The 461,373-nt window shown below is 37.1% G+C and carries 395 protein-coding genes and 2 pseudogenes (2 of these 397 cut by a window edge); 228 read left to right on the forward strand and 169 right to left on the reverse strand.

All coding sequences use genetic code 11. The features are described from left to right. Nucleotides 1-964, reverse strand: the 5' portion of a protein-coding gene (gene pruA / locus J2Y40_RS01435) for an L-glutamate gamma-semialdehyde dehydrogenase (protein ID WP_153394215.1). 662 nt of this gene lie to the left of the window's left edge; only the first 964 of its 1,626 coding nucleotides appear in the window; the start codon lies at nucleotides 962-964; its stop codon lies beyond the left edge, outside the window. 406 nt (nucleotides 965-1,370) lie between these two features. On the opposite strand from pruA, the gene J2Y40_RS01440 reads away from it, so the two are divergent. From J2Y40_RS01440 to J2Y40_RS01500, 13 genes are all read left to right on the forward strand, one after another. Next, the gene (locus J2Y40_RS01440; RefSeq protein ID WP_309996101.1) at nucleotides 1,371-1,733 is read left to right on the forward strand and encodes a hypothetical protein; all 363 of its coding nucleotides are present in this window, start codon (nucleotides 1,371-1,373) and stop codon (nucleotides 1,731-1,733) included. 155 nt (nucleotides 1,734-1,888) lie between these two features. Continuing rightward, nucleotides 1,889-2,191 (forward strand): urease subunit gamma, encoded by a 303-nt coding sequence (gene ureA / locus J2Y40_RS01445; protein WP_153394211.1) that lies wholly within the window; start codon nucleotides 1,889-1,891, stop codon nucleotides 2,189-2,191. Between the two features lie 14 nt (nucleotides 2,192-2,205). Next, on the forward strand, nucleotides 2,206-2,574 hold the full coding sequence (ureB, locus tag J2Y40_RS01450; RefSeq protein ID WP_153394209.1) for an urease subunit beta: 369 nt from the start codon (nucleotides 2,206-2,208) through the stop codon (nucleotides 2,572-2,574). A gap of 1 nt (nucleotide 2,575) precedes the next feature. Continuing rightward, nucleotides 2,576-4,297, forward strand: a complete 1,722-nt coding sequence (gene ureC, locus J2Y40_RS01455; RefSeq protein ID WP_153394207.1) for an urease subunit alpha — start codon at nucleotides 2,576-2,578, stop codon at nucleotides 4,295-4,297. 112 nt (nucleotides 4,298-4,409) lie between these two features. Next, nucleotides 4,410-5,057, forward strand: a complete 648-nt coding sequence (locus tag J2Y40_RS01460; RefSeq protein ID WP_153394205.1) for a hypothetical protein — start codon at nucleotides 4,410-4,412, stop codon at nucleotides 5,055-5,057. Next, on the forward strand, nucleotides 5,047-5,556 hold the full coding sequence (gene ureE / locus J2Y40_RS01465) for an urease accessory protein UreE (protein WP_153394203.1): 510 nt from the start codon (nucleotides 5,047-5,049) through the stop codon (nucleotides 5,554-5,556). Before J2Y40_RS01460 ends, ureE begins: the two co-directional genes overlap by 11 nt. Before the next feature lies 1 nt (nucleotide 5,557). Next, a complete protein-coding gene (locus tag J2Y40_RS01470) occupies nucleotides 5,558-6,247 on the forward strand; it encodes an urease accessory protein UreF (RefSeq protein ID WP_309997525.1) in 690 nt (229 codons plus the stop codon). A 146-nt stretch (nucleotides 6,248-6,393) separates the two neighbouring features. Further along, nucleotides 6,394-7,032, forward strand: a complete 639-nt coding sequence (gene ureG, locus J2Y40_RS01475; RefSeq protein ID WP_153394201.1) for an urease accessory protein UreG — start codon at nucleotides 6,394-6,396, stop codon at nucleotides 7,030-7,032. Continuing rightward, the gene (locus J2Y40_RS01480) at nucleotides 7,033-7,821 is read left to right on the forward strand and encodes an urease accessory protein UreD (RefSeq protein WP_309996109.1); all 789 of its coding nucleotides are present in this window, start codon (nucleotides 7,033-7,035) and stop codon (nucleotides 7,819-7,821) included. 281 nt (nucleotides 7,822-8,102) lie between these two features. Continuing rightward, nucleotides 8,103-8,804, forward strand: a complete 702-nt coding sequence (locus J2Y40_RS01485) for a hypothetical protein (RefSeq protein ID WP_309996112.1) — start codon at nucleotides 8,103-8,105, stop codon at nucleotides 8,802-8,804. An 80-nt stretch (nucleotides 8,805-8,884) separates the two neighbouring features. Then, nucleotides 8,885-9,769 (forward strand): urea transporter, encoded by an 885-nt coding sequence (locus J2Y40_RS01490; protein WP_153394195.1) that lies wholly within the window; start codon nucleotides 8,885-8,887, stop codon nucleotides 9,767-9,769. A 78-nt stretch (nucleotides 9,770-9,847) separates the two neighbouring features. Next, nucleotides 9,848-12,094, forward strand: coding sequence for a TonB-dependent receptor plug domain-containing protein (locus tag J2Y40_RS01495; protein WP_309996115.1), 2,247 nt, complete (start codon nucleotides 9,848-9,850; stop codon nucleotides 12,092-12,094). Between the two features lie 138 nt (nucleotides 12,095-12,232). Continuing rightward, on the forward strand, nucleotides 12,233-13,120 hold the full coding sequence (locus J2Y40_RS01500) for a helix-turn-helix domain-containing protein (RefSeq protein WP_309996117.1): 888 nt from the start codon (nucleotides 12,233-12,235) through the stop codon (nucleotides 13,118-13,120). A gap of 112 nt (nucleotides 13,121-13,232) precedes the next feature. Here J2Y40_RS01500 and J2Y40_RS01505 read toward each other — a convergent pair whose 3' ends face one another. The 3 genes from J2Y40_RS01505 to J2Y40_RS01515 are packed head-to-tail and all read right to left on the reverse strand — an operon-like array spanning nucleotide 13,233 to nucleotide 14,975. Further along, nucleotides 13,233-14,339 carry a DNA topoisomerase IB gene (locus J2Y40_RS01505; RefSeq protein ID WP_309996119.1) on the reverse strand — a complete coding sequence of 369 codons (1,107 nt, stop codon included), beginning with the start codon at nucleotides 14,337-14,339 and terminating at the stop codon, nucleotides 13,233-13,235. Between the two features lie 9 nt (nucleotides 14,340-14,348). Beyond that, on the reverse strand, nucleotides 14,349-14,516 hold the full coding sequence (locus tag J2Y40_RS01510; RefSeq protein ID WP_082377001.1) for a phosphatidate cytidylyltransferase: 168 nt from the start codon (nucleotides 14,514-14,516) through the stop codon (nucleotides 14,349-14,351). A 21-nt stretch (nucleotides 14,517-14,537) separates the two neighbouring features. Continuing rightward, nucleotides 14,538-14,975, reverse strand: a complete 438-nt coding sequence (locus J2Y40_RS01515) for a DUF6526 family protein (RefSeq protein ID WP_153394188.1) — start codon at nucleotides 14,973-14,975, stop codon at nucleotides 14,538-14,540. 339 nt (nucleotides 14,976-15,314) lie between these two features. Between J2Y40_RS01515 and J2Y40_RS01520 the strand changes: the two genes are divergently transcribed. From J2Y40_RS01520 to J2Y40_RS01580, 14 genes are all read left to right on the forward strand, one after another. Further along, entirely contained in the window at nucleotides 15,315-17,084 is a 1,770-nt protein-coding gene (locus J2Y40_RS01520; RefSeq protein ID WP_309996124.1) for an aminopeptidase P family protein, read from the forward strand. Between the two features lie 445 nt (nucleotides 17,085-17,529). After that, on the forward strand, nucleotides 17,530-18,090 hold the full coding sequence (locus J2Y40_RS01525; RefSeq protein ID WP_153394185.1) for a Crp/Fnr family transcriptional regulator: 561 nt from the start codon (nucleotides 17,530-17,532) through the stop codon (nucleotides 18,088-18,090). Between the two features lie 101 nt (nucleotides 18,091-18,191). Continuing rightward, nucleotides 18,192-19,205: an NAD-dependent epimerase/dehydratase family protein gene (locus J2Y40_RS01530; RefSeq protein WP_153394183.1), complete on the forward strand. Its 1,014-nt coding sequence runs from the start codon at nucleotides 18,192-18,194 to the stop codon at nucleotides 19,203-19,205. A gap of 5 nt (nucleotides 19,206-19,210) precedes the next feature. After that, entirely contained in the window at nucleotides 19,211-19,789 is a 579-nt protein-coding gene (locus J2Y40_RS01535) for an NAD(P)H-dependent oxidoreductase (RefSeq protein WP_153394181.1), read from the forward strand. A gap of 278 nt (nucleotides 19,790-20,067) precedes the next feature. Then, nucleotides 20,068-21,453 carry a tRNA uridine-5-carboxymethylaminomethyl(34) synthesis GTPase MnmE gene (mnmE, locus tag J2Y40_RS01540; RefSeq protein WP_153394179.1) on the forward strand — a complete coding sequence of 462 codons (1,386 nt, stop codon included), beginning with the start codon at nucleotides 20,068-20,070 and terminating at the stop codon, nucleotides 21,451-21,453. A gap of 260 nt (nucleotides 21,454-21,713) precedes the next feature. After that, nucleotides 21,714-22,322, forward strand: a complete 609-nt coding sequence (locus J2Y40_RS01545; protein WP_309996131.1) for a helix-turn-helix domain-containing protein — start codon at nucleotides 21,714-21,716, stop codon at nucleotides 22,320-22,322. 104 nt (nucleotides 22,323-22,426) lie between these two features. Further along, nucleotides 22,427-23,566 carry a site-specific integrase gene (locus J2Y40_RS01550; RefSeq protein ID WP_309996134.1) on the forward strand — a complete coding sequence of 380 codons (1,140 nt, stop codon included), beginning with the start codon at nucleotides 22,427-22,429 and terminating at the stop codon, nucleotides 23,564-23,566. A 97-nt stretch (nucleotides 23,567-23,663) separates the two neighbouring features. Beyond that, a complete protein-coding gene (locus J2Y40_RS01555; RefSeq protein ID WP_309996138.1) occupies nucleotides 23,664-24,002 on the forward strand; it encodes a helix-turn-helix domain-containing protein in 339 nt (112 codons plus the stop codon). A 424-nt stretch (nucleotides 24,003-24,426) separates the two neighbouring features. Further along, nucleotides 24,427-25,272 carry an RteC domain-containing protein gene (locus J2Y40_RS01560; RefSeq protein ID WP_309996140.1) on the forward strand — a complete coding sequence of 282 codons (846 nt, stop codon included), beginning with the start codon at nucleotides 24,427-24,429 and terminating at the stop codon, nucleotides 25,270-25,272. Between the two features lie 242 nt (nucleotides 25,273-25,514). Then, the gene (locus tag J2Y40_RS01565; protein WP_309996143.1) at nucleotides 25,515-25,829 is read left to right on the forward strand and encodes a helix-turn-helix domain-containing protein; all 315 of its coding nucleotides are present in this window, start codon (nucleotides 25,515-25,517) and stop codon (nucleotides 25,827-25,829) included. A 76-nt stretch (nucleotides 25,830-25,905) separates the two neighbouring features. Beyond that, on the forward strand, nucleotides 25,906-27,342 hold the full coding sequence (locus J2Y40_RS01570) for a DUF3945 domain-containing protein (RefSeq protein WP_309996146.1): 1,437 nt from the start codon (nucleotides 25,906-25,908) through the stop codon (nucleotides 27,340-27,342). An 11-nt stretch (nucleotides 27,343-27,353) separates the two neighbouring features. Further along, a complete protein-coding gene (locus tag J2Y40_RS01575) occupies nucleotides 27,354-29,438 on the forward strand; it encodes a DNA topoisomerase (protein WP_309996149.1) in 2,085 nt (694 codons plus the stop codon). A gap of 259 nt (nucleotides 29,439-29,697) precedes the next feature. Continuing rightward, a complete protein-coding gene (locus J2Y40_RS23940) occupies nucleotides 29,698-30,144 on the forward strand; it encodes a MauE/DoxX family redox-associated membrane protein (protein ID WP_409017649.1) in 447 nt (148 codons plus the stop codon). A gap of 99 nt (nucleotides 30,145-30,243) precedes the next feature. Next, nucleotides 30,244-30,510 carry a DUF6520 family protein gene (locus J2Y40_RS01580; protein WP_309996154.1) on the forward strand — a complete coding sequence of 89 codons (267 nt, stop codon included), beginning with the start codon at nucleotides 30,244-30,246 and terminating at the stop codon, nucleotides 30,508-30,510. Nucleotides 30,511-30,658: 148 nt separating this feature from the next. Here J2Y40_RS01580 and J2Y40_RS01585 read toward each other — a convergent pair whose 3' ends face one another. The 6 genes from J2Y40_RS01585 to J2Y40_RS01610 all read right to left on the reverse strand — a co-directional run bounded on the left by J2Y40_RS01585 (nucleotide 30,659) and on the right by J2Y40_RS01610 (nucleotide 40,896). After that, nucleotides 30,659-32,155, reverse strand: coding sequence for a TlpA disulfide reductase family protein (locus J2Y40_RS01585; protein ID WP_309996158.1), 1,497 nt, complete (start codon nucleotides 32,153-32,155; stop codon nucleotides 30,659-30,661). Nucleotides 32,156-32,157: 2 nt separating this feature from the next. Then, nucleotides 32,158-33,537 (reverse strand): RagB/SusD family nutrient uptake outer membrane protein, encoded by a 1,380-nt coding sequence (locus J2Y40_RS01590; RefSeq protein WP_309996160.1) that lies wholly within the window; start codon nucleotides 33,535-33,537, stop codon nucleotides 32,158-32,160. A gap of 9 nt (nucleotides 33,538-33,546) precedes the next feature. Further along, a complete protein-coding gene (locus J2Y40_RS01595) occupies nucleotides 33,547-37,143 on the reverse strand; it encodes a SusC/RagA family TonB-linked outer membrane protein (protein WP_309996162.1) in 3,597 nt (1,198 codons plus the stop codon). Between the two features lie 120 nt (nucleotides 37,144-37,263). Next, the gene (locus J2Y40_RS01600; RefSeq protein ID WP_309996163.1) at nucleotides 37,264-38,406 is read right to left on the reverse strand and encodes a FecR domain-containing protein; all 1,143 of its coding nucleotides are present in this window, start codon (nucleotides 38,404-38,406) and stop codon (nucleotides 37,264-37,266) included. Between the two features lie 62 nt (nucleotides 38,407-38,468). Further along, complete coding sequence (locus tag J2Y40_RS01605; RefSeq protein ID WP_309996166.1) at nucleotides 38,469-39,056, reverse strand: sigma-70 family RNA polymerase sigma factor; 588 nt, start codon at nucleotides 39,054-39,056, stop codon at nucleotides 38,469-38,471. 91 nt (nucleotides 39,057-39,147) lie between these two features. Beyond that, nucleotides 39,148-40,896: a helix-turn-helix domain-containing protein gene (locus J2Y40_RS01610; RefSeq protein WP_309996169.1), complete on the reverse strand. Its 1,749-nt coding sequence runs from the start codon at nucleotides 40,894-40,896 to the stop codon at nucleotides 39,148-39,150. A gap of 254 nt (nucleotides 40,897-41,150) precedes the next feature. On the opposite strand from J2Y40_RS01610, the gene J2Y40_RS01615 reads away from it, so the two are divergent. Then, the gene (locus J2Y40_RS01615) at nucleotides 41,151-41,402 is read left to right on the forward strand and encodes a hypothetical protein (protein ID WP_309996172.1); all 252 of its coding nucleotides are present in this window, start codon (nucleotides 41,151-41,153) and stop codon (nucleotides 41,400-41,402) included. A gap of 105 nt (nucleotides 41,403-41,507) precedes the next feature. Here J2Y40_RS01615 and J2Y40_RS01620 read toward each other — a convergent pair whose 3' ends face one another. After that, nucleotides 41,508-41,684, reverse strand: a complete 177-nt coding sequence (locus tag J2Y40_RS01620) for a histone H1 (RefSeq protein WP_309996174.1) — start codon at nucleotides 41,682-41,684, stop codon at nucleotides 41,508-41,510. Between the two features lie 198 nt (nucleotides 41,685-41,882). On the opposite strand from J2Y40_RS01620, the gene J2Y40_RS01625 reads away from it, so the two are divergent. The 6 genes and pseudogenes from J2Y40_RS01625 to J2Y40_RS01645 all read left to right on the forward strand — a co-directional run bounded on the left by J2Y40_RS01625 (nucleotide 41,883) and on the right by J2Y40_RS01645 (nucleotide 47,821). Then, nucleotides 41,883-42,320, forward strand: a complete 438-nt coding sequence (locus tag J2Y40_RS01625; RefSeq protein ID WP_309996177.1) for a DUF1896 family protein — start codon at nucleotides 41,883-41,885, stop codon at nucleotides 42,318-42,320. 333 nt (nucleotides 42,321-42,653) lie between these two features. Then, on the forward strand, nucleotides 42,654-44,687 hold the full coding sequence (gene mobC, locus J2Y40_RS01630) for a conjugal transfer protein MobC (RefSeq protein ID WP_309996180.1): 2,034 nt from the start codon (nucleotides 42,654-42,656) through the stop codon (nucleotides 44,685-44,687). 367 nt (nucleotides 44,688-45,054) lie between these two features. Continuing rightward, nucleotides 45,055-45,822, forward strand: a complete 768-nt coding sequence (locus tag J2Y40_RS01635; protein ID WP_309996183.1) for a helix-turn-helix domain-containing protein — start codon at nucleotides 45,055-45,057, stop codon at nucleotides 45,820-45,822. Nucleotides 45,823-45,960: 138 nt separating this feature from the next. After that, nucleotides 45,961-46,350: pseudogene (locus tag J2Y40_RS23945) on the forward strand (MauE/DoxX family redox-associated membrane protein); the annotation flags it as partial. A gap of 75 nt (nucleotides 46,351-46,425) precedes the next feature. Beyond that, complete coding sequence (locus tag J2Y40_RS01640; RefSeq protein ID WP_309996185.1) at nucleotides 46,426-47,451, forward strand: hypothetical protein; 1,026 nt, start codon at nucleotides 46,426-46,428, stop codon at nucleotides 47,449-47,451. 115 nt (nucleotides 47,452-47,566) lie between these two features. Further along, a complete protein-coding gene (locus tag J2Y40_RS01645) occupies nucleotides 47,567-47,821 on the forward strand; it encodes a DUF6520 family protein (RefSeq protein WP_309996188.1) in 255 nt (84 codons plus the stop codon). Nucleotides 47,822-47,838: 17 nt separating this feature from the next. On the opposite strand, the gene J2Y40_RS01650 is transcribed toward J2Y40_RS01645, so the two are convergent. The 7 genes from J2Y40_RS01650 to mobA all read right to left on the reverse strand — a co-directional run bounded on the left by J2Y40_RS01650 (nucleotide 47,839) and on the right by mobA (nucleotide 58,402). Then, a complete protein-coding gene (locus tag J2Y40_RS01650) occupies nucleotides 47,839-50,334 on the reverse strand; it encodes a prolyl oligopeptidase family serine peptidase (protein WP_309996191.1) in 2,496 nt (831 codons plus the stop codon). A 35-nt stretch (nucleotides 50,335-50,369) separates the two neighbouring features. Next, nucleotides 50,370-51,731, reverse strand: a complete 1,362-nt coding sequence (locus tag J2Y40_RS01655; RefSeq protein ID WP_309996193.1) for a RagB/SusD family nutrient uptake outer membrane protein — start codon at nucleotides 51,729-51,731, stop codon at nucleotides 50,370-50,372. Nucleotides 51,732-51,741: 10 nt separating this feature from the next. Further along, nucleotides 51,742-54,834 (reverse strand): SusC/RagA family TonB-linked outer membrane protein, encoded by a 3,093-nt coding sequence (locus J2Y40_RS01660; RefSeq protein WP_309996196.1) that lies wholly within the window; start codon nucleotides 54,832-54,834, stop codon nucleotides 51,742-51,744. 145 nt (nucleotides 54,835-54,979) lie between these two features. Next, the gene (locus J2Y40_RS01665; protein WP_309996199.1) at nucleotides 54,980-55,801 is read right to left on the reverse strand and encodes a FecR family protein; all 822 of its coding nucleotides are present in this window, start codon (nucleotides 55,799-55,801) and stop codon (nucleotides 54,980-54,982) included. Between the two features lie 83 nt (nucleotides 55,802-55,884). Beyond that, complete coding sequence (locus tag J2Y40_RS01670; protein WP_309996202.1) at nucleotides 55,885-56,415, reverse strand: sigma-70 family RNA polymerase sigma factor; 531 nt, start codon at nucleotides 56,413-56,415, stop codon at nucleotides 55,885-55,887. A 293-nt stretch (nucleotides 56,416-56,708) separates the two neighbouring features. Then, complete coding sequence (gene mobB, locus J2Y40_RS01675) at nucleotides 56,709-57,974, reverse strand: conjugal transfer protein MobB (RefSeq protein ID WP_309996204.1); 1,266 nt, start codon at nucleotides 57,972-57,974, stop codon at nucleotides 56,709-56,711. Further along, nucleotides 57,971-58,402 (reverse strand): conjugal transfer protein MobA, encoded by a 432-nt coding sequence (mobA, locus tag J2Y40_RS01680; protein WP_309996207.1) that lies wholly within the window; start codon nucleotides 58,400-58,402, stop codon nucleotides 57,971-57,973. The genes mobB and mobA overlap by 4 nt, the downstream gene beginning before the upstream one ends. A gap of 798 nt (nucleotides 58,403-59,200) precedes the next feature. Between mobA and J2Y40_RS01685 the strand changes: the two genes are divergently transcribed. The 18 genes from J2Y40_RS01685 to J2Y40_RS01770 all read left to right on the forward strand — a co-directional run bounded on the left by J2Y40_RS01685 (nucleotide 59,201) and on the right by J2Y40_RS01770 (nucleotide 74,175). After that, nucleotides 59,201-59,977 carry a ParA family protein gene (locus J2Y40_RS01685; protein WP_309996209.1) on the forward strand — a complete coding sequence of 259 codons (777 nt, stop codon included), beginning with the start codon at nucleotides 59,201-59,203 and terminating at the stop codon, nucleotides 59,975-59,977. Then, nucleotides 59,970-60,368, forward strand: a complete 399-nt coding sequence (locus tag J2Y40_RS01690) for a DUF3408 domain-containing protein (protein WP_309996212.1) — start codon at nucleotides 59,970-59,972, stop codon at nucleotides 60,366-60,368. Before J2Y40_RS01685 ends, J2Y40_RS01690 begins: the two co-directional genes overlap by 8 nt. A 9-nt stretch (nucleotides 60,369-60,377) precedes the next feature. Continuing rightward, nucleotides 60,378-60,650: a DUF3408 domain-containing protein gene (locus tag J2Y40_RS01695; protein ID WP_309996215.1), complete on the forward strand. Its 273-nt coding sequence runs from the start codon at nucleotides 60,378-60,380 to the stop codon at nucleotides 60,648-60,650. Beyond that, the gene (locus J2Y40_RS01700; protein WP_309996218.1) at nucleotides 60,647-61,270 is read left to right on the forward strand and encodes a hypothetical protein; all 624 of its coding nucleotides are present in this window, start codon (nucleotides 60,647-60,649) and stop codon (nucleotides 61,268-61,270) included. Before J2Y40_RS01695 ends, J2Y40_RS01700 begins: the two co-directional genes overlap by 4 nt. A 135-nt stretch (nucleotides 61,271-61,405) precedes the next feature. Next, nucleotides 61,406-62,563, forward strand: coding sequence for a hypothetical protein (locus J2Y40_RS01705; RefSeq protein WP_309996219.1), 1,158 nt, complete (start codon nucleotides 61,406-61,408; stop codon nucleotides 62,561-62,563). A 199-nt stretch (nucleotides 62,564-62,762) separates the two neighbouring features. Beyond that, nucleotides 62,763-64,298 (forward strand): hypothetical protein, encoded by a 1,536-nt coding sequence (locus J2Y40_RS01710; RefSeq protein ID WP_309996222.1) that lies wholly within the window; start codon nucleotides 62,763-62,765, stop codon nucleotides 64,296-64,298. A 277-nt stretch (nucleotides 64,299-64,575) separates the two neighbouring features. Then, nucleotides 64,576-64,881, forward strand: coding sequence for a DUF4134 domain-containing protein (locus J2Y40_RS01715; RefSeq protein ID WP_309996225.1), 306 nt, complete (start codon nucleotides 64,576-64,578; stop codon nucleotides 64,879-64,881). 11 nt (nucleotides 64,882-64,892) lie between these two features. Next, nucleotides 64,893-65,231 (forward strand): DUF4133 domain-containing protein, encoded by a 339-nt coding sequence (locus J2Y40_RS01720; RefSeq protein WP_309996228.1) that lies wholly within the window; start codon nucleotides 64,893-64,895, stop codon nucleotides 65,229-65,231. After that, nucleotides 65,228-67,726: a TraG family conjugative transposon ATPase gene (locus J2Y40_RS01725; protein ID WP_309996231.1), complete on the forward strand. Its 2,499-nt coding sequence runs from the start codon at nucleotides 65,228-65,230 to the stop codon at nucleotides 67,724-67,726. The genes J2Y40_RS01720 and J2Y40_RS01725 overlap by 4 nt, the downstream gene beginning before the upstream one ends. Before the next feature lie 24 nt (nucleotides 67,727-67,750). Beyond that, on the forward strand, nucleotides 67,751-68,383 hold the full coding sequence (locus J2Y40_RS01730) for a DUF4141 domain-containing protein (RefSeq protein WP_309996234.1): 633 nt from the start codon (nucleotides 67,751-67,753) through the stop codon (nucleotides 68,381-68,383). A 4-nt stretch (nucleotides 68,384-68,387) separates the two neighbouring features. Then, on the forward strand, nucleotides 68,388-69,371 hold the full coding sequence (traJ, locus tag J2Y40_RS01735; RefSeq protein ID WP_309997528.1) for a conjugative transposon protein TraJ: 984 nt from the start codon (nucleotides 68,388-68,390) through the stop codon (nucleotides 69,369-69,371). A gap of 19 nt (nucleotides 69,372-69,390) precedes the next feature. After that, nucleotides 69,391-70,014 carry a conjugative transposon protein TraK gene (traK, locus tag J2Y40_RS01740; RefSeq protein WP_309996236.1) on the forward strand — a complete coding sequence of 208 codons (624 nt, stop codon included), beginning with the start codon at nucleotides 69,391-69,393 and terminating at the stop codon, nucleotides 70,012-70,014. 11 nt (nucleotides 70,015-70,025) lie between these two features. Beyond that, nucleotides 70,026-70,307, forward strand: coding sequence for a nitrogen regulatory IIA protein (locus J2Y40_RS01745; RefSeq protein ID WP_309996239.1), 282 nt, complete (start codon nucleotides 70,026-70,028; stop codon nucleotides 70,305-70,307). After that, entirely contained in the window at nucleotides 70,297-71,634 is a 1,338-nt protein-coding gene (gene traM / locus J2Y40_RS01750) for a conjugative transposon protein TraM (protein WP_309996242.1), read from the forward strand. The genes J2Y40_RS01745 and traM overlap by 11 nt, the downstream gene beginning before the upstream one ends. A 10-nt stretch (nucleotides 71,635-71,644) precedes the next feature. After that, nucleotides 71,645-72,544, forward strand: coding sequence for a conjugative transposon protein TraN (gene traN / locus J2Y40_RS01755; protein WP_309996244.1), 900 nt, complete (start codon nucleotides 71,645-71,647; stop codon nucleotides 72,542-72,544). A 19-nt stretch (nucleotides 72,545-72,563) separates the two neighbouring features. Beyond that, entirely contained in the window at nucleotides 72,564-73,121 is a 558-nt protein-coding gene (locus J2Y40_RS01760) for a conjugal transfer protein TraO (RefSeq protein WP_309996249.1), read from the forward strand. Between the two features lie 11 nt (nucleotides 73,122-73,132). Then, nucleotides 73,133-73,585, forward strand: a complete 453-nt coding sequence (locus J2Y40_RS01765) for a TraQ conjugal transfer family protein (RefSeq protein ID WP_309996253.1) — start codon at nucleotides 73,133-73,135, stop codon at nucleotides 73,583-73,585. Between the two features lie 14 nt (nucleotides 73,586-73,599). Further along, nucleotides 73,600-74,175 carry a hypothetical protein gene (locus tag J2Y40_RS01770; RefSeq protein WP_309996256.1) on the forward strand — a complete coding sequence of 192 codons (576 nt, stop codon included), beginning with the start codon at nucleotides 73,600-73,602 and terminating at the stop codon, nucleotides 74,173-74,175. Between the two features lie 89 nt (nucleotides 74,176-74,264). Here the strand turns inward: J2Y40_RS01770 and J2Y40_RS01775 are convergent, their stop codons facing one another. Continuing rightward, nucleotides 74,265-74,468 (reverse strand): hypothetical protein, encoded by a 204-nt coding sequence (locus J2Y40_RS01775; RefSeq protein WP_309996260.1) that lies wholly within the window; start codon nucleotides 74,466-74,468, stop codon nucleotides 74,265-74,267. Nucleotides 74,469-74,809: 341 nt separating this feature from the next. Here J2Y40_RS01775 and J2Y40_RS01780 point away from each other — a divergent pair, with 341 nt between their 5' ends. Together J2Y40_RS01780 and J2Y40_RS01785 are read left to right on the forward strand one after the other, a co-directional pair. Beyond that, complete coding sequence (locus J2Y40_RS01780) at nucleotides 74,810-76,648, forward strand: hypothetical protein (protein WP_309996263.1); 1,839 nt, start codon at nucleotides 74,810-74,812, stop codon at nucleotides 76,646-76,648. Between the two features lie 71 nt (nucleotides 76,649-76,719). Further along, nucleotides 76,720-79,209, forward strand: coding sequence for a hypothetical protein (locus J2Y40_RS01785; protein ID WP_309996266.1), 2,490 nt, complete (start codon nucleotides 76,720-76,722; stop codon nucleotides 79,207-79,209). Nucleotides 79,210-79,256: 47 nt separating this feature from the next. Here the strand turns inward: J2Y40_RS01785 and J2Y40_RS01790 are convergent, their stop codons facing one another. Beyond that, nucleotides 79,257-82,316: a DNA polymerase III subunit alpha gene (locus J2Y40_RS01790; RefSeq protein WP_309996270.1), complete on the reverse strand. Its 3,060-nt coding sequence runs from the start codon at nucleotides 82,314-82,316 to the stop codon at nucleotides 79,257-79,259. 11 nt (nucleotides 82,317-82,327) lie between these two features. Then, nucleotides 82,328-83,476 (reverse strand): DNA polymerase IV, encoded by a 1,149-nt coding sequence (gene dinB / locus J2Y40_RS01795; RefSeq protein ID WP_309996272.1) that lies wholly within the window; start codon nucleotides 83,474-83,476, stop codon nucleotides 82,328-82,330. A gap of 79 nt (nucleotides 83,477-83,555) precedes the next feature. Here dinB and J2Y40_RS01800 point away from each other — a divergent pair, with 79 nt between their 5' ends. The 3 genes from J2Y40_RS01800 (at nucleotide 83,556) to J2Y40_RS01810 (ending at nucleotide 89,174) form a co-directional block, all read left to right on the forward strand. Beyond that, complete coding sequence (locus J2Y40_RS01800; RefSeq protein WP_309996274.1) at nucleotides 83,556-84,332, forward strand: LexA family transcriptional regulator; 777 nt, start codon at nucleotides 83,556-83,558, stop codon at nucleotides 84,330-84,332. Between the two features lie 132 nt (nucleotides 84,333-84,464). Further along, complete coding sequence (gene cas13b / locus J2Y40_RS01805) at nucleotides 84,465-87,932, forward strand: type VI-B CRISPR-associated RNA-guided ribonuclease Cas13b (protein WP_309996277.1); 3,468 nt, start codon at nucleotides 84,465-84,467, stop codon at nucleotides 87,930-87,932. 768 nt (nucleotides 87,933-88,700) lie between these two features. Further along, the gene (locus tag J2Y40_RS01810; RefSeq protein ID WP_309996280.1) at nucleotides 88,701-89,174 is read left to right on the forward strand and encodes a hypothetical protein; all 474 of its coding nucleotides are present in this window, start codon (nucleotides 88,701-88,703) and stop codon (nucleotides 89,172-89,174) included. A 932-nt stretch (nucleotides 89,175-90,106) separates the two neighbouring features. On the opposite strand, the gene J2Y40_RS01815 is transcribed toward J2Y40_RS01810, so the two are convergent. From J2Y40_RS01815 to J2Y40_RS01885, 15 genes are all read right to left on the reverse strand, one after another. After that, the gene (locus tag J2Y40_RS01815) at nucleotides 90,107-90,922 is read right to left on the reverse strand and encodes a PRTRC system ThiF family protein (RefSeq protein WP_309996283.1); all 816 of its coding nucleotides are present in this window, start codon (nucleotides 90,920-90,922) and stop codon (nucleotides 90,107-90,109) included. Next, nucleotides 90,919-91,644, reverse strand: a complete 726-nt coding sequence (locus J2Y40_RS01820; protein WP_309996285.1) for a PRTRC system protein B — start codon at nucleotides 91,642-91,644, stop codon at nucleotides 90,919-90,921. The genes J2Y40_RS01815 and J2Y40_RS01820 overlap by 4 nt, the downstream gene beginning before the upstream one ends. After that, on the reverse strand, nucleotides 91,641-92,828 hold the full coding sequence (locus J2Y40_RS01825; RefSeq protein WP_309996289.1) for a hypothetical protein: 1,188 nt from the start codon (nucleotides 92,826-92,828) through the stop codon (nucleotides 91,641-91,643). The genes J2Y40_RS01820 and J2Y40_RS01825 overlap by 4 nt, the downstream gene beginning before the upstream one ends. 20 nt (nucleotides 92,829-92,848) lie before the next feature. Beyond that, on the reverse strand, nucleotides 92,849-93,067 hold the full coding sequence (locus J2Y40_RS01830; RefSeq protein ID WP_309996292.1) for a PRTRC system protein C: 219 nt from the start codon (nucleotides 93,065-93,067) through the stop codon (nucleotides 92,849-92,851). Between the two features lie 3 nt (nucleotides 93,068-93,070). Next, nucleotides 93,071-93,655: a PRTRC system protein E gene (locus J2Y40_RS01835; protein ID WP_309996295.1), complete on the reverse strand. Its 585-nt coding sequence runs from the start codon at nucleotides 93,653-93,655 to the stop codon at nucleotides 93,071-93,073. Nucleotides 93,656-93,684: 29 nt separating this feature from the next. Beyond that, nucleotides 93,685-94,062, reverse strand: coding sequence for a hypothetical protein (locus tag J2Y40_RS01840; RefSeq protein WP_309996298.1), 378 nt, complete (start codon nucleotides 94,060-94,062; stop codon nucleotides 93,685-93,687). 11 nt (nucleotides 94,063-94,073) lie between these two features. Further along, entirely contained in the window at nucleotides 94,074-94,238 is a 165-nt protein-coding gene (locus tag J2Y40_RS01845; RefSeq protein ID WP_309996300.1) for a hypothetical protein, read from the reverse strand. 85 nt (nucleotides 94,239-94,323) lie between these two features. Further along, entirely contained in the window at nucleotides 94,324-94,509 is a 186-nt protein-coding gene (locus J2Y40_RS01850; protein ID WP_309996302.1) for a 3-isopropylmalate dehydratase, read from the reverse strand. 1 nt (nucleotide 94,510) lies between these two features. Further along, nucleotides 94,511-94,918 carry a hypothetical protein gene (locus J2Y40_RS01855; RefSeq protein WP_309996304.1) on the reverse strand — a complete coding sequence of 136 codons (408 nt, stop codon included), beginning with the start codon at nucleotides 94,916-94,918 and terminating at the stop codon, nucleotides 94,511-94,513. 17 nt (nucleotides 94,919-94,935) lie between these two features. Then, complete coding sequence (locus tag J2Y40_RS01860) at nucleotides 94,936-95,184, reverse strand: hypothetical protein (RefSeq protein WP_309996307.1); 249 nt, start codon at nucleotides 95,182-95,184, stop codon at nucleotides 94,936-94,938. A gap of 46 nt (nucleotides 95,185-95,230) precedes the next feature. Further along, nucleotides 95,231-95,650, reverse strand: coding sequence for a hypothetical protein (locus J2Y40_RS01865; RefSeq protein ID WP_309996309.1), 420 nt, complete (start codon nucleotides 95,648-95,650; stop codon nucleotides 95,231-95,233). Between the two features lie 26 nt (nucleotides 95,651-95,676). Then, a complete protein-coding gene (locus J2Y40_RS01870; RefSeq protein ID WP_309996312.1) occupies nucleotides 95,677-96,081 on the reverse strand; it encodes a hypothetical protein in 405 nt (134 codons plus the stop codon). Nucleotides 96,082-96,308: 227 nt separating this feature from the next. Next, nucleotides 96,309-96,842, reverse strand: a complete 534-nt coding sequence (locus J2Y40_RS01875) for an antirestriction protein ArdA (RefSeq protein ID WP_309996314.1) — start codon at nucleotides 96,840-96,842, stop codon at nucleotides 96,309-96,311. 26 nt (nucleotides 96,843-96,868) lie between these two features. After that, entirely contained in the window at nucleotides 96,869-97,135 is a 267-nt protein-coding gene (locus J2Y40_RS01880; RefSeq protein WP_309996317.1) for a hypothetical protein, read from the reverse strand. Nucleotides 97,136-97,164: 29 nt separating this feature from the next. Next, nucleotides 97,165-97,575: a single-stranded DNA-binding protein gene (locus tag J2Y40_RS01885; protein WP_309996319.1), complete on the reverse strand. Its 411-nt coding sequence runs from the start codon at nucleotides 97,573-97,575 to the stop codon at nucleotides 97,165-97,167. Between the two features lie 933 nt (nucleotides 97,576-98,508). Between J2Y40_RS01885 and J2Y40_RS01890 the strand changes: the two genes are divergently transcribed. Then, nucleotides 98,509-99,186: a DUF6904 family protein gene (locus J2Y40_RS01890; protein WP_309996323.1), complete on the forward strand. Its 678-nt coding sequence runs from the start codon at nucleotides 98,509-98,511 to the stop codon at nucleotides 99,184-99,186. A gap of 627 nt (nucleotides 99,187-99,813) precedes the next feature. On the opposite strand, the gene J2Y40_RS01895 is transcribed toward J2Y40_RS01890, so the two are convergent. After that, on the reverse strand, nucleotides 99,814-100,989 hold the full coding sequence (locus tag J2Y40_RS01895; protein WP_309996326.1) for an NUMOD4 domain-containing protein: 1,176 nt from the start codon (nucleotides 100,987-100,989) through the stop codon (nucleotides 99,814-99,816). Between the two features lie 466 nt (nucleotides 100,990-101,455). On the opposite strand from J2Y40_RS01895, the gene J2Y40_RS01900 reads away from it, so the two are divergent. From J2Y40_RS01900 to J2Y40_RS01920, 5 genes are all read left to right on the forward strand, one after another. Then, nucleotides 101,456-102,988, forward strand: a complete 1,533-nt coding sequence (locus J2Y40_RS01900) for a T9SS type A sorting domain-containing protein (RefSeq protein ID WP_309996329.1) — start codon at nucleotides 101,456-101,458, stop codon at nucleotides 102,986-102,988. A gap of 20 nt (nucleotides 102,989-103,008) precedes the next feature. Next, nucleotides 103,009-106,224 (forward strand): hypothetical protein, encoded by a 3,216-nt coding sequence (locus J2Y40_RS01905; RefSeq protein ID WP_309996332.1) that lies wholly within the window; start codon nucleotides 103,009-103,011, stop codon nucleotides 106,222-106,224. A gap of 5 nt (nucleotides 106,225-106,229) precedes the next feature. Then, nucleotides 106,230-109,763: a DUF6443 domain-containing protein gene (locus tag J2Y40_RS01910; protein ID WP_309996335.1), complete on the forward strand. Its 3,534-nt coding sequence runs from the start codon at nucleotides 106,230-106,232 to the stop codon at nucleotides 109,761-109,763. Between the two features lie 2 nt (nucleotides 109,764-109,765). Next, complete coding sequence (locus tag J2Y40_RS01915) at nucleotides 109,766-110,194, forward strand: hypothetical protein (protein WP_309996337.1); 429 nt, start codon at nucleotides 109,766-109,768, stop codon at nucleotides 110,192-110,194. A gap of 857 nt (nucleotides 110,195-111,051) precedes the next feature. Beyond that, nucleotides 111,052-111,840, forward strand: a complete 789-nt coding sequence (locus tag J2Y40_RS01920; protein ID WP_153394177.1) for a PhzF family phenazine biosynthesis protein — start codon at nucleotides 111,052-111,054, stop codon at nucleotides 111,838-111,840. Between the two features lie 210 nt (nucleotides 111,841-112,050). Here J2Y40_RS01920 and J2Y40_RS01925 read toward each other — a convergent pair whose 3' ends face one another. From J2Y40_RS01925 to J2Y40_RS01960, 8 genes are all read right to left on the reverse strand, one after another. Further along, the gene (locus J2Y40_RS01925) at nucleotides 112,051-112,734 is read right to left on the reverse strand and encodes an MBL fold metallo-hydrolase (protein WP_153394175.1); all 684 of its coding nucleotides are present in this window, start codon (nucleotides 112,732-112,734) and stop codon (nucleotides 112,051-112,053) included. Between the two features lie 51 nt (nucleotides 112,735-112,785). Beyond that, complete coding sequence (locus tag J2Y40_RS01930) at nucleotides 112,786-113,373, reverse strand: Crp/Fnr family transcriptional regulator (protein ID WP_153394173.1); 588 nt, start codon at nucleotides 113,371-113,373, stop codon at nucleotides 112,786-112,788. A 1,192-nt stretch (nucleotides 113,374-114,565) separates the two neighbouring features. After that, entirely contained in the window at nucleotides 114,566-114,985 is a 420-nt protein-coding gene (locus tag J2Y40_RS01935) for a transposase (protein ID WP_153394172.1), read from the reverse strand. A 204-nt stretch (nucleotides 114,986-115,189) separates the two neighbouring features. Beyond that, nucleotides 115,190-115,723 (reverse strand): hypothetical protein, encoded by a 534-nt coding sequence (locus J2Y40_RS01940; RefSeq protein WP_153394170.1) that lies wholly within the window; start codon nucleotides 115,721-115,723, stop codon nucleotides 115,190-115,192. Nucleotides 115,724-115,758: 35 nt separating this feature from the next. Beyond that, the gene (locus tag J2Y40_RS01945; protein ID WP_153394168.1) at nucleotides 115,759-118,536 is read right to left on the reverse strand and encodes a hypothetical protein; all 2,778 of its coding nucleotides are present in this window, start codon (nucleotides 118,534-118,536) and stop codon (nucleotides 115,759-115,761) included. Between the two features lie 136 nt (nucleotides 118,537-118,672). After that, nucleotides 118,673-119,467, reverse strand: a complete 795-nt coding sequence (locus tag J2Y40_RS01950; RefSeq protein WP_153394166.1) for a hypothetical protein — start codon at nucleotides 119,465-119,467, stop codon at nucleotides 118,673-118,675. Nucleotides 119,468-119,497: 30 nt separating this feature from the next. Continuing rightward, nucleotides 119,498-120,259 carry a hypothetical protein gene (locus J2Y40_RS01955; RefSeq protein ID WP_153394164.1) on the reverse strand — a complete coding sequence of 254 codons (762 nt, stop codon included), beginning with the start codon at nucleotides 120,257-120,259 and terminating at the stop codon, nucleotides 119,498-119,500. A gap of 100 nt (nucleotides 120,260-120,359) precedes the next feature. Then, nucleotides 120,360-121,106: a hypothetical protein gene (locus J2Y40_RS01960; protein ID WP_309996344.1), complete on the reverse strand. Its 747-nt coding sequence runs from the start codon at nucleotides 121,104-121,106 to the stop codon at nucleotides 120,360-120,362. Between the two features lie 814 nt (nucleotides 121,107-121,920). Here J2Y40_RS01960 and J2Y40_RS01965 point away from each other — a divergent pair. Further along, nucleotides 121,921-123,531 carry a hypothetical protein gene (locus tag J2Y40_RS01965; protein ID WP_309996348.1) on the forward strand — a complete coding sequence of 537 codons (1,611 nt, stop codon included), beginning with the start codon at nucleotides 121,921-121,923 and terminating at the stop codon, nucleotides 123,529-123,531. A 38-nt stretch (nucleotides 123,532-123,569) separates the two neighbouring features. Here the strand turns inward: J2Y40_RS01965 and J2Y40_RS01970 are convergent, their stop codons facing one another. From J2Y40_RS01970 to J2Y40_RS01990, 5 genes are all read right to left on the reverse strand, one after another. Further along, a complete protein-coding gene (locus J2Y40_RS01970; protein ID WP_153394159.1) occupies nucleotides 123,570-123,926 on the reverse strand; it encodes a response regulator in 357 nt (118 codons plus the stop codon). A 641-nt stretch (nucleotides 123,927-124,567) separates the two neighbouring features. After that, the gene (locus tag J2Y40_RS01975; RefSeq protein WP_309996353.1) at nucleotides 124,568-127,339 is read right to left on the reverse strand and encodes a hypothetical protein; all 2,772 of its coding nucleotides are present in this window, start codon (nucleotides 127,337-127,339) and stop codon (nucleotides 124,568-124,570) included. Nucleotides 127,340-127,415: 76 nt separating this feature from the next. Next, nucleotides 127,416-131,348 carry a hypothetical protein gene (locus tag J2Y40_RS01980; protein WP_309996358.1) on the reverse strand — a complete coding sequence of 1,311 codons (3,933 nt, stop codon included), beginning with the start codon at nucleotides 131,346-131,348 and terminating at the stop codon, nucleotides 127,416-127,418. Nucleotides 131,349-131,381: 33 nt separating this feature from the next. Further along, nucleotides 131,382-131,804 carry a transposase gene (locus tag J2Y40_RS01985; RefSeq protein ID WP_153394155.1) on the reverse strand — a complete coding sequence of 141 codons (423 nt, stop codon included), beginning with the start codon at nucleotides 131,802-131,804 and terminating at the stop codon, nucleotides 131,382-131,384. Nucleotides 131,805-132,982: 1,178 nt separating this feature from the next. After that, nucleotides 132,983-134,737, reverse strand: a complete 1,755-nt coding sequence (locus J2Y40_RS01990) for a tetratricopeptide repeat protein (RefSeq protein ID WP_153394153.1) — start codon at nucleotides 134,735-134,737, stop codon at nucleotides 132,983-132,985. Between the two features lie 1,141 nt (nucleotides 134,738-135,878). On the opposite strand from J2Y40_RS01990, the gene J2Y40_RS01995 reads away from it, so the two are divergent. After that, the gene (locus J2Y40_RS01995) at nucleotides 135,879-137,318 is read left to right on the forward strand and encodes a T9SS type A sorting domain-containing protein (protein WP_309996364.1); all 1,440 of its coding nucleotides are present in this window, start codon (nucleotides 135,879-135,881) and stop codon (nucleotides 137,316-137,318) included. Nucleotides 137,319-137,385: 67 nt separating this feature from the next. On the opposite strand, the gene J2Y40_RS02000 is transcribed toward J2Y40_RS01995, so the two are convergent. From J2Y40_RS02000 to J2Y40_RS02020, 5 genes are all read right to left on the reverse strand, one after another. Next, a complete protein-coding gene (locus tag J2Y40_RS02000) occupies nucleotides 137,386-139,185 on the reverse strand; it encodes a hypothetical protein (RefSeq protein WP_309996367.1) in 1,800 nt (599 codons plus the stop codon). Nucleotides 139,186-139,334: 149 nt separating this feature from the next. Beyond that, nucleotides 139,335-140,033, reverse strand: coding sequence for a DUF1826 domain-containing protein (locus J2Y40_RS02005; protein ID WP_153394148.1), 699 nt, complete (start codon nucleotides 140,031-140,033; stop codon nucleotides 139,335-139,337). 282 nt (nucleotides 140,034-140,315) lie between these two features. Continuing rightward, complete coding sequence (locus J2Y40_RS02010) at nucleotides 140,316-140,897, reverse strand: YdeI/OmpD-associated family protein (protein ID WP_309996372.1); 582 nt, start codon at nucleotides 140,895-140,897, stop codon at nucleotides 140,316-140,318. A gap of 176 nt (nucleotides 140,898-141,073) precedes the next feature. Further along, entirely contained in the window at nucleotides 141,074-142,837 is a 1,764-nt protein-coding gene (locus J2Y40_RS02015) for an FAD-dependent oxidoreductase (RefSeq protein WP_153394144.1), read from the reverse strand. A gap of 14 nt (nucleotides 142,838-142,851) precedes the next feature. Beyond that, nucleotides 142,852-144,039 carry an FAD-dependent oxidoreductase gene (locus J2Y40_RS02020; protein ID WP_153394142.1) on the reverse strand — a complete coding sequence of 396 codons (1,188 nt, stop codon included), beginning with the start codon at nucleotides 144,037-144,039 and terminating at the stop codon, nucleotides 142,852-142,854. Between the two features lie 218 nt (nucleotides 144,040-144,257). Between J2Y40_RS02020 and glsA the strand changes: the two genes are divergently transcribed. The 16 genes from glsA (at nucleotide 144,258) to J2Y40_RS02100 (ending at nucleotide 171,113) form a co-directional block, all read left to right on the forward strand. Beyond that, complete coding sequence (gene glsA / locus J2Y40_RS02025; RefSeq protein ID WP_153394140.1) at nucleotides 144,258-145,271, forward strand: glutaminase A; 1,014 nt, start codon at nucleotides 144,258-144,260, stop codon at nucleotides 145,269-145,271. A gap of 964 nt (nucleotides 145,272-146,235) precedes the next feature. Further along, complete coding sequence (locus J2Y40_RS02030) at nucleotides 146,236-153,273, forward strand: SDR family NAD(P)-dependent oxidoreductase (protein ID WP_309996377.1); 7,038 nt, start codon at nucleotides 146,236-146,238, stop codon at nucleotides 153,271-153,273. Nucleotides 153,274-153,292: 19 nt separating this feature from the next. Further along, nucleotides 153,293-157,543 carry a beta-ketoacyl synthase N-terminal-like domain-containing protein gene (locus J2Y40_RS02035; RefSeq protein ID WP_309996380.1) on the forward strand — a complete coding sequence of 1,417 codons (4,251 nt, stop codon included), beginning with the start codon at nucleotides 153,293-153,295 and terminating at the stop codon, nucleotides 157,541-157,543. Beyond that, the gene (locus tag J2Y40_RS02040; protein WP_110366628.1) at nucleotides 157,531-157,830 is read left to right on the forward strand and encodes an acyl carrier protein; all 300 of its coding nucleotides are present in this window, start codon (nucleotides 157,531-157,533) and stop codon (nucleotides 157,828-157,830) included. The genes J2Y40_RS02035 and J2Y40_RS02040 overlap by 13 nt, the downstream gene beginning before the upstream one ends. Then, nucleotides 157,821-158,603: an alpha/beta fold hydrolase gene (locus tag J2Y40_RS02045; RefSeq protein WP_153394135.1), complete on the forward strand. Its 783-nt coding sequence runs from the start codon at nucleotides 157,821-157,823 to the stop codon at nucleotides 158,601-158,603. Before J2Y40_RS02040 ends, J2Y40_RS02045 begins: the two co-directional genes overlap by 10 nt. Further along, nucleotides 158,596-161,001, forward strand: a complete 2,406-nt coding sequence (locus tag J2Y40_RS02050) for a nucleotide disphospho-sugar-binding domain-containing protein (protein ID WP_309996384.1) — start codon at nucleotides 158,596-158,598, stop codon at nucleotides 160,999-161,001. Before J2Y40_RS02045 ends, J2Y40_RS02050 begins: the two co-directional genes overlap by 8 nt. A 4-nt stretch (nucleotides 161,002-161,005) precedes the next feature. Further along, nucleotides 161,006-162,274, forward strand: coding sequence for a condensation domain-containing protein (locus J2Y40_RS02055; RefSeq protein WP_309996387.1), 1,269 nt, complete (start codon nucleotides 161,006-161,008; stop codon nucleotides 162,272-162,274). Then, a complete protein-coding gene (locus tag J2Y40_RS02060; RefSeq protein ID WP_309996390.1) occupies nucleotides 162,271-163,524 on the forward strand; it encodes a condensation domain-containing protein in 1,254 nt (417 codons plus the stop codon). Before J2Y40_RS02055 ends, J2Y40_RS02060 begins: the two co-directional genes overlap by 4 nt. Then, nucleotides 163,521-164,063 (forward strand): hypothetical protein, encoded by a 543-nt coding sequence (locus J2Y40_RS02065; RefSeq protein ID WP_309996394.1) that lies wholly within the window; start codon nucleotides 163,521-163,523, stop codon nucleotides 164,061-164,063. The genes J2Y40_RS02060 and J2Y40_RS02065 overlap by 4 nt, the downstream gene beginning before the upstream one ends. 102 nt (nucleotides 164,064-164,165) lie before the next feature. Further along, nucleotides 164,166-164,672, forward strand: a complete 507-nt coding sequence (locus tag J2Y40_RS02070; RefSeq protein WP_309996404.1) for a very short patch repair endonuclease — start codon at nucleotides 164,166-164,168, stop codon at nucleotides 164,670-164,672. Between the two features lie 124 nt (nucleotides 164,673-164,796). Beyond that, complete coding sequence (locus tag J2Y40_RS02075; protein WP_309996407.1) at nucleotides 164,797-166,377, forward strand: DNA cytosine methyltransferase; 1,581 nt, start codon at nucleotides 164,797-164,799, stop codon at nucleotides 166,375-166,377. Continuing rightward, nucleotides 166,361-166,978 carry a hypothetical protein gene (locus J2Y40_RS02080; protein ID WP_309996410.1) on the forward strand — a complete coding sequence of 206 codons (618 nt, stop codon included), beginning with the start codon at nucleotides 166,361-166,363 and terminating at the stop codon, nucleotides 166,976-166,978. The genes J2Y40_RS02075 and J2Y40_RS02080 overlap by 17 nt, the downstream gene beginning before the upstream one ends. A gap of 2 nt (nucleotides 166,979-166,980) precedes the next feature. Further along, a complete protein-coding gene (locus tag J2Y40_RS02085; protein WP_309996413.1) occupies nucleotides 166,981-168,450 on the forward strand; it encodes a DUF262 domain-containing protein in 1,470 nt (489 codons plus the stop codon). Nucleotides 168,451-168,597: 147 nt separating this feature from the next. Continuing rightward, nucleotides 168,598-168,834: a DUF4357 domain-containing protein gene (locus tag J2Y40_RS02090; RefSeq protein WP_309996417.1), complete on the forward strand. Its 237-nt coding sequence runs from the start codon at nucleotides 168,598-168,600 to the stop codon at nucleotides 168,832-168,834. 157 nt (nucleotides 168,835-168,991) lie between these two features. Continuing rightward, the gene (locus J2Y40_RS02095; protein ID WP_309996420.1) at nucleotides 168,992-170,119 is read left to right on the forward strand and encodes a 1-acyl-sn-glycerol-3-phosphate acyltransferase; all 1,128 of its coding nucleotides are present in this window, start codon (nucleotides 168,992-168,994) and stop codon (nucleotides 170,117-170,119) included. 448 nt (nucleotides 170,120-170,567) lie between these two features. Beyond that, complete coding sequence (locus J2Y40_RS02100) at nucleotides 170,568-171,113, forward strand: hypothetical protein (protein ID WP_153394122.1); 546 nt, start codon at nucleotides 170,568-170,570, stop codon at nucleotides 171,111-171,113. 297 nt (nucleotides 171,114-171,410) lie between these two features. On the opposite strand, the gene J2Y40_RS02105 is transcribed toward J2Y40_RS02100, so the two are convergent. The 10 genes from J2Y40_RS02105 to J2Y40_RS02150 all read right to left on the reverse strand — a co-directional run bounded on the left by J2Y40_RS02105 (nucleotide 171,411) and on the right by J2Y40_RS02150 (nucleotide 180,580). Next, the gene (locus J2Y40_RS02105; RefSeq protein ID WP_309996423.1) at nucleotides 171,411-172,895 is read right to left on the reverse strand and encodes a serine hydrolase; all 1,485 of its coding nucleotides are present in this window, start codon (nucleotides 172,893-172,895) and stop codon (nucleotides 171,411-171,413) included. Between the two features lie 89 nt (nucleotides 172,896-172,984). Then, nucleotides 172,985-173,581: a helix-turn-helix domain-containing protein gene (locus J2Y40_RS02110; RefSeq protein ID WP_309996426.1), complete on the reverse strand. Its 597-nt coding sequence runs from the start codon at nucleotides 173,579-173,581 to the stop codon at nucleotides 172,985-172,987. Between the two features lie 94 nt (nucleotides 173,582-173,675). Continuing rightward, entirely contained in the window at nucleotides 173,676-174,926 is a 1,251-nt protein-coding gene (locus J2Y40_RS02115; protein ID WP_309996428.1) for an MFS transporter, read from the reverse strand. Between the two features lie 188 nt (nucleotides 174,927-175,114). Beyond that, nucleotides 175,115-175,627 (reverse strand): GNAT family protein, encoded by a 513-nt coding sequence (locus tag J2Y40_RS02120; protein ID WP_309996431.1) that lies wholly within the window; start codon nucleotides 175,625-175,627, stop codon nucleotides 175,115-175,117. A 60-nt stretch (nucleotides 175,628-175,687) separates the two neighbouring features. Further along, entirely contained in the window at nucleotides 175,688-176,635 is a 948-nt protein-coding gene (locus tag J2Y40_RS02125; RefSeq protein ID WP_153394112.1) for a hypothetical protein, read from the reverse strand. A gap of 88 nt (nucleotides 176,636-176,723) precedes the next feature. Then, entirely contained in the window at nucleotides 176,724-176,924 is a 201-nt protein-coding gene (locus J2Y40_RS02130; RefSeq protein WP_153394110.1) for a hypothetical protein, read from the reverse strand. Nucleotides 176,925-176,939: 15 nt separating this feature from the next. Further along, nucleotides 176,940-177,140 (reverse strand): hypothetical protein, encoded by a 201-nt coding sequence (locus J2Y40_RS02135; protein WP_309996434.1) that lies wholly within the window; start codon nucleotides 177,138-177,140, stop codon nucleotides 176,940-176,942. A gap of 22 nt (nucleotides 177,141-177,162) precedes the next feature. Then, nucleotides 177,163-178,464, reverse strand: coding sequence for a radical SAM protein (locus tag J2Y40_RS02140; protein ID WP_153394108.1), 1,302 nt, complete (start codon nucleotides 178,462-178,464; stop codon nucleotides 177,163-177,165). Nucleotides 178,465-178,494: 30 nt separating this feature from the next. Beyond that, nucleotides 178,495-179,454: a hypothetical protein gene (locus J2Y40_RS02145; RefSeq protein ID WP_153394106.1), complete on the reverse strand. Its 960-nt coding sequence runs from the start codon at nucleotides 179,452-179,454 to the stop codon at nucleotides 178,495-178,497. Continuing rightward, nucleotides 179,444-180,580, reverse strand: coding sequence for an AAA family ATPase (locus J2Y40_RS02150; RefSeq protein ID WP_153394105.1), 1,137 nt, complete (start codon nucleotides 180,578-180,580; stop codon nucleotides 179,444-179,446). The genes J2Y40_RS02145 and J2Y40_RS02150 overlap by 11 nt, the downstream gene beginning before the upstream one ends. Nucleotides 180,581-181,631: 1,051 nt before the next feature. On the opposite strand from J2Y40_RS02150, the gene J2Y40_RS02155 reads away from it, so the two are divergent. The 7 genes from J2Y40_RS02155 (at nucleotide 181,632) to J2Y40_RS02185 (ending at nucleotide 191,421) form a co-directional block, all read left to right on the forward strand. After that, nucleotides 181,632-182,513 (forward strand): AraC family transcriptional regulator, encoded by an 882-nt coding sequence (locus J2Y40_RS02155; protein WP_309996442.1) that lies wholly within the window; start codon nucleotides 181,632-181,634, stop codon nucleotides 182,511-182,513. A gap of 82 nt (nucleotides 182,514-182,595) precedes the next feature. Further along, entirely contained in the window at nucleotides 182,596-183,318 is a 723-nt protein-coding gene (locus tag J2Y40_RS02160; protein WP_309996445.1) for an FAD-binding oxidoreductase, read from the forward strand. Nucleotides 183,319-183,446: 128 nt separating this feature from the next. After that, the gene (locus J2Y40_RS02165) at nucleotides 183,447-185,342 is read left to right on the forward strand and encodes a DUF262 domain-containing protein (protein WP_309996448.1); all 1,896 of its coding nucleotides are present in this window, start codon (nucleotides 183,447-183,449) and stop codon (nucleotides 185,340-185,342) included. A gap of 3 nt (nucleotides 185,343-185,345) precedes the next feature. Beyond that, nucleotides 185,346-187,736 (forward strand): DUF262 domain-containing protein, encoded by a 2,391-nt coding sequence (locus J2Y40_RS02170; RefSeq protein WP_309996451.1) that lies wholly within the window; start codon nucleotides 185,346-185,348, stop codon nucleotides 187,734-187,736. A gap of 128 nt (nucleotides 187,737-187,864) precedes the next feature. After that, nucleotides 187,865-188,890 carry a hypothetical protein gene (locus J2Y40_RS02175; protein WP_153394095.1) on the forward strand — a complete coding sequence of 342 codons (1,026 nt, stop codon included), beginning with the start codon at nucleotides 187,865-187,867 and terminating at the stop codon, nucleotides 188,888-188,890. Between the two features lie 3 nt (nucleotides 188,891-188,893). Next, nucleotides 188,894-189,832, forward strand: a complete 939-nt coding sequence (locus tag J2Y40_RS02180; RefSeq protein WP_153394093.1) for a hypothetical protein — start codon at nucleotides 188,894-188,896, stop codon at nucleotides 189,830-189,832. Next, the gene (locus tag J2Y40_RS02185; protein WP_309996456.1) at nucleotides 189,832-191,421 is read left to right on the forward strand and encodes a hypothetical protein; all 1,590 of its coding nucleotides are present in this window, start codon (nucleotides 189,832-189,834) and stop codon (nucleotides 191,419-191,421) included. The genes J2Y40_RS02180 and J2Y40_RS02185 overlap by 1 nt, the downstream gene beginning before the upstream one ends. A 72-nt stretch (nucleotides 191,422-191,493) precedes the next feature. Here the strand turns inward: J2Y40_RS02185 and J2Y40_RS02190 are convergent. Further along, nucleotides 191,494-191,633 (reverse strand): annotated as a pseudogene (locus tag J2Y40_RS02190) (LuxR C-terminal-related transcriptional regulator); the annotation flags it as partial. A 109-nt stretch (nucleotides 191,634-191,742) separates the two neighbouring features. On the opposite strand from J2Y40_RS02190, the gene J2Y40_RS02195 reads away from it, so the two are divergent. Further along, the gene (locus J2Y40_RS02195) at nucleotides 191,743-192,531 is read left to right on the forward strand and encodes a hypothetical protein (RefSeq protein ID WP_309996459.1); all 789 of its coding nucleotides are present in this window, start codon (nucleotides 191,743-191,745) and stop codon (nucleotides 192,529-192,531) included. Nucleotides 192,532-192,979: 448 nt separating this feature from the next. Here J2Y40_RS02195 and J2Y40_RS02200 read toward each other — a convergent pair whose 3' ends face one another. Continuing rightward, complete coding sequence (locus J2Y40_RS02200; RefSeq protein WP_309996462.1) at nucleotides 192,980-193,450, reverse strand: Lrp/AsnC family transcriptional regulator; 471 nt, start codon at nucleotides 193,448-193,450, stop codon at nucleotides 192,980-192,982. A 142-nt stretch (nucleotides 193,451-193,592) separates the two neighbouring features. Here J2Y40_RS02200 and J2Y40_RS02205 point away from each other — a divergent pair, with 142 nt between their 5' ends. The 10 genes from J2Y40_RS02205 to J2Y40_RS02250 all read left to right on the forward strand — a co-directional run bounded on the left by J2Y40_RS02205 (nucleotide 193,593) and on the right by J2Y40_RS02250 (nucleotide 207,569). Continuing rightward, entirely contained in the window at nucleotides 193,593-194,981 is a 1,389-nt protein-coding gene (locus tag J2Y40_RS02205; RefSeq protein WP_309996466.1) for an MFS transporter, read from the forward strand. A gap of 486 nt (nucleotides 194,982-195,467) precedes the next feature. After that, nucleotides 195,468-195,788 (forward strand): hypothetical protein, encoded by a 321-nt coding sequence (locus J2Y40_RS02210; RefSeq protein ID WP_153394083.1) that lies wholly within the window; start codon nucleotides 195,468-195,470, stop codon nucleotides 195,786-195,788. Nucleotides 195,789-195,836: 48 nt separating this feature from the next. After that, nucleotides 195,837-196,616, forward strand: a complete 780-nt coding sequence (locus tag J2Y40_RS02215) for a GLPGLI family protein (RefSeq protein WP_153394081.1) — start codon at nucleotides 195,837-195,839, stop codon at nucleotides 196,614-196,616. Between the two features lie 305 nt (nucleotides 196,617-196,921). Continuing rightward, nucleotides 196,922-197,668 carry a metallophosphoesterase gene (locus tag J2Y40_RS02220; RefSeq protein WP_309996472.1) on the forward strand — a complete coding sequence of 249 codons (747 nt, stop codon included), beginning with the start codon at nucleotides 196,922-196,924 and terminating at the stop codon, nucleotides 197,666-197,668. A gap of 81 nt (nucleotides 197,669-197,749) precedes the next feature. Beyond that, complete coding sequence (locus J2Y40_RS02225; protein WP_153394078.1) at nucleotides 197,750-198,667, forward strand: AraC family transcriptional regulator; 918 nt, start codon at nucleotides 197,750-197,752, stop codon at nucleotides 198,665-198,667. A gap of 217 nt (nucleotides 198,668-198,884) precedes the next feature. Next, a complete protein-coding gene (locus J2Y40_RS02230) occupies nucleotides 198,885-200,030 on the forward strand; it encodes an efflux RND transporter periplasmic adaptor subunit (protein WP_309996477.1) in 1,146 nt (381 codons plus the stop codon). A gap of 9 nt (nucleotides 200,031-200,039) precedes the next feature. Next, nucleotides 200,040-203,180: an efflux RND transporter permease subunit gene (locus tag J2Y40_RS02235; protein ID WP_309996481.1), complete on the forward strand. Its 3,141-nt coding sequence runs from the start codon at nucleotides 200,040-200,042 to the stop codon at nucleotides 203,178-203,180. An 18-nt stretch (nucleotides 203,181-203,198) separates the two neighbouring features. Then, nucleotides 203,199-204,614, forward strand: coding sequence for an efflux transporter outer membrane subunit (locus J2Y40_RS02240; protein ID WP_153394072.1), 1,416 nt, complete (start codon nucleotides 203,199-203,201; stop codon nucleotides 204,612-204,614). Nucleotides 204,615-204,672: 58 nt separating this feature from the next. Beyond that, entirely contained in the window at nucleotides 204,673-205,227 is a 555-nt protein-coding gene (locus tag J2Y40_RS02245) for a DUF2652 domain-containing protein (RefSeq protein ID WP_153394070.1), read from the forward strand. A gap of 194 nt (nucleotides 205,228-205,421) precedes the next feature. Beyond that, entirely contained in the window at nucleotides 205,422-207,569 is a 2,148-nt protein-coding gene (locus J2Y40_RS02250) for an outer membrane beta-barrel protein (RefSeq protein WP_153394068.1), read from the forward strand. Nucleotides 207,570-207,616: 47 nt separating this feature from the next. Here the strand turns inward: J2Y40_RS02250 and J2Y40_RS02255 are convergent, their stop codons facing one another. After that, a complete protein-coding gene (locus tag J2Y40_RS02255; RefSeq protein ID WP_309996486.1) occupies nucleotides 207,617-208,609 on the reverse strand; it encodes a hypothetical protein in 993 nt (330 codons plus the stop codon). Then, nucleotides 208,606-208,926 carry a hypothetical protein gene (locus J2Y40_RS02260; protein ID WP_153394064.1) on the reverse strand — a complete coding sequence of 107 codons (321 nt, stop codon included), beginning with the start codon at nucleotides 208,924-208,926 and terminating at the stop codon, nucleotides 208,606-208,608. Before J2Y40_RS02260 ends, J2Y40_RS02255 begins: the two co-directional genes overlap by 4 nt. Nucleotides 208,927-209,100: 174 nt before the next feature. On the opposite strand from J2Y40_RS02260, the gene J2Y40_RS02265 reads away from it, so the two are divergent. Then, on the forward strand, nucleotides 209,101-209,895 hold the full coding sequence (locus J2Y40_RS02265) for a response regulator transcription factor (protein ID WP_153394062.1): 795 nt from the start codon (nucleotides 209,101-209,103) through the stop codon (nucleotides 209,893-209,895). Between the two features lie 49 nt (nucleotides 209,896-209,944). Here the strand turns inward: J2Y40_RS02265 and J2Y40_RS02270 are convergent, their stop codons facing one another. The 7 genes from J2Y40_RS02270 to J2Y40_RS02300 form a co-directional block, all read right to left on the reverse strand. Then, nucleotides 209,945-210,436 (reverse strand): SMI1/KNR4 family protein, encoded by a 492-nt coding sequence (locus tag J2Y40_RS02270; RefSeq protein WP_153394060.1) that lies wholly within the window; start codon nucleotides 210,434-210,436, stop codon nucleotides 209,945-209,947. A gap of 4 nt (nucleotides 210,437-210,440) precedes the next feature. Beyond that, nucleotides 210,441-211,553 (reverse strand): hypothetical protein, encoded by a 1,113-nt coding sequence (locus J2Y40_RS02275; RefSeq protein WP_153394058.1) that lies wholly within the window; start codon nucleotides 211,551-211,553, stop codon nucleotides 210,441-210,443. Nucleotides 211,554-211,845: 292 nt separating this feature from the next. After that, the gene (locus tag J2Y40_RS02280; RefSeq protein ID WP_394349972.1) at nucleotides 211,846-214,056 is read right to left on the reverse strand and encodes a glycoside hydrolase family 3 C-terminal domain-containing protein; all 2,211 of its coding nucleotides are present in this window, start codon (nucleotides 214,054-214,056) and stop codon (nucleotides 211,846-211,848) included. A gap of 268 nt (nucleotides 214,057-214,324) precedes the next feature. Next, nucleotides 214,325-215,131: a methionine ABC transporter substrate-binding lipoprotein MetQ gene (metQ, locus tag J2Y40_RS02285; RefSeq protein WP_153394054.1), complete on the reverse strand. Its 807-nt coding sequence runs from the start codon at nucleotides 215,129-215,131 to the stop codon at nucleotides 214,325-214,327. 26 nt (nucleotides 215,132-215,157) lie between these two features. After that, entirely contained in the window at nucleotides 215,158-215,814 is a 657-nt protein-coding gene (gene metI / locus J2Y40_RS02290; protein ID WP_153394052.1) for a methionine ABC transporter permease MetI, read from the reverse strand. Beyond that, on the reverse strand, nucleotides 215,807-216,835 hold the full coding sequence (locus tag J2Y40_RS02295; protein ID WP_153394050.1) for a methionine ABC transporter ATP-binding protein: 1,029 nt from the start codon (nucleotides 216,833-216,835) through the stop codon (nucleotides 215,807-215,809). The genes metI and J2Y40_RS02295 overlap by 8 nt, the downstream gene beginning before the upstream one ends. 19 nt (nucleotides 216,836-216,854) lie before the next feature. Then, on the reverse strand, nucleotides 216,855-217,847 hold the full coding sequence (locus J2Y40_RS02300; RefSeq protein WP_153394048.1) for an EamA family transporter: 993 nt from the start codon (nucleotides 217,845-217,847) through the stop codon (nucleotides 216,855-216,857). Nucleotides 217,848-218,733: 886 nt separating this feature from the next. On the opposite strand from J2Y40_RS02300, the gene J2Y40_RS02305 reads away from it, so the two are divergent. From J2Y40_RS02305 to J2Y40_RS02325, 5 genes are all read left to right on the forward strand, one after another. Further along, nucleotides 218,734-220,860 (forward strand): DNA topoisomerase 3, encoded by a 2,127-nt coding sequence (locus J2Y40_RS02305; protein WP_309996496.1) that lies wholly within the window; start codon nucleotides 218,734-218,736, stop codon nucleotides 220,858-220,860. A 628-nt stretch (nucleotides 220,861-221,488) separates the two neighbouring features. Then, on the forward strand, nucleotides 221,489-221,911 hold the full coding sequence (locus J2Y40_RS02310; RefSeq protein WP_153394042.1) for a PaaI family thioesterase: 423 nt from the start codon (nucleotides 221,489-221,491) through the stop codon (nucleotides 221,909-221,911). A 108-nt stretch (nucleotides 221,912-222,019) separates the two neighbouring features. Next, complete coding sequence (locus tag J2Y40_RS02315; protein ID WP_062696468.1) at nucleotides 222,020-222,364, forward strand: phage holin family protein; 345 nt, start codon at nucleotides 222,020-222,022, stop codon at nucleotides 222,362-222,364. A gap of 378 nt (nucleotides 222,365-222,742) precedes the next feature. Beyond that, nucleotides 222,743-224,737, forward strand: a complete 1,995-nt coding sequence (locus J2Y40_RS02320; protein WP_153394040.1) for a S9 family peptidase — start codon at nucleotides 222,743-222,745, stop codon at nucleotides 224,735-224,737. Nucleotides 224,738-224,820: 83 nt separating this feature from the next. Beyond that, nucleotides 224,821-225,312: a DNA-deoxyinosine glycosylase gene (locus J2Y40_RS02325; RefSeq protein WP_153394038.1), complete on the forward strand. Its 492-nt coding sequence runs from the start codon at nucleotides 224,821-224,823 to the stop codon at nucleotides 225,310-225,312. 499 nt (nucleotides 225,313-225,811) lie between these two features. Here J2Y40_RS02325 and J2Y40_RS02330 read toward each other — a convergent pair whose 3' ends face one another. The 6 genes from J2Y40_RS02330 to J2Y40_RS02355 form a co-directional block, all read right to left on the reverse strand. Continuing rightward, nucleotides 225,812-226,843, reverse strand: a complete 1,032-nt coding sequence (locus tag J2Y40_RS02330) for an aminoglycoside phosphotransferase family protein (protein WP_309996503.1) — start codon at nucleotides 226,841-226,843, stop codon at nucleotides 225,812-225,814. Further along, the gene (locus tag J2Y40_RS02335) at nucleotides 226,834-227,742 is read right to left on the reverse strand and encodes a sugar phosphate nucleotidyltransferase (RefSeq protein ID WP_309996507.1); all 909 of its coding nucleotides are present in this window, start codon (nucleotides 227,740-227,742) and stop codon (nucleotides 226,834-226,836) included. Before J2Y40_RS02335 ends, J2Y40_RS02330 begins: the two co-directional genes overlap by 10 nt. Beyond that, the gene (locus J2Y40_RS02340) at nucleotides 227,732-229,129 is read right to left on the reverse strand and encodes a Gfo/Idh/MocA family protein (protein ID WP_153394032.1); all 1,398 of its coding nucleotides are present in this window, start codon (nucleotides 229,127-229,129) and stop codon (nucleotides 227,732-227,734) included. Before J2Y40_RS02340 ends, J2Y40_RS02335 begins: the two co-directional genes overlap by 11 nt. A 133-nt stretch (nucleotides 229,130-229,262) precedes the next feature. Beyond that, nucleotides 229,263-230,336 (reverse strand): serine hydrolase domain-containing protein, encoded by a 1,074-nt coding sequence (locus J2Y40_RS02345; protein WP_309996511.1) that lies wholly within the window; start codon nucleotides 230,334-230,336, stop codon nucleotides 229,263-229,265. Nucleotides 230,337-230,395: 59 nt separating this feature from the next. Continuing rightward, nucleotides 230,396-231,088, reverse strand: coding sequence for an AIM24 family protein (locus J2Y40_RS02350; protein WP_153394028.1), 693 nt, complete (start codon nucleotides 231,086-231,088; stop codon nucleotides 230,396-230,398). 67 nt (nucleotides 231,089-231,155) lie between these two features. Continuing rightward, on the reverse strand, nucleotides 231,156-231,287 hold the full coding sequence (locus J2Y40_RS02355; RefSeq protein WP_309996517.1) for a hypothetical protein: 132 nt from the start codon (nucleotides 231,285-231,287) through the stop codon (nucleotides 231,156-231,158). Between the two features lie 176 nt (nucleotides 231,288-231,463). Here J2Y40_RS02355 and queA point away from each other — a divergent pair, with 176 nt between their 5' ends. The 5 genes from queA (at nucleotide 231,464) to J2Y40_RS02380 (ending at nucleotide 236,729) form a co-directional block, all read left to right on the forward strand. Beyond that, nucleotides 231,464-232,513: a tRNA preQ1(34) S-adenosylmethionine ribosyltransferase-isomerase QueA gene (queA, locus tag J2Y40_RS02360; RefSeq protein WP_153394026.1), complete on the forward strand. Its 1,050-nt coding sequence runs from the start codon at nucleotides 231,464-231,466 to the stop codon at nucleotides 232,511-232,513. Between the two features lie 101 nt (nucleotides 232,514-232,614). Beyond that, the gene (gene rlmN / locus J2Y40_RS02365; protein ID WP_153394024.1) at nucleotides 232,615-233,649 is read left to right on the forward strand and encodes a 23S rRNA (adenine(2503)-C(2))-methyltransferase RlmN; all 1,035 of its coding nucleotides are present in this window, start codon (nucleotides 232,615-232,617) and stop codon (nucleotides 233,647-233,649) included. Between the two features lie 73 nt (nucleotides 233,650-233,722). Further along, complete coding sequence (locus J2Y40_RS02370; protein ID WP_153394022.1) at nucleotides 233,723-234,658, forward strand: sterol desaturase family protein; 936 nt, start codon at nucleotides 233,723-233,725, stop codon at nucleotides 234,656-234,658. Nucleotides 234,659-234,799: 141 nt separating this feature from the next. Next, nucleotides 234,800-235,678, forward strand: coding sequence for a hypothetical protein (locus tag J2Y40_RS02375; RefSeq protein WP_153394020.1), 879 nt, complete (start codon nucleotides 234,800-234,802; stop codon nucleotides 235,676-235,678). A 73-nt stretch (nucleotides 235,679-235,751) separates the two neighbouring features. Then, nucleotides 235,752-236,729, forward strand: coding sequence for a polyprenyl synthetase family protein (locus J2Y40_RS02380; protein ID WP_153394018.1), 978 nt, complete (start codon nucleotides 235,752-235,754; stop codon nucleotides 236,727-236,729). A 1-nt stretch (nucleotide 236,730) separates the two neighbouring features. Here J2Y40_RS02380 and J2Y40_RS02385 read toward each other — a convergent pair whose 3' ends face one another. Beyond that, on the reverse strand, nucleotides 236,731-237,024 hold the full coding sequence (locus J2Y40_RS02385; protein WP_309996523.1) for a hypothetical protein: 294 nt from the start codon (nucleotides 237,022-237,024) through the stop codon (nucleotides 236,731-236,733). A 115-nt stretch (nucleotides 237,025-237,139) separates the two neighbouring features. Between J2Y40_RS02385 and J2Y40_RS02390 the strand changes: the two genes are divergently transcribed. After that, nucleotides 237,140-239,569 (forward strand): transketolase C-terminal domain-containing protein, encoded by a 2,430-nt coding sequence (locus J2Y40_RS02390; protein WP_153394014.1) that lies wholly within the window; start codon nucleotides 237,140-237,142, stop codon nucleotides 239,567-239,569. 275 nt (nucleotides 239,570-239,844) lie between these two features. Continuing rightward, entirely contained in the window at nucleotides 239,845-240,582 is a 738-nt protein-coding gene (locus tag J2Y40_RS02395) for a class I SAM-dependent methyltransferase (RefSeq protein WP_309996528.1), read from the forward strand. Nucleotides 240,583-240,997: 415 nt separating this feature from the next. On the opposite strand, the gene J2Y40_RS02400 is transcribed toward J2Y40_RS02395, so the two are convergent. Then, entirely contained in the window at nucleotides 240,998-241,393 is a 396-nt protein-coding gene (locus J2Y40_RS02400) for a helix-turn-helix domain-containing protein (protein WP_153394010.1), read from the reverse strand. A gap of 180 nt (nucleotides 241,394-241,573) precedes the next feature. Between J2Y40_RS02400 and J2Y40_RS02405 the strand changes: the two genes are divergently transcribed. Beyond that, nucleotides 241,574-242,635 (forward strand): NADH:flavin oxidoreductase, encoded by a 1,062-nt coding sequence (locus J2Y40_RS02405; protein WP_153394008.1) that lies wholly within the window; start codon nucleotides 241,574-241,576, stop codon nucleotides 242,633-242,635. A 591-nt stretch (nucleotides 242,636-243,226) separates the two neighbouring features. Here the strand turns inward: J2Y40_RS02405 and J2Y40_RS02410 are convergent. Then, nucleotides 243,227-244,411 (reverse strand): C1 family peptidase, encoded by a 1,185-nt coding sequence (locus J2Y40_RS02410; protein WP_309996536.1) that lies wholly within the window; start codon nucleotides 244,409-244,411, stop codon nucleotides 243,227-243,229. Nucleotides 244,412-244,708: 297 nt separating this feature from the next. Between J2Y40_RS02410 and J2Y40_RS02415 the strand changes: the two genes are divergently transcribed. From J2Y40_RS02415 to J2Y40_RS02485, 15 genes are all read left to right on the forward strand, one after another. Continuing rightward, nucleotides 244,709-245,227 (forward strand): RNA polymerase sigma factor, encoded by a 519-nt coding sequence (locus J2Y40_RS02415; RefSeq protein ID WP_309996538.1) that lies wholly within the window; start codon nucleotides 244,709-244,711, stop codon nucleotides 245,225-245,227. An 11-nt stretch (nucleotides 245,228-245,238) separates the two neighbouring features. Further along, nucleotides 245,239-247,500 carry a TonB-dependent receptor plug domain-containing protein gene (locus J2Y40_RS02420; RefSeq protein ID WP_309996541.1) on the forward strand — a complete coding sequence of 754 codons (2,262 nt, stop codon included), beginning with the start codon at nucleotides 245,239-245,241 and terminating at the stop codon, nucleotides 247,498-247,500. Between the two features lie 67 nt (nucleotides 247,501-247,567). Next, a complete protein-coding gene (locus J2Y40_RS02425) occupies nucleotides 247,568-250,333 on the forward strand; it encodes a hypothetical protein (protein ID WP_309996544.1) in 2,766 nt (921 codons plus the stop codon). Then, entirely contained in the window at nucleotides 250,248-254,909 is a 4,662-nt protein-coding gene (locus J2Y40_RS02430) for a TonB-dependent receptor plug domain-containing protein (RefSeq protein WP_309996552.1), read from the forward strand. The genes J2Y40_RS02425 and J2Y40_RS02430 overlap by 86 nt, the downstream gene beginning before the upstream one ends. A 443-nt stretch (nucleotides 254,910-255,352) precedes the next feature. Then, nucleotides 255,353-255,856: a GbsR/MarR family transcriptional regulator gene (locus J2Y40_RS02435; RefSeq protein ID WP_153393995.1), complete on the forward strand. Its 504-nt coding sequence runs from the start codon at nucleotides 255,353-255,355 to the stop codon at nucleotides 255,854-255,856. Nucleotides 255,857-256,008: 152 nt separating this feature from the next. Then, nucleotides 256,009-256,953, forward strand: coding sequence for a hypothetical protein (locus J2Y40_RS02440; protein WP_309996556.1), 945 nt, complete (start codon nucleotides 256,009-256,011; stop codon nucleotides 256,951-256,953). Continuing rightward, the gene (locus J2Y40_RS02445) at nucleotides 256,946-257,608 is read left to right on the forward strand and encodes a class I SAM-dependent methyltransferase (protein ID WP_309996559.1); all 663 of its coding nucleotides are present in this window, start codon (nucleotides 256,946-256,948) and stop codon (nucleotides 257,606-257,608) included. Before J2Y40_RS02440 ends, J2Y40_RS02445 begins: the two co-directional genes overlap by 8 nt. Before the next feature lie 65 nt (nucleotides 257,609-257,673). Then, a complete protein-coding gene (locus J2Y40_RS02450) occupies nucleotides 257,674-258,048 on the forward strand; it encodes a hypothetical protein (protein WP_153393989.1) in 375 nt (124 codons plus the stop codon). Further along, nucleotides 258,045-258,857, forward strand: coding sequence for a DCC1-like thiol-disulfide oxidoreductase family protein (locus tag J2Y40_RS02455; protein ID WP_153393987.1), 813 nt, complete (start codon nucleotides 258,045-258,047; stop codon nucleotides 258,855-258,857). Before J2Y40_RS02450 ends, J2Y40_RS02455 begins: the two co-directional genes overlap by 4 nt. Before the next feature lie 11 nt (nucleotides 258,858-258,868). Next, nucleotides 258,869-259,651: a fatty acid desaturase gene (locus J2Y40_RS02460; RefSeq protein ID WP_153393985.1), complete on the forward strand. Its 783-nt coding sequence runs from the start codon at nucleotides 258,869-258,871 to the stop codon at nucleotides 259,649-259,651. 3 nt (nucleotides 259,652-259,654) lie between these two features. Then, nucleotides 259,655-260,110, forward strand: coding sequence for an SRPBCC family protein (locus J2Y40_RS02465; protein ID WP_153393983.1), 456 nt, complete (start codon nucleotides 259,655-259,657; stop codon nucleotides 260,108-260,110). 30 nt (nucleotides 260,111-260,140) lie between these two features. Next, nucleotides 260,141-260,851: a DUF2071 domain-containing protein gene (locus J2Y40_RS02470; RefSeq protein ID WP_309996569.1), complete on the forward strand. Its 711-nt coding sequence runs from the start codon at nucleotides 260,141-260,143 to the stop codon at nucleotides 260,849-260,851. 82 nt (nucleotides 260,852-260,933) lie between these two features. Continuing rightward, complete coding sequence (locus J2Y40_RS02475; RefSeq protein ID WP_309996571.1) at nucleotides 260,934-261,833, forward strand: TIGR01777 family oxidoreductase; 900 nt, start codon at nucleotides 260,934-260,936, stop codon at nucleotides 261,831-261,833. Nucleotides 261,834-261,853: 20 nt separating this feature from the next. Further along, the gene (locus J2Y40_RS02480) at nucleotides 261,854-263,326 is read left to right on the forward strand and encodes an alpha-L-fucosidase (RefSeq protein ID WP_309996573.1); all 1,473 of its coding nucleotides are present in this window, start codon (nucleotides 261,854-261,856) and stop codon (nucleotides 263,324-263,326) included. 134 nt (nucleotides 263,327-263,460) lie between these two features. Beyond that, nucleotides 263,461-263,724, forward strand: a complete 264-nt coding sequence (locus J2Y40_RS02485) for a hypothetical protein (RefSeq protein WP_309996577.1) — start codon at nucleotides 263,461-263,463, stop codon at nucleotides 263,722-263,724. Between the two features lie 68 nt (nucleotides 263,725-263,792). On the opposite strand, the gene J2Y40_RS02490 is transcribed toward J2Y40_RS02485, so the two are convergent. Continuing rightward, a complete protein-coding gene (locus J2Y40_RS02490; RefSeq protein ID WP_153393975.1) occupies nucleotides 263,793-264,683 on the reverse strand; it encodes a hypothetical protein in 891 nt (296 codons plus the stop codon). A gap of 280 nt (nucleotides 264,684-264,963) precedes the next feature. Here J2Y40_RS02490 and lpdA point away from each other — a divergent pair, with 280 nt between their 5' ends. Continuing rightward, entirely contained in the window at nucleotides 264,964-266,352 is a 1,389-nt protein-coding gene (gene lpdA, locus J2Y40_RS02495; RefSeq protein WP_309996582.1) for a dihydrolipoyl dehydrogenase, read from the forward strand. A 72-nt stretch (nucleotides 266,353-266,424) separates the two neighbouring features. Here lpdA and J2Y40_RS02500 read toward each other — a convergent pair whose 3' ends face one another. Continuing rightward, nucleotides 266,425-266,667, reverse strand: a complete 243-nt coding sequence (locus J2Y40_RS02500) for an Ada metal-binding domain-containing protein (protein WP_153393971.1) — start codon at nucleotides 266,665-266,667, stop codon at nucleotides 266,425-266,427. Nucleotides 266,668-267,124: 457 nt separating this feature from the next. Here J2Y40_RS02500 and J2Y40_RS02505 point away from each other — a divergent pair, with 457 nt between their 5' ends. Then, on the forward strand, nucleotides 267,125-267,925 hold the full coding sequence (locus tag J2Y40_RS02505; protein WP_153393969.1) for a patatin-like phospholipase family protein: 801 nt from the start codon (nucleotides 267,125-267,127) through the stop codon (nucleotides 267,923-267,925). Between the two features lie 39 nt (nucleotides 267,926-267,964). On the opposite strand, the gene J2Y40_RS02510 is transcribed toward J2Y40_RS02505, so the two are convergent. The 7 genes from J2Y40_RS02510 to J2Y40_RS02540 all read right to left on the reverse strand — a co-directional run bounded on the left by J2Y40_RS02510 (nucleotide 267,965) and on the right by J2Y40_RS02540 (nucleotide 273,608). Beyond that, nucleotides 267,965-268,252, reverse strand: a complete 288-nt coding sequence (locus J2Y40_RS02510) for a hypothetical protein (protein ID WP_153393967.1) — start codon at nucleotides 268,250-268,252, stop codon at nucleotides 267,965-267,967. Nucleotides 268,253-268,293: 41 nt separating this feature from the next. Beyond that, on the reverse strand, nucleotides 268,294-268,737 hold the full coding sequence (locus J2Y40_RS02515) for a hypothetical protein (protein ID WP_309996585.1): 444 nt from the start codon (nucleotides 268,735-268,737) through the stop codon (nucleotides 268,294-268,296). Nucleotides 268,738-268,787: 50 nt separating this feature from the next. After that, the gene (locus tag J2Y40_RS02520; RefSeq protein ID WP_309996589.1) at nucleotides 268,788-269,828 is read right to left on the reverse strand and encodes a hypothetical protein; all 1,041 of its coding nucleotides are present in this window, start codon (nucleotides 269,826-269,828) and stop codon (nucleotides 268,788-268,790) included. Between the two features lie 5 nt (nucleotides 269,829-269,833). Continuing rightward, entirely contained in the window at nucleotides 269,834-270,535 is a 702-nt protein-coding gene (locus tag J2Y40_RS02525; RefSeq protein ID WP_153393962.1) for an ABC transporter ATP-binding protein, read from the reverse strand. Between the two features lie 81 nt (nucleotides 270,536-270,616). Further along, the gene (locus J2Y40_RS02530) at nucleotides 270,617-271,189 is read right to left on the reverse strand and encodes a hypothetical protein (RefSeq protein ID WP_153393960.1); all 573 of its coding nucleotides are present in this window, start codon (nucleotides 271,187-271,189) and stop codon (nucleotides 270,617-270,619) included. A gap of 666 nt (nucleotides 271,190-271,855) precedes the next feature. Then, nucleotides 271,856-272,551 carry a LytTR family DNA-binding domain-containing protein gene (locus J2Y40_RS02535; RefSeq protein WP_153393958.1) on the reverse strand — a complete coding sequence of 232 codons (696 nt, stop codon included), beginning with the start codon at nucleotides 272,549-272,551 and terminating at the stop codon, nucleotides 271,856-271,858. Further along, nucleotides 272,544-273,608, reverse strand: a complete 1,065-nt coding sequence (locus tag J2Y40_RS02540; protein WP_309996596.1) for a histidine kinase — start codon at nucleotides 273,606-273,608, stop codon at nucleotides 272,544-272,546. Before J2Y40_RS02540 ends, J2Y40_RS02535 begins: the two co-directional genes overlap by 8 nt. A 182-nt stretch (nucleotides 273,609-273,790) precedes the next feature. Between J2Y40_RS02540 and J2Y40_RS02545 the strand changes: the two genes are divergently transcribed. Further along, the gene (locus J2Y40_RS02545; RefSeq protein WP_309996599.1) at nucleotides 273,791-274,954 is read left to right on the forward strand and encodes an acyltransferase; all 1,164 of its coding nucleotides are present in this window, start codon (nucleotides 273,791-273,793) and stop codon (nucleotides 274,952-274,954) included. 60 nt (nucleotides 274,955-275,014) lie between these two features. On the opposite strand, the gene J2Y40_RS02550 is transcribed toward J2Y40_RS02545, so the two are convergent. From J2Y40_RS02550 to J2Y40_RS02565, 4 genes are all read right to left on the reverse strand, one after another. After that, nucleotides 275,015-275,416 carry a copper resistance protein NlpE N-terminal domain-containing protein gene (locus J2Y40_RS02550; RefSeq protein WP_153393954.1) on the reverse strand — a complete coding sequence of 134 codons (402 nt, stop codon included), beginning with the start codon at nucleotides 275,414-275,416 and terminating at the stop codon, nucleotides 275,015-275,017. Between the two features lie 139 nt (nucleotides 275,417-275,555). Beyond that, nucleotides 275,556-276,686 carry a hypothetical protein gene (locus J2Y40_RS02555; RefSeq protein ID WP_153393952.1) on the reverse strand — a complete coding sequence of 377 codons (1,131 nt, stop codon included), beginning with the start codon at nucleotides 276,684-276,686 and terminating at the stop codon, nucleotides 275,556-275,558. Beyond that, nucleotides 276,683-278,329 carry a helix-turn-helix domain-containing protein gene (locus J2Y40_RS02560; RefSeq protein WP_309996604.1) on the reverse strand — a complete coding sequence of 549 codons (1,647 nt, stop codon included), beginning with the start codon at nucleotides 278,327-278,329 and terminating at the stop codon, nucleotides 276,683-276,685. Before J2Y40_RS02560 ends, J2Y40_RS02555 begins: the two co-directional genes overlap by 4 nt. Beyond that, nucleotides 278,289-278,516, reverse strand: coding sequence for a hypothetical protein (locus J2Y40_RS02565; RefSeq protein WP_309996608.1), 228 nt, complete (start codon nucleotides 278,514-278,516; stop codon nucleotides 278,289-278,291). The genes J2Y40_RS02560 and J2Y40_RS02565 overlap by 41 nt, the downstream gene beginning before the upstream one ends. 196 nt (nucleotides 278,517-278,712) lie before the next feature. Here J2Y40_RS02565 and J2Y40_RS02570 point away from each other — a divergent pair, with 196 nt between their 5' ends. The 15 genes from J2Y40_RS02570 (at nucleotide 278,713) to J2Y40_RS02640 (ending at nucleotide 301,837) form a co-directional block, all read left to right on the forward strand. After that, nucleotides 278,713-280,998 carry a fibronectin type III domain-containing protein gene (locus J2Y40_RS02570; RefSeq protein ID WP_309996610.1) on the forward strand — a complete coding sequence of 762 codons (2,286 nt, stop codon included), beginning with the start codon at nucleotides 278,713-278,715 and terminating at the stop codon, nucleotides 280,996-280,998. Nucleotides 280,999-281,128: 130 nt separating this feature from the next. Continuing rightward, nucleotides 281,129-283,429 carry a fibronectin type III domain-containing protein gene (locus J2Y40_RS02575; protein WP_309996613.1) on the forward strand — a complete coding sequence of 767 codons (2,301 nt, stop codon included), beginning with the start codon at nucleotides 281,129-281,131 and terminating at the stop codon, nucleotides 283,427-283,429. 16 nt (nucleotides 283,430-283,445) lie between these two features. Then, entirely contained in the window at nucleotides 283,446-283,571 is a 126-nt protein-coding gene (locus tag J2Y40_RS02580; RefSeq protein ID WP_262885772.1) for a hypothetical protein, read from the forward strand. A gap of 15 nt (nucleotides 283,572-283,586) precedes the next feature. After that, entirely contained in the window at nucleotides 283,587-285,923 is a 2,337-nt protein-coding gene (locus J2Y40_RS02585; RefSeq protein WP_309996618.1) for a T9SS type B sorting domain-containing protein, read from the forward strand. Between the two features lie 34 nt (nucleotides 285,924-285,957). After that, entirely contained in the window at nucleotides 285,958-288,255 is a 2,298-nt protein-coding gene (locus tag J2Y40_RS02590) for a T9SS type B sorting domain-containing protein (protein ID WP_309996621.1), read from the forward strand. Nucleotides 288,256-288,357: 102 nt separating this feature from the next. After that, the gene (locus J2Y40_RS02595; RefSeq protein ID WP_309996623.1) at nucleotides 288,358-291,441 is read left to right on the forward strand and encodes a T9SS type B sorting domain-containing protein; all 3,084 of its coding nucleotides are present in this window, start codon (nucleotides 288,358-288,360) and stop codon (nucleotides 291,439-291,441) included. A 214-nt stretch (nucleotides 291,442-291,655) separates the two neighbouring features. Further along, nucleotides 291,656-292,210 carry a hypothetical protein gene (locus tag J2Y40_RS02600; protein WP_153393936.1) on the forward strand — a complete coding sequence of 185 codons (555 nt, stop codon included), beginning with the start codon at nucleotides 291,656-291,658 and terminating at the stop codon, nucleotides 292,208-292,210. 19 nt (nucleotides 292,211-292,229) lie between these two features. Beyond that, nucleotides 292,230-292,550: a hypothetical protein gene (locus tag J2Y40_RS02605; RefSeq protein ID WP_153393934.1), complete on the forward strand. Its 321-nt coding sequence runs from the start codon at nucleotides 292,230-292,232 to the stop codon at nucleotides 292,548-292,550. A gap of 322 nt (nucleotides 292,551-292,872) precedes the next feature. Continuing rightward, the gene (locus J2Y40_RS02610) at nucleotides 292,873-293,502 is read left to right on the forward strand and encodes a hypothetical protein (RefSeq protein WP_153393932.1); all 630 of its coding nucleotides are present in this window, start codon (nucleotides 292,873-292,875) and stop codon (nucleotides 293,500-293,502) included. A gap of 173 nt (nucleotides 293,503-293,675) precedes the next feature. Then, complete coding sequence (locus J2Y40_RS02615) at nucleotides 293,676-293,981, forward strand: hypothetical protein (protein ID WP_153393930.1); 306 nt, start codon at nucleotides 293,676-293,678, stop codon at nucleotides 293,979-293,981. 212 nt (nucleotides 293,982-294,193) lie between these two features. Then, the gene (locus tag J2Y40_RS02620) at nucleotides 294,194-298,183 is read left to right on the forward strand and encodes a hypothetical protein (protein WP_309996628.1); all 3,990 of its coding nucleotides are present in this window, start codon (nucleotides 294,194-294,196) and stop codon (nucleotides 298,181-298,183) included. A gap of 186 nt (nucleotides 298,184-298,369) precedes the next feature. Further along, complete coding sequence (locus J2Y40_RS02625; protein ID WP_153393926.1) at nucleotides 298,370-298,912, forward strand: hypothetical protein; 543 nt, start codon at nucleotides 298,370-298,372, stop codon at nucleotides 298,910-298,912. A 410-nt stretch (nucleotides 298,913-299,322) separates the two neighbouring features. After that, a complete protein-coding gene (locus J2Y40_RS02630; protein ID WP_153393924.1) occupies nucleotides 299,323-300,846 on the forward strand; it encodes a tetratricopeptide repeat protein in 1,524 nt (507 codons plus the stop codon). Between the two features lie 162 nt (nucleotides 300,847-301,008). Beyond that, on the forward strand, nucleotides 301,009-301,452 hold the full coding sequence (locus tag J2Y40_RS02635; RefSeq protein WP_153393922.1) for a transposase: 444 nt from the start codon (nucleotides 301,009-301,011) through the stop codon (nucleotides 301,450-301,452). 58 nt (nucleotides 301,453-301,510) lie between these two features. After that, a complete protein-coding gene (locus J2Y40_RS02640; RefSeq protein ID WP_153393920.1) occupies nucleotides 301,511-301,837 on the forward strand; it encodes a helix-turn-helix domain-containing protein in 327 nt (108 codons plus the stop codon). A 49-nt stretch (nucleotides 301,838-301,886) separates the two neighbouring features. Here the strand turns inward: J2Y40_RS02640 and J2Y40_RS02645 are convergent, their stop codons facing one another. Then, nucleotides 301,887-303,479 carry an AraC family transcriptional regulator gene (locus J2Y40_RS02645; RefSeq protein WP_153393919.1) on the reverse strand — a complete coding sequence of 531 codons (1,593 nt, stop codon included), beginning with the start codon at nucleotides 303,477-303,479 and terminating at the stop codon, nucleotides 301,887-301,889. Nucleotides 303,480-303,849: 370 nt separating this feature from the next. Here J2Y40_RS02645 and J2Y40_RS02650 point away from each other — a divergent pair, with 370 nt between their 5' ends. From J2Y40_RS02650 to J2Y40_RS02685, 8 genes are all read left to right on the forward strand, one after another. Further along, nucleotides 303,850-304,605 (forward strand): SDR family oxidoreductase, encoded by a 756-nt coding sequence (locus J2Y40_RS02650; RefSeq protein WP_153393917.1) that lies wholly within the window; start codon nucleotides 303,850-303,852, stop codon nucleotides 304,603-304,605. A 1,038-nt stretch (nucleotides 304,606-305,643) separates the two neighbouring features. Next, entirely contained in the window at nucleotides 305,644-306,171 is a 528-nt protein-coding gene (locus J2Y40_RS02655) for a hypothetical protein (protein ID WP_153393913.1), read from the forward strand. A gap of 197 nt (nucleotides 306,172-306,368) precedes the next feature. Then, nucleotides 306,369-313,478, forward strand: a complete 7,110-nt coding sequence (locus J2Y40_RS02660; RefSeq protein WP_309996636.1) for a thrombospondin type 3 repeat-containing protein — start codon at nucleotides 306,369-306,371, stop codon at nucleotides 313,476-313,478. Between the two features lie 95 nt (nucleotides 313,479-313,573). Next, nucleotides 313,574-313,999, forward strand: a complete 426-nt coding sequence (locus tag J2Y40_RS02665) for a transposase (protein ID WP_153393909.1) — start codon at nucleotides 313,574-313,576, stop codon at nucleotides 313,997-313,999. A gap of 76 nt (nucleotides 314,000-314,075) precedes the next feature. Then, nucleotides 314,076-314,402, forward strand: a complete 327-nt coding sequence (locus tag J2Y40_RS02670) for a helix-turn-helix domain-containing protein (RefSeq protein ID WP_153393907.1) — start codon at nucleotides 314,076-314,078, stop codon at nucleotides 314,400-314,402. Nucleotides 314,403-314,542: 140 nt separating this feature from the next. Then, nucleotides 314,543-315,160 (forward strand): hypothetical protein, encoded by a 618-nt coding sequence (locus J2Y40_RS02675; RefSeq protein WP_309996640.1) that lies wholly within the window; start codon nucleotides 314,543-314,545, stop codon nucleotides 315,158-315,160. Between the two features lie 426 nt (nucleotides 315,161-315,586). Next, nucleotides 315,587-316,552: an alpha/beta hydrolase gene (locus J2Y40_RS02680; protein WP_309996643.1), complete on the forward strand. Its 966-nt coding sequence runs from the start codon at nucleotides 315,587-315,589 to the stop codon at nucleotides 316,550-316,552. 398 nt (nucleotides 316,553-316,950) lie between these two features. Continuing rightward, nucleotides 316,951-317,388 (forward strand): hypothetical protein, encoded by a 438-nt coding sequence (locus tag J2Y40_RS02685; protein WP_309996645.1) that lies wholly within the window; start codon nucleotides 316,951-316,953, stop codon nucleotides 317,386-317,388. A gap of 2 nt (nucleotides 317,389-317,390) precedes the next feature. Here J2Y40_RS02685 and J2Y40_RS02690 read toward each other — a convergent pair whose 3' ends face one another. The 6 genes from J2Y40_RS02690 to J2Y40_RS02715 all read right to left on the reverse strand — a co-directional run bounded on the left by J2Y40_RS02690 (nucleotide 317,391) and on the right by J2Y40_RS02715 (nucleotide 323,371). After that, nucleotides 317,391-319,085, reverse strand: a complete 1,695-nt coding sequence (locus tag J2Y40_RS02690; protein WP_153393899.1) for a CocE/NonD family hydrolase — start codon at nucleotides 319,083-319,085, stop codon at nucleotides 317,391-317,393. 282 nt (nucleotides 319,086-319,367) lie between these two features. Next, nucleotides 319,368-321,026: a hypothetical protein gene (locus J2Y40_RS02695; RefSeq protein ID WP_309996650.1), complete on the reverse strand. Its 1,659-nt coding sequence runs from the start codon at nucleotides 321,024-321,026 to the stop codon at nucleotides 319,368-319,370. 60 nt (nucleotides 321,027-321,086) lie between these two features. Further along, nucleotides 321,087-321,623 (reverse strand): hypothetical protein, encoded by a 537-nt coding sequence (locus tag J2Y40_RS02700; protein ID WP_309996653.1) that lies wholly within the window; start codon nucleotides 321,621-321,623, stop codon nucleotides 321,087-321,089. Next, complete coding sequence (locus J2Y40_RS02705) at nucleotides 321,611-322,156, reverse strand: hypothetical protein (RefSeq protein ID WP_153393893.1); 546 nt, start codon at nucleotides 322,154-322,156, stop codon at nucleotides 321,611-321,613. The genes J2Y40_RS02700 and J2Y40_RS02705 overlap by 13 nt, the downstream gene beginning before the upstream one ends. A gap of 41 nt (nucleotides 322,157-322,197) precedes the next feature. Then, nucleotides 322,198-322,806 (reverse strand): hypothetical protein, encoded by a 609-nt coding sequence (locus tag J2Y40_RS02710; RefSeq protein ID WP_309996657.1) that lies wholly within the window; start codon nucleotides 322,804-322,806, stop codon nucleotides 322,198-322,200. Nucleotides 322,807-323,047: 241 nt separating this feature from the next. Beyond that, on the reverse strand, nucleotides 323,048-323,371 hold the full coding sequence (locus J2Y40_RS02715) for a DUF4870 domain-containing protein (RefSeq protein WP_309996660.1): 324 nt from the start codon (nucleotides 323,369-323,371) through the stop codon (nucleotides 323,048-323,050). A gap of 358 nt (nucleotides 323,372-323,729) precedes the next feature. Here J2Y40_RS02715 and J2Y40_RS02720 point away from each other — a divergent pair, with 358 nt between their 5' ends. The 8 genes from J2Y40_RS02720 (at nucleotide 323,730) to J2Y40_RS02755 (ending at nucleotide 333,133) form a co-directional block, all read left to right on the forward strand. After that, nucleotides 323,730-325,655 (forward strand): hypothetical protein, encoded by a 1,926-nt coding sequence (locus J2Y40_RS02720; RefSeq protein ID WP_309996663.1) that lies wholly within the window; start codon nucleotides 323,730-323,732, stop codon nucleotides 325,653-325,655. Between the two features lie 190 nt (nucleotides 325,656-325,845). Then, a complete protein-coding gene (locus J2Y40_RS02725; protein WP_309996666.1) occupies nucleotides 325,846-326,991 on the forward strand; it encodes a helix-turn-helix domain-containing protein in 1,146 nt (381 codons plus the stop codon). 137 nt (nucleotides 326,992-327,128) lie between these two features. Continuing rightward, nucleotides 327,129-328,187 carry a serine hydrolase gene (locus tag J2Y40_RS02730; RefSeq protein WP_153393883.1) on the forward strand — a complete coding sequence of 353 codons (1,059 nt, stop codon included), beginning with the start codon at nucleotides 327,129-327,131 and terminating at the stop codon, nucleotides 328,185-328,187. A gap of 54 nt (nucleotides 328,188-328,241) precedes the next feature. Next, complete coding sequence (locus J2Y40_RS02735; RefSeq protein WP_309996670.1) at nucleotides 328,242-329,705, forward strand: serine hydrolase domain-containing protein; 1,464 nt, start codon at nucleotides 328,242-328,244, stop codon at nucleotides 329,703-329,705. Between the two features lie 129 nt (nucleotides 329,706-329,834). Next, the gene (locus tag J2Y40_RS02740) at nucleotides 329,835-330,293 is read left to right on the forward strand and encodes a hypothetical protein (protein WP_309996673.1); all 459 of its coding nucleotides are present in this window, start codon (nucleotides 329,835-329,837) and stop codon (nucleotides 330,291-330,293) included. Nucleotides 330,294-330,318: 25 nt separating this feature from the next. Then, the gene (locus J2Y40_RS02745) at nucleotides 330,319-331,017 is read left to right on the forward strand and encodes a hypothetical protein (RefSeq protein ID WP_309996677.1); all 699 of its coding nucleotides are present in this window, start codon (nucleotides 330,319-330,321) and stop codon (nucleotides 331,015-331,017) included. Nucleotides 331,018-331,023: 6 nt separating this feature from the next. Continuing rightward, nucleotides 331,024-331,737 (forward strand): DUF1266 domain-containing protein, encoded by a 714-nt coding sequence (locus J2Y40_RS02750; protein ID WP_309996684.1) that lies wholly within the window; start codon nucleotides 331,024-331,026, stop codon nucleotides 331,735-331,737. A gap of 31 nt (nucleotides 331,738-331,768) precedes the next feature. Then, a complete protein-coding gene (locus J2Y40_RS02755) occupies nucleotides 331,769-333,133 on the forward strand; it encodes a serine hydrolase domain-containing protein (RefSeq protein ID WP_309996692.1) in 1,365 nt (454 codons plus the stop codon). A gap of 1,773 nt (nucleotides 333,134-334,906) precedes the next feature. Here the strand turns inward: J2Y40_RS02755 and J2Y40_RS02760 are convergent. The 5 genes from J2Y40_RS02760 to J2Y40_RS02780 form a co-directional block, all read right to left on the reverse strand. Next, a complete protein-coding gene (locus J2Y40_RS02760) occupies nucleotides 334,907-335,101 on the reverse strand; it encodes a cold-shock protein (protein ID WP_153393875.1) in 195 nt (64 codons plus the stop codon). A 78-nt stretch (nucleotides 335,102-335,179) separates the two neighbouring features. Then, entirely contained in the window at nucleotides 335,180-335,830 is a 651-nt protein-coding gene (locus J2Y40_RS02765) for a DEAD/DEAH box helicase (protein WP_309996695.1), read from the reverse strand. Nucleotides 335,831-336,394: 564 nt separating this feature from the next. Then, entirely contained in the window at nucleotides 336,395-338,014 is a 1,620-nt protein-coding gene (locus J2Y40_RS02770; protein WP_153393872.1) for an AraC family transcriptional regulator, read from the reverse strand. A 298-nt stretch (nucleotides 338,015-338,312) separates the two neighbouring features. Next, on the reverse strand, nucleotides 338,313-338,861 hold the full coding sequence (locus tag J2Y40_RS02775; RefSeq protein WP_309996698.1) for a hypothetical protein: 549 nt from the start codon (nucleotides 338,859-338,861) through the stop codon (nucleotides 338,313-338,315). A 214-nt stretch (nucleotides 338,862-339,075) separates the two neighbouring features. After that, entirely contained in the window at nucleotides 339,076-339,561 is a 486-nt protein-coding gene (locus tag J2Y40_RS02780) for a hypothetical protein (protein ID WP_309996700.1), read from the reverse strand. A 569-nt stretch (nucleotides 339,562-340,130) separates the two neighbouring features. On the opposite strand from J2Y40_RS02780, the gene J2Y40_RS02785 reads away from it, so the two are divergent. From J2Y40_RS02785 to J2Y40_RS02855, 15 genes are all read left to right on the forward strand, one after another. Then, nucleotides 340,131-340,706: a hypothetical protein gene (locus tag J2Y40_RS02785; RefSeq protein ID WP_309996703.1), complete on the forward strand. Its 576-nt coding sequence runs from the start codon at nucleotides 340,131-340,133 to the stop codon at nucleotides 340,704-340,706. 73 nt (nucleotides 340,707-340,779) lie between these two features. Beyond that, complete coding sequence (locus J2Y40_RS02790) at nucleotides 340,780-341,376, forward strand: hypothetical protein (RefSeq protein WP_309996706.1); 597 nt, start codon at nucleotides 340,780-340,782, stop codon at nucleotides 341,374-341,376. Between the two features lie 69 nt (nucleotides 341,377-341,445). After that, the gene (locus tag J2Y40_RS02795; protein ID WP_309996708.1) at nucleotides 341,446-342,228 is read left to right on the forward strand and encodes a DUF4261 domain-containing protein; all 783 of its coding nucleotides are present in this window, start codon (nucleotides 341,446-341,448) and stop codon (nucleotides 342,226-342,228) included. Nucleotides 342,229-342,477: 249 nt separating this feature from the next. After that, the gene (locus J2Y40_RS02800) at nucleotides 342,478-342,894 is read left to right on the forward strand and encodes a hypothetical protein (RefSeq protein ID WP_309996711.1); all 417 of its coding nucleotides are present in this window, start codon (nucleotides 342,478-342,480) and stop codon (nucleotides 342,892-342,894) included. Between the two features lie 88 nt (nucleotides 342,895-342,982). Then, the gene (locus J2Y40_RS02805; protein ID WP_309996717.1) at nucleotides 342,983-343,486 is read left to right on the forward strand and encodes a hypothetical protein; all 504 of its coding nucleotides are present in this window, start codon (nucleotides 342,983-342,985) and stop codon (nucleotides 343,484-343,486) included. Between the two features lie 34 nt (nucleotides 343,487-343,520). Next, on the forward strand, nucleotides 343,521-344,264 hold the full coding sequence (locus J2Y40_RS02810; RefSeq protein ID WP_309996720.1) for a hypothetical protein: 744 nt from the start codon (nucleotides 343,521-343,523) through the stop codon (nucleotides 344,262-344,264). Nucleotides 344,265-344,318: 54 nt separating this feature from the next. Then, nucleotides 344,319-344,867: a hypothetical protein gene (locus J2Y40_RS02815; RefSeq protein WP_309996723.1), complete on the forward strand. Its 549-nt coding sequence runs from the start codon at nucleotides 344,319-344,321 to the stop codon at nucleotides 344,865-344,867. Nucleotides 344,868-344,902: 35 nt separating this feature from the next. Continuing rightward, nucleotides 344,903-346,324, forward strand: a complete 1,422-nt coding sequence (locus J2Y40_RS02820) for a hypothetical protein (protein WP_309996727.1) — start codon at nucleotides 344,903-344,905, stop codon at nucleotides 346,322-346,324. A 17-nt stretch (nucleotides 346,325-346,341) separates the two neighbouring features. Then, the gene (locus tag J2Y40_RS02825; RefSeq protein WP_153393851.1) at nucleotides 346,342-346,779 is read left to right on the forward strand and encodes a hypothetical protein; all 438 of its coding nucleotides are present in this window, start codon (nucleotides 346,342-346,344) and stop codon (nucleotides 346,777-346,779) included. Nucleotides 346,780-346,798: 19 nt separating this feature from the next. Continuing rightward, on the forward strand, nucleotides 346,799-347,638 hold the full coding sequence (locus J2Y40_RS02830; RefSeq protein ID WP_309996731.1) for an Imm43 family immunity protein: 840 nt from the start codon (nucleotides 346,799-346,801) through the stop codon (nucleotides 347,636-347,638). 38 nt (nucleotides 347,639-347,676) lie between these two features. Continuing rightward, nucleotides 347,677-348,045 carry a hypothetical protein gene (locus J2Y40_RS02835; protein WP_309996734.1) on the forward strand — a complete coding sequence of 123 codons (369 nt, stop codon included), beginning with the start codon at nucleotides 347,677-347,679 and terminating at the stop codon, nucleotides 348,043-348,045. A 257-nt stretch (nucleotides 348,046-348,302) separates the two neighbouring features. Next, nucleotides 348,303-348,773 carry a hypothetical protein gene (locus tag J2Y40_RS02840; RefSeq protein WP_309996737.1) on the forward strand — a complete coding sequence of 157 codons (471 nt, stop codon included), beginning with the start codon at nucleotides 348,303-348,305 and terminating at the stop codon, nucleotides 348,771-348,773. After that, on the forward strand, nucleotides 348,760-349,323 hold the full coding sequence (locus J2Y40_RS02845) for an alpha-ketoglutarate-dependent dioxygenase AlkB (protein ID WP_309996740.1): 564 nt from the start codon (nucleotides 348,760-348,762) through the stop codon (nucleotides 349,321-349,323). The genes J2Y40_RS02840 and J2Y40_RS02845 overlap by 14 nt, the downstream gene beginning before the upstream one ends. A 26-nt stretch (nucleotides 349,324-349,349) precedes the next feature. Next, entirely contained in the window at nucleotides 349,350-350,015 is a 666-nt protein-coding gene (locus J2Y40_RS02850; protein ID WP_309996743.1) for an imm11 family protein, read from the forward strand. A 169-nt stretch (nucleotides 350,016-350,184) separates the two neighbouring features. Further along, complete coding sequence (locus tag J2Y40_RS02855; RefSeq protein ID WP_153393839.1) at nucleotides 350,185-350,694, forward strand: hypothetical protein; 510 nt, start codon at nucleotides 350,185-350,187, stop codon at nucleotides 350,692-350,694. Nucleotides 350,695-350,882: 188 nt separating this feature from the next. Here J2Y40_RS02855 and J2Y40_RS02860 read toward each other — a convergent pair whose 3' ends face one another. Then, on the reverse strand, nucleotides 350,883-351,968 hold the full coding sequence (locus J2Y40_RS02860; RefSeq protein WP_309996746.1) for a hypothetical protein: 1,086 nt from the start codon (nucleotides 351,966-351,968) through the stop codon (nucleotides 350,883-350,885). A 239-nt stretch (nucleotides 351,969-352,207) separates the two neighbouring features. Between J2Y40_RS02860 and J2Y40_RS02865 the strand changes: the two genes are divergently transcribed. Further along, nucleotides 352,208-353,800 carry an AraC family transcriptional regulator gene (locus J2Y40_RS02865; RefSeq protein ID WP_309996749.1) on the forward strand — a complete coding sequence of 531 codons (1,593 nt, stop codon included), beginning with the start codon at nucleotides 352,208-352,210 and terminating at the stop codon, nucleotides 353,798-353,800. Between the two features lie 60 nt (nucleotides 353,801-353,860). Here J2Y40_RS02865 and J2Y40_RS02870 read toward each other — a convergent pair whose 3' ends face one another. From J2Y40_RS02870 to J2Y40_RS03005, 28 genes are all read right to left on the reverse strand, one after another. Next, nucleotides 353,861-354,568 (reverse strand): hypothetical protein, encoded by a 708-nt coding sequence (locus J2Y40_RS02870; RefSeq protein WP_309996754.1) that lies wholly within the window; start codon nucleotides 354,566-354,568, stop codon nucleotides 353,861-353,863. Nucleotides 354,569-354,697: 129 nt separating this feature from the next. Then, nucleotides 354,698-355,354 (reverse strand): hypothetical protein, encoded by a 657-nt coding sequence (locus tag J2Y40_RS02875; protein WP_153393831.1) that lies wholly within the window; start codon nucleotides 355,352-355,354, stop codon nucleotides 354,698-354,700. A 173-nt stretch (nucleotides 355,355-355,527) separates the two neighbouring features. Then, a complete protein-coding gene (locus tag J2Y40_RS02880) occupies nucleotides 355,528-356,193 on the reverse strand; it encodes a hypothetical protein (RefSeq protein ID WP_153393829.1) in 666 nt (221 codons plus the stop codon). 92 nt (nucleotides 356,194-356,285) lie between these two features. After that, entirely contained in the window at nucleotides 356,286-356,870 is a 585-nt protein-coding gene (locus J2Y40_RS02885; protein ID WP_153393827.1) for a T6SS immunity protein Tdi1 domain-containing protein, read from the reverse strand. A gap of 153 nt (nucleotides 356,871-357,023) precedes the next feature. After that, a complete protein-coding gene (locus J2Y40_RS02890) occupies nucleotides 357,024-357,299 on the reverse strand; it encodes a hypothetical protein (protein WP_309996762.1) in 276 nt (91 codons plus the stop codon). Nucleotides 357,300-357,356: 57 nt separating this feature from the next. Next, entirely contained in the window at nucleotides 357,357-357,875 is a 519-nt protein-coding gene (locus J2Y40_RS02895; protein WP_153393823.1) for an imm11 family protein, read from the reverse strand. 194 nt (nucleotides 357,876-358,069) lie between these two features. Beyond that, on the reverse strand, nucleotides 358,070-358,558 hold the full coding sequence (locus tag J2Y40_RS02900; protein WP_153393821.1) for a GNAT family N-acetyltransferase: 489 nt from the start codon (nucleotides 358,556-358,558) through the stop codon (nucleotides 358,070-358,072). A gap of 164 nt (nucleotides 358,559-358,722) precedes the next feature. Continuing rightward, nucleotides 358,723-359,160 carry a hypothetical protein gene (locus J2Y40_RS02905; RefSeq protein WP_153393819.1) on the reverse strand — a complete coding sequence of 146 codons (438 nt, stop codon included), beginning with the start codon at nucleotides 359,158-359,160 and terminating at the stop codon, nucleotides 358,723-358,725. A 117-nt stretch (nucleotides 359,161-359,277) separates the two neighbouring features. Further along, nucleotides 359,278-359,742, reverse strand: coding sequence for an SMI1/KNR4 family protein (locus tag J2Y40_RS02910; protein ID WP_153393817.1), 465 nt, complete (start codon nucleotides 359,740-359,742; stop codon nucleotides 359,278-359,280). A gap of 44 nt (nucleotides 359,743-359,786) precedes the next feature. Next, nucleotides 359,787-360,227 carry a hypothetical protein gene (locus J2Y40_RS02915; RefSeq protein ID WP_153393815.1) on the reverse strand — a complete coding sequence of 147 codons (441 nt, stop codon included), beginning with the start codon at nucleotides 360,225-360,227 and terminating at the stop codon, nucleotides 359,787-359,789. A gap of 33 nt (nucleotides 360,228-360,260) precedes the next feature. Then, complete coding sequence (locus tag J2Y40_RS02920) at nucleotides 360,261-360,887, reverse strand: hypothetical protein (protein ID WP_153393813.1); 627 nt, start codon at nucleotides 360,885-360,887, stop codon at nucleotides 360,261-360,263. Nucleotides 360,888-360,937: 50 nt separating this feature from the next. Continuing rightward, entirely contained in the window at nucleotides 360,938-361,099 is a 162-nt protein-coding gene (locus J2Y40_RS02925) for a hypothetical protein (protein ID WP_309996767.1), read from the reverse strand. 233 nt (nucleotides 361,100-361,332) lie between these two features. Continuing rightward, nucleotides 361,333-361,725 carry a hypothetical protein gene (locus tag J2Y40_RS02930; RefSeq protein WP_309996771.1) on the reverse strand — a complete coding sequence of 131 codons (393 nt, stop codon included), beginning with the start codon at nucleotides 361,723-361,725 and terminating at the stop codon, nucleotides 361,333-361,335. 79 nt (nucleotides 361,726-361,804) lie between these two features. Further along, nucleotides 361,805-362,041 (reverse strand): hypothetical protein, encoded by a 237-nt coding sequence (locus tag J2Y40_RS02935; protein WP_153393809.1) that lies wholly within the window; start codon nucleotides 362,039-362,041, stop codon nucleotides 361,805-361,807. Between the two features lie 454 nt (nucleotides 362,042-362,495). After that, nucleotides 362,496-363,479, reverse strand: coding sequence for a hypothetical protein (locus tag J2Y40_RS02940; RefSeq protein ID WP_153393807.1), 984 nt, complete (start codon nucleotides 363,477-363,479; stop codon nucleotides 362,496-362,498). Next, on the reverse strand, nucleotides 363,472-365,061 hold the full coding sequence (locus J2Y40_RS02945; protein WP_153393805.1) for a hypothetical protein: 1,590 nt from the start codon (nucleotides 365,059-365,061) through the stop codon (nucleotides 363,472-363,474). The genes J2Y40_RS02940 and J2Y40_RS02945 overlap by 8 nt, the downstream gene beginning before the upstream one ends. Before the next feature lie 127 nt (nucleotides 365,062-365,188). Beyond that, complete coding sequence (locus J2Y40_RS02950; RefSeq protein ID WP_309996774.1) at nucleotides 365,189-366,058, reverse strand: hypothetical protein; 870 nt, start codon at nucleotides 366,056-366,058, stop codon at nucleotides 365,189-365,191. Nucleotides 366,059-366,076: 18 nt separating this feature from the next. Continuing rightward, on the reverse strand, nucleotides 366,077-366,559 hold the full coding sequence (locus J2Y40_RS02955; protein ID WP_153393801.1) for a hypothetical protein: 483 nt from the start codon (nucleotides 366,557-366,559) through the stop codon (nucleotides 366,077-366,079). Beyond that, on the reverse strand, nucleotides 366,556-368,220 hold the full coding sequence (locus J2Y40_RS02960; RefSeq protein WP_309996778.1) for a hypothetical protein: 1,665 nt from the start codon (nucleotides 368,218-368,220) through the stop codon (nucleotides 366,556-366,558). Before J2Y40_RS02960 ends, J2Y40_RS02955 begins: the two co-directional genes overlap by 4 nt. 20 nt (nucleotides 368,221-368,240) lie before the next feature. Beyond that, nucleotides 368,241-368,816 carry a hypothetical protein gene (locus J2Y40_RS02965; protein ID WP_153393798.1) on the reverse strand — a complete coding sequence of 192 codons (576 nt, stop codon included), beginning with the start codon at nucleotides 368,814-368,816 and terminating at the stop codon, nucleotides 368,241-368,243. 58 nt (nucleotides 368,817-368,874) lie between these two features. Continuing rightward, nucleotides 368,875-369,582 carry a hypothetical protein gene (locus J2Y40_RS02970; RefSeq protein WP_309996781.1) on the reverse strand — a complete coding sequence of 236 codons (708 nt, stop codon included), beginning with the start codon at nucleotides 369,580-369,582 and terminating at the stop codon, nucleotides 368,875-368,877. A gap of 760 nt (nucleotides 369,583-370,342) precedes the next feature. Further along, nucleotides 370,343-371,149, reverse strand: coding sequence for a hypothetical protein (locus J2Y40_RS02975; RefSeq protein WP_309996784.1), 807 nt, complete (start codon nucleotides 371,147-371,149; stop codon nucleotides 370,343-370,345). Next, nucleotides 371,146-372,594 carry a PAAR-like protein gene (locus tag J2Y40_RS02980; protein WP_309997530.1) on the reverse strand — a complete coding sequence of 483 codons (1,449 nt, stop codon included), beginning with the start codon at nucleotides 372,592-372,594 and terminating at the stop codon, nucleotides 371,146-371,148. The genes J2Y40_RS02975 and J2Y40_RS02980 overlap by 4 nt, the downstream gene beginning before the upstream one ends. Before the next feature lie 180 nt (nucleotides 372,595-372,774). Continuing rightward, nucleotides 372,775-374,658: a type VI secretion system Vgr family protein gene (locus J2Y40_RS02985; protein WP_153393790.1), complete on the reverse strand. Its 1,884-nt coding sequence runs from the start codon at nucleotides 374,656-374,658 to the stop codon at nucleotides 372,775-372,777. Between the two features lie 353 nt (nucleotides 374,659-375,011). Then, nucleotides 375,012-375,599, reverse strand: a complete 588-nt coding sequence (locus J2Y40_RS02990) for a hypothetical protein (protein ID WP_309996788.1) — start codon at nucleotides 375,597-375,599, stop codon at nucleotides 375,012-375,014. 410 nt (nucleotides 375,600-376,009) lie between these two features. Next, a complete protein-coding gene (locus J2Y40_RS02995; protein WP_309996791.1) occupies nucleotides 376,010-376,486 on the reverse strand; it encodes a hypothetical protein in 477 nt (158 codons plus the stop codon). Nucleotides 376,487-376,688: 202 nt separating this feature from the next. Next, nucleotides 376,689-377,546: a S9 family peptidase gene (locus J2Y40_RS03000; RefSeq protein WP_153393784.1), complete on the reverse strand. Its 858-nt coding sequence runs from the start codon at nucleotides 377,544-377,546 to the stop codon at nucleotides 376,689-376,691. 171 nt (nucleotides 377,547-377,717) lie between these two features. Then, on the reverse strand, nucleotides 377,718-378,416 hold the full coding sequence (locus tag J2Y40_RS03005) for a hypothetical protein (protein ID WP_153393782.1): 699 nt from the start codon (nucleotides 378,414-378,416) through the stop codon (nucleotides 377,718-377,720). A gap of 148 nt (nucleotides 378,417-378,564) precedes the next feature. On the opposite strand from J2Y40_RS03005, the gene J2Y40_RS03010 reads away from it, so the two are divergent. The 6 genes from J2Y40_RS03010 to J2Y40_RS03035 all read left to right on the forward strand — a co-directional run bounded on the left by J2Y40_RS03010 (nucleotide 378,565) and on the right by J2Y40_RS03035 (nucleotide 384,364). Beyond that, entirely contained in the window at nucleotides 378,565-380,568 is a 2,004-nt protein-coding gene (locus tag J2Y40_RS03010; protein ID WP_153393780.1) for a tetratricopeptide repeat protein, read from the forward strand. Next, a complete protein-coding gene (locus J2Y40_RS03015) occupies nucleotides 380,558-381,343 on the forward strand; it encodes a LytTR family DNA-binding domain-containing protein (RefSeq protein WP_153393778.1) in 786 nt (261 codons plus the stop codon). The genes J2Y40_RS03010 and J2Y40_RS03015 overlap by 11 nt, the downstream gene beginning before the upstream one ends. A gap of 400 nt (nucleotides 381,344-381,743) precedes the next feature. Next, the gene (locus J2Y40_RS03020) at nucleotides 381,744-382,286 is read left to right on the forward strand and encodes a hypothetical protein (RefSeq protein ID WP_153393776.1); all 543 of its coding nucleotides are present in this window, start codon (nucleotides 381,744-381,746) and stop codon (nucleotides 382,284-382,286) included. A 114-nt stretch (nucleotides 382,287-382,400) separates the two neighbouring features. Beyond that, the gene (locus J2Y40_RS03025) at nucleotides 382,401-382,667 is read left to right on the forward strand and encodes a hypothetical protein (RefSeq protein WP_153393774.1); all 267 of its coding nucleotides are present in this window, start codon (nucleotides 382,401-382,403) and stop codon (nucleotides 382,665-382,667) included. A gap of 229 nt (nucleotides 382,668-382,896) precedes the next feature. Continuing rightward, complete coding sequence (locus J2Y40_RS03030; protein ID WP_153393772.1) at nucleotides 382,897-383,046, forward strand: hypothetical protein; 150 nt, start codon at nucleotides 382,897-382,899, stop codon at nucleotides 383,044-383,046. 580 nt (nucleotides 383,047-383,626) lie between these two features. Then, nucleotides 383,627-384,364 (forward strand): hypothetical protein, encoded by a 738-nt coding sequence (locus J2Y40_RS03035; RefSeq protein ID WP_153393770.1) that lies wholly within the window; start codon nucleotides 383,627-383,629, stop codon nucleotides 384,362-384,364. A gap of 203 nt (nucleotides 384,365-384,567) precedes the next feature. Here J2Y40_RS03035 and J2Y40_RS03040 read toward each other — a convergent pair whose 3' ends face one another. The 5 genes from J2Y40_RS03040 to J2Y40_RS03060 form a co-directional block, all read right to left on the reverse strand. Then, entirely contained in the window at nucleotides 384,568-384,726 is a 159-nt protein-coding gene (locus J2Y40_RS03040) for a hypothetical protein (protein ID WP_231128648.1), read from the reverse strand. A gap of 132 nt (nucleotides 384,727-384,858) precedes the next feature. Beyond that, the gene (locus tag J2Y40_RS03045; protein ID WP_153393766.1) at nucleotides 384,859-385,671 is read right to left on the reverse strand and encodes a hypothetical protein; all 813 of its coding nucleotides are present in this window, start codon (nucleotides 385,669-385,671) and stop codon (nucleotides 384,859-384,861) included. A gap of 7 nt (nucleotides 385,672-385,678) precedes the next feature. Continuing rightward, nucleotides 385,679-385,909: a hypothetical protein gene (locus tag J2Y40_RS03050; protein ID WP_153393764.1), complete on the reverse strand. Its 231-nt coding sequence runs from the start codon at nucleotides 385,907-385,909 to the stop codon at nucleotides 385,679-385,681. Next, on the reverse strand, nucleotides 385,902-386,240 hold the full coding sequence (locus J2Y40_RS03055) for a cupin domain-containing protein (protein ID WP_153393762.1): 339 nt from the start codon (nucleotides 386,238-386,240) through the stop codon (nucleotides 385,902-385,904). Before J2Y40_RS03055 ends, J2Y40_RS03050 begins: the two co-directional genes overlap by 8 nt. 137 nt (nucleotides 386,241-386,377) lie before the next feature. Then, on the reverse strand, nucleotides 386,378-386,596 hold the full coding sequence (locus J2Y40_RS03060) for a hypothetical protein (protein WP_153393761.1): 219 nt from the start codon (nucleotides 386,594-386,596) through the stop codon (nucleotides 386,378-386,380). Between the two features lie 398 nt (nucleotides 386,597-386,994). Between J2Y40_RS03060 and J2Y40_RS03065 the strand changes: the two genes are divergently transcribed. After that, complete coding sequence (locus J2Y40_RS03065; RefSeq protein ID WP_153393759.1) at nucleotides 386,995-388,092, forward strand: calcium:proton antiporter; 1,098 nt, start codon at nucleotides 386,995-386,997, stop codon at nucleotides 388,090-388,092. Between the two features lie 64 nt (nucleotides 388,093-388,156). On the opposite strand, the gene J2Y40_RS03070 is transcribed toward J2Y40_RS03065, so the two are convergent. From J2Y40_RS03070 to J2Y40_RS03080, 3 genes are read right to left on the reverse strand one after another with little or no spacing between them, the layout of a single operon-like run. Continuing rightward, complete coding sequence (locus J2Y40_RS03070; RefSeq protein ID WP_309996802.1) at nucleotides 388,157-390,424, reverse strand: glycosyltransferase; 2,268 nt, start codon at nucleotides 390,422-390,424, stop codon at nucleotides 388,157-388,159. 45 nt (nucleotides 390,425-390,469) lie between these two features. Beyond that, the gene (locus J2Y40_RS03075; protein WP_153393755.1) at nucleotides 390,470-391,498 is read right to left on the reverse strand and encodes a pesticidal protein Cry7Aa; all 1,029 of its coding nucleotides are present in this window, start codon (nucleotides 391,496-391,498) and stop codon (nucleotides 390,470-390,472) included. Next, nucleotides 391,499-391,630 (reverse strand): hypothetical protein, encoded by a 132-nt coding sequence (locus J2Y40_RS03080; RefSeq protein ID WP_309996806.1) that lies wholly within the window; start codon nucleotides 391,628-391,630, stop codon nucleotides 391,499-391,501. Between the two features lie 164 nt (nucleotides 391,631-391,794). On the opposite strand from J2Y40_RS03080, the gene J2Y40_RS03085 reads away from it, so the two are divergent. The 4 genes from J2Y40_RS03085 to J2Y40_RS23950 all read left to right on the forward strand — a co-directional run bounded on the left by J2Y40_RS03085 (nucleotide 391,795) and on the right by J2Y40_RS23950 (nucleotide 393,926). After that, nucleotides 391,795-392,355, forward strand: a complete 561-nt coding sequence (locus J2Y40_RS03085) for an AraC family transcriptional regulator (protein WP_231128792.1) — start codon at nucleotides 391,795-391,797, stop codon at nucleotides 392,353-392,355. A 484-nt stretch (nucleotides 392,356-392,839) separates the two neighbouring features. Next, entirely contained in the window at nucleotides 392,840-393,109 is a 270-nt protein-coding gene (locus J2Y40_RS03090) for a heme oxygenase (RefSeq protein WP_309996808.1), read from the forward strand. 67 nt (nucleotides 393,110-393,176) lie between these two features. Further along, nucleotides 393,177-393,671: a CinA family protein gene (locus J2Y40_RS03095; RefSeq protein ID WP_309996810.1), complete on the forward strand. Its 495-nt coding sequence runs from the start codon at nucleotides 393,177-393,179 to the stop codon at nucleotides 393,669-393,671. 138 nt (nucleotides 393,672-393,809) lie between these two features. After that, nucleotides 393,810-393,926 (forward strand): hypothetical protein, encoded by a 117-nt coding sequence (locus tag J2Y40_RS23950; RefSeq protein ID WP_409017663.1) that lies wholly within the window; start codon nucleotides 393,810-393,812, stop codon nucleotides 393,924-393,926. Nucleotides 393,927-394,228: 302 nt separating this feature from the next. On the opposite strand, the gene J2Y40_RS03100 is transcribed toward J2Y40_RS23950, so the two are convergent. After that, nucleotides 394,229-395,464, reverse strand: a complete 1,236-nt coding sequence (locus J2Y40_RS03100) for a hypothetical protein (protein ID WP_309996813.1) — start codon at nucleotides 395,462-395,464, stop codon at nucleotides 394,229-394,231. 849 nt (nucleotides 395,465-396,313) lie between these two features. Here J2Y40_RS03100 and J2Y40_RS03105 point away from each other — a divergent pair. The 4 genes from J2Y40_RS03105 to J2Y40_RS03120 all read left to right on the forward strand — a co-directional run bounded on the left by J2Y40_RS03105 (nucleotide 396,314) and on the right by J2Y40_RS03120 (nucleotide 403,703). Further along, nucleotides 396,314-399,454 (forward strand): T9SS type A sorting domain-containing protein, encoded by a 3,141-nt coding sequence (locus J2Y40_RS03105; protein ID WP_309996816.1) that lies wholly within the window; start codon nucleotides 396,314-396,316, stop codon nucleotides 399,452-399,454. Nucleotides 399,455-399,675: 221 nt separating this feature from the next. Next, nucleotides 399,676-400,686 carry an alpha/beta hydrolase gene (locus J2Y40_RS03110; protein ID WP_309996819.1) on the forward strand — a complete coding sequence of 337 codons (1,011 nt, stop codon included), beginning with the start codon at nucleotides 399,676-399,678 and terminating at the stop codon, nucleotides 400,684-400,686. A gap of 24 nt (nucleotides 400,687-400,710) precedes the next feature. Further along, nucleotides 400,711-401,796 (forward strand): alpha/beta hydrolase, encoded by a 1,086-nt coding sequence (locus J2Y40_RS03115; RefSeq protein ID WP_309996822.1) that lies wholly within the window; start codon nucleotides 400,711-400,713, stop codon nucleotides 401,794-401,796. 335 nt (nucleotides 401,797-402,131) lie between these two features. Then, nucleotides 402,132-403,703: a hypothetical protein gene (locus J2Y40_RS03120; protein ID WP_309996826.1), complete on the forward strand. Its 1,572-nt coding sequence runs from the start codon at nucleotides 402,132-402,134 to the stop codon at nucleotides 403,701-403,703. Between the two features lie 97 nt (nucleotides 403,704-403,800). On the opposite strand, the gene J2Y40_RS03125 is transcribed toward J2Y40_RS03120, so the two are convergent. The 8 genes from J2Y40_RS03125 to J2Y40_RS03160 all read right to left on the reverse strand — a co-directional run bounded on the left by J2Y40_RS03125 (nucleotide 403,801) and on the right by J2Y40_RS03160 (nucleotide 412,074). Beyond that, complete coding sequence (locus tag J2Y40_RS03125) at nucleotides 403,801-404,853, reverse strand: serine hydrolase domain-containing protein (RefSeq protein ID WP_309996829.1); 1,053 nt, start codon at nucleotides 404,851-404,853, stop codon at nucleotides 403,801-403,803. 155 nt (nucleotides 404,854-405,008) lie between these two features. Further along, nucleotides 405,009-406,133, reverse strand: a complete 1,125-nt coding sequence (locus J2Y40_RS03130; protein WP_309996832.1) for a helix-turn-helix transcriptional regulator — start codon at nucleotides 406,131-406,133, stop codon at nucleotides 405,009-405,011. Between the two features lie 182 nt (nucleotides 406,134-406,315). After that, nucleotides 406,316-407,719 carry a serine hydrolase gene (locus J2Y40_RS03135; protein WP_309996834.1) on the reverse strand — a complete coding sequence of 468 codons (1,404 nt, stop codon included), beginning with the start codon at nucleotides 407,717-407,719 and terminating at the stop codon, nucleotides 406,316-406,318. A gap of 126 nt (nucleotides 407,720-407,845) precedes the next feature. Then, nucleotides 407,846-408,013, reverse strand: coding sequence for a hypothetical protein (locus tag J2Y40_RS03140; protein ID WP_153393739.1), 168 nt, complete (start codon nucleotides 408,011-408,013; stop codon nucleotides 407,846-407,848). Between the two features lie 133 nt (nucleotides 408,014-408,146). Further along, the gene (locus J2Y40_RS03145) at nucleotides 408,147-409,283 is read right to left on the reverse strand and encodes an AraC family transcriptional regulator (protein ID WP_309996838.1); all 1,137 of its coding nucleotides are present in this window, start codon (nucleotides 409,281-409,283) and stop codon (nucleotides 408,147-408,149) included. A 355-nt stretch (nucleotides 409,284-409,638) separates the two neighbouring features. Next, on the reverse strand, nucleotides 409,639-410,076 hold the full coding sequence (locus J2Y40_RS03150) for a hypothetical protein (RefSeq protein WP_309996842.1): 438 nt from the start codon (nucleotides 410,074-410,076) through the stop codon (nucleotides 409,639-409,641). A gap of 81 nt (nucleotides 410,077-410,157) precedes the next feature. Next, complete coding sequence (locus J2Y40_RS03155) at nucleotides 410,158-411,654, reverse strand: DUF6119 family protein (RefSeq protein ID WP_309996844.1); 1,497 nt, start codon at nucleotides 411,652-411,654, stop codon at nucleotides 410,158-410,160. Between the two features lie 186 nt (nucleotides 411,655-411,840). Further along, on the reverse strand, nucleotides 411,841-412,074 hold the full coding sequence (locus J2Y40_RS03160) for a helix-turn-helix transcriptional regulator (RefSeq protein ID WP_309996848.1): 234 nt from the start codon (nucleotides 412,072-412,074) through the stop codon (nucleotides 411,841-411,843). Between the two features lie 486 nt (nucleotides 412,075-412,560). Here J2Y40_RS03160 and J2Y40_RS03165 point away from each other — a divergent pair, with 486 nt between their 5' ends. After that, a complete protein-coding gene (locus tag J2Y40_RS03165) occupies nucleotides 412,561-413,106 on the forward strand; it encodes a hypothetical protein (protein WP_309996850.1) in 546 nt (181 codons plus the stop codon). A gap of 392 nt (nucleotides 413,107-413,498) precedes the next feature. On the opposite strand, the gene J2Y40_RS03170 is transcribed toward J2Y40_RS03165, so the two are convergent. Beyond that, the gene (locus tag J2Y40_RS03170) at nucleotides 413,499-414,011 is read right to left on the reverse strand and encodes an AAA family ATPase (RefSeq protein ID WP_309996853.1); all 513 of its coding nucleotides are present in this window, start codon (nucleotides 414,009-414,011) and stop codon (nucleotides 413,499-413,501) included. A 150-nt stretch (nucleotides 414,012-414,161) separates the two neighbouring features. On the opposite strand from J2Y40_RS03170, the gene J2Y40_RS03175 reads away from it, so the two are divergent. The 4 genes from J2Y40_RS03175 (at nucleotide 414,162) to J2Y40_RS03190 (ending at nucleotide 420,008) form a co-directional block, all read left to right on the forward strand. Next, nucleotides 414,162-414,833: a hypothetical protein gene (locus tag J2Y40_RS03175; protein WP_309996856.1), complete on the forward strand. Its 672-nt coding sequence runs from the start codon at nucleotides 414,162-414,164 to the stop codon at nucleotides 414,831-414,833. Nucleotides 414,834-415,160: 327 nt separating this feature from the next. Continuing rightward, nucleotides 415,161-417,665 (forward strand): PIG-L family deacetylase, encoded by a 2,505-nt coding sequence (locus J2Y40_RS03180; RefSeq protein ID WP_309996858.1) that lies wholly within the window; start codon nucleotides 415,161-415,163, stop codon nucleotides 417,663-417,665. 100 nt (nucleotides 417,666-417,765) lie between these two features. Then, nucleotides 417,766-419,457 carry a sodium:solute symporter gene (locus tag J2Y40_RS03185; protein ID WP_309996861.1) on the forward strand — a complete coding sequence of 564 codons (1,692 nt, stop codon included), beginning with the start codon at nucleotides 417,766-417,768 and terminating at the stop codon, nucleotides 419,455-419,457. 32 nt (nucleotides 419,458-419,489) lie between these two features. Beyond that, entirely contained in the window at nucleotides 419,490-420,008 is a 519-nt protein-coding gene (locus tag J2Y40_RS03190; protein WP_153393716.1) for a DUF2911 domain-containing protein, read from the forward strand. Nucleotides 420,009-420,294: 286 nt separating this feature from the next. On the opposite strand, the gene J2Y40_RS03195 is transcribed toward J2Y40_RS03190, so the two are convergent. The 4 genes from J2Y40_RS03195 to J2Y40_RS03210 form a co-directional block, all read right to left on the reverse strand. Next, nucleotides 420,295-420,834, reverse strand: a complete 540-nt coding sequence (locus tag J2Y40_RS03195; RefSeq protein WP_309996865.1) for a DUF3575 domain-containing protein — start codon at nucleotides 420,832-420,834, stop codon at nucleotides 420,295-420,297. Nucleotides 420,835-420,923: 89 nt separating this feature from the next. Next, nucleotides 420,924-422,078 (reverse strand): helix-turn-helix domain-containing protein, encoded by a 1,155-nt coding sequence (locus J2Y40_RS03200; protein WP_309996867.1) that lies wholly within the window; start codon nucleotides 422,076-422,078, stop codon nucleotides 420,924-420,926. Between the two features lie 326 nt (nucleotides 422,079-422,404). Continuing rightward, a complete protein-coding gene (locus J2Y40_RS03205) occupies nucleotides 422,405-422,722 on the reverse strand; it encodes a nuclear transport factor 2 family protein (protein ID WP_153393710.1) in 318 nt (105 codons plus the stop codon). A 20-nt stretch (nucleotides 422,723-422,742) separates the two neighbouring features. Then, entirely contained in the window at nucleotides 422,743-423,606 is an 864-nt protein-coding gene (locus J2Y40_RS03210) for an SDR family oxidoreductase (RefSeq protein WP_309996872.1), read from the reverse strand. Between the two features lie 75 nt (nucleotides 423,607-423,681). Between J2Y40_RS03210 and J2Y40_RS03215 the strand changes: the two genes are divergently transcribed. The 12 genes from J2Y40_RS03215 (at nucleotide 423,682) to J2Y40_RS03270 (ending at nucleotide 430,789) form a co-directional block, all read left to right on the forward strand. After that, nucleotides 423,682-424,008 carry a helix-turn-helix domain-containing protein gene (locus J2Y40_RS03215; RefSeq protein WP_231128642.1) on the forward strand — a complete coding sequence of 109 codons (327 nt, stop codon included), beginning with the start codon at nucleotides 423,682-423,684 and terminating at the stop codon, nucleotides 424,006-424,008. A 406-nt stretch (nucleotides 424,009-424,414) separates the two neighbouring features. After that, entirely contained in the window at nucleotides 424,415-425,239 is an 825-nt protein-coding gene (locus J2Y40_RS03220; protein ID WP_309996874.1) for an SDR family NAD(P)-dependent oxidoreductase, read from the forward strand. Nucleotides 425,240-425,252: 13 nt separating this feature from the next. Continuing rightward, nucleotides 425,253-425,474, forward strand: a complete 222-nt coding sequence (locus J2Y40_RS03225; protein WP_309996877.1) for a hypothetical protein — start codon at nucleotides 425,253-425,255, stop codon at nucleotides 425,472-425,474. Nucleotides 425,475-425,543: 69 nt separating this feature from the next. Further along, complete coding sequence (locus J2Y40_RS03230) at nucleotides 425,544-425,693, forward strand: hypothetical protein (protein ID WP_153393702.1); 150 nt, start codon at nucleotides 425,544-425,546, stop codon at nucleotides 425,691-425,693. 121 nt (nucleotides 425,694-425,814) lie between these two features. Further along, entirely contained in the window at nucleotides 425,815-426,705 is an 891-nt protein-coding gene (locus J2Y40_RS03235; protein WP_153393700.1) for an AraC family transcriptional regulator, read from the forward strand. Nucleotides 426,706-426,862: 157 nt separating this feature from the next. Next, complete coding sequence (locus tag J2Y40_RS03240; protein ID WP_309996882.1) at nucleotides 426,863-427,036, forward strand: hypothetical protein; 174 nt, start codon at nucleotides 426,863-426,865, stop codon at nucleotides 427,034-427,036. A gap of 24 nt (nucleotides 427,037-427,060) precedes the next feature. After that, nucleotides 427,061-427,996, forward strand: a complete 936-nt coding sequence (locus J2Y40_RS03245) for an NADP-dependent oxidoreductase (protein ID WP_309996885.1) — start codon at nucleotides 427,061-427,063, stop codon at nucleotides 427,994-427,996. 24 nt (nucleotides 427,997-428,020) lie between these two features. Then, on the forward strand, nucleotides 428,021-429,151 hold the full coding sequence (locus tag J2Y40_RS03250; RefSeq protein WP_309996889.1) for an L-dopachrome tautomerase-related protein: 1,131 nt from the start codon (nucleotides 428,021-428,023) through the stop codon (nucleotides 429,149-429,151). A 26-nt stretch (nucleotides 429,152-429,177) separates the two neighbouring features. Then, nucleotides 429,178-429,591 carry a cupin domain-containing protein gene (locus J2Y40_RS03255; RefSeq protein WP_309996892.1) on the forward strand — a complete coding sequence of 138 codons (414 nt, stop codon included), beginning with the start codon at nucleotides 429,178-429,180 and terminating at the stop codon, nucleotides 429,589-429,591. A 44-nt stretch (nucleotides 429,592-429,635) separates the two neighbouring features. Beyond that, nucleotides 429,636-430,433, forward strand: coding sequence for an acetolactate decarboxylase (gene budA, locus J2Y40_RS03260; protein ID WP_153393690.1), 798 nt, complete (start codon nucleotides 429,636-429,638; stop codon nucleotides 430,431-430,433). A gap of 21 nt (nucleotides 430,434-430,454) precedes the next feature. Further along, nucleotides 430,455-430,628 (forward strand): hypothetical protein, encoded by a 174-nt coding sequence (locus J2Y40_RS03265; protein WP_185151946.1) that lies wholly within the window; start codon nucleotides 430,455-430,457, stop codon nucleotides 430,626-430,628. After that, the gene (locus J2Y40_RS03270; RefSeq protein WP_185151945.1) at nucleotides 430,625-430,789 is read left to right on the forward strand and encodes an alcohol dehydrogenase catalytic domain-containing protein; all 165 of its coding nucleotides are present in this window, start codon (nucleotides 430,625-430,627) and stop codon (nucleotides 430,787-430,789) included. The genes J2Y40_RS03265 and J2Y40_RS03270 overlap by 4 nt, the downstream gene beginning before the upstream one ends. Here J2Y40_RS03270 and J2Y40_RS03275 read toward each other — a convergent pair. Continuing rightward, nucleotides 430,782-431,222, reverse strand: coding sequence for a terpene synthase family protein (locus tag J2Y40_RS03275; RefSeq protein WP_153393688.1), 441 nt, complete (start codon nucleotides 431,220-431,222; stop codon nucleotides 430,782-430,784). The genes J2Y40_RS03270 and J2Y40_RS03275 overlap by 8 nt on opposite strands. Next, nucleotides 431,194-431,484, reverse strand: coding sequence for a hypothetical protein (locus tag J2Y40_RS03280; protein ID WP_153393686.1), 291 nt, complete (start codon nucleotides 431,482-431,484; stop codon nucleotides 431,194-431,196). The genes J2Y40_RS03275 and J2Y40_RS03280 overlap by 29 nt, the downstream gene beginning before the upstream one ends. Nucleotides 431,485-432,851: 1,367 nt before the next feature. On the opposite strand from J2Y40_RS03280, the gene J2Y40_RS03285 reads away from it, so the two are divergent. From J2Y40_RS03285 to J2Y40_RS03325, 9 genes are all read left to right on the forward strand, one after another. Then, nucleotides 432,852-435,026 (forward strand): fibrinogen-like YCDxxxxGGGW domain-containing protein, encoded by a 2,175-nt coding sequence (locus tag J2Y40_RS03285; protein WP_309996900.1) that lies wholly within the window; start codon nucleotides 432,852-432,854, stop codon nucleotides 435,024-435,026. 375 nt (nucleotides 435,027-435,401) lie between these two features. Beyond that, a complete protein-coding gene (locus J2Y40_RS03290; protein ID WP_153393682.1) occupies nucleotides 435,402-436,208 on the forward strand; it encodes an AraC family transcriptional regulator in 807 nt (268 codons plus the stop codon). Nucleotides 436,209-436,216: 8 nt separating this feature from the next. Beyond that, on the forward strand, nucleotides 436,217-436,879 hold the full coding sequence (locus J2Y40_RS03295; RefSeq protein WP_153393681.1) for a DUF2490 domain-containing protein: 663 nt from the start codon (nucleotides 436,217-436,219) through the stop codon (nucleotides 436,877-436,879). Between the two features lie 81 nt (nucleotides 436,880-436,960). After that, complete coding sequence (locus J2Y40_RS03300; RefSeq protein ID WP_153393679.1) at nucleotides 436,961-438,550, forward strand: Na+/H+ antiporter; 1,590 nt, start codon at nucleotides 436,961-436,963, stop codon at nucleotides 438,548-438,550. Between the two features lie 478 nt (nucleotides 438,551-439,028). Further along, nucleotides 439,029-439,430, forward strand: a complete 402-nt coding sequence (locus J2Y40_RS03305) for a heme-binding protein (protein WP_153393677.1) — start codon at nucleotides 439,029-439,031, stop codon at nucleotides 439,428-439,430. Between the two features lie 14 nt (nucleotides 439,431-439,444). Beyond that, on the forward strand, nucleotides 439,445-440,251 hold the full coding sequence (locus tag J2Y40_RS03310) for an AraC family transcriptional regulator (protein ID WP_153393675.1): 807 nt from the start codon (nucleotides 439,445-439,447) through the stop codon (nucleotides 440,249-440,251). A 17-nt stretch (nucleotides 440,252-440,268) separates the two neighbouring features. After that, nucleotides 440,269-440,772 carry a hypothetical protein gene (locus tag J2Y40_RS03315; protein ID WP_153393673.1) on the forward strand — a complete coding sequence of 168 codons (504 nt, stop codon included), beginning with the start codon at nucleotides 440,269-440,271 and terminating at the stop codon, nucleotides 440,770-440,772. A 108-nt stretch (nucleotides 440,773-440,880) separates the two neighbouring features. Beyond that, entirely contained in the window at nucleotides 440,881-441,063 is a 183-nt protein-coding gene (locus J2Y40_RS03320; protein ID WP_309996926.1) for a hypothetical protein, read from the forward strand. A 41-nt stretch (nucleotides 441,064-441,104) separates the two neighbouring features. Beyond that, nucleotides 441,105-441,896 (forward strand): SDR family oxidoreductase, encoded by a 792-nt coding sequence (locus tag J2Y40_RS03325; RefSeq protein WP_153393671.1) that lies wholly within the window; start codon nucleotides 441,105-441,107, stop codon nucleotides 441,894-441,896. Nucleotides 441,897-442,226: 330 nt separating this feature from the next. Here the strand turns inward: J2Y40_RS03325 and J2Y40_RS23955 are convergent, their stop codons facing one another. The 6 genes from J2Y40_RS23955 to J2Y40_RS03350 all read right to left on the reverse strand — a co-directional run bounded on the left by J2Y40_RS23955 (nucleotide 442,227) and on the right by J2Y40_RS03350 (nucleotide 450,147). Then, on the reverse strand, nucleotides 442,227-442,760 hold the full coding sequence (locus J2Y40_RS23955; protein WP_409017665.1) for a hypothetical protein: 534 nt from the start codon (nucleotides 442,758-442,760) through the stop codon (nucleotides 442,227-442,229). Nucleotides 442,761-442,896: 136 nt separating this feature from the next. Continuing rightward, nucleotides 442,897-443,481 carry a polysaccharide biosynthesis/export family protein gene (locus J2Y40_RS03330; protein WP_153393669.1) on the reverse strand — a complete coding sequence of 195 codons (585 nt, stop codon included), beginning with the start codon at nucleotides 443,479-443,481 and terminating at the stop codon, nucleotides 442,897-442,899. A gap of 71 nt (nucleotides 443,482-443,552) precedes the next feature. Further along, on the reverse strand, nucleotides 443,553-443,993 hold the full coding sequence (locus J2Y40_RS03335; RefSeq protein WP_153393667.1) for a response regulator: 441 nt from the start codon (nucleotides 443,991-443,993) through the stop codon (nucleotides 443,553-443,555). Between the two features lie 123 nt (nucleotides 443,994-444,116). Next, entirely contained in the window at nucleotides 444,117-447,698 is a 3,582-nt protein-coding gene (locus J2Y40_RS03340) for a PAS domain S-box protein (protein ID WP_153393665.1), read from the reverse strand. Beyond that, the gene (locus J2Y40_RS03345) at nucleotides 447,640-448,782 is read right to left on the reverse strand and encodes an FIST signal transduction protein (protein ID WP_153393663.1); all 1,143 of its coding nucleotides are present in this window, start codon (nucleotides 448,780-448,782) and stop codon (nucleotides 447,640-447,642) included. Before J2Y40_RS03345 ends, J2Y40_RS03340 begins: the two co-directional genes overlap by 59 nt. Then, nucleotides 448,783-450,147: a sigma-54 dependent transcriptional regulator gene (locus tag J2Y40_RS03350; RefSeq protein WP_309996943.1), complete on the reverse strand. Its 1,365-nt coding sequence runs from the start codon at nucleotides 450,145-450,147 to the stop codon at nucleotides 448,783-448,785. A 418-nt stretch (nucleotides 450,148-450,565) separates the two neighbouring features. Between J2Y40_RS03350 and J2Y40_RS03355 the strand changes: the two genes are divergently transcribed. The 9 genes from J2Y40_RS03355 to J2Y40_RS03395 form a co-directional block, all read left to right on the forward strand. Beyond that, nucleotides 450,566-451,108 (forward strand): peptidoglycan-binding protein LysM, encoded by a 543-nt coding sequence (locus tag J2Y40_RS03355; RefSeq protein WP_153393659.1) that lies wholly within the window; start codon nucleotides 450,566-450,568, stop codon nucleotides 451,106-451,108. 203 nt (nucleotides 451,109-451,311) lie between these two features. Continuing rightward, nucleotides 451,312-451,857: a peptidoglycan-binding protein LysM gene (locus J2Y40_RS03360; protein ID WP_153393657.1), complete on the forward strand. Its 546-nt coding sequence runs from the start codon at nucleotides 451,312-451,314 to the stop codon at nucleotides 451,855-451,857. A gap of 200 nt (nucleotides 451,858-452,057) precedes the next feature. After that, nucleotides 452,058-452,603, forward strand: coding sequence for a peptidoglycan-binding protein LysM (locus tag J2Y40_RS03365; protein ID WP_153393655.1), 546 nt, complete (start codon nucleotides 452,058-452,060; stop codon nucleotides 452,601-452,603). 68 nt (nucleotides 452,604-452,671) lie between these two features. Beyond that, the gene (locus tag J2Y40_RS03370) at nucleotides 452,672-453,472 is read left to right on the forward strand and encodes a WxL protein peptidoglycan domain-containing protein (RefSeq protein ID WP_309996948.1); all 801 of its coding nucleotides are present in this window, start codon (nucleotides 452,672-452,674) and stop codon (nucleotides 453,470-453,472) included. Nucleotides 453,473-453,481: 9 nt separating this feature from the next. After that, the gene (locus tag J2Y40_RS03375) at nucleotides 453,482-456,286 is read left to right on the forward strand and encodes a hypothetical protein (RefSeq protein ID WP_309996951.1); all 2,805 of its coding nucleotides are present in this window, start codon (nucleotides 453,482-453,484) and stop codon (nucleotides 456,284-456,286) included. Nucleotides 456,287-456,296: 10 nt separating this feature from the next. Beyond that, nucleotides 456,297-457,730, forward strand: coding sequence for a hypothetical protein (locus J2Y40_RS03380; RefSeq protein WP_309996954.1), 1,434 nt, complete (start codon nucleotides 456,297-456,299; stop codon nucleotides 457,728-457,730). Between the two features lie 741 nt (nucleotides 457,731-458,471). After that, complete coding sequence (locus J2Y40_RS03385; RefSeq protein ID WP_153393651.1) at nucleotides 458,472-459,206, forward strand: sensor histidine kinase KdpD; 735 nt, start codon at nucleotides 458,472-458,474, stop codon at nucleotides 459,204-459,206. Then, the gene (locus tag J2Y40_RS03390) at nucleotides 459,203-459,850 is read left to right on the forward strand and encodes a response regulator transcription factor (protein WP_231128639.1); all 648 of its coding nucleotides are present in this window, start codon (nucleotides 459,203-459,205) and stop codon (nucleotides 459,848-459,850) included. The genes J2Y40_RS03385 and J2Y40_RS03390 overlap by 4 nt, the downstream gene beginning before the upstream one ends. An 868-nt stretch (nucleotides 459,851-460,718) precedes the next feature. Continuing rightward, a protein-coding gene (locus J2Y40_RS03395) for a MarR family winged helix-turn-helix transcriptional regulator (protein ID WP_153393649.1) crosses the window boundary here: on the forward strand, nucleotides 460,719-461,373 show its 5' portion. Its footprint extends 2 nt past the window's final position; only the first 655 of its 657 coding nucleotides appear in the window; it begins with the start codon at nucleotides 460,719-460,721; only part of the stop codon is in view: it crosses the right edge, with 1 base visible at nucleotide 461,373.

Genomic DNA, 461,373 nt, shown 5'->3' on the forward strand with positions numbered 1-461,373 from the left:
ATTCGAAAGCTCCTCTTACTAAAGCAGTAGCTACAGCCTCTACGTTAGCAGACGGGTGAGCGATTACAAAGTCTTTACCACCAGTTTCTCCAACAATTCTTGGATATGTTCTGTAGTTGTGGATATTGTCACCGATCATTTTCCACATTCCCTGGAATACTTTCGTAGAACCGGTAAAGTGAAGACCTGCAAAATCAGGGTGTGCCAATACTTTTTCAGCGGTTTCTTTTCCGTCTGTAAAGATCATGTTGATCACCCCTGCAGGAAGACCCGCTTCAGTTAATACATCCATGATCACTTTCGCAGAATAAACCTGTTTGTCAGAAGGCTTCCAAACCACAACGTTTCCAAGCATAGCCATACAGGTAGGAAGGTTTCCTGAAATAGCCGTAAAGTTGAATGGAGTTACTGCAAAACAGAATCCTTCAAGCGGTCTGTATTCTACACGGTTCCAGATACCATTGTCAGATACTGGCTGCTCAGAATACATTTCCGTCATAAACTCTACGTTGAACCTTAAGAAATCGATGAATTCACATGCAGCATCAATTTCAGCCTGGTGTACATTTTTAGACTGTCCGATCATCGTTGCTGCATTGATCACATCTCTGTAAGGACCAGCCAACAAATCAGCTGCCTTTAAGAAAATGGCCGCACGTTGTTCCCAGCCTAGTTCGTTCCATTCCTGTTTAGCTGCTAATGCCGCGTTAATAGCGTCATCCACATGTTGCATACCACCTTTATAGTAAAATCCGAAGTCATGCGCATGATCCTGTGGAGACTGAAGTTGTACTTTCTCATCAGTTTTTACTTCCTTTCCGTTGATGATCATTGGAATTTCTGTCTTTTCCGCCCACATCTTTTTGTAAGTGGCAATAAGGCTTTTAACTTCCGGAGACCCCGGTACATAAGAATTTACCGGCTCGTTTACCGCTAATGGTACTTGCGAAATTGCTTTTGACATATTATATCGTATTATTTTAAATTAAAAATATGTTGGTATACAAATTTACAATAATTAACGCTAAAGAAAAAATACACTTTATTTTTATAAAATCAGGAATACCTGTAAATAATCTTTAAAAAATATCATTTTTAAGAACAGATAATAGAAGCATTTTCGTGTTTTTTTGTTCAATCTTTTAAAATAGATCTCAGAATGTACAGGATTTGAATACTTATATAAATATGAACACTGTAAGACTTGTCACAGTTAGTATGTGGTGCTTATGTGCTGTATTCAAGGTGTTTACAGATAAATGCTGAATTTGTTGCATTTTGCATTTGTCCCGATTTTGAACATTTTAAAGGTTTTTTTTGATAGCTGAAAGATGTGGTATTGTCCTAATTTTACACCATCAATGACTGATATGAAAAACAGGATTCTATTATTCTCCTTTGTAATGTTTTTTGCCGCCTTATGTGCAGGTCTCTTTGCAGATCAGGGCAAGAATCAGTCATATGCTGATGCTTCATCAAAAGCACACCTTCTAAAACAATCCGATAACCAGACCCAGGCTGAGATTTACAACCTTTCCGAGGATCAGGATACCCAGGATTCCGAAGACCTTGAAAAAGTAAAATTTGATTACTCAATCATCACACAGCAATGGCTGAACTTTTTCTTCAATGGTTATACGTACAATACCAAAGTAGCGGCTGTACAAAACCACGTTTATATTACAGCACCAAGATACATCCTGTATCATTCTCTGCAGATTGCAGGCTGCTAATCATCACACCCATTTTTAATGATTCATTATGATTGATATGTGCGGAACGACATATCCATAAATTCATTGCCCTTTATCCAATACTTTGAATCCTTCTATTTGCCTTTACAGAAAGGCAGACGGGGAATCGTATACCCAATTTTAAATTCAATACTATGCATTTAACACCGAGAGAAACGGAAAAGCTTATGCTGTTCCTGGCAGGAGAACTTGCCCTAAAAAGAAAGGCCAGAGGTCTTAAATTAAATTATCCGGAATCCATCGCTCTGATCAGTCACTTTTTGCTGGAAGGAGCAAGAGACGGAAAAAAAGTAGCCGAACTGATGCAGGAAGGCGCCCAGCTTCTTACCAAAGATGATGTAATGCCAGGTGTGGCAGACATGATCCACGATGTTCAGATTGAAGCCACTTTTCCGGACGGAACCAAACTGGTAACCGTTCATAACCCCATCCGTTAATACCTATTTCTATTATGATACCAGGAGAAATTTTTGTAAAAGAAGGGACCATTATCTGCAATGAAGGCAGAGAAACGGTCAAAATAAAAGTAACCAATACAGGAGACCGTCCTATTCAGGTAGGTTCACACTTCCATTTTTTTGAAGTAAACAAAGCCATGAGTTTTGACCGTGAAAAGGCATTCGGGAAGAGACTGAATATCGTAGCCAGTACTGCCGTGCGTTTCGAACCGGGAGAAGAAAAAGTAGTGGAGCTGGTAGAAATAGGAGGAACCAAAAAAGCAATGGGCTTCAATAACCTTGTTGATGGACAGGTAGATTCTGAAGAACAGAAAAAAGCAAGCCTTGCCAAAGTTGAAGAGTTAAACTTTAAAAATCATTAAGATGAGCTTAAATGTAGACAGAAAACAATATGCCAATATATTAGGTCCTACAGCCGGAGACAAAATCAGACTGGGAGACACTGAAATTATTATTGAAATTGAAAAAGATTTTACCCACTACGGAGACGAAGCCGTTTTCGGAGGTGGAAAAACCGTACGTGACGGGATGGGACAAAATGTGACGGCAAAAAGAGACGAAGGAGTTCTGGATCTTTGTATCACAGGTGCGGTAATCATCGATCACTGGGGAATTGTAAAAGGAGATATCGGAATTAAAGATGGTAAGATCGTAGGGATTGGAAAAGCAGGAAACCCCGATACAATGGATGGTGTATCGCCTAATATGATTATCGGAGCCTCAACAGAAGTTCACGGCGGAAAAGGATATATTGTAACGGCCGGAGGGATTGATACCCATATCCACTATATCTGCCCGCAACAGATCGAAACCTCTCTATACAGTGGAATCACTACAATGATTGGAGGAGGAACAGGTCCTAATGACGGAACAAATGCGACCACCGTTACCCCAGGAAGATTCAATATGCAGAAAATGCTTGAAGCCGCAGAAGAATATCCTATGAACCTTGGTTTCTTCGGAAAAGGAAACTGTTCTGCAGAAGAACCTATTGAAGAGCAGGTAGAAGCAGGTGCTTTAGGAGTAAAGATCCACGAAGACTGGGGAGCAACCCCTGCAACAATTGACGCTGCATTAAAAGTAGCCGATAAATACGACGTACAGGTTGCCATTCACACCGATACCTTAAATGAAGGAGGTTTCCTGGAAGATACCATGAGAGCAATCAACGGAAGAGTAATTCACACCTTCCACACGGAAGGAGCAGGTGGAGGTCACGCTCCGGACATCATTAAAGCAGCTATGTACCCGAATGTACTTCCGGCTTCTACCAACCCTACACGTCCTTATACCATAAATACGATCGATGAGCACTTAGATATGCTGATGGTTTGCCACCACTTAAGTAAAAACATCCCTGAAGATGTGGCATTCGCAGATTCACGTATCCGCCCTGAAACCATTGCCGCAGAAGATATTCTTCACGATATGGGAGTGTTCAGCATCATGAGTTCCGATTCCCAGGCAATGGGAAGACCTGGTGAAGTGATTACAAGAACCTGGCAGACGGCAAGCAAAATGAAGGAGCAGAGAGGTGACCTGGATGAAGATAAAGACACAGGAAATGACAACTACCGCGCTAAAAGATATGTGGCTAAATATACAATTAACCCTGCTATTGCACATGGTATTTCAGAATATGTAGGATCTCTTGAAGAAGGAAAATTAGCCGATTTGGTGATCTGGAAACCTGCATTATTCGGAGTAAAGCCTGAAATGATTGTAAAAGGAGGATTCGTAATTGCGTCTAAAATGGGAGATCCTAACGCTTCTATTCCGACACCACAGCCTATTATCTATAGAAATATGTTTGGTGCTCATGGAAAAGCGAAATATGGTATTTGTGCCAATTTCGTTTCCCAGATCTCTATTGATAACGGAACCATTGCTTCTTACAAACTGGAAAAGATGATTCTTCCGGTGAAAAACTGCAGAAATATTTCTAAAGCAGATCTTATTCATAACGATAAAACCCCTTTAATTGAAGTGAATCCTGAAAACTATAAAGTAACGGTAGACGGTGAATACATCACTTGTGAACCGGCAGAAACACTTCCTTTAACACAGCTGTATTACTTGTTCTAAGATAAATCTTGTATACCGAAACCTAACAGATTTCTGAAACCTGTTAGGTTTATTTAACAGTAAAAAAGATTCATCAAACAACATTTACAATAACTATAGAACTAAGTTTAGAATGAAATATTTAAATAAAACAGTTTTCTCTCTTGCCATAGCCGGAATGTCTCTGCTTTCAGGAAATCTAAACGCTCAGTTTCTGGGAGGAGCAAGGATTAAAAGTGACGAAGACGGACCAAAAGGGCAAATTATGATGTATGGTTCATTAGATTATTCTAAAATCAGTACCCCGTCAAACAGCAGCAGCACGGTTTCAAGTGCACCGCTTGGAGTAGGATATTTTATCAATAACAATGACCTTGTCGGAGTGAATTACGCCTATTCTCAGAATACAGTTAACCATAATGTGGTCTATAAGCAAAATGAAGCTGGACTCTGGTACAGTCCGTCATTAATGCTCGGAAAATACTTTGTCCTGATTGCTCAGGTTGATGCACATTACGTTTGGGGGCAACAGCAATCCATAGCAGCAGACGAAATGCAGAATTTTAACGGATTCCGTCTCCGTGCCTATCCGCTCATCGGAATATTATTAGGCGGAGGCTGGGCTTTGAAATTCAAATTTGCAGAACTTTCAATGCTTCAGACCAAAACCAAACAGGAAGGCTGGACGAAGAGCTATGTGGCAGGAATCAGTGGTTCAACATTCGGGGCAGGCATTTCCAAAAACTTTGACTTCAGAAAAAAATCGAAAAATGATCATTAATCAAATCATAGGCAATCTTACCGAAAACCCTACCGAAAAAAATATAGATTATCTGGATCTGGAATGGTTTGAAACCACCAAAAGAATCCAGCGTAAAAAAACCAGACAGGGAACAGATGTTGCCATTAAATTTCTTAGAGAAGGACAGCGTCTGCATGAAGGAGATATTCTTTTTGAGGATACCGAAAAAGTGATTGCCATCAACGTTGTGGAAACAGATGCTATCGTTATGGTGCCGGGATCTTTGCTGGAAATGGGAACCGTTTGCTATGAAATCGGTAACAAGCATATCCCGCTTTTCATTCAGGAGGACAAAGTACTGCTTCCTTTTGAAATGCCGATGTTCAGATGGCTGGAAGCAAGTGGCTTTAAACCGGAAAAACAATCCGTAAAACTGCTGAATCTTCTTAAATCCAATGTGGAACCTCACGGACACGGAAGTCTGGGATCATCCATCTTTACAAAAATCTTAAAAATGGCAGCCCCGAAAGATGAATAACATGAATCTGAATTTTTTATCAGGACTGCTTCATCTGGCAGATCCCACATTACCTATCGGAGGGTATACCCATTCCAATGGATTGGAAACCTATGTACAGGAAAGAATCGTACATACCAGAGAAACAGCAAAGGAATTTGTACAGAACATGCTTCAGTACAATCTTAAATACAATGACGGCGCTTTTGTAAAATTAGCTTATGAAGCCGCTGAAAATAACGATCTGGAACTGCTTTTAAGCCTGGATAACGAATGTAATGCCATAAAATGTCCTAGAGAAATTCGCCAGGCCAGTCAGAAACTGGGATTGAGGCTGATTAAGATCTTCAAAAGAAGAGAAAATTTTCCCTTCATGGAAGCTTTTGAAAAAGCAGTGCGGAACTGTGAAGCCAATTCACATTACTGTATCGTATTCGGAGTGTATGCTTATCTAATGAAAATTCCCCTGTACGAAGCTCTTCTTGGCTTTTACTATACCTCAGTAGCCGGAATGATCACGAATGCTGTAAAGTTGGTTCCGCTGGGACAGTTAGATGGGCAGGACATCCTGTTCTCTCTCTATCCGGTCATGGAAAAAACAGCTCATGAAACCATCGAACTGGACAGAGATATGGTAGGACTATGCAACACGGCTTTTGATATCAGGTGTATGCAGCATGAAAGACTTTATTCCAGACTGTATATGTCATAATAATTCGCGAAAATCCAAAGGGCAAATGATTAGAATAGAGAAGTTCTTTTGCTGATTGAAATGCCTTTGCGACTGTAAAATATTCTCAATCAATAAAAAAAACTTAGCGCTCGTAGCGTTAAAAAACAAAGTAAAATTTAAAAAAAATGGAAAACAGAAAATATATAAAAGTAGGAGTGGCAGGACCTGTAGGTTCAGGAAAAACCGCATTACTGGAACGTTTAAGCAGAAAATTATTCGGGACTTACGATCTTGGAGTAATTACCAATGATATTTACACCAAAGAAGATGCTGAATTCATGGCGAAAAACAGTCTTCTTCCCCACGAGAGAATTATCGGAGTAGAAACAGGAGGATGCCCTCACACTGCTATCCGTGAAGATGCAAGTATGAACCTTGAAGCAGTAGATGAGCTGGCAGCACGTTTCCCGGAAATCGAACTGGTTCTTATTGAAAGTGGGGGTGATAACCTTTCAGCAACATTCAGTCCGGACCTTGCCGATGTTACCATCTTTATTATTGATGTGGCTGAAGGAGAAAAAATTCCGAGAAAAGGAGGTCCCGGTATTACCAGATCAGATCTTTTAATCATCAATAAAATTGACCTTGCCCCTTATGTAGGAGCCAGCCTTGAAGTCATGGAGAATGATGCCAGAAGAATGAGAAAAGGAAATCCTTTTGTATTCACCAACCTTAAAACGGATGAAGGTCTGGATAAAGTAATCGGGTGGATTAAAAAATATGCACTTCTTGAAGAAATTGAAGAACCGAACCTGGTAAGATAAATGGACAGTCGTTTAAATATTATTGCAGGATTCAAGGGAGGAGAATCGTATGTGAAAGACCTTTATGTCTCACTTCCTTTCAGGGTAGTTTCTGTAGGACAGCGGAAAAGCGACAAAAAACTCTATCAGATGATTATGAGCTCTTCTCCCGGAATTCTGGACGGAGACCATTATCATCTGGAGGTAGCGCTGGAAAAAGGAGCCTCTCTTCAGCTGCAGTCGCAGTCGTATCAAAGGCTGTTCAATATGAAGGATAGGGCAGTGCAGGAACTCAATGTAAAAATGGAAGATAATACCTCTTTTGCTTATGTTCCGCATCCTGTGGTTCCGCATGAAGATTCTAATTTTCAGAGTAAAGCCAATATCCATGTCGGAAGAAACAGCCAGATCATTATCAGCGAAATCATTACCTGCGGAAGAAAACATTACGGAGAAGTCTTTAAGCTGAAACGTTTTCAGAATCTCATGGAAATTTATCACAACGATAAACTGGTAATAAAAGATAACGTGGTGATCCAGCCGGATCTGATCCCCATCAGCTGCATCGGAAATCTGGAAAAGTATACCCACCAGGGAACGCTCATTTTCTACAGTACAAAGGAGAACGTGGATAAAAATGGACTGATTGAAACCATTATTGAAGCAGCAGAACAGCATAAAGAAGAGATGGAGGTGGGTGTTTCCGCAATGGAAGACAATGGCTTTGTCGTAAGAGCTTTAGGACACGGAGGAGAGCTGATGTATAATTTCTTTCTTCATATCCAGGAATTACTCTGGTCTCTTGAATAAATATGAATAGATGCAGCGAAACCTTATAGGTTTTTGAAAACCTATAAGGTTTGTAAAGAGATCAACAAAAAGTTAAGAATTGGAGCGGGCTTTAGCCCGCGTTAATGAAAGAAATTCGCCAGAACCAGATATGAAAAATGAACATAATTTAAAACATGATCATCTGTGGAAAATGCAGAGAAAAATATTCAATAGAGGTGGGCTTCAGCCCACTTAAATAAAGAAGGATATTCCCATTGGCTTTAGCCAAAATTTAAGAAAGAATAATAGAATTAGAAAAAATGGATAGTACAGTTTGGGCGCTTCTGTTGAGTGCCGTTTCAATAAGTTTTATACATACCGCTTCAGGGCCGGATCATTACCTCCCGTTTATCGTTATTTCAAAATCTAAAAAATGGAGCGGAGTGAAAACCGCCATACTCACAGTAGTATGTGGATTCGGGCACGTATTAAGCTCCCTTATTTTAGGCTTTATCGGAGTTTTTCTTGGATGGCAGCTGAATAAAATTTCATGGTTTCAGGATATCAGGGGGAATTTTTCGGGATGGGCCTTGTTGATTTTCGGAGGGGTTTATCTGATATACGGATTGGTTCAGGCAGTAAGAAACAAGCCTCACAAGCATTTTGATGTCATGGGTGATGATGTATACGTGTATGAACACAATCACACTGAAATGGTAATGCCTCAGAAAAGAATTAAGGTAACTCCGTTAGTCCTTTTCATGATCTTCGTGATGGGGCCGAGTGAACCATTGATTCCTTTACTGTTCTATTCCGGAGTAAAGCATTCCATGTCTGAAATTGCTGTCCTTGTGACCTCATTTACTGCAACAACAGTTCTTACCATGCTGGGAATGGTTCTTCTGGGACGTTACGGATATTCAACCTTATTTAACACAGAAAAACTGGAAAGATATATGGGAGTGGTCAGCGGGGCTGTGGTTACCGTATGCGGTGTCGGAATGGTCTTTCTGGGGTGGTAAGATAAATGAAGAGTGCTTCAAATCTCAAATCTCAAATCTCAAATCTCAAATCACCCTTCATTAATATAATTAAAAAAACTATGGACGAATTTTTCAAAAAAATCCCTTTTATAGACAATATTTTAAAAGGAATCGGGCAGATTATGCTTCAGGAAAATCGGTGGACCGGGCTCCTGTTTCTTATCGGTATCTTTATCGGAAGCTGGCAGGGCGGTGTTGCTGTATTGTTGTCAACAGCAGCCGGAACTTTTACCGCAATGAAGTTAAAGTATAACCCATCTGAAATCAATGCAGGATTGTACGGCTTCAGTGCAGCATTGGTAGGTGTGGCTTTATCTTTTGTATTTCAGGCAACGTTTCTAATCTGGGTGCTGATCATCATAGGAGGTGCTTTGGCTGCGGTAATCCAGCATTTTTTTATCGTGAAAAAAATTCCGGTATTTACCCTTCCGTTTATTCTGATTACCTGGGTATGTGTCTTTGTATTACATCATTTTACACAGATTCCGCCATCAGAAATGATGTCTGCGCCGGCTGGACCTGCAGATTATGATGACTTTTTGACCTGCACCAACGCATTTGGGGAAGTAATTTTCCAGGGGGGAATTCTATCGGGAATCATTTTCTTTGTGGCGGTTTTCATCAGTTCTCCGGCTGCCGCATTGTATGGTTTTGCGGGGGCAATCTTGGGTTCCTCTCTCTCTCATATGAACGGGGAACCCATAGAGAAAATCCATATGGGACTTTTCGGGTTTAATGCGGTGCTTTCTGCCATCGTCTTTTCAGGATTTAAAAAGATCAACGGATTATGGGTTTTAATTGCAGTAACAATTACTGTGGGCATTGATGACCTGCTGGTAGACCATAATACATTGAGTGAAGTAGGAGGGGTGCTTACATTTCCTTTCGTTGCCGGAACATGGATCACGCTTCTGATCCAGAAAATGTTTAAAGTAAAGAAATAGATAAGCCCTGAGGTTCCTGATCTTACCTCTAAAAATCATAAATACATTTAAAAGAAAAATAACAATAAATCAATCAAAATGAAGATAACTAAAATAGCAGCAGTGTTTCTGGCAATGGCTTTCAGTGGAAAAATAATGGCACAGGAAACAGAAAAGCAGTTGCTAATAAAAGATGCAGATGACAAATTTCCCATTGCAGACGTTCTCGTAAAGTATAACCACGGAAACAGCCATACCCATTCCGGAACAGACGGTATGTTCAGTATACCCACTGCTTCACTTCCTGATACACTGGTGATCAGCCGCCAGGGATATGATGAGGTAAAATGGGCCGTAGCCAATGATGAAGATAAAAATAAAGTTATTTTTTTACAACATAAGCCGTTTCAGATCTCTGAAGTAGCCATCAACCACAGCTCTTTTTTATCCGCGATTACCAAAGTGGATCTGAATAAATTTCCTGTAAATTCAGCTCAGGACCTGCTGAGAAAAGTACCGGGGCTATTTATTGCCCAGCACGCAGGAGGCGGGAAGGCCGAACAGCTTTTCCTGAGAGGATTCGATGCAGATCACGGTACCGATGTAAGTGTGAATGTAGACGGAATGCCTGTCAATATCGTTTCCCATGCTCACGGCCAGGGATATTCAGACCTTCACTTCGTTATTCCGGAAACAGTAAATAATATTGATTTCGGGAAAGGAGCTTACTATATGGACCGTGGAGATTTTAATACCGCCGGATATGTGGATTTTCAGACCTACAATGGTTTGAAAAACAGTATGATCAAGCTGGAAGGAGGTTCATTCAACTCAAAAAGAATCTTGGGAATGTTCAATATCCTGCACGATGATGCCGGCCGGAAAAATGCTTATGTTGCCGCGGAATACAATTATACAGACGGTCCTTTTGATGTAAAGCAGAATTTTAACAGGATTAATATTTTCGGAAAGTACAATCAGTGGATCACAGATAATGATTATTTCAACATCCAGTTCTCCACCTTTAATTCTTCCTGGAATGCTTCCGGACAGATTCCTGAACGTGCGGTAGATGAAGGAATCATCGGCAGATGGGGAAGCATTGATCCTTCAGAAGGCGGAAAAACCTCCAGAACCAACCTTCAGATGAATTTCAAACATATTATTTCATCTTCGGAACAGATTGATGCCATGGCTTTTTATTCAAAATATAATTTCAATCTGTATTCTGATTTTACTTTTTATTTAAAAGATAAAGACCACGGTGACGAGATCCACCAGACCGACGGAAGAAACATTTACGGAACCGAAATAAAATATACTAAAAACTTTACACTGCCGAACAGCTCATTGAATTGGATCTCAGACGTAGGGTTTAGAAATGATGACATCAATACACTTCAGCTGAACCATGTATACCACAGGGATCTGCTACTGGACAGAATGGCGGATGTAACCGGAACGGAAACCAATCTTCATGCGTATTCAGGATTGATCTGGAAAATAGGAAAATGGACGATCAACCCGGCATTAAGAGTAGATCATTTTATATTCAATATGCATAACCTTCTGGATCCTGAACAGCTTCCGTCCGGACAGTCAAAAGAGGCTACCAGACTAAGTCCTAAGTTAAACTTCTCCTATGCCCAGAATGACAATGTAATGTGGTTCCTGAAAACCGGAATGGGCTTTCACTCCAACGATTTAAGAGTGGTTGTTCCGAACGCAGATCAGAAGACCCTTCCGTATTCTATCGGTGCAGATTTCGGAGTAAGATTACATCCCTTCAAATCTTTGATCATTACCCCAACATTATGGTATATGGATTTGCAGCAGGAATTTGTGTATGTAGGAGACGATGCGGTGGTAGAGCCTTCCGGAAAATCAAGACGTTTTGGGGCCGATCTTGGAGTACGTTTCCAGCCATTGGAGAACTTCTATCTGAATGCAGATGTGAACTATTCCCACGCCAGATTCATTGAAGAAGAAAAAGGAAATGACTACGTCCCATTGGCTCCTGTAGTCACCAGTACAGGTTCCGTAAACTGGGATTTCCTTAACGGATTCTCTCTGGGATTACAATACAGGTACCTTGGCTCAAGACCTGCGGTAGAAGACAACAGCATCAAAACGAAAGCTTACTTTGTTAACGACCTTATGCTTTCTTACAACCGCCAGAAATGGGGAGCTAATCTTCAGGTGAATAACCTTTTCAATGTAAAATGGAATGAAGCGCAGTTTGCTACAGAAACCCAATTGAAAGGCGAAGCAGAGCCTGTGACAGATCTTACCTATACTCCCGGAAGCCCTTTCGGAGTGAGGGTAGGTGTGTATTATAAATTCTAAAATTTGAGAGTTTGGAAATTTGAGAAGGGGTAATGAAATTTTTTTTCATCATTTTCAAATTAACTCATTTTCAAATTTCCAAATTATCTCCTTTTTCCTGAATAAATTTTATTAACTTTAAATAATCATTAAACGGATATGGAAGTATTATCCAATTTTCAGTATAAAAAACTTTTCCTCCCGAATATCACGGAGAAAATACTAGCTAATAATGCGGATATACAGCTTTACCGGATAGAAAATTACCTTAAAGGAATCCTGATGCCGGTAATCCCGTACCGTACGACCTTTAACTTCATTGTTTTTGTAACTAAAGGACACATCAGACAATATCTTGAAAATAAAGAATATCATGCTGAAAAAGGTGGTGTTATTTTTATCAAACAGGGAACCATAACGGCTACCGTGGAACTTTCCGATGATATTGAAGGGTTCTTTCTGGCATATGAAAATAATATTCTGTCTGAACAGGAGCTTCCGAAACACAAAAGCAGCATCTTCTTTATGACACCTTTCCTGAACCTGGACAGCCTCACTTATGGAACGATTACCCAGCTGCTTCCGATCATGGAACAGGAATTATGGCTGAATAGCCTCAATATCAACGAAGTGGTCGTTACCATGCTGCATCTTATTCTGGTGAAAATGCTCAGTACAGATTCCGATTCGCATCATAAATCAGCCACCCGCCCGATGGAACTGTCTCTTCAGTTCCGTGACCTTCTTTTTAAATACCATGTGATAGAAAAAAGAGTAGCCTTTTATGCTGATAAGCTTTCTGTGACAGAAAGTTATCTCAATAAATGTGTGAAAAACGTTACCCAGAAATCTCCGAAACAATGGATCAATGAAATAGACATCAATTATAGCAAGGCTCTCCTTCATTCCAGTAAAGATATTGCTGAAATCGCTTATGAACTGAACTTTCATACAGCTTCACATTTTACCCAGCTTTTCAAAAAAATTGCAGGAATTACCCCTAAAGAGTACAGAACACAGTTTTTGAAGAACAGGATTCCGGTTTGATGTAAATATCAATAGTGAATTTTGCTGGGCAAGTTAATGGTGAATTATAAAAAAGTGCCGTAAGGAAATTCACTGCAAAACAAATTGCCCATTCACAATTCATTCATCTTTATCACATTTTCTCGTTTTCTAAAATTTTCAGCACAAGTTTTTCTTCCTGTGTCAGGTCTGCTTTCCCGTCATTTACTTCAATTTCTTCAAGCTCGTCGAGATATTTTTTTAGGGTATTGTTTTCATAAAGATTGATAACCAGCGGGTGAACGTAGTATTTTTTGCATACGGTGCTGGTGTTTCCCAAGTGTCCTGCAACAATTTCCAGAGCTTCTTTCACTTTCTTTTTATACTGGGAATCATTTTCTGCATAGCCTATCTCTTTAAATGCAATGAGAGCACTCACTGTTCCGGACCATGTTCTGAAATCTTTGGCCGTAAAATCTTCACCGCTTATTTCTTTAATGTAATCATTCACCATTCCTGAGTCTATGGAATGACGGTTTCCCTGTTCATCGATATACTGAAAAAGCTCCTTTCCTGGAATATCCTTGCACTTCTGAACAAGCCTTGCAAGTCTTCTGCTTTTGAGGTCCACATGGTGCATGATTCCCTTTTTTCCTTTGAATTCAAACGTAATTTTTTGACCGTTGATCTTCACATGTCTGCCTTTTAATGTAGTTAAGCCGAAAGAACCATACAGCTTTTCGTAGGCATTATTGCCGATCCTGATATTGGTACGCTGCATCAGACTGACGATCAGAGCCAGTATTTTTCTCTTTTCAAAATTTCTCAGAGCGAGATCCTGCTCTACCTGAAGCCTTATATCCGGAAGCGCATATCCGAACTGAAGCATTCTATAAAATTTGGTGTGATTTCTCAAAGCACTCCAAAGTGGATGATAGCGGTACTGTTTCCTTTTTTTTATATCGAAACCTGTGGCCTGAAGATGACCATTTTCCAGGGCACATATCCATACATTTTCCCAGGCGGGAGGAATCACCAGCTTATTGATTCTGTTGATCTCGGTCTTATCTTTGATCTTCTCACCGTCTTTGAAGTAAGAATATTTTTTTCCGGTTTTCTTACGGATAATTCCGGCGGTTTCTGCATCGGTGGTATATACAAGATGTACCGCCTTTGCAGAAGCTTCCGGATCATTCATGATTTTTACAATTTTTGAAGGTCTAAGATGAGAAATAATCTCTGTGTCTGCATTCTTCTCCATAAAAAATGGTTAAGAGTTTTTACCCCTCGAAAAGATCAGTAAAAGAATAACTACAATGGCGCAGACTAGGATAATTCCCCACCACATTCCAGCCTTAAAAATTGTTTCTACTGCTTCACAGCTCGTTAGTGTCAACAAGCTGAGTATCGTCATACTGTATAAGCTCAACTTTTTCATGATGTATATATTTTGGATGTGTTAAATTCTATAGAGATCAGGTTTCCATCGCTTAATGGATCTTTTAATCTCATCCCCGGAAATGTTTTCGTGAATAGCCCGGTTCAGAAGCTCTTTAAATTCATCATCATAAGCAAATCTCAGGGCGGCAATCTGATCAAATCTTAATTTTTCAGCTGTTTCATCAGATCTTTCACCGAAAATCTCAAAATATCGCTGTTTAAACTCAAGCCTTACCATACGGTTTTGAAGCCCCAAAGCGTAATGTTGTCTGGTCATGAAAGCCAGATAGAAAAGCAGAAATACAACAATAGAAAATAAAATCCAGATGAGTTTATTTTCGGGATCATCCCATATTTTATACATTCCAAAGACTTCAAGAAGGATAAGCAAAGGAAGATATATGAAGTGATGCGGCGGATAAAATTTCCTGTGATTGTTATAATTCTGTATTTTCATATTATAGATGTAGCAATAATCTTTCCAAAATTTTACATTATTAATATTAAATTCGATTTTGTGGTATCTTAAAATTTACAATATTTCAAAATATGTTTACTCAATATCTTATTCAAACCTTACAGGTTTCCAAAACCTATAAGGTTTATATTGCCGCCCTCATCTGCAGATCAGAAAGAAAATATCTGCGCAAAGATCTGTGTCATCTGCACAATGCGTGGGAAATTTTTTTAACTACAACAGGCACAACAGATTTTAGTTTTATCCCCAAAAGTTCACAAAGTTTACATTTTTAGAGCTTAAATTTTTCGTAACTTTCGGTGTTTAAAAAAGAAAAGAATGACTTCAAAGGAAAAAGTTGCTGCACTTCGTCAGGAAATGCAGAAAAATAATGTTGATGCATTTATAGTATATTCTGCAGATCCTCATATGAGCGAATATCTGCCTGAAGAATGGCAGGAAAGAGCATGGCTGTCAGGGTTTTTAGGTTCTGCCGGTTTTGTGGTAGTAACAAAAGATAAAGCAGGTCTCTGGACAGACGGAAGGTATTTTACCCAGGCTGCCATTGAACTGGATGGTTCCGGAATTGATCTTTTCAAGGATGGAATGGAAGGAACCCCTAATTATATCGACTGGATTATTTCTGAAATTCCAGCTGGTGGTAAAGTCGCTTTAAATGCTAAGGCAGCTTCACATGCCAATTGGCAGCTGCTTTCACAAAAATTACAATCCAAAAATCTGATTCTGGAAGACCTTCCTCTTTTAAAGGAAATCTGGAAAGACAGAGGCACCCCTTCAAAGAATCCTATTTTCGTACATCCGTTAGAAAGAGCTGGAAAATCTGTTACCGATAAGCTTGGGGCCATCCGCCAGAAAATGGAAGAGCAGGATGCTACGGTTCATGTAATTTCAAGCCTTGATGATGTTGCCTGGACACTGAATTTAAGAGGAAGCGATGTGGAAAGTAATCCCGTATTCTTAGGTTATATTGTGATTACAAAGAACGATGCGATTCTGTTTACAGATCTTGAAAAACTGGAAGTAGAGGCCAGAAAACAAATGGATGATTCATTCGTAAAAATGATGCCTTACGAAGAATTTTACAACTATTTGAAAGCTTTTAAAAATGAAACTGTGTTGGTATCGCCTAACAGTAATCAGCAGATCTTTGAAACATTAAAAGCAGACAATCAGTTTATTAAAGCTCCGGTTCCGGGTAACCTGATGAAGGCCCAGAAGAACGAAGCTGAACTGGAAGGTTTCAGAAAAGTAATGGTGAGAGATGGTGTGGCTATGGTAAAGTTTCTTTACTGGCTGACCCATAATGCGGGAAAAGAAACTATGAACGAATATTCAATCGGTAAAAAGTTGAGAGGGTTCCGTGCAGAAGGTGAAAACTTTGTGGGCGAAAGCTTCGGAAGCATCATAGGATATAAAGATAATGGTGCTATTATGCACTATTCTGCAAAAAGTGAAGGAAGCAAAGAAGTGACGAATGATGCGAGCATACTGGTAGATTCAGGAGGTCAATATCTTGAAGGAACTACCGATATTACCAGAACATTGGCTTTGGGAGCGGTTTCTGAAGAATTTAAAAGAAACTCTACTCTGGTACTTCAGGGTATGATCCGCCTGTCCATGGTGAAATTCCCGAAAGGAACAAAAGGAGTTCACCTTGATGCCGTTGCAAGACTTCCGCTGTGGATGGAAGGTAAAGATTTTAACCACGGAACAGGTCATGGAGTAGGAAGCTTTATGAACGTACATGAAGGTCCTCAGAATATCAGAAAAGATCTGAATCCCCAAGATCTTCTGCCGGGAATGGTATGCTCAAACGAGCCGGGATATTATCTGGAAGGAGATTATGGAATCCGTCATGAAAACCTTATTGCGGTAAAAGAAGCAGAAAAAACGATTCACGGAACTTTTTATGAGTTTGAAACCTTGACGTTCTGCCCATTCTTTAAAGATACCATTGTAAAAGAAATCCTTTCTGAAAAAGAGATTGCATGGCTGAATGATTATCACAGAACCTGTGAAGAAAAAATCGGCCCTTATCTTGAAGGAGAGGTAAAGGAATGGTTCCTGGCTCTGGTTAGCCCACTTTAAAATTGAGAAAAGGGGGAGTGTGAATAGTGAATATAGAACATTGAACCTGAAACTTTAAACCCAGAACTCAAACCCAGAACATTATAATTGTTAGATAAAACAACCAAAGTCCTGCAGCTTTTCTGCAGGGCTTTTTTATATTGTACAACCGTATTTTTACGGAGATAATTTTAGGGATTTTCCTGAGGCAGATCTGTCCTGAGGTATCTATCTTTGCTTCAGTAAAAGAGACATCAATCATTTCATATCTTCATATATAACTTTAGTAAATTCAAAGCAGTAAGCCGTTTCGTCCTGAAATGGCTTTTTTCTATATTGATCCTCATTTCTGAAGCTTCAAAGTAAAAAGTAATTATATAAGAGTGTAAAGTAAAATCAAGAGATTTGTTTAATTTAGCAGAAGTTTACAGGGAGTTTCATATTCCTTAACCGCAATTAAAAAGATATGATAGAAGATTACTTCCGGAGCTTTAAGATATTTTCAGAAAAAGAGATCGGGGATTTTTTACAGCTTTTTGAATCAAGAAAAGTATATAAGAATGATTTTTTTGTACAGGAAGGCCAAAAGTGCAAAGAGATCGCATTTATAATTTCCGGAATTTTCCGGTCTTTTTATATTTCAGATCAAGGGAAAGATATGACCTATTGTTTCAGGTTTCCCAATCAGATGATGGCTGGGTATTCGTCTTTTATTTCAGGATGTCCCAGCCGGGAAAACATGCAGGCCATTACCGATGGGGATCTGATGATTTTAAAAAAAGATGCCGTGGATCAACTCGTCCGGGATGATCTCAACTGGACCAGATTTTTAAAAATGATCGCTGAAGAAGAATATCTTGAACTTGAAAACCGGTTTTTCCAACTGCAAAGGGACAATGCAGCACAACGGTATGAAACTCTTCTCGGTAACCAGCCGGACTATATACAGAAAATCCCGTTACAATATCTGGCTTCTTATCTTGGAATTACTCAAAGACATCTCAGCCGTATCAGAAAAGAAATATAATTATTACTTACTCATATAATATAACAGATACAGGATTTCGTTTTTAGACATTTGTCCTGTATTTGGGAGAGGGAGCTCTATAATTTTGTAAAAAAATAATTATGGAGCACAATATTCTGATCGTTGGAGGTAATGGTCTTGTAGGTAAAACAATGATTCGGATTCTGAAAGAAAGAAATCCGGATGTTAATATTTTCATTGGTGGAAGGAAAGGAGGTAAAACAGAAAATGACCTGAAAATTGATGTTACTGATCCCGGAACTTTAAAAAAAATTACAGATCATCGTATTAATCTGATCATTCTTTCGGTGAATGACCAATCTGATCATATTCTTAAGTTTGCTATAGCCAACGGGATTGATTATTTAGACATCACCAAACCTACTCCCGATCTTATAAAAGCATATGATATCGCTAAAAGCAACACTGTCCGCAGTAGGATTGTATTCAGTTCCGGCTGGATGGGCGGTATTGTAAACGGGTTGGTGAAAACACTTTCGGATGAGAAAGATATACTGGAAGTAAAGCTATTTGTATACTATTCTGTGAAGGATCTTGCCGGAGAAAGTTCAGCACATTTTATGGCAGAAAATGTAGCTAAGCCTTTTGTCCGGTATGAAAATAACAGCCCTGTTTCCATAAAACATTTCCTGGATGCTGAAGATTTTAATTTTTCTTTTGGAATTGGAAAAAGACAGGCTTATAATTTCGATGTACCGGATCTGTATATTTTAAATCAGATTGAAAAAATACCCAATGTAAGCGTTAAGATGACCTACAATTCAAAGCTGATCACATGGCTTTTGGGGGCATTTCAAAAAATAAGGCTTTTTAATATCCTTTCGTTAAAGGAAAGAAAAATGATTTTCGGATCGAGTGGGAACGGAGATCAGAGTATATTTGAAATCGAGGTGAAAACAAAGGATGGGCATAAAAAATTAAGTCTGCAAAGTCTTAAAGGACAGGCTGAATTAACAGCATTTTCTGCTGTGCTTCATATGGAGGAATTGCTTATGAACACTCATGAAAACCGTATTTATTTCAGTCATCAGCTTCATCAGCCGGAGATCCTGCTTAAAAGGCTTAAAGCCTACGAAACGATCAGTATAAACTAATATTTATGAAAAAAATAGCCATTATTAACGGACATCCCAATAAAGATTCTTTCAATTTCGGGATTGCGAAAGCTTATAGAGAAGGGGCAAAACAGTCCGGAGCTGAGGTGAAAGAAATTACAATAGCAACTTTGAACTTTGATCCTGTTCTGCATTTTGGATATCAGAAAAGAATGGAGCTGGAACCGGATCTTCGTAAAGCCTGGGAAATTATTCAATGGGCGGATCATCTGGTTTGGGTCCATCCCGTCTGGTGGGGCGGTATGCCTGCATTGATGAAAGGATTTATCGACCGGATTTTTCTGCCTGGATTAGCTTATAAATACAGAGATAATTCGGTCTGGTGGGACAAATTGTTGACAGGTAAAACAGCCCATATCATTACCACGCTGGATCAGCCTGGTTGGTACTACCGTCTTTTTTATGGCCGGCCAAGTATTAACCAGCTGAAAAAATCAACACTGGAATTCTGCGGCATCAAACCGATAAAGGTTACCTATATCGGAATTATAAGAAACTCTACAGAAGGACAGCGGAATAAATGGATTAAAAAAGTAGATAAGCTTGGTAGAGCTTTGAAATAATTGTTTTGATTCAGATATTATTCATGGCAAAAGTTACTTGCATTTAAAATCTATATGAATGTCGGCACATATTATATTCTGTTATATTTTCAGGTATCTTAAAAACATTATAATGATAAAAAACTTGTTTCTTTTGCATTAATCAACATAGAATTGTGTTGTAATATTTTAATTATTCTCACCAAAAAAATTAGCTTTAAAAACACCAATCAGGCCAATAGACAATTCAGATAAGCTGCTTCAATAGAAATTATTCCGAAAAAACGTAAATTTGCACCATGAATAACGATACGATTTGCGCACTGGCTACAGCCAATGGAGTAGGGGCTTTAGGGATTATCAGAGTTTCCGGGAACGATGCTTTACCGGTTGTTCAGAAAAGTTTTCCAGGTAAGAAACTGGAAAAACAGAAATCCCATACCATTCATTACGGATATTTTATGGATGGTGAAGAGGCTATTGATGAGGTTATGCTGTCTATTTTCCTGGCTCCGAAAAGCTTTACAACAGAAAATTCTGTGGAAATTGCTTTTCACGGCTCTCCGCACATCGGGAAACGTATTCTGGAAACCCTTATAAAAAACGGGGCAAGAATGGCTAAGGCAGGGGAATTTACCCTTCGTGCCTTTATCAATGGAAGAATAGACCTTTCACAGGCAGAAGCGATTGCCGATGTAATTGCCTCTGAAAATGAAGCCTCCCGAAAAGTAGCTATCAACCAGCTGAAAGGCGGAATTACCAATGAAATATCGTTATTAAGAACAGACCTTTTGAATTTTGTTTCTCTGATCGAGCTGGAACTGGATTTTGCCGAGGAAGATGTGGAATTTGCAGACAGAACAGCCCTTAGCGGATTGTTGGATAAAATTGAGGTGAAATTAAGTTCTCTTATTGAAAGTTTCCAGTACGGAAATGCCATCAAAAACGGAACAGCCGTTGCCATCATAGGAAAACCCAATGCCGGAAAATCTACTTTGTTGAATGCTCTTTTGAAAGAGGAAAGAGCCATTGTAAGCAATATTGCCGGAACGACAAGAGATACCATTGAAGAAGTTCTTCATATTAAAGGTCATGCCTTCCGATTGATTGATACAGCCGGACTTCGCGAGACTATGGACGAAATTGAAGCCATTGGAGTAAAAAAAGCCAAAGAAAAGGTTGAAAATGCCAATATTCTGGTATACCTTGCCGATGCTGCCACTGAGGACTATTCGGAAGATATTGAAATGATCCGGTCATTGTTGAGAGAGGATCTGAAGCTGATTATCTGTGCTACCAAAATTGATGAGGTACTGCCTCCGAAGTATGAATCGGTAGAAAATATTTTCAGAGATGAAATCTCCCAAGAGTTTGATTTTATCAGAATTTCAGCAGTGGAAAATCAGAATATCCAGGATCTTAAAAATGAATTGTCATCTTATGTAGAACATTTAAAAACCCAGGAAAATAATGTGGTAATCACCAATCAACGTCATTTTGAAGCTTTACAGAAGTCAATGGATGCCGTACATAAAGTAAAAGAAGCTATTTCTTTCCAGATCTCTACAGAGCTGCTAGCCTATGAGCTGAGAAACGCTTTGGAATATCTTGGCGAGATCTCTGGTGAAGTGACGAACGATGAGGTACTGGGGAATATTTTTTCTAAGTTTTGTATAGGCAAGTAGGTTCACAAAATAGAACAAACCAAAACAAACTAAATAACTAAAAATCAATTAATTACAAAATAAAAGACTTTGTGATGATTTATGTTATTTTGGTTTGTTTTGCTCAAATTTGCCCCCTATTTGCCCCTCTAATCAAAAATATCTTATTTTTTTAAACCCGGGAGAAATTAAGTCACTTAAGGTATCTTATTGCACCTTACTGTATCTTACTGCACCTTATTGCACCTTAAGGATGTTTGATCTCCCACAAATAAGATATTATGAAAGTAAGAAAGATTTGCGAGCATTGTGGGCTCGAATTTATTGCACAGAAGACAGTAACTAAATACTGTAGCCACAAGTGTGCGTCAAGGGCTTACAAAGTCAACGTAAGGGAGCTGAAAGTGAAATTAACAGAAGCTACTCAGGAAATCCCATCCCAAACCACTTCGAAACCTAAAGAAGATCCGAATTCTTATTTCGCCCTAAGAACCCTTGATTACTTAACTGTCAAGGAAGCAGCTGTACTATTGAAATGTGATAAACGGACAGTTTATCGAATGGTAGCGAACGGCAGTATTCCAGCTGCTAATTTATCCATTAGAAAGATAAGGATATTAAAAAAAGATATTGATGAGTTATTTAAGATCAATTTAATTTCGAGTGTTGTGCAGAAAATAGATTCTTCACCTATCGAAGAAACACCTTTAAGAGACTGTTTTACGATTGGTCAAATACAGGAGGAATTTAGTATTTCACAAACAAGTTTAAAAACCCTTATTAAAAATCATAACATTCCGAAATTCCAGAAGGGTAAATTTGTTTACATTCCAAAAAGAGAAATCGAACACATATTAAAAAAGATTTTATCTGGCACTTACAATGGATAGCTTACCATTTGTATTTGGCCTCTCCACGCCAAATAGTGCCCTGCAAGGCCACTAAAACTGGTTAACTTAAATTATTTAATAAAATTACCTTTAAACTCAATCTTATGTCAAAAGTTACTCTAAGGAAAAAGCCTATCAGTAAAGGTCGGCATTCTTTATATCTTGAGATATATCCTCCTATCTATAATCCGGTTACTGGAATAATGCAAAGGAAGCAATATTTAAAATTGTACGTCTACAACCGGCCGAGAAATGAAATCGAAAAAGAATTAAACAAAGAGACATTAGCAACAGCAGAATATATCAGGGCCCAACGTCAGATAGATCTACAGAGCCAAAAGTATGACTTCGTATCGGAATCAAAAATGAAATCAAATTTCCTTGATTTCTTTGAGGAGCAAGCGGCCAAGAGAAAAAACTGCTATAATTGGACAATGTCGGTAAGATATTTTAAATCATTCTTTGGTCCAAAGATAGCTTTTACAGAACTGAATGAAAGCTTATGTGAAGAATATGCGGACTATTTATTGTCTGGTCCCGCTCTAGGACGATCTAAAATAAGAATTAAGAAAAATACAGCGGTTGCCTACTTTGGAAGATTTAGGCTTACTTTGCAAGCAGCATATAAGAAGCGCTACCTTCCTAACGACTTAGGTTCAATTATAGAAAATATAACTCCTCAGGAGACACACAGACCTTTTCTATTTATGGAAGAACTGGAAAGGATGGGTAATGCATTCTGCCCAAATCCGATAGTAAAACGAGCTGGCTTATTTTCGGCTATGACAGGTTTTCGCTATTCTGATATTGAAACATTAGTATGGAAAGAAATACATGGCTGTGAGGGAAATTATTATATCCTCTATAGCCAGGAAAAAACAGAGAACGCCGAATATTATCCCGTATCAGATGAAACCATCAAACTGTTAGGAAAACGTGGGGCTCCCGATTCAAAAGTTTTTGAAGGACTAAAATATGATCAAACTGTTACCTCGTTAAAAAAATGGCTAAGTAACGCAGGAATAGAGAAACACTTTACCTTCCATGGATTCAGGCATACCTTCGCTACGCTTCAAATCGCTGCCGGTACTGATATCTATACTGTTTCCAAATTGTTAGGCCATAAAGATATTAAGACAACGCAGATATATGCCAAAATAGTTGATAGCCTTAAAAAAGAAGCGTCTGAAAAAATTAAGATTAATGTCTTCAACATTGGTGAAAGCATTAAGAGCATTCAATAAGATATACTTCATACGTGCCTAAAGCAGACAAACTGAGCCAGATAAAGCTACTGTAGTGATTACGTAAGGTGGAATTCATATTATTGACAAAAAAAACATGAAATATACATTTGAGCAGATTCCTAGTATTCTCAAAAGAATTGAGAACAGATTGGACAAAGTTGAACAAATGTTATCGGTCCGAATTCAAAAAGAGTTTCCCGAAGAAGACTTTATAGGGGCAAAAGAAGCATGTAGAATATTAAAATTGTCTTTACCTACTCTCTACTCGAAAGTATGTCAACGGGAAGTACCATTTTACAAAAAAGGTAATCGACTTCATTTTTCAAAAGCTGAACTTTTAAACTGGATTCAGGAAGGAAAAAAGAAATCCTTGGATCAAATTAATCAAGAAGCGAATGATTTGATGAACAAGAACAATAGAAAACGGTGGTAATTATTATGACAGTTCCAGTGATTGCTTATAGCCCTTAACTTACTGTGGTAAACTAACGGCTATAAGCAATCTTTTATGACACATAAATAATTAATTGAATAATAATTATTAAATAATTTATTATTTTCCATTTCAAAAATCTCAAAATTTACCTCGAATATTCGCTTTACTCCTACGAATGTTAAATCATAAATAATTATATAAAACATCATTCTATATTGCTTTTTCAATCAATTATGAACGGATAAGATATTTAGCAGAAATAAGTAAAATGATTGAAAGTTACTGGCAAGAAAAATTAGATGTGAATATTATGTAATTCAATAATTAATAAATCGCTAATAAGGGAAAAATATTATATTTTTAAGTTGCTGATATATCACTGGACCTGATAGTTTAAGAACCTTTCTAATATATTTTTACCATGAAATCAATTTATGACACTATAGTAAAACGTATTGAAATTCGAGAGCACAGAATTACATTTAGAAATGAGAATGTAATTAAAGAAGCCGCTGAAATGACAGCATTTGTGCTAGAGATACTTATTGAAGCTCGAAATCTTGTTTCAGAAAAGGGATTTGTAAATAAAAAGGAAGAAATTTATTTCTTTAAAAACATTAAGCCCAAAATTCTGGGAAAACTCATTTATTACAATAAGATATTTCGGATTGAAACATCCTGCCCAGCAAAAAGTGGAGAAATACATAAGAGTTTTTTTGTAACAGAGTTAGAAAAGCTGACTAAAGAGTTTAAAGACAATTATATTGAATCGGACTTCTATAGATATATAAAATCCGGAAGAGAAGATCTTGATGAAAAGTACTTCGGTTTGGGGCGCATTGATATAATGGAAGGCTTAAATAGTTTTGTATTTGGAATTGATCCACAATTTTCAACATATTATGATTATAAGGTAGCGAAAATAATTGCGGATGAAATGTTTTACGAGTATATAAACAATAGACTAAATCAGGATTGTGAAAGGCATTCAGTTTCCCTTACTTATACTCATTATGATGATATGTTTTGGACGGATTCGAAAAATGCTCTTATCGAATTGATTTATGCGTTGTATGCAGCGAGGTCTCTATCCAATGGCAGATTGGGGATAACAAAAATAAGTACGATAATCGAATCACTTTTTCAGATAGAACTTGGGGATTTTCATCATGCTTTTCATCGGATGAAAGTGCGGTCAGGGAGCAGAACAGCATTCCTCGATTATCTAAAAGACAGTCTGGAAGAATATATGAATAAAAACCTATAAAATTAACTACACTAAAGACAACAGTTCCGTTGTCTTTTTTTTATTACTACCAATAAAGTGTAAGATTAACCAAGGACATGGATTTTAACCATTCATGGTTGTACTTTCCCTAAATAGATCTTTTTGGTGTAAACTATCCATAAAAAAAGTCGCATTTCTCTTGGCAAGGCTTGATCAAACTTGGCAGATCAATCCTTTTATCTAAATGAACTTTGTATTTGAACAAGCAAAATGATCAAATTATGAATATAGATAGATTAGAATTTATCGCCTGGATGGAACGGATTATGGATCGGTTCGATTTGATTTCTGAAAGTGTAAGGGAGATTAAGAAAAATAAGAATACAATAGATGGAGAAGAATTACTTGATAATCAGGATCTCCTTCATATGTTGAAAATCAGCAATCGCTCATTGCAGCGGTACCGATCAGAAGGAAAGCTGCTGTACTATACCATTAGTGGAAAACTCTATTATAAGCTAAGTGATGTTCATCAGTTTATCCGTGATAGTTTCAGTGAACCAACACAGCGTAAAAGGAAAATAAGAGACAATTAATGCCACTAAGTTCCAACTTACACCTCCATCATAATGTAAGGAATATCTTGGCTGGAGATTTATTAAATATAATGTTATGAGCGATAACCCATCACAAAATCAAAAATCAGATCATGGCAGTGAATTAACGGAAACACTGTTGGTACATGATAAAGAAACGAACAAGATTCGGGCTGTAAAAGGTATAAAAAGAAATGGCCGAAATAAAGTAGGGAAAGGTGATTTGGAAACCGTTGACCCAACCCAGGAAAATCAGAACTCTTTTTTGAAAATCAATAAGAATGGTGATATGCTTTCCAATTTCGTAAGGAATTTCGTAAGTCAGGTCAATAATCCAACCCGTTTTAATTTCTTTAAAGTTCCATTTCGATTGATTATCGCCATTGCCGAAAAAATGCAAAATTTTGTCGATACCACTTCTGTAAAGGGAAAAAAAATGATTGACGGTCTTAAGGATATAATAAATTCATATAACAAAAATCACAACACTATGGCACAACAACAACAACAACAAAACAGAGCAGAGTACAACAATGGCTATACGGTAGACAAAGTTGACTGGAGCAGTCTAGAAAATTTAGGCTGGTCACGCGAAGATTTCGAGAAAACGAAGCTAATGGGTTCTTTATTGAGAGGTTACAAAACCAGCGACCTCGTTCCTATAACGATAAAAGTTGGAAGTCACGAAATCGAAACAGAAGCAAAGCTATGGCTTGAACAGGGAAAAGATGGGATGGCAGCATTTAAATTTCTTCCGTTAAAGAATGAAGTCGAATTAGATAAGCCATTTTATGGGCATGTCTTTACAGAAGATGATAAAGTGAATTTAATGGAAAAAGGAAATATGGGACGGGCTGTGGACTTGATTTCGGATAGTAATGATAAGGTTCCTCACTTGATAACTTTAGACAGAGATACCAATCAATTAGTTTCATTCCCGGTTGACAAAATACAGATTGACGATGTAATCAAAGGGCTAACATTAGCACCTGAACAAAAGCAGACTTTACTTGAAGGAAAGCCCTTACATCTGGAAGGAATGACATCTAAAGTAAATACCTTATTTAATGGAGATATCCAATTTAATGCTTTTAAGGGGCATATTGAATTTTTATTTGATAAAAACAATCCCAACAAACAAACGCAGGAACATACCCAGAGCCAATCTTCGGAAATACCTAAAGTTTACAGAAGAAAAGAATTTACGGTAGATCAATATGATAAAATTAAAAATGGTGAAATTGTTTATATCAAAGATTTTAAAAATCCTGCTGGTGAGGAATATCCTGGATATGTATGGCAAAATAAAGAAACTGGAAAGTTATCTTTTGATTTTAAAAATCCAAATAGATATAAGCGAAATACCGCAACAAGTGAAACTCAAAAAACGCAAACGTCAGCTAATAGCGAATCTAAATCCAATGAGACAATTAAAAAACCTAATAACAAGCAACAGGCCGAAAAGAATGTGGTTTCAAATCCTCCCAAAAGAAGAGGTAGAAGGGTTTCATAAAATTATAAAATATGAAAGCAGTAATAGCAGAAAAACCGAGTGTTGCTCGCGAAATAGCCGCTCTTTTAGGAGCTACAGAAAAACATGAAGGGTACTTGCAGGGTAGTGGATATTATGTTACCTGGGCTATTGGTCATCTTATTTCTTTGGCTATGCCTGTAGAATATGGAATTAATGGTTTTCAAAAGGAAAACTTGCCGATTCTGCCTGATCCTTTTTTGTTGACAGTCAGAAAACTAAAAAAGGATAAAGGGTACTTTGATGACCCAGGAGCTCTAAAGCAATTGAAAATCATAGAAACAATTTTCCAGCAATGCGAAAGTATCATTGTTGCCACGGATGCCGGAAGAGAAGGCGAACTAATATTTAGATACATCTATAATTATCTAAAATGTGATAAACCATTTGAAAGATTATGGATAAGCTCATTGACGGAAAAAGCCATCAAGCAAGGTTTTGCAGATTTAAAATCAGGAAAAGATTTTGACGATTTATTTCTGGCCGCACAAGCGAGAAGCCGATCTGACTGGCTGGTTGGGATCAATTCTACACAAGCGCTCTCTTTGCAAGCCGGAAATGGAGTTTATTCTTTAGGAAGAGTGCAAACGCCAACTTTAAGTTTGATATGTAAGAGATATATTGACAATAAAAATTTTAAAGTTGAAAATTATTGGCAGTTGGAACTTAAGTATTCAAAAGAAGGGGTTAGTTTTTCAAGTATATCTAAGGAGAAGTGGAAAGATAAAAATAAGGCAGAAGAGGTTTTAAAATCTATTGAACGATTTGGAAGTTCAATTGTTGATTCGGCTACTACTCGTAATGTTAATGAACAGCCGCCCCTATTATTTGATTTAACTTCTCTGCAAAAAGAAGCCAATAAAAAACTTGACCTCACTGCCGAGGAGACTTTATCAATAGCCCAGAGTTTGTATGAAAAAAAATTCATTACATATCCGAGAACTGGCAGTAAGTATATTTCCAATGATATCTGGCCAGAAATACCGGATTTAGTAAGAGCATTGGAGAAGCGAGAAGGTTTTAAAGAAAAAATTAGCAATGTCAAATGGGGGCGGTTTAATAAAAGAATTGTCAATGATCTTAAAGTAACGGATCATCATGCGCTACTGGTTACAGACAAAATTCCTTCCGCCCTTTCAGTCAAAGAGAATGCGATATATGATATGGTCGCTATCAGGCTGCTTGAATCTATTTGTTACCAATGTACTAAAGAAATTACAGATATCAAACTTGAATCGCTACATTATGAGTTCAATTTGAGGGGTTCAAAAGTAATAGATCCAGGTTGGCGGGTAATCCAAAATCATTTTCATGATGAGGACAATGATGAAGATATTTCTATGGATATTCCAATCTTGAAGAAAGGTGATTCACTAACTATCAAAGAAGCGGTTATTTTGGAAAAGAAAACTCGCCCTCCTGCACTTTATACGGAGGCGGGGCTTTTATCGGCAATGGAAACTGCCGGTAAACAAATTGAGGATGAGCTGGAAAAGAAATCTATTGACAATATTGGAATAGGTACTCCCGCTACACGTGCAGCGATTATAGAGATTCTTTTTGACAGGAATTATATTATACGAGAAAAGAAGAATTTGATTCCTACAAAAAAAGGCATGCAGGTATATGAGCTGGTCAAAGAAAAGAAAATCGCTGATGTATCAATGACAGCTCAGTGGGAGTTAGCACTTAAGAAAATAGAGAATAATGAATTGGATGCAGAAGTTTTTCAAAAGGAAATGGAAGACTATGCTAAAAGTATTACTTCGGAATTATTATCGACCATTATAATTTCAAATACTCCAACAGTAAAATGTCCCAAATGCAAAAATCACAATTTGGTTTTTAATGATTATGTTGTTAAGTGTCCAGACGAGAATTGTAAATGGATTCAATTTAAAACGGTCTGCGAAGTATTACTTAGCGAAAAGGAAATACAAAATCTGATCACCAATAAAAAGACATCCCTCATCAAAGGAATGAAAAGCAGATCCGGAAATAAATTTAATGCTTACATAATAATGGATGAAAATGGTAAAACATCCTTTGAGTTTGAAAAAAAGAAGAAAAAAAGTTAGTTGATTTTGGAGGATGACGGTAAAATTTGCCGTCATTTTTCATTTTTCCAAAAATGTTACAAATTCATATAAAGCCTATAAACAGGAGATTTTTATGTAATATTTCTAGAATTGTTACATCGAACTGTTGCAACCTATCATTTTTCACCTCTACATTTGTTTGGAATCTTTTTCACGCCAGTTTGAAATTTAAGATTGATAAAATGATGATGGCCATAAAATTTCGATCGCTGGAAATTAAAGCTAAAAAACCATTGTTATGCAATCGAAAAGAGTATTTACGGAAATTGTGATTATATTATTGGCGCTTTTGTTCATGTATACCGCAGTGAGCAAATTTGTGGATTTTAAGGGATTTGTTTATGATCTAAATAATCAGCCATTTCCAAATAGCCTTACCCCTATTTTAAAGTGGTTAATTCCTTTAACAGAAATTTCCATTGTTATAACTCTGCTCTTCGAGAAAACCAGACTAATAGGACTATATGCGTCCTTAGCCTTGATGAGCTTATTTACGGTTTATACTGCTCTGGTTCTATTGCTCATTTTTGAATATGTCCCGTGTTCATGTGGGGGTGTCATAAAGGAGCTAAGCTGGCCACAGCATTTAGTATTCAATCTATTCTTTGTAACAATAATTTTTGCTGCATTAAGAATAAACAAGAATAACACTAAAACACAATTACTATATAACCAAACGCAATAATTTAGATCAGTATAAGTGAATTAGAATTATTGGGTCCAAATTAAAAAGGGGAAGCTGAAAACCTTTTAGAGTAAGCATCAAAATTCAAAAACTTTTATTATGAAACATTTTAAATTATTTTTAGGTGCGGCAATAGTATTTGCCGTTGGAAGTGCATTTACAGCAAGCAATTCAGCAGTTGATCTGTATGTTAAAAATGGAAGTATATATCAATTGAAAAGCCCAAGCGGTGAATGTATAAGACAAACAGAAGCCGTTTGTGATTATACAAAAACCGGTTCTGCAACAACACCAGAGCATCCGAACGAATATGAAAACCCGGCTAATTTCACTGCAAATCAAATGGATGCTAGATATGAACCCTAAGGTAATCTTAATTTTTCATGAAAAACGGATTGAGAAATCAATCCGTTTAATTTATTGAAACAGTTTAAATTTTTAAATAAGTTATAATTTCGACTGTATTAAATGCGCAGGACTGATTGATAATCAATTCTATGCTAAATTTAAAATACTATAATTTGATTATATTTTTCTCAATTAAGCCAATCAGTTCTTTTCCTTTTCTTGGGTCATTTAAGGTTGGTCTCGGAGGATTAGCTGTTATTATTTTTCCTGAACCGTCGATCAATAGTAAATTGGGATATCCCGAAATGCCATAATGTTTAATTATTGGATGTTCTGATCCCAATGCATTCGTATAAAGATCAATTGTTCCTTCGTTATTATACAATCCGGATTTCAGGCTCTTTTTCCATGTCTCAAAATCTTTATCAATACTAACTCCGATAAAAATGATATTCGGATTGCCTTTAAAGTGATTTAACACGGGTTTCATAGCTTCCGTTAATTGAATGCAACTTCCACATCCCGTAAACCAAAAATCCATCATTACAACTTTTCCTTTAAAATCTTTTAAACTGATAAATTTTTTGTCCGGATTTAGTAGGGAAAAATCGAACGCAGGACGACCCGGCATTAAAGCATCCACTTTTGCTAAAAGCAATTCTTTACAATTCTCATCATTAATTGTTGGAACTACCTCTAGTAACCAATCTGATATAGCTGGTTGCTTGTAATAGTTATTTAAGAAGAATGCTGTTAAAAGTCTATCTCTCAAAAAACCTTTAAAATGATCTTTTAACCTAGTATAAATAAACGAATCCGATTTGAGCGTTTGAAGTCCTAAATAAGCTGAAGAATAGGCCAATAATGAATCTGGAAACAATTTTAAATCGTATTTTCTTCTTTCTGACATTAACTTGGAAACCGAATCCAGGATTCTGGTTCTATTTGTAGCGTTAGTTGTATTATCATTTGTAATTTCATTAATTTCAACCAATAGCTTTACAATGGTAACTTCTGACTGGCTGATCGTATTTACTTTGATTAGGTTATATGTAAAATCGGATAAATATTCCTTATACCAGTCCAACACATTGAGCGCCATTTGATCTGTAGTATATGCTGTTTTAAAGCCTGTTTTGAAATGTTCGATAAACCATCCCGTAAAAGAATCATCAAGAACTGTTTTATTTCTGTCTTTGGTGTGGGGTGGAGTGGCTGACATATCCCTCGGAACAAACCTCATTGCTTCCACAATATCAAACTGCGCTTTAAATTTTTCGTTGCCACGCCCGGTAAAATACCATTTATCCTTATAATAAGTACATACAATACTATCACCAGGTTCAATAATAAAATCTTCTATACTTAGATTTTTAGAAAACATCACTGATACATAGGCAGCTTTTTCTTTTGGCAAAAACGATATCTGAAATAGATTCTCCATTCCGGATTTTTGCATCTGTATATTAGGTATTCTATTAAAATTGGTTGCCCAGAGATGGTTTTTATAAGTCACCCACACTTTTTCGTTTGTTGAATTGCTATCAAGAATGACACGAATACGAGCTCCGGGATAAACAGCTTGTTTCGATGTTTGCGACAGTGCGCCAGTTCCCAAGTGGCAACCAATAACAATTAATATTACTTTAATGAGTTTATCCATTACTATCGTATATTTTGTTCAATACTAGATTTTGAAATTTCTAATGGTGGTATAGGGTAGACATATCGTGGATCGTTTGGTGGCAAACTATAAATTTTCCCATTGACCGTTTTAGTCAATGTAGTCGCAAACCGATTATCTTTATTAAACCTTCTTAGATCTTCCCATCGAGTATTTGAAGTGAAGGGCAATTCCTTTCTCCGTTCACTAATAATAAGTTTTAATGCGTCTTCAACATTAGAAACTTTTGGAGTTATATAATTAAGATCTTTGTCCCATCTCTTCTTTAATAATTGGCTTAAGGTATTCATCCCTCGATCTAAATCCCCAAGTCTAAAAAAGCATTCGGCTTTTATGAGATACAGCTCATTAACGCCCAGTCCCGCAAAGTACCTTCGGACACCGGTATATTTTCCTGTAAATGAAATATTTGGTAATGAGCCTCTGTAAAACACTTTTTTTCTTAAATCACCTTCCATATAAGAATTGTATAAATCTGGAGCGACAACCTGTACCGAACTTGACATTAAACTGTATGAATCGGGTGTAGAATAAAAAATTATTTCTGGATTACCATCATTAAAATTTGGAAATGAATAAGTATTAGTTACGTTTAGAGTGTTAAAATCTATCAATGCATTATTATTAGATAAAGTCGCTTCGGCAGATTTTAATGCATTTTGGTAATCACCCATAAGAAGATAGGTCTTGGCAAGCAAAGCTCTTACTGCCGGTTTTGAAGCTCTGGTCTTGTAAAGTGGTATTTCCGGAAGAAGAGATTCAGCTATTAATAGGTCATTTACTATTTGATCGTAAGTTTTTTTAACTGTAGATCGCATAGACTTCACATTTACATCGGAATTTAACCTAATCGGGATGCCAAGATCACTATCTGCCGTTTGGGGATCAAAAGGTTTACAGAAAAGTTGGGCAAGATTGTAAAAAGCGAAAGCTCTATAAAATAAAGCACTGCCTTTGATACTGTTCCATTGAGTTCGATTTACATCAGCATTTATTTTGTCAATTCCTTCTAAAACAATATTTGCATATTCGACAATCTCGTAAGGCGACGTCCACTCACTGATAGGACCTGTTTCTATACCTTCGTAGATATCTGCTGCCCAGACATACATATTTTTTATAGCTATATAAGACATCGAATTCCATTCCGCATCATTTATTGTGTAATTATCCGATCCAACTAATCCTATTGACGGATAATGGTCATTCATTTTATCAGTATTGTCCAATATTGCCTGATAATCATCCAAAGTTGAAGGAACGACATCAGATTTACTCGATTTCTTATTCAGCCATTCATCCTGTTTTTTGCAGCTAACAAAAGAAATTGATACGAGTACGATTAATATTATTGTTTTCATATTGATAAATTAAAAGTTAGCCCGAATGCCTAAAGCATACGTTCTGGGTGAAACAATACTTGTATATCCAGAAGAGAGATTCTGATTGAAATCAGGATCAATTCCTGATTTATTTGCTCTCCATAGTATCCCGATATTATTAATATATGCGTATAACTGAACCGTTTTCAAACCGATTGAAGAGCAAAGACGATTTGATAGGTTATATGCGAATGAAATATCCTGTAGCCTGATATGATCCCCTTTTTCAATTAGCACTTCAGAACTTTGATAGAAGTTATTTCTATTTGGATTGGTATTGTAAATAAAGGAAGGAATGTTAGTATTCAACTCATCCCCCGGCTCCTGCCAACGATTATAATAATCATTATTTACCAGTTCCAAAGTTTGCGTGTAATTTATATTAGCCGAAACTTTCCTAAAATTGTAATTTAGTTTGTATAAAATGTTTGCTGAAATAGAAAAATCACCGTAAGAAAATGTATTTCTAAATGAACCAATTGTTGTAGGTCTTGATGAACCATGATAAACAAGAAGTTTGTTATCAGTACCTTTTATCAAGGCAACGTAATCTTTTGAAACTTCACCATTTAGGAAACCTTGTGGATCACCATTTGTAGGATCAAGGCCTGCCCATTTATAAGAGTAGAGACCAAATAATGAATTACCCTTTACTGGATACATACCACCATTATAAGCCAAATAGGAATCATATAACGCTAATTCGCCATTGGAATAAGTTAAATCATATTTTTTCACTTTATCCTTAAGGTAATTGTAGATAAAGTTGGTTGTCCAGTTAAACTTTCCTTTTATATTCTGTGAGATAAGATTTATTTCCAAACCCTTAGTTTCAATCTGGGCAGTATTCGCTTTGAAACTTGAAAATCCGCTTGAAGGAGCCAGTATGGTATTTTGAATAAGATCATCACCAACTTTATTAAACCATTCTATTGTACCCGTAACCCGGTTATTTGCAGAGGCGAAATCTAGGGTTAAATTTAAGTTTTTGATTTTTTCCCATCTTAATTCAGGATTAGGGGGACTTTTAATGGTCGCTGTCCTCGCCCCTGTCAATATATCGTTGGAATATTCAGCTGTTAAATATGCTGATGCATTATAAACATTACCGTTATAACCGTAGGTACTTCTCAATTTTAAATAGGGAATCATCCCGAAATTATAAAATGATTCATTACTGATATTCCATCCAAAACCAGCAGACCATAGAGGTGTGATTTTATCATTGATATTGACACCGAAAATATTTGCGCCGTCTTTCCTTCCACTCAAAGAGAAAGTATATATTTTTTTATAAGTATAAGACGTATTAGCGAAATAAGAAATAAACCTATTTGTAAATTCAGTTGGAAGGACGCTACCTCCTACTGAAGGTAATCGACGGGAACCATAAGCTGAAGGATTGACGGTGTAATAGGTATCATAGTTTAAGTTTACTACTGGAATCCCTAAGTTCTCGTCATAACCAAATAGGTTATTAGTTGATGATTTTAATATTGTTTGTCGAATTTCAGCACCTGCAATTGCATTGATTTCGTGTTTGTTTTTGATGTTCTGATCATAATTTAATTGCCAACGGAATGAATTTGCATTGGTTTCCATATCTCCGTTTTCAAGGATTCCTCCTTTTGGAAAAGGGTACGATAATGATTTTGTTGAACCATTTACTTGGGTAAAGGTATTGATCAAATTTCTGGCATAAAAACTATTGACACTATTAAAATTTAACCTTTTACCTGTTTCATTTTCCATTTGGTACTGAACCTGAGTTTTTAGAAAATTGGTAAAACTATAAGTGGCTCCACCTTTAAGGATTATATTAGTATATTTGGTCGTATTCTTTGTAAAGTCCCGTTCTGCAATGGGCCGAAATGACCAATCCAGAAATCCTAAGTCTTCCATTGATTTTTTATAAGCATCAGTAAAAATGTAAGGGACGCTTAAGGCGTTTCCGTTTTCATCAGACAATCTGTTATAAGGTAAATTAGATCTATATCCCGATCCGAGAACATTATTGGTTCGGTTATAAATGATACCTGCTGAAAGTTCCAGATTACGGATAGGCCTGAAAGTATTGGATGAACTGAAACTTGTTCTATTATAGCTGCTATTTACTAAATAATTTCTGTTTTTATCTAAACCAAATGTCAAAGCGTATGTTGCTTTTTGAGTGCCGCCACGAACGTTTAAGGCATATTGCTGATTAAAACTCTTCTGATAATAATATTTTCCTGTTTCACTCCGGACATCTGTATTTCTCAAAATAGATAATTGGTCATTAGCTTCTTTTTCGGTGATCGTTCGGTCCCGCATTTTTGAAAAGATCTCAACACCCCCGGATAAAACTGGATAAGTCGTCGTATTTTTAATACTTGAATCATAATATCCTTTGTCAAAAAGATATTTTTCTATTTCCAAATATTCTGAAGAACCGATATAGTTCCGAGAATATTTCAGGTCGGGTTTTTCGCCGATGGTGAAATTTGAATTAAATTCAATGTTCAGCGCTTGATCTAGCTTTCCTTTTTTGGTTGTTATTACTATTACACCATTTCCGGATCTTGCACCCCATATTGATGCGGCCGCTGCATCTTTAAGGACAGTAATGTTTTCAATGTCATTGGGATTAATGTTATCTAAATTTCCTTCATAGGGAAAATTGTCAAGTACGATCAGAGGGTCAGCACTTACCTTGGTATCAATCGTACTTGTTCCTCTGATTGATATCCCAGTTTTGGAATTTGAAGGCAAAAGTCCTGTAGAACCAGCCCCCTTACTGAAAGTTAGTCCGCTTGTGACACCATCTAAACGGTCCAAAATATTGGTGCTGACCCGTCTGTTTAATAATCGGTTATCAATTTGCACAAATGATCCGGTTGCCCTTTCCTTTGGAATATTTTGGTATCCGGTAGAAACAACATCCACAATACCGATCGTATTATCATTTAGGTGCAAAATAATGTTATTTGCATTTCTAACAGGAATTTCCGTTGATGAATAGCCAATAAAAGATACCTTCAGAATCTCTTCTTCAAATTTTTCCGGTATTAGAACTATACCGTTTCCATCCGTTGAAAAATCAATATCTGTTCCTTTGATACGTAGTGTAGCTCCGGCTAAAGGTTCGCCTTTATCATTCATTACTTTTCCTCTGATCGGGTTATCCTCCTTTTTAATTGGTATTTTTGACTGAGTTTCTTTTCCCTTATCTACAGAAACTATTATTTTTCCTTCTACGCTATAACCAAAGGGTTGTCTGCTAAAGATTTCATCTAATACAGCTTTTAAATCCTTGTCCTTGGCTGAAATAGTGACATCTTTAGCGATTTTCATGTGCCTTTCATTTATGGAGAAAGAGTATCCAGACTGTTCATTAATCTGCCTAATCACGGTTTTAAAGGGTACTCCTTTTTCGATTACAGTTATACGCTGAGCAGTCAATTTTGTACAGGCCAGAAAAATAATCAATATCAAAAATATCAGGTTTTTCATGACTTGTTTGTGTTTGAATAGTTTGACAAGGTATTTGCGTTTCCATTGGAGAATAGAAACCATATTACCATTGCCGATAATGGTATTATTCATTACATTTGAGTTAGGGTTAGTAAATTGCTTGAATTAATTTTTAAAAACCCGCAGCCGTCCCGACTGGACCTCGGGACGGTATATTCTAAAGAACTACGGGCATAAACATATGAAACGTTCTTATCTGATGAGCACCTCCTTTCCTTGAATTGTGGCTTTTACGCCATAAGTTTTTTCGATAACCTTCAGAACTGAAGAGAGCTTCTCATTTTTGTTTATGGTTAAATAAGCACTTTCTTCATTTCTAAAATTTGGGAGGAATTTGAAATCAACATCATACCATCTTTCTATTTCTTGTGAAAGATCAACAAGAGAGATACTACTGGAGCTGATCAAGCCCTCTTTCCATGCAACAAATTCCATAGCATCAACTTTTTGAATAGAAAGGCTATAATTATTTATTATAGCCTGTTCATTTGGCTTCATTTTTCTTGTAGATGTAGAGCCATTCGCTTTAACTTCTACACTTCCCTGTACTAGAGTTGTGTACTGGTTATTTTCATAGGCACGAATATTAAAAATTGTTCCAAGCACTTTTATTTGCTGGATATCTGTTTTTACGATAAAGGGATGCTTCGGATCATGATAGACTTCAAAGTATGCCTCACCATTTAATTTTACTTCTCTATTAGCAGTAAACTTCATTGGATATTCTAATGAAGACCCGGCGTTTAACCAGACTTTAGTCCCATCTGAAAGGGTAATTTGGTATTGACCGCCGCGAGGTGTTTTCAAAATAGCGGAATTGTGATTTTCAGAACTGCTTACTTCATGGCCATCAGTGTAGGTAATTCCCCGAGATGATATTTTAATTCCATCAACGTCTTTTAATTCGATAGCTTTACCGTCAGAAAATGTAATTGTTGCTTTATTTGAACCTGGCAATACATCATTGCTTACCAAAGTTGTTTCTATTGTATTGTTTTCAGTATTATTATAAAAGAACCATAATCCAGTACTTAAAATTGTTATCAATCCGGCTGCAATACTTATTGAACGGATTAATTTTACTTTTTTATTCTTTCTTATTTTCTGTTCAATCAGATAAAATTGTTGGTTTGAATCTGTTTGATAGAGCTGTTTGATTGAAGTTGTCAGCTGGCTTTCATTTTTTAGATTATTAAAATAGATCCTATTGTTTTCGTCCTTTTTAATCCAGGAATCCAAAGTTGAATGCTCATTAACGGTCAAAGGTTCTTCCCGAACAATTTTTGTCAATATTCTACCTATTTCAAAACCGATAAATACATCTTTCCTCTCCATAATTCTGAATTTAAGATAGAAACGGAAAATGATATGGCTTTCTCTAAAGAATTTTCGAAAAATTATGAATAAAATAATAAAAGGGCGATTCCCGCACTTCCAAGCCTCTTTTTAATAATCGAAATTGCTCTTGCTTTTTGATTATTGACGGTACTTATAGTAATCCCCAAATCTTCCGAAATCTCTTTGGCTGTTTTATCATCATCCAAAAACTGTCTCATAATGATCCTGCATTTTTCAGGTAAGGCCTCTATTTCTGCCCCCAGTTGACTAATAAGTTCCGAATCGATAATATGTTGAAGGATACTTTCTTCTGATTCACTAAAGTTTTGGATATACCTGTTAAAGCGATTCAATCGCACCTTCTCTTTAGCTATCCTATCGAAGCATGCATTTTTGGTTGATATATAAAGGAAGGCTTTAATATTTTCAAAAGATTTGAAAGAAGATCTTTTCTCATACATCTTAATAAAAATATCCTGTACAATTTCTTCTGCTTGGGAATAGGTATCTGGAAATAGAAGTTTGCTTGCGAAAAAAACTATTGCTTTATGGAACTTTTGAAAGATCTGATGAAAAGCATATTGATCCCCATTCCGCAAACCCTGCAAGAGTATTTCATGGGACATATTTTCATCATATTTGTTCATTTAGGTGGCTATTTAAATATAAAATTACCTAATATCTGGATTATTTTAAAATTTAAATGCTCAGGTCATAAAAAAAAGACCGATAGTTGCGTCAAATAAGGAAATTGTCTGTTCCCCGTTCATTTACAAATTTTAAATCTTTTAGTCGTTTTTGAATGAAAGCAGTAGGCTTTATACCATTTATTTCCTCAAATTTTTTAGAAAAATTGGCCCGTGATCCAATGCCGCATTCGTTCGCCAGACTTTCAAGCGTATAGCCTAAGTATTTCCTGTCATTGTATAGCCTTTCCGTGATATAGGAAATCCTCAACTGAGCAAGATAATTTTTGAAAGCCATTCCCTTATATTGGAGAATGACTAAAGTAAGGTATTTTGAATTTGAATCAAATTTCCGGGCCAATTTTGGTGCTGTTAAACCAAATTCTATGAATTCACCGTTTTTCTCAAATCTGTCCAGTTTTTTTAAGATGTCATCTTTTATTTCATCTTTTATGTCCAGACAAAGATCTTCTTGTAGTTTATCATAATTATCAATAGAATTTTCACTATCTCTGTTTAAAAGCGCATGTTCCAGTTTTTTATATTTTAATACCAATCGATTTTGCTTTCGTTCTTGATAAATAATTAAGATCAATAAGGCTAAAAGACAAATAGAAGTAATCTTCAAATTGGACCATTTTCCCTGGGCAATTTCATTTCTTAAATATTTGTTGGCTTCCCTATCCATTGATGGATTATACTCTTTAGAAATTTTGGTTGTCAAATAATCAAAATCCTTATAAAGAGTTCTGTCTGCCTTGATTAATTGGGTTGAATAAAAATATTGCTGATGAACATTATTTTTAGTTTTATAGTAGTCCATTAACAGTTCATAATTACTTCTGACTTCAGGGAAAATAAAGTTATGTTTCTTAAAAATTGAATCCGCTCTCTTAAAGAATGATACAGCCTGTTTACTATCTCCTAGACTGTGATATGATTTACCGATATATGAATAGCAAACTGTTACCCATGCAAAATCATTGACGGCTGAAATAGCTTTGATAGAAGAATTAATTGAATTGATTGCTTGAGTGTATTGTTTCTGTCTAAATTGTTGAATGCCTTTCTCTTTTAGAAAGTAACCATATTCCTGCATGTATTCTTTGCTCGAAGCAGTTTCCGAAATTCCTTTCGTTATCAGAGAATCTGCTAATCTGAAATTCCCCAAATTTCGGTAACATACCGCCATCTGATGAATTGAATTTAAATATCCCCTTAAATTATTATATATTAAATTCGGATGCAAGGATTTTAGGGATTGATTTTCAAAATGTCCACTGGCTACTTTAAGCTGTTCCAGGGCCATATCATATTTTCCAATATAATTATTTAGCGTTCCCATAAGGTAAATCAGCCTGTGCTCGTAAAATTCATCAGTCCCTTTTTTGGAATATTGATACGCTTTCATATATTCATCCATCGCACGTTTGTAATTTTTGAAATGAAAATAGTAAACAACACCTTTCTCAAGATATGCAGCGCTGATTTTCTGATTATCACAGGTAAACTTTGATGCGTAAATTGTACTATCCGCAAATTTCAATTTCTGAGCTGGAGATGATGAATATAATATTCCATCCAAATAGCCCTGTATTAATTGTTGATAGTTCTTTTCCTTTTTAGCTTTGGCTATATAGTGTTGTATAGATTCCAAGGCATTCGTATCATTCTCCGAAAGCCCCCTATAATTCTCACGTAAAATATAGTAGTCACTATACTGCTCTTTTGCTTGCCCTTTTAGAGATGAGATAAAAACAATCAAAAAAAGAAGCAGATATAATTTGGGAAAATTTTTCATACTAGTGTGGTTTAATTATAAAAATAAATAATTTGAATCAAATATTAACTTTTGGTTTAATTTATTTAAACAAAGTCATTTATTACTCTAAAATATTGATTCGTAAAAAGTTACAAATGTTCATTTTCTAGAAAAATTACGTAACGATTCTAGAATGGAGACATATAACTGTTTCCAAACGAAAAAAAGTCCATTAATTTCGGATCAAGAATTCTTTTAACCCCCGGGGGATAAACCTTTTAAAAATTTTAGTAATGAAAAAGTTTATCTCAATTATTTTCCCAATAACTACAATTTTAGCGGTTATTGTAGTTATTAATTCCTGTAGACAACAGGATGAGAATCCAATCAACGACGATAAGTATGAAATAAAAAAAACGGCTATTGAAAGCAAAAAAAATGCGGACAGTTTGCAGCAGTCAGATTCAGGCGAATTGGTTAATGAAGAAACAGAGTATATTGACCCACCGCCTAAAAATGGAGGACAATGGAAAACGAAGTATTAAAAGCATAGGATCAATTAGAGCTTTGGAGACTTTCAAAAGATTTAGAAAAGTTAGATTTGTGTATACAAAAAGAAATTATCCTCCGCTCGGAGGATAATTGATTTGTTACTTTTTAGCGTCTTCCAACGAATTTTTTCTAAATTCTTTCATTAGTTTTTCTAAGGCCAAAGAACTTTTTCTGGCTCTTGTTCCAGCTGCTTTGTTTCCTTTTTCCGTTTGAAGTTCTGCGTCAGTTTTAAAAGATTCAAATTGAGCAGTAATGCTTTCTAGTAATTCTTTCATGTTAAAAAAATTTAATTTCAGTCGCAAATATAGTATATATCAATTTAGGTTTCCAAACGGCGGACTTTCGATATTTATCTACTGAATGCTAACTAAACGGACAATTCCGGCCAGCAAGCGCTAATAAATGCCAATAAAAAACGACCATAAATCTGATTTAGTAAGTTTATCCATGAAAAACCACAAATTTTTATTTATATGGATACAACACAGAAAGATCTTGCCTTTTTTAAAAATAATCTGCAAGAGTTACTCGATTCCAGCTTCCCGGAAAAAGCTTATGATTCAACATTTATTACCAAACGCTCAAATTATGCATACAACGCTTATGACGATGCAAAACAAGGAAAAAACACAGAAGAAGAGGCTGAAAAGATTGCAAATTCCATTCTTTTTGAAAATCTCTATTTTTCAAAGTTCAATGCTATTTTTCAAGTTGTCTCATACGAGTTTGATATGTTTTTAATGGATGAAGAATTAAGACCTTTTGCGCTAAAAATGCTTGATATCTGTGATCATATTTTTAACAAGTATGATCTTACTGATGACTTTGAATACAGTACTTCCTATGACAATCTTTATCAAGATCTAAAAGAGTACATTTGGGACTGGATAAAAAGTAATTCAGATTCATAATCTGAACTCCACAAAAAGATCCTGCAACTACTGAAAAACGAGAGAAGAACTGCTGTTAATTTTTTAGATTAACAGCAGTTTTTTACTTTTTAGATCCCTATAATGGGAGTGTCGAAAATTTACAATACAGCTCCTATAAAAGATAATATTTTATGAAAAAATCTTCACTTTTCTAATTCGAAAAGAACAAAATATCATTGGAAAGATTGGAGCCCAACTCTCAAACTTTTACTAATGCAGAGCGCCAAAGACTACCTTCAACAGCATATTGAGGTCAAATTAACCACCTAATAAACAACATAAATACTTTCGCTTGCACATAAACTATTTGATATGCAAGGAGAGGATGATTTAAGAGGATTAGCCAAAATTGTAGGATTTATGAGAGCGGTGAGCATCATTTTGGTGCTTATGCACTTTTATTGGTTCTGTTATAGTGCATTCGCAGATAAAGGTTGGACCATAGAGGTGATTAGCCGTATTTTAAGCAACTTCCAACGGACATGCGGCCTCTTTTCGCATACCCTATATACTAAAGCATTTTCGTTTCTACTTCTTGCGTTGAGCTGCCTAGGAACTCAGGGTGTTAAGAACGAAAAAATTACATGGTCAAAGATAAATACAGTTCTAATAGCAGGGTTTATTCTATTCTTTATGAACACATCCTTACTATTGCTCTCTCCTGAAACAGGAGCCTTTTTATACATATTGACAACCAGCACAGGCTTTATTTCTTTGATGGTCGGTGGTATATGGCTCAGCAGATTATTAAAAAATAATCTGATGGATGATGTATTCAATAATGAGAATGAAAGTTTTCAGCAAGAAACCCAATTGATGCAAAATGAATATTCCATCAACCTTCCCACTAAGTTTTATTACAAAGGCAAATGGAATCCCGGCTGGATCAATGTGGTCAACCCTTTTCGGGCCACAATCGTACTAGGGACACCTGGTTCGGGAAAAAGCTATGCCATCGTAAATAACTATATCAAACAGCATATTGAAAAGGGCTTTGCGATGTACATCTACGATTTCAAGTTCGATGATCTTTCTACCATCGCTTATAACCATTTACTGAAACATAGCAATAGGTATAAGATAAAACCAAAATTTTACGTCATCAATTTTGACGATCCCCGGCGCAGCCACCGTTGTAATCCGCTTAGCTCTGCTTTTATGACAGATATCTCTGACGCGTATGAAGCTGCTTACACTATTATGCTCAACCTAAACAAAAGCTGGATAACCAAGCAAGGGGATTTTTTTGTTGAATCTCCAATAATTTTACTTGCTGCCATCATCTGGTACCTTAAGATTTACGAAAACGGAAAATATTGTACTTTTCCACACGCTATTGAGCTATTGAATAAAAAATATGAAGAAGTATTTACAATACTTACTTCCTACCCGGAGCTTGAAAATTATCTTTCGCCATTTATGGATGCCTGGCAGGGTGGTGCGCAAGATCAGTTGCAAGGCCAAATCGCCTCAGCAAAGATTCCATTATCAAGAATGATTTCACCGCAGTTGTACTGGGTTATGACCGGCGATGATTTTTCTTTAGACATTAATAATCCCAAAGAGCCTAAAATTCTATGTGTCGGGAATAACCCTGACAGACAAAATATTTATTCCGCAGCATTGGGATTGTATAATTCAAGAATTGTAAAACTTATCAATAAAAAGGGCCAATTAAAGAGTTCGGTTATCATTGACGAATTGCCAACTATTTATTTCAGAGGGCTGGATAACCTTATTGCTACTGCTAGAAGCAATAAGGTGGCAGTATGCTTGGGTTTTCAGGATTATTCACAATTGACAAGGGATTATGGCGATAAGGAAAGTAAGGTGATACAAAATACAGTAGGTAATATTTTCTCTGGCCAGGTTGTTGGTGAAACTGCCAAAAACCTTTCTGAGCGTTTCGGTAAGGTTTTACAGAAACGTCAAAGTATGACCATCAACCGAAATGATAAATCAACATCTATTTCAACTCAATTGGATAGTTTGATACCTGCATCGAAGATTTCTACACTCACGCAAGGAATGTTCGTCGGCGCAGTATCAGATAATTTTGATGAACGCATCGCACAGAAAATTTTTCATGCTGAAATTGTAATGGACAATGAAAAAATTGCAATTGAAACAAAGGCTTATAAAAAGATACCTGAGATTATTTCTTTTATTGATGAAAAGGGTAGTGATACCATGAAGGAGCAAGTTGATGCGAACTATAAGCAGATAAAGGCAGATATAGTTTCAATAATAGAGACCGAAATGCAGCGAATTGAGAACGATCCTAATCTATCTCATTTAATTAATAAAGAAAAAGATAACAAAAAAGAAGAAGAAAAAGATTCATGATAAAGCCTTTAGTTGACCTTCAGACGGTATTGTTTAATCTACTTTTGCGTCAAAATGCAGAATAATAATTATTTAAATAATGAAATTTATCACCTGTTCCATTTAGATATAAATCTATGATTTATCTAGTCCAAAAACGAATACTTGTCTTTATTTACAACCATTATGACTGCAAATTTTGTTACAAACATATTTTAAGCATGTTGTAAAGCGATATCAAATTAAGGTTTTATTGCAAATATTTCATTATATAGTTACTAATCATTTCCTTTTATAAATAGAATGTATTAATTTACAGCTACAGATAAAAACTACCGATAGTTTAGTTTTCTCAGCTGGACTGACTTTTATGGAAAGGAGAAGAAATATGAACTTATACGTTATTTCGCTCATCGATACCATTATTCAACGAAATATCACCATGTTTTCGACATTGAATTTCGTGAAATCTGCGATAGAAGTTGCTGATCCGATGATGCTGTCTCAACAACTGCACCGTGTGTCAGACTTTTATCTGGATTTTTGCCGGAAATTTAGTTTTTTGGCCATAGGCACATTCAAAGAGGATATTATTGAACATTATGATCTGGATAATCCAAGTAGCAGTAATCGGACTGTTATGGAAATATTAAAGGAGCTTAAAAACCAGGATCTATCTTCCGCTAAGATATTACCGGTCCATTTGCGATATGCAGATGGTGAGCATCTACATCTTGTTGCAGGTTTAGCAAGAAATGAAAATAAAAAGACTGGACACTTACATGTTGTCGATGTATTTATACCCAAAGGCCTTATCAGGAATATTCCACCCGAGGTAATGTATCTTAAGGACATATTGGAATCATTCAATACAGATAAAAGAGAATTTGTCCAAGATCTTGTGGCAGAAAAAGGATATAACTACAATCACTTTCAAAAGGACTGCAAGATTTTTTTCGGGGACACGTTCTATTCGTTTGTATTGAAAAAGAAAATAATGGAAGCGACCTGTGATATAATATTTACCCGATTAAGCAAAAAAGAAATTGCTTTTAGAAATGGTTTTCAGACTTATGCCACAATGTCCAAAGCTTTTCTCCGATATGGTATTCCTTTTAATGAAATACCATTATTAGCTTCCTTAAATTATTATTAGGTACAGATGGTATGTTATGGGTATATGATCATATGCTTTGGGTCTACGATTCTATATTTTGGGTATTCGTTTAAATGTTAGGGGTATTTTTTTACAAAATCTTTAGATCGAACTTTGACATAATCAATGCCAATGGTTATGAAAGCTCTAGGATTCATAAATAAATATTTTGTAAGAACTGTCTGTTACTTAACTGCTTTTCTGTTTTTTTATGCGGCAGCTAGCAAAGTTTTGGATTTTGAGAATTTCCAGGTTCAATTGGCACAATCTCCATTGTTAAGTGCTTATGCTGGACTTATATCGTATGCTGTTATTATTATTGAATTGGTATTAGCGATAATACTGATTCTTCCAGACATAAAAAAAATTGGGTTATATGGTTCTTTGGGATTAATGTCTGCATTCACTATTTATATCTATATAATTCTGAACTATAGTGATTTCGTTCCGTGCTCTTGTGGTGGGATTTTGGAGAAATTAGGCTGGTGGGAACATTTACTTTTTAATATTGTAATTGTGATCCTCGTATTTTCGGCCATCGTTTATCAGTATAGAATAGATAATCCCAACAAAAAATTAACTTGGCCCCTATCGAATTCATTTATGACCGTTATTGCAAGTAGTGGAGTAGTAATAGTACTGTTTTTCAGTTCAGAACATATCATTAAAAAAGAAAACAACTTTACACGGCGTTTCTTACAACATCCTATTTTTGATGATAAGGTATATAAGCTGGGCGTGAACTCCTACTATTTTGCAGGAATAGCAAACGGCAAAATATATCTGGGCAATCCGACAACACCACTATTCATTACGGAAATCGATACCGGATTGCAAGCCCTGGGTCGTACTAAGATTAGTTTAGATAATATTGACCATCCGTTTAGAAATGTACAGCTAAAAGTTAAATATCCGCATTATTATTTGTACGATGGAAATATCCCTATTATCTATAGAGGTAAGCTTGGTGATTCTATCGCGCAGACGATCAGCTATGGAGATGCTTTTTTCAATCAACTGACCGTTTTGGATTCGATGAAATTCGCTTTAAGAACGCAGAAAAGAGCCGACAAACAGTATACAATTGCGTTACTGGATCTTATGAAGAATCCTAAGACGGAATTAAAACCTACAATTCTGGAAAAGCAGATAGACGGTGTTTTTGATGTAGATGGGCTATTGGCTACGGAACCTGAGACAGGTAAGGTTGTTTACACATACTATTATCGGAACCAATATATTGTGATGGATAGCCACTTGCGTGTTGCGAACAGGTTCAATACGATAGATACGACTAAAACTGCCAATATAGCTGTAAAAAAGCTTTCAGATGGAAGCACAAAGATGAATGCTCCATCTTTCAGTGTGAACAAAGGTTTTAACTTATATAAGGATTTTATTTTTAACCGTTCGAATTTAAAAGGAAAGCATGAGCCTTCGAGTTCGTGGAAAACTTCATCGATCATTGATGTTTACAGGACAGATGAGCAACGGTACATAGGAAGCTTCTATATTCGTAATAAGAAAGGCAAAGCGATGTCTTCGATGATCACTGACGGGCGGTATCTATATGTGCTAGTTGGAAATGAACTTCAGCGGTACAGAATACGGGAAGGTGCTTTTAAGTAGAACACACAGCGAATCAAGCTGCTCAGGGAGCAGTTTGTAAATAATGGAGAAAAAAAAGGAAATTAGCCGAAAATCCTGTAACAGATTAGGCAGTAACCAATTAAATTATGATGCCATGAAAAAATTACTTTTACCGGGTCTTATTGTAGCAATGGGACTTGGTGGTGCATATGCTAGCAATAAGTTAAGCTCCAAAGCGATGCCTACTTACCGTATAAACGGAAGCCAATGCGAAGTAGTTGAACAGGAATGTAATGAATTAGGCGGTGTTATTTGTACTTTGAATGACGATGGAGTTAACAAGTTGTACAAATTCCAAAGCCCTGATGAAACAACTTGTTCATTTGAACTTCACAGAAGTATCAATTAAATTAAAGAAGGAGGATGCTAATGTGCATCCTCCTTCATCTGTTTGTTTATCCAGGGAACATTCGTGATGTCTTTCAAAAAATAGTCCCACCATTGTAATATCTTTCTATTCCTATCTTCAGCCTCCACAGGTTCAAATACGAGATCATGTCCTCCTTTTGGATAAAACAACGCTATAACGTTCTTCTTATAACGTCTTAATCCCATATAAAATTCGATCACCTGATCCCATTGTATGTTCTCATCCTTTTTTCCTGCCCACAGTAATATTGGGGCATTTACTTTGTCAACATTTAAGATCGGATTATTTTTCAAATAGAGCTTTTTATTCTCTGAAATTGAAGTCCCCATATCATACTGACCGGTTTCAAACTGAAAGTAGAAAGGTTTACCAAATTGAAGATTATAGGAGTAATAGGATCTGATTATATCACTATTTCCCGCTCCGGATACATAGGTAGCAAAACGATCTGAGTGTGTAGCAATAAAGTTAGTTTCATAGCCTCCATGAGAATGTCCTATTAAACCTATTTTAGCTGGGTTAATATTTGCATTATTGAGGACGGCATCTAAAGCATTGTTAACACAATCCATTGCAGATAATCCTGTTCCCTTTGGACCATAGGCAATATCCGGTAGATAGACAAAGTAACCTTGTTCTAACAAAGTTCGAATGTGAATACCTACGGGCATTAAATTATTTGGCGACAGATATTCATTGGATATCTGTCTCTGTAATTCATAAATATTAACTATCATAGGGTAAATCTTAGAGGGACTAAAATTTATTGGATAGTATAATATCCCTTTTAGATTTTTTCCCACGGCGGAATAGCTATAAATTTGCTGTTTAATTCTTTTCGCTTCATGATCGGTATTATTTCCATTGAAAACAAAATGCTTTTGTCCTGCTCCATTGTATTTGTACAGGGCTGGTGGTAAATTATAATTCTCCTCTAGCGTGTAAAAAGATGTCATTCCTGGATCATAAATGAAATATTTACCGTTAATCCTATTTTTAGTTGGCGGTATAACCTGAAACCATTTTCCCTGATTTAATAGAGAATAGGACACCATATTTTCTTCTTGGTCATAGATTTCAACCAAGATTTTTTCTGTTTGAAAGAACGGGATTGCGGATTTATATTGATCATTCCACTTTAATGTAAAATTCAGGATCTTGGTCGTTTTGCCTTTTCCAACTTGCAGGGCTGATAATTGTTGTTTTCTGATATTATACAACCAGAGTCCGTCATTGCTTTCGAAGTAAATATTGCTTCCATCCCGTGAGTATACAGGTTGTGACAGTCCCGTTTTATCAATCAAAACTTTTTTTGCCCCATCGCTGCTAAATAAAATCCATTTAACACCATCATGACTGGCTAAGAACCATTTTCCATCCACTGAACAAAAAATCTCTGAACTTACCCTACTATTTCTGCTTGTTCCTCTTGATAGCTGTGTTATGGCCTTAAGATCTCCTAAATTAAAACTGGTGTTATTTACGATGTCGAACAGTTGGGCCCCGTTAAGTTCTGGCTCGCTTGTAATGTAATTATGTCCTTTTCTTGGAATGTATTTAAGGAAATAGCGGTCATTGTTAAGCGAATTTATTTCCATATTGTCCAACGCTGCTATTCTTTTAAGTTTACCATTTTTTGGATGCCAGATCCAGTATTGGCGCACCGCAAACTTTTTATAATGCTCATTTACGTAAGGGTCATTACCATACCAGATTTCGACAATTGAATCTTTCTCTGCTGCTGCACTGGCTCTTGCACTGATCAGGAGCGCTTTGTCTTCTTGTATTTCTGAGAGCTTCACTATGGATTTTTTAGGTATATTCAGTTCCAGCAACTTTTTACCAGAATTTTTGGTATCCAATATTACTAACCTATCACTATCATTGTTTAGTATTGTTTCTGTAATTACCAAGTATTTTCCCCGTGAGGTAAGTTCCATTTTGCGTATCTTATCTTCCGTTGAGTAAACAATCTTTTGTGCAACACCCGAGGTTTCTACAATTTGTAATTTACCTTCACATATTTTACTTATGTACAATTTGTTTTTAGAATCAGTTGCATCCAAATCATCAACATTATTAATTTCGAGAAGGGGCTTCCCAGAAATATCATAGAATCTAAGACGATTATCTTTAAATAAGAATCCATATCTGTTATTCTGTTCCAAGGCATAAGACTTTATTACACTGTCAAATTCGAAGGTTTTACCAGTTTTGATATTAAGGAATATTGCTTTTTGCCCTTGTTTTCCCAATACTCCATCCTCATTTAAAAAAGTAAGTTGAGAATTCATCATTCTGTAGACCTTTTGTGATCGGTTATCCGTGCTTATCACAAAAATACTGTCGCCATTTTGTTTGCTGATTTTATGGACACCAATCCAGTTTGCATTGTTTGATTTATATATTGCATTGCCAAGAGTAGCAAACTTAGTCCTCCAACTGTTTATAGTGTCTTCGTGTTTTTGAGCGGGTATTAGTAGGTATCCCATTAGCAGCAACAATAATTTCAAAATATTATTCATTATTAATAGCCGGTATTTTGTGGATTAAGATTTGTATTGAGTAGTATTTCTTTCTGAGGAACAGGCCAAAGCTGATGAAAATCTTTCCAGTTGGGTTTCGTAGTTTGAAGAGAACTAAGTTTGCCCATTCTTTTCAAGTCAAGGAAACGATGGCCCATTTCGGTAAAATATTCCCTCCTATTTTCAAGAAGTATTTCATCCAAAAGTGCATTTTTTGTTATGGGCATAGCTAATGGAGTAAGTAGTGCCCGTTGCCTTGTTGCATTTACATAAGGCAAAGCCTCTGCAATTTTATCTTGCTGCGTGAGTGCTTCCGCCAATAATAAATATGCTTCTTCCAATCTGAATACTATGGAGTATTCGGTTAAATTGTTACCACCACGGTTTTTATATTTCTCAGCCCTGTAATAGGTAACCCCATTAAAAACTACTGGTGCAATCCATTTCTGTTTACGTAAGTCGGCATTTGGAAATGAACCGATTAATCCACTTGTCAATGCATAAGTTGAAGGTGCAGAGTTTGTAAAATAATATATGGAAGCTTGGGATAATGAGAGATTATTATTAGGTCTAAGTTGCCAAATTATATGCTGGCCTGTCTTTTGAAAAACCTTGGTAATATCAGGTTCCATTTTATATAAAGGACTTTGTACAATTTCTTTTAAAAGGTTTTCAGCGTTGTTCCATCTTTTCTCTGCCATATAAACTTTTGCAAGCATCAATCTTGCGACCATTCTGTTTGGGTATGTGCGTTCAGTATTACGGTAATCATTCTGCAAAAGATTAGATACTTCGGCAAGATCATTTTCTAGTTTAGCTAGTACTTCCGTTGATGCTGTTTTACTAATTGTATTATTTACATGGTAATCGGTAGAAACTGGGTAAGGAATGTCTCCATAAAGCTGGTTGAGGTAAAAGAGCATAATGGATCTTACAAGTAACGCCTCACCTCTTAAATATTTTTTATCCAAAACCGGAATTCCTGAAGATTCTGAAACACCTTCCAAAATGGAATTTGCAGAATAGATATGTTTATAAGCTCCCGCCCAGACATTATAAATAAGACTATTGTTATCAACCTGCTGGTTCAGGAAGATATCACGAATATCTGAGGAGGTTGTCGAATAATTATCCAATTCGTCAGTATAGTTTGCTAAATAGGTTTCAAGGGCTCCTCCCGCTATAGGGGAACTTTTCATAACGTCCATATATAACGCTGCAAGTGCCGCATTGGCTGTCTGTGTATCTTTAAAGACAGTTTCCTTGTCTATTAGATTGTCGGGCATATCAACATCAATTGATTTCTCACAAGAAAAGTTAATGAATGCGATGATAATAAGTATGATGTAATATTTAGTTTTCATTTTTAAAATTTTAAAGATTAAAATTGGCTCCAAAAGAAAAGGTTCTCAACGGCGGTAAATAACCAGGGGTTGCTGCTTCCGGATCTACGCCGAAAAACTTTGTCCACGTCCAAAGATTCTGTCCCTGAAAGTAAATCATCACATGTTTGAAAACTTCACTTTTAAGCGGTAGTTTATATGCTAACTGCAAGTTCTTTAACCTGATGAAAGAAGCGTCTGAAACAATAGCGCTACTACTACGAAACAAAGATTGGCTAGTTGAATTTTTTGTGCTGTATGGCATATAAAACCCTGTTGGATTATTTTCAGACCATACATTGAGGACTTCAATGGGTTGATTGTTCATTAATCCCGGCATAGGAATAACAGAGTTGTAATTGACCCCTTTCTTTTTTACAAACTGAAAAAGAAAAGAGAGATTCCAGTTTCTGTAACTTATGTTATTATTCCACCCTCCAAAGTATTTGATACTAATATCCTCTATCACCTGTCTATCATCTGGCGAGTATATTTTATTATCACCATTAAAATCTGTAAACTGATATTGTCCGGTTTTTGGGTTTATACCCTCTAATTGATAAAGCTTGATAATATTTGTTGGTTGTCCGATAACATATTGATTTGCATAGGATGAACCTGCGAGCCCGGGAAATGATAATAGTTTGTTTCTAGGGAAGCTTATGTTAAAGCCAGATTCCCACCTAAAATTTTCACCAACGAAGGGGCGACCTGATAATTCTATTTCAATACCAGTATTCTCAACAGTAGCTGCAAGATTTGCCATAACACTTGTAAAGCCTGTTACTGCGGAAAGCTGATAACCCACGAGCTGATTGGAAGAACGGTTCTTATACCATGCCGTTGTTAGGTTCAGACGGTTTTTGAAAAACCCCATTTCAAGTGCAGCTTCCAGTTTTCTTGTAATTTCCCAACTGTAATCGGGATTATATAGTCTGGAAGGAGTTAAACCTGTAATATTGTTGTATGACAATGCAGAAGAAACAACATAATTATCAAGATATTGGAAATCTCCAATGTTGTCGCTACCTGCCGAGCCATAGCTACCTCTTAATTTTCCAAAACTTAACCATTTTAGGTCTTTTAAAAAGGTTTCCTTTGAGAAATGCCAAGCGGTACCTATAGCACCAAAATTCGCGAAGCGTTTGTTTGGACCAAAACGGCTACTGCCATCACGTCTGCCTGTTAGATTTAAGATATATTTTCCTCTAAACTGGTAATTAAGTCTTCCAAACAGTGCAGCATAGCGGTATTCGATATTGGAATCTTCCAAGTTCATGACCGTTTTTGCTGCTCCTATATTGCTGATGAATTGGTTGCTTTCAAAGCCGATTCCAAGCTTTTCGTCCGTAGTTCTTACGCTTCTCTGGAAACTACTTCCCACAAGTGCTTCTATGTGATGCGATCCCCAGTTTTTTTGCCAGCTTATTTGTGGTTCAGCAATAAAAGAAAATACCTGCTGAGATTTTCTATATGCTTGAGAACTGGAACTTGATGAGCCTGTTGATAAGTAAGGGCTGTAAATTGTATTTGGGGTTAAAGCTAATTCGGTTACAGTGGTGTAGTTAATACCAGCATTCAATTTTATTTTAAGATCCTTGAAGATACGGTACTCTGTATTCAAATTCGTTTGGAACAATTTTGTATCATTATCGTATGAGGAATTATATGCTGCCAAAGGATTTGTAAAACTATTATTCTCCCAATTAAGACCTCCGTTTGCCATGTAAAGCTGAGGAGAGATAGGTGCTAACAGATACGCATCATTTGTCATGTCGGTTCTAATAATATTATTTTTCTGCTGGGTGAACATATTGGAAATACTCATTTGAAACCTGTTGTCAGTAGAACGATGGGAAATATTGGAGTTAAAAGTATTGCTGCTATACTTAAATCCCTGTCCGAATACTGTGGTTTGTTCATCATGCCCCAGGCTCACCATGAAATTGGTGGTTTCACTACCGCCACTTAATGAAAGCTGGGTGTTACTTAATGTTGCCTTTTTTCCGATCAGTGTTTTTACCCAGTCTGTTTCATGGTTCTGGTCCCATGTACCATTTATATCATAAGCATTGGCCGGATAGGTCGTAATTCCATCGTTTGCATAGGCATCTCGACGCATCTTAAGGTACTGGTCTTTATTCATTAATTTCAGATTTGAAATCGCTTCGCTGATACCATAGTTGGTGGAAAGATTCAGGATTATTTTTCCCTTTTTCCCTTTCTTGGTTGTAATAAGTACAACACCATTTGCACCACGGGAGCCATATATTGCCGTAGCGTCAGCATCTTTTAGAACCTCGATACTTTCTATGTCATTGGGATTAATACTATTCAGGGGACTGATATTCCCTTTTGGAAAAATTGTAGATGAAATTTGCGACATCCGTGCTGAGATTTCACCAAGTGGAACACCGTCAACAACATATAAAGGGACATTACCATTAGGATCTGTAAATGATCCTGTTCGTAAGCTATTCTGCCCTCTGATTTGAATTTCAAACCCACCACCGGGAACACCACTATTCTGAACAATATTGACACCAGACATACGACCTTGAATCCTTGAAAGAACATTTGTTACCGGTTGATGTTCTATATCCTTTGCCGTCACTTTTGAAATGTTTCCAGTTCTGTCTTTGTCAGCCACTTTGTAGTATCCGGCATTGACAACAATTTCATCTATTCTGTTCACAGATGTAGAAGATTTTAAAGTATCAGCCATTGCTATTGAAGAAGCTTCCACTTCCTGTAAATCGGAAATAGATTCATTCTTCTTTTTCCTGACAATAAGCATATTGTTGTCAATCAGGGCCTCAATTGGCAAGCCTTTCAACAATTTGTCAAGACAGGCAATCACAGGTTCATTGGCACATTTTGTAGGTTTCACGAAATATCCGCTCAACGATGTTGTTGAATAAGCAAACTGCCTGATCTTATTCTGGAATATAAAGCTTTGGATGGCATCAGGAACAGACATTTTTTCTGTCTGATAACTTACTCTCAAGGTGGAGAGATTTTGCTGGGCATTAAGCCCTTGGCCGCTGAGTATAAAGAAAAGGGCAGCCGTGCAAAGTTTTTTCATATTTTTGCATTGTATAAAATTAATAATCGACGAATAGTTATTAGTTAAGTACGTTGGCCGACGGTGGCCGCCGTCGGTCTTTTTCGTATACTTCAATTCCTTTCACTGATCGGGGATCAGTGCCGGAGTAACCAGGCTCCACAGCCTATTTTTCCAGTTCAAATGTTGTAGCATTGATTTTTTTAGTATTTAGGTTAAACTGTAAGGCTATTGCCTTGATTATGTCTTCTGCGTTTGCGTTTTGTCCTGTAATGGAAAGATTCTCCTTATTCAGTTCCAGCGGATATTTAATTTTAACACCATAATTCTTTTCAATAACGTTCATGGCTATATCTATCGAACATCCGCTAAAATTGACGTTAATGCGTTTATCACTAATGGTCTTGGGAACGGTTTTATTTTCCGTTTTCATGACAGCGGCAATTTCTGGCGCTCCCATATTAGTGAACGTTTCTTTGGGATGCAAAACATAGGTTTCCTCAGGTTTTTCGTTTCTGTTGACCTGCACTTTACCTTCGTAGAGGTCAACAAGGAAGCTTTTACCTGCCTGCGAAATTTTAAATACCGTACCTAATACTTTTGTCTGATAGCCATTACCATGCACGATAAATGGGTGGTCTTTCGATTTTGTGACCTTAAAGATCGCATCGCCCTTAAGAAAGATGTCTCTGGTATCTTTTAAAAAGAAATTCTCAACAGTGAGGGTTCCTCCTTTAAACAATGTAACCTCAGACTTATCCGATAGTACAATTTGGATTTCCTTTTTGTCCGCTGTGTACACTGTCGGACTAAGCAATGCATATCCCAAAACACCAAGCAGTACAATGAAACAGGTAAGTCCACTTAAAATGAAAATTTTGCTCTTTCGTCGTCTCCGGTCATTGGCTCTTGTCGCACGAAAAACGTTCGTCCAGATCTCTTCCTCTTCTTCTGGGGTTAGATAAGGAATAGGTTCGTTATCCTTCATAATATTGGTTCTTTATATCATATATGCGGAACCGAAGAAAAAGGACAGTAATTTTAGTTATTTTTAACTAAAATTAACTTACTTTAACTGTTTTTATGAATTTTAAAGTGTTTTTTTATGAATGATAGGGATTGCTCGATATGAAACTTAACATTCCGTTTTGAGATATTGAGACGCGCGGCGATATTATCCTGTGTCATACCTTCTATTTTATTCATCCGAAATATTTTTTGTCGGATAGGCGGAAAAAGATTTTCTATTGCCATATCAAGTTGAACTAAACGCCTTTCTTTCTCCTCCGACAACATTTCCCAATCGGTATCCACAATATTTTCATTTAATGAATCCTCCTTTGTTTCTATTGTCGCAACACTGCGATAAAATGCAGCAATCTTTTGACGACAGGTGTTGATTATTATTGCTTCCACATTCTCCCGGTTGAGACTGTCTCTATACCTCCAAAGGTGGATATGGACATCCTGTATCAGATCCTTTACATCTTCCCGTTGATTTATCTTTTGTGAAATAATGGAAAACAGTAATGGATTGTATTGCTGAACAAGTTGCCTGTAAGAATGCTCTTCGATTGAGATATGTCTATTGGTAGACCACATAGGTTATATTGCTGTAACAAATTTACTGATTTTTTACAAAAAAATCGATTTTACATATAAAATCAATAGGATAACTTGCTGTTTTTAAGATTGTACTGCTCTTAAACGAAAAAAAGGGTAGCAAATCTACCCCCCCCCTAATATGAAGTTAGATAGAATGTATTGAAAATATGATTTTTTAAGTGGAGTAGTAGTGTCCTCAGAGGTTCCCCAATTTCCAAACTTACCACAATATAAAGTGTCTTCATATAGGTATTTTTATTTTATTCCATGGTTCCCTTTTTTCAAAAATTTTATCCTGGCCTTGGTCCTCTTTTTTTCTTTTTTCGTTTCATTCGTCTTTCAAAATCTATTTCCTCATAGTCATCGCCCTGTATTGAAGGAAATACCGATTCATCTTCGATGAAATTCTCCGTCAAATTCGTAAAAACATCTCTGTCAATAAAGTCAAATAAATGATGAACCGATCCTGTCAATACATTATTGCTTTCAGAAGAATTGCCGTTGCCATACTTTAATCCATTTGTCCAGTATTCGTTAAAGAAATTAGCGGAGAGTTCCTTCCCCAGTTGTGAACCATTCCAAACCGTACGGCTTTCGTGATCAATAAAGGTGATTCCATAAATTCTGTTTTCCTTATTACGGCGCACAAGGATATTAATACCCTGACGGGACATCTGCTTTTTGAATTCAGCTTCATTATCGGTAACTGCCAGAATTGCTTCACAGGTGTTTTTTAAAATGGATTTTACAGGACTGGATTTCATTGCGATCTTACTCTTTTCAAAGTGGTTTTTTAAATATTCAATTCCGGCCATCTTACCAAATAAAGAAGCCTTAAATGGATTGCTGGCTTTATTACCGGATTCATCAAGTGCAAAGTAAACAAGGCCACTTTTGGGCTGTCCATTGATCTCTCCTTTGACCTCTTCAACAGTAATATTAAAAAGCGAAAGCAGGGCATTATAGGCACCCAAAGTCTGAAATTGATAATATTGGGGAAGATATCTGACGACTGAAGAAATCTGGCTTTTAATGTTTCCCTTCCGGTAATCAACTGGGCGAAAGTTTAAGTTTTCCTGTCCTATTTTTTCGGTTGCTGGTAACAGACCGTAGCGTTTTTCAATATCTCTACAGGCAGCCATTGATCTTTTATGGTCGTTATAGTCAGGAATTTTCGTTCCATCAGACCTTACACAGGTTGTCACGATATGAATGTGGGTCCTTTCAATATCGGTGTGCTTGAATACAATGTAGGGCTGATTATCGAAATCTATCTTGACCATATATTCTTTGGCTATGGCTGTTAACTGCTCATCATTGAGGTTGTCGCCGGGATCTGGATTTAAAGATATATGGCGTATCGGTTTTTCGGTTTTGTTATTTGCAGAAAGATAGGGATCAAAACATTTCATGAAATAAGCAACAGAATAAACCCCATTAACACTTTCAGGTACATTAATAAGGGCCAGAATCTCACCATCATCACTGGCCACTTTCTGAAAGTTGTAGGTAATTACGCCATAAAGGTTTGCGCCTTTTCCAATTTTTGCGATCATTTTTCAAGGTGTTTTTTCTCAAATTCGTGCGTTAGGTCGATAATTTTCTGACAGAGCTGTGCCAGCTCTGCGGTCTGGTTTTCCAGTTTAAAAAGATAAGCTGAAGCTTTTTTCTCTGAAAAATTGCGGTACAGAATCTTTACTACCTGGTTATAGTTGACGCCTATTGCCCTAAACTGGCTATACAGATTTGTCAAACGGGTATGATATTCTACGGCATTCATATCAATTTTTACCGTTTTTATCGTCCGCTCAAACACGCATGCAGTGATAAAATGAGCCATTATTTTCATTCCTGATTTTTCAAACAGCGATATGAAACGATCATTTTCTTTATCGTTCAGGCTTATAGAATATCGATGTCTTGCGGGATCAGTCTTGGGCTTACGGCCAGTTTTTTTGCCTTGCCCCTTCTTTTGATTATCCATGATCAAAAACTTTAAATTATGATGAAAACCTCGACTTCGGAGAGTGTTTTTAAGACCCCGTCAGGGCAAGTTGTTTTGAGCTGCGGAATTTATTTCGAGCTGCTCAAAAGATAACTTGCTCCTTTCCGATGAAAGGATTCCGCTAATGCGGATGAAATAAAAAAATAGATGCTTTTTTTCATTTCTTGCCTCTAAAAAAACGCATCCCCACTATTTGTATTTTCTGAGCGATACAAAGTAAAGACTACTTTTTCAATTGCCCATCATACCCGCGGGAGACAAAAAGTTCCAGCGAAGGCCAATCAATTCCACTGCGTCCTTATTCATTAGAAATATCTTCTTCTTTGTAGCGATCATGCAGGCCAAACTGATAGCGGGCCGGATAGCCTGACAGCAGGATTTATGGATTGTCGGCATGAGGGCCTTCAGATTGTCGGGACTGAAAGATTTCAGCTTTGTTTTGCATCTGGATTGCTGGCAGGCAGAGTAGAGCGCAAGCAATCCTGCGCGCTAAGCATTCCGCAAGGTTGCTGGAAATCAGATAGGCCTATCTGCAATCAGGCAGGCAGGGGTTCTAGGCTGAACTCTTGCCTCCAATACCGCCAGAGAAGAAGCCCGATGGCGGGAAGGATTTCAAGATAACGGGCTTTCAGGCCCAATGGGTATCTATCCTGCTGGCGGTCCTGAGTGAAAGATCGAATTCCTGCCTTCAGGACCGAGGTCTACAATTATCAGCAGAGGTATGATGAAAAAATAAGGAAATAGAATTAGAGTTAAATCAATACAAAAATTAAAAAAATGAAAAACAAGAAAACATTATTTGTGACCTTTTCAAGTCAAAAAGGTGGAGTAGGTAAAAGTACGTTTACTACAATTTTAGCAAGCACACTACATTACAGTCGCGGTTTTAACGTGGCCGTATTTGATTGTGATTATCCACAGCATAGTCTTGTTCAGATGAGGCAGCGGGACCAAATCGCAATTATGCAAAATGAGGTCTTAAAAAAGGCAGCCTACCAACAATTTAAGGCAATCGAAAAAAAAGCTTATCCCATCTTTGACTGCAAGCCAGATTTGGCCTTAAAAGAAGCCGAACAGTTTCTTGCTAACTCGCCCATTCCTATCGATATCATATTTTTCGATCTTCCGGGAACAGTCAATACGCCAGGACTATTGAGCACGCTCGCCGGAATGCACCATGTATTTTCTCCGATTGCAGCAGACCGTGTTGTTCTGGAAAGCACACTTTCATTTACCGATGTTATGACCAATATACTCATCAAAGAAGGTCAGACGTCGATTAAAACAATCAGGCTTTTCTGGAATATGGTCGATGGGAGGGAAAAAACAGCCCTTTATGACCATTATGATAAAATAATTCATGAATTAGGATTGAAATTAATGGAAACCAGGGTGACAGACAGTAAACGTTTCAGGAAAGAGGGCGAATCAGAAACTAAGACCGTTTTCCGGTCTACCTTTCTCCCACCCGATAAGAGATTAGTAAAGTCGTGTAAACTGGACCTATTTATCGAGGAATTTTTAAACACAATAAATATGCGGAATAATGGATAAAAGTGATAAAAAAAACAATATAACGAAAGTTGATGAAGAATATCTGATGCAGGTGATGGCTGAAGGAACCAGAGATCCGAATCAGCCAGAAACCACTGAAACAGTTTCTGCTCCTAAATCCGTAGTAAAAGAAAAAGGTCGGTTCAGGAAACAATCAGATTTACACTATGGCGAGCGCTTTCTAAATAGCCATTCCATGAATCGCAGAGGTGATAAAAGTATTTATGTCCGGCAGGAATATCATGAGAGGCTATCAAGGATTGTTCAGGTGATTGGCGATGACAAAATACCACTGTACGCTTATCTGGACAATATTCTCGAACATCATTTCGAGCTATTTGAGAAAGCCATAACAGACAATTTTAATGACAAATTTAAACCCATTTTTTAAATAATACTTATGAAAAAGAAACAAAAAAAACAATGTGACAAAGTTCACCTGGATCTTTATAAATTCCTTTTCCTCGTTAACCGTTTCCCATCCGGAAGAAATGGTAAGGTAGTCTATATCCGTCCGGAATTCCATGAAAGATTATTGCGGATTACCCAGATGGCACGTGAGGAAAAAGTTACCCTCTACTCCTATCTGGACAATATTCTTGATTGTCACTTTAAAGAGTTCGGACCGGATATTATCGATTTTCAGAAAGAAAAGTTTAAACCGATTTTATGATGGAAGTTTTGATTTTAACATGCCTGTTACTAATAATTATTCTATTGTTAAAGGATAAAGTAGTGATCAACAGAATCGGTAGAAATCCGGTCGTCCTTAAAAAGGATGATCCAAAAGAAATTATGGGCAAGTCGAAGTATACCGGCCGCCTTTCAGCGCCAAGTAAGTCCTCTGAGCGCCAATTAAAAGAAGAAGAGAATAAAGGGAATAATTTTGAAAATAAAACCGAGGGAAAGGGTTTAAAACATTCTGTTCCGGAGCAAAATTCTGAGGAAGATTCCGAAGAGCCGATTGACTACGAGGGAGAAGAGGAAGAGTTTAAAAATAGATCATTGCCAAAAGAAAACAGAGGGTACGCCAGAGGGGTTTCCTTTCAAGAACTCCATCAAGCCGGGCGGGTTCTACAGAAAAATAATGTGGAACCTGCGTCAATGAAAAAGGCAATAGTGGTAGTTCGTAAAGTACAAGGTACTGACCTGTTTTATCTTATGGAAAATGCTATGCATGGTTCCTCCCGGAAGATTGCAGATCTTTTGAATAAGAATCTGCCAGAAGAGCCGGAGCCGGAACCTAAGACATCTGGGAACAGTGATGATTTTAACATTGGGGATTTTCTTTAAGATCCCCTTTGTTTTTATTAAGAGAATTTCGATTTTATATCGTAATTCGCCATCCTAAGCCAAATAGATCCTTTAAAATCCTCGATACTCCATCAACCTATTTTCGGGACACTTTTACAAAAAAATAAAATTATTATGGACAGAGAAAGCAAAATATTACCAGAAATCGATATTCTGGGAACGACATTTCAATTCGACATTGATTGGATTGTATTGATTGAAAAGGGTGATCCTTACAACGAGATTTACTTTGATGCAATGGAAGATTATGGAACGCATTATGAATTTCTATACAATGTGGAACATAAAAACTATTCTCATATAGGAAATCTGGACTTTGGAGATCCCTTCGATGGCCATCTCGAGATAAAGAAAGAAAATAATGAAACGGTTTTTCGGATTTCGATCCCCCGTATAAGTGAACTAGACCCTCATGGAATGATGAATAAGTATGGCTGTTCTCTTGATGATCTGAAGAATCTCACTGATTTTGAAATTATTGTAGACCAGGAAGTTTATCGGAGAAGAGTAGCCGGAGAAATGGTTACAATTGATATTGGCGGACAAATTTATGAGGTTGATGTTAATCATAATACCTTACATTCTAAGCATAATCCCGAAAACGATATCGACTTGGGATGGTTCTATTATGACTACTTTATCGATGATGATGAAAGCTATTACCTGTTTACAAATATGGAAACCAATCAGATCGTTGATGTCCTATATGATCGATCAGTTGAAAACCTGGTTATCTATAAGATTCCTATGATTTCTTATCTTGACCCTCTCGCTTGTGGATATTTTGGGAGCCCGGCATTATTTTATCATGATTTGAAAATGCATCACATCGCTGAAGCAGAATCTCAGCGAATAGATGTAAAGTCTCTGCTTAATAAAGATTTTATTCTTGATAAACAGGATTTACCTACTTCAATTCCCATTTATGAAAATGACAAGAGATTTGAGTGGAAAGAGTATAAAAATCATTTGATAGCAGATTATAAAGAAGGAAATTTAACCGTTATCTATAATAAACTTAAAATGTCCGACAGTTTTAAAATCATTACACCAACATTTTCTGAATCGCAAAAACTTCCGGATTTTGGTATAAATGAAGCAATCAAACATATTGATATCATTGTCGATAAACCATCAAAAATTTCAGAAAAAGATCTCAGAAGCAGGCTCCTTTCACAAAAAGAATATTTAAAGATTTATCATTCGCCAAAGCCGAAAGAAAGTATCAGCAGAAAAAGTTCCCTTAATAAGCGCAAAGGACCAAAGATTTAAGATCTATAACTTATATCCGACGACTTAAATCGCTATTGTTGCCTCTTACTCAATATCTGATTACATTTCAGATGCTATCTGTAGGCATCCGATCGTCATAATGCCACCAAAAGACAAATAATTCCACAGAGTTCCATTTTATTCTATGCCACCTGATTTCATGTCATTTTTACTGCTATAATATTTAAATCAAAAAGCTATGGAAAAGAACAGACCAATGCCGGAAATTGATATACACGGCACTATTTTTCAGTTTGATATTGACACACTGATGCTTATTGAAAAAGGCAATCCTAATAATAAAATTAGTTTTGCTTTTATGGAAGACAACCAAACCGGTTATTTTTTTGAATACAGCCCTTTGCATAAAAATCATTATTTCATAAACGCTAATCTCGATTTTGGAGAAACCTATTATCACAACTCAAATTCACATATTGATCCAGTCTTGGAAGTTGAGATACCGCGCATTACGGAAATCGATCCATTGGGTTTTAGTGAGCAGTACCACTGCACAACAAAAGATATGGTGGAGAAGACCGATTTTGAATTGATGGTGGACCAGGATGCTTACAATAAAAGGATAGATGGGAATCCGGTGAACGTTGACATAAAGGGAAATATGTATGAGGTAGACCCGGTTAATGACATGTTGTGGTCCATAGATGGAAAAGAAGATATTGACCTTAAAAAATTTGCTAATTATCTGAATGCAGACAGATTTTGCTACGAACTTTTCTATGATCCTGAGCGTGGTAGGGCTGTTGACATTTATAAGGATGGGTTTGGTGATATTGAATTAGTACGGCTCATAGAGGTTCCTATCATTCCATATTTGGATCCTGTAGGAAAAAACCATGCAATGGGTGTTCCACCGGAATTTGGCCTGATCTATACCAATATTAAGCTTCATCATGAACTTACAGTGAGCCCCAATGAACTTACTCAAATCGTACCCGCAAAAAGGAATGAAATGGGCCAAGTAGAGCTCCTGATTGAAGGCACTCAATTTATTGTGGATATAAATGCATTTAATTTACGGGATAAAGGAGATCCAGACCATAAAATTGAATTGAACCAAATGGAGGAAAGCCTCATGGGTTACACATTCACTTATAAAAACAGAGAAATAAATATTCCAGAATTCTGCATTATGGATACCCAGGGAATGGCAAAAAAGTATAATGTTTCAATCGATGAAGTTGCTGCACATGATGACTTTCATTTTATGGTCGATCAAGAGGCGTATGATCTTAGGATCAATAAAGGAAGGCTACCGACTATTGACATTGATGGACATACTTTCACCATAGATGTGCGGATGAATATGCTGCGTTCAACAACAGATTTTCTTTCTAAGGGTATCAATTTTGATGACATCGACCTTTATTATTCAGACGAAAAAGACGCCTATATCATTCCGTACGATCCGGAAAAAAAAGAATTTCGGGAATTGGACTATGACAATCTCTTTAGCTTTCCAAAGGATCTGATCGCCGTGGAGTTTCCATTCCAAACTAAACTCGATCCTGTCGGTTGCAGCCGTGAGGAAGGATGGGATTTAGGGATGGATCTCAAATTGCTCGGTCTAAAAAGTCATTTTGAGGCAAAGACAATTCCATGGGAACAGACTTATATTGTTGATATCATCAAAGATAACAAAGAGCAGCAAAAGAAAAGGGAAAACCAGCAGAATAATAAGAATCCCAACAAAAACAAAGGCCGTAAGATGTAGCCTCTCCTATTTATTGTAAAAAAGTGCTAAGTCCAAAACTTGGCACTTTTTGTTTTTAAGACAGGCAGGTAATATTAATCATTTTACAATCCCTTTCCCAAACTTGCGAATGTCAGAAAATCAAAAAATGATATCCTAAATACCATTCATCGAGTGCCTCCGAGCGCCAAATAATACCTCTGATTGCCGAATTAAAAGAGTGCTTTAGATTCTACCTCACATTTGCCATGAAGCCTGCAAAAAGCAGGAAATGAATAACAAATAATTCGTTTAAAACATGGAAAAACAAAGAAAAGGAATTTTGCTTACAGCGTTATTGCTGTTTTCTGCTTCCGCTGTATTTGCCCAGGGAAATGGACAGGGCGGCATTCAGGAAGCAACCGAAATGATCACCGGTTACTTTGACCCGGCGACAAAATTAGTGTATGCGATCGGCGCAGTCGTTGGCTTGATCGGAGGAGTTAAAGTTTACAATAAATTTTCCAGCGGGGACCCTGACACCAGTAAAACAGCGGCCAGCTGGTTTGGGGCTTGTATCTTCCTGATCGTCGCAGCTACTATTCTAAGATCATTCTTTCTTTAAACCTAAATCCTATGAAAAGTTATCATATCAACAAGGGTATTGGTCGCACCGTAGAGTTCAAAGGCCTTAAAGCACAGTATCTGTTTATTTTCGCAGGCGGTCTTCTTGGGGTTTTGATCCTGGTGATGATCATGTACATGATAGGTATCAATTCCTATGTGTGTCTGTTCTTAGGTACCGGAGGAGCTTCACTTCTGATCTGGCAGACCTTCAGCCTGAATGCCAAATATGGGGAGCATGGGTTAATGAAAGCGGCCTCGAAAAAGAGACATCCACGGTTCATCATCAACCGTATGCCGGCTTATCGTTATCTGAAACTAAAGTCCAACGCCAAATCCTTTCGCTTATGAGAAATATGGCAAAAGCAAGGACTTTGGAATCGAAATTTCCACTTCTTGCGGTAGAAGAAAACTGTATAATTTCGAAGGAAGCAGATATTACCGTTTGTTTCAGGGTAAAACTCCCAGAATTATTCACTGTTGCATCCGCAGAGTATGGAGCAATCCACTCCGCTTGGCATAAAGCGATTAAAACACTGCCTGATTACTCCATTATCCATAAACAGGATTGGTTTATCAAAGAAAATTATGCACCCGACATTGCTCGGGAGGGGCTCAGCTTCTTAGGGAAATCCTACGAGCAACATTTTAATGAACGTCCGTTCCTGAACCACTACTGCTATCTCTTTTTAACCAAGACCAGTAAGGAAAAAATGCGGACACAGTCGAATTTTTCCTCCTTATGCAAGGGCATTCTGATCCCTAAAGAGATCCGTGACAAAGAAAATATCCAACGCTTTATGGAAGCGGTCGGCCAGTTTGAAAGGATCATGAATGATAGTGGTTTTGTTGAACTCGAAAGGCTTACCGCTGAGGAAATCATAGGCTCTGCATCCTGTCAGGGATTATTAGACCAGTATTTTACACTATCTAGGGAAAAAGATATGCCTTTACAGGATATATCTTTAGGAAGCGAGGAAGTAAGGATCGGAAATAAACGGCTCTGTCTGCACACACTGTCTGATACCGATGACTTGCCGGGAACAATATCAATAGATAGCCGTTACGAAAAGCTTTCCACAGACCGTAGTGACTGTTTATTGTCCTTTGCCTCCCCTGTGGGACTACTATTGAGCTGCGATCACATTTACAATCAATATCTTTTCTTAGATAATTCAGATGAGAATCTAAGAAAGTTCGAGCAGTCAGCTCGCAATATGAACTCCTTGGCAAAGTATAGCCGCAGCAACCAGATCAACCGCGAATGGATTGAAAAGTATCTCAATGAAGCCCATTCATTTGGTCTTTCATCGATAAGGGCACATTTCAATGTCATGGCCTGGTCTGATGATCCCTCGGAATTGAAGCGGATAAAAAATGATACCGGAAGTGCCCTGGCTTTAATGGAATGTAAGCCGAGGCACAATACGGTTGATGTTGCCACATTATACTGGGCAGCAATGCCGGGAAATTCGGGTGACTTTCCAAGCGAAGAGAGCTTTTATACCTTTATTGAGCCTGCCCTCTGTTTTTTTACCGAAGAAACAAATTACCAGGATTCTCCGTCCCCTTTCGGGATTAAAATGGCAGACCGTCTGACAGGTAAACCCCTTCATTTGGATATCTCGGATTTCCCGATGTCAAAAGGTATCATCTCAAATCGGAACAAATTCATTTTGGGGCCAAGCGGAAGCGGGAAATCTTTCTTTACAAACCACATGGTCAGACAATATTGGGAACAGGGTTCTCATGTATTACTAATCGATACAGGCAACTCTTATCAAGGTTTGTGTGAAATGATCAAGGGAAAGACCAAAGGTGATGATGGGGTCTATTTTACCTATCAGGAACACAATCCTATATCTTTCAACCCTTTTTATACGGATGACCATGTTTTTGATATTGAAAAGCGCGAAAGCATCAAAACCTTGATCTTAACGCTATGGAAGAGAGACGATGAGCCTCCGAAGCGTTCTGAAGAAGTAGCATTGTCCAATGCGGTAAGCGGCTATATCGAACATTTAAAAAACACTGTGGTTAAGCCTTCATTCAACGGCTTTTATGATTATGTCAAAAAAGACTATAAAAAAGTACTTAAAGCAAAGGAGGTGCGGGAAAAGGATTTTGACCTTGCCAACTTTCTCAATGTATTGGAACCGTACTACAAGGGCGGAGAGTACGATTACCTTTTGAACTCTGACAAAGAACTTGATTTACTTAATAAGAGATTTATTGTCTTCGAAATTGATGCTATAAAAGATCACAAAATTCTCTTTCCTATCGTGACCATAATCATCATGGAAACCTTCATCAATAAAATGCGGCGGCTGAAAGGTGTCAGAAAGCTCATTTTAATTGAGGAGGCATGGAAAGCGATCGCAAAAGAGGGGTTCGCAGAATATATAAAATATCTCTTTAAAACGGTCAGAAAGTTCTTTGGGGAGGCCATTGTTGTGACCCAGGAGGTTGATGATATTATCCATTCTCCCATCGTTAAGGAAACGATCATCAACAACTCGGATTGTAAAATACTGCTTGACCAGCGCAAGTATATGAATAAGTTTGATGACATTCAGGCGATGCTCGGCTTGACCGAAAAAGAAAAGTCGCAGATCCTTAGCATCAACATGAACAATGATCCCAGACGCAGATACAAGGAGGTCTGGATCGGACTTGGAGGTACACATTCAGCAGTCTATGCGACCGAAGTTTCGATGGCGGAGTATTACGCCTATACCACAGAGGAAACCGAGAAGCTGGAAGTGATGCAGTTAGCAGAAGAACTCGAAGGAAATGTCGAACAGGCTATAAAGCGGATCGTCCTCAAAAAAATAAAATCAACATAATTAATCCTTTAAAATTTTAGAACAATGAAAAATTTCATTTTCATGGTGATGATGGCATTGATATTTGCCCTCACACCACAAGTAAAAGCGCAATGGGTGGTAACTGATCCAACCAATTTAGCATCCGGAATTGTCAATTCCGCTAATGAAATTGTCCAGACGTCCTCGACTGTTTCAAATGTGATCAAAAATTTTAACGAGGTCAAGCGTGTCTATGAGCAGGGAAAGCAGTATTACGACAAGCTTAAAGCAGTTAATAACCTGATTAAAGATGCCCGTAAAGTTCAGCAGACTGTTCTTCTCGTTGGTGATGTTTCGCGGATGTATGTCACGAATTTCGACAAAATGATGGGCGACCCGAATTTCAAGCCAAATGAGCTGGCCGCCATTGCCAATGGATATTCCATATTGCTGAATGAAAGCACTGAACTATTGAAGGAACTGAAACAGATTATTACTGCGAACGGACTTTCACTCAATGATAAGGAACGAATGGAAATCATCGACAAAGTATACAAAGAAGTCCGGGAGTACCATGCGCTTGTGAAATACTTTACCAACAAAAACATATCGGTAAGTATTATCAGGGCCAAAAAGAAAAACAATACCCAGAGAGTGCTGGAACTCTATGGAACTGCTGATCAAAAATACTGGTAAGATCATGGAGTACGAAAATTTACACGAAATCTTACGGTCGTTATACGACGAGATGATCCCACTTTCGGCAGATATGGCCGCAGTGGCGAAGGGCGTAGCCGGATTAGGAGCTCTTTTTTATGTTGCGATTAAAGTTTGGCAGGCACTCAGCCGTGCAGAGCCCGTAGACGTTTTTCCCTTATTGAGACCATTCGCACTGGGCATTTGCATAATGTTCTTTCCAACAATTGTCTTAGGAACCATGAATGCTGTTTTAAGTCCGGTAGTCAAAGGCACTCATGCCATGCTTGAAAACCAGGTCATGGATCTGAATGCCTTGCAGGAAAAGAAGGATAAGCTGGAGTATGAAGCCATGATACGAAATCCTGAAAAAGCCTATCTGGTTTCCAATGAAGAGTTTGACAGAAAACTGGATGAATTGGGTTGGTCTCCGAATGATCTGGCTACTATGGCAGGCATGTATTTTGAGCGCGGGGCGTTTCAACTGAAACAGGATTTAAAAGACGCTTTTCGGGAGCTATTGGAAATCCTCTTCAATGCGGCAGCTCTGGTCATCGATCTGATCAGAACATTCTTTTTGATCGTCCTGTCGATTTTGGGTCCGATCGCTTTTGCCATCAGTGTCTGGGATGGCTTTCAGTCCACCTTAAACCAATGGTTCACGAGGTATATCAGTGTGTATTTGTGGCTGCCTGTTGCCGATCTGTTCAGTTCGATACTGGCCAGGATTCAGACTTTAATTTTAGAACAGGACATCGAAAAATTAGCCGATCCTGCCTATATCCCCGATACTTCAAACACGGTTTACATCATTTTTATGCTCATGGGTATCACTGGATACTTCACCATCCCGACTGTTACAGGCTGGATCATTCAGGCCTCCGGAGGTACAAACCTTTTGGGCAAGATCCAACAGAACGCAAGTATGGCCGCCGGTGGTGCGGGTGCTGCTGTAGGAAATATTGGGGGGCGATTATTAAAAAAATAACACATCTAAGATCAGATTTATGGAATTTAAAACATTGAGAAATATTGAGAACAGCTTTCGGCAGATCAGGCTCTATGCAGTAATTTTTGCCGTATTGTGTATTTCAATTGTGAGTTTCTCCATTTGGAAAAGTTATTCTTTCGCAGAAAGACAGCGGGAAAAAATCTATGTTCTGGACAGTGGTAAATCATTGATGTTGGCTCTTTCACAAGATGCCAGCATCAACCGACCCGTTGAGGCAAGGGAACACGTTCGGCGTTTTCATGAGCTGTTCTTTACATTGGCTCCAGATAAAAATGCGATTGAAAGCAATATAAAAAGAGCATTCAATCTAGCGGACAAGAGCGCTTTTGATTATTACAATGATCTGGCCGAAAAGGGGTACTATAATCGTGTTATAAGCGGAAATGTTCAGCAGCGTGTAGAAGTTGACAGTGTGGATTGCAATTTCGACACTTACCCCTATTCCGTGAGAACCTATTGTACCCAATTTATCATCCGTTCCAGCAATGTGACCAAGCGAAATCTTATTACATCCTGTAATCTCCTGAACTCAGTCCGGAGCGACAATAATCCGCAAGGGTTTAATATCGAGAAATTCGCTGTACTGGAAAATAAGGATCTGGAAGTTGTAGAACGTTAAAAATGAGAATTATGAATCTACGAACAAAAATTGAAAACCGCATTGATGAGCTTGATGAACGCTGGCGCGAACTGCCTGTGAAAAAGCAGCGAAAATACACTTTATACTTCTTCATATGTTACACCGCCTTAACACTTTTTGTTGTCGCGAAGGTATGTGTAGAATCGGGAGAAGTAGATCAGGAGGTCGCAGTCAGACATATTGAAAATCCTGTGGTAAAGGTAAAGAAGTCTTCCCAGGATCAGCGGGATAGCATATCATTAACCTTAAAAAAAGAAAACAATGGAAAATAATGAGAATAAAAGAGTTAGCCTTCTGGTTGAAGAATCCGACCAGAAGGGTGAAAACTTGCTCGATGATAACGACAAGTCCAGGTTGGAAAAGTATAAAAAGCCGCTGATCTATATACTGATGGTCATCGTATTTCTGGGCTGCCTCTATTTAATTTTTAAACCTGCAACTCACAAGAAGGGAGTAAAAGATTCCGGTTTAAACGGTGCGGTTCCACAGGCAAAAGAAATCGGAATGCAATCGGATAAACGAAAAGCCTACGAGCAGGAAATGATGGATGAAAAGAATAAGCAGAAGAAAAATATGCTCACATCACTTTCGGATTATTGGAGCGTCGACAGTACAGCTCAGATTGACCAACCGGTTTCGGGTGTCAGTGGCAATCCGGGTGATCATTCGATGGCAAAGAGTTATCCTACAGAAAATAAGGCGCTTAACTCCTATCGGAATGCCCAAGAAACCCTTGGTTCATTCTACAGTGGTAATGAGAGTTATGAATCCAGGGAACTCCGGAATGAGATTGACGGATTAAAGCAGCAGCTTAGGGAACGGGATGCAACGCCGGGGCCCTTGACGGTCAATGACCAGTTACAGCTTATGGAAAAATCTTATCAGATGGCTGCGAAATATCTTCCGGGCAAGGGAAATGAAAATCAGGCCGATACTACTTTAAGAAAAAATGTTTCCGCTCAGAAAGAATCTTTTTTTGCTTTTGCCCCTATTCGTTCCAATGTTGTTTCAGCGTTATACCGGGAACCAACGGATCAAGAGTTTCTGAACAATGTACAAGGCGAAAGAAACCGTGGATTTTATACGGTCGCTGGAGCTGAACAGATCTCGAAACCTAAGAATAGTATCCGCGCCTGTATTCAGGAAACTGTTACCCTCATAAGTGACGGCACTGTAAAGATCCGACTATTGGAAGCCGCAAAAACACCAGATATAACCATTCCATCAGGTTCCACTGTCAGTGCTTCTGCTAAATTCAACAATAGCCGCCTACAGTTGAAAGTTTCATTTATTGAGGTGTCAGGAAACATTTTTCCTGTAGATATTAATATTTATGATCTGGACGGGCAACCGGGATTAAACATTCCTTACTCTGCGGAAATGAATGCACTCAGTGAGATTGCAGGAAATATGAGCCAGTCGTCCGGAACGAGCATCATGATGAACCGTTCGGCGGGTCAGCAGGTTGCCGGGGATTTGTCCCGTGGAGTAGTGCAGGGTATTTCGGGGTATTTTTCAAAGAAAGTTCGTACTCCCAAAGTGACACTAAAAGCCGACCACCAGATCTTTCTGGTCTCAAAAAATAATAGTAAACCATAAATAAACAAAAATGAAATCGATCATTAAAAAAACAATAATAACGATTTGCGTGATGCTTGGTTTTATTAATTCACAGGCACAGGCAGTTACAGATTCCTTAATGCAAAAGCTTGATTCGGAAAAAATTGAACCATACCATCTGACTGTCACTTATAATAAAACGACGCATCTGATCTTTCCCTCTGCGATTCGTTATGTCGACCTGGGGAGTGAATATCTGACTGCGGGAAAAGCGGATGATGCGAAGAACGTTTTACGGATCAAAGCAGCGGTGAAAGATTTTCAGGAGGAATCCAATTTCTCGGTGATTACCGATGATGGAAAGTTTTACAGCTTCAGTGTTTTTTACAGTTCCTTTCCTTCAATTCTCACCTATAATCTTGAATTAATGGCTAAATCCGGATCAAGTTCCCGAGCCAATATACAGCTGGAAGATCTGGGATTTTCCCCATCCATGTCCGATCAGCTTATGGAGGCTATCTATAAAAGAAACCGTAACAATATCAGGCACATCGCTTCAAAAAGTTTCGGAATCCAATTTAGCCTGAAGGGTATATACATACATGACGGGAAATACTACTTTAATACGGAAATCCAGAATAAAAGCAATGTTTCATTTCAGATTGACTTTATAAACTTCAAGATCATCGATAAAAAGGTAGCAAAACGAACCGTATTTCAGGAAAAACCATTAAATATAATCAGAACCTATAGTGATATTTCCGATGTGCCGGACAATACAACAAGCCGTGAAGTTTATCTTCTGGACCAGTTCACACTCGATCACGACAAGATACTAGTGATTGAAGTTTTCGAAAAGAATGGTGGCCGGCATCAACGACTGGAGATCGAAAATGAGGATCTGATCCGCGCAGTGCTTTTAAAGGATCTACCGCTGAAAATTAAATAACAATCTTATTTGAAACAATATGAAAAAGATATTAAGCTTATTCTTAATGGTATTACCATTTACGTCGCTTTTGGCTCAGCGGCTATTGCCTCACCAAAAAGGCTTGCAGCTGAGTGTTGGCCTGTTTTCCAACGATAAGCCAAAAGACAACTATTTTGTCAATCTTGAACAGACGAGAAATCACAAAAAAGGCAACTATCATTTCTGGTCTACAGAATACCAGCGAAGAACAGCAATGTATCTGGAAAGCACGATTCCCATAGAAACCTATCTCTTATCAGGAGGTTATAGTCTTCATGTTATCGGCTTACCGGATAAAAGCATCAATTTAAATACGGGAATTGAAGCGAGTGGTGGCTATCAGCAGATCAACCACAATAAGTTACAGCTGCCGGATGGTTCGGTGATAAATAACAAAAGCGGTTTTGTTTACGGTGCCGGAGGAAGGCTGACGCTTGAGGTTTATCTCACCAATTTTATGATCCTTTCCATACAGGCCAAGGCAAAATACCTTTGGGGAACGCGGTTCAATCAGTTCCGTCCCGCTACCGGTATTGGCCTTCGTTTTAACCTTTAAAATTCAAGCATATGAAAACTTTAAAAAACGCTAAATTCCAGTATAGCTGGTTTCTTCTAATTTTGGGCATTTCCTTATTATTTTCCTGTAAAAGTGATGATCTTGACATCCAGCAGGACTTCCCGTTTGAGGTGGTTGTACTTCCGGTTAATAAAGCTATTGCAATGGGCCATACGGAGGCTATCAGCATGAAAATCAAGAATACAGGAAGCTATTCAGGCGTCCGATATTTCTTCCGGTATTTTCAGTATGACGGGAACGGTAACCTGATCTATCAAATTGGTTCCGCAGGCAAAAAGCCGTTTTTGCCAAACAAGGTGTATTTTCTGTCCGATGCAAAACATTCCGAGATCACATTTTATTATACCTCACAATCGAATGTCCCGCAGGCATTTGATATTTGGATATTGGATAATTTCGGAAATGAAAGACAGTTGACCTTTCAATTCAATAGTACGAAATAATTTTCTAATAGCGGTTGCTTCTGACAGCGGAACTGCCGCTATTTATTTGTGGATCTAAAAAAGAAATGATGATGCTGATTAAAGAAGAAGATTATAATCAGGTACTTCACTACCTGATCGGGGCGTACGAAAAAGGTGAAAAGTACGTCGTGTATGAAGATTTTGGTGATCCGGTGGGGAATGAAGCATTTCAGACATTCCGTACAGCTTATGATGCGATGGAGGAATGCTTTGAAAGAACTACTGACCATGATTCCTATGGTTATCTGTTCATTCCCTCTGTATGCCAGGCAATGCAGGAAGGGATAAGGGATAGTACACTTCTAATTAAGTATGGTGCTATCTGTGACATATCGACTATGACGATAGATTGGATGGAACGTATGAAAGAAATACCCGTTAAACTGGACGAAATTGCAGAAATTAAGTATATAAATGGAACATCTGTGAAGGAAAAGAATGGTAAGACTGCCCCAACAATTGAATGTAAAGATGCAGTGGCTCCGAAGAAAAACAGAGAAGAAAAACAAAGTACGGGGGTCAGGAATTCCAAAAAAACCGAAAAAAGAAAAGGAAGGTTAGGCCTATAGTTTAAGGGCTATTTCATAAGAGAAATAGCCTTTTTTTATTAAAGCCTATATCTTAATGATATCTGTCGCCAAATATCAGCTGCCAGATTCTAATCTTCACCATGATCAAAACACCACTTTCCTTCCCTAAGTACAAGGTGTTGAACAATTCCATCTAAAAGTAGTCTGATTTCAGTAGTTTCCTTTGAAATATCTTTTTTCAACAATACTATTTCAAAATCTTTTCCTTTAAAAGTGATCCTAAATTTCTGACGTTCAAAAAGCCCATCATGTTTCCCGACTGTATATTGCATATATAAAATAGCTCTGTATAAAATTCTTCCTAATTATATGAATTTCGCTGCATATTTTCTCAACCATTCTTTAATTAGAACCATATTATCCCGATCTATCAGAGTTCCACAGTTTCTAAAAAAGTGAATACCAACCAAAATTCTCCCTTTTTTAACGACATTTTAAAAGAAAAATTGATGATAAAAGTAGTATTTTATTGGTATTATTTGTCATTAACTAATATTTACTATTTACGTATGTTTCTATCCGGAAATAATGCGGATAACAATTAAAATAGTTATTTTTATGGGTGCCCTGCCAGGTACTTCACATAATATTACCCTAGCTAATTGAATCCAGAATGGAAGAACTTATACTTGCTAATTTAACGCTATTTAAAGAGTTAGCGGATAAATATAAAACATACCAAAATGCATCAATCGATTTTAAGCGCATCATCTATTTTGTCATGCAGCTGAAAGATAGAGATAAGGCCGCTAAGATCATTGAGTTATTAAAAAGGATCGACTTTCTGGACAGCGCTAAAATAACATATCTACTGCAATCTGCATACAAACAGATTGATCCAGAGTTTCTAAAGAAGCCTCTGATCTGTCCTTTAGGCAGTATACAGGATAGTAGTGCATTGATCTGCAACAAACTGATCAAAACTCTTTTTGAAGATGAGAAAGCCAGTCTAAACTATACATCTGAGCTAAGTAATCTTGGACCGGATCTGGAAAAAAAACATCCCAGCTGTATTGTTTTCTTTGATGATAATATAACATCAGGAACCCAACTTGTTCAATTTTTTAAAGAACTGCTCGAAGGAGACAAAGACCCCGAAATAGTCAAGGAAAAGTTGACCTCCGAACAGACTGAAATCTTTAAGCAAATTCCAATCCGTATTTGTTTTGCTATAAAGCTGGATTCCGGCTGTGATGCAAAAGTCGAGGAAATCAGGGAGCGGTATGGGCTTAACTTGCAGATACTGTTTGGAAAGGCCGACTTAAACAATCATCTTGATTTTGGTTCATCCCCTTTCGCTGATCGTACAGAAGCTGATGCGACAAGGGAACTTATTATGGAAATTTCAACCCAGCTTTATAAGAATAAATCATGGAATAAAGAAACCCTTTACTCCCGGCTGTTAGGGTATGGGAACTTGGGGAAAGTAACAGTATTTTACCATAATATTCCTAAGTCGCTTATACCCATATTCTGGAAGTATGGCACTTACAAGGGCTACCCTTGGATACCTCTGTTTCCTGAAAATAAAGAAGTCCTGGAAATGGATAAAAATGAAATCGAAATGGATCAGGACAAACTTTCGTTGATTGACGTTTGGATTGCCCAGGGAAACGAGCAAAGAAAACCGGAGCTGAAATTCGGCGTTTTAATTGATGGCACGTTAAATAATGAAATTGTTATTGAAATCCCCTCTCAGGAGCTGTTCATGAGCCGTTATGGCAGATATTTTGAGATTAAGGAACTGAAAGCGGAGGAATATAACATTCCAATAGGTGATCAATTTTATAATACCTTTAATCCGGTAAGGGATTATGCTGATAAAAGTAATAGTTATCGTGGTCGCTACCTGAATTATGTGGATGCTGTCCATAATTATAACCAGGCATTTGCAGATCATATAAATAATGTAATGACCTATATTTTGCAGTATATAGCGGCGAAGGAGTTTCGTTTTATCGTCAGAAACACTGGAGGTAAGGCTGCTAGTCATGTAATAATACGTTTTGACTATAATTCGGGGGAATTTATAATAGGTAACTTCCGCGATATACCCAAACCGATGTTAGATATGAAAAAGCCCGATTGGAAAAATTTTAAACCAGGTGCCGTAACGATTATAAGCCAATCGCCGTTAATTGATTTATCGATGGTAACAGGGGTTAAACGTGAGCCATATATAATCGGAAAGAATTATGAAATAACAAAAAGATGGGAAAGGATCGGTCATAATGATAGTGGGGAGATGACACTTGATATACATCGAATAAATGGAGATAAACTTGAGTTTGAACTGCCATTTGAAATCAATATGGATGAGCAGGCAGAAACCATATCTGGTTCCCTTCAGATTAGGTTCGTCCCATCCGATAATTGGCAGCCTTGTAACGAACTGGATAAAGGAGTTAAAAAGATGATTGAAGAGCTTAAAAGTGGTAAAGATACTTGCTGAAATGCGTATTCTTGACTATTCAATGTCTAATACAATAATAACAACCTTTGATAAAGATTTAGATAAAAACAATGGATGAAAGAATTATACTTGACTTTAATCAGAAATTAACTTCTGAACGACTTAATGATCATAACAATTTTGAAACGGAGCTGGAAAAATTATACGGGGAAATTATTTCGGGAATGACCACCGAATATTCAGAATATAGAAAACACGTACCAAAATTCCTGTTAAGTTTAGAATCCAATAATGTAGACGCAATATCCTACGGTCTCCGGTTGTTCTTTGAGCAATATGAACAACTTATCAAGATAAAACGCTTTAATCCCTCTGACGAGGGCTTCCTGAATCGTGAAGTGGGAAATGAAACCTTTGAAAAAATGAAACCTATTTACGAGAATTCATTAAAAGTGAACAATCAACCAAGATTATCCGAAAATAATTTTGATATTTCAACACTTTCTGATGAAGATAAAATAAATATGGCTTCCCTCATTATTAATAAGCTTCAGCTTGATTGCAAACAATTGAAGTGGGATTCCGATTTAGTACATTCCACCCTCCTAAATTTTACTTTTTTACGGCAGATCCTTTACTCTCTTGGTAAAGCAGAGACATTCTATAAAGCGGTAGGTTTATTTATTGATAGGATGACCTCTTCTGAATTTTATCAGCCTGGACGTGATTTAGCGGAGGAAATCATCTTGGCATCATATAACGACGGCCTCCCTGAAGCAGGTTATTTCAATTCATTTCGGCTATATTCCAATACAGGTAGTATCCACAATGCTTTAATGTATGCAAATCTCAGTCTAGCCTGCATTCTGAAAAAGGAACCACCTTATTCTGAAATCTTTGTTAAAGAATTCGCATGGCAAGCTATAAAGTTTTTTAGAAATGTTGAACTCTATCCCTATGCAATAGAAATATACACTGAATTACCTGCTGAACTCAGCTTTAATGCCTATGAAAGGAGGTCCCTTGACCACAGTTATTTCACAATGCTATTAATGCAGATCGATTCTTTATTACCGTCAAAGCTCTTGGATTATCTACGCCAGGAGAGGAAAAAAATATTTGACGGGGGCATAAATGATGCACAACCGTGGCTCATAACCCTATATAATGTAAAGAGACTGTATCCGACGGCGGATTTTAGTGATACAGGTTTAGGTCATTTTCTCAATCTTTTCGAGACGATAGTCCCTGCGGATAGCGTAAAAAAATATAAGGATATTATTGAGGCTAATTCCGATGACCTAAAAGCACATTTAATGGAATCATTGGTCAAATTAAATGAAACTAGACATCAGGCAGATTTTGTTTATGATAATGATATTGCCTTAAAGATCTCCCATCGTCTTATTGAGTACAGCTCAAAAAAGAAAGATGTAGGAGGCTTTCTATTATCAATGATGCTAAAATCGGATTTCAGTATTATGTTTCAGGAAAAAGCGTCCAAAGAATTAGCACCATTAAGTCTGCCCGAGGTTGATGTTAAAACATTGGAATCCTTATATGATGATGTAGATGGCTTTCTTGACACACTCGCTCTTAATGATGGTGTCGAAATGAATTGGCTGGCACTTGCGGAAGACAAAGCATATCAGCTTCAGTTGTTAAATGGAATTTTCTCATTTCATCCGTTAAGCGACTGGAAATATAATGAATACAATGAGATACTTGACAGTGATTATTTCGCAAACCTCAAATTCGTTGATACGTTAAAAGAGGCTGGACAGATAAGACAGGTATTCCCTGAGGAGTTTGCGTATGAAGAAGAAAAAATGATACAAAAACTTAAGTTTGCAGAACTGTCAGTTGACAATAAATCTAAAGGAATAAATATTGTAAAAGATATGAGGTTGGCAAAGTTCCCCCATAACTTGTTTCTAAATGACAAGAACGATTTTATAGCAAAACATGTCCCGGTTACAAATGTCCTTTCAACAGAATGGCTTCTTCAGACAGATAATACCAAAAAGTTACCAGCCGATTACCAAAAATCAGTCTGGATACCAATAGAAAGTGACGATAATGATCTCCATTACTTGTATAGTAATATAGAAGATTCATTACAGGAATATTCCTTTGAAATATATAAGAATGTTAAGTTAAAAACACCACTATCTGCGGATATGAATATTGTATGTTCTCACGGAACAAATAACATTTCCGAAACTCAGATAATATCACAAGAAGGGCATCAAATTTATGATCTAAATACCATCATTGGAAAAGGAAAAATTTTAATATTTTTTGTCTGTCATTCAGGATCAATGAAAGCAGAATTTTTCAGAAACAATGTTACTTCTTTGATAAAACGATTTATTGCGCAGGGGTATGAAGCTGTAATTGCACCCTTTTGGGCTCTTGATGTTACCATCCCCCGATACTGGCTTCCCGAATTTTTAAAGTCTTTTGATGAAGGATTATCAATCTCAAAGGCTGTATTTAATGCAAACATGAAAGTATACGAGCGATATCCTACACCTGCGGCATGGGCTTGTTTGCATTTATACGGAAATCCAAATCTGACAAAAGATAGTACCCCATAAATAAAATCTCAGTTTACCAGCTTAGTAGACTGAGATTCTATACCTTATTAAGGATTTATTTTATTAAAACCAACTCTCGGAAGACCAATTTCATGTTCCTGTGGATAGGGAGCACGAAATGTCATACTAACATCTTCTTTCATGCGCTGCTGCGCCTCATATTTCTTTTCCTCATCGTGCGAATACCTTGGATCAGCAACAAAGGGCATCTTAGCCATTTTGGTAATGGTGATCGTTGGAAAATGAAAATCTACTTCTACAATTCCTAATAACAGGTAGCAACCACCGCCCTGAAACGGATATCTTTCGAGGCAGTCAGGAAAATGGGCAGTATCAAAATAGTTTCCTTCTACATCTACCCAGGTGCCAAAGTACATGGTGCCTTTTTTTGTGGGAACATGCTTCCGTGAGATCAGATAGGCAAGCATCTTCACTTCTCTCTTATGGTATTGAACAAGATCTTTCGCCATTACAGATCCTCTGTACTTCGTCTGTAAAAGTTCAAAAGGTGTACTGGACACGGGAAAGCTCAGGATTTCGATTTCATCAAAGGCATCCTCAAAAATATTGCGCTTCAATTCTGGAAACTTAAATTCTTTTACAGGCTCTTCAAATAGAGTTTCAAAACGACGTTCCTGTTTGAATTCACCGAGTAAAACCCGCGCATTTAGAAGTAGCTCATTCTTTGGAATGCCTGTAAACCGAAATGCACCAATGAATATCAGGATCTGTAAAGTTTCAATGCCGATCGGAATTCGTTTAATAAAATCCTCAAAAGACTTATAATCGCCATTTTTCCTACGCTCTTCTGGAATTAATTGAGCGAGCTTGGATTCAACTTTTTCCAATAGCATCAGCCCTAAGTAGATCTCATTGTCATATATGGTCGTTAAATATTCACTTTTATTCACACATGGATTCAGGATCTTTCCTCCCGACATTTTCGCTTCATGTACATATACTTCTGTCCTGTAGAATCCGCCCATATTATTGATGGCACAAACCATAAATTCCAGTGGATAATACACCTTCAGATATAAACTCTGATAACTTTCTACCGCATAGGAAGCTGAGTGAGCCTTACAGAATGAATAACCTGCAAACGATTCAATTTGTCTGTAAATTTCCTTACTCAGATCTTCCGGATGCCCTTTCTCCCTGCAAGATGCAAAAAAATGATCCTTAACCCTTTGAAGTGCACTTAAAGACCTACCTTTTCCGCTCATAGCCCTTCGGAGGATATCCCCGTCAGCGGCGGAAAGACCGCCATAATGTAAAGCGATCTTTATTACGTCTTCCTGATAAACCATAATGCCGTAGGTTTCTCCCAGCTGCTTTTCGAAAACAGGATGGAAATATTCAAACTTGTCTGGATTATTGTGCCTAAAAATATATTCCCGCATCATTCCTGACTGAGCAACTCCCGGACGGATAATCGATGAAGCAGCGACCAATACCTTATAGTTATCGCACTTCAATCTCCTAAGTAGCCCTCGCATAGCGGGCGATTCAATGTAAAAGCAACCTATTGTCCGCCCCTGGCTTAAATATTCATTACATTTATCTTCATCTTTGGAGATTGTTGTATCCTTAATATTTACCTTGATTCCCCTTTTTTCTTCGAGGAGCCTCTCTGTATCTTTGATCGTCCCGAGCCCTCTTTGCGAAAGGATATCAAACTTTTCAAAACCGATCTCTTCAGCGACGTGCATATCCCATTGGACAATAGGAAATCCCTTTGGTGGCATTTCCAATGCCGTAAAATTTGTAAGAGGTTCTTCTGAAATTATGATTCCGCAGGAGTGCATACTTCGTTGATTGGGGAATTTTTCCAATAGCTTACCGTATTTTTGAACCTGTTGTATAATTTCGTCGCGAAATACCCGTTCAGGATTTTTGGACAATTCATCAAGTTCCTCCTTTGGTAATCCAAATGCCTTACCCACTTCCCTGATAATGGATCTGTACTTGAATTCGACATTGGTACCGCAAAATGCAACATATTCCTTTCCGTAACGGTTGAAAATATAATCTAAAATTATATCCCTTTCCTGCCATGACCAGTCGATATCAAAATCTGGAGGACTTTTCCGATTCAGGTTCAGGAACCGCTCAAAATACAAATCCAGTTCGATCGGGCATATATCTGTAATACCCAAGCAGTACGCCACAATCGAATTCGCACCGCTTCCACGTCCGACGTGCATAAACCCCATACTGTTACTATAACGAATAATATCCCATGTAATGAGAAAATATCCACTAAAATTCAGTTCGTTAATAACCTTTAATTCTTTTTCAACCCGCTGGGTAGCTTGCCCATTATTTCTACCATATCTTCTTTCCAGACCTGCAAGGGCCAATCTGGTTAACAGTTTAAGATCCTCTGCTTTACTTCCTGTATAATACTTTCGGTTTCTTGGAGTGGAAAATTCAAACTGAAAACTGCATTCTTTCAAAAGTTTCTTGGTGTTTTCAATTATTATAGGATAATGCTGGTAGGCGTCAAGAATTGTTTTCGGTTCTCTTAAATATTCCGATTTATTGCATATCTCATGCTCTGGTAATTTTGATAGCAATACATTATTGTCAATAGACCGCAGAATGCGATGCAGATTGAACTCTTTTTTTGTACTAAAGGTGATCGGCTGCAAAATAACCATTCTAGGAATCAATTTTTTAAACTCTTGGCGGATCAGTAAGTTCAATTCCTCTACCCGAATACCAATGAACTCATTGTTATTAAGCTTCGCAGGAATATTCGTTATTGGATATACTATATAATTATTAGAAAGATCTGGTTGATTAGGTAGCTCCGCACCATCACAGTTATGAGCAGTTAGTATCCGGTTAACTTCCGAGATTCCAGCAAATTCCTTGGCTATGGTAATATACAGCAGTTCGCTTGCTTTCCTAACTTCAACACCGGCAATTGGCTTTATACCAACTTCTTCGCATTTCTTTTTAAATTCATAGAGGCCAGTAACCGTATTGATATCGGTAAGCACAAGTTGTTTAATTCCCCAAGCAGATGCTTGTGAAACAAGATCGTCAATAGATAATGTTCCATATCTTAAACTATGGTAGGAATGACAGTTTAAAAACATACCTGCGCATTTTAAGTTAAAAAATTGAAACCAACTGCACGACCAATCGCATCTTTACCAAAACGGTTTTTGATACGATCCATCGCCTGATATAAGTTGATAAGCTCTGCATTATCCTCAAAGAGATTCATCTGATAGCTACCGTGGACAAGATCTGTAAACCTTAAGCCCACTAAACGAAGGCGCATACGGCGCGAATAGACCTTATCAAAAAGTTCCAACGCCACCCTCGCTAAAGTATGGTCAGAAGATGTATAGCTTACGCGGCATTGTTTAGATTCGGTATCAAAGTTTGAATATCTGATCTTGATAACAACAGTAGAGGCCAGCCATTTCTCCTTCCGAAGTTGATGTGCTAATTGCTCAGCCATTCCAGCAATAAGACCTTTAACCTCCTTCACATCCATCGTATCGCTACTAAAAGTACGTTCTTTAGAAATTGATTTTCTTTCTGAGTATGGAACCACTGGCGTATCATCAATGCCATTTGCCTTTTTCCAAAGATCGGTTCCATTCTTGCCGATCATTTGTTGCAATACCTCGACAGGCATTTCGGCTAGCGTGCCAATGGTTCTAATTCCTACTCTTGAAAAAAGCTGAAATGTTGCATTTCCCACCATTGGCATCTTTTTTAATGACAATGGGTTTAAGAAGGAATGGACGCCCGCAGAAGGAATTTCCCTATGACCATGCGGCTTAGATTCACCAGTGCCTATTTTACTTACCGTTTTATTGACCGACAATGCATAGCTGATCGGAAGTCCTGTCTCTTTCTCGATCTTTGCCCCTAGCTCATTAGTCCATTTATATGCACCAAAAAAGCGATCCATACCTGTCAGGTCCAAATAAAATTCATCGATTGAGGCTTTTTCCATCACTGGCGCACTTTCTTCTATAACTTCTGTAACAGTATGCGACATTCTGGAGTATAATTCCATATCACCCTTTACGACCTTTGCCTGTGGACATAGACGGAGCGCCATTTTCATCGGCATAGCTGAACGTACTCCAAACGTGCGTGCCTCATAACTACATGATGAAACAACACCCCTATCCCCACCACCAATGATCAGCGGAATATTGTTCAAACCGGAATTCACCAGTCTCTCACAGGAAACGAAAAACGTATCCAAATCCAAATGCACAATCGATCGCTCCATTATATTACTAAATTATTTAGCAAATTTGATAAGATTTATCACAATATATCTTACTTTTGTTGTGATTAATTGTCACAAAATGTCAACACTCTCTATTTTAGCCGATAACATCAGGTATCTGCGCATGCAGCAGATACCTGAACTTTCTCAGGCAAAGATTGCCGGGCACTTGCGCATTACGCGCGAATCTTATGCTAAATATGAAACGGCAAAGAACACCCCTCCCTTAGATGTATTATTAGCTATTTCCCGTTATTACCATGTCAGTACTGATCTGCTTCTTACAGTTGATCTGAGAAAATACAGGCTTGAAGAAATGGTCAATTTACCCGATAATAGGATTTTATTACCGGTAAAGACGGATTCAGCGGGTGAAAATAAAATAGAAATTGTTCCTTATAAAGCTTCAATGGGGTATCTTAACGGTTATGCTGATCCACAGTTTATCGAAAGTCTTCAGACCCTTTCATTACCGTTTTTACGAAACGGAAAACATAGGGCGTTTCAGACTGAAGGGGATTCCATGCCTCCTCTCCAGAGCGGTTCCTATGTGGTAGGAAAGTATGTTGAAACCCTTGCTGAATTAAAAAAGGATAAGACATATATATTTATTACAGATGACGGAATTACATATAAACGTTTGAAGGATCAATTTGCTACAGAAATTGAGGTATCCGCAGACAATCAATTTTATAAACCGTATAAAATTCATAAACAGAGCCTTTTGGAAATATGGGAGTATAAATGCAGTATAGCCACAGAAGAAATTGGCTTAATTGAAGCGGAATCAAATAAGGAAAAAATTCTGAGAATGTTTGATGATTTGAAAAAAGAGATTATTAATCTAAAAGAATAGTAGAATTAATATACTGAATATAAATTCAAGTGAAAATTTATTGATTGACCATCTTTATGATTAGGGTTTACCGTTTTTTTAATATCGTATAAATTAATATATTGTTGATTTATATTAAAATCATTAATAATCATGGAAACACAAATCGGTAAAGGTATCTATTATGATCACACCACAGTTGAAGATAAACACTTTTTTGGAGGCTTTTTGAATTCAGCAAAAAATAACATTGATTTATTCTTTACTGCATTTCGCTTTAAATTTGAACCAAAACTGAAGAATTTAAGTTCTTCACAATTTTTAGATGTCTGTTTTAAAAAGCATGATTCAGATGCAGATTTTCGGATAAAGTTTCAATTTGTGCAAAAACATTTCCCATGTATTCAGTATATCGAATACATGGGAAATAGAGACTTACTAAAGCATAAGTTTAAGCTGCTGTTACAAGCCGTTGAGAGTTTGAGAAATTTTTACACTCATTATTACCATAGTCCACTTCAGTTTTCAGACGAACTATATATTCTATTGGATTCTATTTTTGGCAAAATGTCCGATGATGTCAGACAGAATAAGATGAAAGACGATAAGACAAGGCATCTTCTGAAAAAGAACCTATCGGAAGAACTTGAGATCCGTTCTCAACTACATGTAGAAAAACTGATAAAACTGAAAAGCGAAGGAAAAAATGTAAATCTTAATGACAAAGAAGCTATCAAAAACGGGGTGCTTAATGCAGCCTTTAATCATCTAATATTTAAAGAAGGTACAGATAGTAAACCTACAATATCTTACAGTTCATACTATTATGGTTCTGATAGTGCAGAGAATGGAATAAATATCTCTCAAAGTGGACTTTTATTTCTTCTGAGTATGTTTCTTAGAAGAAAAGAGATGGAGGATCTAAAAAGCAGGGTACGTGGATTCAAAGCTCGGATTATAAAGAGTGAAGAAGAACATATCAGTGGACTGAAATTTATGGCTACGCATTGGGTATTTTCTGAACTTTGTTTCAAAGGAATAAAGTCAAAGCTGAATGCTGATTATCATGAAGAAACTTTACTGATACAGATTATTGATGAACTGAGTAAGGTTCCGGATGAACTGTACAGGTCATTTAATCAAGAGACTAAAGCAAAATTTATTGAGGATATCAATGAATATATTCGCGAGGGAAAAGTCGATAAAAGTCTTATTGAATCAAAAATTGTACATCCGGTAATAAGAAAACGCTATGAAAGCAAATTCAATTATTTTGCGATTCGATTTTTGGATGAGTTTGTTGATTTTCCAACGTTGAGATTCCAGGTACACCTAGGCAACTACGTTCATGATCGTAGGATAAAGAACATTGAAGGAACTGGCTTTCAAACAGAAAGACTAGTCAAGGACAGAATTAAGGTTTTTGGGAGACTTTCCACTATTAGCAGTCTAAAGACAAAATATTTAAAAGATCCAGGGTCGAGTGCTGATACAGGATGGGAACTTCTGCCAAACCCATCCTATATTTTTATCGATAACAATATTCCTATCCACCTTTCTGTTGATGATGATTTTGAGAAGGGCATTAAAGAATTTGAAGGTAAGCGGAAAGTAGACAAGCCGGAGGAAATGAAAAAACGTGAAGGGAGAGACAAGAAGGCTAAAGGCGCAATAACGACTATGATAGCAAACAGTAAAGTGATTAACCCTAAAAGTCCTACTGCATTGTTATCAATGAATGAAATTCCAGCTATTTTATATGAAATATTGGTCAAAAATACGCCAGCAAAAGAGATAGAAGATAAAATAAGACAAAAATTGACCGCAACTTTTGACAGGATTAGAGATTATGATCCTAAAAATCCATTGCCTGCATCACAGATAAGCAAGAGATTACGAAATAATATAGACGAAAGGGCTATTAATGTTCGAAAATTGATTGAACTGATTAATAATGAGATTGAGCAGACAGAAAAAAAATTAGTACTGATCTTTAATAATAGAAAAGAGTGTCATGAAAAAATTAAAGGGAAACCCAAAAGGCTGAATGTATTCCGAAATGCAGAACTTGGTTTAGAAGCTACCTGGCTTGCTAATGATATAAAAAGATTTATGCCAGCAGTACAAAAGAAAAATTGGAAGGGCTATCAGCATAGCCAGTTGCAACAGTCATTGGCTTTCTTCGAAAAAAGGCCGAATGAGGCTAGGTCTATCTTACAAGCAGGTTGGGACTTTACCGATGGTAGCTCATTATGGAATGGATGGATCATGAATAGTTTTGCAAAGGACAATACATTTGATGGTTTTTACGAATTTTATCTTAATGGAAGAAAGAAATATTTTTCCCGATTGGCTGATAATATTGTCCAGCACAGTACAAATACTAAACATTTGTGCAAATTTATGGATCAGCAGATGCCAAAAGGGCTATTTGATAACCGACTTTATATTTTGGAAAACCTCGATACTGAAAAAAATAAAATATTATCAAAACCGCTTATTTTTCCCCGGGGTATCTTCGATGATAAACCAACATTTAGAAAGGGAATTCAAGTATCGGAGAATCCAGAAGGTTTCGCCGATTGGTATAGATACGGATACGATACTAAGCATAAATTTCAGAAATTCTATTCTTGGGAAAGAAATTATGAAGAACTCCTTCAGGAAGAACTTGAAAAAGACACAAGCTTTGCTAAAAATAGTCCAAATTTTAGTAATGAAAGCCAATTAGAGCTTTTAAAGAAAAAGCAGGATCTGACGATAAAAAAGGTCAAAATACAAGATCTTTACTTAAAGTTGATAGCAGAGTTTCTGTTCAATAAAGTTTTTAATCAACCTATAGAACTTTCTCTGGATGACTTTTATTTAAGTCAGAAAGAACGGCTGAAAATGGAAGAAGAAGCAGCGCTTCAAAGTCAGCGATCAAAAGGTGATAATAGTCCGAATATTTTAAAGGAAAACTTTATATGGAGTAAGACTATTCCAGTTGTTAAGACTATTCCTTTTGCTGAGGGAAAGATTGTTGAGCCAAGTGTTAAACTAAAAGATATTGGAAAATTTAGAGCTGTTCTTGATGATGAGAAAGTTAAATCTTTATTGTCTTATGATGATACAGAATGGAGCAAGTTAAAAATTGAAAATGAATTAATGATTGGTGCCAAATCTTATGAATCAATCCGTAGGGAGCATCTGTTTAAGGAAATTCAGTATTTTGAAAAGGCCATTCTTGAAAAATGGCCTTGGGACGGAGTTTCTCATCCGCCGGAATTTGAAGTAAGCGATAGTAAAGGAAACAGACATCCAAATTTTAAACAATATATTGTAGAAGGCCTGTTACGAAAGAATTCTGATATTGGAAGTGATGAGCTCCAATGGCTTAAAGATTGCGACGAAGATACGTTTAAGGAGCTTTCAAAGGACGAACTTGTTCAAAAATCTGAATTTATTCAACTTTCCTTTCTAGTCGTAATGTTAAGGAATCAATTTGCTCATAATCATTTGCCGGCAAAACAGTTTTATAAGTTTATTAGAGAGAAATATCCAGAAATTTCAGGAAACACTGTCTCTGAGTTATATCTGGGGTTTACAAAATTTGTGATTCCAAAATTACTAGAACTTTAAAGAAATCTATAATATTTTTGAAGGGTACTCACAACTTTATTTGGTTCTTTATCTCTCATCATTCAGTTGGGACGTATCACAGTTTGAAGGATATTCACAACTCTTTATCCATTGTGGGTATATTTAAGTTCGTTGGGACGTATCACAATTTGAAGGGTACTCACAACTAGTGATATTTAATTAAGTATTCAATGAAGTTGGGACGTATCACAGTTTGAAGGGTACTCACAACTTTACTCTACAATTCATGTAGATCTGGCAAGTTGGGACGTATCACAGTTTGAAGGGTACTCACAACTAAAGATTATACATTGATCTGGGTATAATGGTTGGGACGTATCACAGTTTGAAGGGTACTCACAACTGAAAACGAAATTATATTTGAACAGTTTGAGTTGGGACGTATCACAGTTTGAAGGGTACTCACAACAGAATTCTACGCTTAAAGCCATAATAGATAGTTGGGACGTATCACAGTTTGAAGGGTACTCACAACAACCTGCAATACCTTATGTTTTGTTCCAAAGTTGGGACGTATCACAGTTTGAAGGGTACTCACAACAGGTTGGTGAATAGAATATACTCCATCACAGTTGGGACGTATCACAGTTTGAAGGGTACTCACAACACTTTAATACACTCTCGCAATCCATCGGCTGTTGGGACGTATCACAGTTTGAAGGGTACTCACAACTCCAATATTCTGCGTGATGAGCTACACCGCGTTGGGACGTAGCACAATTTGAAGGGTACTCACAACACTTAACTGTGTTAGCCATCCAATTATCAAGTTGGGACGTATCACAATTTGAAGGGTACTCACAACTTTTTATAACATCTGAAAGTTTCATTGTTTGTTGGGAAGTATCACAGTTTGAAGGGTATTCACAACCGGTGTTTTCGCAGATCCTCTCTAAGTACTGTTGGGAAGTATCACAATTTGAAGGATATTCACAACAGAACACAATTCTGAAACAATTTTATGTTCGTTGGGAAGTATCACAATTTGAAGGATATTCACAACGTGTAGGAGAAAAGGCTGAAAAGGCAGCTTGTTGGGAAGTATCACAATTTGAAGGATATTCACAACCGTTTTGGCACGCAGCCATCGAGATCAGTGGTTGGGAAGTATCACAATTTGAAGGATATTCACAACCGGTATTATCGGCTGCTTTCAAGCGCAACGGTTGGGAAGTATCACAATTTGAAGGATATTCACAACCAAATTCATCTTGTACCTGAATATTATAAGGTTGGGAAATATTACAATTTGAAGGGTATTCACAACAATTTTGGATTCTTACTATAAAAGTCGTCGGTTGGGACGTATCACAATTTGAAGGGTATTCACAACTGATCAAGCATTACAATTTGCACTCCATTTGTTGGGAAGTATCACAGTTTGAAGGGTATTCACAACGAGCTTCAAGAAATACAAATCCAACGCTTGGTTGGGAAGTATCACAGTTTTAAGGGTATTCACAACCTGACTGTTCTTTTAAAAGTTCTGTGATTTGTTGGGAAGTATTACAATTTGAAGGGTACTCACAACTCTTAAGATCACCTGTAATATCAGGTATTTGTTGGGACGTACCACAATTTGAAGGGTATTCACAACATTTTGACATGCTGTCAGTGTGGCAAGCGCGTTGAGAAATATCACAGTTTGAAGGGTATTCGCAACATTTTATACAGTGTCCATGAGAGTACTTATGTTGGGAAGTATCACAATTTGAAGGATATTCACAACCTGTCATTAAATTGTATGCAGACATGGAACGTTGAGAAGTATCGCAATTTGAAGGGTATTCACAACTTTTTCATTTCCCTTTGTTTAAAAATGTTTGTTGGGAAGTATCACAGTTTGAGGGATACTTACAACTAATATCCCAACTTCTTAAGCAGGAGTTGGGATACATATTAACATAAGAATGAAGAATATTTAAAGAATAAATGAAGTTAATATTCAAAAATCCTTACAACGACTAAATTAAGAGGGATTCTTCGAGCTGCTTTTCTTTGGTCACATATATAGGAAAAGTAGCCTGAGCGATGAAATAGAGTAGTGCGGATTGTATATGCTAAAAAAATATTTACAAAGAAGCGGCTATCTCGCTTCCCCGCAAAAAGACCTTTCCCAAACATGGGGAAAGGTCTTTTTGCCCGATATGGGATCAACCGATCAATATCGGGGTTGTTCTAAAATCAGCTAGATTATGAAAGAACCCTTTGTATTTTATCATTCCGTTACGGAACAGGCTCCAAAATAACTTGCACCCCATCTGGGCTAGGGAAGCATTGATAAATAAGTCCTGCTGTTCCAGTGCTTCAGCAAGCGAACAGCTTGGTGTATTATCTTCTTTTTCAGACTGCAAAAGAAGGTCGCCATATTCTTCTGTGACAAAAGGCAGATTAGCGATAGGTATATATTTTTCGGAGCTTTGCTGTCGTATATCTCCGACAGTGGAAAGAATGGCCTGCCCTGAATACCTGCTATTTCCAAAGTCGATCCAATAGCGGGGAAAATCCCTTGTATAAGATCTTTTTCGTTCTAATTCCGTAAGAATTTCTGCCACCCCAAATCTCGCCTGAACGGTGTCCACACAGGTCATAGTTATTATTGCAGATGATTCTTTTGGCAGGTTTCCTATCTTATCCCTTTCAAATTTCAGCGTTTCCGCTTTCCAGTTCGCACCTGTACAGCGGTTGATGCGGTTAATCAGCGCAACGGATTTTGGCAATCCGACCTCACACTCAAAAAAACGTTGCCTACCCAAATTGGCAGAAGTGACAATATCATCGTCCCATAGCCGAACTTGCAGTCCTGGATGCCCAAGTGCCAACAAACTTTCATTGATTTCCATTAAGCCTGTTAAAACTTTCGATCCTGTTCCCCCTGCCCCTATCAAATTAACCGTGATCGGATTTGTCGGAGCCAACAGATAATTATCCACAAAATGCACTTTTGTTTTTTCGGTATCTGTGTTCATAGCAAGATATTTTTAAGTGTTAATGTATGGGGTAGCAGTACTTCCGTAGGAAAAGCCGTTCCCTGTGCTATAAGTTTTTTCCAGAGCGTTACACAATTTCCCTTAATCTGACCTCCTGTAACGAGCGCATGGCTAAAATAACTGTGAAAAAAGTAATGCTCCCATGCTTTTATAAAATCCTCAACCGAAGTAGAATTTTTGATATCGATTTTTATTGTACCCAAACATACTTTGCCATCTTCATAAATATTGAAAAAAGGACAATGGTAGAGTGGTGTTTTTAAAGTCGGCCTTCGGTTACTTTTAAGCGCAAAGACCGTGAGACTGGATTTACTCGCTTTCCATAACATAGGAGGAACATAGGCTTTACCATTTGGAATGCCCAAATTTTTCACAAAAAAAAGATCCCTTAGCTGTGCTTTTGTATGCCAGATTACCGTTCCTTTCTCCGTATCGGGATCAAGGGTCAATATATTGCTGGGCAGAACTTCTTTAGGCTTCAAAAATGCGCTTTCCTTTTCCTGTTCGAGCAATAAAGATTTAGCCAGATTATCCGCTTCTTTCACCGTAAGCGGATGCGCATTGATGGGATTTCCGTTTGCATCCATATCAAAGTGTTCAACATATACATCTGTTTCGCTTCCTTTTGTTTCGTAGACAACCAGTGCGCACTTCGGATAGTACAGATTTTCAAAATTCTTTGTTATATCATTGGTTTTCATAAGTTCAATTTTTTGTAATCGTTCAATACGTCAATCAGGTCATGCATGAGGTCAAAAAGCAGATGTTCAAATGCAAGGTCCATACCCTGAATATCACGTCCGTCAAAATGCTTAAAAATAACAGGTTCCTGCATTTCCCCATATTCCTGAAATTGATTGTTGACCGTTTCAAATAAGGTGTCAGCCAACCAACCATCATTATCGGCATAGAAAGAAATATATCTTTCCATTGGAATGATCTGTTCGTCAATTTCTTCACCTGTGTCGTCAAGGATGGAACTGGCATTACGAAAAATATCCGTTTGGGGATAAGTATGATAAATAGAAATTGCGTTTCGTGCTATTAAGAGACAATTTTCGTCAAACTGATTTTTAGGTTTAAACTTATTTATACGATCATCAAAAAAAGTCAGGTTATTTTTGTTTCTGATCTTTTTCTCCATATTGCTTCCCACCCATTCCGCTATTCCAATTTCATCAATACGATGGTCTTCTTCATCATCTTCCTGAAAATAAACATCGTCAAGCACCCAATCCTTTAACATCTCATATTCCCAATATAGATAACTGGCTTCCTGCCTGTAATAGGGAATATCAGCTATATGATAGAGATAGGAAAAAACGGAAAGGATCAACTGCGCATTTTTGTGGTGCTTTTTATCCTTTAACATTCTAAAAAGTGGCAAAACAGGAATGTAAAATAGGGTATTGCCTGTATAATAACGTTCTTCCACAACCAAATATGCTTTTTTGCCCTCATTTATCAACTGTATTTTTCCCCATGTTGCCACCGTTTTTTTAAGCAGTTGTTTCGTCTCTGCAAGAGCAAGGTTTATATTATATGGGAACTCAAATTTATCGTTATCGACGGATTCTATTTCTATTGAATAATGCTCTGCAAGTCCTGAAAGGGACTTAAAAAAATCCCTTTCAAGTTTTGCGGATTTGCCTGAAATCTGTGTCAGATTATTTCCCTTCAATTTTGGCAGAAATGAAGTCCTTAGAAAATCATCGGTAACATGGTTACTGGCACAGACTTTCTTTTGTCCTTTGCTATTTCCTGTGCGTCCCTTGGTCTTTTCATCCAATCTGCGAAGTTCGCCAATCTGCGGTACAGTCTTATCTCTGTTTCTTTTTCGGGAATTTCTATCGTTCCCGACAAAATCTGTTTTCGCATTGCCCATTGTTTTTAATATTTTAATATTTAGCCTTTCGTGCCCATAACGCTTTCAAAGGTGTAAACTACTGAATCATCCCTGATTACAGGAGCGGAAACCTTTGCGGTTGTCAATATGGGGTAAGCATTTGAATAAAAATTCAACACTGCATCTATGCTCCAACGTGGAGCAGGGTCATCAAGGATAATTTTCTGTTCCTTGTCCATGAGTATAAATACTCGTTTTAGTTCTGTTGCTAGTACCATGATCTATTTATTTATTGGGAAAACATCAATTTCTGTAAAAAACGGTTTCTCCGTTTCAGGCTCGGCTTCCTTGGTTGCAAAAAGGTCGGGTGGAAAATGAGATTGATATAGGTTTTGCTTTTCACCGATTCTGTCCGCATTTTCAGGAAATTCTGACGACTTGGGCAAAGCTGTCCATGCTTCCTTGAATTTTCCTTCTTTTTCAAGTGCTTCGGCTTTTGCCATTGCATCGTTATACTTTTTGCTCTTTGCATCTTTTTCCTTTTTTTCCTTATCTGCTTTTTCCTTCTCCATAGCGGATTGTTTTTTGGCTTCCTCTACCTGTTTCATAAAGTTTTCCATGTTGCTCATAAGCCCCGATGCGGATTCAACAGGTTTTTTAATCTGTTCAAAAAAAACAGAATCAAGCTCATCGGGAGTGCCTGTTAAATTGAATGGCGGGATAATGTTTTTTGCTTTATCACCACAGCCGTCATTTTGCACCAAAATAGAGACAACGAGCGTATCTTCTGTTGCTTTGGCTATCGTTAGCGCTATTCGGCTGTCCATGTCCATTCTTGCTAATTGTTTAAAAAAATTCGCTTCCATAATATTGATGTTTGTGATTGTTGATTTTTTTATAATTGTCCGTATGGGGAAATGATTTCCGTAGGGTTATTTAGCTTATATCTTTCAATCAGAAGATTTGCGATCTCGTCTTCGGAATACTGCAAGCTTTTTAACCGCAATTTGTACATTAACACCTGTTCACTTTCCTCGTTCTTGCCCTTTAGATCAAGCAGATCCGTTTTACATTTAAACACTGCATATTCAATGCTTGAGAAGCTTATACGAGCATACTGCTGTGCCTTTTCAGGGTTATCATAGTTGAATCCCCATTCGATATAGTTTGAGATAATGGACAAAAACCGATGTGACTGGCTTTTTCCGATGCGCCGTTCAATTTGCACGAACTCATTGAACAGATAGTCCATAAACCTATTATCCTTTTCCATGATGTAAAAAATTAGCGTGTGTAATTATGCTTTGCCTTTGCAATGCTGTCATCTTTTAAAAGCGGTCTATTTCCCCTGCCGTTACGGCCATAATTTATTTTATATCCGCTCGACTGAATAATTCCTTCCAAAAGGTTCCTTGCCCCTACCGCATCCCAATCGTCCGTAGCTGTCATGTCCAGACAGTGCAGGCGTTCAAATTCCTTTACTATTCGGGCGATGATAGACAATGCCCGATATTCCGTTTTATCTGCTAAATTGCTAATGATCCGGTTTTGATTTTAGTTGCAAAAGTTTGTTATAAACATCAGTCCAGTATTTTTGCCTTACCTTATCGTAGGGTACTGGCGGGACATGATGAAGGTCTTTAAAAAGTTCTGCCTGTTCTATGGCTTTATCAAGATCTGTCACGGTGATCTCGAAACCGTTTAAATCCGTGATTTTCATTTCAAAAAAGTTTTAGGTTTACTAATACAGGTTTATGCTTTCCAAAAAATAGATGGATGGCTTGCCTTAATTCATCGCCACAACGTGCTTGCGTTGTGTAGTTCAAAAGGGCATCAATAGTAAACAAGGCATCCAGACCATCGAATAATTGATCTGTGAATACCTGACAATTTTTGTATAACCTTGTGCCGTTGGCAGTGTATCTATGTCTGAAATTTCCGACCAGATCATACCAAGGATCAATATCTATCGGATTTCCTGTCCATATAGACCTGACAAAATCCTCGTTTTTGTAGTATTCATCAGCTACAGTTTTTATGAACTCTGTTATATCCCGCAGTTCATCGGGAAATAGTTTTGCAAATAGATATGCCCTATCTATATTGTCCATTTCTTTTAATGATTTCATTTTATCAATTTTTGTTGTTAGAGAAATTTTTTAAGGTTTTTGGCTTCTTTATGATTGCATTTTAACAGTGGTAACCATGCATCAGCCATTTTAGAAAGTATGGCATGATAGATAATCTTTACCGTTCTGTAGCTGTCCTGCTCTTCATCCTCGTAATTCAAAGCACCGCTTTCAACTGCCTTAAAGAAAAGTTCTTCGATTTCCTTTAACGGTGGGTTGATCGCCATCAATTCCCTGAAATTATCTTTTAATTCGTTTGGTGTCATTTTGGTAGTTTTTACAGGCGAATCTTACAGTCGCCTGTGGTTAAAATCAGTCCTGCGTGTTCTTTCTAAATTCAATTGATACGACTTCATTGTCGCCGAAAAGCAGTTCAATCGCCAGTTTCAGACTATGCTGTGGATTTTCACACCCGACAAAGCGCACCAAGCAGTGTATCATAAGGATTGAATTGTGTCCCCAAAAAAGTTGCTCGGAAAATATTTTTGGGCTACGATAAAGCTGAACATTGAAATCTTTCAACAGTTTTTCAATCTCAGCAATCAGACTGTACCAATAATTCGCAGTAATAAGAGAATTAGTCGGCCAAGCCTTTTTAATATTCTCCTGTTTTTCCCGAAAATGGATTATCTCCTTTTGGGTGAAGGTGATAAGGTCTTTCAGATTTTCAGGAAACAATCGGGCAAGCATATAAGCCCTTTCTTTATTGTTCATTTCGTGCAATGCTTTCATTTTACTGTTTTTGTTTTTGTGAGAAATTATTTTGAAGACCTGCGGTCAATGAAAACCGCAATTTTCCTCGCTACCTGACTGTTTACCTCGGTAGCATATTCACTGGCTTTTTTCTTTGTTCGGAAAACCGCACCATCAACTTTCCAAGACACTTTATAATGCCTGATCGTGGAGGGCGTTCTAAAGGCATTGAAATCAGTCCATTTGAGTTCCTCGTCCCTGAACACTTTAACAGGATGGATATACAGACCTTTTCCGTCAACATCGGAAAAACTGGTAGATGCAAGCAGTTTATTATTACTATCGAAGATGTCAAACCTGACAAAATCCTGATCCTGTAGGATGATCGTGAATAGTTCATCAATATTGAAATGTGCATTCAGTAGCACATTTTCGTCGTACTTTTTATAAGTGATTACTCCTATATTCATGGCTGTAATATTTAGATGATTATTTTCTGCCCGATTTTTTTATTTTGATTATTGCCCCTTTGGGACAGCCTTCACAGGCTAATAACTGCGCAATTGCTCACCGCTCATTGAGGTAAGTTTGAGCGTAAATTTTCCCGTATCATGTTTTAAGGTGATTTTGAAAGTTTCAAGTATCATTGCTTTATTTTTTATGGGCGACCGCTTACACAGTCGCCCTTGGTTAGTGTTTAGTTATAAAAAACGTGTCCGTCCTCGCTCCAGTAGCTACTCATGAAAAGATCACGTGCGTAGGCTTCATAATCGAAATATTCCAAAGCGAAATCACTTAGGTCTTCCCGCTGATCGACCAGTTCCCGAGCAAAATCCTCTTCGCTGTCGTAATGGCCTCTATAATCGTTCTCAAAATCACTCATAAGCTCGTCAATATCACTTTTGGACAGGTCTTTACCATCGTTATCGCACCAAATCAGAAAAGCCTTCTGATCGTTGTCGCTGAGCCTGTCAATCGCTTCCAATACCTCAAATACATTTTCACTGATCCAACATTCACCGATTAAACTATCGGGGATATTTTCATAATCCTGAAACATATATTCAGGGTCGTCCTCATCACTGTGCAACTCGGCACAGGCTTCGTAAAACTCGCTCCTGTCGGAATAATCGGATAGTTTTAACCATTTCCCGAAAATAGAACCATCGTTATATTTTGCGTAGGTTCCCACGTACACGCTTGCTTCTGTTATATTTATATCTTTTGCCATGATGTCAAATTTTTAAGGATTAGAAATTAATTTGCGCCTGTTACGAGCTCTTTTAATTTGGCTTTTACCGCCCTTGCAATCTCTCCCCGCCATGTTGTTGCATTGGCAAGAAAATAATTGATTATTGTACTCGCCGAATCCTGATAATAGTTATCGTTAACGGTGTTCAGGAACTTCATTGCATCTAAATAGGGAACTGCCCCGAAATAGACGTTTTTCCAGTTCTTTTTGACAATCAGGGCAATCTGTGCTATATTGTCGGGTATCTGTACCCCTGTATTTTCGGTTTTCATAACTGTTCTTTTAAAAGTTTGGATTTGATTTAGAAAGGCAGATCATCATTATTATCTTCCGCCATTACAGGTGCTTGATTAGCTGTTGTGGTTGTGGCTGTTGCACCCTGTGTCGTGTTGTCCTGCTTTGTTTCATTGCTTCCGTGAAACTGGATTTCTGAAACGTGGAAATTCAGACCTGCCCGAAGTTTGCCCTCTTTATCCATCCATGCGTTTGGGCTGATCCTTCCTGACAGTTCCACAATTGTTCCTTTTGTCAGGTATGGCGCAATCTTGGCAGTTCTCCAATATGAGCAGTCAAAATAAGTGTCTTCTTTAATTTTGTTGCCCTCTTTGTTGGTGAAAGTGTGCCTGTTTCCGATAGAAAAATTTACTACCGTTTTTCCGCTTGCAGTTGTTCTTACTTCTGCTGTCCGTGTGATTCGTCCTGTGATGTTCATAACGCTTTGTTTTTAATTGTTCTACATTTTCTTGTTATGTTCTTCCAGTCCTTTCCCGAGCCTCGGCCCGATATTATTTTTCAAAGAAAAAAAGGAAAAAAAGAAAGCAGACAAACAGATCAGACAATTGCGCATACCAAGAGAAAAATGATTTAATGGGGGGTCCTTTGGGGGGAAACCGTTCATTCATTTTTCTATTGGTGGAGTGGTGCGGTGGCTGTCTGATCTACCTTGGCTGCCTTTTTATCCTTTTCTTTGGAAAATGATATTAATGTTATTCATTATATATAAAATCCGAATAATTGATATATTCGGAAAAGTAGATAATGGTAAGTCAGAGGTCGGGATTTGTTTAGGAGCCTGATTTACTATTTTCTAATCATTAGCAGATGTCCGGAGGATTTACCTAGTACTGTCCTTTCTGGCTTGTAGGCTGACTATGTATGGCATCATGAGATTGCTGGTTGTCAATTTGACACTGAAGTTTGATGCGGACTTCTTCTAAATCATAAAAGATAACGGCCAAAAAAGAAAAAGACCGAAAAATGGACGTTGAGGTTTTTTATTCTTACAGTTATATTGGACAGAAGCAGGAAAAATCAGCATTACGGCTTGAAATGCATTTAGTCAGTGTCGAATATATATAGATAGTATTGATGAGAGGACATACAGTTACTGCGACAATTGCTGGAAAGCCTGCAAATAGAGCTGAACTTTGAAAGAACAGAAAAAAAGAAATTTAAGAGATACTGGTATTCCATAAAATAGCGTCCCTATTTTTTTTATAGAAATGATAACATGTTATTTTGGCTATCACTTTTTAAGAATTGTCATATACAATTTTCCGGCAATCAGAATAAAAAAAATAATTGTTTATCTTCGTCAACGAACTACATGGCAGATATCAAGATTGTCATGGCGTAAATACCAATTATGTTATATATTATTCCAACAAAGCATGGTTTAGGCGCTGAAATATGGGGAACATTCGAAGACTTAAACAATTTGTATGATCTTATTTTAAAATTCTGGGGTGACGAAGATATAGCAGATGATGAAGGATATGAAACAAGAGAGAAAACATTAAGCGGGCTTTCATATGAGATACGCAAAGCAAAAGACGGAATGCGTCTGAAAAGAGATGGAAATCATTTCATCTATTCAGGATCTGAATATTACGGAACAACAGTTTCATGGGTACAGTTTTTATTTTCCCTTACTGCGTTAAAATTTAATATGCGCTATTCTGAAACTTGTAAATTTGATATCTCACAGATTCTTCTCATAGAGTACTGGCTTGAGAGAGCAATGCATACTTATGATGAAATTGGAGCTGTAAAACTGAAAGGATTTTTGAATGATGCACTTTTTGGTGGAAGCAGATATTTATATTTATGTATGCGAAGTGTTAATTTCGATTTCTTAACATTGGGTGGTGGAAAAAGAGCTTTTAGAAAACTTCCTGATCTATTAAGAAGAGGTATTTATGCGACAGAAGAGTACTGGGCTTACGAGAAATTCTTAATAGAGGAGGCAAATAAATATAGCTGCCAGGTTTCTGGTCTTGAATTTAACGATGATGATTTTGATTACGGGACCATTAGATGGTAATAATAAGGACAGGAATTTTATCAGCTTTGTAAATTTAGTCGTTAAGGGCATTTATAAATTTGGCATTTAAATTTTATCGATTCAACCAAGAAAAATCTATCAGATTTTAACAAATATATTGTGGTGTTATAATGGATCTCCTTGTAATTTTTTAGTGATGTCATTGTAAATATCTGACTTCAATGAATCTCAAAGAAATTAAGATTTAACGACGGCCATTTACGTATCGTTATATCCCAATGCAACAAAAGGAGGTTAAAGGGATTGATAAATCAAAAAATGCAGACTGATAGCACCTTAAAAGGTTCAAGACTTTCCCAAAAGAAAGTCGTATTCATCATAAATCAATTACAACAACAACACTCCTGTTTACATTTTTATTCCGTGTAATTTTAGGTATTAGAGGTATATTACCCATAAGAATTAAAATATAAATAACTCTTTGCGTCTTTGTTTAATGGTTTTCCAGTGTATCTTTTTCCATTCACCTAGGTATGTAGTGTCTAAATAGGTAGTTATAGATTTACCGTCTACAATTTTGGACTTTTCAATAGTATCCCGAACCGCAAGTAAAGCTTTAAGTACAAAACCCTAATTGCCTCCGATAAACGTTTAATTCATTGATTATTAAGTGCCTTTTCTTTCCTTTAGAACAGAATAGAGTGAGCACAATGATAGTTTTGACATATCAATATTCCATTGTGGATTATTGTTATTAACTACGACCAAGGTTTTATCCTTCAAATCAAACTCTTGAACAAAACAACAGTATAATATTTTGCTTACAGTTACAGAAAGATCCTTACCTCTATAGCGTAGTCGGCAGTACAGAGAATACCTTGTATTTTCATTAATAGACATGATTTGTGATATTATCTGTTCTTTCAAAAAGATTTTTCTTCCCTCAGCGGTCCAGCCGCTCAGTCGTTTTATCCTTCCTTTGTTTGAAATAAGGAAACGATCTTCTAACCCAGGGATAGGTTTCCAATTTTCATCTGGAAGATTTTCAACTGATAAATTAAGACATGGTGGGGGATTGTTTTTATCTATGGTAGGCTTACCTAGCTTTTCCCAAAGTGACTTATTGAATAATCTACCTGAGATATTTGATTGTTCAGATACAATGAAGTCTTCTTCTTTCGGTATATAGCTTTGCAAGAACCAGCGATATTTTCCAGCGGTTAAAAATTCTTTATTAATATTGTCCATTATACTTTCACAACCCACTCCGGCTGATTTTTCCGCATCGTACATACTTTGAAAATCTGCAACCCAATCACCTTGTACTGTATATTGGCTCACAGGCTGACTGTAGATGGCATTCCTGTTCCTTGTTCTATTCAAGCGAAATGATTTGATACGTCTTTGACTGGCGGAGATTTTTTCCAGATTTGCGTAATGAACATGGAGGGGATTATTATCTTTGCATGAAATCAGAATATTGCGATCATTAAGATCAAACTTCTCAATAAAATGATAATAAACTAAACGGGCAATAGACTTTCGATATTTTTTGCCCTCAGATGATAGGGTACAATGTATCTGATAACAGTTGTTTTGAAGATGTTGGTTAAACTGTTTGACTAATATCAGTTTCATGATTCTTTCTTGTTCTTTTTTGCCCTTAATTTTGTTCGGAGAAAAAGTCCAACGCTCCAGGCTTTTAAGTCTCCCATAATTAGAAATAGCATAATTTTCAAAATATTCAACCAGCTTCCATTCTTCTTGAGGAAGGTCAGTTAATAATGTATTACAAAGAACGTTCCTAGCGTAATGGTCCTTTATTTCTGAAGGTAGATTCATACGTCAAAATCATTTATCTAAACAAAAAAAATAACAACCAAAACTTAATTAAATATTTCAATTATTGATTCTTTTACAAATATGCAGAAAAATGATAATGATATTGACGAAAAATTTGTATGAATTTATGCTTTTGTTCTTTCCAGATGCATTATCTTAAAAAGTATAAAATATTGATTCCCTGTCAGGATTTTATATGTGCAATAAATTACCTCAGATTAAACTACATCTTTTAATAGTTATACCATAAAATTCTATTTTTTTTTAAAATCACAAAAATAATACGACAAGTTCTGTCGTGAGCAGGCCATAGCTTTGAACCAGTATCATTTTTTAATGATCTCATATAATAATAATTAAGGCGGATTCAGTAGAAATACGGATACAAAAAATTCAGGGAAAACCCTGATTGTTCTATATCTATCAATAGTGATATATTCGCCATTCAACCCACAACCAAATAAACATGAAAAGAAATTTGTATGGTATACTATTCCTGTATACCTCTTTGCCCATCTACGGGCAGGAAGTTCTCTGGCAAAAGGACATCAAATCCTCTACGCAGGATTTCCTGAGCCAGATTACCACCACCATTGACCAGCAATATCTTATCGCCGGAAGCTCTATCCGAAGTGAAGCTGGAAATCCCAAAAATAACGGTTATGATTTTCATTTAGTTAAACTCAATCAACAGGGAGAACAGGTCTGGGAAAAGTACCTTTCAGGACAGAACCACGATTACCTTTCCGCTTCCGTATCTACCCAGGAAGGAGGATTTTTGATTTCAGGAACCACATTTTCCGGAAAAGGGCTGGACAAAAAAGAAGAGTCCAAAGGAGGTGCCGATATCTGGCTCATACGGCTCAATGAGTTTGGTGATGAAATCTGGCAAAAAACGTTAGGAACTGCTTCTAATGAAGAAGCCAGAGCAGTCGTTCAGACCACAGACTTAGGATTCTTCGTGGCAGGTAACGTCCAAAACTCTTCCAAAGGCTATGGTTCTAAAGATGCTTGGATCATCCGACTGGATAAGAATGGAAAAGAACTTTCTGAGGTCATCTTAGGCGGAAAAGGATTAGATGAAGTAGAGAAAATGATTCCAACCAGGGACGGTGGCGTATTATTAGGGATCTATTCACGAAGTTCAATTGGAGGAAGCAAGAAAACTGAAAACTCCGGAGAAGGCGATTACTGGATTGTGAAGCTTGATAAAAACGGCAAAGTAGAATGGGAAAAGAACTACGGTGGTAAAGGTGATGATCATCTGAGAACATTAGCATTAACTACTAGCGGATTCATTATCGGGGGAGAATCCCGATCTGAGCGGTCAGGAAACAAAACCACGAGCATAGAAGAAGGAACAGACTTATGGCTTGTTGCTTTGAATGAAAGAGGCGAAGAGCAGTGGCAGAAATCCTACAACTTTAAGAACCGTGATATCCTGATGGGCATGAGTGTGATTCATTCGGCAGATGATAAAACTTCCAAAGGAATATTACTCGGTGGTTACACTCAGGCAGAAGGAAGGATAGAAAAAGATGATGAAACGTTTTGGATGCTGTACCTGGATCAGCAGGGTAATGAGCAGTGGAGAAAATACATCACCGGAGAAAATCGGAAGAAAGAAGAAAGACTTTCGGATATAAAATTGAACAGGGACGGTTCCATTATTCTTGCAGGAACCAGTGCAGAGGAACTAGGAAAAGAGAACTGGAAGATTGTGAAGTTGGGAGACAGCCAGCTGGACAAGCTCATCGAAAAGCAAGATATCAAGATTTATCCCAACCCTGTTTCCGATTATGTCTACATAGAAATAGGTTCTGACTTCTCTGAAGCTGATATTTTGGTGTATGATATGGCCGGAAGACAGCTTCAGGTAGTCAAGACAAAGAATAAGGTCACCAAGATTAATACCCAGCCACTGGCTCAGGGAGCATACCTGGTAGTGATCAAGACGGATACCAATAAAACAGCCAACGCAAAACTGATAAAAAAATGATTAGAAAGAAAATAATAGGTATGCTCTTTACATTACTGGGCATACTGACCCTGTATTCTCAACAGACCGTTGGAAATGCGCAGGCAGACCGACAGGTTCTAAACTATCCGACCTCTCCGGATGCTTATGCGCTGGATAAAGTGGGAAAACTACCGGTGGATTTATTCAATGGCAAAGCCAATATCAATCTGCCTATTTACACCATAGAACTAGGTGATCTGAGCTTTCCGATTGGTCTTAGTTACAATACAGGAGGAATCAAACAAAACGAAATTGCGAGCTCTGTAGGCTTGGGATGGGCTCTGTCGATGCCCAACTCCATATCAAAAGGTATTTTTGACAAAGATGATGACCTTGCTGCTTTATTTTTTAAAAACATTAATCAGGCAACCTTAACCCTGACCAATATTGATAAGGATAATGCGACCCAGCAGGATAATCTGGACCTGCTCAATACAGGGCAAAATGACCTGAAGCCCGATCTCTACAGCTATAATTTACCTGGTTTAAGCGGCAGCTTTATTGTTAACAATAACCTGGGGTATACCATTCCGCATGAGGATATAAAAATAGAAAAATCAGGCCCTAACTTTAAGATAACCGATACCAAAGGTACCCTATACTGGCTTTCACCACAAAATTCTGTGGTGTCAAAAGGACCGGGTACACTGCCACAGACTTCAAGAAACCTTATTTTAATTGACAGTATCACAACTGCCAGAGGAAAGTCTATCCGATTTGAGTATTCAAAACAGCAAAAGTATAGGGAGAAAAACAGATATGAGAAAAAATATATTATCACCCCAGCGGATAATGCTGTTCCTGCCGGATATCAAAATTTCCCATATCTGGATCCTAATCCCCCTGCTGTAGAAAGCATAGAAAATAACACGGAAAGTCTGATTACAAAAATTATATTTCCAGAAGGAGAAGTTAATTTTTTCTATTCCGGTGATGATAATTTATCGACCACGCCAGCAAGTGTTTACCGTAAAGATCTGAATTCTGACACGGGCGGACTGGCCCTTAAACGGATTTTGGTTAAAGATAAAAGTGGAAAAAAGATCCGGCAAGTAGCTTTAAATTATTCCTATTTTGTATCGGCAGGTTCCAATCCTACCTATGAAGGGTATCGACTGAAACTTCTCGAAAAAGTTGACGAATTAAATAACACAAAACACGTTTTTACCTATAATGAAGAACTGCCCCTTCCGGTCAGAAATACCAATTCAGATGATTACTGGGGGTATTTTAATACCAGTGCAGGTACTGCTTCCAACATCCCTTCCAATATCAACGGACTAAATGTTCCGGGAGGCCGAAATCGAAATTCCAATGTTAGTTTCACCCTATTGGGTGTTCTTACCAACATTAAGTATCCTACAGGGGCCATCAAAAAATTGTATTACGAAAACAATGCTTACTCTTCTAATAGAACATGGACCGAACATGTTGAAGATAAGTTTGGGGAAATCTATACAGATGCAGCGATTAACCCTAACATCTTGACCGTAACAGAAAGCTTTACCATTAATCCTTCATACCAGGATTTAAAAATCCGTTTTCAAAATGACTGTACAAACAGTACAAATCCACCACAGCTACCAGAAAATGGTATTATCACCTCATGCAAAGGAAATGCGGATACCGGAAATACGTCTTTGGCTTTTAACCTAGAAGGAGATGTAAGGCCGATTGGCAATACAGGCCAGCCCATTACCTTAAAGCTGACACGCAGCGGAGACTGTTCATGCAATATGACATTATTCCGCGAATATGACCAAACCCGTTCAGCAGTGGAAGATACACAGGTTGGAGGTCTAAGGATAAAGCAGATTGAAGACATCGACCAGAACAATGTATCCAATGTATTCTATTATGACTACAATCAATCCGGTACGCTGAAAAAGAAATTCAGCTACTATAAACCTTATTTTAGAGTTGCAGAGCCTCTGGGGCCACAGCCAGGAGAAACTACGCCGGTCGCTCCCGAAGATTATGTGCGTAGAGTTACAGAGGTTCAGACCTCCGGCAATGCTTTTACCTCCTACAATTCCTCTAATATTGTAACCTATTCTGAAGTAACTGAGCGTAATGGTCTTGGAGAGGTTGTTTCTACCTTTACCGATGATAAAACAGGGAATGGTATCTTTATGAGCGGTAATGAAGCATATACCTCATGGCAGTACGGGCTGCCTTTAAAAACCATTTATAAAAAAGGCAGTGATACCTTAAGAAAAGAAACCTTTCATTATGAGTTCAATCCCCTGAAAAATGCCAAAGCTGGCTTTATTATGGGGAATCCTGATGAAATTGCTTTTGGAATGGACCTGTATCTCGCTAAATATCATGCTACGCACGGTCTGTCACCTGATCAGACTACTTATGTGGTCGAATATTATCCAGTTTCCATTTATGGAGCAAAAGTTGAGAAGAAACAGTCTAAAACGACGGAATACTTTCAGAACAATAAAATCATAGAAACAGTAACCGATTATACGTACTCGGATACGGATATCAATAAGCCTATCAATCTGAAGAACTCTACAACAACGTCTTCTGACGGTACCACCCAGCAAACTTCCTATCAGTATGCCCACGATAAGGGAAGCCAGCTGATGATTGATAAAAATATGATTGATATTCCGCTGGAAACGCAGGTTACCCAGACGATTGGAAATATTACCAAGACATTGTCTAAGACGGAAACGATCTATCCTTCAGCTTTACCACACACTGTAGCCGGAAACCTTGTTCTGCCACTGTCTCTCCAGTCTTACGATACACAGAATCCGTCAGCAGCACGCACAGAGGTGAACTATGACCGATACGACAGCAAAGGAAATATCCTGCAATACACCACCAAAGACGGAGTTCCTGTAAGTGTGGTCTGGGGCTATAACAAAACGCTGCCTATTATTAAAATTGAAGGGGTTACTTACAGCCAGATTGAAAATATGATTTCAACATATATAGCCGATTCTGATGCCGATGCTTTGGACCCATCTAAAGAACCTTCGCTTATTATCGGTTATCAAAGGCTTCGGAAAGATTTATCTCTGGCTGGAAAACTTATTACCACTTACAGCTATGATCCGCTGATTGGAGTGACCAGCATTACCCCGCCATCAGGAATCCTTGAGAAATATGTTTATGATTCTGCTAACAGACTTCAAAAAGTAGAGGATGTTAACGGCAAAATCATCAAAGAATATCAATACCATTATAAAAATTAATACAGATGAAAAAATACATAATCCCGATCGGTACCTTGCTGCTCTCAGGCTTAGCCCAGGCCCAGCTTACCGATACAGAAAATTACGTGCAGTCCAAAACATACCTCGATTATAACGGAGCAGGTCAGCCTTCCAAAATCTTAGAAACTGTTCAGTATATTGATGGTCTGGGAAGACCCAAGCAAGTAGTGAATGTAAAAGCTTCTCCACTGGGAAGAGATGTGGTTACCCATATCACCTATGATGAATTTGGAAGACAGGTTAAAGATTACCTTCCTGTTCCCCAGGGAGGAACCTTAGACGGAGCTATCATTGCTGATCCATTGGCCAATGCAACAAGCACACCTTACGGAGCTGAGAAAATTTATGGTGAGAAAGCGTTTGAAAACTCGCCTTTAGACCGGATTTTGGAACAGAAACAGGTAGGAACTGCCTGGGCAGGAAAACCTGTGAAATTCGATTATGATGCTTCAGACAACGGAGAAGTAAAGAAATATAGCGTTATTACTACCTGGGTAGACGGAGCCACTCAATCCGTGATCAGTTCCACTGGAAACTATGGTGCAGGCCAGCTCTATAAAAACACAGTTACTGATGAAGACGGTAACAAAACCATAGAATACAAAAATGGCAAAGGTCAGACAATTCTGATCAAAAAGATGCTCAGTAAACTTGCCAGTACCGATACGTATTATGTTTATAACGAGTACGATCAGCTAGCTTTTGTTATCCCCCCGTTGGCTTCTGCGTCTACATCACTGGATGGGGCTACCCTGAACAATTTATGTTATCAGTATCGTTATGATGGCAGAAACCGCCTGGTCGAAAAGAAGCTTCCGGGAAAAGACTGGGAATATATGGTGTATGACAAATCAGACCGCTTGGTTCTTACCCAGGATGCTGGCATGAGAACACAAGGACAATGGATGCTCACTAAATTTGATTCCTTTGGACGTGTGGCATATACTGCCATCATTGCAGGAGGAAACAGGAGCAGTATTCAGTCACAGGCCGGAGCTAATGTAATTGTGGAGAATAGGCATTCGGCAGGTTTTACAAAAGACGGAATGCAGATCCAGTATACCAATAACCATTTTAGTACTCTTGAAAAAGTGCTGAGCGTCAATTATTATGACACTTATCCCCAGTACAACTTCAATCCTTCTTTCCCATCATCCATTGAAGGGGAAAATGTTCTAACTGATAGCCCTTCCTTGGATGGAAGAAGTACTACAGGACTTCCGGTGATGAGCTTGGTCAAGAACATTGAAGATGACAATTGGACAAAAAGCTATTCCTATTACGATACCAAAGGAAGAGTTATAGGAACTTATTCTATTAATTACTTAGGTGGTTATACCCAAACAGAATCCAAATTGGATTTTGCAGGAACCGTTCAGAAATCTGTAACAAGGCATAAAAGGTTAAGCACCGATACCGAAAGAGTGATTACGGAAAATTTTACGTACGATCATCAGAACAGGCTGCTCGTTCATAAGCATCAGGTGGACAGTAATTCTGAAGAGATTCTGGTTCAGAACAGCTACAATGAACTTTCTCAGCTGGAAACCAAGAAGGTTGGCGGAACCAGTGCCGCTTCTCCGTTACAGACCATAAATTATCAGTATAATATCAGGGGCTGGATGACACAGATTAATGACCCCGCTAACTTAGGTAATGATTTGTTTGGTTATAAGATCAATTACAATCAGGTTGAAGGGCTGGAAAAACCGAACAGCAGCTTCAGCACCTTGCAGGTAAAGCCAAAATACAATGGAAATATCGCAGAAGTAGCTTGGAAGACCCGTACCGAAGAAAACGAACCGTTAAAAAGATATGGTTATACCTATGATGGATTAAACCGTCTTTTAGCAGGATTTTACCAGAAACAGGGTAATGAGACTGCAAAGGAATATTCCGAAGTACTGGAATATGACCTGAACGGGAATATCACCAAACTGAAACGGTCAGAAGCACTGCAAAGTGGAAATACGGCAGCTTCATTGATTGATGATTTAAAGTACGAATATACAGGCAATAAGCTGATCAGAGTGACCGATTTACAGCAGAATCCATCAGGTTATCCATATTTGGCCAGCCCCGGAACAATAGGTTATGACAATGATAATGGCATCGGAAACGGGAATATGACCAGTCATCCGGATAAAGGGATTTCTTCAATTCAGTATAATTACCTAAATTTACCAAAGGAGATCAGTCATAGCGGGCTGACAACCAAATACACCTACAGGGCCGATGGTGTAAAAGTAAAGAAGCTCTTTAGAAACCTTGAAACCTATTATCTGGATGGATTCCAGTACAAATCCACCTTTGGTATAGAATCATGGAATGGAGAAGGGACTTACCATCCCAGCCCCAATGAAGTTCCAGTCTTAAAACTCAGGATCATTCCTACCTCGGAGGGATATTATGATGATCTTCTGGGGCAATATGTCTATAATTATACCGACCATCTGGGAAATGTAAGATTAAGCTATGCAGATAAAAGTGGAGATGGAATTATCCAGCCAAGAAGGTTTAATGCATCCAATTGTACAGGTTGGTGGTGTATAGAGGACTGGAGGCCAGGGGAAATTGTGGAAGTCAATAATTATTATCCATTTGGATTATTGCATAACTATATGGACACCAATCAGAATGCTTATCAATACAAGTACAACGGAAAGGAGTTGCAGGAAACGGGAATGTATGATTATGGTTGGAGAAATTATATGCCAGAAATTGGACGTTGGGGAGTAGTGGATGCATATAGTGAAAAGCATACAGATTTGAGTGGTTATAACTATGCCGTAAACAATCCTATTTATTTTTTAGACCCAGATGGAAATAAAATAATCATTTATAGTGGAGAAGATAATAAAAATCAAAAAGAATATACATATCAAAAAAATAGAGATTATTCTAAAATAGATGATGTTTTTTTAGCAGATACTTATAGAGCGCTTGATGCGTTGTATACTGCTTCGAATATTGAAATCGATGGAAAACAAGTAAATGTTTTAGAAACATTAATATCGGATAAGAGAGAGTTGTCAGTAGTTGAAACTTGTTCAACATGTTCTACTTCGTTTTCTTATGGTAGAAATATAAACGACATTAAAAATAATAATAGAGATTATAAAAGTATCGGAACTCTAAAATTTTCAAATACAAGAGGCGCACTGTTTGATGATAGCAATGATTCCTCATATAATGATTTAAAAAAACAGTTTGAAAGTGGTAAATATGCTAAAACTTCAAGGGTTAATTCCCCAACATCACTGTTAGGCCATGATTTAGTTCATGCTTATAATTTTACTACTAATACAAATGGATCGACAACAACAAATGAATATGAAGCAAGAGTAAATGATATTTCCACAAGACAAGGATCTCCATATTTCAAAAATGCAGAAGAAAAATACACAACACAGATTTCAAAAAAAATAAATATAAATTTAAAAGAACCCCCAAGAAATAATCATCAAGGTTATGATGTTATAACTACAGGAGTTTTATCCAATAAAATAAAAAAATAATTATGAAAACACTAATATCATTAAGTTTATTGTTTTTCTTGCTGTCTTGTACCACACAAAAAAGTGATCCAAATTTTTCCAAACCAATAAAAATCGTGAGATTCATGGGGGTAGATAGTTATTCTTCCAATATAAACCCTCAAATATTTTGGAGCCAGAGCCAAGAACATATGTTTTTATTTATGGAAAAAGCAGACTTTCTTTCTGAAATAGAAAACTACAAAGAAACTGACAAAAGTAATTTACAAGAGTATATTTATGCTTTTGTTACAGCAAAAAAAGATACTTTATACTCAGATTATGATCTTAGATCATGGATATTAATTAGGAATAACAAGCAGAAATATTACCTTGACGAACAAGGCAAAACATCCGAATTTTTAAAAAGAACCTTCCCCTTCTTTAGAGATTGTTCATACACTCCAAATTAGTTTGATTTATAAAGAGCCGCATTTGTTTTGCGGCTCTTATTTTTGTTTGCTATTGGTTTGTTTTGTAAAAATCCGTAACTTAGTTACAGTTATTTTTGATTAGAGAGAATCTGCCCCTTAAATACCCCCAAAAAGCATTAAATATTTGATTATCAGCAGTATTCACCTGGTGTATAGGGAAATAGAATGCAATCTTTTCATAAGTGCTCTTTGTCATTCGGGTGGGTTGTTTCGGACAAGAGTAAGCTTAACACCATTAAAATATAAATATTTAGCTAAAAGACGTGGATATAAAAGCACTTATTAGTAAGGCCCAGAGATAAAAACACAAATGATGGAAAAATATTCTAATAACATTACAGTTGCAGAGCTACTATGCAAGCACTGCAAACCATAAGGTTTATTAAAATAGCAGTTGATATTTCAGAATTCTGGAAAATTATCGTGATATATTTATTGTTCAGTTAAAGAAGATAACTCCTTTACATACATCCAGTTTAAACCATATGAAAACTACTTCCAGTAACTCTTTTATACTACTGTAAATCAAATAGCTTTATTTCTGAGTAGTAATTTCACATGGTGCTAAAAGAAGGGACATCCCGGAGATTGTTCTCACTAGAATCAAAGTTGCAGATGTTCAGAGTTTAGAGGATTGGATAGCGGAAGCTTGGAAATAGCCTGGTAAGGTCATGATACTGGACAGTGTTAGTACCGGTAAGCTCGTGTTGAGTGACAAAGTATATTTGAGAACTAATGCCAAAAGGTGATCTAAAATTTCACTTTATTAGTCATCCATAAAGCTGTCCGGTTTCACAATATTATTTATCTTTGTTATTGGTTTAAATTTATTAATCATGAAGTTGGATTTATTTCAAATAGATACTTTTACAGAAGCTATTTTCCAAGGAAATTCTGCCTGTGTTGTCCCGTTGAAAACCTGGTTACCTGATGAGATTCTTTTAAAAATAGCCTGTGAAAATGCCGTAGCAGAAACAGCATTCTTTATTGATAACGGTAATACCATTCATCTGAGATGGTTTACTCCTGAAATAGAGATGGATTTATGCGGACATGCCACTCTTGCCACCGCTTATTGCCTAACTTCCATCTTAAACTATCAGAAGAGCAGGATTGTTTTTGAAACTAAAAGCGGTGAGCTGATAGTAGATGTAAAAGACGGACTTTATTATATGGATTTACCTTCAAGAATGCCTGAGCCTTCGACTCTTCCTGAGAATATAGCCCAATCTCTCAATATTCAGCCAAAGGAAGTTTTCAAATCAAGAGACTATTTACTGGTATATGAGTCTGAGGAAGACATCAGGAAAATCAGTGTTGAAAGATCCATTTTAGACCTTATCAATCTGGATCCCGGAGGTGTGGTTGTAACTGCAGCGGGTACTGACAGCGACTTTGTTTCGAGATACTTTACACCCCAGTCTTCAATTCTTGAAGATCCTGTAACCGGCTCTTCACACTGCTCACTCGTTCCATTCTGGTCATTAAGACTGGGAAAAGACAAACTTTATGCCCGTCAGCTATCAGAAAGAGGCGGAGAGCTGTATTGTGAAAATAAAAATGAAAGGGTAATTGTGGCGGGTAAAGCCAGAACTTATTCTAGGGGAAATATTTGGATAGAATGATACTCATCGGATTCGATTTTGTATAAGAATGAGAATAGCAAAATAATAATATTGCTGTTCTCATTCTTCTTTCTGCCAATTTAAAGCTTTTAAAGTTGTATTATAGCTAGAATTCATTTTCTGCTCTTAAAAACCAACTCTATTATAACATAAACAGTGAGTTCTGGCAGGTCCGGCAGAATTCTTTACAGGATTAAATACAATATATCTTTAAATAGCAGCACTGCATTGAGCCACAAATTGCTCAAACTTCCGATCCTTATTTCGAAGCACCGGTCCGTGCCCGAAGCAAATCATAGCGGGGTTCAGCTGTGCTAACTTCTGGAGCGATTTGATATTAAGCTTCTGATCCGATGTGAACATATTTGGTGGAAGCCGTAAGCCGACTGCTGTTGTGATTAGGTTCATATTTACCGCTGTATCTCCCATTATCAGTACACCATCCTGCTCACGGAATAAAGATATGTGACCTGCGGAATGTCCGGGAGTTTCTATTACCCGAAAGTCTCCGATTTTATCGTTTTCAACGATTGTCCCTCCAACTTTATGTCCTTGGCCTGCCCAGTACCTTTGTTGAAGTTTTGCGATCCAATGTTGCGGAGTTGGATAGTCCATGGTTACCATCCCCGTTTCGGTTCTGAAAACTTCGTTGGGGTGGCAGAGTAAAGGTATCTCAAATTCAGCACATACCTGATCGCTGCACCCTTGGTGGTCTGCATGTGCATGTGTGAGTACATGTTGATAAACGTTGATTTCCTGAAGTACTTTCTTTATAGTCGCATATGAACTCCTTATTCCAGAGTCTACCAAAACACCTTCGATAATAAAACAGTTGATACTGTTTCTTGGCATGAGCGGAATATGGAATACTTCAGTAGCTATTTGATGTAACATTTTTTTGTACAAAGCTACATCACTGATCAGAACTGAATATGGACATTTGTCCTATAATACGTTGGGTCTGTTTATATGTCCTTTCACTCGTGTAAGAGATCGTTGTGTGATCCCCAGATATGAAGCCAGATCCTGCGTAGTTATGCGCTGAACGAGCATGGGCTCAATAGACAGCATATGACGGTATTTATCTACAGCCGACCTATTATTATAATTCAACATATAATTTTCCTTTTGCTTATACTCATGCTCCATCACTGACTTTATAACCTCATTCCAAGAGTTAACCTCACTAAGCAGGTGCTGATAATCTGCATAGCTTATGCTATAGATGACACTATCCTCTATAGTTTTGATACTCCTTCTTGATTTTTCCTGCCTTACAAACTCCATAAATGAGGTGACAAATTCATTTTCAAACTTAAAGCAGGTTATATTTTCCTTTCCATCCTGATCTATAGCGTATGCTTTTACAGCACCATTAGCAATAAATCCAATATGACGGCAGAAGTCATCCTCACGAATAAAAAAATCACCTTTTTTTAAGTGAATTGGTTTAAAGAACTGTACAGAAAAATTGATTTCCTCAGTTGATAGTCCTCCTATTGAGGATAGATACTTTTCAAGTACATCAGTCATTTTTATGATATTTTTTTCCTTTATTCCTCTTCTTAAAAGGCTTCGGATTCAATTCCAAATCCCGCATACAAAACTAACATTTTTAAGTTTGTCAATTAACGGAATATATCTTTCTTTATATATACGTTTTCTATTTACAATATAATACCAAGCACTTCCAGCAATCAATAATAACAAACCAAGGGGAAATTATAACCAAGAAAATATCAATTAACTAAGGCTCTATAGTAACAAAAATACATATAATGATGAAAACTATATTGGCATTAAAAGGGCATTGAACTGCAGAGTGGTAAATGGTAATTTTGTATCCTGCACAATTTGCGGAACCACGGCGTAATGAAACTTAAAGATTTGTAAGAAATGGCTCAGGGAATATCCCCAAAATTTCTATTCAAAGAGTTTTAGAAATTTAAGTATAATTCACTGATTATAAATGTGTTTAATAACCAAGCCCGTGGCTGTTTCTTATGTGCTCTTTTCATCCACATCTTCTATCATACCTCTTCATCCAAGATCATCGGTTAGATTGCGGACATTCGACTTAATTATTATATCTCTATTACTACCATTTACTTTAAAAATACTCTTTTAAATAACCTGGAGTTGGGGGTAAGGAGTTAAAAGGTTGGAAGATGGAAGAAGGAGGCTGGAAGTTACTTTTAGTTATACGTATTGAGAGCTACCAGAAAATTAAATTAAATAAAAACAGATCAATATTTGTTCTTAATGACTTTCAAAACTTCGCTCTTCCTTCTTCCTTCTTCAAACCTGCATCCATCAGATATTCTTATCTCGGACTGAGGTTAAATAATAAACATTTTTTTCCATTTGGTTACAGTATTTCTACTTAGTTTAAAATGATTAGCAAGCTCAGTGTTATTTAAATTATTCTTTTTCTGATACTCCAGCATTTCAAATATGATAGATTTGTCATAAGACCTGAACCGCTGGTTCTGAACAGTATTTAATAAATTTTCTGTTCCAAATATAATCTCATTTAAACGAATTATATCTATCACTGAAATATTATTTTTAGAAAGAATAGCTTTGCAATCTTCTTTCTTGTTAGGGAATTTAAAAACCAAAATATCTTCATAGATTTTCTTGTAATTCGGTGTGCTGGAATACTTCATATATTTAAATGTTATGCGTGACATGCAATATTATTATTTAATACTTTTGATTGAATCTACTTATCGTACTTATTTATCCATCGATATAATGTGGTTTTAGGAATATTATATTCTTCTATAATTTGCTGTTTTGTTTTTTGACCTGTGTTGATAAGTTCCATACAAAATTGTATGATCTCTATGGTATAAATGCTTTTTTTAAATTGTGGCATGGTAGATTTATTATTTGATTTCTGTCTATTTGAAGGGGGAGCAAATAATATCAGATGTTGTGAATAAATCCTGAAAAAATCGTATTCCAAAAGTTTGCTCCATCTAAGTAATAAACCTGTTTCCATATGTTCCGATTGATACATTTTTGCAATTTCTTGTTCCTTGCATTTAAGAAAATTACAGATACGTTGTTCGCTGATATTTAATTCTTGTGCTCTTTGTTTAAGTAGAGCACCAATATTGATATGTTGAAAGTTTTTCATGAAATACAACTTATTGTTTTTGTGAAAAATTTTGAAACTAAAATTGAATTCTGCATTGATTATAAAGATCTTAAAAGGATTTTTTAAATTTTATCAGAGAAAGTTAACAGCTAACCTTCAGCCAAAACTGGGAAATGATAAAGATCAAAACATTTTGTATGGCTGAAGGGAACTGTGAATCAAAATTTCACTGTAAAAAATATTTTATGGTTTCCAGAAGCTCCATACCTTCCCGTTGAAAACTGCCAGAAGTTTTGCAGTGGTGTCATACACAATCAGGCCGGGCGCGGGATTGATGATATTAAGATGCGGACTGGCTACTTTGGGTAATATCATTGATTTATTGGTGTCTTCAAGTACCAGTATTCCGGAGGTTGTATTTACGGTTCCTATGCTTGTCTTTGCCGAAGTGTTTTCATTCGCAGAATTCTGGATGATGGCTGCATCAATATTTGTTATTGGATCTATTGTACTTCCTGTAGTGTCTACAGATAAGTCTTTCCATCCTGAGGCATATTTCACCTTCACTTTTTTATCAGTAAGATCATAAACTAAGGTTCCGTTTACTGCTCCTGTTACTGATGCAGTATTGGTAACCCATGGCAATATCATCCCTTTATTTTCTGCTGCAAACTCTAAAGAAACGGATGTATTGGATACTGATGTCTTGCCTATTGCTATTTGTGCCTGCACAAAGGAAGACAGTAAGCCCGCTGTTGCGAATAATATAGTTTTCATCTTCTTTTTAATATTAAATTATCTTTTTATATAAATTAAGGACATGTCTGAACGTTGAAACATTTCCATCCCAGGCCGTCATAAATACTTAAGCAGTCCAGATTAGTATCGTAAACCATCATTCCTTCCACGGGTATTAATGAATTCTTTTGTACTGTTGTTAATCTGTTAGGTACAAAACCTTTAGTTTTTGCTTCCAACGCAATCCATCCTCCCTTTCTGGCCATAGGCCAATTGCCATTGTTTATACCTGCTCTGCCTAATGAAGTAATTCCTAGAGTGGTATCCAGCGATGTGCCTGAAATCACCGCATTCTTATAACAAAAACAGCTATTTACTAAAGCATTTACAGAACCTCCGGTTCCCTGTCCTACATCTCCGCCAGTATCAGCAATACCTCCATTATTTACCAGATTAGGGACACCATTCCCATTCACACCTCCATTAGCTGTAGTGTTGATGCTTCCGTCCGTATTCAGATGTTCGTTTAATACATTTTCATCTCCTTCTATAGCGTCAGGGCAGCCGTCTCCGTCAGAATCCAGATCCAGAAAATCAGGGGTGCCGTCACCATCGGTGTCAAGGGATTGGCAGGTTCCGAACTGGAAGTCGTCATACCTTGCCTCTAGATTGCTGGTGGCTAATCCATATATGTAAACCCTTAATGTATATGTTGTATTGGGTAGCAGATGAATTTTATTATTTAGCGGAGAGCCGATGAGATATAAATAAGGTGTTGAGGCTGGTATTGTAAAATTTTCCAACAACAATGTTCCCGCTGTGGAAAAGGCATTAGCAGAAATTTCAACTCCAACTCTGTATGCATTGCCATTTAATGCAGAGGACCAGCCAAATTTACTGATCTCGTGGTATCCTGTTAACGTGGTAGGCGTCGTAAAAGAGTATTGCACATAATCATTATTGCTTCGGGCATTGGCTAATGAACTTTCATTGATACTGCTTAAAATCCATCTGTTAGAAGTGTTCGGGTCTAGGGCACGGGTTATTCCGGAACCCCAAACCATATTACCGGCAGATGCTGCTATATTGGTATCACGCCCGGTCATGTTTGTGCCTGTAGGTGCCGTAGGCCAATACCTGTCCTGAACCAGTGTTCCAGCAGGAGTGTTGCTGAACCATCCGGCATCAAACAGTGAATTTTGACAATACCCTTCGTCAGTATCTGAAATCCCATCGTTATCTTTATCAATGTCTTCGATGTCAGGAATTCCATCATGATCAGTATCTGTACAATAATTTACTAAAGTGCTTGTGGAGACTCCCACATCCTGTCCTACATCTCCGCCGATATCTGCTGTTCCTCCTGAGTTGACAAGATTAGGAACACCATTTCCATTGATGCCTCCGCTGGCAGTGGTATTAATGCTGCCGTTAGGATTGAGCTGTCCTGCCTGAACAGTTTCATCTCCCTCTATGGCGTCAGGGCATCCATCCCCGTCAGAATCCAGATCCTGAAAGTCTGGTATGCCGTCGCTATCGGTGTCTAAAGATTGGCAGGTTCCGATCTGGAAGTCATCATATCTTACAGGAGTACCGGCGGCGGATGCCCCATATACGTATATCCTGAATGTATACGTGGTATTGGGCAACAGGTGGACCTTATTAACCAAAGAGGTTGCCGATAAATAGGTATAGCTGCCCGTAACAGGAATTATGAAGTTTTCCAGCAACAATGTCCCCGGTGTAGTAAAGGCATTGGTAGAAACTTCAGCTCCAACCCAATACTCATTGATATTTGGAGTAGACGCCCAACCGAATTTGCTAATTTCATGATATCCTGCTAAGGCTGCAGGTGTAGTAAACGAGTATTGTATATAATCATTGTTGGCTTTGGCATTGGCCAAAGAGCTTTGATTTACCCCACTTAATTGCCATCTGGTACCATCTTGCGTGTGACTAATCCCTGATCCCCAGACAAAGCTGTCGGCAGTAGCTGCTATACTGGTATCACGCCCGGGAATACTGCTACCTGCAGGAGCAGTGGGCCAATATATGTCCTGTGTCAGTGTTCCTGGAGGAGTGTTGCTGGTCCATCCAATATCAAACAATGAATTTTGACAATATCCTTCGGCTGTATCTAAAATTCCGTCATCATCGCTATCTAAGTCCGGACATGCCAGGAAGCTTACGCTTTGAACCCTGATATCATCTGCTGTTCCATTGGCAGGATTAGCAAATGAGGCAGGAGCATAGTGCAACATAATGTTTCCGTTATTGGGAATGCCTGGAGGCAGTTGGATGGTAATGGTTCGGTAGCCTCCCACTGCAATAGTTGCGGGCGATAATAATGTGGCTCCATTACTGGCTGTTACCGTTGCATTGGCATTTGTGTTGATTGCAGAGCTTATTGTTCCATATATAGGATTACCAGCCGGAGTAGCTGAATTACCGTAACGTATATAAAAATCCATATTATAACCGGGTGTGCCAGAGTCAACTACCCAGACTACAAGCGTCACTTTAGCACCTGTGCCTAAAGGATTTGCATTGGTAATAGGGTGCGTTGCGAATTGGTCAAGATGTCCGTTAACCATCTGCTGGTTAAAAAGTGTATAATCGTTGCCGGCAAACACCTGGTTGACCGTGGCCGGATCGGGACTGCCTGTAAAAGGTGTACCATCGTTATTGCTCATGGTATAGGAGCCTGTCCAGCCCGTTGTAGCAGGTATGCTTGTAATAGGCATATTTGCAGCCGCAGTGGCTCCATTGAAATCATAGAAGTTGGTCGTAGGGGTTATTTTTTCTACCTGGGTTGGGCATTGCGCATATACGAGACCGGTCAGTGAAAGCATAAAGAATATGACTATGCTTTTAAACAATGCCGGTGAAATACCAAAAAAAATAAATCGGAAAAGGTTTCTCATAATGTAAAAATTGATTAGGAAAATTAAAGGTTAACAAAAACAAAATTTTTAAGCTGTTACTTTTTTATTGGGAAATAACTAAAACTGCGTTATTTACTTTAAATGTACTTGCGCCATATGATCCATAGCCTGCTCCACAGGCCATTTTATCTCCCGCTGCCAGATTAAGATATGAGCTTATGGAAAGCGGCCAGCTTGTACCTGCTCCTGTGGTTTGAACAAGAGATCCCGAAGACATCACAGCACCATTTCGGATAACAAATGCCTGTGCTGATGCGGCTGCCTGGCCAACTGTTATATTGATCAAACACTTTACAGAATAGACTCCGGGGGAGGAAATCGTATACTCATGTGTTGAAAGGTTAAATGCATTCATAATATCCAGATATTCCGTTTCAAATTTAATTTTATAGCCGCCACTAGTACCTGTGATATGTAAAGTAGTCTCCGGGGTATTTTGCCTGGCATAAGCTAAAGTTTTTATTACTCCCTTGATGCCTAAGCTCTCAGACACATTCGTTATATTAGCCACGGTAGACCATTGCGGCTGAACGGGAGCGCCGGGGTCCCAGTAAGCGAGTCCTTTGGAAGGGCTATTAAGTGCCGGATTAGGGTTGCTGTAAACAAGAAGATAATTGGCAGGATTGGTAATGATATCTTTATCAGTAGTGTTTTTCAGCGGAATTTTAGGCAACAGAATCCCATTGTTTGTATTGACTGGAAAATCCATATCCAGAACAGCTGAAGCATGCGGTGTTGGGTCGGGAATATTTGAAAGCGTTATGGCTACCTGTGCGTTTGATAATAAAGTAAAACACAGGAATGTGATGATGGCTAAATTATATTTTAAGTTTTTCATGATCTATGAATGTATCTATATTGTGTTGCTTTATAAAGGGTCCAGCCTTGTTACGGAAATCTGTGAGGCCCTTCTATTCTGAGTAGTTCCCGTACCGGTAGGTATAGATTGAAAGAAATAGTACGAAACCTGGTCACCGGCGATAAGAGAAAGCCTGTGAACCATCTCTGCTGACGAATTTGGAGCGCCTGAATTTTTATTTGCCCGACCTACCTTTACAACAGTACCGTTTACCTTTATCCGGCCTTCCAGATATCCATCACTAGATGTTGTTCCCTGAAATGTACTTACCCTGGCATTGATCTCATATATACCAGTTTCGGGAACAGTATAAATATTACCGCTGATACTGCCCTGGAGTACTGTATTGCTTTGCATAAGGGTCTGTACCTCTACATTTGGATTGAAAGCCGCTGTGGAAGTCTGAAGGCTGACTAAATAAACTCGTCTTGCGTTTGTACTGATATCTTTAATTATTGTACTCAGCTCGTAAAGCAGTTCCCATCTCCCTGTAAGGGAAGGATTTGACTGCTTGGGAGCGGAAGCATCCCAATAAACCAGCCCGGTTCCGGAGCTGGTATTGGTATTCATTGCTATCAGCATATCTGCGGGATTGGTAACGGGATTCGGATTGTCAAAATCAGGAATATCCAGTCTTGGTATCAGCATTCCTTTGTTGGCAGATACCACCTCCAACACGGCGGAACCGGATGAACTGCTGCTGCCAATAATGACCTGCCCTTTGACATTCGTCATTAATGTTGTTATCAGAAAGATTAATATGTTTTTCATTTTTTATGTTTTTAGATGTTTAGAATTGTTATTCTATGATGCCTGATTTTCTGTGGAAATTCGAATGAGCAGCCCCCTGATCATTGAATAAGTTTATATTTTAAGATTTTGTGAGATAAAAATATTTTGAAGTACTGCTGGCATTCCCGGTAGAGCTTCCCCAACATCGTATTTGTTCATTTGCATTCAGTTCTAAATACACTGTGCCATTGACTGTAAGTCCGCCTACGATATTATCTCTGGTCATAACAAAAGTTTGCCTTTTTCCGGTATCTTCGGTACCGGAAGCATTGTAAACCCGGATCTGGATTTGTGCTGATGTTGACGCATTGATCACCATTCCGCATTTGGCATAATATCTTCCTTTTACCGGGGCAGTATAGTAACTGTCTGTACCCGTAGTAAATGCGGACATATAGTTAAGAAGAGTGGAAGAGAATGTAAGTTCTGATAATGTAGCCGTAAAAGCTTGCGGTGTAGTTTGATTTGAAGCAACCTGAGCTAATTCAATTCCGAACCCATCAGTAATTTCTGTCAATTTGGTCTTTGAAATAAGATATTCCCATCTCTGCGATGCTTCGCTCCAAACATGCAGACCTTTATGAAGTATTGGAACTGACGTTAGGTTTTCTGCGGTATTAAAAATTATTAATCCGTCCGCCACCTGGGCAACCTGGGCTTTCACCGTGACAGAGGTAAGTTGTACTTTCGGGATTTTTATGCCTTTATTAGTGCTCCTGATTTCTAAAATGGAGGAGATATCAGGGGTTGAGGTATTAATACCAACCTGACCGAAAATATTGCTGCTTAATATGAGGCAACTGGTTGCTAAAATAAAATTTTTCATCATTAATTGTTTTTATCAAGTAAGTTTATAATGATCTGTTGTTCAGTTTTTTTGAACAGGATAAATTTGTGTTTTTTGAAAAAAATCTTAACCTCCTACACTTTGTTTGTATGATATATACAAGGAAGAGTAATGGTTCTGAGCATCTTAAATAATAGCTTTTGGCTTCCGGATATATGCAATTCGGATGTGTCTTAGATGTACAAATATTTTCCTAATGCTTAAGGAAATGGTGAAGTGCTCCAAGAGACTGTGTGGTTTACTCTGGAAATGGTGCTGGAAAGCCCGGACTAAACAATAAGAAGGGGTATTTTCTATAGGCCGATTATTAGTATCTGGAAGAATTGGTATTCCAGTATAGATAGGTGGGCTGTTAGATCTCCTGTCTGTTATTTGTATTCTGTGGATATATTGCTGTGCCTTATCACAGCGAAGAGGGAGGGATAACAAATGTAATCCGAATAAATTTTTCATAAATACTTGGTTTTTTTTTCGATCCTTAGTGTGAGATCTGGCAGCGAATTTATATCATGATAATTTTATCAATGCTAAAATTGTTGTTAACAATTGCTAACAAAAAAGAGATTTCTTAGTGAAATATGTTAATTTTATTAATTTAAAATATTGGCTTTTAGTTAATTATAATTTTTATTTGTTAATAATAGATCTTGCATTTGAAAATCCTATTTTGTAAATCCTTTTTGTTCTTAATTTGACGTAATAAATATTGCTCATGAGTAGAATTTTTATCATATTCACATTCTTCATCATCTTATCATGCCAGAATGATAATACGAATGAGTATTTTTATAAATTGACCGAAGAAGAAATAAAACCAATAGTTTCTGATCCCAAAAAAATCCGATTATTATATGACAGAGAGCTGAAAAAATATAAGAAGTCTAACGATCTCAAATATTTAATGAGCAGTAAATATTTGGAACGCTTTTTATACATAGGAGAAGACAATAACATCAAGCAAGTTCCTTTAATTTATGAATTATTGAAACTTAATGATAGCAAAAGTGAGTATATCTCTATTTCCTGTAATTTTGCTTTGGCTCTTCAATTTGAGCAAAACTCTCCGGAATTTGGATTAAAATTCCTTGATGATGCTATAAAAATTGATGAAAGATATGGCAAAAAATATTTTTTGCCTCATCTTTATCATGCAAAGGGAAGATGGTTTTATAATGCTAAAAAATATTCTTCCGCCATTTATTATTTTAATAAATCTTTACAAAATCTAAATAAAGATGACCTCCTTTATATTGCTTCAATGTATAATAATTTTGGGATGACTTTCAATAAATTAGGAAAACAAGGGAAGGCAATTCAGCAAACGCTAATAGGTATTAATATTCTAAAAAATAAAGCTATTCTAACTAATGAAGAAAGGTTTCTGATGAATCTTATGATTGCAAATGCAGGAGCTTATTATTATTCACTCAAAGATTACAGTAATGCTGAAACATTTTTATGTAATGCATTCGAATTTTTTAAAGACAAAGAAGAATTTTACAGAAACTCCATTACTATTTCAGAACAGCTATTCAGTTTATTTGGGACTACAAAACAGCATCGTAAAAAAGAAAAAGTTATTAATTTCTTGCTAAATGTCGAATCCAAAGTAAATTCTTACCCAAATAGAATCAGAGCTAATAGTATAATTCAACAATATTATGCCGAAACCAATGACTTCAGAAATTTAAAAATAATTTCTGCAAAATTGTTTGATTTGAATAATAGTTATGATCTGAAGAGTAGTAGGGATGCTGGTAAAACTGCTGATGTACTAAATAATTATATGGTACAGGACATCAATCAAAAGTATAATTTCAAGATACATGATCAGGAAAGAAAAAATAGATTTTTTTTAATTTTATCACTTCTGATCTTAATCGTATTGATTCTATTTTTTAGAAGTATAAAAAATAAGAATAGAGCGGAAAAGGAACATATTAAAAATCAAAAGGAGATACTTGAACAAGATTTGTTACTTCAGAGAGAAAGAAATAAAAATATGCGTCTTAATCTTAATCTAAAAATAGAAACAGAAAAAGCTTTTTTATACAATCTTAAAAGAACAAGAATGTCAAAAAATATTGAAACTGAAGAAATATTGAAAGATTTATACATTCAGATCAATAATTTAATTCGTATAGATAAGAAAAATTATGATTTCATTGGTGAAAGCTCTTTTGAAAATAATTTATTCATGACTAATCTCTCAAAGAAGTTTCCGTTACTTAGTACTAAAGAGCTTAAGCTGTGCGTTTATTTCAAACTTAATTTAAGTTCAAAGGAGATTTCAGTTCTTGAAGACATAACAGAGGGAAGTGTAAGGGTTTTTAAAGCAAGGATTAACTCTAAAGTAAACCCAGATAAATCCGGAAAACTTTTCGATATTTTAAATAATATATAGTTAAGATAACCTATAATAAAATTCTGTATTCATTTTTCTCAAGAATTTTTTTTAACTACATTAATCATATGATCAATATCAAACGGTTTTTCAATAAAGTCATCAGCCTTACATGCTTCGGCCGTTTTGGGCAAATCATAAGATGTAGAGGTTAAAACAGCAGATAAATCTTCGGTTTGAGGATCATCCTTTAATCCTTTAATTACTTTTGATCCCTTTTTGCTGCCTTTTATGTTATCATCTACTATAACCAAGTCAGGATCGATTTTGTCAATTCTTTTGATTGGTTCGGTTGTCAATGAAGGTATAACATCAAAACCCTCATCTTCCAAGATTTCATCCATAACTTCAAGAACATCTTTATCATCTTGGATAAGCACAATTTTCTTTTTCATTTTGCAGTATTTTCATTGCAAAGATATATAATAAAATTAATGAAACTACGGTGATTTTTTGTCGCTATTGACTCAAAGTCAGGAGACTAAAATAACTAATTCCTCGGCTGATTTATAATTTTTAATATCAATTTTTATAGGATCCGAGCACACTTTTCTATTTTCGATATTATATTGATTATCATCATGAATTCTGATTAACTTCCCTTTATTGAATGGGGGTTAAGCCATGATAATTGTTTTTAAAATTTGATTTTTCTTACGAACTTCATCACAATAAGCTAAAAGGTATTTTTTTAATGGAATGACTTCATTATTCTGCTGTTTGATGAAGAATATCGTCTACTGAGTTACCTGAATTTTCTGACCAAAGGACTCCAAAAAACATCTGACAAGCCTCTTTAGTATCCTGTTGAGATCAGTTGGTGTTATGGATTTGTTTCTGCTTTCATTAATAAAAGAAACTTTCCAAGCGGAAAGCAAATATAAAATCCTGCAGTACGCCATTATCTGGATTATATTTTTTTAGTCTGACAGGTTTTCAGCCTTATCAAGATGTTGAACTTTGATAAGGCTTTTTGAAACCTGTTAGATCTGTTTTAAAGATTATATCTGCTAAAGGATGAATCTAAACTCCTTTATCAGTTTTTTATACAGCGAACCGATGCTGCACTTGTAAGACCAATAGAACTAGTTCCTTGTCCTATAGTATTACCACTTCCATATACGGTTGAAAGGTATCCTAAAGTACCTGCAGTACCTGAATATGAATTATAGTAATATCCAAAGGCCCCTGTATTGGTATAATTAATCCTGCCACTCTTATAACCCGGACGAGGTAATCGTAAAGCCGATCTTTCAACTGCATTGGTTGGTAGAGGTTTAGCATTCACTGCATTAGCCAGACTATTCTGATCTGCCTGAGTTGGAACTCTGAACCCCTGAGGACAAGGATTGTTGACCCCGGACATTCCCAACCATCGAGTGGTATCATAAGCAGGGCTTCTCCAGTCCGAGTTTGTTCCTCCAGGTGATGCTATATAATTAGGGGTTGTTAGTGGTTCTGTAAGGGGACCCGTTGTTGCACCCAGATATACGGCTGTTGCCGCTAATCCTCCAGTACCACTGTTCCAGTTGGTGAGCTCATGCCCATCTCCCTTTCTTCCCCATTGGAACAAAGATCCATAGGCAAGATAATCCTGATCAGTTGTAGCCTGCTGCGTCAGATTAAAGTTTGTGTTCATCAGATTGGTATAATCGGCGCCCAGATTATTGTTCAGCCAGATATTTCCGTCTTCTCCCTGAACCGGCAGATAAAGCATCAGATGGCTGGTTGTGCTGCCATTATTATCTGCCAGCCCAAACATTCTGTCTGGTATTCCCGGAATATCACGTACTTCATACCCTGTAAGTGTTCCTGCATTATTGTAAGGATACTGGAACATGCCTAGCAATACCCCCATGTAATCATTTCCGATACCTGCATTAATGTCCAGTTTCTTGGCAAGCATATCTCCACCCAAAGATTTGATGGTAGCCGTAATAAATTTGGTAGCTGTGGTATAAGACTGTGCAGCCCAGGATAATTCTAAAATTCTGGATTGTCCGTCTTCTGTATAAGCTGCCGGTATTACTGCTGTAGTCGTCCATGCGGCTATATTTCCGCTGCCTGTTACATTCGCTACAGGAATTTGCACCGTGAAGCCTGTAGTCGTAATAGAACCCTGATAGTCTGCTGTTTTGGATTCATTAATACCGTCCGCTGCTACCGGGCGGTTGTAGCTTGCCGGCGCCGTAGGTGCTGTATAAGGAATATAATCCGTATCGTAAACTGACGCTATCCAGGACTTTCTATCCTGTAGAAGAGTGATGGTAGATGGTAAAATACCTCCTCCGGCCGGGGTTACACTAAGATTAAGCCCGCTACAGCTTTGTCCTGCTATGCTGATGTTTACAGAAGTTACACCTGCTGTTGCCGGAGTACCTGCAATGTTGTATACAATGTTTCCGCTGCCTGTGGTAAAAGTACCTGCAGGAAGTGTAAAGGTCAATCCGTTTTGTATAAAGCTTTGTGCTCCATAGCTGCTTCCATTTCCTCCAGTGTAAGGTACCATAAGTGTACCACTGTATGTTGTACCCTGTGTAGCCGTTGAAGGACTGAATATAGCTGATGAACAGCTAAGTGCTAATGTACCCGGACCTCCCACATACGGGTTTACAGTAAGACTAAGCCCATTACAGCTTTGTCCTCCTATACTGATACTTACAGATATTGAACCTGCCGTTGCCGGAGTACCTGTAACGTTGTACACAATATTTCCGCTACCTGTAGCAAAATTACCGGCAGGGCGGGTAAATGTCAATCCGTTTTGTGTGAAGCTTTGTGCTGTATAACTGCTCCCGTTTCCACCTGTATAAGGTACGGTAAGGGTACCATTGTACATCGTGCCCTGTGTAGCTGTTGCAGGGCTGAATACTGCTGATGAGCAATTCAGTGATAACGTACTGCCACCACCTCCGGAACTACCATCTGGGCATGCTTGTGTGGAGATGCAATGCCAGGCCATAGAAGCGCCTCCTTCTTTTAAGGTGTATATCTTCATGCATTTGTTGGTAGTATCATATACCATCATACCTTCTACAAAGTTGGCAGCTGTAATACCCACAGGATTTCCTGATGCATCAAAAGCGACCCTGTTCGGTACAAAAGCTTTGGTTTTAGATTCTAAAGCCATCCATCCTCCTTTTCTTACCATTGGCCAGTTATCTGTATCTGCTCCGGCTCTGCCAAGAGAGGTGATACCTGCTTTGGTTTCTAATGCGGTACCGGCTGTAATACCTGGCTTGTAGCAGTAGGATGAGGAGTTTACAGCACATACCATCAAAATAGCGGTAGTATAACTATAGGTAGAGATCATTTGATCAGCAGAACTGCCATCACCCATACTGCCATAGACTCTGTGTCCTACGTAACCAAACGTGTCGGTACCCTTTTTAATATTCATAGTGGTATGTCCACTTGTTTCTACGGCAATAATTTCATCTGTCACTTTCATTCCATTGGAGGCGGCACTTACACCCGGCATATAGATAGGATCATAGGTGGCGGACTCTACGGCTCCTCCGATCATATAACCACTATTAGATCCCCAAGCCCATAGTTTATTATTATTAGTCAATACATTAATAGCACTAAGTTGACCACCAGCATCTTCAGCATGTTCGCTAGGTGAGATCCATACAATATTCTCTAATAGCCCCGTACCCTGTCCATTCTGATTGGTTACTTTTAGCGGCTGTACCCAAGTCGTTTTGGTTGTAGTGGTACCATCTCCTAATTGTTTGTAGGCATTATTTCCCATGGTATAGAGTTTTCCATTGTCAGCCAGCAGATAGTATGAACCACCTGTCATCCCAATCATCTTAGGAGTAATTCCTGCTGGGGCAGATACTTCCGTAGCATATATTCTGTTGGCGGCAGCTCCGTTATTAATACGTACCTGTACCCCAAGTATAGAGTTTTCCTTCGGAAGTTAAAGCAAACAAAGCATTTGTTGTACCTCGCATGGCTACAACGTTGTTAAGATTATCGATCGCCGATGTTTTTACACGGTGCCAGATCACATTGTTGACTGCATTCTGTGCTGTACCATCCCCATTTTTAGCACCATTCATAGACAATACCCAAGCCTCACCACTGCAGGTTACAATAGCTAACGTTCCGTAAGATCCAAACATCATTTTTACATCGGTAGGCATTACACCAGCAGGCAGACCGTCTGCTTTGCCATTAACTGTAATTTTACCAAAAGCTGTGGTACTTTTAATGGAAGAACTTATTAATATATTAGCTGCTCCCCACACATATAGCCCATCGGTAGTTAATAAAGCATGTTGTTCCGGTAAACCAGCTACTACATTCATACCTCCGGTTGCTTTCAGCGGTGTTCCTGTATAATTAAAACCATTTGCGGAGGTTATTGGTGTTGGGACTAACAAGTGTGAAGTTCCGTTAGGAGCAGCCATAGCTCCCCATGTTTTAAAGCTTCCATCACCTTCTTTTACTATCGTAGAATGAAAGATAGATACTATATTGTCGTATTCTATGGTATTAGGGTCTGAACTATTTACAAAGTTGTTTGGATTACAGCCGTTAACACAATAGTTCGGTACAAAGCCTGCAAATGTAAAATATTGTCCGTTTGCTAAAGTTACATTGGTTGTATTGTACACTACGCCGTTTACGGTAACTTCTGTTACCATTGGGGTAAAGGTATCGGTACCGTCAAAAACTGCATCGGTAGATTGTACTAAGTAGAGATTGCTAACATCTTTAGGCCATGCAACCGTTACCGTACCTACCGAATTGGTATTCTGTACTTTCCAGATAGATTCGAAACGGGTGTTGGCAACACCGTTGGAACCAGTTGTATAAGACAGAGGTATTTTAAGCTTTTGCTCCAGTCCATTATCACCGGCAAGAAGGAATTGTCTATCTGTAAGGGTATTGGTGTTTGCCGCATTGGTATTTGCTAATGAACTTCCTGCGCCTATGATCAGCTTCTGGCCGATATTTTCACTTCGCGATTGTTTCTGGTATAAAACAGAAATATTATCCCTTGCAATACCCAGAATATTATTCTGATAGATAGGGGAAGTAGTCCACACCACAGTATTATCGGAGCTTACATAATCTCCTGTCAATGTTGATCCCCATTTAACGGATAAATAAGAATCTACACGGGCTTTTTCTGAAGCGGAAAGAGGATTGGCAAATACAATCGTTTCATTCAACTGCCCGTCAAGGCTTCCCCAGTCAGTATCACCACCTACCCTGAAAATGCGTAAACCATTACCGGTATTAACATTCGAGGATGTATTGTTGTAGATATTTTCGTTACCGTCTAACCATACTTTCGCTAATACATTGGTATTAGGTGTACCACCTCCGTTCAGCCATGAAGAACCTGCAACGAAAGGCTTTTGGGTAACAAACAAATTGGTAGATATCGAATTGTAAGTACCTCCACTGTAAAACATCAGCTTATCACTTGGATTAGTATTGGAAGTACTCAATCCCGGATAATTCATGGTCTGGTCAAAACCTGCAAAAGAGGTTTTTGAGGCTCCAACAGTATTCATTTTACCGGCAATATAGATGCTTCCCTGGGTACGGGTTATAATTTCATTTCCGCTTCCCGGATCAGCAGCCATAAAATCGGCATTAAAAGTTACGGTAGGGTTGAAGTTAGCCAGTGTGCTTTGGTTAGAGAAAGCCGGCTTTTGTGCAGCGGTAGTCTGTAAAAGGTTACGGCCTGTTCCCATCTGATCATTCCATTGCTGAACAGCAGTATTATCTGCTGCTGCGGTTGTACCTGCATCAGAATATACACCTGCATCTGCCTTGTACCATACAGCTGCCGCTATACCTCCGGGAGACGGAGCCACCACATTAACCGTCAAATCACTTGTACTTATACAAGTACCTGTGGTAACGGTCCATCGGAAGGTATATACCCCCGGAGTATTGAATCCTGTAACATTGGTGTTGTAAGCTGATGGTGTTACAATTACAGGATCGGTAGCACCCGCAGGCTTGGATAACAATGTCCATGCACCTGTGGCAACTCCCGGATTATTCCCATTGAAAGTAGTCTGGGTAGTTCCAACCAAAGTCTGGGCAGATCCTGCATTAGAACCTACCTGAGCAGATACAAATATGGAGAATGTATCCTCGGATGAGGTTCCTGCACATAGGTATTCTGCATTTATAAACCCCTGAGAACCACTACTGCCGGCAGCCTTTATTCTGAAAACATATTCTCCTGGTTTATTGAGATTGTTGATTTGTGTAGATGCGCTGGTAAATGATCTTGCGGTAGTAGCCTCATAAGTAGGAGCAGCTGCCCCTGCAGGACCTGAAACCAGAGTGAAATCATATCTTCCTGCAAAATCCTGAAAATAACTTGGATTTGCTGTTGTTGTCTGATATCTTGTAGGTAATGGTACTGTTGCCGATACCACCCCAGATCCCGGATAACATACCGTAATGTTGTCGACATTAACGGCAGGACGGGTATTATCTGATATATGAACATAATAATAAGGTGTTCTGCTACAACCTCCAGCACCAACAACATTAATGTTAAATCTGTAGGTTCCTGCCCTCCATCCTCCAGACGGTGGTGTAAGGGTTACGCTTCTATTCATAGTTCCTGCACCAGTTTCTACTATAGATAGTGTTCCTCCTGAAGGGATTACGCCGGAAGGTGCTACTGAAGTTATGGTAGTAGGAGGGTCTGCTGAATTAATCTGAAAGTAAAAAGTAATAGGTGCTGTAGAACCCACCATATTACAATATAATGATCCTGCACTACCTACATTACTGAAAATCTCCATCTGATTGGAATATGCCGGATCTATAAAATCTAAAAAGCCAGGCTGGGTACCATTAAAGTTATAAGTAAGTCTTTTGGTATAGCTGCCTAAGGTATTCGAAATAGTAAGATCGAATGTATAAGCACCTGTAGTCGTAATTCCTGAAAAGTAAAGTCTTCCGTTCTCTATACGGGAATACTGAATATTCCCCCCAGCCGGCTGGCTTACCACAGTCATGGTAACGGTTGTCCCGAAAGAAGAATTTCCCGATGAATTAGTCGTAGATGTTGAAAATTTTGGTGAAGTTGAATTAGCATCATAATAAAATGAAGCACCGCTAGTACCAGGTGTTACACATTGACTAGAAGTGGCAGGAAATGTCATATTGGGATTTGGGAGGAACCTAACGATTGCATCATCCTCATACCAACAATTCGGGTTATTAACGGAGGTGATCCTCAGTACAGCACGGTAAGCAGGATCTGTTGTATGATCCGTTTTATTGGTAAGCGTTAATGTAGGACTTGCTGTTGTGGTGTTGCTCATCGTGGCATTAGTTGTAGCAATAGTTCCATTAGATTCAAAACTGAAAATGTTATAATATGTCCATGATGCGGTATATCCTGCCGGGATGGTAGCATTGAGTGCAGCTACTCCTGTGGTTGCAGGTATGCCCGTAATATCCGGGCCTGCGGTAAAGGTAGAGGCATCTCCAGATGCTGTAATGGTTACCTGTGAGGTTACTGTTCCGGAAGGGTTACAGCTCTGTGCCACCTGAAATACATAATTGCCTGGATAAGTCATTCCCGTAACATTGGGGGTCAGGGAATTAATGTTGCTTATAACCGGGTCCGGTGCTCCGGAAGGTTTAGATACCAGTGTCCAGACTGGTGTCCCGTTTGTACTGCCGGATGAACTTCCCTGTAGGGTATAGGATGTACCGCATATCGTGGCATTCCCTCCTGCATTGATACTACACTGTGCGTAAAGTATCACATTACCCAGAAAGAGCAACAGGATAAAAAGTAGTTTTTGTTTTTTCATTATTTGTTTTTTAGAATCGTTTTTTTATTGTTTTTACTTCTGTTTTTTGTTTCTTGCCATCCATTTATAGAGTGTTGTTTTGGGTATTTTATATTGTTCTATGACCTGATTCCGGCTCATCTCTTCAGATTGAATCTGTGCAAGAATGAAATCTATAATCTCTTTGGTGTATATATTTTTCCGGAATTGCGGCAGCTGTGATTCCACTTTTAGAACCTGCGGATGTGGGGGAGGAGCATACAGAATAAGATGCTGGGAGTAGATCCTGAAAAAATCATGCTCCAGAAGTTTGCTCCATTTCAGAAGGACTTTGGTATCAAGGATTTTTTCCTGATACATTTTTTTTATTTCTTTTTCTTCAAGCTTCATAAAGTTACAGATACGGGAAATTTCTATTCCACATTCTGCTACTCTCTGACTGATCAGGGATCCTATATGAATGTTTTTAAAGTTCATTTTTCCTGTATTTTTATATCTATTTCTGATGGTGCTATCGTCAATCTGATTGAGAGAATATTTTGGGTATTTTTTATGATTTAGAAACTTTAGAACATAAAAAGCAGGTGTAAAAATACTTATGCCGGAATAACGTATTAAAAATTCAAATCATAGACGTTTTACGGAAGCTAGTGCAGGGTGTTTAATATTTCTGTTCCGTTTTTTTGCTGCAGATTTGCTATCAAGCATATTATTTCTCAGGCGCATAATTAAGATAATTCATATTCTTTAGCAAAGAACATATGGGACGATTTCCGAAATTTTCAGATGTAAATTTTTGAATAATAACAAGATGCCAATAAACGTTTTTACAAATAAGTGTGTTTGATTTTTAGTTAGTTATGTAGAATCTGTGCGTTTTGTTCTGCCTTATTCAGTTGTATTTAAATTAGTTTAAAAGTGATTGAATAAAAGACAATATTAAAGTCAAAAAAGAAGAAGTGTTATTGGCTTTGTCTGAAGATGAAAGTTATATTTACTGCAGCAAAAGGGATTACTTAATATATATGAATTACAAAGGGCATATCCGGGAAAAAAATATTAGCCTGGCTATATAAAAAATAGAAATTCAATGTATATAATCTGGAAATTTAACCTCAGACATTCTTCCTCATTGGTTGAATGACAATGGGGCAGCTTTACAGATCTGGAAATGATGAAAATTGTTTATTTAAATATTTGATTTACAGTATTTTATTTCTAAGTTGTAGAACTGCTGCAATTTTTAAAATAATAGCTATATCAAGTTGAAAATCGCATTTTAAAACTAAATCAAAAAGAGCTTACACAAGTATTAATGGATAGTTCCATTGGATATTTATTGATCGGTGGTGGATACGATGAGTATATTCTATCACCTACTGTGGTAGTGGAGAGTTTTTTGATTTAACAAATATAAAAGAACAAGATAACAAAGATTATAAAGATATTGTTATAGGTGACCAATTCGGGCCATTTTCTTCAAACATCAATGTAGCTCTCGATTTGGCTTTAAAAGCAGTAAAATATTATTATGAACATGAAAGAACAGATCCTTCCCTGACCTGGAAAGAATCTTAATAGCCAATAATACAACATTAAATGCAGCCACTTGAAGAGGGGGGGATTACATTTTAGAAGGGTAGCAGGCTTTTAATTTAGATTGTATTGAGAAAATCGTCCAATTTTTGTTCTTTTCCTAATCCAATTTTTGATTTGATTTTGGTTTTGTATACCCTTACACTTCCCGAAGTAATTCCTTCAAGCAAAGAAACTTCTTTGGATGAAAGATTGAGCTTGAAATAAACACATAAATTAAGTTCCTGTTCTGTAAGACAAGGAAATTGATGAGAAAGTTTTTCCGTAAAGAGCTTGTTTTCCAACGAACTTTCATTCATAAAATCATAGTTTTTATTATCAATCTGGATCAGGTTGTTGATTTTGAACTGTAATTCCTTCAAACTCTCTTCTACATCGGTTTTTTTTGTTCTTCTTATCTTTTTCAGATTCTCAAGAAGAGCTTTTTCGGTTTCAATTTTCAGATTAAGACTTAAGTGGAGATTTTTATTTTTTTCTTTTTGCAGCTGTACATCCTTTTCCAGTAATTTTTTATTGTCTTCCAGTAGAAGCTTTTGTTGTTCCAGAAGTTCTTTTTCTGTTTTATTTTTCTTTTTAGTATACCAGATTAACCAAATTAAGAATAAAACGATAAATAATGCAAGGACCAGAAGAAACCAGTTTCTCTTTTTGTTGTCATCCATTTTATGATCATATTCCTCGTATATTTTTTTTAATACATATTGATATAATGCATCAGAAACCTTGTGCAGTTTCTTTTCAGAAATTGAATTCTGCTCACGCTGTAGAGATTCCATCCTTTTTGAAACCATTTTTAAGTTTTGAAGATCATCCATTTTCAGATAATAACTCTGAAGAATCTCATTGGTGGCTATTTTATAATGGATGGATTTTATTTTAGGTTCCAGATTGATCAGGAAATTAATAACGGCATTATGCTTCTGTTTTTCTCCGGTAATGGTATAAATATCAATCAAACGCCGTGAAGAAGCAATAGCATCCTTATAATAAACTTCTCGATCTTTACAAAACTCTAATTCTGCTGCTAATAATTTTTCTGCCTTTAAATAATCCTGTTGCTCTATAAAATAAGTAGCAAGATTACCACTGAAATAGTGAATATAATATTCTTCTTCCTGATTAAGATTTTTCTTTTTCCTTAAAATATCAATGCCTTTCTGTGCATTTTTGATACCCAATTCTATATTGTTCACCTTTTGATAGACCATACTTATGTTATTGTACATAGAGGCTACATACACAGTATCATCTTTTCTTCCTCTTCTGATATAACCTTCCATAGCCTTATTAAAATAAATCAAAGCTTTACTATAGTTTTTTTCATTGAAATATAATTTTCCCTTTAGATGGTACAGGTGAGGTAATAATAACATTTTGCCTGTCTTTTCATCAGCTTCTATAGCTTTATTCAGAAATTGCATGGACTGCTCCGGAGAGATATTTTCAAATTGATAGGCCAGGTTAAAGTTACAGACAATCGTTATATAGGCATATTGGTCGTCATTCAGACACATAAGTTCATAAATGTACGGGATTTCACCTGCATTAGGAAAAATTCCAAAATTAATAAAAAGATGGCTGTATTTACTGCTGATCAGATAAAGGCGGTTACCGCTTTTTCTGTATTTCTCCAACTCTCTTTTTTCTAATGCTTTTACTTTTTCAGGCTGATTTTTAACAGCAGAAACCTCATCATTGAACTTATAAAGATAATCATTGCCATCTTGTCCGGATGTATTACAGGAGCAGAACAGGTAAAATAATGCTGTAAACGATATAATAATTGTAACCGGAGATAAGTAAATTTTATGCATATAGTGTTTTATATTAAACAAAACAGATATAATATTATTTCTTGTATTATAATCAGTTAACACTTTGCTTATTTTAATTAATTGGTTATTAATATTCTATGAAATATTAGTTAATACTTTTTTTGAAAATATTAGCTATCAATTATTAATTATTAATACTAAGAAGTAGTGCACTTTATTCATTGCAAAATATTTTTTCTGAGAAATGGTAGTAGCTGGTTAAATTCGTTTTGAAAATAATCTCCTGATTTATAGGTTCCATATGATATAAATGAGTATGTCTTATATAAAGAAACATAGGGAATCTTTTCGGGATTATCCAACACCCAATCTTAGGCTTTGGAAAAACTTTATTTTTGTGTTTCTATATGTACTGGCATTTCTAACAGCATTGATATCAGCTTTGGTATCCGTTAGGATTCAATCTTTTTGCTCCAAAAATGTCTTCCGTAAAGAGTATCCTAAGATATGCATGAAATACCCCAGATTGGTATTGGTTCGCACAAAAATGTTGCGATTTTAACGCTTCATAGGCTGGCCTGTCTTTTTGGGTATTACAATACACCACAATATTGATTTTATCTTCGAAAAGAACCGAATGATAAGGGGCTTCGGTATAAAATAAGATCGAATATTTTTTGAGAGTGTTTGTATAAATTATTTCGAGAATAATTAATTGAGGTAAAGCTTAACTAAAAACAAACTATACCATTTAGTTTAATTACCTGAAAATCAAATATGCTTATTTGTAAAACGGTAATCGTAGGAATAAAAGTTCTTTTTTTGAAAGACTAATAGAGGAACCGGAATAGTGATTTTAACGGTGGTAAATACCTGTATTTCAATAATAATCCTGCCAGGAATGATGATAAACGATATTGTAAAAAGCAGTTTGAGGTACGGTGAAGTATATCTTTTTAGAAACTTTAATGTTATTTTATGCTGATTTTATATCCATGCAAAATAATTCAAATATTAATGAAAAATATTAAATAATAATCTTGTTAAATGCTGTTAATTAGTTGGTTATGATTATTCGGATTGTTAGTTGATATAGGCTGATTTCTGAATTTTGCGCATATATACTTTGGATGCACCTATTGAATTGAAATAAATTCGTCAGGTAAATTAAAAAAAAATTATGTCACAAATTGTATTTTTCGGAAACAGGCAGAAAACCGCAGTACTCAGTCTTATTGCGTTTTTGTTCGGCTTAAGTGTTATGAATGCCCAGTGCTCTTTAACTGGATGGAAAAAATTCTCACAGGGAGAAACCTTTAGTGTTGCTTTAAAAGAAGATGGAACACTTTGGATGTGGGGACAGAATATTAATGGTATTCTTGGAAATGGTTCTGGTGCAGCAACTATTGTGAAGGTTCCTACACAAATAGGAACGGCTAATGATTGGACAGATATCTCTGTAGGACGTTGGTTTGTTTTAGCAAAAAAATCTGATAACAAGCTTTACGGATGGGGAGACAATCAATATGGCAATTTAGGAATCGGCAATAATGCAGCACAGTATTCCCCTGTCATGATCTCTGAAAATGTTAAATCTTTTTCTGCGGGGTATCACCATACCATGATTGTAAAAACAGATGGTACGATGTGGGGAACAGGTTATAATGAATGGGGAAATCTTGGTGCAGGAACAACCCTCGGATATTATAATGTTTGGCAACAGGAAACCTCACTTGCTACGAATTGGGACAAAGCTTCAGCAGGATACTATAACTCATTCGGAATTAAAACAGATGGAACACTTTGGTCAGCTGGTGCCAATGTACAAGGGCAGACAGGTACCGGAGTAACTTCCGGAGCAGCTGTTAATTTTGCGCAGATAGGAACTGATAACAACTGGAAAGATGTTTCTTGCGGGGTTTATCATGTCTTAGGTCTTAAAACAACAGGGAAATTGTTCGGATGGGGATCCAGTGCTAATGGAAGACTAGGAATAGCAGGTGCAGGTTCACAGTTTTTCTATACACCACAGGCTATTGAAGCTGCTTCTGACTATAAGCAGATCGCTACTTCATGGGATGCTTCAGCGATTATGAAAAGTGATAATGGGATTTATGCATTTGGAGTTAATCATAATGGGATTACCGGAGGAACTGCTGGTGACACCTTTAATCTGGCACCTCAACAGGTAGGAACGGATACCAACTGGAAAACATTAGCACTGCGTGTTGGTGGTTATCATTTTGGAGCTGTTAAAGAAGATACTACTGTGTGGGCCTGGGGGGCAGATAATCTGTTTCAATTGGGTAACAGTGATGGAGTAACTGCAGATAAAAATTTCCCTACTCAGGTAAGCTGTTCTGAGTTTCTTGCGGTTAATGAAATAAAAACCAATGAAAGCAAAATTAGCTTATATCCCAACCCTGCAAAAGATAAAGTATTTATCAAACATCAGGAAAAATTGAATCAAATCAAGGTGTATAATACAAATGGGGCATTAGTGAAATCTATCTCAGATTTTGATAATGGCTCAGCAATTAATATCTCTGACTTGCCGGCTGGTGTTTATCTTGTACAGGTAAACAACGAAACTCAAAGTTTCAAATTAATAAAGAAATAAATAATAAATATATTGATGATCAACAGCTTCCACTTGTGGGAGCTGTTTGTGATTTAAACCCTAACCGTCAATTTCCGAAATTAACAAAATGAGGAACTTCCGTGGCAAAACTGTTCATAGGCAGAAGATTATTCCGGTTGCTGTTAAAATCAGAAACTGAATGATCATCAAACGGCACATGAGGATAATAGGTGAAAGAGATCTGGATTCTGTTGAAGACCAAAAACGGATTATTAATTAAAACACCAACTCCTATTTTTGTATTGGTACGGGTTTTCAGAAGTTTTTCATCAGGCATTCCCAGCCAGCCGGCTGCCATCGTTAAATAAGGACTGAAATGGAAATTCTTCCAGGTTTTATTAATAAACATCTGAAGCTGATATCTTAAAACCATTTTTTTAGTTCCTATATAATCCGGATTGTAGACAGGAAACTCATCGGAAGAGGAAAGATTGATTCTGTCTTTATAAGAATAATTATGTTGAGGATTTCCTAATGCTAAAGTAGGAGAAAAAAAATGTCTTACTTTGGCAAATTTCCAGTCCTGAAGATGGGTGAAATAAGTCCCGTCTAAACGGAAAGATTCACGGTTTTGGCTGTCCTCATTAAGGAATCTTCCAAACTGAGCTTTCAGAGTAAAATACCCCAGTTTTGTAAAATTACCGTAAGATGCGGAAACTCCCACATACGGCTTTACCTCCCTGTTTCTTGATAAACCGCCTGCAATAAAACTCACCGATTTCCCATAAGCAATATCCTCCGGAAGGTCATATTGAAAAATATTCTTCTGCACGGAAAATTTTCTGTTAATAAGCCCAACGGACATCAAAAAACTGTTATAAGAGCTGAAATATCTATACTGATCTATTTCCGGACTGTCTTTATACTGATAATTCTGGAATCTTCCTATAATAGCAATATTGCTGGCTACTTTTTCACCCGGATCAGAGGAAACCGGTATCTGATAACCGCCCCATAAATCCTGACTGTATACCTTGATCTGACCTTCCGGAAAAGTAGTATCGGTTTCTGTAGGAAGTGAAACATTTCGCATAAAATATTCAAAAGTAAAGCCACCTGCCCATTTTGTGAGGGGTGAAAAAAAATCTCTCCTCATATTGAAATTGATTCTTTCATTCTTGAGAAAATCCCGTTCACCCAGAATTTGGGCATTAATGTAAGTTCCAAAAAGATTATAAGTGGTGTAACTTCCCAAAAGATAATTTTGTTTTTCTTTGGAATCGTTTCTGTAAAGAAAATCAAGCGTGTGACCTAAACCCAATACATTTTCCTCTCTAATTCCCAGGCCAATCTTACTTCCGGAATAGCTTAGGCTCGGTTTCAGACTCCAGGAATCGAGAATTTTTACAACAACATCAATAGAATCTTTGCCGGAAGTACTGTCGGAAACACTGATGTTAACCCTGTTTATAAAAGGCATTGTTCTCAGCAAACGTTCGGATTCATAGAGTTTCTGGGCATTATATTCTTCCCCTTTCTTAAAAAGAAGATAATTATTAACAGTAGATGCTTTTGTAGCGGAATGAAGTTTGTCTGCTACCCAGTCGTACCATTTTAATTTTTCTTTATGGTTTTGAGAGCCATATCCAAAAGGGTCAATAGTTTCAATACGGACATTTCTGATGTATCTTTTGTTATAGGTCTCCTGCAGGAGTTTTTCGGTTCTGGATTTAACAGAGGATGAATCTGCCTCCCTGCGGAATATGAAACGGTGAATGAATTTGGTGACTTTTCTTTTATCCGAAAATTCCTCTATTTTATAATAAAGCGAATCTTTTTTCTCCTGCGCATTTAAAAAGAAAAAACCACATAAAAATAAAATTAAAGTTATAATCGATCTAGTCATTAGCCATCGGGAATTCAATGAAATTAACAGCATCAATTAATAAGCCAATACCTAATAAAAATAAAGGAATATACTGTCAGAATTATTATTTGATTAATTTTTTTCAATAAGTATTAAATGAAATTCAGGTTGCATCAACAGTAAAACCCCTAACAGATTAAAAGCAGCCGGTATTCCCCTTTATTTTCAACAGGCGCTCTGTGTACACAAGGCAGGACTTCCTGCTCAGGATGATCTACCGCCAGACGCCAAAGATGCCCCAGCCCTAAATTAACAGGCTCTGCATTGGGCTTCGGCTGGTAATGCAGATCAAAGAAACAGTCTTTCATGAAAGTCTCAAACTCAGCTTCCGGACCGTCGTGGAGTTCTTTAAGCTTTTCCCTGATTTCCGGAATAAGAATCTTTTGTTCTGCCTGATCATTAGGCAAAATATCACTTGCCGTACCATGATAGGTACATAAAAAGGTATTCGTTCCGATGGGGGATCGATCTACATGATAGGAATAGACATCTGTTGAAATGAAATCGAACTCCTCATCCCGTTCGTAACATTTTAGTAAATTAAGGGTAGGGGACGCTCCGAAATCTGTTAACTGCTGTAAGTCATGTAAGATAATTTCTCTGGCAGTATGGCCTTCTTCTGAGAGCTGCAATGCCAAAAGGTCTTCGGTAGAAACTTCTGTAATATTATCTTTTAGCTGAAGCTTAGATACAATTTCCTTAAAATCTCCGGCTAAATTCCTGTGCCAGCAGATGGCATTCATACTTCCCTGAAAATGGGTGTTAACAAGTTCAGAAAAAGTGGAAACTACTCCGATTTGATCGCTTTTAGAAAATATATCGTCCATATTTAAAGTAAACTGTTACGTCGTTTAATTCTTTGCAAAAATAAGGAATAGACAAGAAGATAAATAGGATGAATTTATTTTATTGATAAACCTCGGTTCAGGGTTGATATAGGTTTGAAGCTGGGAGAGGGAAGAGGAAGGTTATGAAGGTCATTAAGAATAAGTACTGATCTGTTTTAAGATAATTTGATTTTATGGTGGCTTTCAATGTCTATAACTAAAAGTAACTTCCAGTCTCCTTCTTCCATCTTCCAGCCTTTCATATTTTATTGTGGATGTCAATCAAAATTGTTTTGGTTTCTTTCTCTGGGCTGCGAGTTCTGCGATTTCATCAACACGTTTCTTTCGGGTTTCCGGCCGTTTGGCAAGAACAATCCATTGTAGCAGCATTTTTTTCATGGATTTGCTAAGGCTTAAAAAATAATCTTCTGAACCTGAATAGTTTTTAAATGCTTCATCCAGGTCTTTAGGAATAGTTAGATCTTCTACGCAGTCTAAAATGGTCCATGAGCCGTTTTGTTTTGCTGTTTTAATCGTTTCATAGCCGGCTTCAGTCATCATTTGGCTGTCAATCAGTCTCTGGATTTTTCCCTTGTTGATTTTTGACCAGGTACTGTTGGGTTTACGCTTGCTGAACAATTGTACAAAAGAGGATTCGTCAATCGTTTTTCTGGTACTGTCGATCCAGCCAAAGCAAAGAGCTTCATCAACCAGTTCGCTCCAGCTTATGGTAGGTAAGCTCGATTTTTTTGTGTTGCAGACAAGCCATATGGATTGTTCCGTCTGATGATTTTCCTGAAGCCATTGGCGCCATTCCGTTTTTGTATTGACATAAACCGTAAGTCTTTCCTTTACTTTTTGCATGGTAATTCCCTGTTATTTTGTCTCTGTTGATTATGTAAATGTAAGAAGGATTTATGACAACAGCCTGTCAGGATGAAAAATCTTTTTGTAAAATCTCATTCTAAAATAAGCATTGTGAGCAATACAATAAAACTCCGGAATGCTCCGGAGCTTTATTGAATATAATGTATTTGTGTTTACCATCCCAGATAATAATCAGGGCTCAGCCAGTACGGCCTGTCCAGTCCGAAATGTTCCTGCAGCATTTTTTCCGCTTCACAGAAAGCTCCTTCCACCCATCCCTGCTGGTCAGAATAAGCTTCTCCACAAATGTGAATCTGTTCATCCGTAATTGGATTTCTCATATAAGGCATAACATCTTTTACAGAGAATCCTGCTTTCCATGCATGGTATCCTGCGCCAAAAGGATCATCAGTCCAGTCTTTAAAATAGGTTACATAAGGCTCCGGTATAGTCAAATCCGGCCCATGCAGTTCCCGAAGCTGGTTCATCAGTTCATTGACCATCAATTGAGTAGCCTGAACATCATCCAATTGATGCAGTTCTTTCAGAGAAGCTGATTGGGTTGCTTTTACTTTAAAAAGAACCTTATCATCGGTAAGAGCTTTCCAGAAGGTTTCAGTTTCCATATCGCCGTAGCTTCCCAGTAGCATAGAATTATCCGTTTCATGATCCGTTCCGAAATAATAGCATTGCCTCATAGGCAGATCACTAATCGAATGTCCCGAATCAATTTTCAGTTTTTTCCACCATGGATGTTCAAAGCCCATTAAGATTTTGAAGGCCGGTTCCATAATGATAGAGCGGATATTTTTATTCAGAGCTGAACTTTCATCACCATTAAAAAAGAAATTGTTCTGATCCATAAGCTCCAGAGACTTTCTAGGCATGGCAAGGACAATTCTGTTGGCATAAACGTTCCATTCTTTGTTGGTTTGCAGGTTCAGAAACGTCAGCAGGTATTTATGCGTATGAGTTAAAGGATGCTCTTTGGTGAACGTCAGCAGTTTATTTTCAGACCAGATGCAGGCCTCTTTATTTTCCATATAAGAATTGGCGACTGCGTAGGCAATGCTGTCATATCCTTCTTCAATGGTTTTGTAAATAGTTCCTGCCGAAAAATCTCCAACCATATAAGGAAATGCTTCCGCAGAATTCCAGTTGATGGTATTTGAATAGTATCCACCCGCATTGGCCAGAAACTCATATCCTTCCTGTGATACCTGGTCTTTGATCAGATTCCAGAAACCAATATCATTTACCTTGCGGTTATTGTAAGGAGAACCGGGAAAATTGTACATTAATTTTGGTTTTATATCATCCCAGTCTTTACTGGTCAGTTCAAAAGAATAATCATAAATTGAAGCTCCTTTGATGATTTTGCTTCTATAGGTCTTGGCAACCCATGAATCAGCCATTAAAACATCATAGATAATTTTATTGAACAGCTGGTCTGAGCTGAATCCGTCGTCGTCGTCATTCAGATAATACCGGGTCGCCAGCTTTTTATTTTCTCTCTGTGCAACCGTCCATGCATCCTGTTTGAAACGTTCTTTACGAAGATACATCAACAGCTTTGAAGGATCGCCCATTGGAAAAGGGATGGGTGTCATTTTATCTTTCAGGACAGGAGTTCGTTTGTTCAGATCGCTTTCTGTGAGAGGGTAGCCTTCAATGAGTGTTGTTACTATTTCCTGGGAAGTCAGGTAGCGCATCCCGCCCAATTCGCCCCAGAAATTCATCCCGGGCATAATGACAGATTCCAGTCTTCCGCCCAGCTTATTGCTCATATCGAAGATCTGTACTTCACTGGCTTTAAATCTTTGATCAGTTACCAGACGATAAGCTGTATACAGTCCGGAAGTTCCGGCTCCGATAACAGCGACTTCTATTTTTAGATCAGGATGCATTCCTGAATTCAATGGCGTGTTTTTATTCATGGTTGTATGGTTTTTTAAATGGCTTGAAAATATTTGCGTCCTAAGCGGAAAGGTTTAATATTAAAATCTGTTTTTCCGTCTAAGGCAAGATCAGACATGATTTTTCCTAAAAAAGGGGTGAATTTTGCAGCCCACCCGGTAGCATATACCACGATGTTTTTATAATTGGAAACATAAGGAGGGGCAAAATCTATCAGCAGTTCCTTATCAGGAATCGTACTTAAAGCAATAAGGCATGTGGAAGTGTATTCCGGTTGTGTACTTAGCCCTGTCATATGGGTCTGTATCCATTCAGAAGTATAGGCCAGTTCCTGCGGATTGGGAATTAAAGTCCTGTCATTAGGTTCCTCTAAGGGGTTGATGACAAAATCCGGTGCTACCCGGATGTATTCCGGATGATCCCAGTCAACAGAAGGGAAGCCATAAAACTGATTGCCGTTTTTTTCTATAGAATTCTGGAAGACAAACCAGGTCGGGTACTGTATCTCAGGATCTGTCTTTTTAAAATAAGCAGAAGACATATTCCAGTAAGTCGCTTCTATTTTAAAATCCAGTAAATTAATCACACTGTTGATGTACGGACCAGGAATAATGGCCAGTTTTTTGGTAATATAAATTCCGTGAGGTGTAGTAATCTCAAAGAGTTCGCCTTTGGGATTAATTTGAAGAACAGGCGAGTTCTCCTCCAGATGAACCGTTTCTTCTTTTGTGCACAGATTCAAAAGCGTTTCAAGAGTTGCTTTAAAATTGATGCTGGCTCCATCCGGTTGAAATAGTCCGGTATAATTCTCCGGAAGGTTTCTGAAGTGGTATTTTTGCTCAATTTCTTTTGCGGTAAGAGTTGTGTAAGGGACTTTTAATGCTTTTAAAGACGCTTCAGCTTCAGCAATATTTCCTTCAGTGGAATGTACCTCAGGATCTCCAAACCAAAGGGTACCTACCTTATCAAGAAGCTGTGTAGACGTTTCTTTCTGCAGTTCATCCCAATACGGTTGTGATTCCAGAGCCATTTGCACCATATATTCATCCGGATAGGGGATTCGGAACTGGCGGGAAACTCCGGCTGAACTTCCCAATTGATTCATAAAAGTAAACTGCTCCAGAACTAGGGCTTTTGCCTTTCTTTTACCCAGATGATAAGCCGTGGCCAGGCCTATTGCTCCTCCTCCGATGACGATAACGTCGTAGTTTTCTGTGATCATGTGTTATTTGTTTTTGTGGTCTCACACAGATATGAAAATACCTGAGCATGACAAAGTAACAAAGATGAAAACACCTGTTGTAGAGTATAAATCAGTAATTGAAGCTTTGGGTATAAATACTGAACAGAATGTATTTCTCAAAGAATAACCTCCACAAGACAAAATATTTTATCTTTGCTTCCGGGACTTATCCCAATAGATAATTGAAAATATTCTACATGAAAAAAAATAGCATTCTGTTTTCAGCAAAAGGAATCTTTATAGCGGCTTTTCTGTCTTTTAACACAATGGCTTATGCCCAGAAAACGGTAGACGTTCCGGTAGTTTCAGAAAAAGTATTAAGCAGTATTTTGGAAAAGAACAGAACGTATTATACACAGGGTAAAGTAGCCGATTATATTCCTGAGCTGGGAAAAATGGATGCTAAGGCAATTGCCTTTTCAGTAGTGGATAAAAATGGGAAAGTGCTGAACGTAGGCGATGTTCACAAGAAATTTACCATGCAGAGCATTTCCAAGATTATTGCCCTCATGATTGCGGTAAATGAAAGAGGAGAGGCTGATGTCTTTAATAAAATGGGCTATTTCGGATCCGATAAGCCCTTCAATCATTTTTCCAATCTGGAAACAACCGGAAAACCGCTTAATCCGATGATGAACGCAGGAGCTATCCTTACTGTTTCACTGATTTCCGGAGAAGGAGAAAAGCCATTCCTTAAAGTATTGGATATGGTACGTTACATTACGAAAAACACGTCAATTGATTACAGTAAATCCGTTTATGAATCGGAAAAATCTACCGGCCATCGTAACCGGGGAATGTTTTATCTGATGAAAAATAACGGACTGATCTCAGGAGATGAAGACCAGTTAGATAACTATTTCAAACAGTGTTCCATTGAACTGACCGCAGAAGACCTGGCCAAGATCGGATATTTCTTTGCGAATCAGTGTACCCGTTTTGATGGAGATTCCACCTACAAAAACGCAGAAACTGCCAAATTAATAGAATCACAGATGCTGATTGCCGGAATGTATGAGTTCAGTGGAGAATATGCCCGCACGGTTGGACTTCCAAGTAAATCTGGTGTAGGAGGCGGAATTACCGTAAGTGTACCTGGAAAAATGGGAATAGGAGTATTCAGCCCTTCATTAGATCAGCATGGAAACTCGTTGGCAGGATATCATATGATTTTGGATCTGGTAAAGCAGTATAACCTGAGTATATTTTAATATATTTTTTGATATTAAGAATTTCCCATAGATACCTCGGATTACACGGGTCTTTGTAGGATCTTTTGTCTCGCAGATGTGGCAGATAACGCATATTTTTTTAATGTATTGTTGGTTTAACGCTAAAGGGCGCAAAGAAATTAAAGCATTATGCTGCTTTTAAGGCGCCAGAAAATCAAAGATTTTCAGTAGTTTTTTGAACAATGATCAACTATTTAAGAATCAAAAACCAGCCGAAGGCTAATCCATCGCTTCATCGGATCAACGGAGTTGATTCTACGCTTTGCTCCCTAAAATATGTGCAAAGAAGCCAAGACTTTGCGTTACAAAAAGTGATATCAATACCATCAGAAAAGCATAAAGCTAAGAACAGAATCAGCAGTCATAAAATCCTACTTGATCTCAAATTTATTCTGAAAGTCTATGATAACAACCTGAAATTACGATGCAATCATAACTTCCATTCTTTAGCCCATTTTCCATCATGTTAAATTTTCAAAAATAGAAAGATAATTTCCCACTGTATTTTGAATTTTTTTTAAATAAACTGGGAATTCGTATCTGTTTCATCCTGAATTGACTAATGAATTTTGGCTCATTTTAACTCCTCTTTTGAATATATTACATTTTTGTAATATTGAAAAAAGTAATCACTTATTATTGAAATATTTTGTTTTTTATTTCTATATTTGCCTAATATTATTTAATTATAATTGTTTATAATTATAATACTAGGATTGTGCCCTATTGTTTCGAGGAATAATAATATAAATTGTTTTATTTTAATTTTATTTGACTGAATAATAATTTATTATTAAAAAATTATTATCAAATTTCATTTATGATTGAAAATATAATATAATTTATCTATTTTTATTCCGTCATAATTTTCTGCTTTTTTCACCAATAAAAAGTGGGCTTATGATATGGAATTTCCAATTTATTACTTCAATACTATAGATGCATGAAAAACTTAACCATTATTGGATTAACACCCTTTGAAAAACCCGATGTCAATCTTTTGCCTAAATTGCATCAGGCGGGTGCGTTTCCCGTTCTAAACTTAGGATATGAACTGGCTGCTGCTCAGGAAGCACTGGATCAGCTGGATCACACCGATATGCCTTCTTATGGTATTTGTCTTGTTGACGATCGGTTTTTATCCCTTCAGATTCCTGAAAAAGTAAAATTTGCCATTCTGCCATGTGGTGCTTCGTTAAATGTAGCTACAGATTTACCGGTTATCTGCCAGGTAAGCAGTCTCGAAGAAGCCAGAAAAGCAGAAGAATTAGGGGCAACAGGAATTATTGTTAAAGGAAACGAAGCTGCCGGGCTTGTGGGCTATGAGTCAACATTTGTGCTGTTTCAGCGCGTAATTAAAGAGATTACTACTATTCCTGTTTGGGTACAGGGAGGGATAGGAATTCATACGGCAGCAGCAGTAAAAGCTCTTGGAGCAACAGGAGTGGTGCTGGACAGTCAGCTGGCTCTGTTTCCGGAAACCAATGTTCCGCAGGATATCAAAGATCTCTGCTCAAAATTGAACGGAACAGAAACCAGGATTATAGCCAATCATCGTGTACTGGTAAGGCCTAATTCACCCGTGTTACCGGAAAATATCACAGCTGAAGAACTTACGGAATATTTTAACGGTTTTGATCTTAACAGTAACTATATCCCAATGGGGCAGGATATTTCCTTAGCCATAGATCTGTATGAAGATTTTAAAAGTCTTAAAAAACTGGTCTTCGGATTCAAAGAAGCAATGTATGGACATCTGAAACAGGCAAAAGCCCTTCAGGTAATTGATGAAAACAATGCGATGGCAAAGCAGTTTAACCTGCGTTATCCTATTGCTCAGGGACCAATGACCCGTGTAAGCGATGTTCCTTTATTTGCCGATGCTGTAGCAGAAGCAGGAGCGTTGCCTTTTGTTGCGTTGTCTTTACTGAAAGGACAAGCTGCGAAATCTCTGGTAATGGAAACCAAAAGACTGGCCGGGGAAAAAACATGGGGAGTAGGGATCTTAGGATTTGCACCTCAGGAACTCCGTGAAGAGCAGACATCTTATATATTGGAGGCCAAACCACCTGTGGTTCTCATTGCCGGAGGAAGACCCGCTCAGGCCAAAGTATTTGAAAAAGCCGGAATTACAGCATTTCTTCACGTCCCATCTCCTGCATTACTGGATATTTTCCTGAAAGAAGGAGCCACTAACTTCATATTTGAAGGAAGGGAATGTGGTGGTCACGTAGGCCCGCTTTCAAGCATGGTACTTTGGGAAAAACAGATCGAAAGGATCTTAAAAGAAGAACACCCTGAAAAAATCAGTGTATTTTTTGCAGGGGGAATCCATAATGCCTTTTCAACAGCATTCGTTTCTGTGATGGCAGCTCCATTGGCAGCAAGAGGTGTAAAAGTAGGTGTATTGATGGGAACAGCTTATCTCTACACGAAGGAAGCTGTCCTTACAGGGGCTATCCAAGAAGAATTCCAATTGCAGGCTATGCAGGCAAAAGATACCGTTCTGCTTGAAACAGCACCGGGACATGAAACACGCTGCCTGAATACTGCTTTTGCTCATCACTTCAATGCAGAAAAAGCAAAATTGCTGGCTGCCGGAGCTGATAAAAAAGAAGTTTGGGAACAGCTTGAAAAATTAAATGTAGGCCGTCTGAGAATTGCAGCGAAAGGGGTAGAGCGCCAGGGAGATCAGTTGGTGAATATTCCTAAAAATGATCAGCTTGACCTGGGAATGTACATGATCGGACAGGTAGCTACCATGCATAACCGTGTGATCACTCTTGACAGCCTTCACCACGACGTAAGCATCAACAACTATGAATATATCAGAAACGCTGAACTTCCGGAACTTCCGGTATCAGGTGAAAAACCACTGGATATTGCCGTTGTTGGGATGGAATGTATCTTCCCGGGAGCTAAAAACCTTCAGGAGTACTGGCGTAACATCATTCTTGGAAAAGACAGCGTAACAGAAGTCCCGGATGAAAGATGGAATAAAGATCTTTATTACCATCCGGATTCAGACGGACCGGACGTGTCCCATTCCAAATGGGGAGGATTTATCCCTAAAATAGATTTCGATCCGCTGGCATTCGGAATTCCGCCACAGTCTCTTGCTGCTATTGAACCAACACAATTGCTGACCTTATTGGTTGCCAAACGGGCAATGGAGGATGCCGGTTATGGAGAAAAACACATCAACAGAGAAAATATTTCTGTAATTATTGGGGCTGAAGGAGGTAATGACCTTGCCAACAGTTATAGTTTCAGAGGCTATTATAAACAGGTTTTCGGTGAACTTCATGAAGAAGTGAAAGAAGCTTTCCCGCATACCACAGAAGATTCTTTCCCGGGTATTCTGGCCAATGTAATTGCAGGCCGTATTACCAACCGTCTGGATCTTGGCGGAAGAAACTTTACCGTAGATGCAGCCTGTGCATCCTCTCTGGCAGCTATTGATCTGGCATGTCAGGAGCTTGTATTAGGAAAATCTGATATGGTGCTTGCCGGAGGCGCAGACTTACACAACGGGATTAACGATTACCTGATGTTTTCCAGTACCCATGCACTTTCCAGAAAAGGAAGATGTGCAACATTTGACGGTGAGGCTGACGGTATTGCCTTGGGAGAGGGCGTTGCAATCCTCGTTTTAAAAAGATATGAAGATGCAGTACGTGACGGTGACCGTATCTATTCCGTAATTAAAGGAGTAGGCGGATCCAGTGACGGAAAAGCACTGGGGCTTACAGCTCCGCGAAAGGTAGGGCAGGTGCGTGCTTTAGAACGTGCGTATGCCCAGGCTGGTATTAGTCCGGCAGCGGTTGGATTGATAGAAGCTCACGGAACAGGAACCGTAGTGGGGGACAAAACAGAGCTTAGCGCTTTAACCAACCTGTTCAGTTATTCAGGAGCTTTGCCGGGACAGACTCATTTAGGATCAGTAAAAACACAGATAGGGCATACGAAGTGTGCTGCCGGATTAGCAGGTTTAATTAAAGCTTCTCTTGCAGTTTATCACGGGGTAAAACCACCAACACTTCACCTTCAGAAGCCTAATACTTATTACAATCCGGAAACCAGTCCATTCTCTTTCCATGCAGAAACGGGATTATGGACTGAAAAGAACCGTTATGCGGGAATCAGTGCCTTTGGATTTGGAGGAACCAATTTCCACACGGTCATTGCCAACCATCCGAAACAGGATGATTCCATTGCCATGCAGTCGTGGCCTTCAGAACTATTTGTATTCCGTGGGGATACTTATGAAGAAGCCAAAGGACAGTCAGGTCATATCAAAGCCTTACTGGAAGTCAATGACGGTATTCCGTTAAAAGATATTGCATATAGTTTAAGCATCAGTTCAGAAAAACCAATTCAGTTCAGTATCGTTGCAGACACTGCTGAAGATCTGATGATGAAGCTTGAATTGGTATTATTAGGAATCGAAACCAAAGATACCTTCACCGTTAATAAAAAAGAAGGTAAAGTAGCCTTTACATTCCCCGGACAGGGAAGCCAGAGAATTAATATGGCCCGTGATCTGTTCGTAGTGTTCCCGGCAATGCGTAGGCTTATTGATGAATATCCTGAACTTGAAAAAGTAGTTTTCCCTTCTGCAACATTCAATGAAGCAGATTTAAAACAACAGAAAGAAACCATTAAAGATACCCGCCTGGCACAGCCGCTTTTAGGAATTGTTGATCTGGCATTGGCAAAATTCTTAGAGTCATTAGGGATCATTCCGGATATGCTGGCTGGTCACAGCTATGGTGAATTGCCTGCACTATGTTTTTCAGGAGTATTTGGAGAAGATCAATTGGTTGACTTAAGTATTCAGAGAGCTCAGTCTATTTTAAATTCAGTAGAAGGCGGAGATCCGGGTTCAATGCTCGCAGCAAGTGCTACCCATGAACGTTTACAACCCATCCTGGCTAAAGCGGAAGGGTGTTATCCGGTTAACTTCAATGCTCCTAATCAATGTGTCATTGCAGGAACTACAGAAGCTATCCATAAACTATTGGAAGCCCTTAAACAGGAAGGTATTTCTGCTAAGAAACTTGAAGTGGCTTGTGCATTCCACAGCCCCTTACTGGCAAAATCAAAAGATTTATATGCTGAGGTATTAAAAGACATTCCTTTTCAGGAAATGCAGATCCCTGTATGGTCCAATACCACAGCAGAAGTATATCCGGCAGATCCTTCAGACATCAAAGAAAGACTGACTGAACATCTGGTACAGCCTGTAAGATTCGTAGAGCAGCTTCAGGCGATGTATAACGACGGTGCAAGAATCTTTATCGAGGTAGGACCTGGAAAAGTACTTACCGGATTAACCAAATCATGTCTTGAAAAAGATCAGCTGACCTTATATGTTGAAGACAGCAGCCGTAATAAATTTACCCATTTGCTTTGCATGTTGGCCCAATATTTAGGAACAGGCCGAAACTTCAATATTGAGAAACTTTTTGATGGCCGCAGCGTTCAGCTTATCGATATCAATCAGCCTGAACTGTATAAGAAAAGTCCTGCCATTTGGCGGGTGAACGGACAAGCTGCACATCCGACAACAGGTTCACTGCCTGCTAATGGTGCACTCCCTATTATAAATCCTATTCCCATGAACAATTTTACTACTAATAATACTACACAAAACCCTGCTCCGGAAAGCTTATCTACAGCTGAACGTATGCTGCAGGAATATTTAAACAGCATGAAATTAATGATACAGGCACAGCGTGATGTGATGCTCTCCTTTATGGGACAGAATCCTCAGGCGAATCCGATGCCTGTTTATAATAGCCCAATGCCTGCTCCTGAACGTATGATTCCTGTGCAGCCTGTTCATCAGGAAAGAGCGGTTGCGGTGGCAGCCTCTGCGGTTGCCGTAAAATCAGCTCCTACAAGAGATATCAAAGCATTATTATTGCAGGTAGTAAGCGATAAAACAGGCTATCCGAAGGAAATGCTGGGCATGGAAATGGATCTTGAAGCTGATCTGAGCATCGATTCCATTAAAAGAGTGGAAATCATAGGAACCCTTCGTAATGAATTGGGAACATTAGGTAACGGCAGTACCAATGAAGATATGGTGATGGAACAATTGGCAGGAGTCAAAACCCTGAGCGGATTAGTTTCATGGCTTACTGAATTCTCCGGAGCAGATACATCAACAACTCCTGAAAAAAACGGAACCGCAGTTGAAAATACTTCAGAACCACAGGCAAAATCTGCTTTATCCCTGGAAGACCTTCAAAATGCTATTCTCAATATCGTAAGTGAAAAAACAGGCTATCCGAAAGAGATGCTAGGACTTGATCTGGATCTGGAAGCAGACCTTAGTATCGATTCCATCAAACGTATGGAGATCATTGCAGATCTTAAAAATAAGATCGGTTTTGGTGAAAATCTTGAGCAGGCTGATGATGTAATGGAAAAACTGGCGGCCATTAAGACCCTTCGCGGACTGGCTGGCTGGATCAGTGAAATGAACGGTGATACCCATGAAGTAAAAAAAGAAATAAAGGAAGAAATCACTCCTGAAGCTGCCAATAATGTATTATCACGTCTTCGTTTTGACATTACACCTACCGATGCTTCCTCAGTACAAAATACGGAAACCCTTCAGGGAAAACGTTTTGCCATCACTCAGGATGACAGCAAACAAACTTCTGCAATCAAAAATGAACTGGAAAAACATGGAGCTATCGTAGAATTGGTAGATACAGAAAAAGATCTTTCAAATGTTGATGGATTAATCATGCTGGACCTATTCTCAGCCGTTGATAAGCCAAGCATTATTGATCATGTTGATTTAATTAAAAAACTTGATTTTGACAAAGTAAAATGGGTATATCTGATCTCTGATATTCCTGCCCATCTTCAGGAAATCACTGATGTAAGTGTTTTACGCCATCACCAGGGATATCCCGGACTTTTCAAAAGTTTAGCAAGGGAATTTGAAAATACAACCTGCAGACTGATCAGCCTGAATACACCACAGGAAATGGATCAGATCGCTGAAATTACGCTAAAGGAAATACTGATCAACGATAAACCGGCTGAGGTTATTTATAAAAACGAAAAAAGACATAAGGTCAATATTATCCCTTCACCATTGTCTACAAGCCTAAATGAAGCTCACATTCAGTTAGATCAGAAATCAGTGGTGCTGGTACTTGGAGGAGCACAGGGAATTACTGCGGAATTGGTGAAACACATGTCTCAGACCTATCCGTGCACTTATATTCTGGTTGGAAGATCAGCAGATCCGAGAAACGGAAACATGGTAAAAGAATTGGAAACAATGAAAACCAAGGAAGAAATAAGAAGTTATCTTATCAAATCCGGAGCATTCACTTCCCCTGCCGAAATAGAAAAAGAAACCATCAGAGTTTACAAAAATAACCAGATTCTGCGCACGATCCGCGATATGGAGGCACTTGGAAACACAATTGTTTATCAATCATTAGATCTTTGTGACGAAGAAGGCTTAAGCAATCTGATCAGCAGTATTTATGAACAATACAACCGTTTGGATGGAGTGATTCACGGAGCAGGTCTTTTAGAAGATAAATTATTCAAGCAAAAGACAACTTCTTCATTCGGACGTGTGTTTGATACCAAAGTAAAACCGTTGCGTGTACTAGCAGAACAGCTTCATACAGACTGCCAGTTCGTTGTATTATTCTCAAGTATTGCTTCTGTATACGGTAATAAAGGCCAGACCGATTATGCGGCTGCCAACAGTGTTTTGGATGATTACGCTAACGCTTTGAATAAAAGATTGAAAGGAAAAGTAATCTCCATCAACTGGGGCCCGTGGAAAGGAGCCGGTATGGTTTCTTCCACCCTCGAATCAGAATACGAACGCCGTGGAATTTCCATGATTCCGTTGGATGAAGGAAAAGAAATCTTCCTTAACGAGATCAGATACGGAACAGAAAGTCAGGTATTGATTATGTCAGGAAACAACTGGTAAACCTCTGTACAGAACCCATATGAAACAAACAGATGTTGCTGTAATCGGCTTATCCTGTGTCTTTCCCGGAGCACAGGATGCCGACACTTTCTGGCAGAATATTGTCAATAAAGTAGATTCCACCCAATCCGTTCCTGCTGACAGAATTGATCCTGTTCACTTCAGCGATGCTACCAGCCCGGTTGACCGTTTCTATTGTAAACGGGGAGGATTTATCCCTGATTATGAATTTGATCCTACCGCATTTGGAATTTTACCCCTTGCCGTGAAAGGAACAGAACCGGATCATCTACTGACTCTTGATTTAGTTCAGAAAGCTTTAGAAGACGCCGGAATATTTAAAAAAAATACCTCCCTTGAAAAGACCGGAATCATCATCGGAAAAGGAAACTATACCGGGCCGGGCGCTACCCGTGCCATTGAAATTGTAAGAACCGGAGAACAGATTTCTTCATTACTGAAAGAATTGCTGCCTCAGGTTTCTTCAGAAGATATTGAAAAAGTTAAATATGCCTTTCAGGAAAAGAAAGGACGTTTTGCGGCAGATACCGCCATGGGATTGATTCCTAATCTCGTGGCCTCACTGGTGGCCAACCGTTTTGATCTGGGAGGAGTGGCCTTTACCGTGGATGCGGCCTGTGCCAGTGCCCTAATTGCAGTAGATCATGCGGTGCAGGAACTTCAGCGAGGGCGCTCCAATATCATGATTGCAGGAGGTGTACACACCGGACAAAATGCTGCTTTCTGGAGTATTTTTGCCCAGCTTGGGGCCATGTCCCGTCAGGAACAGATCAAACCATTCAGTCAGGATGCGGATGGACTGCTGATCGGGGAGGGCTGCGGTTTTGTGGTTCTGAAAAGGCTGGAAGATGCAGTCCGGGATCAGGATAAAATCTATGCTGTGATTAAAGGAGTAGGCGTAAGCAGTGACGGAAACGGAACCAGTGTGATGAGTCCGTCCGTGAAAGGCCAGCTGAAAGCTTTAGAACAGGCATGGCTCAATGCCGGTTTAGATAAAAATAAAGTAGGTTACCTTGAAGCTCATGGTACCGGAACTCCGCTTGGAGATAAAACAGAACTTCAGACCTTAGCTCAGTTCTTTGGGAGAGAAGAAACGGCTCCTGTTGCCGGGATAGGATCTGTGAAATCCAATATCGGGCATGCTATGCCTGCCGCAGGAATTGCCGGGTTAATTAAAACGTGCCTCGCCCTGCATCACGACACATTACCACCAACATTATACTGTGAAAATCCGGTTGCAGATATGCAGCAAACCCGTTTCGAGCCTGTACAGGAACCGAAAAACTGGTCAAAAACAGGACTTCCCAAAGTTGCTGCTGTGAATGCATTTGGATTTGGGGGAATTAATGCACATGTTGTTCTTGAAGGTTATGATATGCCCAAAAAAGATCATATCCTGATATTGGCAAGACCAACCCATGAAGAACTGCTTTCTGCTTTACAAAATAATGAGACAGCAATAGGGGAGGGAGATTTCAGAGTAGCAATATTCGATCCGACCCCTGTAAGAATAGAAAAAGCCATTAAAATCGTTTCCAAGAATCTTATCTGGAAAAACAAACAGGATATCTGGTACACTTCTGCACCATTGCTAAAAGATGGCGGAAAAGTAGCTTTTGTATTTCCGGGCTTAGATGGTCTTGCAAAAGGTGAAGTTGAGAGTGTGAGCCGTTATTTCGGATTAGCAGCGCCTATAGAAACCGAAGGGGAAGGCCTTTTAACGGATGCCCTGAACATCTTCAACAATTGCAGTATCCTTGACAATTCACTGAAAAAATTGGGGATCATCCCGGATATGAATGCAGGTCACAGTTTAGGAGAATGGCTGGCCGGATATTCATCAGAGCTTGCAGAAGCCAATTCTGTAAAAGCCTTAATTGATGTCCTGAATCCGGAAACATTTGAATTAAAAGATTCCAAATTCATTGCTATCGGAGCAGGAATTGATGTCGTAAAACCTTTTATTGCGGAGATTGAAAACTTATATGTTTCCAATGACAACTGCCCTAACCAGGTGATTCTTTGCGGAAGCAATGCTGCATTGGATGAATTGGTTCCTCTGTTAAAATCAAAGCAGATTTTCCATCAGGTATTGCCTTTCCAATCAGGGTTCCATTCACCTTTTATCGCGGATAAACTGGATGTGATCCTTGCCGGAATGGAAAAGGCTCAGTTTCAGAAAACAAAAATCCCGTTATGGTCTGCTACAACTCTGGAACCTTATCCTTCAGATCAGGCAGCTATCAGAAAACTGAGTGCCGAACACTTGGTTGAACCGGTTCGTTTCCGTGAACTGACGGATAAATTATACGAAGAAGGGGCAAGAGTGTTCATTCAGGTGGGAACTGGGGGTCTGATCGGATTTATTGATGATACGTTGAAAGGAAAAGCATTCAGCACGATTGCTTCCAGTGTTCCGGCGCGTTCTGCATTGGCGCAGTTACAGCGTGTAGTCGCTTCATTATTTGTAGAAGGAAAAGTAATTGCTCTTGACTTTTTAGACATTCAGAATCATTCAAAAAAGTCATCAGGTAAGGGCATTAAACTGGAATTAGGTTCGCCTATTATCCGTGATTTTAAAGAAGTTAAAACATTGGCTCAATCATTGGATGCGCCAAAACAATATGCAGGTTCGGCCATTGCCACCAAAAGCGGCCATCCGCTGGTACAGGCATTCCAGGACAATGTTGCCGATATGATCCGTATGCAGGAAGAAGTCCTGACTTTATTCCAGAACCGTCCGGAAATCACCATTCAACGGCCTGCGCCTGTAGCACAGCAAGTTGCTCCAAAAACACCGAGAAGTACAACCTTTTCTAAAGATTTATATGTAACACTGGAAAGTCATCCATATCTCATCGATCACAGCTTACTGAGACAGCCTAAAGGATGGGCTCATGTAGCCGATATGGAACCGGTAATCCCCATGACGATGATCTTTGAGCAGCTGGCAGAAATTGCAGAAGCGGAAATTCCGGGAACTTTGGTTCATAAAATCATGAACGTAAGTGTTTTCCAATGGATGAACGTGGCCAAGCCTTTTGAGAAAACCGTAAAAGGAGAATGGCGTGGATCTAACCATGCTTATCTGGATATTGAAAACTTTGCGAATGCAGAAGTGATCTTAAAATCATCATCTGTTCCTGTTCCAGCTTTCAATCTTTCCATTGGTAATCTTTTGCCTATTGAAAGAACCCCTGAAGAAATCTATGACATGCACATGTTCCACGGAGAAAAATATCAGGGAATTACGGAAGTTTCAGCTGTTGGAGACAAAGGAATTGTCGGAAAAATAAAAGGAAACGGAGGTAAAGGTTCTCTATTAGACAATGCAGGACAGTTATTCGGGCTTTGGCTGCAGCTTACCTTAGTGAAAGACCGTATCGCATTCCCTGTAAAGATCAGAGATATTGAATTCTTTGGCGATATGCATGATCAGGAAGGTGTTTTTGAATGTACCTGTATGCTGACCGAACTCAATGATGAATTTGCTATTGCAGATATCATCCTGAAAAGAGACGGAAAAATATGGTGCGCTATTACCGGCTGGCAGAACAGAAGACTGGAAATTGATGCCGCTTTATGGAATGTTTCCATGTCCCCACTGCATAACCGCCTTTCGGAAGAGATTGCTCCTGAAGTTTTCTTTTTCCACCAGGCTTATACCAGAGTCGCTTCATGGGATTTTATCCTGAAAAGATATTTCAACCAGACGGAAAAGCAATATCATCAGCAATTATTACCAAACAAGAAGAAAAACTGGATGGTAAGCCGTGTAGCTGTGAAAGATGCCGTTAGAAACCTTCTTCGTCAGGAAAAAAATCATGCCTGCTTCCCGATCACTTTTGAGATCCGTTCTGATGAAGTGGGGAAACCTTATCTCATCAGTGATTTTACAGAAGATATTCATATTTCACTGGCTCACAAGGGAAAAGAAGCGGTGGGTATCGCGAGATATGGCAAGTCTGTAGGAATCGATATGGAACTGATGGAAGAACGCAGTTCAGGATTCTACGACATGGTATTTACCGACAAAGAATTAACCTTATTAAAAGACAGAGATCAGGCAGAATGGACCACCCGGTTCTGGGTAGCCAAGGAAGCTTATGGGAAATTCCTGGGAACCGGACTGAAAGGAAATCCTAAAGCTTTCGAAGTCGAACTTATAAAAGACGATCACCTGTGGATCAACAACATTGAAATCAAAACTATTAAACATAAAAATTATATTATCGGATGGACACTGTAAACGCAACATTAAAAATGAACCACGAAGAACTTTTTATCCTTTTAAAAGGTTTTATTACTGAAGTGATAGGCGCTGAATTTGTAGAGGAAATGGACATTACTCCGGAAAGTTCATTCACCAAAGATCTTGAAATGGACAGCATTGAGATTGTCTCTTTCTCTGAAAAGATCAAAGCGCATTTTGGCGATCAGATCGATTTTACAGGCTGGTTATCTTCTATGGACCTTGATCAGCTGATCAATCTTGACCTTAGTATGATCATCAATTATATCTACGAATGCCAATAATTACGGTCAATAACAGACAAGTTCATATACAGGAACTCAACAAAGGAGCCGAACAAACCGTGGTACTGATCCACGGGATGTTCAGCAACCTGTCCATTTATTACTTTAATATTGCCCCCGTATTGGCAAAGCATTTCCATGTGGTGATGTACGATCTGAAAAGCCACGGGATGAGTGAGCGCTTTTTGGATGGCTACGACCTTGAAAACATGTCATCCGATCTGATGGGTTTAATAGATCATCTTCAACTGGAAAAAGTACATCTTGTCGGCTACAGCTTCGGAGGGCTTATTGCGTTAAAAACAGCATTGAAATACCCTGACCGCATCAATCAATTGGTAGTGATGGAAGCTCCGGATCCTCAAGACGAAAAAGCCCGTAATATCATTGATGAATACAGTAAAGAATTCCTTGAGCATTATGTGGCCAACTTTACAGATACCACCAAAATACAGATGGGTAAAAGACAAATGGAAAAGAACCATCGTATGTATGAATTCCTGTTTAATCAGACCAGCATCAAAGCAGATATGATCAGGGAAAAACATTTCCTTGATGAAGCTGATTTCAGCCAACTGACGGCTTCTACTTTATTGCTTTACGGTACTGATTCCAACTGCAGACCTACAGGAGAATGGCTGCAGTCTCAAATCGGGCAGTCCGAACTTGAATTAATTCCCGGCGATCACAATATTCCCATCCAGGAGCCTCAGCTCATAGCAGAGACGATCGCTCATTTTTTATCTAATATCTTAACGAAGAACCATGGCTAAATTTGCATTTATAATTCCACCATTAACAGGACATGTCAACCCTACCTTAAGCATCGGTGCTACTTTGCTGGAAAGAGGACATGATGTAGTCTGGATCAGCCTTGACCCGACTTTAGAGGCTAAACTTCCCGAAGGAGGAAAATTATTACTGATTCAATACGATCAGACCGACGAAGAAAAGAAAGAAAGTGAACAATATCTCGATATTATTTCAAAAAAAGTAGTGTATGGCATTGACAGTGTTAAGTTTCTTTACGAAGAGGTCCTTATCCCGCTGAACAGACATTGCTATAAAGGAATTGTCGCTTTATTAAAAATAGACCAACCTGATTTGATTATTGGGGACCACCAGCTATTTGCCGCTCCTGTTGCCGCGAAAACTCTTGGAATCCCTTATGCTACTTCCGTTACCGCTCCGGCTGCCATTAAAATCATGAATGAGCTGCCTAAGGTACACGAATGGGAGGTAAATCAAATCATCGATTTACAAAAGGAACTTGGCTTCTCTGAAGAACGATCTCTGGCCACTTCAGACCTGTTAACCCTTGTTTTAACCTCGAATTATTTCTTTGGTGAAATGGAAGATCTGCCTTCTCAATATCAATTCACGGGTCCGGTTCTTACAGAAAGACGTATCTCATGTGAATTTGATTGGGATCGATTAAAAAACGCTACTAATAAAAAGATTCTGGTAAGCATCGGAACAACCTTCGATCACGATCATAAAAAAGCATTTTTCCAGAAAGTAATTGATGCTTTTAAAGATGAAAACTTAACGGTTGTCGTGGTTTCAGATCCGCAGCTTTTTGAGCAATGGCCGGATAACTTCATGGTGTATCAGCAGGTTCCCCAATTGGATCTGTTACCTCACCTTGATGGAGTGGTTTGCCACGGTGGTCACAATACCGTTTCCGAAACATTATCCAACGGAATTCCTTTGGTCGTAATCCCAATCGCTTATGATCAGTCGCACGTTGCCGGAAGGGTAGTACGTACAGAAGCGGGTGAACGTCTGAACTTCAACCGTTTTAAAGCCAACCACCTGAGAGAAGCTGTACAGCAGATTTTAAATAACCCGAGCTACCGTGAAGCGGCTCAAAAAGTAGGGCAGTCTTTCGCAGAAGCCGGAGGTTCAGCAACCGCAGCGGATTTATTGGAACAGGCAATATCAAAGGCTTCAAAACCTGAAAAACCATCTAAGTTTTTGTTTGTTGTTCCCCCGTTTTTCGGACATATCAGCCCGACTTTAAGTGTGGGAGCCAGCCTGATTGCGCGCGGCCATGAAGTGAAATGGTTCGGAATTACTCCGCTGGACAGCAAACATATTCCGGAAGGAGGATCTTACTTCTATCCTGAAGAAGAACTTGTTTCGCATCAGGAAGAGCTTCAGCGTATTTTAAAAAGACAGGACGACGGACCTTCATGTTCCGGCCCCGAAGTCATGAAGCTGGCCCTGGAAGAAACCTATGTTCCGTTTGCTAAAATGATGATGCCGGGACTGACCAGGTTGACAGAAAACTGGATGCCAGATGTGATCGTGAATGATTGTATTACTTTCGGAGGTGCGCTTTTTGCTCATAAAAACAATATTCCTTGTGTCACAACAACACCTGTTCCGCCGGATGTAATGGGAGATACGGAAAAAAATGCCCCTAAAATCTGGGAATGGCAGCAAAATCTTATTAAAGACTTACAGAAAGAAGTCGGAATTTATGAAGAAGGTATTTATATTCATTCCCATAAACTCAATATGGTGTTTACCTCACAGGCTTTCGCAGGCTTTGAAACCGTTCCGCCTCATATGAAATTTGTAGGTCCGGTGAAAGGACGTCCGAATGATGTTCCTTTCGACTGGGAAAAACTGAATGCTTCAACCACCCCGAAAATATTTGTGTCTCTCGGAACACTGCTGGTAGACATCCGTAAGGCTTTCTTTGAAAAAATCATTGCTGCATTTGCAGACCAGCCGGTAACGGTTGTAGCAGCCACTCCGCCGGAGATCTTTGAAGAATGGCCGGATAACTTTATCGTGAGCAGTTTTGTACCGCAATCCGCAGTGATGACTCATATGGATATGGTGATCTGTCATGGTGGTTTCAATACTGTAAATGATACTTTCCGTAACGGATTACCGATGCTGATCACGCCTATTGCATACGATCATTTCCATATCGCCAAATTAATTGAACAGGCAGGTTGCGGAAAAAGTATCCGATATAAAAGACTGCGTGTGGATGCCCTCCGTGAAACTGTTTTTGAACTGCTGGAAAACCCGGAATTCAGAATAGCGGCTCAGGAAGTTCAGAATACCTTCCTTACCGCTGGTGGTAACGATAAAGCAGTAGAACTTTTAGAGAATTTTGTACAACAGGAACAAGCAGCATTAGCTTTAATATAAGCCTATGAAAAGAAAACTGTTATTTGGTGAACGGATGCTTTTGGGTGATGGAACGGAACCTTTCAATGCGGTGATCCCTTTCAGGCTGAGAGGAACTTTTACTTTGAAAGAGATCCAGCAGGCATTGGCACGTATTCAGGACAAGCATCCGTGGCTCAGGGCATTGATCAGCCATGATGAAAAAAATATACCCTGGTTTGATGTTCCGGAAAAACCGATATCCATTCCGGTAAGGATTCTGGTCCGTCAGGGAGATAATCAATGGCAGGAGGAATCCAGAAAGGAATGGCAAACTCTGTTTAATTATGAAAAACTTCCCCTTATCCGTTTTGTGTGGATCAAAGGAGAGGAGGTTTCTGATATGCTTTTTGCGTTCCACCATTGTTTATGCGATGGCGGTTCTGCAATGATGTTCCTGTATGAGTTCCTTAAGGTGCTGGATGATCCTTCCGCAGACATCGGAACCGAAAATCCGATCCTGGGAATTGAGGATGTGGTACCTGCGTCTATGCTCGCCAGCCGAAAACAGCAGCTCAAAGCTAAATTTATCGGAAGACTGGCAGCTACGGCCATTAAATGCATTCCTGTCAGTAAAAAAGGAATTGAACGAAAGGATGATTACTTGATCCATTGGAAGTTAAGCCCAACAGAAAGTCGGGAGTTTATGGAGTATTGTAAGTCTCAAAATGTTACCGTGAATACTTTTTTAAGTGCGGCCATACTTCAGGCTTTCAAAAAGGTAAAAGGGACGGCTGCTTTCAATAAAGTTTCCTGTCCTGTAGACATCCGTAGGTTTGCCCCGCAGATTAAAAACGATCATATTTTCGCGTTTGGACTGATGATTGTGGTTTCTGCGAATGAAAAATTAAGTTTTTCCGATAATTTACCTGTGATGCAGAAGGCCGTGGAACTTAAAACTTCTAAACTAAATCCTTATATCACCATGATGGTTATGGAATCCGGACACGATGCGCTGAAGAACTTTACGAAACTCCTGAAGAATGGGAAATCGTCCAACGACTGTATGTTTTCCAATTTGGGACGGATTCAGATTCCACATGAATATAAAGAATTTACCCTGGATACCATTTTTAGTCCTTCAGTGATTGGTCCCTTGGGAAATACAACGACTATGGTGGTTTCAACCTTCCGGGGAGAAATGGATTTTTCTTTTGTAGGAAGCGAAGGATACCTGCCTTACATCGAGGCTTTGGCGATCCGGGATGAAGTTATTCAAACTGTTAAAAAAGAAATGGAATATACTGCCGTATGATGAAACGAAGATTAATGATGGCGGAAAGGATCATGTATGTGGATCCTGAAACGCCTGTCAACTGTATATTTACAGCAAAGATCAACGGTAAAATTGCCGAAGAAAACTTTACAACGGCCCTGGCGAAAATTCAGCAGAAACATCCCCTGTTGAGGATGCGAATTGATCATAAATTGGAAGAATATCCCATTTACATAGAAGAAAAAGAAATGGGACCAATTCCTCTCCGTATGGTTGAAAGAAGTTCAGATGACGACTGGATGAAAGAGTCGGAGAAAGAATGGTTCCGAATGTTTAAGGATGAAAAAAAGCCGTTGGCTCAACTGGTGTGGGTAAAAGGGGAAAGGGTTTCCGAAATTCTTTGGGTAATGCCTCACTGCATCTGTGATGGAGCATCTTTGGTCACGTTGATGCGGGAACTTCTTGAATTGCTGGATAATCCCTCTTCTGAACTGCAGTCTTATGAGGTTTTCAGTTCGGCAGACGATTTTCTGCCTCCGGATTTTGATCTGAAAAAGAAGAAACGCAATGCCCGGTTTTATCTGCTGATGGCTAAGTTGTTTTTCCTGATGCAGCGGAAAAGCAAAGTAAGAAACCTCGGAAAAAATTACGCGATTCACTGGAAAATGGATGCTGAAGCCACTTCACAGATCACAGAAATGTGTAAATCACAGGGAATTTCTGTGCATGCTCTGTTGTGTGCTTCTTTTATGCAGGCTTTTCAGGAGAAGCAGGGCAGTAAGGCTAAAGGAAAAGTGATCAGTCCTGTGGATGTGCGTCATTTTATTCCGGAGATCAAACAGGATCATGTATTTGCGTTTGCCCCTACCGTTGAACTTTCGATCAGGAAAGGCAGCCGGGATGTGGTACACAATGCTAAGCAGATCAAAAAAGAGCTGGCTTTGAAAATAGAAAAGACGCAAGCCCGTGAACTACTGTGGATGGGGGAGCAGATGCATCCGATTGTTGAGCGTATGATCAGCCTGCTGAAATCGAGCAGGGGAGGACATGACGTTACCTTATCCAATATGGGGAAACTCAATATTCCGGCTGATTATAACCATTTTAAAGTGGAAACGATCTTCAGTCCGACAGTGGCTTTCCCGTGGCTGAACTCAACAACACTGGTGACCACTACCTTTAATCAACAGATGGATTTTATGTTTATTTCCCATGAAGACTTCCTTCCCAAGGCAGAAGCCACAGCAATTAAAGATAAAGCGCTAGAATTCCTGATGCAACCCGTATGAAATTGAAAATAAAGCCTCCACAACCCAAAAAACTCAAGAAAACCACCCTGAAACGCTTTTTATTAAAGCGCACGATATATTATGTCCTACCTAACGTATTTTTTAATTTTATCATCGCTTACGCCAGCTTCAAAGAGTTAGGCTACACCCATTTCTTCGCCGGAGAACAGAACCTGGCGCGTCTCACCCTGCCTATGGCTATCTTTCTTCCGGTAGTCCTCACCATTGACATTATCAAAAGAGTCACCGATGCAGCCAGTCAGGAAGCCATAGAATTTACCGTAGATGAACAGTTGAATATTAAAAAATTAATGACCAAACTGAGTATTGTACACGGTTTGGTTTCCGGCTTGCTGGTGTTGTGCTTATTGTTTGTGGGACAGTTTAATTTATCCAAGGATTATAAGCTGGATGGTGCAGCGATGGCTGTGGTAGTGGGAGTTTTGGCGGGAGTGCTGTCTGTGGTTTTTGTGTATTTGCCGGTGTGGAGGTTGAGAAGGTGGATGGGGAGGAGGGTTATGATTGCGGATTTGAATTAATAAAGTTTTATAATATTATCAAAAGATATATCTTACTTTTATAATTTATTTTTTCTATCCTAATATTTTTATCAGATACTATGATTTAAGTAAATTTATTTCATGGATATTTGGAATAAAAAGAAAAGATCAGAAGTAATGGCCAAAATACGGTCAACCAATACCAAACCCGAAATGTTGGTTAGGAAATTTCTTTTTAGCAAAGGTTTAAGATATAGGATAAATTATAAAAAATTACCTGGAAAGCCGGACATTGTTTTCTCTAAATATAAAACTGCTATTTTTATTAATGGTTGCTTTTGGCATGGACATGAAAATTGTAAAATATCCCACATACCCAAAACCAATTCCACCTTTTGGAAAAATAAAATTGAAAAAAATAAAATTAGAGATTATAATAATATACAAGATAATCTTCTACTTGGTTGGAGTATCATTATAATATGGGAATGTGAGATTAAACCACAAAATTTAGAAAAACTTTATGATAAAGTAAAAGAAGTATTAGACTCTAAAAATAATTCTTTTTTTAAAATAAAATTGTACGATATAGTTAGTGAAAATGTTTCAAAAATTAAAGAAGATATTGTAGAATACAAGAAAAAATAAAACAATAATTCTTAAATCATAAATATAATATTTTACTAAAATCTTAAAACACTTTAAAGAAGAAAATATGATTTTATAAAATTTTTTTTCTTCGTATTATTGCAATTACTATAATATTTTATAAATGAAAAAACTTACGCATATAGAGTTGTTTGCTGGTTGTGGTGGAATGAATTTAGGATTAGAATCAGCAGGATTTGAACTCTATTTTGCTAATGAGGTTTCACCAATGGCTAGTGAGACCTTTGCTTATAATTTCTTAAATGAAAATTTAACAGAGTTATCAGAAAACAATACCAGTCCTGTTCATACATTATGGGTATGTAGTGATTATGCAAAGGATAATTTAAAAAACAGATTAAGAGAGAATCCTTTCTCAGGTAATAAAAAGATAACTGATCTTACTAAAGAAGCTAACTTAGGAGGGAAGCTTTTAGTTGGGGATATTGATAAGCTTCTTTCGTTTTTAATAAAAAATAGAAAATACAAAGAATTACAGAAATTAAATATTGATTTAGTATCTGGAGGGCCACCTTGTCAAAGTTTCAGTTTAGCAGGAAAAAGAGAAAAGAATAATTCTAAAAACTTACTCCCATTATCATTTGCTAAGTTTGCAGGTTTAACAAAACCTAAAGTTGTATTACTTGAAAATGTAAAAGGCATTACAGCACCATTTAATGAAGACAATGAACAATATTTTGCTTGGTTAGAAGTTTCTAAAGCATTTTCTTTAGAAGGTTTTGTCCCATTGTGCATGATGGTTAATTCTAAATTTTTTGGTATACCGCAAAATCGTCCAAGATTTATATTACTTGCATATAGAAAAGATATTTTTGACAAGCTGTTTAATAATACTACAGATACAATAAAAAAAGAAGTTTTAACTTTATCAAGAGCTTTTTATGAAAGAGTTAATAATAGACAACTTAATATAAATGACATTAAGGTAAGCGATTTTAAATATTATGATATTGAAGAAGACCCTAATCTTTTTGATGGCCAGCTATTTCCGAAAATAAATAAAACTGTAGAAACTTTTACATCAGTCAAAGATGCTATTGGGGATTTATCAGATAATAATGAAAGTAATGCTTATAAAATATTGCTGGAAGATCTATTTGATACAAAAATATCTCAACAATTATCTAATTTTGAGATACGCCATCATAATTCTATAACTCAAGCGAGGTTTAGAGTATATCAAATCTTAGAAAAAATTTCCATAGATTATAAAAAAAATATTATAAATTTATTACGTGGAAAAGAAGTTATAATTAATGAAATTGATCTCTTTAATGCTATAAGTTCTTTTTTATTTATCATTCCATCTGCTAAAAATGAAAAAAGAATTGAACGTAAACTAAAAGACTTTGAAGACTTAAAAGTACTAATGAAAAAACTAGAAACCAAAAAACATACTCAAAAAGCTTTAATTGAGAATATGCCCGCACCTGCACAATTAACGATTCCTGATGATATATGTCATTATGATTTCAACAATCCTAGAGTATTAACAGTACGAGAAATGGCAAGAATACAATCATTCCCTGATTGGTTTGTTTTTAAATCAAAGACAACAACAGGAGGAGATGCTAGAAAATTTGAAGTTCCGCAGTATACACAAGTAGGAAATGCTGTACCTCCTCTTTTGGCATATGAACTAGGGAATCTAATTAAAAATACTTTAAATGGTCTTACTCAATGATTTTAAAAAGGAATGTATTGCTTACCAATCAGATATTATAGTTCAAAAACATTTAATCGAAGGAGAATCTTTTTTCTTCAGAGAAATTCTTAATCAATCGGAATTTGATTTTAAAAAAGATATTTCTACGATTTTAAATGCACATTTAAGAGAGGTCGTAATAGTAGGTTCGGGAAAATTAGGTTTTAGCATAAAACCTGAAAAAGGAACGGGGCTTTATATGTTTAAAGATTTTGACTTTAATTATAATCGTGATAATAAAAATGAAAAATCTGATTTAGATATTGCCATAATTTCTTCTGAATTATTTGATAGGGAATTTAAAAATTTATATTATCATACATCATATTATAGTGAAAGCTTTTTATCTATTTGGAAAGATAGAAATGCATTAGCTAAATATGTGCTAAAAGGAAGACTAGCTACTCGGTTTTTTCCTAGTGACTTTAGGTTATCAAAAGAACTGAAAGATGTACAAAGCAAATATCAAAAATTATATGGGAGAATCATAAATTTTGAAATATATAAATCATGGTTTTATTTTGAAACCTATCATGAAGAAAATATAAAAAACATTCAAATTAATTTAATTAGTCATTAATCATGAAATTGAAAGAAAGTATACCCTCAAATACATTAAAAATTATTGAATTATATAATAAAATTGAATCTGGATTACTGGATACCTCACCAGATTTTCAAAGAAAATTAGTTTGGAAAAAACAACACAAATATGCTTTTATTGAAACTATATTGTCAAATTTTCCATTTCCGGAAATATATATAGCCAGCTCGGAAATTGATGTTGTAAGTTTACAAAGTAAAGAACTCGTAGTTGATGGGCAGCAAAGACTAAATGCAATTGTAGATTATATTAAAGGGAGAAATGATTTTCAAAATCAGAGAAAAATCCCATCTTTTGATTCTTTAACTATTGATGTTAAAAAGGAATTTTTAAATTATCCTGTTTCTGTTAAAGATTTAAAAGATATAGGGAGGGATAATATTAAGGAGATCTTTAGAAGAATAAATAGTACAGAATATTCCTTAAACTCTAATGAAATTTTAAATGCCCAATATGGAGATGGGGAGTTTGCAATATTTTGTAAACTTTTAGCTGAAAAAGATTTTGTTACTGAAGAAGAAATGACGGATGTTATTATTGAAAAAGAAGAAAAAGACTTGGTCACTTCATTTTTTTATGAGAACAATATATTCTCAGATAATGATGTCAAAAGGATGTTTAATTCGCAATACTTGATGCTTATTTCATCTACAATACTTGAAGGAAAATATTTTGGAAGAAATTCTAAAATTAACCATTATTTGGAGTATTATAATACTGAATTTGAAGAATATCAAGTCGTATTAAAAAGTATAATAAATTCTATAAAAATAATTAAAGAATTAAAATTATCAAAAGATAGTTATTGGTATAATAAACCTAATTTATTCACTCTAATAATTGAACTTCATGATGTTAATCTCAAAGATTTGTCACTTAACAAATTCGAAAGGAATCTTTTAGATCTAGAAGAAAAAGTAGATATATATTTCAATGGTGATGATGAGGCTGACATCCAATTATTATCAGCTGATGAAACTAAATTTTTTGAGGTTTCAAGACAAGGTAGTCATGAATTTGCATCTAGAGAACATAGGGCAAAAGTTATTAGAGAATTTATTGATAATTCATTAAGCTCAAAAGATGATAATGAAGGTAATAATAAATTTCCAATAGCTATTGACCATGCTATACTAATTCCAACGTTAACAGGTCTAAAAAAAAGCATTATGGATGCTACTTCTAATGTTAGGGAATTTTTCAAAAAGAATCAGATACATGATTATGAAACACAAGAGTTTGGTCCTCAAAACAAAATTATACTTGACGGCTATTTTGTCAATGATACTGAAGAAAAATTAACATCTATTTCACTTTATAGATCTAATGGAAGAGGTGATTATAGGATTTGGATGTCTAATTTAAATACTTTTGCAGAAGCAGAAGATACGCTTGCAATTACGGTTGAAAATCAAAAGATTAAGATATATAATCTTACAAGGGATTAGCATAAACATTAACTCATTCCAATATATTGTATAGTCTTAATTAACTACATTTTTTTATAAAGAATTCACCTACTGTGAAAAAATTAAAAAGTCTAAGGAAGCAAAGAGGCTATACAGAAAATTATATATCTAATAATTTATATAGAGATGTTTCCAACTACTGTAGAACAACTGTCATTACCAGAGGGAATTGTATCAGAACGGAATAAAATGCTTTCAGAAGGAATATTACAGATAGAAGACGGTTTTTTTTATAAACTGACCAGAGATTATATCTTCAATTCCTCTTCAAGAGCAGCAGCTGCCACATTAGCCAGATCAGCAAGCGGTCCTTTGGAATGGAGAACAGAAGATGGAATCCAGTTAAAATATCTGGAAATTTAATTCAACAAAATCCTCTTTAGAAGTAATCTTTTTAAGAGGGTTTTTTATTTCTAACCAATTACTCCTACGCCATTCATAATACTTTAACATCCTTTATAGCCGCATCCCAGATAAATTTTCGTTCTTTTGCAAAAAGTTTTTAATCTTAAATAATTGCATGTCGAAGTTTGATGAAATCCGGTTTTTTGATGATCATGAAGTGAATGGAGCATTGGCGGGAATAGCCCGGGACCCTATGATGAAAGCGCTGATGAACTTTACTTTCCCGGACAGAGAAGAGGAAGTTTGGCAGGAACAGCTGAAAAATGTTCATTCTACGAGTGATTTTCAAACCCATTTCATTGCCCATACCGTTCGTCAGATCCTTGCGAAAAGCTCTGATGGCTTAACGACTTCAGGCTTCGACCAACTGGATAAAAATACGCCATATCTTTTCATTTCGAATCATCGGGATATTGTGCTGGATACTTCACTGCTTAATCTGGCTTTGCTGGAAAGCGGCCATATTATGACGGCTTCCGCCATTGGGGATAACCTTGTCCGCAGGAAGTTTTTAAATGTCCTGGCCAAGCTGAACCGTAACTTTTTGGTTCAGAGAGGACTTTCGCTTCGTGAGCAGCTGAAAAGTTCCCAAACCATGTCGGAGTATATTGATCAGCTTTTACATGTCCAAAAACATTCAGTATGGATCGCCCAACGGGAAGGCCGCACAAAAGACGGGAATGACTCTACCCAACAGGGCGTTTTAAAAATGTTGGCCATGGCCGCTGGAGACCAGCCGTTGATGGAGTATTTCAAAACCCTGAAGATCGTTCCTATCTCTATTTCCTATGAATATGATCCTACAGATTCACTGAAAATGCCTCAGTTACTGGCTCAGCACAGAGAAGAGGAATATATTAAAGGTAAGAATGAAGATTTTACCACCATGCTCAGTGGAATTTTAGGCCAGAAAAAACGGATCCATCTGCATGCCGGCAATGTTCTTAATACAGAACTGGATGAAATTGCAGCAGAGATTGAGAATAAAAATAAGCAGCTGCAGGCTGTTGCCCAGGTAATAGACGATTCTATTATCCGGAACTATAAGCTTTGGCCGACTAAATTTATCGCCTACGATCTGCTTCGGAATAGCGATACCTATGCTTCTCAATATACGGAACAGGAAAAACAGCTGTTCGCAAGGAGACTTGAGATGCGTATTGATCCGTCTGATCCTGTTTCAAAAGAATATTTCCTGGCGATGTATGCCAATCCGCTGATCAATAAAACGAAACTTCAGTAGTAATTCTGTTTTTGCTGATTATAGCTGTGATTTCCTAGCAAAAATAACCCTATTATCTGCCACGAATGCACGAATAAAATTAACACTTAAGTTATTTTTAGTTTAAATACTTTTTGCATAGAAGTTCACTTAAGCTTTTAAAAATCTACGATTTTTATCAGATAAAAGATCTGCTCAATCTGCCGGATCAGCGAGCAAATAAAACATTTATAAAGATCTGGGAATTACATATAATTGCAGAATCTATTCAATAGAGGCGGACTTTAGTCCGCCTAAATAATAAAAAACAATCCATTGGCTTCAGCCAAATCCTATACAGTCATTTGTGAAATCGGTAATAAATAAAAATACGTGGCAATAAAAAAGAACATTAACAACTTCCATACTCAGTCTCCATCTTCCCGATTTTAATCAAAAACCTTATCTTCGCACTACAAAACCTGACAATATGAAAAAAATAATCTTCCTCGTTTCAGCGGTATTCATATTAAATTCCTGTGTAGTAAGAACTGCCGCAAAAGTGGTAACCGGTGCTGCAACACTCGGATATAAAGCTGTAAAAGGTACTGTAAACGGGATTAGCTGGGCAGTAAGCAAAGCCAAAGGGAAAATAGATGAAGACCGCCTGGACGGAACCTGGAAAATAGTAGGGGTATACCGCGGTTCCTTTGAAGACTTTTCAAAAGATCAGAATCCGGATGCCTCATTTACTTCAGACTGTACAGAAAGCTTTGATCAGATTATTTTTAAGGCCAAAAAATCGAAGTTCAAACCGGTGCACTGCAGCTCCGATAAAGAAGACTGGGTAAAATATTCCCTTGAATTCGGGAAAAATCCTCTCACCAAAGAAAAAGAAAACTATATTGAGTACAATTCCAATAACTATATCTCTGTGATTGATGTCAATAATAAAACGATGGTTTTGGAGGGAAATGTAATGCCTAAGCTTGCCTTTTCCGGAGCCAAATTATATCTGCTGGAGAAAGTGAAGTAGAACGATTTAATCCATAATGAAGTCGTCGTAAAGTCATAATAAAGCCTGCTTATTCAAAATTAAAGCAGGCTTCTTATTTTAGTTTCCTCTAGATTTCTTAGATTGCATGGATGTTTGTTTTTTAAGCTCAGATTAGGCATATTGGGCAGACCTTTTGTTGGAAAACGCAATAGGCGCAAGGATTTAAAGCATTATGTTGTTTTTAAGGCGTAAGAAAACCGAAGGTTTTCAGCAGGTTTCTAGAGTTGTGATTAACAGGTTTTGCAGTTGCTTATGTTGATTTCAAGATGGTGTTGATCATTTATTTTCTATCTCTGCAATTTTCTTTCCCTGTTCACCCAGATAATGGATTGCCAGCTTTTCATATACTTTATACCCGTCATCCGTATTGGTAAATATCAGAATTCCTTTTCCCGATTTTGGAAGAACAATCGCAATACATCGGGTGCCAAGATCCGCACCTCCATGGGCCAGAGCATATTCACCATTGCCGAGATCATAGATTTCAAAACCTAATCCAAAATACTTATTCTCCTTGGTTTTAACCTGTCTTTTGATCATTTCCTGAAAGATATCCCGCTTCAGAAGGCTGCCTTTCATTACACTTACTATAAAATTTCCATAATCTTCTATGGTGGTATGCAGATCGTCGGCAGCATTGGCTGTTTTTGTTTTTTCAACCGGATAGGGGAGGCTTTCTTTGTTATATCCGATGGCAAATCTTGATTCATCTGTATTTTTATCCCATACGTAATTGGTATCACCCATTTTGAGAGGTTCAAAGATCAGTTCTTTGGCTAATTGATCAAGTGTTTTTCTGAACTTACTTTCCAGAGCTTTTTTCAGGTATTCAAAGCCTTCTCCGGAATATTGGTATTTTGTTCCGGGATCGAACTGGAAGCTTAGTTTTTTATCTGGATTCATCCATCTCCAGTTAGGAAAACCGGTCTGGTGGCTCAGAATTAGTCTGGTTGTTAGTTTTTTATGTCGGGGATCATGGGCGATATCCGGATCTGTCCAGTAGGATGCAAGAGGTTCATCCAGTTTCCATTTTCCAAGACTGATCAGACGTAAGGCAACCATTGCCGTTACAGGCTTGGTAAGAGAGGCTACGTTAAAATAGGTATTATAGGGTGCTGAAACATCTTTTTTTATTTCACCAAAGACTTTGATCTGTTTGAGTTCACTTCCTTCAATGATCCCTAATCCAAGGGTAGGAATATTAAATTTTTTCAACAAGTCTTCAATGTCCTGATCATTTTCAGAAGAAGCATCTTCAGAAGCCTGCTTTGCCTGATGATCGAAGCTCAGAGATTTCCTCAGTCTCCAGTTTCCGTTTTCCAAAAACCAGAAATTAGTAAATTGGGCAGAACCCACTAATTGTTCAGGCTGATGGTTGATACTTTCATAAAACTGATGAGCTCCATTCTGAATGACAGCATAAAGTTCTCCGTTTTTGTACATCGGATAAATTTGAGTGCTGTTGCTGATAAGAGCCCGTTTGGCACGATAAGTTTCCGGAGATTTGCATAAACCATTTCTGAAATCTGTCATGAACTTCTTCTTATCAGAAATACCGTCTTTGTCGTGATAAAATTCAAGCTGGTCACTTAGCAGGTTTTCCATCTGCTTAAAATCACAGGTGTTGAAGCCAACTGAAAAAAGGAGGCTGTCTCGGGATAGGATGGTTTTATAAATGGTGCTTGTTTTGTCAGCCTGCGCTTTGGCAGTATTCAGGAAAATAATAATAAAACAGAACAGTATCTGAGTATACTTTGTCATGATTGAAAAATTTTGACAAAGATTAGGATTTCCGTTGTTTTTATCCTAAAAATGAACCTGACAAAAACCCGCCAAAGTCCTGTCGGGATTTATATCATGTTGAAATTCAGTTTGAAATAAAGTTTTTTATTCCTGTCTATGGAAGCTGCGTTTCGGAGGATGATAAATATATTAGACAGTACAATCAGGATCATAAGAATCAATGTAAACTGTCTTCCGAGTTTTAAAAAGATACCCAGCATAAATACAATGGGAGCCATGGCTGTCCATATCATCTGGACGGAAATAATCTGTCTTGCCAAAGTGTTTCGCTGCTTGAGTGCAAACATCAGAAGGAGAGGAGCAAGGATGTTCAGGGGAGGAAGGACTACAAACAACAGCGACGAAAGATTGATGAGTTTGATCTTTGCATAATTGATCCCGGGTTCTTCTTCCATGGTTTGAATTTCTGTCTCCGGTTTTACTTCTGTCTCTTGTTTTGAAGTATCAGTTTCAGGAACAATCATTGTTTCCTGTAATGAACTTTCCGGTATTTCCAATGCCTGGGCCAGCGCTCTCAATGTATGTCCTTTGGGTTCAGTTCCGGATTCGATCCGTTGAATGGTTCTTACCGAAATTTTAGATTTTTCCGACAGTTCTTCCTGCGTCAGATTTTTCTGTTCCCTTACAGCTTTTAATTTAGACATAACAGTGGTTATTCTGAAATATATTTTTAATTAATTTCTGACCGCTAAATTACATTTTTTCAGATCTGGATACAAACTCGCATCGGAATACGTGTTATTTATATTCTTCCGGCGATTTATTTTTTTCATTTTCCGATGTCGAGTTTTTTTCTTCGGAAAGTTTTTGGGTGTAGGTGTAATATATTCCTGATAAAGCGATTATTATTAGTAAAGAAATGGTCAGCCATAACCTGCTGAAACCATAATTTTCGGCAATAAACGATCCTAAAAGTGGAGAAAGGAATAATGCTATCGAAAATATTCCTCCGAATAAGCCCATATAGGCCCCTATATTTTTGCCTTCTGCCCGGATAGACGTGATCGCTGATAAAAATGGGATTACCAATACATTGGAAAAGGAGATAAAAGTAACTGACAGAATAATGAGATATGGGTGTGAATAAAAAGCCAGTATCAGATAACCGGTACAGAGTGAGAGTAAACCCAATACCACTGTTTGAATGGTACTGAAGGTTTTAGCCGCCCAATTGACCAGAGGCATTTCAACAATGAAAAGCAAAATACCGCAATAGCCGAATATCATTCCGATCTCTATTTTGGAAAGCCCGGTATGTTGATAAAACAGAGGCAGTGTACTGAACAGCTGCATAAGGCACAGGGCATAGATAACACAAAAAGAAATGAAAATAAGGAATGCCGTATCTCGGTAAGGAGAGCGAAAATGCTGAGAGGTAATCATTTTGTCCGCAGATATACGATGGTCTTTATTTCTGAAGTACAGATACATTATGCTTCCTGCTATACATGCTGCGGCAGCGTTGACATAAAATATCAGACTATAAGAAACAGAAGAGAGAATACCTCCTAAAGAAGGACCGATAAAAAAACCCAGATTGAGAGCCAGCCGGTTGAGTGAAAAGGCACGGGCCCTGTTTTCTGCTGAAGAATATTTGGTAATGGCAACTGCATTGGCCGGAAGAAAAGTCTCACTGATGGTACTCTGTAAAAAAAAGATCAACGACAGAAAATAGATGTTTTTTATTTGAGGAATCAGTAAAAGTCCTGGGATACAGATAAAAAGACTGAAGACCTGAACCTTGAAGTATCCGGTTCTGTCGGTCAGTCTTCCGCCCAGATAAGCCCCCAGAATAGCCCCCAGGCCATAAAAACTTAATATGGCCCCCGTTTCTTGTAGGGAAAGGCTCAGCTCCTCCGTTAAGTAGACTCCAAGAAAGGGCAGAACCATAGATCCTGAACGGTAGATCAGCATAATAATGGACAGCATCCAGGATTCCTTTGCTAATCCTTTATAAGCGTCTGAAAAAAAAGTGATGATATTGCTCATGTCATTTTAAGTTCAGAATAGTTCTTGAAAGATTTTTCCAGAAAACAATATGCTTCTTTTACAGTATTTCAATTGAATAATCTCCGGAACCATGAAAAATATCATCAGCCCTGTCTCTCTGATATGGATGGGCCAGTAATGACCAATAGAGGAGCAAAAGATTTTTCGGATTCCGGAGTTATTACAGATTAAACGTTCCTGATCAGCAAATAGAAATGATGAAGATCATAGAACTGATTATTTTTATAAACAGCATCAATAGAGATTCCTTCTTCAATAAAGCCATTGTTTTTCAGTACTTTCATAGAAGCTGTATTATATTCGAAAACTCTGGCAAAAATCCGGTTCAGATCCAGGTTGTTTACCGCATAGTCAATCAGTTTTTTTGTTGCTATGCTCACTATTTTCTTCCCCCAGTATTCTTCCCCGATCCAGAATCCGAGTTCTGCACTTTTTCTGTACACGTCAGGCTGTTTAATAAGACTTATCATTCCTGCAAAATGGCTATCGTATTCTATCGCAAATGTCAGCTGAGGGTCTTCCGAAGATATCATATCAATAAATTGAAAAGCATCTTTAAGAGTATAAGGATGGGGGAATATATCCCTCATATTGTCCCATATATTTTTATTATCAGCTAACCTGCTTAATGTGGCTGCATCGTTCACGGACAGTTTCCTTAAAATGATTCTATTATCCATTGTACATTAATTTTTAAAAGTCTGATCATGCTGACGGGTAAGAAAAACATGCTGTTACACTCAGATGCTGTAGATGTTGAGTGAATTTTTAAGCGGCTCCAGTGAGGACTTCAAAATATCTTCTACTGATTCTTTCCCTTTATCGAGTACGCTCAGCAAATATTCGTTGGTAAGTCTGTTTTCTCTGAAAGGACGCAGTTCTTCGGATAAAATACTGAAAAACTTCATTTTTTCCTCAAGGCTGAGCACATTCTGTTCCAGAGCCTGGGATAGATCTTCTCTGTGCAGCGAGTTATACCATTCCTGCAGTACTTTTTTATCCTGTATAGACATAATTTTTGCTTCCAGATCCTCCATGTCTTCACTCAGGAAAACACAGTTTTTCTGGATCATGTATTTACCGTCAATTCCATTGATGTATCCGATCTTTGACGGAAGATATTGGGGAACACCAATGGAAATGCCATTCCGTCTTTTCAGGTTTTCTGCTATCTCTTCCATAATATAAATATAGCCGATAATCTCTTCTCCTCCCTGGAAGTAATCTGCATTAAGGCTTAATGCCATCGCTGCAATGCCTATCTGGGGGTATAGCCATTCGGTAACAGACGGATAATTGCTCAGGCCAAGTTCTTTTCTCTGATATGACTTCAAAGATCCCAGGAATGAGTTCTGATACAGGTGATTACAGTATTCTACATCAATAACGGTGCTGTAGTACAGCATATGTTCAAGGAATAAATGAGCAATATCCGATGTCAGAAGAATATTATTGTTTTCTACATCGAAACCTGAATTGATGAAATCCTGTACGACAAATAAAGTCCTGTTCTGGATGTATTCTCTTTCTTTCGGGTACATAAAATAGGCCAGAAGATCATCAAGGACTACAAATGTATTGTACTCATATTGAGATTCTGCCAGGGATTTCATCGCTCCGAAATAATGTCCTAAATGTCTGGGTCCGGTTACCGGGTTGTGTGCACTGATTAAATTTTTTCTTTCCATTTTTATTAATTTTTTTATGATTTGGTAAATATAGAGACCAATACATTGGTCCCTATATTCTATTAAGGAATTACTTTTTTAATAAGACTTATTCGCAGTCCTGTTTGATATCACTGTCATGAATGATGATATTTTCATCTACCATATTCATCATTCTGAGTTTGTCTCTCGTGATTTCCAAGGGAGTGCTCAGCATAGGCTTTACATTCTCAAAAACCGGAGTGGCTTTACTATCAAGGGATTTTACTTTCCCTTTGATCTCTTTGGTGTTTTCTTTCAGGGTTTTCATTGTTTTGTCATTTAATTATTCACAATCCTGTTCGATATCACTGTCGTGAATGATGATGTTTTCATCTACCATATTCATCATTCTAAGCTTGTCTCTAGTGATCTCCAGAGGAGTACTCAGCATAGGCTTTACATTCTCAAAAACCGGAGTGGCTTTACTATCAAGGGATTTTACTTTTCCTTTGATCTCTTTGGTGTTTTCTTTTAAGGTTTTCATTTTAATAAATTTTGATAGTTAATTATAGCAATTCCTTAATATTTGCTGTTTTTCCGAAATAATTGTCGCTGGTTGTCAGATTTCGCCATTCATTCATTTTATCAGATTTCTGCCAGACCTGGATAAGATCATTTCCAATGATGCTTCCGGCATTCCATTCATGGTCGTTTTCAACATCCACTCTTTTAAGTTTTACAGAAACATAACACTGGCCCTGGGGCGTAATTCTCATTAGCCGTTCCCCTGTTCTCGTCAGTAAAGGCTGGTCATTGATCAGATTTCTGAAAGTATCTTCACTTACGTCATTCACAATTTCCTGCCACGCAGAGTCAGCAGGCTTAATGATTTTTTCATCTACGAGCTGTTTGAGCTGAAGATTAGCTTCATACAACTCTTGATTGTTGGGCATATCTTTCTCTAAATTAAGTGCTCTTCCCGCTATATAAAGAGGAGCGAAGCTGTATCCAATCGGCTTGTAAGGGGCGATAAGCTTTCCTATATTGTAGATATCATCTTTATTATGTTTTGTGAGTACGGTTCCTACAATAAACGGGACGTGATGCCTGTGAAGCAGATCCATACCCTTCATAACCTTCTGAAAATTTCCTTTACCGCGGTACTGCTCACAGAGTTCCCGTGTTGAACCGTCGAGTGTGGTCTGCAGGAAAACAAAATTCTTCAGCTTACTTAAATGGATAATATCATTTTCCGTAGTTAAAGTCAGGTCAGAACCTATCGATACCATCAGACCAAGCTGATCCGCATATGATACCATTTCCAGCAGATCATTTCTTCTGGTAAAAGGGTCTCCACCGGTAAAACGGACATAATAAACCCCGGAATCAGAGATGTTTTTAATCACCGGAAGCCATTCTTCCACAGATAGTTCCAGAGAAATATCAACACGTGGATTGCTGAAATAAGAGCAGTAAGAACATTCTCTTGCACATTTATTGGTGCTTTCAATCTCTACCCCCAGAGGAGCGTAAAAATATTCATCCGAAAAGTGCTCGTCCGGAACATCTTCGAAATAGAAAACAGGCTCTTCCTTAAAAATCTGATTTTCGAATTTCAGGCAGATATCAACTCTTTTCAGGAGGCTGACAAAGCTTTCAATCTCTTCAGGAAGAACATTGGAAATATCAAAATCTTCTGATATCTTCTCATAGATCTCAGGAATACTTTTAGGGGTTTTCAAAGCCAGAATGATCTGATAACCAAGTCTGTTGAAAAACCGGACCGATTTTCTTTTATTAATGAGAACAATGCAGCCGAAACCTTCTTTCCGTACTTTTAATTGCGGGTTTAAGATGAATCTTTCCATATTATTTTGTTTTTTAGTAGTTAAATTTTTTCAGAGAATGTTATAAATTTCTCTTTTCATGGTCCTGATATGGCCGGAAAACTGATCTTTTACAGATTCATAATTGCTGGTAATAATTTTATCAAGATCATCTATTTCCAGCTGGTTTTCCCTGAAAGGCCTCAATTCATTAACCAATATGTCTTTAAGCAGATTTTTGAGATAAGTAAAATCCTGATCGGCAGAATAAAATTCAAAAACATTCTGATGGCCTGCAGAGGTCAGCCAGTCCTCAATAACCTTTTTATTGTCAATTTTGTCAATTTTTTCGACCAGAGAATCTTCATCCTCCGATAAAAAAATACTGTTGTGCTGAAACATATACTCACCATCCAGGCCCAATACATAGCCATTTCTTGCAGGTTCGTATAAAGGAGGATAATTATAATCGTTGTATACTTTTTTGATATTATTTTTAATGATATTCATAATATAAGTGTAGCCTATGATTTCTTCTCCTCCCATAAATAATTCGGTTTCCAGAGCAAATGAAATCGCTGGTATGCTCAGCTGAGGGTAGAGGAGTTCAAAAACGGAAGGATACAGATTAAGGCCAAGTTCATCTCTCTGATAAGATTTGAGTCCTCCTAAAAATGAATTCTCATACAGATAATGGCAAAACTTGAAATCTATAAAATCGGAGTAAAAAATAACCAGTTCCATAATTTCAGGCATAAAGGAACTTGTCAGAACAATACGGTTTTTTTCAAAATCATATCCACAGTTGATGAAATCCTGCAGTACGAAATAAGTTCTGTTTTTAATGGCTCCGGCTTCCTTGGGATTCATGAGTATGGCCATGACATCATCAATAACAAGAAATGATTCATGCTGACTCTGGCTGTTAACAAAATCTTTCATAGAGCCCCAGTAGTGCCCCAGATTTCTTGGTCCGAAAATAGGGTTTTGCACACATACCTGCTTCAGTTTGTAGGTGATATTATCTTCCATAGCTATTGGTATAAAATAAGTTGATAAATTCCTTTGTCAATTCCACTTTATGATGTTGAATATCGCTGATAATGGAGGGGATGATGACTTCCAGTATCTCTTCAGATTTAGAGTTATAACCCTGTTTTTTCATAGAGCCGGCCTCTTTTATGTAAGAGTTCAGTAGTTTTAATTTCTTTTTTTGTTCTGCGAAATTTTTTTTATTGATCTCAAAAGTTTCAATAATCTTCTCTTTGGTCTCCTTTACCAGACTGATATTGATATCCTGCTTATTCTTAAAAATATCTTTAAACAGCGGATCATTATTTAAGTTATCATGGAAATCTTCTTTATATTCCAGTTCAATAAGAGCATCAGAATATTTAAATTCATTATTCATCACCAGGCTTGAGCATGCCAGATCCACAAGGTCAATGGCCTTATCCGGAAAATAGGAGTCCTTTATGTTTTTAGTAAGCTTTACGGCTTCCAGAACAGCCTCGTCATTGATCAGTACTTTATAAAATTCCTCATACCGGTGTTTCAGCTTTTTGATGATGAGGTAAGTAACATAGTCTTCCGGTTCTTCGATGGTTACCTTGTGAAACCGTCTGTCCAATGCTTTGTCAAGAAAGATAGAACTGTCATACTCCATAAAAGTAGTTGCCCCAATCAGCTGGATATCACCCCTGGCAATATAAGGTTTGAGCAGGTTTACAAAATCTACCGACCCTTCAGAGGCTCCGGCTTTCATAATCGTATGCAGTTCATCAATAAACAGGATCACTTCACTGCGGCATATTTCTTTCAGGAGCTCTTCCGCCCTTTCTTCAAACTCGCCTCTGTAACTTGTTCCGGCCAGCATTGTAGACATTTTGATTCCATACACTTTTTTATTTTGAAGCCCGTCAGGAACCTCATTCCGAACAATCATCTGGGCAATGCATTCCACAATGGCCGTTTTTCCTACACCGGGATGTCCCAGCAGAATGACATTGTTTTTAACCCTTCTGCATAATGTTTCAATAATTTTCTTAATCTCAATATTTCTGTAAAAAACAGGGTCATAGCGGTTGGATTTTGCATGCTCATTAAAATTAACAGCATACTTATCTATTGCCGAAATGTGAAGGGTAACATTTTCCATTGGATGATACTGGTTTTAATGGTTAATTATTCATTAGTTTTATATAATGCTGACAGTTATCTTAATGCTGTTTTGGCTCCATTCCCTTTATTAATGGGAGTTAATGTGAATTATGTTATCTACATTATAATTATAAATCAATCCCAGAAATATTTTAAAAAATGCATAGAAAAAACCTGCTGCCAACTTGAAAAGTTTCAGTAATTTCAAAACATAATATGTCCAGGCTGATTTTTAGTTAAGGAGTAGCTGAGCTCCTTAACTTACACAGCAGAGCCTTTAAGGGTTTCAGGAAGGTATAAGGAGTATATTACAGATAATAATATAACCTCGACCTATGTATGGCTAGTCTTTTTCGATTTTATTTTACTATAAAAGGGATATTGATGATTAATTTTTCCAGTTGAATACAAAGCTGTATTCCGGTAAAATCCGGATTTGAAGAGTGACCTGCAAATCTTAATTGGAAACTACGGATTCCCAAAGAATTAAAGTTTTTCTCTGCCTGAGAGTGCCTAGGCGTGTCTGTAAAGTAAACAGACCGATGGTTTCAGATTATTTTGTTTTTTAGCGAAAGTTCTGCATGATGATCAAAGAAGAAGAGTATATTTTTTGTTGAACTTCTTTGATTCGGAAGCAGGTTTTAGCCTCTATACAAATCCTGAAATACTTTTGCCGGAGACCATGTCTGCAGCAGTAAAATTATTTGCCTTTTTCATAAAAAAATATTTTTAACGTTGGTTTGTTTATGCAATATACAAAATATTTATCACAACATGTAGAATTATATGATTATTTTTCATATTTCCTGAAACCCTTTGTGTAAGCTGTTTTTTGCACCAAAAAAAATATTTGAAAGTAGAATTAATGAAAAAATACCTGAAAATGCATTAAAAAAGTATTGAAAAAAAGATTCTTTTTATTTTCCGGAATCTTATCTTTGTTTGCGGAAAAGCCTCAGGAAGTTGAATACAGTCAGCGGGTGATCTTAAAAAAATAGAGCACTACACTTCAGGATTATTAACTTTCTTTCTTTTAATGAATTTATATCATGACCAAAGCGAAACAATCTATTCCTACCTATGATCTTGACGATATCTTACAGCGGGGTTTCATTGTTGAGAGGATGGATAATCGGGCCAAACATTCTGAGGAAATCCTCGTGGATAAAGGCGTCCATCGTGACAGCCATTATATTTTCACCTTTATGAAAAGCGGCCATGTAAGAATGATGGTAGACTTTAACAGGGTGGAGGCAGAAGGGGCCTCCATGTTTTGTGTACTGCCTGGCCAGGTACATCAGGGACTTCTGATGAAGGAGGTTTCCGGATGGTTTGCAGCCGTGAAGGTAGATCTGGTTCCAGACACTGTACGAGCGGTGTTTGAAGAATCTTTAACTGAAATAGAACCATTGCCCGTTGAGGAAAAATGGATGGACCTGTTGGATCGTTCTGCAGAGTTGCTGAATAAGTGTTGTACAGGTGAAGTGTTCTCTGCTCAACGGGGAACCCTGGTGACAAGATCCCTTCTGAATGCTTTTACGGAAATGTTTGCGTTGATTTATATTCAGAATACCGGCCCGGAAATATCAAACGAAAGCCGTTCTCTACAGCTGACCAGAGCGTTCAGAATTTTGGTAAGGAAGAATTTTAAAACTATGAAAATTCCATCTGATTATGCAGGCCTTCTTAATATTTCACGAAGTTATCTTACAGAGGTGATCCGGGAAATAACAGGAAAATCAGCACAATACTGGATTCATCAGGAAATTTTGATCGAAGCAAAAAGAACTCTGTTTTTTACCCGCCTTACTGTAAAAGAGATTGCCTATGAACTTGGATACAGTGATCATGCTTATTTTACAAGGCTTTTTTCTAAATTAGAAGGAAAACCACCTTCAGAATTCCGTGAAACCAATCAAAAGCAAGGATAAACCACGTTTTGTCCAATCATTACCACGAAACAGCTATCGGTATATTTTCATTTTAAGGCTTCCTTTGCAGTAAAAAATAAAGATGCCAAGTTTGCCAAAATGGATCAATGACACTGTAGAAAATGTCTGGTCCTCAAAATTTAAAGAATGCACGGTTACCCATATAGAGTCTGTTTCAGAGAACCTTCGCAGACTTCGTTTCAGCACCGATCTGATTAATGTTGATTTTGAACCTGCCTATGCCATCGGAATCCGGGTGAATGAAAGGGACTTCCGGAATTACTCACCACTGAACTTTAACAAAACAGAAGGAACTTTTGATGTGGTATTTCATCTTCATGATACCGATGCCGTGGGAAGTAGCTTTATCAGCGGTTTATCTTCCGGAGATTCCATAAAAATCCTTATGCCCAGAGGAAAACGCTTTTTTGAGCCCGATGCTAAAATCCATTTTTCCATTGGTGATGAAACCTCGTTGGGAAGTTCTCTTTCTATTAAACAAGCGGCTGAAGAAACAGGTGGTTCTTTTGTCTGTCTTCACGAACTTGAAGATCCTGCCGCTTTGGAAATATTCGGACTTTTCGGATACCACACTCCCAAAAATTCCCCATTGGAAATTATAGAAGCCCTAAATGACTTTCTGAGAGATGAAAAAGAAACCATTCATAATGATGAGGTTATATTTTATCTCACCGGAAACGGAAACACCATGTCCCTGGTCCGAAAATTTCTTAAAGCAAAAGGAGTTGCTCCTAAATGCATCCGGTCACAGGCTTACTGGATTGAGGGAAAGAAAGGTCTGTAAAATTTCTTCAGAAAATACGTTTTCCCGTAATCAGGAATTAAAGATTTTGAGTATACTTGCGGTAGTTTAGCAAATAAGCACTGTGGAAGCTTATTGTAAAAATAAAAACAAACCTGAAAACATACTGCATGAAAGATAATACACTGCTTTTGATGCCTGTTCGCGGATTAAACAACAAAAGTTTTATCATAGAAAAATACCAGCGGGGATATAAATGGGGTAAGAAAGAGATTCTTGAACTGTTAAATGATATTAATGAATATGATGATACAAAAGGAATCTACTGTATACAACCTGTAATTCTGAAGCCGCTGGGAATCGATAAACAGGAATATGAAGGAAATAGTCTGTCTCTCGAAAATGAAGTGATTGACGGGCAGCAGAGGATGACAACAATTTATATTTTACTGCATTATCTCCGTTCTCTTGGTGCGTATGAAGACATCATCCGGTATTCTATTCATTATAAAATCCGGGAAAAAAGCGGAGAGTTTCTTTCTAAGAAGCTTACTGAAATGTTCAGTTATATCCCTTCACAAATCAATGAGGATCTATTAGAAGATAAGAATTATAAATATGTAGCTGAAGCCAATAACAGCTGGAAAGATTTTGTAACGGCAAACAGACATTTTGATAATGTAGACATTTATCATTTTTTTATCGTTGGATATTATATAAAAAACTGGTTTGAACAGTGCCTGGAAAGTGATAAACAGAAATGTTTTATCGAAAAACTGCTTCATCATGTTCATGTAATATGGTATTCTTTAGATGATGCTGTAAGTGATCATGGAGTTATTGACGTTTTTCTGAACAACAATAAAGGAAAAATATCTTTAACAACTTCCGAATTGATTAAAGCGCTGTTTATTCTGGATATTTCAAATAAAGAAAGCAAAGCCGTTGCCGAATATAAGATCAATCGTTTTGCTCTGGAGTGGGATCAGGTGGAAAAAAAGCTTCAGGACGATACATTCTGGTACTTTATACAGCCTGATTCAGAGAGATATAACAAAGGAACCCGAATTGATTATCTGTTTGATTTAAAACTGAAACAAAATTCCCGTAATGATGATACTTTAGCTTACCGCAAATATGAAAAGTTTTTCGATGAGCTAAAAGATGACAGGGAAGGAGCATTCCAGGCAAAATGGGATGAAATTATACAGCTCTTCAATAAACTGGTAGATTGGTATAATGATTCATTTTTCTTTCATTATATAGGTTATTTAACGGTGACGGGCTTAAGCAGTCTTCAGGATATTCTGGATTTAAGCAAAGGAAAAACCAAAAAGGTTTTCCAGGAGAACCTTAAAGACAGAGTCAAAGAGAAATTTGGAAAAACATTCAGAAAAGACGATCGTGATATTCTGGCTTATGCTGTAGAAAATCTTCATTATGATGATTTTTACAAACAAACCCAAAACGTACTTCTTTTGTATAATGTTCTCTATTATGTAGATAAAATGTCAGCGAATAAATTTCCGTTTGAGCTGTATGTCAATGAGAAATGGAGCATAGAACATATTGTTCCGCAGAAACCCAAAAACCTTGAAGATTTTGAACAGTATAGATTCTGGATTAAAGATCAGCTGGAATACAGAAAAGAAAATACAGAAATTTCTGACGCTGAAAAAACGATTCTAGATGAGCTGGAAAACAAAAACAGCTTTGAAGAGCTTAAGAAAGATAAAGAACTACAGGATCAGGTAGATAAGCTTATAGAGTCTTTTGAAGACAAAACACACCTGATATCAAATCTGGTACTGCTTGACCGGAATACCAACAGTTCATTAAGCAATCATCTGTTTAAAACAAAAAGAAACAAGATATTGGAATTTGACAGAGAGGGAAGGAATGATGATGATAAACCTGTATTCATTCCTGTAGAAACTCTTAATGCCTTTAATAAAACCTTTTCAGAAAATCTTAAGCTGGAACAGTGGTCGGGAGAAGACGGCGAAAAATATAAAAGTTCTATTGCAGAAAGATTAGAATACTTTTTACCAACAATTAATTCTTAAATCATGGTTGATCATCAATATAGTACATTTTGGGAAATAGTAACCGGTATAGGAATCGAAATTCCTGCCATACAGAGAGATTATGCACAAGGGAGAGATAGTGGCAGAATTCCGGTGATCAGAAGGAAATTTATCACTGCACTGTTGTCCGCATTGGAGAACAGCAGTCCATTAAGGCTTGATTTCGTCTACGGAAAAATTTATGGGGAAAAGAATGAGGAGGAGATCCGGAAAAACACATCGGCTATTACATCGCTTTTAAAAAGTATCCGGGATTATGCGGACAGTATTGATCTTATTGTTCCGGAAACTGGTGTTACTACCAAAAGCAATGATAACGGACAAAGTGTATTTCTGATTCCATTAGATGGGCAGCAGAGACTTACGGCTTTGTTTCTGATCCATTGGTTTGTTCTTTCAAAGTTGGGGAACAGAGATCAGCTGGGGCTGCTGAAAAGATTTAGGTATAAAACCAGAAAAAGCACAGAACTTTTTATAGAAATGCTTTGCAGCAAAGATGTTAAATTTCTCTTTGAAGATTCACTGAAAGAAGAGATCGTTAATCATGAAACATTTTCTAATACATGGCTGGATGATCCTACTGTAAAATCTATGCTGAATGTGCTGGAAGAAATACACCGTTACTTTAAAAAGAAGACTGAGCTGCCGGATTATCAACTGATCTGGAACAACCTTACAGGCCAGGAAATTCTGCATTTTGATTTTCTTAATCTTAAAAACTTCAGTCTGTCTGATGATTTGTACGTGAAAATGAATGCCCGCGGAAAAGAGCTTAGTGAATTTGAAAACTTTAAAGCCTGGCTGTTTGGAAAGATTGAACATGAAAAATGGGTCAGTGAAGAAAGGTGGGAAAAAGATTCCCTGAAGTTTGATGTTGAATGGAATGATCTGTTCTGGACTTACAAGAAGGAAACGGTTTTTGAAATAGACATGGCCTACTTTAATTTCTTTAAAATTGTATACGTAACCGACCTGGTGTTAAAAACCGATTTGGTTAATTCTGCTTTTAAAGAAGGTAAAAATAGAGAGGTTATTGAGGATATTATGAATAATACGGCAGATTTCGATTTTGAAATGATTTATCAGAATGATTTCAAAGATAAACTTGGATGTTATTTTGATGTTTTAAATTACTGTTCAGAAAATATTTTCGAAATGGAAGATTATGGAGGAGAAGTTTCTGGGTTTTTCAGATTCCTGTTTAATAATACATCGAAAATAGCATGGACTGATTTGATTAAAAATTATAGTATTATAGCTTTCATAGAAGCCAATTCTGATTCGGCTTTTGATAAAGACCATTTTAATGAATATTACAGGGTGTTATCTAATTTATATAACAATCAAACTTTTGATAGTCCCCAACTTTATAAAAATGCTCTGAGAGATATAAAAAAAATAAATAGATATATTAAGGAACATAATAGGAACACTCATCAATGGCTTTCAGATGTCAATGCGAATACATTCATATCTGTTTTCACTAAAGATCAGATAGAAGAGGAGATTTTAAAATCAGAATTAATCAATTCAGAATCTGATAAGACCTCTGAAGATTCATGGAATGCATTAATCCGTAAAGCAGAAGCACATCCTTATTTTAAAGGAAAAATCGGATTCCTGCTGAAAATGTCCAATAATGATAAAGATCTGTTTAGAACATATAGCAAAAAAATAGAACCGTTATTTGAAAACGATATTTTGAATAATAAAGATTATCTGCTGCAAAGAGCTTTATTAACCTTTGGGAACTATTTCGGAAGTAAGGGCAGAGGTAAAAGATCATTTTTCAAAAATGATGGTGAAACATATAGATCCAGAAGAGAAAACTGGCTGGGGTTCCTTACAGATAGCAAAAAAAATCAAATACTGATCTCTTTAGTTGATGATCCGCTCTATGATGATTCGGATATAAAGAACTCTTTGCAACTGATAATAGATCGGTATATCAGACAAAATCCGGAAACAACTTATATAAGTCAAAAGCTGTCAGACTTAAAATATCATCAGCTGTATATCTATTGTAAGAAATTATTTAAATATGGAGATTATGGTTTTATAAGGCTGGCTAATGAAAAATATGGTTACCAATTAAATGCAAGCACTACAGGTGGCTATTTTAACGATCTGCTCTGTGAATATATGAAGTTTACCTATTTCCATGATAATGATGCTGTCCTATCCCGTCGTACCAAAGGCTGGGAAAACAGTCCGTCAATCCTTGTCGGTAATGAAAGTTTGAAGCTGGTTCCTTATGAAGATGTTTTTATTGCTGAAGATGAAGAGTCGGGTAATGAAACTGGGCGTTTTCAGAGCTTTGATGAAGTTATAGATTATATTAAAAAAATTAGTTTGGCTATGGTTGAGCCATAAAACAGGATTCTGTATTCGGAGAATAAATACACTAAATTACGGGAAGCCGTAATTTTTTTTTTGAGCTTGTTTGTAGTTTCGGGCATTATAAAACTTTGTAAAAATCTGAAAACAACAACTCAATAATTATGAATAAAAAAACCACACCTGCGGATCTCTTTCTGGGGATTCTCGCACTGCTTCTCATCAGCGTAAGCTTTTATCAGACCTGGCTTGGATTACAGCAGATCTTTGGCCCCGCCTCGTTTATTATTGCTCTCGTTTTGTCTCTGCTGCTTCTTTTTCTGTGCTGGATGCTCAGAAACGCCAAACTCGAAGGAAAACCTACCGGAAGTCTGGTCGGGATCTATATTTTTATAGCATCATTCTGCTTTATTGCCAACTTTAACGCGCTCTACACCCGGTTTATGAAAACAGATATTTACACCAATGAACTGCGGGAAATTAATAAACTCTATACCGCTTTGGAAAGTGACGTAGAATCAAGGTTAAGCTACAAATACAACAAGGCAACCACACAGAATATCGAGATCAAGAAAAAACAGCTGATGGAACAGATCAAAGATCCGGGTAACAAAGGTATCGGAACCCGAGCTCAGGCTCTCATCAACGACATAGAAAAGCTTACCGGGCAAAAAGTTGATCTTCTGACACCCGTAGGAAATGATTACGCAGATCTGGCAGAAAGAATGGGACGGCAGATTGATAATATCATCTCAGATTTGTCTCCCGAAGAAAGAACTTTAAAAACAGACATCAACAATGCAGCCTCGAAATGGAGCAAAAATATACAGGAGCTCTTACTGTTGTCCAAAAAAGATAAAGACCTTCTGTCGCAAGGATTGATTGATGAGTCACTGGCAGAATATAACAAGCTCGGAAGCCGTGCCCAGAACGTTTTGGGAGCAGAAAAAATGCATTTTGAACCGGCAGTTTCACAAACTCAGGAAGTCGGAAAGATAGGATTTGCTTTTGAACACGCCGTGAAGAATTTCGGAATGTACCAGTTTGTTGTACTGGCAGGATGTATTTTACTTGATTTTGTAATTGTCATTATCATTTTGCTGGTAACAAGTCCTGACAACGGAAGAAACAGCGGCGGAAGTGTCTTCAGAAATAAAAGAAGCGGTAATACTTTAATTCCTAACAGCTAAACCATGGAAAATAACAACAATAATAATCTGAAACCGTTGTCTTTTGACAATGACATAAGCCAGCCTTTAAAACCCCTTTCATTTGAAAATAATAATGACATTCAGGAAGACTTTATTCCTATTGCCAGAACCATTTCGGATGATATTAAAAATAAGGACAGCAACTTTGTTTTCTTCTTCGGAACGGCAGAGTCGGGAAAATCTGTGATCCTATCCACCATGTTGTATTATTTCAGAGCCCACGCCGGAGTAGTACGCCCTAAATTGGGAACACCCAATACAAAGGAAGCCAATGTGTTACTGTCTGACTTTTTTGAAAACATCAGACAAGGTATTTTACCGGAAAGAACAACAAAAGATCAGGTTACACGGCTGGATCTTGTTTTTGAACCTAACAATAAATCAAAGAAAGTAGTTCCCATTAATCTTACTTTTCTGGAAACATCCGGTGAAAACCATAAAGATATCAGAAGAGGAGGGAGCTATCACAGCAGCATAGAATCATTTCTGAATGCCAATATTCCACTCACGTTTATCATCGTAACAAGCTATGAGTCGGCTCATAAAGATGATGCCCTGATTAACGAGTTTCTGGATGAGCTGGAAAGGAAAGGGAAAAACCTGAAATCGGTCAATGCCATTTTGGTTATTTCCAAGTGGGATAAGTCCGGAAGAATGGACGTGGAAAATGCCGGAGAACTTGATGATTTTATTATAGAACGTCTGCCGATGACATCACAGAGAATTGATACCTATGGACTGAGCAAAACCTATTATACGGTAGGAAGCGTTCAGAATACCACAGGGCGGGAAAGGATCAGCCTGCTTAATCTGTCTACAGCGGGTGTTCTCTCCAAATGGCTGTACAGAAGCATTACCGGATATGATCTGGATTATGAAGGGACATTTTGGGAGCGTATAAAATTTAGTTTTACAAACTGATGGATGGGAGTTATTTTTTCATAGCATTCGGTACTTTTGGAAACCCGAATGGATTCAGGCAGTCTTTTGTGTTAGGAGGGAATGCGGCAATAGCGAAAGAAATCCGGACATTTGATCTGAAAACAAATGCGATTAAGCTATTTCCTGACAGCCGTATTTATGCTTTACGGAAAGACTATGCCGGAGGTTCAAGCTTCATTTCTTATTGTCTGTATACATTTGCTAAAGAGCAGAATTCAAACCGAGGCGGAACTTTTATCGGATCAGGCTTGTTGTTTTCCGGTAAATCGGCCTCAGAAGGCCTCGTAATCGAAATCCTGAATGAGTTTCATGAAAATCTGGAAAAAAATAATGTGACGGAAGAAGTCATTTCAGTTGGTCATTCTGATCAGTTTACTGTACAGAAGCCTAAAGACTTTGATAAATTAGGATTTCATCTGCAGGATATTGATGAGGTGGATTTTACCAGATTCAATGAAACTTATCTGGTGGTATACTGTATCACAGATCCGGCAGAATTGAAAGAAAAGCTGACAAAAGCAGTCCAGCTGCTCAATATGTATGATGCCATCTACTTTACCCAAAGCAGTGAGATCGCTGAATTTGTACAACAGAAAGGGATTTTTAAAATAGTGAACGCAGACGGCTTTGAAAATGAAATTCAGCTCCTTCAGAAAGAAAAAGAAAGATCAGTTCAGAATATGATCCGTGAACTGGAAACTGAAAAAGAAAGTCTGAAAGATGAAAAACAGAAAGTTATCAACGAAGCCAGTCAACAGATTGAACGAAATGTACAGCGCCATCAGGACAACGAAAAAAAGATTCAGGCATCGAGAGACAGTGTCCGGGTGATCAGTCAGGAATATGATCAGTATTCAAAAAAGTTAGATGAGCTGGTGAATAACTTAAAATCTGGAGGAAAGACAGAGATAGTCAGAAAACAATATCAGGAAAATAAGAAAGCACTGGGTTCTGTAGTCATTCAGAATAAAAATATACCTTCTCTTGATACGGTATCATCTTCTGGTCCGACAAGACCGGGAACTTTAAAACCGAATTCTTTTTCCGGAAACAGCCTTGCGGAGTTTAATGCTGGCCGAAGCAGAGAAGAAAACCCAAAGTCCGGATCCATGATCTATAAAATAATGACTTTTGTATTGCTGTTTCTTTTAGCCGGATCTTACCTTTCTTATTTTCTTTTTTTTAATAAAGGGCATAAGATAGAAATCCCTTATACCGAGGCTTCCGTTTCTGAAAATTCAGAGAATGTGGAAACGGTACCTACTGTTCAGCCAGATAATACAATGGTCAGAGCAGAAGAAAATCTGAATCCGCTGCCCAATTCTGAGCTGAATGATAATGACCGGATTCTCATTTCTAAAAAAGTGAAATCCGGAACCAAAATTGACAGTCTCGTCAATGCGATCTATGAACTTAATCCTTCTACCATCAAAGACTATTACAGGCATCAGAAAAAGGATTATAAAGAAAAGCTTTATCATATCAATCCAGCCAGTTTTTCCATCAAAGGACCGGATACGATTTGGGTAGATACTTTGAAGAAAGTGCCCAATTATAGTAAATTTTAGATGCTAATATATTTTAATGTACAATAATAAAAATTCTTAAATATTGCCTGATTTATTAGTTGATCCCTTGCTTTAGAAAAGCAGCAGACTATGTGTCATAGTATGGACAATCAATTCTGAGGATGTCTTTGTATTGGTTTTTGTCTCAGGTTACGCTTATGGTTTTCTACTGTATGATAAGAAATGAAAAGTGCGGATGCTACTTCAGAGGTATTTTTCTTAAGTCTAATGAATAAAATTAATGAAAAATGACAGATATATGTCATTTTTTTGAATATTGAAACTCAGTAATTTTGTTAATTAAATAAATATAGAAACAAGATGAAAAAAATTATTAGATTAGGAATTATTCTTATTTCTTCTATCATATATTCTCAAGTTGGGATTAATACACAGTATCCGAAGAGTACCCTGACTGTAAATGGATCATATGCGGGAAGCTACAAATCGATAGCTGTTAGTACTAACTTAACTATTACCGATCAATTTGTAAATGTATTTGGGGCTTCATCTGCTATTACAGTTACTCTTCCTGATGCTATAGTAGCAGATGTAGTGAAGGACTCTTTTTATGGAAGAGTATATCATATTAAAAATACTTCTTCTTTTGAAGTAACTATTAAGGGAAATGGAACACAGATGTTACAAAATGGACCAACCTCAAGCCCGAATAGTATTATTCTTAAATCAGGAGAGTCGGTAATGGTGATTAAAAATTCAAATAATAACGTTTCAAATGCTTTATGGGATGTTTTTCAACAAACCAGTGTTACTAATGACACTACTTTTGTGGTAGGCGCCATTAAATCGTTTAGGGCAGTTGTACCAGCAACATCATTTACGACTAATGGGGGAATAAGAAATATAATGACAGGGAAAGCTGTAAATCAAACTGCTACAACGAATAGACAGTCGGCTTATGAACTTTCCAGTGCAATTGAAAAGGCAAAGTTTATTATAATTAATGGGCTAAGGATGGATTTTATGAGAGTAAATTATAATGGAGTAGATGTATCTCCTAGATTTTTCAATACTACTGCTGGAACTATTACATATAACATTTTCTGCTCTATCCACAAACAATGCAAATATTTATGGTGTAAACAATAATGTTTTAGGAAATTATTATAGTAATTATATTGACGGAGATGATGATTTACTGACTACTGAGAATGATGGAGCCGAATATATTAATGTAATGTTAACCTTTCCTGATGGACAATGGTACAATTGTACTTGGCATGCAACGAGAGATGCTGCTAACTATTATTTTTACTTTACGGCGCAACGCTTAAATTAATTGCCAAAACCTATTTCTAAAAATACATAATACATACCAGGAGAAATGGTTCTGTTATAACAGTAATACACAACGCAAGGTTAATATATTTAGGTAATCATGTACTTTAATGTACCAATAGTAAAAATTCTTAAAGATTACTCTCCGATTCATCATTCAGTTTACCACCTATAAGTAATAAAATTTAATACTTTGTTTAAGAATAGAGTCTTGTACATTAAAGTATATCATTGCCTTATTCAATATTGTGTACCGTTTCTAGATAATCTGTACACTTTCTTTAATGCTGTTCATGACAAAAATACTCTTGGTTTGCCCGATGCCTTCAATCTCTGAAAGCTTGTTGATGAAAAATTCGTGGAACTCATCCATATTGGGAGCCAGGATCTTCAGCATGAAATCAAAATCACCGCTGATATTATAAAACTCAACCACTTCTTTCAGTTTTCCGACTTCCTCAATAAACTTTCCTGCGGTTTTTTTGTTATGAACATTCAAAGCAATCATGCAGATCACCATCATGCCTTTATTTACTTTTTTTCGGTCAAGAACAGCGGTGTATTCTTTAATAATCCCTGTTTTTTCCATTCGTTTAATCCGCTCGTGGGTTGGAGTAGGACTCAGGTTAATTCTTGCAGAGATATCACGCACGCTCATTTTAGCATCTTTTTGCAGCAGGCGAAGAATAGAAAGATCTTTTTCGTCAGGAGTGTATGAGTCTGTAGTCATTTGTTCTGTTTTTAAGTAAATAGTTGATTGTTAAAGTACAATTGTTCTTTTTATTTTTATATATATGTTATATTGTTCCAAATTTACTATATAATTTTTATATACGTTCTGTTAATTTTAATTTTGCAGGAAATTTGAATATATGGATACAAGGAAGAATTTAATATTAATTATTGCATCGGTGGGGACTTTTGTAGAAGCTTTGGATATTGCTATTATTAATTTAACCATTCCTTCTATCCAGGAGCAGTTCGGCATCGGAGCGGCCACAGTACAATGGCTGCAGACGCTATATGTATTATTTTTCGGTGGATTTCTGATCATTGGAGGTAAGCTTTCAGACCAGATAGGGCGTCGGAAAATATTTCTGATCGGAGCACTCATCTTTATGCTGACTTCATTAGGAGCGGGGCTTTCTCAGAGCTTTGAAGCATTAGCGGTATTCCGTGCCCTGCAGGGATTGGGAGCGGCATTGGTCATGCCTTCTGCTTTATCTATTGTAACCAACACCTTCAGAGGAGAACAGGAACGTAACCGGGCAATTGGTATTTTCAGTTCATTTGCCGCCATTGGTTCCGGAAGCGGGCTTTCCGTTGGTGGAATCATCAGTACCTACATGAGCTGGCATTGGGTTTTCCTGATTAATGTTCCTATTCTTCTGATCACTTTGATCTTTGCCTATCGTTATCTGCCATTAGATGAGAAAAATGAAACGACACAGAAAACGGATCTTGTTTCAGGAATCCTGCTTGTACTGGGACTGTTAAGCCTTACCTACGGAACTCATGAATTGATTCACATTCAGGAACAGCCTTTGCTGATTGTGGGTTCACTGGTATTGTCGGTTCTGCTTTTGGTAACAGTATATAGAAGACTTAAATCTGTCTCCCAGCCGCTGATCGATCTGAAACTGTTCAGACATAGATCGCTTGTTGTCTCCAATGCAGTATTCTTTACTTTAGGGGCCTTTTTTATCGGGTTTTTATTCCTTATTTCCCTGATGCTTCAGAAAGATATGGGACATAGTGCAGCATCTGCGGGGTTAATGCTGGTTCCATTCAGCATTATGTCAGCACTGGCAGCAAAATTTGTACTGCCTCATGTATCCAAAAGACTGAGTTCATCCCAAATGGGCGTTTTCGGATGGAGTTTTATGCTGTTTGGAGCTTTATCTTTATTGTTGTCTGTCTATATTGGACATCCTCTGGCTGTAGTATTATTGGGAGCCGCCTGTATTTCCGGAATAGGAATGACCTTCTGCTTTACCGCCCTTTCGGTGATGGGAATTCAGGATGTTGAACCTTCTCATTACGGGGTAGCTTCAAGTTTAAGTTCTACAAGCTACTTCCTGGGCGCAGGAATCGGACTTTCATTCATGACTCTGATGAGCCAGATCTTTCCATCAAAATATGCAGTAGGAGATCTGAGCCTGATGATTCTGATTGGTTATGCAGTTTTGGCATTGGGAATGTTGTTGTACTTTATATTCAGAAGCTTAAAAGTAAGGCAGACTGCCGTTGCAGTTTCATAATCTTAAAAACACACAAACTATATAATAAAAGAACCGGTGCTTGAGTATCGGTTCTTTTTTTGAACCATATCCAATTTTTCTTTTACCGTATTTTCTTTAAAGAAATTAAAAAATCGATATGAATACTGACGGTTCAATCAATCGTCTCGGATATAGAACCCTATACAAAGAATCAAACTTTAGAGAAGATTTAAACTCAAGGATCCTGGAAAAAAACTTTATTCATTATATAGTCATATGAATTGATTTTGGTTAGAAAAGATAGAAAATAATCACGGAAATGGTAATTTTCTTGATTAATAATTTATACGTTTTTAAGGTATTTAAAAAAAAATAACTAAAGAAAAAAATATTTTATGTTATTGATTTTATATAAACTAAAAAAGTTTTAGTAATTATAGTTTCCCTTAATTGTGATATAAAAAAAGTTCTTATACTTGTTCAAGATTGCAATCACAGAAATTAATAATTTAAAAAATCAAAAAAATGAAAAAAGTTATTTTATTAGCAGCTTTCGGAGTTGCTGGGTTAGCAAATGCGAAAACAGCCGATGTGAAAGTTCCAACAGGGTTAACAAACGTGAAAACGTATGAAGTGAAAATTTCAGAAGAAACCAAAAAAGAAGATTCTAATGCTGTTCCTTTCCAGCTTTGTGGAGTTAGTGTAACCTATTACGATGGTGATGGAAATATTACGGGATATGATCTCATAACATCAGATCAAAGTTCATTAGAGAACTGCCAAATGTGGCAAAGCTTAGTAATCCACAGATTACAGAAAAAGGGCTTTATTGTTTCAATGGACTAAAAAAATAATATGGGAAATTAATATTAATTTCCCATTTTTAAACGTAATATGAGAAACATTATATTTTTAAGCTTAGTATTAATATCGGGACTTGGGTTTTCACAAAAAATCCACGTAAAGTATTTAAACGTCCGCTCAGAGATTGCAACGCTTTATGAAGACCTATATATTGATAATAATAAAGTTATGTCAAGACAGGATTCACTTATTCAATTCAGAAATCAGAATACATCGAGCGGTACAATAACCGCTTTTAAGCCGTCAAAAATTACAAGAGCATTTTACTATATGTCTACTATAAACAAGGATCAGAACACAAAAGATTTTTTCTTTACTGGTACTGTAAATGGAAATGATCCTAATGATAACTATTTTATACATGATAATGTTCCCAAGCCGATATGGACCATAGAAAAAAGCAGCAGAAAGAAAATTTTAGGATATGAATGTTTTAAAGCCACTACGAATTTTAGAGGTTCAAATATAACTGCGTACTTTGCAAAAGATCTCCCTTATTCTGCTGGGCCATTTAAATTTTATGGTTTACCTGGACTTATTTTAGATATTAGAGTTGATAACAAGGCGTATAATATTTGGAAAGCAGAAAAGATCGAAATTGATTATAAAGAAAATATCAATTTAACACCGTCATTTAAACAATATCCAAAAATTGAAATGAACAAATTTACAGAGCTTAAAGACCAGCTACTTTTAAAAAATAATAAAGAAATTATAGAGACCCTTCCTCCAGGTGCCAAAATTCAATACAGCACCAATAGGTTAGGGATAGAGAAAAATTTTGAATGGGAAAATAAACCAACTGAATAAAAAGAAAAAAGACTGTCCTTTTGAGACAGCCTCCAGAAAACCAACGGTAGAGTCTAAAATGGACTATACTGTTTTTAATCGTTTTATAATCAATAAAAATATATGCAATCAATTTAATCTGCTGAGAAAATCTAGTTTTCCTCTGCTCAAATAAGGAATATATCTATTTTTCTATTAAATATAAATAATCAGCATAGAGTTAATTTCCTGTAGGGATTAAGTGTACTTTAATTTATACTGTTTCTAATATAACGGCCTAGCTAGCCATATTTTTACTTCTGGTGATTATATTTTACTTTTGCCGTATGAAAATACAGATCATCAGCGACCTTCATCAGGAATTCGGATTTACTGATCTTGACTTCAGCAGTGCAGATCTTGTGGTGTTAGCGGGAGATATTAACCTGGGGACAAAAGGGATAGAATGGATCAAATCTAAGATTCAGAATAAGCAGGTCATCTATGTCTTGGGAAATCATGAATATTATAAAGGTTCCTATCCAAAAACACTGAATAAGATCAAAGCTGCAGCAGAAAACTCTTCTGTTTTTGTTCTTGAAAATTCCTCAGTAGATATTGAAGGAATACGTTTTCACGGGGCCACACTCTGGACCGACTTTTCCATTTTTGGAAACCCCGTACAATACGGAATGCTTTGTCAGTCAAAAATGAACGACTACAAAATGATCCGCCGTGATCCTTCCTATTCAAAAATGAGGACCATTGACACCTTTAAAATTCATCAGTTTTCAAAACTTTGGCTGAAAGAAAGCCTTGAAGAATCAGCGGGTCTGAAAAATATAATCGTTACCCACCACGCGCCAAGTATAAAATCCGTTCCTGAACATTACAGCAAAGATCCTCTTACAGCTGCTTACGCTTCTGACCTTGAGGATCTGATCATGGATTATGAGCCTTTATACTGGATTCACGGGCATATCCATACCCCTTGCAGATATAAGATCGGTGCCACCGAAGTCATTTGTAATCCTCACGGTTATATTGATGAAAAATACAACGGCTATGATAAAGAGCTTTTTGTTGAAGTATAAGCTGTCAGCTATCAGTTAACCTACTATTGGCTTTCGCTTTTTCACAAAAATCCCCTAATTTAGCATATAATTTCACTTCCGATGCCTAAAAAATCAGCAGCAGCATTACCGGAATTCGTTTCCATATTCACTTTTGAAGAGCTTCTCGAACAGGTGGAGTTTGATCTTCGTGTGAAAGAATTTGTAGTTATGGAGATTGATAAAGCCAGCTATGCTGTCAAACTGAATACCCCTTACCGTTCAGATTATTTCTGCATTTTTCTCGTGCAGCAGGGAGATATTCGTTTCAGGCTTTATGATGAAAGCTATGAGGTGGCTAAAGGAGATGTTGTTTTCTGTCCCATGTCAGAAACATTCTGGGTAGAAAAGATTGCCGATGACTACAAATCCAAATATATTTTCTTTTCCATGGATTTTATTTCTCAGGCCGGGTTTAACTATAAGTCTAATCACGTAATGAAAAGCCTGTCATCAGATCCTACCCACATTATCAGGAACGAACCGGATCTGTACCGGAAAATGAACTTTCACCTGGATGAATTAAAAGCCCTGAATAATACAGAAAAAGATGATTATTACTTCAATGAAATGATCTGGCATCACTTCTCATTGGTGATCTATGAAATTGATAACTACTTCAAAAAAATAGAAAAACCACATCAGGTAACGCTCCGGGAAGATGAGCTTACTACCAGTTTTTTCATTCTGGTACAGGAGCATTTTAAAGAAGAGCATAATGTTCAGTTCTATGCAGATAAACTTTTTATCAGCCGTAAATACCTGACCAAAGTGATCAATAAAACCATGTTTAAATCTCCCAGAGACATTATTCATCAGGTACTGGCAGTAGAAGCCCGGCTATTGCTTAAAAACCCCAATCTGAATGTAGGAGAAGTGGCTGCACAGCTTAAATTCTCTGATCAGGCATCCTTCAGTAAATTTTTTAAAAAACATGCCGGAAAATCTCCGCTGGAATATCGTAAAGATGATTTGTATTGATAACCAGTTACTTGTGTTTTTAGATGTCTTTTTGCTAAATAAGAGCAGTAAATTTGATTAAAAATATAAAATATTATCATTTATGTACTCTATAAATGATATTTCTCATGTTTTTCTAAATAAGGAGTCTTTTTGACAAAAGAAGAGGTTTTTTGAATATTTCTATTGAATTTTTTTCGGACGAATTTTGCCCAGTAAATTTAAAAGGAATATTGTTATGCAGAGATTTTTTATCCAGAAATCCACTATCCTTTTCCTCTCGCTTATTGTTTTAGCGGGATGTAAGAAAAGTAACCCCAATCAGTCTTATCAGCAGCAGGCACCTGAGCTTCCGGTAGAAACGGTAAAGCAGGGAGACGCCTCTGTTTCCAGAGAATATGCTGCCTCGGTAGAAGGAGTTTCCAACGTAGAAATCCGTCCCCAGGTAACAGGCTATTTAAGCAGAATTTTTGTAGATGAAGGAGATTATGTAAGAGCGGGACAGCCCCTTTTCAAAATTGAGGATCAGGTATTCCGTGAACAGCTGAAAAGTGCACAGGCAGCCCTCATTACCGCACAGGCTGCATTAGCGACATCTAAAATAGACCTGGACCGTAAAAAAGAGCTGTTGAAAAACAAAATGGTTTCCGATATTCAGGTGAAAGAAGCGGAAGCTGCGTATAATGGAGCAAGAGGAGCTGTAAGCCAGGCGATGTCCTCCATTGAATCAACGAAGATTAATCTTAATTTTTCTACCATCAAAGCTCCGGTAAGCGGCTTTATCGGGAGATTCAATTACCGTCTGGGAAGCCTGATGACCCCTTCCAACCAGGAGCCGATCACCCTTCTATCCGATATTCATGAGGTATACACCTATTTCAGCATGAGTGAAAATGATTTCAATAATTTCCAGAAGCAGAATGCAGGAAGCAGTATTAATGAAATTATCAAAAATACACCCGCGGTTTCCTTATTGCTTTCAGGCGGTGAGAAATATGCCCAGACCGGAAAAATTGATGCAGTAGAAGGCCAGTTCAACAAAACAACAGGTTCCATTACCCTAAGAGCAAAGTTCAGTAACCCGGATAACCTTCTGAGAAGCGGAAATACAGGGAAAATCATACTCGATCAGTTTTACAGCAATGTAGTCCTTCTTCCGATTGCATCCACAAGAACCATTCAGGACAAGATTTTCGTATTCACCATTAAAGACGGAAAAGCAATGATGCTTCCGGTAGAAGTGAACGGAAAAGCAGGAGATAATTTTATTGTTTCAAAAGGTCTGAAAGCTGGTGACCAATACATTGCCACAGGATTCGACAGACTGCAGCCGGGAACTCCCGTAACGGCACAGAAGAAAAATGCGCAACAGAAAAAATCGTAAGAAGAAATCATGTTAAAAAGAATTATAAAAAGACCCGTACTGGCAACGGTAATTTCCGTGCTGCTTGTCATTCTGGGGATCGTCGGTATGGTAAGCCTGCCGATTACCAAATTTCCGGACATTGCACCGCCTACTGTCATGGTAACGGCTGCTTATCCGGGCGCCAATGCGGAAACCATCGCGAGGTCCGTGGCACCACCTTTGGAAAACGCCATCAACGGGGTGGAGAATATGGATTATATCACGTCCACTGCAAGTAATGACGGTACTTTAAGCATTACCGTGATTTTTAAATTGGGAACAGACCCCGATCAGGCGGCCATTAACGTACAGAACAGGGTAGCACAGGTAACCAACCAGCTTCCGGCAGAAGTAGTACAGGCCGGGATCACTACGCTGAAAAGACAGAACAGTATGATCGCCATGGTCTCTCTGACCAGTAAAGATGGTACTATGGATGATCTTTTCCTGGAAAACTATGCTAAAATCAATATCGTTCCCGAGCTGAAAAGGGTGAAAGGAGTAGGAGATGCCATGGTATATGGAAATAAAGACTACTCCATGAGGGTATGGCTCGATCCGAATAAGCTGACTTCCTATAATCTTACCCCGGCAGAAGTTTCCCGTGCTATTCAGTCTCAGAACCTGGAAGCGGCACCCGGAAGATTCGGGGAAAGAAGTAAAGAAGCGATGGAATATGTTCTCCGCTACAAAGGAAAATTTACAGAGCCTGAACAATATGAGAATATTACGATCAAAGCCTTGAGCGATGGTTCTGTTTTAAAATTGAAAGATATTGCAAAAGTAGAATTTGGGGCGTACAGCTATACGGTTTCCTCCAATTACAACAAAAAGCCTTCAGTAACGATGGCGATATTCCAGATGGCAGGATCTAATGCCAATGAAGTGCAGATTGCCCTTCAGGAAAGAATGAAAGAGCTGGAAAAATCGTTCCCGCAAGGGATGAATTATGAAATTCCTTATGCAACGAAAGAAGCACTGGACCAGTCGATCGATCAGGTAATTCATACCCTGATAGAAGCATTTATCCTGGTATTTATTGTGGTGTATATCTTCCTGCAGGATTTCCGTTCCACCTTAATTCCGGCCATTGCAGTTCCGGTATCCATTATAGGAACATTCTTTTTTATGAAAATTTTCGGGTTTTCAATCAATATCCTGACGTTATTTGCCTTGGTACTGGCCATTGGTATTGTGGTAGATGACGCCATTGTCGTCGTGGAAGCGGTCCATGCTAAAATGGAACATAAAAAACTCAACCCGAGGGCCGCAACCATGTCGGCGATGAGTGAGATCACAGGAGCGATTGTTTCAATTACCCTGATCATGTCTGCGGTATTCGTACCAGTCGCATTTATGAGCGGCTCTACAGGATTGTTTTACCAGCAGTTTGCCTTAACACTGGCCATTGCCATTGTTATTTCTGCGGTGAATGCCTTAACACTGAGCCCTGCTTTATGTGCCCTGTTACTGAAGCATAACCACGGAGGAGCTCAGGAGAAAATGAATTTCAAAGACCGTTTCTTTGCCGGTTTTAATGCCAGTTTCAACAAACTGACCTTCCGTTACGGAAAATCGGTGTTGTTCCTGTTAAAAAGAAAATGGGTAGCAATGGTTCTTATTCTTGTTTTCGGAGGGCTTTTTGCCTGGATGTCAATGACAACCCCTAAAGGATTTATTCCGGATGAAGACCAGAGTTTTATTATTGTAACAGCCAATCTTGCACCGGGAGCTTCAAAAGACAGAACCTCAAAAGTGGTTTCAGATACGGAAGATCTTCTGATGAAAAATCCGGCTGTAGATGAGGTGATTTCCGTAGATGGATTGAATCTCTTCAGCGGATCAATGTCATCCTCAGCAGCCTCTATTTTCGTAAAGCTGAAGAAAGGAGAGGAGAGAGGAAAAGTGAGCAATATCAATGATATTATCGGGCAGGTTCAGGGAATGCTTTCGCAGGATAAAAGAGCCAATTTCCTTGTGCTGAATACACCAACGGTAGATGGTTTCGGAAATACCAGCGGGATGGAGCTTGTGCTTCAGGACCGTACCAACGGGGAACTTCAGAATTTAGGAAACATTTCTTACGGAATGATGGGCGCTTTGATGCAGAGACCGGAAGTAGCAGTGGCATTTACCACCTTCGATGTTACCTATCCGCAGTTTGAAGTGCTTGTAGATGAGGTGAAAGCTGCCCAGTTAGGTGTAAGTGTAGCTGATGTGCTTGGCGTAATGCAGGGATATTACGGAAGTATACAGTCTTCGGATTTCAACAGGTTCGGGAAGTATTACAGGGTATTGGTACAATCTACTCCGGAAACCAGACAGGATAAAGAATCTCTGAACGGTATTTTCGTGAAAAATAATTCAGGGGAAATGGTTCCTGTGAACACATTAGTTACTTTAAAGCAGGTAACAGGTGCTGAAGTGGTAGACCGTTTCAATCTGTTCAACTCTTCCAATTTAACGGTGATGCCGGCTCCGGGATTCAGTACAGGACAGGCTATGGCCGCAATCGAAGAGGTGGGCAAACAGGTTCTTCCTCCGGGATATACCTATGATTATAAAGGAATGAGCCGTGAAGAAGTTTCCGCAGGTTCACAATCGGTGATGATTTTTGGATTGTGTATCGTGTTCGTATTCTTCCTTCTTTCCGCACAGTATGAAAGTTATGTACTTCCTTTAGCCGTTCTGATCGCTATTCCGGTAGGTTTATCAGGGGTATTTGTAGGAATTACACTGGCAGATCTTTCCAACAATATCTACGTACAGATTGCTTTGGTGATGCTGATCGGGCTTCTGGCCAAAAACGGGATCCTGATCGTAGAATTTGCCATCCAGAGAAGAAGAGCAGGGAAAAGTCTGATCGCTTCGGCAGTAGAAGGAGCAAAAGCACGTCTGCGTCCAATTCTGATGACTTCACTGGCATTTATTACGGGACTTCTTCCGTTGCTGTTTGTGGTAGGACCTTCTGCGCTAGGAAACCATTCCATCGGTTATGCGGCCGTTTCTGGGATGCTTTTTGGAACAATACTGGGGATTTTTGTGGTTCCGGTACTTTTTGTAGTCTTTCAGGCTTTGCATGAAAAGATGAGCGGAAAAACGATAACGGATGCCGACTGGGAATATTAAATCCAAATGATTATGACAATGAATTCAATTAAAAATATAGCTTATATCGCACTTATTTCAGGAGCGGCAGTATCCTGTAAGGTTCAGAAATATGAACGGCCGGAAGTCAAAATGCCTGAGGTTTTCAGAGGTGACAGCATTACTACAGATACTCAGGAAAATATCGCGAAAACCAGCTACAGGGATTTCTTCAAAGATCCGGTTCTGGTTGCCCTGATTGATAAAGCTGTTACACAGAATAATGACCTTCTTGTTGCTTTAAAACAGATAGAGTTTGCGTCATTAGCTTATAACCAGAGCAAATGGGGAAATGTTCCCGTGATCAGCGGTGGTCTCAATGCGAATATCAGCAGACCTTCGGATAACAGCATGAACGGAATGATGGCCGGACAGTTTATGGGGAAACGGTATATGGAAGACTATACTGCCTCGCTCAATTTTTCGTGGGAAGCGGATATCTGGGGAAAGATCAGAGGCAGAAAAGAGCAGGCTCTTACAGAATACCTTAAAACACAGGAAGCTGCCAAGGCTGTTAAAACTCAGCTTGTGGCCTCTGTAGTGCAGGGATATTATAATCTCCTGATGCTGGATACCCAGATGGAAATCACAAAATCTAATCTTACCTATGCAGACAACACCCTGAAGTTTTTAGCAAAACAGCAGGAATTAGGGCTTACCACTGCCCTGGCAGTACAGCAGCAGGAAATTGTAAAAGATCAGATCCTGAAATCCATTCCGGCGATAGAAAGTTCTATAGCCACTCAGGAAAATGCATTAAGTCTGCTCACGGGCTCCATGCCGGACAGGATTGAGAGAAGTGCAAGCCTGAATAACGTACAGTCACCGGATCATCTGGCAACGGGTATTCCTTCAGAATTATTAAGTTACAGGCCGGATATTAAAAGTGCGGAGCTTGAAGTAAGAAAAAGTGCTGCAGCCATTCATGTTGCAAAAATGAGCATGTATCCTTCACTGAATATTACAGCGCAGGGTGGTTTGAATGCTTTCCAGGCAAGCCAGTGGTTCAGTATTCCCGGATCACTCTTCGGAATGGCTGCCGGAGCTATTGCACAGCCTATTCTGAATGGAAAACAGCTGAAAACACAGTATGAACAGTCCAAAGTATTGGCAGGTCAGGCTGAGATCAGTTTTAAACAGTCCGTACTGAAGGCTGTAGGAGAGGTTTCCGATGCGTTGGTGCAGATCCAGAAGCTTGAAGAGCAGCAGAAAATAGCGGAAGGGTTAGTTGTAAAATCGAATGAAGCGGTAAAGAAAGCGGATATTCTGTTTAAATACAATTCAGCCACGTACATTGAGGTGATTATCGCCCAAACGAATAAACTTCAGACGGAACTTGATCTGGCTTCCCTGAAAGCTCAAAGACTGAATGCCATTACTACGCTTTACAGAGCGGTAGGAGGCGGATGGCAATAAAGTAAAATTAAACCTGCTTCGTCTGTAATGATGCAGCAGGTTTTTAATCCATACTATTATGAAGAATGCAGATATACAAGATGGTATTATTCTTATCCCCGATTTCAGCGGGTTTACCGAATTTGTGTTCAACACAAAGCTTTATACGGGAGAATATATTGTGAGACAGCTTCTTTCAACATTGATTGATGTGAACGGGCGCTATTTCGAGATTTCGGAGATCGAAGGTGATGCTATTTTGTTCTACCGTTACGATGAAAATCCGTCTTATGGAAATATTTCTGCAATGCTCTTGAAAATGCGGAATGCTTTTAATAAAAAGATTGAAGAATTGAGCAAAGCGTTAAGTACATCTATTGATCTGTCGCTGAAATTTATTGTGCATTACGGAAAATTTTCGCAGTACCAGATCGGGAATTTTAAAAAGCTTTATGGAAAGCCGGTTGTGGAAGCTCATCAAATGCTGAAGAATGATTTTGCAGAACAGCCTTCCTATGCTTTATTCAGCAATTCATTTCTGGAAAGTAGCAGTAATAATGAAGTTACCCTGAAAACTTCCAGCCGTCATCTTCCTGAGGTAGGCATGATCCATTATTTTGAAAATGTAAACTAGCATATCTATTTTTTAATCCTTGTAAATTTGCTATTGTATGTCCGGATTTTTCCGGACATTTTTCATTATTTAGTGATATATGTAGTGTTAATTTTTCCTTTAAAAGAAGGACTTTGAAATATTTTCCTTTTTTTTCATTTTTCGTGTAACAAACTTTCACCAATAGGTGTCTTATAAGAGAAATATTACTTTGGATGAAAATAATTATATGTTCGGTAGCTTTATTAATGGGTTCTTTAACTTTAGCCCAAGCCACGAATGACACAATAAAGAAAAACGAGAAAGAAATAGAAGCAGTAACATTGACTGCCAGAAAACCAACGGTAGAGTCTAAAGTGGACCGTACTGTTTTTAATGTTGCCAACAGCTCTATTCTTGCCGGAAATACAACCTGGGATGTCCTGAGAATGACCCCTATGGTAAGTATCGATAACAATGATGCTGTAAAAGCGGAGGGAGAATCGGTGACGGTATACATTAACGACCGTAAATCTGTTTTTACAGGAAAGGAGTTAAAGGAATATCTTAAAACCATTCCTGCGGATAACCTGATGAAGATTGAAGTAATCACAAGTCCTTCCTCACGATATGAAACAACAGGTTCGGTGATTAATATCGTGTTGAAAAGAAGAGATGATGAGGGATTGAAAGGGAGTGTGACTTTTAACAACAGACAACAGACAAAGAACTCTCAGTATACCAATCTTAACCTGAATTATCATAAGAAGAATTTTACCCAGACCCTTATCGGAAGTTACAGTGATAATACCTATGTTCAGAAAAGTTTTTTTGAAAATACACTGTATAAAGATAACTCTGTGAGCCAGGTAAATAATGAAGTAACCGGAAGAGGGAAGAGTCCTTCTTTCTCCTCAACCTCTGAGTTTGAACTGAATGATAAAAACAATGTAGGACTTATCCTGGAATATTATCAGAGCAGAAATACTTCCACATCGGATGCTGACGGAATCAACTATCTTAATTATAATCAATACCAGGATTCCTATCATCAGGACCAGGATGTAGTGGGAAAATACAGGACTTTGGGAACCAACCTTTTCTATAAGTATTATGATAAAGAGAAAAATAAAATTCTTGATATCAACGTAGGGACTAATTATAATTCCCAGATCAATTCTAATACCTTCTTAAAAACATTTAATGTTTCCCCTGTTTCGGATCTTTTGTTAACCAATTCTGATGAACAGACCCGTAATTATTACGTGAAGGTAGATTATACGCAGCCTATAGGGAAATCAGGAGGCAGCTTTGAAGTAGGAGGAAAAATGGATTTCAATAATAATGTGATTGCGAATGACGCAAACGGGAGTTACCTGAATAATATCCGTAAAAATGATGTTTTCCATTATGAAGATAATATCAATTCCCTTTATGCCAACTACAGCAAAACCTTTTTTGAAAAGCTGGAAACCAGAGTAGGACTACGTTATGAGCATATTGATCTTAAAATGAGACAGGATATAGCCGGAACAGAAAGAAAAGATTCTTACGGGGCATTCCTTCCTAATTTATTGGTGAAGTATACTTTTTCAGATAAATATGATCTGAGTCTTACGTATAACAAAAACCTATGGCGTCCATGGTATTCCGAGTTCAATCCTTTTCTTGTTCCCACCAATGACGGAACGTACAGCAGAGGAAATATGGAACTGGACCCTAACCCAAGCCACAGGTTGTATATGAAATTCGGATTCAAGAAAAAATATTTCCTTTCAGCAAGGTATATGTTCACCGACCAGGATTACTGGACCACCTTAAAAGAAGAAAATAATTTACTTGTTACCCTTCCTTCGAACCTAAATGGTAAAGTTCAGAAATATTACGTTTTTGCCAATACCAATCAGTCTTTCCTGAAAAATAAACTGAATGTAAATGTAGGAATAGGATGGTATTATGTTGATAACCATGATTTCAATGAAAAGAATGACCTGAAGGGAGCCAAATACCTGAGTTATCTGGGAGGCTCTGCCAATCTGTCGTACACCAATCTTTTCAACAAAAATATTAATTTGAGTGCCTGGGTGGAGATTGCCAATCAGAACAGCGGTAATTCATATGGAAACAAAGTGAATGTTTTTCATAATTTCTCAGCCACAAAAATATTCCCTAAAACCCAGATGGAGGTCAGCCTTCAGCTGATGAATATTTTCCAGAGACCAAATTATGATGCTACCAGCTTCAGCCAGTACGGAACTATCAGAACTTCCTCAAAATGGGACTGGTACGGAGCCTCAATTTCCTTTGTAAAACGTTTTGGAAACCAGAAAGTGAAATCGAATACTAAGACTGATGTAGAGAAAAATGCAGGAGGGGGCAAGTAGTCTATAAGATAACATAAAAAGTGCCGTTAATCCGGCACTTTTTTTATTTATTCTGTTTTGCTGAACAATGGAAAGTTGGTTGTCAGTCCAATGCTTAACCGTTTCATAAGTCCGTTATTAAGATTCTGCGTATCAAAAAAATCATTGAATTGAAAGCTTAATCCTATAGTGGTAATACTGACATCTTTTTTCATCTGGGATACAAATACCATTACTCCCGCATCCGTTATGGGTTTTGTAATATTATTTGGTTTTCCACTAACGTAAATGCTATAACCGAATGTCAGACTTTTTTCATCCATATTATCGGGTGTAAGCCTGCTTAGACTGACATGGAAAGGATAACTGTCATATTCCTTATAATTGCCCTGTTTAGCTGTTTTAGTTGTTAGAATCTCTCTTGTTACCGAACTTTCTGTGTCTATTTGTATTTTACTGTCCCTTACTTCAACGGAAGTTAAATCATTATAATTGTTCGTTCTAGAATATCCTGCCCTAAAGCTAATCAGCCAACTGCTTTTTATAAGCATATTGTAATTGAGGCCTAGCGATAATCCTGAAAAGCTCTTTGAAGAAAGCTGACTTTTAAAAGTTGTATCACTTTTATAGAGTTGGTATTTATTCACGGAATAACTGGCATAGATGCTGCCCCAGTCTAAAAAGTTATTTTCGGGCTTCGTTGCTTCTCTATCAAATATTTTAACCTGATTGAGGGATCCGGAAATATTGATACCCGGTGAAAACTGTCCGTTTTTAAAAACAGCAGCATATCCTTCTGTGGGCTTTACTTTGACTCCCAATGTCCAGAATTTATATTTTGGCTGACCAAATGGGGTTGTTCTGTTGTAATAGTCAAATCCTATACTCTGATCTCCTGTATTTAACTTAATCAAACCGCTGCTCATGAGAGATGAAGACTCATTTACAGTCAGCATGGGTTGAAATAAGACATCTCCGTTTTTGTCTTCAATAAGAAGCTGTCCTTTCATGAAAGAGAGTGAGATGAGTAAAAAGAACAGACAAAAGTTAATCTTTTTCATACGAATTCATAAGCTTGATGTCCGTAATTATAATCAGTATTTCTGCAGGTAACTTTGTTAGACTGTTCTGTTTCGTTAATGAGAACTGAGCATTCAATTTCTCCATTTTCTTTACCTTCGCAGCCAATAAAGACATCCAGTGCATTGTCGTCAATTGGATAGTCTTGTAACTTTACATAATAATATCCAGATTTTGCGTTGTAGTCCCATCCGCTGCCGATTCTCGAATTACTGTTGGTGTTTTCAAGGAAAACTTCCCAGGTGAAGACTGAGCCTCTCTTTTTAAGTCTCAGTTCGATGTTGATGATTTTTCTCATGGGTAAAAAATTTTGTGGTTGTTTATAAAGTTTTTTAATGGTTCCGGAACTTTTGATAATAGCAGGTGAGCTCTCTGAACACTATCAAAGTTAGATTTTGTCTCTTTACAAAAAAATACTACTTTCGGGTAATTTTTAACATAAATTATGTTAATTTTATAGCAAAGTAACTTTATGGGTAAAAAGTTTTTAACAGATGCTGAAAAACCTCATCTTCTTGTAAAGGTTTGGAATAATTATCCTGAAGTTTTACAAAACGGAAATGAAATTTCTCCTCCACCCTCTATTGAAAAGATCATAGGGGATGTGTTCTCCATGGGAGAATTCTATTATTATGTAATTAATATTGCAGACAGTACCTTAAGCGGGCATCATCCCAATATCCTTAAAATGCACGGCCTGAAGCAGCTTCCTCACCACCTTAAAGAAATTATAGATCTTATACATCCTGCAGATCTGGATTTTGTAATGGAAGCGGAAAGAATGACTATTGAAAAGATGAGAGAAATAGATGGTTTTAAACACCAGCAGGAGCTTAAGACAAGTTATTGTTTCCGGATGAAAACGGCAAAAGGAAATTATGAAATGTTTCACCATCAGGCCCTGCATACTGCGAAAAGTGATGACGGAAAACTCCTGCAGGCTGTTAATATTCATACCAATATCCAGCATATTACAAAAGAAAACAGCTATATTGTATTGGTGCAGGGAATTGGCAGCCGGAATGATTTTCACCAGATGCACTGTCTTCCCGATATCAGGAATCCTGAACTGAAGGATCTGCTGACTAAAAGAGAAGTTGAGGTGCTTACCCTGCTGGCCGGAGGAAGTTCTGCAAAAGAGATTGCGGACAGGCTCAGTATTTCCTATCATACAGTAACCACACACCGGAAAAGTATTCTCCGAAAAACCGGATGCAGAAAAGTTTCGGAGCTTGTGAAAGTAGCCATTGAATATGGATATATTTAAAAGTGAAGCTGGCAGAAGTAAGCGGTAAAGTTTGTTTGTAAAGTATATTTTAAAACAGATTTAAATATCTTTCTTCAAGGGTTTTATTTTTTAAAGCTTCCAGAAACTCAGAAAAGCTGTCGGCTACATGATCAGTTTCCTCATACTCAGGTTCTTCCCCGAAATAAATCTTCCCAAAATTATTATCTGCCGTGCCAATTGAGAAATAAGCATAGCTGTTTTTTACGGAAAGAATGAAAGGCAGATGAGCATTCCAAAAACTAATGATCTGGTTCCGGGTTGTTTCATCACCTTCAAAAGCTGCCAGAGACTGCTGTTCAAACTCGTTCCAGCTGAACTCACTTTCAGTATGAGAGTCGTTAAAATCAGAAATACTATTGAACCATGTAGTGTCAGATAGGTTGGTAAGCAATAAAAATGATTTCAGGAAGATGTTATAATCTTCAGGAATTTTTGGATAACGTTTCAAAAAGTCTTCTGAAAGTCTTCCATTTGAACCGGTTTTTATGGTAAAATCTGGGTGATCTGCTAATGGATTCATTCTCTTATTTTTCGGTGATGATTTCAATTTCTGTTGTTGCTCCGAGGCTTTCCAGTTTTTTAATGTCGGCTTCTATCCATTTGAAATAGGCTTCGGAGAATAAGATCCTGGGCCGTTTGCTCAATTGCAATGCTTCAGGGCCTGAAATACCTAATTCTGCTTTCAACAGAGAAATTATTTTGATCTTATTGGGACCGGTATCTGTTATATAAAGCCGTGCTCTGCGAAAGTCTGAAGCTGATATTTTCTCCTCAATCTTTTCTTCATCCAATGGTGACATAGATTCAGCGACTTCCCGTACCTCATTCCAGAATTCATTATCCGGAACGTTTTTCAGATAATCAGTCAAAGCATCCTTATTATACTGAATACTCTGAATATCGTTTAACTGTTTCTCAAATTGCCGGATAGAAGGTGCGGCCATAATAGGAGTCCATTTTCCCTGTCCGTGAAAGGCAAAATAGACAGGGAACTGTCGGTCAGATTCTTCGAGATCAATAAAAAACGGATCATCAAAATAATTGGTGGCCAATACCAGCCAGGTTGGTTTAAAATCACCTGTTTTTAATCCCGCCAAATCTTCACTATTAGCATTGTAACGATATCCCTGCTGGAAATAGCAGAGTTCTTCAGGGTTAGCGTAATTTTCAGGAAGGGACATTCCTTCTATCCTGATTTTTGCTTTCAGAAAATTGACGATATCGATATGCTGAGCAATCTCGTCATATAATTTATGGTTCAGCTGTTGAAGATTTTCTATTTCTCCTTTTGATGATTCTTTAGGCGAATCATAGTCAAAAGGAAGCTTTCTCTGCATCCAGTGCATGAGATCCCGGTCCAGTACAGCCAGTTCAGACTCCTGTAAAACACCGTAATCGCTTACATAGACTTTTTTGTCATTCTCATGAACGGAGATGACCGCCACACGGCCTCCGGAATCATCCGCAACAGGGATATAGTCAGGCAGATATTGTTCGAAATCATAGGTGGTATAACGCTCTAATATTTCTTCCTTATCCCGGAATACCCGGCAAATGCCATACACGATTTCTTCAGTGTATTTTTTCTGAAATACTTTGATAAAGGCATGCCAATGGGCGGGAAGTTGTTGCTGCATAAGAGTTGATAAGGGCTTTCAAATGTAAATTTAAAAAAATCGTTGGAGAAGCACATACTATTAAGAAAATATGTAAAATCCACAATAAATAAGAATTCGTGCACCCGTGTTTAATCACAAAAGGTTCTGCACTTTAGTATAAATAAGTTTAAGAGCTTAATGCATAAAAGCACGCATTAGTTTTTAGAAATTTACAAGGTCAAAAAATAAAAAAGCAGATTCCTGTCAGAAACCTGCTTTATCAACTAAAAAAAACTGCCGGAAATGTGAGATTTTCTTTTCCTGCCTATACCTATTTTAAAGTAAACTTTACTTTCGTTTTAATTCCATCTGAAGAATTCCCGATTAAAGCCTCAAAATCTCCAGGTTCTGCAATCCAGTCATGTTTATTGGCATCAAAATAACTTAATGCGGTTTTATCAACGGTGAAGGTGACTTCTTTTTGTTCGCCGGGGTTTAAATATACTTTTTCAAAACCTTTCAATTCTTTGGCAGGGCGTGGTACAGAAGATTTTAAATCGCTGATGTAAAGCTGGACTACTTCAGCACCGGCTTTTTTTCCTGTATTTTTCACTGTTACTGTAAAAGTGATGGTACCATCCTGGGAGATTGTGGTTTTATCCGCTTTTGCTTTTCCGAATTCAAAAGTCGTATAGCTCAATCCGTGTCCGAAGCTGAAAAGAGGTTTGATGTTTTTAGTATCATGCCAGCGGTAGCCTACAAAAATTCCTTCATTATAGGTAATATTGATTGGATTTTTCTGATCTTTTCCTTTTCCTGCTGCCAGTTCATCCTTCTGTCCAGGATATTCTCCTAATTGATGAGCCGAATTGTCTTCAAGCTTTACAGGAAATGTAAACGGAAGTTTTCCTGAAGGATTAGCATCTCCCGCCAAAATAGAAGCGATTGAATTTCCTGCTTCTGACCCTAGATACCAGGCTTGCAATATTGTGGGAACTTCTTTGATCCATGGCATTGCTACTGCATTTCCGGAAACCAGAACTACAGCCAGATTTTTATTGGCTTTTGCTAAAGCTGAGATTACATTGTCCTGATTGTAAGGAAGACCATAACTTTTTCTGTCATTTCCTTCACTATCCTGGAAATCGGCTTTATTCAGTCCGCCAACGAAGATCACATAATCTGACTTTTTAGCAAGTTCTACAGCTTCGGTAAGCAATTCTGTTTCAGAACGGGTGTCTTTTAAATCCTGCCCGGATTTTACCCCGTTATATTCTCCGCCGATGTCTCCTACATACCCTCTGGCAAACTGTACATCAGTCTGCTTCCCGAATCTGGATTTAATTCCGTCTAAAGGAAGTGCTTCATATTTTACCTTTAATGAAGAGGAGCCACCGCCTACCGTCATAATTTTAATAGCATTTTCTCCAATAACCGCTATTTTTTTTGCTTTGTTAAGATCAATAGGCAGAACATTTCCTTGATTTTTCAATAGAACAATACCTTCTTCACCAATTTCTTTGGCTATGGCTTTATGTTCTTCAGAAGCAATATTTCCGAAAGGTTTGTTTCGGTTCATTGTTGTTTTGTAGGCAAGGCGAAGCAGTCGGGTTACCTTATCATCCAGTTCAGTGGTTCCTACTTTTCCGGATTTGATTAAATCTAAATAGGGTTTTGCCAGAAAATAATTGTCGTAAGCATTCTTTGTGCCTGCGGAAAGGCCATTCGTCCATGTTCCGAATTCAAGATCCAACCCGTTATGGATTGCCTGTTCGGTATTATTTACAGCGCCCCAGTCGGATACTACGACACCTTTATACTTCCATTCTTTTTTCAGAATATCGTTTAAAAGATATTGATTCTGGCTGGCGTATTGACCTTTATACAGATCATATGCTCCCATAATCGTCCAGGAATCTCCTTCAGTTACAGCGGCTTTGAAAGGCGGAAGATAGATTTCATAAAGCGTTCTGTCATCAACAATAACATTGCTGGTATGGCGGAACATTTCCTGATTATTGAGCGCAAAATGCTTTACAGAAGTAGCCACCCCGTTAGACTGTACGCCTTTAATATAAGGAACCACCATTTTTGAGGTCAGATAAGGATCTTCACCCATATACTCGAAATTTCTACCGTTTAACGGTGTTCTGTAAATATTAACCCCTGGCCCCAGAAGAATATCTTTTTTTCTGTAGCGGGCTTCTTCCCCCAAAGCTTTTCCATAATTCCATGACATTTTCTTGTTCCATGTAGCGGATAAAGCAGTCAGGGCAGGGTAGGCAATAATAGAATCATTCGTCCATCCGGCCTGGTCCCATTCGTCCCACATTACTTCCGGACGTACCCCGTGAGGACCGTCCGTTGTCCAGAATTCCGGAATTCCCAATCTTGGAACCCCCGGAGAGCTGAATTTCGACTGGGCATGAAGCATTGCCACTTTTTCTTCCAGAGTCATTCTCGAAAGAGCATCCTGGATACGCTGTTCTACAGGTTTCGATTCATCTAAATAAACGGGTAGTGCAGGAGTGGTCTGAGCCATATAAGAAACAGAAATGAAGGTGAATAAACTTAGAATGGCGGTTTTCTTTAACATAATGCCTGGTTATTTGATTGTAAGCAAAAGTAAAGAAAATTTTTTATTATCTCAAATTGAGAAAATGAAAATTAAATTATAAAAAAACTGCCTGGATTATCTGTCGGCAGTTTTTATCAGTTTTAAAGCTGAAAAAATCAGATATTGATCATTCAATTTTAGTTTTAATCTCTGAAATTCGGGTTCTTCGGATTGAAAATATTCAAAATATTCATTACCATCCCTTTACAGCGCCTCCTTTGAAAATTTCTTTGGCTTTCTTCTCCACTTCATCAGATTCATAGGCTTTTACAAAGTTTTTTACTTTCTGACTGTTCTTATTGTCCTGTCTTGCCACCACTACATTTACGTAAGGGGAATCTTTATCTTCTTTAAGAATAGCCTGTTTTTCAGAGTCCAAACCGGCCTGAACGGCAAAATTATTATTGATAATTCCTACCACAACATCTCTGTCGTCCAGTACTCTTGGGATCTGGGCACCTTCAATTTCCATGATTTTAAGCTGCTTCGGATTCTCTGTAATATCAGTCACTTTTGGAAGAAGTCCTACACCGTCTTTTAATTTCAGTAAACCACTTTTTTGAAGCAGAAGCAAGGAACGTCCTCCGTTGGTTGGATCATTAGGAATAACAATTGTATTTCCCTCCTGAAGCTGGCTGATATTTTTAATTTTTTTAGAATAGGCAATGATAGGGTAGACGAAAGTATTGCCTACAACCGCTAAATTATATCCTCTCTGTTTCGACTGTTCTGTTAAGTAAGGTACATGCTGGAAAGCATTGGCATCAATATCACCATTGGTTAATGCTTCATTGGGAACTACATAATCATTGAAAGGGATCAGTTCTACTTCAAGGTTATATTTTTCCTTAGCCACCTTTTTAGCAACTTCGGCAATTTCCTGCTCTGGGCCGTACGTTATGCCTACCCGGATAAAATTAGGATCATCTTTCCTTCCGGAACATGCTGAAAACAGAAGTATTCCGGCAGCCAATACACCTAAGATCTTTATTTTTTTCATTATTTTATTATTCTCACTTTAAAATACTACCTATGGTCAAATTTTTTTGACAGTCTGTCGCCTAAAAATTGTATGATAAACACTAATAATACAAGCAATATGAGGACTGTATTCATAATGACAATATCATAGCCGATGTATCCGTACTGATAGCCAACCTGCCCTAATCCGCCGGCACCTACAGCTCCTCCCATAGCAGAGTACCCCACTAAAGTAATCAATGTGATGGTTGCATTATTGATAAGAGAAGGAAGGGCCTCCGGAAGCAATACTTTCCTGATAATCTGGAATGGTGACGCTCCCAAAGCTCTGGCTGTTTCTATTAAGCCATGAGGAACTTCAAGAAGACTATTTTCCACCAGTCTTGCAATAAACGGAGCAGCTCCGATACTCAAAGGAACCAAAGCTGCATTGACGCCAATAGAAGTTCCGGCCAGGATTCTTGTAAAAGGAATCATCCATACAATTAAAATGATAAAAGGAATAGCACGGAAAATATTCACCACAACAGAAAGTGTTCTGTGATAGAATGTATTTTCCAACAATTGTCCTTTTCTGGTTAAAAAAAGCATAATCCCAACGGGAAGACCTAAAACAAATCCGAAAAATCCGGATACAAAAGTCATGTAAACTGTTTCCCAGGCTCCTTTTGCCAAAAGAGCAATTACCGTATCACTAAGCATATCCTTTTACTGTATTTTGAATTTTATTCTGATTGAAATAATAGATGGCCTGTTGGTTTTCTTCCGCTCCTCCCTGAAGCTGCAGCAGCAATTTTCCAAAATTGGAATGGCCAAGATATTCCACATCAGCTTTCAAAAGTTTATAAGGAATTTTATATTGGGAATATAAAGTTGAAAGAAGTTCTTCAACACTGATGTTTTCGTTAAGTTCTATTTCGACCAGTGGAAATAAACCTTCTTTGGGCTCTTTCTGTAGTCTGTTATTGAGTTCCTGTGGCAGGGTCATGACATCTGAATTTATAAATTGTCGGATCACCGGATTTTCTTTATCCGAAATAATCTCACTTAAAGTTCCTTTAGCTAATAATTTTCCGTGGTCGATAACAGCAACATGATTGCAGACTGCTTTAATGACCTCCATCTCATGCGTAATCAAAAGGATGGTAATTCCTAATCTCTGGTTGATATCTCTTAACAGCTGTAAAATAGACTGTGTGGTAACAGGATCAAGAGCGCTGGTTGCTTCATCACAGAGCAGAAGGTGAGGATCATTGGCTAATGCCCTTGCGATGGCTACCCTTTGTTTCTGGCCCCCGGAAAGACTTCTGGGATAATCGTGGGCTTTATCTTCAAGACCTACGATTTTCAATAGCTCATGTACCTTTTTGCTGATCTGGTCTTTATTGAGATGATCCAGTTCCAAAGGAAGCGCAATATTACCAAAGACAGTTCTCGAAGAAAGCAGATTGAAATGCTGAAAGATCATTCCTATTTTTTTACGCTCTTCGGCCAGTTGTTTTGAACTTAACCGGGTAAAATCCTTGCCATTAATGATGATCTGGCCTTCATCCGGCCTTTCCAGAAGATTAACAGTACGAATCAGCGTACTTTTTCCTGCACCGGAAAATCCTATAATTCCTACGATATCACCTTTCTCTATATTGAGGCTCACCTGATCCAGTGCTTTAAAGGACTGTTTTTTCTGGTGAAAAGTTTTTGATATATTTTTAATTTCTATCATTCTGATGCTTTATACTATTTTAAACAGGCTGAAACCGCTTATTTGTTCTATTAAAAAATCTTCTTACCCGTCTGATTTTAACCTTTGACCGTTTCGAAAGTTTGAAGTACTTGGTAACATTTGTAAGAAGTACCCCCAGCAATATGATGGATAAACCATATAGCTGACCTCCGTTAATGCTTTGATGAGCAACAATCCAGCCAGCAATCACTGTAACAATAGGATTAATATAGGTATGGGTGCTTACCAGGGCAGCGGGCTTCACGGACAAGAGCCAAATGTACGACAAATAAGCGACTATCGATCCAAAGAAAATCAAAAACAGAACGCCCAGCCAAGCCGATAACGGAACCGCTGAAACGGAAAAACCGGTCCATTCTTTTCTTAAAAAAGCGATAAGAAAAGAGGCTAATCCGGCTATGATAAGCTGTTGGGCAATATTCATAAAAGTAGATTGGGAAGCAGGATTTTTCTTAGAATATAATGAACCTAATACCCAGGCTACAGAACTTAAGCCTAATACCACAAATGCGGTGATACGAAGATTTCCGTCAACTGCTGCATGAGCGGAATGTACACTTCCTTTCAGAAATAATACCAATCCAACAAAACCAATAACCAAACCTATTGGAATGAACTTATCTGAAAAATAATATTTCCAGTTTTTTCTGTCGATAGCAATAAACCAAAATGGTCCGGTAGCAATGGATATTGCCGCCTCTGAAGCGGTTACATATTGTTCTCCCCATGCCACAAGTCCTGTTCCTCCTGTAAGAATAAGGATTCCGGTGATGGCATTCTTTTTCCAGTTAACCAGAGCGTTTGCTTTTTCTCCCTTAGAGAGCAGATATCCGATCATCAGAATGCCTGCTACCAGAAACCTCAATCCGGAAAGTATGAATGGGGGAAAGCCTTTCAAGCCAAATGAAATAGCTAAAAACGTAATTCCCCATATTACATAGATGTTTGTAAAAGCCAATGGAACCAGCCATTTGTTTTTAGAATTGTTCATTTTTATTTTTTTAATGTTGTTCGTTTTTAATGAAAAAGGCTCTACAGTGTTGTAGAGCCTTTAAAAAATATGTCATATAAAGTTAAGGTCATCCACAATATTCCTGATGTATAGGCATACAGATCCACATCATCATTTTTTTGATGCTATGTTTCGTTATTGAATTATTTTTTAATTCTGCCTTCATTTTGTTTTATTTCCTGAATACGTTTGCAAATATATAATATAATTTTTATTAGTCCACTAAAAAAGTAGGGTTTTTAAATATTAATTTATTGTTAATAATTTAATTGATTGTATATTAGTTATTTATGTTTTTATTTTTTTCAATATTATAAAAGAATAACTGCTTGTTAAATTTTATTTTAATCAAATTTCATTCATTTTCATTAATAATTAAGGTTATGAAAAACATAAAATAAATTGAAATTTATGAGAATTAGTTAAAAGTAGATGTTGTTGTTATGCTGCTTTTAAGGCGCAAAAAAATCAAAAATTTTTAGCAAGATTTAGGCTTGATTATGTGGTATACAATTTTATCGGAGATAAAATCCTAGCGCTTTATTTATCCGATATAAAAAAACAAATTGCGCCCAACAAAACAACAATATATAAAACATTCTGCATGCTCTGCAAAATCAGAGAGCTAATAAAAAAGTTATCCAAAATTATTCGTGCATTAGCGGCAAAAAAATAGATACAAATTCATTTTACCTCCAATATTAAGAATATATTTTTTCTTTGTTTGAGACCGAATTCTCTTACATATCAGCAGAAGAGATTCCTCTGCATTTTGGCTGTGAATTATTAGCTGTTGATGTTTAACAAAATTAGCTAAAGTCAAAAAAAATCCCGATTTTTGCACTCCTTCAATAAACCCGAGTTCATGAAATTATGTATTGCCGAGAAACCCAGTGTTGCCAGAGATATTGCCAAAGTATTGGGCGCTACTACGCCTAAACAAGGCTATATGGAAGGGAACGGCTATTGCGTGACATGGACGTTCGGACATCTTTGTACCCTGAAAGAACCTCACGATTACGGTCCTCAATATAAATCCTGGAATTTATTTCTGCTGCCAATTATTCCCAACAGTTTTGGCATAAAGCTAATCCCGAATAAAGGCGTTGAAAACCAGTTTAAAGTAATTGAAAAATTAGTTGAGGAATGTGATGAGGTCATTAACTGCGGGGATGCCGGGCAGGAGGGAGAACTCATCCAGCGATGGGTATTGCAGAAGGCAAAATGTAACAAACCTATTCAGCGTTTATGGATATCTTCACTAACGGAAGAAGCCATTAAAGAAGGTTTTGCAAGCCTGAAACCTGCCGAAGATTATAAGAACCTGTATCTTGCCGGAAATGCCAGAGCCATCGGAGATTGGTTACTGGGAATTAACGCAACAAGGCTTTTTACTAAAAAATTTGGCGGAAATAAAGCCGTTCTTTCTATCGGAAGAGTGCAGACCCCAACATTAGCCATGCTGGTACAGCGTCAGAAAGAAATTGATGCCTTTACCACAGAAGAATACTGGGAGCTTAAAACAAAATACAGAGATGTTATTTTCAATGCTGCCATTGACCGTTTAAAAACTTTGGAGCGTGCCGAAAAAGGATTGGAATATCTTAAGGTTAATCCCTTTGAAATCGTTTCCTTTGAAATTAAAGAAGGGAAGGAAAAGAACCCAAGACTTTTTGACCTGACCGGACTTCAGGTAGAAGCCAACAAAAAATACGGCTATTCTGCAGAAAATACATTGAATTATATTCAGAGTCTTTACGAAAAAAAGCATGTGACTTATCCGCGTGTTGATACCACTTATCTATCCGAAAGTTTATATCCGAAAATAGAAGGTATCCTTCAGAAAATGTATCCTTATCAGGATTTGATTGCCCCATTGCTTGAAGCCCCTATTCCCAAATCAAAAGCTGTTTTTGATGATACAAAAGTGACGGATCACCATGCGATTATCCCTACCGAAATTCCTCCTTCTCAAAACCTGAGCAGGGAAGAAAAACTAATCTATGACCTGATTGCCAAACGTTTTATTGCCGTTTTCTACCCTGAATGTAAAATTTCAAATACTTTAGTAGAAGGAAAAGTAGGAACCATCCCTTTCAAAACCAGCGGAAGGCAGATTCTGGAACCGGGATGGAGAGCTGTTTATTCAAAAGAACTCAAAGAAGATCCTACAGATAAAGAAAAAGAAAAGGAAGAAGAACAGACTATCCCTGAATTTATTGCTGGTGAAACAGGCCCTCACGATCCTATGATCCACCAGGGGAAAACTTCACCTCCAAAACCTTATACGGAAGCAACCCTGCTAAGAGCAATGGAAACGGCTGGAAAACAGGTAGAAGATGAAGAACTTCGGGAATTATTAAAAAATAACGGAATCGGGAGACCATCTACCCGGGCCAACATTATTGAAACCCTTTTCAAAAGAAAATACATTGAAAAGAAGAGGAAAAACCTGATTGCAACCCAAACCGGAATCCAACTGATTGACACCATCGAAGACGAGCTTTTAAAGAGCCCGGAATTAACCGGAGAATGGGAGTCAAAACTCCGTAAAATTGAGAAAGGGGAATATGAAGCCAATCTTTTTAAAGAAGAACTGATCCAGATGGTAACAGAGCTGACTGCAAAAGTAGTCTACGGAAAAGGAAAAGTGATTACCCTGCAGGAAGAAGAGAAAGAAGAAGTAAAGGAAAAGAAAAAAAGAGAACCTGCACAGAAAAAAGAACTTCAGTCCTGGGAGGAAACAAAATGCCCGAAATGTAAAGACCATACCCTGATGAAAGGGAAAACAGCAGTCGGTTGTTCCGACTTCAAAAACTGCGGTTTTAAAATTAGTTTTGAAATTTTTGGGAAGAAGCTTTCAGATAAACAATTGATGGATCTGGTTGTAAAAGGAAAAACTTCAAAGCTTAAAGGCTTCACTGCGCATCCGGAAGGTCTGGCAGAAGGTATTCTATCCTTAACCGATGACTTTCAGGTACAGCTTAACTAATTTATTTTATTAATAAATATGATCAATCTGCTTTATTTGAGATCGTAAAATAATTCTCTCGCAGGTTTTGCAGATTACGCAGATCTTTTTCTAATATGTCATGAAAAATGCAACTATAAACGTTATAGGTTTCCAAAACTATAACGTTTTGATTATAACATAAACATCTGCAAATCTGCGAACGATTTATCTCAGATTTACAGATGTTTGTATACAAGCTTTAAATTGCTGTTAAATAGGTTGGAAGACGCTAAAGGGCGCAAGGATTTTAAATAACTATGCTTGCTTTTAAGACGCAAGAAAATCAGAGATTTTCAGCAAGCTTTACAGTGTCAAATTTTATCGCAAATAAAATCCTTGCGTCTTATTTATGTAGTATGAAAAATCATTTTTCGGCTTTGCGTGTCCCAATATAATATTCTGAATCTAAAGAAATCTGCTCAATCTGTAAGAGAAAAATATCAACAAACATTCGTGAAATTCGTGGAATCTGTGGGGAATTCTTTCAATTACAACAGACACAAAAGCCCTAGTTTTTATTTCTGTAATTCCAGATTTTTTAAATTAATATTTCCACAATTGATTATTTTTAAATCTATCTTTAAATTTACATCAAATTAAAAAGATAATGACACCAGAGAAAAAGAAACTCATGACCGACAGCTTCAGCCGTTCAGAAACTTTAAAATTCTATAAAGCAGAACTGCTGGAGGTGGAAACGGATTTCGTGTCCATTAAAATTCCTAAAATGGACATGATGACCCGAAAAGCAGGAATGTTCAATGGGGCCATGATTGCTTCATTGGTGGATGTTTCCTCGGGATATGCCTCGGTAAGCCATTATCCGGAAGACTGTTATGTGGTTACGGTGGAGCTGAAGGTGAATTACCTGCGTCCGGCTATCGGTGATGCCCTTGTTTCAAAATCTTATGTAATCAAAGGTGGTGGGAAGATTATTGTAGTCAGAACCGAAATTTATGTTCAGAATGAAAGCGGTGATTCAGAAAGTCATGTGGCTACTTCATTGGTTACGATGATGAAAATAAAATAATCCCTGATCATAAAAAAAATCCCTGAATAAAAGGGTTTACAGAATTTCTTTAACCGGAATGGAATAGCTTTTGCTCCATATCCCCCATAAACATTAAAAATTTACGATATGAACTTAATTATCCGATTGTTCGTAACGGCAATAGTTGCCTATCTTTTAACGAAAATTTTACCGGGAGTACATTTTGAAGGATTTTCTTCAGCCATTATTTTTGCTATTGTACTGGGAGTCCTGAACATATTTGTTAAGCCTATTTTAAGCTTATTCGGACTTCCACTGACTATTATCACGTTAGGATTCTTTGCATTGGTTATTAATGCAGCCATTATCCTTATTGCGGATTACTTTATAAACAGTATGGTGGTAGATGGCTTCTGGTGGGCATTTATCTTTAGTATACTCTTATCAATCGTCACCTCTTTGGCCAATTCAATGTTCTCAGATGGAGATTAATTGATTCAAATAAAGTTATAAAGTCCGCTGGTGTAATGCCGGCGGACTTTTTTGTTGGAAACGGTAAGAGTACTCAGGTGTTTTTAGACGGGGTTGAAGCAGGATGCTGAAAAAGAGAAGCTATGAAAGCAACCCAAAATAAGTGTTGAACTATTTTAAGATAATTTGATTTTACAGTGACCTTCAATATCTATAACCGAAAGTAACTTCCAGCCTCCTTCTTCCATCTTCCATCCTGATTTCACGATAGTCCTAATTTTAATGTTAATTATTTCGTTAATCTTTATTTTAAGTACTAACTTTGGCAATCTTTGAATTTAATAATAGGAATGTATGAATTAACATGAGTACACATCCGTTAAAAATGAATATCAACATATGAAACTTAAGTACAGTCTGCTGGCTCTAGCAGCTCCGCTCTTAATGAATGCACAACAAGTAATGACGCCTGAAATTCTTTGGACTTTGAAAAAAGTTGGAGTACAGGCAGTTTCACCGGATCAGGCTTCCCTTATTTATAAAGTAGGGCAGGTAGATCTGAAAACAGAAAAAACAAAAAGTGAGAACTATTTTCTGAACGTTCTTAATCATCAGTCTTCCAAAATCGATTTCGGTAAAAAATCTTTGATCCAATGGGATAAAAATGGAATCTATGCTCAGGAAGGAGACAAAATCTACCTTTCAAAAGATGCCGGAAAAACATGGAGTGAATTTTATACTATCGGAGAGGTTGATAATATTGTTATTTCTCCGGACGGGAAAAGAATTGCTTTTAGTAAGCAGGTTTTAGTGGAGAAATTAATGGGGAAAGATAAATATGCCGATACCCCAAAAACAACTGCTCAGGTATACACCGATCTGAATCACAGACATTGGGATTACTTCAATGAAGGAAAATACAACCACGTATTTGTTGTTAATACTTCTGATAAAGTAGACGGTGCAAAAGATCTATTGGAAGGGAAGACATGGGATTCTCCCCAGAGACCTTTCGGTGGAGCTGAAGATTTTATCTGGAGCCCGGATTCTGCACAGCTTTTATACGTTACAAAACCTAAAAGCGGTAAAGAATATGCAACAAGTACCAATACAGATATCTTTGCCTATGATATGGCTTCAGGGACTACTAAAAACCTTACAGAATCCAATAAAGGCTATGATGTAAACCCTAAATTCAGTCCGGATGGTAAATCTTTAATCTGGCAGAGCATGGCCAGAGACGGTTATGAAGCGGATAAAAATGATGTAAAAATCATGGATTGGAAAACCGGGAAAACAACGAATCTAACAGCAGCCTGGGATGAAAGTGTTTCCGGAGATGTTCTTTGGGGAGCAGATTCAAAAACAATCTACTTTACAGCCGCATACAGAGGAACAAAACAGCTTTTCTCATTAGATTCTAAATTGGCAAAAGTACAGCAGATTACCAAAGGAGATTTCGATGTTAACGAAATTTTCACTGATAATAAAACTTCACTTTTAGTAGGAAGAACAGACGTAAACCACGCCACGGAATTATTCTCTGTTAATGTTAAAAATGGAGAAATGAAGCAGGTTACCGAAGCGAACAAAGATGCTTATGCAAAGCTGGCTCAGGGAAAATCTGAACTTAAAATGGTGAAAACTTCCGATGGTAAAGAAATGGGAGTATGGTTTCACTATCCACCGAACTTCGATCCGAATAAAAAATATCCCACACTGGTATATTGTCAGGGAGGTCCGCAATCTGCATTGACACAATATTTCAGCGTTAGATGGAACTTTGCCTTAATGACAGCCAACGATTACATCGTAGTAGCACCTAACAGAAGAGGAATGCCGGGATGGGGAACAAAATGGAATGAAGATATCTCAAAAGACTGGGGCGGACAGCCAATGAGAGATTATCTGGCAGCAACAGACTACGCAAAAACATTACCATACGTAGACGGAGACAGAGTAGCAGCAGTAGGAGCAAGCTATGGAGGGTACAGCGTATTCATGTTAGCAGGAATCCACGAAAACAGATTCAAAACATTCATCGCACACGATGGATTATTTGATATGAAATCATGGTATCTGACAACGGAAGAACTTTGGTTTGCCAACTGGGACATCGGTTCTCCATGGGAAAAACCACAGCCAAAAGCATACACAGAATTCAATCCAAGCAATTTTGTAGATAAATGGAACAAGCCTATCATGATTGTTCAGGGTGGAATTGATTTCCGTGTACCTTACGAGCAGGGGCAGGAAGCTTTCCAGGCTGCGAAATTAAAAGGATTAAAATCTAAACTGGTATATTTCCCGAATGAAAACCACTGGGTACTTCATCCACAAAACGGATTGGTATGGCAGAGAGAATTCTTCGACTGGTTGAAAGAAACATTGTAATAGATCAATACAAGCGGGCTTTAGCCCGCTTTTTTTATATTGAAAAAATCTAAAGGCTTTAGCCAAAATTTATATATTTGAATATGCAAAACCGTATTTCCTCATTTTTACCCCTTATTGATAACCAATCTGAAATTTTAATTTTAGGCTCAATTCCCGGTGTGAAATCTCTGGAGAAACAACAATATTATGCTCATCCGCAAAACAAATTCTGGAAAATTATCTTTGAACTGCTGAATGAAGAGGTTACAGAAAGCTATACTAAAAGAACTGAGATTCTGAAGAAACATCACATCGCTCTTTGGGATGTCATTGATTCCTGTGAAAGAAAAGGGAGCCTGGATTCTGAGATCAGAAATGAAGAAGCTAATCAGATTGCCGAACTTCTGGAAGAATATCCAAACGTTAAAGCTATTTTCTGCAATGGTGGGAAATCCTACAAAAACTTACAGAAATTATTAGGGAAAAACTATAGGTTGCCAATCTTTTTACTGCCATCTACCAGCCCGCTTCACACGATATCTTTTGAGAAAAAATTAGGGGAATGGACGAAAATTCTGGATTTCCTGAAATAGTTTTTATCTCTCGTAGATGTCACGGATTCTGCCGATTTTCTTGCTGGAATTCGCAAAGCCGCAAAATAATTTTTGAGGCCGTATAAATAAGGCGCAATGATTTTATCTCCAATAAAATTTGATCTGAATATTTTGTATACAAACTTGCTGAAAATCTTTGATTTTCTTGCGTCTTAAAGACAGCATAATAGGTCAAAATCCTTGCGTCCTTTGGCGTTTTCCAACATTCATTTCTGTTTCCCACAGATCGTGTAGATTACACAGTTTTTTTATTTATATGTTTTTGTTGGGGTTTGGCACAGGCGCTATTTTTTCACCAGCTTTATGGGTATAAGTCGCAATGATTTTATTTACGATAAAATTTCACACTGTCAAATACATAAAAATCGTAGATTTTTAAAAGCTTAAGTGAACTTTTATGCACAAAGCTTTTAAACTTACTTCTACTAAAGTGTAAAGTTGTAGCCTTTATGGTCCAACATTCAGCGAAAGACAGAAATCAATTACCATTTAAGTATTTCCTTAATCCTTTCAACAGCTCCAGCTGATTTTTTGTTCTGTCCAGATTATGTTCAGGATATTGTATGGAATAATAAGTACTCCCATTAAGGTAATCCGTCAAAAAGCGCACGGCCTGAATGTAAATGACAACCTGTGCCGCGTAATCCAGATTATTAATTTCTTCAGGAACCAGTTTTTCTTTTAAATCAGATAAAAAACCTTCTTTTACAGCTTCGTATATTTCTGCATTGAAATTGTCTGTGGCTGTTCCGTCATCTTCAACTGTAGTATTGGTGTATGATCTGGCTATATCTCCGAAATCATACAATAAAGTAGAAATCATGATCGTATCCAGATCAATAATAGCTAAAGGTTTGGAATTCTTGAAGAGGATATTTCTTACATTCGGATCTCCGTGAATAATCCTTTTGGGAAGGGAACCGCTGCTTTCCATATCAATCCATTGTTGGGGAAATGGAAGAAGCTGATTGGTGGTTTCAATTTCAGCAGAAGCAGTTTTTATCAAAGTGCTTTCCGTTTTATGTAAAGCAATCTTGTAATCTGAAATCCTTTTTTCAAAATTAACAAAATCAGGAAGCGGAGTTCGGATTTCAGGAATGTTTCCGGTATTGATGGTATTGAGGAAACAACCTATTGCTTTTGCTGATGCATACGCTGTTTCTGCATCCGGAATCCTGAAAAAAGTTGTCGTATCTTCTATAAAACCGGTCATTCTCCATGATCCGCCTTCTTGATCTTTTGCAATAAAATTTCCGTTTAAAGAGGGGATTGGAATGATAAGCTGTAATGGATAATTCCCGTTTTCCAGAAGCTGATTAACTGCTAAATGGTTGCTGATAATCATCTCAGGTTGTTTGAAAACATGATGGTTGATCTTTTGCAGGATAAATTTTTTCTTGCGGTCTGAATCCTCTAAAAGATAAGTGGTATTGATCAGGCCGTCATTGATAGGAGAGAGGGTATAATTTTTCGTTCCTATAAATTGAGTTACAATATCATTTATTTCCATAAATCTTCCGGGTATCTGTTGTTTCGAATCTCCGATAGCAGAAAATCCTTAATATTCTTTTTGTCATCAGCATACGTAACTCCCATCCATTGTGAAGGGGAAGCCTTTACCAGGACCTTTATTTCCTTTTCATCTATCAATCTCTGAACTGCGGAAGGAATATAAAATTCCTGGCCGGGTCCCGGCTCAGATTCTATGAAATCATAAAAGTAAGTCTCCAGAAAGCAGAAAATATGTGGATTGAAAATGAAAAAATTCATAGATACAAGGGTATCGGGGGATAACTGTATATTCTCTCCGTTCTCGTTATAAATAATGGAACCGTTGAGTTTTTGAATGGAAGTCTGTTCTTCTACGCTAATCAGGTAATGTTCAGGATCCAGTGTACATACTCCTCTCGCTACTGCTCCATGGCCGCTTAATGTTGTGCCTACAGGATAGGCAACCATTCCGAACTGCGATTCTGAAATATGATGGTGGTCAATTTCATCAGCAGCCAGCTGATAAGCTTCCTTTCCATAAAAATCATCCGCATTGATCATTACGAAGGGTTCCTGTATTGTATATTTGGCGCAAAGAACAGCGTGGGCAGTCCCCCATGGTTTTTCACGCGCAGGATAATCGAAGCCCTGTAACGGAATACTGTTGATTTCCTGATATATCCAGTGGAGCTCAAAATTTTTGGTTTCAGAAATGTTGTTGAGCCGGTCAATATAACTTTGGGGAATCAGTTTATTGACAATAATAACGATTTTCCGAAAGCCGGCTTCCAGCGCATCGTAGATAGAGTACTCCAAAATAGGAGATCCGTTATCGAATATTCCGTCTACCTGTTTCAGTCCTTTGTAACGGCTTCCTAATCCGCCAGCTAATATGAGCAGTGCTTTTTTAGAACTCATCAGTCATTCCAAATACAGGTTTACGGGTTTTCCATTTTCCGTTGGTGAAATCAGGGATATCTACCACTTGTCCTCCTTTGGCAATAGATTCTTCACTCAGCGGAGTGATAGAATACCATAACGCAAGATCATAAACATCCATCGGGAATTCTATATTTCGTTTGATACATTCAATAAAAGTATTCATCACAAAGAAATCCATTCCGCCATGTCCGGCTCCGGCAGCTGTACTTTCGAACTTCTTCCACATAGGATGGTCATATTCTTTCATCCATTTTTCCGTATTCTCCCAGCGATGGCTGTGGTTCATTGTTTTTTCAAAATAAATATGCCCCTGGTTAAAATCTCCCCAGCCGAAATCCTGCCATAATCCTTCAGTTCCCTGTACTCTGAAGCCTAAATCATAAGGTCTCTGTAAGCTGGTGTCATGGGTTAAAAGGATCGTTTCTCCATTAGCACATGCAATTTGAGTGGTTACAATATCTCCCTGGTTGAATTTTACCTTGGCATTCGGATGATTTTCTCCTCCTTTAGCATGTTCTGTAATATATTTATGTAGCCCTACAGACTTTGAAGAGAATGAAGAAAGCCTTGTCAGACGGTTCCCGCGGTTGATGTCCATCATCATGGCAACCGGACCTAATCCATGGGTAGGATATAATTCTCCGTTACGCTTTACATAATGTTCCGTTCTCCATTTCGCTTCACTGAAACCTTTATCTCCGAATTCAGCCCCGGAATTGTAAGGAGTAACCCCGTCATTGAAAAGAACACCTCTTAAATCATGCTGATATCCGCCTCTTCCATGAACCAGCTCTCCGAACATTCCCTTACGAACCATATTCAGAATGGCCATGATATCTCTGCGGTAACAGACATTTTCCATCATGAAAATAGGAACTTTTGTTTCCTCATATACTTTTACAAACTCCCAGCAGTCCTGAAGTTTTATGGCTCCTGAAACCTCCATGCCAACAATCTTTTTAGCACGCATCGCTTCTACACCCTGAGGAAGATGCCATTCCCATGGAGTAGCAATAACAACAGCATCTATTGTTTTTAATTTTAAGAGATTCCGATAATCATAGTCACCGTTAGAATACTCCTGAGCAGCTGATTTGTTATTGTCTTTTAATATCTTTTGAGAAGCGGCAAGCATTCTTTTATCCGGATCTGCAAACGCTACAATTTCTACATCATTACGTTTTGCCAGCAATTTTACATGTTCCTGTCCGCGAAGTCCTACGCCAATAAATCCTACGCGAACTTTTTTATCTGTTTTAAAATCATTGGAATAGGCAAATAACGAATTGGGCAGAACTAAAGCACCAAAGCTTGCCAGAGCAGCTGTTTTAATAAAGTTTCTGCGGGAAGTATGATTGTCCATCTATTTTTTTTCTAAATATATTAAAACTTTTGCAGACAGCGATGGAGTGGGGGCTACTGGTTCAAAGACTGGAGAATAATAGCATAAAAATGGTAACTAAAAAATAAACAAGCAGCCAGAGCTAGTCCTTCAGCTATTGACCATAATAAGCTGCAATTACTTTTTCTCTCATCTTATTCAGATATTTGATGTCTTTGGTATTCGATAAAATAATTACAGTGAGGTTTTTATCTACTAAATGTACCCAGTTGGCGCTGTGCCCATATCCTTCACCCTGACGCTCTGCAAATATCGTGTTAACAGAACCGAATTTTTTAGGATACACCCAGAAACCAAGAGCTGTATCTTCCAGCTTCTTATCAGCAGTCAGCATGATATCCAGTGATTTTTTGCTGAACAGCTTATGATTAAAAACAGCCTGGTCAAAGATCTGTAAATCCTTAGGGGTGGAGTACATGGCTCCTGCAGAATAGAAATTGTCAATGTAGGTATTCGTTGGCATATGCAGCGAAAAGGGGTCAGATTCATCTGCTGAATATCCTTCATCAATATTTTTAATAATGTCATTATGATGAAGAAAGCCGGTATTCTGCATTTTCAGAGGAGTAAGGATCTGTTCCTGTAAAACTTTTTCAAACGGCTTATGGTAAATTTTTTCAATGATCTTTCCGAGCAGAATAAAATCTCCGTTGTTGTAGCTGAATTTAGTTCCCGGCTCATTAACCAGTTTTTCAGAAAGGAAGGTATTGATGAAATCATCCAGCTCCCATATTGTATTATCATATGCCTGGTGGATAAATTCCGGTGTACTGATGTCTTTATTGGCTCTTCCGCTGCTGTAGGTAAGAAGATTCCTGATAGTGGCTTTTTTCGCGGCTTCCCCTTTGTATTCCGGGTAATAGGTAGAAATGGTGGAGTCCAGATTTATTTTTCCTTGGTCATAAAGCTGCATAATCAATGCTGCCGTAAAGGTTTTGGTGAGTGAAAAAATATGAAATCTGGTTTCATCAGAAAATGGAATCTGGTAATGCCTGTTGGAGAAACCTTTGTAAGTAAGTAATTCAGTTTTGCCATTTTTCGCCAATAAAACAGAGCCGTTAAAATTATCTTCTTTTACAGAAGAATCAATTACTTTTTCGACTTTCTGTAGCTGAGGATGAACAGTATTGAACATCATCAGCAGAAATCCTGATAGGATATATTTCATAGGGCTGTATTTTTAAATGAACATAGAATTACTTACTTCAAAGATAAGTATTTATGTTATTATTTTTCCATATAATATACTTCTTCATAAGGCTGAATCAGTACCCATCCATGTCCTGAAAACTTCATCTGGAATTCTTCACCGCTTCCTCTTCCGATAAGGCTTTTTAATGAAACATTGGTTTTCAGTTCAGGGCTCAGGTTTCCGGACCATGCTACTGTAGCATTAGGATCTGTGAACACCGGAGTATCAGGAGTTACCAATAACGTTAAAGGATCTCCGTGAGTGGTTATGGCAATATGCCCCGTTCCCGATAGCTTTACCTGGAAAAGTCCGCCAGCCAGCATTCCTGCAACACTTTTAAGCATGGTAATATCACTTTTTACACTTTGCTCATGGGCCAGAACGTCATTTCCGTTTACACATACTGACTCATTGTTCAGATAAAGGATACGAACTTTCTTTCCGGAATCTGCCACATATAATTTCCCTGTTCCTTCAGCCTTCATGAGTTTGGCTCCTTCTCCGCTGATTGCTTTCTTTAAAAGATTTCCTATTCCTCCGGACAGCATTCCCTGTCTTTCAAAATTGATGTTGCCCACATAACTTACCATACTTCCTTTCTTCGTCCATACTGCCTGATTATTCAGGTTGATTTCCAGAAGGTGCTTGGTTTCCAGCTCAAAATAGTCTCTCTGTTGTGGATTTTCTTTGGTTTCATTAATAAATGCTTCAATTGAATACTTGCTCATAATGTTTTGAAATTTAAATGATATATAATTTTTTAGTGTTGTTCTTTGGGTATAATTTGTACTCTTTTCAGTGGTGTTTAGAATTAAGTTGAGCGAATTCATCATCATCTATTCTTCCGCTCCATACAAAATCAATGATCTCATGCCCGTCAGGGTAAGGATTGTTTAAAAAATAGATTTTACAAGGAGATTTTTTCATAACTGTTTTTAATTCCGGGCTAAAATAGACTTTTTTTCAATGCAAAACTCCCGTAAAATCACGGTTTTATATTTGAATTTAAATAATACTTGACAAAGGGGTATTGAATGTCGTATATTTGCACTCCGAAAATTACACCTTGTAATTTCAATAATTTTTAAACCGTAATTTAAAAAATGAAAACATCAGATTTTAATTTTGATCTTCCTGCGGAGTTATTAGCAGAACACCCATCAGAGCACAGAGACGAAGCCAGATTAATGGTTCTTGACAGAAAAACTGAGACTATCTCGCATAAACTGTTTAAAGATGTTGTTGATTATTTTGACGAGGATGATTTGTTTATCTTTAACAATACCAAGGTTTTCCCTGCACGTCTTTATGGAAATAAAGAAAAAACAGGCGCTAAAATTGAAGTTTTCCTTTTAAGAGAGCTTGATAAAGAAACAAGAGTTTGGGACGTATTGGTAGATCCTGCAAGAAAAATCAGAATTGGTAACAAATTATTCTTTACCGAAGATGAATCTCTTGTTGCTGAGGTAATTGATAACACCACTTCAAGAGGACGAACTCTGAGATTCTTATTCGACGGATCTTATGATGAATTCAGAACTAAATTGAAAGAATTAGGAGAAACTCCACTTCCAAAATACATCAAAAGAGCAGTAGAGCCTGAAGATGCAGAGAGATACCAAACCATCTATGCAAAAGTAGAAGGAGCTGTTGCTGCACCTACGGCAGGATTGCATTTCTCCAGACATTTGATGAAAAGACTGGAGATCAAAGGAATCAACTTTGCTGAAGTTACCCTTCACGTTGGTTTGGGAACATTCAACCCAATTGAAGTAGAAGATCTTTCTAAGCATAAAATGGAATCTGAAGAGATCATCATTGACGAGAAAAATGCTGACATCATTAATAAAGCTGTAGATGCTCACAGAAGAGTATGTGCAGTGGGTACCACTACGATGAGAGCATTGGAAACATCTGTTTCTTCCAATAAAAAAATCTCTGCTTTCAATGGCTGGACTAATAAATTCATTTATCCGCCTCACGATTTTGGAGTAGCCAATTCAATGATTACGAATTTCCACACCCCAAAATCTACATTACTAATGATGATTGCTGCATTTGCCGGAAGAGATTTCGTGATGCACGCTTATGAAGAAGCCGTAAAAGAAAAGTATAAATTCTATTCTTACGGTGATGCAATGCTTATTTTGTAATTAATTTTAAATTATAGATTATAAATTTTAGATTAGGTTCTAACCTCCGGAAGGGATTTTAATCTAAAATTTATAATTTAAAATCTATAATCAACCCTATTTTGAAAGATATCCGTACATTATCATTAGACCAGCTTAAAGACTACTTTGTGTCTTTGGGAGAAAAACCGTTTCGTGCGAAACAGGTCTACGACTGGCTATGGAGTAAAAACCTCCATTCGATTGATGAAATGACGAATCTTTCGAAAACCCTTCGCGAAAGAATTTCCGAAGAATATACCATTAATCCGGTTTCTGTAGACCAGCTTCAAAGAAGTTCTGACGGAACCATCAAGAATGGGGTAAAACTCCATGATGGATTATTGGTGGAATCTGTTCTTATTCCAACCGAAACAAGAACTACCGCCTGTGTATCTTCACAGGTAGGCTGCTCGCTAAACTGCGAATTTTGTGCTACGGCAAGACTGAAAAGAATGAGAAATCTTGAAGTAGCCGAAATTGTAGATCAGGTTGCCCTGATTGACAGTCAAAGTAAAATGTATTTCGACAGACCGCTTTCCAATATCGTATTCATGGGAATGGGAGAGCCGATGATGAACTACAAAAATGTGGTGGAAGCGATCAGAAAAATTACCCAGCCTGAAGGTTTGGGAATGTCTCCAAGAAGAATTACCGTTTCTACATCCGGAATTCCGAAAATGATCAAAATGCTTGCTGATGACGAACTGCGTGTGAAATTGGCCTTGTCCCTTCACTCAGCAATCGAATCAAAGCGTAATGAGATCATGCCTTTCTCAGATAAATTTCCATTAACGGACATTATGGAAGCGCTTCAGTACTGGTACCAGAAAACAGGTTCCGTGATTACTTTCGAATATTGTGTATGGAAAGGCATCAATGACGGAGATGAAGATATTAAAGCCTTGATCAGGTATTGCAGACAGGTTCCTTCTAAAGTAAACCTGATCCAGTACAATCCAATCGGAGACGGAAAATATGACCAGTGCAACAAGCAAGCGGAAGAGAATTATGTTCGTCAGTTAGAAAATGCCGGAATTACCGTTATGATCAGAAAAAGCCGTGGCGGCGATATTGATGCAGCCTGCGGACAATTGGCCAATAAAACAGCCGATTAAAATTTCCTTAAAAAATCGAAAATTTCTCTTAAAAATTTCTTAAAGTCCTACCTTTGTATTAAAGTAATACGTGATGATGGACTTTTTAATGAATGAAGACGGTCTTGAAAGTGTATACGCATGGGCAATTCCGTTGCATGCCGCTGTTATTTTGGCCGAAATGATCTACAGCCACGTTTCAGAAGCTAAATTGTATAGCGGGAAAGATGTTGCTACCAATGTCTATCTTGCCCTGATGAATTTTGGTCTGGATCTGATCATGAAGGCTTTCGCCATGGGAGTCATGTTTTTCTTTTACAGCCACAGGCTTTTCTCATGGGATTTTACACTATGGTATTGGCTCATCTGCTTTGTGATAACAGATTTTGCCTATTATGTACTGCATTATGTAGATCATCGCTCAAGAGCATTCTGGGCGGTTCATATCACGCATCACAATTCAGAATTCTTTAATCTTACAACCGGGTTCAGAAGTCCTGTTCTACAGCCGCTTTACCGATATTTATATTTTTCTCCGCTGGCATTTTTAGGATTTAATCCATGGCACATCATGGTTGCGTATGCTATCGGGCAGGTATATGGAACCTGGGTGCATACCCAGACCGTAAAAAGTATGGGCTTCCTGGAATATATTCTGGTTACCCCTTCTCATCACCGGGTTCATCATGCCTGCAATATCAAGTATCTGGATAAGAATATGGGAATGTGTCTGATCATCTGGGATAAAATCTTTGGAACTTTTGAAAAAGAAGATCCTAATGTGCCCGTAAAATTTGGTATTTATCCGAAAATGCCGGATAATAGAGCGGACACGGTTCTGTTCTATGAATGGAGGAAAATATGGAAAGATCTCCGGCAGCCTGGCCTTACATTTACAGACAGAATCAACTATATCTTCAATTCTCCGGGATGGAGACATGACGGAACCGGAAAGACGGTAAGGCAATACCAGAAAGAATACTGGGCAAGACAAGCAAAAAAACAGGAACAGAAAAAGCAGTCTGCCTGATGTCTGTACATTCATTTTACATCAATAAAAATCTACAATAAAAATCGATGGGACGGGCTTAAGCCCGTTTTTTATTGAATGAAAGATCAGAAATTGTAATGTTCATTCTTTCAATTATTCATAAACCTTTATTTTTACCCTATGAAAAAGATCCTTCTGTTTATTACAGTGATAAGTTTCCAATACGTGGTTGCCCAGCAGACCGAATTTTTGAAGATACGCAAACACAGAGTAGGCTATTTAGATGATAAGATCAAGGAGACTTCGGGCCTGAGTATTTTTAATGGGAAATTATATACTTTCAATGACAGTGGTAATGATCCTGAACTTTTTGAACTGGATGAAACAACCGGGAGCATAAAAAACACCCTTAAAATCAATGCAAAAAATAAAGATTGGGAAGCTTTGACGAATGACGGGGAAAATTTCTATATCGGGGATTTTGGAAATAATGCCGGAACGAGAAGAGATTTGGAAATCTACAAACTACCTTTCGGGAATGGTGAGCCAAAAAATGACTCCATTGCTAAAATCTCTTTTTATTATCCGGATCAAACGGAATTCATTCCTAAATATACCGACAATGACTATGATGCGGAAGCGATGATTTACCTGAATGGCAAGCTGCATATCTTTACCAAAGAATGGACCTCAAAATCGACTACTCATTATATTGTTGATCCGGAAGTATCTGAAAAACAGGAAGCCCGGAAAATTGAATCTTATAATACCAATTTTGTAGTAACTGATGCTGCTTATTTTGATAAAAAGCTATATTTGGTTGGATACACCAAAAGAACAGAAGTCTTTATGAATGTATTTACCGAAGCGGAACCAGGGGTGTTTTTTAAAGAAAAACCAAGGCATTATTATCTGGGAAGCGCTTTAGCGGTAGGCCAGATTGAAGGTATTGCAGTTGATGAAAGAGGAATATACATTTCAGGTGAGAAATTTAAATCGAAGTTTGGAAAGGCAGAACCGGCACTTTTTTTTATTTCGAAAGACCAACTCAAAGATTAATTATATCTTAAAATTGCCTGAAAAAAATTATCTTTGTGATCATTAATTAGTATTTACCTATTATTCACAGATTGTGGCCAACATTGTAGAAGACATCAAACAACCGATCAATGAGGAAATGAAACTTTTCGAGCAGAAGTTTTATGAATCAATGCAGAGCAAAGTGCCTTTATTAGATAAAGTAACCCGTTTTATTGTTACTACCAAAGGCAAGCAGATGCGCCCAATGTTTGTGTTTCTGTGTGCCAAGCTGATTGGTGAGGTTAATGAGAAAACCTATCGCGGAGCTTCCATGATCGAGCTGATCCACACGGCTACACTGGTGCACGATGATGTAGTGGATGAAAGCTTCAAACGTCGTAATTTTTTCTCAATCAATGCTCTGTGGAAAAATAAAATTGCTGTTTTGGTTGGGGATTATCTTTTATCCAAATCCGTATTGCTTTCTACAGACCATAAAGATTATGATCTGCTCAGCGTAATTTCCAGAACGATCCGTGAAATGTCAGAAGGCGAACTTCTTCAGCTTGAAAAGGCAAGAAAACTGGATATTACGGAAGAGGTCTATTATGAGATTATCCGCCAGAAAACAGCAACCCTTATTGCTGCCTGCTGTGAGATAGGGGTTTTATCCAATAACGCTGATGAAGTTCTTGCCAAAAAGATGCAGGACTTCGGAACCTATACCGGAATGGCTTTTCAGATCAAGGACGACCTTTTTGATTATCTAAGCTCAAATGTTATCGGAAAACCTGTAGGGATCGATATTAAGGAGCAAAAAATGACACTTCCTCTGATCCATACTCTGAAAACAGCTTCAGAAAAGGACAGAAAATACTATTTCAATACCATAAAACGTTATAATAACAATCCTAAACGGGTAAAAGAACTGATTGAGTTTGTTAAAAGCTCAGGCGGTCTTGACTATGCCGTTAAAGTGATGAAAGATTTTCAACAGAAAGCCAAAGATATTCTGAACGAATTCCCGGATTCTGAACCCAGAAGATCTTTACAGAGTATGCTGGATTATGTTATTGAGCGAAAGTTTTAGACTAAATAATCTTCATTGTAAGAATAATAACAGCTAGAACTATACAAAATAAGGCGATTAAAAATAAATAATCCGCAATAGTCTCAAACCTGATTTCCCGCTTTTCATGCTTGGTCCTGATGGCCAGGAATGAAAAAAAACAACTGCATGTAAAAAGAAGACAGGCAAGACCTGCAAATTCGTCTAAATGCGTGTTGTGACTGATCTTTGTGATTTTAAGAGAGGTGATGATGATCAGTGAAAACCCTAAAAGATTACTGGAAGAATTCAGGATATGAGGTGACTTTTTTTCCATCTGTTACAATTTTTTTTATTATCAAATTTTTAAAAAAGATTATTAAAAATTAAAATTAATTTAAAAATTGTATATTAGCGGAATACTTGAAGAATAAAAACTTTTATATCTAGCTATGCAGACAACTTATATTGAAACACAGCAAATTTCCTTCCAGGATTTTAAAAATCAGATACTTGAAGACTACAGGTTAGGAAGGATTTCTCGCGAAATGTCTTACCTCGGAAGAAGAGAAGTGCTTACGGGAAAAGCTAAATTTGGAATTTTTGGAGACGGTAAGGAGCTTCCGCAGCTGGCCATGGCAAAAGTTTTCAGAAACGGAGACTTCCGTTCAGGATATTACAGAGACCAGACTTTTGCATTAGCAGCAGATGCTTTAACCGTGGAAAGTTTCTTTGCACAGCTATATGCTGATACAAGCGTAGAAAGAGAGCCTGCCTCAGCTGGAAGACAGATGAACGGGCATTTTGCCACAAGAAGTTTAAATGAAGACGGAAGCTGGAAAGATCTTACGGCTCAGAAAAACATCTCTTCTGATATTTCTCCTACTGCAGGACAGATGCCAAGATTATTAGGATTGGCACAGGCTTCTAAAGTTTATAAGAGTGTAAAATTTGAAGGATCAGAAAAATTCTCGAAAGATGGGAATGAGATCGCTTTTGGTACCATTGGTGATGCTTCTACAGCAGAAGGCCATTTCTGGGAAACCTTGAACGCAGCATGTGCCCTTCAGGTTCCTATGATTGTTTCTATCTGGGATGATGGTTACGGAATTTCTGTACCAACTAAAAACCAGAGAGCAAAGGCTGATATTTCAGAAATGTTAAGCGGTTTCCAGAGAAAAGAAGGCGAAAACCAGGGATGTGAGATCATTCAGGTAAAAGCATGGGATTATCCTGCATTATTGGATGCATATGCCAGAGCAGAACATTTTGCAAGAACAGAAAGCATTCCGGTAGTGGTGCATGTGATAGAAGTTACCCAGCCTCAGGGACATTCTACTTCCGGTTCTCACGAAAGATATAAAAATGAAGAGCGTCTTGCCTGGGAAGCAGATTTTGACGGATTGGTGAAATTCAGAGAGTGGATCCTTAATTATTCTATAGAGATTGAAGGTAAAGAAGAAATCATTGCTACTGCCGAAGAATTAGATGCTATTGACGAAGAATCTAAAAAAGCAGTAAAAGCGGGCCAGAAAAATGCCTGGGAAAACTACCAGAAAGCTATTACAGATCTTATTCAGTCTGTTCTTCCTTTGGTAGAAAACCTTAAAGGACAGAATACTGAAGTGGAAGGGTATATTGCCCAGTTCAGCAAATTGGTTTCCAAAGCTAAAAAAGATATATTCCACCTGGCAAGAAAAACCCTTATGGCAACCAGAGGAACTCATTCTGCGGAAAGAAATCAGCTGATGCAGAAGTACCAGGAAGTATTTGAAGTGGAAAAAGATAACTATTCTTCCCATTTGTATTCCCAGTCTCAATGGAAAGCTGAAAATGTAAAAGAAATCAAACCAGTTTACTCAGATTCTTCTGAAGAAGTAGACGGAAGAGTAGTGGTAAGAAATAATTTCGATAAAATTTTTGAAAAATATCCTGAAACTTTAGTATTTGGTGAAGATGCCGGAAATATCGGTGATGTCAACCAGGGACTTGAAGGAATGCAGGAAAAATATGGTGATGTACGAGTAGCTGATACAGGAATCCGTGAAGCTACGATCCTTGGACAGGGAATCGGTATGGCGATGAGAGGATTGAGACCAATCGCTGAGATCCAGTATCTGGACTATATCCTATACTGCCTTCAGGGAATGAGTGACGATCTTGCAACGGTTCAGTACAGAACAAAAGGAGGTCAGAAATCTCCGGTAATCATCAGAACAAGAGGGCACAGACTGGAAGGAGTATGGCATTCAGGTTCTCCAATGGCAGGAATCCTGAACCTTTCCAAAGGTATTTTAGTATTGGTACCTAGAAACCTTACCAAAGCAGCAGGATTCTATAACACGATGCTTCAGAGCGATGATCCTGCGGTTATCGTTGAATGTCTGAACGGATACAGATTAAAAGAAAAACAGCCTGATAACTTAGGTGAATTCACTGTTCCTGTAGGTAAAATTGAAGTGACAAAAGAAGGAAAAGATGTTACTTTGGTCACTTACGGCTCAACATGGAGAGTTGTAATGGAAGCCGCAGAAGAATTGGAAAAATTGGGAATTTCAGCTGAAGTTATTGATGTTCAGTCACTGATTCCTTTCGACCTTTCTCACGAAATTGCAGACAGCGTTAAAAAGACCAACAGATTGGTGGTGATTGACGAAGATGTAGAAGGAGGTACTTCCGCATTCATTTTACAGCAGATCCTTGAAAAACAGAAAGCGTTCAGATATCTGGATTCTGATCCGTTAACGATCGCTGCAAACGACCACAGGCCTGCATATGCAAGTGACGGAGATTATTTCAGCAAACCATCTTCAGATGATATGGTTGAAAAAATCTATGCGATGTTCCACGAAACCAATCCTCAGAAATATCCTTCATTTTAATCAGGATTAAAAATATAACTAGCCGCTTTCCAATGGAGAGCGGTTTTTTTGTGGGTAAAACAAGAGTAAATATTTTTTATAATTGCGACGGCAGACAAAGACAAATTATAGCGGATGATTCCAGTCTTGAATTTTGTATACTTTTTTTTGACTATGTCGAATCTTCGATTTCAAGAAAAAAATGATAATTTTCAGCTTTATGCTCATCCTGATTTCTGCCTGATCCTTAATTCCATTTAAATTCCTACATTTGAATCAATATCAAACTACTTTCCATGAAAATCACCAAGCTTGTCATCCTGTTCAATTACAAGAAGATCGTTTTAGGAGCTTTTATTTCTTTCATTCTTTTTCTTTTATCTTTCCAGGTGGATTCTCATGAATGGATTCTGTTTTTAAGAATAATCGGTGTTCTTATCCTCTTGAATATCATTGCATCAGTTACAGCGTCTTATATTCTTTATGACAAGTCCGATCTTTATGAATTAAATAATTTGAAAGATATTGTAGACTGGAATAAAACAGAGAAAGCGGTCTTAGTTCATGCCAGTTTTGATCCTTTATCCCGACATTTAGAGGAAAAATATCCGAAACTACATTTAACGGTCTGTGATATTTACGGTAACAGGCATGAGCATGAAAGCGGAATAAATGTTTCAAAAAAACTGTTTCCACCCAATGAGAAAGAGATCAAAATATCACCCAATCAGTTGCCTTTTGAAGACGGTTCCCAGGATATTATTCTTGCTGTTACTGCCGTTCATGAAATACTGAATCATGATCAGAGGGTTTTGTTCTTTAAAGAAGCTAAAAGAGTAGTTAAAAAGGGAGGATTAATCATTATTTCGGAACAGTTCAGAGATGTAACCAATTTTATCTTCTTTAATATAGGTGCTTTTCATTTTCTAAGCCGCAAACAATGGGAAAAAGCAATCTTTTCTGCCGGTTTGAAAATATCAGAGAATAAAAAGATCACTCCTTTTGCCGATATGCTGGTGATAAGAAATGATTGAAGTTATTTCCATTGAAAATAAATGAAAGCATTATGAAGTTTGAATTGTAAGAGATTACCGAAAACCTTTGGCTTTCTTGCGCCTTAAAAACAGTATAATAATTCAAAATCCTTTAGTTTTCCAACTTCTCAATCTTTGAAATATCTCTCGCAGATTTTTTGTAGGCTAAGATTGTAATAGCCGAAGGACAACCAAAGCCTCATAGAATCAACGGAGTTGATTCTATCCTTTGCATCCTGAAATCATCAGTATCAATCATCAACTTTACATTTAATTCTTTTCTCCTATTTTACATAAACAGTAAATTAATTTGTGCATTGGTAGCAAAAATATTTCCCACTGATCGCACACATTTTCAAGGATGGTAAAAATTATTTTGGCAGCTCAATATCAAGGAATAAATAATTAAATCTGCTCAATCTGCAGCATCTGCGAGGCTAATCTTTTTTTCTTCTTTACTCAATACACTGCAATGCTCAGACTGCATTTCTTTATTCTGATATTGTGCTTCCCATTCCTCCAGTTTATATAAAATAGGCAGTAAAGCCAATCCTTTTTCTGTAAGGGAATATTCCACTCTTGGAGGCAGCTCTTTAAATTCTTCACGGATGATCAATCCATCGGCTTCCATTTCTCTAAGCTGGTCGGTCAGTACCTTTCTTGAAATCACATTAATCCGTACAGCCAGCTCCCCGAAACGCAGTTTGCGGTCCTTGATCACAAGAACAATAATGGGTTTCCATTTGCTTCCTAAAGCAGACATTGCCTTGCCAAGAGGGCAACTGTATTGCATCAATTCATTCTTTTTCATGGGAAAGATATTTATTTCTTGAACATCATATGGAATCGGAATTTCATATGTTACTTCAATGTTACTATTGTAGGTTACCGCGAAGTTACCACTATTTTTTTAATGAAAGATACAAAAACAAACTATTATTAGTTACTTTGTGTAACAATTTAAAAATGCACTAGCAAAAAATATTACAAAATGAGTACAGAATCACTGTTTACACCATTTAGCTATAAAAATTTAGAGCTTAAAAACAGAATCGTTATGGCTCCAATGACGAGAGCCCAGTCTGATAATGGAGTACCAACTCTTAAAATTGCAGAATATTATGCAAGAAGAGCGGCTTCAGAAGTAGGATTGATCCTTTCGGAAGGTACAGTCATTAACAGACCAGCTTCCAAAAACCTTCAGAATATCCCGGATTTTTACGGAAATGAAGCATTAGCGGGCTGGAAAAACGTTATCAATGCTGTTCATCAGAATGGGGGCAAAATGGGGCCTCAGATCTGGCATGTAGGAGATACCAGAATGGCAGAGGATTATCCGCTGGTTCCAATGGAAAAGGCATCTACCATGACCATTGAGGATATTCAGGATACCATTGCCCAGTTTGCCGCTTCTGCCAAATCAGCAAAAGACCTTGGATTCGACTGTCTGGAAATCCACGGAGCTCATGGGTATCTTATTGATCAGTTCTTTTGGGAAGTAACCAATACCAGAACTGATGAATACGGAGGAAAAACGATTAAAGAAAGAAGCCGTTTTGCTGTAGAAGTTGTAAAAGCAATCAGAGCGGCAGTAGGAGAGGATTTTACCATTATTTTACGTCTTTCCCAATGGAAACAGCAGGATTATAAAAGCAGGCTTGCCGAAACTCCAAATGAAATGGAAGACTGGCTTTTACCGTTAAAAGAGGCCGGAGTAGATATTTTCCATTGTTCACAACGCCGTTTCTGGGAACCGGAATTTGAAGGTTCTGATCTGAATTTTGCAGGCTGGGCCAAAAAGATCACCGGGCAGCCAACAATCACAGTAGGTTCCGTTGGATTAAAAGGAGATTTCCTTAATGCATTTGCAGGACAGGGAACCGAAAAAACAGATCTTACCGAACTGACACGCAGACTTGAGAAAGAAGAATTTGATCTGGTAGCAGTAGGACGTGCTATTCTTCAGGATTATCAATGGGTTAAGAAAATCAAAACCGGAAATATGGAAGAACTGCTGGACTTTTCGGCAGAAAGTATGGGGAATCTGTTTTAATGTGAATATTGAATAGTGAATTTGCTTCGCAGTCAATTGTTTGGGGGGTAAAGATTCACTTTACGGAACAAAAATTAACGGTCACCATTAGCATTTACCCGTCATAAAAATTTCAATACACTTTATTTTATATTTAATTTTTCACCTATTTATTAAAAACTGCGGCTTTCAGAAATTTCTGAAAGCCGCAGTTGATTTTTTTATCTGCATCCATTCATTGCCGGTTCACGAGCCCATCAATATGGTTTATTGAATGGATAAACTTTATCCTTAGAAGAACACTTAAGTTTAAAGAAACTGCTTTATCTGCGTTATCATCGAGCATAAAAATCTGTCGCGGATCTGCACATGTTTGCCTTGTAATTAAAATGTTATAGGTTTCCAAAATCTATAACGTTTAGAGTCAGCTAGATAAAAAGATCTTTGTAATCAGTGCAATCTGTGGGAAACCTTTATCTCCAAACCAAAAAAGTTTCAAAAGAAGAAAACTTCATTACTCATCATTAATAAAAAAATCCGCTCCAGATGACGGAGCGGACTACTAACAGATTTAAATATCTAAAACTGCCGTAACGGCAATAGTGATTGTGTTTATAAACCAATATTTTTGGTTGGTTTCAATTGTTTAAGAATGTTTTTTGGAATTGCATTCTTGTGAATCAGGATCGCGGTAGATTTATACTCAACGTAAGGTTTTGTTACGTAAAGATACCCCTCAAAATCATTGGTTACACCCCATGAGTTTTTAACCATATAATATTCTTTCCCGGTCTGGTCCTTAGCCAATCCTACAATATGCATGCCGTGGTCATCTGTTGTAGAAAGATTATTTAAAGCTTTCTGACGCATATCTTCAGTAATGGTTTTATCTTTTTTAGGTTCTGTAAACAGAGACTGCTTATTCTCCGCGTTGATTTGGTCCAGATCCATGTCCGGAACATAAGCTACTCCGTTTTTATAAGAGAAATAAGGCTCGGAAACATCAGTAGCCCAACCTACAGAATATCCTTTGCTTACAGCATTGTCAATGATTGCTGTAAGATCTTTCATCGGAACATTCCAGTCAGAATCGTGGCTCCAGTTATCAGGAATCGGAACTACAAATTTCTGGTAGTATGGATAATCTTTGTAAGAAGAAATTTCTACATAATCTTCAGGATTGATGCCTACAACTTCTTTAGCGAAAGTCTTCGGTGTATAATTTTTCCCTTCGTAAGTAAAATTAGCAGGAACTTTTCCAAGGTATTCATCAAGGATAGCATCTACAGAATCCATCCAGTTATCCGTAAGCTTTCCTTTTGAACCTGCCTGCACAAGGCTGTCAAGAACAGGTTTAAGTTTTTCCTGCATTTCCTTAAAATTATTAAGGGTTTGTCCGGCTTTTAGTCCGGTATATACATCCTGAGGTACAGCTCCGTATTTTTTGTACATATTGATTACGTCGTGAAGTTCACCTCCGTCACCCCAGCTGATGGCTCCGCTGTTCAGTACATATAATTTAGCTTTGTCGTGGTATGAATTTCTGGCAGTAAAAATTTCAGCAAGATCTACAGGTTTTTTACCCATTCTCTGCATTTCAGATTCAAGGAAAGAATTTCCCGAATAACTCCAGCATGTTCCGGAAGAACCTTGGTTTTTTACTGAAGTAGCTCCTACGTCTTTTAACGTGGTAAACTGAAAATTAGCATTTTGAGAGTGATTGTTTTTTAGTTTGTTGATCAAATCATCTTGGGCAAACATCATACTTCCTGCAGACAAAACAAAAAGTAATGACATAAATTTGTTATTTTTCATTACTATAAAAAGATTATTTATATGAATAGTCGTTCATAGTAAAGATTTGTTACAAAGGGAAAAGTTAAATTTGAAACTGAAAATTTTTCATAAATAGGGAGGTATTATAAGACAAAGAAACGATTTTCAAGACCAGATAATGAGAGGTTTTCTTTGCATATCAGACTTTTACGTCTTCTTTGTTTATTGATGAATTTCCTTTATTTATTTTAGAAAAAAGTTAATATGTTTCCAACCTATCCGAAAGTTAATGCATCTATATCAGTATAAAGCCATACTATGGAAAGAGAATTACTAATAGAATGCCAGCGTAACAGCCGCAGTGCACAGCGGAAAGTTTACGAGACCATGGCGGGCCGGCTGTATTCAGTCTGCAGACGCTACCTGAAAAATGATGAAGATATTGAAGAAGTATTGGCAGATACCTTCTACAAAATATTCACGAAGATTACCCAGCTCCAGAACCTGGATACCTTTGAAGCATGGGCCAGAAAAATTGCAGTGAATGAATGTCTTCAGAAATTAAGAGCAGGGAAGACGCAATTCGTTTCTTTAGAAGAGGGCTTTATAGAAACATCCGGTGCACCATCAGAAAGTATTTCTTTTGAAAAGGATATCCTCAGCCTGTTGAGCTTTCTTCCCGAAGGCTGCCGGGCCATATTCAATCTTTTTGCGATTGAAGGGTATCCGCATAAAGAAATTGCAGCCATGCTTTCCATAAGCGAGGGAACTTCCAAGTCCCAGCTCAATTTTGCCAGGAAAAAACTACAGGAACTTTTGGTTAGTCAAAACATTTAAACTTTACAACAATGGAAAATAATCACGATATAGATAAAAGATTCAATGATGCTTCAAAGCTTTCAGAAGAACCTGCCGGATTTCCTGGTTTTGAAAAAGTTTGGGCAAAAGTTGAAGAAAAACTGGATAAAAAAGAAAACAAAAAGAAAATCATTCCGGCATGGTTCCCTTATGGAATTGCAGCCAGCCTGATCCTTAGTCTGGGAGTCTTTTATTTTCTGAATAAAAAAGATACGGTTCTTCCCTCACAGCCTGTGATTGCAAAAAGTACAAAAGAAAAGCCTTCTGGAACTCATATTCAGAAGATAGACAGTACGGTAAAGGCTAATATTCAGAAAGAAATAAAAGAAATTGAACCTCCTGTTTTAGCATATAAGCCGATAGTAGTACCGGAACCGTTTATTCCTCCTGTTTCCTGCCATCTGCCGGAACCTCCAAAAATATATGAAGAAAATAGGGTTGCCCGGATTGAAAGTGATACGCTGAAAGAAAGGAGTATAGATGAGGTAGTCATGATAGGGTATGGAATGAAAAAAACAGCCTCAGTCGCTTCATCAAGCACTTTAATCGCCTCATCAGATGTGAGTGTTTCTTCTGCCTTAAGCGGAAGAGTAGCAGGGGTGTCAGTTTCTTCACCGGGAGAGAAAGGATCTGAAATCAGAATAAGAGGAGCCAGCAGCCTTGGAGCTGTGAAATCTCCGCTCTACGTCATAGACGGAAAAATCATAGATGCGAAAGCGGGGATATTGAATGTTTTAGACTCTAAAAATATCAAAGAACTAAAAGTACTGAAAGGTTTTGAAGCAACCTCTTTATACGGAAGCAAAGCCAGTGAAGGAGTGGTGGTCGTTACAACCGTGAAAGGCCTGTCCGAATCTGAACTTAAAAAAATTAAAGAAATTCCATCCAAGAAAGAAGAAGATCCTGAGCCGGAAAAAGAACTTCCGAAAGCAGGACAGCTGACAGCAGGAGAACTCAATGATTTTTCCAAATGGGAGTACTGGAAAGATATTGCCGTTCCCACCCTTAACGAATATAAAAATAGCTGGAAATTCTTCCCGGACAGAAGAGTGTCTGTTCAGCTGGTGAATAAAAATAAAAAACCAGTGATCGGGGAAAAAGTAAAGCTTTTGAATGATAGAAAAGAAGTGATCTGGGAAGCGGTTTCTGACAACTTAGGAAACGCAGAGCTGTGGATCAATCCCATGACTGAAGGCGGAGATTTTTCAGGAAAATATTCTCTGACTGACGGCTCAGGACAAACCATCAGTACCAATATAAGGGAATTTAAGAACGGGCAGAATCTTATTGTATTGGACAAACCCTGTATGATCAAAAGAAACTTAGATATTGCTTTTGTAGTAGATGCTACCGGATCTATGGGGGATGAAATCTCTTACCTGCAGTCTGAGCTTCTGGATGTGCTTAAAAAAGTAGAAGGAAACCTTAAGAATACAGACGTACGGTATGGTTCTGTTTTTTACAGGGATAAAGGTGATGAATATGTAACCCGTAAATTCGATTTTTCTGAGAATGCAGAAGATCTGATCAGTTTTATAAAGAAACAAAAGGCAAGCGGAGGCGGAGATACCCCGGAAGCCGTAGTAGAAGCATTGCAGGTTTCTATAGATGAATTAAGATGGAGCAGCGGAAATTCAGCGAAAATAATGTTTCTGATCCTGGATGCACCGCCACACAGGTCTGATGAAAATATTGCCGTTCTTTATGAAAAAATAAAAGCGGCTGCCCAAAAAGGAATTACCATTATTCCTCTTGCAGCAAGTGATACAGACAAGCAGACCGAGTATCTGATGAGAACCTTCGCCCTGATGACCAACGGAACGTATACTTTCCTTACCAACGACAGCGGAATAGGAAATCATCACATAAAACCGACGATTGATTCCTATGAAGTGGAAAAACTGAACGCCCTGCTGCTAAGGCTGATTCTGCAAAGAGCAACCCTTCCGGAATGCCAGAACGGAATTACCAATCAGAACCTGAATAAAAAACTGGAAACAGAAGCCAATAACCAGGAGGATTCTAAAGTCACCATCTTCCCGAATCCTACCAAAGGGCTCATCAATATCAAATCCAGAAATGCCGTAGATGAACTGTTTGTCTATGACCTGACTGGCAAGATCATCATGAGAAAAGAGAAGCTGGAAGGAGGTAAAAACACAATCGACATCACGGCATATCCTCAGAGCATTTATCTGATAAGAATGAGGTTCAATGACCGTTGGGAAACCTTTAAAGTGATTAAAAATTAATGACAAAAAAAGAGAAATTTCTTCGGAGATTTCTTTTTTTTCTTTACTTTTAAACAGATAACCATGTATGAAGAAAATTTATCTGACACTCCTGCCATTGGCGGCTAATTTCTTGTTTTCACAAAACACCTATTATTCAGGAACATTTTTAGACCTGAAAGATAAACCAAGGAATTTTTTAAAGATTCATAATAAAAATAATGGGATTTATGAACTTACCGATGAAAGAGGTTTTGCCATTATTGAAGCTAAAGAGAATGATACTCTGACCTGGAACAATGGCAAAAGTAGATTCATAGTAGGTAGAACTCAGGAGCTCAAAAAGATTTTAGAAGATCATATTGGGAGAGAAAGTGTGAACAACATCAGAAGCGGTGCTTATGACAGTCTCGTTACCAAAGAATTTAAAGATGAGTTCAGTCTGGAGAATTCGAAAACATTCACCCACGGAGATTACAATTCAGGATATTCTTCTCCCAAGGTAAGAAGGATAAGTAAAACAGGCGAAAACTCTTACAAAATAAAAAGTCAGCCGGAAAAATATCTTGTCTTTAACGGGAGCTTTACCACATCCTTTGATATTAAAAATAGAAATTCAATTCCCGAGACCCAAAACCGTTATGTACAGGGGCGTTCAGAAAGTGGACAGCTGATATGGAGAGGTCCTGAAACAGGGGAAATGTTCAGCTTTGGTCCTGATATTTCTTCGTTGGGATATGATCATCAGCCTTATCCGTATGATGTGAGTGGCAGACTGATTCCTTTAACCAATGGAATGCCTCCGGCAAAAGCCTATCGTAATGATATCTTCAAAACAGTTGTTGGGTATAATAACCAGCTTAAATTGAGTACCGCTCTGAAAAGAGGATATTACGAAAAATTACGTTTGTCCGTCGATCTGGGTCAGCAGAAAGATATGATGTATTTTGCTGATCAGTATAATATTTCTAACTCGTTCAAAACCAAACTGAATGCAGATATTCTTAAATTTTCCCTGAATTTTGGTTTCAATTATGACGATAATAAAGCGGTGAATTCAAACCGGATCGGACTTTATAATAGGGTTTATCAAAATTCACTGCTGACTCCGGTTTCTTTTTCTAATGCTCAGAACAGTATGCTCCCGGACGACACCCAAAGAAGCTACAGCCAGTCGGCAGACAATCCTTATTTTTTGTTGAATCAGAACAACAAATACAATTACAGAGACCAGAGAAGACAGTTCAGCTTTGATTTGTCAAGAAACTGGAATAAATGGAAACTGAATATCAGTCAGACTTATGAAAATGATGCTTTCAGAAATACAGATCTTTATAAACCTTCCACGTATGGCTTTGTAAACGGCACCTATAACAGCAGGGAACAGAAAAACAGACTTTATTATTCCAACGTTCAGGGTTCTTATTCTCTGGGAGATTACAATCATAAAAGCGTATTAAGTTTTAATTTTATTCTGAATAACAGGGAAACCGATGTATATAACAGTCTTACTCAGACAAAATATGCCTATCAGAGAACTTCACAGGATTATATTCTGAATTATAAATTTGATTATGAAGGCTATCGGGGGTTCAGAGCAGGATTTAATGCGGGAAATGCTTTTTACGTATCAAATACTTCAACTCAAAATAACTACTGGCTTCCAAAGCTAAGTGCTTACCTGCTTTTTGATGAGATCTTTGATTGGTACGATACAAGCTTCAAAATTCTGGGAAACTATACCCAGCTGAGTTCAGAACCGGAAATTACAAGATCCTATGCCTCTTATACCACCACAAGGCTGAATGCTCAGGATGCCTATCAGTATTTTCCGGTGCTTGAAGCAGAAACGTTCCGTAATCTTTCCAATATCAACAGCAGAGAAGGAAAAGTAGGGGTTGTTTACACGGCAGGCCGTCACCTGAATATTGATGCCGAATATTTTAACAGAAAAATAACTGATGATGTTTTCCCTGTTTTTGAAAACAACAGACTGCAGCTTAAAAATGTAGCAGACCATACCTACAGCGGCTTTGAAGTCAATGCCGAATACAATAACCTATATCTGGGAACCGATTTTACGACGACTAATAAGGCCTCTTTCTTTAAGTATAAAGATGTTGTAAACAGCGTAAATCCAGGGTATAACGGATTAGCTGTTTCAGGATTCAGAGATATTTACAAGACATTGTCAGAAGGAGAGGTTCTGGGTGCGGTAAAGGGAAGTTATTTTGAAAGAAATGCTGCAGGAGAGCTGATTATTGACGAATTCGGGTATCCCAAAAAAGCAGATGGCCTGAAAATTATTGCCGATCCCACTCCCGATTTTATTATGAAATTCAGCCATACACTGAACTATAAGATGTTGACACTGGATATTAACTGGGAATGGAAAAAAGGTGGTCAGATCTGGAACGGAACGCAGGCGGTACTTGATTATTACGGACGTTCCCAAAGTTCTGGTGAAGACAGAAATATCAAAAATTATGTCTTCCAGGGAGTGAATGCAGGAGGAAATACCAATCAGATCCCGGTGGATTTCTATGATTCCGGGCAGAATGTTTCAGAGAACCGGTGGATGAGGTACGGTTATCTGGGAGTAGCGGAAGACTATGTTCAGAAAGCAGATTACATCAGGATCAGTAACATCTCGCTGACCGGAAAGTTCAATGTCGGGCGGTTTAAAAGAGGACTTGGTATAACATTTTATGTGAATAATATTCTGCTTTGGCAGGCGAATAAGGGGGCAGATCCTAACCAGAATTTTTATGATCTGGATAACGGAAGAGGCCTTGATTTCTTCAATCTCCCTTCCTACAAGACTTTCGGATGTATGGTTTCATTTCAATTTTAAAAGTATGAATTTCAGATTTACAGCATATATTGTACTGCTCTTCACTTTGTTTTCAATGGATTTGAAAGCGCAGAAGCAGTTTAAAGATTTCGAAAAAGAAAAAACGTATATACAGACCAGCCATGTTTTTTACAAACCCGGTGAGACAATGTATTTTAAAATCTACACGGTACAGGCAGAAAATAATCTTCCCGCAGACCAGAGCCGTGTGGTGAATTTTGAACTGATTGATCCGTCCGGAAGCGTTATTTCAAAAAATAAATATGAAACTACCAACGGCTGGTCAGAAGGTTCTTTTCATTTCAGTGAGGATATGAAGGGGGGAATTTACAAAATCAGGGCATTTACAGGCTGGATGCAGAATGAAGAGGGAAAAAATGCCTTTGAAAAAGAGATTACCCTTCAAAAAGTGGTTTCACCAAGAATTCTGATGAAGCTTGATTTCCCTAAAAAAGGATATGGAGCAGGAGATGAGGTAACTGCCGATTTTTCAATACGAAGCCTTGCCAACCTGCCAATCCCTTTCTATGAAGCATATTACACCGTGATGCATAACGGAGAAAATGTGACAGAAGGCAGCCTGATAACAGATAAAGAAGGAAAAAAACAGCTTAAATTTAATCTTCCCAAAGTTTTAACATCATCAGATGCACTTCTGAATATCAAAGTGGTTTTTGATGGATTTACAGAATCCATTTCAAGAAATATTCCGATAGTTCTCAATAAATTGGATGTGAAATTCATGCCGGAAGGAGGAACTTTTATCAATGGAACAGAGCAGAATATAGCATTCAAAATTATAGATGAATTTGAAAAACCTGTTGATGCCGTGCTGGAAATCTATAACCAAAATCACCAGAAAGTAGCTGAAGCTTCAGCATACAACTTCGGAATGGGAAGCTTCGTTTTAACCCCTGAAAAAGGACAGACGTATTATGCAAAAGTGGCCCGGCCTGAGAATATTTCACAAACTTTTCCGCTTCCGACAGCTCAGGATACTGGTATTGTTTTTAACCTCCGGAAAGATCATCAGAAGATCTATTTCACCATTACTTCCACAGATAGCAGAAATGTTGTGGTGAAAGGCAGTTTCCGTGAAAAAGAGATCTACAGCCAGTCGCTTTCTCTGCAAAAAGGCCAGAACCGTTTTGAAATTCCGGAAAATGAACTTCCGGCAGGAATCAGCAGATTTACGGTATTTGACGGAGAAAAACCCCTTGCAGAACGGATTGTTTTCACCAATGAAGACCGGCAGATGAACGTTAAGATAAAACCGGTAAAGAAGCATTATCTTCCAAGAGAAAAAGTAGTTCTGGATATTGAAACCACAGACCACAGTGGAAAACCAATTCCTGCCAATCTTGCGATGAGCGTCGTGGATGATAAACTATGGACTTATGCAGATGACAAGCAGAATCATATTCTTTCATGGCTCCTCATGGATTCTGAACTGAAAGGGAAAATAGAAAAGCCCCAGTTTTATTTCGATAAAAAAGAAGAAAAAGCAAAGAAAAGTCTTGATCTGGTTATGCTTACCAACGGATATCGGTATTTTGAGCTGGTTCCGGAAGTGATTAAAAATCAGAAATACAAATACCTTCCCGAAAAAAAGAATCCTATTTACGGAGTTGTAGAAGATGAAAAAGGAAACCCTGTGAAAGCAGACATCTATCTGGTGGAAGGAAACAGAGTGCTGAAACAGGAAACTTCAAACGAAGGAACTTTTTATTTTTCCGATCTCAAACAATCGTATGACTACAAGCTGATTGCCAAATCTTTTCAGCCGAAACAGGAGGTTAAAATCAGGATTCTGTCTTACAGATTGGCTGTCAATCCTTTGGCAAAAAAATCTCTGAATAACGTAAATGTGGAAGAGGTGGTAAAAGAAGCACTGAAAGAGGCAGGAACTATAAAACTGAAGGCAGAACCACAACCGATACAAACGAACATTGAAGCTTCAAGAACAGATTCCAGAGATCAGAGGGAAAGACCTTATAGGTCAAGAGGCAGAGGCACTAAGAGTGATACCATCAGAAGCTCCCATATTGAAGAAGTGGTAGTGGTTTCATATGGTATGGTGAGAAAAAAGGATCTTACAGCAGCTGTAACGACTGTCAAAGCAGAAGAATTGCAAAATCCGGATTTAGCTTCTCTTGTGAGTGGTAAAGTGGCCGGAATAACAGTAAATTCTTCAAACGGGCAGCCCGGAAGTATGATCAACCTGCGGATCAGAGGAACGACTTCAATCTCAAATAAAACCCCTCTGTTTATTGTAGACGGAGTGCCGGTGGAGAATTTTAAAACAGTTATTAATCCTAATGACATCAGCAATATAACCATTCTGAAGGATGCTGTGGCAACCTCTGTGTACGGAAGCAGGGCTGTGAATGGGGTGGTGATTATCAATTCTTTAAGCAATAAAAGATCTGGGCTTAATGTTGATATTACCCCGAAAACGTACTATGCCGTAATGGCTGTTCCGAGGGACAGCCTTTTGTCTTATTCGTACAGCAGAAATTTTTCTTATCCTGTCTACAAAAATACCAATACCTCTTATCGTTTTGATTATCGGGAAACCCTGTACTGGAATCCGGTAGTGGAAACCGATAAGAACGGAAAAGCCAAAGTTGAATTTTATAATTCTGATGCCAATTCCACATTCAGGATCATGACAGAAGGAATTTCCGGAACCGGACAAATTGGAAGGGATGAAATCACCTACGCCGTACAAAGTCTGATCGCCATTGATGCGAAAATTCCACAGTACCTGACAAGAACAGACCAGATGACCATTCCTGTTGTTATCAAAAACAATTCGTCAGAAACCCGGAAAATGAAGCTGGACGTTATTGTACCGAACCGGGTTAAATTAATAGAATTCGACAGTATTATTACTTTAAAACCACTGGAATCCGGAAGAATGCTGGTCAGAATGCAGACGGATGAGGTCATCAGTTCCAATATACAATTTGCCGTACAGTCTGGAGATTTCAGGGAAACAGCAATTTTTCCGTTGAATGTGGGAGAAAAAGGATTTCCGCATCATTATGCCCTGATCAGCAATAAGGCCGAGAACATACAGCCGGTTATTCCGGATTATATCAACGGAAGTTTTTCTTCTTCCTATATGATATTTGATAATACAGCCCTTCAGCTGTTTGAAGATCTTGAAAGACTGAAACGGGAACCTCACGGATGTTTTGAGCAACTTTCATCAACCGTATATCCTAATATTTTTATTCTTGATTATCTCAGGGCAATTAAAAGGATAACACCAGAAACAGAAGCTTTAGTGATAAGAAATATGAGGAAAGGCTTTCAGAAAATGCTTGCCTATAAAGGAAAAGACGGCGGTTTCGGATATTTCAGTTCTTCGGAATCTGATGTTGCGGTATCTGCGTTTGCCCTGCTGGAATTTAAAGACCTGAAAAAATACGTTCCTATTGACCAGAGAATCATACAGAACCTGACCTCCTTTATTTTATCTAAGAAAAATCAGAACGGAGTTTTCGAAGTGAGAAAAAGCTATGAAATACAACGTCCTTTTAATGAGCATGCATGGTCCAGGAATCTATATGTAATCTATGCACTTTCTAAATCAGGGATAAAGGAAGGATTAGATCAGGCTTATAAAACAGCGTTGGATAAAGCAAAATCGACCAGAGATTCGTACCAGCTGGCTTTAATGACTAATGCTGCGGCCCATTTCAATAAAGACAGCGATTACCAGGAACTGATAACCCTTCTGAATAAACAGTATGAAAATGATAAGCTGAAAACAGAAACAACTTTTACCGGTTCGGGAGGCTTTTCCGCCAAAGCAGAAACTTTATCGCTGTACATCATGGCACTGCAGAAAGATGAAAAACTGAACCAGCTGAAAATTGCAGAAGCTGTTGATAAGCTCATTAATTACAGCGGATATTACGGTTTCGGGTCTACACAGGCTACGGCACTGGCTCTGGAAGCTTTATCTGATTTCTTTGCAAAAAATGAAAAATTATACGGTATACAGAGACCGGTTATTACCATCAACGGGGTAAAAACAAAACCGGATCTGAGCCTCGCTTCGGCCTACAAAACCGGACAGAATGAAATTAAAGTAGATTATGACGCTTCAGTTCAGAAAGGACTGCCTTACAAGCTGGAATATGAATATTACACACTTCAGGCTCCTGAAAGCAAAGATATTCCGGTAACACTGGAAACCAGATTAAAACAGGGAATTTCAAAAGTAGGAGAGACCAGCAGAATGACGGTAAGCGTTAAAAATAAAATCAACGGACCTCTGCCGATGGTAACTGCAAAAATTGGTATTCCCGCGGGACTGACACTACAAAATGCTCTGCTGAAAGATCTTATCGATAAAAAGCAGATCTCTTATTATGAGATTTTCGATAATTATCTGGTTTTGTATTGGGAACATTTTGATGCCGGAGAAACCAAAGTAATCAACCTTGATCTGAAAGTGGAATTCGCAGGGGAGTACACCGGAAAATCCAGCAATGTCTATATGTATTACATGCCGGAGTCCAAATTCTGGAATCAGGGGGTAACAGCAAAAATTGAATATTAAAATCAAATGAAAGAATAATATGAATCCCGGTCGACATGATCCGGGATTTTTTGTGTCCCACAGATGACACAGATTTTTAGATTGAATGTTGTTGGAAAAACGCTAAGCTTTTTTATGCTGGATGTTTATAGGAGGCAAGGGCGTTAGCACTTAGCAAAGGCTTTATTTTTTATTCTCTCGCAAATTTTGCAGATTAGGCAGATCTTTATTTCAACATATAAGAATTGAAGGTCATGGTAAAACCTTGCTGAAAATCTTTGATTTTTTTTTTGCGGCTTAAAAGAATCATCATGGTCTAAAACCCTTGCACCACTGCGTTTTTCTAACATTCATTCATTTAATAACAGACAAAAAGAGAAAGAAAATAAAATTAATTTTCAAAAATTATTGAAAATTCAAAATATTTAATTAGATTTGTAACAGAAATTTAAAAGAAAGAACAAATGCAGCTTTCAGAAGCAAAAGAAAAGTATATACAGACGTGGGGAACCTTTGCTACCAATTGGGGGATCAACCGTACCATGGCTCAGGTTCATGCATTGCTTCTGGCGAACGGAAAGCCGCTTTCTACTGATGAGGTAATGGAGCAGCTGGAAATTTCAAGAGGAAATGCCAATATGAATCTCCGGGCTTTAATTGACTGGGGAATTGTAAGAAAAGAGCTGATCAAAGGAGACCGGAAAGAATATTTTGTTGCAGAAAAAGATGTCTGGTATCTGTTTAAGCAAATCACCAAAGAACGTAGAAAAAGAGAAATTGATCCTGTGATTGCTTTTTTGGAGGAGTTGAAAAACATTGAAGACAAGGATTCTGCCGAAGCAAAAGAATTTATAAAGCTGATGGGGGATTTCAGTTCAGTAACCAATAAGATCAGCAATATTATGGATCTGGCGATAAAAAGCGACGATCACTGGCTGGTAGGGAAGATCACCAACCTGTTAAAATAGAAGAGGATATTCATCCTTTTTTATTTCAGATTTGTTTTCAAAAATTACTGAAAGTATAAAATAAATAAAAATTATGAAAAGTTTAATCATTCATTTATTTCTGATCTTTTATTTTGTAAAAATCTGATTTTTAAAACTTAAAAACAAAAGCCATGACAAAACTATTTGAAAAACATCTTTACCTGCTGGTTTTCACCATCATTGCCCTGATTATTATTGCCTGGTTCCTGTTGATAGAAAATGGGAGCTATGGAATTACACTGTTCCTTACCATTCCTATTTCTATTGGATTTATCATTGGATATTTAAAGTATTTTAAAGACTTCAGCATAGGAAAGATTCTTACGATGTCTGCAAAAATTGCAGGAGGTCTGGTCATTTTATCCGTTATTCTGATTGTTTGCGGTATAGAAGGAGCCATTTGTATCATTATGGCACTTCCGTTTATCGCTTTTGCTGTACTGGTAGGATATTCTGTGGGATTAATCCTTGGAAGCCTGGATAAAGCAAGGTATACCGGCAGTGTTCTCCTGTTTTTTCTTATCATTAATCCGGCTTCCTATATTTTTGATACGTATACAGAACCCATCCAGGATACAGTGACTACAGAAATGATTGTCAATGCTCCTTCAGAGAAAGTATGGCAGCTGTTAAGTACCGAAGTTAAGTTCAACAAACCTGATTTCGTTTTATTTGAAAAAGGAGTAAGCTATCCTCAAAGCATAAAATTGACGGAACATAACGGCAAGTCTGTTTATACCTGTACAACCAATAATGATAAGATCAACCTGAACATTAATGAATTCATAGACAACAAAAAAGTGAAATTTTCCCTTGAAAATCAAACTATTCCTATGAAGGAGGTAAGTCCTTATGAAGATATTGATGCCAAACATTTACATGATTATTTTATTGTAGATTACGGTGAAATTTCCCTGGAAAAACTTTCAGAAAACAAAACAAAAATAACTGCGAAAACCCAGTACAGCTATAAAATTGCTCCACAATGGTACTGGAAAAAATGGTCCAATTATATCCTGGATAAAATGCAGGGGCACGTATTGAATTCCATTAAAAACCAATCTGAACATGACTGATCTGCAAACCTATTTTAACCACATCCAGCCAAAATATTATATCAACGAAATCGCCTCCTTAGGTTTTACAGGATTATTCAGAAAAATGGCGGTGAGAAAAGTGAAAAATTATAGTGATAAAAGGGTACTGGACCTAATGAGCGGGCAGGGAGAAAATCTAAGGTATATTCAAAAGCCTAATAAAAATACCCATATTGTAACCCTTGATTTTTCTTCAGCCATGAACAGGAAATTATCCTCAGAGTTTAAAGAACGCTACTCTATAAAGCAGATTGAAAATGACTTTTTCAGCAACGGGATTCAGGATCGTTCCATAGACATTATCCTGTGTTCTTACGGAACAAAAACCATTGAAAAAGAAAAAGAACAGTTTTTCGTAGAAGAACTTTCGAGGATCATTGACAAAAACGGGGAGATCATCATTGTAGAATTTGTGAAACCCAAAACTCCATGGAGATTCAGCTGTGTGAAATGCTATATCGAAATATTTGTTTCAAAGATCTTTGGAAAAGAGTTTAAAGAATTATTTCATTATATCAATCAGTATGAAGGTCTTCAAAATCTTAAGGAACATTTTATCAGTGAAGACTTATCGGTTCTGACTCATAAAAGATATCTGGATCTTATTGAAATCCTGCATGTAAAGAAAATGTAATACCAATTGAGATACAACACCAATAAATCAAAAGGTGAATTTATTAATTTTTGAAATGAATCACGATGAAAACGTTTACAAAGATTGATTATTTTGTTCAGATCTTCGCCCTGGTAGTGGGATTCCTATCTTTAATTAACGGATTTCAGGATATGGGAGCTTTACGTTTTTACTTTATTGTGGGAGGCTCACAGCTGATCAGCTTTCTGATAAGGCTGTTTTTAAAAGAAAAAAAATCTCCGGGATATATTGCCTACGGAATACTCATTCTCCCGGTCTGGATGATTTTGCTGGTCTTTTTTCTGTTTGGAAATACCATTAAATATCCTGGTTTTCTACTGTATGTATTAATGTCTTCTCTGATATACAGCCCGGTTATGACTGCTATATACATTTACTACTGCTATAAAAAATATCAATTCTATAACTCAGAATCATGAAAACCTTAAAAAAACATACCCTGATCTACGACAATGAATGTCCGATGTGCAGCATTTATTCCAAAGGTTTTACCAGTTGCGGCATGCTTGATGAAAACGGCCGGGAAGCATTTACGGAGTTAAGCTTAAAAAACAGAAAACTGATCGATTTCCACCGTGCCAAAAATGAAATTGCATTAATCAACCAGGAAAATAACAAGGTTGTGTACGGCCTGGACAGCCTGCTGCTGATTATCGGAAATTCATTTCCTTTGTTGGGAAAAGTGGCAAGAATACAGCCATTGTACTGGGTTTTCAGAAAAATGTATTCTTTTGTTTCCTACAATAGAAAACAGATTATTCCTTCACAAAAAGATCATACGGAACAGGCCTGTACTCCTGATTTTAACCTGAAATACAGACTGGCTTACATGGTTTTTGTAGTCCTGTTCTCATCTACTGTTCTAAGTATATTTTCTGCAAAACTGGGATTAGGCATTGGTCAGAATTTTTGGAGAGAATTAATGATTTGTTTAGGACAGATCGTCTGGCAGGCCTTATTTTTAAAAGCTTATTTAAAAAACCGGATCTGGGACTATCTGGGAAATATGATGACCGTTTCCCTGATCGGTACGCTGCTTTTGATCCCCGCCTTATTGTTGAATCTGACCTCTGTTTCTGCCATAATTTATTTTGGAATAGTCGTATTCACTATGTTCCTGGAACACCTGAGAAGATGCAGGGTTTTAAAACTAAGCCTTCTCCCGACCCTTTCATGGATGATATTCAGAATGACCGTTTTAGCCTTACTTATTCTGCTTAACCTTTAAAAAACTAAAAAATGAATCATGCCGAACTCATCAAAAAAGTAGAATGGAAAGACCTGAAATCTCTTTCCACAAAGGAAATGCTGATTGAAAATAATATCAGTCTTCCATGGTTCTTTATTTCGCTGTTTCTGGCTTATCACGGATATTACTGGGCAGCCCTTCCGTTTTCGGGATTTTATTTTCTGACTGCTCTCAGACAGGTTCACAACGGTTTTCACAATTCGCTCGGAACAGGGAAATTCCTCACCTGGCTGTCCATGTATCTCAACAGTATTTTAATGATGGCTTCTATCCACGCAGTAAAATTCAACCATATAAGACACCATAAATACTGCCTTTCCGAAGAAGATTATGAAGGGAAATCTGCTTCTATGAAATGGTATGAAGCCGTCTTGTATGGTCCTAAGCATATGTTTCTGATTCACTGGGTCACTTTCAGGCTGGCCAATAAAAATTACAGGATGAAAATGATCTTTGAACTGATTTCAATCGTCGTTTTTGCAGCAGTAGCCTTTTATTTACAGATTCATTTCCTGATCTATCATATCCTTGTGATGATCTTCGGAGAATTTTTAATGGCTTTTTTTGCGGTATGGACGGTTCACCACGATACCCATGAACATCCAAATGTGGCAAGAACCCAGCGCGGATTCTGGAAAAATAAGCTCACATTCAGCATGTTTTATCATATGGAGCATCATCTGTTTCCGGCAGTTCCTACCATTAAGCTGCCTGAACTGGCGGCACGAATTGATAAAGCCCTCCCTGAACTGGATAAAAAACAAACCTTTTAAAAGATGGAAAGAATCTATTTAGAAACCCTGATCAAAGCAGATATTCAGAAGGTATTTGACCTTGCAAGAGATATAGATCTGCACCAGAAATCTACAGCAGGAACCCATGAGAAAGCAATTGCAGGACGGACTTCCGGACTCATTGAAGAAAATGAGACAGTAACCTGGAGAGCAAAACATCTGGGAATTTACCAGTCTCTCACTTCAAAAATCATCAGTATGGAAAAGCCTTATCACTTTACAGATACCATGCTGGAGGGAGCTTTTAAAAGTATGAAACACCAGCATATTTTTAAAGTTAAAAAGGAAGATACCCTGATGGTCGACATTTTTGAGTTTGAATCACCATTGGGAATAATAGGGAAAATGTTCAGCAAATTTTTTCTTAAAAGCTATCTCAGAAAATTTCTGCTCCAACGGAACGAACTCATCAGGAAAGCTGCAGAGGGAAGTTTGTAAATCCTATTTTAACCATTAAAACCTAAAAAAATGAACTTTTTAAAAGCAGAATGGCGTAAACTGGCCATCATCAATTACGATATCAACCCTGAAGTTCTTTTAAAATACCTGCCAGAAGGTACTGAGCTCGATTTTTATCAGAATAAATGCTATGTAAGCCTGGTCGGATTTATGTTCCTGAATACTAAGCTGCTTGGCCTTCCTATTCCGTTTCACCGAAATTTTGAAGAAGTAAACCTCAGATTTTATGTAAAAAAGAAAGAAAACGGAATCTGGAAAAGGGGAGTGGTTTTCATTAAAGAAATTGTTCCCAAACCTGCCCTCAGCTTTGTAGCGAATTCCGTTTATCAAGAAAATTATACCACGATGCCGATGAAAAATAAGATGTATGAAAAAGATAATGAGCTGCTCATTCAATATTCATGGAAAGACAAAACCTGGCATTCCATTGAAATAACTGCAGAAAACCAACTTTTAAAAATGGAAGCCAATTCAGAATTTGAATTTATTACCGAACATTATTACGGATTTACCAAACGGGAAAATAGCACTTCGGAATATGAGGTCTGTCATCCGAAATGGGATCATTATCGTGTAAAAGATCATCAGCTGAACCTCTGTTTCAGCAAAATATACGGAACCGATTTTGAATGCTTAAACCATCAGAAACCTGCTTCCGTAATGCTTGCGGAAGGATCAGAAATTCAGGTGAAAACAAAAAAACACCTCAGAAAAATCTGAAAACCCTCTTTGGAAACCAGTATCTAAATTCTTAACCGCTAAACCTTGAACCCTAAACCTTGAACTTTAAACCCTAGATCCCATGAAAATCATCATAGCCGGAGGAACCGGATTCCTCGGAGAAAACCTTGAAAAATACTTTACCGAAAAAGAAGATCAGGTATTTATCCTGACCAGAAATCCGAAACGGAAAAATGAAATCTACTGGAATGCATCAGAGTTAGGTGAATGGCAGAATGTTCTTGATGGATCTGATGTGCTGATCAATCTCACCGGAAAATCTGTTGACTGCAGATACCACGACAAAAACAAAAAAGAAATTTACACTTCAAGGATCAACAGTACGAAAATCCTTCAGGATGCTATTAACCAGTGTAAGATAAAACCTAAAATCTGGCTGAATGCAAGCTCTGCAACCATTTATACCCATTCCGAAACTCAGCTGAATACTGAAAAGAACGGAATTATCGGAGACGATTTTTCCATGAATATCTGCAAAAGCTGGGAGAAAGAATTCTTCAGCGTTCAGAATGAAGAGGTAAGAAAAGTTGCATTAAGAACTTCTATTGTATTAGGCCGTAACGGTGGTGCTTTCCCAAAATTGAGAATGATTACAAAGCTAGGGCTGGGCGGAAAGCAGGGAAGGGGAGAACAAAAAGTAAGCTGGATTCATATTGATGATTTCTGCTGGGCTGTAGATTGGATCATCAGACACGAAGATATTTCAGACGTGATCAATATAACATCCCCTGAACCCGTTTCCAATAAAGAATTGATGGCAACAATGAGGAAACTGCTGAAAGTCCCTTTCGGATTAAACGCTCCGGTCTGGCAACTGGAAATAGCCTCTTTATTCTTAGGAACGGAAACCGAATTGCTGCTCAAAAGTAGAAATGTATACCCTGAAAAAATGATGAGAAGCGGTTTTCAGTTTACCTATTTCAACCTTGAGGCGGCGTTGAAAGATCTGTTCAGAAGTTAAACTTGCCAATTAATGAAGGGATGATTAAATTAGCAGAAAACGAATCCTTTATGCTCATCAAACAGAAGTCAAAGACCTTTTTGCTGTCGTCATTTCTTATTTCGTCTGTGCTTTTTTCTCAGGCGCACAATGTTTCTGAGGGCTACGTTAAGCCGGATGATCCTCTTGTGGTACAGAATCTGGAACAGTGGCAGGATCTTAAATTCGGACTGTTTATGCATTGGGGAACATACAGCCAATGGGGAATTGTGGAAAGCTGGAGCCTTTGCCCGGAAGATGAATCCTGGACGCAGAGAAAGCCGGAGCATGGAAAATCATATAATGAGTACGTGAAAAACTACGAAAACCTGCAGACGACCTTTAATCCCATCGGGTTCAATCCTCAAAAATGGGCAAATGCTGCAAAGAAGGCAGGAATGAAATATGTGGTATTCACTACAAAGCACCACGACGGATTTGCCATGTTCGATACCAAAGAATCTGATTATAAAATTACTTCTCCCAGAACTCCTTTTTCAAAAAATCCCAAAGCGGACGTTACCAAAGAGATCTTCAATACTTTCAGGAATGACGGATTTAAGATTGGGGCTTACTTTTCAAAACCCGACTGGCACTCCGAAAACTATTGGTGGCCCTATTTTCCGCCAAAAGACAGAAACGTCAATTACGATCCCAAGAAATATCCCGAAAGATGGAATAGCTTTAAAAAATTCACTTTCAACCAGCTGAATGAGATTACTTCCAACTATGGTAAAATTGATATTCTATGGCTGGACGGCGGCTGGGTAAGACCTTTTCACACCATTGATCCTGCAGTGGAATGGCAGAGGACCATTAAAGTAGAACAGGACATTGACATGGATAAAATCGGGAAGATGGCGAGGAAAAATCAGCCGGGAATTATTATTGTAGATCGCACTGTTCCCGGAAAATGGGAAAATTACATAACTCCTGAACAGGCCGTTCCTGAACATGCCCTTTCTATTCCCTGGGAGAGCTGTATTACGATGGGAGATTCCTTTTCCTATGTTCCCAACGACAATTATAAATCTTCCCAGAAAATCATTGAAACCCTAATTAAGATCATATCCAGAGGAGGTAATTATCTGATGAATATTGCTCCCGGACCCAATGGCGACTACGATGCGGTGGTCTATGACAGGCTGAAAGAAATTTCCAACTGGATGGAAAAGAACCAGTCTGCAGTTTTTGCTACGAGAGGTATTGCCCCCTATCATGAGGGAGATCTTTACTACACCCGGAGTAAAGACGGCAAAACGGTAAATGTTTTTCATATCAGTGAAAAGGCAGAATATAAAGCTCCAGCAAACCTTACATTCTCAGTTCCCGAAAACTTTAAACCGAAAACTTTACAGATCTTAGGTATTCAGTCAACAATAGAATGGAGGCAGAACGGTGATAAGATTGAGGTGACAATACCACAGAACAGAACAGCATTACAATACGCTATGGTTATTCAAATGAAGAAATAAGTGAACAGAAGATTAATCGTTTTAAGCCAGCCCTGAGAGATAATCCAGAAATTGAATTTATCTTTGGTATGGTATATGTACATTTAGAGTAAATCAGGATTAATTTAATTAAATTCTCTAAAAATGTAAATATCATGAAAAAGTTATTTATTTCAACCGTATTGCTATTAGGTTTGTCTATGAATGTTTTTGCTCAGGAACATCCTCCGGTTCCTCCGCATCCTTCAAAAAGTGAGTTGATTAATCACAAAATGAGTGAGCTGGATAAAAGATATAAAGCCGAAAAGAAGCTGATTCAGAAACACCCTCTTTTAACCAAAAAGATGAAAAGAGCACAATTACAGGCACTCAATGAAAAATATCAAAGCCAGAAACAGCTGCTTAAAAGAATGAAATAACGCAGGTTTTCCATTAATAAATAAAAAGAGCAGGCGAAAAGTCCTGCTCTTGTATTTTATATAAGCTTTTAATACACCTTTCTGGCCAAAAGAAGATTAAGGAGAAATGTTCCTGTCCAGTTACTGTTGTTGGATCCGTTGTTCCCGATAAAGTCAATACGGGCTACCGAAACCGTAAGCCGGGTTTTTCCGCCCGGTCCGCTATTGGCTAGACTCACAAAAGAAGCCGTAAACACGTCCGGAAAACTAGAATTATTTCCTGCGGTTAGGATAGGGTACATATTATTCACATTGAATGGAGGCCCCTGATATTCATAAACAAGAGTCATTCTGCTCGCATTTGAGTAATCCGCTGTATGTGCGTAAGGTGTAGAGGTTTTACTGATTATCCACCACGCGTTTGTTCCTGTTCCTGTATCATATGTACTGACATTATGATTAATCCAGTCCGCCACAGGGGAAGTTCCGTCTTTATGCGGAGGAATAGAAAGCTGAACTCCAAAAATCTCAACATTGTTAGGCTTAGGCAATACCGTGAACGATAAATCCCAGGTTCCTGCAGTAGTATTGCTGTTATTCACCACTTCTGCGTAAGCTCCTGTGGGAATGGTGAAAGAAGTGACGGGGTTGTTGTCTACTCTCAATGTATTACCACTGGATGCCTGAAGAGTAATATCGAAGGCCGATATATTTTTGATTTTATAAATCCTGCCCGTAAAGCTGGAAGTTCCTGCTCCGATTACCGGAAGCGTAAATGTGGTATTGGCAGATCCGTTATAGGTAAGATAATGATCTGTCGCGATAATGCTGTACGATACTGCAGTAACCTCTTTGTAATGGGCCCCTAATGACCCGTTGATCATTAAAGTACTGTTGGGTGTCTGAGTATTAATACCAACTTGTGCTTTTGAAAAAATACCCCAAAGTAAAATGAGGGAAATAATAATCTTCGTTTTCATATTTTTATATTTAACACTAAAATATGAAAAATTACGCTATTATATTTGTTTATAGGATGTTAAAATTTATTTATTAATAATAAATCCCATTTATGGGATATGCTGAAAAGTGAAATATACTAAAATTAAATCTCTGTGTTTAAAACAAAAACAGGAGGTTTCCTGTTGTATTTTAAGCCTGTTATTGATAAAACAGGATTTGTGTTCAGTGAAATATGGAACAGCAGACCATGAAACATCAAAATTTTTTCCTTAAATTCGCATAAAAATTTTTAAAATAATGAATTACGATATTATTGTCATTGGAAGTGGTCCTGGTGGATATGTTACTGCAATCAGAGCAGCACAGTTGGGTTTCAAAACCGCAATTATCGAGAAAGAAAATTTAGGAGGAATCTGTCTTAACTGGGGTTGTATTCCAACGAAAGCTTTATTGAAATCTGCTCAGGTTTTTCATTATATTAACCATGCTGAAGATTATGGATTAAACAAAGTAGAAGCAAGCTTTGAATTTCCCAATGTAATCCAGAGAAGCCGTGGTGTAGCCAGCAAAATGAGCAAAGGAATCGAATTCTTGATGAAAAAGAATAAGATTGATGTAATTCTTGGTACTGCTAAAGTTCAGAAAGGTAAAAAAGTTTCTGTTACAGACAAAGACGGTAAAGTAACCGAATATTCAGCAAACCATATCATCATTGCAACAGGAGCACGTTCAAGAGAACTGCCTAACCTGCCGCAGGATGGTAAAAAAGTAATCGGATACAGACAGGCATTATCTCTTCCTGAGCAGCCGAAATCTATGATTGTTGTAGGTTCCGGAGCTATTGGAGTAGAGTTTGCTGATTTCTATAATACCATGGGAACTAAAGTAACGGTTGTGGAATTTATGCCGAATATCGTTCCCGTAGAAGATGAAGAAGTTTCTAAGCACTTAGAAAAATCTCTTAAAAAATCCGGAATCGAAATTATGACCAATGCTTCTGTAGAAAGCGTTGATACAAGTGGAGAAGGAGTAAAAGCCAATGTGAAAACTGCAAACGGAAACATTACACTTGAAGCTGATATTCTGCTTTCTGCTGTAGGTATTGCGGCAAACATCGAAAACATCGGTTTAGAAGAAGTGGGAATCCAGACAGATAAAGGAAGAGTACTGGTAAATGAATGGTACGAAACTTCAGTGCCAGGTTACTATGCAATCGGAGATATTATTCCTACTCAGGCATTAGCTCACGTTGCTTCTGCTGAAGGAATTACATGTGTTGAGAAGATCAAGGGAATGCATGTTGAAAAAATCGATTACGGAAATATCCCGGGATGTACATACTGTCACCCTGAAGTAGCATCTGTAGGTCTTACAGAAAAACAGGCTAAAGAAAAAGGATACGAGATCAAAGTAGGTAAATTCCCTCTTTCTGCAAGTGGTAAAGCTACTGCGAACGGAAATACGGACGGATTTATCAAAGTAATCTTTGATGCCAAATACGGCGAGTGGTTAGGATGCCACATGATTGGTGAAGGGGTAACAGATATGGTAGCTGAAGCTGTAGTAGCAAGAAAACTTGAAACGACAGGCCACGAGATCATCAAATCTATCCACCCGCATCCAACAGTATCTGAAGCGATCATGGAAGCAGCAGCAGCAGCTTATGGTGAAGTGATTCACATCTAATCTTTTATAAAGATAAACTCATCATAATAGAGCCCGGATTTATCCGGGCTTTTTTAATGGATAGAACTTATTTTAGTTCAAAGATTTCCATTGTTTGTAAGCCTCCTTCATGCAGTGTCCGCAAGGGCGGAACCCGTTTTGTAATGCTTCCTGCTCAGAAGTGAAAAATACTCTGTTTTCTTTGTAAAGACGCTTCCCCGAGCGGCATCCCAGCCGTCCGTAAATTTTCAGCTTCATATTACCTCCGAAACAGATTTCTCCCTGCCTGATGAGACTTCTTAAAACAGGATCCGGAATTTCAGAATGATTAAGCATAGTTGATAACGGTTTTAGTTTAATATTTAGAAATAAAAAGATAAAGAATGCAGTATCCTTGCCGATTGATAAGGGAAGCTTAGCTAATTTTAATCTCAGTTCGGGATAAGAATATCTGATGGATGCAGGTTTGAAGCTTGATGATGGAAGAAGGAAGTTTTGAAAGTCATTAAGAACAAATATTGATCTGTTTTTATTTAATTTGATTTTCTGGTAGCTTTCAATACGTATAACTAAAAAGTAACCTCCATCCTCCTTCTTCCAACCTCAACCTCCAACCTTTTACATTTAAACTCCTTAACCCGAAGTCAGGTTAATCTTATATTCCGAATCAAATTTCTTATTTTTCGACGAACACTGCAATCCGGAATGAGTTCCTCTGTTAAAATAATGGTAAAATCTGCATATTTAGAAAAATTAACCTGATTTTCTCGCGGTCTTTTCTTACATTTATTCTATGAATTTTGAGAAAGTAGGACTTGTTTTGTCAGGAGGTGGTACCAAAGGAATTGCCCATGCCGGAGTGTTGAAATTCTTGAACGAAAAAAATATTGAAGTAGACGTCCTGTCGTGCTGCAGTGCAGGTTCTATTGTGGGATGTCTTCATGCTGTAGGAAAAACTCCCGAAGAAATTCTTGAATTCTTCAATTCAGTTTACTTTTTCAATTGGAAACATTTTGCTTTTAATCAGCCGGGGCTGGTTTCCTCCGTTATTTTCAGGAATTATCTTAAACCTATCTTCCATGATATGAAGTTAGGGGATTTGGATATCAAAGTAAAGATTGTAGCCACAGAGCTTGTTTCCGGAACCCAGAAAATCTTTGATGAAAATTTCGAAGTCGTAGACGCTATCATTGCATCCTGTTCCATTCCGGGTATTACAACCCCTTATATTATTAATGACCAAATGTATTGTGATGGAGGGGTATTGAATAACTTTCCCGCTGATATTATCCGCGATGAATGTGACAAGCTAATCGGTGTTTTTGTATCTCCACCTAATGACATTGATATCAAAGACCTGAAATCAATTAAAGCTATTGTTTCCCGTTCCTATGATCTTCTTTCCTACAGGATTGAGAAAATAAAATTTGATTACTGCGACTGGTTCATTTCCTCACAGCAACTGTCTACCTACGGAACTTTTGAACGAAAAAAAGACCGTCTGGACCAAATCTTCAACATCGGGTACAGAGCAGCCGAAGAAAGCTTTGAAACCAGCCGTTTTCATACAGAGCTCAGAAAATCCGGGACCTAATATAATCCTGACTTCACCGCGAGCTGCTGATTCGTTTTTTTATCCCACGATATTCCCCCACATAAAGAGAGTACAGATCAATGTAAAAATAATGGTGATCCAGGCAATAAACGCTGGAATCTCCCAAAAGTTCCGCGGGGAAGAATTTTTATAAAAAAGAACATAAAATAGGATCAGTATGACTGTATTGGCAGCAGCAAGAATGATCAGTTCAATAAATGCAGCCGGTATCTGGGTGCTTCCATTCTGATAGGTATAGTAAAGATGTCCTGTGCTTAATAGCTGCAGTAGTACTGTTAAAGCCGGAAGTATCAGTGATTTATTCATTGCAGGTATAAAAAATCCTGCATAGCAGCAGGATTCTTTCTTTATTTTTTCACTACAGTTCCATATTCATTTACGATCTCCTGGTCATTATTATCTGTAACCGTTAAAGTATAAGGAGGTTTTTTTGCAGAATCTGTCAAGTAATTTCTCCAGACCTGGTACGTATAGCCATTATTGTTAAAAACGATGGAATAATTGCCTCCACTACCGTCAGGAACCAGTTCACCATCGCTGATGATCATATGAGGTTTAGTGGTGATGCTGGAATTCGCTCCCCATGATTGGTACAGATATTTGCCATTGGGCTGTTTATCAATTCGGATCTTAAACTTTTTGGTCTTGATGATTACTGTTTTGGGAACCTGCTGGAAAAAGCTGTGAGAAGCTGTATGGCTAAGCGTTAATGCTCCGTCTGCAGGATTTTTAGCGTTCATGAAGGAAAACTGGGCAACGCAGAAAATTCCTAGTACAATTTTTTTGGTCATTTTGTATTGGTTATTGTTGAGATTAATTGCCCATCAAAAATAAAGCCATTTTATATTAAAATGGTTTCCCGGATCCAGCTGTCCAGCTCGTAATGATGTTTAATAGTTTTTGAAAACCATCCGTAGCTTCTGTATTTTTCTACATACTGCCGGGAAAAGGTCAGAAGGTTTTTATTATCATTGAAAAGATTTATATTGATATTAGTCCTCAATGCTTCAAAACGCTTATCCAGCCATGTTTTATCTTCCGGAGATCCCGACTTATGATGCCTGATCAGAATATTGATAATTCCCGTGTCGATTCTTTCGGATGACCTGAGAATTCTGTCCAGTTCAGCAGTCAGCATTTCATCATCTGTAAATTTAATTTCAGGAATATTTTCGTCATCATTCTGAAACAGGTGTTCAAATTCATTATCATTGAGTAGAAGACGGGCATCGTGCATCAGATCCCGGACTGTTTCATAACCTTCGTTCTCTTTGTGGATGAAAATGGCAGGAATATCCATTTTCAGGCGGATATAGGCTTCTATTTTATGATGGCCGTCCAGAATAAAGGAAGTGCTCATTTCAGGGTCTGAATAGTAAAGATGGCAGAATACCACTGCTTTGGGGCACGCTCCTTTCCGGATAAGGTCCATATAATAGACAACTCTTGCTTCATCAATACTGCTGCTTTCCAGAGTAAGAATATGATCGAAATCCTTAATAGGATAAAACCAGCCTGAAAAAAAATCACTATTAGATTGCACCTTATCAGCAGGTAAAGATCTATAGGTGTGGAAATCCGTATTGTCAAACGGCATATTTCCCAGATATACTTGATAGGTCCCGTTTTCAAAAAGTTGCAGGAAATCCTGAATGCCGGTCATTATTTCTTCTTCTGTACCATCCATGAGAGCCCGGTTAAGCTGATCGGCCATACTGATCTGTTCTTCTTTTGAAAGTTCAGATACAGCATAGTATTCACCCACACTGCCTCTGCAATCAGGCCAGTTGACAGCAACAGGACGCCGTATGCTCAGGCAGCTGGCAAAACCATCAAACACAAGTCTGATAATTCCCTGTCCGTTGGTAACAGAAAATTCCATGATAATTATGAAACAGCCGTATAGCTTGCAAAAGCTTCTTCCAGGCTGTTGAATCTGCCTTTGAACTCATCAATAGGGCAGTCCTGAAGAATTACCCCTTTATGAATCAGAATAACCCGCGAACATAATGCTTCTACCTCCTGCATGATGTGGGTAGAGAGAAGAACAGTTTTCTGCTGCCCGATTTCTTTCACAACATTCCGGATCTCAATAATCTGATTAGGATCAAGACCATTGGTAGGTTCGTCCAGAATCAGTAAATCCGGCTGATGGATAATTGCTTGAGCAAGTCCTACTCTTTGCTTATATCCTTTGGATAGCTGTCCAATCTTTTTTGATTTTTCAGGAGTAATGCCTACCAGCTCGATCACTTCATCTACTCTGGATGCCGGGATTTTATGAATATTGGCTACAAACTGAAGATATTCTTTGATGTACATCTCCAGGTACAGCGGGTTGTTTTCAGGAAGAAAACCTATTTTTCTTTTGCAGGCAATTTCATTTTCAGCAATATTCATTCCGTTAAAGATAATTTCACCCTGATCAATTTTCAAAGCACCGACAATGGATTTCATCAGGGTAGATTTTCCCGCACCATTGGGTCCGAGAAGTCCGATGATTTCATTTTTATCAATAGAAATGTTGATCTGGTCAAGTGCGGTCTGTTCGCCAAATTTCTTGGTCAAATTGATTATCTGAAGCGGCATAATAGGTATTGTCTTTCTGCAAAAGTAAAAATAAAAAAACTCATTCAGATGAATGAGTTCAGTAATATTGAAAAAATATGTTTATTTTTTTGATTTTTTGTTTTTATTGCTGCTGTTTGAAGCGGGTGCAGCAGTAGATGCCTGGTTCGCAGCAGGCTTTGAGGTATTAACCTGATGAGTGGGAGCTGCAGGCTTATCATACATCGTATATTTTCCGTTGGTTCTCCCGAAAACCTTTTCCATCTGTTTCTTCGTTAAAAACTGCGATTTTCCTACATACTTACGGTTTTTGTTAATGTACTGGATAAACTGCATGGTTGGCTGGCCATAGTTTTTTTCGTAATGAAGTTCAATAATATCATTGGGAAGCTCCAGTACAACATTTGCTTCCGGAACTGTTGTAAAGCCTTCCATAATAAGGGTATACAGGCCAGAAACATCACCATCCAGATTCTGAAAAGAAAAAGACCTTATGGTATTCAGGTTACTGGTATTCAGATCCTGATAGTTGATGGTAAATTTATCATCTTTTTTATATAAACCTACGGAATTATCTTTGCCAATTTCCACCAAGCTTTCATTTTTCAGCACTTTAATCTGTGAGAAAACTGAAATGCCGAATATACATGTAATGAGTAGAAGTATTTTTCTCATGTGGATGAATTTTAATGTTTTATAAATTGGTGTACTAAAATTACTAATAAAAATGCTGATGGGCAACTTTATTCCTTCAGGCAAAAATAATACTTTTTTTTAATATCCATAGGAGCTTGCGCATAGATGTTATGTATGTCTTCGTATGGTCACTGCTTTGAAAATCAGGTTTTTATGGGTGAAAAGTTAAATTTTACTATTCGGCCAGCTTAGTAATATAATAGGGTTGTTTGTGATGTAAGTTATTTATATACAGTGTTTAATGTGTGTAATGATAATTTAGAATAAAATCTATAAAAAATTAATATATTATCTGCACTACGGGAATATATCGTTTTTAAGATCAGTAAAAAAGCCAATACTCACCGCATTGGCATCTTCTTTACAGAAACATTAAATTTAATTATAAACCTCTATTCTATTAATGTTGAGGAAATTTTTATCAGTGTATTTTAGTATTTAAAATTTCTCATCATTTGTTTTTTTGCTTTAACTAATGCTTACTACTGTTTGAGGGTGTCAGTTCAGCTTATTTCCCTATGTTAAACTATTGTATAAAATCCCACTGTAGCTTTGTAAAACAGGATATTTTTTGCTTCTAAAATTTTCACTAAATATATAAAAATACCTTTAAGTTTTGCTGTAATCCCTCAATAATGCTACGTTTTATAATAAACGTTTCTCAGAAAGCTTCGCAATAAAAGCATCGAACTCATTTTTGTAGCTTCTTCCTACAGGAACCGTATAAGGGTTCAGTACAACTTCCTGATTGCTAAAAGCCGTTATATAATTGGAATTGATCATAAACGACCTGTGGATTCTAATAAAACCTTTATCAGATAAAGCTGCTTCCAGATCTGTCATCTTGTTTTTGGAAATGAAACTTTCATTATTGGTTAGAAATGTTTTTACATCATTTCCCTGGCTTTCAAAATAAATAATTTCCCGTACTGAAATTTTCCGGCTCATTCCTTCTGTTTTGAAAATAATAAAATCCTCTTCAGAATCTTTTTTATCCCTTAAAATACGTTCCACAGATTTGAAAAAACGTTCAAAAGTGATGGGCTTCAGAAGATAGTCTACGGCTTCCAATTCGAAACCTTCCAGCGCAAAATCACGGTAAGCAGTAGTGAAAATTATTTTAGGCCGATGAGAAAGAGACCTTAAAAAATCAATTCCGTTTAAATGAGGCATCTCGATGTCCAGGAACATCAGGTCTACTGATTTTGTTTGCAGCAACTGATAGGCTTCCATCGCATTTTCTGCTTTTCCAATCAATTGGAGGCTGCTGATTATGGCAATATGTTTTTCCAGCAGGGAAGAGGCTAAAGGTTCGTCATCTACAATGATACAGTTAATCATAGGCCGGAGGAGTTTTTATTTCAGCTTTAAAAATATTGTTTTCTTTTGAAACATTGAATACAAATTGACTCTGATAATGATGCCGGAGCTGCTGTTCAATATTCTGTAAACCGATTCCCTGAGTTTCAGCTGTATTCCTGTTACTTTGGCAGGTGTTTTCTATTCTGAATATTGAATACCCGTTTTCCATCTGTACTTCTATTCTGATTTTTGTCTGTCCGTAAGCTGTGGCAGAACTATGTTTGAATGCATTTTCAACCAAAGTAAGATAAATCAAAGGAGGAATAATTCCTGTACAGTCGGGTTGTATGGTTTGGGTGATCTTTAGTCTTCCTTCATGGTAACGCAGACTTTCGAGTGCAATGTAATCACCAATAACCGCAAGCTCTTCCGAAATAAGAATTTGATTTTTAGGAGCTTTGTATAGAATATAGTCAAAAATATGAGCAAGACGATTGATGGATTCTGATGTTTTTTCAGATCCGATTAATGAAAGGGAATAGATATTATTCAGCGTATTGAACAGAAAATGAGGATTTAGCTGGGATTTCAAAGATTTCAGTTCCAGTTCTGCTTTTTCTTTCTGTAATATCAGGGTGTTTTCCTTTTCGTCTTTATATCGTATAAAAAACATGACAGCCGTAAACATAAATGTCCCGCTGACAATCGGAAAGCTGTAATGTGGTAAAAGATACCCAATGTCTGTAAAAATACTGATCAGGCTGTCTTGCGGAATTTTCATGAAAAAAGGTTCAGCTCCATAAACAATGAAGAGTTTGTTCACAACAGAAATAAGATAAATGCAGATTAGAAAATATAAGGAAAACTGAAGGTATTTTTTAGTGTCAAGGAATTTACGGACCAGAACATAATAAATGAAATTGGCTCCTGCGATCTGAAAAATCCAGTGGCAAAAGTTATAAATAATCAAATTATGGAATGCTCCCTTTTCGTATTCACTGTAACTTCTGGCTGTTCCGAATAAAAATAAGGCAGTCCAGAAGAAAAACTGAAAATATAGGTTCTTTTTGAGGGGATTTTCTGATGCAGCTTTCATTATTTTCAAAAATATAAAATCCGGATACAAGATGGGTGAAATTCCTGTCAAAATATTCAGATTGATGATGGAAGGCAGAGATTGTCATCCAGACAACATATCCAACCGTCTGCCTGTCTTAGCCTGTTATCTGCAGTTTCTGTTAAAAATGAGTTTCAGGCAAACGCATATTTGCAGGAAAAATGGTTATAGAAAACTCATCAGACAAACTTCATGGATTGGATCACCTGCGGGCATTGGCTATCGCATTGGTATTACTATATCATTACCGCGCATTTAAACATCCGGAATGGATTGATATTGTCGGACAATTCGGGTGGACGGGCGTTGATCTGTTCTTTGTGCTCAGCGGGTTTCTCATATCAGGTCAGCTGTTCAGAGAAATAGAAAAGAAGGGAAGGATTAGCTTAAAAACATTCTTTACCAAACGTTTCTTCAGAATCATTCCTCCCTATGTTTTTACGCTTTTCCTGTATTTCTGTATTCCTTTTTTCCGGGAAAGAGAAGCATTATCCTCTTTCTGGAAATTCATCACATTTACCCAGAACTATGGCCTGGATGTTATCAATAGGGGAACGTTTTCCCATGCATGGTCTTTATGTATTGAAGAGCAGTTCTACTTTTTCCTTCCCTTGCTGCTTCTGATTACTCAAAAAACAAGATTATTCAGGCATATGGTACTATTATGTATGTTGCTTATTGTTTTTTCATTGACAGCCAGGGTTATAGCTTGGAAGGAATATGTTATTCCGGTTATTGATTCCCCAGATTTCTGGAAAAACTGGTATATGAATATTTATTATCCTACCCATACACGGCTGGATGGTCTTGCGGTTGGAGTTCTTGTCGGTTTTCTGATGAATCATTCAACAAAGACTAAACGAATGGTTCACCATAACGGAAATCTACTTTTTGTACTGGGAGTTGTACTGTTATCCCTTTCATTTTGGTTTTGCAGAGATCAGGTTTCAGAAATGGCTTCTATATTCGGATTTACTTTTGTGGCATTGAGCTATGGTATAATCGTGATGGCTGCGGTTTCGGAAACTTCATTCCTGTTCAGAACAAAATCTTATATTACATCCCAGCTGGCCGGATTGTCATATGCGGTTTACCTTTCTCATAAGGGAATTATTCATATGGTCCAGTTTCTTCTTGAAAAGCTGAATATTCAGTCTTCAGATAATCTAAGTCTTTTGATTTGCCTGTCAGGCTGTATTGCAGGAGGACTGTTTTATAGATTAATTATTGAAAAATCCTCTGCAAAACTGAAGAACAGGATTTTAATACAGAAAATAAGCAACAAGGAGAGGTGTACTGATAACATCAATTCAACGCAGCCTTAAAAATAGAAAACACCCTAAAAAAGTATTCCTGGGGTGTTTTATAAAAATCTAATTATTATTTTACTGTAAAATTAAATTGTATTCGGAGCCTGATGTCTGTGTAGTCCAGGCACTTCCGCTGTTCATCTGGATCGTTTTGCTGTTAACGATGGAGAATGTTGTTACCCTGTCGGCAATATCTTTATAAGCGAGAATTATTTTTTTAGAGCCTTCATCATATTTCCATGTGCCGGTGCTGGACATAGGATCTGTACTCCCCGGTATAGTTTCCTGCAGAGTAAAAGTCTGATCCGGCTTGAACGTAATAACTACATTTCCGGAGGGCGTTTTCCCTGCATATTTTCCTGATTTAAATGTCGCAGCTGTGGTAGTACTTCCGTTTTCAGACGTTTTCACAGAATTACAGGAAACAATGAATCCTGTTAATAAAATGAAAACAGTGGCTGTTAAAATCTTTTTCATAATGATGGATTTTTAAGGTACGGTGTCAACCGCAGCGCTGTTATAGTTTTATTATCAGCTAAAATAATGCCAGAAACCGTAATTGTTAATAGCAGAAAACAACGTTTCTGAAGGATCAAAAGCCCGGGCTCAGGTTAATCTAAGATCTGAGAAGCTTCTGAATTTCTTTCTGATCATTTTTATTACGCCTTCTTATTTTTAAAATCATCATAATAAGCACGCTGAGAATAACCAATCCTGTTACCATTGAAATAGCAATAAGATAATTATAATGGGAGATTAGCTCACTGTTCTTTTTTTCGGTTTCTATGGTATGGGCATCAATGGCATGGTTAATGGAACTTAGCTCGCTTTGTTCCCTTTTAAAACGGGTTTCAATATACTTTTTGCTGTAGTTCTGATAATGGTTCTGTTCTCCCATCGCCAGGTAATTATCTGCCATTTCTTTGTAAATTCCTTCATTCAGGGTAAGATCTCCTGATTCTTCTCCCAGCTTCTGTGCTTTAAGCAGCAGGTCCAGAGCTGCCTGATTCTGGTGCTTCTGTTTGTGTACTTCAGCCAATCCTTTTAAGGCAAAAGCCTCCAGACTTTTGGCTTTGATCAGGCCAGCAAAATCCATCGATCTCATAAAGGCAGGCTCTGCTTTTTCAGGCTGGTTGAGATTGAGATAGCAGTATCCAATATTATAATACATGATACTCTGGTTAAAAAAGGTGGTCTTCTTTTCTTTCACCTTTTCAAAGTTTTTCACGGCAATTAAGAATTCCTGAAGTGCAATTTCAGGATTGGACTGGCTTTTATAGATCATTCCCCGCAGAGCATAGCTTCTGGCAGTTTCAAAATATTTAAAAGAAAGCCCTTCGGGAAGTCTGGCCAGATATTCGTCTGCTTCATCCAGTGTTTCAAGGCTTTTACTATAAAGCTCCATTTGTTGGAACTGAATGGCAGCCGAAATAAAGAAGGTGGTCTGTACCTTGGGATCATTGGTTTTCCGAACCAGTTCTCTGGCTTTTAGAATATGTCTGAGTGATTCATCAAAGTTTCTTTTGGCAATTTCTGCCGTGGACAGAAGCAGGTAGATTCTGATGGATTTATTAACATCTTTCTCTTTTTGAAGTAGTTTTTTTCCTATACTGATTGCATTGTCCGGATTATTGTAGATCTCCTGGTTAGCCTTTTTGATCAGGGAATCATCAGAAATGTTCTGCCCAAACAACAAGCCTTGACAGAACAGTATTATAAACAGGAAAATTCTGGCCGCTAGTTTCATAATCTTTTATTTTTAATGATTTCCTGGATATAGGTATTAGGAGACATCCCTGTTATAGATTTAAAAACGTTTGTAAAGGCACCGTGCGAAGAAAATCCCGAATGCTCTGCAAGATAGCTTACCTTGTAATTGAGATAAGCGGGGTCGGTCTTTAGCAAATGCGCAATATGGTTAATTCTCAGTTCGTTAATGTAGCCATTGAAGTTTTTTTCTTTATGGTTATTAATGACCTCCGACAGATACTTTGTATTGATCCCAGTCTGCGCAGAAAGGACCGAAATAGACATATTCTTGTTCAGATAATTATCTGTCTGCTCCCATTCTTTCAGCTTTTGAAGAATTTCGTCTTCCTTTTCTTTGGAAATTTTCGGCGGATCTTTTTCCTGAGGTTTATTTACCTTTTGGGGTTCATCTTTCGGACCTTCTGTTTTAAGGGGTATTGCATTTTCCCTCTCTTTCAGCTTTTCAAAAAATACGAGCTGCTTTTTCAGGTCTTTACTTCTTCCAGATTCATATAAAAAATATCCTCCTGCTGTTATAATAAAGAAAAGGATAACGGTAGTAATAATTTTGAACTGGCTGAGTTTGCTTTGTCTCTGAAATTCAATGTCTTTGTGATGGTAGTTTTCAACCAGTTTTACAATATACTGTATTCCCTCTTTTTTACTGGAATCAATTTTGGTTTTCAGCTCCGTATAAAGGTTATTGTAATAATGATACTTTTCATCGTTATTGAGAGCCAGATAATTTTTGGCAAACAATTCGTAAAAAATAACTTTCATATCGTGATAAGGCAGCCCTTCAATCTTTGAGAAACCCTCATCAAGATATTTTACAGCAGTTGTATAATCTTCTTTCATGAAAAAATAACGGGATATACTTTCATACGCAAAAGCGGCGAGAAAAGCATCATTTCCATGGCTTTCAATATCCTGTATTACGAGGTCCAGCAATTTTTTTGATTCTTCCAATTTATTAATCCTCATCAGAAAAGTAGCACGGAAGATGATATTTTCTTGGCTTATAATCCGGTTTTCTTCATTATTTCCGTCGAGATACCGGTCACTTTTATCAAGGAGCTGAAGCGCTGTATTATAATTACGGGTAACTCCTGAGTTGATGGCCTGCAGCTGAAACAGTTTGGCAATAGTCATCCTTTCTTTCAGATGGCTGCTTTTTAAAAGCTCACGGTCAGCCAGAACCCTGGTGATTATTTTTTGAGACTGTCCGTATAGTCCCAGATTCTGATATTGGTCGGCCAGATTATAATCCCCGAACAGCTGGATAAAGTGGGAGAGGGTTTCGTTTGGGTTTTCATCTTCCTTTTGATTGGAGATATTCACCGCCTGAACATAATTTCCCTGGAGAGCATAAGCCTGTGAAATGATTTTTCTGAGAATAATTTTATGCTCAGGATTTTTATCACTGATCAGAAGACTCTGTGAATAGCTGATACAATCCTCCGGATTTTGATACAATTTCTGAAAAGCTTTGTCCGTCGAAATGCTAAAATCCGGACCGGTTTGCCCGCCAATAAAAATAGGGAACAAGGCGATGAAAAATAATATCCAGACATTACTTTTCAGTATTTTTTGCAGCAGATTATTTCTTTTCTGCTTGTTTTCCTTTGATATTCCTGGCATTTGCCTTTTTTAAGGGTTGTTTTTCAACTGTTTGATTATTAGATTTTTGCATTTTAAATTCTTGTAAAATGAATGAATTCTGCAAGCCAATCTCTTTATAAGAGGCAAATATAACGCTAATATTGTTTAAACCTTTACGCTGATTGAAAATATTAGACTTATCTGGAGATTTTAATGAAATTATCATACTTATCCGGTGTTATAGTTGTAAAAAAAACAATGGTGTTTCCGTGATGGTTTAATAAATAGATAAACTCCGGAGCTTAATGCCTCCTGTTCTTTTTAAGATAACAGAATCCGGGTAAATGATATGAATAAGATCCTATTGATGATCATAAATTCTTCAACAGAACAATACATTCTTAACTCTAAAAAAATAAAAAATGAGAAAGCATTACCTCTTATGGATGATTTTACTTCTTCCGTTTTTACAGCTGAATGCACAGACGTACTGTACCCCGGCCAGTGGAGGAACAAATTCCACCTATTATCTGAAAAATGCTGTTTTTTCAGATCAGGGGTCCTTTTACTATGATGCAGCAGCCTATCAGGCTTATGTAAACAATTCTGCGAGCCATATCGTGACTTCCTATCCCGGAGGAACAGTGAAAGTACATCTGGAATTTGCAGGAAGCGGAACCAAATCTCTGGTATGGGTAGACTGGAATGCCAATGGAGATTTTAATGATTTCTATGAAAATCCAATAGGAACATCTGCTTATTCCTTTGTGGATGATCAATTCTTTATTCCACCTGCACAGGCTCCGGGAATTTACAGAATAAGGGTACAGACGGGAACAAACCTTAATACTGCACCCAACCCTTGTGGACCTAATGCCGGTAACAATGGAAACTTTGTAGACTTCAGCTTAAAAATTGAGGCTGCTCCAACCTGCTTTGTTCCTTCCGCTCTTACCTCAAATAATGTAACAACGAATACAGCTTCTATTTCCTGGACAGCTCCTTCCACAGCACCGGGAAGTGGTTACGAATATTATTATACCTCTTCTCCAACTGTTCCGGATGCTTCTACGACAGCTTCGGGATCAAGTACAGCAACCTCTGCTTCTATCAGTGGACTGGATCCTTTTACCACTTATTATTACTATGTAAGATCGGTTTGCAGTACATCCAGTAAAAGTGCATGGTCATTAAGAGGAACATTTAAAACAAAATGCAGCCCTATGACCTATATGTTTGAAGATTTTGAAAATGCGACAGCAGGGGCGAATTACGTTGTAGACTGTTGGGAGAGAATAATAACAGGGACTGGTTATCAGGCTATTAGTGGTACAGCTGGTGTAAATGGTACAAAAGCGATGAACCAGAATACCAGCGGTACAGCCAATGCTGTAATTGCAGTCCTTCCGGCATTCAGTAATGTAAATGCGGGAACTCACTGGCTGAGATTCAAAGCAAAAACGGCGAGTAGTGCAGCAGGTCTGCTGGATATCGGATATGTTACCAATGATACGGATGCTTCTACTTTTGTAAACATTCAGTCAGTAAGTGTAGGCAATACAGCATATGACGGATATGAATATTCGGTAGTTATTCCGAGTACAGTTCCTGCCAATGCAAAACTGGCCATAAGAAACGCTGGTGTTCCGAACAACAGTCTGTATTTTGATAATGTTTATTGGGAGCCTAAGCCAACATGCATAACTCCGTCTAACGTAGTATTATCAGGTGTTACCAGTGCCTCTGTTACTATTGGCTGGACCGCTCCGACACCAGCTCCTGCATCAGGATATGATATTTATTACAGTACAAGTAATACGGCTCCTGATGCTTCTACACCGCCAAATGCAACCGGAGTAACGGCAAATCCTTATACAGTGCAAGGCCTTAACTCTGCAACAACCTATTATTTCTGGGTAAGAGCAAGATGCAGCACCACAGACCAGAGTGCATGGACCAATATTGTTTCTGCATTAACACTTTGTGCCCCGAAAACAGCACTCTTTGAAAATTTTGATTCTTATAATGCCGGTCTTATTACAAATGTTCCATGTTGGGGAAGATTGGTTACAGGAACAGGAAGTGTAAATATCAACGCAACAGGAGCTTATTCAGGAACAAAACATATTATGCAGAGACCTGTTACAGGATCTTCTATGGCTATCTTACCTGAATTGAGTAATATTAATGCAGGAACACATTCACTGAGATTCAGAGCTTATTGCAGCGCAAATACAGGGGTGATGCACATCGGATATGTAACTGATCCAACGAATATCGCTTCATTTGTATTGATTCAGAATGTAAATATTAACAATACATCCTACACAGGAGCGAGTGAGTACAGCATAGCGGTTCCTAATATGGTTCCTGCTAATGCAAGACTTGCCATATTTATAGATGGTGCCAATCTTAATTATTATTACGATGATATATCCTGGGCACCAACTGTTGCTTTGGGAGTGAGTGAAATAGCAGCAAAACATGATATTGTTATTTATCCTAATCCGTTTACAGATACGATTACTATCTCAGGAGAGGTAGCACTACAATCGATTTCAGTATATGATATTTCAGGGAAATTGGTGAAACAGATACAGTCTTCTGAAAAAATAGTTTCATTACACGAGCTTAACTCAGGAGTGTACATGATTAAATTAATCATGAAGAACGGAACTTCGAAAACCATAAAAGCAGTTAAAAAGTAAATAGGTTGTCTGTCATCATAAAGCGGTGATACTTTTTTCACCGCTTTTGGACAGATCGGTCATTTTTCTATGACAATTCCATCCTTTTAATTTTCAGACAGTACAGACTAACAACAAAACAAAATAAAACATGAGAAAACATTACCTGTTATTTTGGATGATTTTACTTCTTCCGTTTTTATCACTGAATGCACAGACCTATTGTATTCCTGTCAGTGGAGGAACAAACTCCACGTATTATCTGAAAAACGCTGTTTTTTCGGATCAGGGGGCATTATATTATGATGCAGCGGCTTACCAGGCTTATGTGGATAATTCCGCAAGTCATACAGTAACCTCATATCCAGGAAGTACGGTAAAGGTACATCTGGAATTTGCAGGAAACGGAACCAAAGCCCTTGTATGGGTAGACTGGAATGCGAATGGAGATTTTAATGATTTTTATGAAAATCCGATAGGAGTATCGGGCTACTCAACAGTTGATGATCAGTTTTTTGTTCCGCCAACGCTGGCACCGGGTATTTACAGGATAAGAGTACAGACGGGAACAACGCTTACTACTTCTCCTAATCCCTGTGGACCTAATGCTGGTAACAATGGCAACTTTGTAGATTTCAGCTTGAAAATTGAACCTGCAGCTCCAACCTGCTTTGTGCCTTCTTCTCTTACGTCAAATAATATAACAACGAGTACGGCTTCTATTTCGTGGACGGCTCCTTCCACGGCACCCGGAAATGGTTACGAATATTATTATACCTCTTCTGCAGCGGCTCCTGATGCTTCCGCTACAGCTTCGGGAGCAAGCTCAGCAACTTCTGCTTCTATCAGCGGATTAGATGCATTTACTACCTATTATTACTATGTAAGATCTGTTTGCAGTGCATCCAGTAAAAGTGCATGGTCTTTAAGAGGAACATTTAAAACGAAATGTAATCCGGTGACTTCTATGTTTCAGGATTTTGAAAGCGGAACCACTGGAACTCTTTACAATCTGGACTGCTGGGATAAGATTATTTTAGGAAATGGTACACAATCCATTAACAACACAGTGGGGGTGAACGGATCAAAAGGAATGTACCAATATGCAAATGGTGCTGCCAATACCGTTATTGCAGTGCTTCCGGCATTCAGTAATGTCAATGCGGGAACCCACTGGCTGAGGTTTAAAGCCAAGGTAAGCAGCGGAACCGGAACGCTGGATGTAGGTTACGTTACCAATGATACAGATGCATCGTCTTTTGTGAATATTCAGTCTGTTACCATGACCAATACAACGATGGATGGTTATGAATATTCGGTAGTCATTCCGAACACGGTGCCTGCCAATGCACGACTGGCTGTAAGACATGGAGGAGTACCCAACACCATCATATACTGGGATAATATGTATTGGGAACCCAAACCAACCTGCTTTACTCCGGGGAATATTGTTTTATCCAACGCGACCAGTTCAGGAGCGGATATCTCATGGACAGCTGCTGTACCTGCGCCTGCTTCAGGGTATGATATTTATTACAGTACAAGCAATATACCCCCAACGTCAACAACACCTCCCAATGTAACAGGAACAACTGCAAATTCTTATACCTTGCAGGGATTGAATTCTGCGACAACCTATTATATCTGGGTAAGGTCAAGATGCAGCAGTACAGATCAGAGTACCTGGTCAAATATTGCATCCGTACTTACGCTGTGTGCTCCGAAAACATCTCTTTTTGAAAACTTTGAAGCTTACAATAACGGATCAATTGCCAATGTGCCTTGTTGGGGAAGACTGACTACAGGAAGCGGGATTGTAAACGTTGATGCCTATAGTGGTGGTTATTCAGGGACTAAACAGGTTTTCCAGAGACCAGTTACAGGGTCTTCTATGGCCGTTTTACCTGAATTGAGCAATATTAATGCAGGAACACACTCATTAAAGTTCAGAGCGTATTGCAGTGCGGCTACCGGTAAAATGAAAATTGGTTATGTGACAAATCCAACGGACATTAACTCATTTGTACTTATTCAGGATGTAAATATTACCAATACCTCTTATACAGGAGCAAGCGAATATGTGGTAGCAGTTCCTAATACGGTTCCTACCAATGCAAAACTGGCCATATTCACCACCTTCGCCGACGGTGGAAACGTGATCTATTATTATGATGATGTATCCTGGGCACCTACTGTTGCTTTGGGTGTAAATGAAGTAACGGCAAAACATGATATTATTATCTATCCTAATCCGTTTACGGATGTCATTACAATTTCGGGAGAGATAAAGCTGAAGTCTGTAGTGGTGTATGATGCTTCAGGAAAAATGGTAAAAGAACTGAGATCTCCTGAGAAAACAATTTCATTACAAGAGCTTAATGCTGGGGTGTACATGATCAGATTAATCATGATGGATGGTACCTCCAAAACCATAAAAGCAGTCAAAAAATAAATATGTTGTCTCTGCCATGATTAGCAGCGAACTCATCCCGTTGCATTTCATGGCAGATTTTTATTCTGATGACCAGGACTTATTATTTATTCTGAAAGCGAATAAGGAGGATGATGAAAGCTATACCCCTTTTTTATTATAAAACAAAAGTATTTTAATGATCCCTAAAGAAATATTCTATCATACAAAGCAATGGTCAGCCTTTTCAAAGAAGCTTTTGTTTGGTTTTTTATTACTTCTCTTTGCCAGCAATGATCTTTTTTCGCAAAGAGATACCGAACATTGGTTTGCCCCTATGATGTCAAGGCTCAACCGTAATAATGACAGACAGGCTTTGTTCCTGTCTACAGACAGTACTGTTCCTTTCCCTGTTACCATTTACAATAACAATATAGCTATAGGAACGGTTACGATCAGTAAAGGAAATCCTCAGACATTTGATATTCCTATGGAACTGATGATTGCCGATTCTCAGACTGAACTTTTTAAGGCAACGACCAGAGGTCTTTATGTAAAAGGAGAGAAACCCTTTTTCTGTACATTCAGGTTCTCTGTAAAAGCACATGCTGAAATTCTGACTTCCAAAGGAAAAGCAGGAATCGGTAAAAAGTTTTATACAGCTTATGGGCCTATTACCATATCCTCATCAGTATATAACTTTTCCTGTGGCATTTTAGCTACCGAAGACAATACCACAGTAACGGTTTCGGGCTATAAACCTTCCGTTCAGTTTTCTAATGGAACCAACGGAACCAATACTCCCTCGATGACTTTTACATTAAATAAGGGACAGTCCTATATCTTAGATGGATTAGGAAATATACCCGGGAATCAGACTGGGTTTATCGGGGCTAAAATTGAAGCTACAAAACCCATAACAGTTACCAACGGGAATTTCAATGGGCAGATTGTTGGTTCAAATAACGGAGGTGATATCCTGATGGATCAGTCTATTCCTGTAGAACGTATTGGCGATGAATATGTACTGATGAAAGGAATGGCTCTCCTGGCAGAGAACACGGAAGGAGCTATAGTAGTGGCTACAGAAAACAATACCCGGGTTTTCTTAAATGATGAGACGACTCCTGTTGCCGTCCTGAATGAAGGTGAATCCTACAGAATAAATTCTACAGGATATATCAGCCAGAATTTCAGCGGGCATTATAATATGCGGATAAAAAGTACCAAAAAGATCTATGTTTATCAGCTGATGGCAGGAACAACCTCAAGGAGTGATATTACCCCAGGAGCCAACTACATTCCGCCACTGAGCTGTTTTCTTCCCAAGAAAATAGATGAAATCGGTATGGTTGATATTATGCCTTATTATACCACTTTCACTCCTGCGGTTAAACTGAATATTATTACAGAAGCAGGTGCTTCGGTATCTGTAAATGGAGTAACCTTATCGGGCACAGAAGGACCTTATCCCGTTACAGGAAATCCAAACTGGCAGACTTACTCCGTCAATAATGTGACAGGGAATATTACTGTACAGTCTACCAAAGCGGTAACCGCAGGAATAGCAGGAGGAGACGATGCAGTAGGGTACGGCGGTTATTTTGCGGGATTTTCTTCCATTCCTGTTATTGCCAAAAAGAATGGAAACTGTATTCCGGGAATGATCCTTGAAGTGGATGACAGCTATGCTTCTTACCAATGGAACTTCAATGGAGAACCTATTCCGGGAGCGACTACTAATACCTATTCTCCAACCAAAGCAGGAAATTATACCGTAACTGTATCCGTGGGTGGGAGCTGTCCTCCTGAAACCACTCCTGTATTTGAGGTGGTAATGCCTCCCCAGATTCCAACGCTGCTTACCGACAAGGTGATCTGCGTTAATGAGACAACAACATTAGATGGCGGTCCTGGATTTCAGTCGTATGAATGGAGTACAGGAGCTACCACACAATCCATCTCCAATGCCGGAATCGGGAATTACTGGGTGATTGTAGGATATAATGGCTGCTTCAGCAAGTATGAGGCGTCTGTAACACCCGCTTCTCAACCCGTAATCAAGAATATTGACCTAGATAATAAAAAAGCTACGCTTACTGTGATTGGAGGAAAGCCTCCTTACAGCTATTCCACGGATAATATCAACTGGCAGATTTCCAATGTGTTTACGAACCTTCCAAACGGACAGCATAAGTTTTACGTGAAAGATTCTTATAACTGTGATCCTGTTGCGGTAGAAATGACGGTCATCAATATCATCAATGCTATCACTCCGAACGGAGACAACATTAATGATATGGTTTCCTATTCAGAGCTCCGCTACAAGAAAGATCTGTCTTTTTCGGTGTATGACCGGTATGGGAATAATGTCTTTAAAGGGACAGCCTTCAACAACTATACATGGGACGGGAAATTCAGCAATAAGAAAATCCATTCTGGAACCTATTGGTACGAAATCTCATGGAAAGAATCCGATAAACAAAATACAGCTATTAAATATACAGGCTGGATTCTGGTGAAAAACAGAGAATAATCATTACAAAATAGTATTAACTGTAAAAAAGCATATGAAAAAGACAATATTATTTTTTATATTTTTCTTTTTTTCCTTTTCTGTGTGGGCACAAAGGGATACTGAACATTGGTTTGCTCCTATGAAGCAAAGTTATTTTACGGATACGAATAAACAGGCTTTGTTTTTATCAACAGATTCCACCGTTCCGTTTTCTGTAAGTATCTATAATAACAATATGCTCTTAGGAACAGTGACCATCAGTAAAGGAAATCCTGTTTCGTATGATGTTCCAAAAGATCTTATGATGACAGATGCTCAGTCAGGAGCATTCAGCACTACCACCAGAGGCCTTTATGTAAAAGGAGATAAACCGTTCTTCTGTACATTCAGATTTTCAGTGGATAAGCATGGAGAAATTCTGACCTCTAAAGGCAAAGCCGGAATCGGGACGAGGTTTTATACAGCGTACGCCCCATTATCGGTTACCAATGCAAGCTTTAACTTTACCTGTGGTGTGTTGGCTACTGAGGACAATACCACTGTGACGGTTTCCGGATACAAACCTTCCGTTCAGTTTTCCAATGGAACCAACGGAACTAATACTCCCTCGATGACTTTCACATTAAATAAGGGACAGTCATATATTATAGAAGGAGATGGAGATATAGCTGCTAATTTAACAGGTTTTATCGGAGCTAAAATAGTAGCCAATAAACCGGTTTCTGTAACCAATGGGAACTTTAACGGACAGCATACCTTGATTGGAAATGGAGCAGGAGGGCTTGATATTTACATGGATCAGTCTATCCCTGTAGAAAGATTAGGTGATGAGTATATCGTAATGAAGGGGATGGCACCGATTTCTTATGAGCTGGAAGGAGCCGTCGTTGTAGCTACAGAAAACAATACCCAGGTGTATGTAAATGATGAAACAACTCCAATTGCTACCCTGAATGAAGGACAGTTTTACCGTATCGGATCTACATCATTTATCAGTCAGAATTTTAGCGGACATTATAATATGCGGATCAGAAGTACCGGAAAAATCTATGTCTATCAGCTGATGTCCGGTGGTAATTCGGGAACATATTATAATACTGGCGGAGCCAATTATATTCCGCCGGTTAACTGTTTCCTTCCTAAAAAAATAGATGAAATAGGTCTTATCAATACATTGCCTTATTTCACGGATATTGACCCCAAAGTCAGGCTTAATATCATTACAGAATCCGGGGCAACGGTATCTGTGAACGGAACAATATTGTCTGGAGTTCAGGGACCCTATCCTGTTACAGGAAATTCAAACTGGCAGACCTATTCTCTAGAAAATGTGACAGGTAATATTACCGTACAGTCTACCAAAGCGGTGACTGCTGGTATTGCGGCAGGGCATGAGGCAGTGGGTTACGGTGGTTATTTCGCAGGATTTTCTTCCATTCCCGTTATTGCCAAAAAGAATGGAAACTGTATTCCGGGAATGATTCTGGAAGTGGATGACAGCTATGCTTCTTACCAATGGAACTTCAATGGAGATCCTATTCCGGGAGCGACTACTAATACCTATTCTCCGACTAAAGCAGGAAATTATACCGTGACAGTATCTGTGGGTGGGAACTGTCCTCCTAGGACAACCCCTGTATTTGAAGTGGTAATGCCTCCCCAGATTCCAACACTGATTACCGACAAGGTGATCTGCGTTAATGAGACAACAACATTAGATGCCGGACCTGGATTCCAGTCGTATGAATGGAGTACAGGAGCTACCACACAATCCATCTCCAATGCCGGAATCGGGAATTACTGGGTGATTGTAGGATATAATGGCTGCTTCAGCAAGTATGAAGCGTCTGTAACACCCGCTGCTCAACCCGTAATCAAGAATATTGACCTGGATAATAAAAAAGCTACGCTTACTGTGATTGGAGGAAAGCCTCCTTACAGCTATTCCACGGATAATGTCAACTGGCAGAGTTCCAATGTATTTAGGAACCTTCCAAACGGACAGCATAAGTTTTACGTGAAAGATTCTTATAACTGTGATCCTGTTGCGGTAGAAATGATGGTCATCAATATTATCAATGCCATTACTCCGAACGGAGACAACATTAATGATATGGTTTCATATTCAGAACTCCGGTACAAGAAAGATCTGTCTTTTTCGGTATATGACCGGTATGGGAATAATGTCTTTAAAGGGACAGCCTTCAACAACTATACATGGGACGGAAAATTCAGCAATAAGAAAATCCTTTCCGGAACCTATTGGTACGAAATCTCATGGAAAGAATCTGACAAACAAAATACAGCTATTAAATATACCGGCTGGATTCTGGTGAAAAACAGAGAATAGTCTCTGAAAAAAATATAATTAATAATCATCGCAATATCATCAGCAAAAGGTTGATTAAACGGCCGTTATGATTTGCTTAATTTAAAAATCTCCTTATAATTTATGAAAAGGGTCTTATTTATTTTTATGCTGCTATTCTCTCTTTCCATTCAGGCACAGAGAGATACGGATCATTGGTTTGCCCCTATGGCCGGAAGTCTTGTGAACGGAAGCCCCAAGCAGGCTTTATATTTATCTACAGACAGTACTGTTCCTTTTCCTGTTACCATTTACAATAATAACGCGGTAATAGGAACCGTTACGATCAGTAAAGGAAATCCTCAGACATTTGATGTTCCTCTCAATCTCATGTTAGGACAAAATCCGGCTGATGCCATGAGTGTAAAAACCAGAGGACTTTATCTTCACGGTGATCTTCCGTTTTTTGCCACCTACAGATTTTCAGAAATTAATCATGGTGAAATCTTGACGTCAAAAGGTAAAGCCGGAATCGGGACAAAATTTTATGCGGTGTATGCTCCGCTGACGAATAATACCAATACCCTGAATTTTACCTGTGGTGTTCTGGCTACTGAAGACAATACACAGGTTAAAGTTTCAGGATACAATATGACCACCTGGTTCATTAATAATTTCAACGGGCTTACACAACCTACGATCACCATTACCCTGAACAAAGGGCAATCTTACATATTTTCAGGATCTGCCACCAGACCCGGAAATAAGGACGGATTTATCGGGGCCAGAATAGAAGCTACAAAACCGGTTTCCGTAACCAATGGAAATTTCCGCGGCCAGTTCGGGCTTATTCCACCTTATAACGGAGAGGACATTATCATGGATCAGTCGGTTCCTGTGGAACGTCTTGGAAATGAATTTGTCCTGATCAAAGGAATGGGGAATCTTCTTCCTGAAATTGAAGGAGCTATTATTGTAGCCACCGAAAATGATACCAAAGTCTGGCTGAATGGTAATCCTACCCCTGTTGCCACATTAAACGAAGGGGGTTATTATCGTGTAAAAGCTTCCGGTTATGTGGTAAACGGACCTTCTCATCTCAATATGTATATCAAAACAAGTAAAAATGTGTATACCTATCAGCTTTTATCCGGTACTGCAGATAATGATGCTACGGAAGGATTTAATTATATCCCGCCTTTAAACTGTTTTTTACCTAAAATCATTGATGAAATCGGGAAAATAGACGAATTCCCTTATGGAGCTGTTTTTAATCCACCGCTTTTTGTAAAGCTTAATATTCTTACCCAGGCAGGAGCCAATGTAACCGTAAATGGTGTGGGAACTACTGCTGCACAGGGACCTTTTCCTGTGACAGGAACAACTGATTGGGTTTCCTATACCATTCCCAATATTGCAGGAAATGTCACGGTAAATTCCACTAAAGCAGTTACTGCCGGAATTGCCGGAGGAAGCGGAAACTTAGGTTACGGAGGTTATTTTGCAGGATTCAGTTCCGTTCCGGTAATCACTAAAGCTTCCGGGGATTGCGCCCCGGGAATTGTTTTACAGGCTGAAAGCGGCTTTACCCATTACCAGTGGAACCTTAACGGAAATCCTATTCCGGGAGCCAATGCCAATACTTTTAGCCCTACGCAAGGCGGAAACTATACAGTGTCTATCACTAATGAAAATTGTGTGTACACTACTTATCCATATAAAGTATATTCCTGTCTGGCAAACACGGTAAAACCGCTTAATGCCTGTGGTGCCGGAATGCCTACACAGATTACTCCAACATTCAGCAACTCAACACAGACCCCGGTTCCGGGAAGTGTACAGATTATAACGCCTCCTGCCAACGGTACTTTAACCATAGATCCTGCTACAGGTATCTTGACTTATACAGCCAATGCAGGAACAACAACAGATACCTTCACGTATAAATTCTGTGGAAATGATCCGGAATTTACAGATTGCGAACAGGTAAAAGTGAATGTTACCGTACAGCCTCTGGTTCTTACAGATACTACGGTAAGTGCATGTAATATTAACGGATCCGGGATTTTTGATCTTACTTCGGCTAATGTGGGCGGACCTGCTACAGCCATTAAAAAATATTACCCTACACTGGCAGACCTGAATGCAGGAACCGCAGAGATTATTCCGGCGAATGCCTATGCGGCTACATTACCTGCCACGGTTTATGTGAAAGTGACTACAGTAGAGGGATGTACGGCTAATGCAAAGATTACCCTTCAGTATTATCGTGGTCCGGATGTTATAGATGCGGTGCTTTCCGGGTGTTCTGTTCCCAATCAGCCAAGTCAGGGGACTTTTAACCTGACAACAGCAATTGTTACTTCTACCAATCCCGTTACGAAAAAATATTATCCGACCCTTAATGACGCGATTAACGGAACCAGCGAGATCACAACTCCCAATCCTTATATTTCTCCAAATGCAACAGTATACGTAAAGATCACCACAGTGAACGGTTGTTCTGATTATGCTAAAATAACCCTGAGCGTTATCCCGCCAAAACCATCAGCTCTTTTAGTGGATCAGTACATCTGTCCTCTGGCGCTTACCAAGTTAGATGCAGGACCTGGCTATACTTCCTATTTATGGAGTACGGGAGCTACTACACAAGCCATTCAGAATGTGCCGGTGGGAGATTATTGGGTAATTCTTACATCAGATGGCTGCCAGACGAAGCAGACGGTGAGAGTGGTTGCTGTTCCGAGCCCGAGAATTAAGCGGGTTGATGTTAAAAACAATACAGCAACCATTACAGTAGAAGGAGGAGAGCCACCTTATCTGTATTCCAGAGATGGAATTCTATGGCAGGATTCCAATGTATTTACCGATCTTCCACGGGGACGAAATACATTCTATGTAAAAGATTCATTCAACTGCGATCCGGTACAGATACAGATTACAGTACCTAATCTTGTGAACGCAATCACTCCGAACAGCGACGGAATTAATGATGATCTGGACTACAGTGAACTGAGCTACCTGAAAGATTTGAAATTCAATGTATTCAACAGATATGGACAGCTTATATTTTCTTCGGAAAAAAATAACAGCCTGAAATGGAATGGTACCATTGGCGGAACTCCCGTGAGCAGCGGAACCTACTGGTACGAAATCACCTGGACCGAACCGGAGACTAAGACCCCTGTAGCTTATTCGGGATGGATCCTTGTGAAAAATAGAAATTAGGAGTTTTTTATTAAAGGGGATTTTATTATTATATTAATGATGAAGGAGATGAATGAAGAAGAATGCTTTTGTTCGGGCAGTACAGATCTTGATTTGTGCTGCCCGTTTTTATTAGGAACAGGAAGTCTCATTTTTTTCCTCTCTTTTTTATAAATTGTAACACTTGAAAATAGTTCAGAGATCTGCTTTTCATCCACCTGTAACACCACTCATTATGAAATATAAAAACGTTTCGGTTATCTTTAAATTAAACTCATTGTACCTTTCTTTTTTGTATTTCCGGATGTTCTGGCTTTCAGACGGAACGGAGACTGAAGAACTTCTGCTTTATAAGTATATGTTGTATTCGGTTTTTATGGTGTATCCGTTATTTATTTTTTCAACGCTTATGTTTTCTAAAGAGGTGAAAGCAGGTTTTTTTCTGAAATTTTTTATATGGCTGATGATCCTTCTTGGGCCAGCACTCTTTTTCTATACCTTTGATCTGTATCAGCAGAAGGAACTTCTTTATGGATCTATACTTACGGTGATTCAGTGCCTGATCCAATCCAGAACCATAAAAGATGACGAAATGCTTTTCCGGGCTGCCGGAGTTTTTGCCGCAAAGCTGCTTCTGTGGTTCTTTGTTTTATTGCTGTCCATGATTTCATTGGTGTGGTATTCAGACAGGGATATTCTGACCAATATGCTGGCTGGGGGAATTTATTATTTTTGTGTTGCAATTCTCGATATTCTGATTGATAAATATAAATTCCTCTCAGAAAAATAACGGGATAAAATAAAAGTCTATGACCGTAAAAGAGTTTATCATCAAAGAAATTGACTCTGTGAATGCTTTCATTGCAGAAGGAAAAGATAAAGAAACCAATATTCAGTTGAAGAAAGACCTGTCAGAAACCCTGTATCTTCTTGATATTTTCGAAAAGTATCGGATTAAAAAAGAAACTGTTGAAACTGTTTTTGAACTCCCGGTTTCCAATACGGGATACTCAGATTACAGAATAATCAACGACTGTGAATTTGATGATCCGGACCAATGGCTTGAAGTAAGTATTTCCGGAGAGAAAATAAGATTGTCAGAAGGTGATCTTGTCATCAGAAAGAAATAAAGAAAGCAGCTTGGTTATGGTTACTCATGAAATGTTTTAGTTGATAATGTTCCCGCTATAGTATTGCAAATCAGAACCAGTCTTTTTCCAAAAAAAATAACAATCATTTATTTGATATTAATGAAAATTATTAATTTAAAAAGTGTTAAATCTGAAAATTTTATCATTTGAAAATTAGACTTACTGTTCAGGAAATAAAATAATGTTAATGTATTGTATTGATTTTTAATGACTTGAAATAAAATAGTGCAACGATGGTATAAGTGAAATGCCGGAAAACTAATCCTGTTTTTGTTCATTTGTATCACCGATTTGGCTAATTATGAAAAACACAAGTGATGAAAAAAGAACCCATGGGTTTCCACAGATTTTTGTGAGAACCCTGTTGTTCCTTTTGGTTCTGATTCCATACTTGAGTTTCGCAGGAGCTCATGCCAACGAGACAGTTATTCTTAATACTGATGACGAAGCTGATATTTCCGGATCTGAAGAAAAGAAAATTTCGAATATTTCTTCCAAAGCAAAAATATACCTCTCCGAAGGTACCGTCATTGTTAATATTGGTAGCCCTATAGAAGTTGTTTCTATAAAACCGGTTTCTCAGAAAAATAAAAAGCGTATTGAAAAGGCTTTGCCGGTTCCCGGAAAATCTCCGACCTCCCATAAAACGACATCAAAGAAAGAGATAAAACCAATTGTTTCCACAAAATATAAGTCCGGAATATCGTCTGAATTTCTTTTCAGCCCGGATAATACGTGGACAGGTTATATTCTGACCTCACAGAATAATAAGGTTAAATCTTTCGGTCTGAAAAGTTCTTTCAGTACCATTCTGTTTTTCTTTTCAGGTTTTTCCAGGGTTCTCTATCCCAATCACATGAATGAGACATTTAAGGATACCCTGAAATCCTATCATACAAGACCTCCGCCTGCTATTACTTCCTTCATATAATCTTCAGTTTCTTACTTCTGATAGTAAAGGGGCCTAATGAAGCCTCAATCTACGGAAGCAGGGATTATTATGCCCGAATTGTAATAATTCATCATCACCCTTTACCCTTGTCCTATTTTTTTTAAACACAAATAATACATACACTTTTTTTAACCCTTTTAAATTAAACACTTATGAAAAAAATGATTTTCGCAGGAGTGCTGTTTGCGGCACTTGGAACAACAGGAGTTTGTGCCAACAATTTCAACACATCAGCAAATGCAAAACCGGAAACAGAAATGTCTGTGAAGAGTTTTTACTATGTTACTACCTATTCAACGAGAAAAGAAGGAAGCTGTAATGTAAAGTATAAACATGTCACCAAATATTTCCTGGGGTTTGCGATCTACACAACAACAACTCTTGTATCCAAAGACTGTTCAGGTGATGGCGGAGGAAATACAGGAGGGAATACGGGAGGAACTCCATATAGATTCTAAATGATGAAAAGAGCACTGCTGCTCATGATGGGCAGCAGTTTTTTCTTTTTCAGGTGATCTAAAGTGTATAAGTTGCTTTTTGAACTCATTTCAAAGTAGATAATACAGTTTCTACAGCTATTCTTTACAAATTAAATTTCCAATAATTCTTATTTAACACAACAACCGGCAAACTTGTTCAGTAATGTATTGCCGTACTTAAAAATGAAAAAATGAAAAAATCACGATTTTTTAATCTTTTTGTTCCGATATTGCTGTTCTTTTCAGCATACCTTTCGGGGCAGAATATCACGCTATTGGGCAAAACTTCTGTTACCGCCAAAGGTAGTGGAGCTACAGGAAATCCGGTTGCCCTCAACTGGAATATTCCGGCAGGAAAAAATAGAGTAATGATTATTACCTATTGGTTTGAACGCGATCACAGGGCAGGAGCAGATGGAAGTAATTATCCATCCGGAAATTCAGGATTTGATTATATTCCTCCAACAATAGGCGGAGTTTCCATGGCAGGAAAAAATGCCACTCTGACTTACTTCAGAAATGATGCAGTGACGGCAACAGCAGCAAACGCCCATTTTTCAACGATTATGCATCGTTATGTTTTTACGGAAACACAGGGATTACCAACAGGAAGTACTGCCATAGCATTTCCTGATATCAATACTCCCAAAAATGCAGGAGATGAAGTTGCAGTTCATATTGAGGTTTACGGAAATGTAAGTGATGCTAATACTTATACGGCAACCGGAGGAAACTTTTGGGGCTCCGGAAATACAAATACCACAACCTATTCTTATTCAGGAATTCCCACAGCTACCCAGACAGGAAGAAGTAATTCTGATATCATGTATCTGGCTTTTGCAGGAATGACAAAAGATGAAACTTATACGGTATCTCCATCTTCATGGATTAATACAACTGATGTAAGTGTAACCAATACAGAGGGTAATGGCGGGTTTACAGCAACCAATGCACCGCAAAACGAACCGGATGGGATAAGATCATCTACGTGGTATTTCACAGGAAGTACAGCCGCTCCGTCAATGACCCTAACAAGGGCTTCCAATAACAGGATTGCCACCGTACGTCTCAATTTTTTATCACTCTTACCTCTTGCAAAGCCATCTGTAACCGGAACCGTTTACAAAGATACGGATGGATATACCAATATCAACGGTACAGTAACCAATGCCGGAGGATTATATGTAAATGCGGTAGGATCAGACGGAAGATTGGTGTACTCTGCATCAGTAAATACTTCTGGAGTATTTACGATTCCTGCAGGGTATGTTACTGAAGGAAGTACATATACTCTACAACTCAGTAAAAATACAGGAACAATAGGAGCGGTTGCTCCTCTTCAGGAACTTCCGGAAGGATGGCTGACAGTAGGAGAGGCCACTTCTTCTACCGGAAACGACGGAACACCGGACGGAAGGATTGTTCTTTCTGTAGGCTATAATGCAATCACCGGACTTCGTTATGGTATTAACGATGCTGCAGTGTGTTTTTCTTCTTCGTCCTATAGTAATTCAGGATGGAAAGCGGTTGTTTATGATGCTCCGGCAGGAATTGACGGCTGGACACAGGTTTCTGGTTCCAACAGTTTCCCGACATCAAGCTATGCACAGATCGCTACATTCGATTATAATGTAAATGCTAATACCAATAATGCTTTTACAGTTAATTTTCAGACTGGTACCATTGGTCTTACCCCTTCCAATCCACAGATTTCTAACTATGTGGGAACAAGGATTCCTTACAGTACTAATGAAGACTATGCTGTAATTTTCAATAAAACCATTAAAAGCGGTGAAGAAGGACTTTACAAATTTGACCTGACCTACGGTGATGATCATATTTTTATCTATAAAAATGGGGTAAAGATCAATCAGCAGAAGGATGCTTTCAATGTAGTGCCCGTGAATGATTTTGCTACTTTAAGACTGAATATTGGTGACGTGATATCTATTCTGATGGTTGAGGAGTGGGTGTATAATACAGCTGTGACTATGGCTGCAACACGTTTTACTGTTCCTCCGGTTCAGAATATCAGCAATATCTGCCCTGATAATTTTGTGAATCTGAATACCGCTTTTACAGGAACGGTTCCTTCAGGGGGAGCTCTGGTATGGTTTACCAACAGCAGCCATGCAGGAACTCCTTTGAACAGTGCTCAAGTACAATATGCGGGTGCCGGTACTTACTATGCATTTTATTATAATAGCAGTACGGGTTGTTACAGCCTTGCTTCCAATCCGGTAACAGTAACGATAAACAGTTGTCCGGTGGTGAATAATTGTATTACAGGGGATTGTAATTCCAATACATTCCTGAATACGTCTAATCCTGATACCATTGAATATGACAACTTTATTTCAGGTTTCCATTCAAGTACCATTAAAAAAGCAGACGGGACCTATATGATCTGGGGACAGAATGCACAGCCGGGGTCTGCAGGAGGAAATATCACTTCACCGCTTGCAATAAACCCTGTAAATGGGTTTAATTATACCGGGAAGATTTTGAAAACAACTATCGGAACAAAAGGCGTTTCCGGCAGTGATGCAGATCAATACGCTTTGTTGTCCGAAGATGGATTATATGTTTGGGGAGGTCCGAATGTACTGGTCAACAGTGCGGTTAAAAGTGACCGTATTTTCGGAAAGATTACCAATGCAACAGTTGGTAATGCCAATACTTACGGGCTTCCGTCAGGGGTCACTCCTACAGATGTCAAGATGCTTTTTGGTTCTTATGCTACATTAGCTATTACAACCTGTACAGGAGAAGCTTATGTTTTATCATGGACAGGAGCGAAAAACGGAGACGGTACCGATGATACTGGGGCAAATTCCAGCAGCTGGCACAGAGTCATGCTGAACTCTTCAACTACCCTTAACGGTGTCGTAGCCATGAGAGGAACAAGAACGGCAATGATGGCTTTAACCCGCAGTGGAAAGCTCTATACCTGGGGCTCCAAATCCTATTTAGGAAACGGAACCGATAAAGCAGATAGAGTATATGCAACAGAAATGACTTTACCATCAGGAGTGATTCCTAAAATGATTGGAATGACCCTGTATAAGAATACTCCAACAGATAATTCCTCTACTGTATTAGAAAATTCATACTACCTGCTAAGTACGGCAGGAAAGCTGTACAGCTTAGGGAATAACACCTACAAACAGCTGGGAACTTTTGATGCTGTTGAAAAGAAAAGCTGGGTCAGTGTAAAATCAACCAGTGCTTCTGTTGACCTGGCCAATGTAGCCTGGATAAGCCCTAATGAACATGACAATGCAGGATATGCAGCCAATCAGGCTCTTACGACAGATGGGAAACTTTGGTCGTGGGGATATAATGCAGGATCTATGTTAGGAGGCAGTACCAATAATGCTGCTATGGATCCTGTGTTAATGACTGGCGGACTAAGCAGCACAGATAAAATCCTTGCTGTGGAAACCGGAGGGCATACCAATATGGTTTTCAAAGCCTGCTCAAATACACTTGGATATATAGGGCATAGTGCAAACGGAAGTATGGGAATTGTTGACTCCAATAATTATGCAACTTTCCAGTTCAGCCAGACCCCGTCATTCAACAATTTATGCAGTATTGAACTTCCACCTGTCGCTCCTGTGGTCAGAAATCTGAAAATGTGTTCCGGAAACACAGCTACTCTTAATGACGCTTTGGAAGATGCTGTGCCAACAGGTTATTCAGTACAGTGGTGGACAACTCCTAACCGTACGGCGGGTACCCAGGTGACTAATCCTGCCGCTGCCGGGCCGGGTACTTATTATGCCTTTTATATTGCTGATGCAGGTACATGTACAGCCGTTACAGGATCTCCGGTAGTTGTGTCCTATTATACAGCATCTGATCCTGAATTCATCAACTGTATCTGTTTTAAAGATCCGATTATAGCAGGTAATGCACCGGATACCATGATAGGAATTACTTTACTTAAAAGAGCCGGAAGTTCAGATACAGATAACTGGCCTACGGTAAGAAAATCCGGGCATATTGCTCTGGAATCCAATACCCAGGGGCTGGTGATTACCCGGATTTCTAAAGCCAATTTAGGAATTATCAGTATTCCACAGGAAGGAATGATGGTTTACGATACCACAGATAAATGTCTGAAAATATATTCAGACGGGGCCTGGAAATGTTTCAGTACACCGGCTTGTCCGTAAAACCAGCTGAACTTTGAATAGATAGCAGTTAATTACAATAATCCGTCCGGATCTTTCTTATAGAGGGAATGTGTGTAACTTCTCCGGTAAGATGATGGTAAATGCATTGAAAAGAATTTTGCCCGGGTTTTTAATAGACTGATCAGCAGAGTATTCTTCGGTTGATTTAACATAAAAATGAAAACAATGAAAAAAATAATTATCACCTCTTTATTAATAGTTTCCCATCTCACTTTAGCCCAGGTGATCTTTGGGGATGAGACCGGAACGGCAGCCGATAAAACTTCTGTTCTTGTAGATTTTGCCGCTAATCAGAATAAAGGAATTATTCTCCCTTATACACGAACTCTTCCATCAGGAACCGGGTTGGTGGAAGGTACGATACTTGTTGATGCTTCCGATGCTGCTCAGGCAAAAGTAAAGTATTATAACGGAACCTGGCAGGATCTCAGTAGTGGAAACGGAGCAAATATCAATGCAGCTCTTGTGAAACAGCCAGCTGCTGTTACAGAAGATACGAAGAAAGGTGCCATTATTGGTGCAGCAACTTCCTCAGCCAATGGAGTTCTGATTCTCGAATCCTACAACAAAGCAATGGTTCTGCCTCAGGTGAACAGTACCGATGATGTGATCAATCCTGCAGCAGGAATGATGGTCTATATCAATAAGACAGGCTCTAAGCGTCTGGCCGTATTCAACGGAGCCAAATGGACATTTTGGAAACCCTGATTGCCATTCTTAAAACCATTTTGATTTCTATATCATGGAAATCAAAATGGTTTTTTCATCTTTAATTTACCGTCAAAAAACATAATTTTTCTAAATTCTCTTAGAAATAATGATCAAGTTGGCATGTGATCTTTTCTGTCTGAACTATTTTGATACCATTGAAACCAGTTGAAAGATATCTGGTGCTTTTTTATCAATATATGCCTGTGTCTGTGCTGATGTAGGGATGGGAGCAGAATTTTTTAACCGGACTGAAGATGAATGGTAAGATTTGTAATATAACATAATTGAATTATTTAACGTATTTAACGAAAAATAAATGCATATTTGTGGTTTTTAATTAAAAATTTCACTTTATTGCATTGTTATTGTTGTTTTTTTTAATCATTTATTAAATAAAGATTGAAATTATGATAGAAAAAAAGATATTCTATATATTTTTATTAATTCCCGTTCTTTTATTTTCCCAGACACCCCAAAAAAAAATTCCTGAAATTGAGCAGCTGCTGGATTCTTCCTATATCAAAACAATGGAATTTGATGTGCAGACCGGAATATTTTATGCTAAAAAAGCACTCGATATCAGCAAAAAGAAAAACTATTCAAGAGGTATTGCAATAGGGAATTTTCGTATTGGCCAGTGTTTAACAGAGCTTAATACCTATAAACAGGGGCTGGAATACCTGGATAAAGCCCAGCAGGAAAACAAAAATCTTAACGATACCAGTCTGAATTTTGAAATAAGAAGAGTACGTGCCCGTATTTACGCCTCTTCCAAGCTGTATACCAATGCGGTTGCAGAGAATAAGAAAGCACTTGCTATTATCCCGGAAATGAAAAGGTCCGAAGAAGATAAAAATTTAGCCAGAGCTTTAATTTATGAAAATCTGGCCAACACCTATGGTTTCATGAAAAAGCAGGATTCGGTGTATTTTTATCTGAATAGTGGCATGAAGGTGCTCAGAAAGCTGGATGTGAAGAAAAGCATGATCAGTATTATTAATAACTATACCAGACTGGCAGATTACTATCTGTCCATTGATAAAGCAGAGGAAGCGGAATACTTTCTGGTAAAAGCGGTGAACTTTGCTAAAGCAAACGGGTATCCTTTTCTTTCTTTTACCTTCAGAACATATGGCGATTTGATGCTGTATCATAAGAAAAACGATTCTGCCTTGTTTTACTATAACAAAGCTTTACAAATTTCTGAGCAAACCAAACTGAAAAGCGAACTTCCGGCGATCTACCTGAAAATAGCCAATGTGAGCCAGCTTCTGGGAAATACGGTTTCGGAAGAAAAATACAGACTGAAATCATTCGAGCTGACAGACAGCCTGAGATCTGAGGCACTGGCAGCCTCCAATATGGCTGTTAATTCAATTCTTTCAGATCAGCGGGAAGAATTTGTGAAGGAAAATAAAAAACATCAGTCCTATCTCATCATGATCATAAGCATTACCCTATTACTGTTTATTGGCTTATGGATGCTTTACAAGAAAAAGGCTAAAAAATTAAGCACCTATAAAAAGGTCTCAACCCAGAAAGAACAAATGCTTATTCAGCAGAAAGAAGAAATCGCAATGCGATATGAAGAAGACACCCGAAAGCTTGAACAGAAAGTAAATGAGTCTTTTGATGAGGTATTGTTTCTGGCCAAAAATAACAGCCCTGAATTTTTTACCCGCTTTCAGGAAGTTTATCCTGAAGTGATAAGGGCGCTGTTGGCAAGGGATTCTAAGCTCAGGGTTTCGGAACTGGCATTATGCGCCTATTTTTTCTTAGGATTTACAACAAAGGATGTTGCGTTATATACTTTCAAATCGATCAATACCGTGCGGAACAGAAGGCAGAATCTCCGTACGAAATTGCAAATTCCAGCTGATGAAGATCTTGAACTATGGTTTAAAAACCTTTCTAAAAATCAATTTCAATAAGAGAAAAGCTGTTTGGTCTTAGGAAATGATAATTGATTAAAATTAAATAATTGAATATCAGTTTGTTGCTTTAAAATAGAGCTTTGATAGTATATGATATTTTTTATTTTTTAAAAGGAATTGAGTTGTTTTATCCTCAGATTATTGTTTAAGATTACGGTTATGAATTATAAAAACATTCACATCGGACAGATGGTGAAGAAACGGGTTGCAGAAAACGGGATAGAAATGTCCCGGATCTGTAACTTCTTCAGATGCACAGAAAAGGAAATAAAAGAAATGTACCTGCAGAAAGATTTGAATACCCGGTTCCTTCTGAGGTGGAGCAAACTGCTGGAGTACGACTTTTTCAGATTATACAGCCAGCATTTGATTTTATATGCTCCTCCTGCAGCAGAGAACGCTGATAAAACCCCGGTAAAATCTGCTTTGCCTCAGTTCCGTAAAAATATTTATACCAAAGAGGTCATTAATTTTATCATAGAGCAGATTGAGATGGGAAAAATGACCAATAAACAGATTATGGAAAGGTACAGGATTCCAAGGACAACCTTAAGCAAATGGATCACCAAATATAAAGCTGAGCCGGAAAACCCAATTCATTGATCTTTTCAGATTGGGTACAGAGCTGCCATTAGAAATTAATTCATTTAAAAACACAAATATGGAGAAAAAAAAACCGGACTATAAACGTCTGTATTCGGATATTATTGATCAGAAATATCCCGAAAAGAAATTCGAATGCCGGAAAATATTGGAAAAAGGGGAACTATCTGTTTTGGATATTGTTAGCATCAACCGTAAAATCTTTGGTATCTCAGATGAAGAAACCCAGACTGCCAATCAAAAATATCGTTCCTATAAAAAATCCGACATTGTCCAGATTCTGGATTATCAGAAAAAGCACAACTTTAATAACAGCCAGCTTGCCCGCCATTTCAAAATGAGCCGGAATACAATTGCCAAATGGAGGAAACTGTTTGTGATCTAAAAAGCTGCCTTACAAAAGTAGGCAGCTCTATCATTATTTTCTCTTAAAATTATGATGGAACCCTAAGCTGTTCAACAAAATAGGAAGGCGTGAAACCTGTTTCATTCTTAAAGGCCGTTACAAAAACCCTTGGGGTTGTATAACCGCATTCTTCAGCGAGATAATTAATCTTATATTCACGGTAGATAGGATCCTCATATAGCTTTTTAGTGATGTAGCCGATTCTAAGTCCGTTAATATAGCCTGTGAAACTTTTATCCCTGTAGGTTTTTATAATTTCCGAAAGATACTTGGTATTGGTATTAAGATTATTGGCCATCCAGGTAAGGCTGAGATCTTTTCTGAGATACTTTTCAGACAGCTCAAATTTTTCAAGTCTGGCAAGCAGTATTTTTACCGTTTCATCTGTAATGCTGACAGAGGATTTAGCTTCTGCATTTTCTTTGATTTCTGCATGTTCTGCAGGAATAGCCTTTTGTTCACTGTTTATTTTGGTAATCTGGTCTTCATATTTTCTATGGGAGATCTCATTTTTTTTCCTCCAGTAATGCCATATAGACAATGCTAAAAGAAGAATGAAGCAGCCCGTAGATAAGAGCAGAATTCTGATAGTAGAGGTGTGCTCTTTATCTTTTTTTATTTCTGCAGCAGTGACAAGTCTGTCAAATTCTTTCCCGGCTTCCTTTTTAGCAACATCATTGAGGCTGTCGTTCAGTTTCGCATATAAAAGAGTATATTTTGCCTGCTCTGCAGAGTTTTTTAGCTCCTCATTAGAATCAGCGAGAAGCATATAAGCAAATAGTCTGTAACTTGGATTTTTCTTATACTGTTCCCGTTTTAAAACTTCATTAGCAAGGTCAATAGACTTTTTATAATCCTGTTTTTCTAAATAGAACCTTCCTGTACCACATAGTATAGGTAAATCAAGCTTTTCAAAAATATCAGGCTGTGTGGTTTTATAGTTATATGCTTTTAAATAGTATGGCACTGCCAGATCCAGACGCTGAGGTTGTACAACACCTAAATAAAAGTTACCAATATTGAGATTATTAAGTGCAATTTTTTCATATTTTTCAGACTTTAGTTTTTGATAGGTATCACTTATCTGTTGGAGCTCTTCCAGTTCTTTTTTTAAATAGTGAATAAGTGAATCTGATTTTTTATAGTCATAAAAAGATGAAAACCTATTGTACACGGTAGCCGTTAAAAAATGTCTTTCATTGGTATCCTCTACTTTATTGGCATATTTCAATGCATCGTTCATATTCTTAAACTCCTCTTTCTGTATCCCTATTGCTTTATTTACAAAAGATTTATAGATAAATAGCCTTGTGAGTAGCTCATTATTATTAACATCCAGCGCTTCTGTATCTTTAATCAATTCCAGCATTTTTTTGTAATCAGAGCGCCGGTAAAAAACATCCAGCATCTTGATTTTTCCTTCTCCAATTCCTTCTTTATAATTGATTTTCTTTGATAATTCAATAAGTTTATCAATTTGCCTGATGTCTTTATCATTAGTTTGGGAGGCAATTTTCTCATACAGAGCATTGATCTCTTGCTTTGTTGGAAGGCTGTTCTGGGCTGAAATAAGAAAAGGAAAAAAAGATAAAACGAGGATAAAACAGTAAAGTTTTGCCATGTTAGTTATTGTTTAAAACAAATGTAAAGAAGAATTTTATTTTAAAATTGCACATACCAACACAGGCAGTATGTATCTTTTCATAAAAATGCATTTTGATTGTATATTTGATTGATTATCAGTAATTATTTTTTGTAAAATAACTTTCAATACCGTGATACATTCGGAATTATTCCTAAGTTAATGTTGTGTGTTATCCTGCAGAAATCTAATATTGCGGGGCAACCAGTGATAAGAAATGTTTCGAGCAGATTCTGAAAATACGATGATGTACAAAATCTTCTCTCTTTGTTTGGGGAGAAGATTTCTTTTCTTGAGAAAATCATAAATAGCAAAATAAGCTAATATATAATTTAAAAAATCCAATAGTATGAAAACACACGATGTAAATGGAAAAGTAATCTTAGTGGCCGGAGGAGGCAAAAATCTTGGCGGCTTACTGTGCCGCAACCTTGCTGCAAAAGGAGCAAAACTGGTGATTCACTATAACAGCGAAAGCACAAGATCCGATGCCGAAAAAACACTCGCAGATGTACAGGCTTTAGGGGCAGAAGCTATTCTGGTACAGGGAGATCTTACGAAAGTAGAGAAGATCACTGAACTTTTTGATGCAGGAATTAAAAAGTTCGGAGGAATTGATATTGCCATCAACACGGTAGGAAAAGTCCTGAAAAAACCTTTTGCAGATACTACCGAAGCAGAATATGACAGCATGAGCGAAATCAACTCGAAAGTTGCCTATTTCTTCATTCAGGAAGCGGGTAAAAAGCTGAATAATGATGGAAAAATCTGTACCATCGTTACTTCTCTGCTGGCAGCTTATACAGGCTTATATTCAACGTATGCAGGAATGAAAGCCCCTGTGGAACATTTTACCAGAGCTGCTTCTAAAGAGTTTGGTGAGCGGGGTATTTCAGTAACAGCAGTTGCTCCCGGACCTATGGATACTCCTTTTTTCTATGGTCAGGAAAGTGATGATGCCGTAGCCTATCACAAATCTGCATCTGCACTTGGAGGATTAACGGATATTAAAGATATTGCTCCGTTAGTAGAATTCCTGGTTACAGACGGCTGGTGGATTACCGGGCAGACCATTTTTGCCAACGGAGGGTATACTACGAGGTAAGTCATGATCATTCAGACGATATAAATAATTTTTTTTTATTATCCTGTATTTCCGGCATTATAATTCTATGATATGGACTGAACATAGAATGCCGGAAACAGTACAGATGGTTGGGGTACTACTTTCCAGTACTCCAACTTTTTATTATAACTTTCAGAAATCACCAGGCGGATGACAGATTCCGGCTTTCAAATCTTCAATCTTCCGGATATCCGTTAATTTGTGCGAGGGTTGATCTGATGTACCTGCATGTAACTATGTCTCAGAGTGTAGGCCTGATTGATTCCCTCCATTTTCAGGAACTGTATATAAACCTGAATGTCCTTAGCTGGAATGATGTGATCGGACAGCATAAAAAAATAATTTTAATGACTATATCAACAGTCTCAGAATAGAGTATATCATCCGGCAACTTTATGAGAGTGTTATTTTTAGAGAATACAGCATCAGTTATTTGGCCGAAAAATCAGGATTTGCTTTAAGAGAGGTATTTACCAGTGACATTCAAAGAAGAGACCGGAATTTCTCCCTCCCATTTTATAAAAGAGCTAAAGAATTTCAAGAATCCCGTATGAAAGTAGAATGTGGTTTTTTTATTTTCAAAGCTTTGTGGTAAAGAAATTCATTGATTCTTCTGAATACCTGTCTGTTTTTTATATACTTAATTTCTTTTCATAATAGATTGGAGAATAATTACACCCGCAATGCTGACTTCTATTTTTCGATTTTTTTTAGCCGGATAAAAAAAACAGGCTTTTTCCATCAAAAAATACCCCCTTTTTTTAACGATTATGTAAAGTCAGGTATTCCTGACATAAACTTTATTTTATTATAATTGATTGATTATCAGTATTGCTTATTTGTATATTGAAGGAAAGAGACACGTAATTTTCTGAATTCTTCCTGCATTAACCTTGTGCACCTTTCTGTGTAATGATAATATTGCATTAAAGGTTAAAGGATTTAATTAATATAAAAGTTTTATTAAATTTTTTTAACGGGAAGACTAGGTCAATTATTAAACTAATCAAATACATAATGAAAAAAACACTACTGATTTTAACCGTACTTGCGGCCTGCACTATAGAAGCACAGGTAGCAATAGGAAAAGAAAATGTTACCAACACTTCGGTATCCCTCGAATTTTCCAATACAGAAAACAGGGGAATTATTCTCCCTTATGTTGAAAATAAAACCGGAATATCTGCCGAAGGAAGCTTAATTTATGATACCACAGATCATAAAGTGAAGTATCTTAAAAATGGTGGACAATGGGTGAATCTCAGCGAAGATGATGGCACAGCCGCAACCATCGGGACAGCCGATCTGAGCATACAGGGAACAGATAAAGTAGAAAAGTCCACTGCTAAAACGGGAATAGGAACTGTTTCTTCTACCAATGGAATTCTTGTTCTGGAAGCTTCAGATAAAGCGATGATCCTGCCCAAAGTAGCCAGCCCGCATCTGGCCATCATCAACCCGGCACCAGGGATGATGGTATATGATACCGTTAAAAAGCATCTTGCGGTATACAACGGAAAGGTATGGACATTCTGGAAACCATAAACCAAGTCAGGGAGGTCTGAAAAATTTTCAACCTTGCTCAAAATCTAAAGAAAAAACCAATTCTACTCATTTATAAATGTAATTACCTATGGTCAAGTAGGTATTAATACTAGATTATGTGAATTACAGATAAATCCCCTGGATATACAATCGAAAAACACATACCACCGGAAAAACCGGTTAAAAATTTATTGAACATGAAAAAACAGACTATCCTTTTTCTCATATTGCTCATTTTGGGTAATGTGATGGCTAGGGCACAGAACTGCAGCGTAAATGCGGGTGCCAATGTCACTATATGTGGCACGTCTACCAACCTCTCGGGAAGCCCGGGGGGCACTACATCGGGAAATCCCGTCTGGACGCTGGTATCCAAGCCGGCAGGCGCACCAAATCCGGTGATCGCGAATCCTTCAGCATACAATACCGGGGTCACAGGGATGACTTTCCCGGGTAATTATGTTTTCCAGATCGCACAGAACTGTACCGTGGGAACAACAACTTCTCAGGTAACGGTTACCGCGCCGGGGGATGTATCTGCTTTCACCGCAGGACCGGATATTACCAATGTTTCTGCCACTACAGGTACAGCAACACTTAATGGTGTTGTGCCTGCAGGTTATACAGCATCATGGACGTATTATAACATTCTGGATAAGGAACGATATAACGATATTACCACTACCAATGCAGTAATGGCGAATACTAATACAGTAAATCCAACACTTACTCTCATAAAAAAAGCAAATCATGATATTGATCCTGCTTATCGTGCGGTGTTAAGAATTACATCAATTAATAACCCTAACTGTTGGTACGAAGACGATGCTATTGTTAGATTTATTCCCAGTCAAAACCTTATATTTAATTCAACATATGATCTTTGTTATTCGTCAACAACTTCTGACCGTTATATAGGTCTAAATGCTAATTCTCCAGTATTTGCAACAGGTTATCCAAATGTCTCCGGTAACCCCGCTTTTGGCACAACAGTATCTGTTACCCCAATAAGCCAACCTAGTGGAGGAAATATTTCCTTTAAAGAAATAAGAGGAACCAATGTATACTTCAATGGAATAAATACGATAGGAACATATGTGTTCACTATTACTATTTCCAATACTAATGGAACTTATACAACACCTCAGATCACTTATAATTATAACGGTACGGATCCTAATCCGGTAAGTTTTTTAGATCCTGCATATCCCAATCAGATGCAGGTATATTCAACAGGCAATAGTGGAGGTGCCGTGTATTGCAACATGGTAGGTTCTAATGACCCTATCTCTTTTTATTTTAAAATTGATCCTGCCAACCCACCAACTATTGTTACTAAAGTAACACAATCCGGAGTAGTTCCATCTGGTGGAGCTCTGGGAATAGTGCAAAATGGAGCAGGTACAATGAATAGAAGCGTTACATTAACACCCCCTGCAGGAGGTTGGAAAGCTGCTACTTATAAATTTGCTATAAATAGTTCTTCAGGGGTATGCAATACATCCCAAAGTTACTTTGTTCATATATCAGATGGAGCCCGATCGAATGTTAATGTGAATAATATTACTGTATGTTATTCGGGGTCAGGAACTGTAACAACTACTGTACCTTTGCCTGCTATTTATCAGGAAACGACTTCAAATCCTAGTTATTTCCAGGACTTTAACGGAAGATATGATTTTACATTAGTTTCAAAGCCTGCTGGAGCTGCTAACCCTGTTTATGAATCAACAAATCTTAGGACATTTAAAAATGCTTCTACAACTATTAGTAACCTGAATAAAGAAGGAGAATATATTTTTAAAATAAAAGCTGTTCCGGATGCAGGTGGTGTTGGAGCTTTCATAGATAAAGAATACGCTTGTTCAGGGACCTCATTAGAAGGGACTTTTTCCATATTTGTCTCTGCGCAGGTAGGCTCTAATGCTGGTTCTGCACAGACTTTGGTTGGAACTACCCAGACTACTTTCAATGGGAACAATCCGGGAGTTGCCACAGGTGCATGGACATTGCTATCCAAGCCTGCAGGCGCTACCAATCCGGTGATTGTAACGCCATCAGCTTACAACACGAATGTTACAGGATTCAATACTCCGGGGGTATATACTTTCCGATGGACCGTTACCACAGGTACCTGTACCAGTACCAGCGATTTGACGGTTAATGTGAAGGCTCCGGCTCCCGGAGGTATAACGGCTGCAGTATGGTACAAGGCAGATGCAGGTGTATATTCCAATGCAGGAACAACTGCTGCTACAGACAATGCTGCTGCTCAGCAGTGGAACGATCAAATGGGAACAGGATATCACCTTGTTCAGACTGCTGCTGCACAAAAACCGATTTTCTCTAACCAAAGCACATTGGCTAATTTTAACCCAACCGTGACCTTTAATTCTACAGGGCATGGAACGGGACAAGGTGGCTTTATGGCCGCAGATCCGGGAACAGGAAATGCCATTATAAACCGTGCTCAGGGAAGTATCTACATTGCTGGTAAAATGAATACTCTTGGATCCGCTGGATTAGCAGGTTTTGACCAGACAATGGATTATCCTGGCTTACATATTTCCAACAATGCCACTACGGATAAGCTATTATTTTATACAGCAGGAAGCGGTTATACGACATTATCCACCAATTTGTTTGCTGCCAAAAAACCTTTCGTAGCAGGTTCTTCCTGGCTGAACGGAGGAGGTACACCTACTTCCAACGTATTAGCAAAAGTATGGCTGGATGGCAATGAAAGTATTTATAATAATACGGATGGCAATGTAAATACAACGGATAATGCCACAACCCGTGTTTTCAGAATTGGACGTGACACCAACTGGGGAAGTCATGACGGTCAGATGAATGAAGCTATTGTGTTTGCTGCTCCTCTTACTGCATCAGAAAGGGCCCGTGTAGACTCTTATCTGGCTGTTAAATGGGGGACAACGCTTACGGGAGACTATACAAATTCTGCCAATGCCGTTGTATGGAATGTTTCTCCTACTTATCAGAATAACATTCTGGGTATTGCACGAGATGATCTTTCTGTTTTATATCAAAAACAATCACGCAGTGAAAATGTTGGTCAGAAATTAATCATAGGAGCCGGAAGCTCATTGGCTAATACCAATATGGCCAACACCAATACTCTGACTGAGGGGCAATTCCTTCTGGCAGGAGATAACGGTTTGAAGCAAGTTCTTAGTATACCATTATCTTATACAGCAGGTTCTAACGGGGTAATCAACTACCGTTTTGAATCCATCTGGAAAGTACAGAACACAGGAAATGTAGGCACAGTAACCGTGGCATGGCCAAAAAGTGTAAAAAACCTTTACCTGGTACAGTCTTCGGATGCTGCTTTTGACGGAACGGATACCTTTACACCAATGACAACAGAGGTAACGGTAAATGGAGTAGTATACAATACGGTAAGTGTAACATTAGGAAACGGACAGTTCTTCACTTTTGCAGGTTTTGTTCAGGCTCCGGGAGGGGTTGTAGGACCTGATTTCTGGGTGAAATCTGATGATGCCGGAGCTGTAAGCACAGCCTGGAAGGATCATTCTGCCAATTCAGATGACATCCCGAATGTAGGTGGAGTAGTTCTGTCAGTCGCAAACAGAAGCCATAACTTCCATCCATATACTACAGGATATACTTCGGCGAAGTTTTTTTACAACAATGCTTCAGCACTGAATCCTTTGGGCAACATCCAGTATCCGAATATCAGCACTTCTGTTTTTTCAGCAGTGAGACCTACTGAAGACAGCGGAACCGGACGTATTACAGGAATAGATGATGATGTAACCTATGCTTCTGAACCTGGATTTTCTATTGCTAACGGAAAGCCAAGACAATATGAGTTCTTTAATACGACAACGTCTTCTGATTTTTCTGTAGCCTTCGATACCGGAGTTTCCAATATATTTTCAGCAATTGCTAATAATACAGTAGCCAATGGTGGTACTTCCTCAATTGCCGGAGGAGAGAAGAGATTAGGCTTAAATGGTTCTTATGAATCTTTTTCCGGTTTTGCTACAGCTAATAAATTTCAGATCTATGGTAGAAACCTGCGAATAGGTCATGCCGGTTGGGATGCTCCGGGAGCTTTCCCGGGTGATATTATGGAAGTAGCTTGGTACAACCGTACACTAACAGAAAATGAACAGTCAAGGATCAATTCCTATCTTGCTTTAAAGAATGGAGTTACTTTGAAGGAAAACTACCTTTCTACCACGAGCAATGTGGTTTGGGATAGAATAAGTAATATTGATTATAACAACAATATTTTCGGTATTGCAAAAGACGATTTCACAGCCCTGCATCAAAAACAGGCTGGAAGTGTCAATCGTGGACAACAGCTTGTTATTGGTAATGGAACATCTTTATGGGATTCCAATGCTGCCAATACGAATGCTCTTACAGAAGGACAGTTCCTTCTTACAGGAGATAACGGCCTGAAGCAAGGTCTTAGTATACCATTATCTTATACAGCAGGTTCTAACGGGGCAACCAACTACCGTTTTGCATCCATCTGGAAAGTACAGAATACAGGAAATGTAGGCACAGTAACCGTGGCATGGCCAAAAAGTGTAAGAAACCTTTATCTGATACAGTCTTCAGATGCTGTTTTCGACGGAACGGATACCTTTACCCCAATGACCACCGAGGTAACTGTCAATGGAGTAGTATATAACACGGTAAATGTAACCTTAGGAAACGGACAGTTCTTCACTTTTGCAGGTTTCGGAAATGCACCTGGAGGAGTTGCCAACAGCCTGTCTTACTGGTATAGAGCTGATAAAAATGCAGCTAATACAGGTACGGGAACAGATGTAACCGGATGGACAGACCTATGGAGCGGAACTACAGTGGCACAGATGGGAACCAATGCATTGCCAAAGTATACATCAGGAGCTGCTAATTATTTTAACTTCAACCCAGGAGTTAATTTTACAGCAGGAACACAAACTCTTGGTAACACCAATGTCAGAACATTCTCTGAGGATTCTTATGATGTGTTTACCTTCACTAAAGAAGGAATGACCAGTGGAGGAGCTCACCCGAGTATTTTCAGGTCTCTTGTAGATAACGCATTGCTTACCGGAGATATACGCAGATGGGATGGTTTGGGAATTATAATGGATAACAGAATAGAACGATTCTCTAATACAGGTGGAAATACCGATTATTACGGAACCCCTGCAGGAGCATTCTCTACAACAATCCCAAGCATCATGTACCATACCTTTACAGCGCTTACAACAACTAAAGCGCTTAACGGAGGTGCTAATTTTGCGACAACCAATCATTCAGGAACAGGAGTTCGTAATCTGAATGGAGGACATTTATTCGGTGATTCTCAGTTTGGAGGTAACGGAAGTGATAACCGTGGATTCATTGGTAATTTAGGAGAAACAATTATTTATGGTTCAGGTAATCTTACAGCGGTTGAGCGAAGAAGAGTAGATTCTTATCTTGCCATCAAGTATGGTATTACGCTGGGACAGGTGAATACAGACCATTATCTTTCAGCAGACGGAAGCATTGTATGGGACGGAACCTCCAATACGGCTTATAACAATAATATTTTTGGAGTATCACGTGATGATATAGAAGCATTTGAACAAAAGGTATCAAAAAGTGTGAATGTCGGAACGATTCTTACGGTGGCTACCATCAACGATTTCGTCAATCCGAACCAAAATGCAGCCCGTACAGGATTTGTTAATGATAAAACTTATTTCCTTCTGGGAGATAATGCCAATGTAGCAACAACGCCTGTAGACATTACGGTAGGTACCCGAACTTATAAGAGGATCCAGAAATCCTGGCTGGTACAGGAGAAAAAATCGGAGGCAGGTACCCTATTCTTTGAAGCAGATCTTACGGCTTATAACAGCGCTTCATTTAATACCACATCAGGTCTGATGACCATGCTGGTAGCAGACGATGCGGCTTTCACAACCAATGTAACGGTAGTGAATCCTACATCAAACAATGCTGCCAAATGGGTTTACCAGCAGAATATAGCAGACGGCAAGTTTATTACATTTGCGGCAAATCCTTGCTACGGTCCTGATACAGACGGAGACGGTATCGCAGATATGTGTGATTTTGACAATGATAATGACGGTATCTTAAATACTAATGAAGGCTATATTTGTGACAAAGCTTCAATCCCGACATCTGTATTAACCACAGATCATGTAATGAACTATAACCTTGTTGATTATAACGGTATTAAAGGCTTTAATTTCAAATTAACCTCAACAGCAGTTGCACAACGTTGGGCTTCTCCTGCTGCTCAGTTTAACATGAGTGGTATAGACCCAAGAGTCAATAATAATAAGGTGACTTATGAGTTTGATCTTCCTGTTGATAATTTAAGATTCTGGGTTGGAGATCTGGATGCTCTGGAGAAAGTAAATGTTAATTTTTATGACCAGAATGGTAACAGAATTACTGATCTTCTTCCATATACAACAATAAAAGCCGAAGCTGCAGCAGGCAGTACGACGTTTACAACAGATGCAACCTATGGTGTGAAAATATCTACAACACGTAATTCAGGAGCAAACAGTAATGTGAATTATGTTGAAATCTACACCCCAGGTATACAGATCAGTAAGGTGGAGGCTACTTTTGTAGGAACAAATGGTAATACTCCGGAATATCATATTGGTAATATGTGTGCCAAGAGAGATCTGGATGGTGACAGAATTCCGGATTATCTGGACTTAGATTCTGACGGAGACGGCTGCCCTGACGCCATAGAAGGTGCAGGAGGCTTTACTACGGCTAATCTTGTTAATTCTTCACTGCCTGGTGGTAATACAGGAGGCGGCTATACCGGAACAGCAGGCCCGGTTATCCAAAATCTTGGTAATACGGTAGATACTAACGGAATTCCAACGATTGCCAATACAGGACAGGCTGTCGGAAGTTCTCAAAATGCCGCTGTTTCAGCTTGTATTCCTCCATTCTGCTATAAACCGGGTATATTGGCCGGAACAGCACTGAATACCAAAATGGGAATCACAGCACTTGGCAGAGCAGGAGTGAATGCAGACAACTGGCCAATGGTAAGAAAAGGAGGCTGGATTGCATTAGAAGCGAAAACCAAAGGTTTTGTACCTAACAGAATAGCGTTTGATGCATCAGGAAATCCAGTGGGGATTCCGGCAGCTAACTTTGTAGAGGGAATGATGGTGTATGATACTACCAACAAATGTATGAAGATGTATACCCTGAAAGAGGGTGATGCTTCCATGAAGTGGCATTGTATCTCTACACAGACCTGCCCGGACTAGATTGACAAACATAAAAGCTTTTCACAGAAAGCAGTAAAAATCAACAGCCTTGTTGAGATTTCTTGGCAAGGCTGTTTCTTAAATAACTTAATAATATGATTTCAAACTTTAGAAATATTCATATTGGAGAACTGATTTACTTGAGGGTTACAGAAAACAGAACTGATGTATCCCGTATCTGCAGCTTTATGAACTGCACAGAAAAAGAAGTTAGAGAAATGTATTTGCAGGAGAACCTACCCACAGATATTCTGATGAGATGGAGTAAACTGCTTGAGTATGATTTTTTCAGATTGTATTCTCAACATTTAATACTCTATGCTCCGCCTTCAGCACTGGCCAACGATACAGAGGTATCAAAACTGCCAAAATTCAGAAAAAACATCTACACTCAGGAGATTATAGGTTTTATACTGGAGCTAATAAAGACAGGAGAGAAAACCAGACGGGAAATTGTTGATGAATATGGAATACCTAACAGTACTTTAAATAAATGGATCAATAAATATGGAGTCTCATAGAAATCAGATGAAAAAATGATTATAGTATAAAAACATTCATTGAAGATTTTTGAACTTAACAAAACGTACACTAAAGATGGAAAAATACAGCCAGCCTAATTATCAGCGGATCTATTCCGATATCATTACCCGGAATTTTCCTCATAAGAAACAGGAATGTGAAAGACTGTTAGGAAAAAAAGAACTGTCGGTAATTGATATTTTAGAACTTAATAAAAGAATTTTCGGAACACGAAACACTGAAATAGGGAACCAGAACCAGAAACACCGTTCTTATAGCAAATCTGATATTTTGCGGATACTGGATTACCAGAAAGCTCATAAAATGAACAATTCGCAGGTAGCCAAACATTTTGGACTAAGCAGAAATTCAATGACCAAATGGCGAAAAGTATTTCTGTGATAAACATGATTTTTTTGTTTATAATTTTTAATATGAGACCTTAATAAACACATCTGATACACCGGTAAATTCTATTTGCCGGTGTTTTTTGTACATTAGCGAAAACATTTTTAATCCCTGAAAAAGAACGGAGCAATCCCATGGATACCGAAAAACTCAATAACCTCAGAAGCAGCATCTCAATTCCATTGAATAGGGCCATTCAGCTTTTAAAAAAGAATGACGGTGATGTAAAGGCCAGTGAGAAAGAATTTCATCTTGATAATATCAGGGAGATCTCCATAGCTGCTGCCTGTGATGAAGAAATAGCAGAAAAATACTACAATGAATGCAGGTATGATATCGCAAAAGCCATTGAAAAGATCAATGCACTTCCGATAATGATTACAACAAGAGAAAATCCGTCCCCGCGAAATGAAATAGGATTTATTCTGTGGCCAATGTCAGCAGATTGGAAATATTATAAAACAGAGAAGCGGAATGACGCTTTTATTCCCACAGCAGATTTCGATCATATCATCAATGAGTTCAGATCGGTTTTTCCCGTACACTATCCTGATATTAATTATGATGACGACGGTTTTGATGTCTGCGGACATAACTACTTTGACAATGCAGACTGCAGGAAGATTCTTGAAAGAATCAGGCATTCGGAAACGGAAGATCCTGCCGTGAAAAAGTTTAAAAATGACCTGGTAAACTGGCTGAATGATAAACTGCAATATGCTGATTATATCGTGGTATACGGAAATCTTTAGGTAGATATAACCCAGTTCATTCAATTAAAATAAATAACCTCAGAGTTCGGGATAAGAATATCTGATAGATGCAGGTTTGAAGCTTGATGATGGAAGAGGGAAGCTATGAAAGTGATTAAGAACTAATATTGATCTGTATTTATTTAATTTTCTGGTAGCTTTCAATACGTATAACTAAAAGTAACTTCCAGCCTCCTTCTTCCATCTTCCAACCTTTTATATTTAAACTCCTTAACTCGAATCAGATTAAATAACAGTAATAATCTGAGTGCTTTCAGGGTAATGATCTCTCTCTCTTTCACGATTGTGATAAAGTTTGATGAGCTAATTTGTGCCAATTTTAAATATATTTGTGCACTAAATATGGAGATGTAGGGATGTATTTCCATCTATTGATCAGTTGAAAACAATTTTTAGTACAACTATATGAAACAAGCAACGACCCCGCTGATGAGGTTGGTAGTCTTTTGCGTTATCGCTTTATGCAATCAGGCTTTTGGCCAGAGTAAAAATTATTCTGAATGGTATCTGAGAACTCCGGACAGCCTTGATGCTTATAACCAGGATATTTACGTAAGAGAATTAGGAACAGGAAAAGATACTGTGGTGGTAATTCATGGTGGTTTTGGGGCCAACCATGATTATATGCTGGATGCCATTGAGGGGCTGGAAAAGAAATATCATTTTGTACTCTATGACCAAAGAGGTTCCCTGCTTTCTCCCGGATCCAAAGAGAAGCTTACCTTTCAGAAAAATGTGAATGACTTAGATTTACTGATCAAGCAGCTTGGAAATAAAAAAGTTAAGATTATGGCTCATTCCATGGGGACGCTGGTTGCAATGGAATATCTACAGCAGCATCCGGAGAAAGTTTCAAATCTGATCCTGGCAGGAGCTATCCTTGCAAAGTCAGACAGCATGATGAGTGTTTTTTCAAAACGACAGAATGAACAGGTAAAATTTCTGAGCTCAAGACCTGAGGTTAAAGCTTTGCCAATCTATAAAAGATATAAGGAATTGAAGGGCAAATTCACCAGCGACAGGGAAAGAACAGATTTTAACAGGATGGCCTTTGCTGCATCCAATATATACAGAATAGACCGATATAAGCTTATGCGCGGCGGTTTCCATTATTATAAAGAAGAGGCGTCTGTAATGTCAGAAACCGTAAACTGGAAATACGATTACAGAAATTCTCTCAATGATAATGCTAAAACTACCATTATTTTCGGTGATCATGACTTCCTTGATTTTAATGGAGAAGTATATCAGGAGCAGATAAAGAACCATAAAAAAATTAATTTCAGACTGATCAAATCGGCCGGACATAATATTTGGGTAGATCAGCCGGAAATTTTCAGAAAAGAACTGGATATGGCGCTGCAAAGATAAAAACGAAATATTTTTAATAAACATGAATTTTTCAGGTCTGTTTTACTGTAAAACAGACTTTTTTATTATGATTGTCTGTAAAAAGTAATTTAATAAAATTGTTTAGCAGAATAATCATATTGATTTCAAACGGGATAACAGCAAATAATGAAATCCCTTCAGACAAGCTGATTACAGAGAGAGATTGCAATAAATATAGAAAGATTGGTCATCCGCTGAATGAATGTAGACACAATGTAGATACCATCTGTTTGGCCTGAATTCAAAGAAATCACACCTTTGCATAAACATATTGTTTTCATAGTTCTTAAATGGTTAAAAGCTGAAAATTAACCACTCTGAGAAAAACTTCTGAAAATAATAACCATGTTCTCTTTGTAAAACAAACCAATTTTAAAATGACTTTAAAAATAATCATAGGTTTGGCAGCTGCACTAGTCTGTATATTTATACTGAGCTCCTGTTACGGAACTCAGAAGAACCTGATTGCGGAAAACAGAGTCTATCACTGGAAAGTCTATTTGGTAAAAAAGAAGCACTTTTCTATGGGAACCTATCAGCACTTTGAAGTCTATTATAAAGGTCAACTGCTCATATTACCCAAAGAAGTCACTGACGGCAGTCAGGAAATTCGTGAATTCATAACCGCTGGAGTAGTAGATAGTCGTTCCACCCAGTTCGGAACCATTGCGGTGATTTTTGAAGGCCATTTTACCCGTGAAGATGGCGTACCTTACCGTACGATGGTCACACTGCACATCAGACCGGGCAAGGGAAATGAGCTCTTCATTACCAACCCATGTAATGGTAAGGAAGCGGTGATTACGATAGGGTAAAATTACTTCCAGACCGGAATTTTGATAAAACTGTCATTATGCCATTTGATCTGTAACGGCTCTTTGGCATCTTGTATCGTTTCATCATGGACTTCTTTTCCAGATCCGTAATTAATTTCTTCAAAAGGATGTTTATTTGTATTCAAAAGAATTGCAAAACGGCTTCCTTTAGCGATTTTCTTACTGACAAATCTGGTTGTATGAAACGGAATGCTTTCTTTTTTTCCGGGTTTCAGCAGCTGCCGCTTAGTGTTGTCCTTGGCATAAGATGCTCTGCCTACATAGCGGGTTAACAGAAAATACTGGCCGTTAGGAAGGATCTGGTATAAAGCCAGAGATACATCAAGATCTTTTTTGTTAATTGAAGCAAACAGATTTCCTGTAAAAGAACCGCTCATTTCAAAATCAGAATCGAAGGGATCTGTTGTATACAGAACACCGTTGCTGGTATCCAGCGTATCAAATATCAGGGTAGGAGTGAAATAATTATTCTGATTTTCCCGGTCTTTAAAATCCACGGTCTGCGGAATAAAAGCAGTGCGGTTCGGACGTTTTTTTCCAAGCAGATAACCCTGGCCAGCCTTTGTTTCTGTTAAATACAGGGTAAGGGTATCATTATTGATTTTATCCAAGTCAGGACTGTGCTTCCAGGTATTGGTTCCCATAACCTGATAATTGACTTTATCTTTAAGAAGAGCCGGCTTAGGTGCTCCTTTTAAAATAAAATCTAGCCACTCATAAGCAAGCTCACCCATATTGATATGGGCTGCCGGATCAATAGTATAGCCCATCAGGTCAGGCTTTGCACTTCTCTGCCCGCCGATATGGTCATAAGGCCCGATGACAAAATAATGATCAGCATTTTTATTATACCGGGTATGCAATTTGAAGTATTCCAGTGCTGAAAGCTGAGAACCGTCATAATATCCTGTTGTACTCAGAACAGGAATATTAATCCTGTCATATTCTTCAGGAGAAGGAACCAAGGATTGCCAATACCGGTCATAGGCCGGATGATCAATCCATTTTCTGAATATCGGGTTTTGCCGGCCGGAAAGGCTGTCCATGCTTCGGAATGAAGATCCGTTATCAAACCATTCAAAAGGAAGGCTTCTTTTCAAGGGTGGATACTTATAAATATTGTCGTTGGACCAGCTCAATATGTTGCTGATGGGCACATTATTTTCATAAGGCATATCAAAACCGGGCATTACAGCAACCTGTGGAACAATGGTCTTCAGGGCCGGATGAATTTTCTTCGCCGTTGCCCATTGGGAAAAACCGGTATAGCTTCCTCCCATCATGCCTACTTTTCCGTTGCACCATTTCTGTTGATTGATCCATTCGATAATATCGTAAATATCCGTTCCTTCATGTTCGTACGGGCTATAGTTTTTCAGATCTGTTCTTATCCCTCTGGCATAGGCAACAATACCTACATAATCCCTGTCGGCAGACCTTTTACCCAGAATGACATCACCGGGTCCCTGATAATAGGTAGTATAAAACAAAACAGCAGGAACCGGGTGGTCGTTACCTTTTTTCCGTACAATAATAGCAGAGATAGGAATACCGCTCCGGGTAGGAATCATTACACTATCCTGAATCATAAAACTTGTCTCGGGAGATTTCAGCTTTTGCCCGGAAAAAGTAAGTGTACCTGCCCATACAAAAGCCAGTAAAAGGATAGATTTCATAAACTTAATTGTTTTAATATTTAAATTCCCGATCATATGTTTATATATTATCAGGAACCGTATTCTGTCATATAAATAATATCACGCTCAGGATCTGCCACAGCGAGAACCAGGCTTCCGAAAAGGGAAACAAAGATGTATTTTATAAGATTTTCCGATGAGATGGACAGAAGTGGTCAACAGAGGCTTAAAATACACTGCCAGAGACGGATCTGTAAAAACCTCTGAAGGTTCAGGATATAAAGTAATATTTTCTTCTGTGATCATAATATAGTTTTCTTGTTAGGACAGATCATCATCATCATCAATGAATGGATTGGGATCGCTCTCATCCCAGTTACCAGCCTCAAACCGGGCGTTGTGAGCCGGAAAGTGTTTTATAAAATATCTCCATAATCCCAGAGCTTTTCGGTAATGGTCCACATCAAGCGGGGCGAGCGGATAAGACCCTTTTCCGTCATGAGGGAGATAGCGGATCTGTACATTTTTATTTCCTTTCAGATCATCCTGTATATCATATTGATACCCTTTTGAGTCATCATCTTCTGTGGCTAAAGACGGGAAATACTGTAAGTCCTGAGAAGGTCTGCTTTGTGTCAGCTGAATCCTGTCAGTATATTCCTGATTATTCTGGCGGAAGGCAAAATAAACACTGTCACTCCAATAGCCGTTTCTTTCGCTGTCATCATAATCATTATAGTACTTCAGTACAATAGGAAGGTTGAGGTAATATTCAATTGTAGCAACAGTGATTTCAGCTTCTGTTTCCTTCTTGCAGAGGTTGATTTCTTCAGGTGTTAATTGCTCCATACGTTCGGCAGCCATTAATGCATTCGGCCAGAAGAACTTCAGCAGGTTTTTTTCTGCAGCCGGTGTATCCTCATCCACATAGTACCATTGCTCATCCGGGGCTTTCCAGATCACTGCCAGCTGCTCGCGGAAGTTTGTTTTGGGAGTGACAAAAAGTTTTTTGAGGAAAGTTTCTTTTTCTTCTGTTTCAATCTGTTCTGCACAGATGAAGATTTCATGGTCGTCCTGTTCCAGCCGGAGAGAATCTTTCCACGATTTTCCCTGTTCATCGGTGTGGGCACGGGTAACTGTAACAAGAACATCTTCTACCCGGTATTCAAAATCAGTGGAACCTATAATGTTAAAATGACTCAATTGCCTGAGGTTCTCTAAACTCAGATCGTAATTAGCAAATAAAGATGTTTTTTTCTGTTCTTTAAGCAGAGGAAGTTCTTTAAGCAGAAGCTGATGCATTCCGTATCTGGAAAGCTGACTGTTCAGGCATTCTGTAGATTGGCTTAAGGCCTCATCATCAATAAGGTCAGATAAAATAACGCCGCTGGAATCAAACTCATACTCATCCAAATGGGTATCGATGCGCTTAAAGCCGTGTACTTTTACATTATAATCCGTTTGTATAAGCATAGCTGCGGTCATATTTCCTTTTACAGTAAGCTCCCCGTGGTTATAGTCGCCCCAGAATATTTCGTTCACCACAAGGTCCTGCTGTACATAAATTTCCTGTCCGCCCACAATAATGTCAGGACAATGGAGGTTGCCCAGTACAATAAGACTGCAGGCTCCATCCGTTTCATCATTAAAGATAAACCGGGTAACGGATAAATTTCCCTGAACAACAATCAGACGTATGATCTGCTCGTCATACAGATTGCCCAGACGTTCAATTTCTGCTGTGTTTTTTTCATCGAGCGCCCGGCTGTACCGTTCAGACCAGTCCGCATCCAGTCGGTCAAATGGATTATCAAGATCAATGCAGTCAAATTCAGTATCTCCATCAAAACAAAGTGCAAGACTTTTATGGTCATCCTTTGGGAAATACTGTTTGAAGGAACTGTCGTCAGGTAAGTTCTCTAAAAGGGAGGTTATTGGTATAAGCTGGGCTTCCTGATTTTGTATGATTATTTTTTGCATGGTTTTTATTTTTAAGCTTTCTGATACTTAAGGTTAGGAATAAATTACAAAGGGATCAGGTTATACTTGAGGAGGGATTTCTATCTGTTCTTCAAACTCTAAAAAGTCCTCATGCAATCCGCTTACGGGTTCTCCCAATTCATCCGTTTCCCTGTTTTGGGTCATCAGGATCCAGCTGTCATTGCTTTCGTAATCAAAATTCCCTTCATCAAAAATACCTAACATATTGTACAACATTCCCTTTGCATAGCTGGTTAGAAACTGATTTAGCTTCTCTGTGCCGATTGCAGAGCTCATTTCATCATAATTCTGATTCATTTCCGGATTGAATTCCTCAGCAGCATCTATATTGCCCGCCACATCATAAGCAGACAGATACATCTCTTTCAGGATCATAAACCTCGCCCATTGGGGAATACCTTCCCGGAATTCACTCCACGCCCAGTCAAGAGGCTTTTTGGCTCCGGATTTTACCATCCGTTGAACGAGTTCTTCCAGGCGTTGTTTTTCAGTTTCGTTTAATTTTGAGAACTCAAATTCATAATACTTTTTGTTAGATACGGACAATTGGTTCAGTTGTTTTTCTATCTCTTCCATGGTTTTGATTTTCCTGTACGAATATCGGGTATTTCTTCTTCTCTTACCTCTGTTTCTTTTATTTTTATCCATCGTGACCGTCTGTAACTGTATATGGTATATGTATTTATACCGGACCAATCGGCAGCTCTGAGGATGACGGCTATGTCATCTCCCCGAATGGCATTAATGTTTCCTATGTTTTGAAGTACATCCAGACCAAGGATATATAAATTATCTTCATTCAGGTTTAACGTCCGTAAGTTGTTGGAAATAAGCTGTAATATGGGCTTTTTAGCGACGGTTTTCTGAATGAGTTGATCATAATCTGAAACCGTGTCTATGATAATAGGAGTATTATCAATACTGCTTACAAATGATACGGTCAGGGTGTCTGGCTGCCGGTCTCCGTTAAAATCACCCACAATAAATTCCTGTTTTGTTAATTGTGACATGGATATCTTGCTGTTGAAATATTTTCGCAGACTGTTTTCCAGCCGGAGATAAGCTTTATTTTTCTGCTTTTGCTGGGCACATACAGAATTAGATGTCATTATTGACAGAAGAATTAATATGAACCACAGCAGCTTCATTTCTATTTTCTATTGATTCTTTTAAGTACTTTTGAGGTATAAAGCGCTTCAAGTTCATGCTGGGTAAACCCGATGGTAGTATCGGAATAACTGCTCTGGTGATGGCTTTTAAGTTTTCTCAGTTCGGACAGTTTATCTGCGGTGAACTCATGAGGGTTCACAAATATACTGTCCCCTTTAATCGCTTTTACACGATAGAGCGTATATAGGCCGTCTTCTTTCATTTCATAAATATCACCGGGTTTGGGCTGTTGTAACCAGGCTTTGGTGTCTTTATTCTCAAAAAGAACACTAAATATAACGAATATAATGAACAGAAAGACTATAATCAGCCAGCTGTAATACCTTAAAGGAATTTTAGCTTTTTTTCGGGCTGCTGTATAACCAGCTGACAGATTCGGAGGCATTTCTGCTTTGCCAAGGACCTGCTTACAATGGCTGCATTGGCTTACACCGGTCTTGTGTAAAGGGATAAACGGTATCCAGAAGATGTGGAAATATCTTACATAAAAGTAGAGGTATACCGTCTGGCTGGAATGGCAGTGAGCACAATTGACCAAAGATCCTTCATCGGATTTAAGAGTTCCGCTTCTAAGTCCAAAAATAATCATAGTAAAAGTTTTTAATATTTGAAGTAATGTGAATGAGGAAGGCGGCTAAGATTAAAAGGTTGGAAGCTGGAAGGGGAAAACTGAAAGTTATTTTACAGCCATTAACTGGATTAAAACAGAGCTGCGGTTATACCTTATAAGCTTCATGATCTCCATCTTCCTGCTTCCATACCACCTGAGTCAGAAATTCTTATCCGGACTGATATTCAATGAGTCCACGGTTAAGAACACTATACTACTGTTAGCCGATAAAAGAAAATTTATCTTCAAACATTTTTCCGATAACCGGAAGAGGCTTTTGAGCATTGTTGGCTGCATTGATGATGCCAATGATCCAAAGAATGACAATTCCCAAGCTCAGTATTCCTAAAATGCCCAGCGCCGGAATGAGCATGGCAAGGACATTCAGTACAACAGAAAATAGAATACTGATGATCGCCAGTCCTAATGACTGTCTTAAATGATACCTTAAAATACTGTCAGAGTGATCTTTACCCATAAAATAAGCGATTAGCCAGCCTACGATGCTGATGTACGATACGATAGAAAGTGTTTTGTTGTCCATTTTAATTAATTTTTATGTTGATAAAATATATTTGATGAAATATGCTGAGTGATTTTATGATGAAAGAATTCTTTTTATAACCGTTTTAATGTGAGAGGTACGGCTTCTTTCACTTCCGGAACAAAGGTATACACTGTGACTAATCAGGAGGTTATCTGTCTGGCTATAAATGATCTACATACCGAAATCAAATATGTCTACAATGTGTCTACATGGCCTTTAGCCTTCATAAAATAGGTTATTTTTGTGGTGTAGACATCCTGTATATGACAGCTGCATATTGTGAAAATAAGTAAGAATACCCGCTTTAATTTTGATAGATGTGATGCCATACTATTTAGCTAAATTTAGAACCGTAATGAAACATAGAATCACTCATCTCTTTTTGCTGCTTTTAGGTCTGCTTCCTATGTCCGGTACTGCTCAGAACCGTTATACTGACAGTCTGTATAATCTGGTGAGATCACCAGCAGTCAGCGGGAAAGAAAGAGTGATGATATTGTCTCAATTAGCAAACAGGATACGTTACTACAATCAGCCTGAAGCCCTGAAACTGGCACAACAGGCCATTGCTCTGGCAGGAAAAGAGAAAGACACAAAGTATAAAGTATATGCTTACGAAGCCCGTTCAGCAGTGTATTTAAGCATGCAGGAAATAGATCTTGCCAATAAGGATACGGATAACAGCATAGCTTTTGCCGGACAAACCAAAGATATAAAAGCCCAATCATGGGCATGGTACGGAAAAGGGAGAGCTTTGGATTATCAGGGTAATCAGAAAGATGCTGTTGCTGCAGAGTTGAAAGCCCTGCAGTTGATTAAAGGGAAAGGATACTGGAAGGAGGAAGCTTCTATTTATTATGCCTTTTATGGGATATTCAGTACCTGGGAAGATGTTGACAATGAAGGTAAATACGCTTTATTATCCCTTGAAGCAGCCAAAAAAAGCGGCGACCCCAATAATTTGTGCGAGTCCTGGCAGGCTGTTGGTTCAGCAGCGGCAGACCGATTCAGAAAAACACAAAACAGAAAATTGCTCGATTCTGCACTGGCTGCCCAGAAAAAATCTGTTGAGGTATACATTGCGAATGAGCCCTATATGAAGAACACACAATTAATCTCCATTCCAAGTGTAAATATTGCAGATGCCTATAGCCGTCACTTTCCGGCATCGGCACAGATAACAGATTCTATACGCCATTATGCCGATATTGCACTGCGTTACGCTACAAAAGGCAAAGATATGAGAATGCAGGCCGCTTCTTTTGGAATTATGAATGAAGATGCCAAGCGCAACGGTAATTTTGAACTTGCAGAAACCTATCTGCTCCAGGCTTTATCTTTAATGTTAAGCAGTACTACACCTGATTATTATATACGCTCTTCCATTTACAGGGATCTGGCAGATCTTACCGAGCGGAAAAAGAATTATGCCAAAGCTCTGGAATATCAAAAAGCATATCAGGAAGATTACAGGAAAATATTCGATAGTGAACAGAATAGTACAGGTAAGAAACTGGAAGCACAGTATCAGGCTAAAGGAAAAGAGCAGGAAATAAAATATCTGAAAGAAAGAGAATCCCTGCACAAAACCCAGAAATATCTTTACATCGGGATTGCTGTAGCCTTGCTGCTTGGATTACTGTTCATGTTTCGGTCTTATCATTTCAGGCTGAAGTATTCTTTGCAGCGCGGAAAAATTCTGGAACAGGAAAGGGAAGAAGCCAGGTTACTGGCCCAGGTAAAACAGGATGAAGCCCTGATTATGGCTGTTGAAAAAGAAAAAGCCGAACTGCTTGCCCGTTTGAAAGAGAAAGAAGCAGACCGCCTGCAAACCGAACAAATGGTGATACTGGCTCAAAAGGAACTCCTTCAAAAAGAAGTCCTTGCCGGAAACCTGCAGGTAGAACAAAAGAATAAGATCCTTCAGAACCTGAAAAATCAGCTGGAGGAAAATCCCGGAAAAAGCCTTGATAATTTTAACCTGAATAAAATTCTGAAAGAACATTCCCATATTGACCGGGATTTTGAAGAATTCAAAACAGATCTGCGGGAAATCCATCCTGATTTTTATAATCGTCTGCAGGAAAAAGCGGGCCACAGGCTCACCTCACTGGATCTGAAGTATTGTGCCTACATTTTTATGAACCGAAGCACCAAAGAAATGGCAGTGCTGCTTAATGTAGAACCTAAAAGCATCCGGATGAGCAAATACAGGCTTAAACAAAAATTAGGACTGGAAAAGGCGGATGATTTAGACGAATTTATCCGGAAATTGGTATAAAAAGCATCTCAAAGTGATGTTTTCTGATGTACTTTCTTTGTTTTTTTCTACAATAAAAAAACTCATACAATATCAATCTAATTTTTATATTTGCACGGGTTGGATTTTGGATGTTAAAAAACTTTCAGAATCCCGGTAAAATGTTAAAAATAAAATAACCATAAACAAAGAAGCGTAAAGAATGGATAAAATGAATTTATTAATTATTGTAAATATAATCTCTTTATTCATCACACTGTTTCTGGCATTTTTCCTGATTACACTTAAAACAAAGTACAAAATAAGCAACTCTCTGTTTGCTGTTTTTCTACTGTTAAATGCCATAGATATTAGTGAGCCTTTGTTTTACATGGTGGTTGACGGTCCATCCAACCTGGGAATGTTTAGGAGCTCCTTCGCTTTCCTGCAGATTCCCGTTTTTTATCTCTATATCATATCAGTCTGTTACTCAGATTTTAAGTTAAAGCCGAAATATTTATTACATCTGCTTCCATTTTTAATCGTTAATTTGGTTTTACTGCCACGTTTTTATACGGTAGATGCAGCATCGAAAATGAGTTTTATTCAGAATCGCCAAAATATGATAGAGTTTCAGTTCATTCATATTTTAATACATCTTCAGATTACTGCATACATCATTTCTGTTTTCCGAGTACTAAGGAAATCAAAGAAACTATATCTTGAAAACCATGCAGGGAAAAGCATCAGTTCCTATAATTGGCTGTTCCAGTTTACCATTGTCCTGACCATTTTATATACGGTAGCTCTTTTAAAAAACATTTTTAAATTTTCTGATTATCCACACATTTCAGAATGGATCAAGATGGGACTTTTAGTATCTTCTCTCTTCATTTTTTGTTGGTATCTGTTCAAAGCATTAAATAATCCGGGTCTTTTTAGAAATGTTGATTCAAAACAAAAGCTTGTTTCTGAGCTTGTTTCAGAAGAAAAAATCCATGAACAGTCAACAATAAATGAAAGAGAGTACAGTGAAGAAATATCGAATTTGAAAAAATATATGGTTGAAAGAAAGCCTTATCTCAACTCTTCACTTACCATTCAGGATATTTCCGATGAAATTAAAATTCCTGTCCGGGATTTATCCCTTTTAATCAATCATCAGCTAGGGCAGCATTTTTATGATTTTGTAAATGCTTATCGTATCGAAAGTGCTATGAATATTCTGAAAGATGAGACAAAAAGCCGGGTAACTATTCTTGAAATCCTGTATGAAGTGGGTTTTAATTCAAAATCTTCTTTCAATACTGCTTTTAAAAAACACACGGGAAATACGCCAACCAGCTATCGTAAGAACCTACAGGTCAGTGATTTGTAATTACTCGTACTCTTTCTTGTAAAGATTCGCACCTATTTCTCTGAACAAATGTGATTGAATACTTTTATTCGGTCGCATAATTTTTTTTTCTCCCACATCTTTGTATCGAAATAATTTTTAACATAAAAAACGATACAATGAAAACTTCATCAAAATTTTTAACAGTACTGTTATTTATAAGCAGCTTTTCTTTTGGACAAAACATTACCCAAAAGATTGATTCCATCATAAGCGATAATTATAAAAAAAATCCTGAGGTAGGAATTAGTGTTGGTTTTATCAATAACAATAAGGAATATTATACAGCCTATGGTAATCTGAATGCAGAAAGTCAAACAAAAATTGATAAAAACTCCATATTCGAAATTGCATCAATTACTAAAATCCTGACTTCAAACTTAATTGCACAGGCAGTTTTGGAGAAGAAAATAAAGTTAGATGATTATATAGACGGATTTCTTCCCAAAGAATATGTATTACAGCCGAATCTTAAAAACAAAATTAAAATTTCGGATCTGGCATCACATCAGTCTGGTTTACCAGATATAGACTTTCCAAAATTGATGGAACTGAACCCGCAACAGCCCGTAAGCAGTGTGACCATAGAAACATTAGCGGGAATAATCAATAACTGCAGTGAGCTAAAAGACCATGGTAAGTTTCGTTATTCTACTATTGGATATACTTTAATGGGGCAAATACTAGAGAAAGTGTATGGTAGGAGCTATGATGAAATTATCAGAGCTAAAATAATAAAGCCTTTACAAATGAATAATACATTAACTAAAGACTTTAATGTAAAAAATATAACTACGGCCCACAATCCTGATGGAGGAATTCAGGAATTTTTCAAATGGAATATTACAGCATCTGCAGGATTGGTAAAATCCAATACCTCTGATATGATTACCTATTTAAAAGCAGTTTTAAATAATGAAACAACAGTTGGAAAAGCTGCTGTCATGACGGAAAAAATCGTGTATAAAGATGAAAAAAGAGACATGGGATTGGGGCTTAACATGATGACGGATGATAAAAACACTATTTATTCGAAATCAGGAGATTCTATGGGCCAGTCTTCCATCATCTGCTACAACAGGAATAAAAAATGGGGAATTATCATACTTCTTGACCAGAGAAACTCAAAAATGAGACAAGACCTGTTGAATAAAATTTATGATAAAGTCCTGAAATAGAGTAGTGAAAGTTGGCTAAAGAATAACAATTTTAACATAAAAGAAGGTCACATCATGAAAAATCCCCTTTATTTATTCATTATTACACTCATGATGTTGAGTTGTCAAACAAGAAATAATGCAGTAACCTCAAAAAGAGATTATACCTTTCTTACAGATAGTTTACATCTTGATAAGCAGTTAGAAAAGTATAAGCTTCCGGGAGCTAGTCTTGTTATTTTTGAAAATTATAAGATTGTTTACTACAGCCAGGTAGGAGTGAAATCAATGGATTCTAAAGAAAAATTAGATGTAAACACTGCTTTTTCCACAGCATCAATCACAAAGCCAATAACAGCACTTCTTTGCCATATTCTTGAAGAAAAGGGATTAATAAACCTGGATGAGCCAATAGATAAGTACTTAAAACGCTGGCATTTGCCAAAAAGTAAGTTTACAGAGAATAATAGCCCAACCTGGAGACAATTTTTTAATCATACTTCAGGTACAAACCAGGGTGGATTTTCAGATTATTACAAGGGAGATGTCATTCCAACTATAAAACAAAGTCTGTTAGGGCAGATCCCAAGATATGATAAGGAGATTGAATTCCTGTTCACGCCGGGAACCGGTTTTGAATATAGCGGCGGCGGATATGTAATTGTCCAAATGGCATTAGAAGATACTTTGAATAAATCTATTGCAGAACTGGCACAGCAACATCTTTTTACCCCTCTTGGGTTGAAGAATACCACCATGATACAGCCTAATGAGAACGGATTTCCAACAAATGTAGCTTCTGTTCACGATAAAGATGGAAAAGTTATAAAAACAGGCCTGCCCATTACACCGCAAATCGGAGCATCCGGAGTATGGTCTACTCCTACAGATCTGGCTAAGCTTTCTATTGAGATACAAAATGCTTTACGCAATAAAAATAACAAAGTGGTTTCTCATCAGGTCGCCAAAAAAGTAACGGAAGTAACCGCTTTGAAAGATGCCGTTGGTGGTTGGGGCTATGGATGGCAAAAGTCTGTTGCTTATAATAACTATGACTGGTTGATGTGTAATGGCTCTAATACAGGAGTAGGGGGAAGTATTTTAGCTACGATGGAAGACGGAAATGGTTTTGTAATTCTTGCAAATGGTGAAAAGCCTAATCGTATTCCGGTGATCAATGAGGCCCGCATAAAGCTTCTGACATTAATGGACTGGAATAAGAAAGTATCCAATGAAAACATTCGGGAACTTCCTTTGAGTTTAAAAAAACAGCTTATCGGAACGTATAATGATTTTCTTTATGGACAGGGAGCGGAAACGAAAATTGTAGAAAAGAATAACCGTCTCTATGTTGAATCTCTATTTTTGGGATTTTTTAAAGGAAAAAATGAGAATGAGTTACTGTATCTCAAAAATGGAACCTTTAAAATCGTAGATTATCCGAACACATTAAAATTTGATTTCAGCAATGGAAAAGTAAATTCTGTCCTCTTAATAAGAGATTCTATGAAAACAGAAGTTCAGATTACAAAAAAATAAATAAAAACTTCCTATGTAAAAATTGCTGACCGGAATTTTCCTGTTCCATGCTCTGTTTGCGTACTCGCAACAAGATGATAAGGCCGCAATCTCTGATAATATTAATGAACCAAAATCAAATACCAAAAAATGATAAAAAAAATGCTCTTATTAACTTTTGTTTTAATGTTTACAACAAGTTTTGTATCAGCAAAGGAGAAAATTCCTTTTGGCAGGATTGACAAAATAGAAATAGTAGCAGATTTGCCTGACACGGAGAAATATGCTGTAAGTAAAGGCTCCAAAGAATATCTGGATTTAGCAAGAATGCACCAGGAATATAATATTGCCTGGATAATTCCAGCTTGGATAACGCAGGAACCCAAATTGGTTCTGGCAAAAAAAGAAAGTGATGAATATTTCGAATTAACCAATGAACAGCTTGATCAGGTTTTGAGTGAAAATAAATTGAATAAAGAAAATCTTCTGCAGCTTGGACTTTACACAAAATATGGAGGGAAATTCATCGGACTATTGATTATCGGACTAATCCTATATGGCATCTTTTCTAAAGACAAGCCTAAAAAAATAAATACAACACATATCTAAACATAAAAACTTAAACCAAAAAAAAATGAACCCATTATTTTTAATTCCAGTCGTATTAGTAATTGCAGGAGTAGCTTTCATGATTATCATGAATAAAAAACACAAAACTGCAAAATCAGAAATTAATTTAGATTCTGAAAGAACTAAATATAACCAATACAAACAAGAACTTTTAACTCAGGATTTTTCAAAATTAACAGAGTGGATGAATGGTAAACCCATTGATGCTTTTACTTCTGCATCTGTTCCCCAGTCAACAACCAATAAAGTGCAGGAGCTTGTAACTGACGGGATAAGAAATGTAGCGTTATCCGCAATAGGTGTAAAACTCAAACGAATTGAAACAGATTGTTTTTGGGCGTTAAGTGAAAACGATTTGCACTTTTTCAGCACCAATACAGTGGGGGAATTGGATGAACATATTGTATTTGATCATTTTAGAATTGAAAAAGCTGTGCTTCAATATGGAGGTATCTTGAAATCGCAATTGGGTGTTTATGCAAAATCCTCAGAGGAATATTTACCAAAGACCCATATTATTACTTTCGATATTGACGGAAGCCCATTATCTCTTGAAATTCACGATAGACTTAACTATAGGGTTGACCCGGAAGATATGCTCAATCTGAAAAAACAATTAGAAACAAGAGCAAAATATCAGGTAGTTGGCGAAAAATTTGTGAAAATTTTACAGGATAAATTCCCTAACCTAAAAATGACTTAATATACCATGGGACTCTTTTCAAAATTTTTGAATTCATTTAAAAGCCTCCGATTAAATGATAAAAATGGAGTAAATGGCTATTTATTAGATCATTTGCTGATAGGTTCAATGTATGCCGAACAACAGTCGGCATACCTGAACTCTTATGAAACAGGGTTGAATAAATCTGATACTACAAAGCTGGTTGAAACCTATTGGGGAATATCAGATCAAAATCAGGCCATGGAAATTCTCCAAAGTCTGCACGACAGAAATCAGGATGAAAATCTTGATATCGTCTATAAAGCATTTGAAAATTCAAAAAATTATACTGACATTTTAAAGTCAAATTTACCAGATGAAGAAGACGTTTTTGAATACTATTTAGTCCTGTTCAGAAAACTGGGAAATGTTGTTCCTGAATTGATTGAGCAGAAGATTGTCACAGACTTTGCTCAGTTAAAAAAGACAAAAGATAGCGGCTGGAATTATGGAAGAAGTGTATTCTTAGCACGTTGCTGCTGCGAATTAAATTATATTTCTGAAAAAGAACTCATAGAATATTTGGCAAAATCCCATAAAGAATTGAAAAAATATTGCAGCACCTGGAAAGAATATACAACGAGTTATATTTTTGGAAGAGCAATGTGGGGGGGCGGCTTTAATAACGGAATGGTACAGATTGCAAATGATTTATTGAATAATAACCAAAGCCCACTCAAAAATAAAACATATCTCTGATTAAAAATTCTAGATTCAAAATCCAATAAGTATGATAAACTCAAAAGTATTATTTTTTTTAGGAATCGGATTACTCTCCATCAAAGGCTTTTCACAAACCAAAACGATTGAGAAGAAAGGTAATGTAACAGAGAGTCAGATGAGTCTCTCTGAAAAATTATCAAAATATATGCAGACTCAGGCAGATGTGAATGGATTTAGCGGTACCGTTCTGATTACCAGAAATGATTCTGTGCTTCTGCGGAAGGCTTATGGCTTAGCAGATTACGAATGGAATATTAAAAATACAATAGATACCAAATTTCAGTTAGCATCTGTAACAAAGCAATTTACAGCATCTGCAATTCTTCAATTAGCAGAAAAAGGAAAATTATCACTTGATGATAAGTTAAATAAATTTCTTCCGGATTTCCCTAATGCCGAAAATGTTACCCTTCATATGTTATTATCACATTCTTCCGGACTTTCCTTAGGATTTAAAGAATTGGCTTTAAGTACCATATCAGCTGATTCTGCCTATAAGGAAATAAAAAAAATACCCTATGAATTTTTGCCGGGAACTAAAAGTGAGTATAGCAATATTGGTTACTATTTATTAGGTAAGATTATTGAAAAAGTATCAGGAGAAAAATATGCAGTTTTTTTGAAAAAAAATATATTTGAAAAAGCAGGAATGAAGAATACTGGAACTAGTAATAATGATTCGATAATTCTAAAAAAAGCGAAAGTTTATCATCACACGGAACATGGGTTGGCCCATAATCCATATATTAATTGGGAATTTAACATTGGACATGATGGTGTTTATTCTACCGTTGAAGATTTGGCATTATGGGACAGAGCGCTTTATGGGACAGCTATTTTATCAAAAGAAATGAAAAACAGAATGTTTACTTCCTATAACGAACAAAATTTTGGATATGGATTTCTCATCAATCCTTTCTATAATCATGGACATCATTTAATCGCTCATGATGGAGGCTTTTTTGGAACCATGACTTCCTTCAACCGTTTTACAGATGATGGTTTGCTTGTTATTGTGCTTTCTAATAATCAGTCCCCGGCTTACCTGCTTGCATACGGCTTATCGGCAATATGCTTTGGTAAAGAGGTTGAGCTTCCATACCGTCATCAGAAGGTTAAAAGCAACCCGTCACTTTATAAGCTCTTTGAGGGAAATTATGAAGATATTAAGATTCTTGAAAACAAAGGAAAGCTCTATTTTAATGACTTTGACATTGAACTATTCCCTGAATCAGATAATAAATTCTTCAGGTCAGATGATGATAACAGAACTGTTGAGTTTATTAAAGATGTGAATGGAAAATATTCCACCATTAAATTAACCAAAGCGGGGGTGGCGGAAATACGGAAAAGACTATTTTTAGATAAATAGCAATAAGTGCGGAGTAATTTATATTGATAATTGATAGTAGCAGATGACTGAATATTAAAGTGAGTGGAATAATAAATAGGAAGTCCCCGCTGAAGTCTTTTCTAAGCTGTTTACTACAAATAAGTCTAACTATTAAACTTACGGTTTGAAAATATCAAATAATATTATTGATTTCTCATTAAGAGTTAAGATGGGGTATTGGGTCTGATTGACCTGGGAAGCAGGAACTTTAAAAAATTGAGATTAAATCTGTGTGGCTGAAGCGGTAGAATACTATGCAGTTTCAATTCTTTAATTATCACGCTAAGTTTTTTTATATAGCCTTCGGAATTGAAGATAAATTAGTTACTACGATCCAACATAAAATAAGATACCGCTGCCAAGGCACAACTAAAATTTTTAAATTGTGCCTGATTAAGACAGCGAAATTCAATTCAGACTATTTTCAGTGCACTGATATTCCTCCGAAATTGAAATTGTTTTTCATCATTGTGTGCTGTTGAAAAGTAAGTGTGCTGTAAAATAAGTTCAATAATCTGAATTTCCTGCTATTGACTGCTGTTAATACTTGTTAACCGATCATGTTTTTTTTGAGAATAATGTTAATTGTCAGTATTGTAGTAAGTTGTAAAATAGATTGTTATGTTTTTTGAACTATTAATAAATTTAAAATATCCTATATATTGTCAATATTGGTTAAATTTTAATATGTCTTTTTGAAAAATCTCTGAATAGATGTTATTTAATATTATTTTTTCAAATTTTCTGCTGTTTCGATTTTTTCAAATTAAGGAGAGTTCATAATGTATTTTATAGAAATATTTGTCGCTTTTTTTAATAAATGTAGGAGAACAAAAATGATGATCAGAGGCAGAATTATTCTATATCTATTAAAAAAATAACTAGATCTTAAAAATAGAAAACAAAAGTTCGTTTTATTTGTTTGCTTAATGGAATTAACAATGTTTTTTATTTATAATATTGATTATCAGTTTTATATGTATATTTTGTTAACGTTTTATATTGATAAATGGCTTTTGTGTTAACGCTTTTTAACGGCCTGGTATATCTGATCTATCACATCTTTGAATATTTTTGTCGTCGAAAACACAATCTAATATATTAACAAAATATTTACAACACAGAGAATGATATTGTTCTCTGTGTTAAATTTTGTCTTATCAAAATAGAACATGTGAATTCTGTTATTAATAAAAGATAACAACTGAAGGGTATATCATAGCGGGGATTAAAAAGTCATCAGTTTCTGTTTTTATTGATGGAAGAGCGTAAAGAAATGATATTGACAGAATATAAACCTTCTAAATCCAAAACTTGTATCCTGATGATGGATGATAATACGAGCATACATTTCGTTATCTGCAATGCTGATGTTGGAATTTCAGGAAACGGTAGGAAGAATAGTAATTTTTTTTCATATTTTTTATGCCTTTAGCCTTATTAAACATTTTGTTCAATTTAATACTGGCTGAAGTTTTTAGTAAACTTAAATGATTTTGATGCTTATTCTTTGTAATCCCTTTCATAACAGTACGAATCTTTAAAATATGGTTCTCCGCCTCCTTTGATTTCTCTATTATGTTTTTTTGAGATTAAGAATGCTATTATGGATTGATTTAATGATTCAGGTTAAGAAAAGAAAAACCTCCCGAATCATACGGGAGGCTAACGAATAGAATATAAAATAAAAAGTATTTGAGACTTATATCAATATTCATTCAAACAATATACTATTTATGATAAGATGTTAGATTATGCCAGCTTTACATTCACTGCATTCAAACCCTTATCTCCTTTTTGTACATCAAAAGTTACTTTATCATTTTCACGGATAGATTTTGTGATTAATCCTGAAGAATGTACAAATATATCTTTGCTCCCGTCTGAAGGAGAAATAAATCCGAAGCCTTTTGCCTCATTGAAAAATTTTACTGTGCCTTGTTGCATTGTAATTGTTATTAAAAATTATTATTTTATTTATTAAATATTGCTGATTATATAAAATATTCCATACAGGATTTTATTTCAGCTGTGGTACTGATAGGTAGCCGGAGTAGTTGTAACTTCAGTCGGATTATTCAGCAAAGTGTCTGCAAATTTTTTTACTGCAGAAGACATTGTTGCAGAAAAAAACAATGTTTGTCTTTTTACAGGAACAAGTCTCAGAATATTTTTTATATCGCTGATAAATCCCAGATCCAGCATTTTGTCTGCTTCATCCACTACAAGCATTTCAATTTTAGAAAGATCAATACGTCTCTGGGTGATTACGTCGAGAAGTCTTCCGGGATTTGCGACAAGAATATCCACCCGTTTTCTCAAAGCAGCAAGCTGGCTTCCTGCAGAAGTATCTTCAGAAATAGAAAGTTGAGACAATGGCAGATACTTACTGTATATTTCAAAACCTTTTTCAATCTGTACAATCTGTTCCCGCGTCGGGGTAAGTATTAAAATTCGTATTCCGTTATGTTCGGCAGTGTGTTTTTTTAACAGTTGAAGTATAGGCATTACAAAAGCAGCTATTCTTTCTGTTCCTGTTGGTGCACAACCTATGATATCTTTTCCTGATAAGATATTGGGAATTGCAGAATACTGTATTTCAGCAGGTTTAGAGTAGCCTGTCTCTGTTGCAGCGCGGATAATAGGATTGATTAAATTTAAATCTTTAAAACTCATTATAAAATTTTCCGGGTTTCCTATACTTTGTCAATTCTTTTTATCTGTATTTTAAAGTTGGTGAATTAATGAATAAGGATAAATAAAGAATGTTTTTTTTCTATTCATCATTTTGCTTGCTTCAACTCATTCAATGATTTATTGGTATTATATAATAGCATTGATTTATTGGCAATGACGTTTCTTTCCTGTTGTAAAGCAGGACTTTATTAACCTCATGTTCTTTTATAAATGAGGTTAAAAATTGGGCAGCTGAAAAAGCAAAACTGAAAGAAAAAATGGTGATTTTAAACTATGACAGAATAGCAAAGGCAGAAACCTGTTTTTATAAATGCTTTGCAAATATATAATAAAAATAAACGAATATATGTGGGTTTAATTAGTTGATTATCAAAAAATTATTCGTAAATACCGCACGAAGCTGAATGGTTTGTCTGGTATGGATCATTTTTTAGGTTCCAGACCTATGCCAATTTCTTTCACAACAACGAAGAAAAGCATCTCTTTTGTTATTATTGTAAGAAAAAGAAAAGGCTGTCTCACTTTTGACAGCCTCTATTGATATTATACTTCCAATATTTCAGGTTCTTTTTCTTTCTTCAGTTTCTCAATAAAGTCTGAAGGGGTTAAGCCCGTTTCATTTTTAAAGGCATTCTGAAACACCCGTGGTGTGGCATATCCGCATAACTCCGCTAAAACACTGATTTTATATTTTCTGTAGACATCCTGCTCGTAAAGCTTCAGGGTAATATACTTAACTCTGAGACTATTGATGTAACCATTGAAATTTTTACCCCTGTAATTTTTTATGACTTCAGAAAGATATTTTGTATTAGTGTTAAGATCACTTGCAAGCCCTGCGATGGTAAGATCACTCTTTAAGTATTTTTCTGTTTTTTCAAATCTGGCGATTTTACTTAATAATTGATTAATGGTTTCCTCCGGAATTGTTTGGGGTGCTTTTACTGTTTTTTCTTCCTCTTTTTCTTTTTCAGAGTTCTGGATTTCCGTCTCATGTTTGATTTTTGTTATCAATTCCTGGAATTTATGCTGAAGAATTTTATTTCTTCTTTTCCAGTAATACCATATAGCAGCACCTACTGCAATGATAATGATCAGGAAAATATACAGATAATTTTTAAGCGTAGTATTCTTTTCCTGGTCTTTCTCTTTTTTTATTACACGGGTAACCTTGTTTACCGAATGTTTTTCTGCTATTTTTATACTGTCTTTTAATTCAGTAAGAAGCTGGCTGTATTTTTTTCCTTCCGCCGTATTACTCTGTGCTAAATAGGCTTCCGTTAAAATCTCATAAAAAACCTCCCTGCTGGCAGGTGAAGAAATCCTTTTTTCCAGTTTCAGACCTTCCTTGGCATAATGAATGGCTTTATCATTGTCTTTCTGATCAAAATAAAAGTCACCCGCTGTTCTGTAAAGGTTCATTTCATTAAGAGGGTTTATCTTTCTGCTGCCAACAACCTTCAGTGATTTTAAAAGATATTTCTCTGCTGTTTTTGGATCGGAAGGCTTCATGATCCATAAATAGTAGAGCGCAAGATTGGGCTGTATGGAAAGAATCAGGTCGTATTTCTTTTGTGAGTGTATTTCCGTGCTTTTATCAGAGATTTTTTCTGCCTCGCTTAACCCTTTTAAAAGACATAAACGAACAGAGTCGGACTGTTTTTTACTCTGATCAAAATAAGATGAATAATTGGAGTAAAATAAACTGCCGTAATAATGACGGACGTCGTTGTCTTTGATTGTTTTCAGGTATTTTTTTGAAATCTGATATGCTTTATGGGAATCTTCCAGAAAGCCCAGATCCCCCAATGAACGGGCTTTAATCCTATACATATTGGATACTAATTCTGATGGGCTGCGCTCATTAATATATTTTTCTACATCTGTGCAAACCTCAATAACTTTCTCTGTATTGTCTAATGTACTATAGGTCCGCACCAGTTCAGCACCTATCAGGAAACTAATATCGTATTTGTTCTCTTTTGCCGTTTTGTATTTTTTTTCGAGATCCCGGACGGTTGTGCTTACTATTCCTGTCTTAGCAATATTGTTTTGGATCTGCTGCAGTTCGTTTTTTAGCTGTTCTTCAGATACTTTCTGGCTTTTTCCCAATGCAAACATGTGCAGGGTGATGAATAATAAAAAATAGTTGTGAAATCTCATTTACTTTTAATTGAAATTATATTAGTTTTTACGGAAAACAGAGGTTTTTACAAATATATAAATATTAAAAGCTGAATTATCATTAAATACTGTTAAACCCAGATTTGAAATGATTCTAAAATAAAGATTGGTATGCTACATCGTTATGCCGGCTCCCAATTTTTGTATCAGATCCAAGATGCCTGAATGTAATTTTATTGGTTCAATAAAAGAAGCTGATCTTTCGGAACAGCTTCGTTGTATCTGAAATTACGGGTTTTATGGCTTTATTTCTCTATTCTGTAAAATAATGCGGTGATTATTTGGGCTCATCATATGTTGAGTAATATAAAAAGACAGGATAATACTTAAAAGTTTCTGTTTTACCTAGTGTATATTCATCACTTCTGTATACGTTAGAAAAATCAAGGATGGTGGATTTTTTCTCCGGAGAATTATAAATCATTTTTATTAAACTGGTGACAGCCGTTTCCGTTTCATAGGTAAACAAAAGTGTTTTGCCATCTGCACTATATACTTTATAGTTGTAGATTCTGGCTTTTAATTTTGTGTCAACTCCGGTATCATTTAATTTTACTTTATACATGAGCTTTTGTGGACCCATATGCGTAATATAGACATCCGCTTTTTTATAATCTGCACTATATTTAAAGTTTATAAAATTTTCAAGCTTGTGAAGACTTTTTTTAAATCTTTCCTCCCCAGACATTAGCTGAACTTCAGTGTTTTTAGGCATTTCTATAGGCCCTGATTTGGATGAACCTGCCGGTTTTTTCTTTTGTGCATTGATCGTAATTACTGAGAACAGCATTAAAACAGAAGCTACAATTAGTTTTGAGTTTTTCATGAGATTATTTTTGCAATGTTAAATAAATTATCGTTGTAAAAAAATAGATCCATGAGTTTTTGTTGTGATTTCTCCTGATTTCCGCTACAATATCGGCTTAACGGTCATATACGAAAACAGGCTGCCTTTTTGAGACAACCTGTTTTTCATGTCTTTAAAGGATTTATTTCGAGCTATATGGGCTTTATTAAATTCCTTTGAGATCTTCCCTGATTTATTTTTTTGGTGTCAGAGAAAAGTTATCTATATAAACTGCCTGATGTATTCCGTTAAGCAAAACTTTCAGACCCAGATGAGTATCTTTTTTTAAAGAAATAGTAAAGGTCTTTTTATCTCCCGTAATCTCAGATGCCTTAGCTATTGAAACATATGATTTTGCATCAGATGAGTTGCTGATTGAGAAAATTTCCAGTGTAGTTTCTCCTCCGTTATCCGATGCATCAAGAGTTAGCGTATAGTTTCCTGCTTTAATTTTTGGGGTCACTAAATACATATTTTCTCTCGGGCTGCTCATAGAATAAAATATGATTTTTTTGTCACTGGCATAAAGCATTGCTTTTCCCGGCTGGGCAGTCCAGCATTTGTTAATATCTTTCCATGCATCAAAATTTTCTGTAATGGTGGATACGGTATTACACTGTGCTTTTGCCGTTAAAAATCCTCCCAGAGTCACTATTCCTGCAAATACAAATTTTCTCATATGGTATTTATATATTATCACGTAAAAATAGCTAAAAAAGGGCATAACAGGAAATAGAGTATACGTGTTTTAGAAAAAAATGTGACCCAGGAATTAAATCTTTCAAGGGTATTTTTGAAGCGTTTTTCACTGATGACATTTTTAATTGATGAGATGAAGAATAGAAGGTTAAAAATAGATTAATGGCAATGAAAATGAGTGGAGAAAAACTGTACAGAAAAAATTTGCCTTACATTTCAATGAAACTTGCTATATTTAGGCCCGAACACGAACAAAACTAATAATGCAGGACGTAATCTGTATTTTTAAATACATTACGTGCTCAAAAAACAATAACCATTTGAATTTAAAAATCATGAAAAAACAGTATTCATTTATTTCCTTCTGTACAGCTTTTTCACTGTAAACGCACCAACTGTAGAAATAATACATCCCAAAACAGAAATTATTCAGTTAAAACTCAGGAAAGTTTTCAGGAATTGTTATTGCCTGCCTGAAATATAACCTCCAAAATCAGAATTTCTGGTTAAGAAGTTTGCCTTTTCAGAACAAAGTACATTAAAAAAACTATGAATTATACATTGGAAGACGTTAAAAAGTTCATTTTTGAATTTTTAGCTAAAGAAGCCGAATGCTGGACAAAATTAAATCTTAATAATCTGGATACTTTTAATCAATCGGTAAGAGAACTATATGAAATGGCTATAGAACAGGTAGGAAAAGGGTTCGGGATTTCCGAAAGGACAGATTTCGGTATTTTTAAGAGAACTGAAAAAGAAATAGCAGAAAACCCCTTAACTAATACTCCCCGTCATTTATATAAACTCAGCAGTTATCAAAATAAAATGTATGGAAATATATGGGTGGCCTATGTTTCAAGTACCAACCCAAGAAGGGAGATTAATAAAAGTGTATTTTTTGAAGGATTCATTACGGGTACAATTGGAAATGAACTGAAAATCATTGGAAAAATGATCATAAATACAAACCGTTTAACAATGGCTGTAACGGGTTGGAAAGGAAATGTTTACAATCCTTCGGACTTAGATGTCAAAAAAATCGGAAAATTTATTGAAACAGAACGTTATTCAGAACCGGGTAACCGGGATAATTTTTCACTTAATGAATATTGGAAAGATAAATAAATGATGGAATAGAAAATCCACAGATAAGTGCTTTATAGATTACATTTTTTCAGAACAAATACATGAAAAAAACATGATTTATACCTTAGAAGACGTTAAAAAGTTTATTTTAGAATTTACAGAGCTGGAATATCAGTTTGAGATAGGCTTTTATGACAGTTCAATAACAAACGAAGAATGGAAATCTTTAGTCGTAAAACTTAAAAATTGCTATAGTACTGGATTTGGGTATTATGCAATTATAAATACATTCAGAGATGAATCAAGAATGACTAAAAAAAGATTCGAGAATAATAAAAATAATCTTAAAAAAAGGAGACTGTTTTTAATCAGGAAATATGAGAATCCTAAATTCGGTAAAGGAATATATAACGCAGATTCTAACGTCGTTTTTTCCTGTTTTTTAGGCTCTGATGTAGAGATGGGAGCAGAAGTTTATCCAACTAATGTTAGTGTTGGTATCGTGAATGGAGATTTAAGAATTATCTCTTCAAGGGAGCTTGATTTTGAAAAAAGAAGAAATGAAGAAGTTATTGAATGGATTTACAATAAAAGATCCAATGTTTCTAAAGAGGGTATCACCATAAAAAAAGACGGAACATTAGTGGATACATTAAGGATTTCCGAGCCGGAACATCCAACCTGGATGGAAGATTATTATAAAGGATAATATCGGCAGTCCTCCCAAAAGAAAAAAATATTCAAAAAAACAATTAACTATAAAAACCAATTTAAAACCATGGGATTATTTAAAAAGAAAGAAAAAAAGGAAGAAACACCTAAAAGCAATGTATTATTGGCGATGCCGATGTTTAATAACGGAGAAACTTTTGATCTGGAAAAAGTCATTGCCTACCTTTTATCGGATTGGGGGATTGAAGCAACGGATATCAACGGTTCTTCAGAAACGGTGAGTTTTTCTGTTCAGGGAGAAACGGTTGTATTGGGGACAATTGCTGCTCAGATTCCGTGGGGTGATATTCAGGGCGCGGCACAATATGCTTACAACTGGCCAACTGCAGAAGCAGATCTGGAAGACCATAATTCACACCTTATCGTAACCATCCTGTCAAACAATACTAATCATAAAGAACGCTTTGGCATTTTGACAAAAGTTCTGACAGCAATTCTTGCTACAAGCAACTGTATTGGAGTATACCAGGGCTCTCAGTCTTTGCTTATTCCAAAAGAACAGTACCTGGATAGTGCAGAAGCATTGAAATCGGATCTGGTTCCGCTGGATTTGTGGGTTTATATCGGTGTTAGGAAAGGGGAGCAGGGCAATAGTGCTTATTCTTACGGATTAACAACTTTTGATAAGCTGGAAATGGAGTTTGTGAACGCACCGCTTGAGTTGAGAGAATTGTATACTTATTTAAACGAAATCTGCGGGTATGTCATCAAAAGCAATGTCACATTTAAAAGCGGTGAAACATTAGGTTTTACGGCCGAACAGAAAATTAAAATAGTGCAGTCAAAAGGAGTGTTTGTAGAAGGCGAATCATTTAAGTTTGAATTATAATCTCCAGACGATCATTAAATAACCTCATTCCGGGATAAGAATATCTGATGGAAGCAGGTTTGAAGCAGGGTGATGGAAGAGGGAAGTTATGAAAGCCACTAAGAATAAATATTGATCAGTTTTTATTTAATTTGATTTTCTGGGGGCTTTCAATGTGTATAACTAAAACCTTTTAGATTTAAAATTCTTAACTCGAACTAAGGTTAAATACGATTAATAAACGATAAATAAATAGCGATGACAATAAACATGAACACAGTTCTCGAATTCTATGAAGCCATTCGGGAAGAATATGGTAATCCGATATTAAGAACCGTTAATAGTCAGGAAATTCTGAACGGTAATCCTGTGGCAAAAAATATATATGTTGCTGTTTATGGCGATGGAATGATAAAAAGCAGCGGATTTGACATGTATTTATATGAAATAAAATATGGAAAAATAACCCATGCAAAAATAAAACAGGCATTTAAAGAAATCGGATTTACTGAGGGGTTGAACATCCTGACACAAGTAAAAAGAAGCGCGGACCTGGATGCGCTGGATATGGCCTATTATCAGTTAGATGAGGTGTTTGAAGCCTGTTTAATTGAGTATCTTCAACGCAGCTGGAACGATCCTGAATTTATGCTGTACTGTGATTCAATTTCGTTTAAACAGAAATAATTCATTGAAATCCTTAAAAGTTTTGAAGAATCATTAAAATGGTTGATGATCTGCCAATTAAAATACATTAATACATATTGCTAAAACTATGAACTACAAAAAAGAAATTGAGATAGAACTTAAACATAAATTTGATCCAAAGGACACCGGAAGTTATGATATAGATTCCCTGGATGTAGAAGTAACGCTGGATCTGCACGAAGAGCTCATCGTGGAAGATGTAACCTTTCAAATTGCTCGGCAGGAAGTAAACTTTTTCAGCTATGAAGATGAATCGGATATTGATGCTTTCGACATATATCTGATGAAATCTGATGACAAATTCGGACAGCACCAAGCCATTCTTGATCAGACGATCACACTTCCAATGACACTTAACAACCAGAAGAAACTGGATTTTTCAATTCCCATTTTTTCATCTCCTGATGGGCATCAAAACTTTTTAGACGTTATCAAACAAGCTCCTGATCATATTCTTGATGATGAAAGAGAACTTGATCTGCACATTACATTTTATCTGAACCCGGACAAGTCCAATGAGAAATATGACTACGGAATTTTTAAAATAGCCAATCCGTTTTTCGGATCATAAACAATGTATACCTATTTATTTAAAAGAAACTAAGATGACACGAGAAGCAATACTTGAGCAGCTTAAAAGCTCAAAATTCAGCGATTTTGCCAATGGAATAGAGAATACCGGAACATATTTCAAAGAATCCGGATACGATGAGCAGTTATTTGAAAATGTACTTACGGTTTTTACTTATCATTTAGATCATAAACACGAGGAAATTGAAGCAGCATATGAAAGATTCGGAAGAAATTTTCGATTATTTTTTATTGTTGTAAAAACCCATGAAGACGCATCGGACATGTTTTCACGGGGACAAATAGAAGGATTGTCCACATTTTTATCCAATTTTAAAGAAGGTAAACTAGATATTTCCGGTTACTTTCTGGCAACAGGGTTCATCTACCAGCTGGCTGCCCAGTCATGCCATAATGTAATGAAGTTTGTAGACAGGAATGAATATCCGGAGGAGTATGAAGCGTTAGAAATGTTTCATTCAGTATTCGGAGAGCTTTGGAAACTTCAAATGACGGCCCAGGGGATCATCCGGGAAACAACAGTCTGGGATGATTACTCAGCGATTTACCTTTTTAATAATATACTCGATAAAGCGGATTTAGAAAGCCAGTCGCGTATGATGGCAGGTTTGTCTGCTCATGAAGGGAACACAAGAATCCAGCAGAAAATCGTCGATAATTATATGGAGTCTCTTGATTGGGAAGTGAAAAAATTAGAGGCCCAAAAAAAGCAGGTAGAAGGCGTAAAGGAACGGATCATTGAATGGTTTCCGGCTTAAACATTAACCAATCTGCCAGAAATCACGGGCAGCATATGAAATATAAATAACACAATGGAACAAATAGAAGATCTGAAAAAATCCAACGGAATATTAAAATCAACTTTAAATAATATTCGTGAGAAAATAATAGATGAGTTGGTAAATGTCCTCAATGGAAATGCCATTTCAATGCTTCCTGATTTTAAGAAAGAGGATATGGCAGCCCATAATTTTGAATACCGCCACGAATGGTTTTCCATGGTGTTTTTCGGCTCCAATGCAGCTGGTTTGACTATTACGGAAGAAATTGACCTCCTGAGGAATGAACTGAACGCTTATTTTTCAGAATCAGAAGAGTTAATGGACATTGTCAGTGATCTGGAAGATGATTGTGAGGATGAAGAAGAATGGGAAGAAATGAAGGAGGAATATGAACAGGAAAAGTATGAAATTTTTGATGATTGGTTTGAATCCTGCTGGAAAGAAGCTCAAAAATTAACAGGCAGCAGTGTGCCCACTTATTTGTCAATTGATGAACTGGATTTTGGGGTAGAATTTATTTCCTCAGACAGTGTTGAAATCAATAAAAATCAAACCAACATAAGACGGTATATCCATTAAATAATGAGTTTCCTGAATTGTATCAGGAAAAAATAATGACTAAAAATAAAATGAAACCAAGACAGTTTACCAAATATAAAAAATTAGGATCGCCCGGTGCCTCGCCGGGTTCACCAGACAGAATGCTGACGAGTTATCCGGCAGAAGCTTTGGTGGAAAAAGATAAAAAATACACCGAACAGAAGATTCTGATTCCGGAATTTTCCGTTCCCGGAATTCTCGCGAAACCTGAATTGGATGGATTAACATTCCATTTCATGGCATTCCCCACCATCTTTGAATACGCGGATTTCCGTCTGATAGACGGAAACAGATATGAGTTATTAGGCTTTAATGGAAAGCCCGTCTCAGAATTCACTCCGGAATTTATAACCGAATGCCTCGGAGCGATGCAGCCACATTTTGAACAGACGGACGCAGCATCAGTGTACAGTGAAGAAGACGGAACAGATCCATTTTACCATAAAGAAGATACCATGCTGCTGACAGGCAAAGTAAAATGGCATTTCAGCACTTATTTACGTCAGACTACCGAAGAGGAAGACGAAATACTCTATGATCTGCAAGACGAGGGCGAACTTGAATACGAAGATTTCGATGAAGATTTCAACTACACTACCAATTACGATCTGCCGGTTTTTAAAGATGAGAACGGAAACACTTTAGAATTTATCTGTCGCTTACATATTGCCCATTTTCCAGGGACGCATTACCTTTTTTATTCACCCGAAACGAAGCTTGTACGTCAGTTTTCACAGTTTCCGAAAAGAATAAAACGTGAAATTAATTTTTCCGAAACGGATGAGCTAAATGGGCAGGAGGTGTTTGTAAAAATACTTTCTGATCCGGGAAGTGTTCTTACGGATCCTTCCCATTTCGAACGGAGAATCCTCCTGCCGAAATACAGTTTTCCGGGGCTGACTATTGACAGGAAATATGAAGGTCTGGCTTTTCATTTTGTATTGATGCCTGTTTTCAACACCCTGATAGATTTCAGACTCACAGCTGATAACAAGTATGATGTACTGCGTTTTGATGATCTGGAACCGAAAGATTTTACAGACGATTTTGCCATACATTGTGAAAGTGAAATGGATACCTATTTTGACGAAGTAGACGAGAAATCCCGCTTTTTTATCGTTGACCGGAATGCAGACAGCTACGATGATTTATGTCTGGCCATTGGTACTGAGCCTTTCTGGGATCAGTCAGACTTTATGCGTGAGAAGACTGATGAAGAAATTCAGGCAGATTTTGATGCTTTTAATATGGATATGAGGGATCCATTTGATGACAGAGATTACGTAACCGATTATGATTCGCCGGAATTAAAAGACGAAAATGGTGACACTATGGAATTTGTAGCGAAATTATATCATGGCGAAGTATTCGGGAGCTATTATCTGTATTTTTCACCGAAAACGCGTTTGGTACGTCAGTTTTTCCAATGTACATAATCTAAAAAACAATTCTGATGGCAGGTGGACATTATATTTTCAGCATTTATAAAGCGTTGGGCAGTACACGGTATTTTGTATTGCGTACAGAGCGGCCGGCTTTTAATAATGCATCCCAAAGTGAAGAAGATGAAAGCTGGGAAATAGAATCGGCGCAGCGTTCTCAGCTTTTAAAATCAGTCGGAAACCGGGAAAATTGCACAGATTTCGAACGCATCGGAGAACTGCATGGTTTTCCGGTTGGTGATGTTTTTTACTCAGATTCCGGTCAGTTGCAAGTTCCTGTGTACTATATGCAGACCGATTTCGGGAAACCGTGGATTGTTTTCGGAACAGCCGGTTCCGAAGAAGAATTTTTAACCGAAATAGGGGGGGACGATGAACTGCAGGCCCTGAATCCCATAGGAAAACCAATAAAAATTGAGGCTTGCTTTGTTACCTCAAATGATTTTTAACTTTAAAAGATAGAAAAATATGACAAAACCTATCCATATTCTTGATGAAATAGCGATCCAGTGGAAGGAAGATGAAGAGCTTTTTTTTCTGGATTCAGACTATTCCGGGCATTATGTGAAAATTGAAACACCTATTGGGAAAAAGCATATGGATCAGGTTGAAAAACATGATATTCTTGGGAGTGTTAATTTGAAATCATTATTTGATACCTACTACCGAACCGAGGATCATGATGAATTTGTTCCATGGATGACTATGTTCAGCGAAATGATGACCGAAACCAGGTTTGCTCCTGTTGAACTGGACTTGGGAATAGCAAAGCTTTATTCCGAAGCCAGACTTACCGATGTAATCAGTGGAGTAGCAAACGGGTGGGTAGTCAGTAAAAAACTATTTGAAATTCTTAAGAATTTTAATATTGGTCAATATCAGGAATACAAGATTGTCGTACAAAGTAAGAAAACCGTTTCCAACGATTATGTTTACCTCTTTTTTTTCAATTATGCCGATGAGTTTGTAAATTATCCTCATACAACTTTCTACACAGAGAAAGGTCTGCTCAATTTTGATTCCAGAAAAGTAATGGCGGCAAAATTCAATTCATTTGAAGAGGTTAAAAAAGCATCAGAAGAACTGAACAAGGGTATTGACTGGCTTGATTTTACCAATAAAACGCATATAAAAGCTAAAGAAATAATGTTGAATAATAACGATCAGGATATTTTTAAGTTTAAAGGCTTTTGTTTTAATACTGATATGTTGATGTCTGCCAGGCTTGCAAAAACACTTATGGATGAAAAAATTACAGGATTAGAATACATTAAAACCAGTAAGGTTAAATTATTTAATCAGGAATAATGATTATATCTGCACTTCCAACATAATGAAAAATTAACATGAAGATCATTTATTTTAAAGACATACAATATGTAATCAGTCAGGCATCAGATGCCAGCTTTGAAAGAGATTTCTATCGTGCCTATAACATCCGGTTTAATGAAATAAAAGAAGAGATAATGGGAATAAAAGATCATGATCTTTTTTTTCAGAGGTTCAGGGAAAGTCTGAAAATTACATTGAATAATCTTGAGAAAGTCAGTTTATTTCAGTTCTTTTTTATAGAAGATTTAGCTCCGAGTGATAAGAATGAAGGTCTTCAGGAAATATTTTTTATGATATGGAACATTTTTTTTCCGAATGAAAGCTGGCAGGATGAAAGCTATCAAGGTATTTCTTTTGAGACAGACTATGAAGAGTATTTTTAATTTTAGAATATTCAACTTTTAGCAGAACAGAATGGTAAATTGTATGATGATCGTCCGCTGCGCAAAGTCTCCTGACTTTGAGCCAATGCAATTAAAAAAATGTAAAGTTACTCCGAAGTCAGGAGACTTCGGAGAGCTGGAAGTAGGCATTAAAAATCTGCTCAATCTGCCCGATCTGCGAGAGAAAATTCTTTAAACAGATTTTAAATCTGCCGAATCCGTAACTTGGGAATAAACTGATAAAAAATAAAAATTTTATGATCAATAAAATTGTTGAGGTAGACAGCCTTATGCAGGATATTGCTGCAAAATATAGAGTTGAAACCGGAAATAATAAAAAGACAGAACACCTTTGGGAAGAAGAAACAATGGGTATAATGAAAGAGGCTGTGTTCATAAGAGATGATGCCTATTTTTATTTTTTAAGCGAATATGGAGGGTGTAATATTTATGGTGAGGGCTTTGATATAAGTATTTTTAGTTTTGACGACTGGCTGAATCCGAGTCTTCTTACTTCCCCGTTACTTAATGATGCTGATGTATATGTATTGGCAGATCTGAGATATGACAATAATGATGAGGTTATTTTTTATGGGTACCACGCTGAACAGGAGAATGAAAATTTAATATGGTTTTCCAGTGAATTAGAATCTGGGTATCAGCCTGTTTATAAAGATTTCATCGAATTTTTAAAATATATTTTAACCCTTGAAAATGAAGCACAATAGCATAAACGGTCTTATTTATCAGGAAGATTTTTTGAGTATTGAAGAAGAGGAATTAATCCTTTCGGAAATAGATCATGCCGTATGGGATACCCATCTGAAACGAAGGGTTCAGCATTATGGGTACCTGTATGATTATAAGAAAAAAAATATTAACCAGGATTTAAAAACAGGTGAATTACCCCATTGGCTTCTTTTACTGGAAAGAAAGATTCAGACGGATCTTAGCCTTGAAAACTCTTTTGATCAGGTTATTATCAATGAATATGAACCGGGGCAGGGCATATCCGGCCATATCGACTGTGTACCCTGTTTTGAAGATGTTATCATTTCCGTAAGCCTGTTGTCTTCCTGTGTCATGCAGTTTTCAAAAAACGAGGAACGACAGGAAATACTCTTACAGCCCCGAAGTATTCTGTTACTAAGCGGAGAGGCAAGATACAGCTGGAAACATGGTATAAAAGCCGTAAAAAATGATAAATGGCTAGACACGATAATTCCGCGGAAACGACGGGTATCTGTAACTTTCAGAAAAATAATACAGAGCTCTTGATTCAATCAGCAGGTTAAAATAATACGATGGAAAAATTATTAAAAAAATTAGTCTATTATGCGCTCCACAGTGCTACCGAAAGCGAAAAAGTAGGCAGCTGGCCACAACTGGAAGCGTCCAGAGGGTATTACAAAGTAAAGAACAATTTTGTAACCCTCGATAATCGTGAATTTCCGGATGAAACACCCAATCTGGATACATTTACCCTAAAACGCATTGCCAGACAAACTGATGTTCTGAGTGCGGATATGCTGCATTCAAGCATTGGGATTTATGTGAGTGATACCTTCAAAAACCTTGTGAAAAAGTATGATATTCTTAATTTCCGGTTTTATGACTGCCAGTTAGCCGTACCAGATCCCAGTTATAAAACTAAAAAAACAGAACAGCTTCCATTTAATTTTCTCCATTTAATAGACCGGAAAGACAATATTGATTTTACACAGTCGGTATTCTGGGATCTAAAGGAAGAAAAGCTCATTACAGTAGACCATGTAGAACAGCTGCCTATGTTTAACTTTAGGAGAAAGCTAGTGTTGAAAAAAGCACCCGATCTGTTCCGGGAGCCTTTCAGCATTGGAGTTTTGGTTTCCGAAAGGCTTAAAATCGCAATGGAAGAAGCCGGAATTACAGGCATTTGGTTTGAAGAGTTTAACAATCCTGCAAACCCCGAACTTTTTATTGAAGAATAGTGGATTGGAAATAAAAATGAATAATACTTATGATAATAGAAAAACTAAAGGCCTGTCCGCTGCGCAAAGTCTCCTGACTTTGAGCTGGTATAATAAATCTCTGTAAGTCATGCTCCGAAGTTACAACCTTCGGATAACTGGGGATTTTTAATAAATATATTACAGAATTATGTTTAAAATAAAGTTTAATAAAACAACGGAATTAGGGAAAATAGATGTAGAAGACACCTCTGTTGGTGAAGCAATTTGGTCCATATATCCTAATGATGATGAAACTGTAATGATAACTTTTGGGAATTATCTCATTTATTTAGATAAAAGAGGAGATATAGCTGGTATGTACAATGACATTATACATATGCTTAAATGCTTGAATGAAAATAATAGTGAATTTTTAACGAGTTTTTTAAGCAGTGGTTTTACCGTATATTGGAATTTCAAAAAAGAAAAAAATTCAATTACGATTACTCCTACATGGTTTTCTGCTGGACTGAAACATATAGAAACAAATTTATTTGTACAAAATGTTAGAGAGGTTAATTTTCCGATAAATGTTAATACTGATGTCTTTATATCTGAGTGGCATAAATTTCTAAAAAATATAAAAGATGATCTATTAAAAGTCGGATATACCGAAGATTTGGAAAATTTTGAATATTTGAAAAACTTGAAACCCTAAAAACCATACAAAAGGATTCAAAAAAACTTCCGGTTTTGAGCCAGTGCAATAAAAAAGCTTGTGAGATATGCTCCGAAGTCAGGAGACTTCGGAGAGCTGGTAAAAAATAATTTGTAGGGTAGCACAGAAACTTTTTGGTTTAATAAAAAAGTTTAAACAGCTTTATTTAAATAAGGTTGACAATCGTTTTAATTTCCTCTGAATTTATAACCTTCAAGGATTTGCAAATTGGTATTTACGGCAGCTGAAGGACCGGTCTTTTGTGCAGTTATCTTACCTGCACTGTAAGTGATCGTCATCGTACCGAATGTATCTCCGAAAGCGAGCGTGTTAGTTCCCTCTCCGGTCATCGTAATACTATTGCCAACAAGAGTGTTTCCTGAATGGGTCCAGTTTGGGTTTACTTTAAATCCCCTTCGCTCAGAAAAAGTAACCTCAGCATAGATCACAGCCGAATTGCTGTTTCCAAATGAAAAATTGGTCAGAAAATCGAACTTTACAATGGTCCCAAATGCAATGCCTGTTACAACATCTACCGGAGCTCCGTTTACCGCCAGCAGATAGCCACCGTCAAAATAATAGCTGCCGGTATTATCTACTCCGGTAAACTGTCTTACCATTACGCCGCTTTTATCTATCATAACAGGAGACAGCTCTCTTTTTGCAGCTAAAACAGTGGATTCGGAAGACTCCATATTCCTGGCACGGATGGGTGCAGTGCCGGAGTCACCTATAACATCTAATTTGGCGGCAGGTATGGCATTATTGATTCCAACTCTGTTATTGACAGCATCCACATTCAATGTGGCTCCGTCTACGGTAAAGTGACTGGTTCCGGTGGTTGCCGTGCTGGTAAAAGCAAGTGTTTTTTCTGCCTGGGCCACGGTTCTGTCGGAGAGCAGCGTGCCATTATCTTTATACAGATTGATATCCGTGATTATTTGCCATACAGCGCCATCAAAATAGTAATAATTATTAGCCGCTGTAATGTTAATTCGTTGCCCTATAGCTGTTCCTCCGGAAATATCTGTAATGAATATCAACGCTCCTTTTTGCTGCAGACCATAGGTTGCGGTATTGTTAGTCAATTCCAAACGGGTCATGCGCGGAGCCTGAAAACCTATCAATTGGTTGTAATCCACAATAGTTCCGGAAATATCTCTTTTGGCATTAACATCAAATGTTGTCTGTGGAGTGGAAGTATTAATTCCCACTTGAGAATATGCAAAACTTAAATTTAGCAAAGCACAAATCGATATAATATTTTTTTTCATGTTTTTATATTTTGAGACAAAGTAACACCCATCTGAATATGAAAAACAAGAAAATACTGTAATAGAAAACGGTATTTTTCGCGAATAATATTTTTTATTATGTGTTATTTGGTTGAAAAAATACGCTTGATTATCAAGGGATTGTAAATTAAATCAGAGACGATTTCAGAAATTATTACATGATTTTTTGGGTTCCTTTTTTTATTGTTTTATTTTAACGTAATCAATTTTCAGATGTTATGAAATTCATACTGTCTTTGTTTTTTATTTTTGATGTTTTCTATGTTACCTGTTCGCAGATTAATGCAGAACAGCTTGCTTTGCAAAAAAAAATTGAGACCGCAATTGCAGCCATAAATACTGAAAATTCTGATAAAGCACTTGTTGATTTAAAAAAACTGAAAGAAGAAAGCCTAAAGTCTGGCTATGATAAAGGAGCTTTGGAATGCATCTATAAGATCATTGATCTCTATGAAGTATCAAAATTAGACTACAAATCGGCTATAAAAGAAGCTGAAATTGGAGAAAAGATCGCAGGAAAAGCCAACAATTATAAAGCATTAGCCGATATGTGCCATTACAAGGCTATTCAGTATAAGATGCTTGGGTTTTATGAATATGCCCAACAATTGTATCTGCAGGCTCTGACTCTTAGTGATAAAATTGAAAACCTGAATGAAAGAAGCTTAACAAAATCTCAGATATATGGAAATATTTCTTCCAATTATGAAAACGCCCTAGGACCGGATCTTCAAAAAGCGACAGAGTTCATGATAAGGAGCATAAAAGAATCGGATAAAATTAAGCCTGCTGATAAAAACGAATTCCTGAGAAAAAGACATCTGGATGCTCAAAATTTTCGTGGCTTAGGATATATGTATGATATGAGAAACCAGGTAGATTCTGCTGAATATTTCTATCTGAAAGCTTATGAAATGTACGATGGTATTGATTTTTCGGCTTATGAAAGAAAGGAGATTTTAGCGGATTTAGGGCAACTTTATTTGTCGACAGGAAAGCCGGAAAAAGCGATTACGTATGCAAAACGCAGTCTGCTTTCCCAAAATCCAGATACAAACCTGGCACTGCAGACAACGGCTTATGAAATACTTTATCAATCCTATATGAATCTCGGAAAAATAGATTCGTCAAAGTATTATTCAAACCTTTTCACCAAGCTTAACGATAGTCTGTTGATCCTCAATGAAAAAAAAGCCAACCAAACCTTCCAGAATCTATCTGAAAAGACCAAAGAAAAATACAATACGGATCTGCTACGGATAATATGGGCATCATTAGTAGTTTTGGCTGCTATTAGTCTTGTTTATTGGTATTTCTATAGGCAAAAACAATCAAAAGCATTGCTACTCATTGAAAAACTAAAAAAACAAAAAGCAACAGCCTCATCAAAAATAATGAATGATGAAGGAGCAGAAACTGCAATGGCGGATGAAACAACAGAAGTATTATTAAAAAAGCTGAAAAAATTCGAAGAATCTAAAAATTTTCTCAATTCCAATATCAGCGTGGCTTCCTTATCGACCGATTTGAACACCAATACTAAATACCTTTCGCAAATCATTAATATATACAAGAAAAAGAACTTCAATAACTATATTAATGCACTGCGAATTGACTACATCATGCAGGAATTGTACGATAATCCTAAAATCAGAAAATATAAAATAGCCGTATTGGCTGAGATGTCAGGTTTTGCATCCCGAGAGGTTTTCACTTCTATTTTCAAAAAAGAAACCGATATGCCTCCTTCATATTTCATTAAAAATCTGGAGAAAGAAACAAGGGAAGCAAAGAGTGCTGATGGAATCTAATTCCTTTGAGGTAAGGCTGCCCCATGTTATTTCCCTATAATTAAGGAAAGTATTTACTATTTAATAGTTTTGAAAACAACAAAAAAATTCTATATCTGTTTCTTCAAATACGATTCCTGTGAGTTTTTCTTCTTCTATTTTTTGCCTGAGTTTTTCAGAAACATATTTTAATCCGGAAAAAGGAAACTGAAGCATATCGGAAGGATAATTCAATGCCAGCGTTACAGGGATTAACTCAAAAGCAAAGCCTTGTTCTTTCCTCAACAGCCTTCCTTTCTCTTTATAGTCTTCGAATGATAAAACAGAAACCTTCTCTCCTCCGCTTCTCATAGCAGGAGCTGAATGATCAGCAACGAATGTGGAGCGATTAAAATCGACAATGTCAGATGTTCTGGTAAAATCTAAAAAATAATAATCTAATGGACTTTCATGAAAAAAAACGGTTGCTCCATAAGCTCTAATATTACTTGTGATTAATGATTTCAATATTTCATTGAATTTATTACTTACAAAAAATCCCTGTGATGCAAAAAATAAGCTGCTCATTAAGTCTGTAATTTTTGCATTATGATCTGCTTTAAACTTATGCATATCTATTCCTTCCGGAATATACGTCAAGCCTTTATACTGATATTGATCTGTTCTTTCAACACTGTTATTTTCAGGATCAATAAAACCATTGATCTGGCTATCTGAATGTCTGGGTAATTGTCCGGTTATCTGGGGATCAATAGAGTAACTGATTTTGTAAAACTTTATTTTCTTCATCCTGTTGATCTGAAAAATTTTAAATATTAATTTTTGGTGCTGGATTATTCCTTCTGTTAGTGCCAATGTTCCGCTTTGCCTGGGAATTATCATCGAGTACCAACCAAAGCTTCTCTTGAACATGAGGACTTATTGATCAATATAAAATTCTATATCTGTTTCTTCAAATACGATTCCGGTGAGCTTTTCTTCTTCTATTTTCTGCTTTAATTTTTCGGATATTAAAGTCATTCCAAAAGGAAATTTCACAAGATCTGATCTATAATTTAAGACGATCTTTGTTGGTATGAGTGAATAGCCAAACCCTTTTTCATTCCATACCTGAGAAGACTTTAGAACATAATCATTGTTTGAAGTTACCGCTACAATATCTCCTCCCGATCTAAGTGCCGGAGAAAGTCTGTCTGCGATAAAAGTTGACTTCGGAAAGTTGACAATATCAATGGTTTCAATTACACTGAGAATAAAATAAGGGTACCTTTCGTTCCTGAAAGTGACTATTGAGTCCAGAAAAATAATATGATGAAAAGTAAAATCCTCAATTATTTTTTTGAATTTTCCACTTATCATATAATAACTTGAAAAGAAATTACTGCTCAGAATATCTGTCACTTTTGCCTTTTCATCAGCTTTGAATTTTGTGAAATCCATAGAAGAATCTATATGGTTTAATCCTATATAGGAATAATTTTTAGTTCTTTCCGGACTGTTATTCTCAGGGTCAATAAAATTAATAATCTGGGCCTCTCTGGTCCCGGTTATTTTCTTATCAACCGAGTAATTCATTTTATAATAATTTACTTTTTCCATACTGATCATTCAAAAAAAATAACTGATTAATTTCCAGAGGATTTTCAGACTTTAAGTCAGCTTCAGGAATTTTTCTCTGCTGGTGCAAACGTCTCGCTTGTATCTAAAAAACTACGAACAAATGAGGCAGAGGCCCGTATCAGTCTGATTTATGACTGTTCAAAAACAACTTCAGTATCTAACTGCCTGAACAGAAAACCAGTTAAATGACTTTCTTCAATCGCATTTTTAACCTTTTCATTGCAGATTAAGCCAATACCAAAAGCAGGGGTAATATCGAAATATTCTTTCAGCTTTAATGTTTTAAGAACAATATCCCATCCTTCTTTCTCTGCATCCAGCTTTCTACCCTTCATTTTATAATCCTCAAAATCCTCAATCGGAATTATTTCACCGTATAGCTTTTCAATAGTTTGATACTCAATAAATACAGATGCTTTCCAATCTATTTTACTTTTGCCACCTATTTCATACCACAGGAAATTATAGCTGTGCTTTTTATCCTGTTCGTAAATGGAAACCGGATAAATAGTACCGTTAATCCTAAAAGAGTCAAAAACAGATTTTGCCCTTTCGCTGATGAAAATTCCGGAGGTAATGTTTACAAAGTTATTGGTGACAATATCTGTGAGTTTGGTACCTTTCTGAAAAAGAAAATTATTCAGATCCGGGATATCGTCTTCAGATTTCCATTGACGTATTATTCCCCACTGTGAAGCCCTTGCTTCATGAAAATTAATTTTTAAACCTTTTACCTGAGGGTATTTACCTGTAACCGGCAAATCTGCATTGATGACAATCTCGAAATATTTCATAAGTTATTTGTTTTTCAGGGTATTTAAAATGTTATAATTGATAATAATGATACCACGCGAAGGATTCGTGTGGCGGCAGGGATATTAATATCTTAGCTGAAAGCCTTTGATAATATTTCTATATTCTCTTTTATTTTTACTTTCTGTATACTCTTAATATCCTCATCTCCACCAAGAACTAAAGCTGGGACAAATGTTAAACACTCATCTATTTCTACGGGTCCATATTTTTCTAATGCTGGAATTTCTATCAATCCATATGCCTCCGTCTCTGTATGGTATTTATTTCCTGCCAATGTTGTAAAAAATAAAGTGAACTCATAATCAACATATTTATATTCTTCTGTATGAATATTATAGAAAGCAAGACAAACTTCATCATCTACTTCGCCAATTAAATAAAAGTTTCCCATAGCAGTCTTTGCAAATGGCATAATAGACTGATCTCTTAATTTTGGAAATTTCTTTAACTGGATTTCATAATCCATGGGATTTATAAAAGAGAAAAAGCCTCCTTTAAAAATAGATACTCCATAATGTTCCAGGTATTCTAAAAGAATATGGTTGTCCTCGAAATTACTCAATTGTTCAGAAAAAACAGTTTTTAATTTTAAGATATCTATTTTACCAATTATTTCAGGCTCCCCTAATACGTTAATAAAACTTTGATGTATCATTTTCTACTACTTTATAGTGTTACGCTAATTGAATGTCTTTTTTAAGTCTGCTGCACAGAGTCTTCTGACTTTAAGCCAATACACTCAACAAATTTTGTAATGTATGCTCCCAAGTCAGGAGATTTCGGAGAGCGGCGAGCTTTCTTATTTAATCTAACCGATATTTTTTATCTTCCTTTGGGGTAATGGGTATTTTAAATAGTCTAAGGAATATTTCTCTTTTTGAGCTAACTCATTTTGTATTTCTCCAAGCCGTAGTGCATATTTAAAAATTAACTCCTTATCAGTATCCTTAAAATCAATTTCCACAAAAGGTACACCTTCTTTAAGTTCTGCATAGGCACAGATTGGTGTGTTGTGTTGAGTATTAAACCAATGGGTGAACTGTATTACGGCAATGTCTGCATAAAAAGCGTTGCTTATTTTCATTGTTTCCTGTTTTTTAATTCCCGATCCCGGTATTGTTCAGGGTTGATAAAGATAGATTTAAAAAGTAAATTCTTCAACAGGAATAAACTCAAAACCTTTCAGACCCAGATTCATCATTTTATTTTTTAAATTTTCACTTACAAAAACCCTGTCCTTTAATCCCCTGACTCTGAAAATGTTTTCAGTGATATTATTTTTAAAAAATAATCTTTTAATCCGTCTTACTTTTTTATCACTTAGCATAAACAGTTCAGATTTTTCATCATCTATACAGTCAATTTCCTGATTCACTTTGGTTAAGTAAATAGGTAATGGTTCATCAGTGTCCTTCCTATATATCACTGTAGAAATAAAGCTAAGGTCTTCACCACATTCACTTTTAAAAAATGACATGGCTTTATAAGAAATTCCAAATCCTCCGAGGGAAATATAATCTGTTATATTTTCACCTGTATAATAAGTTCTGGATATTTTGGGAGTTTTTCCTTGTGACAGCAATTCTAATGAACCTTGCTGTTCAATATTAACATAAATGTCATTTTCATTAATTTCATGTCTCAGTAAATAATAATTCATATTTTTCAGTAAAAAATAGTCATGATATTCTCAACGCATTTCCTTCCGGTCAGGCTTTTCTTTGCTTAATGAATTTCTTATTGCGCAAAGTCTCCCGCCTTTGATCCAATATAATCAATAAATTTTGTAATGTATACTCCGAAGTCAGGAGACATCGGAGAGCCGGGAACATTGAGATTTCTACATTTTTGAAATTAAACATCAAGTTTGTAGATAAATTCTTCAATTTCCGCCTGCCGGGCATTGGCAAAACCTTTGTCAGTACCAATTTTTACAAAGCCACATTTTTCAAGAACCTTCTGTGAGCCTATATTGTCAAAGGCTACACGTCCAAAAATAGGTCTTGTTTTTTCAATCTTAAGGAAATCTTTTAATGCCGTTGTGGCTACACCTTTTCCCCAGAAAGCTTTATCAATCCAGTAGGTGATTTCTGCATCGCCCTCCATGACAAACTTTGCTATGCTTCCAGCGATAACAGTATCGGCAAAAATAGTTTGGTTGTTAACGGTTGGATCTTTCAGTAATTGGGTATATTTGGTTAGATAGGTTTCTTTATTGGCAGAGTCCTTTGAAGTAAATGCTGCCAGATGACAGGCTCCATCATCAATCTGGAACTGATAAAGAATATCTAAATCAGCAACTGTTGTTGGCCTGAGTTTTATTTCATGTTGGCTGTCGCTCATCTTAATGGTTGATTAGTTGATCTTCAAATATAATTAAATATTATGATCAGGGCCTATGTTTCAGGTGTCGTGTTTTATTAAAAGGGTAAGAGCGTGTTTATAATATTAGGAATCACACGAAAGGATTCGTGCGGTAGCGGAGATAAAATATTTGATTCCCGAAATCAGCTGATTTGATCTAGAATATTTTTAGGTATATAATCCGTTGGATTTCCATATTTTCCTGTCCAGGTTTTGTCCGGCAGGTATGTTTCTATGTCAATATCGTGGAATGTACTGATGTATTCTTTTGTATCAAAATCTATAAAAAATGTAATTCCATAATATTCTTTTCTGAAATTTTCAATGATACTTTTTACTTCTGATATTGAAATCTGATCTTCTGAAATGGACATGAAAAAGGAGTGTATTTTGTCATCAGTTACATTTAATGCCCCATTTCTGAAATTCTGACGGGAAATATCCTGTAATATAGACGGGCTGTATTTTGCATAATTCAAGATCCACCATGCAATTGGCATGATATAGAACTGATATTTCTCCTGATGTTTGATGCATCCCAGTATATAATTTTCATCTAATCTTTGTTTTATGCTTTTCATAGAATTTAATTGATGATTGTTCAAATTTTATAATTTCTTTTATTGGTCTGTCCTTGCTAATACTTATATTTTGTAAAACTTAATAAAAATTTTTGAGCATCTTCCATCAGCTGGTCATCATTTCCTGTGATTCGTACAGCAGCGGAGTAGTGGGTTTATCCCAAAAATATCTTTGTAATCAATTAAGCCCTCCAGAAACTCAGTAAAAGAAGGTGCGAGAAATTCTAATTCTACAGGAGAATAATAAGCATATATGGAACCATAATTCTGTTCCTGCAAAGACATACAGATATTACCTCCTCTAATTCTGCCTATATTAAAATAACCATCATCAAGAATACCACCGGTAAATTCGTTGTGTTCTGAAAAGTTTGATTTTCCATATTTTAAAGAGTAAATTTCAAATACATTGATATCATCGTCATATTCTCCAAAGAAAATATCGTTAGATTCAAAATAAGTACCATTGCTTTTCAGCAAAAAATCTTTATAATCTTTTGGAAATATTTTCCCTGTTTGATTGGTGAGTTCACTGATTTCGTTTTCAGTAATAAGTTTATTTTTAATTTTTATATCTATCATTTTAAATGTACTGCTCTTTTATTTTGCTACAAAGTCTCATTCAATTATTTATAATATTTTTTCCTTTCCTCAAAAGAAGTGTTCCATTGAGGATGTTGTATCAGATACTCATGATCACTTATATCTTCATACTCCAGAGAATAGATAAAGCCTTTCTCATGCAGATACGCTGCAAATTCTTTCAGCTCTTTTTCTCCTTCTTCAAAAGAGCCTCTATAGGCCATACTTATTAAATAATCTTCTTCTACATCTTCTATCAGCATATCCGAGAGATAGATATAAATTTCCCAGTATTTATTTTCAATCGTTACATTACCATACCCATCATCATGGAAATTGATCTTCTCTATATTTTTAAAATGAGGAACGATTAATTCTTCTATTTTTTTAAATGAAGTTCCCGGTATAGTACCATTTAAAGTGAGGTTGAATTCAAAATTATTATTTTCCATATTTCCTAAAATATTTAAAATCTCTTTGGTCATCTTGCATTAATAAAACGATCCAATAACTGTTCTTTATTCATCCTTATTCCATGGTTTATAATACCAGACCCCTTCTAAAAACAGCATATATCTGCCCGGCTGATATTCTCCGTAGGAAAACAGGTATATCAATTTATTTCTTATGAGATAATGAACATCCAGTCCTTCTTCAGATGTATATATTTCATGATGGCTGTTAATAAGGTTAAATTTACTTTCTTCAATGACCTTATCAAAACTTTCAGCATCTATTTCTTTTTTTAGTGCTCTTAACGGACTGTTGTAAAAATCTGTTACGGTGGCTTTTTGATCATCGGCGTTAAAAACCTTCTGTAAACATTCTCCTTCATCTCCGTCAAATAATTTTTGTTTGGTTTGGCGAAAGTCAGCTATATTTTTATCATCTTCAGGAGGAAAAGGATACGATTCCAATGGTAAGAACTGTTCTCTTTTCCCCGCCAAATGATTCTGGATACTTCCCAATTCGTAAGTGTACTCAAAAATTAACTGAAATGGAGTTTCTTTAAAGTCTATTGTTACGAAAAGAGAGCCATCCAGTACTTCACTGGTATATTTAATATGGGTATTATTTTCTTTGTTGAACTTATAAGTAAATTGTATGACTGCTGCCCAGGCATACATTATTTTCTTTGCTTTCATTTTTTATATTTTATCTGCTTCCATTTATTTATATACAGGAATATCTTGTGTTACTTAAAATGCTGCATTTGCTCCTGAGAGTAGAAATTATCTGCAAAATCAAATAATTTATCGGTTAAGATTTCCAGTTTGTCATGCTTTTCAAGGCTATGGTGAATGCTTTTGTATAAAGAAAGTAATTCATGAAATGTAGGAATATCTTCTTTTTCCATGAGGCTTATTTTTTCCTGATTGATAAATTGAAAAACCTCCCAAAAGCTTTTCTTTAAAAGAGGAGTAACCTGGTATTTTTCAACAGGTGCTATCTTATCCGCCAAAAATTGTTCAGGGTGCTTTATAAGCCATGCACAATACAAATTGTTCTCATTGAACAGTAAAGATATATTTTCAGTTATTTGTAACTCCGTACATTGATTCTGACTGTTTAAAAAAATATCACCATATCCTAACAGGATGTTGCCGGAGGGTACACAGTACCTGTATCAAATGGTTCCAGATCAAATGACAAGGGATATATGAGTTTAGGAATACCTACTATCTTTTTTGCATTTGTTACCAGATCCAGTTTATGATGAGGTTCTTTTTCCAGTTCGCTGTAACCGAAGTAAACAGAGGTGAGCAAATGGTCATCAGCATTAAACCTGAATGTATCGTTGTTTTCTGTAAATAACCAGCCTTTATCGCTTCCATTGGTTGTCAGTATTTCATGCTCTATTTCCTTAATGCTGTTAGAGGCTGTCAGAAGAATTTCCACATCATAGATCAGCACTCTGGGAATGGCGGATAATTGCTGCCCGGCAATAATCTCTATATCAACATGGTCTGTGAGTTTATACATCAGTTTATTTTCTTTTAGAAAGGAACATTTTAAAGCCTTATGGCTTTGGAGAATTGTTTTTTGTATTAATGATATAGGACTATCTCCATGAATTCATGGTATAATTTGAAAAATTGACTTTCATATCCTGTATTCTTTCTTCAAGGGCTTTAATGCCTGTATGTAAGTATTTTTCCCGTTCAGAATCGTTCAGCGTATATATAATATCAAATCCAGGGCTTGGATTGGGAATTGGAACTGATAATTGAATAGTATGGTTTTCCTCAAAAATATAATATTCCCATTCTTTTTCTTCTAATAGTTTTCTTTTATTCATGGATAAGTTTAAAAAATCAGATCAATTAAGTTTCCTGGTTATGGAGTTTAGTTATTTTCAAATATAATTAAATATCGTTATTAAAAAACAACTCTTTTAAATTTGGGAAGGTTTCGAATTCCGGAAATTAGACTATTTGATTGTCATAGATTGGAATGGGTTGTGTTTAAATGATTCAAATTATATGTAGAATTTTAGAATGCGTTTCTACCTGTTTCCGAACAAAATTGAATGCTGTTTTATAAATGCCACGGATGCACGAATAAAAAGGATTCGTGTATCCGTGGCGATAAAAAATTAATTCTCCCTCAGATTACGCAGATTTTCTACAAACATCCGCGTAACCTGAGGGATTCGTGGGAATAATGTATCCGCATATTTTATCGCTGATAAACTCTTGGAACATTCAGTTTGTAAATTCTTACGTTTTCCCGTATACATCACCCTGCTTCCGCTACTGAAAATTCCGTTTTTCCAGTAATCCGTCTTTATAGATTTCAGTGTAGATCAACTTTCCTTTTTTCCTTGTAATGATGATGGGTTCTCCGGTTTCTTCATTATATTTCTGCAGTAATTTATAACATTTCCACTCTCCAACGGGTAAGCCATTTTTATACTCTGCTTCCAGGTAAGTATAGGGATCTGTAAATTCCGGATATTGCTGTAAATCTATAAATCTGTTGGGTTTGAATTCTACCCATTTCCCTTCTCTGCTGTGGTTTTTCACCATGCCCTGTTCTTCATCATTTTTATAAAGACCATCCTGATCATAGTATCTGACCAATTTCCCGGAGGACAGAATCTGGTATTTTTGTAAAGGTTTTAAGGTAAAAGGACTTTCAGAAAATTCGTAATCCTGAAGGGAAATGATATGGTTTTTATCGATATTAAACAGGGTATGGTTAGCAAATCCCATTTCTCCTTCATGATGAAGGTATATTCTCTTCATATCGAGGGGCTTATTGTCCTTTGTTGAAATCAGATATATTTTTTCGATGAACGGTTCCGCGTAACGAACGGTATTATAAACCGCCATAAAGTACAGTGAATATTGTCCATAACAAATGAAATCAGAAGCGATTTTAATGCGGTCATATTTCTCATTGACCTCCTTGCTGAATGGCAGAAAAACATCATATTGTTCTGGAAGTATGATAAGATCTTTTTTGATGAGTGTTTCAAATTTTAAGGCATTGAGTTCCTTTAATTGATTTACATCCTGTAGGACAGGCAAAACAGCGTCAATGGTCATTCGTTTTGAAATATCTGAATATCCAAAGGGCAGCGTTATACAATCCGCTGTATTGGTGTTGAACGGAATTGATCTTTTACCTGGCGATTGTGGTTCTGTGTTGACTACTTTGTTTTCCGTTTGAGCCGTAGTGCAGCTGAAAAAAAGGAAAAACAAAATCGTAAAAGCGATATTAATTTTAGGCATATATATCTGATATTGGAGTGAAACCGTGAACATGCAAATGGTTATTATGTCGTGGAGTAGCGGTATGCGTGGTATGAGGCAGCCGTGTGGTGGCATTGTCTTCAGCACTGGTATTTGAGGTGTTGGAAAAATTTTCTGACCGGCCTGATTCAAACCCAAATTCATAGAGAAGATTCCGAAGCGTTACCTGGCTGTCATAATCAAAATTTTCTGCGGTAAGGACCGTATTTACGCCATCCTCCTGAGTCGTTAATAAATTCAGGTCTCCCGCTTCTCCATTCACATGTTCTGCACTGGGATAGCAGGATGCATCAGAATAGGAAAATCCCTGAGATACAATATAATGATTGTTTCCTGCCTGCCTGAACTGTGCTAATGCTCCCAGGAAACCGGAAAATAAATCCGGCTGAATGCTTCTTCTCCTGGTATGCTGGAATCCATACCGGATGATAACTCCATTCCGGTTATAATTGAATGCTTCAAAAATCTGCGGTCCTACACCTGCATTTCCTATAATATCCATATTGATCAGCTCTATTTCCCCCGGTTGATTGGCATACCATTTATCAGTGGCTCCATCACCAAGGGTTCCGTTGGAGTACACCAATAGCTGATGGGCATCTATACTTTCCCCGGCAGCTCTGTTCGCTGCGAAATCTATGGTCTCCAAAAGGTTTCCTCTCTGGGCCAGCGGTGGAACGGTATTCACTCTTCTTTTTCTGGTTACACTTGTTTTGGTTCTGGAACAGATTCTGTGTTCATTATCGTTTTGATCGTAATAAAAATAAACAATATCGGTAGAATGATTACTCACCACCTTCTGAATCCTCCTTCTTCTTTCCGGATTCGTAGTGATTAATGCTAAAGTATTGTACGTATTATCACCATGATGAATGTTGTATATCGTTTTATTCACCACTCTGAATCTTGCACTGTCATCATTCAGGAAAATACCGGCTCCGTTTACTTCTTCCTGCCCATCCTTATAGGCACAGGGATTATTGTCTGTTCTTTCCACTGCTACTTCCAGATTAATGCTGCCATCTGCGAGTCTTTCGGTCCATTCATCAAGAGTAGCTCTTGAATCAGGTCTGAGCTGCAGCTTAATAATGGCTTTATTGGTATGGTCTGTTAAATTAGCATAATGATCATGGTTGCCTGCTCTGTTGTTCAGGGCATCAAAATTTCCTATCTGTACGGTAAGCAGTCGTTGTGCTTCATATCGGTTGGGGGATATGAAACGCATTAGTTGTAATGGATCTGTATTTCCGGTTAGTGTATTGGCTGAAGGTTTTATCACTACATCTACACTCAGGTTGGCCATATTACTGGTTTCTATGACCAGATACACTGTTTTTCCTAATATAGCGTCGTATGGAATTGCCTGGTTAAGATGATCCTGCTGTACGTGGGCGGAATCAATTTTTGTAAAACTTACTCTTGTTCCCTCATTTGTGGTTACTTTTTGGGCAAAATAAACATCGGTGATACGCTGTAATGAATCATCGGGAGTATCCGGAGCCGACGGGCTATTCAGGGTTTGTGTCTGTCCGGAATCTGTTATGGTAATACGTGTCGCCATTTTAAAATTTTTCTTTTTTTAATACGGGAGTTATCCAAATAATAAAAATACACAGTCAGCATGGGGTAACCCTTTGCTGGGTTTTTCATCTGACCGGTCCTGCATTTCTTCAATCCATCCTGTTTTTTTATAATTCTTCATAGCTTATTTCTTTGATATGATAGATGATCTTTTTCTGGTAGTTTTCCCCCAGGGAAAATTCTATGGTAAGTTTATGCTCCAAAACTTCTTTGGTGGTAAAATCCAGTAACATCTGTCCTTTGTATTTGTCCAGTTTTGGAATATCTGTTTCACTATTATAAGCGATTTCCTTTCTTTTCATTTCTCCATAAAACATTTCCCAGTTTTTATCTGAAGGAATATTGCCGGTATACTGTAACAGTAATAATTCATCATCATAACGCATGGCTTCCAATTCTACCGTTTCGTCTATATCTATTATGGTATTGGCCATAAAATTACGGTAGCGTACACTATGCTTTGCCTGATTTTCCTTTTCATACGTTCCATAAAATTTATGGAGGATCATTCCGAAATGATTGTTTTTTAAAAAGTCTCTACTTACTAAATTTTCCTTTTGGTAAAAATCTTTTAAAAACCGATAAGTATCTTCTGCCTTTTTGCCAACATAGGACTGGGAGAGCTTTTCTACCGTTTTTTCCACTTTATCCTGAAGAACAGACAATGCCTGTATATTTTTTAAACGGCCATATTCGTCTGTTATGACCACCACTTCATCATTAATGTCTGCAATTCTGGCTAAGAAATCTTTTTCAGACAGTGACAGTTCTTTATCCCGGTGAACCCTGTCAAAAATTTCTAGATGGTATTCAAATTTTTCTTCTTCTAAACGCTTCAGCGTAACGTGAAAATTTTTATTGAGTTCGCTTCTGTGCGTTTTTCCATGAGTGGTGGTATATTCATTACAGGAATAGCTATAAAATTTCTTTCCTTCAGTAAGGTTTAATTGAATATCTATGGGAAATACTGGCTCCATAATTCTCTACTCCTTATTTTACTCAAAAACTACTTTTCCTCCGGAGGAAACCCACTGGTTTTTTTTGTTCCATGATCCGTCACAGTCCTGCTGCATTTGTTTAACTATTTTTGCTTTTTTTAAATCAATAATCGCACACGTGTAGTTTTCGTGGAGAGTACTGTCTTTATCGCTTTCGTGCACATAATCTTTGATGATGGCATCCACTACCACGTAATTGGCATTTGGGGAAAGGGCGGTAAAGAGCTCGCTTCCGGTTCCTTTGTATTTATTTCCCTTATCTATTTTTATTCGCTTCTTTTTATTAATAATATAGAGATTGTACCATAGCTTCATATCCTTGTTGTATGAAGCATAATACAGGGATACATTATTGTTTAAAGTAAGCAGGGTATCTTTCTTTACCGTTTTATTCTGCCCATCATGATTCCGGGGGGAGGCCATATTTCCACACGTAATTAAAATCACTGAAATCATCAGCAGGGTTGTCATTTTTTTCATGATAAGTTTGAATTATTTTTCATTTTTTCATACCGTTTATCCATATCGGTACCTCTTCTTTTGTTACCGTAATCATCAAGGATTTCCTGCTCATAGGTACTGTGCATATTTCCCCATTCGCCAGGATTTCTCGATATTTTTTCTAATTTTTCACCTTCTTTCCTGGTTTTGTTTTCTTTGTCTGTCTGGGCATCTTTTTTAGCAAAAAACCGGTTTAACGCAGCTCCGAAATCATCTTTTACATACCCCGGCCTGTTGATGTGATGATCCAGCGCAGTGGCTTTCCCTAATTTTGATTTTAAATAGTCTGACAGCTTATAGGAATGTCCTGTAGGTACTATAGGCATGACTACTTCTTTTAATCTCTTGATAAAATCCAGCACCTGCTTTTCTTGAAATGTTTTATCAATAACGGCATTCACGATTGGCTGCAGAGGTTTGGATTCTACTGCTTTTCCAAATAAAGATTCTTTACAGTTTTCCCTGATTTTAGTGGATAAGGTATTTCCTGTAATTTTTTCCGCTTTGGAGTCTGCCGGATCTTTATAATACAAAATCCCGGAGTCAACCGTCCATCCGCATGATACGAACAACTCTTCATATTTTTCAGGGTACTGGGCTTTAAATTCTTCAACCTGAGTGGTAAATTCGCCTTTTCCGGTATGATCCACTGTTTTCTGCATAGCCCCTGCGGTTAATATCATCTTTTCACCGGAAAGATCCCAGTCATAGGACTGAACGGAATCCAGCTTGCCTTCATTTTCAGACATTCCCACTAAAATCGCTTTTTCTTCAGCGGTAATTTTGTTGTCTGAAATTAAAGTATCCCAGTCGGCATAGTTCTCAAGTTTCTTCGTGCCCCAGTAGGCGGGCCCATATTCACCACTGTACCGGGTACAGGTAATGGTGTATTTCTTTCCGCAGTCACAGTATCTGATCTCAAATCTTTCACTTTCCTTATTTAAAAACTCATGGGTATCATCAGGAAACTTGACTTCATCTTGTGTTTCTTTTACTTCGGCTTTGAAATATAAGAAAGCATTTAAATCATCTCTTTTGTTAAGTTTTTCGATCAGTTTATTTACATCTTCATCACTTTTTGGACGAAGCGATATTTCTTTGGAATAAACCAGTGTTCCGTTGATGTTGAATTCAATTTTACTTTTCTCTTCTTCTCCATCTAAAAATTTCACCGGATTTTGGAAGACGTTTTCAGCGTTTTCCAGTTTGTTTTCATGGATCTCGATAGAGAGTTTTCCGCTTGCTCCTTCACAATTGGCTACCACCCAGACTTTCTTTTTAATGGTGGTGCTGTTTATTCTCTCAAAATCAAAATCCGGAGTGCCGTCGGCTTTTTTCGCCTGTATTTCTTCTTCCCAGGTGATTTTCACCTCTTCTTGTGCGGCTAATCTTACAGAGTCTTCTTTATCGGCCTGGATGTTCCTTCTTCCTTTTTTTTGATACTTCTTTTTAACATCAGATACTAAGCCTCCTTTTTTTACAGGGTAAGTTTCTTCTTTGGTTTCCCATGTCATTTTAGGAACCTGTTTCGCAAAATATATTTTCACCACATTCACCTCATGATCCACCTGGTGCGGTACATCATAAACCTTTTGATTGGGGTTTACAGCATAATCATCTTTTTGTTGTTCGTCACTCATAACCTTTTATTTTGAGCTGATTAGTAAAAATCATCTGATTTATTATACTTTGTTTCCAAGTCTTTCTTCACTTTCAATTTTAATTCTGAAGGCAGATCTTTTAATCTAATGTTCAGATTATCATTAATTCTGCATTTTCCATCCTCACCACAATAGTATTGGATATGATACAGATACTTTTTGCGTTTATACAGTATGATGCAGGAGACTTTTGTATCATTATCCCAATTTCCGCAATACGTAAAAGGGATGAAAACAGCCTGATGTTTATTTACGGTATAACCGGATATGTTCTCTGCTTTTAAATTAATTAAGCCCGATTGTGCATCCGGATAATGATAAGCTATACTATCGCTGTAATTTTTATTTTTAACAACAGCACTGATCATTGTTACTGCGCCGTCAAACCTCTCTTTTTCCGCATTACAGGGATTAATTACTTTCACGGTCAGTTTACTGAGTCCTGTTCCGTCTTTAAAACTTTTATTGACAATTAATGAGTCCTGATAATACATTTTCAGACTGTCATGAACAGCATTCTGCCCACCAATCGAAATCAAGAAAAATAATATAAAACCAGTAACCAATTTTTTCATTTTTTGTAATAAACTGTTAATTCGTGATCTCCAGATTTTGTAAGTCAGCTGGTTAATTTTACAAATTTTTAAAAGATGTTTTTAGCCTGTAACTTATTAATTCATTCAAATTAATTCCTTTGATTGGAAGGGCAAAATTGTTTTTAATTGCATAAAACTCTTCTGGATAGTATATTCTTCTGACTTCAGGACCTAAATTTTTTAAATTAAATTTTTTATTTTTTAAATTTGTTTTAAAACCTTTTATATTTTCTTTCACATAGTTCAAATCTTCTGTATTTCTGAATTTTGGATAGCTGTAATAATTTCCATTTTTATCTTTGAATACATCATCATATTGGTATTTCTGATGAAAATAATGGTTATCTTTTTTATCCTCTGAGAGGTAAAGAATTACAGAATCTCTTTCTGAAAATGCAGGTTTTCCATAATGATCATAGGCTAAAAATTCAATAGTATCATTCGGTAAATTATTGAAGATGTTTTTCACTACTTTATATTTACAACGAAATGCATAATCCATCACATAATGTTGTTTAATAACACTCACTGAATCTCCGGTTTCTTCATCAATTTCTTTTCCTGTAATCTCATTATTGATATTGGGGTTAAATTCTTCAACTGAAATTTTCTCTCCTATAAAGGCATAAAGGTTGATTGAGTCATTTATACTTCCAACCGAAATATTCTTAGACGTTTTTACAGATGAATGGCAGCTCATGAAAGCCGACAATAGTGCTAAAATTACAATACGAATAACTCTCATCTCTAAAATTTAAACATTTTAAACCACTGTTTGCTTTTCTATTCTTTCTTAACTATTTGTTTAAGAATTATTGTTAATAAAAGTTTTTATAATTTTTAATAATAAAAAACGATACTCCAAAAACTAAAAAGGTATAGCACTTAAAATAGCCAAACCACCCAAGTTAACCCATAAAACATATCTGAAAATATTTTTTTAAAAAGCTCAGATCCTTGGGGAAAGTAGCCAGCATTCATATCAAAAAGAGACCACAACAAACCGGAAAAAACTAAAGAAAGCACTATTCCAGACTACATAAAAAATAAAATAGAACATATTGCTGTGAGCAGCCTTTCTGTTTCCTGTCAACAATATCGTTATCATAAAGAAAACTTCAAATACCATAATAAATGAATAAGGATGCGCCCAGTGATAGACCGAACCCAAAGGAGCCCCTACGACTTTATCAACCAAATTATTCAAAATAAAATACAGTATTGATGCAGCGACAAAAAATGCCGTGCCACATAAAACAGTATAGGATAATCTATTCAATTTCGTTAGGGGAAGCATAAAATTCATAATATGCATTTAAAATATTTTACATCTATTTTTCACTTATTGTCCAAATAGCTTTTTTATCTTCTAGTTTTTTTTATATTTTTTTGCTTTATCTTAATGTTCTGTTTTTAGGAATGTCAACAATGTAATGTTCTCCATTGTATAATTTAGTTAATTTCAGCATCTGTTTGTAAATTATTTAATATTAAAAAATATTGATTTACCAGCAAAACTTATCTGACACTGCATATTCTGTACACTGATCAACAGTCTTCAGTTTGCCCTTAACAATTTTATTTTTATAAAGTTTTCTTTCTTTAGTATCACTTACTCCTGTTATCAGATATTTTCCTGTTTTGTCCCATCCATAGAAGGCGGCTTTATCGAAAAAGTCCGGAACAAATATAAATTTGCTTTCTTTTTCAGACCATCTGTAAAATTGATACATATCATTGTCTCTCATAGAGCTTGCAAGATCCAGAATAAGAAGATCTTCATATCCGTCTTCATCAATATCCATAACTGTTATAAAATTCAGATTACCATTCCTGAAATCAACTTTATGATAACCGATATAATCATTTTCTATAAATCCGCTATTCTTATAATAATTATAAGTATAATAATATGAATTGTAATTGATAACTTGCGAATGTTGAAACTCAACAGTTCCTTCTATACATTCATATGCAGACTTAGGTAAAAAGCTTGTACCTTCCTCTATTTCGGGAATGGTATAATGCTTTCCTCTTAACAGATCTTCAGACCTAGAGAGTAGCAATCGAATGTCTATCTTTTTTTTATTTGCTTCCAATGGAATGGTTACTACATACTTTAATGGAACTCCCAATGTATCTATATTTTTTGGTGTACTTTGTTTCTTGGAAGGTGTGGGAGATAGTATTTTACCCTCAATCTCCGTAGAATCAATTTTTGCTATATGGATATCTTCATTGTTTGAGATATTTTTAGGCTGATTTCTTACACAGGAAATCAACAGAATTAGTATTAAAATATATTTTTTCATTCAGTTATATTGCTAATCTTTTCAACATAATAAATTTTTATCCCTTTGTATTCTTCATGATTTTTAAAAGTTGCATTCCCATTACTATCAATATCCTTTACATAATGTCCACCATTATATAGTTTTATGAATTCAGCATCCAACAAGGATTTAACAGCAGAATTGTCTGCTTTTTGTGGCATATATTTATTTAAAGATGAAAGTTCTGGAATGGTTGTTGGGCACCACTTATAGGTAAGGTTTCCTTCTTTTTGTTCAGTTGGTTTTACCAAATAATTGCTGCTTTTTAATAATTTTTCCAAATGTTTTTTAGCTGCCTCTAACTTATCCGATATCTTTTTATCCATCTTTATGGATAAATTTTCCTTCCAGTTCCAAATATAGTTGGGGTTCTTATTGAGTTTTGTAATGTAATCTTGGTCTTTCTTTTCTCTTTTTTCATAAGTAAAATCTATTTGGCATATTCCCCATCCGTCTGGTTCTCCATAATTTGGAATACCTTTGCTTTCAAATACTCTTCCGGAGGGACCATATACAGCTTCTTTTCTCTTTTCTCCTTTTCCTACAAACTCAGGATCCCAGAATTGTCTTACAACAGGATAAAATTCGCTACCTGACTCGTGAAGAATCATCCTGTATACTGGCCAATATTTTAAATATCCCTTATCGCTCATATATTTTTTTACAACTTCTTTTGTAGGATTTTTTCCTCTTATATAAAATTGGAAATTACTTAAAATAGAAGTTTTTGCTTCATTCCATATTTCTACAGTTGCAGTACCTCCTCTAAATAGGCCACGAAAGTCAACATCATATTTAGTTTTTCCTTTTTCGGCAATCATAAATGCATTCCCCCCGTCAGATTTTGCTGGAAAGTAATCAACATCATTTCTATCGTAATCTGTTTTGATTGCCTTAAACTTAAATTCCGTCTTTAATCTAAACCGCAAACTTTTATGGACACAATCTTTTCCTATATAAACCTCAATTCTTATTTTAGGCATTGCAGGTTCAGGTGAAATAAAAACAAAAGATTCAGGATCTATTTTCACATCATTATAAAAGACAGAAACGGTGTAAACATTATCCTCCGGTGTTAAAATCCTATCCACTTTCGGAATCGGTGAAGCAACAGCCACATTAAAATCAGGAGTACAATTGATGTAAGATTCCTTTACCAGAACGGTCTGTTCCTGTATGCTGGAGGTTCCCAGGCTCTGCCATGGACTTAATTTGATCACGCTCATGCAGGGTGGGGGAGACATGTTTTGGGCAGGCCATTTCGGGTGTCCGCAGGTTCCTTTAAACTGAAGGTTCACCATGTTGTTTCCATCGCCTTTTGTGGCAAATAATTTATCCTGAAGATTTATTTCGTTGGAGGTAACTTTCAGTTCTCCGGGCGCCTGAGCATAAGGACAGCTCAGTTTGGCTCCATGCATTACCATCTCTCTCTTTTCTGATGGAGAATCTTCGCTGGATTTTTTCTGCCGTTCCGCTCTTTTTTCAGAAAGCTTCCGGTCATGCGCTGAAGTCTTTTGCTCTTCCATGTGTTCATATTTTGGATTTGGATTCAATTGCTATAGCCGTTAACAATTGAAAATTTACTTTCATCAGCTGAAACAGGCTTAGCCTTTACTTACTTTAACGTCTTTTCCTCCCTGGAATACGGCCAGTGTGGTTCCTCTCAGTTTTAAATCGCCTTTAGAGGTCTGTATGTCAGTTTCTCCGGCGATGCTTTTGAATTTATTACCCGTGCTTTCTGTCTGATCTTTTCTTACGGTAACACTTTTGTTTTCTGAGGTCTGGGTATATCTTTTGGTGATGGATTCGGTGTGATCGTTGCCAATATTGATGGTGCTGTCCTGTCCGATCTTGGTGGTCATATTCCTGCCCACTGAAATATGCATGTCTTCTCCGGCTATAAAGGTCATATTCTTTGGTGCAGTTACCTGAATATTGCCCTGGCCATCCATAAAATAGGTGTTTCCGCTTGGGTCTTTAATGGTTACACTTTTGTCTGCATCATTCATTAATACCCTGATCCCACTTCTGGTCTGTATAGATTTCAGATGATTGTCCACACCTCCGCCCAGGCCTACCTGCCCATGGAACATTCCGCCCATGGCAAACGGAAAATCGGGATTGTGGTATTCAAACCCTACCATTACCTGATCGCCAATCTCCGGAACGGCTACAAAACCTCTGTTTTGGGTGATGGCATCTGTTCCGCCTGCATCGGGGCTCATCATTCGGATAAAGTGGGTGGTATCATTCAGCTGCCAGTCAAACCGTACCTGTATTCTTCCCTGGTTCAGTGGATCTACGTTTGATATTACTGTGGCCACCTGTGGTTCTGCATTGGGCATTTCAAAATTGGGTTTGGGCATAAAGCCGGTTCCTTCAGCGATGGCTTCAAAGGTTCCTGTATAATAGCCTCTTGCATCCACCTCGTGACTCACCTCTGTGATCATTAAGGTGGTAAAATGTGAGGTTTCATTGCTGTCCGTTTTTCTCATGGCCAAATCTGCAACACAACCAATATATAAGAACGGAACTGTTGTCTGCCCAGTAACGGTAAAAACCTCTACGGCTTTACTTCCTCTAGCGCTTTTCTGGGAATCATCCACATCAAGGAACATATTAGCATTAACGGGAGTAGGGGTCAGAGAGCGGGTGGTGAAAATGGTGTCATTCAGTTCATAGGCTTTGGAAGATAACTCTCCCAAATGCTGTATACGGTCATCGGAACCCACCATTTTGGTATGGCTGCTGCTGTTATAGCCAAAGTATTCCGGTTTGGTGTGAACCGCTTTCAGCTCAACAACCACATCATTTACATTGCTTCCATACGTCAGCTGGATAGGTTTTTCAGAAGAGGGGAGCTTTCCGAAATGAAGGATTTCGCCGTCATAATAAAACTGCTCTCCGTAGGCTTCTGCAATCCTTGTAAGGTAATTGTAATGGGTTTCGTTGTATTGGGAACTGTAGCTGATATAGCTTTTATTCTGGGTATCTACCCTGAAATCAAATTTATTAGTCCCTAGGGTCTCTTTGATAATCCGGCTGGCAATAATGTTGGTATTCACCTCCTGGCTTCCTCCGAAACTCTGGGTATGCGGGGCGGCATCCATCAGAATTGTGGGGCTCATCCCTTTCAGGATAATATTTCCCAGGCTCATTTTTTCCTGACTGAATGCTACTTTGGTAATGAGGCCCACAAATGTTCTTTCGGGGCTTTCATGTTCTGCATCTTTATATTTGAAAACAATGGTGATTCTTTTTCCTAAAAACTTCTGGGCCTGTGCAAGGTTGTGGTTCTGCACTTCACCCAAAGAGTCATGAGCCAATACCAGTTCAAAATTATGGTGCTTTCTTGCACTCTGCTGTAAACGAAAGTGTTTAAAGTGATTGATAGCTTTGCCCTCAACCACAATGTCCAGTTTTACCACCCGGTTGATACCCGAAATGTGGTTTTCTGAAACTTTATCAGAATTTGAGGTGTTTTTCATAATATTTTGTGCGTTTTTTTGGTATTATGTCACCTAAGTTAGATAAAAAATAGGTTGTTTAATATTAAATTACATTAAATCTGTGAAATTGTAGTAGAACTACGATTGAGGGGAAATGTGGGGGGAATATGCCTTTGTGATGGCTTGCTTTGAGTAGTGGCTCCGAAGCCCATGTTACCACACGATTGCATGGTGTGGTTTTATCTCAATCATCCCATTCCGATAAAGTTTTTTATCTTTATAAAAACATAATTGATGAGTGTAATTACAATTTCCACAATCCTGAAGGATTATATTTCATAAGCTTTGTTATTGTACGAAAGGGTTCGTGCGATAGTGGGGTGACACTGTCATTAAAAATGATTACCATTACTATTCTCAATCTCTTTAATTCTTTCCAGAACTTTTAAACTTTTATCTTCATCACTGTTGTGCCATCTGCTAAATAATTTTGTGAATTCATGGTCAGTAGATTCAATGAAATCCTGCATATTAAAAGGGAAATAACTATACTCTTGCTTTTTAATGTCAAACCACGATACTTCTCCACTATTATTTTTCAGTCCTATAAATAACATTGGGGTACCTGTGCCTTTTAATTTAAAATGGTGATTTGAGAAGTAATTTTCAATTGTATCATAATACTCAATTTCTTCATTTAAATCTTTAAAATTATGCTTCTCGTATAAAATATCTCTGCAATTTGCAATACATTTTTCATCTTCAAAATAGAATGGGAATGTTTCTGTGAGTAATGCAGATTTATTTTTTAGAAACCATTCATAAACTTCAAGAATATCCCATTGATGACCTAATATTTCAATTGTTTTTGACTGATCGTTGATTGTAAGAATGATTTCACCCCAAATCTCATATTCTGAATTGGGTTCTTCTTGATATGGATTTTGTTTTGGTGTTAAATTAAACAACAATCTATTCATAATCTACTATTTTAAAAATTAACCAAAGGCAAATCACCGCTTCATCGAATCAACGGAGTTGATTCTACTCAAAGAAATTAAGACTTTGCGTGGCAGAAAAATATCCATACAAATAGAAATCCGTGAAAAATATTAAAAAATTCGTGTATCCGAGGCGATACTTTTCAACCACAAACCATAGGTTCGAAGAAGTCAAAAGGCACAAAGATTTTTACATTTAAGAGTTATTCTAAGATTAAATACTTTGGGAATAGAAGTTCACTTAAGATTTTTATCAGCCATCTAAAAAAAATCTGCGTCATCTGCAAAATCTGCGAGAAAAAATAATTAATAATTCTTTTAAAATATGTTCCAAAGTCGGAAGACTTCAAAAAGTGATATTTCTGTGATTACCGGAAAAACTTTAAAAATTAGCGGACAAGCAGATATACTCCAACACCAATTGCGGTATAAGCAACAACCGTAATAATATCAGCTATGGGTTGCGAGAATCGTTTTTCTGCAATTTTCTCTGCATTAATCTGGTTCTTATGGAATTTCAGTGTTTTTTTAGGACTATTAACAGGATGGGCTACCAGGCTGTCGCTTTCCCATCGGTCAACGATTATTTTATAGGATCTGCCATCAACATCAATTTTAAAATTCTTATTAGGGACAAGCCTCTCCTGAATATTCATCGGCATAGAGGTTTGTGCTTGTTTTGGGTTTATACTTAGAGGGTCAGCTGGTGCACTTTTCATTTCTGCAGCAGTATTATTGGCAAGAGCTGCATTCTTTTTAGCTTCCAGCTTATTATCGGCTGCCGGATCTGCTTGTTTTTTTACCTGATAAGTATAGCAGCTGCTAAGAGAAAATAATATAATGATGAAATAAAGATTCTTTTGCATTAGTCAAATTTAAGAATTAAACGGAATATTTGGGATTTTCTTTTGAAAGATGCGGTTTTTTTGTTTTGCTCGATATTTGCTGCGCAAAGTTTTCTGGCTTTGAGCGGATAAAATAAAAGTAATCTTAAACATCCTACGAAGTCTCCTGACTTCGTAGAGCTAAGCCAGACGTTATTTTGGATTATATTGACTGCTATCCATACTATTTCGATAATTTTCTGTTTTTTATCCAGCTGACAGCATATTCAACGGGTTCTTTAGAGCTTGAAAATGCAGTATTGTGCCCTAAAGCCGGATATAATTTATATTCATAGCGCTTGTTATGGGATTTTAATGCATTCAGTTGTTCAATGGATAGATTCACTGGGACTTGTATATCCTTACCTCCAAAAATCCATAGTCCGGGAACTGATAATTGAGCAAGAGTATTGCAGGGATCGGTGTCTGTAAACTCGTATCTGTCGGGATCGGTCATGATGTGTTTCCGGGCGTCTTCTTCCGTATGAGTGTCCCAGAAACCAGAATTCCCATTGGTGTAAAACTGAAAACGGAGCTGTTGCTTAACCGTAATCAATGCTCCACTGAATATCGTCATAAATTTGATCTTATTATTTTTTTTGGCAGCTAAAGGTATGATCCAACCAGCCTGGCTGCCGCCAATCAAACCTATATTGATACGATTGTTTCGTAAGTCCTTGGATAAAGTATTTACAGCGGCACTTGCATCTAAAGAAAGCAGGTTAAGATTTAAAGCGTCTACATTATTGGTTCCCACTTCCGGCCCGGCATAGGTCCCACCGGATTCTCCAACACCCCGTTTGTCATACGTCAAAACAGCAATGCCTGTTTCAGCCAAAAGAGTTGCAAATTCTACCATTCTTTTTTCCTGCCCGGACCCATGCACAATGACAACTGCAGCTGAAACATGATCAGGCTTAAAAATTGTTCCGGAAAGCGATACGCCTTCGCTGCTGAATTTTATATTCTTGGTGGTGAAATTGGGTTGGATTGCCCATAACAGATTGCCTGTAAAAAGGCATACTGCCAAAATGAAATTCATGGAAAAAAGCTTAGTACTTATGGACTTTTTAAGAAAACTTACTTTAGATAGGGTAACTGATGAGACGTGGCCGGGTATTGTTGTAATATTCAAAGAGGTGAAATTTTTCACTTGGTTTTAGTTTATAGTTTAGTTATAAAAATAATCAAATTTCCATTAAACCAGTATCTTTTATTTCTTCTCCGGAATAACAAAAGAGCTGATCCCGTTTTTCTGATAAAACTCCTCAAGAAATTCCGGATATAGTTTTAACTGCTCTACACTCAGAACATGGGTTGTTTCTTTATTTTCTATGATCGATAGCGCCCAATAAGGCGGGTTACCTATAAATCGGTTAATATCTTTATAGTTTCCATCAGCGAATAAAGCATTTAAATTATTAATAAGTCTTGCATTCATCACATTATACTCAAAAGGCTTTTTAAAAAAATCAGTAACCAGATTATCTACAAATTCATAAAATTTTTTCCTTAAAAATAGGCTTTTCCCACCTTCATTATCGTTGAAAACATAGGTTTCTTCATTAATTCCTTCTATAATAAATGTGATAATATTGTTTTCTGCGCGGTACTTTTTACTCCATTCCCTATACTCATCATTGGTTTTGTTTTTAATCAGATGATTATTGGTCCATCTGTCTTCAATGATGCAGATAGCCCAGTAAAAAGGCATTTCGGTTGTGATGTGGTATACGTCATGATAATCTTCAAGAGTATTGAGTACATTCAGAAAACGTTGATGAAATTCATTATCGGGTAATGGTTCTTCAAAAAAATCTGTTATTAAAGAAGATACCTTTTCATAATATTTTTTTCTGAGAAATTGACAATCATTGTCATATTCGTCTTTGTATAGATATATCTCTTCCATTTTTCTTATTTTATTGTATTATGTTGATAGAGCCGGGTGCAAAATAACAAAAATCCGGCCTGTTGTATACCTGAGATTAACATATTTCTTTAAAAAGACAGAAAAAAATAAGATAAAGACAGAGAAAAATAAATATGACTAGGTAAAAGTGCCTAAAATACTTACTTTTGCGACTGAAATTTATTCTTTCACTTTCTTTATGTATAAAACTAAACTAATAGCCGTAACTGCATTTCTGTCTTTTATGTCTTCTGGTTCTTTTGCACAGGACAGAACGATTGATTCTCTGAAAAAAGTATTGCAGAATCCCAAAATACATGATACTACCAAGCTGGTAAGCATCGGCACGGTAATGGACGAGATACCTGCCAATGATAAAAGGGCACAGGAACTGAATGAAATGATGGGGAAGTTGGCTTCAAAAAACTTAAAAAACACAAACCCACAGGATCTGCATGTAAAATATACCAAATATCTGGCTGCCTATTATTCCAACCTAGGCGGACAGTATACCGTGAAAAGAGATGCTGTGAAAACAGTGTTCTACCTGGATAAAAGTATGGCACTCTTTAAATCCGTAGGGGCATATTACGAAATGAATTATGTGTTGGTGGGCAAAGGAATTTTCTATTCCCAGATTAATGATAAGGAAAAAGCCATACAATGTCTGTTCACCGCATTAAAGTATTTTGAGAAAGATCCTGAAGAGAATGAGGACGGCATTTCCTATGTCAACAATACACTGGCAACCCTGTACGGAGATCAGGAAATATATGACAAAGCTATTGCCTATTCCAAAAAAACCATTGATTATATTAATTCCAAGAAAAAACTGGCGGGAGAAGATGAATACCGTCTGAGTGAAGCAATGATAAACTGCGGCACATATTATCTGTCTTCGAAAAGATATGAAGAAGCACTCAACTATTTTAATAAGGCACTTGCTTATTTTAAGAAAGTGAGCAATGTCCCTTATTCCAGCATATGTCTGAGTAAAATTGCACAGGTAAAAATGGAGCAGGGGAAATACCCGGAAGCCGAAACTTTTCTGAAACAAGCCTTGGAAAATAATGATGACGAATTATCAAAAGCCAATGCCTATATTAATTTAGGGGATCTCTATTACCGGCAAAAAGATTTTATCAAGTCAGAGTCCTTTTTATCGGAGGGTTTTCTCTTAGGAAAAAAAATCAAAAATTTACAGCTTCAGGAGAACGCCTCAGACTTATTGCTGAAAGTTCTCAAAAAGAACAATAACTTCAAAAAAGCACTGGAAATCTATGAATTTCAGGCGAAGTTAAACGATTCCAGCAAAACCGAAGCGTCTAAAAATGCACTGGCACAGCAACAGCTTAAATACAGCTACGAGAAAAAAGAACTAAATTTAAAACTGGAGGCCGAAAAAAAGGAAGCAACCAAGAATAACTGGTTAATCGCGCTTTCGGGAACCTTGTTGCTGATGGTGCTTGGAGGTTATTTTTATTACCGGAACAACAGACAGAAGCAGAAAATTACAGTTCTTGAAAGAGACAGGATCAAGCAGAAGCTTTTGCTTTCCCAGATGAACCCTCATTTTATTTTCAATTCAATAGATAACATTCAAAGTCTTATTATCAACCAGAAAGAGACGGTTGCCGTATCCTATCTGGATAGCTTTTCCAAACTGACAAGGCAGATCCTGGAAAATTCTAATGAGAATTATATTTCGCTGAAAGAAGAGGTGGATATGATTGAAAATTACCTATCCATACAGCAACTTCTGTACAAAGACAAGTTTGATTTCAGGATCAATGTTGAAAAAATATCTGATACGGAATCCTTTTTTATACCTCCAATGCTTGCTCAGCCGTTTATCGAAAATTCAATTAAACACGGGATGAGAAATAAGGATGAAAAAGGGATGATTGAAATTGTTTTTTCGTTAAACCATGAAAAATTATTCTTTGAAATAACGGATAATGGTTTGGGCTTCAATGATGAAAAGAAGCAGCCTGGCCATAAATCAATGGCGATGAGAATTACCAGAGAGCGACTGCTGAATTATACCCAAAACAAAAATTTTGAAATTATATCAGAAAACAGGGTAGATTCGGAAGGAAAGCTGAAAGGAGCCAAAGTTATGTTTAAAATACCTTATATTTGTGAAAACTAGCGCAACCATGTTAAGAGCCATCGTAATTGATGACAATGAAGAAATCAGACAGAAGAACGGTACTTTGATTAAGGACAACTGCCCGAATATCAGTATCATCGGACAGGCCGATTCAGTGGAGTCAGGAATAAAAATAATCAGACAGCTGTCACCCGATATTGTTTTTCTGGATATAGAAATGCCCGATGGTACCGGTTTTGATCTGCTTCAAAAACTAAGCCCCATTACCTTTAAAGTGATATTCATTACAGGATACGAAGACTTTGCCATAAAAGCCTTCCGCTTTTCTGCTATTGATTATTTATTAAAACCCCTCAATACCGGCGAATTGATTGAAGCTGTAAAAAAAGCAGAAGAATCTTTGAGCAAAGATATTTTTGATATGAAGCTCAGTAATTTGTTTGCCAATCTCGAGCGCCCGAAGAATCTCCAGAATCTGATCCTTAAAACCGCTGAGAAGATCTATTCTGTGAATATTCAGGATATTGTCAACTGTGAGTCGGATAAAAACTATACGACCTTTTATTTCATCAATGCTCCAAAGCTGGTGGTTTCTACCAATCTGAAGGAATATGAAAACATGCTTACCCCATTTAATTTCTTCAGAACACACCAATCGCATTTAATTAATATGGCCTACTTTGATCATTTTATTAAAGCCGATGGCGGGAATACCATTATCATGAAAAACAAAACGGCTATACCACTTTCGGTACGGAAAAAAGAAGAGTTTTTAATGCTTCTGGACAACCTTTGCCAAACTTTTGAACTGTAACCAGAGATTTTAAATTTTAGAAAACAGATTTCCTGTAAAAACCATCAGATATTTTTTAATATCCGGCGAATATTCATTGGCTGAAATTCACGATGAACAATGCTGTATATTCGAGCTGTAAAACCATAAAAAGCCGTAGTCTACACAACAAAATAAATAAAAAACTAATAACCATCCGGAAACGAATCCGGATGTAACAACTGAGAGCATGAATAAAAAATTACGAGTATTAGGTACATCCATTTTAGTATTCACAAATTCGGAAGCTCAACGAATTTCCTCGGATTCCTTACGAATGTTCATTCACTGAAACCTGAAAAAACTTTTACTTTATTTTTGAAAAGTGCTTGAGTAAAGCATAAAATATTATTAACCATTATTCAATTTAAACAACAATTTTATGAGAGTATTAACTTTAATTTTTATGGTTTTAGCCTTTATAATAGGCGGAGCTTTATCTGTATTTCAATTTAAGGGTATAGAAAATAGAATGGGAACTGATGGAGATTCTCAAAAGCTAGACCAGGTCTACGCTATGGTAGATAATGCACAAAAAGAAATTGATGAATTAAAGAAACAAGGAGTAGACATTACCAAGATAGATGATCCTCAGATTCAGGAAAATCTGGATATTATATCAAAAACACCTCCAAGATGGCAGGTGGAATATACAGGGAAATTAGGGATTTTGTTAGCGGTTCTGGCTTTTGTAATGGTAATTACAGCATTTATGAAAAAAGAACTGGTAACAAAACTAAGTATAGCAGTAGCCATTCTGGCACTTGCGGTATGGTTCAGTGCTCCTGATATCGCAGCAGGTAAATACTCAGGAATGAATCCTAAAACAGTTGCTTTAATCGCATTGGTTGCTTTAGCAGTTTCATCAGCATGTGCTTTCATGAGCTATAAGCTGCATTTAAAAAAGAGAACAGTAGCTGCCTAAAAGCAAAGCAATCCTTGTGAGCTTGTTTTAAAATTTTAATAATTAGATAATTTAAAATCCAAAGCTCAGTGAGTTTAAAATAATTAAAAAAAATAAAATTAAAACTAATAAAACATGGATACTTTATCAATAATAGGCATGATATTAATGTTTCTTGGATTTGCCAATGCAGCCTGGGTTGCGGTGCTTTATATATTGTCATTAAGCGCAGTGGCAGGAACTAAACTTTCAAAAAAAGTGGGAACGGCCAATGAAAATACAGACGGGCACCTGGAAACAGGAAAAGCAATATCAAATAATTTATTAAAAAAACTGATCTGGAGGCTGGCAGTCGGCTGTCTGGGCTGGCTTATGTTCTATATCGCAACAGGCCATTTTTAAACTGATGATCTGTATAACGGCAGTGCCCGGGATACGGAACAGGTTTGAAGCCGGGGGATAGAAGCTATAAAAACCATGAAAAATAACCATTATAACTAAAAATTAACTTCCAGCTTCCTTCTCCCAGCCTCCAGTCTTTTAATGAATCCGTGTTCAGGTTAAGCAGCGGTTTTAAAATGTAAAGTTCAATAAGTTGAAGATGGTTTCAGACAAAATTAAACGGTAAAAAATGAATATTTTATCAACGACAGACATAATATTAATGTTATTTGGATTAGCTAATGCTGTCTGGATTGTTATTCTTTATATTTTATCACTGAACACCATCGAAAAAACTGAAATTTCAAAGAAGGGGGAAACAGCAAATGATAAAAAATAAATAGTTCGAAAAAAAGCCAATATCAAATGGCTGGAATTTTTGGTCTTGTTCCCTATAGGTGATCCCGTTTTTTTTAACGGGATTTCACTTTAATATAGGTTTAATTTTCAATAGTCTATTAAAGTAATGGTGATAAATATTTCATAAATAATTTGATTTATTTTTGATTAATTCATAATAAGTGCTTATGGGTATTTATGTATGTGATTTGTGCTTTAATTCTGTTATTTATGATTGAATAATGGTGAAAAATAGTATTTTTGTTCAAGTCAAAAAGAAAATAATTCTTTGATTCTGGTGCCAAAATGAAAATTTATAGAAAGGGGTGGCCTGATTTAATAAAGGTTGCTTTTTGATTATAATACCAAACCAGAAGACAGTACAGTTCTGTTGATAATAAAAACGGTCGTTCCGACAAATTTGTTTAAAATCTCAACGAATGTATTTAAAACTCCGGCAAATGTTCATTGATCAAAATTAATATTTCACTTTCATCTATTATTGCATTGTCAATCATTCAAAAAGGAAAAATTTTAATAATCATATCAACTAATACTATTAATTCAAAATCATTAAACTTATGAGAAAACACTCGTTTTTTTTAATCCCGCTTCTTTCCCTTACGCTTCTTGCTACATCTTGCGGAAAAGAGGCTACCAATGTAGAAATAGGCAAAGAATTTAAAGTAGAACAAAATCCTGTAACGATCATAAAACTGGAGGAAGGAAAAGTGTTGCGTGCGGTTAAAGACGAAATGGTGAAAGTGGCGCCAAAAGGTAAGAAATATATCTATTTAGAGGTGAAAAACCCGAATAAGGAAATGATTTTTCTTAAAGCCTTCAGCAAAGATAAAGAACTGAAGTATGAAGACGATCTTATGTATTATACGCATGATGTAGATTCAGGATTCGAGGATGCTTATTATCTTGTAGATGAAAATACCACCATCGACAAAATTGTAATTACCACTCCTTCCGAGACAGAATATACTGTTCTGAACCCGGCTGCAACAAAAAGCAAAAATTCTATTCCTGAAGATGTACAGCGTATCCTTGATTCTTATTCTGAAAATAAAGCCATTGGGTTGCTGGAAGGTTTTGCCCCTTATGTTGAAACCGGAAAAAATGTTCATGAGATTGCAACACAGGAAGGTTTTCTTACTGCCAGTAACATGATGAGTAATAAAGCGGAACTTTCTTACTTTACGGAAGACGGATCAAAATATATTTTCAATATTACCAATGTTCTCGGCACTAAGGCCAAAGTAACTACTCTTTGGAAAAATGGTAAAATAACCAATATAGAAGTTGTAGAATAATTATTCTGTAAAAATCATAAAAAGAGATAACTGTTAAAAGGGGTTTCGTGTAAGAAGGGCATTTTGTTCCGGCTACACGGAACCTCAGCAGTTTAAAAAAATAATACAGAAAGTAAGGTAACCACCCTTGAAATCCTGCACAAAACTGGTTTTAATTCAAAATCTTCTTTTAAGAATCCTTTAAATGTAGTTAAGTAATCTTTTCATATAATGTCATAATTATCCAGCCCTATCACAAAATAATGTTCGATTGTTTTTTGAGCTTTTCTGCACATTGATAAAAGATCATTCCTGGATGTGTTCTCAAAAGTAAAATCATCATGGGTTTTAACGACATACTCAGTTACTATTTCAATGTTCATTAAATCGAATTCTGTTACATCAGTTTTCAACCTATGCTCTTCTTTGAAGAAAGGGATTTTACAAAAAATGGAATCTTTAAACCGAAAAAGGTGTATTGTTTTCACTGCAGAATATTTAATATGATGATAGATTTAGTTTGGATGGGACTGAACAAGTTTATTTTTCATTTTTCTGTTGATCCATCTTTTAAACATAGTACGTTCTGTGGGTAATTGATACATTCCGCCAGAAAGTATATATAATAGGCTGTCCCAGAAATTATTTTTTTTGCTGAATTCATGGCTGTAATCTGTTAATGCTTTCAAATACTCATATTCGTATTCCTTTGCTTTTTTTAAGGTGTAATTTTTCGGAATATCTTTAATAATATCCATGCTGATGGTATTAAAGATTTTAAGAGAATGTTTTTCAATAAAGTCTGATTCAAGTCTGCATATTGCTGTAAGTGGGATGAGCAAAGAAAAAATTTCATCATAAAAGTTACAGATGGTTGTTTTCCATGATAACCTTTCTTCTTCCGGTAAAATCTCAGCAGCAAGCCGGATCAGTTTTTTATGGCCCTCTTCCAGTTCAGCAGTATAAATTTTGTTTTGATTCCAGAATATAGACGAATTGATTTTATTTTTTTTAATCATATTTTCCAGAGTATATTCAAACTGTATTTTAATATACTTTATGTTGTCAGTCAGATCATCTAAAACAGACTGCCACAGATTATGTTTGCTTAAGCTGCAATGGGTACTAAAGATCAATCTGGATCTGTTATTAAGATGCTGCAGTTCCTTTAACATCCGAAGAATTTCTGTTACATCTCTTTCCAGGGTGATACTGGTATTTCTTATATAGAACAATGCGACAAACTGAGAGTAATAGGTCCTTCTTAAAATGTTTTTCTTATTTCTGATCCCCAATCTGTTATTGGGAAGTTTATTCAGCTTTTTCATTAGAGTTTTATTGTAAATCATATTTTTTGATAGTCCCTTTTTCAAACGACTTTTTCTGTATTATAAGTGAAATAAGATATTGTCTTAAATCTCTGATTGTGATATTTTTCTCTGCAAAAGAAAAAAATAGCGGAGTTTCGTCTAAAAGATCATACAATTCAGGAAATTCTTTTTGAATTTCAATCGTTTTTTTTAATATCTTTTTTGTTAGAAATGATATGGTATCTACTTTATTCATAGCCGCTTTTTATTATTGTTAATATCATTTTAAAGCGTTTATTTCCTTTTATCGAATGGGATTTATGGGCAGGAATTATAATGCATTCACCTTCTTCTAAAAAATAAGATGCTCCGTCTATAATGATTTCTGCTTTACCCTCGATAATCTGCACAGCAGCATCAAAAGGAGATATTTTTTCTGATAGTCCTTCCTTGTCATCAAACGAAAGTGCACAGATATTGCCGGTTATTTTTTCCAGTAGTGTTCTGCTGACAACAGAATTTGAAATATAGCCTACAATCTGGCGGGTAATATATACTTTTGATTTTTCAAGTTCTTTATGATTCATCACAGTTCGGTTAAAGGTGAAAGAGTGGGGGTATTATAAATAAAAGGGACAGAACTGTTTAATTTTCCATCCCTTTTTCAGTTAAAACTTTTTGATAAATATACCTTTCTCATAGGTTTTAACTTTCCTGAAACAATTTATGAAAGATTAATTTCTTTGATAATATTAAGAACCTCTTCACGGTTTTTTCTGAGTCTGTTTCCAATTCTTTCAAGCATTTCTTTTTCCTTGCCTTCTTCAAGCTTCAGGTCATAATCCGTTAATGTTGAAAATTTTTCTCTCAGTTGTTTTGACTGTACATTCCAGTCCTTTGGAATTTTGAAAGATTTGTCACTTTTATTAGGGTTGGTGTCCATAATGTGGATTTTAATGTAGCTTAATTGCTACAATACAAAGTTGGGTGTTTTATAATCTATTGTATTACAGATTGCTTTTTTTATGTTGCACATATCACACTTTTGCAGATTTTCCGGATTATTTTTAGCTCTGAAACAAAAGCTCCGGTGTAAAATGTTTTCTATATAATTCTAAATAAGTGATTGATAATTTGTACCTTGCTGCATAACTGCATTGAGCTGCCAATTGAAAACTTTAAGTTCTGACCTATTTCTTCTTTTTACCATCTGATTTTTCTGATATAATGTCTTTAAGCTGCTTCAAACGGGTAATCGAAGCTGTTTTCAAAAAAGGAAATATAAACCCTTTTGATTTTCTCTAAAGGACAATTCAATTGTAAAAAATTAGTACTGTTTTTATGAATACAAAAAAATATTTAGGGATGTGGACATTTTTAGTTCCCTTTCTGGCGTGGCTCTCTTATTTTGGAAACTCTGTTTTTTCTTCAGGGTATTACTCTGCGATTCTCGCTTTATTTCTAATGGGAAGTGTTCTTGCGGCAGTTTACCATTCCGAAGTGATAGCCCATCGTTTGGGAGAGCCCTTCGGAACCTTACTTCTGGCATTTGCCATTACCGTAATAGAGGTTGGGTTGATTATTTCCATCATGATGGGAGCCAAAGGTTTAGAAACCATCACTCTTGCCAGAGATACGGTTTTTGCGGCAGTGATGATTATCCTTACCGGAATCATAGGGAGCTGTATTGTGATAGGCTCTCTAAGGTATAGGGAACAAAGCTTTACACTGCAGGGGGTGAGTACGGCCCTAATAACGCTTACATCTGTTATTATTTTTGTGCTTATCCTGCCCAATTATACAATAAGCCATCTCGGAGGTGAATATACCTCCTTTCAGCTGCTTTTTATAGCTTTGATTTCTTTGGGACTTTATCTCGGGTTTACCATGATTCAGACGTTCAGGCACCGGAGTTTTTTCATTTCTCCGCAAAATAAGATGTCTGCAAACAAATCTGTAAAGGATAGCCAAGAAAAGATTTCGCAAAGACAATTGTATATCAGCTGTATATTATTGACCTTATCCCTGGGAATAGTGGTTTTGCTGGCAAAGCTTCTTTCAAAGGATGTTGAGCATATTGTAGTTTCTGTTGGTGCTCCAAGATCTCTGGTAGGTATTATTATTGCCGGTATTGTTCTCCTTCCGGAAGGATTGGCTGCATTCAGGGCTGCAAAAAGTGATCAGATACAGACATCTTTAAATCTTGCTTTTGGTTCTGCTTTAGCAAGTATTGGCCTGAGCATTCCTGCCATTGCCATTATATCGGTAATGACCGGGATAAGAATGTCATTAGGGATTGATATCAAATCCACGATACTTCTGGGATTATCACTTTTTATTATTACCGTTTCACTGGCAACAGGCAGAACCAATATCATGCAGGGAATTGTACTGATCGCTATATTTTTAATCTATCTTTTCATTACGATAGTACCTTAAATACGTACTTCTTCAAATTTCAGATTAATCAGAAATATCCGATGGCAGCAGTCGTTAAGAATTGCTATTGGGGAAAACAGAGTCTGGCCATGAGATAACTTACTGTAGATTCTGCTCCCTGATTGAGATTAACATTTTTTTCTTCAAGACCATCATAGCAGCCTCCTGTAGCAGGGTTATAGATGATCTGATGTAAATGATTCTTCCCCAGAAACCAGTTAAAGGCATCTTTCATCATCTGTAAATATTTTTCATCCTTAAAAACTTTGTAGAACGTAGATAATGCCAGAATTGTATAAGCAACATCAATGGGCTGCTCTCCGCCAATTGTTTCAGGATTTTTAATAATTTCTTTTTGCAGCCATCCTTTGTTGGATATCACTTTAATATTTCCTTCCGCAAATATTTTAGAAAGCAGAAACCGGAAAGATTCATCCGCAATTTGTTTATAAATTTCGTCTTTGGTGGTAATCCATGCACATAATAAAGCTTCCGGCAGTAAACTGTTGCCATAGGTAAGGTAACTTTCAAACCAATGCCAATCACTATGTTTTTCATGCTGATACATTTTTACCAGCCGGTCGGCCAGTTTTTTTAATAATGGAATATTATTTTCAGAGTTCTGATAATGTAATCCTTTTATAATAAAGGCCATTGCCCTGGTGGAATGAATTTTTTCTACAGAGGAAAGACTTTTTTCAATGATAGAATCCGCTTCATCATAATAGAACTGTGGTAAAATCTCTTTTATAGAAAGCAAATAGCCTAATGCCCAGATGGCCCTTCCGTTAGAGTCTTCAAGGTTGGTTTCATAATTCTGTTGGGCAAATTTCTTTTGCCTGTCCACATAATTAAGGAAACTTCCGTCTGGTTGCTGGCAAAACTTGATGACATTCAGATAAGTTGAAATTAAGGTAAGATCTGATTCATCTCTGTTCAGTTCATAATGTCTGCAGGCCACAATCAGGGCACGGGCATTATCATCCAGAGTATAGCCAGAGTCTATATCAGGCTTGTTGATTTTGGAAAACTGAATCATTCCAAAATCTGTTGTCATGTTTTTGATGTGACTTAGATTGATGGTAGGTAAGGTATAATGTAATGTCATTTTATCCTGGCTGTATTGTTGAAATAGTAAGGCATGTGAAACAGAAGAGTTTTCCCAGGCTGTCGGAGCCATTTTTTCTAAATTTTTTGACCGTAATTTTTCCTGTGCATTTTCATTTTGCAGTAATTTGTTCACAGCACTAGAGAGCTGCTCAGGAGTTTCAAAATCAATAATAATTCCCATGTCTTCTTTCAATACTTCCAGGGCATGCGGAATAGGGGTAGAAATAATAGGACATCCACAGCTGATGGCATAGGAAAAGGTACCGCTTACTGCCTGATGTCTGTCTTTTGAGGTGAAAAGATAGATATTTGTAAGCTGTAGATAATCCAGTAACTCATCTAAGGGCAAATACTGGTTGATGAAGAGAGTATGTTTTTCCAGATGGAGCTTTTTAATGGTTTCCTGCAGAAAGTCCCGATATTTTTCACCTTCGTTCTTTACAATACCGGGATGTGTTTTTCCAATGATCAGAAACATCACATCCGGATTTTGAGAGATAATTTCAGGCAGGGCTTTTAACGTTGTTTCAATATTTTTTCCGGATCCCAGTAAACCGAATGTTGAAAGTACTTTTTTATCCTTCAATCCGTATTTTGTTTTCAGTGAAATTTTATCGATAAACGGCAATAAATGGGTTCCATGCGGTATCATGATGATTTTCTCAAAAGGAATATCGTAGTCATTTGACAGGATATCCGCTGAAATACCGGTCATCACAATAATAGATTTGCATAATCGACTGATTTCCATTACCTTTTCTTTTAATTCCTGATTGGGTTTGGGCAGAACGGTGTGAAAAGTAATGATGATGTCTTTCTTTACATTCTGGAGAAAAAGAGATAATCCATTTTTGGATTCATTAAAAAAACCGAACTCGTGTTGAAGCATGACAAGCTGGATATTGTCATTTTTATTGATTTTATCCGCCAGTTCCAAATAAGAAATCGTATCGGATGTATTTAAGCGGTATTCTATCTTTTCCGGATACTGATAATTCTCATCTTCAGTTTCCATGGGGCAAATAATTATTTTAAATGATTCACTGAACTTTAGCTGAAGAGATTTTATCAGGTCCTGGGAATACGTTGCAATACCGCACACCTTAGGAGGAAAAGTACTGATAAAGACAATTTCAGGCCTATAATAAGTTGTGTTTTTTGTACTTTGGACAGGTCGTCTTTTTGCTTTTTCCTCCACGTCTGAATTTATATTTTTATTCATGTTGATTTTTATTTTAAAGTCTGCCATTTCCTATGAAATGATCAATTATAATGTGTAGTGCAGTAATTCTTGCAATAGTTCCCGGATGCTTAAGGAGGCAACAGCAATTCTTTCGTCTGCGGCTCCGTAATAAATATAAAGTATATCCTCTTCTACAATAGCACCGGTGGGAAAGCAGACGTTGTTAACTTCTCCCTTCAGTTCCCATTTTTCCTCAGGTTTAAAAAGAGGATAGGGGAGTCTTGAGATCTCTTTTTCAGGATGGTCAAGGTCTAATAAAGCTGCACAGGCGCTGTAAACATATCCTTCAATCGTGTCATGTACACCATGATAAATCATCAGCCACCCGTGCTCAGTTTCTATCGGGGGGCATCCTCCTCCTATATAGCTTAATTCGTGGTCATATTTGGGAGAGAGCACAATATGGTCTTTAAAATGCAGAAAATAATCTTCCCAGAAATCAGGATTCAGATCTTCAATATTTTCTATACCAACAATTTGAATATCAGGCCTTATACGGTGAAGAAAATATAATTTTCCTTTTATCCTCCTAGGAAAGAAAACTACATTTTTATCCCATAGAAATACATCCTTGTTTTTTTTATGACCGGCAGGCAGGCTATTGAATCTTTTGTATTTTTCTGCTATCGGCCCCTGGGATTCTGCTAAAAGCTTAAATTTTTTATAGGAGATCCTGGGAACTATAATCCCAGCTTTTTTCCATGATTTCAGGTCTTTTGAGATAGCCAGGGTTCCCGCTGTGTTAAGGCCATCATAACTGGTATAGGTAAGATAAAATAAATGATCAATTTTTACGATCCTTGGATCTTCAACACCATGCTTTTCTTCTTCAGAATCCGGAATAATAACCGGGCTGCTGAACCGGGTTTCTATGGTCTGATAGTCCGATAATATACAATAGCCGATACTGGAGAAATTGTTCTTTGCTACAGCTCTGTAAAATAAATGTATCTTCCCATTATCCCGAATGACAGCCGGATTTAAAACACCTTCGCTCTCAAAGGCTAATTCGGTTTTTCTAAGTATAATTCCTTCTTTTTTTATGGGTACCATTCAGTTGCTGGTATTTCGGGCTTCATTTTCCCTGTCTCTTCGTTTGTTTATTTTATCCTCCCGTTTCTCTTTTGCGGATTTTGAGGGTGGTGTTTTATCTTGCTTCTTTTTTACGTCTTTTTCTTTTGACATTGTAAAATATTTTTGTTTAGTGTAAATCTCGATCATTAAAAAAAGAAAGCTTTGCAATAGTCTTTCAATTTGTTATATAAATCATAGTTATTTCCAATTTAATAAAGTAACTTTGAGTAAATTGCTGTTAATGAAATGATTGACAGGTATAAATAGTAAGGATGATGAAGTTGTATATAAAATATATGGTAAGTTTGCGCTGCAAAATGGTTGTTCATCAGGAACTGGAGAGGCTGGGTATTAAAAATGCCGTTGTAGATCTGGGTACTGTAGAATTATTGGATGATATCAGTACTGAACAAAGACAAATCCTGAAAGAAAATTTACTGAAAACCGGACTTGAAATATTAGATGATAAAAAAAGCATCCTGATAGAAAAAATAAAAAATGTAGTCATAGAAATGATTCATTATTCAGATGTTCTTCCCAAGGAAAATTTCTCAGATTATGTAAGTGAAAAATTAGGCTATGATTACACCTATCTGGCCAACACTTTTTCTGAGGTGAAAGGTATGACCCTGCAACATTTTATCATTATCAATAAAGTGGAAAAGGTAAAAGAGTTACTATTATATGATGAACTTAATCTTACAGAGATTTCTTATAAGCTGAATTACAGCAGTGTTGCTCATCTCTCTAATCAGTTTAAAAAGATCACCGGACTTTCACCTTCTTTCTATAAACAATTGAAACAGAGAAGATTTGGGAATCTGGAGGATCTGTAAAACATGGGATATATGTAAGATTATTATAAATATATGTAGCTTACTGTATATTGAAACAGTCATCTTTGTATTATAATACTCAGGAAATCCTCAAAATCCATCAGAGGTAATATAACTATTCTGATTTTAGTTGAGCAGCAGCAAAATAATAGCTGACATTTAACCTGAGAACACAACACCCGAAGGGACAGACCATAGGAAGGTAAGATACATTATAATAAAGAGACTAATCAACCTAAGAATTCTCAATTTTGATAATGAGTTCATTAAAACCCGATAAAATAGTAGAGCTGTTTTTAGAAGGTTTTAATTAATAAGGGATAGAAGCCAATGGCCTCTGTCCTTTTATACCTATGATAAAAAGTAATCTACAGTATTTTTCCTACAGGCCATATACAGAATCTCTAAGAAAAGAATTTGTAAACAATAATGAGATAAACTTTGAGAACAAAATGTTAGTCTTAATTAATATAAAGTACCAGTCATGAAAATTATACATCTTTTTCAGTTCAAGAATTCCTTTTTCCGCAAAATTCCTTTTTTTAAGGAAGAATTCAGATTAGATAGCCTTAATGATTTAATGGTTTATGATCTGATGAACACTGAAAAAGTGAGCGAGTTCATTATTGAGGTTCATGATGATTTTATTTTTGAAGATACCCCAAGGGAAGATCTTTTATGGATGTGCAAAAATGCCAGGGACACAATTGAACATTATTTTGCAACAACATTAAATGATTATGACGTTATCTGAAAATTGATTTCAGTAGCGTAAAAAGGATTTTATAAAGTTTTTTATATCAATATTAATAATAGATGTCATGAAATTTCAGCAAAATTTACTGGATTATATCAGTACTTCACTCATTACAATGAACGAAACGGTCTCTATTGCGGAAAGTGTAACTTCAGGATTGATACAGCTGGCTTTTTCCCAGATGTCTAATGCATCTTTATTTTACAAAGGAGGGGTAACTACCTTTACATTACCGGAAAAAGGCGGTTTTTTGGATATTAATCAGAACGAAGTCCGGGAAAATGGTTTTGAAACACAAAATATGGCAGATATAATGGCTGTAAAGGTCGCTACATCATTCGGAACAGATTGGGGTATTGCCTCTACGGGATATGCGGCCTCCGTAAGAAATTCGGGATTTAAAATTTTCTCGTTCTGCTCATTCAGTTATCAAGGAGAGACCGTGCTTTCCAAACGGATAGAGCTTCATGACAAAATCCAGGTTTTAGATGCACAATTATATTATACGGAATTTATTTTAGGATGTTATAAAAGTGCACTGAACCAAATATTGATTTAATTGTTAAACAGCAAAAAAACAATCCTGTTTACAGGATTCTAAAAATAAAAGTAGAAAATAAAATACAACTGGATTTCTGAGCATCTTATTTTACAAATCAAGAGAGATTTAATCTATAAGAACCTGTAGATTGATGAAATTGCTTATCAGCTTGGTTTCAAAGAATCCAACCATCTGATTAAATTTTTCAAAAAACATACAGGAATAACTTCGCTTCAGTTTCGAAAATCATATTTTAACCTGAATTGGGGTTAAGGAGCTTAAATATAAAAGGCTGGAAGCTGCTTTTGGTTATAGATACTGAAAACCTCTGTAAAATCAAATTAGCTAAAAAAGATGGCAATCTATTATTGATGACCTTCAGAACCTCCCTCTTCCATCTCCCTGCTTCCAAGCTCTATAAATCAAAAATTCTTATCCTGAACTGAGATTATTTTATGAATGAGTCTTAGCCTTTGTTGGGATTTGTTATTTTAAACAAGGAGTATTCATACACTGCATCAATATTCCTTGTTGATCCTTTGTGAAATTAAAAAAATCTGTAAGCGTTTTCAGTCTTAGCCTTCTCCTTCATATGCGGCCAGGAACTTCGAAAGCTCTTCCGATTCGGCGAACTTTTCGAACTCATCAAGCTTCTTTTCCAGATCATCCGCTTCTATCCATCCCGGGCCGAATTCGCATTTCAGTACAAAATAGCTGTCTGAGTACACAAATTCTCCCGCGCCGTCTGTCAGCTTTGTCAGCTTTTGCATTTCATTCCATACCTCGTCCTGATCAGCATCATAATCTACAGAACCAAAGTAACGGTATAGCAGAATCTCATCATCATTCCATCCGTACTGAAACGAAGCATCATCCTTTTTCCATGCCCACCAGCCCGACTGGCTTTCTATTTTCAGCTCAGCAATGTCTTCGTTATATTTTTTCCGGAATACCTCAGCCAGTACTTCACGGGCAATCTGCTTTTCAGCTTCTATGTCTTTATAGTAGGGATTGGGAAGCTGTGCAGTTACTTTTCGCATATGCTTCTTATCTTCCGCATCAATGATTTCGAATTTGAATATATAATCGAACTTTTCGTACTCACTATGGCTGAAGCTGCCGAGTCCCTTCACCTGATCCAGAAGGTTGCCGGAGACCTCAATTCTCAGCTCGTGTGACTGTGCTTCCGGATTTACCTCTACAGAGAGATTTTCCTTTGGTTGCTCACGCATGAAGTTTGCGGTAACGTTTATCTTCTTAATAGGTTTGTCTGATGAAACTGTCAAATCAAAATAAGCGGTTTCATCAAGAAAATCCCACATATCACCCTCTGTATATTGCGGTGAGACACTGATGGTAAAATCATCCTTTTGTGGTGCTTTATCTTTTACTATTTCAGGAATATCAAACTGTGGTTCTTCCCATTCCGGCCATTCTTCCCGTTTTATTCCGAACAGCGGATTTTTGACACGGACAGCATGCTTGGCTTCCAACAGTCTTGAGAGTGTTTCAGTGGTTGTAATTTTAGTATTGAGATTAAACGTAAAATACTCCTGTTCTTTACCGGGATTTTCCGTCCATACATCTTTTATGATATCATAAAATGCAGACCCTATATCTGCATCCATAGTATTGGAAGGTGTTCCAGAGCTCATGCAGGTCTGTTCCGCAAGAGAGTTATCCAGCGTTACACGACAGGTGATTTCACTTATCAGGCATTCTGTAGCTGCTTCCATATAAAGCTTTTCCTCATCGAAAAATTCTTCTTTATAAAAACGTATTGTAAAGGGTTTTTCAGTAGTTGTTTCCATTGTATTAGTTTATTTTTTATCCGGCGATAAAGATTTAATCCCCATAAATTGTATGATTCTTGGTTGCAATTTGAAATATTTTGAAAAATGCCGTGGTTGTAAATAAGTAATACCTCCGAAGAAGGTAGACAGCATTAATGATTTTTTCATACGGTCAGTAAAGATTATTAATTTCCCCTAAATATAAAATTTAAACCTGAATACAGAAAATTAAATGAAGATTCGTAGGGAGCTGTAATGGGATTTGCTGATTACGGATAGAAATCTGTTAAACTTGTAACCCCAGAACTATTCTATAGTGAAATTGTATTATAAGGCTTGTAGGAAGTTTATCTATTTATGTGTGTTATTGATTGATTTTTTACTAAAAATTATTATTTTTTAATAATAATTTCAATGTTAATTTCAAAATGTCGAAAACATTGTTTTATTCGTTGTTTGTCCTTCTTTTTAATGTGATGTAATAGGTTAAAATTCAATCATAATTAAATTGTATTGAATATTTTACATAAAATATATTTTGTTTGTATTAAAAAATGTTATATATTGGAGAAAAGTTACCGCTTTGTTTTTTTTAGTGCCTTTCATGTTCACTTAGAATGATAAAACATCATGATGTTGAACAGGTTCATTTACTGTATTGTGAATTAAGTCTCAATCCTGAGTAAAGAACTTCCGAAAACGGGGCTTGTTGCCCCTGTAATTCCGTTTTCTTAACCATTATTTCCAGTCCTTTCAAAAGGCCTGCTATTCAACTTATTGCTATTTTTTCCAGAATACATATCGGTATTGAGGCTATTAATCCTATACCATTATCAACATAGAACAACCAACTAAACCCAATATTTTATGAAACAAAAACTACTTTTATTATTACTCAGCTTTTTTACACTGGGTATGTATGCACAAACAGAAGAAAATATGGAAGGATTCGCCCAGAGAATGGCGGAACCGTTTATGAAACTGGAACGGGAGAGGATACCCCATGGTATTTTGCTCGATTACGCCTGGGGCCTTACTGATATAGAACAATATAACAGTGAAAAAGCACAGGAAATGGACATTCACATCTATGGCAGCGTATATAAAGAACTTTTCTCTGGTGTTATTCATGAAAATGGCCTCAGAAACCTCCCTACAATGCCGGAAATGGCTGCAAGATGGGTGAGCTATAGAAAGGAATACAACAATGAGGAGAGTACAGCTCCTACACTTGTTCTTTCGGGGCTTTATGCAAAATTCTCTAAGTTTGCGATGAATGCTTATGACGAAAACAAAATAACGGTAGAAAACCAGCAGTTTAAAGATGTGTACAACAATGGTGTATGGCAGAATCCTTATCAGGAAGATGAAATATTTGTTCTTACTGCACCCATCAACCGGATGAATTCTTTAAAGTTCAATGTTGTCCTGCCCAGAGAGCTTTTGCTGGGAAATGGATCAGAAGAAATACAATCTATTTCAGCTGATTTTGGAGGTGGTAATCCGCAGCAGATCCTAAGGTTAGACGAACCCATAACTCTGAACTATTCTACAGAAGGTAAATACAGTTGGGCTTTTTCGGTAACATTAGCCTCCGGAAAGATCAAACGAATCAAGTTTCCTATAGAGATTGGCGGCCTGTTCGGAGACCTGAACAATGTTAAAATCAATAATGGAAAACACAGTGCAACCCTCCGTATAGACTATATCAACGATAATGACAAGCGCATTACACGTCCGCTTATTGTAGCTGAGGGATTTGATTTAAGCAGCGCCCTGACTCCTGAAAAAGTGGGTGGTGACCTGTCTCTTTCCAATTTTAAAGCAAGCTTAAGCGCTTCTCCGCAGCTGCAGAATATCTTATCAAACGGCCAGAAGTACGATATTATTTATGTTGACTGGCGCAATGGGATAGGCGATATCAGACAGAATGCCGAAACGCTGAAAAAGATTATAAAATATGTAAACAGTCAGAAAGCAGCCAATGGCAGCACTGCTCCCAACGTACTGCTGGGGCAAAGTATGGGCGGATTGGTTAGCAAATATGCCTTGGTAAAACTGGAACAGGAGAATTATAACCATGAGGTAGGCCTGTTCATTGCCCACGATTCACCGCTTGATGGAGCCAATATTCCTGTAGGTGCCCAGTATATGCTGCGTCACGCTAACGAGCTTTATTCCTCCAATCCGTTTTTACATGCATTGGGAGATCATGTGGTTCCTTTTGTCCTTGATATTATAGGACTGTTCAATCAGAATTTCATTACTGATTTTGGAGGCAGCGATGTGTTAACGATTGTAGATTGTCCTGCTGCCCTGCAAATGACGAAAAATTATATCGCTCCTAACTGGCAGTTCAATACTTCTTATCATCAGAACTGGCAAAATGAATTTGATGCTCTCGGATATCCTGCACAAAGCCGGAATGTAGCCATCAGCAATGGAAGTATGTGTGGAATGAACCAGGGCTATAACGCCGGAGATAATCTTTTCCGTTATCAGAAGGAAACCGCTTCATTAAACGAGCTTAACAGTACTTTAATTAATCTTTCCATGACGTTCTGGGGAGCAACCACCAATAATCTGGGGCTTGTATTATTTTCAACCATTCCTCTTCCGTCCCAGCTGCGTGCTGATTTTCAGATCAAGACGATCCCTGAAACCACCAATAGCGACAGGGAAGTTTACCGCGGAATCCTTAAATATGATAAAAAATTCAGAGTGAAGTGGCTGGGGATCAACTGGACAATCACCTATGATGTAACCAATAAAAGAGGTTATATCGGCAATACGGTACTTCCTACTGAAAATCTTGCAGGAGGGTATTATAAGACGGATGTAGATCTTGTTTCCGGATATATTGTAAATCCAACCTTTAGTTTTATACCGGTTCCAAGTGCTTTGGGGATCAAGAGAACGAATGGGAACTTAACGCTGCAGGATTATAAAAGATCATATGCCAGCAGTAATTTGCAAGGCAGCGGGCTTAGTTCTCCTTTCCATGAATTTGTTGCAGAATCCAATAATAATTTTAAACATATCAGCTTTAGTGAGAAAACCGGAAATTTCCTGGGAAATGAGTTATCACAACTGCTGAATAACACGACCAATTATACCAATACAGACTGTTTGGCATTTTGTGGAGACATTATTATAACAGGTGCCAACAGAGTATGTTCGGGAGCTACCCAAACCTATAGTGTTCCGGGCATCAATGTTTCCGGGGTGACTTTTACATGGGTCGTAGGAAATGGCCTTCAGTTGGTTTCCGGGCAGGGAACATCCAGCATCACGGTAAAAGTAAATCCGAATTCAACATATCACGGAACAAGTATGATAACAGTTATCATTGATTCAGGAGGTACCTGTGGTAAAAAAAGCTCTATAAGACTGGTAATGGTAGGAGGGCCTGCCCAGCCTGCGGATATCTACGGACCATCAACAATTACTGTTTTCCCAATGCCAAACGGTAACCCGCCTATATCTCCGGTATTAACGTATGAAGTAGATCCTGTACAGGATGCTACGCACTATGAATGGCAATTACCGGGTAATTTCCAGACGGTTCAGAGTTTCTCCACTACTCCGGCAAACTGGGAACTGTTAGCCAGTACTGCTAATCAGAATTTAATTAAGGTAAAAAGCAATAATGCTACCAATGGAACGGTGAAGGTAAGGGCTTGTAATGCATGTGGCTGCTCAGCTTTCAAAGAGATGCCTGTCACCATAAAATATAACAATGGAGGAGGTTTTGGGATCACTCCAAATCCAGCCGACCATCAGATTCAGCTATATCTTCTTGACAGCAATAACCGTCCTGAATTCAGAAATAACCAGACGGATGTTACGATTTACGACATGAATTCGCAGATCAGAAAGCGTTTCCAGATCACAAGCAGTGGTGGGACGACCAGTGTTTCCGAGCTGGCGACCGGTATTTATAAAGTACAGGTTGATATGCAGAATGGCAATTACCAGATCATTAACCTGAGTATTTCCAGAAACTAAATTCAGGCTATCACAAAAAAAACAGGAACCGGATGTCAATCATCCGGTTTTTATATTTCTATACAATAATGTCACATGGCGTAAATGAGAATTTATTTATTTTGGATGTATATATTTGAAAATCAATTGGTGTTTTTACCTAAAAGTAATGTTAGGGTTAAATCGTACATTAGAGTATATTATCATCTAAAAATTCATTAATATTGTTTAAAATATTCAGAATGTACATTGTGTATATTTCTGAGTTAACAGGAGTTTTAGGACCTGACACTTATGCCAAATCAAAAAAAATGAAATCCATAATCATATCTGTATTTATTACTTTTTTTTCAATAACACTGGTTTTTTCACAGACTTCTGAAAGAAAATTTGTATCCATTAACAATAAGCAAATAGCATATAAAACTTTTGGACTTGATGAAAGAAAACCTAATGAACCCATAGTAATCTTTGAAAGTGGCCTCGGTTCTGGAGGTGGGGGATATGGAAGTTTGTTTCCTTTCGTTCAAAAAAGTTTTGCGGGGATAGTTTATGACAGGAATGGAATTGGGGAGTCAGAAATAGATGCTTCCATAAAAACAGATGAAGATGTTATCAAAAGACTTCACGATTTGTTAGCCGCTTTAAAAATAAGTCCGCCTTATCTATTAGTAGGACACTCAATAGGCGGACCATTTATACGTTTGTATGCCTCAATGTATCCGAATGAAGTTTGTGGTCTTTTTTTCATAGATCCTACAGATTTTATGCTTACAAAAGACGAAGACAACAAAGTGAAAATTAATACATCAAGTTCTACAGGTTATAGGGAGTTATTTGTGATCAACCTTAAAAACATCATAAATGATCCCTTAACATCAGATGGTTTTCGAAATGAGGCAAAGAGAGAACTGAATGAAAGTTCACCGGAATTCTTTAGAAAATACAAATCCTTACCACCCCTTAAGGACATTCCCGTAACCGTAATGATTTCTTACAATAAGCACATTGAAAATTATGAAACAGAGATGAACGAAAATCTGAAATTAGGGATCAATTTAATCCCGTGGTGGAAGGAGCTGGATGAATTAAGAATAAACCATTATGCAGAGATGATAAAAAATAACAGCAATAGCCAGCTGATCTTGTTGCCGCGTTACAGCCATGGAATACACCAGCAAGATCCCAAAATTGTATCAGAAGCTCTAATCAATATTTACAAAAACTGTCTAAATTCCTTAAAAAACATGTAGAAAGAATTTAAAAACAGGTAAACCATGAAAAAAAATATCATTCTATTGCTTTCTCTCATTGTGTATTTATCGGTAAAAGCGCAAACAAACGCTTCCGTAGATTCTATAGCACAACGGAATCTGTTCCAGAATTTAAAACCCGAGTTTGATAAATACGAAAAACAACACGGAAATTATATTCAAACGAATAATGTAAAAATGCATTATTTAGAGTGGGGAAATAAAAAAAATCCAACACTTGTCTGGATTCACGGAACGTATAGCAATGGCTATGAACTATACGAAGTGATAGACCAATTGGTAAAAATGAATCTTCACGTCATTGCAATTGATTACTACGGACACGGATTTACACCCATTTCTCAAAAAGACCTGTCTGTTTATCACGTTGCAGATGATGTCAAATTTCTATTAGATAAAATGAAAGTCAAAAAAGCAATTATCGGAGGCTGGTCAAGAGGAGGAACCATAAGTTCGGCATTTTATGATGCTTATCCGGAAATGGTTCAGGCTCTTATTTTGGAAGATGGCGGTTCTGTGGCCTGGGATTTTCAGGCAAAGCAGGCTAACATTGGGAAAGATATTGAAGAAACAAAACAATATTATACCAATAAAAAAACAATGGTTTTTGATAACGACTTTGATGCTTATTGGTTTATGTATAACAATTGGGGTATAAAAGGAAAAGGAAATGAGAAACTGAAAAAAGAAATTTTTACTTCTTACGCCCGGATCAAGAAAAACGCAAACGGGAAATATGAAATAAACCCAGGAGCAGAAGAACTTACCGGCGAAAATTCTGCAGAAGAAAACATTGCTATTATTTACACTCCTTTTACTTCTAAAACAGCTTTTGGTGCTTCAACGCATCAGCTAAATCCTAAAATTATTTATCGGAATCTGAATATACCTTTGCTCATTTTTGACCCTGTCAGCAAAAATGACTGGTTCGATTTTAAAGAAGAAAACGATCAACTTACAGCTGAGCACCCGCCTTTTATTGTTCATAAAGTTTATGAAAACACCTGGCATGGCGTAAAAGACGAACGCCCAAATGAGGTGGTTAATGACATTAAAACATTCTTAGTAAATAATAAGCTGATCAAATGAAATAGGCATTCATAGCCGTTTGATGTTCGTTCGGTTCAAAAAAATCCTTTATATAATTTATAGTATATTTTGTTTAGAAAGTATAATTTTCATTAAATTGATAAACCCAAGTATAAACTGTCAGGAATCTAGCTTTTACTCTTCCTCATCAGCAGGAATTAAATAATAAAGCTTGGCAAGGGCTTTTCATTCTGCCTTTTTAAAAAACAAATATTGTCAATGGAACTATATGAGAAGATCAGAAGGTATAAAAATAAAGTAAGGATTCTTTATACCTGCTGTTTTGATCATCATTATTCACCCGTTGAACATCCTGCAATAAAAAACTAAAAACAATGGCTACACAAACTTTTAATCTGCAATGGAACGATATTCCTGCAGGCAAACCCATCCTTTCAAAATCTGAAATCATTGACTATTGCAGGCATTTTGGGCAGGCAACGCAGGAGCTTCAAGATTTTCTTACACGTTTTGATTTCGACGAATGGATCTGCATGGAACTTTTCGTGGATTATGTTTATGGTAAAACCGATAAAAAAGGACAGGTTGGAAGTGACGCCGTGCAGTATCTGAGTTTAATTGCAACTACCTTTTTTAGTGATGAGGGTGAGTTGGCGCTTCAGAAATATCTGGGTTTTGGTAAGAACGGTTTTGATTACCCGAGAGAGGGAGATGTCTCTTTTGTTACATTTGAAGACTGTCCGCTCTGGATGGTTCAGATTACCGGAAAGAAAAAGCAATATTCCAGCGGTATCTTTTTCATGCCTGCTGTTTTCTGGAAAGATGCCAATATGACTGGAGAATCGTATGCTTATGAAAAGTATACGGTTAAATACTCAAAATGGTACAGGGACCCATTTGGTAAAAGCAGGCTGCAAAATGAATATTGGCTTAATAGAATCGGTGGCTATTCACCTAATTTCATAGACCGCGAATCGGGTGCTGTTATAGATTTTGAAAAACATCATGTATATTTTGACAAATGGGAAGGCCGCCTGCTCTTTTTGGATAACAAAAATCAGGCTATCGTTTATTACAGGTTGTCGGAGCCACAGAAAAGGATTGAATTAAAAGAAATTGCCCCAGTCACTTATGATAGCTTTATCATAACAACACAAGGTGCTTATGCTGTTTATCTAGAAAATCAATTATTAATTACCGATAAAAGTTTTGAAAAAATCAACGAAGCACCAACCAAAATAGTTAATTATTTTGAAGACGATTATTGGAAAGTTATTCTCGACAACAAAGGGGTTTTAATGACTAAGAAGCAATCAAATGAAGAAAAACGTTTCAGATATAGCGAACTTAAGATAAGTGCTTATTCTAATAATCCAAAGTGGTTGTCAATTGGTGTAAATAGCAACCAATCTGTCATTTTTTTCGGTTTGAATTTATCCATTGTTGATAGTTCGTTCAATGTAACCAATATTGATTTGGGCAAAGTTTTCAAAAAGGAAATCCCTTTGTATCTTAACAGTATCATGCAAAATAAAGCTATGACTATTCTTTCTCCGGATAGACAGTTGCTTTTTTCAGGGAACGGTGTCTTTGAACTTGGGAAAGATGAAGTTCCGAAAATAATTCAAAACAAACTTACTGCAATTACAGGTGAAGGTGTATTTTATAACGCCGTAAAGGATGATGCGCTTCAAGGAATCTGGTTCATAGCAGGTAACGATCGTTTGGTTTTTACCGACGGGCATTTCGAAATAGGCTATGTTTTCAATTTTAGTGAGCAGATCTCTGATCCGCGATTCAATATGTACCGTCACTGTAATATGTTTTTGGATCATGAACAAAATTTGTGGTATTCTCTTTTAAACGGGAAATTGCACAAAATTAACCGCAAAGAATTGGAAACTAGATTGAAAAAAGCTATTCCTTACTCAAACAGTACTTTGTAAAGGCTCTACTACGCAACGTCGGAAGACTTTGCGCTAGTAAAATGAAATCATTCTTTTAAACTTGCTCCAAAGTCAGGAAACTTCGGAGAGCGAGTGTCTATTTTTTTGTTTTCATGATGTCGTCAAACAGGTTATCCACTACTTTCTCTAAAATTTCTCCTGTTTCATTAAAGCTGGAGTTTGTCAGTATGGATATCCCTATATTTTGGTTAGGATAAATTACAAACCAATTCTGCATTCCATATATACCTCCGTGATGTCTGTAAATTAATTGATGATCATTTTCTATGATGTACCAATGATAACCTTCCCAAAAATCAGAACCTTCTTTATATAACTTTTTATGAGATTCATTGACAATAAGATTGGATGGGTCAAGTTGCAGTTTCATATATTTCACCAAATCCGTAGTTGTAGAGTGTAATCCTGAAATTCCACCCCATAAAGTTCTGTTGAAGTTGGGCATTAACTCGTTTTTATCGTTATAGCCTTTTACCAGTCTTGTTCTGTCATTTTCATTGAGGGTAAACTTAGTCTGGTTCATTGTATTGGGTTTCAGAATAAATTCAATGACCAGTTCCTCAAAAGGTTTTTGGTAGACTTTTTCAAGGATATAGGCTGTCAGTTCCGGAGCCGTGTTTGAATAGAAATATCTCTCTCCGGGCTTCGTTTCAATTTTAATGAGTTTTAAGCCTTCAAAAAAAGCCTCTTTATTCTCGCTTTTTATAGGAAAATTAGGAAACCCGCTTGTATGGGTGATGAGGTGCTTGATTTTGATAGGTTCACCTTTATATTCTAAATTGGGATAAGGTTCGTTAAGATAGATTCTAATATCATCCTCTAAATTGAGTTTTTTATCAAGTACGGCTTTAGCGGCTACATAACCTGTAAAAGTTTTAGTTACAGAAGCTAATTCATAAAGGGTGGAATCGTCGGGTTTGTTTCCTTTTCCAATGGTTAATTCTCCAAAATGTTTTATGGTGGATTCTCCATCTTTAAGCACTGCAACGGAGACAGAATGAAATCTTTTGTCTTCCAATAGCTGAAGAGCATTTTTTGTAATCGCATTTTTAACATTTTGTTGATTGATTTTTTGAACACTTTTACACCCAAGTAAGGCAAGAAATAGAATAGGGGTTACATATTTCATGGTCAGAATTTTAATTTGATATTCATAATCTGATGCAAATATGCTGTAGAGAATCCTGAAAAATGTCCATATAAAAAAGTCGGACTCATTTTAATGAATAAAATGAGTCCGATTATCTGCAATCTAAAGTCCGATTATTTACAATGGTTTAGTTATCAACTGTTTCTAAATGCTGTTGGCGTTTGGTTCGTGTATTTTTTAAATGAAGTGTGAAAGGAAGATTTTGAATTGAAACCTACTTCATACAAGATTTCTAGCACTGTATATTCCTTTTTCGTGGGATCTTTCAGAAAGGTCATTGCTTTTTTAACGCGGTACTCATTCACAAAATCAAAAAAATGCTGATTGAGGTAATGGTTAATTAATACAGACAACTCACGAACTGGGATGTTCACCTGGTCTGCCAGTTCCTGAATCGTTAATGAAGGTTCTAAGAAAGGCTCTTTCTCAACCATGAATTTTTTAAGCTGTTCGATCTGAAGACTTTTTGTTTCGTCGGTCTTATTTTCAGTGTCCAGCGTTTCAGCAAAATCTTTTGTAGGTTGTAAGGTAGAATCAATTCTGCGAAAAAGCTCAGGATAATTTAATGCCTTTAATATAAACCAACAGGCCGCCAATAAAAAAGAGGTTCCAGCTACAATATGTATCCAGATAAACAGATCGTTGTATGCGGTATATCGTATGATATTTTTAAAAATAATCCATAAATGGATGAACAGAAAAATCAGTGTAAGCTGAAACAGCCATTGGTATAACAGGGTGTTGGGATTCGTGTAATTTTCAAGATAAATCTTTTTATATTTTTTAAGTATTATGAATACGCCAACGGTATAAAAGAAAAACTGCAGTTCCCCGATGAGTTGATAAACAAACATTTCAGGGGAGTTCCACATATGGTTAAAGAAGTCTTCTTTAGCAGCACCTTCTGCCAGATAAAGCCTTGGAACTAAAATTAAATTGACAGCAATGAAAGGGATAAGATGGAGTAAATGCTTTCTTTTTAAGGTGAAATCAGAATAACAAACGGCATTAACGTACAGATAGAAAAGAGGCATTGTCAATAAGTAAGCAGATATTTTGAAAGCTTTCAGATTGTAGCTATCCACAAAAAGATGCATGAAAATGCCGCTGATATCAATGGCATTAATGATAAGGAACGTGGCAAATAATCTGTTTTCCAGTTTTCTTTCTGTTTTTACCGTTAATAAAAACACGGCAAGCAACAACGATACAAAAACGGCAATCGCAGCAATAACTTCCAGAAAACTTAATTTGTCCATGTAATCTTTTTGTAAAAATAGGGTATAAGTAATCTATTTTAGAAATTTTTATAGATCTTTTAAAAATAGTTTCAGTGGATCTACAGATAAACTTGTAGTGGGCACAAAAAAGAGACAACCCGTAAATAGTTGTCTCCTTAAGTGATTTAACGCACGTTTATACAAACACTTTTGTCGTTGATTTACTTTTTAGTGGCCAAAAGTTGATTGATTTTTAAAATCATTTCCTTTGCATTGTTATTGGCTGGGTCTAACTCTAATGATTTCTGATAATCATCCTTTGATAACTGATATTCTTTTTTATTGAAATAAGCTTCCCCACGGCTGTCATAAACGTTGGCTGATTGAGGAAACACAGAAACATTAAGACTGAAAATTTTAATAGCTGAATCTACATTTCCACCTCTTAACAGTTCATATCCTAATTTATTCAGTTCACCTGGGTTTTCAAAGCTGTATTCTTTTTCAGAATTTTTTTTGAGCAGGAAATAGGTCTCTATACCTTTATTTACATCGTTAAGCGATTCTTTTCTTATAGCTTGATAAATAGATTTTTTAGGAATTTCATACTCTTTTCCCAGCATTAAGTTGTGAATAATATGCCCCAGATCCCAAACTCTATTGAGATTATTAGACAATAGAATGATCGTAATGTTATTTTTAAAATCGTTTAAAAAAATGGATTCAAACTTATATGAGACGCCATTGTGTCTTTGTAGATCTTCTTTTTCAAAGTATCTGCCAAGTGATCCGCCTTCGTCTTTTGCGTATGGATTATTCAACAAAGTCTGAAAGGATTTTTTGGATATTAAACGATTAGAATTCATTGCATGAAGCCATTTGTACAGATCATTGCTGTCTACCCAAAGCCAGCCGCTTATAAATTCCAATTCCGGGCATCGGACGTTGTCTATATCATAACAAGAGGTTCGGTTTTTATAACCCAATTCCGGATCGAATACTGAATTGGTCATTTTCAACGGTTTAATTATATTTTTAGTGACAAATTCCTGATAGGATATTCCGGTTACCTTTTCAATGATTCTTCTTTGCAAAAACACATTGCTATTGTCATAGCTGTAACTGGTTCCGGGTTCAAATAACAAGGTATCATTGTTTCTCAGAATCTTCCAGGCCTCTTCATCATTTTTCGGAATTATGAGTTTGTTTTCGATTTTAGGAATACCGCTGGCATAGTTAATAAGATGTCTTATGGTAACTTTTTCTGACCATTTCGGCAATCCCAAATTAAATTTAGATATATGGTCATCAAGATTAAGGAGTCCACGTTCCACTAAAATCATGATGGATACCGCATTAAATTCCTTTGCAATAGAGCCTGGGTTAAATATTGACTGATCAGTTAAAGGGGTTTGTTTTGTTTCATCGGTAAAGCCAAATGATTTTTGATAGATGATTTTATTGTTTTTAGCAATAAGAACATTTCCATTAAATAAACCTCTTTCATAAGATTTTGTCATTACAGAATCAATTTGATTCCTGACGATTTGACTGTTTTTCTCAATTTTTTGAGCGTATGCATGTATTGAAAAAAGAGAAAGAAAGGTTACAATTATATTTTTCATTAGTAATTTTTTAAATTTGATTTTATGCTATTCTTTTGATAAACCTGAGTGCAACAATTTTCTTGATGGGTGAACCAAAGCTGCAGAAAACTTTTTGATAGTAATTCATTTTGTTTTTAATTAACATCAATTCGGGATAAGAATTTTTGATTTATAGAGTTTTGAAGCTGGGAGATGGAAGAGGGAGGTTCTGAAGGTCATCAATAATAGATTGCCCTCTTTTTTAGCTAATTTGATTTTACAGAGGTTTTCAGTAGCTATAACTAAAAGTAACTTCCAGCCTCCTTCTTCCATCTTCCAGCCTTTTATATTTAAACCCCTTAACCCGAACTCAGGTTATTTATTTTGCTGCAAAAATGCGCCAGAGCACGTTAATACGCGACCGATTAAAAAAAATCGAACTCATTTTCCGGGAAAATATCGGATTTTACAAAGCTTGTTTTCTAAAATCTGTTGGCGTTTTTCCCGTATATTTTTTGAAGGAAGTATTAAACGAAGATTTGGAATTAAAGCCAACATGGTACAGGATTTCCAAAACAGTCAGTTCTTTTTGAGAAGGATCTTTCAGGATCTGCATTGCTTTTTCGATTCTATATTCATTCACGAAATCGAAAAAGTGTTTATCCATATACAGGTTAATCAGAGTAGATAAATCTTTTACGGGAATTTTTACCTGCTCAGATAAATCCTGAATAGTTAATGACGAATCCAGGTAAGGTTCTTTTTCCAGCATAAAATCTTTTAAGAATTGGATTTCCTTATTTTTTTCCTCAACTGTTAAAGGGTTGGTTTTCTGTTTCGGAATAGCTTCTTTAATAGGTTTCAGGTCGGAATTCACTCCCCTGAAAAATTCAGGCTTGTTTAACGCAACAAATAGATACCAGCAGGTGCAGAATAAAAACGCAAACCCATCAAGGGTTACAATCCAGGCCCGGATCTCGCCCATCCCAAAGATAAAAGTAACCAGCCATCTTATAAGGACTATAAAATGTAAAACATAATATAGAATTGTTATTTTATAAAGTGCATTTAGGATAGAGATATCCGGATTCGTATAATTCTCGAGATAGACGGTTTTAGATTTTCTAATCACCAAAAATGAAGCAATAAAATAAACCTGAAATAGAACTTCGAAAAGAATATGAAAAAACTGCATGATAGGTGATTCGCTCAAAGCATTGATGAAACTTACTTTCGAAGCTCTGTCTTCAAAATAAATCCCATACGTCATATACAAATTGAACGCAATAAACGGAATGGTGTGCCAAAAATGTTTCGGTTTTAATCGAAAGTTGGAAAAACAAACGGACAATACATAGAGATAAAACGACGCTGGAACCAAATAGTTAATACTCCAGCGAAATGCCTCAAGGTTGATGAAATTAACAGGGAAATCACGCATCAAAAATTTCAATGCATCTACAGCATTTGTAAAAAGGAAGAAAGCGAGAAGGCGGTTTCCTAATTTATATTTTGTTTTAACAGTAAGTAAAAACAAGGCAAGAAACAGCACCAAAAATATCCCGATAAGCGCCGCTATTTCCAAAAAGCTGTATTTGTCCATGGTTTTTAAAGTAGGTGCAATTTAATATTTAAATAGGAAAGCTTAAAGAAGTATAGATGATTTTATCCGAATGCTAAAAGTTGTAGTGCTGTAAATGCCAATACTGCCATGCTCCTGGCTTATTTTGAGATAGTTAAAGTTATAGTAAATCAGGGCTTTCAGTAGCAAACCCCCGATTGCAGATAATAGTTCTGAAGAAGGGAAGGCGCAAAACCGTAGAGTAGAGCTGGTGAAAAATAATGTAAGACTTACAATAATAGAGAATTGTAGGTTGTTTTGCTTAAAAATCCCAACGAGAGTTGGGTTTTTTGTGCAAAGTCGAGAGTCTTCTGAGAGCAGAGAACTGAGTTTTCTTTTAATTCATATTTTCTGATGAAGAATTAGGATTTATTTTTTGTTCTAACAAATTAGATACAATATGCTGAATATTATCAATATCTTTATTACTCTTAAGATCAATTAATAGATTGATTTGGTCTTCAAATGTCATTTTCTCGGAAATTAATTTCATTTCTATAAATGCATGTATAATTGCTGTTCCTATCTCCATTATAAGTAAGTTAGTAATGTAATTTATGAGGTCTACTGAAGATTGTATGTCTGAGTTTTTAAGTTCAGTAAAAGCTTTTATATAATATTCTGGATTTCCCAGGTTATTTACCGATTTATGAATTTCATCTACATTTACATTTTGCAAGATGAAGTTTTTATTATTTTCTGTTGTTCCTAATTTTGAGACAATATTTTCTTTTAATGCTTTTATTATCTCTTTTTTTACTATTTCGTTTTCCATTGAAAAAAATTATAATTAATGAATAATAAAGTCTTTTATGATTTTTAATATTAAGCTATTTTAAAATTGGAATTTTATATTTTAAGTTCTATTATAATAATTAACATTGCACTCTAACAATAAACTAGAGTCTACAACTTCTTTATATAAATTATTTAGTTTCATTATAAAAATTAATGAATTGAAATCAGCTAAATTATTTACATTGCTAACTCTATCAATTAAAAACCATAAACATATTTTCTTAACTTCCATTTCTTCGCCATTTTCTTCAATTACAAATTCATTATTTTTGAGTAGTTGTAATGTGTTCATAGCTTGGTCAATTACATAATTTAATTTTTGAGGGTTGCCTTTTTTAACAAAGTACAAAGTGCTATCCTTATATAGGTCCACTTTTTCAACTCTATATCTTCTTGCGAGCATAATATTTTCGGTGTGGAGATTTCTGTATCCTTCTGCTTCTCTTTGGTTGTTAAAAACATCTTCTTCAATATTTGCATTATAATTCATTGAAGGATCATAATTTAGTGAAATTTTTTTCACTTTATCATTTAGCAGATTAATATAAGATTGATTGAACTTATGCCATTTACCATCAATTAAAGTTTCCCGTTCGTCTGTGATATACTGTAAAATTGTTTTTACTGTCTTTGTGAAATTTCTACCTTCTTCTCGTAAAAATTTAACTTGAATATCATTTAAGTTTTGATGCAAATCAATATGATTGTTTACAGTAAATTCTTTAAGATTTTCAATAGATAAATCCGAATATATTTCACTCTCAATATTTGTTCCTTTTAATTTAAATTGGAAAAGAGCATTATCAGTAAAAATAAAATCAATTCCTGATAAATCAAATTCTTCATTTCCAACATTTGGGTCATTACTAATAATTGCATTTGAGACCATTGAGTCTAATCTTTCTATTTCAACCTGATCTTTAATTGATTCAGCCTTTGGAAAGTTTGCTAAAACAGGTTCTTGTAACTTATTTTCTATTCGATTGATTAAGGATGGTAATTCATTGATGTTAATGTCTAAATTTAATTGAACAGAATGACCAAAGCTGGCAATATTTCCCCATTGTAATGAATCAATAGTTTTAGATTTTAAAAAGTGAAGCGATTCCCCACTATCATAGTCTAATGCTGTATTATTTGAGAAGGAGGTAATAGTTTTATTTTTTTTTGATTTATAAAATTTAGAATTTTTTAATCTAAGATTTTCTACATCAATTATACGTTCTGCTAAATTAATTCCAAATTCTGAGTCACAGAAATCTTTCAGATAAAAATGAGTTTTACCTAAACTAATAGCATAGCATATTTCATCTCTATACAATAATAAACATGCATAATAAATCGAATTTTCGGGTGTAGGAATATTTTGAATAAACCTACTGTAGAGATCAGTCCACCATATTTCTACTGAATCTGGATTTGTGGATAGATAAAACTCTAATTGATAACCGCTTATTGCAAGATTGCCGGTTTGTTCCATATTAACCGAATGAAGTTTATTAATAAGTGCTTGTCTATTAGTAATATTAATTTTATAAATGTTAAATTTTGACATTAGTTTAATATTAGTTTAGAAAATTCATGTGAAATTCAAATATAGGAGCTTAGCTGTTTTCTTTATTATGGATTCCCGTAAATACCAAAAATAAAAAACCTCTTAAAATTTTCAATCAGTATTTTCACTGAATTGCTTAAAGATTTCGAAAATTTTGTCACAAAAAAATCCCAACTCTCGTCAGGATTATTCATTTATAAGTTTAAAGAAATCAGATAAACTAATTTTTCTTGCTTCACATATTTTAAAAAGTGTTTCAACAGGTATTCTGTAAGTTTCTTCACTTTTAATTTTTCTAATGGTGCTTTCTTCTACACCATGATTTTTGGCAAAAGAAGTTTGTGACTTCCCTTCCTGAAGCCAAGGTATTAACCAGTTTTTTGTAATGTATGAGCAAATTTTGTCGTTAATATCTGTCATAGAAGCAAATGAAATAATTAAATAATAAAAAAACACGGTCGATCGACCGTAATTAGATTCTTTTTCTTACATTTGTCCAATAAGCTACAATAAAGTAGCTTTGCGATACTTCAAAGAATAATAGAAGCTATTGCTTAGAATCTCGATTCGAAAACTGGTAATTTTTAGCATACGAGACGATAAGCGGGAAGCTCACGACCTAGGCGTGGGCTCTCTTATCTGTATGCAAGGTATACCAGTGCCCCGAATCGGATATTGTAGAGTCCCATGCCGTTTTTATTTCATGCTGTTCTGCTCTTTTACAATTATCTTTTCTAAGCTGCTTCACCACATAAAGTATCATGATAGGGTACAATGGAGTGTACAATCCATTGCGGCTTCAGGGCTTTCACGGGAACGCAGATTTTATTTACATTCATCATTTACAACAAAACTCAGCGTACATCGGTAGGCTGGTGGTTTTATGCATTCTAAAAATACAAACAAATGAAAAAGATAAAAACAGATTTTGATCCCCGGTTTCGGGCAGGTAAGAAGCACTCCGGGTTACAGCTGATGGAAACGTTCTTTCAGTTCAATGAGCTGGATGTTTCCAAAGAAAGGCTTAGCAATATTATGAATTATGCGGTAAAGAGGAATAGCTGGATCAATGAAGATCCGGTGGTCATCTTTCAATTTCACCAATCGATGCGGTCATTGATCCGGGCAGGCTATCTCATCATGCTGAAGGAAAGGAAATGGACGGTTGATACCCAGCCTGAGAAGATTTCTCCGTGGGTTCTTGGCCTGCTTTCGGAGAAGGAATACCGGAATCCTCTGCTGGTTTTCAAGAAAGCATTCAGGGAATACAGCATCAAAGAGTTTGATTATTTTATCTCCGGAATCGTCTATTTCTCAATGGGCGTCTATGAAAATCTACCGGAAAGGAATATCGTGATGCCTTATATCCACACGGTTAAAATGCTGGATGCCGCACACCTTATTCTTCAAAGAAGGAGGGAAAAGGAGATGGCTGACACTCATTCAGGATAAGAAAATTGAGATAATGTAGCTAATAAAATCATTTCCTTTAAACTTGCTCCAAAGTCAGGAGACTTCGGAGAGCGGAGACAACTCAATCCACACAATATATGAAGATGCAAAATATTCCGGTATTAGAAACATGGGTAGGAGGGGGTTCCTGTTTATATGAATGATCAAACAACAAAAGTAGTGACTGAAAAAGATATGCTCTTTTCAAATAATTCATACCTGATGATGAAGAGAATTTAATACTTGTTATTCAAATATCAATCAGAGTAGATTATTTCTGCTCTGATTTTTTAAGGAGTAACAGCCGTCAATGATTGTCTCTTAAAGTAACCTCTACAGAATTCAAACCTGTAACCTTTTTAAAGCCTTACAGAAGTTACCTACCTCAGATCCTAGGATAAAATTCCGGTTAGCACCTGATCTTTTCGGTTCGATGAAGTTCCGCTTACTTTAATGACCTTTATTCCAAGATCATCAATCCAGTCATAAAGTAACTCATTAACCTTATGCCTGAGTTTTGGCAGCTCTATCTGATGCTTGGATATCAGATCGGGTTCTTCAATAGGGACAAAAACAAAAACATCAATTTCATTGATGATGGTTTGAACTTTTTCAAAGAGAAACTGGATATTTCGGCCAGAATCAAGAACATGAAGATAAGCTAAGATATCAATGACACATCTGTCAAATATAACATCATCTCCGCTTTTGAAGACCAGTTTGGCTGAATAATTAAATTGTTCAAGAAAATCGTCAGGATGAGGTTCTTCTGAAAATTCATACCCTGAAGACTCCATCTGGTAATAGAGTTCTATTTCAAGGGTGTACCCGGGAAGGTTCTCCAGAAGTTCTTCTGCCAATGTGGTTTTACCGACTTTGTGAGCGCCGATTATTGCAATTCTCATATTTCAGTTTATATTCTAATTCAAAAGTCTAGTACGAAATTTTCGTGCCTATTTTGTGAGCGTCCATTGTATAGAGTTTTGCCAATCTATTTAATACCATAATTTTTCTATATTTAGAACAAGTATATAAATATAATATAAAAAAAGACAATGCCAATAAACCCACTACCTCCGGATGGAGGCATGTTATATAAAGAAACAGATATGGCTCAGCTTTTCCCTGAGCCATTCAATGCCGTAACGGCTCTTTTATTTTTAGCCATAGCCATTTTTTGGACCCTTAAAATGAAGGGTAATTTTAAGGAATATCCTTTTTTAACCTACTGCTTAATCTTATTATATATTGGTGCCCTAGGGGGAACTGTTTATCATGCATTCAGACAATGGCCGGTATTTATCATGATGGATTGGATGCCCATTATGCTGCTCTGTTTGTCTGCCGGATTTTATTTTGTAGCTCAGAGCACCAGATGGTACTATGCCGTTGTAATGGTTCTTGTATATCTGATATTGATGTTTGCGTTGAGAAATTGGATTTTGGTAGATAATACTTCTCTTTTTATCAACATAAATTATGCAATCATGGCTTCATTTGTCCTCTTCTCGGTATTAAGGTATTTAATCTATACCCAATGGAAAGCCGGCAAATGGGTAGGCTTTGCTGTATTGTCGTTTGTTCTTGCACTCACTTTCCGCATTGCTGATAAATGGGAATGGTTTAGCTTCGGAACACACTTTTTATGGCATACTTTCGGGGCGGCAGCCACATTTTGCATGTTTAATTATATCTATCTTACGCAGAATACCATTAGAAAAACATAAGATTCTGTTTAAATTTAACCACAAAAATCACAAAAGTTTTATTTTTTAAACACCTTAGTACACCTTAGTACACTTTAGGAAGTGTAGGGAAATACCGCACACTTTATGTGCACATAAGATGAAAATCTTTGATTTTCAAAAAAACTTTAGTGTACTTCTTATACACAAAGTATATAACTTGAATATAGCTTAAGTGTTTAAAAAGCTTTTGTGACTTTTGTGGTTTAATAAAAAATTAAGCAGTTTCTTTGTGAAATTCATAGTCCGATTCTTTTAAGGCTGAAAGAAAGATGATTTACTTATATTTGCCCTGCAAAGCAAATTCAAATGTTCAAAAAAGTAAGTACTGTATTTATTCTTGGCTTTTATACGGTTTTTTGTTCGGCCCAGCAGGTTCGGCCTTCCAAATCATCTGAAATTTACCGCGAACTCAAAACCCTTAAGCAGCTGCCTAAAGTTTTATACCTTGCGGCTCATCCCGATGATGAAAATACAGGATTGCTTTCCTGGTTAATTAACGATCAGAATGTAGAAACCGGCTATTTATCTTTAACCAGAGGTGATGGCGGGCAGAATTTATTGGGAACAGAACAGGGTGCTGCATTGGGTTTAATCAGAACGCATGAGCTTTTAGAGGCCAGAAAATTAGACGGTGCCCAGCAGTTTTTTACCCGGGCGATTGATTTCGGTTTCTCTAAAAATACGACCGATACCTTTAAACAATGGGATGCAGACAGCATTACAGCGGATGTAGTCTGGGTAATCCGTCAATTCCGTCCGGATGTGATCATTTGTCGGTTTCCTCCTAATGCGGCGGCAGGCCACGGACAGCATGCGGCTTCAGCCGTGGTTGCGGAAAAAGCTTTTAAGCTGGCAGGCGATAAAAAGGCTTTCCCGGATCAACTGAAATATGTTAATGTATGGCAGCCAAAACGCGTATTGTGGAATACTTTCCGCTTTGGCGGGGTCAATACGACCGCTGAAAATCAACTGAAAGTTACCGTTGGGCAATATGATGCGCAATTGGGAATGGGCTATGGCGAATTGGCAGGATTAAGCAGAAGTTTACATAAAAGCCAGGGTGCGGGAACACAGTCTGTAGCCGGCATCAGAACTGAATATTTTGCCCATGTTACTGGTGAGCCTGCAAAAACAACACTTTTTGACGGAGTAACCAAAACCTGGACTTCACAAGGAAACGCTGATATTGACCAGTCATTAGATAAAATTATTTCCGCTTTCAATTTCAATAAGCCGGAACTTAGCTTGCCTGCTTTGCTTGCTTTACGAAAAAAGGTAACGGAGCTAAAAGATACAGACCTGAAAAAGGATAAACTTAAATCTCTTGACCATATCATTTTAAGCTGTGCCGGGTTTATGGGCGAGGTCGTTACCAATCAGGCTGAAGCGGTTGCTGGGGATCATTATAATTTCAGGTTAAATTTAATTTCAAGAGCTGAAAACCCTGTCGTTTTAGACAATGTACAATGGTTAGGTCAATCAGAAAGCTTCAACAGAAAGCTATCAAAAGATTCTCTGATTACCATTCAGCATGACCTTCAGATTCCTGCAGATGCAGCTCTCACAGAACCTTACTGGTTGGCAAAACCTCCCGTAAATACAGCAACTTTCTCTGTACCGAATGATACTCTAGTAGGTTTGCCTGAGGCAGAATCAACACTGAATGTTTTGCTTGGTTTAAAAATCGGTTCGGAAAAGTTTCAGGTTAAGCTTCCTTTATCTTTCAAGAAATTAGATCCGGTGCGTGGTGATGTGGTTGAAGCCCTGCGTATTGTTCCTGCATTGGAACTGAAATTTACACAACCGCTTTATGTGGTTAAAGAAAATGAAGATCTACATTTGAGTTTAAATCTTAAGGTTAATTCCGGCAAAAAGTTTAGCAATGGAAAAGTAAACCTGATGTATAACGGAGAACGGTTAGGCGGCGCTGATGTAAGTTCACTCAATGGAAAAGATACGACCATCGATTACGTTATTCCAAAAACTAAGCTTGCCGCAATACATTCATCCCGCTTACAATTGGATGCAAACTTTGTTGCAGATGGAGTAACGTATAATAAAAAACAGGTATTAATTCAGTATCCGCATTTACCCTCCTTACAATATTTTGCGCCTGCAACGGTAACCGTAATGAAAGGCGACATTCAGGCGAAGGTTAAAAAAGTGGGTTACATAGAAGGTGCGGGCGATTTCATTCCTGAGTTCCTGCGTATTGCAGGTGTTCAGGTAGATGTTTTGAAAGACGAAGATTTTTATGGTAACATAGATGAATCTGCTGGAAACGGCAGCCAAAACAAACTTTCACAATATGATGCTATTGTGCTTGGTGTTCGTGCCAACAACACAGAGAAAAAACTGGGACGCTGGATGCCTTTTTTATGGTCTTATGCAAAAGCCGGAGGTAATCTGGTGATGCAGTATAATACGAACCAGGATACAACCGTTGATCAATTGGGCATGTACAATTTCAGTATTGCCAATAAGCGGGTTACCGAAGAAAATGCTGTGGTTACGTTTTTAAATCCCAATCATAAATTACTGAACTTTCCGAATAAAATTACGGCGGATGATTTTAAAGGCTGGGTACAGGAGCGTGGCGCCTATTTCCCTGCTCAATGGGATGCAGCATATGAACCGCTTTTTGAAATGCACGATACAGATGAAGAGCCACTGCAGGGATCAACTTTATATGCCAAATACGGAAAAGGTAATTTTATTTATACACCGCTGGCATTTTTCAGACAGCTGCCTGCGGGAAATGTGGGTGCGGCACGTCTATTTTTTAACTTTTTATCTGCACAGAAAAACTGATGAACAAGCAACTTAAAAATTGGAATATCTGGTACGTACTATTAGCCGTTGCATTAGTATTGCAGATCGTATTTTATTATTGGTTTACTAAATTCTGGGCATGAGTAATATAGATTGGACAGTTCTCATTTTTACATTGGTTGCAGTGGTGGTTTACGGCGTATTCATCGGTCGTGGCCAAAAAAGCAACGAATCCTACCTGAAAGCGGATAATAAAATGCCCTGGTACATTGTACTTATTGGTATTATGGCCACGCAGGCCAGTGCCATTACATTTCTTTCAGCACCGGGCCAGGCGTATACAGACGGTATGCGTTTCGTGCAGTATTACTTTGGTCTGCCTCTGGCGATGATTGTGATCTGCATTACTTTCATCCCGATTTTTCAGCGCTTAAACGTTTATACTGCTTATGAATATTTAGAAAACCGTTTTGATAAAAAAACAAGGGTGCTCACTTCACTGCTTTTTCTTTTTTCCAGAGGCTTATCAACGGGAATCAGCATTTATGCTCCGAGTATCATCTTATCAAGCGTTTTAAACTGGAATATTTATTTAACCAATGTTTTAACAGGTGGTATTCTGTTGATTTATACCTATGTTGGCGGTGCAAAAGCGATCGCTCACACCCAAAAATTACAGTTTCTCATTATTCTGGGAACAATGGCTTTTGCGGGGTATCTGCTTATTCAGAATATGCCGAATGGAATTGGTTTTAATGATGCGCTGTATCTGGCGGGGAAGTCCGGAAAGCTCAATGTAATCACCACAGAATTTGATTGGAAAGATAAATACAACATTTGGAGCGGGCTGATTGGTGGTTTTTTTCTGGCACTTTCTTACTTTGGGACGGATCAGAGTCAGGTTGGGAGATATATTACTGCAAAAGACAATACCAACGCAAAAATGGGCTTGCTGCTGAACGGATTGGTTAAAATTCCGATGCAGTTTGCTATTCTCCTCATTGGTGCTTTGCTTTTCGCTTTCTTTTCTCTGAAACCGGCTCCGATTTATTTTAACGAACGCTCTTATCAATATTTAAAGGAAACAAAACCTGAACAGGCTGCGGTTTTTGAAAAAGAGCATCAGGATTTACAGATAAAATTTAATGCAGAATCCAAAGAAATTCTAAAGCTGAAAGAAGAAAATTCTCCTCAACTTAACAAAACAATTCAGGATTTTAAAAACACACAAACCCAGGTGAAAGCACTTCACGGAAGGGTAGAGGAAGCGATCAATAAATCAAACTATAATGCCGAGAAAACAGATACCAATTACATTTTCCTGTATTTCGTAAAAAATACCTTACCTGTAGGAATGATCGGTTTACTGTTTGCCGTCATTTTTCTGGCCAGTTGGGGTTCAATTTCTGCAGCACTCAATTCCCTGGCCGCCTGCTCATTAAAAGATGTTCATTTGATATTTAAAAAAGAAATTCCTGATGATGCCACCGAATTGAGGTATAGCCGCCTGCATACTTTAGCCTGGGGGATTTTCTCAATCGGCGTAGCCATGTTTGCTACTCAAATGGGCTCCCTTATTGAAGCGGTGAATGTATTAGGCTCTCTTTTCTACGGTCCGATATTGGGGATTTTTCTGGTGGCATTTTACTATAAAAAAATCACCGGCTCAAATGTATTTATTGCTGCAATATTATCAGAAATTGCGGTTATTGCCGTTTATCAGTTTGATATCGTTTCTTTCCTTTGGCTTAATGTAATTGGGGCAGCGGCGGTAATTATATTTTCTGCAATTGGTTTATTGTTTTATAAGCCGAAAGCAGTAAATTCGTAAACGAACAAAGTAAACATACAAACAAAAATATTATGAAATCCATCATTAAATCAGCTGCCGTACTTGTTGCGACAATGACAATCTCCATGAATGCCTTTGCACAGGACACTAAAAAACCTGCCAGCCCGCCGGCTACTGCAACGGGAAAAATTAAAGAGGCAACCATTACCATTGCCTATAGCAGTCCTTCTGTTAAAGGGCGTACCATCTGGGGTGGTTTGGAAGCTTATGATAAAGTCTGGCGTGCGGGTGCCAATGAAGCAACTACTTTCGAAACGGATAAAGATATTACCGTTCAGGGTAAAAAACTACCTGCAGGTAAATACAGCTTTTTCTTAATTCCTAAACAAAGCGGAACCTGGACAGCAATTTTTAACAAAGAACCTAAACAATGGGGAGCTTATAAATACGAACAAGCTAAAGATGCTTTACGTGTTGATGTAAAAACAAAAGCTTTACCAACAACACAGGAAACTTTAGTTTATAAAGTAAACAGTAATGGATTCACCATGGATTGGGATAAAATCTCAGTTCCTGTAGAGATCAAATAAGTTTAAATAGAAGAAACTAAAATCCCGTATTAACGGGATTTTTTTTACTGTATTAAAGATTACATTGTAAATTCCAGCCTCCTTCTTCCATCTTCCAACCTTTTATATTTAAACTCCTTAACCCGAATTCAGGTTAATTAATATTAAATATTTGACTTTAGTTTACTTCGATTGTATTGTACCCTCGCACAAATATTTTACGGATAATATGATTTAATTTGTATTAATAAGGTAATAGGATCTTTGTGGAAAACAAAAGTCTTGTTTTGCTTAGGCGTATTTGATTTTAAAATCGGTAGCCAACACTCACTCCAAGTTTTAGAACCTGATCGTGATCCGTTTTATTTGCATTGAAAACAAGTCTTCCGTAGGCTGTATTGGCTTCAAAAACAAATCCTTTCTTTGTAACTAGTTTCCATCCAAAACCCGCACCTAATGCAAGATCATAAACATCTTTACCTTCGGTGAATGTTACGTTGTCTGCTGCATACATTTTTTTTCCATCAATTGAAGTAAGCATTCCAAATCCTTCGACAAAAAAACCGGAAGCATATTTTTTTCCAAAATAATACCTGTAGTAGGGAGAGATATAGTAATTCATATCGTCATTTGTTGAATGCTCATATACCTTGAATGCAGAAATCCCTAATGATGAATTTTTGTTGAGAAACCGTTCATAACCTATTTCCACAGCACCGGATAAAGGCGAAAGTAAATTTAATTTAATTTCATTGTTTTTCTGATATGGATTTGTATCAGTTTCGCTTTGAGCATTGACAGAATAAAAAGCAAGCAAAACAATGAGCTGTAAAAGTTTTTTTTTCATAAAAAAGTTATTTGAATTATTTTGCTGCAAAACTCAAATAATAAAAATTAGAACGGGTTTCAAAAGCTTAAAAATGTACAAAATGGTACTTATTTGCTTGTGTTTTTATATTCATTGGGTGTCTGACCGGTAACTTTTTTAAAGGCTTTAAAAAAAGTTGTTTTTGAAGTAAAGCCGGCTTCCAATCCCATTGTCAGCAGATTATAGTTTTCATATTCCGGATCTGATATCATTTCCTTCACGGCTTCCACCCGGTATTGATTGATATAATGGGCAAAGTTGTCTCCTGTTATTGTGTTTACAATTTGTGAAACATATCCGGCGCTTATCCCTAGTTTTTCAGCTACTTTTTCTCTGTTTAATGTACTGTCGGTATACATGTGCTGCTCTTTGCAAAGCAGTTCAAGTTTTTGAAAATAAAGATTGTCAGCCGTTATAGATTCTCTGGATTCTTCTGCAGGGCTATTTTCTTGCGGTATACTGTTTTCTGCAATTTGCAGATTGGGATGTATAATAACCAAATCGTTGTTTAGAAAATGGTAGATGGCATCTTTGTTTTTGGCAAGTTTGTATTTGTAAATGCCTATATAAGCTGTCCAGTGCATGATAAATGTTGCCGATAAAGCCAGCCCGCTCATAGTAGAGGAAATGTCTATTCCAAAAAAGAAGCCGGTCATATACGTGATGAGCCAGGTAGATAACAATAAATAGAGAGAAGTTAATAAAACAATTACCCATTTTTTCTCTTGTGGATCTTTTAAGTACTTTATCATAAAATAAGAGTAAAAAGGTGGAAACAGGATGATGATAAAGGCAAATAAAAGCTGAATTAGTCTAAGTATATTGATTATGAAAATGCCGGAATCTTCGATTTTATAAATTCCTAAAATATCATTAAGATGATATATAATGGTAAAAGTAGAGGAATAAACAAACGGAATGTAATACAAATAAGTTCTTTGTCTGTTCTTTATGGTATCATCAATCCGGTTGATTATAAAAAGGAAAATGAAGACGGGAGGTAAAAATATCCATTCAATATAGTCCAGAAAACGTAGCAAAGGATAGGACCTGAATGCACCTTCAATTTCAAAAACATAATTCAGTAAAACCATGGAAAGTGCAAATAGTAAGTAAGCTAAATACTTATTTGAATTACTATTGAACAGGGAAGATTTTAAAATGACTACGCCTAAGACTATTCCCTGAAAAACAGCAATATTTAAAAGTGTTGTATAAATCAATTTTTTAATATAAAATTTGTTTTTAAATATAGTTCTTTGCTGCGAATTGATAATAACGAATTTTTATGAATGCTGATAACTTTTTAAGGGATTGAGAATGAGTTCAACTGAAATGATTTATTAATTTGTATAAGAAATTTAATGTAGAAAACAGTTCCGGTGAATTAAAAAAAAGACGCCACCTGTATTAAAGTGACGCCATTGGGCTGTTGGTGACCAAGACAGGACTATTTTCAAACACTTTTATAGATGATTTGGTTCTATTGAGCCCAATTAAACTGCGGCTACGGAAGCCTCAGCTCTGATTAATTTTGTCAGCTAAAATATTAAACTGTTATTTTCAATGATTGAATATATCCGTCAGATAATTGAAAATGATATTTCAAAACAACAGGACTGCCTGGAAAATTTCCTGAAGCTTCTGCAGATAAGATGTTTTCATTTTCATTATAGTGTAATGGTTTCATAGTGGCCTGGTATTCTTTGTTGGCTTTGTCAATCCAGTTTTCAATTTCAGTTTTTCCGTTATGGGTTTGGCCTTCATCATATACCTCTGCATTTTCGGTAAAACAATTTGCATACGCTGAACTGTTAAATTCATTTTGCGCTTTTACTAATTCTGAGATAATGTCTGGTAAATTCATTGTATTGTATTTTAAGATTATTAAATGGTTGGCACAGTGCCTCCATCGATGACAAATTCAGTTCCGGTTAAATAATTAGCTCTTGGTGAAACAAGAAAACCTACTAATTCAGCGACTTCCTGCGGTTCGGCAGGTCTGCCATAAGGTATTCCGCCAAGCGCATCCATAACACTTTTTTGAGCCTCCTCAACAGAAGTATTTGAACCTTTGGCGATCCTTTCCAAAAATGCATCTGTTGCCGTTGTTTTTACCCATCCCGGCGAAACAGTCAGCACACGAACACCTTTGGGTGTAACTTCGTTAGATAAACTTTTGCTGTAATTGATTAATCCTGCTTTTGCCGCTGCATACGGCAAAGTAGAGTCGTACAAAGGCAATTTGCCCTGAATTGAAGCGATGTGAATAATAACCCCTGTTTTTCGCTCTATCATTTGGGGTAAAAAACCTCTGTCCAGTCGAACAGGAGCAAGCAGATTAGCCCGTAGGGTTGACTCCCAGTCTTCATCAGATAACACGGTAAAGCCGCCTGCGGGTGTTGATGAAGAGCCAAGATTGTTGATAAGAATGTCCAGCCTGCCGTAATGAGACAGCACTTCGCTGATTACTTTTTGGGCTCCTTCTGCCTCACTTAAATCAGCTGAAATAAAATGAAGGTGGCTTTTTTCTTCTTCAGGTGCATTTCTTGCGGTGATAATAACCGTTGCGCTAGCTTGTAACAGCCTTTCTGCAATTGCTTTTCCGGTTCCTTTCGTACCTCCGGTTACCAGGGCAATTTTACCTTGAAGTTCATTTTTGTAATTAAATTGATTTTGCATTGTCTGATTCTTTGATACAAATTTCTGAACTATCACTCTTTCAGGCAATAACGGAAAACCGAATCGCATAGGGATAATTTTTTCCCCTATTGTACAATTGGGTACATTGGGCTAAATTTGTTTATGCATGAGAGAAAAATACCTTTGAATTTAAACTGCGGTCTCGACCTTATTGGGGAAGTCCTTTACGGAAAATGGAAGATCCGTCTGCTATGGTTTATCAATGAAGGACATCTGCGTCCCAGTGAATTGCAGCGTAAAATTCCGGATGCTTCAAGACGGGTTTTAAATATCCAATTGAAAGAGCTTGAAGAGCACGAGCTCGTGACTAAGAAAATTTACCCGGTTGTTCCGCCAAAAGTTGAATATTCCCTCACAGATTTTGGGAAGACCTTAATTCCGATAATTTCTGCATTAGGGTACTGGGGTGATGAGAATGAAGATAGGCTGAGAAGGGTAATCTTGAAGTAAGGCTGTTTGGATGTTGGTGACGTCTTCCACCTCTATACAAACTCTTTTGTAGAATATTTAATTCGTTTGAGCCAAATTAAACAAGAACTGGCTATCCCAAATCTAGCATTAAGTTTTCTGGAGTTGCAAAGCTTTTTACAATATAATTTTTTATTCATGTAACAAGCAAAATAGATATAATTAGATCATAGTTGGCTTTAACTGTCTTTTACTGTTGAATGAAGATTTTAATCAATGAAGAATAAGATATTAGTAAATGATTGGATTGTGGGCTAAAATTTTAAATCAAAAAAGTTTTTCGTAATTCTGTGCTATTCTTCCGCTGATATGAGCTACAAGTTTGGTTCTGATGTGAGATAACTTTGTCCTATCAAAATTAAAAACAAAACAATTAAAATTTTTAAAAATGGGAAAGACAATTTTTATCACAGGAGCATCAAGAGGATTCGGAAAATTATGGGCAGAAGCACTTTTGGAAAGAGGAGACAAAGTAGCGGCAACAGCAAGAAACATTTCTGCACTGCGGGATTTGAAAGATAAATACGGAGACAATATTCTTCCTTTGAAATTGGATGTTAACAACCGTTCAGAAGTTTTTGAAGTAACAGAACAAGTAGAAAAACATTTCGGAAGAATTGATGTCTTGATTAATAATGCAGGTTTTGGTTTATTCGGTACAACGGAAGAAACAACGGAACAGCAGGCGAGAGAACAGATGGAAACCAACTTTTTCGGTTCACTTTGGGTGGTACAGGCGGTTTTACCCGTGATGAGAAAACAAAAAAACGGACATATTATTCAGATTTCCAGTTTTTTGGGATTAACAACTTTACCGCTTTTAGGATTATACAACGCTTCAAAATTCGCTGTGGAAGGTTTAATTGAAACTATCGGTTCGGAAACAGCACATTTAGGAATCAAAACTACTTTAATTGAACCCAACGGATTTGCAACGGATTGGGCAGGAGCTTCAGCAGTCCAGACTTCTTCGGATATTGCAGATTACAATCCGGTGCGTGCTGCGTTTGCAGAAAGCGGAGATAATCCTGATACCTGGGGAAAACCGGAAGCTACGGTAGAGCCAGTTTTGAATCTTATTGATAATCAAAATCCTCCGCAAAGATTATTGTTTGGTAAAATTGCTTATCACGCTGTCAACGAGGTTTACACAAAAAGATTAAATGATATCCAAAACTGGAGAGAAGTGAGTATTGCTGCTCATGGGCATTAATTAAATTTCAGAAGTGGCGAATATGGTTCCTGCTTTGGCAGACCATTTGGGAATTGATACTGTTTTAATCGGAACAAATCCTCCGGGAGAAAATGAAATTCCAATAGAACAGGTGTTTTTTGACCACGCTTTAAAACCGATTAATGATTTGGAAGATGAATATTATCTGTTCTTTGATCCGGCTTCCGAAAAAAGCAGACGGCCAGCCAAAGAATCTCACGAAAGAATAGGGTAGAGATTAGAGCGTTCATTAACTCCTTCTACAATAGAGGTTTTCCAGAAATATATTGCAGGTTCAGGAACAATGAAAGAAGATAAGCTGAACTTCAGAGAAAGTTACAAAACACTGAAATCTCCCGTTCTGGCGATTTCCGGAGATCACAATATCAGCTTTAGAAAACTGGTTTCCGTTGTTGAAAAATGCACCTACAATGCAGCATATTATTTTGAATGATGTGGGGCACGGCCCTCAACATCAGCACCCGGAGCTTACGGCAGGATACATTAACCTATTTTTAGGATAAAATTAGATCCTGTTTCCGGTAAATTATTTTAACTTAGATAAAATTAAACCGATGCAACATTACAAAACCCTTACCGAATTACACTTGGGTAATCATTGGGACGCTCCGGAACATCCGCTTTTCAGTATGATTGGCTGTCAGTCGGCGTGTACCCTGGGAAATCGGGAATTTACGACAGACTGTTATGTCATTGCTTTTAAGAAAATAAAATCAGGGATTTTTATGTACGGCCGCACACCGTACGACCACAACAACGGCTGTCTGTTTTTTGCGAAACCAAGGCAGATTATCGAGATGAAAAATCTTGAGTTTGAAGAAAAAGGCTATATGCTGATGATTCACGAAGATTACCTGAACGGTCACGAGCTTTTCAAGGAAATTGAAAAATATAGTTTCTTTGATTATGAAGTGACAGAAGCTTTGCACCTTTCTCCAAAAGAAGAGCAGATTATTCTGGAACTTCACTCAAAAATTCAGGGAGAATATTTTAATAATCCCGATGAATACAGCCGTGAGATTATCTTAAGCCATATTTCCTCGATTTTAAAATATGCACAGCGATATTACAAAAGACAGTTTATCGACAGAGCACAGGTGACCGGAAAGACGGCCTCAAAGTTCAATGATGCGTTGAGAAAATACATCAGCGAAGGTTTGCTGGAGAAAAACGGACTTCCTAATGTAGCATTTTTGGCCGATCAGCTTTTTGTTTCCCCAAGATATCTGAGTGATTTATTAAAGCAGGAAACAGGAAAAACCGCAATGGAACTGATTCATATTTTTATGATTTCCGAAGCGAAAAATCTATTGAGACTGGGAGAAAAGGGAGTCGCTGAAATCGCTTATGAATTAGGCTTTGAAAATGCCTCTTATTTCACGAGATTGTTTAAAAAGCAAACGGGAATGAAACCATTGGAATTCAGGAAGTCGCAGATGAATTGAATTTAAATCAATTATAATTATATAGAAGACTGTTTCGCTTTGATACAGTCTTTTTTATTTCTGTAAATATGTGCTATTCTTCCCCCGAAATGTATTATTTATTCAGCTGTAATGCTTCTACCTTTGACTTATCAAAATCATTGAAAATCAAACTGAAATGAAAACTAAATTCAACCTTCTTACAGTATTTGTTTTCTTCGGACTATCGAATGCACAATTAGAAACAGTTGCAACATCTGATATAGTCCGGAATGGTGTTACAACAAGTTCGGATGGAAAATTTTTCGTTAATTTTCCGAGAATCGAAGGCGATAAAGGAATTCAAAAATAAATAACATTAAAAAATACCAATATTATGAAAGTAATTGTATTAAAAGAAGCCGGAAACGTAGAAAACTTAGAATACGTAGAATTGGCAAAACCAACGATTAACAAAGGCGAAGTTTTAGTAAAAGTAAAAGCCATCAGCATCAATCCGGTAGATGTAAAAAGCCGTGCTGGAAAAGGTATTTACGGAAGAATAAAAACAGAAAATCCATTGATTTTGGGTTGGGATATTTCTGGAATTGTAGAAGAAACCCAAAGCTCAGATTTTAAAGTGGGCGATGAGGTTTTCGGAATGGTTAATTTCCCCGGGCACGGCAAAGCGTACGCGGAATATGTTGCAGCTCCGGACAGTCAATTAGCTTTAAAACCAAAAAACATCTCTTTCGAAGATGCGGCAGCTTCAACTTTGGTTGCGCTTACGGCCTATCAGGCTTTGGTTCACAATGCGAATATTCAGGAAGGTCAAAATGTTTTGGTTCACGCGGCTGCAGGTGGAGTGGGACATATTGCGGTACAGATTGCCAAACATCTAGGAGCGAAAGTGACAGGGACATCTTCTTCAAAAAACAAAGATTTTGTCTTGAGTTTAGGCGCGGATTCACATATTGATTATCACGGTTTCGACTGGAAATCAGCGGGCAGAACTTTTGATTTTGTATTGGATACCATTGGCGGGGACAATATCGGCCATTCCCTTGAAGTGACGAAAGATGGCGGTTCAATCATCAGTATTCCAACAGGTTTGAATGAAGAAGTAACTTCCAAAGCAGAATCTAAAGGGGTAAAGGGGTATTTCATTCTCGTACAATCCAGTGGTGAAGATATGAAACAGATTGCTTCTTTATTGGAAAGTGGTGCTGTAAAGCCTCACGTATCAAAAACTTTTCCTTTCGAGCAAATGAGAGAGGCACATCTGGAACAGGAAACAGGCAGAACGGTTGGTAAAATTGTAGTTACTCTATAAAATCTAACATTTAAAATTAATAAAATGAACATAAAAAATATAACAGTATTGGCAATGGCATTGGTTTCATTGACAGCCTGCAACAAATCTCCCAATCAGGCAAATCCAAAGTCTGAGAATGAAATTTCAACAGAAAAAAATGCACAGTTAGAAGAGGTTTTCTCGGACAGCACTTATCAATTAACGGGTGTTGCCGTTGCAAAAGATAACCGGGTTTTTGTGAATTATCCCTATTGGCTGGACACGCATTCTTATTCAGTTGTTGAGGTAAAAGACGGAAAACCGGTTCCTTATCCCAATGCAGAATGGAACAGCTTTAAAAAAGGTGAAGACGGACAAAACAAATTTGTGACCGTGCAGTCTGTAGTTACCGATGATAAAGGGTTTCTTTGGGTGGTAGATGCTGCAGGAATCGGGCTTGGAAAAGTGTATCAGCATAGCAGTAAAGTGGTGAAAATTAATTTAGCTACCAATAAAATTGAAAAAATCTATAGGTTTCCTGAAAGTGTAGGGGGTGAAAATGTTTACATCAATGATGTTCGTGTGGATAACCAGAATGGCTTTGCATATTTAACCAATTCAAATACGGGTGGAATTGTGGTTTTAAATATTAATACAGGAGAATCCAGATTGGTTTTAGCCAATTCTTCTTCAGTTAAATCTGACCCGAATTATCATTTTTCTCCTTTAGGAAAGGAACTTAAAAAAGGCGATGGTTCTCTTTTAAAGGTAAATTCAGATGGTATTGCGCTGACCCCTGATAATCAATATTTATACTATAAACCGCTTACGGATAATCGTATGTACAGAATTAAAACCGATTTGTTGAGAGATTTTAAAGCAAATGAAGCTGTTTTAAACAAAAATGTAGAAGATTTAGGAAAATTTATTACGACAGACGGGATGATTTTCGATAAAAAAGGAAACTTGTATTTGGGAGATTTGGAGAAAAATTCAATTGTAAAAATGACTCCGGATTTGAAAATGCAGACAATTGTAAAGGATGATGAAAAGCTGATTTGGCCAGACAGTTACAGCATTTCTGATGATGGGTATTTATATATTTCCAACTCTCAGATTCAGCTGATGCCCTGGTTTCACGATGGGAAAGAACAGTTTAAAAAGCCTTTTAAAGTGTTTAGAATTAAAATTTAAAACCCAATCAATTAAAATTTTATAAAATGAAGAATTTACTATTAAACATAAGTCTGTTTTTTGCAGCAACCGTTTCTGCACAAAATGTACAGACATTTACATTAAAAGAATTACTAACAAAACCTGTGAATGAGCTTCTCTCAAGAGGAATGATTTCCGGCGAACAGGGAACTATAGGATATTTTACGTATAAAAAAGGAGCAGTGGTTCCCATTCATCAACACATCAACGAACAATATTCTCTGATTACCAAAGGAAGTGTAAAAGTGAATATTCTGGACAAAGAATATATTGTGAAAGCAGGGCAGGGAATCATTATTCCACCTAATGTTCCGCACAGTTTTACTGCATTGGAGGATGATACCATTGACATCGATTTTTTCAGTCCGGCAAGAAAAGACTGGATTGAGGGAAAGGATAATTATTTTGAGAAAAAATAGATTTTTATCTGAAATTTTACACACAATCATTTCCATTTATTATTATGAAAAAAACAATCTTTAATCTGTCTCTTCTGGCTTTGCTGTCTCCTTTTTCAGGTATTGCGCAACAGCCTGTTAAAAGTCAAAAAAAATATCAGGATGAACGAATCTGGCATTATTCTATGATTGATGCAATGCGCAGAGGAATTTACGAAGGAACTCACACTGTTAAAGAATTAAAAACACACGGAGATTTCGGACTGGGAACATTTAATCATCTCGACGGAGAACTTATTGCTCTGGATGGAATTGTTTACAGGATTCAATCCTCCGGAAAGGTGGAGGTAGCATCAGAAAATCTGAAATCGCCCTTTACTTCACTCACTTATTTTAATCCTGATGTCGAGAAAAAATTATCTTTCACGGGAAGTTTCAAGGAATTACAAGGTAAAGTTCAGGAAATGTTAACCACTCAGAATCTACCTTATGCTATTAAAATTGAAGGAACCTGGGCAGATATTACTGTGGGAGGGGCAGATCCTGTTTCTCCCGACGATACCACTGAGCTTGCAACTTTAATGAAGGTGAGGCCTCAATACAAGGCAAAAAATATTAAAGGAACAATGGTCGGTTATTTTACTCCATCTTTATTAAGTAATGTTGATCTTTCTCCGTTTCATTTTCATTTTATTTCAGATGATAGAAAATTTGCGGGCCATCTGATGTCTGGAAATCTTGTGAAAGCTGAACTTAAGATTTATCTGAATGAAAAAAGCGGTTATGATATCGAATTACTGCGTGAAAACAGTAGGTTCCGTCAGTTGAAGTTTGAAGGTAAAGAAGTTTCTTCTGTTTATTAAATTAGTACAAAAAAACTCATTATGGCCAAAACATATCAGGTTTTAGAAACTGCAGAGCAGGAAGGTGGCACTTACAGCTCAAAAATTGTAGAAAAGCAAATTGAAGATATTCCTGATGGGAAAGTATTGATAAGAGTAGAGTACAGTTCTCTTAATTATAAGATGCATTATCCGCCAAAGGCAATAAAGGTGTGACTAGGAAATACCCCGACATACCGGGAGTCGATGCTGCCGGAACGGTTGAAGTGTGGAAAAGCGGAGATGAGGTTTTGGTAACAGGTTTTGATTTGGGGATGAATACCAACGGCGGATTCGGACGGTATATTGTCGTTCCTGAAAGATGGGTTATTAAATAAGTCTTGAGAAACTACTCGAATATATTGATAGGATATATAGAGGGAAAATGCAGGCAAGAGCTTGTAAACGACGAATTACAGGATGTTCATGAATTTCCTGAGGAAGGATGATACCGGTTTCCACTTCTGTAAGCTGTAAAAATGGATAGAGACAAATTGAATTTTCTCTCAATGCAATGCATTCCTCTACTGTAGGGAAAGTTTTCTTCTTTTTATATGTGAGCTCCGTTTCCAAACCCATAAAATATCTGTCAATCATTTGTGTGAAACGAGAGATTGATTCTTCTGGGATAAATTGTAGTAATTCTTCTCTTAGAGAAGCTAACATTTTTCCTAAAGGTATTCCTGAATTTTCACCACTTATTTCACCTTTTAATACTGCTATTGACTGTAGACGGACATGATCAATATTTTCGGGGTCCACTCTCTTCATAAAGATCATCATTGTAAAGGGTCCACAGCATAAGCCTGCAAATCGGTTTGAATCTATCAGGTGAGGCAGTAGGAAACCATTGGGCAGCAATATGTGCTGTTTTAGTTTTCTTGTACTTTTTACGAAGATCATGGTTTTGCTCATACAGCCAAAGGTATTCTCCATCAATCCATTGATTTTCGGTAATATCCTGTAATAATTCTGCATTAGGATTTTTTAATGTTGGGAAGGGGGTACTTAAATTGATTGTTAAGTAATTCAAATGTGTTCATGATTTTTATTGTTTTTAATTTTACATAGGAGAATAGTTATTTCCAACTCGTGTTCTCAAGCGGAAATAGGCAGATATTTAAAAGATTGTACAATGAAATCAAGTTTACATATATCAGCAAGAAGCCTCTATTTAAAATGCAACTTAATTCAAAATTTTATCCTTTTATGATGTAGATATGTAAGAGATTGGAGGGTTTCAATCTCAAATCAATCGCGGTTGACGGTAAAAACAATGGATTGATTAAAAGTTCGGCTCTATGTTAGGGTTGATAGTGGTGCTCTGCTTACTTTCAAGAATGTTTGATTTTGAGAGTATTAGAGCAGAGGGTAGTTTTTTAGTGTAAATTTTTCATAAATTAATTTTTCATGGTTAATATTTTTATGATATTGATTTGTTGTGCTAAATTAGTTTTTTTTCACTACCTATCTTTTTATAAATTTTATACTTTATAAGGTAATACTTTATTCTGGGTATTAATATGGAAGATAATATGGATGGTGGAGTGCTTAGTTGTAGTGTGAAATTCGGATTTTCTTGTTCCTTTTTCTACCATTTTATCTTTTTTACATCAAAAATATGGTCGTTAGAAGATATCTGTCTCAATATTAATATCCATTATCCTCAATTGTCCTGAATTTTTGAATTCGAACTTTCCTTTTGCGATAAAACATTTGTTGTAAAATACAGGTTAAAGGTTGTATCCTTTGACTAATGTAATTATGGAAGAGAGGTAACCATCACTAACTATAAATGTCCGTCGTCAGTATTAGTCGTGATATCTGGGTTAATTTCTACTTTCCAATGATTGCAAATATAGTTTTGAGGTTGAGTATTATCTAATACAGTATTTCATGTACTATGATGATTGCTTATTTTTTCTGCAAACAGTTCTTCAATTGTCGTTTTCATGATTAATTATTTTTAACACTATTAAAAATATAAAAAATGGAAAATGATTGTTCTTTTTTGTGTTTACACAAAGAGAAATCAATCTTAATGAGGAATAAGTTAGGAAATATCCCGAAATTGAATTAGGACAAATGACTATTTGATCAATAACTTATAAATGCTAATAGTTCTACAGTGTATAAAAATACGATTGAAGAAAACAGAAGAATTTTATAAAAAATTGCTCCAAACAAACTGTTATAAAAACTAGGACTAAATAGAGACTCTTATTTGGACTTTTTTAAAATATGTATGTAGAGTCTGGATGCTAAATTTGCCGATTAATTCATTTTTAAAAATGTATTAATCGGCAAATATGTATAAAAAGGCCATATAATTTCGATCAATAGAATTAATATGGCAAAGTTAAAAACACAATAAGAGACAATGTTAATTAAACCTCAAATATGAAAAAAAAGACATTTTGCATGGCACTTTTTATGGGAATTGGAATGTTTTATGGACAAGTTGGAATAAACACTCCCAATCCTCAAGCAACTCTCGATGTTAAAAAGACAAACAAAGTCAATACCCCGGAAGGACTGTTGATTCCCAGCTTTACGGTCACGGATTTGGCGGCAAAAGATGGTGATTATGGAGATAATCAGAATGGTGTAATGATATTCGTTACTGATGGTGTCGGAATTTCAGGAAAGACAGCAAAAGTGCATGGCCCGGGTTATTACTATTATGATGCTCCTAATAGCTTATGGATTTCCACTGGAGGAAGTGAACCCTGGATATCCAAGGCTACGGGATCTGGAGCTACCTTGAGCACAGAGAATATCTATCAGACGGGACAAATTGGCATCGGTAGTTCCACCATTGATCCCAGTGCCCAGCTGGATATCACTGCTTCGAATAGAGGGCTGCTGGTTCCTCGGTTGTCAAAGAGTGAACGCTCAGCCATTGTCTCTCCTGCCAATGGTTTGTTGATATACAATACAACAACCAACTGTTTTAATTATTACGTTACCAGCACTTCGAGATGGCAGAGTTTATGTGGGACGTATGAACCTGCTTCATTCAATATTATCAGCTGTACACCTCCCACAGGCCCTTCAGGAATATTCACTGCAGGAACAGCTCTAAACAGTAACAATACATATACTTTGGTTATTAATGTAACGGAGATTGGGACTTATCAAATTGTTGGAAACACATCCAATGGATATTCCTTTAACAAATCAGGAGTCTTTTCCCAAACCGGTTCTCAAACCGTAGTTCTTGATGGGCAGGGAACACCGGTTAATGGCCCCCAGAATAATACGCTCTCATTAAGTTTCAATGGAATAGCAGTTAATCCAGGGTGTGTACTCCCAACGGTAAATGTGGGCGGATCATCTACGACCTTTAATCTTAATTGTAGTGCAGCGACAGTAAATGGTACTTATTCTAGCTCTATCGCATTAGATGGAACAAATTATATTGATGTACCTGTTACTTCGGTAACTACACCGGGAACAGCTGTTGTGGAAACGGCCATGATCAATGGAATTAAATTTTCGTCTGGTTCCATCAGCGTTACTTCATCCACAACAAGCATTAGATTATTTGGCCAAGGTACGCCTACTGCTCCTGGTACCAACATTTATTCCTTTACTTCACCTGGAGGAGCTTCCTCATGTTCGGTAGCAGTTACAGCAAAAACTTCAATAGGAACATTTGTAAACCCTGCAAACCGATGTACCGATATTTTAACCACTGCTTCGTCTTCTACGGATGGGTATTATTGGATAAAAGATGCATCGGGAAACAAGTATAAAACCTATTGTGATATGAGCAATGGAGGTTGGACACTCATAAGATCACTTTCGGAAAGACAGATCCTGATAGTTGAGAAAAGCTATAATCAGCCCATCGGAAATCAGCCGTCGAGAAATTTAATAACAACAGAAACCGGAGTTTTTAATGAATATGCTTTTTCACTTCCTTCTGCGGTTGTCAATAACATTGGTAGTCATAGTACAAATAAGCAATATAGATTCAGCATTAAAGAAAAGGGGCATAATACAGCCACAGGAGCATCTGCCAGTCAGGTTGAAGGTAGTACCGTAGCCCCAATAAGTGATGTATGGGTTCCTAATAATTATCTAAATGTTGAAATTACAGATGGAAACCCTGCAACAGGAAACTATAGTACAAGGGGAAATACATCCACTGGGAAACTTTTTGGCTTTAATTTTGGAAAGCCAACAACTGGTGACACATTTTATCAAATCAATAATCAGAACTTTGCTTATCTTATACCTGGCTTATACAGTCTTTCAGGAGATTTTACTGGAATATGGGGAGGTGTGGGCTATGCAGGTTCAAATACGCCAGGCAATAATTTAACCTATACTTCCAGCAATGGAAGTCAGGCAACCTTTAATAAGTATGATCTTAATGATACGTTTGGGATCTGGATGAGTATTGAAGCACAACTTAATCACCACATTGGTACATGTTCAAACAGTACGGATGATTATGGAGGAGCCAGTTCATGTTCTGCCGGATGGGCAAACTGGAGACCTCACAGATTCAATCAAAGACCCGATAGTAATTATGAAGGAAGAATCCTTCAATATTGGGCCAAGTAAATTAAATTTACTGTCTGACGACAATCTGTAAGAGGTTAATACTATATTGTTTGTCATTAAGCGAACCGTCCAGAAAGGACGGTTTTTTTTATTTTTCTTCTTTACACCTATGAATCTATATCATTTTTGATGGTGAAGTTTTCTATATTTTTAATTTATAGGGCGATTTAAAGTCGACTTGAGCCTTTTAGCAATATGTACTTGAGCTAAATACATATAAAACTATGATTTGTTTACCTGTAATTTTGTAAAGAGAACTCTATCATTATATCGAATTAAGAATATTGCTCTAATAGCGCGATATTTCTTCAAATAGCTTTGGTAATAATAATTGGGTATTCCGGTCAGGTGAAACAAATAACAAAAAATGAACCTATGAAGACAATGAGCGAATTTATATTTGACAGGCTGGAGTATTCATGTTTATATGAAGCTCAGCGAGGAAAAGAAGATTTCTATGGTGAACATATTTTAGGTTTTCAACTGGCAGGGGAAACCCATATACTTCTTGAACAAAGTACTCATTTGATCAAAGAGAATATGGCGGTATTATTAAGAAAAAACCAATTATTCCGAACTACTAATTATCCGTCAAAATCAGGTGTTTATAAATTTATTACAATTACATTGGATAATGCAACTTTAAAACAGTATGCAATAGAAAATGAAATAGAAATCAAAGAACATTATCATGAAGTCGATGAGTTTATTTTTGAGCCCAGTGAATTTTTACACAGTTACTTTCTCTTGTTAGCTCCTTATATCAATAAAACAAAACAAGCAACTGCAATATTGGTGGATGGGAAAATCAAAGAGGTTATAGAATTACTTATAGATAGTAATCCGGTTTTTGGATACGTTTTATTTGATTTTTCAGAGTCACAAAAAAATGATCTTGAAGGTTTTATGAATAAAAACTTTATGTTCAATGTACCCTTAGAAACCTTTGCAAAATTAACTGGTACGAGTATTTCAACATTTAAACGGAATTTTTCAAAGATCTTTAATTGTACACCTAAACAATGGCTCAAAAATAAAAGATTAGAGGAGGCCTACCATCTGATTAAATATAAAAAGCAGAAACCAATAGATTTCTATCTTGACATTGGGTTTGAGAATCTGTCACATTTTTATTCTTCTTTTAAATTAAAGTATAAAGCCACTACAACAGAAATAGAATAAATAATACTATGAAAAACAAGACTTTATTTGTCGCTATTTTTTTGTTTGTAATAAATGTAAATTCCTTATACGCTCAGGATATAGATGGCAAAAGTTCTTTTTTTGTAGCCGGAGTAAGTGCAAATACTTTTAAAAACAATAAACTGACAATATACGCAGGATATAGTCCAAGTGACAATTTAAAGGCGTTGGTTGTTCTGCCCAGTTTTGTGATTAATAAATACCTGACCTTTATTCCAGGTTATACCTATGCTGGTATAAAACCTGATGGTATTTCCACATTATATGAGCATCAGATCCTGGCAAGTGCTGTCTTTTCGTTTCCGGTTGCTAAAAATTGGACAATTACAGACCGTAATATGTATTTTTACCGCTTTAGGAAAGACTTGGCTGACCTGTCGTTCTATAGAAATCGGCTAGGAATAAACCATAGGACCCAATTATTAAAAAAAGAGCTAAACATCTATCTTTATGATGAAGTTTTTTTAAACCTTGATAATGGAACAATTAATAGAAATCGTATTATTCTTGGTGGAGAAATAAAGCTTTTAGAATGGCTTAATCCTCAGATTATATATATGTACCAGACTGACAGAATATTAGGAAACAAGCATCTTGGATGGCTCATTTTTACTATATCTCTAGAAAATTTAGGTTTGTTTAAAAGGTAATAATAAAACTTACTATGAATTCAACAGAAGTAATGAAAACCATAATTATTAATTCTATTGATCTTTAAAGCTATAATTTTTATGCATAACAATTTATTAATCATATTAGGTTTGCTTTTTGTGGTAATGCTGTTGGTTTTACTTGCCAATAAGGTGAAAATAGCCTACCCAATTTTTTTGGTAGTTGCCGGACTGGGCATCAGTTTCATACCGGGGGTTCCTTTACTTCATTTGGATCCGGATCTCATTTTTTTGATTTTTCTTCCACCATTGCTATATGAAGCAGCTTGGTATACTTCGTGGAATGATTTTTGGAAATGGAAATATCCAATTGCCTTACTTGCTTTTGGGCTTGTTTTTTTTACTTCTTCAATAATAGCATTCTCATCTTACGCCCTTATTCCTGGTTTTACAGTCGCTCTCGGTTTTTTGATAGGGGGAATCGTTTCACCGCCCGATGCAGTGGCTGCCGCCACAGTTCTCAAAGGAATGAATGTTCCCAAAAGATTGATGACAATTTTAGAAGGGGAAAGTTTGATTAATGATGCATCCTCACTGATCGTATTCAAATTTGCCTTAATTGCTGTTTTGTCAGGCACTTTTTCAATGGAGGAAGCAACCGGTGATTTTTTTCTTGTAGCAGGAATGGGAATTGTCATCGGTCTGATTGGTGCTAATATGATGTATGTTATCCATAGATTCCTTCCGACAACCCCTGCAATTGATGGAGTTTTGACGGTGATGACCCCCTATATTCTTTTCCTAATTGCTGAACAGTTCCATTACTCGGGAGTGATGGCTGTTGTAACTGGTGGACTTTTTATGTCTTACCGATCTCATGAAGTATTTCAGACAGGAAGTACAAGATTGAATATGCTCGGAGTGTGGACTACCATGATCTTTGTAATGAATGCGCTGGTCTTTATATTGATTGGTCTGGAGCTTCCGGAAATAGTTTCTGGCTTGGAAGGATATTCAATTATGGACGCTGTAAAATATGGAGTGGCAATAAGTGTAATTACAATAGGGGTTCGTTTTCTTTGGGTATTTTCATCCACTTATCTTCTCCGTTTAATGAGCGCTAAAGCAAGAATGAATCCATCAGGAGGATGGAAGGGATCTATGGTGCTCAGCTGGTCAGGAATGCGGGGAGTTGTTTCATTGGCTACAGCATTATCCATTCCCATAATGATTAACGACGATGTTCGGTTTCCACATCGTAACCTGATAATCTTTATCACTTTTATTGTCATTTTTGTTACCCTTGTTTTTCAGGGACTAAGCCTTCCGTTTTTAATCAGATTGATAAAAGTACGCGAAATCGACGAAATAGTTCCTGAGGATAAACAAAGGGTTGGTATTCAGTTTAGATTGAATACTGTTGCTTTGAACTATGTAAATAATAAAAGAACTGATAATGTTCAGGAAATTGAAGTTTTACAATATTATAAAGCAGAGCTGGAGAGTGAGAATGATTCCTTGAACAAGAATACACTTTCACTGGAAAATAAAAAGAAGGAAATTTATGATAGTAACTTATTATTAATTTATGCTTTGCAGCGAAAGGAATTATTCAAACTTCGGAAGGAGAAGTTTTTTAGTGATGATGAAATTCGTAATGCCGAATTGCAGCTTGATTTAAAGGAGCTAAAGATAACAGGTATGGGATAAGACCTTTGAACTTTTCTAAATCTTTATTATATCAATTTCACTCAAAGAATATCGCCTTTAAATAAAGTAGCTCTGTTCATTAGGGTAAAAGCAATCTGTTCAAAAATACAATATTTTGCTTTTGGCGAGATTTATACTTGATCAGTGTTGTAGATTAAATAACAATCTCATTTTGCAAATGTATTAAATAAAGAATTTTTACGCTGATCTGGCTATGTGTATTCTAAATCATTGGACTTTTTAGAAATATAAAATTGAGCTAAATAAAACTATAAACCTCATTTTGATTGTTTTAATTTTACATTATGATTATTACAGGATGAGTTAAATGGTTCTTTGTCAATTTTAGCTGCTTATGTTGTAGTGTAGAAAAGGAAAAACGTACGATGTTGAAATAGGGGAGAGACGTTTTAGAAAAAATTTAAAAAAATACAGCCCATTAAGAGAGGATAATTCAAAATAATAAAATATAAATAAAATGAATATCAGTTATGAACAATCAAATTTGGTATTAAATACTGCAATTGAAAAAGCAAGAAGTTTAAATTTACCTGTAAGTATTGCAGTTGTAGACACGGGAGGGCATTTGGTCGCTTTTGCCAGATTAGATAGTGTTTATGGAGTTGTTGATTTTGCAATAAAAAAAGCAAAAACAGCTGTAATGTTCGGTGTGGACAGTGATGTTATGGGGACAATTATTGCGGGAGCAGAACTTCACTCATATGGCATGATTAATTCGAATGACGGCCTGTTGACAATTGCAGGTGGTGTTGTGATAAAAAATAAGGATGGTATTGTTATCGGTGCCATTGGTAGCTCTGGTGGGACAACAGATCAGGATAAAGAAATTGCAAGTTCTGGAGCTTCCGCAATCTTGTAACTAAAAAAAATATTATGGAATCTTCACGCGAAATGATTTTTGACAAGCTGGTGTATTCGTGCATTTATGAAACACAACGTGGGACAGAAGAATTTTATCCTGACCATTTTTTGGGATTTCAGCTAGCTGGTGAAACACAGGTATTCCACGAGCAGGACTCAATAATAATAAAGGAAAATACAGTTGTACTGGTTAGAAAAAACCAGTTGATTCGCACCATTAAATATCCTTCAAAATCAGGCAACTATAAGTTTATTGCAATTACATTGGACAAAGCAACTTTACAACAGTATGCTTTGGAAAATAAGATTACAGTTAAGGAACGTTACAACGGAAAGCAGAAGATGTTCTTTGAGCCTAATGAGTTTCTGAAGAGTTATTTTATTTCACTGGCTCCATATATCAATAAAACAAAGCAAGCCACACCGAAATTGGCTGACTTAAAGATTAGGGAAGCCATCGAACTGCTTTTAGACAGTAACCCAGATTTTAAATATATTCTTTTTGACTTTTCAAAACCTCATGCTATTGACTTGGAGGAATTCATGACCAATAACTACATGTTCAATGTTCCTCTGGAAACTTTTGCTAAACTTACAGGTAGAAGTATTTCTGTTTTTAAACGTGACTTTGCAAAGGTTTTCAACTGTCCGCCAAAACAATGGATTAAAGACAAGCGTCTGGAGGAAGCTTATCATCTGATTAAATATAAGAAACAGAAACCCACCAATTTTTATCTTGACCTTGGTTTTGAGAATCTGTCTCATTTCTACTCTTCGTTCAAAGTAAAATACGGAACTACAACCTCTGAGATTGCTTAAGTAAATATATTGCTTTAATGGAAAAAATCGAGATGATTCAGTACTTTCAAATATGGACAAAAGGAGAAATTGAGCAGGGTAGATGGATGGTCCTGATGGCTATAGTTCTTATTCCTATTATAGTTCTGCTGTTTAAAAGCGGTGGGTGGAGCCTTGGACAAGGGATGGTTATTCCAATCTCTTTTCTTCTTGTAGTCAACTTATGTTATGGAACATATCTTCTTTCGGTACGAAGTAATGATGTTCAGGAATTAGAGATAAAGATAAAAGAGCGTCCGATGCAGGTGCTTAAGACAGAATACAAGAAAGTTCAGAAAGATAATAGTACTTATAAAAAATTGCGATTAATCTGGGTTGCTCTCGGGGCAGCTTGTGCTTTATTATCGTTGTTTTTCATAAAAGATTATTACAAAGGAATAAGTCTTGGTTTTGCAATTTTATTCATTGGACTTTTAACTATCGATACATTTTTGCATAACAGAAATATACATTTATTAAATAATCTGGAGCATTGTTTATAACAGTAAATATTTAGCTTATTAATCGGGTTTCATATTTTTTAAAGTATGTATAATAAAAAAATTGATTGGCCCCGTCATTCAATTCGCAAATGATGAAAATTTTAGATTATGGGGCCAGCAATTTTAAAACAACAGGAAAAGCATACAGTGCGTAATACAAATACATTTTTAAAAGCTAGAACTGGCTGTACATTTAATACAAAAAATAATTCAAAAAGAACCATCCAGCGATATGAAAATGGACTTTATGGCGAGATGAGTTGTCGTTTGAATTTTGATCTTTACAAATAAATAAATAAATAAATAATTAATCACGTTTAAAAAATACAAAAATGAGCAAGACTATTTTAATTACAGGAGCTGCAAGTGGATTTGGTAAACTTGTAGCTTTTGATCTGGCAAAAAAAGGACATAAGGTAATTGCAACAGCGCAGATTTATCCACAAGTAAGTGACCTTAAAAGAGAAGCGGCTGAACAAGGTGTTGACCTTATTGTTGATAAGTTGGATGTAACTGATGCACGTGATCTGGACTATATTCATCAGAAATATGATATAGATATTTTGGTAAGCAATGCAGGAATAATGCAAGGTGGACCAATCGCAGAACAACCAATTGATTTGATCCGAGATATGTTTGATGTTAATGTATTCGGAGGACTTCTGGTTGCACAGGGGTTTATAAAAAAATGGGTTGAACAGAAGAAAGCAGCAAAGATTGTCTTCACAACTTCAATGGGTGAATTATGGACAGTTCCTTATGTTGCCGCATATTGTTCGTCTAAGCATGCCATGGGGGCAATAGCAGAAGGTTTAAAAACAGAACTGGCACAATTTAATATTAAAATTGCAACCTGTAACCCAGGAGTTTTTGGTACAGGGTTTAATGACCGTGGGGTTGATTCAATCTTCCGTTGGTATAATCCGGAGACTAATTTTACACCACTATCTGCATTTGATGGTGCTGCAGAATCGTTGGCGCATCAATTAGATCCTCAATCAATGGCTGATTGTATTGTTGATGTAGTTTTAGATGATAATTCAAACTTCAGAAATGTTCATCCAAAAGAAACTGAAGATTTTGTGAAGCAACTTCAGGCGGAAGCTTGGACTGCAAAAAGCTAATATAGGTTTACTTAATTGAACAAAGCCGGTATTACTATTAATGGGGTAATTTTTTTCTTTTTACGAAGAAAATAGTTTTACTTATTCTCCATTAATATTTATAGATACCGGCTTCTTTTTACTCTGCTGTGAGGTAACAATATTTAAATTCTTAACAATTGTTATGGTTACTGAACTTTAAGAGTATCTTCAAACACTTTTCTCGATGCCATTTGGTTAGGTTGAACCAAATTACACAAGAATTACAAAAGTTTAATTTTATCATGTAATTTTATAGAATACTAAATTTCTTGCAATTTTAGTTTCAGACATTTGAAGTGAGCAATATGTTTATGAATTTTCCATTTGTTTGATGTTGTTTTTCCAGGTTAAAAAAAGATTGATCGTTTTGATCAGCTTAAATATTAGGATGAAAGCAAGGAAGGATAATAGTATGGTATAAACTGAATAGTTTTTGAAAAAGATGACTTGAATAGCAAGAACAATAACATTGATTGATACAAAGATCAAAGTAATTTTTTTGTGAGACAGACCCAATTGTAAAAGATGATGATGGATGTGCGTTTTATCTGCTTTGAAGGCAGATTTTCCTCTTAAAATTCTATCAGTATATACTCTTACAGAATCTATGACCGGGATGGTAAATACAAACAGAATGAAGAAGATACCATAAGGGAAATGCGCTGTATTGTGATCAAACTTCGTAATGTAAATACCCAGGCAAATTAATAGATATCCTAAAAATAGTGCCCCGGAGTTTTCTAAAAATATTTTGTTTTTTTGTGAAAAATTGTACTTGAGGAAAGCCAGGATACTGCCAATGAACAAAATGCCAATTCTTGCAAGGCTAATGTTGCCTTCTATAAGTGTTTCAGAAACCGTATATTTTCGTTGTTCATGATCTTTTTTTTATAAAAGCCCAATTAATATTCCTGCAGCGGAAGTAACTGTTGTAAAAGGAATGATTGTGGAAACTCTTTTATAAAAGTCCTTACTTTTCTTAGAGGGTACAATAACATAGTCTCCCGGATGGAGCATAATATTCTGATTGGGAACATCTTTCGTCTATGTTGGTAACCCTTGCGTTTTCTCCTTCCTGTCTTAAAATTTTCACTGATTTTAAATTGGCATACATTTCAAAACCTCCTGTTTTTGAGATAAGCTCAAGTAATGTATTCTGATCCTTATCGACCTGAATCACTCCAGGATTTCGTACTTCACCCATCACGGCAATTTCTTTGTTAAGAACTTTCACATCAACAATAGGGTTCACAAGCCATTTTTTAAGTTTTGTTTTTATGTCTTCCTTCAGCTCGGGCAAAGATTTCCCGATTACAGAAGTTGTTCCTAATTTTGGAATTTCAATATTTCCGTTAATATCCACCAAAAGCCATTTTCCATAAACCTCGTTAGAATTATAGATTCCATAGACGGATCCCACACTCAGATCATCCTGTCCCCAAACTGAAAGCGTTATTTTGTCATCTTTGCGAATTCTGTATTCGTAGTTGGGGTCGAAACTGATAGTTGGGGTCGAAACTGAAATCCTGCATACCTCGGGATGGCTGTTCTTCTTCCTGTACATTATATGTTTTACAGGAAAGGAGTAAAAGCAGGAAAATGGATGATATGATGAATTTTTTTGCCATAGTTTTTTTAAAATAGAATTGAAAAGAATTTGCGGAAACCTTTTAATTTGTTTTGAGACATTTCTTCTCTTATTTTCAAGATCTTGTCTATAGTTTCTGTCATTTTTTCGGAAACATTCCCATCTTTTACCAGATAGTCAAATGCTCCGTATTTAAGTGTGTTTACAGCAGTATCGATGTTTTCCTGTGCAGAGACCATGATCACATAAATGTTGGGATCAAAACGTTTGATTTTCTTTAGAACCTCAAAACCGTTCAGGTCTTCCATATTGTGATCCAGAAAAATGATGTTTGGTTTCTGATGAAGTTCATCCAGGCATTCTTCGCCACTGCTGAAGCAAATAATGTCTTCATAATGATGATTTTTCAAATACTGCTCATACACACTTGCGCAGAATCTGTCATCATCTACAATAAAAAACTTTAAATTTTGCTTATTTGTTTCCATATTTTTAATTTGAAAACAATGAGTCTATTATTGTGCCTGTATTTAATTATTTGAAAATCAACTATTTAAATATTTTATTTTTCCAAAATATGGAATTGAGTCTTGATTTTGGATGGTTTCTCCTTATTTAATCTTCTCCTTCAGCTGGATTATTACGGTAGTAAGAGTTTTTTTTATGTTTTCAAATAGAGTATACAGTTCAGTAAGATCTGTATGCTGTTCTTTTGCTGATACTTCCAGCTGCTTTACTTCTTCTTTAATGGAATAGATACCTATGCCTTCTATACTGGGTTTGATCTTATGGATGAGCCTGGCTATTTCTGCATAGTCTTTCTCCTCAAATGCTTTTTCTACCAAAGGAATTGTTTCCTGGGTCTGCGAAATGAATATGGAAAGCATTTTCTGAATAAAATCCTCATCTCCTCTGCTGAGCATCTGTATATTTTTAAGATCATAAAGTGTTTTGTTCATATTGGATATCGTTGTGTTGGTTCTTTTTTGAATTTTGGTGTATTTGTGAATAATATTGAGCAGGTTCTCTTCAATAAACGGTTTGGTAATATAGTCATCCATTCCTGCACTAATACAATTGTCTATCTCTGTTTTGAAAGCGTTTGCGGTAAGGGCGATGATGGGGGTTTCGATTCCAAGTTCTTCCCGTATTATTTTGGTGGCTTCTATACCATCCATCTCAGGCATCTGGATATCCATCAGGATAATATCAAACTTTTCTTTTCTTAGTAGATCTACTGCCATTCTGCCATTGTCAGCTTTTGTAACACTGCACTTAAAATGGGTCAGTGAATTTTCTGCAACCAGCTGATTCAGCTCATTATCTTCAACTAGCAAGATATGAACTCCCCGAATAGAAATTTTCTGTTTCTTTTGGGAAGATTTTGAAGATGATTCTTCATTTCCTTTGTCAACATTGAAAGTGATGGTAATAGCAGTTCCTTTATTTTTCTCACTGTTTACTTCTATTTTTCCTTTCATTAATGAGACCAGCTCTTTGGTAATTGTCATTCCGAGACCTGTACCGCCATATTTTCTGGAAATAGAGCTGTCTTCCTGATTGAATTTTTTAAAGATACTGTTTACATACTCTTCACTCATTCCGATTCCGGTATCAGTAATGCAGATAGAGACTGTCTGATAACGGGAAAAGTCTTTAAGAACATTACAATCCACCTTTATTTCACCTTTATCTGTAAATTTTAATGAATTGCCCATAATATTATACAGAATCTGTTCTATCTTTAAGGAGTCACCTTTTTGAGTAGGGGTGAGGGACTTTGAAAAAACAGCGTATAGTTGTAACTTTTTTTGTTTTGCTTTAGGTTGGAGAATGGTAATAACGTTTTCGATACTTTCTTGTAATGAAAAGCTTTTGCTTTCCAGAGACATTTCGCCGGATTCGATTTTGGAGATATCAAGAATATTGTTAATAATTGATAACAAATGTTGTGAAGCATTATAGCTGTTTTCTACAAACTGTTTTTGGGTGGCATTAAGGTTTATTCTTTTTAACTCTCGTAGAAAACCTATAATAGCATTAAGAGGTGTTCTTATCTCATGGCTCATATTGGCGAGGAAAACTTCCTTGGCTTTGGATGCCTCCAATGCTTTAGCTTTTTCCTGTTTTAGTTCTTCTTCCAGTTTTTTTTGGTCTGTAACATCAAGGTGGATTCCTATCGAACCAAGTTGATTACCGTTATCATCATAATTGGGCGCTCCGCTTATTGCCCACCATCTAATTTCTCCTCTCTTATTTTTTACAGGAAGCTGGTATACGCTTGAAACTCCTTTTTTTCTTAATAGGATCTGCTCTTTTACAAACTCAAGATTATTGTCTCCGTATACAAATAGCTGTGAGGGGCTTTTGCCAATTAACTCATCAGGATCATAGCCGGATACATCACAAAAACTTTGATTGGCATAGCGGATGGTTTCGTTGTTGTCTACTTCCAGCAAGCCCAAATTCATATTGGCAATGATGTTCCGGTATTTTTCCTCTTGTCTCTTGATGCGATCTTCCGCTCTTTTTCTTTCAGAAATATCTTTAATGAAGTAGCAGTAATATTTGTTATCATCCTGTTCTACGGCAATAACTGATATTTCTACCGTAAGTTCTTCTCCGTTTTTTTTGATAACGTTTCGTTCCACTTGTTTATTCAGCATTGATGTGTAGAGCGTTTTATCTGCTTTCGGAATAATTTTTTCAAGAATTTTTTTACCTTCTACTTCTTCTTTTGTCCAGCCGAAGGTATTGACCGCACTTTTATTCCAAAAAGTAATTTGCCCCTTGTGGTTGGTAATGATGATGGCACTCATGGCTGAATCCATGATCATTCTGTTGCGTTCTTCACTTTGTTTGAGCTGGTTTTGGGTAACAACACGTTCCGTTACATCATTATACTTCCAGAGATGTCCTTTGTAATGATCCTTAATGAAAATGGGAATATAATGTCTTTCTAAAAACTTCCCATTCCTGGTTTCCATGAGTTCATTGGTTACGATTTTCTTTTCTTTAAGTATTTCATTAATTCTCTGGACAAAATAATCTTCATTCTTAAAAAGAGCTTTAGATTCTTCCGCAGAATTTGTACAATCTATTCCGATCATATCATCTGCGGAAATTGGAATATTAAACATTTTGCAAAACAAATCATTGGTAAATATAATTTGTCTGTTCTCATCTTCCATTAATATTCCGGACTGTAAATTCGCCAGTAGCTTTTTCAGGATTTCTACTGTTCTGGAAAGATTTCTCTCAAGAACGAGGCGCTCACGTACATTGACAAGAACCTGAGTAAAAATAGTGAGAAGATTTTTCTCGGTATGTGATACTTTATGGTAATTCCTGACAAAATCAAAACCTACAAAGCCAAGACATTCATTTTGAAGCATGGCTGGTATTACAAGTAGACTTTTGATATCCTGCTCCTGTAAGAGGTTTTTAAGATTACTTTTCGGTAATTCCTGAACATCCGGATAATAAATGCTTTCTCCTTTTTGGTTGGCTTCCACCCATTCACTGATGATATCAAGTGGTATATTCTGCAAGTTGTCTATTTGAGGAGTTATTCCCTCATTGCAGTACTCATAAACATTGGAACAGGTGTTTTCTGCAAAATCATATCTGAAAATATAGCTTCTGTCTGCATTTACAAATTCCGACATCTCTTTAAGAGAACTATTCACGCTTTCGGATACCTCTTCTATAGGAATATTAATATACTCTGAAGATATATTCATCAGCAGTTTCTGAAACTCTAGTTGCTTGTTAAGCTGTTCCTGCAAAAAAAAACTTTTTCTCAACTGTTCAGATACATAAGATGACAGCTCTGTAAGATCCTCAGAATCCAGATATTCAATGGCAGGATCAAGAATTTTGATGGACTCATAAAGATTGGAGATCGACTTTTGCTTTAAAATATTTTCATTTTTAAGGTTGATGTAGATTTCCTGATACTCTTCCTCACTTTGTTTAAAAGCATGATCCATGAGTTCTTTATCCCTTTCAAAAGATTGATAAGACTGATTCACAGCATTGATGAAATTTTTGAACTGCGGATGAGACTTACAGTCTTCTGTAAGATACTTGTTGATCTGTCTTTTTAATAGGTTGTGAAATTCCGGTTCCATTTCATTCAGTTTCGTTAATGGTGGTAATGGTAATAGTCTGGTTGTGTAAGGCACAATCATCAAAGGGCTTCAGAGGGGATATCTCTCCATATGAATAGAAACCTGTAATGATGGTGTCAGGGCCAAAAACATCTCTTACCATTTCCACTTCTTCAGCAGTCCGGTCTCCTAAAACTAATTTTCTTCCTACACAGCTTACAATAATTCCCATTTTAGGCTTATTATGAATTATTTCAAGGCATTCATTGGCTGCATCATTGGCTGCATCAATCAACCGGTCCATGTTGGCCTTCATAAATCTTACTTTACTTCCTTCGGGAAGGTCGCCTGCAAAGACCATCATATTATCTTTCTCATTAATAGAAAGGATGGTACGTACAACAGAAGAGGAGGTATTGTCAGATTTAAGAGAAAGAGGGAAAAGAAGTGCTGAACCCGGGAGTTCTTCTGCATATTTTCCGAGATATTTTTTATAAAGATCAAGGGCATTTTTATGATCGATTTTACATAGGATGTTATGATGAGAACGGGTAACTGTTCTCTCAAGTCCGAAGCTTTCCCAACCTCCGTATGAAGCATGAGATAATTCCAAATTTTTTCCATAAAAACCAATTACTACAATCTGATTAGATGCAGGAACCTGGTTTAGGCCAACTGCTGTTTTTTCAAATTTATCCCCATCACCTGCCAATCCTCCTGAAATTAACACATGATCAGGGCGTCCGGAGTTCAGTCCCTGAACCAGCTGACTGCCGTTGACACGACTGCCATCTGATAAAACAAATACCCATTTGAGGTTTTCTTTAGGAAGTTTTTCCATTAGGGTTCTCCCGGCTTCGTAGCTGCTGGGAAAATCATCTATATTAATCTGTGAAGTTTTAATATAAGATGTTGAGAAACTGATAATGGTAACGGTTACCGTATTATCATATACTTCATTACAGAAAATTTCTCCGGACGATGATGATAAGGTAATCTCTGCATGGGGGAATTTCTCTTTGAGCTGTAAGAAAAAATGATTGTCTTCAATAAGATTTCTTGCTCCATATCCTAGAACGAGCTGAGCTTTCTGATAGTCAAGGTTTTCATCATTTCTTTCATATCTGAATTCTCCGTTTATAAAAAGTAATTTGGCAACTTTCATCTAATTGTTATTTAGTTTTTTAGTTTCAGCATGACTAATCAGGTTGTAAATTGTTGATTTGCCTATATTCAGAAACTTTGCTGTTTTAATCACATCATTATTATTTTTTTTCAGAAAATGTAGGATGATATCTGTAGTATATTGTTTTAATGTTTTTTGCTCGCCGAGAAAAGACTCTGAATCTTTTTCAAGGGTATAAAAACTAATATCATCTGCCATTATCTCAGAATGGTCAGACATTACACATGCCAGATCAATGATAGATTTCAATTCTCTTACATTTCCGGGGAAATTATAAGCGAGAAGTTTTTTTTTAGCTTCAGCAGATAACCCTAAAGGTTTGATTTTATTTTCCTTTGAAAATAAGTCTATAAAATGTCTGGCAAGAATTAAAGTATCCTGTTCTCTTTCACGTAAGGGTGGGAGTTCAATAGGGAGGCCTATAATTCTGTAATACAGATCCTCCCGGAAAGTGCCCTTTTTTACTTCCTGGGCGAGATTTTTATGGGTTGCTGTAATCACTCTTACATCCAGCTTTATTTTCTGGTTTCCGCCTACTCTTGTAATTTCCCTTTCCTGTAGAGCGCGGAGCAGTTTACTTTGGATATTGAGATCAAGCTCTGCGATCTCATCCAAAAAAATGGTTCCTCCATTAGCCTGCTCAAACTTTCCGGAAGCTCTTTCCGCAGCTCCCGTAAATGCTCCTTTTTCATGACCGAAAAATTCGCTTTCTACAAGTTCTTTAGGAATAGCAGCCATATTTACCGCTACAAAGGGCTTGTTCTTTCTGGGTGAATTATAATGAATGGCTTTCGCGACCACTTCTTTTCCTGTACCCGTTTCCCCGGTAATTGAAACATTAATACTGGATTTTAGCGCTTTATTTATTTTTGAAAATATACCTTTTATAGATTCGCTTTGTCCAATGATGGTGTTCTCAAAAGTGTATTTTTTTTCAAGTTCATCTTTCAGGTCTTCCACCTCCTGTTTCAGCGAGATATTTTCTTTCAGCCTGATAATAGAGCTCCACAGAAGCTCTTTTGTATGCTCATTTTTTACGATATAATCTTTTGCTCCCTGTTTGAGAAAATTGATTGCTACCTCTATGTTTTCCTGTCCGCTGATAACGATAATGGGAAGATCAGGATACAGATTTTTGATCTGTTTAAAAAGCTCATCACCTTGAATATCCGGAAGTCCAAAATCTATACAGATAATATCAGGATTAAGAAAAAGCGCTGAAAGACAGTTTTTTGCTGTGCTGAAAAGTTGAACTTCGTAGTCAGGATTTAGCTGGAGATGGTATTTTAACATTTCTCCGAAAAAAGGGTCATCGTCAACTATGAAAATTTTGAAAGTCCCCATTTGGTTTTAGTTTTTAATTTATTACTAAAATAATGATTTTTCATTATTAAATGCGTAATAAATAATAATAACTAAATATATATGTGATATTTTAATTAAAATAATTATACTTATATGTTGTGGTGTTGTATATTGGTTTATGTTAATGTATTGATTAATGACTGTCCGCCCATAATTGTTTCATATATATTGTTGTAAACATTTACCGGGCCGTTCAATAATTTCCTTAAGTATTATGATACTGATAACAGTAAAAGATCGTAATAAGAATTAGCTCTAGATTGAAATATCCGTAAACTTTATGATGACAATATGTAGCCAATGATGAAAAAGGCTTTGGTAATGTTGGATAATGTTATTAGATTTATAATTAGTTCTGAATGACAATATTTTATACACCTCTTTAAATTTATTAATCATGAAAAAACAAATCTCTATCGTTGCGCTGTCTCTGGGAGCAATCGCCTTAGGAACCAAACAGGTTATGGCACAAAATTCAGAGCAGGTGAGTACATCAGTAAATATTATTTTATCAGACGTTATTGCAATGGACATTGGCTCTGTTGCTTCAGAAGGCGCTGTAGATTTTAATTATGGGAACACAAATGATTATAATTCAGCAAAAAATGTGACCGTTCCCAATAGTTTAGTCATTATTTCCTCCAAAAATTTTGATGTAAAAGTAAAATCTGAAGGTACACACTTTGTAAGTGGTGCAAACGTAATTCCTGTAGATATATTACAGGTAAAAGCAATACCGGGCGGAAGTTTGGAGGGAACCCTGAATCAGGTCACTTTATCTACAACTGATCAGGTGCTGGTGAGTAATGCAAGTTTAGGTAACAAACATTCTTTAAATATTGCCTACTCTATTTCAGCGGAAAATGCTTCCAAGGTACTTCTGGGAAAACCACAGGGAACGTATACCCAAAAAATAACTTATACTGCCACTGCATTGTAAGTAAACACCAATTTTAAAATAGAAAAGCCCTTAATATGCAAAAGTATTGAGGGCTTTTCTATTTAAACCAAATGAGTAACCCTGTAGTTATTTTACTACATGAACTTCCTTTTTCCACTACAAAGAAACTTTTATCGCCGCTGTAGATTTGTAATGTTCAAAAGAGAACAATTAAATAAGAATAACAATTAAATATTACTATCATGACAAAACAAATCGTAATCACAGCCTTCACTATTGGAGCAATGATGCTAGGAACTAACAATGTTCAAGCACAAAATACAACCGCAACAACAACCGTGAACATTACCCTGAACGATGTAATTTCTATCGACGCAGGAAGTACAGCAATTGGTAATACGGTTGACTTTAACTATGTTACTGCTGCAGACTATAACTCTGATCAAACAATTACTAAAGCCAACTCTTTAAAAGTTACTTCCACAAAGAACTTTAATGTTAAAGTAAAAGCAGGGGGTGCTAATTTTATGAATGGAACCAACTTAATCCCTGTTAATGTTTTGACTATCAAAGCAGCTACGGCTGCCGGAACAATGGGCGGAACAAAAAGCGCTGTAGTTTTATCCGCTACGGATCAAACCTTAGTAGCCAATGCTCCTCTTGGAAGTGCATTAACATTGAATTTGGACTACACCATTCCAGCGGCAAAATCATCATCTTCTGATATTTTAGGTAAGCCTGCCGGAACGTATACACAAACGGTAACTTATACCGCGACTGCTTTATAATAAAAAAACACATCAATATATATGCCCTCAGCACTTTCTAAGTATTGAGGGTTTTTCTATTTAAACCAAATGAGTAATCCTGTAGTTATTTTACTACATGAACTTCCTTTTTCCACTACAAAGAAACTTTTACCGCCGTTGTAGATTTGTAATGTTCAAAAGAGAACAATTAAACAAAATAACAATTAAATATTACTACCATGACAAAACAAATCGTAATCTCAGCCTTCACTATTGGAGCAATCATATTAGGAACTAATAATGTTCAGGCTCAAAATACAACCGCAACCACAACCGCAACCATTACCCTGAACGATGTAATCTCTATCGATGCAGGAAGTACTGCAATTGGTGGTACAGTTGCTTTTAACTATGTTACTGCAATGGACTATAACTCTGATCAGACGATTACTAAAGCCAACTCTTTGAAGGTTACTTCAACGAAGAACTTTAATGTTAAAGTAAAAGCAGGCGGCCCGAATTTCGTCAATGGTTCAAACTCAATCCCTGTAGATGTTTTGACTATCAAAGCTGCAACGGCTGCGGGAACAATGGGAGGGACAAAAAACGATATAGTTTTATCTGCAGGAGAAAAAACCTTGGTTGCAAATGCTCCTCTTGGAAGTGCATTAACACTGAATCTGGACTACACCATTCCCGCGGCGAAATCATCATCATCTGATATTTTAGGTAAACCTGCCGGAACGTATACGCAAACAGTAACTTATACCGCGACTGCTTTATAATAAAATTTTAGTTTGCAAAGGTTCCTTTTGCTACGTTTTCAGTCTTATATTATTAAACTATTTACATCATGCACAAGTTTATCCACCTTTTTATTTTCTTTATCCTCACAGGGGTTTCCTCACTTCTGGCACAAAGTATTTCTATGTCGCCTACACGCTTGTTTTTCACCGGTAACCCAGGAGAAAAAGTAACAAAAACAGTTACGCTTCAAAACAGCTCGGATAAGGATTATGTTTTTAATCTCAACTATAAAGATTGGGTTAGAGAAGAAGACGGAAATAAGGTTTATCTTGAAGCAGGCAGTTCAAAAACTTCCAATGCCTCCTGGGTATCCACCTTAGAAAACACCGTAACAGTTCCTGCGAAAAGTACAAAGGAGATTGCAGTAACCATGCAGATTCCGGCAAACGCATCAAATTCTGCCGTTACAAACAGCATGCTGTTTTTTACCCAGCTTCCCCAGCAGGCAGATAAGGCACGTATTCAGAATGGTATTGGTATTATCACCTTATTTGAGGTGGGGCTTCACATCTTTTACACTCCACCGGGAAACCATGTAAAAAGTCTGGATATTACCAATATTTCAGAGATGAGTACGGAGAATACAGCGAACAGAAAGGTTGCAGTAAGCATCCATAATGATGGAAACACTATCAATGATGCCACCGTTGCGTTTGAGCTTACCGACAAAGACAGTGGTAAGGAAATAAAATTACCCGCAATTTCGATCTCCATGCTTCCGGATACCAATCAGGTTGTTCAGTTTTCCTTACCAGAGAAAATTTCAGGAAACTTCCTTGGCGTGGTTATTATTAAAATGGCAGAATCCAATGATTTACGTGTAGGAGAAAAAAACTTTAAATTTTAAAATTACGTTTTGAAAACACAGAATAGAATATCGATATCAGTCCTAAGAAGAACAATCTTATTTTTTGTATTTGTTCTTCTGCACTTTTCGTTGGCTTTTGCGCAGGAAAAGAAGGATATCCGAATCTATTTTGAAAATGACAGTGTAGCTGTTGAGAAGGGGGCTACTTTTACTAATTTCCTGGTTATTGAGAATAAAAGTTCTGAAGAGATTATCATTCAGAATATCATCCCTCAGGAAAAATATCCGGGATTGCTTTTTTATCCCCAAAATGACTTTACTTTAGGTGCGGGGCAGTCTAAAAACCTTCCCGTGAAATTGATCGCCAACGTGGATTTTATGAAACTGAGATCCAATCAGATTCAATTTCAGGTTTCTTACGCCACCCCAACGGCCACCAGAACTGAAAGCGCTTCCTTCCTCGTTGCTAAAGGCGAGAATAAAAACATTGCAATTTATACCGCCACATACGAAAATTTCATTAACCCTGCTTTACCTCAATCCTCAATTCTGCTGATTGTAGAAAACCAAGGTTATAGTAAACGAACCGTTAAGATTGATTTGCAATCCATTCCTGATGGTCTGGAAATTTTGCCAAAACAACAAACTGTTTCGCTGGAAGGTTTAGAAAAGCAAACGGTTGAGATCAAAATTGCAGTCAGAAAACAGAATACACTTTATCCGGAATTTAATATTAATGCAATTGTGACAGACCTGCTTGACAATAAAATCGTGGGAAGCAACACGCTCTACTTAGTCGTTTTATCACATAACAGACAAATTGACCGGGGAAACGAAGCGGTGAGTGGAAATAATTTTGCAGAAATGAGTTATAATGAAAACAGTTCACGTCTCAATTATCTTCAATTGAGAGGAAACACAGCATTTCGGGTGACAGAGAATTTAAAATCACGCTTCAATATTGGCGCAGATTACTATCTTGAAGACGGCCGTTATAATCTGTATGATACCTGGCTGGAACTGGAGAGAAAAAATACGGTATTACGGGTGGGGAATGTTAATAGCAGCGATTACGATTATCCGGTTTTCGGAAGAGGAGGGAAGGTTTCTACCAAATTTGGTAAAAATAATCAGATTGAAATTTTTGCACTGGAAAACAATTATAATCTGTATGGTACTTATTTCCAGCAAACAGAAGGATCTACCATGGCGGGAGCAAAATATGCTTTTGGGAATGCTAAATCTTTCAATGGGAAAGTATCCTATATTTTCGACCATGATCCGCGTCTTAAGATAGATACACAGGTAGCGAACGCGGTAACATCATTGTTAATTAACGATAAACATACAATCCGTACGGAGGTGGGTCTGAGCCAGGAAAAAGGTCTTTCGAACAACGATGAAAACGCAGGGGCTTCAATGGGAGCCAATTACGAGGGGAAAATAGGAAAATGGGATATACAATCTGTCAATTCCTTTGCGACCAAAAGTTATGCAGGGATCAAGCGGGGATCCTTTTTCTCAAATCAGCGGATTGGTCTCCAATTTTCTGCTTCTCAGCGCGCTTTTATACAATATCAGAATTCGCAGGTAGAACCTGAATTCCTGAGTTTCCAGAGTGAGCCAATCCAACCTGAGAATACAGCTAATTTGCGTTATTATTTCAACAGTACAGAAGCTTTGGGACTAGGTTATCAGTTTTCTTTAAAGAAGTGGAATTTCCTACTTTATCCAAAGGTTGAAAAACAAAAAACAGCTAATTTTTACACATCACAGGAACTTTTTTCTTACCGGCTGGAAGCCAGCATCAGTACTACATTAGGAGCACACGGATTGAACCTGACGGCAGAATATTCTTATTCAAAAGAAAACAATAAACCAGACTGGTTCAACAGTTTGAAAACAACTTTATCTTACAGATATAAATCATTCTCCCTTAATGGAACAGCCCAATGGAATGCAACCAGTGTCTTTGATTTAAATTCTTATTATGATGTAAACCGTAATTTCGCCAACTATAATGTATACGCCTCATATAATTTCCAGATGCTAAATCATAGTCTGACCGGATCTTTTTCATTAGGAACCTTCTATTCGGAACTTTATAAAAATCTAAACAGCAATATCACCGGTAATCTGGAATATAAGATTTCACCTTCCTGGTCCACCACGGGGTATTTTAATCTTTCCGGTTATAAATCCACGGCTGAATATGCAAGCAGTGGCAGTTATTACCAGTTCAGAGTGGGGATTAAAAAATATTTTACCACAGCTACGGCTCTCGGAAATCATAAAGTGGCGTTCCAGTTCTTTGAAGATAAAAATTTCAATGGACTTCTGGAGTCCGGTGAATCTGTACTTACTAATGAAATTGTAAAACTGGACAATTATGTAGCGATGACGGATAAGAATGGAAAAGTAATTTTTCAGAATGTGCCTGAAGGTACTTACACACTGAAGGTGAACGAAAGTGCGGGTTCCCGGTTGATGATGGATCCTGTCATTATGGTACATAACAATATCAACCGTAAAGTGGGCTTGGTAAAAAACATCAGGGTAAGCGGGAAATTAACTGAGATCAAACAAGCTTACGATACTGTAGATACGGATGTAACAGGAATTTTGGTATATGCAAAAGCTGAAGATGGTAAAATTTACACCGCAGTGGTTAATCAAAAAAATGAGTTTGAGCTTTTCCTGAAAGATGGAAAATACAACCTCTATATTGAAAATGATAAATACAGCTATACACAACCCACCCAAACTATTCAGGTGCCAAAAGAAGGTTATTCAAAAACCGTGGTTTTTGAATATAAGAAGAAAGACACCACCATTAAGGTGAAAAAGTTTTAAATTTAAAAGTATGAAAAAGATGAGAACTTTTTTAATAGGAATTTTTACTGTGTTTTGCTGGTCTGCAGCTACGAAAGCTCAGGATGTGTACTTGTCGGTTCCTGAAAATAATATTTTTAACAGGAGCGAATTTACCTCAGTACCTACAAGGGTAATGACGAATGGCAACAGAACAAACTGGGATTATGCCTTTTTAGGATTACTCCCAACAGCTCCTACATTTACCTCTGTTTCCGGACCAACTTTTACTCATTCTTCTTCCTCACTTACTTTACCCGGTTCCACTCTTCTGTGGCAGTTAGAAAGTATGGGCGGGCAGTTGCCGTCTACTGGATTTTCAGGTTATTTACCAGGTTTTCAGTCATTCAGTACAAGCTCTGTAAAATGGTTTGAACCGCCATCCATCAGTATCGGGGGCGGATTCAACCGGGGAAATATCAACTTTACATTTAAAATTCCTGCCTCCCAATTTAGTGCCAATGCCTTCCGGGCCGGGAATTACTCCATGGATATCACTCAGAATTATAATGACTTCACACCACGTAATTTTAAAACAATTTTAGTCATTCCTTCAGCTATACGATGGGTAGCAAACTCTTTAACAAAATACATAGAAATCTCTTCTTTGAATGACTACCGCAGTACAAGCACGCGGGTGTGGGATTTGGGGAATACGGAAATCGCAAATACGGTTGATTTTAATTTTTGGGCGAAAGCTACTGCCACAACAGTTCAGTTTACGTCCTCTAAAGGTGTTCCGGGAACCAGAAATATAGCAAGCATTAAATTGGGCAGTAACGGATCTTCACTCACAACCAAAGCCTTATCTTCCGATTTTCAGAATTTTTCAGCTGCTAATTTCAGTGTTGTAGCTGGAAACAGAAACAATTTCGTTCCGCAACTTTATGTGTCTGCGGAAGATTTTAAAAACTTTTTTTTTGAAGCCGGAACATATACGTTTGATTTGAACTTCAATGCCAGCAGTACAGATAACTCAATTAACAGTTTGCAAAATACGGCTGTTCAGTTAAAGGTACTTCCTTTGTCTGAGATCACCATCCCAAGTTCCGGGCGCAATGTAAACTTCAATTTTAATACCGCAGCCCATTACACCGATGGTCAGTCACAGATGATTCCAAACCAAATTATGTTGTCCAATAATGAAAATTTTGAACTCTATGTAAAATCGGACGAAAATTATTTCAAAAAAGGCGGCCTGCAGACCGACATCAATTCCAACATATTACAAATTGGCGTGGATGGAAGTTCTGTAAATGTGCCCTTATCTAAAACTCCCCAAAAAATACTCTTTAACGGAACACCGGTTTTGGACCGGGGACTGAACGTAAGATATACCATACCACCTGCAGGAGCCCAAAGTTTGGTAGGGAAGGAAAATACGACTTACTCTATCAATGTTTATTATAGCTTTACGGCCATTTAATAACTCCTCCTTATGGGCCACTTTAATAGGAATAATCAATCGTCGGATCATCACGATATTGATAGATTAAATGTATCTAGAAAAAATAAATTTCAACTTTGCCTTTTAGTGTAATCGGGATTTTAGGTATTTCCACTTCGATCTCATATTTTGTTTTCATTTGCTTACGAAAAGTTCCTCCAAAATCCATCGGCATAAATAAGCTGTATGTCTTCCAATAATTTCTTTTCTGAGTCCATTTTATGCCAATGTTTTACAGCTGTGGTTTCATCATAGCAATTGGTTCAAAAATACAAAACTTTCCAAAAGATTTCCTGGGTATCTGTATATAGAAACGTTTTCTTTCTTTGAATCAATCCTGGCTATCAATTATTACCGCTTCATGTTGCCATTTTTTATCTTGCATCATTCGGCTGCTTGCAATCAGTAACCTTGGTGATGTTTTCCCATGTTCCATCTTTCACCATCTCGGTAATGCCGGTAAACGATTTGCCAGGGTGGAAACCCTCCAGGAATGTCACGTTAGGCACAGCCGTTTTTAGTGGATAAAATATGGTATTTATTATTTCAAGTAAATCCCATTTGATTTTTCTTTTTACTAATATGATATTTTTTATAACTTGCCAACTTCTGGAAGAAAGGTCTGAACCATATGTTTTATTCGAGTTTAAACAATATAACCTTTTCTACTTTTTTAAAAAAAATAATTCAAACAGATTCTAAAACCATGATACTGAATTTATGAATGATTTTATCAACGAACTACAATTAAAAATTGAAAGACTGGAAAACGAAATCAATTTCAAGAACGGACTGATCTCGATATTGTCTCATGACTCAAAAGAACTGTTTGGAATTTTTGTGTGGCTTATAGAAGGGCTAGAGCAAAAGACCATAAGTGAGGAAGATTTTTTTAAGTTGTTGCCACAGGTAAAACGTGATACCCTGAAGAATCTGCAAACGATCCAGGACAGCATTACTTGGATAAAAACACAATACGGAGGTTTTAAGATTAAACCCGTTAAAATCATGGTGATGGATCTTTTTCACTATTTAGAAGAAAAATATGCTGCAAAATTAAAAGAAAAAAGCATTAAATTTTATTTTAAAGGTGATCACAATGTATTTCTTACAAGCGATCGCCTGTTGCTCGAATACGTTTTAGACAAAATTTTTAACAATGCGCTAAAATATTCCTTTCCGGAGCAAGATATTTATTTACAGGTGATTACGGAAGGTGATGAGATTGTGCTTTCTATAATTGATTTCGGGACAGGAATGAATGAAAAGTATTTATCTGCGATCTACACTTATGATAATCCCATATTCCTGGGAACTGCGGGCGAGAAAGGAGTTGGATTAAGCTTGAAAATTGTAAAGAATTTTATTTCCTTGCTGTCTGGAAACGTACAAATCATTTCCACTGAAAATAAAGGCACTACGGTTTCCCTTTTTTTACGTAAATTTATAGAATGATGGGTTTAAAAGTAAACATTCGCATTGTTGTGGCAGATGATCATGGTATCGTCCGGATGGGTTTGATACAAACAATCAAACGATTCAGACCCGATGCCATAATTTCAGAAGTAGAAGATTATAAATCGCTGTACAAATTAATTCTGAAAGAAGAATTTGATCTGGCCATTATGGATGTTAATATGCCTAATGGTACTGTTCAGGAAGCAATAGATTACATAAAAATTCACCAACCTGAATTAAAAATTCTAATATTTTCTTCACAGGATGAAGAGTTGTATGGAATGCGTTATCTGAAAATGGGTGCTGGAGGCTATCTAAGCAAACTAAGCTCCACTGAAGTAATTGAGACTGCCTTAACGGCGATGCTTAGTAAGGGCAGATATGTCAGTGATAATATAAAAGAAACGATTTTTTTAGAATCATTAACTGGTGCAACAAAAAATTCTCCCTTTGAAGCACTATCAGACCGCGAATTGCAAATTGCCAATAAGATTGCAGAAGGTCTTCCCCTCAAAGAAATTTCTAATCAACTGAATCTCCATTCATCGACGATCAGTACTTACAAAAACAGGTTGTTTGAGAAGCTGAAGATACGATCCATACCTGAATTGGTGAAGATTCTCAGGCTGTATAATCAGTAAATTTTCTATCATAAAAAAATGATTGTGATTCAATGAAATTATGCAATACGCTGATTTTCTGACTTCTTTTATGCTCCTTTTAGGTTCAAAATCGTATACGGAAGTATCTTTGTATATCGCTCACTGGATGTTACTTTGATCATGTACTTTAAATGATCAACAGAATTTATCAGTCCTACAAAAACACCGGAATATCTTGCAGCAAGAAATATCTAAAACCAAAACAATTGGCTTATTTTGAAATCGAAGATAAAATAAACGGCGCCACTTGTCTTAAAGTGGCGCTGTTTGGCGTTTGTGAGCTCGACAGGATTATCTTCGAACCAATTTCTAGAAGATCTTGATAGAATTCTAAAGTTATTTAATGAGTGTTGATTATTTTTTTGAAACTTAATAAGAAGATATTTGCCATTTTAATATATACGAAGTATAACTCATTTTTGAAAATATACTTTGATATTAAATATATTTATGTATCAACTACAATAAAAGAATGGGGGATTTAGTTTTTAGCTCCCAAAAGTATAGTCTATATTATTGCAATTGAATATTTAGAAGAGTTTAATAATCAAATTTTAACTTGGTGTATTCAAGTATATTATGGCCCATATTTTTATATTAAAAATATAATTAGGTTTATAAATATACTATTGCTTGTTAATCTCCCTTTCATGACTCTCTTTTTTTAACCTTCTTTCTTGTTGTTTAAGTTGTTGTTTGTTAGTGTTTTGTATTTTTAGGTATCTACTCTTTCTTTAGAGGTAAATCTTTAAATCTCCATATTGTAATTCCTTAGCTTTAAAATAAAATAACATATAAGTATATTTGTAAACTTTTATAAGTATATTTGTATACTAATGTATAGGTTATGAATTTTGATCTTATAAAATCAGTTGTAGAACTTGTTCAGCAATTTATGGAGCAAAATGAAGGTAAGTCGTTATACAGCAACGATCTTCAGGGTTTTACGGAGTGGATCAATTCTTCCTGTAAAAATACTTCTGAATCAATAGATCCATGTTGGATAGGTAAAGAATCGGGAAGAAGTTCTGATAGTGTCATCAATACATTATTGATAAGGATGGGAAGGTATGCAAAAACTTACTCCAGATCAATTGGCAATTCAGTTTTTTCAAGCCAGGATGATTTTATTTATCTGATAGGTCTGAAAACGATGGGAGCAATGACAAAAATGGAATTGATAAGACATAATGTGCATGAAAAATCTTCAGGTATACTTATTATTAATCGATTAATTCGTCATGGTTGGGTTGAGCAGACAGTCTCTGAAAAAGATAAACGAACAAAGCATATTCAGATAACAGAGAAAGGGCTTACTGTATTGGAGGAAAATATGGATGAAATCCGTAAAGCCTCAAATGTTGTAGTGGGGAATCTTGCTCACTCTGAACAAATGCTGCTCATAGCGATACTCTCTAAACTGGATGAATTTCATAATTCTTTTTACCATATGAATCTGGATACGAGGGATCTGTTGGATATTGCATATAAAAGGTTGAGCT

This window comes from Chryseobacterium sp. 2987 (genome assembly GCF_031456375.1).
GTDB lineage: Bacteria > Bacteroidota > Bacteroidia > Flavobacteriales > Weeksellaceae > Chryseobacterium > Chryseobacterium vaccae.

Coding starts and splice junctions, on each gene's coding strand:
- J2Y40_RS01860 (WP_309996307.1), bottom strand. CDS start 95,184: ATGACACCAAACGAATTAAAAGATAATTTCAGGGAATTGATGGCGATC.
- J2Y40_RS02605 (WP_153393934.1), top strand. CDS start 292,230: ATGACCGTAAAAGAGTTTATCATCAAAGAAATTGACTCTGTGAATGCT.
- J2Y40_RS02685 (WP_309996645.1), top strand. CDS start 316,951: ATGACTTTAAAAATAATCATAGGTTTGGCAGCTGCACTAGTCTGTATA.
- J2Y40_RS01890 (WP_309996323.1), top strand. CDS start 98,509: ATGTTATATATTATTCCAACAAAGCATGGTTTAGGCGCTGAAATATGG.
- J2Y40_RS02100 (WP_153394122.1), top strand. CDS start 170,568: ATGAAAAAAATAATCTTCCTCGTTTCAGCGGTATTCATATTAAATTCC.
- J2Y40_RS01825 (WP_309996289.1), bottom strand. CDS start 92,828: ATGGGCAATGCGAAAACAGATTTTGTCGGGAACGATAGAAATTCCCGA.
- J2Y40_RS02615 (WP_153393930.1), top strand. CDS start 293,676: ATGAAAAAAATGATTTTCGCAGGAGTGCTGTTTGCGGCACTTGGAACA.
- J2Y40_RS02570 (WP_309996610.1), top strand. CDS start 278,713: ATGAGAAAGCATTACCTCTTATGGATGATTTTACTTCTTCCGTTTTTA.
- J2Y40_RS02350 (WP_153394028.1), bottom strand. CDS start 231,088: ATGAGCAAGTATTCAATTGAAGCATTTATTAATGAAACCAAAGAAAAT.
- J2Y40_RS01625 (WP_309996177.1), top strand. CDS start 41,883: ATGGATACAACACAGAAAGATCTTGCCTTTTTTAAAAATAATCTGCAA.
- J2Y40_RS02910 (WP_153393817.1), bottom strand. CDS start 359,742: ATGATAGATATAAAAATTAAAAATAAACTTATTACTGAAAACGAAATC.
- J2Y40_RS02175 (WP_153394095.1), top strand. CDS start 187,865: ATGAATAAAAAAACCACACCTGCGGATCTCTTTCTGGGGATTCTCGCA.
- J2Y40_RS02465 (WP_153393983.1), top strand. CDS start 259,655: ATGGAAAGAATCTATTTAGAAACCCTGATCAAAGCAGATATTCAGAAG.
- lpdA (WP_309996582.1), top strand. CDS start 264,964: ATGAATTACGATATTATTGTCATTGGAAGTGGTCCTGGTGGATATGTT.
- J2Y40_RS03240 (WP_309996882.1), top strand. CDS start 426,863: ATGAAAACTAAATTCAACCTTCTTACAGTATTTGTTTTCTTCGGACTA.
- J2Y40_RS02275 (WP_153394058.1), bottom strand. CDS start 211,553: ATGCAGCAACAACTTCCCGCCCATTGGCATGCCTTTATCAAAGTATTT.
- J2Y40_RS02535 (WP_153393958.1), bottom strand. CDS start 272,551: ATGATTAACTGTATCATTGTAGATGACGAACCTTTAGCCTCTTCCCTG.
- J2Y40_RS01835 (WP_309996295.1), bottom strand. CDS start 93,655: ATGGAAGCGAATTTTTTTAAACAATTAGCAAGAATGGACATGGACAGC.
- J2Y40_RS02990 (WP_309996788.1), bottom strand. CDS start 375,599: ATGAATAGATTGTTGTTTAATTTAACACCAAAACAAAATCCATATCAA.
- J2Y40_RS02625 (WP_153393926.1), top strand. CDS start 298,370: ATGAAAAAAATAATTATCACCTCTTTATTAATAGTTTCCCATCTCACT.
- J2Y40_RS02445 (WP_309996559.1), top strand. CDS start 256,946: ATGACTGATCTGCAAACCTATTTTAACCACATCCAGCCAAAATATTAT.
- J2Y40_RS02840 (WP_309996737.1), top strand. CDS start 348,303: ATGATCAATAAAATTGTTGAGGTAGACAGCCTTATGCAGGATATTGCT.
- J2Y40_RS01800 (WP_309996274.1), top strand. CDS start 83,556: ATGTCAACACTCTCTATTTTAGCCGATAACATCAGGTATCTGCGCATG.
- J2Y40_RS03050 (WP_153393764.1), bottom strand. CDS start 385,909: ATGAATAAAGTAGATACCATATCATTTCTAACAAAAAAGATATTAAAA.
- J2Y40_RS02515 (WP_309996585.1), bottom strand. CDS start 268,737: ATGACCAAAAAAATTGTACTAGGAATTTTCTGCGTTGCCCAGTTTTCC.
- J2Y40_RS03210 (WP_309996872.1), bottom strand. CDS start 423,606: ATGCGATTCGGTTTTCCGTTATTGCCTGAAAGAGTGATAGTTCAGAAA.
- J2Y40_RS02235 (WP_309996481.1), top strand. CDS start 200,040: ATGTTAAAAAGAATTATAAAAAGACCCGTACTGGCAACGGTAATTTCC.
- J2Y40_RS03315 (WP_153393673.1), top strand. CDS start 440,269: ATGGAAAAAATCGAGATGATTCAGTACTTTCAAATATGGACAAAAGGA.
- J2Y40_RS03365 (WP_153393655.1), top strand. CDS start 452,058: ATGACAAAACAAATCGTAATCTCAGCCTTCACTATTGGAGCAATCATA.
- J2Y40_RS02565 (WP_309996608.1), bottom strand. CDS start 278,516: ATGATAATTTCATTAAAATCTCCAGATAAGTCTAATATTTTCAATCAG.
- J2Y40_RS02245 (WP_153394070.1), top strand. CDS start 204,673: ATGAAGAATGCAGATATACAAGATGGTATTATTCTTATCCCCGATTTC.
- J2Y40_RS02300 (WP_153394048.1), bottom strand. CDS start 217,847: ATGAACAATTCTAAAAACAAATGGCTGGTTCCATTGGCTTTTACAAAC.
- J2Y40_RS03040 (WP_231128648.1), bottom strand. CDS start 384,726: ATGAACATTGAAATAGTAACTGAGTATGTCGTTAAAACCCATGATGAT.
- J2Y40_RS01550 (WP_309996134.1), top strand. CDS start 22,427: ATGTCAAAAGTTACTCTAAGGAAAAAGCCTATCAGTAAAGGTCGGCAT.
- J2Y40_RS02640 (WP_153393920.1), top strand. CDS start 301,511: ATGGAGAAAAAAAAACCGGACTATAAACGTCTGTATTCGGATATTATT.
- J2Y40_RS02315 (WP_062696468.1), top strand. CDS start 222,020: ATGAACTTAATTATCCGATTGTTCGTAACGGCAATAGTTGCCTATCTT.
- J2Y40_RS02780 (WP_309996700.1), bottom strand. CDS start 339,561: ATGAGAAAATTTGTATTTGCAGGAATAGTGACTCTGGGAGGATTTTTA.
- J2Y40_RS03110 (WP_309996819.1), top strand. CDS start 399,676: ATGTACATTGTGTATATTTCTGAGTTAACAGGAGTTTTAGGACCTGAC.
- J2Y40_RS03245 (WP_309996885.1), top strand. CDS start 427,061: ATGAAAGTAATTGTATTAAAAGAAGCCGGAAACGTAGAAAACTTAGAA.
- J2Y40_RS02485 (WP_309996577.1), top strand. CDS start 263,461: ATGAAAAAGTTATTTATTTCAACCGTATTGCTATTAGGTTTGTCTATG.
- J2Y40_RS02970 (WP_309996781.1), bottom strand. CDS start 369,582: ATGAGAGTTATTCGTATTGTAATTTTAGCACTATTGTCGGCTTTCATG.
- J2Y40_RS02845 (WP_309996740.1), top strand. CDS start 348,760: ATGAAGCACAATAGCATAAACGGTCTTATTTATCAGGAAGATTTTTTG.
- J2Y40_RS03370 (WP_309996948.1), top strand. CDS start 452,672: ATGCACAAGTTTATCCACCTTTTTATTTTCTTTATCCTCACAGGGGTT.
- J2Y40_RS01555 (WP_309996138.1), top strand. CDS start 23,664: ATGAAATATACATTTGAGCAGATTCCTAGTATTCTCAAAAGAATTGAG.
- J2Y40_RS03295 (WP_153393681.1), top strand. CDS start 436,217: ATGAAAAACAAGACTTTATTTGTCGCTATTTTTTTGTTTGTAATAAAT.
- J2Y40_RS02195 (WP_309996459.1), top strand. CDS start 191,743: ATGAAAAAAATTATTAGATTAGGAATTATTCTTATTTCTTCTATCATA.
- J2Y40_RS02055 (WP_309996387.1), top strand. CDS start 161,006: ATGAAAAGAAAACTGTTATTTGGTGAACGGATGCTTTTGGGTGATGGA.
- J2Y40_RS03105 (WP_309996816.1), top strand. CDS start 396,314: ATGAAACAAAAACTACTTTTATTATTACTCAGCTTTTTTACACTGGGT.
- J2Y40_RS02070 (WP_309996404.1), top strand. CDS start 164,166: ATGGATATTTGGAATAAAAAGAAAAGATCAGAAGTAATGGCCAAAATA.
- J2Y40_RS03180 (WP_309996858.1), top strand. CDS start 415,161: ATGTTCAAAAAAGTAAGTACTGTATTTATTCTTGGCTTTTATACGGTT.
- J2Y40_RS02560 (WP_309996604.1), bottom strand. CDS start 278,329: ATGCCAGGAATATCAAAGGAAAACAAGCAGAAAAGAAATAATCTGCTG.
- J2Y40_RS03155 (WP_309996844.1), bottom strand. CDS start 411,654: ATGTCAAAATTTAACATTTATAAAATTAATATTACTAATAGACAAGCA.
- J2Y40_RS02085 (WP_309996413.1), top strand. CDS start 166,981: ATGAAATTGAAAGAAAGTATACCCTCAAATACATTAAAAATTATTGAA.
- J2Y40_RS02935 (WP_153393809.1), bottom strand. CDS start 362,041: ATGAATAAAAGAAAACTATTAGAAGAAAAAGAATGGGAATATTATATT.
- J2Y40_RS02120 (WP_309996431.1), bottom strand. CDS start 175,627: ATGGATAATAGAATCATTTTAAGGAAACTGTCCGTGAACGATGCAGCC.
- J2Y40_RS02645 (WP_153393919.1), bottom strand. CDS start 303,479: ATGGCAAAACTTTACTGTTTTATCCTCGTTTTATCTTTTTTTCCTTTT.
- J2Y40_RS01915 (WP_309996337.1), top strand. CDS start 109,766: ATGAAAACACTAATATCATTAAGTTTATTGTTTTTCTTGCTGTCTTGT.
- J2Y40_RS03235 (WP_153393700.1), top strand. CDS start 425,815: ATGCAACATTACAAAACCCTTACCGAATTACACTTGGGTAATCATTGG.
- J2Y40_RS01840 (WP_309996298.1), bottom strand. CDS start 94,062: ATGGAAAAGGATAATAGGTTTATGGACTATCTGTTCAATGAGTTCGTG.
- J2Y40_RS02955 (WP_153393801.1), bottom strand. CDS start 366,559: ATGAAAAAAATGACAACCCTGCTGATGATTTCAGTGATTTTAATTACG.
- J2Y40_RS03220 (WP_309996874.1), top strand. CDS start 424,415: ATGGGAAAGACAATTTTTATCACAGGAGCATCAAGAGGATTCGGAAAA.
- J2Y40_RS01590 (WP_309996160.1), bottom strand. CDS start 33,537: ATGAAAACAATAATATTAATCGTACTCGTATCAATTTCTTTTGTTAGC.
- J2Y40_RS02260 (WP_153394064.1), bottom strand. CDS start 208,926: ATGAGAAAAATCATCAACATCGAACTGAGACTTAAAAAGAGAGGCTCA.
- J2Y40_RS03080 (WP_309996806.1), bottom strand. CDS start 391,630: ATGTCAAAAGAAAAAGACGTAAAAAAGAAGCAAGATAAAACACCACCC.
- J2Y40_RS02725 (WP_309996666.1), top strand. CDS start 325,846: ATGAATTTATTAATTATTGTAAATATAATCTCTTTATTCATCACACTG.
- J2Y40_RS01780 (WP_309996263.1), top strand. CDS start 74,810: ATGGAAGAACTTATACTTGCTAATTTAACGCTATTTAAAGAGTTAGCG.
- J2Y40_RS02655 (WP_153393913.1), top strand. CDS start 305,644: ATGAAAAAAACACTACTGATTTTAACCGTACTTGCGGCCTGCACTATA.
- J2Y40_RS03090 (WP_309996808.1), top strand. CDS start 392,840: ATGAAAATTATACATCTTTTTCAGTTCAAGAATTCCTTTTTCCGCAAA.
- J2Y40_RS01935 (WP_153394172.1), bottom strand. CDS start 114,985: ATGAAAAACTTTCAACATATCAATATTGGTGCTCTACTTAAACAAAGA.
- glsA (WP_153394140.1), top strand. CDS start 144,258: ATGAAAAAAAATAGCATTCTGTTTTCAGCAAAAGGAATCTTTATAGCG.
- J2Y40_RS02760 (WP_153393875.1), bottom strand. CDS start 335,101: ATGCAACAAGGCACAGTAAAATTTTTCAATGAGGCAAAAGGCTTCGGA.
- J2Y40_RS02205 (WP_309996466.1), top strand. CDS start 193,593: ATGGATACAAGGAAGAATTTAATATTAATTATTGCATCGGTGGGGACT.
- J2Y40_RS01765 (WP_309996253.1), top strand. CDS start 73,133: ATGAAAACTTTAAAAAACGCTAAATTCCAGTATAGCTGGTTTCTTCTA.
- J2Y40_RS03350 (WP_309996943.1), bottom strand. CDS start 450,147: ATGGGGACTTTCAAAATTTTCATAGTTGACGATGACCCTTTTTTCGGA.
- J2Y40_RS01655 (WP_309996193.1), bottom strand. CDS start 51,731: ATGAAAACTAAATATTACATCATACTTATTATCATCGCATTCATTAAC.
- J2Y40_RS02475 (WP_309996571.1), top strand. CDS start 260,934: ATGAAAATCATCATAGCCGGAGGAACCGGATTCCTCGGAGAAAACCTT.
- J2Y40_RS01580 (WP_309996154.1), top strand. CDS start 30,244: ATGAAACATTTTAAATTATTTTTAGGTGCGGCAATAGTATTTGCCGTT.
- J2Y40_RS02810 (WP_309996720.1), top strand. CDS start 343,521: ATGACACGAGAAGCAATACTTGAGCAGCTTAAAAGCTCAAAATTCAGC.
- J2Y40_RS01865 (WP_309996309.1), bottom strand. CDS start 95,650: ATGAAAGCATTGCACGAAATGAACAATAAAGAAAGGGCTTATATGCTT.
- J2Y40_RS01560 (WP_309996140.1), top strand. CDS start 24,427: ATGAAATCAATTTATGACACTATAGTAAAACGTATTGAAATTCGAGAG.
- J2Y40_RS01635 (WP_309996183.1), top strand. CDS start 45,055: ATGAACTTATACGTTATTTCGCTCATCGATACCATTATTCAACGAAAT.
- J2Y40_RS02720 (WP_309996663.1), top strand. CDS start 323,730: ATGAAACATAGAATCACTCATCTCTTTTTGCTGCTTTTAGGTCTGCTT.
- J2Y40_RS02670 (WP_153393907.1), top strand. CDS start 314,076: ATGGAAAAATACAGCCAGCCTAATTATCAGCGGATCTATTCCGATATC.
- J2Y40_RS02140 (WP_153394108.1), bottom strand. CDS start 178,464: ATGGAAAGATTCATCTTAAACCCGCAATTAAAAGTACGGAAAGAAGGT.
- J2Y40_RS01565 (WP_309996143.1), top strand. CDS start 25,515: ATGAATATAGATAGATTAGAATTTATCGCCTGGATGGAACGGATTATG.
- J2Y40_RS02750 (WP_309996684.1), top strand. CDS start 331,024: ATGGGACTCTTTTCAAAATTTTTGAATTCATTTAAAAGCCTCCGATTA.
- J2Y40_RS01955 (WP_153394164.1), bottom strand. CDS start 120,259: ATGAAAAACATATTAATCTTTCTGATAACAACATTAATGACGAATGTC.
- J2Y40_RS01970 (WP_153394159.1), bottom strand. CDS start 123,926: ATGAAAAAGAAAATTGTGCTTATCCAAGATGATAAAGATGTTCTTGAA.
- J2Y40_RS02030 (WP_309996377.1), top strand. CDS start 146,236: ATGAAAAACTTAACCATTATTGGATTAACACCCTTTGAAAAACCCGAT.
- J2Y40_RS01815 (WP_309996283.1), bottom strand. CDS start 90,922: ATGAACACAGATACCGAAAAAACAAAAGTGCATTTTGTGGATAATTAT.
- J2Y40_RS02395 (WP_309996528.1), top strand. CDS start 239,845: ATGAAAATCACCAAGCTTGTCATCCTGTTCAATTACAAGAAGATCGTT.
- J2Y40_RS02170 (WP_309996451.1), top strand. CDS start 185,346: ATGGTTGATCATCAATATAGTACATTTTGGGAAATAGTAACCGGTATA.
- J2Y40_RS03390 (WP_231128639.1), top strand. CDS start 459,203: ATGATGGGTTTAAAAGTAAACATTCGCATTGTTGTGGCAGATGATCAT.
- J2Y40_RS02185 (WP_309996456.1), top strand. CDS start 189,832: ATGGATGGGAGTTATTTTTTCATAGCATTCGGTACTTTTGGAAACCCG.
- J2Y40_RS02995 (WP_309996791.1), bottom strand. CDS start 376,486: ATGCAAAAGAATCTTTATTTCATCATTATATTATTTTCTCTTAGCAGC.
- traM (WP_309996242.1), top strand. CDS start 70,297: ATGGAAAATAATGAGAATAAAAGAGTTAGCCTTCTGGTTGAAGAATCC.
- J2Y40_RS03250 (WP_309996889.1), top strand. CDS start 428,021: ATGAACATAAAAAATATAACAGTATTGGCAATGGCATTGGTTTCATTG.
- J2Y40_RS03195 (WP_309996865.1), bottom strand. CDS start 420,834: ATGAAAAAAAAACTTTTACAGCTCATTGTTTTGCTTGCTTTTTATTCT.
- J2Y40_RS02540 (WP_309996596.1), bottom strand. CDS start 273,608: ATGAAAGCTGCATCAGAAAATCCCCTCAAAAAGAACCTATATTTTCAG.
- J2Y40_RS01905 (WP_309996332.1), top strand. CDS start 103,009: ATGCTCTTTACATTACTGGGCATACTGACCCTGTATTCTCAACAGACC.
- J2Y40_RS02255 (WP_309996486.1), bottom strand. CDS start 208,609: ATGAAAAAGATTAACTTTTGTCTGTTCTTTTTACTCATCTCACTCTCT.
- J2Y40_RS02080 (WP_309996410.1), top strand. CDS start 166,361: ATGGTCTTACTCAATGATTTTAAAAAGGAATGTATTGCTTACCAATCA.
- J2Y40_RS02295 (WP_153394050.1), bottom strand. CDS start 216,835: ATGATAGAAATTAAAAATATATCAAAAACTTTTCACCAGAAAAAACAG.
- J2Y40_RS01600 (WP_309996163.1), bottom strand. CDS start 38,406: ATGGAGAGGAAAGATGTATTTATCGGTTTTGAAATAGGTAGAATATTG.
- J2Y40_RS02005 (WP_153394148.1), bottom strand. CDS start 140,033: ATGGACGATATATTTTCTAAAAGCGATCAAATCGGAGTAGTTTCCACT.
- J2Y40_RS01595 (WP_309996162.1), bottom strand. CDS start 37,143: ATGAATAATACCATTATCGGCAATGGTAATATGGTTTCTATTCTCCAA.
- J2Y40_RS01570 (WP_309996146.1), top strand. CDS start 25,906: ATGAGCGATAACCCATCACAAAATCAAAAATCAGATCATGGCAGTGAA.
- J2Y40_RS01845 (WP_309996300.1), bottom strand. CDS start 94,238: ATGACAGCTACGGACGATTGGGATGCGGTAGGGGCAAGGAACCTTTTG.
- J2Y40_RS03340 (WP_153393665.1), bottom strand. CDS start 447,698: ATGATTGTGCCTTACACAACCAGACTATTACCATTACCACCATTAACG.
- J2Y40_RS02885 (WP_153393827.1), bottom strand. CDS start 356,870: ATGATACATCAAAGTTTTATTAACGTATTAGGGGAGCCTGAAATAATT.
- J2Y40_RS01985 (WP_153394155.1), bottom strand. CDS start 131,804: ATGAACTTTAAAAACATTCATATAGGATCCCTGATCAGTCAGAGAGTA.
- J2Y40_RS02115 (WP_309996428.1), bottom strand. CDS start 174,926: ATGAGCAATATCATCACTTTTTTTTCAGACGCTTATAAAGGATTAGCA.
- J2Y40_RS03095 (WP_309996810.1), top strand. CDS start 393,177: ATGAAATTTCAGCAAAATTTACTGGATTATATCAGTACTTCACTCATT.
- J2Y40_RS01730 (WP_309996234.1), top strand. CDS start 67,751: ATGAAAAATTTCATTTTCATGGTGATGATGGCATTGATATTTGCCCTC.
- J2Y40_RS02960 (WP_309996778.1), bottom strand. CDS start 368,220: ATGAGTGACGAACAACAAAAAGATGATTATGCTGTAAACCCCAATCAA.
- J2Y40_RS02765 (WP_309996695.1), bottom strand. CDS start 335,830: ATGAGTTTTAAAGATTTAAATTTAATCAATCCTATTATCCGCGCTGCA.
- J2Y40_RS03030 (WP_153393772.1), top strand. CDS start 382,897: ATGAATATTTTATCAACGACAGACATAATATTAATGTTATTTGGATTA.
- J2Y40_RS03070 (WP_309996802.1), bottom strand. CDS start 390,424: ATGAATAAAAATATAAATTCAGACGTGGAGGAAAAAGCAAAAAGACGA.
- J2Y40_RS02095 (WP_309996420.1), top strand. CDS start 168,992: ATGTCGAAGTTTGATGAAATCCGGTTTTTTGATGATCATGAAGTGAAT.
- J2Y40_RS02220 (WP_309996472.1), top strand. CDS start 196,922: ATGAAAATACAGATCATCAGCGACCTTCATCAGGAATTCGGATTTACT.
- J2Y40_RS02425 (WP_309996544.1), top strand. CDS start 247,568: ATGAAGAAAATTTATCTGACACTCCTGCCATTGGCGGCTAATTTCTTG.
- J2Y40_RS02555 (WP_153393952.1), bottom strand. CDS start 276,686: ATGAAACTAGCGGCCAGAATTTTCCTGTTTATAATACTGTTCTGTCAA.
- J2Y40_RS02920 (WP_153393813.1), bottom strand. CDS start 360,887: ATGAAAGCAAAGAAAATAATGTATGCCTGGGCAGCAGTCATACAATTT.
- J2Y40_RS02600 (WP_153393936.1), top strand. CDS start 291,656: ATGAAATATAAAAACGTTTCGGTTATCTTTAAATTAAACTCATTGTAC.
- ureG (WP_153394201.1), top strand. CDS start 6,394: ATGGAAAACAGAAAATATATAAAAGTAGGAGTGGCAGGACCTGTAGGT.
- J2Y40_RS23940 (WP_409017649.1), top strand. CDS start 29,698: ATGCAATCGAAAAGAGTATTTACGGAAATTGTGATTATATTATTGGCG.
- J2Y40_RS01720 (WP_309996228.1), top strand. CDS start 64,893: ATGAAAAGTTATCATATCAACAAGGGTATTGGTCGCACCGTAGAGTTC.
- J2Y40_RS02165 (WP_309996448.1), top strand. CDS start 183,447: ATGAAAGATAATACACTGCTTTTGATGCCTGTTCGCGGATTAAACAAC.
- J2Y40_RS02230 (WP_309996477.1), top strand. CDS start 198,885: ATGCAGAGATTTTTTATCCAGAAATCCACTATCCTTTTCCTCTCGCTT.
- J2Y40_RS02675 (WP_309996640.1), top strand. CDS start 314,543: ATGGATACCGAAAAACTCAATAACCTCAGAAGCAGCATCTCAATTCCA.
- J2Y40_RS02925 (WP_309996767.1), bottom strand. CDS start 361,099: ATGGAAAAAGAAGATATTCCTACATTTCATGAATTACTTTCTTTATAC.
- J2Y40_RS02980 (WP_309997530.1), bottom strand. CDS start 372,594: ATGGTAATGCATGGAGCCAAACTGAGCTGTCCTTATGCTCAGGCGCCC.
- J2Y40_RS02440 (WP_309996556.1), top strand. CDS start 256,009: ATGACAAAACTATTTGAAAAACATCTTTACCTGCTGGTTTTCACCATC.
- J2Y40_RS03190 (WP_153393716.1), top strand. CDS start 419,490: ATGAAATCCATCATTAAATCAGCTGCCGTACTTGTTGCGACAATGACA.
- J2Y40_RS03005 (WP_153393782.1), bottom strand. CDS start 378,416: ATGGAAGAGATATATCTATACAAAGACGAATATGACAATGATTGTCAA.
- J2Y40_RS02130 (WP_153394110.1), bottom strand. CDS start 176,924: ATGAAAACCCTGAAAGAAAACACCAAAGAGATCAAAGGGAAAGTAAAA.
- J2Y40_RS01745 (WP_309996239.1), top strand. CDS start 70,026: ATGAATCTACGAACAAAAATTGAAAACCGCATTGATGAGCTTGATGAA.
- J2Y40_RS03135 (WP_309996834.1), bottom strand. CDS start 407,719: ATGAAAAATATAATTGTAACCTTTCTTTCTCTTTTTTCAATACATGCA.
- J2Y40_RS02735 (WP_309996670.1), top strand. CDS start 328,242: ATGAAAAATCCCCTTTATTTATTCATTATTACACTCATGATGTTGAGT.
- J2Y40_RS02985 (WP_153393790.1), bottom strand. CDS start 374,658: ATGAAAAACACCTCAAATTCTGATAAAGTTTCAGAAAACCACATTTCG.
- mobB (WP_309996204.1), bottom strand. CDS start 57,974: ATGATCGCAAAAATTGGAAAAGGCGCAAACCTTTATGGCGTAATTACC.
- J2Y40_RS01530 (WP_153394183.1), top strand. CDS start 18,192: ATGGAGCACAATATTCTGATCGTTGGAGGTAATGGTCTTGTAGGTAAA.
- J2Y40_RS01960 (WP_309996344.1), bottom strand. CDS start 121,106: ATGAAAAATTTTATTTTAGCAACCAGTTGCCTCATATTAAGCAGCAAT.
- J2Y40_RS02480 (WP_309996573.1), top strand. CDS start 261,854: ATGATTAAATTAGCAGAAAACGAATCCTTTATGCTCATCAAACAGAAG.
- J2Y40_RS02950 (WP_309996774.1), bottom strand. CDS start 366,058: ATGGAGCCAGTATTTCCCATAGATATTCAATTAAACCTTACTGAAGGA.
- J2Y40_RS02525 (WP_153393962.1), bottom strand. CDS start 270,535: ATGCCGCTTCAGATAATCAATTTGACCAAGAAATTTGGCGAACAGACC.
- J2Y40_RS02460 (WP_153393985.1), top strand. CDS start 258,869: ATGAATCATGCCGAACTCATCAAAAAAGTAGAATGGAAAGACCTGAAA.
- J2Y40_RS03000 (WP_153393784.1), bottom strand. CDS start 377,546: ATGAATTTCATTTTGGCAGTATGCCTTTTTACAGGCAATCTGTTATGG.
- J2Y40_RS01545 (WP_309996131.1), top strand. CDS start 21,714: ATGAAAGTAAGAAAGATTTGCGAGCATTGTGGGCTCGAATTTATTGCA.
- J2Y40_RS01760 (WP_309996249.1), top strand. CDS start 72,564: ATGAAAAAGATATTAAGCTTATTCTTAATGGTATTACCATTTACGTCG.
- J2Y40_RS02150 (WP_153394105.1), bottom strand. CDS start 180,580: ATGGAAAATGTTACCCTTCACATTTCGGCAATAGATAAGTATGCTGTT.
- J2Y40_RS02545 (WP_309996599.1), top strand. CDS start 273,791: ATGGTTATAGAAAACTCATCAGACAAACTTCATGGATTGGATCACCTG.
- J2Y40_RS01855 (WP_309996304.1), bottom strand. CDS start 94,918: ATGAAATCATTAAAAGAAATGGACAATATAGATAGGGCATATCTATTT.
- J2Y40_RS02550 (WP_153393954.1), bottom strand. CDS start 275,416: ATGAAAAAGATTTTAACAGCCACTGTTTTCATTTTATTAACAGGATTC.
- J2Y40_RS02740 (WP_309996673.1), top strand. CDS start 329,835: ATGATAAAAAAAATGCTCTTATTAACTTTTGTTTTAATGTTTACAACA.
- J2Y40_RS01640 (WP_309996185.1), top strand. CDS start 46,426: ATGACCGTTATTGCAAGTAGTGGAGTAGTAATAGTACTGTTTTTCAGT.
- J2Y40_RS02330 (WP_309996503.1), bottom strand. CDS start 226,843: ATGGAAATAAATGATATTGTAACTCAATTTATAGGAACGAAAAATTAT.
- J2Y40_RS01500 (WP_309996117.1), top strand. CDS start 12,233: ATGGAAGTATTATCCAATTTTCAGTATAAAAAACTTTTCCTCCCGAAT.
- J2Y40_RS01495 (WP_309996115.1), top strand. CDS start 9,848: ATGAAGATAACTAAAATAGCAGCAGTGTTTCTGGCAATGGCTTTCAGT.
- J2Y40_RS01535 (WP_153394181.1), top strand. CDS start 19,211: ATGAAAAAAATAGCCATTATTAACGGACATCCCAATAAAGATTCTTTC.
- J2Y40_RS02415 (WP_309996538.1), top strand. CDS start 244,709: ATGGAAAGAGAATTACTAATAGAATGCCAGCGTAACAGCCGCAGTGCA.
- ureB (WP_153394209.1), top strand. CDS start 2,206: ATGATACCAGGAGAAATTTTTGTAAAAGAAGGGACCATTATCTGCAAT.
- J2Y40_RS02835 (WP_309996734.1), top strand. CDS start 347,677: ATGAAGATCATTTATTTTAAAGACATACAATATGTAATCAGTCAGGCA.
- J2Y40_RS02105 (WP_309996423.1), bottom strand. CDS start 172,895: ATGACAAAGTATACTCAGATACTGTTCTGTTTTATTATTATTTTCCTG.
- J2Y40_RS02875 (WP_153393831.1), bottom strand. CDS start 355,354: ATGAATTACTCGGTTGATAAGAAAATAACCGGGACCAGAGAGGCCCAG.
- J2Y40_RS03160 (WP_309996848.1), bottom strand. CDS start 412,074: ATGACAGATATTAACGACAAAATTTGCTCATACATTACAAAAAACTGG.
- J2Y40_RS02040 (WP_110366628.1), top strand. CDS start 157,531: ATGGACACTGTAAACGCAACATTAAAAATGAACCACGAAGAACTTTTT.
- J2Y40_RS01525 (WP_153394185.1), top strand. CDS start 17,530: ATGATAGAAGATTACTTCCGGAGCTTTAAGATATTTTCAGAAAAAGAG.
- J2Y40_RS02345 (WP_309996511.1), bottom strand. CDS start 230,336: ATGAAATATATCCTATCAGGATTTCTGCTGATGATGTTCAATACTGTT.
- J2Y40_RS03020 (WP_153393776.1), top strand. CDS start 381,744: ATGAGAGTATTAACTTTAATTTTTATGGTTTTAGCCTTTATAATAGGC.
- J2Y40_RS01990 (WP_153394153.1), bottom strand. CDS start 134,737: ATGCATAAAATTTACTTATCTCCGGTTACAATTATTATATCGTTTACA.
- J2Y40_RS01775 (WP_309996260.1), bottom strand. CDS start 74,468: ATGCAATATACAGTCGGGAAACATGATGGGCTTTTTGAACGTCAGAAA.
- J2Y40_RS03120 (WP_309996826.1), top strand. CDS start 402,132: ATGGCTACACAAACTTTTAATCTGCAATGGAACGATATTCCTGCAGGC.
- J2Y40_RS03145 (WP_309996838.1), bottom strand. CDS start 409,283: ATGGACAAATACAGCTTTTTGGAAATAGCGGCGCTTATCGGGATATTT.
- J2Y40_RS02510 (WP_153393967.1), bottom strand. CDS start 268,252: ATGAATAAATCACTGATACTTCCGGCTTTAACAGTACTACTGCAGCTA.
- J2Y40_RS01900 (WP_309996329.1), top strand. CDS start 101,456: ATGAAAAGAAATTTGTATGGTATACTATTCCTGTATACCTCTTTGCCC.
- J2Y40_RS01650 (WP_309996191.1), bottom strand. CDS start 50,334: ATGGGATACCTACTAATACCCGCTCAAAAACACGAAGACACTATAAAC.
- J2Y40_RS02665 (WP_153393909.1), top strand. CDS start 313,574: ATGATTTCAAACTTTAGAAATATTCATATTGGAGAACTGATTTACTTG.
- J2Y40_RS02325 (WP_153394038.1), top strand. CDS start 224,821: ATGCAAAACCGTATTTCCTCATTTTTACCCCTTATTGATAACCAATCT.
- J2Y40_RS01505 (WP_309996119.1), bottom strand. CDS start 14,339: ATGGAGAAGAATGCAGACACAGAGATTATTTCTCATCTTAGACCTTCA.
- dinB (WP_309996272.1), bottom strand. CDS start 83,476: ATGGAGCGATCGATTGTGCATTTGGATTTGGATACGTTTTTCGTTTCC.
- J2Y40_RS02015 (WP_153394144.1), bottom strand. CDS start 142,837: ATGAATAAAAACACGCCATTGAATTCAGGAATGCATCCTGATCTAAAA.
- J2Y40_RS02975 (WP_309996784.1), bottom strand. CDS start 371,149: ATGAAAAAATATATTTTAATACTAATTCTGTTGATTTCCTGTGTAAGA.
- J2Y40_RS03335 (WP_153393667.1), bottom strand. CDS start 443,993: ATGGAAACAAATAAGCAAAATTTAAAGTTTTTTATTGTAGATGATGAC.
- J2Y40_RS02700 (WP_309996653.1), bottom strand. CDS start 321,623: ATGGAAGAGATAGAAAAACAACTGAACCAATTGTCCGTATCTAACAAA.
- J2Y40_RS02905 (WP_153393819.1), bottom strand. CDS start 359,160: ATGAAAAGCATAAAACAAAGATTAGATGAAAATTATATACTGGGATGC.
- J2Y40_RS01895 (WP_309996326.1), bottom strand. CDS start 100,989: ATGAATCTACCTTCAGAAATAAAGGACCATTACGCTAGGAACGTTCTT.
- J2Y40_RS03165 (WP_309996850.1), top strand. CDS start 412,561: ATGAAAAAGATAAAAACAGATTTTGATCCCCGGTTTCGGGCAGGTAAG.
- J2Y40_RS03055 (WP_153393762.1), bottom strand. CDS start 386,240: ATGAATCATAAAGAACTTGAAAAATCAAAAGTATATATTACCCGCCAG.
- J2Y40_RS01645 (WP_309996188.1), top strand. CDS start 47,567: ATGAAAAAATTACTTTTACCGGGTCTTATTGTAGCAATGGGACTTGGT.
- J2Y40_RS02060 (WP_309996390.1), top strand. CDS start 162,271: ATGATGAAACGAAGATTAATGATGGCGGAAAGGATCATGTATGTGGAT.
- J2Y40_RS01710 (WP_309996222.1), top strand. CDS start 62,763: ATGGAAAAGAACAGACCAATGCCGGAAATTGATATACACGGCACTATT.
- J2Y40_RS01615 (WP_309996172.1), top strand. CDS start 41,151: ATGAAAAAGTTTATCTCAATTATTTTCCCAATAACTACAATTTTAGCG.
- J2Y40_RS02610 (WP_153393932.1), top strand. CDS start 292,873: ATGAAAAACACAAGTGATGAAAAAAGAACCCATGGGTTTCCACAGATT.
- J2Y40_RS02915 (WP_153393815.1), bottom strand. CDS start 360,227: ATGACCAAAGAGATTTTAAATATTTTAGGAAATATGGAAAATAATAAT.
- J2Y40_RS02410 (WP_309996536.1), bottom strand. CDS start 244,411: ATGTCATTACTTTTTGTTTTGTCTGCAGGAAGTATGATGTTTGCCCAA.
- J2Y40_RS02490 (WP_153393975.1), bottom strand. CDS start 264,683: ATGAAAACGAAGATTATTATTTCCCTCATTTTACTTTGGGGTATTTTT.
- J2Y40_RS02075 (WP_309996407.1), top strand. CDS start 164,797: ATGAAAAAACTTACGCATATAGAGTTGTTTGCTGGTTGTGGTGGAATG.
- J2Y40_RS03170 (WP_309996853.1), bottom strand. CDS start 414,011: ATGAGAATTGCAATAATCGGCGCTCACAAAGTCGGTAAAACCACATTG.
- J2Y40_RS02265 (WP_153394062.1), top strand. CDS start 209,101: ATGGGTAAAAAGTTTTTAACAGATGCTGAAAAACCTCATCTTCTTGTA.
- J2Y40_RS01690 (WP_309996212.1), top strand. CDS start 59,970: ATGGATAAAAGTGATAAAAAAAACAATATAACGAAAGTTGATGAAGAA.
- J2Y40_RS02305 (WP_309996496.1), top strand. CDS start 218,734: ATGAAATTATGTATTGCCGAGAAACCCAGTGTTGCCAGAGATATTGCC.
- J2Y40_RS03380 (WP_309996954.1), top strand. CDS start 456,297: ATGAAAAAGATGAGAACTTTTTTAATAGGAATTTTTACTGTGTTTTGC.
- J2Y40_RS02430 (WP_309996552.1), top strand. CDS start 250,248: ATGATCTGGATAACGGAAGAGGCCTTGATTTCTTCAATCTCCCTTCCT.
- J2Y40_RS03150 (WP_309996842.1), bottom strand. CDS start 410,076: ATGGAAAACGAAATAGTAAAAAAAGAGATAATAAAAGCATTAAAAGAA.
- J2Y40_RS03085 (WP_231128792.1), top strand. CDS start 391,795: ATGAAGTTGTATATAAAATATATGGTAAGTTTGCGCTGCAAAATGGTT.
- J2Y40_RS02335 (WP_309996507.1), bottom strand. CDS start 227,742: ATGAGTTCTAAAAAAGCACTGCTCATATTAGCTGGCGGATTAGGAAGC.
- J2Y40_RS02470 (WP_309996569.1), top strand. CDS start 260,141: ATGAACTTTTTAAAAGCAGAATGGCGTAAACTGGCCATCATCAATTAC.
- J2Y40_RS02215 (WP_153394081.1), top strand. CDS start 195,837: ATGAGAAACATTATATTTTTAAGCTTAGTATTAATATCGGGACTTGGG.
- J2Y40_RS01685 (WP_309996209.1), top strand. CDS start 59,201: ATGAAAAACAAGAAAACATTATTTGTGACCTTTTCAAGTCAAAAAGGT.
- J2Y40_RS01715 (WP_309996225.1), top strand. CDS start 64,576: ATGGAAAAACAAAGAAAAGGAATTTTGCTTACAGCGTTATTGCTGTTT.
- mnmE (WP_153394179.1), top strand. CDS start 20,068: ATGAATAACGATACGATTTGCGCACTGGCTACAGCCAATGGAGTAGGG.
- J2Y40_RS01880 (WP_309996317.1), bottom strand. CDS start 97,135: ATGAAAACCGAAAATACAGGGGTACAGATACCCGACAATATAGCACAG.
- J2Y40_RS03100 (WP_309996813.1), bottom strand. CDS start 395,464: ATGGAAACAACTACTGAAAAACCCTTTACAATACGTTTTTATAAAGAA.
- J2Y40_RS03075 (WP_153393755.1), bottom strand. CDS start 391,498: ATGGTACCCATAAAAAAAGAAGGAATTATACTTAGAAAAACCGAATTA.
- J2Y40_RS02455 (WP_153393987.1), top strand. CDS start 258,045: ATGAAAACCTTAAAAAAACATACCCTGATCTACGACAATGAATGTCCG.
- J2Y40_RS02585 (WP_309996618.1), top strand. CDS start 283,587: ATGATCCCTAAAGAAATATTCTATCATACAAAGCAATGGTCAGCCTTT.
- J2Y40_RS03360 (WP_153393657.1), top strand. CDS start 451,312: ATGACAAAACAAATCGTAATCACAGCCTTCACTATTGGAGCAATGATG.
- J2Y40_RS02520 (WP_309996589.1), bottom strand. CDS start 269,828: ATGGAATTTTCTGTTACCAACGGACAGGGAATTATCAGACTTGTGTTT.
- J2Y40_RS02110 (WP_309996426.1), bottom strand. CDS start 173,581: ATGTCTAAATTAAAAGCTGTAAGGGAACAGAAAAATCTGACGCAGGAA.
- J2Y40_RS03230 (WP_153393702.1), top strand. CDS start 425,544: ATGAAAGAAGATAAGCTGAACTTCAGAGAAAGTTACAAAACACTGAAA.
- J2Y40_RS02745 (WP_309996677.1), top strand. CDS start 330,319: ATGAACCCATTATTTTTAATTCCAGTCGTATTAGTAATTGCAGGAGTA.
- J2Y40_RS03060 (WP_153393761.1), bottom strand. CDS start 386,596: ATGGACACCAACCCTAATAAAAGTGACAAATCTTTCAAAATTCCAAAG.
- J2Y40_RS01925 (WP_153394175.1), bottom strand. CDS start 112,734: ATGTTACATCAAATAGCTACTGAAGTATTCCATATTCCGCTCATGCCA.
- J2Y40_RS01510 (WP_082377001.1), bottom strand. CDS start 14,516: ATGAAAAAGTTGAGCTTATACAGTATGACGATACTCAGCTTGTTGACA.
- J2Y40_RS02785 (WP_309996703.1), top strand. CDS start 340,131: ATGAATTATACATTGGAAGACGTTAAAAAGTTCATTTTTGAATTTTTA.
- J2Y40_RS02320 (WP_153394040.1), top strand. CDS start 222,743: ATGAAACTTAAGTACAGTCTGCTGGCTCTAGCAGCTCCGCTCTTAATG.
- J2Y40_RS02870 (WP_309996754.1), bottom strand. CDS start 354,568: ATGAAGAAAATAAAGTTTTACAAAATCAGTTACTCTATTGATCCCCAG.
- J2Y40_RS03175 (WP_309996856.1), top strand. CDS start 414,162: ATGCCAATAAACCCACTACCTCCGGATGGAGGCATGTTATATAAAGAA.
- J2Y40_RS02825 (WP_153393851.1), top strand. CDS start 346,342: ATGGCAGGTGGACATTATATTTTCAGCATTTATAAAGCGTTGGGCAGT.
- J2Y40_RS02580 (WP_262885772.1), top strand. CDS start 283,446: ATGATTAGCAGCGAACTCATCCCGTTGCATTTCATGGCAGATTTTTAT.
- J2Y40_RS03275 (WP_153393688.1), bottom strand. CDS start 431,222: ATGAAGAGAGTGGACCCCGAAAATATTGATCATGTCCGTCTACAGTCA.
- J2Y40_RS03140 (WP_153393739.1), bottom strand. CDS start 408,013: ATGGAAGAAGGAGGCTGGAAGTTACTTTTAGTTATAGCTACTGAAAAC.
- J2Y40_RS02435 (WP_153393995.1), top strand. CDS start 255,353: ATGCAGCTTTCAGAAGCAAAAGAAAAGTATATACAGACGTGGGGAACC.
- J2Y40_RS03385 (WP_153393651.1), top strand. CDS start 458,472: ATGAATGATTTTATCAACGAACTACAATTAAAAATTGAAAGACTGGAA.
- J2Y40_RS02355 (WP_309996517.1), bottom strand. CDS start 231,287: ATGAAAAAATCTCCTTGTAAAATCTATTTTTTAAACAATCCTTACCCT.
- J2Y40_RS02770 (WP_153393872.1), bottom strand. CDS start 338,014: ATGAGATTTCACAACTATTTTTTATTATTCATCACCCTGCACATGTTT.
- J2Y40_RS02050 (WP_309996384.1), top strand. CDS start 158,596: ATGGCTAAATTTGCATTTATAATTCCACCATTAACAGGACATGTCAAC.
- J2Y40_RS02820 (WP_309996727.1), top strand. CDS start 344,903: ATGACTAAAAATAAAATGAAACCAAGACAGTTTACCAAATATAAAAAA.
- J2Y40_RS03325 (WP_153393671.1), top strand. CDS start 441,105: ATGAGCAAGACTATTTTAATTACAGGAGCTGCAAGTGGATTTGGTAAA.
- J2Y40_RS02250 (WP_153394068.1), top strand. CDS start 205,422: ATGAAAATAATTATATGTTCGGTAGCTTTATTAATGGGTTCTTTAACT.
- J2Y40_RS02705 (WP_153393893.1), bottom strand. CDS start 322,156: ATGACATCTAATTCTGTATGTGCCCAGCAAAAGCAGAAAAATAAAGCT.
- J2Y40_RS01910 (WP_309996335.1), top strand. CDS start 106,230: ATGAAAAAATACATAATCCCGATCGGTACCTTGCTGCTCTCAGGCTTA.
- J2Y40_RS02280 (WP_394349972.1), bottom strand. CDS start 214,056: ATGGCTCAGACCACTCCTGCACTACCCGTTTATTTAGATGAATCGAAA.
- J2Y40_RS02180 (WP_153394093.1), top strand. CDS start 188,894: ATGGAAAATAACAACAATAATAATCTGAAACCGTTGTCTTTTGACAAT.
- J2Y40_RS02815 (WP_309996723.1), top strand. CDS start 344,319: ATGGAACAAATAGAAGATCTGAAAAAATCCAACGGAATATTAAAATCA.
- J2Y40_RS02865 (WP_309996749.1), top strand. CDS start 352,208: ATGAAATTCATACTGTCTTTGTTTTTTATTTTTGATGTTTTCTATGTT.
- metI (WP_153394052.1), bottom strand. CDS start 215,814: ATGCTTAGTGATACGGTAATTGCTCTTTTGGCAAAAGGAGCCTGGGAA.
- J2Y40_RS02125 (WP_153394112.1), bottom strand. CDS start 176,635: ATGGAAAGAAAAAATTTAATCAGTGCACACAACCCGGTAACCGGACCC.
- J2Y40_RS02895 (WP_153393823.1), bottom strand. CDS start 357,875: ATGAATTATTATTTACTGAGACATGAAATTAATGAAAATGACATTTAT.
- J2Y40_RS02420 (WP_309996541.1), top strand. CDS start 245,239: ATGGAAAATAATCACGATATAGATAAAAGATTCAATGATGCTTCAAAG.
- traN (WP_309996244.1), top strand. CDS start 71,645: ATGAAATCGATCATTAAAAAAACAATAATAACGATTTGCGTGATGCTT.
- queA (WP_153394026.1), top strand. CDS start 231,464: ATGAAAACATCAGATTTTAATTTTGATCTTCCTGCGGAGTTATTAGCA.
- J2Y40_RS03305 (WP_153393677.1), top strand. CDS start 439,029: ATGAATATCAGTTATGAACAATCAAATTTGGTATTAAATACTGCAATT.
- J2Y40_RS03035 (WP_153393770.1), top strand. CDS start 383,627: ATGAGAAAACACTCGTTTTTTTTAATCCCGCTTCTTTCCCTTACGCTT.
- J2Y40_RS02695 (WP_309996650.1), bottom strand. CDS start 321,026: ATGCAAAAAATAATCATACAAAATCAGGAAGCCCAGCTTATACCAATA.
- J2Y40_RS03310 (WP_153393675.1), top strand. CDS start 439,445: ATGGAATCTTCACGCGAAATGATTTTTGACAAGCTGGTGTATTCGTGC.
- J2Y40_RS02930 (WP_309996771.1), bottom strand. CDS start 361,725: ATGTATAAACTCACAGACCATGTTGATATAGAGATTATTGCCGGGCAG.
- J2Y40_RS03025 (WP_153393774.1), top strand. CDS start 382,401: ATGGATACTTTATCAATAATAGGCATGATATTAATGTTTCTTGGATTT.
- J2Y40_RS01700 (WP_309996218.1), top strand. CDS start 60,647: ATGATGGAAGTTTTGATTTTAACATGCCTGTTACTAATAATTATTCTA.
- J2Y40_RS01585 (WP_309996158.1), bottom strand. CDS start 32,155: ATGGATAAACTCATTAAAGTAATATTAATTGTTATTGGTTGCCACTTG.
- J2Y40_RS02595 (WP_309996623.1), top strand. CDS start 288,358: ATGAAAAGGGTCTTATTTATTTTTATGCTGCTATTCTCTCTTTCCATT.
- J2Y40_RS02900 (WP_153393821.1), bottom strand. CDS start 358,558: ATGAGCGACAGCCAACATGAAATAAAACTCAGGCCAACAACAGTTGCT.
- J2Y40_RS03265 (WP_185151946.1), top strand. CDS start 430,455: ATGGCCAAAACATATCAGGTTTTAGAAACTGCAGAGCAGGAAGGTGGC.
- J2Y40_RS02405 (WP_153394008.1), top strand. CDS start 241,574: ATGAGTACAGAATCACTGTTTACACCATTTAGCTATAAAAATTTAGAG.
- J2Y40_RS02790 (WP_309996706.1), top strand. CDS start 340,780: ATGATTTATACCTTAGAAGACGTTAAAAAGTTTATTTTAGAATTTACA.
- J2Y40_RS02575 (WP_309996613.1), top strand. CDS start 281,129: ATGAGAAAACATTACCTGTTATTTTGGATGATTTTACTTCTTCCGTTT.
- J2Y40_RS03130 (WP_309996832.1), bottom strand. CDS start 406,133: ATGGACAAATTAAGTTTTCTGGAAGTTATTGCTGCGATTGCCGTTTTT.
- J2Y40_RS02715 (WP_309996660.1), bottom strand. CDS start 323,371: ATGGACAACAAAACACTTTCTATCGTATCGTACATCAGCATCGTAGGC.
- J2Y40_RS02940 (WP_153393807.1), bottom strand. CDS start 363,479: ATGCCTAAAATTAATATCGCTTTTACGATTTTGTTTTTCCTTTTTTTC.
- J2Y40_RS01875 (WP_309996314.1), bottom strand. CDS start 96,842: ATGGCAAAAGATATAAATATAACAGAAGCAAGCGTGTACGTGGGAACC.
- J2Y40_RS01695 (WP_309996215.1), top strand. CDS start 60,378: ATGAAAAAGAAACAAAAAAAACAATGTGACAAAGTTCACCTGGATCTT.
- J2Y40_RS01975 (WP_309996353.1), bottom strand. CDS start 127,339: ATGACAGGTGGTTCATACTATCTGCTGGCTGACAATGGAAAACTCTAT.
- J2Y40_RS03285 (WP_309996900.1), top strand. CDS start 432,852: ATGAAAAAAAAGACATTTTGCATGGCACTTTTTATGGGAATTGGAATG.
- J2Y40_RS02860 (WP_309996746.1), bottom strand. CDS start 351,968: ATGAAAAAAAATATTATATCGATTTGTGCTTTGCTAAATTTAAGTTTT.
- J2Y40_RS02090 (WP_309996417.1), top strand. CDS start 168,598: ATGTTTCCAACTACTGTAGAACAACTGTCATTACCAGAGGGAATTGTA.
- mobC (WP_309996180.1), top strand. CDS start 42,654: ATGCAAGGAGAGGATGATTTAAGAGGATTAGCCAAAATTGTAGGATTT.
- J2Y40_RS02945 (WP_153393805.1), bottom strand. CDS start 365,061: ATGGCGACACGTATTACCATAACAGATTCCGGACAGACACAAACCCTG.
- J2Y40_RS01950 (WP_153394166.1), bottom strand. CDS start 119,467: ATGAAAAACTTAAAATATAATTTAGCCATCATCACATTCCTGTGTTTT.
- J2Y40_RS02730 (WP_153393883.1), top strand. CDS start 327,129: ATGAAAACTTCATCAAAATTTTTAACAGTACTGTTATTTATAAGCAGC.
- J2Y40_RS01920 (WP_153394177.1), top strand. CDS start 111,052: ATGAAGTTGGATTTATTTCAAATAGATACTTTTACAGAAGCTATTTTC.
- mobA (WP_309996207.1), bottom strand. CDS start 58,402: ATGGATAATCAAAAGAAGGGGCAAGGCAAAAAAACTGGCCGTAAGCCC.
- J2Y40_RS02200 (WP_309996462.1), bottom strand. CDS start 193,450: ATGACTACAGACTCATACACTCCTGACGAAAAAGATCTTTCTATTCTT.
- J2Y40_RS03300 (WP_153393679.1), top strand. CDS start 436,961: ATGCATAACAATTTATTAATCATATTAGGTTTGCTTTTTGTGGTAATG.
- ureA (WP_153394211.1), top strand. CDS start 1,889: ATGCATTTAACACCGAGAGAAACGGAAAAGCTTATGCTGTTCCTGGCA.
- J2Y40_RS01705 (WP_309996219.1), top strand. CDS start 61,406: ATGGACAGAGAAAGCAAAATATTACCAGAAATCGATATTCTGGGAACG.
- J2Y40_RS01520 (WP_309996124.1), top strand. CDS start 15,315: ATGACTTCAAAGGAAAAAGTTGCTGCACTTCGTCAGGAAATGCAGAAA.
- traK (WP_309996236.1), top strand. CDS start 69,391: ATGGAATTTAAAACATTGAGAAATATTGAGAACAGCTTTCGGCAGATC.
- J2Y40_RS02690 (WP_153393899.1), bottom strand. CDS start 319,085: ATGAAATCTATCCTTTTACTGGCTTTTGTATGGGCAGGTACACTTACT.
- J2Y40_RS02340 (WP_153394032.1), bottom strand. CDS start 229,129: ATGGACAATCATACTTCCCGCAGAAACTTTATTAAAACAGCTGCTCTG.
- J2Y40_RS02390 (WP_153394014.1), top strand. CDS start 237,140: ATGCAGACAACTTATATTGAAACACAGCAAATTTCCTTCCAGGATTTT.
- J2Y40_RS01460 (WP_153394205.1), top strand. CDS start 4,410: ATGAAATATTTAAATAAAACAGTTTTCTCTCTTGCCATAGCCGGAATG.
- J2Y40_RS03290 (WP_153393682.1), top strand. CDS start 435,402: ATGAAGACAATGAGCGAATTTATATTTGACAGGCTGGAGTATTCATGT.
- J2Y40_RS03125 (WP_309996829.1), bottom strand. CDS start 404,853: ATGAAATATGTAACCCCTATTCTATTTCTTGCCTTACTTGGGTGTAAA.
- J2Y40_RS02590 (WP_309996621.1), top strand. CDS start 285,958: ATGAAAAAGACAATATTATTTTTTATATTTTTCTTTTTTTCCTTTTCT.
- J2Y40_RS02270 (WP_153394060.1), bottom strand. CDS start 210,436: ATGAATCCATTAGCAGATCACCCAGATTTTACCATAAAAACCGGTTCA.
- J2Y40_RS02630 (WP_153393924.1), top strand. CDS start 299,323: ATGATAGAAAAAAAGATATTCTATATATTTTTATTAATTCCCGTTCTT.
- J2Y40_RS02500 (WP_153393971.1), bottom strand. CDS start 266,667: ATGCTTAATCATTCTGAAATTCCGGATCCTGTTTTAAGAAGTCTCATC.
- J2Y40_RS02020 (WP_153394142.1), bottom strand. CDS start 144,039: ATGATCACAGAAAACTACGACGTTATCGTCATCGGAGGAGGAGCAATA.
- J2Y40_RS02850 (WP_309996743.1), top strand. CDS start 349,350: ATGGAAAAATTATTAAAAAAATTAGTCTATTATGCGCTCCACAGTGCT.
- J2Y40_RS03355 (WP_153393659.1), top strand. CDS start 450,566: ATGAAAAAACAAATCTCTATCGTTGCGCTGTCTCTGGGAGCAATCGCC.
- ureE (WP_153394203.1), top strand. CDS start 5,047: ATGATCATTAATCAAATCATAGGCAATCTTACCGAAAACCCTACCGAA.
- J2Y40_RS02225 (WP_153394078.1), top strand. CDS start 197,750: ATGCCTAAAAAATCAGCAGCAGCATTACCGGAATTCGTTTCCATATTC.
- J2Y40_RS02155 (WP_309996442.1), top strand. CDS start 181,632: ATGACCAAAGCGAAACAATCTATTCCTACCTATGATCTTGACGATATC.
- J2Y40_RS03330 (WP_153393669.1), bottom strand. CDS start 443,481: ATGTACAGGAAGAAGAACAGCCATCCCGAGGTATGCAGGATTTCAGTT.
- J2Y40_RS01980 (WP_309996358.1), bottom strand. CDS start 131,348: ATGAAAAAACAAAAACTACTTTTTATCCTGTTGCTCTTTCTGGGTAAT.
- J2Y40_RS02210 (WP_153394083.1), top strand. CDS start 195,468: ATGAAAAAAGTTATTTTATTAGCAGCTTTCGGAGTTGCTGGGTTAGCA.
- J2Y40_RS02505 (WP_153393969.1), top strand. CDS start 267,125: ATGAATTTTGAGAAAGTAGGACTTGTTTTGTCAGGAGGTGGTACCAAA.
- J2Y40_RS01485 (WP_309996112.1), top strand. CDS start 8,103: ATGGATAGTACAGTTTGGGCGCTTCTGTTGAGTGCCGTTTCAATAAGT.
- J2Y40_RS03255 (WP_309996892.1), top strand. CDS start 429,178: ATGAAGAATTTACTATTAAACATAAGTCTGTTTTTTGCAGCAACCGTT.
- J2Y40_RS02710 (WP_309996657.1), bottom strand. CDS start 322,806: ATGATTATTTTTGGACTTAGAAGCGGAACTCTTAAATCCGATGAAGGA.
- J2Y40_RS01515 (WP_153394188.1), bottom strand. CDS start 14,975: ATGAAAATACAGAATTATAACAATCACAGGAAATTTTATCCGCCGCAT.
- J2Y40_RS02530 (WP_153393960.1), bottom strand. CDS start 271,189: ATGAGAAAAATACTTCTACTCATTACATGTATATTCGGCATTTCAGTT.
- J2Y40_RS02800 (WP_309996711.1), top strand. CDS start 342,478: ATGAACACAGTTCTCGAATTCTATGAAGCCATTCGGGAAGAATATGGT.
- J2Y40_RS02160 (WP_309996445.1), top strand. CDS start 182,596: ATGCCAAGTTTGCCAAAATGGATCAATGACACTGTAGAAAATGTCTGG.
- J2Y40_RS02680 (WP_309996643.1), top strand. CDS start 315,587: ATGAAACAAGCAACGACCCCGCTGATGAGGTTGGTAGTCTTTTGCGTT.
- J2Y40_RS01490 (WP_153394195.1), top strand. CDS start 8,885: ATGGACGAATTTTTCAAAAAAATCCCTTTTATAGACAATATTTTAAAA.
- J2Y40_RS01830 (WP_309996292.1), bottom strand. CDS start 93,067: ATGGTACTAGCAACAGAACTAAAACGAGTATTTATACTCATGGACAAG.
- J2Y40_RS02135 (WP_309996434.1), bottom strand. CDS start 177,140: ATGAAAACCTTAAAAGAAAACACCAAAGAGATCAAAGGAAAAGTAAAA.
- J2Y40_RS02240 (WP_153394072.1), top strand. CDS start 203,199: ATGAATTCAATTAAAAATATAGCTTATATCGCACTTATTTCAGGAGCG.
- J2Y40_RS01870 (WP_309996312.1), bottom strand. CDS start 96,081: ATGAATATAGGAGTAATCACTTATAAAAAGTACGACGAAAATGTGCTA.
- J2Y40_RS02045 (WP_153394135.1), top strand. CDS start 157,821: ATGCCAATAATTACGGTCAATAACAGACAAGTTCATATACAGGAACTC.
- J2Y40_RS02145 (WP_153394106.1), bottom strand. CDS start 179,454: ATGGAAGATAATATCACCTACAAACTGAAGCAGGTATGTGTGCAAAAC.
- J2Y40_RS01850 (WP_309996302.1), bottom strand. CDS start 94,509: ATGAAAATCACGGATTTAAACGGTTTCGAGATCACCGTGACAGATCTT.
- J2Y40_RS01610 (WP_309996169.1), bottom strand. CDS start 40,896: ATGAAAAATTTTCCCAAATTATATCTGCTTCTTTTTTTGATTGTTTTT.
- J2Y40_RS02880 (WP_153393829.1), bottom strand. CDS start 356,193: ATGAAATATTTCGAGATTGTCATCAATGCAGATTTGCCGGTTACAGGT.
- J2Y40_RS02035 (WP_309996380.1), top strand. CDS start 153,293: ATGAAACAAACAGATGTTGCTGTAATCGGCTTATCCTGTGTCTTTCCC.
- J2Y40_RS02010 (WP_309996372.1), bottom strand. CDS start 140,897: ATGCAAAAAGTAAAGGAAAGACTTACGGTTTATGTCAATACAAAAACG.
- metQ (WP_153394054.1), bottom strand. CDS start 215,131: ATGAAAAAAATAAAGATCTTAGGTGTATTGGCTGCCGGAATACTTCTG.
- budA (WP_153393690.1), top strand. CDS start 429,636: ATGAAAAAAACAATCTTTAATCTGTCTCTTCTGGCTTTGCTGTCTCCT.
- J2Y40_RS01605 (WP_309996166.1), bottom strand. CDS start 39,056: ATGAACAAATATGATGAAAATATGTCCCATGAAATACTCTTGCAGGGT.
- cas13b (WP_309996277.1), top strand. CDS start 84,465: ATGGAAACACAAATCGGTAAAGGTATCTATTATGATCACACCACAGTT.
- J2Y40_RS01620 (WP_309996174.1), bottom strand. CDS start 41,684: ATGAAAGAATTACTAGAAAGCATTACTGCTCAATTTGAATCTTTTAAA.
- J2Y40_RS01820 (WP_309996285.1), bottom strand. CDS start 91,644: ATGAAAACCAATGATATAACAAAGAATTTTGAAAATCTGTACTATCCG.
- J2Y40_RS03115 (WP_309996822.1), top strand. CDS start 400,711: ATGAAAAAAAATATCATTCTATTGCTTTCTCTCATTGTGTATTTATCG.
- J2Y40_RS02620 (WP_309996628.1), top strand. CDS start 294,194: ATGAAAAAATCACGATTTTTTAATCTTTTTGTTCCGATATTGCTGTTC.
- J2Y40_RS01575 (WP_309996149.1), top strand. CDS start 27,354: ATGAAAGCAGTAATAGCAGAAAAACCGAGTGTTGCTCGCGAAATAGCC.
- J2Y40_RS02795 (WP_309996708.1), top strand. CDS start 341,446: ATGGGATTATTTAAAAAGAAAGAAAAAAAGGAAGAAACACCTAAAAGC.
- J2Y40_RS02830 (WP_309996731.1), top strand. CDS start 346,799: ATGACAAAACCTATCCATATTCTTGATGAAATAGCGATCCAGTGGAAG.
- J2Y40_RS02660 (WP_309996636.1), top strand. CDS start 306,369: ATGAAAAAACAGACTATCCTTTTTCTCATATTGCTCATTTTGGGTAAT.
- J2Y40_RS01660 (WP_309996196.1), bottom strand. CDS start 54,834: ATGAAAAAACTTTGCACGGCTGCCCTTTTCTTTATACTCAGCGGCCAA.
- J2Y40_RS01790 (WP_309996270.1), bottom strand. CDS start 82,316: ATGTTTTTAAACTGTCATTCCTACCATAGTTTAAGATATGGAACATTA.
- J2Y40_RS02965 (WP_153393798.1), bottom strand. CDS start 368,816: ATGAAAAAATTGGTTACTGGTTTTATATTATTTTTCTTGATTTCGATT.
- J2Y40_RS02450 (WP_153393989.1), top strand. CDS start 257,674: ATGAAAACGTTTACAAAGATTGATTATTTTGTTCAGATCTTCGCCCTG.
- J2Y40_RS02385 (WP_309996523.1), bottom strand. CDS start 237,024: ATGGAAAAAAAGTCACCTCATATCCTGAATTCTTCCAGTAATCTTTTA.
- J2Y40_RS01665 (WP_309996199.1), bottom strand. CDS start 55,801: ATGAAGGATAACGAACCTATTCCTTATCTAACCCCAGAAGAAGAGGAA.
- J2Y40_RS02310 (WP_153394042.1), top strand. CDS start 221,489: ATGACACCAGAGAAAAAGAAACTCATGACCGACAGCTTCAGCCGTTCA.
- J2Y40_RS01945 (WP_153394168.1), bottom strand. CDS start 118,536: ATGCTTTCACTGACCGGTCTCGTATATGCGCAATGCCCAACCCAGGTA.
- J2Y40_RS02775 (WP_309996698.1), bottom strand. CDS start 338,861: ATGAAAAACTCAAAACTAATTGTAGCTTCTGTTTTAATGCTGTTCTCA.
- J2Y40_RS02650 (WP_153393917.1), top strand. CDS start 303,850: ATGAAAACACACGATGTAAATGGAAAAGTAATCTTAGTGGCCGGAGGA.
- J2Y40_RS01480 (WP_309996109.1), top strand. CDS start 7,033: ATGGACAGTCGTTTAAATATTATTGCAGGATTCAAGGGAGGAGAATCG.
- J2Y40_RS03320 (WP_309996926.1), top strand. CDS start 440,881: ATGGGGCCAGCAATTTTAAAACAACAGGAAAAGCATACAGTGCGTAAT.
- J2Y40_RS01940 (WP_153394170.1), bottom strand. CDS start 115,723: ATGAAAACTATATTATTCGCAACAGCGGGCTTACTGTCTTCCTTTGTG.
- J2Y40_RS01725 (WP_309996231.1), top strand. CDS start 65,228: ATGAGAAATATGGCAAAAGCAAGGACTTTGGAATCGAAATTTCCACTT.
- J2Y40_RS03065 (WP_153393759.1), top strand. CDS start 386,995: ATGAATACAAAAAAATATTTAGGGATGTGGACATTTTTAGTTCCCTTT.
- J2Y40_RS02635 (WP_153393922.1), top strand. CDS start 301,009: ATGAATTATAAAAACATTCACATCGGACAGATGGTGAAGAAACGGGTT.
- J2Y40_RS01785 (WP_309996266.1), top strand. CDS start 76,720: ATGGATGAAAGAATTATACTTGACTTTAATCAGAAATTAACTTCTGAA.
- J2Y40_RS02755 (WP_309996692.1), top strand. CDS start 331,769: ATGATAAACTCAAAAGTATTATTTTTTTTAGGAATCGGATTACTCTCC.
- J2Y40_RS03345 (WP_153393663.1), bottom strand. CDS start 448,782: ATGAAAGTTGCCAAATTACTTTTTATAAACGGAGAATTCAGATATGAA.
- J2Y40_RS02000 (WP_309996367.1), bottom strand. CDS start 139,185: ATGACTAGATCGATTATAACTTTAATTTTATTTTTATGTGGTTTTTTC.
- J2Y40_RS02805 (WP_309996717.1), top strand. CDS start 342,983: ATGAACTACAAAAAAGAAATTGAGATAGAACTTAAACATAAATTTGAT.
- J2Y40_RS01930 (WP_153394173.1), bottom strand. CDS start 113,373: ATGACTGATGTACTTGAAAAGTATCTATCCTCAATAGGAGGACTATCA.
- traJ (WP_309997528.1), top strand. CDS start 68,388: ATGGAGTACGAAAATTTACACGAAATCTTACGGTCGTTATACGACGAG.
- J2Y40_RS02370 (WP_153394022.1), top strand. CDS start 233,723: ATGATGGACTTTTTAATGAATGAAGACGGTCTTGAAAGTGTATACGCA.
- J2Y40_RS03045 (WP_153393766.1), bottom strand. CDS start 385,671: ATGAAAAAGCTGAATAAACTTCCCAATAACAGATTGGGGATCAGAAAT.
- J2Y40_RS02065 (WP_309996394.1), top strand. CDS start 163,521: ATGAAATTGAAAATAAAGCCTCCACAACCCAAAAAACTCAAGAAAACC.
- J2Y40_RS03185 (WP_309996861.1), top strand. CDS start 417,766: ATGAGTAATATAGATTGGACAGTTCTCATTTTTACATTGGTTGCAGTG.
- J2Y40_RS02855 (WP_153393839.1), top strand. CDS start 350,185: ATGTTTAAAATAAAGTTTAATAAAACAACGGAATTAGGGAAAATAGAT.
- J2Y40_RS03205 (WP_153393710.1), bottom strand. CDS start 422,722: ATGAATTTACCAGACATTATCTCAGAATTAGTAAAAGCGCAAAATGAA.
- ureC (WP_153394207.1), top strand. CDS start 2,576: ATGAGCTTAAATGTAGACAGAAAACAATATGCCAATATATTAGGTCCT.
- J2Y40_RS02890 (WP_309996762.1), bottom strand. CDS start 357,299: ATGAAAATAAGCAACGCTTTTTATGCAGACATTGCCGTAATACAGTTC.
- J2Y40_RS01440 (WP_309996101.1), top strand. CDS start 1,371: ATGAAAAACAGGATTCTATTATTCTCCTTTGTAATGTTTTTTGCCGCC.
- J2Y40_RS01885 (WP_309996319.1), bottom strand. CDS start 97,575: ATGAACATCACAGGACGAATCACACGGACAGCAGAAGTAAGAACAACT.
- J2Y40_RS01670 (WP_309996202.1), bottom strand. CDS start 56,415: ATGTGGTCTACCAATAGACATATCTCAATCGAAGAGCATTCTTACAGG.
- J2Y40_RS02375 (WP_153394020.1), top strand. CDS start 234,800: ATGAAAAAGATCCTTCTGTTTATTACAGTGATAAGTTTCCAATACGTG.
- J2Y40_RS01470 (WP_309997525.1), top strand. CDS start 5,558: ATGAATCTGAATTTTTTATCAGGACTGCTTCATCTGGCAGATCCCACA.
- J2Y40_RS02400 (WP_153394010.1), bottom strand. CDS start 241,393: ATGAAAAAGAATGAATTGATGCAATACAGTTGCCCTCTTGGCAAGGCA.
- J2Y40_RS01995 (WP_309996364.1), top strand. CDS start 135,879: ATGTCACAAATTGTATTTTTCGGAAACAGGCAGAAAACCGCAGTACTC.